The organism is Flavobacterium keumense (genome assembly GCF_029866485.1).
Classification (GTDB): domain Bacteria; phylum Bacteroidota; class Bacteroidia; order Flavobacteriales; family Flavobacteriaceae; genus Flavobacterium; species Flavobacterium keumense.
This window is the reverse complement of sequence record NZ_CP092332.1, coordinates 1,845,483-2,306,855: the sequence shown is the minus strand read 5'-3', so window position 1 is coordinate 2,306,855 and position 461,373 is coordinate 1,845,483. Positions and strand designations below refer to the sequence as shown.

370 protein-coding genes, 2 tRNA genes, 2 other RNA genes, 6 pseudogenes and 1 CRISPR repeat array (2 of these 381 running past the window's edge) are annotated in these 461,373 nt (G+C 34.2%); of the genes and pseudogenes, 199 read left to right on the top strand and 181 right to left on the bottom strand.

Annotated elements, in window-relative coordinates:
- Together purL and MG292_RS10200 are read right to left on the bottom strand one after the other, a co-directional pair.
- Positions 1–2,332, bottom strand: the 5' portion of a protein-coding gene (gene purL, locus MG292_RS10205) for a phosphoribosylformylglycinamidine synthase (RefSeq protein ID WP_264532835.1). 1,358 nt of this gene lie to the left of the window's left edge; only the first 2,332 of its 3,690 coding nucleotides appear in the window; the start codon lies at positions 2,330–2,332; its stop codon lies beyond the left edge, outside the window.
- Positions 2,333–2,416: 84 nt separating this feature from the next.
- Complete coding sequence (locus MG292_RS10200; protein ID WP_264532836.1) at positions 2,417–3,919, bottom strand: right-handed parallel beta-helix repeat-containing protein; 1,503 nt, start codon at positions 3,917–3,919, stop codon at positions 2,417–2,419.
- Positions 3,920–4,069: 150 nt separating this feature from the next.
- On the opposite strand from MG292_RS10200, the gene MG292_RS10195 reads away from it, so the two are divergent.
- From MG292_RS10195 to MG292_RS10175, 5 genes are all read left to right on the top strand, one after another.
- Positions 4,070–4,504 carry a PaaI family thioesterase gene (locus MG292_RS10195; RefSeq protein ID WP_264532837.1) on the top strand — a complete coding sequence of 145 codons (435 nt, stop codon included), beginning with the start codon at positions 4,070–4,072 and terminating at the stop codon, positions 4,502–4,504.
- Between the two features lie 12 nt (positions 4,505–4,516).
- Entirely contained in the window at positions 4,517–5,563 is a 1,047-nt protein-coding gene (locus MG292_RS10190) for a chorismate-binding protein (RefSeq protein WP_264532838.1), read from the top strand.
- A gap of 57 nt (positions 5,564–5,620) precedes the next feature.
- The gene (gene bshB1 / locus MG292_RS10185) at positions 5,621–6,337 is read left to right on the top strand and encodes a bacillithiol biosynthesis deacetylase BshB1 (protein ID WP_264532839.1); all 717 of its coding nucleotides are present in this window, start codon (positions 5,621–5,623) and stop codon (positions 6,335–6,337) included.
- Between the two features lie 76 nt (positions 6,338–6,413).
- Positions 6,414–6,487 (top strand) — tRNA-His (locus MG292_RS10180).
- Positions 6,488–6,580: 93 nt separating this feature from the next.
- On the top strand, positions 6,581–7,420 hold the full coding sequence (locus MG292_RS10175) for a sulfurtransferase (RefSeq protein WP_264532840.1): 840 nt from the start codon (positions 6,581–6,583) through the stop codon (positions 7,418–7,420).
- 153 nt (positions 7,421–7,573) lie between these two features.
- Here the strand turns inward: MG292_RS10175 and MG292_RS10170 are convergent, their stop codons facing one another.
- A complete protein-coding gene (locus tag MG292_RS10170) occupies positions 7,574–8,590 on the bottom strand; it encodes a M28 family metallopeptidase (RefSeq protein ID WP_264532841.1) in 1,017 nt (338 codons plus the stop codon).
- Between the two features lie 26 nt (positions 8,591–8,616).
- Positions 8,617–9,390: a dienelactone hydrolase family protein gene (locus MG292_RS10165; RefSeq protein ID WP_264532842.1), complete on the bottom strand. Its 774-nt coding sequence runs from the start codon at positions 9,388–9,390 to the stop codon at positions 8,617–8,619.
- Between the two features lie 132 nt (positions 9,391–9,522).
- On the opposite strand from MG292_RS10165, the gene rocD reads away from it, so the two are divergent.
- Positions 9,523–10,806 carry an ornithine--oxo-acid transaminase gene (gene rocD / locus MG292_RS10160; RefSeq protein WP_264532843.1) on the top strand — a complete coding sequence of 428 codons (1,284 nt, stop codon included), beginning with the start codon at positions 9,523–9,525 and terminating at the stop codon, positions 10,804–10,806.
- A gap of 60 nt (positions 10,807–10,866) precedes the next feature.
- On the opposite strand, the gene MG292_RS10155 is transcribed toward rocD, so the two are convergent.
- The gene (locus MG292_RS10155) at positions 10,867–11,649 is read right to left on the bottom strand and encodes an NIPSNAP family protein (RefSeq protein ID WP_264532844.1); all 783 of its coding nucleotides are present in this window, start codon (positions 11,647–11,649) and stop codon (positions 10,867–10,869) included.
- A 79-nt stretch (positions 11,650–11,728) separates the two neighbouring features.
- Positions 11,729–12,274, bottom strand: a complete 546-nt coding sequence (locus MG292_RS10150; RefSeq protein ID WP_264532845.1) for a hypothetical protein — start codon at positions 12,272–12,274, stop codon at positions 11,729–11,731.
- A gap of 166 nt (positions 12,275–12,440) precedes the next feature.
- Here MG292_RS10150 and MG292_RS10145 point away from each other — a divergent pair, with 166 nt between their 5' ends.
- Positions 12,441–12,545 (top strand): monothiol bacilliredoxin BrxC family protein, encoded by a 105-nt coding sequence (locus tag MG292_RS10145; protein WP_264532846.1) that lies wholly within the window; start codon positions 12,441–12,443, stop codon positions 12,543–12,545.
- Between the two features lie 209 nt (positions 12,546–12,754).
- Here MG292_RS10145 and MG292_RS10140 read toward each other — a convergent pair whose 3' ends face one another.
- Both MG292_RS10140 and MG292_RS10135 read right to left on the bottom strand, forming a co-directional pair.
- Positions 12,755–12,982 (bottom strand): type II toxin-antitoxin system VapC family toxin, encoded by a 228-nt coding sequence (locus MG292_RS10140; protein ID WP_264532847.1) that lies wholly within the window; start codon positions 12,980–12,982, stop codon positions 12,755–12,757.
- Positions 12,983–12,985: 3 nt separating this feature from the next.
- Entirely contained in the window at positions 12,986–13,234 is a 249-nt protein-coding gene (locus MG292_RS10135) for a DUF6364 family protein (RefSeq protein ID WP_264532848.1), read from the bottom strand.
- A gap of 138 nt (positions 13,235–13,372) precedes the next feature.
- Here MG292_RS10135 and MG292_RS11320 point away from each other — a divergent pair, with 138 nt between their 5' ends.
- Positions 13,373–13,456 (top strand): thioredoxin domain-containing protein, encoded by an 84-nt coding sequence (locus MG292_RS11320; RefSeq protein WP_319799847.1) that lies wholly within the window; start codon positions 13,373–13,375, stop codon positions 13,454–13,456.
- 563 nt (positions 13,457–14,019) lie between these two features.
- On the opposite strand, the gene MG292_RS10130 is transcribed toward MG292_RS11320, so the two are convergent.
- The 8 genes from MG292_RS10130 to MG292_RS10095 all read right to left on the bottom strand — a co-directional run bounded on the left by MG292_RS10130 (position 14,020) and on the right by MG292_RS10095 (position 19,873).
- Positions 14,020–14,214, bottom strand: coding sequence for a DUF6132 family protein (locus MG292_RS10130; protein ID WP_264532849.1), 195 nt, complete (start codon positions 14,212–14,214; stop codon positions 14,020–14,022).
- Positions 14,211–14,513: a thioredoxin gene (gene trxA / locus MG292_RS10125; protein ID WP_413614208.1), complete on the bottom strand. Its 303-nt coding sequence runs from the start codon at positions 14,511–14,513 to the stop codon at positions 14,211–14,213. The genes MG292_RS10130 and trxA overlap by 4 nt, the downstream gene beginning before the upstream one ends.
- Before the next feature lie 5 nt (positions 14,514–14,518).
- The gene (locus MG292_RS10120) at positions 14,519–14,713 is read right to left on the bottom strand and encodes a hypothetical protein (RefSeq protein ID WP_264532850.1); all 195 of its coding nucleotides are present in this window, start codon (positions 14,711–14,713) and stop codon (positions 14,519–14,521) included.
- Positions 14,714–14,716: 3 nt separating this feature from the next.
- A complete protein-coding gene (locus tag MG292_RS10115; RefSeq protein WP_264532851.1) occupies positions 14,717–15,553 on the bottom strand; it encodes a cation transporter in 837 nt (278 codons plus the stop codon).
- A gap of 25 nt (positions 15,554–15,578) precedes the next feature.
- Positions 15,579–16,994, bottom strand: a complete 1,416-nt coding sequence (locus MG292_RS10110; protein ID WP_264532852.1) for an MBL fold metallo-hydrolase — start codon at positions 16,992–16,994, stop codon at positions 15,579–15,581.
- Positions 16,995–17,079: 85 nt separating this feature from the next.
- Positions 17,080–18,351, bottom strand: a complete 1,272-nt coding sequence (locus MG292_RS10105) for an NAD(P)/FAD-dependent oxidoreductase (protein ID WP_264532853.1) — start codon at positions 18,349–18,351, stop codon at positions 17,080–17,082.
- Between the two features lie 40 nt (positions 18,352–18,391).
- Positions 18,392–19,177 (bottom strand): sulfite exporter TauE/SafE family protein, encoded by a 786-nt coding sequence (locus MG292_RS10100; RefSeq protein ID WP_264532854.1) that lies wholly within the window; start codon positions 19,175–19,177, stop codon positions 18,392–18,394.
- 66 nt (positions 19,178–19,243) lie between these two features.
- Complete coding sequence (locus tag MG292_RS10095; RefSeq protein WP_264532855.1) at positions 19,244–19,873, bottom strand: Crp/Fnr family transcriptional regulator; 630 nt, start codon at positions 19,871–19,873, stop codon at positions 19,244–19,246.
- Positions 19,874–20,156: 283 nt separating this feature from the next.
- Between MG292_RS10095 and MG292_RS10090 the strand changes: the two genes are divergently transcribed.
- From MG292_RS10090 to MG292_RS10070, 5 genes are all read left to right on the top strand, one after another.
- A complete protein-coding gene (locus tag MG292_RS10090; protein WP_264532856.1) occupies positions 20,157–20,699 on the top strand; it encodes a hypothetical protein in 543 nt (180 codons plus the stop codon).
- A 498-nt stretch (positions 20,700–21,197) separates the two neighbouring features.
- Positions 21,198–21,509, top strand: a complete 312-nt coding sequence (locus MG292_RS10085; protein ID WP_264532857.1) for a rhodanese-like domain-containing protein — start codon at positions 21,198–21,200, stop codon at positions 21,507–21,509.
- Positions 21,510–21,556: 47 nt separating this feature from the next.
- Entirely contained in the window at positions 21,557–23,137 is a 1,581-nt protein-coding gene (locus tag MG292_RS10080; RefSeq protein ID WP_264532858.1) for an NADP-dependent glyceraldehyde-3-phosphate dehydrogenase, read from the top strand.
- A gap of 260 nt (positions 23,138–23,397) precedes the next feature.
- The gene (locus tag MG292_RS10075; RefSeq protein WP_264532859.1) at positions 23,398–40,038 is read left to right on the top strand and encodes a PKD-like domain-containing protein; all 16,641 of its coding nucleotides are present in this window, start codon (positions 23,398–23,400) and stop codon (positions 40,036–40,038) included.
- Positions 40,039–40,045: 7 nt separating this feature from the next.
- Complete coding sequence (locus MG292_RS10070) at positions 40,046–41,056, top strand: type IX secretion system membrane protein PorP/SprF (protein ID WP_264532860.1); 1,011 nt, start codon at positions 40,046–40,048, stop codon at positions 41,054–41,056.
- A gap of 46 nt (positions 41,057–41,102) precedes the next feature.
- On the opposite strand, the gene MG292_RS10065 is transcribed toward MG292_RS10070, so the two are convergent.
- The 9 genes from MG292_RS10065 to MG292_RS10025 all read right to left on the bottom strand — a co-directional run bounded on the left by MG292_RS10065 (position 41,103) and on the right by MG292_RS10025 (position 56,130).
- A complete protein-coding gene (locus MG292_RS10065) occupies positions 41,103–43,511 on the bottom strand; it encodes an alpha-ketoacid dehydrogenase subunit alpha/beta (RefSeq protein WP_264532861.1) in 2,409 nt (802 codons plus the stop codon).
- A 186-nt stretch (positions 43,512–43,697) separates the two neighbouring features.
- Complete coding sequence (locus tag MG292_RS10060) at positions 43,698–46,526, bottom strand: gluzincin family metallopeptidase (protein ID WP_319799833.1); 2,829 nt, start codon at positions 46,524–46,526, stop codon at positions 43,698–43,700.
- A gap of 71 nt (positions 46,527–46,597) precedes the next feature.
- Entirely contained in the window at positions 46,598–47,326 is a 729-nt protein-coding gene (locus MG292_RS10055; RefSeq protein ID WP_264532862.1) for an LOG family protein, read from the bottom strand.
- A 101-nt stretch (positions 47,327–47,427) separates the two neighbouring features.
- A complete protein-coding gene (gene uvrA, locus MG292_RS10050) occupies positions 47,428–50,259 on the bottom strand; it encodes an excinuclease ABC subunit UvrA (protein ID WP_264532863.1) in 2,832 nt (943 codons plus the stop codon).
- Between the two features lie 102 nt (positions 50,260–50,361).
- Positions 50,362–51,315 (bottom strand): Fic family protein, encoded by a 954-nt coding sequence (locus MG292_RS10045; protein WP_264532864.1) that lies wholly within the window; start codon positions 51,313–51,315, stop codon positions 50,362–50,364.
- Positions 51,316–51,375: 60 nt separating this feature from the next.
- Positions 51,376–53,160, bottom strand: a complete 1,785-nt coding sequence (locus MG292_RS10040) for a chloride channel protein (protein WP_264532865.1) — start codon at positions 53,158–53,160, stop codon at positions 51,376–51,378.
- A 31-nt stretch (positions 53,161–53,191) separates the two neighbouring features.
- The gene (locus MG292_RS10035; protein WP_264532866.1) at positions 53,192–53,857 is read right to left on the bottom strand and encodes a DNA alkylation repair protein; all 666 of its coding nucleotides are present in this window, start codon (positions 53,855–53,857) and stop codon (positions 53,192–53,194) included.
- A 9-nt stretch (positions 53,858–53,866) separates the two neighbouring features.
- Positions 53,867–55,549: a gamma-glutamyltransferase gene (ggt, locus tag MG292_RS10030; RefSeq protein ID WP_264532867.1), complete on the bottom strand. Its 1,683-nt coding sequence runs from the start codon at positions 55,547–55,549 to the stop codon at positions 53,867–53,869.
- Positions 55,546–56,130: an acyl carrier protein phosphodiesterase gene (locus MG292_RS10025; protein ID WP_264532868.1), complete on the bottom strand. Its 585-nt coding sequence runs from the start codon at positions 56,128–56,130 to the stop codon at positions 55,546–55,548. The genes ggt and MG292_RS10025 overlap by 4 nt, the downstream gene beginning before the upstream one ends.
- A 151-nt stretch (positions 56,131–56,281) precedes the next feature.
- Between MG292_RS10025 and glmM the strand changes: the two genes are divergently transcribed.
- The gene (gene glmM, locus MG292_RS10020) at positions 56,282–57,670 is read left to right on the top strand and encodes a phosphoglucosamine mutase (RefSeq protein ID WP_264532869.1); all 1,389 of its coding nucleotides are present in this window, start codon (positions 56,282–56,284) and stop codon (positions 57,668–57,670) included.
- A 53-nt stretch (positions 57,671–57,723) separates the two neighbouring features.
- On the opposite strand, the gene MG292_RS10015 is transcribed toward glmM, so the two are convergent.
- On the bottom strand, positions 57,724–58,593 hold the full coding sequence (locus tag MG292_RS10015; protein WP_264532870.1) for a lysophospholipid acyltransferase family protein: 870 nt from the start codon (positions 58,591–58,593) through the stop codon (positions 57,724–57,726).
- Between the two features lie 110 nt (positions 58,594–58,703).
- On the opposite strand from MG292_RS10015, the gene MG292_RS10010 reads away from it, so the two are divergent.
- Positions 58,704–59,342 (top strand): rhomboid family intramembrane serine protease, encoded by a 639-nt coding sequence (locus tag MG292_RS10010; RefSeq protein ID WP_264532871.1) that lies wholly within the window; start codon positions 58,704–58,706, stop codon positions 59,340–59,342.
- Between the two features lie 345 nt (positions 59,343–59,687).
- Complete coding sequence (locus MG292_RS10005; RefSeq protein WP_264532872.1) at positions 59,688–60,386, top strand: IS1 family transposase; 699 nt, start codon at positions 59,688–59,690, stop codon at positions 60,384–60,386.
- On the opposite strand, the gene MG292_RS10000 is transcribed toward MG292_RS10005, so the two are convergent.
- Entirely contained in the window at positions 60,381–61,628 is a 1,248-nt protein-coding gene (locus MG292_RS10000; protein WP_264532873.1) for a site-specific integrase, read from the bottom strand. The genes MG292_RS10005 and MG292_RS10000 overlap by 6 nt on opposite strands.
- Before the next feature lie 679 nt (positions 61,629–62,307).
- Between MG292_RS10000 and cas9 the strand changes: the two genes are divergently transcribed.
- The 3 genes from cas9 to MG292_RS09985 are packed head-to-tail and all read left to right on the top strand — an operon-like array spanning position 62,308 to position 66,325.
- Entirely contained in the window at positions 62,308–65,772 is a 3,465-nt protein-coding gene (cas9, locus tag MG292_RS09995; RefSeq protein ID WP_264532874.1) for a type II CRISPR RNA-guided endonuclease Cas9, read from the top strand.
- A 45-nt stretch (positions 65,773–65,817) separates the two neighbouring features.
- Positions 65,818–66,063, top strand: a complete 246-nt coding sequence (locus tag MG292_RS09990; protein WP_264532875.1) for a ribbon-helix-helix domain-containing protein — start codon at positions 65,818–65,820, stop codon at positions 66,061–66,063.
- Positions 66,050–66,325 (top strand): type II toxin-antitoxin system RelE/ParE family toxin, encoded by a 276-nt coding sequence (locus MG292_RS09985; protein WP_264532876.1) that lies wholly within the window; start codon positions 66,050–66,052, stop codon positions 66,323–66,325. Before MG292_RS09990 ends, MG292_RS09985 begins: the two co-directional genes overlap by 14 nt.
- Positions 66,326–66,407: 82 nt before the next feature.
- Positions 66,408–67,104: a CRISPR direct-repeat array (repeat unit 36 nt; unit sequence GTTGTGGTTTGATTAAAGATTAGAAAACACGATATT).
- Positions 67,105–67,209: 105 nt separating this feature from the next.
- Here the strand turns inward: MG292_RS09985 and cas2 are convergent.
- The 3 genes from cas2 to MG292_RS09970 form a co-directional block, all read right to left on the bottom strand.
- Entirely contained in the window at positions 67,210–67,539 is a 330-nt protein-coding gene (cas2, locus tag MG292_RS09980; protein WP_264532877.1) for a CRISPR-associated endonuclease Cas2, read from the bottom strand.
- Positions 67,515–68,414 (bottom strand): type II CRISPR-associated endonuclease Cas1, encoded by a 900-nt coding sequence (gene cas1, locus MG292_RS09975; RefSeq protein WP_264532878.1) that lies wholly within the window; start codon positions 68,412–68,414, stop codon positions 67,515–67,517. The genes cas2 and cas1 overlap by 25 nt, the downstream gene beginning before the upstream one ends.
- Before the next feature lie 110 nt (positions 68,415–68,524).
- Complete coding sequence (locus tag MG292_RS09970; RefSeq protein WP_264532879.1) at positions 68,525–69,367, bottom strand: tyrosine-type recombinase/integrase; 843 nt, start codon at positions 69,365–69,367, stop codon at positions 68,525–68,527.
- A gap of 225 nt (positions 69,368–69,592) precedes the next feature.
- Here MG292_RS09970 and MG292_RS09965 point away from each other — a divergent pair, with 225 nt between their 5' ends.
- Positions 69,593–71,776 carry a hypothetical protein gene (locus MG292_RS09965; protein ID WP_264532880.1) on the top strand — a complete coding sequence of 728 codons (2,184 nt, stop codon included), beginning with the start codon at positions 69,593–69,595 and terminating at the stop codon, positions 71,774–71,776.
- 185 nt (positions 71,777–71,961) lie between these two features.
- Here MG292_RS09965 and MG292_RS11315 read toward each other — a convergent pair.
- Positions 71,962–72,658: pseudogene (locus tag MG292_RS11315) on the bottom strand (IS1 family transposase).
- Between the two features lie 527 nt (positions 72,659–73,185).
- On the opposite strand from MG292_RS11315, the gene MG292_RS09950 reads away from it, so the two are divergent.
- The 14 genes from MG292_RS09950 to MG292_RS09890 all read left to right on the top strand — a co-directional run bounded on the left by MG292_RS09950 (position 73,186) and on the right by MG292_RS09890 (position 116,848).
- Positions 73,186–75,123 (top strand): tetratricopeptide repeat-containing sensor histidine kinase, encoded by a 1,938-nt coding sequence (locus tag MG292_RS09950; RefSeq protein WP_280157850.1) that lies wholly within the window; start codon positions 73,186–73,188, stop codon positions 75,121–75,123.
- Positions 75,124–75,140: 17 nt separating this feature from the next.
- Entirely contained in the window at positions 75,141–75,890 is a 750-nt protein-coding gene (locus MG292_RS09945) for a response regulator transcription factor (protein WP_264532883.1), read from the top strand.
- Positions 75,891–76,297: 407 nt separating this feature from the next.
- Entirely contained in the window at positions 76,298–77,212 is a 915-nt protein-coding gene (locus MG292_RS09940) for a hypothetical protein (protein WP_264532884.1), read from the top strand.
- Between the two features lie 26 nt (positions 77,213–77,238).
- The gene (locus MG292_RS09935) at positions 77,239–77,484 is read left to right on the top strand and encodes a hypothetical protein (RefSeq protein WP_264532885.1); all 246 of its coding nucleotides are present in this window, start codon (positions 77,239–77,241) and stop codon (positions 77,482–77,484) included.
- Between the two features lie 48 nt (positions 77,485–77,532).
- The gene (locus tag MG292_RS09930; protein ID WP_264532886.1) at positions 77,533–77,895 is read left to right on the top strand and encodes a hypothetical protein; all 363 of its coding nucleotides are present in this window, start codon (positions 77,533–77,535) and stop codon (positions 77,893–77,895) included.
- A gap of 23 nt (positions 77,896–77,918) precedes the next feature.
- Positions 77,919–82,934: a PKD domain-containing protein gene (locus MG292_RS09925; RefSeq protein ID WP_264532887.1), complete on the top strand. Its 5,016-nt coding sequence runs from the start codon at positions 77,919–77,921 to the stop codon at positions 82,932–82,934.
- Between the two features lie 3 nt (positions 82,935–82,937).
- On the top strand, positions 82,938–83,930 hold the full coding sequence (locus MG292_RS09920; protein WP_264532888.1) for a PorP/SprF family type IX secretion system membrane protein: 993 nt from the start codon (positions 82,938–82,940) through the stop codon (positions 83,928–83,930).
- A gap of 470 nt (positions 83,931–84,400) precedes the next feature.
- Entirely contained in the window at positions 84,401–91,582 is a 7,182-nt protein-coding gene (locus MG292_RS09915) for a putative Ig domain-containing protein (RefSeq protein WP_264532889.1), read from the top strand.
- 13 nt (positions 91,583–91,595) lie between these two features.
- The gene (locus tag MG292_RS09910; protein ID WP_264532890.1) at positions 91,596–92,474 is read left to right on the top strand and encodes a PorP/SprF family type IX secretion system membrane protein; all 879 of its coding nucleotides are present in this window, start codon (positions 91,596–91,598) and stop codon (positions 92,472–92,474) included.
- 260 nt (positions 92,475–92,734) lie between these two features.
- Positions 92,735–114,229 carry a putative Ig domain-containing protein gene (locus MG292_RS09905; protein ID WP_264532891.1) on the top strand — a complete coding sequence of 7,165 codons (21,495 nt, stop codon included), beginning with the start codon at positions 92,735–92,737 and terminating at the stop codon, positions 114,227–114,229.
- 24 nt (positions 114,230–114,253) lie between these two features.
- On the top strand, positions 114,254–115,138 hold the full coding sequence (locus tag MG292_RS09900) for a PorP/SprF family type IX secretion system membrane protein (RefSeq protein ID WP_264532892.1): 885 nt from the start codon (positions 114,254–114,256) through the stop codon (positions 115,136–115,138).
- 134 nt (positions 115,139–115,272) lie between these two features.
- On the top strand, positions 115,273–115,884 hold the full coding sequence (locus tag MG292_RS09895) for a hypothetical protein (protein WP_264532893.1): 612 nt from the start codon (positions 115,273–115,275) through the stop codon (positions 115,882–115,884).
- Positions 115,885–116,161: 277 nt separating this feature from the next.
- Entirely contained in the window at positions 116,162–116,449 is a 288-nt protein-coding gene (locus MG292_RS11385) for a methyltransferase family protein (protein ID WP_413614210.1), read from the top strand.
- A gap of 54 nt (positions 116,450–116,503) precedes the next feature.
- The gene (locus MG292_RS09890) at positions 116,504–116,848 is read left to right on the top strand and encodes a helix-turn-helix domain-containing protein (protein WP_264532894.1); all 345 of its coding nucleotides are present in this window, start codon (positions 116,504–116,506) and stop codon (positions 116,846–116,848) included.
- A gap of 829 nt (positions 116,849–117,677) precedes the next feature.
- Here the strand turns inward: MG292_RS09890 and MG292_RS09885 are convergent.
- Positions 117,678–117,854 (bottom strand): hypothetical protein, encoded by a 177-nt coding sequence (locus MG292_RS09885; RefSeq protein ID WP_264532895.1) that lies wholly within the window; start codon positions 117,852–117,854, stop codon positions 117,678–117,680.
- Positions 117,855–118,221: 367 nt separating this feature from the next.
- Between MG292_RS09885 and MG292_RS09880 the strand changes: the two genes are divergently transcribed.
- Entirely contained in the window at positions 118,222–119,136 is a 915-nt protein-coding gene (locus tag MG292_RS09880) for a hypothetical protein (protein ID WP_264532896.1), read from the top strand.
- Between the two features lie 217 nt (positions 119,137–119,353).
- A pseudogene (locus MG292_RS11380) lies at positions 119,354–120,292 on the top strand (recombinase family protein); the annotation flags it as partial.
- 571 nt (positions 120,293–120,863) lie between these two features.
- On the opposite strand, the gene ssrA reads toward MG292_RS11380, so the two are convergent.
- Both ssrA and MG292_RS09870 read right to left on the bottom strand, forming a co-directional pair.
- Positions 120,864–121,260: a transfer-messenger RNA gene (gene ssrA, locus MG292_RS09875) on the bottom strand.
- 159 nt (positions 121,261–121,419) lie between these two features.
- Positions 121,420–122,619, bottom strand: a complete 1,200-nt coding sequence (locus MG292_RS09870) for a serine hydrolase domain-containing protein (RefSeq protein WP_264532897.1) — start codon at positions 122,617–122,619, stop codon at positions 121,420–121,422.
- 223 nt (positions 122,620–122,842) lie between these two features.
- On the opposite strand from MG292_RS09870, the gene MG292_RS09865 reads away from it, so the two are divergent.
- The gene (locus MG292_RS09865; protein WP_264532898.1) at positions 122,843–123,910 is read left to right on the top strand and encodes a Rossmann-fold NAD(P)-binding domain-containing protein; all 1,068 of its coding nucleotides are present in this window, start codon (positions 122,843–122,845) and stop codon (positions 123,908–123,910) included.
- Positions 123,911–124,055: 145 nt separating this feature from the next.
- A complete protein-coding gene (locus MG292_RS09860; protein WP_264532899.1) occupies positions 124,056–124,226 on the top strand; it encodes a hypothetical protein in 171 nt (56 codons plus the stop codon).
- Positions 124,227–124,296: 70 nt separating this feature from the next.
- Here MG292_RS09860 and MG292_RS09855 read toward each other — a convergent pair whose 3' ends face one another.
- Together MG292_RS09855 and arsC are read right to left on the bottom strand one after the other, a co-directional pair.
- Entirely contained in the window at positions 124,297–126,753 is a 2,457-nt protein-coding gene (locus MG292_RS09855; RefSeq protein ID WP_264532900.1) for a TonB-dependent receptor, read from the bottom strand.
- Between the two features lie 89 nt (positions 126,754–126,842).
- Positions 126,843–127,184, bottom strand: a complete 342-nt coding sequence (gene arsC, locus MG292_RS09850; protein ID WP_264532901.1) for an arsenate reductase (glutaredoxin) — start codon at positions 127,182–127,184, stop codon at positions 126,843–126,845.
- Positions 127,185–127,262: 78 nt separating this feature from the next.
- Here arsC and MG292_RS09845 point away from each other — a divergent pair, with 78 nt between their 5' ends.
- Both MG292_RS09845 and MG292_RS09840 read left to right on the top strand, forming a co-directional pair.
- Positions 127,263–128,192 (top strand): CPBP family intramembrane glutamic endopeptidase, encoded by a 930-nt coding sequence (locus MG292_RS09845; RefSeq protein WP_264532902.1) that lies wholly within the window; start codon positions 127,263–127,265, stop codon positions 128,190–128,192.
- A gap of 11 nt (positions 128,193–128,203) precedes the next feature.
- On the top strand, positions 128,204–129,247 hold the full coding sequence (locus MG292_RS09840; RefSeq protein WP_264532903.1) for an AMP-binding protein: 1,044 nt from the start codon (positions 128,204–128,206) through the stop codon (positions 129,245–129,247).
- 78 nt (positions 129,248–129,325) lie between these two features.
- On the opposite strand, the gene MG292_RS09835 is transcribed toward MG292_RS09840, so the two are convergent.
- The 4 genes from MG292_RS09835 to prfB all read right to left on the bottom strand — a co-directional run bounded on the left by MG292_RS09835 (position 129,326) and on the right by prfB (position 134,408).
- Entirely contained in the window at positions 129,326–129,925 is a 600-nt protein-coding gene (locus MG292_RS09835; protein WP_264532904.1) for a hypothetical protein, read from the bottom strand.
- Between the two features lie 149 nt (positions 129,926–130,074).
- A complete protein-coding gene (locus MG292_RS09830; protein ID WP_264532905.1) occupies positions 130,075–131,433 on the bottom strand; it encodes a Kelch repeat-containing protein in 1,359 nt (452 codons plus the stop codon).
- Between the two features lie 143 nt (positions 131,434–131,576).
- Positions 131,577–133,205 carry an acyl-CoA carboxylase subunit beta gene (locus MG292_RS09825; RefSeq protein WP_264532906.1) on the bottom strand — a complete coding sequence of 543 codons (1,629 nt, stop codon included), beginning with the start codon at positions 133,203–133,205 and terminating at the stop codon, positions 131,577–131,579.
- A gap of 104 nt (positions 133,206–133,309) precedes the next feature.
- Positions 133,310–134,408 (bottom strand): peptide chain release factor 2 gene (gene prfB / locus MG292_RS09820; RefSeq protein WP_264532907.1). Its coding sequence is split into 2 segments (ribosomal slippage): positions 133,310–134,344 and positions 134,346–134,408, totalling 1,098 coding nucleotides; the frame shifts between segments, so codons are not numbered across the junction.
- A gap of 88 nt (positions 134,409–134,496) precedes the next feature.
- On the opposite strand from prfB, the gene MG292_RS09815 reads away from it, so the two are divergent.
- Together MG292_RS09815 and MG292_RS09810 are read left to right on the top strand one after the other, a co-directional pair.
- Positions 134,497–135,522, top strand: coding sequence for a threonine aldolase family protein (locus MG292_RS09815; RefSeq protein WP_264532908.1), 1,026 nt, complete (start codon positions 134,497–134,499; stop codon positions 135,520–135,522).
- A 2-nt stretch (positions 135,523–135,524) separates the two neighbouring features.
- Complete coding sequence (locus tag MG292_RS09810) at positions 135,525–136,205, top strand: VOC family protein (protein ID WP_264532909.1); 681 nt, start codon at positions 135,525–135,527, stop codon at positions 136,203–136,205.
- A gap of 1 nt (position 136,206) precedes the next feature.
- Here MG292_RS09810 and MG292_RS09805 read toward each other — a convergent pair whose 3' ends face one another.
- Positions 136,207–136,527: a YbaB/EbfC family nucleoid-associated protein gene (locus MG292_RS09805; RefSeq protein WP_264532910.1), complete on the bottom strand. Its 321-nt coding sequence runs from the start codon at positions 136,525–136,527 to the stop codon at positions 136,207–136,209.
- Between the two features lie 140 nt (positions 136,528–136,667).
- Here MG292_RS09805 and MG292_RS09800 point away from each other — a divergent pair, with 140 nt between their 5' ends.
- Both MG292_RS09800 and capA read left to right on the top strand, forming a co-directional pair.
- Positions 136,668–138,728 (top strand): S9 family peptidase, encoded by a 2,061-nt coding sequence (locus MG292_RS09800; RefSeq protein WP_264532911.1) that lies wholly within the window; start codon positions 136,668–136,670, stop codon positions 138,726–138,728.
- 69 nt (positions 138,729–138,797) lie between these two features.
- A complete protein-coding gene (gene capA, locus MG292_RS09795; protein ID WP_264532912.1) occupies positions 138,798–139,838 on the top strand; it encodes a cysteate synthase in 1,041 nt (346 codons plus the stop codon).
- Between the two features lie 92 nt (positions 139,839–139,930).
- Here capA and MG292_RS09790 read toward each other — a convergent pair whose 3' ends face one another.
- The 3 genes from MG292_RS09790 to MG292_RS09780 all read right to left on the bottom strand — a co-directional run bounded on the left by MG292_RS09790 (position 139,931) and on the right by MG292_RS09780 (position 142,717).
- Entirely contained in the window at positions 139,931–140,641 is a 711-nt protein-coding gene (locus MG292_RS09790) for a YebC/PmpR family DNA-binding transcriptional regulator (protein WP_264532913.1), read from the bottom strand.
- Positions 140,642–140,696: 55 nt separating this feature from the next.
- On the bottom strand, positions 140,697–141,782 hold the full coding sequence (gene gcvT, locus MG292_RS09785) for a glycine cleavage system aminomethyltransferase GcvT (protein ID WP_264532914.1): 1,086 nt from the start codon (positions 141,780–141,782) through the stop codon (positions 140,697–140,699).
- Positions 141,783–142,039: 257 nt separating this feature from the next.
- Positions 142,040–142,717: a response regulator gene (locus tag MG292_RS09780; RefSeq protein WP_264532915.1), complete on the bottom strand. Its 678-nt coding sequence runs from the start codon at positions 142,715–142,717 to the stop codon at positions 142,040–142,042.
- A 114-nt stretch (positions 142,718–142,831) separates the two neighbouring features.
- Between MG292_RS09780 and MG292_RS09775 the strand changes: the two genes are divergently transcribed.
- The 7 genes from MG292_RS09775 to MG292_RS09745 all read left to right on the top strand — a co-directional run bounded on the left by MG292_RS09775 (position 142,832) and on the right by MG292_RS09745 (position 150,565).
- Positions 142,832–143,548 (top strand): LytR/AlgR family response regulator transcription factor, encoded by a 717-nt coding sequence (locus tag MG292_RS09775; protein WP_264532916.1) that lies wholly within the window; start codon positions 142,832–142,834, stop codon positions 143,546–143,548.
- 276 nt (positions 143,549–143,824) lie between these two features.
- Complete coding sequence (locus tag MG292_RS09770; RefSeq protein WP_264532917.1) at positions 143,825–144,007, top strand: hypothetical protein; 183 nt, start codon at positions 143,825–143,827, stop codon at positions 144,005–144,007.
- A gap of 70 nt (positions 144,008–144,077) precedes the next feature.
- Complete coding sequence (locus tag MG292_RS09765) at positions 144,078–146,063, top strand: tetratricopeptide repeat-containing sensor histidine kinase (protein WP_264532918.1); 1,986 nt, start codon at positions 144,078–144,080, stop codon at positions 146,061–146,063.
- A gap of 666 nt (positions 146,064–146,729) precedes the next feature.
- A complete protein-coding gene (locus MG292_RS09760) occupies positions 146,730–147,215 on the top strand; it encodes a T9SS type A sorting domain-containing protein (RefSeq protein ID WP_264532919.1) in 486 nt (161 codons plus the stop codon).
- A 122-nt stretch (positions 147,216–147,337) separates the two neighbouring features.
- A complete protein-coding gene (locus MG292_RS09755; protein WP_264532920.1) occupies positions 147,338–147,838 on the top strand; it encodes a hypothetical protein in 501 nt (166 codons plus the stop codon).
- An 11-nt stretch (positions 147,839–147,849) separates the two neighbouring features.
- Positions 147,850–149,676 carry a hypothetical protein gene (locus MG292_RS09750; protein ID WP_264532921.1) on the top strand — a complete coding sequence of 609 codons (1,827 nt, stop codon included), beginning with the start codon at positions 147,850–147,852 and terminating at the stop codon, positions 149,674–149,676.
- 10 nt (positions 149,677–149,686) lie between these two features.
- Complete coding sequence (locus tag MG292_RS09745; protein ID WP_264532922.1) at positions 149,687–150,565, top strand: arabinofuranosidase catalytic domain-containing protein; 879 nt, start codon at positions 149,687–149,689, stop codon at positions 150,563–150,565.
- 104 nt (positions 150,566–150,669) lie between these two features.
- Here MG292_RS09745 and MG292_RS09740 read toward each other — a convergent pair whose 3' ends face one another.
- Positions 150,670–152,121, bottom strand: a complete 1,452-nt coding sequence (locus MG292_RS09740) for a redoxin domain-containing protein (protein WP_264532923.1) — start codon at positions 152,119–152,121, stop codon at positions 150,670–150,672.
- A gap of 120 nt (positions 152,122–152,241) precedes the next feature.
- Between MG292_RS09740 and MG292_RS09735 the strand changes: the two genes are divergently transcribed.
- Positions 152,242–152,871, top strand: coding sequence for a M15 family metallopeptidase (locus MG292_RS09735; protein WP_264532924.1), 630 nt, complete (start codon positions 152,242–152,244; stop codon positions 152,869–152,871).
- 204 nt (positions 152,872–153,075) lie between these two features.
- Here MG292_RS09735 and MG292_RS09730 read toward each other — a convergent pair whose 3' ends face one another.
- The 7 genes from MG292_RS09730 to tsaD form a co-directional block, all read right to left on the bottom strand.
- Positions 153,076–153,642 carry a hypothetical protein gene (locus tag MG292_RS09730; protein ID WP_264532925.1) on the bottom strand — a complete coding sequence of 189 codons (567 nt, stop codon included), beginning with the start codon at positions 153,640–153,642 and terminating at the stop codon, positions 153,076–153,078.
- Between the two features lie 2 nt (positions 153,643–153,644).
- On the bottom strand, positions 153,645–154,826 hold the full coding sequence (locus tag MG292_RS09725; RefSeq protein ID WP_264532926.1) for a THUMP-like domain-containing protein: 1,182 nt from the start codon (positions 154,824–154,826) through the stop codon (positions 153,645–153,647).
- Positions 154,827–154,828: 2 nt separating this feature from the next.
- Entirely contained in the window at positions 154,829–155,920 is a 1,092-nt protein-coding gene (locus MG292_RS09720; protein WP_264532927.1) for an AI-2E family transporter, read from the bottom strand.
- 62 nt (positions 155,921–155,982) lie between these two features.
- On the bottom strand, positions 155,983–156,489 hold the full coding sequence (locus tag MG292_RS09715) for a TrmH family RNA methyltransferase (RefSeq protein WP_264532928.1): 507 nt from the start codon (positions 156,487–156,489) through the stop codon (positions 155,983–155,985).
- On the bottom strand, positions 156,489–157,127 hold the full coding sequence (locus tag MG292_RS09710) for a DUF4159 domain-containing protein (protein WP_264532929.1): 639 nt from the start codon (positions 157,125–157,127) through the stop codon (positions 156,489–156,491). The genes MG292_RS09715 and MG292_RS09710 overlap by 1 nt, the downstream gene beginning before the upstream one ends.
- Before the next feature lie 7 nt (positions 157,128–157,134).
- Positions 157,135–157,842, bottom strand: a complete 708-nt coding sequence (locus tag MG292_RS09705; protein ID WP_264532930.1) for a 16S rRNA (uracil(1498)-N(3))-methyltransferase — start codon at positions 157,840–157,842, stop codon at positions 157,135–157,137.
- Between the two features lie 4 nt (positions 157,843–157,846).
- Positions 157,847–158,869: a tRNA (adenosine(37)-N6)-threonylcarbamoyltransferase complex transferase subunit TsaD gene (tsaD, locus tag MG292_RS09700; protein WP_264532931.1), complete on the bottom strand. Its 1,023-nt coding sequence runs from the start codon at positions 158,867–158,869 to the stop codon at positions 157,847–157,849.
- A gap of 156 nt (positions 158,870–159,025) precedes the next feature.
- Here tsaD and MG292_RS09695 point away from each other — a divergent pair, with 156 nt between their 5' ends.
- From MG292_RS09695 to MG292_RS09675, 5 genes are all read left to right on the top strand, one after another.
- Positions 159,026–163,483 (top strand): translocation/assembly module TamB domain-containing protein, encoded by a 4,458-nt coding sequence (locus tag MG292_RS09695; RefSeq protein WP_342032612.1) that lies wholly within the window; start codon positions 159,026–159,028, stop codon positions 163,481–163,483.
- Between the two features lie 199 nt (positions 163,484–163,682).
- The gene (gene pfkA, locus MG292_RS09690; RefSeq protein ID WP_264534589.1) at positions 163,683–164,669 is read left to right on the top strand and encodes a 6-phosphofructokinase; all 987 of its coding nucleotides are present in this window, start codon (positions 163,683–163,685) and stop codon (positions 164,667–164,669) included.
- Between the two features lie 55 nt (positions 164,670–164,724).
- A complete protein-coding gene (gene gap / locus MG292_RS09685) occupies positions 164,725–165,729 on the top strand; it encodes a type I glyceraldehyde-3-phosphate dehydrogenase (RefSeq protein ID WP_264532932.1) in 1,005 nt (334 codons plus the stop codon).
- Positions 165,730–165,869: 140 nt separating this feature from the next.
- On the top strand, positions 165,870–166,721 hold the full coding sequence (locus tag MG292_RS09680) for an N-acetylglucosamine kinase (protein ID WP_264532933.1): 852 nt from the start codon (positions 165,870–165,872) through the stop codon (positions 166,719–166,721).
- Positions 166,722–166,729: 8 nt separating this feature from the next.
- A complete protein-coding gene (locus MG292_RS09675; protein WP_264532934.1) occupies positions 166,730–167,104 on the top strand; it encodes a methylglyoxal synthase in 375 nt (124 codons plus the stop codon).
- On the opposite strand, the gene MG292_RS09670 is transcribed toward MG292_RS09675, so the two are convergent.
- Together MG292_RS09670 and MG292_RS09665 are read right to left on the bottom strand one after the other, a co-directional pair.
- Positions 167,085–167,465: a RidA family protein gene (locus tag MG292_RS09670; RefSeq protein WP_264532935.1), complete on the bottom strand. Its 381-nt coding sequence runs from the start codon at positions 167,463–167,465 to the stop codon at positions 167,085–167,087. The genes MG292_RS09675 and MG292_RS09670 overlap by 20 nt on opposite strands.
- 7 nt (positions 167,466–167,472) lie before the next feature.
- Complete coding sequence (locus MG292_RS09665) at positions 167,473–170,199, bottom strand: putative LPS assembly protein LptD (RefSeq protein WP_264532936.1); 2,727 nt, start codon at positions 170,197–170,199, stop codon at positions 167,473–167,475.
- A gap of 84 nt (positions 170,200–170,283) precedes the next feature.
- On the opposite strand from MG292_RS09665, the gene MG292_RS09660 reads away from it, so the two are divergent.
- From MG292_RS09660 to bshA, 8 genes are all read left to right on the top strand, one after another.
- Positions 170,284–171,465, top strand: coding sequence for an N-acetylmuramoyl-L-alanine amidase family protein (locus MG292_RS09660; protein WP_264532937.1), 1,182 nt, complete (start codon positions 170,284–170,286; stop codon positions 171,463–171,465).
- Between the two features lie 45 nt (positions 171,466–171,510).
- The gene (locus tag MG292_RS09655) at positions 171,511–172,503 is read left to right on the top strand and encodes an MlaD family protein (protein WP_264532938.1); all 993 of its coding nucleotides are present in this window, start codon (positions 171,511–171,513) and stop codon (positions 172,501–172,503) included.
- Positions 172,504–172,508: 5 nt separating this feature from the next.
- Positions 172,509–173,837 carry a 4Fe-4S dicluster domain-containing protein gene (locus MG292_RS09650; protein WP_264532939.1) on the top strand — a complete coding sequence of 443 codons (1,329 nt, stop codon included), beginning with the start codon at positions 172,509–172,511 and terminating at the stop codon, positions 173,835–173,837.
- Between the two features lie 51 nt (positions 173,838–173,888).
- A complete protein-coding gene (locus tag MG292_RS09645; protein WP_264532940.1) occupies positions 173,889–174,680 on the top strand; it encodes a (Fe-S)-binding protein in 792 nt (263 codons plus the stop codon).
- A 32-nt stretch (positions 174,681–174,712) separates the two neighbouring features.
- On the top strand, positions 174,713–175,195 hold the full coding sequence (locus MG292_RS09640) for an ABC transporter ATPase (protein WP_264532941.1): 483 nt from the start codon (positions 174,713–174,715) through the stop codon (positions 175,193–175,195).
- Positions 175,196–175,208: 13 nt separating this feature from the next.
- Positions 175,209–178,229, top strand: a complete 3,021-nt coding sequence (locus MG292_RS09635) for a serine hydrolase domain-containing protein (RefSeq protein ID WP_264532942.1) — start codon at positions 175,209–175,211, stop codon at positions 178,227–178,229.
- A 4-nt stretch (positions 178,230–178,233) separates the two neighbouring features.
- Positions 178,234–178,833 (top strand): phosphatase PAP2 family protein, encoded by a 600-nt coding sequence (locus MG292_RS09630; protein ID WP_264532943.1) that lies wholly within the window; start codon positions 178,234–178,236, stop codon positions 178,831–178,833.
- Between the two features lie 78 nt (positions 178,834–178,911).
- A complete protein-coding gene (gene bshA, locus MG292_RS09625) occupies positions 178,912–180,045 on the top strand; it encodes an N-acetyl-alpha-D-glucosaminyl L-malate synthase BshA (protein WP_264532944.1) in 1,134 nt (377 codons plus the stop codon).
- 45 nt (positions 180,046–180,090) lie between these two features.
- Here the strand turns inward: bshA and MG292_RS09620 are convergent, their stop codons facing one another.
- The gene (locus tag MG292_RS09620; protein WP_264532945.1) at positions 180,091–180,564 is read right to left on the bottom strand and encodes an outer membrane protein; all 474 of its coding nucleotides are present in this window, start codon (positions 180,562–180,564) and stop codon (positions 180,091–180,093) included.
- Between the two features lie 188 nt (positions 180,565–180,752).
- Here MG292_RS09620 and aroC point away from each other — a divergent pair, with 188 nt between their 5' ends.
- On the top strand, positions 180,753–181,817 hold the full coding sequence (gene aroC / locus MG292_RS09615) for a chorismate synthase (RefSeq protein WP_264532946.1): 1,065 nt from the start codon (positions 180,753–180,755) through the stop codon (positions 181,815–181,817).
- A gap of 100 nt (positions 181,818–181,917) precedes the next feature.
- Entirely contained in the window at positions 181,918–183,183 is a 1,266-nt protein-coding gene (locus tag MG292_RS09610) for a dicarboxylate/amino acid:cation symporter (RefSeq protein ID WP_264532947.1), read from the top strand.
- A gap of 68 nt (positions 183,184–183,251) precedes the next feature.
- Here MG292_RS09610 and MG292_RS09605 read toward each other — a convergent pair whose 3' ends face one another.
- The 4 genes from MG292_RS09605 to MG292_RS09590 all read right to left on the bottom strand — a co-directional run bounded on the left by MG292_RS09605 (position 183,252) and on the right by MG292_RS09590 (position 186,540).
- Positions 183,252–183,443, bottom strand: a complete 192-nt coding sequence (locus tag MG292_RS09605) for a hypothetical protein (RefSeq protein WP_264532948.1) — start codon at positions 183,441–183,443, stop codon at positions 183,252–183,254.
- 108 nt (positions 183,444–183,551) lie between these two features.
- The gene (locus MG292_RS09600) at positions 183,552–184,010 is read right to left on the bottom strand and encodes an Hsp20/alpha crystallin family protein (protein WP_264532949.1); all 459 of its coding nucleotides are present in this window, start codon (positions 184,008–184,010) and stop codon (positions 183,552–183,554) included.
- Positions 184,011–184,149: 139 nt separating this feature from the next.
- Positions 184,150–185,403 (bottom strand): DEAD/DEAH box helicase, encoded by a 1,254-nt coding sequence (locus MG292_RS09595; protein WP_264532950.1) that lies wholly within the window; start codon positions 185,401–185,403, stop codon positions 184,150–184,152.
- A gap of 57 nt (positions 185,404–185,460) precedes the next feature.
- A complete protein-coding gene (locus MG292_RS09590; protein ID WP_264532951.1) occupies positions 185,461–186,540 on the bottom strand; it encodes a formimidoylglutamase in 1,080 nt (359 codons plus the stop codon).
- A gap of 112 nt (positions 186,541–186,652) precedes the next feature.
- On the opposite strand from MG292_RS09590, the gene MG292_RS09585 reads away from it, so the two are divergent.
- Positions 186,653–187,528, top strand: coding sequence for a hypothetical protein (locus MG292_RS09585; protein WP_264532952.1), 876 nt, complete (start codon positions 186,653–186,655; stop codon positions 187,526–187,528).
- 66 nt (positions 187,529–187,594) lie between these two features.
- Here MG292_RS09585 and argH read toward each other — a convergent pair whose 3' ends face one another.
- The 11 genes from argH to MG292_RS09530 all read right to left on the bottom strand — a co-directional run bounded on the left by argH (position 187,595) and on the right by MG292_RS09530 (position 199,537).
- Complete coding sequence (argH, locus tag MG292_RS09580) at positions 187,595–188,875, bottom strand: argininosuccinate lyase (protein WP_264532953.1); 1,281 nt, start codon at positions 188,873–188,875, stop codon at positions 187,595–187,597.
- 10 nt (positions 188,876–188,885) lie between these two features.
- Positions 188,886–189,956, bottom strand: a complete 1,071-nt coding sequence (locus MG292_RS09575; RefSeq protein WP_264532954.1) for a M20 family metallo-hydrolase — start codon at positions 189,954–189,956, stop codon at positions 188,886–188,888.
- Entirely contained in the window at positions 189,953–190,738 is a 786-nt protein-coding gene (argB, locus tag MG292_RS09570; protein ID WP_264532955.1) for an acetylglutamate kinase, read from the bottom strand. Before argB ends, MG292_RS09575 begins: the two co-directional genes overlap by 4 nt.
- Entirely contained in the window at positions 190,728–191,675 is a 948-nt protein-coding gene (locus MG292_RS09565; RefSeq protein WP_264532956.1) for an N-acetylornithine carbamoyltransferase, read from the bottom strand. Before MG292_RS09565 ends, argB begins: the two co-directional genes overlap by 11 nt.
- Before the next feature lie 75 nt (positions 191,676–191,750).
- The gene (gene proB, locus MG292_RS09560; protein ID WP_264532957.1) at positions 191,751–192,512 is read right to left on the bottom strand and encodes a glutamate 5-kinase; all 762 of its coding nucleotides are present in this window, start codon (positions 192,510–192,512) and stop codon (positions 191,751–191,753) included.
- A gap of 146 nt (positions 192,513–192,658) precedes the next feature.
- Positions 192,659–193,855, bottom strand: coding sequence for a glutamate-5-semialdehyde dehydrogenase (locus tag MG292_RS09555; protein ID WP_264532958.1), 1,197 nt, complete (start codon positions 193,853–193,855; stop codon positions 192,659–192,661).
- 4 nt (positions 193,856–193,859) lie between these two features.
- The gene (locus MG292_RS09550; protein WP_264532959.1) at positions 193,860–194,999 is read right to left on the bottom strand and encodes an aspartate aminotransferase family protein; all 1,140 of its coding nucleotides are present in this window, start codon (positions 194,997–194,999) and stop codon (positions 193,860–193,862) included.
- A gap of 120 nt (positions 195,000–195,119) precedes the next feature.
- The gene (gene argC, locus MG292_RS09545) at positions 195,120–196,097 is read right to left on the bottom strand and encodes an N-acetyl-gamma-glutamyl-phosphate reductase (RefSeq protein WP_264532960.1); all 978 of its coding nucleotides are present in this window, start codon (positions 196,095–196,097) and stop codon (positions 195,120–195,122) included.
- Positions 196,090–197,283, bottom strand: a complete 1,194-nt coding sequence (locus MG292_RS09540; protein WP_264532961.1) for an argininosuccinate synthase — start codon at positions 197,281–197,283, stop codon at positions 196,090–196,092. Before MG292_RS09540 ends, argC begins: the two co-directional genes overlap by 8 nt.
- 7 nt (positions 197,284–197,290) lie before the next feature.
- Positions 197,291–197,908 carry a GNAT family N-acetyltransferase gene (locus MG292_RS09535; protein WP_264532962.1) on the bottom strand — a complete coding sequence of 206 codons (618 nt, stop codon included), beginning with the start codon at positions 197,906–197,908 and terminating at the stop codon, positions 197,291–197,293.
- A gap of 441 nt (positions 197,909–198,349) precedes the next feature.
- The gene (locus MG292_RS09530) at positions 198,350–199,537 is read right to left on the bottom strand and encodes a hypothetical protein (protein WP_319799836.1); all 1,188 of its coding nucleotides are present in this window, start codon (positions 199,535–199,537) and stop codon (positions 198,350–198,352) included.
- A gap of 178 nt (positions 199,538–199,715) precedes the next feature.
- Here MG292_RS09530 and glyA point away from each other — a divergent pair, with 178 nt between their 5' ends.
- From glyA to MG292_RS09515, 3 genes are all read left to right on the top strand, one after another.
- Positions 199,716–200,990 carry a serine hydroxymethyltransferase gene (gene glyA / locus MG292_RS09525; protein ID WP_264532963.1) on the top strand — a complete coding sequence of 425 codons (1,275 nt, stop codon included), beginning with the start codon at positions 199,716–199,718 and terminating at the stop codon, positions 200,988–200,990.
- Positions 200,991–201,109: 119 nt separating this feature from the next.
- The gene (locus MG292_RS09520) at positions 201,110–201,697 is read left to right on the top strand and encodes a MiaE family protein (protein WP_280158319.1); all 588 of its coding nucleotides are present in this window, start codon (positions 201,110–201,112) and stop codon (positions 201,695–201,697) included.
- A gap of 236 nt (positions 201,698–201,933) precedes the next feature.
- Positions 201,934–202,431: a GNAT family N-acetyltransferase gene (locus tag MG292_RS09515; protein WP_264532965.1), complete on the top strand. Its 498-nt coding sequence runs from the start codon at positions 201,934–201,936 to the stop codon at positions 202,429–202,431.
- Here MG292_RS09515 and MG292_RS09510 read toward each other — a convergent pair whose 3' ends face one another.
- Entirely contained in the window at positions 202,432–203,001 is a 570-nt protein-coding gene (locus tag MG292_RS09510; protein ID WP_264532966.1) for a pentapeptide repeat-containing protein, read from the bottom strand.
- 178 nt (positions 203,002–203,179) lie between these two features.
- On the opposite strand from MG292_RS09510, the gene MG292_RS09505 reads away from it, so the two are divergent.
- The 5 genes from MG292_RS09505 (at position 203,180) to MG292_RS09485 (ending at position 209,360) form a co-directional block, all read left to right on the top strand.
- Positions 203,180–206,290 (top strand): DUF7149 domain-containing protein, encoded by a 3,111-nt coding sequence (locus MG292_RS09505; RefSeq protein WP_264532967.1) that lies wholly within the window; start codon positions 203,180–203,182, stop codon positions 206,288–206,290.
- A 3-nt stretch (positions 206,291–206,293) separates the two neighbouring features.
- A complete protein-coding gene (locus MG292_RS09500) occupies positions 206,294–206,857 on the top strand; it encodes a TaqI-like C-terminal specificity domain-containing protein (RefSeq protein WP_264534591.1) in 564 nt (187 codons plus the stop codon).
- Between the two features lie 11 nt (positions 206,858–206,868).
- A complete protein-coding gene (locus MG292_RS09495; RefSeq protein ID WP_264532968.1) occupies positions 206,869–207,138 on the top strand; it encodes a hypothetical protein in 270 nt (89 codons plus the stop codon).
- 13 nt (positions 207,139–207,151) lie between these two features.
- The gene (locus MG292_RS09490; protein WP_264532969.1) at positions 207,152–208,141 is read left to right on the top strand and encodes a coiled-coil domain-containing protein; all 990 of its coding nucleotides are present in this window, start codon (positions 207,152–207,154) and stop codon (positions 208,139–208,141) included.
- 880 nt (positions 208,142–209,021) lie between these two features.
- Entirely contained in the window at positions 209,022–209,360 is a 339-nt protein-coding gene (locus MG292_RS09485; RefSeq protein WP_264532970.1) for a GIY-YIG nuclease family protein, read from the top strand.
- Between the two features lie 198 nt (positions 209,361–209,558).
- Here MG292_RS09485 and MG292_RS09480 read toward each other — a convergent pair.
- The 4 genes from MG292_RS09480 to MG292_RS09465 all read right to left on the bottom strand — a co-directional run bounded on the left by MG292_RS09480 (position 209,559) and on the right by MG292_RS09465 (position 212,192).
- A tRNA-Arg gene (locus MG292_RS09480) sits at positions 209,559–209,632 on the bottom strand.
- A gap of 95 nt (positions 209,633–209,727) precedes the next feature.
- The gene (locus tag MG292_RS09475; protein ID WP_264532971.1) at positions 209,728–209,871 is read right to left on the bottom strand and encodes an SsrA-binding protein; all 144 of its coding nucleotides are present in this window, start codon (positions 209,869–209,871) and stop codon (positions 209,728–209,730) included.
- A gap of 55 nt (positions 209,872–209,926) precedes the next feature.
- Positions 209,927–210,829 carry a hypothetical protein gene (locus tag MG292_RS09470; RefSeq protein WP_264532972.1) on the bottom strand — a complete coding sequence of 301 codons (903 nt, stop codon included), beginning with the start codon at positions 210,827–210,829 and terminating at the stop codon, positions 209,927–209,929.
- A 148-nt stretch (positions 210,830–210,977) separates the two neighbouring features.
- Positions 210,978–212,192 carry an MDR family MFS transporter gene (locus MG292_RS09465; protein WP_264534592.1) on the bottom strand — a complete coding sequence of 405 codons (1,215 nt, stop codon included), beginning with the start codon at positions 212,190–212,192 and terminating at the stop codon, positions 210,978–210,980.
- 127 nt (positions 212,193–212,319) lie between these two features.
- Here MG292_RS09465 and MG292_RS09460 point away from each other — a divergent pair, with 127 nt between their 5' ends.
- The 5 genes from MG292_RS09460 to MG292_RS09440 are packed head-to-tail and all read left to right on the top strand — an operon-like array spanning position 212,320 to position 215,914.
- On the top strand, positions 212,320–212,922 hold the full coding sequence (locus tag MG292_RS09460) for a DUF1684 domain-containing protein (RefSeq protein ID WP_264532973.1): 603 nt from the start codon (positions 212,320–212,322) through the stop codon (positions 212,920–212,922).
- Positions 212,922–213,584, top strand: a complete 663-nt coding sequence (locus MG292_RS09455) for a TatD family hydrolase (protein ID WP_264532974.1) — start codon at positions 212,922–212,924, stop codon at positions 213,582–213,584. Before MG292_RS09460 ends, MG292_RS09455 begins: the two co-directional genes overlap by 1 nt.
- A 40-nt stretch (positions 213,585–213,624) precedes the next feature.
- Positions 213,625–214,356, top strand: a complete 732-nt coding sequence (locus tag MG292_RS09450; RefSeq protein WP_264532975.1) for a tRNA threonylcarbamoyladenosine dehydratase — start codon at positions 213,625–213,627, stop codon at positions 214,354–214,356.
- The gene (locus MG292_RS09445; protein WP_264532976.1) at positions 214,356–215,012 is read left to right on the top strand and encodes an HAD family hydrolase; all 657 of its coding nucleotides are present in this window, start codon (positions 214,356–214,358) and stop codon (positions 215,010–215,012) included. The genes MG292_RS09450 and MG292_RS09445 overlap by 1 nt, the downstream gene beginning before the upstream one ends.
- A 56-nt stretch (positions 215,013–215,068) precedes the next feature.
- On the top strand, positions 215,069–215,914 hold the full coding sequence (locus tag MG292_RS09440; protein ID WP_264532977.1) for a DUF2911 domain-containing protein: 846 nt from the start codon (positions 215,069–215,071) through the stop codon (positions 215,912–215,914).
- Between the two features lie 57 nt (positions 215,915–215,971).
- Here MG292_RS09440 and MG292_RS09435 read toward each other — a convergent pair whose 3' ends face one another.
- The 5 genes from MG292_RS09435 to MG292_RS09415 form a co-directional block, all read right to left on the bottom strand.
- On the bottom strand, positions 215,972–217,696 hold the full coding sequence (locus MG292_RS09435) for a sodium:solute symporter family protein (protein ID WP_264532978.1): 1,725 nt from the start codon (positions 217,694–217,696) through the stop codon (positions 215,972–215,974).
- 144 nt (positions 217,697–217,840) lie between these two features.
- Positions 217,841–218,371: a mechanosensitive ion channel domain-containing protein gene (locus tag MG292_RS09430; RefSeq protein WP_374505158.1), complete on the bottom strand. Its 531-nt coding sequence runs from the start codon at positions 218,369–218,371 to the stop codon at positions 217,841–217,843.
- Between the two features lie 9 nt (positions 218,372–218,380).
- Complete coding sequence (locus MG292_RS09425; RefSeq protein WP_264532980.1) at positions 218,381–218,968, bottom strand: Maf-like protein; 588 nt, start codon at positions 218,966–218,968, stop codon at positions 218,381–218,383.
- A 12-nt stretch (positions 218,969–218,980) separates the two neighbouring features.
- Positions 218,981–219,508 (bottom strand): KdsC family phosphatase, encoded by a 528-nt coding sequence (locus tag MG292_RS09420; RefSeq protein ID WP_264532981.1) that lies wholly within the window; start codon positions 219,506–219,508, stop codon positions 218,981–218,983.
- Positions 219,492–220,253 carry a Rossmann-like and DUF2520 domain-containing protein gene (locus MG292_RS09415; RefSeq protein ID WP_264532982.1) on the bottom strand — a complete coding sequence of 254 codons (762 nt, stop codon included), beginning with the start codon at positions 220,251–220,253 and terminating at the stop codon, positions 219,492–219,494. Before MG292_RS09415 ends, MG292_RS09420 begins: the two co-directional genes overlap by 17 nt.
- A 155-nt stretch (positions 220,254–220,408) precedes the next feature.
- On the opposite strand from MG292_RS09415, the gene MG292_RS09410 reads away from it, so the two are divergent.
- On the top strand, positions 220,409–223,588 hold the full coding sequence (locus MG292_RS09410; protein ID WP_264532983.1) for a cytochrome c biogenesis protein CcsA: 3,180 nt from the start codon (positions 220,409–220,411) through the stop codon (positions 223,586–223,588).
- A 46-nt stretch (positions 223,589–223,634) separates the two neighbouring features.
- Here the strand turns inward: MG292_RS09410 and MG292_RS09405 are convergent, their stop codons facing one another.
- Entirely contained in the window at positions 223,635–224,675 is a 1,041-nt protein-coding gene (locus tag MG292_RS09405; protein ID WP_264532984.1) for a helix-turn-helix domain-containing protein, read from the bottom strand.
- Positions 224,676–225,116: 441 nt separating this feature from the next.
- On the opposite strand from MG292_RS09405, the gene MG292_RS09400 reads away from it, so the two are divergent.
- The 4 genes from MG292_RS09400 to MG292_RS09385 all read left to right on the top strand — a co-directional run bounded on the left by MG292_RS09400 (position 225,117) and on the right by MG292_RS09385 (position 230,551).
- Complete coding sequence (locus MG292_RS09400; protein ID WP_264532985.1) at positions 225,117–225,599, top strand: T9SS type A sorting domain-containing protein; 483 nt, start codon at positions 225,117–225,119, stop codon at positions 225,597–225,599.
- Positions 225,596–226,213, top strand: coding sequence for a porin family protein (locus MG292_RS09395; protein ID WP_264532986.1), 618 nt, complete (start codon positions 225,596–225,598; stop codon positions 226,211–226,213). Before MG292_RS09400 ends, MG292_RS09395 begins: the two co-directional genes overlap by 4 nt.
- A gap of 4 nt (positions 226,214–226,217) precedes the next feature.
- Entirely contained in the window at positions 226,218–229,898 is a 3,681-nt protein-coding gene (locus MG292_RS09390; RefSeq protein WP_264532987.1) for a hypothetical protein, read from the top strand.
- A gap of 65 nt (positions 229,899–229,963) precedes the next feature.
- Positions 229,964–230,551 carry a glutathione peroxidase gene (locus MG292_RS09385; protein ID WP_264532988.1) on the top strand — a complete coding sequence of 196 codons (588 nt, stop codon included), beginning with the start codon at positions 229,964–229,966 and terminating at the stop codon, positions 230,549–230,551.
- 31 nt (positions 230,552–230,582) lie between these two features.
- On the opposite strand, the gene MG292_RS09380 is transcribed toward MG292_RS09385, so the two are convergent.
- Both MG292_RS09380 and MG292_RS09375 read right to left on the bottom strand, forming a co-directional pair.
- The gene (locus MG292_RS09380) at positions 230,583–231,077 is read right to left on the bottom strand and encodes a GNAT family N-acetyltransferase (protein ID WP_264532989.1); all 495 of its coding nucleotides are present in this window, start codon (positions 231,075–231,077) and stop codon (positions 230,583–230,585) included.
- Positions 231,077–232,303 carry a thioredoxin family protein gene (locus MG292_RS09375; RefSeq protein ID WP_264532990.1) on the bottom strand — a complete coding sequence of 409 codons (1,227 nt, stop codon included), beginning with the start codon at positions 232,301–232,303 and terminating at the stop codon, positions 231,077–231,079. The genes MG292_RS09380 and MG292_RS09375 overlap by 1 nt, the downstream gene beginning before the upstream one ends.
- Before the next feature lie 147 nt (positions 232,304–232,450).
- Between MG292_RS09375 and menD the strand changes: the two genes are divergently transcribed.
- Positions 232,451–234,106, top strand: a complete 1,656-nt coding sequence (gene menD / locus MG292_RS09370; protein WP_264532991.1) for a 2-succinyl-5-enolpyruvyl-6-hydroxy-3-cyclohexene-1-carboxylic-acid synthase — start codon at positions 232,451–232,453, stop codon at positions 234,104–234,106.
- Between the two features lie 32 nt (positions 234,107–234,138).
- Here the strand turns inward: menD and MG292_RS09365 are convergent, their stop codons facing one another.
- Complete coding sequence (locus MG292_RS09365; protein ID WP_264532992.1) at positions 234,139–235,491, bottom strand: M28 family metallopeptidase; 1,353 nt, start codon at positions 235,489–235,491, stop codon at positions 234,139–234,141.
- Between the two features lie 349 nt (positions 235,492–235,840).
- Between MG292_RS09365 and MG292_RS09360 the strand changes: the two genes are divergently transcribed.
- From MG292_RS09360 to rpsA, 10 genes are all read left to right on the top strand, one after another.
- Complete coding sequence (locus MG292_RS09360) at positions 235,841–237,121, top strand: glucose-1-phosphate adenylyltransferase (protein ID WP_264532993.1); 1,281 nt, start codon at positions 235,841–235,843, stop codon at positions 237,119–237,121.
- Between the two features lie 94 nt (positions 237,122–237,215).
- Positions 237,216–239,150, top strand: a complete 1,935-nt coding sequence (locus MG292_RS09355; RefSeq protein WP_264532994.1) for an alpha-1,4-glucan--maltose-1-phosphate maltosyltransferase — start codon at positions 237,216–237,218, stop codon at positions 239,148–239,150.
- Positions 239,150–240,787: a maltokinase N-terminal cap-like domain-containing protein gene (locus MG292_RS09350; protein ID WP_264532995.1), complete on the top strand. Its 1,638-nt coding sequence runs from the start codon at positions 239,150–239,152 to the stop codon at positions 240,785–240,787. The genes MG292_RS09355 and MG292_RS09350 overlap by 1 nt, the downstream gene beginning before the upstream one ends.
- A 46-nt stretch (positions 240,788–240,833) precedes the next feature.
- Complete coding sequence (glgB, locus tag MG292_RS09345; RefSeq protein ID WP_264532996.1) at positions 240,834–242,741, top strand: 1,4-alpha-glucan branching protein GlgB; 1,908 nt, start codon at positions 240,834–240,836, stop codon at positions 242,739–242,741.
- Positions 242,742–242,827: 86 nt separating this feature from the next.
- Positions 242,828–243,643 carry a M48 family metallopeptidase gene (locus tag MG292_RS09340; protein WP_264532997.1) on the top strand — a complete coding sequence of 272 codons (816 nt, stop codon included), beginning with the start codon at positions 242,828–242,830 and terminating at the stop codon, positions 243,641–243,643.
- A 144-nt stretch (positions 243,644–243,787) separates the two neighbouring features.
- Positions 243,788–245,113 (top strand): MFS transporter, encoded by a 1,326-nt coding sequence (locus MG292_RS09335; protein WP_264532998.1) that lies wholly within the window; start codon positions 243,788–243,790, stop codon positions 245,111–245,113.
- Positions 245,114–245,242: 129 nt separating this feature from the next.
- Positions 245,243–247,696, top strand: coding sequence for an endopeptidase La (lon, locus tag MG292_RS09330; protein ID WP_264532999.1), 2,454 nt, complete (start codon positions 245,243–245,245; stop codon positions 247,694–247,696).
- A 145-nt stretch (positions 247,697–247,841) separates the two neighbouring features.
- Positions 247,842–248,537, top strand: a complete 696-nt coding sequence (cmk, locus tag MG292_RS09325; protein ID WP_264533000.1) for a (d)CMP kinase — start codon at positions 247,842–247,844, stop codon at positions 248,535–248,537.
- A gap of 66 nt (positions 248,538–248,603) precedes the next feature.
- On the top strand, positions 248,604–249,860 hold the full coding sequence (locus MG292_RS09320) for a nucleoside permease (RefSeq protein WP_264533001.1): 1,257 nt from the start codon (positions 248,604–248,606) through the stop codon (positions 249,858–249,860).
- A gap of 308 nt (positions 249,861–250,168) precedes the next feature.
- The gene (gene rpsA / locus MG292_RS09315; protein WP_264533002.1) at positions 250,169–251,944 is read left to right on the top strand and encodes a 30S ribosomal protein S1; all 1,776 of its coding nucleotides are present in this window, start codon (positions 250,169–250,171) and stop codon (positions 251,942–251,944) included.
- 248 nt (positions 251,945–252,192) lie between these two features.
- Here the strand turns inward: rpsA and MG292_RS09310 are convergent, their stop codons facing one another.
- The gene (locus tag MG292_RS09310) at positions 252,193–252,567 is read right to left on the bottom strand and encodes a DoxX family membrane protein (RefSeq protein ID WP_264533003.1); all 375 of its coding nucleotides are present in this window, start codon (positions 252,565–252,567) and stop codon (positions 252,193–252,195) included.
- A gap of 156 nt (positions 252,568–252,723) precedes the next feature.
- Between MG292_RS09310 and MG292_RS09305 the strand changes: the two genes are divergently transcribed.
- Genes MG292_RS09305 through MG292_RS09295 form a run of 3 tightly spaced genes read left to right on the top strand, consistent with a single transcriptional unit; the run spans position 252,724 to position 257,350 of the window.
- Positions 252,724–254,010: an anthranilate synthase component I family protein gene (locus MG292_RS09305; RefSeq protein WP_264533004.1), complete on the top strand. Its 1,287-nt coding sequence runs from the start codon at positions 252,724–252,726 to the stop codon at positions 254,008–254,010.
- Between the two features lie 17 nt (positions 254,011–254,027).
- On the top strand, positions 254,028–255,338 hold the full coding sequence (tilS, locus tag MG292_RS09300) for a tRNA lysidine(34) synthetase TilS (protein WP_264533005.1): 1,311 nt from the start codon (positions 254,028–254,030) through the stop codon (positions 255,336–255,338).
- On the top strand, positions 255,338–257,350 hold the full coding sequence (locus MG292_RS09295; RefSeq protein ID WP_264533006.1) for a protein-disulfide reductase DsbD family protein: 2,013 nt from the start codon (positions 255,338–255,340) through the stop codon (positions 257,348–257,350). Before tilS ends, MG292_RS09295 begins: the two co-directional genes overlap by 1 nt.
- Positions 257,351–257,469: 119 nt before the next feature.
- Here MG292_RS09295 and MG292_RS09290 read toward each other — a convergent pair whose 3' ends face one another.
- The 3 genes from MG292_RS09290 to MG292_RS09280 form a co-directional block, all read right to left on the bottom strand.
- Positions 257,470–258,795: an ammonium transporter gene (locus MG292_RS09290; protein ID WP_264533007.1), complete on the bottom strand. Its 1,326-nt coding sequence runs from the start codon at positions 258,793–258,795 to the stop codon at positions 257,470–257,472.
- Between the two features lie 273 nt (positions 258,796–259,068).
- Positions 259,069–260,370 (bottom strand): amidohydrolase family protein, encoded by a 1,302-nt coding sequence (locus MG292_RS09285; RefSeq protein ID WP_264533008.1) that lies wholly within the window; start codon positions 260,368–260,370, stop codon positions 259,069–259,071.
- Between the two features lie 39 nt (positions 260,371–260,409).
- The gene (locus MG292_RS09280; RefSeq protein ID WP_264533009.1) at positions 260,410–263,397 is read right to left on the bottom strand and encodes an amidohydrolase family protein; all 2,988 of its coding nucleotides are present in this window, start codon (positions 263,395–263,397) and stop codon (positions 260,410–260,412) included.
- Positions 263,398–263,577: 180 nt separating this feature from the next.
- Between MG292_RS09280 and MG292_RS09275 the strand changes: the two are divergent.
- Together MG292_RS09275 and MG292_RS09270 are read left to right on the top strand one after the other, a co-directional pair.
- Positions 263,578–264,417: pseudogene (locus tag MG292_RS09275) on the top strand (YifB family Mg chelatase-like AAA ATPase); the annotation flags it as partial.
- Between the two features lie 48 nt (positions 264,418–264,465).
- Complete coding sequence (locus tag MG292_RS09270; RefSeq protein ID WP_264533010.1) at positions 264,466–266,004, top strand: recombinase family protein; 1,539 nt, start codon at positions 264,466–264,468, stop codon at positions 266,002–266,004.
- Positions 266,005–266,143: 139 nt separating this feature from the next.
- Here MG292_RS09270 and MG292_RS09265 read toward each other — a convergent pair whose 3' ends face one another.
- The 11 genes from MG292_RS09265 to MG292_RS09215 all read right to left on the bottom strand — a co-directional run bounded on the left by MG292_RS09265 (position 266,144) and on the right by MG292_RS09215 (position 270,544).
- Positions 266,144–266,773, bottom strand: a complete 630-nt coding sequence (locus tag MG292_RS09265; protein WP_264533011.1) for a tyrosine-type recombinase/integrase — start codon at positions 266,771–266,773, stop codon at positions 266,144–266,146.
- A gap of 147 nt (positions 266,774–266,920) precedes the next feature.
- A complete protein-coding gene (locus MG292_RS09260) occupies positions 266,921–267,472 on the bottom strand; it encodes a hypothetical protein (RefSeq protein WP_264533012.1) in 552 nt (183 codons plus the stop codon).
- A complete protein-coding gene (locus MG292_RS09255) occupies positions 267,462–267,872 on the bottom strand; it encodes a helix-turn-helix domain-containing protein (RefSeq protein WP_264533013.1) in 411 nt (136 codons plus the stop codon). Before MG292_RS09255 ends, MG292_RS09260 begins: the two co-directional genes overlap by 11 nt.
- 49 nt (positions 267,873–267,921) lie before the next feature.
- The gene (locus MG292_RS09250) at positions 267,922–268,191 is read right to left on the bottom strand and encodes a hypothetical protein (RefSeq protein ID WP_264533014.1); all 270 of its coding nucleotides are present in this window, start codon (positions 268,189–268,191) and stop codon (positions 267,922–267,924) included.
- A 15-nt stretch (positions 268,192–268,206) separates the two neighbouring features.
- Positions 268,207–268,476 carry a hypothetical protein gene (locus tag MG292_RS09245; RefSeq protein ID WP_264533015.1) on the bottom strand — a complete coding sequence of 90 codons (270 nt, stop codon included), beginning with the start codon at positions 268,474–268,476 and terminating at the stop codon, positions 268,207–268,209.
- A 2-nt stretch (positions 268,477–268,478) separates the two neighbouring features.
- Entirely contained in the window at positions 268,479–268,952 is a 474-nt protein-coding gene (locus tag MG292_RS09240) for a hypothetical protein (protein ID WP_264533016.1), read from the bottom strand.
- 48 nt (positions 268,953–269,000) lie between these two features.
- Positions 269,001–269,318, bottom strand: a complete 318-nt coding sequence (locus MG292_RS09235) for a hypothetical protein (RefSeq protein WP_264533017.1) — start codon at positions 269,316–269,318, stop codon at positions 269,001–269,003.
- A gap of 11 nt (positions 269,319–269,329) precedes the next feature.
- Positions 269,330–269,536, bottom strand: a complete 207-nt coding sequence (locus MG292_RS09230; protein WP_264533018.1) for a hypothetical protein — start codon at positions 269,534–269,536, stop codon at positions 269,330–269,332.
- On the bottom strand, positions 269,520–269,774 hold the full coding sequence (locus MG292_RS09225) for a hypothetical protein (RefSeq protein ID WP_264533019.1): 255 nt from the start codon (positions 269,772–269,774) through the stop codon (positions 269,520–269,522). The genes MG292_RS09230 and MG292_RS09225 overlap by 17 nt, the downstream gene beginning before the upstream one ends.
- Positions 269,775–269,778: 4 nt before the next feature.
- Positions 269,779–270,279 carry a hypothetical protein gene (locus MG292_RS09220; protein WP_264533020.1) on the bottom strand — a complete coding sequence of 167 codons (501 nt, stop codon included), beginning with the start codon at positions 270,277–270,279 and terminating at the stop codon, positions 269,779–269,781.
- Between the two features lie 91 nt (positions 270,280–270,370).
- A complete protein-coding gene (locus MG292_RS09215; protein ID WP_264533021.1) occupies positions 270,371–270,544 on the bottom strand; it encodes a plasmid mobilization protein in 174 nt (57 codons plus the stop codon).
- A gap of 142 nt (positions 270,545–270,686) precedes the next feature.
- Here MG292_RS09215 and MG292_RS09210 point away from each other — a divergent pair.
- Positions 270,687–271,394 (top strand): annotated as a pseudogene (locus MG292_RS09210) (YifB family Mg chelatase-like AAA ATPase); the annotation flags it as partial.
- Here MG292_RS09210 and MG292_RS09205 read toward each other — a convergent pair.
- From MG292_RS09205 to panB, 4 genes are all read right to left on the bottom strand, one after another.
- Positions 271,391–272,176, bottom strand: a complete 786-nt coding sequence (locus MG292_RS09205) for a hypothetical protein (RefSeq protein WP_264533022.1) — start codon at positions 272,174–272,176, stop codon at positions 271,391–271,393. The pseudogene MG292_RS09210 and the gene MG292_RS09205 overlap by 4 nt on opposite strands.
- Positions 272,177–272,207: 31 nt before the next feature.
- Positions 272,208–273,536, bottom strand: a complete 1,329-nt coding sequence (locus tag MG292_RS09200) for an aldehyde dehydrogenase (protein WP_264533023.1) — start codon at positions 273,534–273,536, stop codon at positions 272,208–272,210.
- 72 nt (positions 273,537–273,608) lie between these two features.
- A complete protein-coding gene (locus MG292_RS09195; protein WP_264534593.1) occupies positions 273,609–274,304 on the bottom strand; it encodes an RluA family pseudouridine synthase in 696 nt (231 codons plus the stop codon).
- Between the two features lie 58 nt (positions 274,305–274,362).
- The gene (panB, locus tag MG292_RS09190) at positions 274,363–275,181 is read right to left on the bottom strand and encodes a 3-methyl-2-oxobutanoate hydroxymethyltransferase (RefSeq protein ID WP_264533024.1); all 819 of its coding nucleotides are present in this window, start codon (positions 275,179–275,181) and stop codon (positions 274,363–274,365) included.
- Positions 275,182–275,284: 103 nt separating this feature from the next.
- Here panB and MG292_RS09185 point away from each other — a divergent pair, with 103 nt between their 5' ends.
- The gene (locus MG292_RS09185) at positions 275,285–275,716 is read left to right on the top strand and encodes a nuclear transport factor 2 family protein (protein ID WP_264533025.1); all 432 of its coding nucleotides are present in this window, start codon (positions 275,285–275,287) and stop codon (positions 275,714–275,716) included.
- A gap of 1 nt (position 275,717) precedes the next feature.
- Here MG292_RS09185 and MG292_RS09180 read toward each other — a convergent pair whose 3' ends face one another.
- Together MG292_RS09180 and MG292_RS09175 are read right to left on the bottom strand one after the other, a co-directional pair.
- Entirely contained in the window at positions 275,718–277,145 is a 1,428-nt protein-coding gene (locus MG292_RS09180; protein WP_264533026.1) for an L-serine ammonia-lyase, read from the bottom strand.
- 45 nt (positions 277,146–277,190) lie between these two features.
- The gene (locus MG292_RS09175) at positions 277,191–277,640 is read right to left on the bottom strand and encodes a 2-dehydro-3-deoxyphosphooctonate aldolase (protein ID WP_264533027.1); all 450 of its coding nucleotides are present in this window, start codon (positions 277,638–277,640) and stop codon (positions 277,191–277,193) included.
- 158 nt (positions 277,641–277,798) lie between these two features.
- Between MG292_RS09175 and MG292_RS09170 the strand changes: the two genes are divergently transcribed.
- Positions 277,799–278,356, top strand: coding sequence for a YeeE/YedE family protein (locus tag MG292_RS09170; RefSeq protein ID WP_264534594.1), 558 nt, complete (start codon positions 277,799–277,801; stop codon positions 278,354–278,356).
- A 3-nt stretch (positions 278,357–278,359) separates the two neighbouring features.
- A complete protein-coding gene (locus tag MG292_RS09165) occupies positions 278,360–278,773 on the top strand; it encodes a DUF6691 family protein (RefSeq protein ID WP_264533028.1) in 414 nt (137 codons plus the stop codon).
- A gap of 48 nt (positions 278,774–278,821) precedes the next feature.
- Here MG292_RS09165 and MG292_RS09160 read toward each other — a convergent pair whose 3' ends face one another.
- From MG292_RS09160 to MG292_RS09125, 8 genes are all read right to left on the bottom strand, one after another.
- Positions 278,822–279,493, bottom strand: coding sequence for a lysoplasmalogenase (locus tag MG292_RS09160; RefSeq protein ID WP_264533029.1), 672 nt, complete (start codon positions 279,491–279,493; stop codon positions 278,822–278,824).
- A 13-nt stretch (positions 279,494–279,506) separates the two neighbouring features.
- Positions 279,507–280,772: a sterol desaturase family protein gene (locus MG292_RS09155; RefSeq protein ID WP_264533030.1), complete on the bottom strand. Its 1,266-nt coding sequence runs from the start codon at positions 280,770–280,772 to the stop codon at positions 279,507–279,509.
- A 74-nt stretch (positions 280,773–280,846) separates the two neighbouring features.
- Positions 280,847–281,122, bottom strand: coding sequence for an ATP-dependent Clp protease adaptor ClpS (locus MG292_RS09150; RefSeq protein WP_264533031.1), 276 nt, complete (start codon positions 281,120–281,122; stop codon positions 280,847–280,849).
- A 33-nt stretch (positions 281,123–281,155) separates the two neighbouring features.
- A complete protein-coding gene (prmA, locus tag MG292_RS09145; RefSeq protein ID WP_264533032.1) occupies positions 281,156–281,989 on the bottom strand; it encodes a 50S ribosomal protein L11 methyltransferase in 834 nt (277 codons plus the stop codon).
- A gap of 111 nt (positions 281,990–282,100) precedes the next feature.
- Positions 282,101–282,853, bottom strand: coding sequence for a triose-phosphate isomerase (gene tpiA / locus MG292_RS09140; protein ID WP_264533033.1), 753 nt, complete (start codon positions 282,851–282,853; stop codon positions 282,101–282,103).
- A 31-nt stretch (positions 282,854–282,884) separates the two neighbouring features.
- Complete coding sequence (locus MG292_RS09135) at positions 282,885–283,382, bottom strand: TlpA family protein disulfide reductase (RefSeq protein ID WP_264533034.1); 498 nt, start codon at positions 283,380–283,382, stop codon at positions 282,885–282,887.
- Positions 283,383–283,503: 121 nt separating this feature from the next.
- Positions 283,504–284,604, bottom strand: a complete 1,101-nt coding sequence (locus MG292_RS09130; RefSeq protein ID WP_264534595.1) for a BT_3928 family protein — start codon at positions 284,602–284,604, stop codon at positions 283,504–283,506.
- 37 nt (positions 284,605–284,641) lie between these two features.
- The gene (locus MG292_RS09125) at positions 284,642–285,175 is read right to left on the bottom strand and encodes a DUF1599 domain-containing protein (RefSeq protein ID WP_264533035.1); all 534 of its coding nucleotides are present in this window, start codon (positions 285,173–285,175) and stop codon (positions 284,642–284,644) included.
- Positions 285,176–285,264: 89 nt separating this feature from the next.
- On the opposite strand from MG292_RS09125, the gene folP reads away from it, so the two are divergent.
- Positions 285,265–286,089, top strand: a complete 825-nt coding sequence (gene folP, locus MG292_RS09120; RefSeq protein WP_264533036.1) for a dihydropteroate synthase — start codon at positions 285,265–285,267, stop codon at positions 286,087–286,089.
- Positions 286,086–286,655 (top strand): hypothetical protein, encoded by a 570-nt coding sequence (locus MG292_RS09115; RefSeq protein ID WP_264533037.1) that lies wholly within the window; start codon positions 286,086–286,088, stop codon positions 286,653–286,655. Before folP ends, MG292_RS09115 begins: the two co-directional genes overlap by 4 nt.
- Positions 286,656–286,698: 43 nt before the next feature.
- Here MG292_RS09115 and rlmH read toward each other — a convergent pair whose 3' ends face one another.
- On the bottom strand, positions 286,699–287,172 hold the full coding sequence (gene rlmH, locus MG292_RS09110) for a 23S rRNA (pseudouridine(1915)-N(3))-methyltransferase RlmH (protein ID WP_264533038.1): 474 nt from the start codon (positions 287,170–287,172) through the stop codon (positions 286,699–286,701).
- A 111-nt stretch (positions 287,173–287,283) separates the two neighbouring features.
- Here rlmH and nadC point away from each other — a divergent pair, with 111 nt between their 5' ends.
- The 4 genes from nadC to priA are packed head-to-tail and all read left to right on the top strand — an operon-like array spanning position 287,284 to position 291,983.
- Complete coding sequence (gene nadC / locus MG292_RS09105) at positions 287,284–288,141, top strand: carboxylating nicotinate-nucleotide diphosphorylase (RefSeq protein ID WP_264533039.1); 858 nt, start codon at positions 287,284–287,286, stop codon at positions 288,139–288,141.
- Position 288,142: 1 nt separating this feature from the next.
- On the top strand, positions 288,143–289,075 hold the full coding sequence (locus MG292_RS09100) for a YihY/virulence factor BrkB family protein (RefSeq protein ID WP_264533040.1): 933 nt from the start codon (positions 288,143–288,145) through the stop codon (positions 289,073–289,075).
- 17 nt (positions 289,076–289,092) lie between these two features.
- Entirely contained in the window at positions 289,093–289,518 is a 426-nt protein-coding gene (locus tag MG292_RS09095) for a DUF2147 domain-containing protein (protein WP_264533041.1), read from the top strand.
- A 14-nt stretch (positions 289,519–289,532) separates the two neighbouring features.
- On the top strand, positions 289,533–291,983 hold the full coding sequence (priA, locus tag MG292_RS09090) for a replication restart helicase PriA (protein ID WP_264533042.1): 2,451 nt from the start codon (positions 289,533–289,535) through the stop codon (positions 291,981–291,983).
- Between the two features lies 1 nt (position 291,984).
- Here priA and MG292_RS09085 read toward each other — a convergent pair whose 3' ends face one another.
- Entirely contained in the window at positions 291,985–292,680 is a 696-nt protein-coding gene (locus MG292_RS09085; protein ID WP_264533043.1) for a LytR/AlgR family response regulator transcription factor, read from the bottom strand.
- A gap of 167 nt (positions 292,681–292,847) precedes the next feature.
- Here MG292_RS09085 and rpsF point away from each other — a divergent pair, with 167 nt between their 5' ends.
- The 5 genes from rpsF to ligA all read left to right on the top strand — a co-directional run bounded on the left by rpsF (position 292,848) and on the right by ligA (position 296,671).
- Positions 292,848–293,189 carry a 30S ribosomal protein S6 gene (gene rpsF, locus MG292_RS09080; protein ID WP_264533044.1) on the top strand — a complete coding sequence of 114 codons (342 nt, stop codon included), beginning with the start codon at positions 292,848–292,850 and terminating at the stop codon, positions 293,187–293,189.
- A 5-nt stretch (positions 293,190–293,194) separates the two neighbouring features.
- Positions 293,195–293,491, top strand: coding sequence for a 30S ribosomal protein S18 (rpsR, locus tag MG292_RS09075; protein WP_264533045.1), 297 nt, complete (start codon positions 293,195–293,197; stop codon positions 293,489–293,491).
- Positions 293,492–293,550: 59 nt separating this feature from the next.
- Positions 293,551–293,994 (top strand): 50S ribosomal protein L9, encoded by a 444-nt coding sequence (gene rplI / locus MG292_RS09070; RefSeq protein WP_264533046.1) that lies wholly within the window; start codon positions 293,551–293,553, stop codon positions 293,992–293,994.
- A 132-nt stretch (positions 293,995–294,126) separates the two neighbouring features.
- The gene (locus MG292_RS09065) at positions 294,127–294,600 is read left to right on the top strand and encodes a DUF6495 family protein (RefSeq protein ID WP_264533047.1); all 474 of its coding nucleotides are present in this window, start codon (positions 294,127–294,129) and stop codon (positions 294,598–294,600) included.
- A 73-nt stretch (positions 294,601–294,673) separates the two neighbouring features.
- Positions 294,674–296,671, top strand: a complete 1,998-nt coding sequence (gene ligA / locus MG292_RS09060) for an NAD-dependent DNA ligase LigA (protein WP_264533048.1) — start codon at positions 294,674–294,676, stop codon at positions 296,669–296,671.
- On the opposite strand, the gene MG292_RS09055 is transcribed toward ligA, so the two are convergent.
- From MG292_RS09055 to MG292_RS09045, 3 genes are read right to left on the bottom strand one after another with little or no spacing between them, the layout of a single operon-like run.
- Positions 296,668–296,874, bottom strand: coding sequence for a hypothetical protein (locus MG292_RS09055; RefSeq protein WP_264533049.1), 207 nt, complete (start codon positions 296,872–296,874; stop codon positions 296,668–296,670). The genes ligA and MG292_RS09055 overlap by 4 nt on opposite strands.
- Positions 296,875–296,889: 15 nt before the next feature.
- The gene (locus tag MG292_RS09050; protein ID WP_264533050.1) at positions 296,890–297,804 is read right to left on the bottom strand and encodes a bifunctional metallophosphatase/5'-nucleotidase; all 915 of its coding nucleotides are present in this window, start codon (positions 297,802–297,804) and stop codon (positions 296,890–296,892) included.
- A gap of 18 nt (positions 297,805–297,822) precedes the next feature.
- Complete coding sequence (locus MG292_RS09045; RefSeq protein ID WP_264533051.1) at positions 297,823–298,602, bottom strand: 5'-nucleotidase C-terminal domain-containing protein; 780 nt, start codon at positions 298,600–298,602, stop codon at positions 297,823–297,825.
- Positions 298,603–298,649: 47 nt separating this feature from the next.
- Between MG292_RS09045 and MG292_RS09040 the strand changes: the two genes are divergently transcribed.
- The 8 genes from MG292_RS09040 (at position 298,650) to fabV (ending at position 306,370) form a co-directional block, all read left to right on the top strand.
- Positions 298,650–299,174, top strand: a complete 525-nt coding sequence (locus MG292_RS09040; RefSeq protein WP_264533052.1) for a DUF6913 domain-containing protein — start codon at positions 298,650–298,652, stop codon at positions 299,172–299,174.
- A gap of 1 nt (position 299,175) precedes the next feature.
- The gene (gene dapA / locus MG292_RS09035; RefSeq protein WP_264533053.1) at positions 299,176–300,057 is read left to right on the top strand and encodes a 4-hydroxy-tetrahydrodipicolinate synthase; all 882 of its coding nucleotides are present in this window, start codon (positions 299,176–299,178) and stop codon (positions 300,055–300,057) included.
- Between the two features lie 133 nt (positions 300,058–300,190).
- Positions 300,191–300,988, top strand: a complete 798-nt coding sequence (locus MG292_RS09030; protein ID WP_264533054.1) for an outer membrane protein assembly factor BamD — start codon at positions 300,191–300,193, stop codon at positions 300,986–300,988.
- Between the two features lie 4 nt (positions 300,989–300,992).
- Positions 300,993–301,310 (top strand): DNA-directed RNA polymerase subunit omega, encoded by a 318-nt coding sequence (locus tag MG292_RS09025; protein WP_264533055.1) that lies wholly within the window; start codon positions 300,993–300,995, stop codon positions 301,308–301,310.
- 10 nt (positions 301,311–301,320) lie between these two features.
- A complete protein-coding gene (gene coaBC / locus MG292_RS09020; RefSeq protein ID WP_264533056.1) occupies positions 301,321–302,562 on the top strand; it encodes a bifunctional phosphopantothenoylcysteine decarboxylase/phosphopantothenate--cysteine ligase CoaBC in 1,242 nt (413 codons plus the stop codon).
- Entirely contained in the window at positions 302,555–303,439 is an 885-nt protein-coding gene (gene porD, locus MG292_RS09015) for a type IX secretion system protein PorD (RefSeq protein ID WP_264533057.1), read from the top strand. Before coaBC ends, porD begins: the two co-directional genes overlap by 8 nt.
- Before the next feature lie 24 nt (positions 303,440–303,463).
- Complete coding sequence (gene recN, locus MG292_RS09010) at positions 303,464–305,116, top strand: DNA repair protein RecN (RefSeq protein WP_264533058.1); 1,653 nt, start codon at positions 303,464–303,466, stop codon at positions 305,114–305,116.
- Positions 305,117–305,179: 63 nt separating this feature from the next.
- Positions 305,180–306,370, top strand: coding sequence for an enoyl-ACP reductase FabV (gene fabV, locus MG292_RS09005; RefSeq protein WP_264533059.1), 1,191 nt, complete (start codon positions 305,180–305,182; stop codon positions 306,368–306,370).
- Between the two features lie 91 nt (positions 306,371–306,461).
- Here fabV and MG292_RS09000 read toward each other — a convergent pair whose 3' ends face one another.
- From MG292_RS09000 to tnpA, 3 genes are all read right to left on the bottom strand, one after another.
- Complete coding sequence (locus tag MG292_RS09000) at positions 306,462–306,842, bottom strand: PH domain-containing protein (RefSeq protein ID WP_264533060.1); 381 nt, start codon at positions 306,840–306,842, stop codon at positions 306,462–306,464.
- A 94-nt stretch (positions 306,843–306,936) separates the two neighbouring features.
- Positions 306,937–307,362: a hypothetical protein gene (locus MG292_RS08995; protein WP_264533061.1), complete on the bottom strand. Its 426-nt coding sequence runs from the start codon at positions 307,360–307,362 to the stop codon at positions 306,937–306,939.
- A gap of 19 nt (positions 307,363–307,381) precedes the next feature.
- On the bottom strand, positions 307,382–307,843 hold the full coding sequence (gene tnpA / locus MG292_RS08990) for an IS200/IS605 family transposase (protein WP_264533062.1): 462 nt from the start codon (positions 307,841–307,843) through the stop codon (positions 307,382–307,384).
- An 866-nt stretch (positions 307,844–308,709) separates the two neighbouring features.
- On the opposite strand from tnpA, the gene MG292_RS08985 reads away from it, so the two are divergent.
- The 4 genes from MG292_RS08985 to MG292_RS08970 are packed head-to-tail and all read left to right on the top strand — an operon-like array spanning position 308,710 to position 312,662.
- Positions 308,710–309,708, top strand: coding sequence for a glycosyltransferase family 2 protein (locus MG292_RS08985; protein ID WP_264533063.1), 999 nt, complete (start codon positions 308,710–308,712; stop codon positions 309,706–309,708).
- 3 nt (positions 309,709–309,711) lie between these two features.
- Positions 309,712–310,308, top strand: coding sequence for a dephospho-CoA kinase (gene coaE / locus MG292_RS08980; RefSeq protein WP_264533064.1), 597 nt, complete (start codon positions 309,712–309,714; stop codon positions 310,306–310,308).
- Between the two features lie 59 nt (positions 310,309–310,367).
- Positions 310,368–311,954 (top strand): sensor histidine kinase, encoded by a 1,587-nt coding sequence (locus MG292_RS08975; RefSeq protein WP_264533065.1) that lies wholly within the window; start codon positions 310,368–310,370, stop codon positions 311,952–311,954.
- A gap of 3 nt (positions 311,955–311,957) precedes the next feature.
- Positions 311,958–312,662 (top strand): response regulator transcription factor, encoded by a 705-nt coding sequence (locus tag MG292_RS08970; protein WP_264533066.1) that lies wholly within the window; start codon positions 311,958–311,960, stop codon positions 312,660–312,662.
- An 87-nt stretch (positions 312,663–312,749) separates the two neighbouring features.
- Here the strand turns inward: MG292_RS08970 and pheT are convergent, their stop codons facing one another.
- From pheT to recG, 7 genes are all read right to left on the bottom strand, one after another.
- On the bottom strand, positions 312,750–315,170 hold the full coding sequence (gene pheT, locus MG292_RS08965) for a phenylalanine--tRNA ligase subunit beta (protein ID WP_264533067.1): 2,421 nt from the start codon (positions 315,168–315,170) through the stop codon (positions 312,750–312,752).
- Positions 315,171–315,279: 109 nt separating this feature from the next.
- Positions 315,280–316,296 carry a proline iminopeptidase-family hydrolase gene (locus MG292_RS08960; protein WP_264533068.1) on the bottom strand — a complete coding sequence of 339 codons (1,017 nt, stop codon included), beginning with the start codon at positions 316,294–316,296 and terminating at the stop codon, positions 315,280–315,282.
- A 15-nt stretch (positions 316,297–316,311) separates the two neighbouring features.
- Positions 316,312–317,175 (bottom strand): bestrophin family protein, encoded by an 864-nt coding sequence (locus MG292_RS08955; protein WP_264533069.1) that lies wholly within the window; start codon positions 317,173–317,175, stop codon positions 316,312–316,314.
- 8 nt (positions 317,176–317,183) lie between these two features.
- Positions 317,184–318,494 carry a TolC family protein gene (locus tag MG292_RS08950; RefSeq protein WP_264533070.1) on the bottom strand — a complete coding sequence of 437 codons (1,311 nt, stop codon included), beginning with the start codon at positions 318,492–318,494 and terminating at the stop codon, positions 317,184–317,186.
- 2 nt (positions 318,495–318,496) lie between these two features.
- Positions 318,497–321,592, bottom strand: coding sequence for an efflux RND transporter permease subunit (locus tag MG292_RS08945; protein ID WP_264533071.1), 3,096 nt, complete (start codon positions 321,590–321,592; stop codon positions 318,497–318,499).
- Positions 321,593–321,627: 35 nt separating this feature from the next.
- Positions 321,628–322,686: an efflux RND transporter periplasmic adaptor subunit gene (locus MG292_RS08940; protein WP_264533072.1), complete on the bottom strand. Its 1,059-nt coding sequence runs from the start codon at positions 322,684–322,686 to the stop codon at positions 321,628–321,630.
- A gap of 98 nt (positions 322,687–322,784) precedes the next feature.
- Positions 322,785–324,893: an ATP-dependent DNA helicase RecG gene (gene recG, locus MG292_RS08935; RefSeq protein ID WP_264533073.1), complete on the bottom strand. Its 2,109-nt coding sequence runs from the start codon at positions 324,891–324,893 to the stop codon at positions 322,785–322,787.
- 70 nt (positions 324,894–324,963) lie between these two features.
- On the opposite strand from recG, the gene MG292_RS08930 reads away from it, so the two are divergent.
- Together MG292_RS08930 and MG292_RS08925 are read left to right on the top strand one after the other, a co-directional pair.
- Complete coding sequence (locus MG292_RS08930; protein ID WP_342032623.1) at positions 324,964–325,422, top strand: NanQ anomerase/TabA/YiaL family protein; 459 nt, start codon at positions 324,964–324,966, stop codon at positions 325,420–325,422.
- Between the two features lie 41 nt (positions 325,423–325,463).
- Positions 325,464–326,012 (top strand): DUF1697 domain-containing protein, encoded by a 549-nt coding sequence (locus tag MG292_RS08925; protein WP_264533074.1) that lies wholly within the window; start codon positions 325,464–325,466, stop codon positions 326,010–326,012.
- A gap of 201 nt (positions 326,013–326,213) precedes the next feature.
- On the opposite strand, the gene MG292_RS08920 is transcribed toward MG292_RS08925, so the two are convergent.
- The 3 genes from MG292_RS08920 to MG292_RS08910 all read right to left on the bottom strand — a co-directional run bounded on the left by MG292_RS08920 (position 326,214) and on the right by MG292_RS08910 (position 327,542).
- A complete protein-coding gene (locus MG292_RS08920) occupies positions 326,214–326,567 on the bottom strand; it encodes a hypothetical protein (RefSeq protein ID WP_264533075.1) in 354 nt (117 codons plus the stop codon).
- Position 326,568: 1 nt separating this feature from the next.
- Positions 326,569–326,904 (bottom strand): hypothetical protein, encoded by a 336-nt coding sequence (locus MG292_RS08915; RefSeq protein WP_264533076.1) that lies wholly within the window; start codon positions 326,902–326,904, stop codon positions 326,569–326,571.
- Positions 326,905–327,020: 116 nt separating this feature from the next.
- Entirely contained in the window at positions 327,021–327,542 is a 522-nt protein-coding gene (locus tag MG292_RS08910; protein ID WP_264533077.1) for a DUF7935 family protein, read from the bottom strand.
- Between the two features lie 259 nt (positions 327,543–327,801).
- On the opposite strand from MG292_RS08910, the pseudogene MG292_RS08905 reads away from it, so the two are divergent.
- The 3 genes and pseudogenes from MG292_RS08905 (at position 327,802) to MG292_RS08895 (ending at position 331,669) form a co-directional block, all read left to right on the top strand.
- A pseudogene (locus MG292_RS08905) lies at positions 327,802–328,570 on the top strand (sulfite exporter TauE/SafE family protein).
- A gap of 106 nt (positions 328,571–328,676) precedes the next feature.
- Positions 328,677–331,013, top strand: a complete 2,337-nt coding sequence (locus MG292_RS08900) for an ATP-dependent helicase (RefSeq protein ID WP_264533079.1) — start codon at positions 328,677–328,679, stop codon at positions 331,011–331,013.
- A gap of 35 nt (positions 331,014–331,048) precedes the next feature.
- Positions 331,049–331,669, top strand: coding sequence for an L-threonylcarbamoyladenylate synthase (locus tag MG292_RS08895; protein ID WP_264533080.1), 621 nt, complete (start codon positions 331,049–331,051; stop codon positions 331,667–331,669).
- A 92-nt stretch (positions 331,670–331,761) separates the two neighbouring features.
- On the opposite strand, the gene MG292_RS08890 is transcribed toward MG292_RS08895, so the two are convergent.
- The 3 genes from MG292_RS08890 to MG292_RS08880 are packed head-to-tail and all read right to left on the bottom strand — an operon-like array spanning position 331,762 to position 334,106.
- A complete protein-coding gene (locus tag MG292_RS08890) occupies positions 331,762–332,595 on the bottom strand; it encodes an OmpA/MotB family protein (protein ID WP_264533081.1) in 834 nt (277 codons plus the stop codon).
- A gap of 53 nt (positions 332,596–332,648) precedes the next feature.
- Positions 332,649–333,650, bottom strand: coding sequence for a glycosyltransferase family 2 protein (locus MG292_RS08885; protein ID WP_264533082.1), 1,002 nt, complete (start codon positions 333,648–333,650; stop codon positions 332,649–332,651).
- Complete coding sequence (locus MG292_RS08880) at positions 333,651–334,106, bottom strand: type I restriction enzyme HsdR N-terminal domain-containing protein (RefSeq protein WP_264533083.1); 456 nt, start codon at positions 334,104–334,106, stop codon at positions 333,651–333,653.
- 63 nt (positions 334,107–334,169) lie between these two features.
- On the opposite strand from MG292_RS08880, the gene holA reads away from it, so the two are divergent.
- Positions 334,170–335,171 carry a DNA polymerase III subunit delta gene (gene holA, locus MG292_RS08875; protein ID WP_264533084.1) on the top strand — a complete coding sequence of 334 codons (1,002 nt, stop codon included), beginning with the start codon at positions 334,170–334,172 and terminating at the stop codon, positions 335,169–335,171.
- 45 nt (positions 335,172–335,216) lie between these two features.
- A complete protein-coding gene (locus tag MG292_RS08870) occupies positions 335,217–335,399 on the top strand; it encodes a CAL67264 family membrane protein (protein ID WP_264533085.1) in 183 nt (60 codons plus the stop codon).
- 22 nt (positions 335,400–335,421) lie between these two features.
- Here the strand turns inward: MG292_RS08870 and MG292_RS08865 are convergent, their stop codons facing one another.
- The gene (locus MG292_RS08865) at positions 335,422–336,441 is read right to left on the bottom strand and encodes an alpha/beta fold hydrolase (protein WP_264533086.1); all 1,020 of its coding nucleotides are present in this window, start codon (positions 336,439–336,441) and stop codon (positions 335,422–335,424) included.
- 197 nt (positions 336,442–336,638) lie between these two features.
- Here MG292_RS08865 and ettA point away from each other — a divergent pair, with 197 nt between their 5' ends.
- Positions 336,639–338,333 (top strand): energy-dependent translational throttle protein EttA, encoded by a 1,695-nt coding sequence (gene ettA, locus MG292_RS08860; protein WP_264533087.1) that lies wholly within the window; start codon positions 336,639–336,641, stop codon positions 338,331–338,333.
- Positions 338,334–338,595: 262 nt separating this feature from the next.
- Here the strand turns inward: ettA and MG292_RS08855 are convergent, their stop codons facing one another.
- Together MG292_RS08855 and MG292_RS08850 are read right to left on the bottom strand one after the other, a co-directional pair.
- Positions 338,596–339,012: a thiol-disulfide oxidoreductase DCC family protein gene (locus MG292_RS08855; protein ID WP_264533088.1), complete on the bottom strand. Its 417-nt coding sequence runs from the start codon at positions 339,010–339,012 to the stop codon at positions 338,596–338,598.
- 1 nt (position 339,013) lies between these two features.
- Positions 339,014–341,179, bottom strand: a complete 2,166-nt coding sequence (locus MG292_RS08850; RefSeq protein WP_264533089.1) for an endonuclease MutS2 — start codon at positions 341,177–341,179, stop codon at positions 339,014–339,016.
- A 93-nt stretch (positions 341,180–341,272) separates the two neighbouring features.
- Here MG292_RS08850 and ung point away from each other — a divergent pair, with 93 nt between their 5' ends.
- A complete protein-coding gene (ung, locus tag MG292_RS08845; RefSeq protein ID WP_264533090.1) occupies positions 341,273–341,950 on the top strand; it encodes a uracil-DNA glycosylase in 678 nt (225 codons plus the stop codon).
- Here ung and MG292_RS08840 read toward each other — a convergent pair whose 3' ends face one another.
- The 4 genes from MG292_RS08840 to porX are packed head-to-tail and all read right to left on the bottom strand — an operon-like array spanning position 341,951 to position 345,580.
- The gene (locus tag MG292_RS08840) at positions 341,951–342,325 is read right to left on the bottom strand and encodes a DUF4258 domain-containing protein (protein ID WP_264533091.1); all 375 of its coding nucleotides are present in this window, start codon (positions 342,323–342,325) and stop codon (positions 341,951–341,953) included. It abuts the gene before it with no gap.
- Positions 342,326–342,361: 36 nt separating this feature from the next.
- Positions 342,362–343,555 carry an alanine dehydrogenase gene (locus MG292_RS08835; RefSeq protein ID WP_264533092.1) on the bottom strand — a complete coding sequence of 398 codons (1,194 nt, stop codon included), beginning with the start codon at positions 343,553–343,555 and terminating at the stop codon, positions 342,362–342,364.
- 54 nt (positions 343,556–343,609) lie between these two features.
- Entirely contained in the window at positions 343,610–344,023 is a 414-nt protein-coding gene (gene tsaE, locus MG292_RS08830; RefSeq protein WP_264533093.1) for a tRNA (adenosine(37)-N6)-threonylcarbamoyltransferase complex ATPase subunit type 1 TsaE, read from the bottom strand.
- Positions 344,024–345,580, bottom strand: coding sequence for a T9SS response regulator signal transducer PorX (porX, locus tag MG292_RS08825; protein ID WP_264533094.1), 1,557 nt, complete (start codon positions 345,578–345,580; stop codon positions 344,024–344,026). It lies immediately after the preceding gene.
- A 197-nt stretch (positions 345,581–345,777) separates the two neighbouring features.
- Between porX and MG292_RS08820 the strand changes: the two genes are divergently transcribed.
- The gene (locus MG292_RS08820) at positions 345,778–346,569 is read left to right on the top strand and encodes a 3-keto-disaccharide hydrolase (RefSeq protein WP_264533095.1); all 792 of its coding nucleotides are present in this window, start codon (positions 345,778–345,780) and stop codon (positions 346,567–346,569) included.
- Positions 346,570–346,612: 43 nt separating this feature from the next.
- On the opposite strand, the gene MG292_RS08815 is transcribed toward MG292_RS08820, so the two are convergent.
- Positions 346,613–346,846: a hypothetical protein gene (locus MG292_RS08815; RefSeq protein ID WP_264533096.1), complete on the bottom strand. Its 234-nt coding sequence runs from the start codon at positions 346,844–346,846 to the stop codon at positions 346,613–346,615.
- A 111-nt stretch (positions 346,847–346,957) separates the two neighbouring features.
- Between MG292_RS08815 and MG292_RS08810 the strand changes: the two genes are divergently transcribed.
- The 10 genes from MG292_RS08810 to MG292_RS08765 all read left to right on the top strand — a co-directional run bounded on the left by MG292_RS08810 (position 346,958) and on the right by MG292_RS08765 (position 355,013).
- Positions 346,958–348,187 (top strand): HD domain-containing protein, encoded by a 1,230-nt coding sequence (locus tag MG292_RS08810; RefSeq protein WP_264533097.1) that lies wholly within the window; start codon positions 346,958–346,960, stop codon positions 348,185–348,187.
- Positions 348,188–348,315: 128 nt separating this feature from the next.
- Positions 348,316–349,359 carry a UDP-3-O-(3-hydroxymyristoyl)glucosamine N-acyltransferase gene (gene lpxD / locus MG292_RS08805; protein WP_264533098.1) on the top strand — a complete coding sequence of 348 codons (1,044 nt, stop codon included), beginning with the start codon at positions 348,316–348,318 and terminating at the stop codon, positions 349,357–349,359.
- Positions 349,352–350,740 (top strand): bifunctional UDP-3-O-[3-hydroxymyristoyl] N-acetylglucosamine deacetylase/3-hydroxyacyl-ACP dehydratase, encoded by a 1,389-nt coding sequence (locus MG292_RS08800; RefSeq protein WP_264533099.1) that lies wholly within the window; start codon positions 349,352–349,354, stop codon positions 350,738–350,740. The genes lpxD and MG292_RS08800 overlap by 8 nt, the downstream gene beginning before the upstream one ends.
- A gap of 67 nt (positions 350,741–350,807) precedes the next feature.
- Positions 350,808–351,593 (top strand): acyl-ACP--UDP-N-acetylglucosamine O-acyltransferase, encoded by a 786-nt coding sequence (lpxA, locus tag MG292_RS08795; protein ID WP_264533100.1) that lies wholly within the window; start codon positions 350,808–350,810, stop codon positions 351,591–351,593.
- A 33-nt stretch (positions 351,594–351,626) separates the two neighbouring features.
- Positions 351,627–352,193, top strand: coding sequence for an elongation factor P (efp, locus tag MG292_RS08790; protein WP_264533101.1), 567 nt, complete (start codon positions 351,627–351,629; stop codon positions 352,191–352,193).
- Between the two features lie 65 nt (positions 352,194–352,258).
- Complete coding sequence (locus MG292_RS08785; protein WP_264533102.1) at positions 352,259–353,188, top strand: UDP-3-O-(3-hydroxymyristoyl)glucosamine N-acyltransferase; 930 nt, start codon at positions 352,259–352,261, stop codon at positions 353,186–353,188.
- Entirely contained in the window at positions 353,188–353,550 is a 363-nt protein-coding gene (locus MG292_RS08780) for a nuclear transport factor 2 family protein (RefSeq protein ID WP_264533103.1), read from the top strand. Before MG292_RS08785 ends, MG292_RS08780 begins: the two co-directional genes overlap by 1 nt.
- Positions 353,551–353,634: 84 nt before the next feature.
- The gene (gene sucD, locus MG292_RS08775) at positions 353,635–354,507 is read left to right on the top strand and encodes a succinate--CoA ligase subunit alpha (RefSeq protein ID WP_264533104.1); all 873 of its coding nucleotides are present in this window, start codon (positions 353,635–353,637) and stop codon (positions 354,505–354,507) included.
- A gap of 76 nt (positions 354,508–354,583) precedes the next feature.
- Positions 354,584–354,829 carry a hypothetical protein gene (locus MG292_RS08770; RefSeq protein ID WP_264533105.1) on the top strand — a complete coding sequence of 82 codons (246 nt, stop codon included), beginning with the start codon at positions 354,584–354,586 and terminating at the stop codon, positions 354,827–354,829.
- Between the two features lie 37 nt (positions 354,830–354,866).
- Positions 354,867–355,013 carry a hypothetical protein gene (locus tag MG292_RS08765; RefSeq protein WP_264533106.1) on the top strand — a complete coding sequence of 49 codons (147 nt, stop codon included), beginning with the start codon at positions 354,867–354,869 and terminating at the stop codon, positions 355,011–355,013.
- A gap of 53 nt (positions 355,014–355,066) precedes the next feature.
- On the opposite strand, the gene MG292_RS08760 is transcribed toward MG292_RS08765, so the two are convergent.
- Positions 355,067–356,248, bottom strand: a complete 1,182-nt coding sequence (locus MG292_RS08760) for a cytochrome-c peroxidase (RefSeq protein ID WP_264533107.1) — start codon at positions 356,246–356,248, stop codon at positions 355,067–355,069.
- Positions 356,249–356,476: 228 nt separating this feature from the next.
- Here MG292_RS08760 and fabG point away from each other — a divergent pair, with 228 nt between their 5' ends.
- Genes fabG through MG292_RS08745 form a run of 3 tightly spaced genes read left to right on the top strand, consistent with a single transcriptional unit; the run spans position 356,477 to position 360,352 of the window.
- A complete protein-coding gene (fabG, locus tag MG292_RS08755; protein WP_264533108.1) occupies positions 356,477–357,223 on the top strand; it encodes a 3-oxoacyl-[acyl-carrier-protein] reductase in 747 nt (248 codons plus the stop codon).
- A gap of 51 nt (positions 357,224–357,274) precedes the next feature.
- Positions 357,275–359,302: a hypothetical protein gene (locus MG292_RS08750; protein ID WP_264533109.1), complete on the top strand. Its 2,028-nt coding sequence runs from the start codon at positions 357,275–357,277 to the stop codon at positions 359,300–359,302.
- Positions 359,303–359,347: 45 nt separating this feature from the next.
- Positions 359,348–360,352, top strand: a complete 1,005-nt coding sequence (locus MG292_RS08745) for a zinc dependent phospholipase C family protein (protein ID WP_264533110.1) — start codon at positions 359,348–359,350, stop codon at positions 360,350–360,352.
- Between the two features lie 38 nt (positions 360,353–360,390).
- Here MG292_RS08745 and MG292_RS08740 read toward each other — a convergent pair whose 3' ends face one another.
- The gene (locus MG292_RS08740; protein WP_264533111.1) at positions 360,391–362,487 is read right to left on the bottom strand and encodes an LTA synthase family protein; all 2,097 of its coding nucleotides are present in this window, start codon (positions 362,485–362,487) and stop codon (positions 360,391–360,393) included.
- Between the two features lie 212 nt (positions 362,488–362,699).
- Here MG292_RS08740 and MG292_RS08735 point away from each other — a divergent pair, with 212 nt between their 5' ends.
- The 21 genes from MG292_RS08735 (at position 362,700) to MG292_RS08635 (ending at position 387,006) form a co-directional block, all read left to right on the top strand.
- Positions 362,700–363,134 (top strand): thioredoxin family protein, encoded by a 435-nt coding sequence (locus MG292_RS08735; RefSeq protein WP_264533112.1) that lies wholly within the window; start codon positions 362,700–362,702, stop codon positions 363,132–363,134.
- Positions 363,131–364,117, top strand: coding sequence for an FAD:protein FMN transferase (locus MG292_RS08730; protein ID WP_264533113.1), 987 nt, complete (start codon positions 363,131–363,133; stop codon positions 364,115–364,117). The genes MG292_RS08735 and MG292_RS08730 overlap by 4 nt, the downstream gene beginning before the upstream one ends.
- A complete protein-coding gene (locus tag MG292_RS08725; protein WP_264533114.1) occupies positions 364,114–364,323 on the top strand; it encodes a DUF4266 domain-containing protein in 210 nt (69 codons plus the stop codon). Before MG292_RS08730 ends, MG292_RS08725 begins: the two co-directional genes overlap by 4 nt.
- 26 nt (positions 364,324–364,349) lie before the next feature.
- A complete protein-coding gene (locus MG292_RS08720) occupies positions 364,350–365,822 on the top strand; it encodes a DUF3570 domain-containing protein (RefSeq protein WP_264533115.1) in 1,473 nt (490 codons plus the stop codon).
- Positions 365,823–365,833: 11 nt separating this feature from the next.
- On the top strand, positions 365,834–366,493 hold the full coding sequence (locus MG292_RS08715; RefSeq protein WP_264533116.1) for a response regulator transcription factor: 660 nt from the start codon (positions 365,834–365,836) through the stop codon (positions 366,491–366,493).
- Between the two features lie 3 nt (positions 366,494–366,496).
- The gene (locus tag MG292_RS08710; protein ID WP_264533117.1) at positions 366,497–367,900 is read left to right on the top strand and encodes a sensor histidine kinase; all 1,404 of its coding nucleotides are present in this window, start codon (positions 366,497–366,499) and stop codon (positions 367,898–367,900) included.
- Between the two features lie 53 nt (positions 367,901–367,953).
- Positions 367,954–372,288 (top strand): CusA/CzcA family heavy metal efflux RND transporter, encoded by a 4,335-nt coding sequence (locus tag MG292_RS08705; protein WP_264533118.1) that lies wholly within the window; start codon positions 367,954–367,956, stop codon positions 372,286–372,288.
- A 9-nt stretch (positions 372,289–372,297) separates the two neighbouring features.
- Entirely contained in the window at positions 372,298–373,416 is a 1,119-nt protein-coding gene (locus MG292_RS08700; RefSeq protein ID WP_264533119.1) for an efflux RND transporter periplasmic adaptor subunit, read from the top strand.
- A gap of 39 nt (positions 373,417–373,455) precedes the next feature.
- Positions 373,456–373,944, top strand: a complete 489-nt coding sequence (locus tag MG292_RS08695) for a DUF2231 domain-containing protein (protein ID WP_264533120.1) — start codon at positions 373,456–373,458, stop codon at positions 373,942–373,944.
- Between the two features lie 215 nt (positions 373,945–374,159).
- On the top strand, positions 374,160–375,767 hold the full coding sequence (pckA, locus tag MG292_RS08690) for a phosphoenolpyruvate carboxykinase (ATP) (protein ID WP_264533121.1): 1,608 nt from the start codon (positions 374,160–374,162) through the stop codon (positions 375,765–375,767).
- Positions 375,768–376,046: 279 nt separating this feature from the next.
- Complete coding sequence (gene hisG / locus MG292_RS08685; protein WP_264533122.1) at positions 376,047–376,904, top strand: ATP phosphoribosyltransferase; 858 nt, start codon at positions 376,047–376,049, stop codon at positions 376,902–376,904.
- A gap of 88 nt (positions 376,905–376,992) precedes the next feature.
- On the top strand, positions 376,993–378,285 hold the full coding sequence (hisD, locus tag MG292_RS08680; protein WP_264533123.1) for a histidinol dehydrogenase: 1,293 nt from the start codon (positions 376,993–376,995) through the stop codon (positions 378,283–378,285).
- Positions 378,275–379,327 carry a histidinol-phosphate transaminase gene (gene hisC, locus MG292_RS08675; protein WP_264533124.1) on the top strand — a complete coding sequence of 351 codons (1,053 nt, stop codon included), beginning with the start codon at positions 378,275–378,277 and terminating at the stop codon, positions 379,325–379,327. Before hisD ends, hisC begins: the two co-directional genes overlap by 11 nt.
- Before the next feature lie 13 nt (positions 379,328–379,340).
- On the top strand, positions 379,341–379,961 hold the full coding sequence (locus MG292_RS08670) for a YdeI/OmpD-associated family protein (protein WP_264533125.1): 621 nt from the start codon (positions 379,341–379,343) through the stop codon (positions 379,959–379,961).
- A 24-nt stretch (positions 379,962–379,985) separates the two neighbouring features.
- Positions 379,986–381,119, top strand: a complete 1,134-nt coding sequence (gene hisB, locus MG292_RS08665) for a bifunctional histidinol-phosphatase/imidazoleglycerol-phosphate dehydratase HisB (RefSeq protein WP_264533126.1) — start codon at positions 379,986–379,988, stop codon at positions 381,117–381,119.
- A gap of 78 nt (positions 381,120–381,197) precedes the next feature.
- Entirely contained in the window at positions 381,198–381,779 is a 582-nt protein-coding gene (gene hisH, locus MG292_RS08660) for an imidazole glycerol phosphate synthase subunit HisH (RefSeq protein WP_264533127.1), read from the top strand.
- A gap of 28 nt (positions 381,780–381,807) precedes the next feature.
- Positions 381,808–382,533 carry a 1-(5-phosphoribosyl)-5-[(5-phosphoribosylamino)methylideneamino]imidazole-4-carboxamide isomerase gene (gene hisA / locus MG292_RS08655; RefSeq protein WP_264533128.1) on the top strand — a complete coding sequence of 242 codons (726 nt, stop codon included), beginning with the start codon at positions 381,808–381,810 and terminating at the stop codon, positions 382,531–382,533.
- A 48-nt stretch (positions 382,534–382,581) separates the two neighbouring features.
- Positions 382,582–383,337, top strand: coding sequence for an imidazole glycerol phosphate synthase subunit HisF (gene hisF, locus MG292_RS08650; RefSeq protein WP_264533129.1), 756 nt, complete (start codon positions 382,582–382,584; stop codon positions 383,335–383,337).
- 33 nt (positions 383,338–383,370) lie between these two features.
- Positions 383,371–383,970 carry a bifunctional phosphoribosyl-AMP cyclohydrolase/phosphoribosyl-ATP diphosphatase HisIE gene (gene hisIE, locus MG292_RS08645; protein ID WP_264533130.1) on the top strand — a complete coding sequence of 200 codons (600 nt, stop codon included), beginning with the start codon at positions 383,371–383,373 and terminating at the stop codon, positions 383,968–383,970.
- Between the two features lie 368 nt (positions 383,971–384,338).
- On the top strand, positions 384,339–385,364 hold the full coding sequence (locus MG292_RS08640) for an alkaline phosphatase D family protein (protein WP_280157848.1): 1,026 nt from the start codon (positions 384,339–384,341) through the stop codon (positions 385,362–385,364).
- A 10-nt stretch (positions 385,365–385,374) separates the two neighbouring features.
- A complete protein-coding gene (locus tag MG292_RS08635; RefSeq protein WP_264533132.1) occupies positions 385,375–387,006 on the top strand; it encodes a M1 family metallopeptidase in 1,632 nt (543 codons plus the stop codon).
- A 4-nt stretch (positions 387,007–387,010) separates the two neighbouring features.
- Here MG292_RS08635 and MG292_RS08630 read toward each other — a convergent pair whose 3' ends face one another.
- The gene (locus MG292_RS08630; RefSeq protein ID WP_280157847.1) at positions 387,011–387,850 is read right to left on the bottom strand and encodes an AraC family transcriptional regulator; all 840 of its coding nucleotides are present in this window, start codon (positions 387,848–387,850) and stop codon (positions 387,011–387,013) included.
- 152 nt (positions 387,851–388,002) lie between these two features.
- On the opposite strand from MG292_RS08630, the gene MG292_RS08625 reads away from it, so the two are divergent.
- Complete coding sequence (locus tag MG292_RS08625; RefSeq protein ID WP_264533134.1) at positions 388,003–388,995, top strand: phytanoyl-CoA dioxygenase family protein; 993 nt, start codon at positions 388,003–388,005, stop codon at positions 388,993–388,995.
- Positions 388,996–389,626: 631 nt separating this feature from the next.
- Here MG292_RS08625 and MG292_RS08620 read toward each other — a convergent pair.
- The 12 genes from MG292_RS08620 to MG292_RS08565 form a co-directional block, all read right to left on the bottom strand.
- A complete protein-coding gene (locus MG292_RS08620) occupies positions 389,627–390,505 on the bottom strand; it encodes a sugar phosphate isomerase/epimerase family protein (RefSeq protein ID WP_264533135.1) in 879 nt (292 codons plus the stop codon).
- Between the two features lie 19 nt (positions 390,506–390,524).
- Positions 390,525–391,415 (bottom strand): hydroxypyruvate isomerase family protein, encoded by an 891-nt coding sequence (locus MG292_RS08615; protein ID WP_264533136.1) that lies wholly within the window; start codon positions 391,413–391,415, stop codon positions 390,525–390,527.
- 7 nt (positions 391,416–391,422) lie between these two features.
- Positions 391,423–392,652 carry a nucleoside permease gene (locus tag MG292_RS08610; RefSeq protein WP_264533137.1) on the bottom strand — a complete coding sequence of 410 codons (1,230 nt, stop codon included), beginning with the start codon at positions 392,650–392,652 and terminating at the stop codon, positions 391,423–391,425.
- 36 nt (positions 392,653–392,688) lie between these two features.
- A complete protein-coding gene (locus MG292_RS08605) occupies positions 392,689–393,414 on the bottom strand; it encodes a 3-keto-disaccharide hydrolase (RefSeq protein ID WP_264533138.1) in 726 nt (241 codons plus the stop codon).
- 10 nt (positions 393,415–393,424) lie between these two features.
- Positions 393,425–394,879 carry a Gfo/Idh/MocA family protein gene (locus tag MG292_RS08600; RefSeq protein ID WP_264533139.1) on the bottom strand — a complete coding sequence of 485 codons (1,455 nt, stop codon included), beginning with the start codon at positions 394,877–394,879 and terminating at the stop codon, positions 393,425–393,427.
- Positions 394,880–394,920: 41 nt separating this feature from the next.
- Positions 394,921–395,286: a c-type cytochrome gene (locus tag MG292_RS08595; RefSeq protein WP_264533140.1), complete on the bottom strand. Its 366-nt coding sequence runs from the start codon at positions 395,284–395,286 to the stop codon at positions 394,921–394,923.
- Between the two features lie 17 nt (positions 395,287–395,303).
- A complete protein-coding gene (locus MG292_RS08590; RefSeq protein WP_264533141.1) occupies positions 395,304–396,356 on the bottom strand; it encodes a sugar phosphate isomerase/epimerase family protein in 1,053 nt (350 codons plus the stop codon).
- 3 nt (positions 396,357–396,359) lie between these two features.
- Positions 396,360–397,523 (bottom strand): Gfo/Idh/MocA family protein, encoded by a 1,164-nt coding sequence (locus MG292_RS08585; protein ID WP_264533142.1) that lies wholly within the window; start codon positions 397,521–397,523, stop codon positions 396,360–396,362.
- Between the two features lie 9 nt (positions 397,524–397,532).
- Positions 397,533–399,239, bottom strand: a complete 1,707-nt coding sequence (locus MG292_RS08580) for a GMC oxidoreductase (protein ID WP_374505151.1) — start codon at positions 399,237–399,239, stop codon at positions 397,533–397,535.
- 37 nt (positions 399,240–399,276) lie between these two features.
- Positions 399,277–399,837: a gluconate 2-dehydrogenase subunit 3 family protein gene (locus MG292_RS08575; protein ID WP_264533144.1), complete on the bottom strand. Its 561-nt coding sequence runs from the start codon at positions 399,835–399,837 to the stop codon at positions 399,277–399,279.
- Between the two features lie 517 nt (positions 399,838–400,354).
- The gene (locus MG292_RS08570) at positions 400,355–400,741 is read right to left on the bottom strand and encodes a glyoxalase (RefSeq protein WP_264533145.1); all 387 of its coding nucleotides are present in this window, start codon (positions 400,739–400,741) and stop codon (positions 400,355–400,357) included.
- A gap of 3 nt (positions 400,742–400,744) precedes the next feature.
- Entirely contained in the window at positions 400,745–401,017 is a 273-nt protein-coding gene (locus MG292_RS08565; RefSeq protein ID WP_264533146.1) for a DUF3817 domain-containing protein, read from the bottom strand.
- A 105-nt stretch (positions 401,018–401,122) separates the two neighbouring features.
- Here MG292_RS08565 and MG292_RS08560 point away from each other — a divergent pair, with 105 nt between their 5' ends.
- From MG292_RS08560 to MG292_RS08545, 4 genes are all read left to right on the top strand, one after another.
- Entirely contained in the window at positions 401,123–401,656 is a 534-nt protein-coding gene (locus tag MG292_RS08560; RefSeq protein ID WP_264533147.1) for a DUF6155 family protein, read from the top strand.
- Between the two features lie 83 nt (positions 401,657–401,739).
- A complete protein-coding gene (locus MG292_RS08555) occupies positions 401,740–403,281 on the top strand; it encodes a DEAD/DEAH box helicase (RefSeq protein WP_264533148.1) in 1,542 nt (513 codons plus the stop codon).
- 175 nt (positions 403,282–403,456) lie between these two features.
- A complete protein-coding gene (locus MG292_RS08550) occupies positions 403,457–405,376 on the top strand; it encodes a DUF294 nucleotidyltransferase-like domain-containing protein (RefSeq protein ID WP_264533149.1) in 1,920 nt (639 codons plus the stop codon).
- 2 nt (positions 405,377–405,378) lie between these two features.
- Positions 405,379–405,975: a 3'-5' exonuclease gene (locus MG292_RS08545; RefSeq protein ID WP_264533150.1), complete on the top strand. Its 597-nt coding sequence runs from the start codon at positions 405,379–405,381 to the stop codon at positions 405,973–405,975.
- 52 nt (positions 405,976–406,027) lie between these two features.
- Here the strand turns inward: MG292_RS08545 and acs are convergent, their stop codons facing one another.
- The 7 genes from acs to MG292_RS08510 all read right to left on the bottom strand — a co-directional run bounded on the left by acs (position 406,028) and on the right by MG292_RS08510 (position 416,109).
- Positions 406,028–407,935, bottom strand: a complete 1,908-nt coding sequence (acs, locus tag MG292_RS08540; RefSeq protein ID WP_264533151.1) for an acetate--CoA ligase — start codon at positions 407,933–407,935, stop codon at positions 406,028–406,030.
- Positions 407,936–408,334: 399 nt separating this feature from the next.
- On the bottom strand, positions 408,335–409,807 hold the full coding sequence (gene ilvC / locus MG292_RS08535) for a ketol-acid reductoisomerase (RefSeq protein WP_264533152.1): 1,473 nt from the start codon (positions 409,805–409,807) through the stop codon (positions 408,335–408,337).
- 15 nt (positions 409,808–409,822) lie between these two features.
- Positions 409,823–410,347, bottom strand: a complete 525-nt coding sequence (ilvN, locus tag MG292_RS08530) for an acetolactate synthase small subunit (protein ID WP_264533153.1) — start codon at positions 410,345–410,347, stop codon at positions 409,823–409,825.
- Positions 410,348–410,351: 4 nt separating this feature from the next.
- Entirely contained in the window at positions 410,352–412,037 is a 1,686-nt protein-coding gene (ilvB, locus tag MG292_RS08525) for a biosynthetic-type acetolactate synthase large subunit (protein ID WP_264533154.1), read from the bottom strand.
- Between the two features lie 40 nt (positions 412,038–412,077).
- Positions 412,078–413,751, bottom strand: a complete 1,674-nt coding sequence (ilvD, locus tag MG292_RS08520) for a dihydroxy-acid dehydratase (RefSeq protein ID WP_264533155.1) — start codon at positions 413,749–413,751, stop codon at positions 412,078–412,080.
- 60 nt (positions 413,752–413,811) lie between these two features.
- The gene (leuB, locus tag MG292_RS08515; protein WP_264533156.1) at positions 413,812–414,927 is read right to left on the bottom strand and encodes a 3-isopropylmalate dehydrogenase; all 1,116 of its coding nucleotides are present in this window, start codon (positions 414,925–414,927) and stop codon (positions 413,812–413,814) included.
- An 18-nt stretch (positions 414,928–414,945) separates the two neighbouring features.
- The gene (locus tag MG292_RS08510) at positions 414,946–416,109 is read right to left on the bottom strand and encodes a 2-isopropylmalate synthase (protein WP_264533157.1); all 1,164 of its coding nucleotides are present in this window, start codon (positions 416,107–416,109) and stop codon (positions 414,946–414,948) included.
- 153 nt (positions 416,110–416,262) lie between these two features.
- Between MG292_RS08510 and MG292_RS08505 the strand changes: the two are divergent.
- The 5 genes and pseudogenes from MG292_RS08505 (at position 416,263) to MG292_RS08485 (ending at position 420,985) form a co-directional block, all read left to right on the top strand.
- Positions 416,263–417,806 (top strand): annotated as a pseudogene (locus tag MG292_RS08505) (hypothetical protein).
- An 82-nt stretch (positions 417,807–417,888) separates the two neighbouring features.
- Entirely contained in the window at positions 417,889–418,842 is a 954-nt protein-coding gene (locus tag MG292_RS08500) for an isopenicillin N synthase family dioxygenase (RefSeq protein WP_264533159.1), read from the top strand.
- Positions 418,843–418,875: 33 nt separating this feature from the next.
- On the top strand, positions 418,876–419,208 hold the full coding sequence (locus tag MG292_RS08495; RefSeq protein ID WP_264533160.1) for a translation initiation factor: 333 nt from the start codon (positions 418,876–418,878) through the stop codon (positions 419,206–419,208).
- Between the two features lie 60 nt (positions 419,209–419,268).
- The gene (locus tag MG292_RS08490) at positions 419,269–420,135 is read left to right on the top strand and encodes a nucleoside phosphorylase (RefSeq protein WP_264533161.1); all 867 of its coding nucleotides are present in this window, start codon (positions 419,269–419,271) and stop codon (positions 420,133–420,135) included.
- Between the two features lie 7 nt (positions 420,136–420,142).
- Positions 420,143–420,985 carry a substrate-binding domain-containing protein gene (locus MG292_RS08485; RefSeq protein ID WP_264533162.1) on the top strand — a complete coding sequence of 281 codons (843 nt, stop codon included), beginning with the start codon at positions 420,143–420,145 and terminating at the stop codon, positions 420,983–420,985.
- 311 nt (positions 420,986–421,296) lie between these two features.
- On the opposite strand, the gene MG292_RS08480 is transcribed toward MG292_RS08485, so the two are convergent.
- The 4 genes from MG292_RS08480 to MG292_RS08465 form a co-directional block, all read right to left on the bottom strand.
- Positions 421,297–422,730 (bottom strand): TolC family protein, encoded by a 1,434-nt coding sequence (locus MG292_RS08480; protein WP_264533163.1) that lies wholly within the window; start codon positions 422,728–422,730, stop codon positions 421,297–421,299.
- Positions 422,723–425,887 (bottom strand): efflux RND transporter permease subunit, encoded by a 3,165-nt coding sequence (locus MG292_RS08475; RefSeq protein ID WP_264533164.1) that lies wholly within the window; start codon positions 425,885–425,887, stop codon positions 422,723–422,725. Before MG292_RS08475 ends, MG292_RS08480 begins: the two co-directional genes overlap by 8 nt.
- Before the next feature lie 24 nt (positions 425,888–425,911).
- Complete coding sequence (locus tag MG292_RS08470; RefSeq protein ID WP_264533165.1) at positions 425,912–426,994, bottom strand: efflux RND transporter periplasmic adaptor subunit; 1,083 nt, start codon at positions 426,992–426,994, stop codon at positions 425,912–425,914.
- A 159-nt stretch (positions 426,995–427,153) separates the two neighbouring features.
- Positions 427,154–427,546, bottom strand: coding sequence for a hypothetical protein (locus MG292_RS08465; RefSeq protein WP_264533166.1), 393 nt, complete (start codon positions 427,544–427,546; stop codon positions 427,154–427,156).
- A 151-nt stretch (positions 427,547–427,697) separates the two neighbouring features.
- On the opposite strand from MG292_RS08465, the gene MG292_RS08460 reads away from it, so the two are divergent.
- Positions 427,698–429,485 carry an ABC transporter ATP-binding protein gene (locus MG292_RS08460; RefSeq protein WP_264533167.1) on the top strand — a complete coding sequence of 596 codons (1,788 nt, stop codon included), beginning with the start codon at positions 427,698–427,700 and terminating at the stop codon, positions 429,483–429,485.
- A gap of 39 nt (positions 429,486–429,524) precedes the next feature.
- Here MG292_RS08460 and MG292_RS08455 read toward each other — a convergent pair whose 3' ends face one another.
- On the bottom strand, positions 429,525–430,697 hold the full coding sequence (locus MG292_RS08455; protein ID WP_264533168.1) for a proline dehydrogenase family protein: 1,173 nt from the start codon (positions 430,695–430,697) through the stop codon (positions 429,525–429,527).
- Between the two features lie 92 nt (positions 430,698–430,789).
- Here MG292_RS08455 and aroB point away from each other — a divergent pair, with 92 nt between their 5' ends.
- From aroB to MG292_RS08430, 5 genes are all read left to right on the top strand, one after another.
- Complete coding sequence (aroB, locus tag MG292_RS08450) at positions 430,790–431,857, top strand: 3-dehydroquinate synthase (protein WP_264533169.1); 1,068 nt, start codon at positions 430,790–430,792, stop codon at positions 431,855–431,857.
- Positions 431,858–431,915: 58 nt separating this feature from the next.
- Positions 431,916–432,095: a hypothetical protein gene (locus MG292_RS08445; protein WP_264533170.1), complete on the top strand. Its 180-nt coding sequence runs from the start codon at positions 431,916–431,918 to the stop codon at positions 432,093–432,095.
- 54 nt (positions 432,096–432,149) lie between these two features.
- Positions 432,150–433,550 (top strand): type III PLP-dependent enzyme domain-containing protein, encoded by a 1,401-nt coding sequence (locus MG292_RS08440; RefSeq protein ID WP_264533171.1) that lies wholly within the window; start codon positions 432,150–432,152, stop codon positions 433,548–433,550.
- A gap of 90 nt (positions 433,551–433,640) precedes the next feature.
- Positions 433,641–434,612 carry a deoxyhypusine synthase family protein gene (locus tag MG292_RS08435; protein WP_264533172.1) on the top strand — a complete coding sequence of 324 codons (972 nt, stop codon included), beginning with the start codon at positions 433,641–433,643 and terminating at the stop codon, positions 434,610–434,612.
- A gap of 15 nt (positions 434,613–434,627) precedes the next feature.
- Positions 434,628–435,023: a DNA primase gene (locus MG292_RS08430; RefSeq protein ID WP_264533173.1), complete on the top strand. Its 396-nt coding sequence runs from the start codon at positions 434,628–434,630 to the stop codon at positions 435,021–435,023.
- 71 nt (positions 435,024–435,094) lie between these two features.
- Here the strand turns inward: MG292_RS08430 and MG292_RS08425 are convergent, their stop codons facing one another.
- The 5 genes from MG292_RS08425 to MG292_RS08405 all read right to left on the bottom strand — a co-directional run bounded on the left by MG292_RS08425 (position 435,095) and on the right by MG292_RS08405 (position 440,629).
- Positions 435,095–435,610: a DinB family protein gene (locus MG292_RS08425; protein WP_264533174.1), complete on the bottom strand. Its 516-nt coding sequence runs from the start codon at positions 435,608–435,610 to the stop codon at positions 435,095–435,097.
- 9 nt (positions 435,611–435,619) lie between these two features.
- Positions 435,620–438,205: a phosphoenolpyruvate carboxylase gene (locus MG292_RS08420; protein WP_264533175.1), complete on the bottom strand. Its 2,586-nt coding sequence runs from the start codon at positions 438,203–438,205 to the stop codon at positions 435,620–435,622.
- A 94-nt stretch (positions 438,206–438,299) separates the two neighbouring features.
- The gene (locus tag MG292_RS08415) at positions 438,300–438,779 is read right to left on the bottom strand and encodes an Lrp/AsnC family transcriptional regulator (RefSeq protein ID WP_072943262.1); all 480 of its coding nucleotides are present in this window, start codon (positions 438,777–438,779) and stop codon (positions 438,300–438,302) included.
- Between the two features lie 79 nt (positions 438,780–438,858).
- Positions 438,859–440,013, bottom strand: coding sequence for a M14 family metallopeptidase (locus MG292_RS08410; RefSeq protein WP_264533176.1), 1,155 nt, complete (start codon positions 440,011–440,013; stop codon positions 438,859–438,861).
- Between the two features lie 52 nt (positions 440,014–440,065).
- Complete coding sequence (locus MG292_RS08405; protein WP_264533177.1) at positions 440,066–440,629, bottom strand: 1-acyl-sn-glycerol-3-phosphate acyltransferase; 564 nt, start codon at positions 440,627–440,629, stop codon at positions 440,066–440,068.
- A gap of 62 nt (positions 440,630–440,691) precedes the next feature.
- On the opposite strand from MG292_RS08405, the gene MG292_RS08400 reads away from it, so the two are divergent.
- Entirely contained in the window at positions 440,692–441,357 is a 666-nt protein-coding gene (locus tag MG292_RS08400) for a spermidine synthase (RefSeq protein ID WP_264533178.1), read from the top strand.
- 40 nt (positions 441,358–441,397) lie between these two features.
- The gene (locus MG292_RS08395) at positions 441,398–442,108 is read left to right on the top strand and encodes a potassium channel family protein (RefSeq protein WP_264533179.1); all 711 of its coding nucleotides are present in this window, start codon (positions 441,398–441,400) and stop codon (positions 442,106–442,108) included.
- Here the strand turns inward: MG292_RS08395 and kdsB are convergent, their stop codons facing one another.
- The 3 genes from kdsB to MG292_RS08380 form a co-directional block, all read right to left on the bottom strand.
- Positions 442,109–442,834, bottom strand: coding sequence for a 3-deoxy-manno-octulosonate cytidylyltransferase (gene kdsB / locus MG292_RS08390; RefSeq protein WP_264533180.1), 726 nt, complete (start codon positions 442,832–442,834; stop codon positions 442,109–442,111).
- Between the two features lie 68 nt (positions 442,835–442,902).
- Complete coding sequence (ygiD, locus tag MG292_RS08385; protein ID WP_264533181.1) at positions 442,903–443,733, bottom strand: 4,5-DOPA-extradiol-dioxygenase; 831 nt, start codon at positions 443,731–443,733, stop codon at positions 442,903–442,905.
- Positions 443,734–443,748: 15 nt separating this feature from the next.
- Positions 443,749–445,170: an ATP-dependent DNA helicase gene (locus tag MG292_RS08380; protein ID WP_264533182.1), complete on the bottom strand. Its 1,422-nt coding sequence runs from the start codon at positions 445,168–445,170 to the stop codon at positions 443,749–443,751.
- 192 nt (positions 445,171–445,362) lie between these two features.
- Between MG292_RS08380 and MG292_RS08375 the strand changes: the two genes are divergently transcribed.
- On the top strand, positions 445,363–446,175 hold the full coding sequence (locus MG292_RS08375; protein WP_264533183.1) for a DUF3822 family protein: 813 nt from the start codon (positions 445,363–445,365) through the stop codon (positions 446,173–446,175).
- Positions 446,172–446,738 (top strand): RsmD family RNA methyltransferase, encoded by a 567-nt coding sequence (locus MG292_RS08370; protein ID WP_264533184.1) that lies wholly within the window; start codon positions 446,172–446,174, stop codon positions 446,736–446,738. Before MG292_RS08375 ends, MG292_RS08370 begins: the two co-directional genes overlap by 4 nt.
- 202 nt (positions 446,739–446,940) lie before the next feature.
- Here MG292_RS08370 and rnpB read toward each other — a convergent pair.
- Positions 446,941–447,264: RNase P RNA component class A (rnpB, locus tag MG292_RS08365), an RNA gene on the bottom strand.
- Positions 447,265–447,434: 170 nt separating this feature from the next.
- Here rnpB and dnaX point away from each other — a divergent pair.
- Positions 447,435–448,520 (top strand): DNA polymerase III subunit gamma/tau, encoded by a 1,086-nt coding sequence (gene dnaX, locus MG292_RS08360; RefSeq protein WP_264533185.1) that lies wholly within the window; start codon positions 447,435–447,437, stop codon positions 448,518–448,520.
- Entirely contained in the window at positions 448,457–449,203 is a 747-nt protein-coding gene (locus MG292_RS08355) for a DNA polymerase III subunit gamma/tau (RefSeq protein ID WP_264533186.1), read from the top strand. Before dnaX ends, MG292_RS08355 begins: the two co-directional genes overlap by 64 nt.
- 8 nt (positions 449,204–449,211) lie before the next feature.
- Here the strand turns inward: MG292_RS08355 and MG292_RS08350 are convergent, their stop codons facing one another.
- The 3 genes from MG292_RS08350 to MG292_RS08340 are packed head-to-tail and all read right to left on the bottom strand — an operon-like array spanning position 449,212 to position 452,729.
- Complete coding sequence (locus tag MG292_RS08350) at positions 449,212–450,102, bottom strand: Ppx/GppA phosphatase family protein (RefSeq protein ID WP_264533187.1); 891 nt, start codon at positions 450,100–450,102, stop codon at positions 449,212–449,214.
- 41 nt (positions 450,103–450,143) lie between these two features.
- Complete coding sequence (ppk1, locus tag MG292_RS08345) at positions 450,144–452,237, bottom strand: polyphosphate kinase 1 (protein ID WP_264533188.1); 2,094 nt, start codon at positions 452,235–452,237, stop codon at positions 450,144–450,146.
- Between the two features lie 6 nt (positions 452,238–452,243).
- Positions 452,244–452,729, bottom strand: a complete 486-nt coding sequence (locus MG292_RS08340) for a SixA phosphatase family protein (protein ID WP_264533189.1) — start codon at positions 452,727–452,729, stop codon at positions 452,244–452,246.
- A 355-nt stretch (positions 452,730–453,084) separates the two neighbouring features.
- On the opposite strand from MG292_RS08340, the gene MG292_RS08335 reads away from it, so the two are divergent.
- The 4 genes from MG292_RS08335 to MG292_RS08320 form a co-directional block, all read left to right on the top strand.
- Entirely contained in the window at positions 453,085–458,469 is a 5,385-nt protein-coding gene (locus MG292_RS08335) for an HYR-like domain-containing protein (RefSeq protein ID WP_264533190.1), read from the top strand.
- A gap of 90 nt (positions 458,470–458,559) precedes the next feature.
- Positions 458,560–459,468: a PorP/SprF family type IX secretion system membrane protein gene (locus MG292_RS08330; protein WP_264533191.1), complete on the top strand. Its 909-nt coding sequence runs from the start codon at positions 458,560–458,562 to the stop codon at positions 459,466–459,468.
- Positions 459,469–459,479: 11 nt separating this feature from the next.
- Positions 459,480–459,881, top strand: coding sequence for a tetratricopeptide repeat protein (locus MG292_RS08325; protein ID WP_264533192.1), 402 nt, complete (start codon positions 459,480–459,482; stop codon positions 459,879–459,881).
- Positions 459,882–459,911: 30 nt separating this feature from the next.
- Positions 459,912–461,373 carry the 5' portion of an OmpA family protein gene (locus tag MG292_RS08320; RefSeq protein ID WP_264533193.1) on the top strand. It continues 458 nt past the right edge of the window, so only the first 1,462 of its 1,920 coding nucleotides appear in the window; its start codon is at positions 459,912–459,914; its stop codon lies beyond the right edge, outside the window.

Here is a 461,373-nt window from a genome sequence, read left to right as displayed (position 1 = left end):
CAGCTGTCATTCCCTCGCCAGGGAATCTCAATACGGGTTCTACTACTTTTTTAATATCAGTACAGTTTCCAGCTGCCGAGATGATAACAGTTCCTGGCGCAATTACTTCGTCATTAGGGTATTTTTGCTTCATAGAAAGTGAATCTTTCCCTGTTGGAATATTGATTCCTAATTCGATAGCAAAATTAGAACATCCTTCAACAGCAGCATACAAACGGGCATCTTCTCCTTCGTTTTTACAGGCCCACATCCAGTTGGCTGACAATGAAATTCCTTTCAATCCGTCTTTGATTGGTGCCCAAACAATATTCGATAACGATTCGGCAATCGCATTTCTACTTCCAGCTACAGGGTCAATTAAAGCCACAATAGGGGCGTGACCAATAGAAGTGGCAATTCCTTCTTTTCCGTTATAGTCCAAAGCCATTACACCGCAGTTGTTTAAAGGCAATTGCAAAGGTCCAACACATTGTTGTTTGGCTACTTTTCCACCCACACAACGATCGACTTTATTCGTCAACCAGTCTTTACAAGCCACCGCTTCTAGTTGCAATACTTCTTTTAAATACGAAGTAAATTGAGTCGCATCGTATTGAACGTCTTTGTAGTTGTAAGCCACCGTTGTGTCAGTCATTATGGTTTTTGGCGAACTGCCAAAGAAATCTTCCAAAGCATAATCCATTGGTTTCAAGCCAGTAGATTTTGATTCAAAAGTAAAACGATGATCGTTAGTAACGTCACCCACTTGGTACATTGGAGAACGTTCTCTGTCGGCAATGCGTTGTAAGGTATCAATATCTTTTTGACCAATAACCAATCCCATCCTTTCTTGCGATTCGTTACCAATGATTTCTTTCGCAGAAAGTGTAGGATCTCCCACAGGCAATTTGTCTAAATCAATCAAACCACCAGTTTCTTCTACTAATTCTGAAAGGCAATTCAAGTGTCCACCCGCACCGTGATCGTGAATGGATACGATAGGATTTTTATCACTTTCGACCAAACCACGGATGGCATTGGCAGCCCGTTTTTGCATTTCTGGATTCGAACGTTGGATGGCATTTAATTCAATTCCTGAACCAAAAGCACCTGTTTCTGCCGAGGAAACCGCAGCGCCACCCATTCCAATTCTATAATTTTCACCACCTAAAATAACGATTTTATCGCCTGCTGAAGGTTTGTGTTTTATCGCTTGATCTAATTTTCCGTATCCAATTCCGCCCGCTTGCATGATTACTTTATCGTAACCCAATTTTCTAGCCTGTGCTGAGCCTGTCGAAGCATTTTCTTGGTGCTCAAAAGTTAAAACAGAACCCGTAATTAGGGGTTGTCCAAATTTATTTCCGAAATCAGAAGCACCATTAGACGCTTTGATTAAAATATCCATCGGAGTTTGGTACAACCATTTTCTTTCGGCAACACCCTTTTCCCAATTTCTATTTTCTTCCAATCGAGAATACGAAGTCATATACACTGCAGTTCCTGCCAAAGGCAACGAACCTTGACCACCTGCTAAACGGTCACGAATTTCTCCCCCAGATCCTGTGGCAGCACCATTAAAAGGCTCCACTGTAGTAGGGAAGTTGTGAGTTTCGGCTTTCAATGAAATAACCGAATCAAATTCTTTTACTTCATAAAAATCAGGTTTGTCAGCCGTTTTAGGTGCAAATTGCTGCACTTTTGGCCCTTTAAGAAAAGCCACATTGTCTTTGTAAGCCGAAACAATATCGTTTGGATTTTCTTGAGATGTTTTCTTGATTAATTTGAATAAAGAAGTTTCTTTTTCTTGACCATCAATAACAAATGTTCCATTGAAAATTTTGTGGCGACAGTGTTCTGAATTGGCTTGCGAAAAAGCAAAGATTTCAGAATCGGTTAATTTACGTCCTAATTTAGTCGCTAAATGATCTAAATATTCTACTTCTTCTGGGCTTAAAGCCAAACCTTCTTTTTTGTTGTAGGCATCAATGTCTTCAATTTCCAAAATAGGTTCTGGCTGAATATTGATGGTGAAAATATCTTGATTTAGTTCGGTGTATTTTTGCGAAAGCATCGGGTCGAAATCGGTGAAATCTTCTGAGGCTGGATAAAATTCTTCAATTCGAATGATTCCTGAAATCCCCATGTTTTGAGTAATTTCAACGGCATTGGTACTCCAAGGCGTAATCATAGTGGCGCGTGGACCAACAAAAAAATCCGCTAGGACGGATTTTTCGATTTTATGCGCGTCGGCAAAAAGCCAGTTTAGTTTTGAAATGTCTTCAGCCGAAATTTCGTTTTGCGTTTGAACGGCAAAAACAGTTTTACTTTGGTTTTCAAAGAAATGAATCATTGTATTGAGTTTGTTGTATTGCTGTGCAAATTTAGTTTAAATAAATAGTTCGAGCAAGTAACAAAAGCAAAGACTTATGAAAAATTAGTTAACAAATGGTTTGCTTTGGTAAGCACCCAAATCCGGAGGTAAAGTTCGGGTGGTTCCCGTAATATCTAGCGGAATTAAATAAGCCGAATTTCCTTTTGCGAAAGCAGCCGAAGTCCCGTCAATATTGAGTTTATTTTTAGAAACACTTTGAAATTTAGGATCTTGATTTAAGATAATGGCATTGTAATGCGCTGCATCAGTGGTGAATTGATATAACGGATTGGTTGCCGCTGATTTTGAATCCATTTTGATAAGGCAATTATTGAATTGGTATTCAAAAGCGGCTCCTGTTTTTTTATTCAATTCCAATTCGTTAGAGTAGGCGCCATAAATAATGCAATTATTGAAAGTCGCTTTACTAAGCGCATTCGTTTCGGGAACAGCACCTGATTTGAAATTGCTTAGCGTAACTGCTTGTTGACTAGAATTATTCCAATTGTTGTTGAAAGTACAATGGGTAAACGTGTAATTTCCGCCATAAACACATCCTAAAGCAGCTTCTCCGGCATTATTAATTACCAAATTCTCAGCAGTTATTTTTCCGTTTTGGGCAAAAATTCCGTAGTGGGTCGAATTGTAAATTTGTGTGTTTTTAATGCTTACGTTGCTTCCATTATTATTTTGAATTAACAAGCCGATGGATGCATTTTTAATCGTTAAATGATTGATGCTATTGTTGGTAGCTCCTTCGTTGAGCCAAACCGTTTTCCATTGTCCAGGCACATCGGCATAATCCGATTGGAGTCGGTCGCCTTGAAAAATGACTTCATTTTCGTGTTGGTTGGTTGAGGAACTGTTACCGTTAATTTGAAGTGATGCATTATTACCTACAATCAATCCTGAATTGGCATGAAAATAAACCCTTGCACCCGCATCAAAAACGGCTGTTTTGCCTGAAGGAACTCCAGCATAACTATAAATTACGTAGGCTTTTTGATTGGTGAAATGGAGTTCGTTGTCGTCTAAATAAAAACCTTCGACTGTTTTGTTACCAACAGGTATTGTTTCTTTGCTTCCGTTGGACAATCGCTGTGGGAAAAGGAAAACAGCATCTTTGACTAAAGTTACCAATTCTACTTTTTGAAGGTTGGTTCCACTACCGAATTGGATTTGGTCAGTATATAAAAAGTCGGTCGGATTGGCATCTGCCGAATTGACGGTAGCTTCGATAAAAATGTAGAGACTGTCCTTGGCTAAAAGTGTTACATCTTGAAATAGTTTTCCTTGATTACCAGACATGCCGTCCACTGTCATTCGGTATTTAGAATTTAATCCTTTGCCTAATCGAATCGAAGGAATTGAGATGTCGTTGTTACTCTTATTATATACCTTCAGTTGATAGGTACTTGAGCTAATGGTACTAAATACGGTATTTAAAAAAATAGTGTCTTGAGAAAAAACTAAGTCTCCTTTGCTGGCAACAGTTTCAAAATCGGAACGGCAGGCACAGACCATAACCAGTATTCCGATAAGAAAGAACAATCGATTCAGTTGCATGGGTTTAGTTTTTTGGTAAAAATAACGAATAATTAGAAAATTATTGTGGAAACAAATCTATTATTGGTATAAATCCCTAACATCTTTATTTCATTTTTATTTTATGACTTACTATTTATATCCTATTTTTACATCTTCAAAACCCTAATTATGTCATTTGATAAACAAAAAATATTAGATTATTGTAACGGATTTGCAACAACCACCTTGATGGGAACTTTAAGCATTGAGTATGTCGATGCTGGCGAAGATTTTTTGGTGGCCACCATGCCCGTGAATCCTTCTGTGCATCAGCCTATGGGATTGTTGCATGGAGGAGCTACAGTCGCATTGGCAGAAAGTGTAGGTAGTGCCGCATCGATGTTGTTTGTGAATTCAGATTTGTTTGAAGTGAGAGGCATTGAAATTGCCGCCAATCATTTGAAGGCAAAACGCAACGGAATAGTGACGGCTACCGCCAAAATTATCCACAAAGGGAAAAGTATTCACCTTTGGGAAATCCGAATTGTGGATGAAAACGACCAATTGATTTCGCTTTGTAAATTGACGAATATGGTGTTGCCCAAACGAAAAATCGAAAAATAAGAAAACATTCCTATGATTTCATTAGTCGATAAGATTTCTTTTCATCAAAAGCAAAACTTACCTTTTGTAGTGTATTCTAAACCGAACTCGGATACCGTTTTGGGTTTGTTCCAGCAAAATGATATGTTGTATGAAATACGCGATTTTACTGAAAAAGGCTTTGTTTTTGCCTCTTTTGACGGAAGTCAGCACTACATCATTCCAGAGAATGAATCGGAACAATGGAGTGAAGATTGGATAGCGAACGATGAAACTATTTCGCAAAATGATTTTGAAGCAAAAGAGGATGTGTCAGCACAAATTAATTTTCAGGATTTAGTTGAAAAAGGGATTCAAGCCATACAGAATAATGCATTTCAAAAAGTGGTTTTGTCCCGAAGGGAAACGGTATCTGTAGCTCATTTTGATTTGGTAGTCACTTTTCAAAAATTGGTGCAACAGTATCGTTCTGCTTTTGTGTATTGTTTTCATCATCCAAAAATTGGCACTTGGTTGGGCGCCAGTCCCGAACAATTGCTAAAAGCAAATGCTGATTCTTTTGAAACGATGGCTTTGGCGGGAACGCAAAAAGATGCAGGTACAGCAAATGTTGTTTGGCAACAAAAAGAACAAGAAGAACAACAATTTGTGACTGATTATATTGTTTCCAAATTAAAGGCAGTGAGTGCCAAAATTAAAGTTTCGGAGGCGTATAGCGTCAAAGCAGGTACTCTTTGGCATATTAAAACGGATATTTCGGGCGAGTTTGGACAAGAGTTGGATTTGAAAAAAGCGATTCAGTTATTGCATCCTACTCCTGCGGTTTGTGGGGTCCCCAAAGCAATTTCGAAAGCTTTTATTATAGCCAATGAAAATTACAATCGTAGTTTTTACACGGGTTTTTTGGGCGAATTGAATCGGGATTTTGCATCGGATTTGTTTGTAAATTTGCGCTGTATGCAAATTGAAAACAACAAGGCGCATTTGTATATGGGGTGCGGTATTACGAAAGACAGCATTCCTGAAAAAGAATGGAAGGAAAGCGTGAATAAGTCCATGACGATGAAACGAATACTATAGAATTACAAAAAACAATTGCAATATCAATATCAATAAAAATATCAAAATAAAACTAAGATGAAATTAGATATACTGGCTTTTGGAGCACATCCAGACGATGTCGAATTGGGTTGCGCAGGGACTATTTTGAAAGAAATTGCTTTGGGCAAAACAGTGGGTATTGTCGATTTGACTCGTGGCGAATTAGGTACACGAGGCTCAGCTGATTTGCGTGACCAAGAAGCAGCTGCTGCGGCTCAAATTTTGGGTGTTGCAGTGCGTGAGAATCTTCGTTTTCGAGATGGTTTTTTTGCCAATGATGAGGCACACCAATTGGAAGTAATCAAAATGATTCGCAAATACCAGCCGGAAATTGTTTTGTGTAATGCCATTGAGGACCGACATATTGACCATGGCAAAGGGAGTCAATTGGTTTCGGATGCCTGTTTTTTATCGGGATTGATGAAAATTGAAACACAACTAGACGGACAGTCTCAACAAGCGTGGCGACCTAAACTAGTGTATCATTATATTCAATGGAACGATAGTAAACCGGATTTTGTGGTGGATATTACGGGATTTACCGATACAAAAGTGGCCGCTATTTTAGCCTACCGTTCTCAATTTTATGACCCTAATTCTACAGAACCCGAATCCCCAATAACGAGTAAAAACTTTTTGGAAAGCCTAAATTACCGTTCCAGAGATTTTGGCCGCTTGGTTGGAGTAGAGCATGCTGAAGGTTTTACAGTAGAAAGGTATTTGGCTGTCAATAGCTTAGGGGATTTGATTTAAAATAGGCATATTTTTTTTATCATTTTCTTTGCGAAAGCAAACATTTGTGCTATATTTGCACCCGTTAATACAAATGGTGGCTGTAGCTCAGCTGGTTAGAGCATCGGTTTGTGGTGCCGAGGGTCGTGGGTTCGAACCCCATCAGCCACCCAAAAGTCAAAAGCTTCGAAGCAATTCGAAGCTTTTTTTGTGGCTATAATTGAAATAAAATAACTAAGTTTATTTCATCAATTCTAAATAAACATGAACCCAATTATCACTCCTAGCGAATTAATCGATGCAGTGCAGTCTAACACTATCGTGTTGGTAGATGCGACCAATAGCCCTACGGCTTACCAGAATTACCAACAATCCCATTTAAAAGGCGCTTTGTTTGTGGATGTGAATACTCAATTGGCCGATATCAAAGAAGATGTTTCCATAGGCGGTCGTCATCCCTTGCCAACGGCGAAACAGTTTTCTAAATCCCTAACCGACTTAGGCATCACGCCCGAAACTTGGGTGGTGGTCTATGATGATAAAAACGGCGCCAATGCTGCAGCACGTTTTTGGTGGATGTTACGCGCTATTGGGCATGAAAAAGTACAAGTTTTGAGTGGTGGCATTCAAGCGGCGATTCAAGCAGGTTTTAAAACTAGTTCAGCCGTTGAAGTTCCAACTCAAGTTGAATCGTATCCTATCTCACATTGGCAATGGCCTACTATTGATTTACAAGGAATGGATGAAATGATACAAAAAGAACATTTTGTAGTGATTGATGTGCGCGAGTCAGCCCGCTTTAAAGGAGCAACAGAACCAATTGATTTGGTTGCTGGACATATTCCAGGTGCGACTAATATTCCGTTTACGGCTAATTTAGATGAAGAAGGTTTCTTTTTGTCTCCTGAAGCATTGAAAACGAAGTATGAAAAAGCATTTGAAAATATTCCACAAGAGCATAGAGTCGTACATTGTGGTTCGGGAGTTACGGCTTGTCATACGCTTTTAGCACTAGCTGTTGCTGGTTTGCCCATACCTAAATTGTATGTGGGTTCTTGGAGTGAATGGTCCAGAAACAATAGAAAGATTGGTATTGAGGAATAAAAAAGAGGGGGTCTAAAAAGCCTTATTCTTGTCAAACTGAACTTGTTTCAGTTTCTATAAATAATTAATTTGATACTATTTATAGATTCCGAAATGAATTCGGAATGACAAATTTTGTGTTTTTAGACCCCCTCAGTTTTCAACAAGATTATTTTATTTTTTATCCACGACAATTCGGTCTTTGCGGTTGGCTAATTCCCAAGCCGTTACAAAGGCTAATTGCGCTCTTTTTGCTAACGCATCGTATTCAATTTTGTTTGGTTCATCTGTTTTTTTGTGGTAATCAGCATGTACACCATTAAAGAAAAATATAGAAGGAATTCCGTGTTTTGCAAAGTTATAATGGTCAGAACGTTCGTAAAAATGATTTGGATCTTTAGGGTCGTTAAAACGATAATCCAAATCTAATCCTACATATTTTTGATTCATAATTGAACAAACAAAATCCAATTCAGAAGACAAGCGATTGGCTCCAATAACATATACATAATTGTTTGTGTTGGAATGGATTTCGTCACGACGGCCTATCATATCAATATTCACATCGGCAACCGTATTGACTAAAGGGAAAAGAGGATTTTCCGAATAGTATCGAGAACCTAGCAAACCGTGCTCTTCACCAGTTACGTGTAATAAAAGAATGGAACGTTTGGGTCCGTGTCCTTCTTTCTTTGCTATTTGAAAAGCTTGTGCTATTTCAAGCAAAGCCGAAGTTCCTGATCCGTCATCATCTGCACCATTATAAATTTCTCCATTTTCTATGCCCACGTGATCATAATGTGCAGAAATCACGATTACTTCCTCTGGTTTTTCGGTACCTTCAATAAAAGCCCAAATGTTTTCTGAATTGGGTAAATTTCTATTTCGTTTATTATTTAAAAAAGTAGCAGGAACAGGTTGGTAAAAATCAGTAGCTCCTTTAGGAAAAGAGATTTGGTTTTTTTTGTATTGACTAATAAGGTAACGTCCTGCTTTTTTCTGACCCGCAGAACCTGTTTCACGGCCTTCCATAGAGTCGGCAGCGATGATGTAAAGGTGTTTTTTCAACTCTTCTGCGGTGATGGTTTTCATGTATTTGCTTGGGTCAGTAGTATTTCTTGATACTAAAGAAGCCCCATTTTTACAGGAAGTTCCTAATACGATTAGGGAAAGAAAAAGTACTTTTTTCATTTTTAATTTAATGTAAGTTAATTTATTTATTGTTTTAAAACTTCGTTTAAGAATAATTTCATGTGTTCAAAAGAGCGTTGTGCTGCTTTTTCGTTGTAAGCGGCTCCTTTAGAATTGTCGTTTCCAGCAGCTGGATCAGTGAAAGAATGCACGGCATTGGCATAATAAATCATTTCCCAATCGGCTTTGCCATCACGCATTTCTTGTTGGAAAGCGGTAATTTCTTCTTTAGAAACAAAAGGATCATCGGCGCCATGGCAGGCTAAAACCTTTGCGGTAATTGGAGTAACAGCTCGGTTAGCATCTTTACCTAAACCGCCGTGAAAAGACACTACACCTTTGACATTCATATTGGCTCGTGCCGCTTCTACAGCACCTGTTCCACCAAAGCAAAAACCAATTACAGCAATGTTATCCGGATTAGCTCCCGATTGGATTAATTGTGCCAAAGCCAATTCGATACGTTTATGGTATAATTCGGTATTTTTTTTATAAAATCCTGCCATTTTAGCTGCGTCAGCGGTAGTTTGAGGATAATTGCCTTCGCCATAAATATCTGCTACGAAAGCATAATAACCTAATTTAGATAAATTTTCGGCTGTAGATTTAGCATGTGCATCAATCCCTTTCCAAGCTGGGAGCACTAAGACTCCTGGTTTTTGCGCGCTTGATTTATTCGGTTTAATGGATAAACCATTCAAAATTTGGCTTCCGTCTTTGTATTGAACGGGTTGTAATTGTGCCATCAAAGTTGTTGAAAACAGAATTGCACCAAAAAATATTCCTTTGAAAATTTTCATTTGATTTTGTTTTTGGTATAAATGTAAACGATTTTAATGAATTACAAACTACTAAAAATAGATTTTACTTCCTTTTGTGACTTGGATTGACTAAATTTGTTTTTTTCAAAATAACATCTAAAAATATCGGTTATGAGTCATGATACTACGCATTTGTCCACAGCATCGGATGCTTTAATTGCTAAAGAAAATCAATACGGAGCACACAATTACCATCCGTTGCCGGTAGTGTTAGAACGAGGAGAAGGGGTATTTGTTTGGGATGTAGATGGGAAATGTTATTTTGATTTTTTATCGGCCTATTCTGCCGTGAACCAAGGGCATTGTCATCCTAAAATTGCCGATGCTATGATGCGTCAAGCACAAAAATTGACCTTAACCTCCAGAGCCTTTTTTAACGATCAATTGGGGCCGTATGAAGAATATGTGACCAATTATTTTGGTTTTGACAAAGTCTTGCCCATGAATACAGGAGCAGAGGCGGTAGAAACGGCATTGAAATTGTGTAGAAAATGGGCCTATGAAGTAAAAGGAATTCCTGAAAATCAAGCTCAAATTATTGTTTGTGAAAATAATTTCCACGGAAGAACAACTACTATTATTTCGTTTTCTAATGATGAATCGGCGCGTAAGAATTTTGGTCCGTTCACCAATGGATTTATCAAAATTCCGTATGATGATGTTAACGCTTTGGCGAAAGCCTTAGCTTCTTCCAAGAATATCGCAGGTTTCTTAGTGGAACCTATCCAGGGCGAAGCAGGAGTGTATGTGCCTAGCGAAGGGTATTTGGCTCAAGCCAAAGCACTGTGTGAGGCAAACAACGTCTTGTTTATTGCCGATGAGGTGCAAACAGGAATTGCTCGTACAGGACGTTTGTTAGCGACTTGTGGGAATTGCGAATGTAAAAAAGGCTGTGAAAATAAACCCGAAGTGAAACCCGATATTTTGATTTTGGGAAAGGCGCTTTCAGGCGGATTTTATCCGGTTTCAGCAGTGTTAGCTAATAATGCAATTATGAATGTCATTCAGCCAGGCCAACACGGTTCGACTTTTGGGGGCAACCCAATTGCCGCTGCGGTAGCGGTCGCTGCTTTAGAAGTGGTAAAAGAAGAAAATTTAGCACAAAACGCAGCTTATTTGGGCGAAGTATTCCGTCAGGGATTGAAAGAAATCGCGTCTCGAAATCCGTTAATCCGATTGGTTAGAGGAAAAGGATTGCTGAACGCTATTGTAATTGATAGTGATGAATATTCGGATTTAGCATGGAATATTTGTTTGAAATTTGCCGAAAATGGTTTGTTAGCGAAGCCAACTCACGGAAACAAAATCCGTTTAGCGCCTCCGTTGGTCATTACCGAAAGTCAAATTCACGAATGTTTGGGAATTATAGAACGATCGCTGAATGCATTTAAATAGAAAAATTAAAACCCCAAAAACAAATGTGTTCTTGGGGTTATTTTTATGATTCGACTTCGTTTAATAATCGGAATATTCTGTTGGGTATAAGAATAAAATATCTATGTGCGAAATGGTGTTTTTGTATTTGTCCATGGCAATTAACGATTTCCATTCGGGTGAATCGACAAAAGCTTTCCAATGTTCATCTCTACTTTGTTGGTTGGCAAATGTGGTTAAATACATCAAATTAGGCATCTTACCTCCCGAAAGAACTTCGCCATAAAATACCGCATTAAATTGCAGGCGATCAAATAACTTGATTTCGCCACCGGCGTTAAACATATCCACTTTTCTACGATAAATAGCCTCGGTTGCTGACTCGTAACTGCGCAATTCATACACACGACTCGCTCGAGGACTGTCTACTTTTGGTAACGTAAGTATTGGATGGTCTGTAAAGGCTTGTAAAAGTGTTGATTCAATACGCACATAAGGCGCTTGGTTGTGAGCCGCTTTCAAATAGGGTGCACCAACGGCTAAATATTGTTGGTCTTTGGCTAATTTTTCATCTAATTGTAAAAACTGCTTGCTGGAGGCAAACGGAATGACCACCACAATTTTTTTAATTGAATCGGCAGCAAATGTTTTTGGTTTGAAAACTCCAACCGCTTTAATTCCTATTTTCTTCAAAGCCGGTAAATACGCATCTTTTAAAAAGTTTTCGGTTACAGTTAATTGTGCTTCCGATTGCAGATTGTACGTTTTGATTTGGTACAACTCTCTTTTCTGTGCAGTACTAATAGTGCTAATGGCAATTAGAGTCAAACAGTACAAAATAGGTTTCATAGTAATTGAATTCATTGTTGAAATTGTAAAATTAAGTGGTTTGATACAGTTCATTTATACCTGAATGCAGTTCATAAGATTGAATAACGATTGATTAACAATGATTGTTTTTACTGAAATCACGTTGAAATAAAATAATATTGTTTTTAGCAATATAATCACCAGAAATAATTAAGTAAGGATGGTTGGGAGAGAATCCTGCATTGCGGCTTTTTAGGATTATCTTGTCATTTACTTTCAAGCTTTTCAACTTTTCAAAGTCTTTTAGCGCGTATTGTATCATGTATTTTTTACCCTTAATTTTGACAATAAGCCATTTTGGTCCAGATACTTTAGCATTGGTTCGTTGAAAAGTAACAGAGGTCACTATAGCTTCCATAGGTAAGAAGCCAGCTAAGTTTTTCTTTATTTTGTTATAATTAGCATGTATCTTTTTGCCTTCGGGAGAAGCTTTCCATTTTTTATATTGAATGCCATCTGGTGATGCTTCCCATTTTTTCAAAGTTGTGTTTTTTTTGTTAACCGATTCAGGTTTCGAATTTACTTTTTCAATAGAGATTATTTTATAATTTCGATTGGCAAATAAAGGCATGCTTATTAAAGCTAGTCCAAATAGAAGTACATGTATTAATTTTATCATAGCGCAAAGTTGTGGTTTGATTCGTGTCAAGAGTGTCAAACTTAGATTATATTTTGATGCTTTTGTCTTAAATGTTTCATAAAGTTTTCAGAGATTGAGTTTGTTAGATTACAACTTCAAGAGTAAGGAATTGAAAAGTGAAAAATAAATATTATAAGCAAAATAGGTGTACTATCAATCACCACAATTGCTTTTGATTAAAGAAGGAAAATCAATCTATGATGCTTCGCATAGCGCTATTGATGCGGTGGAGCTGAAGGAGAGGGTGTAGGTCTAGAAGTTGTTAATGGCTTGCACTTTTAATTTTTATGTAATTGTCTGGCGTCATTACAGCTAGCGAACTATTTTTGAAATCTTTTGTATTTCTTGTTAGAATTAGATCAATTTCATTGTTTAGTTCAGCAGCATAATTTTGTAGCGCATCTTCAAAATCTTTAAAATCAGAGTTCAAAGCCTAAATGATAACACTTTTATCCATTACTAAATCTCGGTAATGGCAACTAATAATTTTAATTTTTCTATTACTTTTTCATGACTAGCAGTTTGTCTCAATAAATAGTAAACATTACTTATAATCACGGGAGTTATATATCCTTTTATTTCTTTTGATTCGCAAAGCGAAAAAATTCTAGCCGCGTTTTCCGAGAAAGGTTGTCTATCAAAAAAGAAATCAAGAATTACATCTGTATCGATTAGGATTCGGGTCATTGTTTATAAATATTTTTTAGACAAACGATTCGCTAATTCTTTTTTATAATCTAAGTTTTTAGGAGCCGTAAACGAGCCTTTCAAAGATTTTACAATGGGAGTCAATTCAATTGCATTGGAATCTTCCTCTGTTGTAAGTACTTTTAAATAGTTTTCGATTAAATTAGACAAACTACGTTCTTTAGTTTTAGCATACTTTTTAGCTTTCTCAATAACAGTTTGTTCTATCGTCAATGTTAACTTGGTATTCATAAGATGTGAATTAAAAAGTAAAAAACAAACGTATAGAGAAAATGTTTCACGTGCAATTTTTTTTGAAATAACACGTGTTATTTTGTCTGTAATATTTATGTAATGATTTTGGCTTGGAAGAGGCACCCATAACCACAATTGCTTTTGATTAAAGAGGGGAAATCAGTTTATGATGCTTCGCATAGCGATATTGATGCGGTGGAGTTGAAGGGGAGGGTGTAGTTTATTTATTGATAAATGTATTTCTATATACAATTACGAGCGAGACGCGCGCTAGCTGGGGGTATTAAAAATTGATTGTATATGTTACACTTGTAGTTGCCGAAGATTTAGATGCCTTTAATGCTAATGGTCCGTTGTTCTTAGAAACATAAATTTCTGCAGTAACATTACCTTGAACAGATACTGAAGCTACAAATCCTTTTTTTACGGGTCCATATGTTTGACTCCAACTATTATACTGGTATCCACTAAATGATTGATTTCTTTGGTCGGTTTGTACTGAAAAATTACTGAAGTAATTATAAATCCCGATTCCCTTAATATGATATTTAACATAGTATTAGTCAGTTGAAGTAATATTGTTTGTATTACTTTCATCATTTGAACAAGATGATAGTAAAAAGAAAACTAAGCAAATTGTAGGAAATTTAAATAATATTTTCATATAATATTTTTTATTCTAACTAATTAAAACTGGGTTAAATTTATATAAAATTTTATCTTAAAAATTCTTTATAAATTTCAAAAATAGTAAAAATATCTTACAAAATATTTAAATTGATTTACTTTTTAGTCTCTTTTACAAACATATTGAAAACTAATCCGCCCAAAAGTGCTCCGTACAGTGTGGAGTTGAGTGGTTTTGAAGTAATGGCACAAGTGCCTGAGGCACAACCTACGTAAAAATAATACGTATAACCGGCAAGGGCGCCAATGGCAATTCCGATACCGGTTAGGAGTAAGCCTTTTGTAGTCATGAGTTACTTTTTTCCACAATGACTTTGATGATGTCTTCTTTAGACATAACCCCTGATTGTCGCCATAATGGTTTGCCATTTTGGAATAAAATCATCGTTGGAACACCACGTACTTGGTATTGTGTAGCTACAGCTTGGTTTTTGTCTACATCAATTTTAATAATGGAGATGCGTTCGCCTAAATTGGCTTTTACCTCTTTCAAAATAGGGGCTAACATTTGGCAAGGGCCACACCAAGTAGCAAAAAAGTCCACTAAAACCGGTTTGTCAGATTGTATGATTTGATTAAAAGAGCTCATAATTTTTATTTTTTTGAGTAGGGAACAGCACAACCATTGGCACCGCAACCCATATTAAAAACCACTTGAAGTAAGAAGAAAGCGCCAAAAAACACAAAAGTCCATTCTCTCAAAACATAGGCCTGACTGAAAAGAAAAATAGCAAAGGCCAAACGCACCCAGCGCATGAGGTGCCAATTGGTTAAAAGTAAGTTTTTCATAGCTTAGTAATTGGCTTTGATAATTTTGTATTTTTCGTCAAAAGAAACGGTGTCCTGTAATTTTTTGAGTGCTACTTTTTCGGTACTAGTAATCACCACTTCGCTAAAATTGGAATTCATAGTAACATTTAAAACGGTGTCTAACGACGCTAATTTTTCAGAAACGGTAGCTTTGCAACCGCTGCAAGTAATGCCTTCAAATTCATACAAATGCACTTTAGCTTCGGCATTTTTTTTGAATTCAATTCCTAATTCTGTATTCGCTCTTGGCGCCACCGAATTGGTACACACTTCCATTTTTTCAATAGTAAAAGCTCCTGAAAATAAATTGATGTATTCTACTTTGTTCCCACCAAAAGGCGGACCTTGTTCAAATTCACGGTTGAACAGCAAGCCTACCAATTTCCCTTTGGGAGCCAACAATTGGTGCATTTTCCAAACGTATTTAGGTCGCATCGTTGGCGGAAGTGCACAGAAAAACGTTTGTTCAATAATCCAATCGTATTGTCCTTGATGCTCAAAAAAGTCGCCTAAAATGATTTTTACATTTGGGTGATTGACAAATTTTTGTTGTAACACTTCAATTAAAGTGGGCGCAATATCAATTACCGTGATATTCGTAAATCCTTGTTGTAAAAGGTATTCTGCTTCATACGAGTTACCACCACCCGGAATTAAAATAGCGCTATTTTTATCTTCAATAGTATCAATTAGTGCTTGAATAGGAGGGGAAACCGTTCCTAAATCCCAACCCGTAGCCTTGGCTTTGTATTGGGCATCCCAATAAGCCTGGTCTAAGGGTTTTTCGCAAGAAGTCACACAGCATTGTAAGTCTTCCATGGTATTTTTATTTTAACTTACTGTTTTATTTCAATACTTTACTTTGGCACACAAAATCGGTTCTAGGAACCGTTGTTTTTGCAATCGCATTGAAACCGCCTTCCACCTCGCTAAAGTTTCGGAAACCGCGCGCCTCTAAAATAGAAGCCGCTATCATCGAACGGTAACCGCCTGCACAGTGCAAAAAGAAATGTTCGTTTGGATTGATGTCTTTCACCCAATCATTGATATAAGCCAATGGCTTACTGTATGCGTCTTCTATATGTTCGGCTTCGTATTCACTTTCTTTGCGAATGTCGATAATTTTGCTTTCGCCAATGGTTACTTGATTGGCAAACTCCTCGGCTGAAATACGGTTGATAGTATCTATTTCGTGACCTGCCTTTTTCCATGCTTCAAATCCGCCTTCTAAATGTCCAATAACATTGTCAAAACCTACACGACTTAATCGAGTAATGGTTTCTTCTTCTCTTCCTTTTGGCGTTACCAAAACAATAGGTTGGTTAACATCTACAATTAGAGCACCTACCCATGGAGCAAAATCGCCATCGATGCCAATGTTGATCGACTGTGGTATAAATCCTTGTGCGAATTCTCCATTGTTGCGAGTGTCTAGAATGAGTGCTTTGGTTTCCTCCACCATCATTTCAAATTGGTTGACAGGAATAGCTCGCATTCCGTGGTTTAAAACGGTTTCAAAACTTTCGTAACCTTTTTTATTCATCGCTACATTCATCCCAAAATAAGCAGGTGGAGGCAACAAGCCTTCGGTCACTTCTTTGATGAATTCTGCTTCGGTCATATTTGCTCTCAACGCATAATTAGTTGCTTTTTGGTTACCAATAGTAGATACCGTTTCTTTGCTCATATTTTTTCCGCAAGCACTTCCGGCGCCGTGAGCAGGATATACAATTACATCATCGGCTAGCGTCATGATTTTGTTGCGAAGCGAATGGTACAAAGTAGCTGCCAATTCTTCTTGTGTCATCGAAGCGGCTTTTTGAGCCAAGTCAGGACGACCCACATCGCCAATAAATAAGGTGTCTCCAGAGAAAATGGCGTGGTCTTTTCCGTTTTCATCAATTAACAAAAAGGTTGCACTTTCCATAGTATGTCCTGGCGTGTGTAGCACTTTTATTTTGATGTTTCCTAATTCAAATATTTCATCATCTTTAGCAACAATAGCTTCAAATTCCGGTTTTGCGGTTGGACCATAAACAATTTTAGCCTTGGTTGCTTTGCTCAAATCCACGTGACCCGAAACGAAATCTGCATGAAAATGGGTTTCAAAAATGTATTTTAATTTGACGTTATCGCGTTCCAAACGATCCAAATACGGTTGTACTTCGCGTAATGGGTCAATAATGGCCGCTTCTCCGTTAGAAGTTATATAATACGCACCTTGTGCTAAACATCCGGTATAAATTTGTTCTATTTGCATGATATGATAATTTAAAAAAATGATATTCAAAATTACATTCTGAAATTCAATTTGTAAGTGACTAATGTTACAGTTTGTATTTTATTTATGCGGTTCCTTTTAGAATTTTGTTCCAATAAAGCCATGGTAGAATTTTAGTTTTCAAAATCCACATGGTCCAGCGAGGTTTTGCTTGGTCGAATGGAAATGTCATTTTAGGTTTGTTCGAATAATCAAATTCGGCCAACATTAGTTTGCCGTATTGAGTAGGAATTGGACAGGCACTATATCCGTCATAGGAAGCTGTTACCGGATGATTAGCGATTAGCTGTAGTAAATTTTCAACTACAACAGGAGCTTGTTTTCTAATGGCTGCTCCCGTTTTACTGCAAGGAGCGTTGGTACAGTCACCAAGTGCAAAAATGTTTTTGAAACGGCTATGTTGCATAGTATGTTTGTCAATTTCTACATATCCTAACGGATTGTTAGCATCGGCAAGAGGACTTTTTTTGATAAAATCCGGGGCTGATTGTGGCGGAACGGTGTGGCAGATATCAAAATTCAAACTTACTTTTGAGATACTTGCTTCTGCTTGATTTTCAGTGATTCCATAACAAGAGGCTTGTAGTGTAGAAAATTTAGTTTCCAAATCTTTAGGTTGTTCTTTAGATTCAAAGAAAATGGTTTTTGATTTTCCGTCAATAGCAGTGACATTGGCACCAAAATGCACTTTAATATTGTATTGCGCTACCTTTTTCTTTAACGTTTCAGCATATTCTGGTACTCCAAAAATAACTCCTGCTCCTGAGACATAGTGCACATCGCATTGGTCTAAAATTCCTTTTTTGCGCCAATAATCACAAGCTAAATACATAATTTTATGCGGTGCACCACCACATTTAATTGGTGTAGCAGGATTAGTAAAAACAGCAGTACCCCCTTTGAAGTTTTTAATTAATTCCCAAGTATATGGAGCAGTATTAAAACTGTAGTTGCTTGACACTTCATTTTTACCTAGTGTTTCTGTTAAACCGTCAATTTTTTTCCAGTCTAATTGAATTCCAGGGCAAACTACTAAATAATCATAAGTAATTTCGGTTCCATTTGTACAAGCTACGGTATTTTTTTCAGGTGAAAAAGTGACAACAGCTTCTTTTATCCAAGTAGTGTTTTGCGGAATATAATCGGCTTCTTTTTTTTCTGTCTTGGCAATGTCAAATGCTCCAGCCCCTACTAATGTCCAAGCGGGTTGGTAATAATGTTTCTCAGAAGGTTCAACGATTCCAATTTGTAGGTTTTTGTTTTTTAACAATAATTGAGAGGCAACAGAAAGGCCAGCGTTTCCTCCTCCAATGATAAGTATTTGATAATGATTCATAATTATTTGGTTTATTGGTTGGTTACTAGTTTGTTATGATTTAGAAAAATAATTCTTTCGTGATAATGTACAATCCCATAATTAAAACAAACCATCCAAAAATGGGTTTTAATTTAGTACCATCTATTCGTTTAGATAATTGAGTTCCAATAAGCATTCCTATAAAAGCAATAGTAGAAATAATTAACAAAAAGCCATAGTCAATAGGGGTTCCAATGTATAAGTCACCTCCAAAACCAATGCTAGAATTGATAAAAATGATTAGTAATGACGTTCCTACGGCTTGTTTCATGGGTAAATTTGCAAAGAACAATAAAGCAGGAATGATTAAGAATCCGCCTCCTGCTCCAAGAAAACCAGTTACAATTCCAACCAAAAAACCGATTATTCCTAGTTGAACATAATTGATAGTTCCGTTACTTATGCTTTGGTTGTTTTTTCTAATCATGGATATTGAGGCGGCCAACATCAGTATTGAAAAAACAATCATTATCAGAAAACTTTTGGATACTTTATACGAAGCGATTGAAAATAATGTCTCAGCGATTTGCGGAAAAATAACCTCACGAATAATAAGTATTGAAAATACCGAAGGAACTGCAAAATAAAGTGCTGATTTAATTTGTAAATTTCCCATTCGGTAATGGCTAATACACCCCATTAATGAGGTAATTCCAACAATAAATAAGGAATAGCTAGTTGCTAGTTCAGGATCAATTTTAAACAGGTAAACTAAAATAGGGATGGTTAAAATAGAACCACCACCGCCCACTAGGCCTAAGGAAAGTCCGATAATTATAGCAGCTAAGTAGCCTATGTATTCCATCTGTAATTTTTATTGCAAATGTTGGACTTTTGAATTAGTATTAGTGTAACATTTGTCACAATGGTACTATTTTTTCAGTAATTCGATGTGGTTGCGGTGTAATTTCAATAAGTTACGCTGTTCCATTTTTTTGAGTAATCGGGAAATCACTTCTCGGGACGTATTGAGTTCTGTAGCAATTTCTTGATGCGACAATTTTAGGTCTTGGCAACCGCAAGCATCGGCGTGGCGTTTTAAATAGAATTCCAAACGCTCGTCCATGGCTCTAAAAGCGATGCTATCAATGACTTCTAGTACTTCTTCAAAACGACTGCGGTAGGTGCCAATAACAAATTCGTACCAAGAACGGTGTTTCATCATCCATTGATCCATAAGGGATAGCGGTACTAAAATCAACTCGGCGTCTTCGACCACTTTGGCCATGATTTGGCTTTTTTCTGATTTGGTGGCACACACCATCGAGATAGCGCAAGCTTGACCAGGTTGGAGGTAATACATAAAAAACTCGCCGCCTTCTTCGCCTTCTCGATAGACTTTGATTTTGCCTTTGGTAACCAGCACCGTATTTTTAATGTATTGGCCTGTTCGCATAATGACGGTCCCGGTTTTGAAACTTTGTACCGAATCATTGGCCTCAATATCAGCGATTAAGTCGTTGGAGAAACTAGGAAATGTCTTTTTGATTACAGCGTCCATTTTTTGGATTGATTGTTTTTGTTGAAGAGGTAAAAATACAGCATTTTTTTGATTAAAAGTAGTGCGTTGTATGCTGAACGTAAATAGGTGTTGCTAATTGAAGTCGAGCAGTATGTATTGATGTATTCATTTGAATGAATTTTCATTATATTTGATTTTGGCTTAGCTCAAGGCAAGAGACTTTGAGCAGCGTGAGTGATTTGAATCAATTAATAGGCACGAGCAAGATGCGCGCGCTAGCAGGGGGATTGGTATAATTCAAAAAATGTAAAATTTAAAGTTTATGAAACTACTACACGGAAATATATCAATTGCAACAGTAAAGGGGGGATTATTAAGAAGTAAAATAGCTCTTTTGTGCTTTATAAGTATGTTTTTTTATAATTGCAAAGCTCAAGAATTTACAAATGAAAATTTAAGGCATTTGAAATCCACTCATCAAATTAAAAGCGGATTAATAAATGAGTTAATAATAAGAGTAGAAAATAAAAAAGAACTTTTTAATAAAAAATCAGATTGTGTTTATTTGAATTTTAAAAAGAAGAGTAAAAAAGATTTTATAATTTATGCAAGTTATCTAACTTTTTATGATTGCAAAATTCTTGATTATAATAGTAATGGTAAACTTAAAGGGTATATTAATCATAATGATAAAACAATTTTTCTCTATGGAGATATAGATAATATGTTTTTTATTAAAAATAACGTTAAAGTTGAAAATGTGATGAAATTATCTTATAAAGTTGATAAACTTCACCCACCATTAGTTCTTGATATTAATTATTTAGAATTTTTCATAAAAGATAATGTTTTAATGGAAAAATGACTCCACAACTGGTAATGTAGGTAATGTATCAAAGTTAGTGATGGTGCTGTAAAAGTTAGTTAATGAACTGAAAATCAATTTAATTGTTACTTTAAAAAGGAAAAAGAGAAGCTATGGCTTCTCTTTTTTTTGAGTACTGAAAAATAAACGGGTATTCTAGCCCCGATAGTAGCGGCATCCCCCGCTAGGGGATATAGCGAATAGCGGGACTATACGATTTACAAAGACAAAAAGAGTGCTTCCAATAAAAGTATATACGCTTGCGTGCTGCTCTCTTTTTGTAATCAATGCGTCAAAATTACGCGTGTTAATTGAAGATTAACTCATTTTTAATTCTACTTTAAATCGAGTGTTTTTCTCGGTTTTTTTCGATAAAATCAGAATTTGAGCTATAGAATGATTATTCGCAAACGTTTTCTTGAAAATACTATTTAATTCACAAACCTTCAATGTATTGTTTCATAAAAACCTCGTATTTTTACCCAAAAATAATTTGCTATGAATTTAACACAAGAAGATTGGATTGCTCAATTTGAGTCAGACGAAAATGGTGTGATACTCGATGTGAGAACAGAAATGGAATTTGAAGAAGGATACATTGCGGGAGCAATTAATTATGATTTTCATCAAGGTGCCGCTTTTGTGGCTGATTTAGAAACATTGGATAAATCCAAAAATTACTATGTATACTGTCGTTCAGGAGCTAGAAGTGCTAATGCATGTGCGATTATGAACGAGCTTGGTTTTGAAAATACCTACAATTTATTAGGAGGTATTATCGAGTGGGACGGCGATATTGTTGAGCCTTAATTTAGACCAAAACTAACCCCAATTTTACAACAACACAACAACATACTATGAGTACAATTCCTCAAGAATTTCAAATTACTTCGACCTTAGCTCAAGATACCTATTTGGTTAATGGCGAATTAAAAAAATGGACTGGAGCTACTACACCAGTTTATTCGACTATATCTTCAACGGCAAATTATGCGCCTACTTTGTTAGGAACGATTCCAGCGATGGGAGAAAAAGAAGCGTTGGAAGCAGTTGAATCGGCTGATTTAGCGTTCAACAACGGTCAAGGTTTGTGGCCTACTATGAAGGTAGTCGATCGCATTAAGTGCATGGAAGATTTTGTGACCAAAATGAAAGACACTCGTGCCGAAGTAGTCAAACTATTGATGTGGGAGATTGGAAAAACCCTTGGCGATTCTGAAAAAGAATTTGACAGAACGGTAGAGTACATTTATGACACGATTGATAGTTTGAAAGAGCTAAACAGTAGAAGTGCTCATTTTAGTAAAGTGCAAGGCATTCACGCGATGGTGCGTAGAGGCCCTCTAGGAGTAGTATTGTGTCTTGGACCGTACAACTATCCTTTGAATGAAACCTTCTCTTTGTTGATTCCTGCTTTGATTATGGGGAATCCTGTGGTTTTTAAACCAGCAAAACATGGAGTTTTATTGTTATCTCCGCTTTTAGAAGCGTTTAGAAGTAGTTTCCCAAAAGGGGCTATTAATATTATTTACGGTAGAGGTAGAGAGGTGGCTTCGCCAATAATGAAATCAGGAAAAGTTGGTGTTTTGGCTTTGATTGGAAACAGTAAATCCGCCATTGCTTTGCAAGACCAACACCCAAATAAAAACAGATTGCGTTTGATTTTAGGATTAGAAGCCAAAAACCCCGCGATTATTTTACCAGACGCCGATTTGGATTTGGCTATCCAAGAATGTATTACAGGTTCGTTATCATTTAATGGGCAACGTTGTACGGCATTGAAGGTATTGTATGTTCACGAATCAATTGCACAAGAGTTCAATACTCGTTTTGCAGCTAAAGTAGATGCTTTGGCTTTTGGTAATCCGTGGGAAAAAGGAGTGATGCTAACACCACTTCCTGAAAAAGAAAAACCAGCGTATATTCAAGAATTAATTGACGATGCGAAAGCCAACGGCGCTCAAATTTTGAATGCCAAAGGAGGAGAACATAGCGATAACTTTATATTTCCAGCGGTTTTATATCCTGTAAACAAATCTATGCGTGTGTACCACGAGGAGCAGTTTGGTCCAGTAGTGCCGATAATCTCGTTCAAAGACATTCAAGAGCCATTGAATGATATGGCTGAATCCAATTACGGACAGCAAGTGAGCTTGTTTGGAAAAGATATTAAAACGATTGCACCGCTAATAGATACGTTGGTGAATTTGGTATGTCGTGTTAACTTGAACAGTTCGTGCCAAAGAGGACCAGACGTATTCCCATTTACAGGTCGTAAAGACTCTGCAGTAGGGACTTTGAGTATTCACGATGCGTTGCGTTCGTTCTCAATTAGAACTTTTGTAGCTTCTAAAGACAATGAGTATAATAACGAAATCTTGCAAGAATTATTGAATAGCAAGGAGTCTAATTTTATCAATACGGATTACATTTTATAGTCTGATTTTTTCAAATTTAAAGCGTCTTATTAGGATATAATAAGGCGCTTTTTTTGTTTGGAGTTATTAACAAAAAATTGTTAAAAACTTTAATTCATAAGTATTATTTTTTTAATCATTGGTAAAAAATAGTTAATCGCCAGGGATAAAAAGTAATTTAGTCCAATTATAGTGTTTAGAAGTTACAATATAGTATACAACTGATGTTTCAGCAATTGTAACTTATAGATTCTAAATTGAAATAAATTACAAAAAATAGTATGAAAAAACCCCACAAATTTCAGTCTGTTCTGTTCTTATTATGTCTATTAGTTGGTATTTCCACTTATTCTAAAGAATTGGATTATAAATCAACTACTCCCATAGTTAATTCTTTAGTTACGCCAACGGTTTCTTCTTTTTCTCCAACCGAAGGATATGCAGGAACAATGGTAACCATAACAGGAACTGATTTTACATCTACTTCTGTTGTTAAGATAGGAACTACAATTATTTCGAGTTCTAACATAACATTTGTATCGAGTACTGAATTGAAAGTAGTTATACCTTGCGATATCACTTCGGGAGTAATCGATGTTGACGGCGGCGTGTCTACTTCAGTATTTACGTATCAATCAGCAGTAATATTAAATTTACTTCCAGATTTGTCGTACTGTGTAGGAGTGACGGTTCCGGCGGTAAACCTTGTTGGCGCTCCATCGGGGGTTGTTTTTTCTTGGACAAATACAAATTCAAATATAGGATTAGCTACAAGTGGGACAGGAGCTATTTCTACTTTTACAGCAACTAATACAACAGCTGAACCTATCTCAGGAACTATTGAAATAACTCCATCAATTAATGGATGTGTTGGAATTTCAAAGTCATATACTGTTACAATTAATCCAAAACCTATTGCCAATTCCATAACAACTACTACTGTTTGTGAAGGGACTACTATAAATGATATTGTTTTATCGGCAGCTTCCCCTTTGAACGGTTCAGGTACATCTTTTACTTGGAGCTCTACTAATTCTAATGCCATCGGATTAAGTCAGTCTAGTGGAAATACTTCACCAATACCTTCATTTACTGCAAACAATTTAACGAATAGTCTGGTTGCTTCTGTGTTTACGGTGACACCAACCTATCAAGGCTGTGTGGGTAATTCAGTACAATTTACAGTAAATGTTGAACCAGATAGTGTTGCAGGAACAATTTCAGGACCTAGTACAACTTGTTTTGGGACAGCTCCAGGAGTACTTACTTTAAATAACAACGTTGGTTCAGTTATTAAATGGCAATCATCGTCTAATGATGTAGCTTGGACTGATATTAACGCCTCAACTAATACTTATTCTCCAGGAATTTTAACTGCCAACACCTATTTTAGAGCGGTTGTAACGAGTGGTAGTTGTACAGAAGTTACTACACCATCGGTATTAATTACGGTCAATGCGTTGCCTGTAGTTAATGCAGGATTAGATCAAACGGTTTGTTATGGAAGTTCTGTTACATTAGTAGGAAGTGGAGCTACTACTTATACTTGGAATAATGGTGTGGTTAATACTGTTGCTTTTGTTCCTTCTTCAACCACTACTTATACAGTAACAGGTATAGGAGCAAATGGTTGTGCTGCAACAGATCAAGTAGTTGTCACTGTCAATCCAATACCATCAGCACCTTCAGCAACTGCTCAAACATTTTTAGTTTCACAAAATAAAACAGTTGGAGATTTGTTAATTACGAGTTCGGGAACTCCAATTTGGTATAATTCAGCTTCTGGAGGGTCGCTTTATACGAGTTCAGCGCTATTGACTACAGGAACGTACTATGCTGCTCAAAAGGTTAATGGTTGTGAGAGTACTGCTAGAACTGCTGTTGCGGTTTCTGTTTTTTCAGATTCGGTGGGTGGTAGTGTTTCGGGGTCAACTACAGTTTGTAGTGGTGCCAATTCTACTGTTTTAACAATTTCGGGCTACACAGGAAGTATAAAAAGATGGCAATCATCTACAGTAAGTGATTTTTCGGCTAATGTTACAGATATTACTGTTGTGAGTGCTAATTATACGGTAACAAATTTAACTAGCCCATTGTATTTTAGAGCCGTTGTACAAAGCGGGACTACAACAGAAGCTTTTTCTTCGCCTGCTTTTATAGACGTAACAGCACCATCAAATGGAGGAGTATTAACAGCAACTAACTCAAGTGTGTGTAAGGGAATTTCAGGAGGTTTGTTAACGCTTGGTAGCGAAGTAGGAAATGTTGTTAATTGGCAGCAATCCATTAATAACGGAGCTACTTGGGTTGATATTCCTAATACTTCAACCAATTATAATGCACCTGCACTTACTGATACTACTCAATATAGAGTAGAAGTTAAAAACGGAATTTGTTCTTCTTCGTTTTCTAATGTTGTTACTATTGTAGTAAAAGATACTCCAACGGTGACCGACATACCTAATCAATCTATTTGTTTAGGGAGTACCAAAACTTTTGGAGACGTATTTGTTGCAGGTAATACTTATTCTTTAACTTCTGATTTGGGTTATTCTAGTGCTACGAATCAATCAACTATTTTATTTAATACACTAGGAACTCAAGTTTTTACCTACATCGTAACAAACACTGCCTCTGGTTGTACTACTCAAGATCAATTTGAGGTAACTACAAATCCGCTTCCTTCTGCAACAGTTATTGCTAATACAACAATTTGTCAAGGTACTTCTATTGCAATTGGTGGTACTTCAGTACTTGGATCAACCTATTCTTGGAGTAGCAATCCGATAGGGTTTAGTTCAACAAATTCAAATCCAACAGTTTCTCCAACTGTAACCACTACTTATACTCTTGAAGAGACTATATCAGCTACATCATGTAGGAAAGTGAATGCTGTAGTGGTTACGGTTCAAACTCCACCAGTAGTAACTATTGTTGGAGCTCCACAATACCATGTGTGTGAAACGACTAATCAAATTCAGTTACAATCCTCAGTATCTAATTATACTACTTCATCAATAGTATGGTCAAAAGTGATAGGAACAGGAAGTTTTGATTTTACTAATATTTTAAATCCAAAATATACCCCAAGTATTTCTGATATAGCAGCTGGTTCAGTAAAATTACGAATAACAGTAACAGGTTTAGGAGCTTGTACTCAAACGTACTCAGAAGATTTAGTGATTATTATTGATAAAAAGCCAATTGCAAATGCAGGTCTGGATGTAGCTACATGTGGAACAAGCCCAATTCAGTTAGATGGTTCAGTATCACAAAATGCATTCAATTATATTTGGACTTTGCCTACCAATGTAACAGGAACTTTAAATACTTCTGATCCAGCAAAACCTATTTATACCCCAAGCACAGCAGATGTTTCATATTCTGGGCCTATTACTATTACTTTAGAAGCCACCTCTAATTCAACTTGCGCAAGCACATTTGATACTGTAGATGTTTTAATCACTCCAGCACCTGTGGTCAATGCGGGACCGCCAACAACGAGTATTTGTGAAGGATCGAACTATATTGTTCCATCAGGTTCTGCTTCTGTTCAAAATGTAGATGCCAATACTATCATTTGGACCAAAGGAACAGGAGATGGTACTTTGGTTAGTGCAACTTCGTTAACGCCAATCTATATTCCGGGGCCTAATGATATTGCAACAGGTTCAGTAACGCTAAAGTTAAGTGCATCAGGAAATAATGCCTGTTCAACACCTGTATCAGATAATCTTATTTTGAATATTGTCAAAGAGCCTGTTGTAAATGCAGGTGCTGATATTACGGTTTGTGAAGGTTCTATAAATGTAGCGGCTTCTATACAAAATGCAGGAACAATTCAATGGACCACTTCTGGAGGAGGATATTTTATTGATCCAACAGCAAGTAGCCCAATTTATATACCGAGTAATTCAGATTTAAATTCTACAGTTACTTTGACTGTAACAGTGACCCCATTAAGTCCTTGTGGGACAACTAAATCAGATAGTGTTTTGTATCGAATTAATGCTAAGCCTACTGTTGTAGCAGGTGGTGATGTAACAATTTGTCAAACAACTCCCACTTATCAATTACAATCTACAGTTACCAACTCTTCTTCTATAACTTGGACATCAACGGGTTCAGGTACTTTTGATAATATTCATAATGAAGACCCAGTTTATACTTTAAGTCCCAATGATATAGTGAATGGTTCGGTTACTTTTACCGTTACTACAACTCAAGCAGGATGTACCAATGCCCAAGATACAATGGTATTGACGATTCAAAAAAATCCAGTGGCTAATGCTGGCTTAGCTCAGGTGATTTGTCAAGGGGACTCAGTAGTATTACCAGGTTCTGCGACTAATGCAAGTTCAGTTAACTGGGTTAGAAGTGGAGGGACGGGTTCTTTTATCAATGATAATACGACTAACCCTACTTATACTTCTACAGGAAGTGAGTCAGGAGTTATTTATTTGACCCTTGAAGCTAATGCAATTGCGCCTTGTACTATTTCATCAAGTTCGGAAACTACTATTACCATAGTTCCTAAACCAACTGCCGATGCAGGAAGTAATGCACAAATTTGTGAAGGAGAAACGTATACAATTAATAATGCAAATGCAACTAATTATGTAGGTTTGCAATGGTCAACCAATGGAGATGGAACTTTTACAGGAGGGAATACATTGACGCCAACTTATACCCCTGGTATAAGCGATAAAAGCAATGGTTCAGTGGTATTAACTTTAGTAGCTACTAAAAACTTCCCTTGCAATGCCAATGCTGTAGATCAAATGACTTTAGTAATCAATAAAGTACCATCGATTACAGTTATTAATCCAGATGTGAATCTATGTGTGAATAGTGGGCCATATACTATTACAGGAGTAGTTCCCGTTGATTATGATACATTATCATGGACTACAACTGGTACGGGGACATTTTCGTCAACTACTACAGCGACACCAATATATTCACCTTCAGCAGCAGATTATACTTTAGGAACAGTAAAATTAAAGTTAACAGCTTCTAGAAATCCGTTGAATTGTAATTCTTCGACATTCAAAGAAATTACACTCCATTTTATATCAAAACCTACTGTAGATGCGGGGCCTCTTACTGCTGAAATTTGTCAAGGATTTTCATATGTAACTAATAGTGCTACGGCTAGTAATTATTCTAATGTTACTTGGTCAACATCAGGAACAGGAACGTTCATTAATGCAACTACTTTATTAGCTAGTTATACTCCTTCAGCTTCTGATTATAATGCTGGATTTGTTATTTTGACTTTATCAGCAAATCCAATAGCACCTTGTTCAGGACCAATCACTGATACTATTCGATTAAATTTACAAAAAACACCGGTAATTACTGTTCCAGCCGACACATCAATTTGTGTGAATCAAAACACGTTTAGCATAGGAGGGGTTTCAATTTCTCCTGCAGATGCTTACGATACGAATTCAATTGTATGGACTACAACAGGTACTGGAACTTTCTCACCTTCGGGAGATGCTTTGAATCCAATTTATAATCCTTCTACGGATGATATAGCTGCTGGTTTTGTAAATTTAAAAATTACAGTAAATCCAATTGCTCCTTGCGTAACTTCGGTATCCAACACATTCAAATTGTCGTTCCAAAAACTACCAGTAGCAACTGCAGGAGCTAATTTAACAAGATGTGCCTTGCCTTTTCAAATTACTTCAGCTACAGCTGATTTGACTACCGTTAATAATTTAGTTTGGACAACAAATGGTACAGGAACTTTTGATTATTCTAATATTATCGATCCTATTTATACACCTAGTGCTGCCGATATTTTAAGTGGTTCGGTGATTTTAACATTAACAGCGAATCCAATTGCTCCTTGTGCAATACCATCGGTGAGCAATTTTACACTAACCTTAATCAAATCTCCAATTGTAAATGTCGTAACGCCTCAGGCTGCCATTTGTGAAGATGCGACTAATATATTAGTAGCTGGAACAACAGTTGCTAATGTAGCTTCCTATAATTGGACTTCAACTACGGGAACCACAATATCAAATGCAAATTCGTTAACTCCATTAGTTACACCAAGTGCAACTGATATTACTAACGGCTATATCGATGTTACAATTACTGCTATTCCGAATGCACCTTGTAGTACATCAGTATTAAAAACTGTACGTATTCCTATTCAGAAAAAACCAATCTTGAGTGCGGGAGCTTCTCAAACTATTTGTGAAGGTAGCGTAATTACAACTTCGGATGCGATTGCCACTCAAGTAACTAATTTAAAATGGACTAAAAATGGCGGAGATGGAAGTTTTTCAACTTCGGATACAAGTCGAGTTGTAGAATATATTCCAGGTCCAAATGAAATTGCATCAGGTAAAGTTGTATTAACTTTAACAGGAGATGCTATTGCTCCCTGTGTAGGTACTATTTCTAGTACTGTTGAACATTTAACTGTTAAAAATCCTGTAATTACGGTTAATCCCACTCAGGTTACTATTTGTGAAACAGATACCTATCAAGTACCTCTAAGTCAAATTAATGTAGTTAATCCAACTTCGGTTGCTTCTGTACAATGGACAACAACAAATGCTAGTTCCTTAACAGGAAGTACAACATTTACTCCTATTTATACTCCATCAGCTGTAGATATAGCTACGGGTTATGCGAATTTAGTATTAACTGTTACTCCTATAGCACCTTGTGCAACTCCTATAGTAAAAACAATTCGTGTTAACATTGCTAAAAAAGCTACAATAGATGCCACGCAACCGAATTATACATTTTGTGAAAATACTGCAAAACAGTTAACCGCTAGTTTTGCTAACCACAATGCTACTACTATTCAATGGAGAGTTGTTTCGGGAGCAGGTACATTGTCTGCTGCAAATACAGCAACACCAATTTATACTCCAGACCCTTCAAGTACAACAGTTGTATTAGAAGTTAGTGTTTCGAGTATTTTGCCATGTGCTGGAGTAACAACTAAACAAATTACACTGAACGTAATTAAAAAACCAGTGGTAACTTTTGCAAAAACTACTGATACTATTTGTAATTCCCAAACATCCTATGCTCTGAATGGCAATTCAGTTGGCAATGCTACTGCTAGTACGACTTATTTATGGACTACTACTGGAACGGGTACTTTTGATAACAATACAGCATTAGTTACAACATATAATTTTTCTGCAGCTGATTTGTTGAACAATTCAGTGACTCTACGTTTATTAGCAAAGTCAGATGCATTATGTGCCCTGACGGATTATAAAGAAATAGTAATCACTATTAAACCAGCCCCAACTGTAAATACAATTCCTTCTGAAACTATTTGCGAAGGCAGTGTATTTACTGCAACCGCTATAGCAACTAATGAAAGTTCGGTGTTATGGACAACTGTAGGTACCTCTAATGGAACCTTCACGAATGCTAATTCTGAAACAGCAACGTATGTACCAGGTACAAATGATACTAATGGATTTACATTACAATTTACGGCTATTGGTGACCCTGTTTGTGCATTGGCAACAACTACTAAAACGGTAACGATACAAAAACTACCTACAGTAGATGCAGGTGTAGAAAATAGAAATAATTGTTCAAATGAACCGTTTCAAATAACAGGGGTGATAGGACAAAATACAGGGACGATTACTTGGAGTTCAAACTCGAGTAGTGGTGTTAATAGAGGGACTTTTAGTAATCCATCAGTATTAAATCCAATATATACTCCAAGTGCAGCTGAAATTGCTGCAGGAACACCTATTACATTAACAGTAACAGTAAATGGTGTTTCCCCTTGTACTAATTCTGTTTCTGACTTTATTGTTTTGCATCTTGATCCCAAGCAAGTAGTCAATGCAGGATTAGACCAAACTATTTGTGAAGGCGCTACAATAAGTTTAGCAGGAGCTGTAACGCATACTTCGAGTGTAAATTGGACAAGTAGCTCGTCAGGCACTTCTGGATTTGTTAATCCAAATTCGGCTACTACAACGTACCAACCCAATGCTACAGATATTTTAAATGGAACAGTTACTTTAACACTTCATGGGTTGAGTGATTCAAATTGTCCAGAAGTAGTTGATACAATGGTTGTAACTATTGTGAAAAAACCAACGGCTAACGCAGGTGTCAATATAACTATTTGCGAAGGTACGTCTTATACTTTAGTGAGCGGAGATGCAACAGCTCAGAACTATTCATCGCTTACTTGGACAGCCACAGGTCCTGGAACTTTGGATGCAAGTACTATACATAGTTTAACACCAAGATACAATCCAGCACCAGGTCAGGTAGGAACGGTTACACTAACAATGACAGCTGAAGGATATAGTCAATGTGGAGTCAATGCCATTTCTTCTAAAACAATAACCATAATTGCAAGCCCCTCTGTATCGGTTCCAAGTACAAGAACTATTTGTCAAGGACAGTCATTGACATTAACAACTGCTGAAGTTTCAGCTACTAATTATGCAGCTTTAGCATGGACTTCATCAAATGGATTAGGTAGTTTTGCTCCTAGTACTAGTTTGGCCACAGTGTTCACACCAACAACTACACAATCAGGTACAGTTAATTTAAGATTGACAGCGACTGCTTTGAATGCTGTTTGTACCAATGCTTTTGCTGAAGTTGCTGTTACGATTGTGCCGAGTCCAATTGTAAATGCAGGTGTAGATGCAAGTATTTGTCAGACAGGAACTCATACCATCTCGGGTGCTAGTGTACCTTCGGGATCAGTATTTAATTGGACTATTTCGGGACCAGCAACAATTAGTGCAGGAACAGAAACTACACTTACCCCTGTTGTAGTTCCTAATCCGGGATCCTCAGGAACAGTAACTTTAACATTAACAGTTCAAGGTGCAGCACAATGTCCTACGCCAGTTTCAGATACGGTAACGGTTACCATTTTTCCATCACCAACGGTAGATGCTGGATCCAATCAAACTGCATGTGAAGGAATTGCATTTATTTCACTTAATGGAACGGCTAGTAACGGTATTAATTACACTTGGACAACCGATGGAGCTGGAACTATTCAAACTGGGACTAATCCATTGCAGGCTAAATATATTCCAGATCCAACTGATTATGCTAATTCTTCGGGGGTAAATACAATTACAATGTATCTAACTGCAGGAGGTGTCAATGGTTGTTCCCAAGTTGTAGATTCTATGACAGTTACTTTGTACTCTAAGCCTAAAGTTTTTGCTGGAATTGATCAAACTGTTTGTCAAGGAACAACCGTTTCTTTAGGAACAGCTACAGCAAGTAATTTTAGTACTGTAACTTGGACTACATCTGGAAATGGAGCTTTTAATTATTCAGGTTCTAATGGAGGGATAAGACCATCTTATGTTTTAGGGTCAAATGATTTATCTACGGTTACACTGACGATATCGGCAATGCCAAATGCCAATTGTTCACAGGTTGCAGTTACAGATCAAGTTGTTATTACAGTTCATAAAAATCCAACCATTGTAGCTTCTTCAAACGAAGTTACAATGTGTGCAGAGACATTTACTTTACCAGATGTAATTACTGTAAATGATGCAAATTCTATTATATGGACGAACACAACAGGTATGAGTACTGTTGGTACCATTGTAAATGGAACTTCGGAAACTCCATTAGTAACTCCTACAATTGCTGAAATAGCAAATGGTTTTGTACTATTAACTGTAACAGCGCAGCCATTAAGTGGTTGTTCTACATCTGATTCGGAAGTGATTAAGGTAAACTTAATACCTAAGGCTATAGTTAATGCAGGTACGGATGCAGTATTTTGTCAAGGAACTCCAATAGTTGTTAATAGTAATGCAAGTGTAACAAATTCAACCAATTATTATTGGACTGAAAATGGAACAGGTACTATAAAAGCATCAACTTTAAATACATTGTCTCCAGAATATATTCCAGGTACTAATGAGACCGGAATTATTACCCTTACTTTACACGCTACCAATTCAAGTCCTTGTACTAGTGAAGTTACAGATACTATGACTGTAACAATTAATCCACAGCCAACAGTTACTGCAGGACCAGACGCTACAATTTGCGAAACATCGACTTACAATTTAGTAAATGCCACGGCGGCAAATTATGATAATTTACCTACTAATTTGGAATGGGTAGCTTATCAGGATATTAATCGAACAACATTGGCAACAGGAACATTCTCAAATGTTCATGCTGTAAATCCTACTTATGTACCAAGTGCAGCAGATATTGCTTTAGGGAAAGTATATTTAACTTTAAAAGTAGCTAGTACAAGTTGCGGAACATTAGTTACCGATACAATGGAATTGACAATTGCTCAAGGAACGGGTGTCAATGCGGGTGTCAATGCTTCAATTTGTGAGGGTAGTACGTTTACATTGTCACAAGCAACAGCAGATAATGTTGCCACCGTATCATGGACAAGTTCGCAAAATAGCAATGGAACCTCAAGTTCAACGTACCAATCAGGAGTATTTAGTGATTCGTCAATTTTAAAACCGGTATATACTCCAAGTGCAGATGATAGTAATTTGGGTTATGTTTATTTGAAATTAACAGGAGTAAGTAATTCAACTTGTCCAGCTAATTCGAGTGTAATTCGTTTGGATATTGTTAAAAAGCCTACAGTAGCAGCTAGTGATGTTCAAATGTGTGTTAATAGTCCGCAAATTACTTTGAATGGAACAGCTACTAATTATCAATCCGTAAATTGGAGTGTTCTAAGTGGACCAGGAAGTATTATTGCTAATTCTGCAAATCCTTTGAATCCAACATATAGTTCTGGATTATCCATCAACGAACCTACAAATAAGACTGCTGTTGTTCGATTGTTTGTAACACCAAAAGCAGGATGCCCTTCCTCTGCTGCAGTTTATGAAGACGTTACGATTAATATTCAAGCTTTGCCTATAGTTGAAGCAGGAGTGAGTGGATCAACGTGTTACATAACAGGTCAACCTATTGCAGCCTTTTCAATTACAGGAACGGAGGTTACCAATGGAGGCACTCAAAACTGGACGACCTCTGCAGCAGGAACATTTACATTAGGCAATCCAGTATTGTATAATTCATTTAGTAATAGTTGTACCCCTGAAGTATTGACCTTAACGGTGAATGGAGTAGGAGCATGTAGTACAAGTTCTAAATCAGATTCAGTAACTTTAGCGATTAATTGTTCCGCACCTAATTTAGGAACTATTTCTTCTAGTAATGGAAATACAATTTGTCAAAGTGAAACAGCTACAGTTACTTATACAGTTCCTGCAAATCCTAATGTGTTAACATACAATTGGTCGATACCTTCTGGAGCTACTTTGGTTTCTGGACAAAATACAAATACGATAACTGTTCGTTATGGAATAGGGTCATTATCAGGAACCATTTCTGTGTATGGAGCAAATGGATGTGGAAACGGATCAATTTCAACTTTCCCAATTACGGTGAATGCATTGCCAACGGCTACTTCAATTAGTGGACAACAGCAAGTTTGTGCGGGAGCTTCGGGGATTGTGTATACAGCTTTGGCTATGCCAAACGCGACAAGCTATACTTGGACTCTTCCAAATGGAAGTACAGTAACAACAGTTTCAAATACAATCAGTATCAATTATCAAACAACGGATGTTTCAGGTAATTTAAGTGTAGTAGTTAATAATTCTTGCGGTGCAGGACCTGTCTCAGCTAATTACCCAATTACAGTTGTTCCTAAACCTACTTTTACAAGTAATTTAACACCCGCAGCTGTTTGTAGTGGGGCTTTGTTTGATTATGTGCCTACCTCATCTACAACAGGTGTTACATTCTCTTGGACAAGAGCGACCCAAAGCGGTATTGCTAACGTAGCAACAAACTCAAATGGTAATATTAGTGAAGCATTGGTTAATACCACCTCGAATTCAATTAGTGTAGTCTATCAATATACAATGCAAGGAGCCGCACCAAGTTCTTGTACGAATGTTGCTACGGTTACAGTAACTATTAATCCTACCCCAAGCTTAACATCTCCTTCAAGTGTTTCATCGATTTGTTCAGGAACAGTATTTAGTTATACTCCAACAAGTAATGTTTCGGGAACCATATCTTGGACACGTGCTTCAGTTTCAGGAATTTCTGAATCAGCTGCATCTGGCACGGGTTCAATTAGTGAGATGTTAACAAATACTTCTTCGTCAAGTAAAACAGTGGTTTATACTATCACTTTACCTGTGAATAGTTTTGGATGTTCTAAAACATATGATTTACCTATTGTAGTCAATTCATTACCAACTGCTACAATTTCTGGTTCAACTGCAATATGTAGAAATAGTACAAATCCAACGATTACATTTACGGGTGCTAATGGAGTAGCTCCGTATATATTTACCTACAAAATTAATGGTGGAAACAATCAAACCATTACAACTACTTCAGGAAATACGGTGTCACTTAATGTTTCTTCAGCAAATTCTGGCTCATTTGTTTACACTTTGGTTAGTGTTCAAGACTCGAGTAGTTCAAGTTGTTCACAATTACAATCTGGTTCAGCTACTATTACAGTTAATGCTTTACCAGTTTTAGTTGTTAATGCACCTACTCCAGTTTGTGCACCAAATACGGTAGATTTAACAGCAGTTACTACAGGATCAGATGCTGGATTGAATTATACGTATTGGAAAGATAGTTTAGAAACTATTCCATACAATACCCCAAGTTTAGCCACAGCAGGGACGTATTATATTAAAGCAACTAATTCTAATGGATGTACAGATAGTAAATCTGTAACTGTTTATGTAAATCCATTACCAACAGCTTCTATTTCAGGAACAACCGAAGTATGTAAAAATAGTGGTAGTCCAGTAGTTACTTTTGCAGGAGCTAATGGAACTCCCCCATATACTTTTACTTATACTATTAATGGAGGAGCTAATCAAACGATTACTACTTCTAACGGAAGTACTGCATCTATATCAGTAGCTACTGTAACACCAGGTGTGTATAATTATAATTTAGTGAGTGTTCGTGATTCAAGCTCTTCTACGTGTACCCAGTCGCAATCTGGTTTAGCAACGATAACAGTTAATCCATTACCTACGGCTACTATATCAGGTACTGTTTCGACTTGTGTTAATGCGACAAATCCAATAGTAACATTTACAGGAGCTAATGGAACCGCTCCATATACATTTATATATTCCATAAATGGAGGCGCAAATCAAACTATTACAACGGCAACAGGAAATAGTGTTACACTTCCGGTAGTTACATCTACCGCTGGAATTTTTACGTATAATTTGATTAGTGTAAGCGATAGCAGTTCAACAGCCTGTTCACAATCTCAAACAGGAAGTGCAACAGTTACTATAAATCCTCTACCTACACTTATTGTTACAAATCCAGCAGAAGTTTGTGTTCCTAACACAATTGACTTGACAGCTACGACTACAGGATCTAGCTCAGGATTAACCTATAGTTATTGGAATGATAATGCAACAACTATCGCAATAGTAAATCCTACTTCTATTTCAGCTTCGGGAACTTATTTCATTAAAGGAACTGATGCTAATGGTTGTTTTATTGTAAAACCGGTAGTTGCAAAAATTAACCCATTACCTACCGCAACTATTTCGGGGACTACTAGTTATACAGTTTGTCAGAATGCGAGTCAACCGTTAGTTGTATTTTCGGGAGCCAATGCTACACCTCCTTATGTATTCCAATACAGAATCAATTCAGGAGCCATTCAAACTGTTTCGACTACAGCTACTAGTAGTACAGTATCGGTAGCCATTCCAACTTCAACTGTAGGTAATTATACGGTTACTTTAGTTAGTGTAAGAGAATCAAGTGCATCGGCTTGTAGCAACTCTTCTATAACATTGCCAAATCAGGCTTTTGTTACGGTAGAACAAGGGGGTACAGTTACTCCACAAAATGCAATGACTGTGAGTCAAACGGTTTGTCAAGGTTCGCCTATAAATCCAGCAGTATTCGCTATTGGAGGTTCAGCTTCGAGTGCTTTTGTAACTAATTTACCAACAGGAGTTACGGGTGTGTACAACGCTACATCAAGAACTATAACAATTTCAGGTAGTCCCACAACTACCGGGGTGTTTAGTTATGTGATTCATACAGCGGGTTCTGTAAATGGATGTGACTCAACGTTTAATGGAACACTTACAATTAATGCAGATGATACTATAAATATTTTGACTCCTACTACAGTTAATCAAAAAGTATGTGCTTGTACAACAATTCAGCCAATTGTATATAACTTAGGTGGAGGAGCTACTGGAGGTGATGTAGTATTTTCTCCTCATGCACCATCAGGATTAATTTGGTCTATTGCTTCCAATACATTGACTATTTCTGGAAGTTCGTGTGAGGTAGGCACTTTTACATATACGGTACAATCTTATGGGATATGTGATCCAACTACATACACAGGAACTATTGAAATTGTACAAAATGCAACAGTTAGTGTCGTTTCTGGAAATCCAAATACTACGGTTTGTATCGGAAACTCATTTGCGGTTCCGGTTAAATTTGCAATAACTCCTGCCACAGAAACAATGGTACTAAAAGGAACATTGCCAACTGGAGTAACATTTAATCCTAGTACAGGAATACTTTCAGGAACACCAACACAGAGTGGTTCTTTCTCGTATGTGATTGATTCATCTACCTCTTGTGGAACTAGTATATCAGGTACAATTACAGTGAACCCTGTTCAGTCGATAAGTTTGCTTTCGGGCGCAACTAGTCAAATAGTTTGTATTAACAGCGCTATTAATCCTACTACATTTACGGTAGCTCCAGGAGTAACCAGCGTTACAATAAATCCGCCTTTGCCTAACGGAATAACATTATCCTTAAATACGACAGCAGGAATTGTAACAATTTCAGGTACGCCTACTGTAGCGACTAGTTTACCTCAAAATTATACTATTACAACTCAAGGCGGATGTGGTACCTCTGCTTCAACTAGTATCTTCTTTGATATTAAGCCAGCGGCAACTATTACCTTCATAAGCAATAGTTCTTCTTTGAATCAAGCTGTTTGTCAAAATGGACCAATTGTTCCAATTCAATTCACAGTAGGAGGAGGAGCAACAGGTATAGAAAATCCTATATTACCAGCAGGTTTGACTATTTCGTTTGATGCAGCAACAGCTGTATACACTATTCAAGGCAATCCAACAGTTAACGGAACGTTTACTATTCCAATTACTACAACAGGTTGTTCAATTACAGAAAATGTTGTTATCTCTAATGTTAATTCGGCAGTTTCAGTGAATTTGATTTCGGCTACAGGAACAGATAATCAAACGGTTTGTCAAACAAATTTTAATACAGCAATTGTTCCAATTAAATATACTATCGTTGGCGCTACAGGTGTTACCCTAACGGGATTACCAGCAGGAGTTTCCTCTTCATATGATTCTGAGACAGGCGAGTTATTAATTAGTGGAATTCCAACTCGTGCTGGTATTTTTAATTATACTATTACAACCCTACCTTGTAGCAGTATTAAAACGGGTGTTTTAAAAGTATCAACACCAATGACAATTACCAATGAATCTGTTACCAATGTGACTTGTAGTACTGCACAAAATGGAGCTATATCAGTAACAATTGTTGGTGGTGTAACTTCAGGTGGTTTGTATGCGGTACATTGGTCAGGACCAAATGGTTTCCAACAAAATCAAACCAATATTACTGGTTTAGAAGCTGGAAATTATACCCTTAGTGGAACCGATGCCATCGGTTGTCCTTTACCAACTAAAACTTATACGGTACAACCCGCTCAACCAATAGTAATTTCTTTAGTGTCAACAACTAATGTAACTTGTAATGGATCATTGGGATGTGCTAATTTTAATTATACAGGGGGAAGTGGTATTTATACGCAATTTGTTTTAAAATATCTAGATCCATCTTCACAAGCATTGAATACAGTGGTTCCTTTGAATAATAATTATTTCAATATTTGTAATTTAAAAGCAGGTCTTTATTATTTAACAGTAACGGACAGTAATAACTGCACAACAGAGCCTTATTTGTTTACAATATATGACTACAGTACGCTTAAAATTGATTCGGTTAGTTTAGATACAACATTATGTGCTAATACAGCGGGTAAAGTTAGAGTTTCGGTATCTAGTTTAGATAGTAATCTTACATTCTATTACAATAATTCATTAGTTTCTAGTGTTGATTTAGGTAATAATGTGTATGAAATATCTATTGCAAATCCAACAACACCTACAGGAATTATAAAGGTTATGAATAGTCAAAATTGTTGGGATACAAAAACAATAAATACCGCTATTGTTAACCCACAGTTGAGTTATACGTCATTAAATTTAACAACGTATGGCAATGTTTCAGTAAATGAAAGTGTTAAGTTTACAAACGGATTAACAGTGTCAAATATACCAGCAGAATATGAGTATATAGTTTGGGATTTTGGAGATAATAGTCCGCCAAAAGTGTTCTATAATCCAAAAGATATTCTCCCAAATAGTTCCGGTGAAAGTATTACAACGGTATATCATACCTATGCTATAGATGGTTTATATCCAGTAACATTGACAGTGTACAATCAATTTGGTTGTTCACGTTCTATCACTGAAATCATTACGGTAGGCCAAGGTGCAGGTATCATGTTGCCAACTGCTTTTTCTCCTAATAATGATGGTATTAATGACTTATTTAGACCGTCTTTATTGGGCTTAAAAGAAGTGAGCATGTATATCTATGATAATTGGGGTAATCTGGTATATGAAATTAGTTCTGATACAGCATCTCTTCCTTCAGATTGGGGTTGGAATGGTGTTGAGAAAGTAAATTCAGAGCCTGTTAATGGGACCTATCGTTATTATATTATGGCCAAAACGATAAACGATAAAATAATTGAAAAAGAAGGGCACTTTATCCTAATTAAATAGTGAAATTATGACTGCTAAATATATTTATACTTTTTTTGTTGCTACTTTTTGTCTTCAAATTTTTGGACAAGATTTTGCTTTAAAAAACCAAAATAAGGTTATGGGGATTGTTAACCCAAGTTTTTATGGTTTTGGAGATTCGTCAAAAGCTGGAGTAATTTATAATTCAGAAGGTTATAATGAGGGTAGTAAGATCGAATCTCGATTAGGATTTGCCACACACTATTTTGACAATAATGAGTTTTCCTTGGCATTAGATGTTAATTCTACAAAAATTAGTCAACTAGGTTATTCTACCACACAGGCTAATATTCATTATATTTATAAAGCGCAACTTTCTTATGAATGGACATTCAATCCTTCTATAACAGTAGGTTATGGAAATAATAGATTGGATTATTCTTCTTTAATTTTTGAAGACCAAATTAACGTATTAACAGGATATATAGCAGGAATTACAAGAGATCCTGTTACTATAGATAATAAAATAAATTATGTAGATATTGGGGCAGGAGCAGTGGTTCATAATAATCGGAACTTATTTTTTGGATTGAATTTGAAGCACATTAATCGCCCCGAAACATCATTTAATAGCGATGCAAGTAATAAAAAAGATTTGTTTATTTCGGCTCAATCAGGTTATGAAAGAGATCTGAATCCGTATGGGCAGAGTGCTTTTTTACCTGAAAATTCATATTTGTATTTGTATAATTCTTTTGCAAAACAAGGTGCTAAAACAAGAATTGATTTGTATCAAGAAGCAATTTTAGGCAATATTTCTTTTGGATTAAATGAGCATTTTAATAAATACGATGGATTCTCTATTTCGCAATTGGGGACATCGTTTAGTGTTTTTATTGAAGAAATTGAAGTGGGAGCAAATTATTCCTTTGACATTGGCACGAAGAAAATAGCTGGTACTACTTTTAATACGTTTGAATTATATGTGACTTTTGACTTCAATCCATTCAAAAAGAATAGACGTGGAAACAATAGTCGTTTTTATGATATGCAATAGTGTGGATTACAAACTAAAAAGGCTACCATTTGGTAGCCTTTTTAGTTTAATATAAATCTGGATATTGATTAGGATGTACTTCACTCATCATGGCATACACTTTTTCAAAAATATCTTCGGTGGATGGTTTTGAAAAATAATCACCATCGGTCCCATAAGCAGGACGATGTGCTTTTGAAGTCAATGTTTGAGGTTTACTGTCCAAATACGAGTAACCATCTTGTTCTTCCAAAATTTGTTGCAATATGTAAGCCGAAGCTCCTCCAGGGACATCCTCGTCTATAATCAGTAGTCGATTAGTTTTGGCAATACTTTTTACAATATCTTTATTGATATCAAAAGGCAATAAAGATTGAATATCAATTACCTCACAATCAATACCTATTTCGGATAATTCTACGGCAGCTTGTTCCACTAATCGTAAAGTAGAACCATAAGAAACCAAAGTTATATCTTTTCCTTCTCGAAGTGTTTCTACAACACCAATAGGAGTTTTGAATTCACCGTAGTTTAAAGGCGCTTTTTCTTTGAGTCGGTAACCATTTAAGCATTCTACTACAAGGGCAGGTTCATCACATTCTAAAAGGCTATTATAAAATCCTGCAGCTTGAGTCATATTTCTAGGAACCAAAACGTGAATTCCTCGAATGGCATTTAAAATCATTCCCATTGGTGAACCCGAATGCCAAATGCCTTCTAATCGATGTCCTCGTGTACGAATAATTAGCGGTGCTTTTTGTCTGCCGGCTGTTCGGTATTGCAAGGTGGCTAAATCATCGCTCAGGATTTGTATAGCGTAAAGTAAATAATCTAAATATTGAATTTCAGCAATAGGACGAAGCCCTCTAAGTGCTAAACCAATACCTTGTCCAATAATGGTTGCTTCTCGAATACCTGCATCGGTTACACGAAGATCACCATACTTTTCCTGCATTCCTTCCAAACCTTGATTGACATCTCCAATATTTCCTGCGTCTTCGCCAAATACTAAAGTTTCTGGGTATTTACTGAATAATGCATCAAAATTGTCGCGTACAATCATACGGCCATCGGTATCAGCGAGGGTATTATCATTGTATTTTGGTGCAACTACTTCTACAGAGTGAATGTTAGAGTTTGATTCAGAATGCAAATGGCTACTGAATTTTCTTTGAGTGATTTTAGTGTAGTTTTGGATCCATTGCGCCAACTCAGTTTTGCCTTTCTCATTGACTATCAAACGAATCACTTTTCTAGCAGTACTTAAAATTTCCTTTTTTAAAGGGTCTTTAATATTTTTTAAAATCGAAATATATTGAAGAATTTTAGTCTTATTTTGACTAGATTCAGCTACTTTTTCAAGTAACAAAATCAATTCTTTTTGTTCACTTATTATTGGTTCAATGAATTCTTTCCATGCTTCTTTTTTACCTTCAATAACTTCTTTTTTAGCATTAGCATCAATTTCATCTAATTCTTCAGGAGAAGCAATATTGATAGCAATCATCCATAATCGCATTTGACGAATACAATCGTATTCTTTTTCCCAATTTAATCTTTCGGTACTTTTATATCGTTCATGGGAACCCGAACTAGAATGTCCTTGGGGTTGAGTGAGTTCAGAAACATGAACTAAAACTGGAATATGTTCTTCACGAGCTAAATTAGCTGCTTTTTCATAAGTTGCTACTAGATCAGCATAATCCCATCCTTTTACTTTTAAAATTTCAAATCCATTAGTACCTTCTTCTCTTTGATAGCCTTTTAAAATTTCAGAAATACTTTCTTTGGTAGTTTGGTATTTTGCATGTACTGAAATACCGTATTCATCATCCCATACACTCATTACCATTGGTACTTGTAGTACACCGGCAGCATTAATTGTTTCAAAGAAAATTCCTTCAGAAGTACTAGCATTACCGATAGTTCCCCAAGCTACTTCGTTCCCTTCATTGGAAAAATTAGTAGCATTAGTTATCCCAGAAACATGACGGTATATTTTTGAAGCATAAGCTAATCCTAATAGACGTGGCATTTGTGCTGCTGTTGGAGAAATATCTGAACTTGAGTTTTTTTGTTCGGTTAAGTTTTTCCAAGAACCATCTTCATTTAGACTATGGGTTACGAAATGACCACCCATTTGTCTTCCTGCCGACATAGGTTCATAAACCAAATCAGTATGTCCATACAAACCAGCAAAGAATTGTTTGATTGTCAATTTGCCAATTGCCATCATAAAGGTTTGATCTCGATAATAGCCTGAACGGAAGTCGCCGTCTTTAAAAAATTTAGCCATAGCTAATTGTGGGACTTCTTTTCCATCACCAAAAATACCAAATTTAGCTTTTCCAGTTAGCACCTCTTTGCGGCCTAATAGGCTACACTCACGACTTATTACGGCTGTTTTGTAATCTTTTAAAACTTCTGTTTTAAAGTCTTCAAACGTTAAAGCTTTAGTTGTTTTTTCTAGTATCATGATTGATAAGGATAACGTAATGTACAAAAATACTTAAAATCCAGTAGTTTTCATAATTTATTTAAAAAAATATAATTTAATTATTTGTAATTATTTTTTAAAATATAGCTATTTTGTTGAATTATTTTTTAAAAATAAATTATTTGTTAAATAAAGTTTAATTAAATGGCATAAAAATGATTTTTCTTAAAACCACTTCCTGTTAAATAAATTGATTAATGTTTTTGGCGAAAAAGTCACTACAAAACGTATTTTTTCATTGTAGTTTTTTTGGTTGATTTCTAATCCATTATTAGAGTAAAATGGAAGGTATAACTCAAAATAATCGGTTACTAAATTTAATCGAATTCCGCTATCGTATGCAAAATAGTGATTGGTTGAGTTGTTTTTCACAATGCCAAGGTCTCCATATATTTCAATCCAATTCCAAATATTAAAACTACCATTAGCAGCAATCATCCATTGATTAGCAAATGGCACACTCAATTTAGACTTAAATCCTCCTTCTGCTTGGATGTATTGTTGACTAAATAAACCAGAGCTTTCTGATCTTCCATAAAAGTTGTAATCAAAAAGATAATCGGTAGGCTTGTCTAATCCAAAACTAAAATAATCAGAATTAGATTTATTGTACATAAATGCTCCTGCAAATAGGCGTAAATTGATTTGTCGATTACTTTCAAATAGTTTTCTAAATTCAATTTCGGCAGCAATTTTTCCAAATCCTTTAGAGAATTGTACATCGCTACTAGCACTAAAATGATTGGTTATCTCGGTTTTAGTATTGAAATAACGGGCATTGAACACAGAGTAATTTTCTCCAAAATTAGACGTAATGAATTCGCTCTTTTCTCTATTCACGATGACTTGACGAAATACTAAGGCTTGTTTTCGATTGTCTCTAAAGTTATTTTCACGAATTTTTAATTCTATTGTGGGAGCTATTTTTGTATAGGTAGCATCAGGTGCATAATGAAAATAGGCTCCGGTAAGACTGTATCTTATAGTGTATAATCTACTGTTTCTAAAATTTTCATTAAGTATTATAGTGCCATTTCCTGAGATATTTTTCGATTTTGAAGAAAATGTAGGATTTAAATCAAAAATAAAAGGTTTGTCTAAAATCGTTTTGTTATGGAGGCGTAATCCCGGTGATAGTCCGTCATAATAATTGTAAGTTAGAGATGGAACATATAAAATCTGGTTGTAGTAAGGGTCTTCTAGGTCCTTCATAAACACAAATTTGATAGGACGATTATTTGGAAAAAAACCTTCAAGTTTTTTCCAATTGTTTCTCAAATTGTATTCGGGAACTTCATTTTTATAATTTAAAATAATTTTATCAGCATTGTTTCTTTTTATTATAAATGTACTATCACATTCTTTTATGTCTAACCATTCTTTAAAAACAACATTTCCTTTTTTTAATCCATAAATAGGAATAGGTATAGGAATTTCTGTTTTATTTTTCACAGAAATAGTGATGCTGTTTTTTGTCGCAGATACTTTTGAAAATTTATAATCAATCAGTTCACGGGAATTAACAATAGTAGTAAAAAACCAATTGATGTTTTTTTGAGAATTTGATTTCAGTATGGTTTCAAAATCAGTACTTGAAACTTGTTGTTTTTTGTTTCGTTCGTAGAATTGGTGAATACTATTGGATACAATATTATTTTCTAAATAGTCATCTAAAAATAAAATACTCAAGCCTGCTCTATATTTACTTGCAATTTGTTCATTAAATTTAATTAAATCAGTTTTTGGGTTAGCCAATGCCTGATCTAAATTTTTACGCGCCATTAGCATATAAAAATAGCTGTATTGTTTGTTGAAATCTAAATTAGTTATATTGTAGTTTTTTAAAAGTTTGAATCGTGAAGCATTACCTAACATCTTACTTTCAGGATGGTATTTTTGAATGTATTTAATCATTGCAACCATTTGTAAGGCATCATAAATCCAATTGTCTTTTCTTGGATCTAAATGCAGACTATTTTTTAAATAGGTGTCTAAATAAGTTTTTAAGAATTTAATTTCAAATAAAAAATCTTCTTCAAACGGATTTAAAAATGAAGGTAATTGGTTTAAACCATAAAATGGATTTCGGTCATAATTAGTTTGAGATACTACAATTTTTGGATGGGGATAGATTCCAATAAAATCATTGGTGAAATTAGCAATTCGATTGATAATAATAATTTGTTGAATTTCATCTAATTTACTATTTGTAATATCCGATATGACCTCATTTAAGTCATTATAATAACTTTTAAAACCGGATTTAGATTCTATAAATAAACTGAAATCAGTTCTGTTTTCTCCTTCTAAAAAATAATCAGAATGATTTTTATCTCCAGTTTGTTCCGTAACATTCAAATCGGTAGTCAGAACAAGGTTTTTCGGAATTTTGAAATGAATTGTAAAGTCGCAAATTCCGTTAGCAATATCGTCTAAATTACTATTGCTATATTTTACAAAAGTTTTGTTTTCGTATCGAGCAGGACTAAGGAACCAATTTTTAAGGTTCAAATCACCATTTTGGGCAAAACCATATTTAGTGAATTTATTAGTCGGTATTTTTGAAAAATAAGTAAGTTGTATTGTCGTTTTTTGATTTGGAGCTAGTTTTTCGCGTAAATCAACTGTTATGTAGTCAGGATTTGTTGTTGTTCTATGCCAAGTAAGAAATAAATTATTTTCATTTAAAATAGTCAAGTTAGAGGTGCTGCCACGTTCTTCGTCTTTAGCCAAATGAAATCCTCTGTAAAACTCATCCGAAAATCGTTTTCCTAAGGGGGTATTCTTATTGGAGTAGGCATTGTTCCAATCATTTAAAACAATAGAATTAATAGTATCGTTAGATTGATTGAAAAAAGTTATTTCTTGTTGAATACTAAGAGTTTTATTTTCTGTATTCAACTCAACATTCATTTTGCATTGATGCTGAGCAATTAACTTGTTTGAAGCTAATGCCATCAGTACACAAAATACTATTTTTAGAAATGATTTCAAATTCTAAGTTTTAAATACAATATATTAGCTATTATTCGAAAACAGTTCAAGTAATTTTGAAAAACCGTATTCTAGAAGTTAGGACTTAAATCGTATTTTTTATAGAATGCATCTAAAACAGCAACCACCTCATCCTCGGTATCTACAATCTTAAATAAATCCAAGTCGCTTGCACTTACGGTCTTTTCACGCTCTATTAAAACAGTTTTAATCCAATCAATCAAACCTGACCAGAATGATGTACCCACAAGAATAATTGGAAAACGTCCAATTTTTTTAGTCTGAATCAATGTCATCGCTTCAAAAAGTTCGTCCATAGTGCCAAAACCTCCTGGCATCACTACAAACCCTTGAGAATATTTTACAAACATCACTTTGCGAACAAAGAAGTAATCAAAATTCAAGTTTTTATCTCGGTCAATGTACGGATTGTAGTGTTGTTCAAAAGGCAATTCAATATTCAATCCCACAGAGGTACCTCCACCTAAATGAGCTCCTTTATTTCCGGCTTCCATAATTCCGGGACCACCACCAGTAATCACGCCATAACCGGCTTTACTGATTTTAAAAGCAATTTTTTCTGCCAGTAAGTAATAGGGGTCTTCGGGTTGTATTCTAGCTGAACCAAAAATAGTCACACAGGGACCAATTCGCCCCATAGTTTCGTAGCCATTAACAAATTCGGACATGATTTTAAAAATCGCCCAACTGTCATTGGTACGAATCTCATTCCATGTTTTTTGCTTCAGTTTATCCTGAATTACTTTATCTTCATCGTTATCAAAATCTTGTAGTCTCATATTTATTTTTTTTGGAGCTGTTCCTGCTGTTCGCTATATCTTTACTGCCAAACACTGGCAGTAAAGGATGCCGCTACCATCAGGGCTAGGGTTTTGAAATACTAAGCTAATTCTTTTTTCAAAAACTGCGCAGTATAACTGTTTTTATTTTTGCTAATTTCTTCAGGAGTTCCTTTTGCAACGAGTTGACCACCGCCTTTACCACCTTCAGGGCCAATATCAATGATATAGTCGGCTAGTTTGATGACGTCCATATTATGTTCAATAATCAAAATTGTATTGCCTTTGTCAACCAGTTTATTAATCACATCCATCAATACCCGGATGTCTTCAAAATGAAGTCCCGTCGTAGGTTCGTCTAAAATATAAAACGTGTTTCCAGTATCTTTTTTAGAGAGTTCACCCGCTAGTTTAATACGCTGTGCTTCGCCACCCGAAAGTGTTGTGCTTTGCTGTCCCAAAGTAATATAACCTAATCCCACTTCTTGAATGGTTTTTATTTTTCGGTAAATTTTTGGTATGTTTTCAAAGAAAGGCACTGCCTCATCCACGGTCATATTCAATACATCTGAAATGGATTTTCCTTTGTAACGAATTTCCAAAGTTTCTCTGTTAAAACGTTTGCCCTGACAGGTTTCGCATTCTACATACACATCGGGTAAAAAATTCATTTCAATAGTTCGAACACCTGAACCTTCGCAAGTTTCGCAACGACCACCTTTCACATTAAAGCTAAATCGGCCGGCTTTATAACCGCGAATCATACTTTCGGAAGTCATGGTAAACAAATTTCGAATCTCCGAAAATACTTCAGTATAAGTAGCTGGATTGGATCTTGGCGTGCGCCCAATAGGACTTTGATCAATATCGATTACTTTATCAATATGCTCTAAACCTTCAATTTTTTTATACGGCTGTGGTTTTTTTACTCCGTTGAAATAATAGGCATTTAAAATAGGGTAGAGGGTCTCATTAATCAAAGTTGATTTTCCACTGCCCGAAACCCCTGTTACGCAAATTAGTTGGCCTAAAGGGAACTCAACCGAAACATTTTTTAAATTATTTCCGGTAGCGCCCGTTAGTTTCAAAAATTTACCATTGCCTTCGCGACGCTTTTTAGGAACTTCAATTTTCATTTTACCATTCAGGAACTGAGCGGTAATCGTGTTGCTTTTTAAAATTTCAGCAGGTGTTCCTTGACTGATGATTTCGCCGCCAAATTTTCCTGCTTTCGGACCAATGTCAATCACATAATCAGCGCGCTCCATCATGTCCTTATCGTGTTCTACCACTAAAACCGAATTGCCAATATCACGCAATTGTTCTAAAGAGTGAATTAGTTTTTCATTGTCTCTTTGGTGCAAACCAATACTCGGCTCGTCCAAAATATATAATACACCCACTAATTGTGACCCAATTTGTGTGGCCAATCGGATGCGTTGTGCCTCACCACCTGAAAGGGATTTTGAACTTCGGCTTAACGCCAAATAATTCAATCCCACATTCATCAAGAATGCCAATCGGTCTTTGATTTCTTTGATGACTTCAGAAGCAATTGCTTTTTGTTTGTTAGACAAATGACTTTCTAATTCCTGAAACCAAGCTGTTAAATCTGAAATGTCTAAATCGCTTAATTCGGCAATGTTTTTATCGTTTACTTTAAAAAATAGCGCTTCTTTTTTCAATCGCGAACCCTCACATTCAGGACATTTTACTTCGTCCATGAATTCTTTAGCCCAACGTCTAATAGAAGAAGATCCACTTTCGTCGTGTTGGTTTTTGATAAAATGAGCAATGCCTTCAAAGTCAATTTTGTATTCTCTGGCTACGCCTAAATCTTTTGAATGAATGGTAAATTTTTCTTTTCCTCCATTTAAAATCATTTCCATCGCTTCTTCCGAAATGGTCTCCACCGCATCGGTCAATTTGAAACCGTATTTTTCGCCAATGATTTCCAATTGCTTGAAAATCCAGGATGATTTGTATTCGCCCAAAGGCGCAAAACCTCCATTTTTAATCGATAATTTCGGATTCGGGATAATCTTTTTACGATTAATCTCGTTTATAGTTCCTAATCCGTTACAATGTGCGCAAGCGCCTTTTGGCGAATTGAAAGAAAATAAATTAGGTTCTGGATTTTGATACGAAATACCCGTCGTTGGACACATTAAATTCCGACTGAAATAACGCACTTCGTTGGAATCTTGGTCTAAAACCATCAATACGTTTTCGCCGTGATGCATGGCGGTATTGATACTTTCGGATAGTCGTTTTTGATTGTCCTCGCTATTGTCTACTACAAGCCTATCTACCACGATTTCAATATCGTGAGTTTTGTAGCGGTCTAGTTTCATGCCGCTAACCAAATCCTGAATTTCACCGTTCACTCGAACTTTTAAAAATCCTTGTTTGGTTATTTGTTGGAAAAGCTCAGCATAATGTCCTTTTCTAGCACGAATAATAGGCGCTAAAATATTGATTCGTTTTCCTGTAAAATCGTGAATAATCAACTCTTTGATTTGCTCATCAGAGTACGAAACCATTTTTTCTCCCGTATTGTAACTGTATGCATCAGCGCCACGGGCATACAACAAACGCAAGAAGTCATAAATTTCAGTAATGGTTCCTACGGTTGAGCGTGGACTCTTGCTGGTTGTTTTTTGTTCAATGGCAATTACTGGCGAAAGGCCGTCAATTTTATCTACATCCGGGCGTTCTAAACCTCCTAAAAACTGTCGTGCATACGCAGAGAAAGTTTCGATATAACGACGTTGTCCTTCGGCATAAATAGTATCAAATGCTAAAGATGATTTTCCAGAACCCGAAAGCCCTGTGATTACGACTAACTGCTCCCGAGGTATAGCAATATCAATGTTTTTTAGATTATGAACGCGTGCGCCTTGAACGTCAATAGTATTGTCTGTATCTACCATAATTTTTGCAAAAAAACAAAGTTACCATTTTGATTGATTCTTTTGGTATAACAGTGTAGAAGTTTATGTTAAAATGATTTATAAAAAAAACGCTAATTTATCTTAGCGTTTACGTTTTCTGTTGATAATGTAAGATTCAATGGCTTCTTTTGTAGTTAGCCAATTGCGTCCTTCTTTGTATGCATCAATCTTACCTGTTCTAGCTAATAAGCTGATATATTCCTGACCATAAGGCATGTTAGTTTCTTGAACCAAATTAGAAATTTCAACATATTCAGTGTTGTTGTCTGGTAATGCATTGATGTAAATGTTCAAAGTGCGCTCTAACGACTGGCACATTAAAAGCGTTAATTTTTGATAATTACCGTTGTTGGCTTGGTTGAGGGCTTCATAATATTTCTTGCGGTCATTTTTTAGAATTATCGCAGGTGGAAAGCCATTTCGCATTAATAGTAAATTCATTGACAAACGAACGGTTCTTCCATTACCATCAAAAAAAGGATGAATCCAAACTAATTTATGATGAAAAATAGTTGCTAATTCAATATCATTCAATTGCAAAGGATTGGTGTTTATAAAATCAATCAATTCATCGAGTAAATCAGCTACTTTGTTAGCATTCGGAGACGTGAAATTTGCTCCAGTAATGCGCACGCCGCCATTACGAATACGACCAGCAAAATCATCTTCAATAGAACGTAGAACCAAACCGTGTAAGGATAAAATATCAATACTTCGTAGCTTGTAATTATCTTCAATTATGGAATACAAATAATCAATGGCTTTATCGTGATTATGGGTTTCAAAATGTTCTCGAAGTGATTTCCCTTTTACGGTGATTCCTTCTTGCAAAACCATTTGTGTTTCACGCAAGCTCATGGTATTACCTTCGATGCTATTGGAATTGTATGTCCATTCTATAGAGAGACTTTCTTTAATTTTATTCAATGCAATAGCCGGCAGCGGTCTGCTAGATTGCAAATGCTGTTTTTTTTGATACAATCTTTCAAAAGTAGATTGTAAATCTTCTCGGTATGACAAATCGATTTTCCACATAACACCACAAAGATACTTTTTATTATCGGATAATAAAAAAACATTCTATCCGATAGTAAATTATTCTATGGTCATCGATTTTAGTTTGGTGCGATAAGCCTCTAAGACAAGTGATTTAGAGATAAATCCGTAGTATTTATTGTTTTTAAGTACCGGTAAGAAGGCCATTTTCGTTTCCTCAAATTTATTCATAACTACTTCCATACTATCTTCTGGAGTAATAATTTGTTTGGGAGCAGTCATAATTTCTTTAATTAGGGTGTACTTCACTCGGTAGGTATTGAAAATAATTTCTTTGATGTCATTGAAATAGACTACACCAACTAATTCATTTTCCAAATTCACCACTGGGAAAACAACTTGCGTAGAATTTGAAATTAAGTCCACTAATTTATCCAAATTTTCATTCGGTGAAACAGTTAAATAATCCGTTTGAATGATGGAATTAGTATCCAAAGTTGATAATACATTAGCATCTTTGTTACTGGTAAAGGCGTGACCTTTCTTGGCTAAATTCTTTACATCCATGGAATGTTTTTCGAAACGTTTCGAGATAGCAAAGCTTATAGAGGAAACAATCATCAAAGGAATCATTAGGTTATAACCACCCGTAATTTCAGCAATCAAGAAAATAGCGGTTAAAGGGGCATGAAACAAACCACTTAATATACCAGCCATTCCTACTAAGGTGAAATTGCTAATGGGTAATTTGGATAGGCCAATAAGGTTAATTAATTTTGAAAAGAAAAAACCAACATACGACCCTAAAAATAGGGAAGGAGCAAAGTTACCTCCATTACCTCCACTACCAATAGTTAAACCCGAAGCAAAAGCTTTAAGCATCATCGTACAACCTACAAAGAGTAAAAGTACCCAACTATTGTTTCTAAACCCACTAAACAAGGTGTCTTCTAATAATTGTCCAGGATCACTTTCAGATAAAATTCGGATACTTTCATATCCTTCGCCAAAAAGAGTAGGAAATACGTAAATTAAAATAGCTAAAAGGGTAGAACCAAAAAGGGCTTTTTTGTAAGAGCCTAATTTTAAACGACTGAAAAAATGTTCTACTCGTTGAAAATTTCGAGAATAATAAATAGAAATTAAGCCCGTGAACACACCTAAAAACGCATAAAACGGAATATTATGATAGTTAAAATCTTCTTGCTGTTTGAACGAAAGTAAAATACTCTCATCCAACACAATTACAGAAACCAAGGCACCCGTAGCAGCAGCAATCATAATGGGTGTGAAGGCCGAAATACTCACATCTACTAATAGCACTTCGATAGCAAATAAAACTCCGGCAATAGGTGCATTAAAAGCGGCTGCGATACCAGCAGCAACGCCACATCCGATAAGCAAGGTTCTATCTTTATAGCTTAATCGGTATTTTTGAGCATAATTAGATCCAAAGGCAGCACCTGTAATTACAATAGGACTTTCTAGCCCGGCAGACCCTCCCATACCAACGGTTAACGAGCTGGTAATAATTTGCGCATACATTTGTTTTCTTGGGATAATACTGGCTTTTTTGGCCACCGCATACAAGATTTGGGAAGTTCCTTTTTGAATGGTGCCACTTAAGAATTTTTTGATTACAAAAACGGTTAATAGAATCCCGATGATAGGTAAGAAACTATTAAAAAAGCCTAATTTAAGAATACGGCTGACATACGTAGCAAAAGTGAATACCCAGTGAGCAAAAGCTTTTAGCATAATTACAGCAAATGCCGCCGATATACCAACAAGTACTGCTGATAGAAAGATGAATTGCTTATCGCCTAATTTTGATCTTGACCAAGCGATAGTTTGTTCTATTTTACGTAAAGCCTTCTTTAGCATCAGATGATTTTTTCAGCTCGCTAAATTACAATTAAATATTTTTTAAAGCTTCTTTTTTACTCAAAGGCTTTAAGTTCGATTGCAATACAAATTGCCGAACGGCTTCTGGTTCAGTCTTGGCATATTCTCGAAGCGCCCAACCAATTGCTTTCCGAATAAAAAAATCATTGGAATGACTGTGTTTTAAGCATAATGATTGCAATAGTTTGAAATCAGTTTGTGATTTGTAGCCAAGTTGGAATAAAATAACACTTCGGTTTAACCACATATTCTCTGAATTAGAAAACCGTTTCACAACAGTGGGGATTTCAGATGGGAATTGTTGCAAATAAGCACCAAGCATGAATTTTGAAATCGTATCTACGCTATCCCACCAAGAATTGGTAATCAAAAATTGTTCAATCCAAATGATGTCTTCAACTACATATTGGTTCTTAAGGGTATTAATAATGATTTCAATGCCGCAATATTGAAGTTCACGTTCTTTTTTTAAAAACAGCTCCCAACCAATCACTCTTGCATTGTTATTAATTTCAGTTGAGTGTTTTTTGCAAACGGATTTAAAAACAGCTCTTCTTTCGTCTGTTTTGATTCCAAAAAACGGAAATAAATCTTTCATATATTTTGCCATAGGCAAAGCATTTTCTGAATGCTGCTTGGTCTTGAATTCATTTTCTAATTCGGTAATAAAATTCATAAGTAGTAATTAAAATCCAACAGCTGTATCGTCTCCTCTAAAATCTGCACCACCTTCTAGTTTTCCATTAGGTAAAACCAAAATAGCATCTACTTTGCCAAGTACTGGAGTTGTTTTTTCGTTGATTAAATAGGATTTCGATTTTAAAATTTCTAAAGTTTTTGTATCAAAAGCTTTTGGTTCAAATGTAATTAAATCGGGCAACCATTGATGGTGAAATCGGGGTGCATTGACCGCTTCCTGCATGCTTAAATTGTATTCGTACACATTTAGAATTGTTTGTAAAACAGATGTAATAATTGTAGAACCTCCTGGCGAACCCACCACCATAAATAATTTTCCATTTTTCTCTACAATTGTAGGAGTCATAGAACTCAACATTCGTTTTTGAGGGGCGATGCTGTTAGCCTCATTACCAATCAATCCAAATAGATTCGGCTCTCCTGGTTTAGCACTAAAATCGTCCATTTCGTTATTCAAGAAAAAGCCTAATTCGTCGCAATAATACTTGGAACCAAATGCGTCATTAATAGTGGTTGTAGCGGCAACTGCATTCCCAAAAGAATCTACAATAGAATAATGAGTGGTTTCTGTACTTTCACTATAAGTTACTTTACCTTCTTTTATATCGGAGGATAAAGAAGCTTTATTTAAATTAAAATTGGACATTCTGTCTTTAAGGTAATTCGCATCCATTAATTCTTTCAGTGGAATTCTTACAAAATCAGGATCGCCTAAAAAGTAACTTCTATCAGCATAGGCTCTTCTTTCGGCTTCCACAATTACTTGAATCGCTTCGGGAGAATTATGTCCCATTGCTGCCAAATCAAAAGAAGAAATCATTGTCATGATTTGTGCCAAGCAAATCCCGCCACTACTTGGGGGAGCCATGGATATTATTTTCAAATCTTTGTATCCAAATTCAAGTGTATTTCTCCATTTGGCTTCGTATTGTGCTAAATCTTTTTTGGTAATAATAGCCCCAATTTTTTTAAAATAACGAATTAATTTACCTGCGGTTTGTCCTCTATAAAACTCATTTTTACCATTCTTTGCAATACGTTTCAGTGTTTCGGCTAAAGCAGGGTATTTGATGGTGTCATTTTCTTTGAAGACAGTGGCAAATTTGGTCGTGTTTCCATTGGCCTTAATGATAGACTCTCGGTACGTATTCAAACTTTTTTCTTGTTTTTTAGTAACAATAACCCCTTTCTCTGCTAATTCGATTACGGGTTTCATAATTTCCGACATCGGTAACGAACCTAATTTTTCATGCACAGCAAAAACTCCTGCAATTGTCCCAGGCACTCCAATAGCTAAAGGTGATTCGGTACTTTTTCCCTTTATTATTTTTCCATTTTTGTCTAAGAACATATTTTTTGTCGCAGCCAATGGTGCTTTTTCGCGGTAGTCCAAGGCACCTGTTTTTCCATTGGCTTTACGATAGACCATAAATCCACCCCCACCGATGTTCCCAGCATAGGGGTAGGCTACTGCCAAAGCCAATTCGGTAGCCACCATAGCATCAAAGGCGTTGCCCCCTTTTTGTAGAATTGCAGTACCTATTTTAGAAGCTTCTTCACGAGCGGATACCACCATGGCTTTGTCGGCTATTAAACCCGTTTGTGCAGATCCAAAAAAGGATAGAAAAAAAAGTACGATTAGGCTACAATATTTTTGCTGTAATTTCATAATTGGGCTAATTTATCTTTTGAAAATAGTTGTACTTCATCATAAAAAAGTGAAAATTCCGTTTCATACTCATCATAGTAAGTAATAAGTTCTTCGGTTGCAAATCGCATCAAAGATTGGTTTTTGGTACGGTGATCCATTTGAGTCAAAATTCGTTCTAAACCCGATATGGATTCATAACTTACTAACCAATTGTATTCCATCATATAAGGCAAAACATTTTGCGTTTTGGTAGTCAAAAGTGAATGATTGTCTAACAAGGATTGGTAAAAAGTGTTGGCATAAAGATCTAAATTTTCAGGGTGATAATCGGGCCAGTTTTTAGCTAAAAAATGGTCGTAATACATATCAACAATAACTCCAGCGTAGTGATGGTAACGTGAATGAAGTCTTTTAGTACTTTGTCTGAAAATCGGATGCGCATCAGTATAGGTGTCAATTGCGCGATGCAACAAAATTCCTTTTTGAATCGCTGGAGGAAAATTTTCATATTGTTTTCCTCGAACTCCATCAGCCATGAAATTGCCAATTTTAATGAATTCGTTTTCTCCAGAAAGATGAATATGAGCAAGAAAATTCATAGCGTTTTTTAAGTTGTTGCTTTCCAAATATACAAAGTTCAGTTTATAAAAGATTTCCAATTTTGATAAAAACTTATCCAATATATCGTTTTGCTAAACGCGAACTTTTATATTTGTATTTCTAAACAAAAAATTTAATTTTCAGATACAGATGACTTTAATAAAATCGATTTCAGGAATTCGAGGAACAATCGGAGGTAAAGTAGGAGATAACCTGACTCCAGTTGACGCAGTAAAATTTGCTTCGGCGTATGGGACTTGGTTGAAAAATTATTCGGGCAAAGATAAATTGTCAGTGGTAATTGGTCGTGATGCTAGAATTTCGGGACCAATGATTCATAATTTAGTAGTGAATACTTTGGTTGGACTTGGAATTGATGTGATTGATTTAGGATTGTCAACTACACCTACAGTAGAGGTAGCAGTACCTTTAGAAAAAGCAGACGGAGGAATTATATTGACCGCCTCTCATAATCCAAAACAATGGAATGCCTTGAAGTTATTGAACGAAAAGGGCGAATTTTTAAGTGGAGTAGAAGGAGAGAAAATCTTAGAAATTGCTGAAGCAGAAGCTTTTGATTTTTCAGATGTAGATTCGCTAGGAACTATCGTGGAAAATGATGCCTATATGGACATTCATATTGATGAGGTATTGAATTTGTCTTTAGTGGATGTAGCTGCTGTAAAAGCGGCTCAGTTCAAAGTAGTAGTCGACGGAGTTAATTCTTCTGGCGGAATTATTATTCCAAAATTATTAGAGTTAATGGGGGTTGAAGTAGTGAAACTATACTGCGAGCCTAACGGACATTTTCCGCACAATCCAGAACCGCTGAAAGAGCATTTGACTGCTATTTCAGAATTGGTTGTCAAAGAAAAAGCGCACCTTGGAATTGTAGTAGATCCTGATGTAGATCGTTTGGCTTTCATTTCTGAAGATGGCGAAATGTTTGGCGAAGAATATACTTTGGTGGCTTGTGCCGATTACGTATTGAGTAAAACTCCTGGTAACACCGTTTCGAATATGTCTTCGTCTCGTGCTTTACGTGATGTGACCAATGCCCATAAGGGGAGCTATGAAGCAAGTGCCGTGGGAGAAGTGAATGTTGTGGAGTTGATGAAAAAGAATAAGGCGGTTATTGGTGGTGAAGGAAATGGCGGAATAATTTATCCAGAATTGCATTATGGACGCGATAGTTTAGTTGGAGTCGCTTTGTTTTTAACACATTTGGCTAACAAAAAAATGACGGTTTCAGCTTTACGTGCTTCATATCCTGAATATTATATGAGCAAAAATAAAATCGAGTTAACCCCTCAAATTGATGTAGATGCCATTTTAGTTGCCATGACTGATAAATATAAAAATGAAGACATTACGACGATTGACGGAGTGAAAATTGATTTTGCTACCGAATGGGTGCATTTGAGAAAGTCTAATACAGAACCTATTATCAGAATCTATACCGAAGCTCCTTCACAACAAGAAGCAGATGTTTTAGCATTACGAATCATTGACGAAATAAAAGTAATTGCTGGAATTTAATCGGATTACTATTTCAAATAAAAATCCCCTTTCTTTTTAGAAAAGGGATTTTTTTATTTACGATGTTTCCATCTTTTATGTGTCCAAAAATAATATTCGGGTGCTTCAAGTATTTGTTTTTCAACTTCCTTGAGGTAGGTGTCTGTGATTTCATAGTCAGGAATTGTTCTTGGATGCTCACATATTGGCACAAATGTGGCTTCATAAAACCCTCGCTTTACCTTTTTTACTTTAGCAAAAACCACTTCTAAGTCGTATCTTTTTGCAAGCATCTCGGCACCAGTATGAACGGGTACTTCTATTCCCATAAATTGTTGCCAATGAAACGTTTTATGAACTTGAGGGGACTGGTCGCTAGCTAATCCATACATTCCCATGATTCCCTTTTCTTGATTTTCAGCTATTAAAGCAATAGTTTTATCAGTAGCAACTAATTCAGAATTGAATTTAGATCGAATATTGCGAATGAGTTTGTCAAAATACGGATTGTTTATTTTTTTATAAACACCGATGCATTTGAATGATGTACTTTCATTGATGGATAATAGCCATTCCCAACTGGCATAGTGGGAAGCCAATAATATGATACTTTTATTCTTTTGTTCGTATTCTTTTACTACTTCAATATTGGTTATTTTGAATCGCTTTTTCATTTCTTCAGTTGAAATGGACATTGTTTTAATCATTTCCAAAAACATGTCACACATATGACGATAGAATTTTTTTTCTATTTTCAAACGTTCCGATTCTGACAGATTAGGTAGTGCTATTAAAATATTGTGTCGTACTATTTTTTTTCTGTATCCAATAATATAGTAGATTAGTACATAAATTCCATCTGAAAACCAATAAAATAATTTAAACGGTAATTTGGAAATAAGCCAAAGAAATGGAAAACTAATAATATAAATCAAAAATTGCATGTAGTTATTTTTGACAAATATAATTCAAAATAATCTTGGATTATATAGTAAAACATTAACAACTTCAATTAAGCTGATTTACTATATTTACTTACACAAAAATGAAGTATATGAATTTGATTCTAGTAGTAATCATTACGGTTACGGTTTTGTTAAGTTATAGAGGGTTTAATGATCTCTCATTTTTTAGAAAATATGAGTTTCATGTTAGTAGTATTCAGCGTGGCGAACAAATACGAATGATTTCATCTGGGTTTTTACATGTTGATTTTACTCATTTACTGTTCAATATGTTGACATTGTATTTTTTTGCTCCTTTAGTTTTAGCTTATTTGGGAAATTGGACTTTTGCGATAATTTATCTTGGAAGTTTGATTTTTGGAAATCTATTGACTTATATTTTTAATAAAGATAACTATAGCTATCGTGCCGTGGGTGCTTCGGGTGCAGTGACAGGAGTGTTGTATTCTGCAATTATGTTGCAACCAGATATGATGCTAGGGCTGTTTTTTGTTATTCCCATTCCAGCGTATCTTTTTGGTATTTTGTACTTGTTGTATTCCATTTACGGAATGAAATCGCAGAGCGATAACATTGGACATTCGGCACATTTTGGAGGAGCTGTTGGGGGGTATGTAATTACGTTAATCAAACAACCACAATTAATAGTAGAACATAGTTTGATGGTTGTTTTATTGACGATTCCTATTATTGTACTTTTTATCATGCAGCGACTAAGGAAGTTATAAAATAAGTCCCAAATTAAATTGGGACTTTTTTGTGGAAAAAAGGGGAGTTATTTCGAACTATTTTAATTCAGATTTGAAACTTTTACAATATTTAAATCATCAGCAAAAAGTGGACTGATTTAATTCAAAACTAGGAGAGTGTTTTCAAAATCTTTAAATTTGGATTATAGACTAAATATTCTCTTAGGAAAAATCCAATTTAGTGGTAATGTATCAAAATTAGTGATGACTCCAAATCAATAAGTTACTATATTGATAATCAATGTTTAAGTTAATTTATTTTACAAAAGGAGAGGCTGTATGTCTCTCCTTTTGTATATTTTATTATCGCTTAAATCTTTTAAAATGGCTTTTTATCAGTCCTCGTGTATCAAAATTAGTGATACTAAAATTTGTCCTCATTGTACTGCTCCTACACTTATTAAAAATGGGTTTACTGCTAACCGAAAACAACAATTTTATTGTAAAACGTGTACAAAACGGTGTATTGATTTTTATACAAGCAAGGGATGTAGTAAAGAAATTAATGCCCATATCATAATGCTTATTAAAGAGGGTATGGGAATTAGAAGTATGGCTCGAGTTTTATGTATTTCTACCACCACTTTACTAAAACGTATAGTATTTATTGCCAAAGGAGTGCAATCGCCACCGATTTATTCTGGTCAAATCTATGAAGTAGATGAAATGAGGACTTTTTTAAGGCATAAAGGCAAGGTAATTTGGATTGTATATGCTTTAGATAGAGTCAATAAAAATGTAATCAGTTTTGCTGTTGGTTCAAGAACCAAGAAAACACTCAATCAAGTTATCAAAACCGTAGTACTTTCCAATCCCAAACGAATTTATACTGATGGGTTGATTCACTACAAATTTTTAATTCACAACACTATTCATAAAGTTACCCGCTTTGGAACCAATAGAATTGAAAGAAAAAATCTGAGCCTCCGTACTCAATTAAAACGCCTCAATAGAAGGTCAATTTGTTTTTCTAAAAGTTTGCTTGTACTCAGTGCAGTGCTAAGGATTTATTTTTGGTTATGATTGTGCGCTTGTTTTAGTCATAGTTAAGTTCATTGTCAACTTGTCTTTGAGTATTTTCATGTCCTCGCTTACTTTTCTGTCTAATACCTTGGCATAGTGCTGGGTGGTGCGTAGGTTTTTGTGTCCTAGCATTTTGCTCACGCTTTCTATGGGTACGCCGTTTGTTAGGGTTACGGTTGTCGCAAAGGTATGTCTGGCAATGTGAAAGGTGAGTTCTTTGTTGATCTCGCATACAGCGGCTATTTCTTTTAAGTAGGCGTTCATCTTCTGGTTGGATAGAATAGGGAGGAGCTTTTCCTCGTTGTTGCTCTGTGGGTGGTTTTCGTATTTGTCGATGATCATTTGCGTTACAGGGAGTATGGGAATTTTTGAGGCGCTTTCTGTTTTTTGGCGGTGCGTGGAAATCCATTTTTCGCCATCGATACCTATTATAATATTGGCAGGTGTTAGATTGAATACATCGATATAAGCTAGCCCAGTAAAACAACTGAATAAAAACAGGTCTTTTACTAGTTCTAATCGTTTGATTTGGAATTTTTTATTTAATAGTGCTTCTATTTCAGTTTCGGTTAAATAGGTTCTTTCTACTTCTTTGACTCTTCCGTCGTAGTTTAAGAAAGGATCTCTGTCTAACCATCCGTTTTTGTAACATTGTTTGACAATTTTTCCAAAGTTTCGAATGTATTTAATAGTCGAATTGTTGTTGCAATTTTTAGTATTTCTTAAATAGAAGTCAAAATTATTAATGAAGGCAAGATCTATCCGGTTAATGGAAATATCATTAATAGCATACTGGGTTTTTAAAAACTCTTTTGTGTGCGTTAGGGTAGTTTCGTATTTTTTGTAGGTGTTTATAGAGAACTCTTTGTTGATTAGCTCTTTCATTCTCTTGTTGTGCTCCTGGAATATTAGAATTATTTTATGCTGTTTTTCTTCTATACCTAATAGCTTGTTTTTAAATGTTTGGGCATTAATTTCAAGATTGTTGTTTACCATCCATTTTTCGGCTTCGTACACTTTTGCTTTAAGGATGTCGAGGTAACTATTTATTAATCTGGCTTCTTCTGAGCTGCCTTTGATTTTTCCTGCACTTGTGTTCCATTTGGCTTTTTCTATAAATTTAGAAGTGCTCATTTCGATTCGTTCACCGTTAACTGTGATTCGTTGATAGATTGGGAGTAATCCGTTTTTGGATGTTTTAGCTGCTTTGGCATAAAACAGGGTTGAGATTTTGTGTTTCATTTGTGGTCACCTTTTTTGTTATTCAAATTAGAATTTTAGCCACTTTTTGTCAAGATGTTCATCTTCTGAACAGCTTGCCAGTGTTGGGCTAGCGAGAAATTCGGTTACCTTTTTTTCTTGGATTTTAGGGTACCCGAATTTATCACCTACACATTGTGATTTAATGCATAATTTGAATAGTAGCCAAAATGAAAAAGCCTGTAAATCATAGGATTTACAGGCTTTTAGCTTTTTTTGAAATAGTTTCAGTGGAGAATAGAGGAGTTGTCTCGAACTTTTTTAATTCAGATTTGAGACTTTTGCAAAAAAAATGACCCTAATTTTTTTAGAGTCATTGGTTCAACTTAGTTGTCTATTCAGACCAAAAAATAAAATCTTTAGTTGATGAAATAGAAGATATTATAGACTATTTGAGTACATAAAAAAACCTCAAGATTTCTCTTGAGGTCATTGATATAAAAAAAGATTAAAATTATTTAGTTGTATTATTCTAAGATTTAAGAACTATAAAAAAATAAAAAGTCCCACCGAAGCAGGACTAAAGATTTTCATCTACGGCATATAGCCTTATTGTGATAAGATTAAAGATTAGAAATTTTAATCACTAACAAATTTATAAAAAAAAATATAAAGCAACATTTTTTTTTAATTAAATTAGCTAAACCAAATCTTACATACAATGACAAAAATATTAGGACTAGACTTAGGAACAAATTCAATAGGATGGGCATTAATCGATGATGCTCAAAATAAAATTTTAGATGTAGGAAGTCGAATTTTCCCAATGGGAGTTGAAAACCTTGGAGAAGGTGTAGGAAGAGAAATTTCTAAAAACGCTGGAAGAACAAGGGCAAGAGGAGTAAGACGTCAATTTTTTAGAAGAAAACTAAGAAAGAAAGTGCTGTTAAAAGCACTTTCTGAAAATAAAATGTGCCCAATGGTTGCAAGTGATTTTGAAGATTGGAAGAAGACCAAAGAGTTACCATCTGATAAATTAGCAAATTGGTTTGCTTTAAATCCATATGAATTAAGACAAAAAGCTTTAAATGAAACATTATCTTTAGAAGAAATTGGTAGAATATTGTATCATTTAATTCAAAGACGAGGTTTTTTAAGTAATAGCAGAAAAGGAGGAAATGATGATGGCGCTATTTTTAAAGGAAATCCAAAAGAAGGAAAAATTGGGATAACAGAAACTCAAGAGAGTATTCAAGATAAAACTTTGGGATCCTATTTGTTTGAAATTTATCCAAAAGAAAATCAACCTTTTCAAGATGGTTTGGAACGAATTAGAAACCGATACACTACTCGTAAAATGTACGTAGATGAATTTGAATTGATATGGGACAAACAAGCTCAATATCATTCGGAATTAACGTATGAGTTAAAAACTAAATTTGGTGGAAGAAAATTAGACGGCTACAAAGAAGATGGTATATTATTTCATCAACGACCTTTACGTTCGCAAAAACATTTAGTAGGTAATTGTTCATTTGAAACAACCAAAACCAAGTGTCCAATAAGTGCAATTCCTTTTGAACAATTTAGAGTATGGCAATGGGTAAATACAGTTGAATACAACGGAAAAAAAATTACGCAAGACGAAAAAAAGAAAATCGCGGAATTTTTGTATGCCAATGAAAAGCCAGACTTCAAAAAAATTAGAAAAGTAATTGGAAAAGAAAGTGCCGAGTTCAAATTCAATTATAAAGATGACGATAAAATAGTAGGAACTCATACCATTTCTAATCTATCAAGTAAAAAGTATTTCGGTAAAAAATGGTTTGAGTTTACAGAAAAGGAGCAAGAAGATATTTGGCATGTTTTGTATTTTTTTGATAGCAAATCAAACCTAAAAAAATATGCTCTAGAAGAATGGAATTTTACTGAAGAACAAGCAGAAGCTATTTCAAAATTCAATGTTAAAGATGGTTATGCTAGTTTAAGTAGAAAAGCCATTTCTAATATTTTACCTTTTCTAAAATTAGGTTTTACGTATGATGTGGCGGTTGTACTAGGTGGAATAAAAAATGTACTTGGTGCTGATTGGGAAAAATTATCTGATGAGAAAAGAAACTTCCTTATTGATAATGTTGAAGGAATTGTACGTTCTAAAAACAAAGGTGGTTTTATTGAAACCATAAAAGATATTCTTAGAAACGATTATAATATTTCTGAGCATCAATTACGAAGATTATATCATCATTCTGCCACAATTGATGTAACTGAATTAGTAGAAAAATTACCTTTAGGAAAAGATGCCGATAAGGAAATTCAACAAATAAAAAACCCTATCGTAATCACAGCCTTGTTTGAATTACGAAAATTAGTCAACGAACTAATTGACGAACATGGAAAAATTGACGAAATAAAAGTAGAAATGGCTCGCGATTTAAAAATTTCGAAATCGCAACGTAGTAAAATAAGAAAAGAACAAAATAGATTAGAACGTGAAAATGATAGAGTAAAAGCAAGACTTTTAGAAGAAGGACAAAGGATTACTCACGACAATATTTTACTTTATAAGCTATGGGAAGAATGTAAAAGGACTTGTCCATATACAGGTAAACCAATTTCGGTAACACAGTTGTTTTCAGGCGAAGTGCAAATTGAACACATTCATCCGTGGAGTAGATCTTTAAACGATAGTTTTTCAAATAAAACATTGTGTTTTGCCGATGAAAACCGTAAAAAAGGAAATAAAACGCCTTTTGAATTTTATGGAAATGATGAAGCGAATTGGGCTGCGATAAAAGAAAGAGCGTTGAAATTGTTTTCATTTACAAAAGAATATCCAGATTCATATAATAAGTTCAAGCGATTTGTTAAACAAAGTTTTGATGATGATTTTTCTTCTCGACAATTGAATGACACACGCTATATCAGTAAAGAAGCTAAAAACTATCTTTCTAAAATTTGCAAAAATGTAATGGTTTCTCCAGGACAAGCGACTTCAAATTTGAGACAAAAATGGGGGCTAAACCATATTTTGAACGATGAAAATGCTAAAACTAGAGAAGATCACCGTCATCATGCTATTGATGCTTTGGTAATGGCTTGTACTAAACTGTCTTATGTACAGGAATTATCGAAGTGGAACCGATACAATAAAACTTATGAAATGAAAAATTTCCCTTTGCCATGGGAAAATTTTAATTATGATGCCGAAAAAGCTGTTGAAAAAATACTAGTATCGCATAAAAGAGTGGCTAACGATATTACCATTAGAACCAAAACCGTTGAAAAAAACGGCAAAAAACATACTAATTTAGGTGTTGCGGCTAGAGGGCAGTTACATTTAGAAACTGTTTATGGGCAAAATAAGAATTGTAAATCAGATGAATATGTTTATAGAGTTGATATAAATAATTTAAGTTTTTCTCAATTAACCAGCATAGTCGATTTGAATTTGAAACAAGTAATTTTAAATAAAATTTTCAAAAAATTAGAGCTGACAGAAATTGAATTTTTTAATATGATGAATTCAAAAGTTAAGAATTTAGATAAAAATCAACAGAAGAGGATTAAAGAGAAAATTGATAAAATATTAAAAGAAACATCATTCTTTATGCCAAATGAAGGAAAAAGATATGCAAGACTTAATAAAGTTGAGCCAAGTGATATAGAAAGAGTTCCAGTCCCAATTAAAAAAGTAAGAATTAAAAAAGTATTAGGAAAAGCTGAAAGAGTTAATGATAAAATTAATCAGTTTGTTGATCCTAATAAAAATCATCATGTCTTAATTTATAAAGATGAAAAAGGAAACCTTAAAGAAGATGTAGTTACTTTCTGGACTGTGGTAGAACGCAAACGAACAGGTCAAGCTGCGTATCAATTACCAGTTGACGGAAAAGAGATTGTAACTACCTTACACATTAACGATATGTTTTTATTAGGTTTAAACGAAGACGAAATTAATTGGGAAAACCCAGATTACGAAATGTTGAAAGAGCATTTGTATAGAGTTCAAAAATTGTCTTCTAAGTTTTATGAATTTAGACAAAGCTCGCAAGCATCAATTCAAAATAATTTCCAACCATTTTATATCAGAATTCAAAGTTTTGGTGATGGAAAAACAGGTTGGGACACATTCAATCCAATCAAAGTAAAAATATCTGTTACAGGAAAAATACAAAAGTTGTAAAATTTGTTTATTTGGTGTATATTTACACCACTTAATAAAAATATCATGGCACGACAAAGTATTACCCTAGCCAACCAAAACGATGAATGGTTAAAAGAACAAGTAGCTAAGGAAGAATTTACCAGTAAAAGTGAAGCGGTAAATTATTTAATCAAGCAAGCCCGCGAGCGGGAGGCATATCATGAATATGTTCAAATGAAAATAGATCGGGGTTTAAATAGTGGATTTAGCACAAAATCTAAAGAGGAACTTTTTGAAGAAATAAAAAAGCGTTTCAATGTATCATTATAAATTATCTATTGAGGCAGAGGGCGACATTATTAGAATATTTGAATATGGTCTTGGGCAATTTGGAGCTTTACAAGCATCAAAATATTATGATGCTCTATATGAATGTTTCAATAAAATAGCCTCTAATCCTTTTATGTTTCCTGCAAACACCAAGTATAATAAAATTGATAGATTTTGTGTTTGTGGTGTGGATACTATATATTTCAATGTTAAAGGTGATGAAATTGAAATTATCACAATTATTGGTAGACAAGATTTTTAAAGTTCATTGACATACAATTTTCATATTCTTAAACAGCCAAACCATAACGGAAAATCTTCCGATTTTCTGCAACGGATTTTCATTTGTGGTTCGATTAAAGATTAGAAAACACGATATTTAGTTATGCTGATACTCAAATGAACCACAACGTTGTGGTTTGATTAAAGATTAGAAAACACGATATTTTAGGACAAATTGAAGTTAAAATACAAAACGTTGTGGTTTGATTAAAGATTAGAAAACACGATATTACTTGTTTGGTCGTTGTATTTAAATTGCTCGTTGTGGTTTGATTAAAGATTAGAAAACACGATATTATCTGTTGTTGGTGCTTGCTGTGCAAATACGTTGTGGTTTGATTAAAGATTAGAAAACACGATATTAACAGGTTAATGTATGGAAATTACGTGGATGTTGTGGTTTGATTAAAGATTAGAAAACACGATATTTGTCTTAAATACAATTACAAATATTTGTTTGTTGTGGTTTGATTAAAGATTAGAAAACACGATATTAGCTGTATTTCCTTTGGCGACATCTTCATTGTTGTGGTTTGATTAAAGATTAGAAAACACGATATTTACACAGAAAGAAAAGACGGAGTACAACCGGTTGTGGTTTGATTAAAGATTAGAAAACACGATATTTAGTGATTTGTTTTAATTGGTTAACGATACGTTGTGGTTTGATTAAAGATTAGAAAACACGATATTCTCTAAATGTATTATTTGTAGAGTTACACAGTTGTGGTTTGATTAAAGATTAGAAAACACGATATTAGTTGGCTTGTGACCTTTTAGTATTCAAAGGATTAAGTGTAAATATCGTTATAAAAAATGCCTCTTTACAGGATTGATAAGTCTGTATTGAGGCATTTTTTGTTTTCAAAACAATTCGAGTTGTGTGGGTTGGGGAGCTTTAGGCACTTCGGCTTGACCCCAAAAGTTAGTAATATTCCCAAACTGTTTGTCGGTTATGCGTAAAACACTCACTTTTCCTAAAGGCGGTAGTAGTCTATTGATGCGTTTTTCATGAACATCAGCACTCTCTCCACTAGCACAATGCCTAACGTAAACAGAATATTGCATCATGCTAAAACCATCTTTTAGTAAATTATTTCGAAAGCCAGAAGCGTTTTTTTTATCTTTTTTGGTTTCTGTAGGCAAATCAAAAAACACAAACAACCACATTATTCTGTATCCGTTGAGTTCCATAGTTTAGGATATTTAATTTTCTTTCGTTCGCCCGTGTAGCATTGTTGTAAGGAGCTAGCTGTTTTTTGCAAAGCGACCATCAAAGGACTTTTTTCTGTTTCGAAGTAGACTGTTCTTGTTAAAATTTGTAAAAGTTCGGCTTTAATTTTTGTGTTCAGTTCTTGTTCCTCATATTTTTGCATGATGTGTAAAACAGCTTCATCTACAATTGGTCTAAACGGTTCCATAATATCGTCTGCCAGTGCAAAAGCATTATATTTACTCTTATGATGAATTCCCAAAGTATTTAATAATCCGCTTCCAGACAATGCTCTAGCGGTAGCTGCTCTTAAAATAGCATAACCATAATTCAAAAAATTATTTGGATAATTACCAAAACGCTCTCGTTTAAATCCCGTTTCGAAAAAACGTTTCCAATATTGACTTGCTGCTACAGCTTCCATATTAGTAGTATCACCACTCAATACTTTCGAAGCTAGAAATTCAAACTGATTTTTGGATTTTTCTATTTTCTCTAATAGAATTCCTTGATTTGTAATTTTCTCTATAATGGTTTGCTGCCATAATTGCTTTTTTAAAGGTATAGATGTATTAATTTGATGTTTAAAAATCTCTTGTTGTGTGTTATGGCTGTTGAGATTTAAAAACATTCCATTAGGCAAATGATTAGAGGAGCAAATAATAATTGCAGTATTATTCTCTACTAATAAATTCATTGCTGGGATACTTAAATACGTTTCAGGATGGTCAAGTATTAAAAACCCAATTTCCTCAATAGGAATTGAACTTTCTCTTATTTCAGATTTGATAATTAATTGAAATTTTTTTACAGAAATAGAAGATTTGTTTTCGATTAGAATAGTCTTTTTTAACATAGCTTTAGTGGTTTATTTTGACGTAATTAGCTTTATTGCCACAGTAATTTAGTCTACTGATTTGAGCGTCAATTAAAATTAAAAATTCAATATTAACCTAACTCCAATCCTTACAATCGATCCAAAGGACTTTTAATCTTGCTTTTTGCCACATCTGAAATATGAGTATAAATTTGGGTTGTTTTTAAATGGTTATGCCCTAAAAGTTCCTGGATATAACGAATATCTGTTCCAGCTTCCAGTAAATGGTTTGCAAAGCTACGCCTAAGAATATGAGGCGAAACGGTTTTGTTTATACCTGATTTTATTGCGCTTTCTTTCACTATTTGTTGAATACTTCTTCCTGAGTATTGTACGTTATTTTGTCCTTCATATAAGTAACAGCTAGGTTGGTATTTTAAGAAATATTGTCTAATAATTAACAAAAATTTCTCTGACAGCATTACTTGACGGTCTTTCTTGCCTTTAGCTTGACGAATAGTAATGGTCATAGAGTTTGAATCAATATCCGTTATTTTTAAATTAATGACTTCACTAAGTCGCAAGCCACCAGAGTACAATAACATGATGATACTTTTGTGTTTTAAATTATGGGTCACTTCAATGATTTTCTTTACTTCATTAAAGGTTAAATAGTTGGGTAGTTTATGTTCTTTCCTTTGTGGATAAAGATGTTTTAGATTTACTCTTTTGTCGAATACCAACTCATAAAATTTGGCAATGCTAGCCAAAATGATGCGTTGATGAGAAGCACTGATGTTATCTTTTTTGATTTTCCAAAAAATGTATTGCTCTATTGCGTCTATTTCAATTTCTTCGGCTGAGGCATACTTATGAGAAGGCATTGTTAAAAATTGGAACAAGTTGCTATTATAGTTCTTGATAGAGGAGGGGCTGTAGCGTTGAATTTGTAAACGCTCAGTAAAGCTTTGCAAGTAATCTTGAATATTCATAGTAATCGATTTGGGTTGGGATTGTAAAAATAATAAACCTGCGTCTAATAAATTAGTTTGCCTACACGTTTTTTTGTTTTTTGTATTGAAATGGGGTATTTCTCGCAATAAATAATTTAATCATTAAATGGATGTACGCAAGTTTGTAAATTCGAATGTACGCAATGCTTATATTTGGGTGTTTTGGGCAAGCCTAAAAGACACCAACAGATAAAATAAAACCTAATGACAGAATTAGAAATCCACTTAGAAAACTGTTACGGCATAAGACGATTTAAACACAAATTCAACTTTGGACAATCCAAAACACAACTTGTTTATGCTCCGAACGGTGTTATGAAATCTTCTCTTGCATTGACATTGGAAGATATTGCAGAAGGACGAGTTTCTAAGGACAGAATATTCTCTCATAGAGTAAATCACAGAGAAGTAAAAGTTGATGGAGTTGATATCGACAAGGATGAAATTTTTGTTATACAAAGAATGAAATCGGCAGAGTTCAATGAAGCCTCGACAATTCTTGCAAATGAAAAACTCAAAAATGAATACGATACGATAAACTTAAAACTAAATGAATCTAAATATGAATTCTTAAAACAAATTCAGCCATTATTTGGAATTAAAGCAAATCAAGTCGAAAGTGAAATCACATCGGTTTTTAAGCAAGACCTATTTAAAATGTTTGAAACCTATGACACGGAAATTAATGACATAAAAGAACCAATCTACTCAAATATCCAGTATTCAGAAGTATTCAATGACAAATCCATCAAGTTTCTTGAGAGTAAAGATTTCAAATCAAAAATTAAGGAGTACATAAAAGTTTATGACAGCCTGGTTAATGAGAACAACTCCCTTTTTATGAAAGGGACTTTCAATCACTACAATGCTGACACAGTAACAAAATCACTTAAAGACAATAATTTCTTTTCCGCAAATCATAAAGTTAAAATCAAAGAGCAGGAAATCACAAATGCCAAAGAACTTGAAGATTTAATCTTTAGTGAGAAGGAAAAAGTTCTTAAAGACCCTGAGTTAGCAAACAAGTTCAATGAAATTGACAAATCATTGAATAGCAATGCTGAATTAAGAAAGTTTAGAAGTTACATTGAAGAGAATCAAGAAATCATCAAGGAATTTGCAGATTTATCAAATTTCAAGAAAAAACTCATTCTAAACTACTTGGCAAAGTTTAAAAGCGAATTCAATGTTCTATTAAAACTCCACAAAGATACTTCTGAACAACGCGACAAAATAATCTTAGAAGCAAAAAAGGAACAAAAAGATTGGAAGAAGGTAATAGATATATTTAAGAGAAGATTTACGGTTCCCTTTGAAGTTCATATAAAAAACCAAGAAGATGTAATTCTTAATAGCGAGCCAGCTTCATTATTATTCAAATACACTGATGGCAATGGACCAGACGACACAAAACTTTTAGGCGGAGCAGAATTACAAGAATCACTTAGCACAGGTGAACAGCGTGTGTTCTATTTGTTAAACATTATTTTTCAAATTGAAACAAGAAGGAAGCTATATAAAAACCAACTTGTAATTGTTGATGATATTGCAGACTCTTTCGATTACAAGAATAAATACGCAATAATTGAGTATCTAAAAGATGTGTTGGACGACCCACATTTTTTTATGATTGTCCTTACTCACAATTTCGATTTTTACAAAACTATCAAAAGCAGATTAGGTGCAAAAATTAACCACCAAGGAAATTGGACTTCAATCAGAAGAGCAGGTGAAATAGAACTTATTATTGGTGAAAAACGAGATGTATTTCCAAATCTAAGAAGTAATTATGATAGTTGTGATTTTACCTTTATTGCCTGTATTCCATTCGTTAGAAACTTAATTGAATTTACTATCAGTGATGAAAATAATCAATATCTACTTTTAACTTCATTGCTCCATATGAAGCCTGAAAGGGCTGATGAAGGAATTGACAAAACGGAAGACTTAACAATTCAATCTGTATTAGATATTTTTAACGCTACATTTCAACAGACTAAAACAAAAGTAAACTCTGCGGACAAAGTTTATGACCTAATCCTTGCCAAAGCAGAAGAAATATCCAATCTGGCAGACGGAAATCCGTTGGACATAAAGTATAAAATCTGTATTTCAATTGGTATAAGACTTTATGCAGAAAAGTTTATTATATCAAAAATAACTGACCCAAATTTTCATAATCACATATTAAAAAAAGTCACAGGACAAATCGTAGAGAAGTATAGAACTGAATTTCCAAACGAAACTGATAACATTGCCATTTTAGACAGAGTAAATCTAATGACAGCGGAAAACATACACGTTAATTCATTTATGTATGAGCCTCTAATGGACTTAACAGACGACCATTTAAAAACATTGTATAAAGACTTAAAAACATTAGCGTGAAAAGAAGGCCAGCCCATAACAGCACATTTGCAATAGGCGAGGTTTAGTTCTTCGTTGAAACTTTTGTGCAAGGTGGAAGTTCAGTTCTCCGAATGTGCATTAGTGGTAAAAATCCCGCCCATCTCAAATCTGCAACCCGTTAGAATCATTTTATAAATAATGTTTAGGTTTAAAAATTAAAAAAACTACAACCAAAAATAAATCCTTAGCACTACGCTGAGTATAATCAAACTTTTGGAGAAACAAATTGACCTTCTATTGAGGCGTTTCAATTGAGTTCGGAGGCTCAAATTCTTTCTTTCAATTCTATTGGTTCCAAAGCGGGTGACTTTATGAATATTTTATGAATTAAAAATTTGTAGTGAATCAATCCATCAGTATAAATCCTCTTGGGATTGGAAAGTACTACGGTTTTAATAACTTGATTGGGTGTTTTCTTGGTTCTTGAACCAACTGCAAAACTGATTACATTTTTGTTGACCCGATCTAAAGCATAAACAATCCAGATTACCTTGCCTTTATGTCTTAAAAAAGTTCTCATCTCGTCTACTTCATAGATTTGACCCGGACTAATGTGTGGCGATTGAACTCCTTTAGAGATAATACTATCCGTTTTAGTAAAGTGGAGGTAGAGATACCTAAAACTCTAGCAATACTTCTAATTCCCATTCCTTCTTTAATAAGCATTATGATACAGGTATTGATTTCTTTACGACAACCCTTACTTGTATAAAAATCAATACACCGTTTCGTACATGTCTTACAATAAAATTATTGTTTTTGGTTAGCAGTAAAACCATTATTAATAAGGGTAGGAGCATTACAATTAGGACAAATTTTAATATCACTAATTTTGATACATGAGGACTGACAAAAAGCCATTTTTAAAAGATTTAAGCTATACCAAATATTCAAAAGTAGAGGCTGTTTGTCCTCCCTTTTGTAAAATAAATTAACTTAAATATTGATTATCAATATAGTAACTTATAAATTTTGAGCCATCACTAATTTTGATACATTACAATACATAACTTTAAGTAAATATTTAATTTTTTTAGTAACTTATAAATATAATATATGTATATATAATTAATATGTTTGTTGTTTATATACATTAATAGTTAAATATATTTAATTTGTGTTAATAAGATGTTTTTTAAGTTAAATATTGCTTTTTTATATTATGATTGAATTTATTTAATGAACATTAAAAAAAAGCCTTTTTTAGTTTAACCAATTTTAATATCTACTAGCTTCTAAAATTATGAATAAAAATCACCCCATGAGAATTATATATATATTCTTTTTTTTTACTTGCTTTCAAATATATTCACAAAAAATAAATATTGATAGTTTGATTACTCAACTAAGGGCTGGGAAAATAAGTCCAGGGGAAACATAAATTGTATTTGCAACTATTTAATGATAATTTATATAAGGATGAAACAAAGGCTATTAGATACAATACCATTATTTACAATAATGCTAAGAAATATAATTTAAAGTCTGCAATGGGGGATTTTTATTATAATACTGCGTTTATAAAATATTCAAAATCAGATTATAAATTAGCTATAGCATATTCAAAAAAGGCCTGTAAAGAGTTTTATGAGGATAAAAAATTTGATGATTATTTAAATTCAATTTCAAGACTATGTATGTTTCTAAAAAATGATGGTCGAGGTTATGAAGCTTTTCAGTTAGCTCAAAACAAAGTGAAATTATTTAAATCATTTTCTAATTTATCTGGATTAGGAGACTTATATTTTTTTATTGCTGAGTATTATTTTGAAACTAAAAATTACAAAAGAGCGATAATGTATGCAAAAATTGCATTAAATGGTTTTCAAAAAACTAAGAATTTTCATGGAATAGCACAGTGCAACCTTTTTATTGGAGATGTATATTTTTATTTAGAAAATTATTCTGAATCAATAAAATATGTTAAAGAAATTGATGAATTGCCAGACGAATTAAAAAGCGCTCCAGAATATCAAATTGTTTTTAATTTTTACATGGCGAAAAACTTAATTAGAATTAATAAGTACGTTGAAGCAATTCGTTTTTCTAATACAGCAATAAATTTAATTGAAAAAACTGATTTTACTTTAATAATATTAATTGAAATTAAATTGATTAAAGCTGACGCATATCAAAAATTAGGAAATAATTTTGAAGCAACAAAATTGATTAGAAGTATAGAAAAAGAAATTCCAAAATATTTAACAGATCCTGAGGTTGAGAATAGTTTAAAATATATAAATAGTATCAAATCTAATATATGGACTGCTTATAAGCAATATGAGTTAGCATTAGAATCATGTCGAAAGAATTTAAAATTTAAAGAAGTAGATTCGAAAACTTATGAAGATATTTCAAACTTAGAATACAAATTGCATAGATATAAGGAAGCGTTTGAGAGCCAACGTATTTTTCAGGAAAAAAAAATTGAACAATTAATTTTAAATCAAAAAGATAATTTAAACGAATTGCAAGTATTATATAGTGTAAAAGATAATGAGTTTAAAATTCAAAATTTAAAAATTAAAGAATTAAAAAATGATTTAGAAATTAAAAAACAAAAAGAATTTTTAAGGAATTCAATTATTGTATCTATAATTTTAATGGTCATTTTGATTTTTGTCTATTATATCTATAGAATTAGAATTAAAGTGTCACAAATATTAAAATACAAAAACGAAAAACTAGAAAATAGTAACGAGTTGTTGAATAAATCATTGAGAGAGAAAGAACTTTTATTAAAAGAAATACACCATAGAGTTAAAAATAATTTACAATTGGTTTCAAGTATTTTAAATATTCAAGCAAATGAATCTCCAAATGTTTCAGTTTCTGAGTTTTTAGATAAATGTCAAAATAGAATTTCGTCAATTGCATTAATCCATCAAAATTTGTATATGACTGAAAATTTAGACAAAGTTGATTTTCAGACATATACAGACGAATTGGTTTCTTGTATATTGGATAGCTTTTCGGAGATTGGTAAAATTAAATATGAAATTGTTGCAAACGAAAACCGATTTAATATTCAAACCTCAATTTCATTAGGTCTTATAATTAGTGAGCTGTCTTGTAATGCAATTAAATATGCATTTAAAGATAAGGAAGATGGAATTATTTATTTGGAAATAAATAAATTGGATAATAATAAATTTGAATTAATTTTTGGAGATAATGGATGTGGAAGTCGAAACAAATCTGACGGTTCAATTTCTATTGGTTTAGAATTAGTTAATCTTTTAGCAATGCAATTAAATGGTAATCTTATTAGATTAGAGAGACCAGGGACATTTTATAAAATAAATTTTGAAGAAGTAAATAACTAAATATAATAATGGAAATTATGACACCTACGATCATTGTTGTTGAAGATGAATTGTTAATTGCCAAAGATATTAGTATGGTTCTGGAAAAAGAAGGATACAAGGTGATTATGAATATTACTAGTGTAGAACAGGCTATTGAAGCAATTGAAATATATAATCCAAATTTAGTGCTGTTAGATATTAACTTGAAGCACGATAAGGATGGAATACATTTAGGTGAATATCTCAGGAAAACACACACAATTCCATTTGTATATATTACTTCTTCTTCTGACAACGTAACGTTGGACAGGATAAAAGATACGAACCCTGATGGTATAATTATTAAACCATTTAAATCTAGTGATATTAGAACTACAGTGTCGGTAGTTTTGCACAATTTTAAAAACAAACAGAAAGAACTGAATAAAGATGAAGAGGCTGAATATGTTCCTTTCGTATTGAAAGAAGTAGTTAATTATATTAATGAAAATATTGAACATAAAATTGATGTAAAAATATTGTCTTCAATGACTAAATACAATCATTTACATTTCATTAGGATTTTTAATAAATATTTAGGGACTACTCCTTATCAGTATATTCTAAAGAAAAAAATTCAGAAAGCTAAAGAATTAATAGTAGATGATGTTTATTCTTTAGTTGATATTTCAGTTGACTTAGGGTTTTTAAGTTATAGTAATTTTTCTAAAATTTTTAAAAGAGAAACAAACTACACACCAGATCAATATAGAAAAATTTTCTCTAAAAAGTTTAGGATTACTTAATTTTTCTAGAATAATTAATTTTAAAAGAAGGCCCTTTTCGGGTCATTTTTTTTTGTTATTAGATTATTATTAGATTGAATTGTTTTCGTTAAAATAAAATAAAGTAAATAATACGCTTTTTAACTAATTAATAAGCAAGCTTCTTGTTTTTTACTAATGTAATTTTGTATTCAAATATTTTTCAACTTTTAAGATTTGAGATTATTTTACTTGCTAGCATGTGGGGTGCGCGTAATTTTTGTTTGAATTACAAGTGAGTAAGTTTGTTACTTTAATTATTTACCTCGAAGACATAACAAGGGATATGTTTTTAAATTTTAAGGTAATAAATTAAAAACGGGCAGGTTTTGCCCGTTTTTTTTAATAATAAAACATCTTATTAAACATGGTATTTAACTTTATTTAAAATGAAATCTATTCTATTGTTTTTATTTGGTATTTTATTTTCTCTATTTTCCTTTGGTAAAGTAAAGCAGGATAGTATAATAATTAAAGGGAGCTTTCAAGGGGATTTTAATGTTTCTAAGGTTAGCTTATTTGCATATAATAAAAAAGTGCCAATTGTTGAAAAAAACATATCAGGTAAAAGTTTTTCTTTTTCGCTTTCAGAAAAAATTGAGCCAGGTATATATTATCTTCAGTATATAAATGAAAAATCAATTAAGACGGATTTTATAATAGATAATAATGAAAAAACTATATGTGTTGAACTTAAAAAAGGCAATTTTTTTTATCAACCCTTGCCAATTTTTAAAGAGTCAGTTATTAATATAAAATGGTATGAATATCTTAATCAGACACAAATTAGAGTTGCGAGATTGAATAATTTATTTGATTTTTTTGCACTATTCCCTTCTCAATTAGACAATAAAATTTTAAGGTATTACCAAAAAGAAAGACGACAGTATTATAAAATTTTTTCAAATTTTGTTAAAAATAATTCTGATAATTGGGCAGGATTGATAGTTGCTAATAATCCTTATTACTTTTCTAATTTAAGAAAAAAACCAGTTGTTCGAGATTTTTTACGACATGATTATTATTGGGAAGGGATTGATACAAATAATCCTAAATTGATTAATACACCTTTGTATACAGAACAAATAAATAATTACTTGAATTATGTTTATGATATTTCTAAACATCATCCTTTTAGTGAGGATGAAATGCAAAAGGAGTTTAAAAGAAGTGCTGATGTAGTATTTGAAAGATTCTCTAAAAATAATGATACAAAACAATTTGCTTTAAATTGTTTGGTTGATTTTTTTGTTCTTAAAAATAACAAAGAGTTACTGAGTTATATATCTGAAAAAAAACATTGATTTTTTAATTCTTAAAATTAATTGATATGATTAAAGTATTGAAATACGTTGTAAGTAAGGAAAATATTCCAATTTTATTTGATACAAACATATTACATAGTGATGTATTAGTTCATGTTTTATCAGCAGGTTTCGTGATTATTAGTTATGATAAGAAAATAAATAAATTTTCAGCAAAGTGTTATGGAGAAAGTTCGACTTTAAAAATCGGTTCAAAGGAAAACGATAATTTAATAATTGAAGAATTTTTCAATACAAAAATAGTGGCTTAAATATAAAGGATTTTTTGGATTAACGTTTTAAAATTAAAGTTTAGTATTATGTCAAATTCACGTTGCAAAATATTATTAGTAGACAAAAAAGAGAAGTATTCATTTCTATTTGATGGTCTGAGAAAAAATAAATTTTCACTTAATCACTTAAAATCAACATTTGTTTCAAAAGATGATGAAAATATAACAGGGATTAATTTGTTTTTTGTAGTTCTTTATGATTACAGAGACATACTTGAACTTTTAAAATTAAAAAATTCTAATTGTCCTTGCCCTATTGTTGTTGGTTCAGAGAATCTAAATATCTTAAAAAAAATTAAAAAAATAGATTCTTTTTTTGTTGTTGATATGTCTGGCAAGTCTAACTTAAATATGGAATTTTATAACTGTATACGATCAATTTTTGGATAAAACTTTAAAGTATTCGTTGTACTATGAATAAAAAGAGTATAAGTTTTATTTTGATTTTTTTATTTATAGCTCAAGTAATATATGCTTTTGAATATAATGTTCCTCGTATTTTATATAATTTAAATCAATTACCTACTTCAGTATCTCCTATAACTATATCTACTAATTCAGTTTGTTTAAATGCTCCTAAACCCGTAATTACTTTTACAGCTTCTACAAGTACCACCGCCTGTGATTTTGTTTATAACGTTAATGGAGGAGACTCTATGGTACTATCTTCTGACAAAAATACTGCCAAAATAGAAGTTCCTACAACTACTGCAGGTACTTTTATTTACAACTTAATTTCTTATAAAGATGCCACTGGAATAGTTACTTTAATAAATGAATCTGTTAATGTAACTGTCAATACTACGCCCTATCCAAACACTCAGATAAACGGTACCGGAAAGTTTGAGTTTGATGGAAATACAGTATTCAAAATTTGTGGCAACTCTGCCTCTGAATTTGAATTTGTTAATGCATCCACAACTACAAGTACTAATACATCTTACACAATTGATTGGGGAGACGGAACAACAGAAACGTTAAATTCTTGGACTTCTAAAAAGCACACCTATAATGTGGGTTATTATACATTGATTTATACTGTAACTAATAGCGCTGGATGTACCGCAACGCAAACATATAAGGTTTTTTTAGGCAGTAATCCTGCTGTAGGATTTACTGCAGCTTTAAATGCTGATATTTGTGTAGGGGAAACATTGTCGTTTCCTTTGTCTGGTACTACAAATAATCCTCCCGGAACAACCTATGAGGTTAGTTTTAGTGATGGTACTGATGCCGAACGTTATACGCAAGCTAACTTGCCTGCTCAAATCACGCATAAATTTGATAAAAATTCTTGTGGTTATACTTATGTAAGTGGATCGTCTTCAATTTCTAATTCTTTTTCGGGTACTGTAAAGGCTATTAACCCTTGTGGTACTGCTGTGGTTAGTGTGGGGCCTATTTTTGTTTCCTCTCCTCCCAAAGCAGCAATTACTGCACCTTTAAATAGTTGTTTAAATAGTACTGTGTGCATTCAAAATTCGTCAACAGGTTCAGTTGAAGTAGCTAGCGGGAATGCTTCTTGTAACTCAACCCCTGCAACTGTTTGGGTCATAACACCCTCAACTGGATTTACATTACCCTCAGGTAGTATACTCGGGAAAGATTATGGTTCTAATTCGATAGGTTTATGGGATAAGGGAAGTGCTATCATTTGCCCAACATTTACCGTTGCAGGGACTTATACTATAAAAATGCGTGTTGGTAATCGATGTGGTGTTTCAGAGACGACTACAACCATTACCGTTGATGCTCCTTTGGTTCCTAGTTTTTCTTTAGACACAACTGTTGGATGTAGTCCATTAGCTATAAACGCAACTAATGCTACTATAAATACGAATATAGCAGCTGTCCCTTCTTATTTATGGACAGTATCCTATACAAGCGGAATTTGTAGTATAGACACCCCTGGGTGGGCTTATACAAATTCTACTGATAATAAATCAATACACCCTTCTTTTCATTTTGAAAATTCTGGTATTTACACTATACAACTTTCGGCAATTAACGTTTGTGGTTCAGTTACTTCTTCATCACAGGAAGTTAAAGTAAATAAAAGGGCGGAAGTAATAATCAATTCTATAGCTTCTATTTGTCAAGAAAAAGAAGGAGCTGTTAGTGTAGTTCATCCTACCGCTACAATAAAGAATTGTGCATCAACAGGAAACGTAACCTATGCTTGGAGTTTTCCAGGAGGAACACCAGCTACTTCAACTGATGAAAGTCCAACGGTAAGTTATCTTCCAGGGACCCATACTATTTCTTTGTCAATAACAAATGAATGTGGAATTACAGTAGCGGAAAATAGAGAGATAACTATAGCTCCTTTGCCAAGATTTGTAGTGAAAAATCCAACACCTGTTTGTGCTCCTAAAGTTGTCGATTTATTAGATGCTTCAGTGACAACAGGCTCTGAATCCAATTTGGACTATACGTATTGGACAGATAATAATGCAACAAGTTCTTTAGTTAAACCATACCAAATTTCAGTTTCAGGGACATATTATATAAAAGCTACTCATAAACTCACAGGATGTTCCTTAATTAAACCTGTTGAAGTTATTGTCAATCCTATCACAACTATTACAGGAGATTTAGAAATGTGTTTAGGAGGCACAGCTGTTCAGTTACAAACTAATCCGGTCAATGCCTTAGTTGCGCCTTGGGCTTCTACAGATACTTCGGTGGCTACTATTTCTGATTCAGGGTTTATAAACAGCGTTGCTGTAGGACATACAGACATAATATACACTGATAACAAGGGTTGTCAATCAAGCAAAACTTTTTATGTAAATGCTTTAGTAACTATAAAAAAGAACCCTCAGGCAAGTCAAACAGTTTGTTTGGGTGGGACAATCGACCCATTGGTAGTAGATTATAATGGAGGAGCAGGTACCCCTAAATATGAATGGTATATCAATACTGTTAGTAGTAATACAGGAGGAACACTTATTTCTTCTGCCACATCATTAAGTTATACACCTCCTGCTTTTACTACAGTAGGCAAGTACTATTACTATGCTGTTATTTCATTAAGTAGCAGTGGTTGTGGCATTGCTAAAAGTAATCCAGCTGAAGTTATTGTTGTAGATAACATATCCGTTACAAATCAGCCCATGCTGGCTCAAACTTTATGTAGAGATACAAGCGCTCATGAACTAAAAGTTAGTGTTAGTGGAGGGGCTGGAACGAGTTACCAATACCAATGGTATAAAAATACGACTAATACTATAACCGGTGCAAGAAAGATCCCTTTCGAAGAGTTTGAGAGTTACACACCCCCAACTTTAGAAGTAGGAGAATCTTACTACTATTGTACAATTACTCAAATTAATAAAGGATGTGAAGTGATTTCACAACCGGCTAAAGTTGAAATTGTATTGCCCCCAACAATTTCAGAACAGCCACTTTCTGATGGAGTTTGTTTAGATGCAATTGCTAAAGATTTGAAAGTTAGCTACAGTAATGGAGCAGGTACACCTCAGTACCAGTGGTATTCTAATACTATAGATTCTAATGTGTCAGGAATACTAATTGCTGGAGCAACCAATTCGAATTTTATACCCCCATCTAATGTTTTAAGTAAGAAGTATTACTATTGTGTTATTTCTTTTCTAGATAGCGGGTGCAATGAAATTACATCTAATACCGCTCAAATAACTGTGAGTACTTATCCAATCATTGGTTCAATAGAAACCTTTAGTTGTAGTGGAGAAAAGATTTTGGTTATTCCATCAGAGAGTTCAGGAAATGTCATTCCATCAGGTACAACGTATACTTGGACCTATCCTCAAATAAATAGCATTAATATTACAGGCGCTCAGACAGAATCAATTGGACAAGAAAATTTTCAACAAAATTTAATTAATTCTGGATTAAGTACAGCTAATGCGGTTTATACTGTAACACCAAATGCAAATGGTTGTATAGGGGCTGACTTTAAAGTTACAGTAGTTGTTAATCCAGAGATTAAAGTTAATGTGGTTACTTCTCCTATAAAATGTTCAGGAGCAAATGATGCGTCTATTGCATTAAATATTACAGGAGGAACAGCTCCTTATCAAACTTCTTGGAGTAATTTGGGAGGAGGGGTCTCTCAAGACAATCTTGCTGCAGGGGAGTATCAGGTAAGTGTTACCGATAGTAAAAACTGTATAAAGAATGTTACCATTACTATTCCTGAACCTCCGTTATTCAGGATAGATACAGCAGTTAAAGAAATAAGTTGTCACGGGGCTAATAATGGTAGTATCACTGTAGCTATTATAGGAGGACAAGCCCCAATACAATTAGTTTGGGAAGATAGCCCTTTAGCAGGCAAAGACAGGAATAATTTAAAACCCGGCATCTATAAAGTATCGGTTACAGATGGAAGTAAATGTACCCTTACTAAAACATTTCTTTTGGTAGACCCACAAGAATTAGTTTTGACAGCAAACACTATTGATGCATTTGATTGTACCAATGCTAATAGCGGTTCTATTAATTTGTTAGTAGCAGGAGGTACTGCACCTTTTTCATACCAATGGTCTAATGGAGCCAAAACCGAAGATGTATCAGCTTTGTCAGCAGGAAATTATAGTATAACTGTAACGGATAGTAGGGGATGTGTGAAGCAAGAATCCTATAGTGTTACGAGGCAAGACCCAATTGTTATAAAAGTACAAACCAATAATGAATTTGATTGTGAGACACGATTTGTTAAACAAACATTTGTTGCACAGACTTCTGGAGGTATAGCTCCTTACAAATACAATTGGTTGAGTGGTGAAGTAAGTGGATTGAATAATGAAATTATGACTACCAATCAAAATGGAATAGTAGTTTTAAAAGTACAAGATGGTTTAGGATGTGAATCTAATTATAGTTTAAATGTAAAAATTCCAATCTTGGGTTATCCTAATTTTACTACTAATTCAATAGGACTGTCAACTTATGGAATATATTCTATCAAAGACCCAATTGAGTTTGTAAATAACTCTTCAGGAGATTTTGAATCTGTTGCTTGGGATTTTGGAGACGGTAGCGTATCTACTGAAATAAGTCCATCACATAGCTATTTAAAAGAAGGTAGTTATACTATAACGCAAATAGTAGACTATCCTTTTGGATGTAATTATTCCTACACTACAACCATTAAAGTTGATAAAGGCTATGAAGTTGTTGTTCCTAATGCATTCTCGCCCAACAATAATAAATTAAATGACACTTTTAGGCCTGTTTTTAAAGGGTTGAGTACTATTAAAATGGAAGTATTTAACACTTGGGGAGGTTTGTTATATTCTGAAGAAGGAACTTCATTACAAGGATGGACAGGGGAAATCAATAATCGTTTTGTAGAAAGTGGTAATTATTATTATAAAGTAGTTGCTACAACTTTTTATGGAGATGTAAAAGAGTTTAGTGGTCCATTTATTTTAGCACGATAGCAAATGATTCGAATTATTATAACACTCTTTTTTTTAATTATGTCTACCTGTACGGCAATGGCTCAAGATCCTTTGTTTACCCAAAGTTTTTTGTTCCCAGAAACATTGAATCCTGCTTTTACAGGGTTGTCAGAATCTAACAGTGTGGGGTTGTTGCATAGAACACAATGGCCAAATTTGAATTTGCAATTAGATTCGGAATTTGCATTTATAAATACTTGGAGTGACAGAATTAATAGTGGAATAGGTATTAGTATAATTAATCAAAGACAAAATTTCACGAATTATAATTTCACCAAAGTGGATATGAATTATGCTTATAAGGTGCAACTGACAGAGGATTGGATTTTTCATCCCTCTATTGCTATTGGATATGGTTCACGAGGATTTAATTCGAACGGGATTGTCTTAGAAGACCAAATTGATATTTCGAATGGTGTAATTAATCAAAATTCATCTGAGTTTTCAAGTTTTAATGAAAAAATCAATTATTTTGATTTTTCTACGGGAATGCTTTTAAACAATGAAAACTTTTTCATCGGGACTTCTTTAAAGCACATTAATAAACCAAACGTTTCAGTGCTATCCAATGGTAATGTTCCATTAGATATGTTTTTTTCTGTCAATGTAGGATATCAATTTACTATAGCTGATTATGTTGATATTATTTCTTTTCCTTATGAAACAAAACTACGATTGACTTCAAACTACATAAAGCAAGGCAATTTTAGACGAATTGATTTCGGAGGAGCATTAGTTTATTCTAATTATTTTTTCGGGATTAGCGCGAATTCAAATCTACAAGATTCTTCAGGGGGAAAAACTACGTTTAATTCGTATAGTTTGTTTGGAGGATTAAATTATGAACATTTACAATTTGGTTACTCCTATGATTTTAATTCGTTAAAAGGAGTAAGCACAGGAGGAGTATATGAACTTTCAGTATTGTATCGATTTGATTTATATACTAAATGCTTCACTTGTCCTAAAAATTAGTTTTAAACTAATTTTTAGGTAGGCTTGGTTGCTTATTTGAAGCCATATTAAATATTTAAAATTATTAAAGATATTGAGTTTAATAATTTCCACTCCATGCTTTAGAAAAGTAAAATTCTAAATTTTAATCTAAACAAAATAATTATAAATTATATTTCAAATTCAATTAGAGTAAGATTATTAAGGCTATTGTTGATTTAAATTAGGTAGCTGTAATATAAATTGTATTGAAAAATAACGATTCCACATTATTGATTATTTTTAAGATTATTCTTTGCATTGTTCAATCAAAACTAAAATATTTTTTTAGAGAATTAGTAAAGAATTAATTCAAACCGAATTAATAATAGATTTGGTATCGATTTTAGCTATATCAAATGTAATTTATAAATTAAAATTTGATTTTATTTGATTTTTATTAGTATTATTGCAAATTATTTTTCCCTTAACCCGCTATCCCACAATAGTGTATGTTTTTTATTAGAAAAAAGATTTTTTTTATTATTTTTATAAGTGTATTTAGTTACTCACAAAATGCACTTGATTTAGCAGGTTTAACCTCTGCTGCACCTTCTGCTGCTGCTTATTCTTTAAGGAAACTTAGTAATTCATATAGTGGACCATTAGTAAGAATAACAATTGGTACTAATTATTTTGATGTTTATCCGGATGCTACTACTTCTAAAACTATATCTTTATCTTCACCAATTTCAGCATCTTATAGTACAATTAATGCTAGCTCTACTGGTGTTAATGGCGTTAATGTATTAAGCTCAATTTTATCAGGTTCTACAAACGCAACTTTGGCGATATGGTATGATCAAAGTGGTAACGGTAGAAACGTTATTCAACCCACTACTTTAAATCAACCTCAAATTATTAATAATGGAAGTTTGATTGTAAGATCAGGAAAGCCAGTTGTATTTTTTCCTCTATCAGTTTTGACCTTCCTTCAAAATTTAAATTTTTCAATCGGTTTACCAGCAAGTATGGTTAATGTTGCTGGAATAGATAATTTATCTACAAGTAACTTAGGTGTTTCTCATTTAGGCTCAGGAAATGGTATTGGCATTAGAATTGGACTTGGTGGAAACCTAATTGCTTCTAAAAGAAATGTTATTAACCTGACTTCTAGCTCTAGTGTTACAGCAAATAGTCTTAATGTAGTATCCTTAACACAAGAGGCTTCTGGGGTTAATTCTAATTTAACAAAATTATTTTTAAACGGTAGTCAGTCCATAATTACTGTAGGAGAAACGGATTATATATTTAACCCATCAAGTAGATTTACTATTGGAGCATTTGATAATAATAGTTCCATGCAAACTTTTGCGAGTGAAGGTTTTATTAGTGAGTCTATTGTTTTTTCTCAAATTTTATCATCAGATTTTAGACACACTTTAGAAATTGACCAGGGTTTATATTATTTAATATGGCCTTTTATCAACTATATTTCGTCAGCTACTTTTACTAAAGGTAGTACTATTCCAGCTCTATTACCTTCAAACAGTGGAGCTACTGCAATTAGTTACTCCGTTAGCCCAAGTTTACCAGCAGGATTAGTATTGAATACAACAACTGGTGCTATTACAGGTACTCCAACTTTAATATCACCATCCTCAAATTATACTATAACTGCTTCTAATAGTTTAGGAAGTTCAACATCGAGTATAAACATCACGGTTAATGATATTGCGCCCTCTGCATTGACTTATTCTGGTTCTGTCTTCCTTTTTGGTAAAGGAACTGCTATTACCGCGATTGCAGCCCCTACCAATGGTGGAGGTACACCTACAAGTTATTCAGTAAGTCCAAGCTTGCCAGCAGGTTTAAGCTTGAATACAGCTACAGGTGCTATTACAGGAACTCCGACTGCAGTAACAGCTTCAACATCTTACACGATTACAGCAATTAATACAGGAGGAAGTGCCACAGCTAATATCAACATTGAAATTGGTGCCATTGTATTAGATAAAATTGGGCTAAACTCATCACCAGTAAAAGCAAGTTTAGCCTATTCTTTGCGTAAACTTAGTTCTTCTTATACTGGTAGTGCAATTAAAGTACGTAATAGTTTGAACAACACACTTGATATTGGTTTTGTTGGAGATAATTTAGATGAGGCTTCATTAGTATCTTTTGTAAATTTAGGAAATGGTAATGGTTATGTTGATACCTGGTATGATCAAAGTGGTTATGGTAATCATCTAAGCAATACTACTTTATCAAGCCAACCACAAATTGCAGCATCAGGAGCAGTAATAAAGATGAATAATAGACCGAGTATACTTTCATCTGTTGCTTCTTTCACAAGATTAGATGTATCGCCTGTATCACCTGTAACGATGAATCAAGTAAGTATAGTAGGTCGTTCGGGGACGGCTTCCTCAACATACTCTGCATTCATGCAACAAGCAGGACCATTGTCCTATTTTAGATTGAATCCTAGTGATAATTTTGAAGCTTTAGCTAATGGAGCTACTGTTATTTCTACTTCAGCATCAGAAGCAACATCAAACTTAAGAATCTATTCAGCAGTTTTTCCGACAGGTTTACTATATTCAAATGGAACACAAATAGCTAGTTCTTCTGCTAGCACAGCGACAGGTTCTAGTAACAATATTACATTATTTAACGCACCAGGTGGAACTTTTCCATTGAATGGAACTATTTCTGAATTTATAGCATTCCCAAGCACGGTTAGTAGAACTTTGTTAGAGTCAAATCAGGGGTCATATTATTCTGTTACACCAAATGTAAGTTATACATCACCTAGTGCCTACACAGTCGGTACCGCTATTTCTGCTTTAAATCCAGTAAGTACAGGAGGACAGGTAGTAAGTTACTCTGTATCACCTGCATTACCAGCAGGCTTGAGCTTGAATACCGCTACGGGAGCCATTACAGGCACACCAACGGCGATAACAGCTTCAGCTTCTTACATTATTACGGCAACTAATGGATTAGGTAGCACTACGGCTAATATTACTATTGAAGTTAGAGGATTTGTGCTTGACAAAATTGGTATAAATACGTCACAAGTATTTGCAAGTTTAGCCTATTCTTTACGTAAACTTAGTTCTTCTTATACTGGTAGTGCAATTAAAGTACGTAATAGTTTGAACAACACACTTGATATTGGTTTTGTTGGAGATAATTTAGATGAGGCTTCATTAGTATCTTTTGTAAATTTAGGAAATGGAAGTGGTTATGTTGATACCTGGTATGATCAAAGTGGTTACGGTAATCATCTTCGCAATACTACCTTATCAAGTCAACCTCAAATTGCAGCATTAGGAGCAGTAATAAAGGTGAATAATAGACCGAGTATACTTTCATCTGTTGCTTCATTCACAAGATTAGATGTAACGCCTAGTTCTCCTGTAACGATGAATCAAGTAAGTATAATAGGTCGTTCGGGGACGGCTTCCTCAACATACTCTGCATTTATGCAACAAGCAGGACCATTGTCTTATTTTAGATTGAATCCTAGTGATAATTTTGAAGCTTTGGCTAATGGAGCAACTGTTATTTCTACTTCAGCATCAGAAGCAACATCAAACTTAAGAATCTATTCAGCAGTTTTTCCGTCAGGTTTGCTATATTCAAATGGAACTCAAATAGCTAGTTCTTCTGCTAGCACAGCCACAGGTTCTAGTAACAATATTACATTATTTAACGCACCAGGAGGAACATTTCCATTGAATGGAACTATTTCTGAATTTATAGCATTCCCAAGCACGGTTAGTAGAACTTTGTTAGAGTCAAATCAAGGGTCATATTATTCTGTTACACCAAATGTAAGTTATACATCACCTAGTGCCTACACAGTCGGTACCGCTATTTCTGCTTTAAATCCAGTAAGTACAGGAGGACAGGTAGTAAGTTACTCTGTATCACCTGCATTACCAGCAGGCTTGAGCTTGAATACCGCTACGGGAGCCATTACAGGCACACCAACGGCGATAACAGCTTCAGCTTCTTACACGATTACGGCAACTAATGGATTAGGTAGCTTTACAACTACATTAAGTGTTGCGGTAAATGATGCAGTGCCAGTTATCCGCTATGTATCACCATCTGCTTATACCAAAGGCACGGCTATCACGGCTATCGCAGCACCAACTAACTCAGGAGGTACTCCAACAAGCTATGCCGTATCACCAGCATTACCAGCAGGCTTGAGCTTGAACACTGCTACAGGAGCCATTACAGGCACACCAACGGCAGTAACTGCTTCAGCTACGTATACTATTACGGCTACTAATACAGGAGGTAGTACTACAGCAACTATTAACATCACTGTGAATGATGCAGCACCTACTACTTTAGCCTACACTGGTTCACCGTTTACCTATACCAAGGGTACCGCTATCACGGCTATCGCAGCACCAACCAATGGTGGTGGAACAGTAGTGAGCTACTCAGTATCACCAGCATTACCAACCGGCTTGAGCTTGAACACTGCTACAGGAGCCATTACAGGCACACCAACTGCAGTAACTGCTTCAGCTACGTATACCATTACGGCTACTAATACAGGAGGTAGTACTACAGCAACTATTAACATCACAGTTAATGACATTGCACCTACTACTTTAACGTACACCGGTTCACCGTTTACCTATACCAAAGGCACGGCTATCACGGCTATCGCAGCACCTACCAACTCAGGAGGTACTCCAACAAGCTATGCCGTAAGCCCAGCATTACCAGCAGGCTTGAGCTTGAACACTGCTACAGGAGCCATTACAGGTACACCAACAGCAGTAACTGCTTCAGCTACGTATACCATTACGGCTACTAATACAGGAGGTAGTACTACAGCGACTATTAACATCACTGTTAATGATGCAGCACCTACTACTTTAGTGTACACCGGTTCACCGTTTACCTATACCAAAGGCACGGCTATTACGGCTATTGCAGCCCCTACGAATGGTGGTGGAGCAGTAGTGAGCTACTCAGTATCGCCAGCATTACCAGCAGGCTTGAGCTTGAACACCGCTACAGGAGCCATTACAGGAACACCAACAGCAGTAACTGCTTCAGCTACGTATACTATTACGGCTACTAATACAGGAGGTAGTACTACAGCGACTATTAACATCACTGTTAAAGATATCGCCCCATCGGCGCTTACGTACACCGGTTCACCGTTTACCTATACCAAAGGCACGGCTATTACGGCTATTGCAGCCCCTACGAATGGTGGTGGAACAGTAGTTAGCTATGCAGTATCGCCAGCATTACCAGCAGGCTTGAGCTTGAACACTGCTACAGGAGCCATTACAGGCACACCAACAGCAGTAACTGCTTCAGCTACGTATACTATTACGGCTACTAATACAGGAGGTAGTACTACAGCGACTATTAACATCACTGTTAATGATGCAGCACCTACTACTTTAGCCTACACCGGTTCACCGTTTACCTATACCAAGGGCACGGCTATTACGGCTATTGCAGCCCCTACGAATGGTGGTGGAACAGTAGTGAGCTACTCAGTATCGCCAGCATTACCAGCAGGCTTGAGCTTGAACACTGCTACAGGAGCCATTACAGGCACACCAACAGCAGTAACTGCTTCAGCTACGTATACTATTACGGCTACTAATACAGGAGGTAGTACTACAGCGACTATTAACATCACTGTTAATGATGCAGCACCTACTACTTTAGCCTACACCGGTTCACCGTTTACCTATACCAAGGGTACCGCTATCACGGCTATTGCAGCACCTACCAACTCAGGAGGTACTCCAACAAGCTATGCCGTATCACCAGCATTACCAGCAGGCTTGAGCTTGAACACTGCTACAGGAGCCATTACAGGCACACCAACAGCAGTAACTGCTTCAGCTACGTATACTATTACGGCTACTAATACAGGAGGTAGTACTACAGCGACTATTAACATCACTGTTAATGATGCAGCACCTACTACTTTAGCCTACACCGGTTCACCGTTTACCTATACCAAGGGTACCGCTATCACGGCTATTGCAGCACCTACCAACTCAGGAGGTACTCCAACAAGCTATGCCGTATCACCAGCATTACCAGCAGGCTTGAGCTTGAACACTGCTACAGGAGCCATTACAGGCACACCAACAGCAGTAACTGCTTCAGCTACGTATACTATTACGGCTACTAATACAGGAGGTAGTACTACAGCGACTATTAACATCACTGTTAATGATGCAGCACCTACTACTTTAGCCTACACCGGTTCACCGTTTACCTATACCAAGGGTACCGCTATCACGGCTATTGCAGCACCTACCAACTCAGGAGGTACTCCAACAAGCTACTCAGTATCACCAGCATTACCAGCAGGCTTGAGCTTGAACACTGCTACAGGAGCCATTACAGGCACACCAACAGCAGTAACTGCTTCAGCTACGTATACTATTACGGCTACTAATACAGGAGGTAGTACTACAGCGACTATTAACATCACTGTTAATGATGCAGCACCTACTACTTTAGCCTACACCGGTTCACCGTTTACCTATACCAAGGGTACCGCTATCACGGCTATCGCAGCACCTACCAACTCAGGAGGTACTCCAACAAGCTATGCCGTAAGCCCAGCATTACCAGCAGGCTTGAGCTTGAACACTGCTACAGGAGCCATTACAGGTACACCAACAGCAGTAACTGCTTCAGCTACGTATACCATTACGGCGACTAATACAGGAGGTAGTACTACAGCAACTATTAACATCACAGTTAATGACATTGCACCTACTACTTTAACGTACATCGGTTCACCGTTTACCTATACCAAAGGCACGGCTATCACGGCTATCGCAGCACCTACCAATGGTGGTGGAACAGTAGTGAGCTACTCAGTATCACCAGCATTACCAGCAGGCTTGAGCTTGAACACCACTACAGGAGCTATTACAGGTACACCAACAGCTGTTGTTTCTACAATTTTTGTAATAACAGCAACTAATTCAGCAGGAAGTACATTTGCTGTAATCAATATTTCTGTAAAAGATATCGCTCCATCAGCCTTGACTTATATTGGTTCACCGTTTACGTATACCAAAGGAACAGCTATCACAGCTATCGCAGCACCAACTAACTCAGGAGGTATACCAACAAGTTATGCAGTATCACCAGCATTGCCAGCAGGCTTAAATTTAAACACAACTACAGGAGAGATAACAGGAATTCCATTAATGAGTGCAACAGCATTTAATTATACAATAAAAGCTAGTAACTCAGGAGGAAGTACAATATCTATTATTAATATTAAAGTTGAATCTCAATTAGAAGACACAGATAGAGATGGTATTAATGATACAGATGATAATTGTCCATTCATTTCAAATTCAAATCAAAAGGATAGCAATGCAAATGGAATTGGCGATGTCTGTGATACAACTGAATTGAACTTATCTCAGGCATTTACACCAAACGGTGACGGTGTTAATGATTATTGGGTTATTGATACTATAGAAAATTATCCTAATTCTAGAGTATATGTTTTTGATAGTAAAGGGAACAAGATTTTTGAGGCAAAAAATTATCAAAATAATTGGCAACCTCAATTAAAATCAGGTTCATATTATTTTCAAATTGATTTAAATGGAGATGCTGTTGTAGATGCACAGGGTTGGATTTACATAGCAAATTAATTAATTAAATTAAATGAAAAAAACGATACTAATTTTAGCGTTGATACTTTCTATGAGCGAGGTAAATTTTGCTCAAGAGCAAAACATATTTACTCGCTATAAGTACCATCTTAATATAATCAATCCTGCTTATGTTGGAGTTGATGAACAGTCAGTTCTGACAAGTTCATTAAGACGACAATGGACTGGTGTACCGGATGCTCCAGAGTTACAAAACATTTCATTCAGCACTCCATTAAATAATAATTTAGCTATTGGAGCAGCAATAGAGCATAATAAAACCTATATTGAAAATTATGGGTTTGCAGCGATAGATGTATCCTATAAATTATACTTGTCAAGATATAAAACATTATATTTTGGTATCAAAGCTGGGGCTGATTATTATAATGTAAATTTAATGGGAATAAAAACTCACGATTTGAATGTAGACCCTGCTTTACAATCAATTAATTCTATAATACCCAATATTGGTGTTGGGTTTTTACTTAAGGAGGATATGTGGTATGCGTCAATAGCAATTCCAAGAATTTTAAACACTACACGACTCAAAGACAAAGAAGGAATTGTTTTTATAATAGATGAAATGCCTAAAATGTATCTTGGGTTTGGGCATGATTTTTTTATTACAGATGATATAATTATTAAACCCTCATTAAATTGGGATTATATCCCCAAAAGCTCTTCAGTTTTGGATTTTACAACTATGGTTAATTACTCTGGTCTCTTTGAGTTTGGAGCTAATTATGGTACAGACAATAGGTATGCTTTACTAACCACGTTTACTGTAAACGATAGATTTGTATTTGGTTATGCTTATGAAATGAGTACATTACCCACATTGGCTAGAGCTAAGAATACTAATGAAATTTTATTACAATATAAGTTTTAATTGATTGATTTAGAAAGAAATTTATATATATTCACAATGTAATTTTTACTTACTTAGCTGATAGTAAATTCTAATTATTGAAATAATTAGGGTCTTACTCTTTATTATTTTATGATTCTAAAGGTGTAACTATTTTTTAATAGCTTTAGTATTTAAGTAAAAAAATAAAGTAAATAATCGGTTTTATATGTAAATATAAGAATATATAGAATTTTAAGCTAAAAGTACTTTTGTAGAAATTTATTTTTAAAATAGTTTCTATGAATTACAACACCTACAATGTCTTATTTAGTAAAAATAAGAGTTTCTTAATAGTTTTATTTTTGTTATTAAGTGTTTTTAGTTATTCACAGAATACACTTGGTAATCTTGGTTTAACTTCAACTACTCCTGCACGAGTGGCTTACTCTCTTCGTAAATTGAGTTCTTCGTATACTGGTGCTGCTATCCAAGTTCGACGTAGTTCGGATAATGTTACACAAGATATAGGTTTTGATGCCTCAGGTAATTTAAATCAACAAGCTTTATTGGACTTTGTGGGACCATCTGGAAATGGTTATGTTTCCACATTATATGACCAGTCTGGAAACGGCATTAATTTAAGTCAAACTACATTAGCAAATCAACCTGTAGTTGTTTTAGCAGGAAATTTAATTATAAAATCAGGAAGGCCTGTATTATTTTATGAGTCAGGTACTTTCTTGAGAGCTTCTACTGCTGCTTCATTGGTTGCGGTGCCTAACTCTGTAATTGCTGTATCTGGGAATGTTTCAGTGGATGGATCAAGTACTCATTCCGTTTTTCAATCTGGGGAACTTTCCAATGGGTTAACATTAAGTTTAAGTCCTTCGGGATCTTTGGGTGGCTCTAAAAGAGGTCAGGCCTCAATGCCTACAAATGCATTTATAAATGCTGATGTATTAAATTCAATTGTAATGACATCGCCAGCAAATGCGACTTCTACTCAAATTTTCCTAAATGGTACACAAGCAACGATTACCGCTGGAGCAACTAGTACTCCATTAACAGCCTCTGGCGCTTTAGCCATAGGTTCATTTGACGGTGTAGGAGCTTCAAGTAATTCATTTACAAGTGAATTTGTGTTGTTCCCTAACATTATTAGTTCTACTGACAGACAAACAGTTGAAGCGAATCAATCTACCTATTTTGGTCTAGCCCCTGCCACTTTGAGTTATACTAGTCTTAACTCTTTTTCAGTTAACAATACGATTTCAAATTTATCCCCTACAATTACTGGAGGTTCAGCTACAAATTATACTATTTCTCCTGCCTTACCTTTGGGCTTATCTATTAATGCTAATAATGGTATTATATCCGGAACCCCAACAACCATAACTGCAAGTGCAACTTACACTGTGACGGCTACAAATGGTTTTGGTAGTAAAACAGCTAATTTAACTATTGAAGTAAAAAATGTTATTCCTCAATTTAGTTATGCAAATAGGAATTTGTTAACCAATACGAGTGCTACTTTAACACCCACTACTAACGGATTTGTGGGTACTTATGTCATAAGTCCAAACTTACCAGCTGGGTTAAATTTGAATACTTCTACTGGAGCTATTAGTGGCACGCCGATCGGTTCTAGTACTTTGACAACCTATACTGTGACTGCAACTAACGCTATTGGGACCAGGACAGCCAGTTTTGATTTAAGTGTTTCTGCCGTTATAGGGATAAGCTATGTTCAGCCTCGCACCTATCTTAAAAATAGTAGTGTAGTTAATTTGGTGCCTACAGTAGTTACTTCTAGTACGGCTACATTTACAATTAATCCTTCGCTTCCCTCAGGATTGTCATTTAATTCATCCACCGGTGCTATTACAGGAACTCCATCTGCTACCCAAACACCTACTAGCTATACAATTACTGGAACAAATGCACAAGGGTCAGCTTCTACTACGGTTGTTTTAACAGTTGGGGAGTTTGCATTGGATAATTTAGGGTATTCTGCATCTGATCCTAAACCTAAGGTAGCTTATTCATTACGTAAATTGTCAAGTGATTATGACGGTCCTGCTATAAAAGTTCGTAGAAGTAGTGATGATTTTATAATGGATATTGGTTTTGATGCATCAGGAAATTTAAACCAAACTTCATTAAGGGATTTTGTGGGTAGTAGTGATGCTTACATCGTTACTTGGTACGATCAATCTGGAAATAATAAAGATGCTACTAATTTAATTCCTGCTAATCAACCACGTATTGCAAGTGGGGGGGTAATTGATGTTTTTAATGGAAAGCCTGTTATCAAGACAACCACTAGTTCACAATATTTAGATTTTTCTATAGCTATTTCTAATTCATTATTAACAACCAATTTTGTTGCAGGAAATACATTGGCTTCTGGTAAATTAGTTTCGCTTTCATCGAGTATAGGTGTCGACGAAGTTTCCAGTTCAGGTTTTGTTGGTTTAAGTATAGGTGGTAGTTTAACTTCCACACGGGTGTATTTGTCAAGAGCTTCAATTGACGTGAATTCGGATAAGCAATATTCGGGTACTAGTATTTATGATGGATCTAATTCAACTATTTATGCTAATGGAATAGTAGGTACGAGTTCTGCCATTACGAACGCTTTTGCTATTAGTGCTGGTCGTCTATTTGGTGGATTGGCAACACAATTTGGCGGTTTTTCTGGTACATCATCAGAGGTTATTATATTTAATTCTGCACTAAATACTTCAAATAGACAAACTCTCGAAAATAACCAAGGTGCTTATTATAACTTAGCCCCGTCAATAAGTTACACTTCGCCAACAGCTTATACAGTTAATACGGCAATTGCTAATTTAATTCCCGTTTCAGCAAATGGTAATGTTAATTATACTATAACACCCACTCTACCAACGGGTTTACAGTTAAATTCTAGAACAGGGGTTATATCAGGGACGCCCTCAACAATTGAGGCTTCGAAGATTTATACTATTCTAGCAACTAATGCTTTTGGAACAAGTAGTTCAACTGTTACCCTTACTGTTAATGATGTTGTCCCTGTAATTAGTTATTCAAATTTTAATTTTCTCCTTAACACATCTGCTACATTATCTCCTACAAAAAACGGATTCGCATCTGCCTCTTATATTATATCGCCTAGTTTGCCATCTGGTTTGAGTTTAAATTCTACAACTGGGATAATTACAGGTTCACCTACAGAATTAAGCAATAGCACTACTTATACCGTCACAGCAACAAACTCTGGAGGGTCAGGAAGTACCACATTTGAATTAGCTGTAAAAGATAAATTATCAATTACCTATAGTCAACCATCTACCTACGCAAGAAATATTAGTGTTGTTAATTTAGTACCTACTGTTGTAGCTTCATCTACTCCAACTTTTTCCATTAATCCTAGTCTACCTTCAGGATTGAGCTTTAGTACCTCCACTGGGGCTATAACTGGAACTCCTACTGCTTTATTAAGTTCAACAACCTATTCAGTAACAGGAGTTAATTTGGAAGGGTCCTACACGGCTACTTTCACACTTACAGTAGGAGAATTCACTCTTGATAAATTAGGTTTTTCTAATTCAGATCCTAAAGCAAAAGTAGCCTATTCCTTACGTAAATTAGTTTCTGATTATTCTGGAGCAGCTATTCTTGTAAGACGTAGTAGTGATAACGCTACTCAGGACATAGGATTTGATCTTTCTGGTAATCTAAATCAAACTGCTTTGACTACATTTATTGGAGGTAGTAGTGGTTTTGTTGTAACGTGGTATGATCAGTCAGGAAATGGCAATAATGCAACGAATAATACAAACGCAAATCAACCTCGTATTGTTAATGCAGGGGTTCTAGAACTATTCAATAATAAGCCTACGATAACTACCACCGCGAATAGTCAATTTTTAGATTTATCTACTACTATTTCAACTAATTCATTAGTTACAAATGTTGTTGCCGCAATGCAATCAGGAACATCTAATTCGGGTCGTTTGATTTCATTGGCTGCAAGTTCAGGTGCATCCGATTTTAATAGTATTACTTCTACTTTTCTTGGTAGAAATGGCGCACTTAATGCTATTTTATCTTATAGAAATTCACTGGCTAATGGATCCTCTACAGTTTTACTTAATACCTTATTTACTGCAACGAGTGTATATGATGGTAGTAATAGTACGATGTATGTTAATGGTGTAACAGGTTCTGTTGTTTCATCAACAGGTAGTTTTGGGGCTTCAAGGGTACGTATTTTTGGTCATACGGCTAATACAACTGAAGGTTGGACAGGTAGCCTTTCTGAAGTTGTTATTTTTGATCAAGCTTTTACCTCTACTAACAGAACAAGTGTAAATTCTAGTCAATCTGTTTACTATTCTTTACCTCCTTCGAATCTATCCTATTCAGGTTCAACGTTTACCTATACAAAAGGTACTGCGATTGCAGCAATTGCAGCCCCTACGAATTCTGGAGGTACCCCAACAAGCTACTCTGTAAGCCCAGCTTTACCAGCCGGTTTAGCCTTGAATACCGTTACAGGTTCTATTACAGGAATACCAACAGCAATAACGGCTTCAGCTTCTTACACGATTACGGCTACTAATATTGGAGGTAGTACTACAGCAAGCATTAACATCACTGTTAATGATGTGGCACCCTCTGCATTGACTTATTCTGGTTCTGTCTTCCTTTTTGGTAAAGGAACTGCTATTACCGCGATTGCAGCCCCTACCAATGGTGGAGGTACACCTACAAGTTATTCAGTAAGTCCAAGCTTGCCAGCAGGTTTAAGCTTGAATACAGCTACAGGTGCTATTACAGGAACTCCGACTGCAGTAACAGCTTCAACATCTTACACGATTACAGCAATTAATACAGGAGGAAGTGCCACAGCTAATATCAACATTGAAATTGGTGCCATTGTATTAGATAAAATTGGGCTAAACTCATCACCAGTAAAAGCAAGTTTAGCCTATTCTTTGCGTAAACTTAGTTCTTCTTATACTGGTAGTGCAATTAAAGTACGTAATAGTTTGAACAACACACTTGATATTGGTTTTGTTGGAGATAATTTAGATGAGGCTTCATTAGTATCTTTTGTAAATTTAGGAAATGGTAATGGTTATGTTGATACCTGGTATGATCAAAGTGGTTATGGTAATCATCTAAGCAATACTACTTTATCAAGCCAACCACAAATTGCAGCATCAGGAGCAGTAATAAAGATGAATAATAGACCGAGTATACTTTCATCTGTTGCTTCTTTCACAAGATTAGATGTATCGCCTGTATCACCTGTAACGATGAATCAAGTAAGTATAGTAGGTCGTTCGGGGACGGCTTCCTCAACATACTCTGCATTCATGCAACAAGCAGGACCATTGTCCTATTTTAGATTGAATCCTAGTGATAATTTTGAAGCTTTAGCTAATGGAGCTACTGTTATTTCTACTTCAGCATCAGAAGCAACATCAAACTTAAGAATCTATTCAGCAGTTTTTCCGACAGGTTTACTATATTCAAATGGAACACAAATAGCTAGTTCTTCTGCTAGCACAGCGACAGGTTCTAGTAACAATATTACATTATTTAATGCACCAGGTGGAACTTTTCCATTGAATGGAACTATTTCTGAATTTATAGCATTCCCAAGCACGGTTAGTAGAACTTTGTTAGAGACAAATCAAGGGGTTTATTATTCTGTTACTGATTTAGCACCATCAGCGCTTACCTATATTGGTTCACCGTTCACGTACACAAGAAACACTGCGATCACACCGATTGCAGCGCCTACAAATGCAGGAGGTCCAATTGTTAGCTACTCAGTATCACCAGCATTACCAGCAGGCTTGAGCTTGAACACTGCTACAGGAGCCATTACAGGTACACCGACAGCAATAACCGCATCGGCTACGTATACCATTACGGCTACTAATACAGGAGGCAGCACCACGACTACTTTAAGTATCACTGTGAATGATGCAGCACCTACTACTTTAGCCTACACCGGTTCACCGTTTACCTATACCAAAGGCACTGCTATCACGGCTATCGCAGCACCAACTAACTCAGGAGGTACTCCAACAAGCTACTCAGTATCGCCAGCATTACCAGCAGGCTTGAGCTTGAATACTGCTACAGGAGCCATTACAGGCACACCGACAGCAGTAACTGCTTCAGCTACGTATACCATTACGGCTACTAATACAGGAGGTAGTACTACAGCGACTATTAACATCACTGTTAAAGATATCGCCCCATCGGCGCTTACGTACACCGGTTCACCGTTTACCTATACCAAAGGAACTGCGATCGCTCCGATTGCAGCACCAACTAATGGTGGTGGAGCAGTAGTGAGCTACTCAGTATCACCAGCCTTACCAGCAGGCTTGAGCTTGAACACCGCTACAGGAGCCATTACAGGAACACCGAGCGCGTTAGCTACATCAGCTTCATACACGATTACGGCTACTAATACAGGAGGTAGTACTACAGCAACTATTAACATCACTGTGAATGATGTTGCGCCATCTACTTTAGTGTACACAGGTTCACCGTTTACCTATACCAAAGGCACGGCTATCACGGCTATCGCAGCACCAACTAATGGTGGTGGAGCAGTAGTGAGCTACTCAGTATCACCAGCCTTACCAGCAGGCTTGAGCTTGAACACCGCTACAGGAGCCATTACAGGAACACCGAGCGCGTTAGCTACATCAGCTTCATACACGATTACGGCTACCAACACAGGTGGAAGCACAACAGCCAGCATTAACATCACTGTTAATGATGTTGCGCCATCTACTTTAGTGTACACAGGTTCACCGTTCACCTATACCAAAGGAACTGCGATCGCTCCGATTGCAGCACCAACTAATGGTGGTGGAACAGTAGTTAGCTATGCCGTATCACCAGCATTACCAGCAGGCTTGAGCTTGAACACTGCTACAGGAGCCATTACAGGCACACCAACTGCAGTAACCGCATCGGCTACGTATACCATTACGGCTACTAATACAGGAGGCAGCACCACGACTACTTTAAGTATCACTGTGAATGATGCAGCACCTACTACTTTAGCCTACACAGGTTCACCGTTTACCTATACCAAAGGCACGGCTATCACGGCTATCGCAGCACCAACTAATGGTGGTGGAGCAGTAGTGAGCTACTCAGTATCGCCAGCATTACCAGCAGGCTTGAGCTTGAACACCGCTACAGGAGCCATTACAGGAACACCAACAGCAGTAACTGCTTCAGCTACGTATACTATTACGGCTACTAATACAGGAGGTAGTACTACAGCGACTATTAACATCACTGTTAAAGATATCGCCCCATCGGCGCTTACGTACACCGGTTCACCGTTTACCTATACCAAAGGCACGGCTATTACGGCTATTGCAGCCCCTACGAATGGTGGTGGAACAGTAGTTAGCTATGCAGTATCGCCAGCATTACCAGCAGGCTTGAGCTTGAACACTGCTACAGGAGCCATTACAGGCACACCAACAGCAGTAACTGCTTCAGCTACGTATACTATTACGGCTACTAATACAGGAGGTAGTACTACAGCGACTATTAACATCACTGTTAATGATGCAGCACCTACTACTTTAGCCTACACCGGTTCACCGTTTACCTATACCAAGGGCACGGCTATTACGGCTATTGCAGCCCCTACGAATGGTGGTGGAACAGTAGTGAGCTACTCAGTATCGCCAGCATTACCAGCAGGCTTGAGCTTGAACACTGCTACAGGAGCCATTACAGGCACACCAACAGCAGTAACTGCTTCAGCTACGTATACTATTACGGCTACTAATACAGGAGGTAGTACTACAGCGACTATTAACATCACTGTTAATGATGCAGCACCTACTACTTTAGCCTACACCGGTTCACCGTTTACCTATACCAAGGGTACCGCTATCACGGCTATTGCAGCACCTACCAACTCAGGAGGTACTCCAACAAGCTATGCCGTATCACCAGCATTACCAGCAGGCTTGAGCTTGAACACTGCTACAGGAGCCATTACAGGCACACCAACAGCAGTAACTGCTTCAGCTACGTATACTATTACGGCTACTAATACAGGAGGTAGTACTACAGCGACTATTAACATCACTGTTAAAGATATCGCCCCATCGGCGCTTACGTACACCGGTTCACCGTTTACCTATACCAAAGGCACTGCTATCACGGCTATCGCAGCACCAACTAATGGTGGTGGAACAGTAGTGAGCTACTCAGTATCACCAGCCTTACCAGCAGGCTTGAGCTTGAACACTGCTACAGGAGCCATTACAGGAACACCGAGCGCGTTAGCTACATCAGCTTCATACACGATTACGGCTACTAATACAGGAGGTAGTACTACAGCAACTATTAACATCACTGTTAATGACATTGCACCTACTACTTTAGCCTACACAGGTTCACCGTTTACCTATACCAAAGGCACGGCTATCACGGCTATCGCAGCACCAACTAATGGTGGTGGAGCAGTAGTGAGCTACTCAGTATCACCAGCATTACCAGCAGGCTTGAGCTTGAACACCGCTACAGGAGCCATTACAGGCACACCGACAGCAGTAAGTGCATCAGCTACTTATTCGATTACGGCTACGAACACAGGAGGAAGTACGACAGCTACAATAAGTATTGCTGTAAATGACATTGCACTTGATTTAGCAGGTTTGAGTTCATCGACACCTTCATCAGCTGCATATTCATTAAGAAAGTTAAGCAGTACCTATAATGGACCATTAGTTCGTATAACAGTAGGGACAAATTATTATGATGTTTATCCAGATAACACAGCAAGTAAATCTTTCTCAACCTCTTCGCCTATATCAGCTGCTTATTCTACATTTAATTCTACGTCTACGGGTATAAATGGTGGTAATACTTTAAGCTCGATTATATCAGGTTCTATTAGTGCAACTGTTGCTATTTGGTATGATCAAAGTGGAAATAGCAGAGATATTTCCCAAGCAACTACATCAAATCAGCCTAGTATTATAACCAATGGTAGTTTGATTACAAGAGCAGGTAAGCCTGTTGTTTATTTGCCTGCTACTGTTGTGACCTACCTTCAAAATACAAGTGCTTCAATAGGTTTACCAGCTAGTATTATTAATGTTGCAGGACTTGATAATTTAACTACTAGTAACCTGGGTATGTCTCATATGGGCTCAGGAAATGGTATCGGCTTTAGAATTGGAGTTGGAGGAAATCTAATTGCGTCAAAGAGAAATGTTGCTAATTTGACATCTAACTCTTTTGTTACGGCAAATAGTCTTAATATAGTATCCTTAACACAAGAGGCCTCTGGGGTTAATTCTAATTTAACAAGATTATTTTTAAATGGTAGTCAGTCTACCATAGATTCAGGAGAAACTTCAGCTATAGAAAATCCCTCAGGAAGGTTTACAATTGGTGCATTTGATAATAATGGTTCTTTACAAACATTTGCTAGTGAAGGTTTCATTAGTGAATCTATTGTTTTCTCTCAGATTTTATCAACAGTTGACAAACAGACTTTAGAAGGTAATCAGGGTGTCTTTTATTCATTGTCACCTTCAAATTTAGTTTACACAGGTTCACCGTTCACGTACACAAGAAACACTGCGATCACTCCGGTTGCAGCGCCTAGCAGTACAGGTGGTACTCCAACAAGCTACGCAGTATCACCAGCATTACCAGCAGGCTTGAGCTTGAACACTGCTACAGGAGCCATTACAGGCACACCGACGGCAGTAAGTGCATCAGCTACTTACTCGATTACGGCTACTAATGGATTTGGTAGCACATCTGCAAGCATTAACATCACTGTGAATGATGTTGCGCCATCTACTTTAGTGTACACAGGTTCACCGTTCACCTATACCAAAGGAACTGCGATCGCTCCGATTGCAGCACCAACTAATGGTGGTGGAGCAGTAGTGAGCTACTCAGTATCACCAGCCTTACCAGCAGGCTTGAGCTTGAACACCGCTACAGGAGCCATTACAGGAACACCGAGCGCGTTAGCTACATCAGCTTCATACACGATTACGGCTACTAATACAGGAGGTAGTACTACAGCAACTATTAACATCACTGTGAATGATGCAGCACCTACTACTTTAGCCTACACCGGTTCACCGTTTACCTATACCAAAGGCACTGCTATCACGGCTATCGCAGCACCAACTAACTCAGGAGGTACTCCAACAAGCTACTCAGTATCGCCAGCATTACCAGCAGGCTTGAGCTTGAATACTGCTACAGGAGCCATTACAGGCACACCGACAGCAGTAACTGCTTCAGCTACGTATACCATTACGGCTACTAATACAGGAGGTAGTACTACAGCGACTATTAACATCACTGTTAAAGATATCGCCCCATCGGCGCTTACGTACACCGGTTCACCGTTTACCTATACCAAAGGAACTGCGATCGCTCCGATTGCAGCACCAACTAATGGTGGTGGAGCAGTAGTGAGCTACTCAGTATCACCAGCCTTACCAGCAGGCTTGAGCTTGAACACCGCTACAGGAGCCATTACAGGCACACCGACAGCAGTAAGTGCATCAGCTACTTATTCGATTACGGCTACTAATACAGGAGGTAGTACTACAGCAACTATTAACATCACTGTGAATGATGTTGCGCCATCTACTTTAGTGTACACAGGTTCACCGTTTACCTATACCAAAGGCACGGCTATCACGGCTATCGCAGCACCAACTAATGGTGGTGGAGCAGTAGTGAGCTACTCAGTATCACCAGCCTTACCAGCAGGCTTGAGCTTGAACACCGCTACAGGAGCCATTACAGGAACACCGAGCGCGTTAGCTACATCAGCTTCATACACGATTACGGCTACCAACACAGGTGGAAGCACAACAGCCAGCATTAACATCACTGTTAATGATGTTGCGCCATCTACTTTAGTGTACACAGGTTCACCGTTTACCTATACCAAAGGTACCGCTATTACGGCTATTGCAGCCCCTACGAATGGTGGTGGAACAGTAGTGAGCTACTCAGTATCGCCAGCATTACCAGCAGGCTTGAGCTTGAACACTGCTACAGGAGCCATTACAGGCACACCAACAGCAGTAACTGCTTCAGCTACGTATACTATTACGGCTACTAATACAGGAGGTAGTACTACAGCGACTATTAACATCACTGTTAATGATGCAGCACCTACTACTTTAGCCTACACCGGTTCACCGTTTACCTATACCAAGGGTACCGCTATCACGGCTATTGCAGCACCTACCAACTCAGGAGGTACTCCAACAAGCTATGCCGTATCACCAGCATTACCAGCAGGCTTGAGCTTGAACACCGCTACAGGAGCCATTACAGGCACACCAACAGCAGTAACTGCTTCAGCTACGTATACTATTACGGCTACTAATACAGGAGGTAGTACTACAGCGACTATTAACATCACTGTTAATGATGCAGCACCTACTACTTTAGTGTACACCGGTTCACCGTTTACCTATACCAAGGGTACCGCTATCACGGCTATCGCAGCACCTACCAACTCAGGAGGTACTCCAACAAGCTACTCAGTATCACCAGCATTACCAGCAGGCTTGAGCTTGAATACTGCTACAGGAGCCATTACAGGCACACCAACAGCAGTAACTGCTTCAGCTACGTATACTATTACGGCTACTAATACAGGAGGTAGTACTACAGCGACTATTAACATCACTGTTAATGATGCAGCACCTACTACTTTAGCCTACACCGGTTCACCGTTTACCTATACCAAGGGTACCGCTATCACGGCTATCGCAGCACCTACCAACTCAGGAGGTACTCCAACAAGCTACTCAGTATCACCAGCCTTACCAGCAGGCTTGAGCTTGAACACCGCTACAGGAGCCATTACAGGAACACCGAGCGCGTTAGCTACATCAGCTTCATACACGATTACGGCTACCAACACAGGTGGAAGCACAACAGCCAGCATTAACATCACTGTTAATGATGTTGCGCCATCTACTTTAGTGTACACAGGTTCACCGTTCACCTATACCAAAGGCACGGCTATTACGGCTATTGCAGCACCAACTAACTCAGGAGGTACTCCAACAAGCTACTCAGTATCGCCAGCATTACCAGCAGGCTTGAGCTTGAACACTGCTACAGGAGCCATTACAGGCACACCAACAGCAGTAACTGCTTCAGCTACGTATACTATTACGGCTACTAATACAGGAGGTAGTACTACAGCGACTATTAACATCACTGTTAATGATGCAGCACCTACTACTTTAGTGTACACAGGTTCACCGTTTACCTATACCAAAGGCACGGCTATTACGGCTATTGCAGCACCTACCAACTCAGGAGGTACTCCAACAAGCTACTCAGTATCGCCAGCATTACTAGCAGGCTTGAGCTTGAACACTGCTACAGGAGCCATTACAGGCACACCAACAGCAGTAACTGCTTCAGCTACGTATACTATTACGGCTACTAATACAGGAGGTAGTACTACAGCGACTATTAACATCACTGTTAATGATGCAGCACCTACTACTTTAGCCTACACCGGTTCACCGTTTACCTATACCAAGGGCACGGCTATTACGGCTATTGCAGCCCCTACGAATGGTGGTGGAACAGTAGTGAGCTACTCAGTATCGCCAGCATTACCAGCAGGCTTGAGCTTGAACACTGCTACAGGAGCCATTACAGGCACACCAACAGCAGTAACTGCTTCAGCTACGTATACCATTACGGCTACTAATACAGGAGGTAGTACTACAGCGACTATTAACATCACTGTTAATGATGCAGCACCTACTACTTTAGCCTACACCGGTTCACCGTTTACCTATACCAAGGGTACCGCTATCACGGCTATTGCAGCCCCTACGAATGGTGGTGGAACAGTAGTGAGCTACTCAGTATCGCCAGCATTACCAGCAGGCTTGAGCTTGAACACTGCTACAGGAGCCATTACAGGCACACCAACAGCAGTAACTGCTTCAGCTACGTATACTATTACGGCTACTAATACAGGAGGTAGTACTACAGCGACTATTAACATCACTGTTAATGATGCAGCACCTACTACTTTAGTGTACACCGGTTCACCGTTTACCTATACCAAAGGAACTGCGATCGCTCCGATTGCAGCACCAACTAATGGTGGTGGAACAGTAGTGAGCTATGCAGTATCACCAGCATTACCAGCAGGCTTGAGCTTGAATACTGCTACAGGAGCCATTACAGGCACACCAACTGCAGTAACCGCATCGGCTACGTATACTATTACGGCTACTAATACAGGAGGTAGTACTACAGCGACTATTAACATCACTGTTAATGATGCAGCACCTACTACTTTAGTGTACACCGGTTCACCGTTTACCTATACCAAAGGAACTGCGATCGCTCCGATTGCAGCACCAACTAATGGTGGTGGAACAGTAGTGAGCTACTCAGTATCACCAGCCTTACCAGCAGGCTTGAGCTTGAACACCGCTACAGGAGCCATTACAGGCACACCAACAGCAGTAACTGCTTCAGCTACGTATACTATTACGGCTACTAATACAGGAGGTAGTACTACAGCGACTATTAACATCACTGTTAATGATGCAGCACCTACTACTTTAGTGTACACCGGTTCACCGTTTACCTATACCAAGGGTACCGCTATCACGGCTATCGCAGCACCTACCAACTCAGGAGGTACTCCAACAAGCTACTCAGTATCACCAGCATTACCAGCAGGCTTGAGCTTGAATACTGCTACAGGAGCCATTACAGGCACACCAACAGCAGTAACTGCTTCAGCTACGTATACTATTACGGCTACTAATACAGGAGGCAGCACCACGACTACTTTAAGTATCACTGTGAATGATGCAGCACCTACTACTTTAGCCTACACCGGTTCACCGTTTACCTATACCAAGGGTACCGCTATCACGGCTATCGCAGCACCTACCAACTCAGGAGGTACTCCAACAAGCTACTCAGTATCACCAGCCTTACCAGCAGGCTTGAGCTTGAACACCGCTACAGGAGCCATTACAGGAACACCGAGCGCGTTAGCTACATCAGCTTCATACACGATTACGGCTACCAACACAGGTGGAAGCACAACAGCCAGCATTAACATCACTGTTAATGATGTTGCGCCATCTACTTTAGTGTACACAGGTTCACCGTTCACCTATACCAAAGGCACGGCTATTACGGCTATTGCAGCACCAACTAACTCAGGAGGTACTCCAACAAGCTACTCAGTATCGCCAGCATTACCAGCAGGCTTGAGCTTGAACACTGCTACAGGAGCCATTACAGGCACACCAACAGCAGTAACTGCTTCAGCTACGTATACTATTACGGCTACTAATACAGGAGGTAGTACTACAGCGACTATTAACATCACTGTTAATGATGCAGCACCTACTACTTTAGTGTACACAGGTTCACCGTTTACCTATACCAAAGGCACGGCTATTACGGCTATTGCAGCACCTACCAACTCAGGAGGTACTCCAACAAGCTACTCAGTATCGCCAGCATTACCAGCAGGCTTGAGCTTGAACACTGCTACAGGAGCCATTACAGGCACACCAACAGCAGTAACTGCTTCAGCTACGTATACTATTACGGCTACTAATACAGGAGGTAGTACTACAGCGACTATTAACATCACTGTTAATGATGCAGCACCTACTACTTTAGCCTACACCGGTTCACCGTTTACCTATACCAAGGGCACGGCTATTACGGCTATTGCAGCCCCTACGAATGGTGGTGGAACAGTAGTGAGCTACTCAGTATCGCCAGCATTACCAGCAGGCTTGAGCTTGAACACTGCTACAGGAGCCATTACAGGCACACCAACAGCAGTAACTGCTTCAGCTACGTATACCATTACGGCTACTAATACAGGAGGTAGTACTACAGCGACTATTAACATCACTGTTAATGATGCAGCACCTACTACTTTAGCCTACACCGGTTCACCGTTTACCTATACCAAGGGTACCGCTATCACGGCTATTGCAGCCCCTACGAATGGTGGTGGAACAGTAGTGAGCTACTCAGTATCGCCAGCATTACCAGCAGGCTTGAGCTTGAACACTGCTACAGGAGCCATTACAGGCACACCAACAGCAGTAACCGCATCAGCTTCATACACGATTACGGCTACCAACACAGGTGGAAGCACAACAGCCAGCATTAACATCACTGTTAATGATGCAGCACCTACTACTTTAGCCTACACCGGTTCACCGTTTACCTATACCAAGGGCACGGCTATTACGGCTATTGCAGCCCCTACGAATGGTGGTGGAACAGTAGTGAGCTACTCAGTATCGCCAGCATTACCAGCAGGCTTGAGCTTGAACACCGCTACAGGAGCCATTACAGGAACACCAACTGCAGTAACCGCATCAGCTTCATACACGATTACGGCTACCAACACAGGTGGAAGCACAACAGCCAGCATTAACATCACTGTTAATGATGCAGCACCTACTACTTTAGCCTACACCGGTTCACCGTTTACCTATACCAAGGGCACGGCTATTACGGCTATTGCAGCCCCTACGAATGGTGGTGGAACAGTAGTGAGCTACTCAGTATCGCCAGCATTACCAGCAGGCTTGAGCTTGAACACTGCTACAGGAGCCATTACAGGCACACCAACAGCAGTAACTGCTTCAGCTACGTATACTATTACGGCTACTAATACAGGAGGTAGTACTACAGCGACTATTAACATCACTGTTAATGATGCAGCACCTACTACTTTAGCCTACACCGGTTCACCGTTTACCTATACCAAGGGTACCGCTATCACGGCTATTGCAGCCCCTACGAATGGTGGTGGAACAGTAGTGAGCTACTCAGTATCGCCAGCATTACCAGCAGGCTTGAGCTTGAACACCGCTACAGGAGCCATTACAGGAACACCAACTGCAGTAACCGCATCGGCTACGTATACTATTACGGCTACTAATACAGGAGGTAGTACTACAGCGACTATTAACATCACTGTTAATGATGCAGCACCTACTACTTTAGTGTACACCGGTTCACCGTTTACCTATACCAAGGGCACGGCTATTACGGCTATTGCAGCCCCTACGAATGGTGGTGGAACAGTAGTGAGCTACTCAGTATCGCCAGCATTACCAGCAGGCTTGAGCTTGAACACCGCTACAGGAGCCATTACAGGAACACCAACTGCAGTAACCGCATCAGCTTCATACACGATTACGGCTACCAACACAGGTGGAAGCACAACAGCCAGCATTAACATCACTGTTAATGATGCAGCACCTACTACTTTAGCCTACACCGGTTCACCGTTTACCTATACCAAAGGAACTGCGATCGCTCCGATTGCAGCACCAACTAATGGTGGTGGAACAGTAGTGAGCTACTCAGTATCACCAGCCTTACCAGCAGGCTTGAGCTTGAACACCGCTACAGGAGCCATTACAGGCACACCAACAGCAGTAACTGCTTCAGCTACGTATACTATTACGGCTACTAATACAGGAGGTAGTACTACAGCGACTATTAACATCACTGTTAATGATGCAGCACCTACTACTTTAGTGTACACCGGTTCACCGTTTACCTATACCAAAGGCACGGCTATCACGGCTATCGCAGCACCTACCAACTCAGGAGGTACTCCAACAAGCTACTCAGTATCACCAGCATTACCAGCAGGCTTGAGCTTGAATACTGCTACAGGAGCCATTACAGGCACACCAACTGCAGTAACCGCATCGGCTACGTATACTATTACGGCTACTAATACAGGAGGTAGTACTACAGCGACTATTAACATCACTGTTAATGATGCAGCACCTACTACTTTAGTGTACACCGGTTCACCGTTTACCTATACCAAAGGCACGGCTATCACGGCTATCGCAGCACCAACTAATGGTGGTGGAGCAGTAGTGAGCTACTCAGTATCACCAGCATTACCAGCAGGCTTGAGCTTGAATACTGCTACAGGAGCCATTACAGGCACACCAACTGCAGTAACCGCATCGGCTACGTATACCATTACGGCTACTAATACAGGAGGCAGCACCACGACTACTTTAAGTATCACTGTGAATGATGCAGCACCTACTACTTTAGCCTACACAGGTTCACCGTTTACCTATACCAAAGGCACGGCTATCACGGCTATCGCAGCACCAACTAATGGTGGTGGAGCAGTAGTGAGCTACTCAGTATCACCAGCATTACCAGCAGGCTTGAGCTTGAACACTGCTACAGGAGCCATTACAGGCACACCAACAGCAGTAACTGCTTCAGCTACGTATACCATTACGGCTACTAATACAGGAGGTAGTACTACAGCGACTATTAACATCACTGTTAATGACATTGCACCTACTACTTTAGCCTACACCGGTTCACCGTTCACCTATACCAAAGGAACTGCGATCGCTCCGATTGCAGCACCAACTAATGGTGGTGGAACAGTAGTTAGCTATGCCGTATCACCAGCATTACCAGCAGGCTTGAGCTTGAACACTGCTACAGGAGCCATTACAGGCACACCAACTGCAGTAACCGCATCGGCTACGTATACCATTACGGCTACTAATACAGGAGGCAGCACCACGACTACTTTAAGTATCACTGTGAATGATGCAGCACCTACTACTTTAGCCTACACAGGTTCACCGTTTACCTATACCAAAGGCACGGCTATCACGGCTATCGCAGCACCAACTAATGGTGGTGGAGCAGTAGTGAGCTACTCAGTATCGCCAGCATTACCAGCAGGCTTGAGCTTGAACACCGCTACAGGAGCCATTACAGGAACACCAACTGCAGTAACCGCATCGGCTACGTATACTATTACGGCTACTAATACAGGAGGTAGTACTACAGCGACTATTAACATCACTGTTAAAGATATCGCCCCATCGGCGCTTACGTACACCGGTTCACCGTTTACCTATACCAAAGGCACGGCTATTACGGCTATTGCAGCCCCTACGAATGGTGGTGGAACAGTAGTTAGCTATGCAGTATCGCCAGCATTACCAGCAGGCTTGAGCTTGAACACTGCTACAGGAGCCATTACAGGCACACCAACAGCAGTAACTGCTTCAGCTACGTATACTATTACGGCTACTAATACAGGAGGTAGTACTACAGCGACTATTAACATCACTGTTAATGATGCAGCACCTACTACTTTAGCCTACACCGGTTCACCGTTTACCTATACCAAGGGTACCGCTATCACGGCTATTGCAGCACCTACCAACTCAGGAGGTACTCCAACAAGCTACTCAGTATCGCCAGCATTACCAGCAGGCTTGAGCTTGAACACCGCTACAGGAGCCATTACAGGAACACCAACTGCAGTAACCGCATCAGCTTCATACACGATTACGGCTACCAACACAGGTGGAAGCACAACAGCCAGCATTAACATCACTGTTAATGATGCAGCACCTACTACTTTAGCCTACACCGGTTCACCGTTTACCTATACCAAGGGCACGGCTATTACGGCTATTGCAGCCCCTACGAATGGTGGTGGAACAGTAGTGAGCTACTCAGTATCGCCAGCATTACCAGCAGGCTTGAGCTTGAACACCGCTACAGGAGCCATTACAGGAACACCAACTGCAGTAACCGCATCAGCTTCATACACGATTACGGCTACCAACACAGGTGGAAGCACAACAGCCAGCATTAACATCACTGTTAATGATGCAGCACCTACTACTTTAGCCTACACCGGTTCACCGTTTACCTATACCAAGGGCACGGCTATTACGGCTATTGCAGCCCCTACGAATGGTGGTGGAACAGTAGTGAGCTACTCAGTATCGCCAGCATTACCAGCAGGCTTGAGCTTGAACACTGCTACAGGAGCCATTACAGGCACACCAACAGCAGTAACTGCTTCAGCTACGTATACTATTACGGCTACTAATACAGGAGGTAGTACTACAGCGACTATTAACATCACTGTTAATGATGCAGCACCTACTACTTTAGCCTACACCGGTTCACCGTTTACCTATACCAAGGGTACCGCTATCACGGCTATTGCAGCCCCTACGAATGGTGGTGGAACAGTAGTGAGCTACTCAGTATCGCCAGCATTACCAGCAGGCTTGAGCTTGAACACTGCTACAGGAGCCATTACAGGCACACCAACAGCAGTAACTGCTTCAGCTACGTATACTATTACGGCTACTAATACAGGAGGTAGTACTACAGCGACTATTAACATCACTGTTAATGATGCAGCACCTACTACTTTAGTGTACACCGGTTCACCGTTTACCTATACCAAAGGAACTGCGATCGCTCCGATTGCAGCACCAACTAATGGTGGTGGAACAGTAGTGAGCTATGCAGTATCACCAGCATTACCAGCAGGCTTGAGCTTGAATACTGCTACAGGAGCCATTACAGGCACACCAACTGCAGTAACCGCATCGGCTACGTATACTATTACGGCTACTAATACAGGAGGTAGTACTACAGCGACTATTAACATCACTGTTAATGATGCAGCACCTACTACTTTAGTGTACACCGGTTCACCGTTTACCTATACCAAAGGAACTGCGATCGCTCCGATTGCAGCACCAACTAATGGTGGTGGAACAGTAGTGAGCTACTCAGTATCACCAGCCTTACCAGCAGGCTTGAGCTTGAACACCGCTACAGGAGCCATTACAGGCACACCAACAGCAGTAACTGCTTCAGCTACGTATACTATTACGGCTACTAATACAGGAGGTAGTACTACAGCGACTATTAACATCACTGTTAATGATGCAGCACCTACTACTTTAGTGTACACCGGTTCACCGTTTACCTATACCAAAGGCACGGCTATCACGGCTATCGCAGCACCTACCAACTCAGGAGGTACTCCAACAAGCTACTCAGTATCACCAGCATTACCAGCAGGCTTGAGCTTGAATACTGCTACAGGAGCCATTACAGGCACACCAACTGCAGTAACCGCATCGGCTACGTATACTATTACGGCTACTAATACAGGAGGTAGTACTACAGCGACTATTAACATCACTGTTAATGATGCAGCACCTACTACTTTAGTGTACACCGGTTCACCGTTTACCTATACCAAAGGCACTGCTATCACGGCTATCGCAGCACCAACTAACTCAGGAGGTACTCCAACAAGCTACTCAGTATCGCCAGCATTACCAGCAGGCTTGAGCTTGAATACTGCTACAGGAGCCATTACAGGCACACCGACAGCAGTAACTGCTTCAGCTACGTATACTATTACGGCTACTAATACAGGAGGTAGTACTACAGCAAGCATTAACATCACCGTTAATAGAGCTAACTCAACTATTACCGCAACAGGCGTAACTGTATTTACTTATACAGGTAACCCTCAAGGACCATCAACGTCTACAGTAACAGGTTCTACAGGGGCAGTGACTTATGTGTATAGTGGAACAGGTACAACCTCTTATGGACCAAGTACTATAGCACCAATAAACGCTGGTACATATGAGGTAGTAGCTACGGTGGCTGCTGATGCTGATTATGAAGGAGCTATTTCACCAACATTGGCCTTTACGATTGGTAAAGCCAATACTACTGTTGCTTTTACAGGAACAAGTTTTACTTATACTGGTTCAATACAAGCTCCTACGGCTACAATAACAGGTTCAACAGGAACAGTAACCTACACTTATACGGGTACAGGAGCAACCTCTTATGGACCAAGTACTACAGCACCAACAAATATTGGTACATATGAGGTAGTAGTTACGGTTGCCTCCGATGTTAATTATAATGGAGTGAGTTCAACAGCTTTTGCTTTTGTAGTTATTAATTCTACACCAGCTCCGTCGGCGCTTACATACACAGGTTCACCGTTTACCTATACCAAAGGTACAGCGATTACCCCTATTGCAGCCCCTACGAATGTAGGAGGTACTCCAACAAGTTATTCAGTATCACCAGCTTTACCAGCAGGCTTGAGCTTGAACACTGCTACAGGAGCCATTACAGGCACACCAACAGCAGTAACTGCTTCAGCTACGTATACTATTACGGCTACTAATACAGGAGGTAGTACCACGGCTACTTTAAGTATCACAGTGAATGATATCGCGCCATCAGCCTTGACTTATATTGGTTCACCGTTTACCTATACCAAAGGTACAGCGATTACCCCTATTGCAGCCCCTACGAATGTAGGAGGTACTCCAACAAGTTATTCAGTAAGTCCAGCATTACCAACAGGCTTGAGCTTGAACACCGCTACGGGAGCCATTACAGGTACACCGACAGAGGAGGTTATTGCTACCGTTTATGTAGTAACGGCTACGAATACAGGGGGTAATGCAATATCTAATATTAAGATAACTGTAATATCGGATATAGACGGAGATGGTGTTAGCGATACCAAAGATAATTGTCCTCTGATAGCTAATCCAAATCAAGAGGATATTGATGGAGATGGAAAAGGAGATGTTTGTGATTTAGTTGAGATAAATCCATCTCAGGTATTTACTCCAAATGGTGATGGAATTAATGACGAATGGGTAATTATAAATATTCAAAACTATCCAAATTCAATAGTATATGTGTTTGACAGTAACGGTAAAAAAGTATTTGAGCAAGTGAATTATAAAAATGATTGGAAAGCTCAACTTAGTGTAGGCTCTTACTATTACCAAATCGATTTAGATGGAGACAATGTAATCGATGAACAAGGATGGTTTTATATAACTAAGTAATAATGAAATTTAACTAAGAAGTAAATGAAAAAAATTAAAGATATTTTGTTGGTAGGAACAAGTTTACTGTTTTGTATTGCCATTTATTCACAGGAGCAAAATATATTCACACGTTATAGGTATCATATGAATATTATTAATCCAGCTTATGTAGGTGTTGATGGGCAAACGTTACTAACCAGTTCATTGCGACGTCAATGGACTGGTGTTCCTAACGGTCCGGAATCTCAATATATTTCTTTTGGGACACCTTTAGCTAATAATTTGGCAATAGGACTTTCTTTAGAAAATAATAAAACATTTATTGAAAAACAAGGTTTTTTTGGACTTGATATATCATATAAATTGCAAATTTCAAGAAATACCGATATGTATTTTGGAATAAAGGCTGTTGCGGATTTTTATGAGGTTAATTTTTCTGGTCTAAATACCTATAATGTATTTGTAGACCCCTCTATTCAATCGATCAGTAGATTTTCACCTAATATTGGAGTAGGTACATTACTTAAAGGAGAAGGTTGGTATGCAACATTTTCAGTTCCAAGAGTTTTTGATTTAGCAAAAGTAAAAGAGAAAGAAGGAGTTGCATTGGTATACACAGATTTACCTCAAATGTACATTGGGGCAGGAATGGATTTTGATATTAGCGATAACTTAATGTTAAAGCCTTCATTGAATTGGAATTATATTCAAAAATCTCCATCTATTTTAAATCTAACAACCATGTTCAGTTTTAATGATAAGTTTGAAATTGGGGCTAATTATAGTACAGATAATAAATATGCTGCATTAACAACTCTTAAGGTAAGTAATAGATTTGTATTTGGTTATGCTTATGAAATGAGTACAATTGCTGCTTTGGCAAGATCGAAAAATACAAACGAAATATTATTACAGTTTAAGTTTTAATAAATTCAGTATACACATGTTGATTAATTTATTCTTGATGTTTTATGAACAAGTACCTTAATTCAACACCTGAATAGTTAGCGTTTGTATTTAAGGCTTAATTAAGAGCAATCAAAGGGTTAAATTATTTTAGTATGAAGTATATATTGTTATTTTTTTTTATTTCTTTTTTTACTCGAGGACAAGTTGTTTTAGATACAATTGCTAAAGAAACTTGTAGTTGTTTGAAAAATAAAAATTTTGATTTAAAAAATAATGTTGATTTATCAAAAATTGAAATGGAGCTGGGTCTTTGTATGATTACAAATATTAACAAGTACAATAGCTCCTTAAACGGTATAAGTCAAATCGATTATTCAAACTCTGACGAATTAACAAAATTAAGTGGTGAAATAGCTGTTAAGATGCTAAATTACTGCCCTGAGTATTTATTTAATTTAGGTAAAAATTCTACTAACATTAAAGAGAACCAAAAGTCTGTTCGTGAGGTACCTACTAATTTATTTGAATGTACAATTATTGAGATAAAGACAAATCAGTTCCTTAGTTTAATTGTCAGAGATAGTAATAATAAACTACATACATTGTTGGTGCTAAGTTACTTTGAAAGTGCTTCTTTATTGTTAGAAAATAAAATAAAGGTAGGTGATAAATTAATGGTTAGCTATTTAGAGCAAGAACTATACGATCCTCTAATTAAAGATTTTAGAATTTTTAAAATAATTGATTTTTTGGAGAAGATATAAGTTTTTGGGATAGTTGCAACACTTCAAATTTTAATTATATGAATGATTTATTACGATTTTTTTTACCGATGTATTTTATCGTTTATTTTGGAATCTCATTTGTAGCTAAAAGTATTATTGTAGCAAGAAAAATAGTATTACCTAAAGACAATAGTGTTTATGGTTTAATTGGACTGTATTTCAAGTTGACAATAATTTTAGTTTTTATTTATGTCTTCCTATTTGATTTTTTCCCAACATGTTATCATAATTTTCCCTGGTTATACAACTTGAAGGTTTGTATTTTAAGTATGTTGCTATTGGACTTTTAGTAGTTGCCCTAATCTGGACAATTATTGCACAAAATCAAATGAAAAATTCTTGGAGAATAGGCATTGATACAGAAACTAAAACAGACCTTATTACATCTGGACTTTTTAAATTTTCTAGAAACCCAATTTTTTTAGGAATTATATTAAGTTTGGTTGGACTTTTTTTAACAACGCCAAATGCATTGACTGTCTTATTTTTGATTTTAGGTTATGTACTCATTCAAATACAAATACAATCATTTAAACGACTTTGAATCCAATATTTAGCCCTCAATAAAACATTTTTATCAACTAAATTGTAATTAAATATGATAGCCACCTGTCTGAAACTGATTAGAAAGACTAGAAACGAAAAGAAGTATTCCCAAAAACTTATGGCAACAGAGTTGCATTTTACACAAAGCTATTACACAAAAGTTGAATGTGGAAAGGCAAAAATCTCTGCGGAGTTATTATTCAGAATATTAGAAGCCTTAGAGTTAGATTATGCCGATTTCGTCAAAAAAGAAAAAAAGCAACGCTTAGAAGATTCTTTAACCCTTAGGAAGTCTATTGCAGCCAATAATCATCATTCAAAAGCAGATAAAGACGTTAGAAGAAGTAAAAGTGCAGCACTTGATAAGAAGATGAATTCTGCCACTTTACGAGCTTAAAATAAGCAAATACCTGATGTGTAAAAGAAAAATAGGCAGTAGTTTCTGTTTAGTATTTCGCTTCGATTTAAACCAAAAATAGCTGCAAATTAGTCGCCCGATAAAAATTATTATTTAGAATAAGTTTTATAAATCAAAGAGCAATGGTGATGAGTCAAATGGGCAAAAAAAACGTTTAGACAACTACTTGAACACCATTTTTTCAATCAAAAAGCCAAAGAAATCTCTAAAGGAACAAAGAGCTCAAAATCGTTGAAAAACACTTTAGTTCCTTTAGTTACCATATAGTGTTTCTAATAGCTTTTATTTTAGCCTTTTTATTAATAAATTCATTAGGTTTTTCTAATGAATTTCTTTTACATCTTCTTTACAGTTTCTTTGCTATTTCTTTAAAAAAATAATACTCGTTTTATTTCGAAATAATACTAAAAAAACTAAACAAAGACTATTAGTTCTATCTAATGGTTTTTTTATGGTTTCTAATTAATGATAATAGTATTTTTTCTTTCGAAATTCTTCTATACTATTGTTTGTGTTTTGTGCTTATTAATTCGCACTAACTTTTTTCTTTTTTTTCTTTTTAATTCATTAAAAATTAACAATTTGGATTTGTTTATATGGAACAACAAGTATTACCTTTGATTTATAAGATTTGGGATCTTTAGGCGGTTTGCAAATTGATGGGGGCATCGATTTAGTATTATCTTACATACAGCAAACCGCTTTTTTTCTTTAAGAGTTGTTGCGCGTTTTAGTATAGATTTTTGTAATGGTTTTGTAATGGAATTCTAATAGATGAAACAAACAATAATTAAAACAAAACAACAGCCTAGTTTACATCATTGTACTGGTAAAAAAGAATTATGTCTTTTTCAATGTCGTGTAAAAAGAAAATGTCTTTAATTCTTTTTAACGAATGATACAATTTTTCACTTCGTGAAAACTGTTTAATACCCATGTAAACATTTCTTTTAAATCCTAATGCTTTGGCTACTTTAGCATCCACTTCAAAGATGTTTTGTTTAAAGAAATGTATCGCTATTTCGTAATTGGTTTTTAATGCTTTTTGAAATTCATATACCTCGTGATTTTTTTTCTGTCGGATAAGTAATGAAATCTATTTTTACAACTGGCATTGCAAAATAGCTTCTTTGGATTCTCAAAGTATTCAATGACCGATTCACATTCGGGATTTTTACATTTTTTTTCTTTTCTGAACATACTTGTTAGTTTAAATATCGTTTGATTTTACTTTTATTCAAATGAATAGTAATACCATTTGCAATCTTCTTAACTGGAAGATAAAATCTAAACAAAATTACATTAAAGTTTGTAACAAAGCAAACTTATTATTATATTTGAAAAAAAATACAATGGAGCCAATAGAAAATTTTGTAAACAATCCTGACTTATCAGAGAATTTATATGATAAACTTAGAGAACGAGTTTTTTTAAAAACAGAGTTAGATGTTATTTATACTGACCTTGTGAATTGGGAACGTTCAGGCTTGTTGTCAATAGGAGGAGATTCTGATAAAGGCGACTGGAAAAAGGTAAATTATACTGAATATATTTGGATTAAGATTATAGTTGAATTAAGAAATTACGGTTTTAATTACGATGAAATTGAATTGATTAAACAAGGATTATTTGAAGAGATAACTATTGGTAAGTTTATGCAATCAGTTACTAAAGACAAAGAAAATTTCATAGAAAAATTGGGAGACGAACCATTTAATAAACTAAATGCTTTTGATTTAAGCCAAATTGATTTAGAGGCAAGTGCTGAAATCACTAATTTGGATACTATTGTTGTAAATGCTATAGCTGCTAATGAAGATTGGTCTCTTTTGTTTATAAAGGATATTCCAGGTGCATGTATTCCTATGTCGGCTGAATCACTTAGAGGATTTCATTTGAAAAATACAACAAATGAGTTGTCGTCATTATTAACACAAACGTATTTAAGTGTTTCATTGAGTAGGATTATTGCTAATTTTCTAAAAAGAGGGAATGATAATTTTGAGTCAAGAACAATTTCAATTTTAACCAAAGAAGAACATGCTGTTTTAAAGCATATTCGTAAAAAGCATAAAAATATAAAATCAATTCAAATTCGCTTTAAAAACGATAGAATAGAAATGTTAGAGGTTACAACAATTAAGAAAGCACAATTAGAAAGTCGGTTATTAGAGCACATTAAAAAAGGGGACTATCAATCGATTAATATTGATACTGTAGATGGAAACATTGTGAATTTTGAGAACACAAAAAAATACAAGTTATAGAATACTGAACAAATCAGATTCATTGACATACTGTAAACTTATCGGATAAGCCGAAAGTGACGCACATTAATTAAAATGTGGTAGTATTTGAGAAATATAAAAAAATAGTAAAAAAAGCAAACCCAGAATTAACTGATGAACAAATTCAAGAAGTAATCAATTTTTTGAGTCTTCTTGCCAAACAAACAGTAAGTAATTCTAAAAGCACTCAGAAAGCATGAAAAAAGCAGTGATTATGTGTCGAGTAAGTAGTGATGAACAAGCTAAAGGATATAGCCTTGATGTTCAGTTTGAACAGCTCACTAGATATTGTGAAAGAAATAATCTTTTAATTGTTAAGCACTATAAAGAAGACCATTCTGCAAAGAATTTTAATAGACCTCAATTTCAAAGTTTTTTAGAATTTGTGAAGAAGAATAAAGGAGCTGTCGATGTATTGTTAATTACATCGTGGGATCGTTTTTCTAGAAACTTGACAGATTCTTTAGTCATGTTACGCACATTAGAAAAGTATGGAGTACAAGTTCAAGCTATTGAACAGCCCATTGATATGAAAATTCCTGAAAATAAAGCAATGCTAGCTATATTTTTAGCCATTCCTGAAATTGATAATGATAGGAGGTCAATTAAGATTAGAGGAGGAATTAGAGGCTCTTTGAAAGCGGGAAGATGGTGTAGGCAAGCTCCTTTTGGTTATAAAAACTCAAGAGACCAACAAAACAAGCCTATTATGATTCCCTCAGATGATGCTCCAGTAGTTCAGTATATTTTTGACCAGATTGCAATTGGTAAATCGCAAGCAGAATTACGAATGGGACTTTATAAAAAAGGAACAAAAATTAGCCGAAGTAATTTTTCTAGGTTGCTACGCAATTCGTTATATATTGGAAAAATTGTAGTTCCCAAAAATGACGAAGAACCCATGTTGATTGTTGATGGAATACACGAAGCTCTTATATCCGAAAAATTATTTTTGGAAGTGCAACAAATGTTAGCGAAATCAAATAAAATTAGAAAGCTACCTGCTTATAAGTCAATGAGAATTGAGCTGCCATTACGAGGAATGATTTCATGTTCTAAATGTGGAGAAAAATTGACAGGTAGCCGTTCAAAGAGTGCTACAGGGAGACATTATTTCTATTATCATTGTAACTATTGTGCTAAAGAACGTTATCCTGTAGATAAAGTAAATGAAACGTTTGAAAGTATTTTAGGAGACTTTACTTTTACTAAAGAATCAAGTGAAATATACAATCTCATGGTGAAAGATTTACTTGATACGGATTCAAAAGATTCAAAGTTAAAACAACTTCATTTGCAAAAAAGTTTAGACGAAGTGTCAGCTAGAATTGAAAAATTACAAGATTTGCTCGTTGATAATAAAATAGACCATCAGCAGTATAGTGACACAATGGCAAGATACTCCAGTCAAAAGTTAAATTTGATGGATGAATTGCAAAATATAAAACAAGTGAACAGTGAGTATTTAAGCTGGCTTAAAAACGGAATAAATGCACTTGACAATCTCAAAGAACACTATGTAAAAGCTTCCATTAGAGATAAACAGCAACTAATAAGTTCGATATTTCCTGAAAAATTTGAATTTGACGGAAATAAATGTCGAACTACTAGAATTAATGATGTTTTAAGATATATCTTGCAGATAGACAATAGTTTAGGAAAAGAAAAAAGTGGACAATTTTCGAAAAAAATCGAGTTGTCCACTCTAGTGGAGTCGCCGGGAATCGAACCCGGGTCCAAACAAGCAACTAAAGAGCTTTCTACAGGCTTATTTCCTGATTGGATTTTCGATGTTTTGCTAGGCCAGAAACAACCACAAAACACTTAGTTTCTTATTTTTCAAGTACCACCCGAAACTTGCCGTACTCTAGGTTTATCTTTACGATTCCCCTGGGTCAAATGCTATAAACCAAAGCCTTTGAGGAGAATCCTGCTTTCCTACCTTGTAGGACGAGGCTAATCTTACTATGATTCGGATTATGCAGCAAGAGCGTAGTTTCCTTCGCCGTTTAAAATGTTTGAAGCCTTTTATTAACGAGAATTACTCCAGTTCTCGACCTGCTTACTTTTCAATTCGACTTGCTGTCAAAACCAGTCGACCCCATACATGATGTATTGAATAGTCAATAATCGTTCAAAAATTGCCTGGCAAAGTTACATCTTTTTTAAAGATAAAAATGAATTGATTTGTGTACTTCAAATCCCAAATCGTAAATCGTATATCGTAAATCGTATATCGTATATCGTATATCGTACCTCGAATTATTCTTCCGTATCGGTTTCAAAAGGATAGTCGCCAAACAAGGGAGCTACTTTTTTTACATTGTATGTACTTTTATTCATCTTGTTAGACAAAGCAATAATTGTTACTTGTTCTTTAGGTAGTGTAATATAGGCTGAAGTATTGCCATGCCACCATCCATTGTGAAAGTAGAAATTTTGACCTGTTTTCCAATTAATCATTCGGATACCCAATCCATAATTTTTTTCACCTTCTTTTTCGTTACTGTAGCCTACATACACTTGTTTAGCCAATTCAGGTTCTAAGAAATCTTTTCGATTTCGTGCGCGGTCAAATTTCAATAAATCCCTGACGGTAGAGTAGATATTTTTATCCCCATAGACTTCGTCTAGGTAATCTTTTCCTATTTCAACGCGATTTGCTTTGTATGAAGGTACAATGCGGTCTTTATCTTTTTCATAATCAAAAACAAAGGTGTTGGTCATACCTAACGGTTTAAAAATCATTTCGGTCATAACTTCTTTATACCTTTTTTTAGTAATTTTTTCGATAATGAGTGCCAGCATTGCATAATTGGTATTACAATAAGCAAAGCGGGTATTAGTTCGAGATTCTAAGCCAATATTTTTAGTTGCTAAAAGTGTTAGAATGTCTTGATTGCTCAATCGGTTGTGTCGGTCCCAAACACCGTCATTTCTATCGGTGAAGTAAGCATAATTACGCAATCCGCTTCGGTGGTTGAGTAACATTCGAACAGTCACATCAGGAAAAGGAAACTCCTTCAATATGGTATTTACTTTTTGGTCTAATTTAAGTCGATTGGCATTGACTAATTTTAAAATTGCGGTGGCAGTCAATACTTTACTCACAGAAGCAATATGTAAAGGAGTGTTAGGGGTAATGGAATCTTTTTTGCTAAAATTAGCCAATCCATCGTATTTTTCAAAAATGATTTGTCCATTTTTGGCAACTAAAAAAGCCCCATTAGCACTTTTTCCAGGCCAGTTTTTATTATAAAAATGAGCAATTTTTTGTCGGGTTGTTTTAATGTATGCCTCGTCAAGAGGAGCCTCATTTACCAAAGGTTTCATCTTAGGTAATACATTTTCAGGTAATTCGGAGTCTTTAACATCGGATTCTTCTTGGTCTTTTCCGCAAGCGTTGAACACGAGAGACAGAACCAGTATTTGTAGTATATTTGCTTTCTTAAAATAGTTCATTTTGGTGTGGTACTTATGTCACAAATATATCGAATCCATTGTTTTTTTAGCGCTTTTTTTCGATTATCAGTAACTTTTTATCCACAATCCAATGTTATTAAAATGGTATTTTATTGGGTGTCAATAACTCTCATTTTTAAACAAAGAGAAAAACAACTATAAAAATGCCTAAAAAAGCAGAATTTTCTTTTCAAAAGAAAGAAGATTAAGAGAAATAGACAGTATGAAATTCGGAATTTTAAAAGAAACAAATACGGTTACTGATAGAAGAGTGGCCTTATCTCCAGATCAATTGGCTTATGTACAGCAAAAATATTCTGAAGCGCAATTTGAAATAGAAAGCGATTCAGAACGCATTTTTTCGGATGAGGAATATCAAAATAAAGGAGTATTGGTAACAAAAACTTGTTCGAGTTGCGATGTATTGATTGGCATAACTCCTATTGCAGCAACCGATTTTAAGGCTAATACTTCTTATTTATTTTTCCTAGAATCGCTAAAAAATCCTTTAAAGTACCAAGCACATCAGCAAGCTGTTGCAAGCAGAAACAGCTATTTGTATGATAGTGCAAATTGGGAAGCAACTAACCCTGGAATTGATTTTGATGAAATCGTTGGAATAGTAGGAGCTTATAATGCGTTTCGTGCTTTTGGAATCAAATTCGAATTATTTAAATTGCCACCTGTGGCTACTTTTTTGGACGTGAGTAGTATAATCACTTATTTGAAACGTCCCGTTTTACCTCCGTTAAAGATTGCTATTATAGCTAATGAACAAATGACCTTAGGCATTAAAACAGTGATGAAGGCATTGAAAATAAAAGAGGTTGGTAAGACCGATTTTCTTACTAAAAATTATGCTCAAGCAGTGTTTAATTGTGTAGTCGAAGAGGACTTAATCCATTTAGATTCGTATACTAAATTAACCGATATTCTCATTACAAATGCTCAATTGAATGATTCTCCGGTGGTATTATCTTCAAGCTGTTTGCAAGTTACAGATTGTAAACTTAAAGTAGTGGTAGATTTGGCTCCTGAGCCTTCAAATCAATTAGCTTGTACAGTGCGTCAATCGAATAATGAAGCACCTTTTTATGGCTATTTACCTATTGAGAATAAAGAAGTTGATTTGTTCCATCCGGCAGCTATTGTGGTTGTAGCAACACCTTATGGAGCTGTTGAGTTGCCTCAAATGGCAAGTGAGCAGTACGGAAAGTTTTTAATTGATGTTGTTTTTCCTGCTTTTTTTAGTTCAGATTCGCAAGAAATACTGACTAAGGCTCGTCTATAGTTGAATGTTAATTGCTTGTTTATCACTATTTTTTATTGTATTATTCCTTTTTTTATCTAGAGATTATGTAGTTTTTATACTTTTTGTTGCTAAGCCAAAATATTAAACTTACATTTGTACTGTATACAAACAAATTCCGGAAAATATGTTTACTTTTTCACAGTATTTAGGCTTTTTACTTTTCTTAACCATTTTGACTATGGGATTCTGGCTAATGTTTTTCTTAGTTGGATTCGTGTCATACTGGGTAGGTGGTGCTTCTTGGGAAGCTTACAAAGAAAAGAAAGCAAAAAAGCAAGAAGAACAATCAGCTTAAATTGATTGTTTTCAACAATAAAAAAGCTCCAAATTGGAGCTTTTTTTATTTCTAGTATTTAATTTAAAGATTATCCTTGGAATTCCATTTCACTACCGTTGTCATTCATTTTCTTAGGCTGTCTTTCTCTTTCGTTTTTCGTTTTGTTGAAACGATAGGTAAATGAAAGGGTAACTTGTCGAATGCGCCATTGCATTTCTGCTCTTGAACTGAGTACCCCAGGTAAGTAAGTTTCCATGATTCGTTTACGACCGTTGAAGACATCATTGACATTAAAAGCAATTGTACCTTTGTCTTTTAATACATCTTTGCTAAAGGCTAAATTAGCACTAAAATTACCTAACACTCTTCCTTGTGCGTTGGACTGACCTCCCATATACATTAAGTTGGTTTGCCAATCAATTTTAGAAGGAAGTGTTATTTTAGAAGTTAAGCGGCTGAACCAAGACGAAGTAATTTTATCAAAATTTTGAGTTACTACTACATTATTAAAATTGGTATAAACAAAATTGCCTCTAGTATCGCTTTGGAAAAAGTTAAAATTAGAATTTAATTTCCACCACTTGTATGGCGAATAATTCAGAGTAAACTCAAATCCGGTTCTAAATTCTGTTGCAACATTGATAGGTGAGGTAATAATGATAGGAGTTCCGTTAACAAAATTCCCCGACTCTCTTCGTGCCATTTGGAATACATCAGTAGTTTTATTGTAATATAATGAGCTACTCAAAGTTAATTTTGTCCATCGTTTGATATACCCAAAATCAATAGCATCAGTCATTGCAGGATTTAAATCTGGGTTCCCAACAAAAATATTGATGTTACTCGATAAATTGCTAAATGGATTTAACATACGTCCTCTTGGTCTTTGAATACGTCTGCTATAGCTAATAGAAGTACTACTTTTATCTGAAAGCTCGTAAGTAAAGAATGCGCTTGGAAAAAAGTTGCCGTATTTTTTAGTATTGTAATCACTCGTAGCTAATTGATTGATTTCTATATTAGAATCTTCGTAACGCATTCCTAATAGTACAGAAAGTTTATTTTGTTTGAATCCGTATTGAGTATATAAGGCGTTTACTTTTTCTTTATACTCTAATACATTAGTAAAGTTAGGGTTGATTATCCCATCATTTTTAACTTGATAGTCAGTGACTAGTTTTGAAAAGTCACCACGATATCCCGCTTCAAATTGACTCCCTTTTCCTAAAGGTAAAACATAATCACTTTGTACTAATACTCTGTTTTGCTTTTGATTATTAATAGTGTTGTCAAGTTTTGTAACACTAGTGTTAGTTCCTGTTTCTGTTACTATAGCAGCTGTGTCATCATTATTAGTTGATATTGAACCATCTATAGTGAATTTATGTCCTTCTTTTTTGAAATTTTTAGTAAAATTCGTAGTATATTCTATATTTTCAGAATCGCTCCCTTCTCTATTGGTACGATTTTTAGTGTAATCATACGTATTTAAAGCGGTATAATATTTTTGGAAAACATAATCAGTGTTGTTTCCATTATTGTTTCTGTAATTAATTGTATTAGTCCAAGTAGTTTTTTTATCGAATGCTAATTCAATACCAAAATTACCATTATATCCTTTCCCAAAACGTTCATTTTCTCTTGGTTCAACAATACTATTTCGGATTGAATTATCCGAATTAAAATAAGTAGTTTCATTAATCATATTTCCAGGATTGCTTCTAAAGCTATACCCTTGCGTACTAAATAAACTTACTTTTTTATTTTTATAATTGATAGTACCACTCAATCCGTTATTGTCAGGCATACCACCGTTAGCAATAAAAGTACCATTAAAACCTTGGTTTTTTCCCTTTTTAAGGACAATGTTTAAAATACCACCACCGCCTTCTGCATCATAACGTGCCGATGGATTGGTGATCACTTCAACCTTATCAATAGCGTCTGCGGGGATAATTCGCAATGCTTCGGTGATGTTTATGGCATTGGATGGTCTTCCATCAATTAAAATTTTCACATTGTCGTTTCCTCTCAGACTAACGTTTCCTTCTACGTCAACTGATACCGATGGAATGTTAGAAAGTACATCACTAACTGTTCCTCCTTTTACCATTAAATCGTTTCCAACATTGAATACTTTTTTATCTAGTTTGATTTCAACGGTTGTTTTTTCAGCACGAACAATAACTTCGTTCAATTGCGCTGCATCTTCGCTTAGGGCAATTGTACCTAGGTTAGTGTTGGAGTCAATTTTTTTTCCTTTGATTTCAGTTGATTTAAAGGAAATAAATTCAACGGTAATATCGTAGGTTCCAGGGGTTACCTCGGCAGAAAATTCTCCTTTGTTATTAGTAATTCCTCCAGAAATTGCTTTGATATTGTTAGGTAATCTCAGTGTTATCGTTGCATATTCAAGAGGTTGCTTGCTTGTTTTTTCAATAACTTTTCCTGTTACTTTTAATTTTGCTATAGGGGCTTGTTGCCCAAAAAATGTTAAGCTGTTCAAAAACAGTGTGATTAATGCAATTGCATTTATTTTTTTCATTAATAGTGATTTTAATTACTTCATTTAGACTTGTAAACATCTAAAAGGTTACATCTCATAAATCATAAAAAAAAGTTAATATTACTTTTTTAGATAAATTGAGCCACCTCTTCAGGTATTCTTCCAATGATGGCTTTATCGCCTTTAATTACTATAGGTCTTTCGATTAGTATGGGATGTTCTGCCATGGCTTGAATGATAGCATCATCAGTTAGGGTTTTATTTTTATAGTTTTCTATCCAAATACTTTCTTTTGTTCTAACCAATTGAATGGGTTTGAAGTTCAGCTTTTGCAGTACCTCTTTGATTTCTTTCTCTGACGGAGGATTTTCAAGATATTTGATGATTGTTACCTCTGTTTCTTTTTCAGTAACAAATGCTAAACAATTTCTTGACTTTCCACAACGTGGGTTATGGTATATTTGTATCATCGGTTTTAAATTTTTCGCGAAGTAAAGAAAATTGCAATTAAAAACGTATTTTAGAGCTGTGAAACTTTCAATTACACGATGTTTATAGAACAAGGAATACGGTCAGAAAACAAATTTTGGAAATACCTCTTTGGTTCGGTCTTGCTTTTTGGCGCTTCGCTAATTGGACAGCTTCCTTTATTGATGGGGATTTTGTACGAAACCTTGGTACACAAGAAAAAATACCCCGATTCGAATGCAGCAATGATGCATTTTTTAGAACCCAATTTTACTTTGTTTTTGTTGCTTTTTTCATTTGTGTTTGTATTTGGCGGAATCTATTTTGTACTTCGCAACCTACACCATCAATCGCTACTATCTATTATCACTTCTAGAGCAAGTATCGACTGGAAAAGAGTGGGTTTTTCTTTTTCAATTTGGGCAGCTTTTACAATAGGAAGTACCACCGTCTTTTACGTTTTACATCCAGAAGATTTTGTCCTTCAATTTCAGGGGGTTCCTTTTTTAATATTATTCGCAATAGGATTGGTGTTGTTTCCTTTTCAAATAGGGAGTGAAGAATTGATTTTTAGAGGGTATTTGATGCAAGGTTTTGGCAATTTAGCACACAATAAATGGTTTCCCTTATTGATGACTTCTTTGATTTTTGGCTTGCTCCACATCGCTAATCCCGAAGTGGATAAAATGGGCTACAGCATTTTAATTTATTATATAGGTACAGGTTTGTTTCTTGGAATTTGTACTTTAATGGATGAAGGAATGGAGCTGGCTTTGGGATTTCATTTTGCCAATAATTTTATTGGAGCGGTACTGGTCACTTCCGATTGGTCGGCTTTTCAAACGTATGCTATTTTGAAAGACGTTTCTAATCCAAGCAGTCTGATAGATGTGCTGTTGCCTGTTGTTGTAATTTTTCCTATCTTGCTTGTGCTTTTTGCTCGGAAGTACCAATGGACAAATTGGAAAGAACAACTTATAGGAAAAATTAATAAAGTCAATCACAACTAAATTTATATAGGATGAATAATGTAACGTATCAAAATGTTCACAATAGGTTTAAATTAAACGGTTTTAGTTTTACTAAAGAGGATTTATTGCGAGTGGCGTATTCTTTTATAAAAGAAGGGTCGTATTATGAAAAACCGTTAGGAATATTTATCTTGGATTGGTTTGATCCAAAACCCTATTTAGAAATTAATACGTCAGGTTCTACAGGAGCTCCAAAAATCATTCGTGTTGACAAACAAGCGATGGTCAATTCGGCCTTAGCAACAGGTGACTTTTTCGATTTACAACCAGGGCAAAAAGTATTACATTGTTTACCAACAGACTATGTAGCGGGGAAAATGATGTTTGTAAGAGCCTTTATCTTGGGTCTAGATATGGAATTTGTGGCACCAAGTTCACATCCATTAGAAGGAGTGAAGGGAACGTTTGATTTTTGTGGTATGGTGCCTTTGCAGGCTAAAAACTCATTGAAAGACTTACACCGAATTAAAAAGTTAATCATTGGTGGTGCCAAAGTCAATAAGTCGTTAGAAAAGGAGTTAATTACAATTCCGTCTCAAATTTATGAAACCTACGGAATGACCGAAACTATTACGCATATTGCTGCCAAGCGAGTAGGAGAGGCGGCATTTACGGTGTTGCCTAATGTAATAATAACAACAGACGACAGACATTGTTTGGTCATTGATGCCCATAAAATTAGTGGTGAGAAAATCGTGACTAATGATTTGGTCGAATTAGTATCAGCTACTCAGTTTGTTTGGAAAGGACGTTTTGATAATGTGATTAATAGCGGTGGTATTAAATTAATTCCGGAGCAAATCGAAGAAAAACTGGCGACTTTAATTCCAAGACATTTCTTTGTGTACGGACAAGCCGATGAACTTTTAGGAGAGAAATTAGTGTTGTATGTGGAGGGCGAACCTATGACAGTAGAAGAATCTGTTTTTGAGGTTTTAGACAAATACGAAAGACCGAAAGAAATTCTTTTTATCCCAGAGTTTAAACAAACGGCTACGGGTAAAATAATGAGAGATCAAAGTGTGGGACGATAGATTTTAATCACTTCTAATTAAGGCGCAATGTCGGGAGACTTTGCATGGGTTTAGCTATGTAGAAATTAACTTCCTTTTTTAGAGTTTATTAAATTGATAATTGAATCGTAAGCCTAACGCATTCTCGGCATGACCGTGAGCTAAGTACTGGGACAAATAGAGCGTTAAATTCATTTTATAGTTTAGTACGTTAAAATGTTTTCCAATAAAAAGATTGGAACAAAGTCCAAAACGTTGCGGCCCTGCAAATTCTGATACAAATCCTAATCCGATTCCTTTGTTAGCATCCGAAATGGCGTAGCCAACACCGGTTTCTATTCCTAAAAACCAATTGGATTGGAGCTTAAATTGTACATTAGGTTTTAAACTAAGAATGATAAAATTGCGATATCGTGCTTGTTCGGCTAAAGTACTATCAGGAACAATAGTTAGGTTATTTATTTTAGTAAATCGATATTCATAGTCTGCCCGAATTCCAATAGTTGTTTTTTCGGTAATAGGTTTCATGATTCTAAAATTAGCTCCCACTGCAAGTCGGTGCGAACGGTACATCATAATATGAACAGGAATGGAAACCTGTACTCCTGATTCAAAATAAAAAGTATCATTTTCTTGTGCTCTACAAATTGAACTTAAGCATAGATGTGTAATTAAGAGTAGTATTCCAAACTGTTTCATAGTATTTTAATTACTACATTAATGAACAGGTTGATGGAAATGGGAGATTAAATATACTATTTTTAAGTCGATAAAAAAAGTTAAACTTGGATCAGCCCTAGATTAAAGGAGTTTTCGATAAGTGTATAGTTTGTTTTCACGAATCTACACTATTGAGATTGTATTATTTTAATTTTATTTGGTTTTGTATTTTTAAATTCATCCATCTCAATACTAAAAAGGTTGGGCGAAGGATATTTAGAATAATAATTTTCTATATAACCTCCCAGAATATACAATTTATCATCAAGTAAAAACATTTTAGAGGCTTTCAAGGGTAAATTGATTAGGTATTCTTTTAGCTCTTTTGAGTAAATATTGTAAGTGTAAATTTTTTCATTTTCAAATAGATAAACCATATCTTCCTTTGAACTGATTGCAGGATTGCTTAAAGGAGTGGATAAATTCCCTTCTGTTTTCCATTTTTCGGTAATTAAATCAAAACTTTCCACGGTTGACAGTGGTCTTCCATTAAACCCTCCAAATAAAAAGATTTTATTTTGGATTACAACTCCTGATGTTTCTTTAGCTATTGGCATTGATTCTAGTTGATACCAAAAACCAGAAGTTAAATCGTATAAATGAACCTTATCGGTATATATTTTTACTCCGTTATCGTTCTTTTTTATTGATCCTCCCATAACAATTAAACTAGCATTGTAAGTAAAAGAAGCAAAATCAGCTGCTTGATGTGGATTGGTATTGTCTATGGTAATAGTTTGTTTGTTTATATCGAATACTTCGATTGTATTATCTAAATATTCATACACACCATTTACAGAGATTTTTTTGCCTCCTAATATGTATATTTTATCGTTGTATTCATTCAGATTATGGTAAGCCCTTTTTCTAAATTTTAATTGAGAAGTTTCCCATTGATTAGTATTTATATCATAGATCATTAAATTTCCATTGTATACGTCACTTGAATTTTGAAAATTAAGCTCTCTAATATAGTCTTCCATGGTAGGATCTATCTTTTCATATTGTAGTTTTTTCCAAGCATCTGTTTTGTATGAAGCATCTCCACCAATTATAAAAATTTTATTATTTTTTACAACTGCTCCAAAATTAGAAAGTGCTTTTTTCTGGGAAGCTAATTTTTGATAAGTAATTTTTGTTTTTTGCTCTTTAGTAGTTGAAGATGAAATTATAACATTGTCGAGGACTTCCGTTTTTTCTTCTAACATTATTGAATAATTGTTTTTTTTTAATTCGTTAAAGCTAATTTTTTTTAAAATATAACTGATATGAGAAAAAGAAAGACTATCATTGTCTTGGAGTTGACTAAATTTTTTGATATCAAATTTCCCTTCTTTGTTAGTTGAGTAATTTTCATTAAAACGAATTACATTTATTTTAACATCTTCAATTGGGAGATTACTTTTGTTGTCAATCACAACGCCACTATAATTTTGTGACGCTGATAAAATTGGAAAAAGAATACTAAATAAGAATATTTTTTTCAAAATGAGTAGTTATTGTAAATAGAATAGGTACAACTATATTTTAGGTGAATAATAAATTTAAAAAGTAATTATCAAATAGTTGTAGACCCTATAACGGTTTTGTAATCCGTACTATAAAAACAGAGGTTAGAACCTTAACTTTTTTACACCTGAATCACCCCTAAATTAAACGGTTTTTCAATAGGAGCGTGGTTAGCGGCTTCAATTCCCATCGAAATCCAAGTACGCGTGTCTAAAGGATCAATAATCGCATCCGTCCACAATCGAGATGCGGCATAGTAAGGCGATACTTGTTCGTCATATCGCGCTTTGATTTGGGCAAACAATTCGGCTTCTTTGGCTTCATCTACTTGTTCTCCTTTTGCTTTAAGTGAATTGGCTTCAATCTGTGCCAATACCTTAGCAGCTTGTGTGCCGCCCATTACGGCTAGTTCGGCACTTGGCCAAGCCACAATCAAACGCGGGTCGTAGGCTTTGCCACACATCGCATAATTTCCTGCTCCATAAGAGTTGCCAACAATAATAGTGAATTTTGGCACCACCGAATTCGAAACGGCATTCACCATTTTGGCACCGTCTTTTATAATCCCTCCATGTTCCGATTTACTACCTACCATAAAACCGGTTACGTCTTGTAAAAACACTAACGGAATTTTCTTTTGGTTGCAATTGGCTATAAAACGGGTGGCTTTATCTGCCGAATCGGAGTAAATAACGCCTCCAAATTGCATTTCACCTTTTTTAGTTTTGACTACTTTTCGTTGATTGGCTACAATGCCCACAGCCCAACCGTCTATTCGAGCATAGCCCGTGATAATGGTTTGACCATAGCCTTCTTTGTAGGCTTCAAACTCCGAATTGTCCACCAATCGCTTGATGATTTCCATCATATCGTATTGATCGGTACGCGCTTTTGGAAGTACGCCATACAATTCGTTTTCGTCTTGAGTGGGTTTTTTGGGTTGGATTCGGTTAAAACCGGCTTTGTCATAATCACCAATTTTATCTACGATATTTTTTATTTTGTCCAAAGCGTCTTTGTCGTCTTTGGCTTTATAATCGGTCACTCCTGAGATTTCACAATGCGTTGTCGCACCACCTAGAGTTTCGTTATCAATGCTTTCGCCAATGGCGGCTTTGACCAAATAACTTCCTGCCAAAAAGATACTGCCTGTTTTATCCACAATCAAGGCTTCGTCACTCATAATAGGCAAATAAGCACCACCTGCCACGCAACTTCCCATCACTGCCGAAATTTGGGTAATTCCCATGCTGCTCATTAAGGCATTGTTTCTAAAAACACGTCCAAAGTGTTCTTTGTCTGGGAAAATTTCATCTTGTAAAGGCAAATACACTCCAGCACTATCCACTAAATAGATAATTGGAATGCGATTTTCCATGGCAATTTCTTGCGCACGAAGGTTTTTCTTAGCGGTTATTGGGAACCAAGCTCCTGCTTTTACAGTCGCATCATTAGCAACTACAATACATTGCTTTCCTTTGATGTAGCCTATTTTAACCACCACACCACCCGAAGGACATCCGCCGTGTTCTGGGTACATTCCTTCGCCTACAAAAGCACCTATTTCAATACTTTTTTCATTCGCGTCGAGCAAATAATCAATGCGTTCACGAGCGGTCATCTTGCCTTCGGCATGTAATTTTTGGATGCGTTTTTGTCCGCCGCCTAATTTTACGTCGCCTAGTTTCTTGCGTAATTCAGAAACTAACAGTTTGTTGTGATCTTCGTTTGTATTGAAATTCAAATCCATTTGCAATTGTTTGTCAAGTATCGTTAGTGCTAAAATACAAAATCACGTTATGTGTTTGTGTTTCTTTGAAAACTATTTTTAGAACTACAACTAAAAGTGGTTACTTATTCGTCTTCTTTTTGTCCCATCATCATCAGATAGGATTTTAGGAAATGGTCTATTTCTCCATTCATCACGGCATCTACGTCCGTTGATTCAAATCCGCTACGAACGTCTTTGACTAATTTGTACGGATGCATGACGTAATTTCTAATTTGTGATCCCCATTCAATTTTCATTTTTCCCGCTTCAATATCAGCACGTTGTGCCAAGCGTTTTTTTAGTTCAATCTCATACAATTGAGAACGAAGCATTTGCATAGCACGGTTTCTATTATCGTGTTGCGAACGCGTTTCTGAACATTGAATCTGAATCCCTGTTGGTTTGTGCACCAATTGGACTTTAGTTTCTACCTTATTTACATTTTGTCCACCAGCACCACTAGAACGAGCGGTAGTGATTTCAATATCGGCAGGATTGATTTCAATTTCGATGGTATCATCTACCAATGGGTACACATATACAGAGACAAAAGAGGTGTGTCTTTTAGCATTGCTATCAAAAGGCGAAATACGCACCAATCGATGCACTCCGTTTTCTCCTTTTAAGTAACCAAAAGCATAATCGCCTTCAATTTCTAATGTTACAGTTTTGATTCCTGCTACATCACCTTCTTGAAAGTTCAACTCTTTGACTTTGTATCCTTGTTTTTCGGCCCACATTAAGTACATTCTCATAAGCATGGAGGCCCAATCACAACTTTCTGTTCCACCAGCACCTGCTGTAATTTGTAAGACTGCACTCAAAGTATCACCTTCTTCCGAAAGCATGTTCTTGAATTCAATACCTTCAATATGCGACTCGGTAATATGATATTGTTCGTCCAACTCTTCTACTGAAAGTTCGCCTTCTTTGTAAAAATCATACGCCAATTGCAATTCATCCGTTAGCGCCACGGCTTTGTCATAATCTTCAATCCACTTTTTCTTAGTTCGAAGATTTTTAACAACAATTTCGGCTTCTTTGGCATTGTTCCAAAAGTCGGGAGCAAACGTTTTTTCTTCTTCGTTTGTAATTTCGATTAGTTTGGCATCAACGTCAAAGATACCTCCTCAACGCACCAAGGCGTTCTACAATACCTTTTATTTGTTCGGTAGTTGTCATAAATTATGTAATTTTGTGTGGCAAAAGTAAGACTTTTTAAAGAAAGACAATTCAGGAATTGTTTGTACCCCACTATAACAACATAAAAATGGAAATAAATTTAGTTAGCGATACGATTACCAAGCCAACACACGAAATGTTACAGTACATGTTCAATGCCGTTGTTGGAGACGATGTGTACAAACAAGATCCAACGGTTATTGAATTAGAATCGAGAGTTGCAGCATTATTTGGAATGGAAGCAGGATTGTTTTTCCCTTCAGGAACAATGGCGAATCAAACTGCAATTAAGTTACACACGCAACCAGGAGAACAGTTGATTGCCGATAAATATGCACATGTTTATAATTATGAAGGAGGAGGCGTTTCTTTTAATAGCGGCGTTTCCTGTTGTTTGTTGAATGGCAATCGCGGAATGATTACTGCGGCTCAAGTCAAATCAGCAATAAACGATCCAGAGTTTTATCACAGTCCGTTAACAAGTTTAGTTTGTGTAGAAAATACCACAAATAAAGGCGGTGGCGCTTGTTATGAATTGGATGATCTGCGCCAAATCAAAGAAGTTTGTACCGAACATAATTTAAAATTTCATTTGGATGGTGCCCGAATTTGGAATGCTTTGGTTGCCAAAAATCAAGACCCAAAAGAATTCGGAAAACTATTTGATACCATTTCCGTTTGTTTGTCTAAAGGATTAGGGGCACCTATTGGTTCGGTTTTATTGGCTGACAAAAAAACGATTCATCGTGCGTTGCGTATTCGTAAAATTTTTGGAGGCGGAATGCGTCAAGTAGGTTATTTGGCAGCAGCCGGAATTTATGCTTTGGACAATAATATTGAACGCTTAACCGAAGACCATCGACGTGCTAAAGAATTGGCAGCTGTTTTGCAACAAAAAGATTGGGTAGCTTCGGTGGAGCCTGTAGAAACTAATATTTTGATTTTTTCATTGGCGCCACAAATAAAGGAAGCCGATTTGATAGAAAAACTAAAACAAAAAAATATTTTAATTAGTTCGATGGGACAAGGCAAATTGCGAATTGTAACGCATTTGGATTATCGAGAAGTGATGCATACCTACGTCCTAGAAACACTAGAAAAGGTAATAGTCTAGAGATGGAAAATCACATCAATCAAATTACTTTAGTAGTTAAAGACTATGACGAAGCAATTGCTTTTTATACGCAGAAATTACATTTTGTTTTAATAGAAGATACGGTACTTAGTGATTCCAAACGTTGGGTTGTTGTTGCTCCAAAAAATTCACAATGCCGATTATTGTTGGCAAAAGCAGCCAATGAAGAACAGTTAAAATCTGTTGGGAATCAAACTGGAGGTCGTGTTTTTTTGTTTATGAATACGGATAATTTTGAAAGAGAACATCAAAATTTGTTAGCTCATCAAATTACAATTGTTCGTCAACCTAGAATTGAAAATTATGGGAAAGTATTGGTTTTTGAAGACTTGTACGGTAACTTGTGGGATTTGATTGAACCAGTTGCAAAACCTAATTTGCACTATTTTTCTACTGCTATTTTAGCAATTAAACCCGAGGTAGATTTTGATACGGCAATCGAAGCATTAAAAAAATTACAAGCAGAAACTAAGTTAGAAGCAGGTAATTTCTTATTTGAACTACATTCGAATACAACTGATGCGAAACAAATTATTGTTTGGGAGGGATTTTATTCAGAATCAGATTTTCAATTGCATTTACAATCCAATCATTTACTAAATTTCCTGAAACAAAATGTAGTTGATTTTGTTTCAGGATATCCTGCAATACGAATAGTTTAAATTATTTGAACAAATTATCCATTCCTGGTATCATTGGCATGTCCATTTTGGCTACAGCATCTAATTCGGCCTCGTTTACTTTAGTTGCTTTCTCGATGGCTTTATTCAAAACTAAGATTAAATAATCTTCTAGTTGTTCTTTGTCTTCCAATAATGCATCTTCAATAGTGATTGATTTGATTGTTCTATTGGCAGTCAAAGTAACTTTAAGTGTTCCGTCAGTACTTTTTTCATCAATAAGAACGGTATCTAAACGTTTTTTAGTGTCTTCTATTTTTTGTTGGGTTTCTCTTAATTTACCCATCATTCCCATTAAATCCATTGTGTTTCTGTTTGTTAAATTGAACTACAAAATTAGTATATTCCTACTGTAATTACATACTAAAATAAAGTTAAAATATCGGATTTCTCAATAGGGTTTACCTTATTTTTGCACTTTAATTTAATAAACAAATTTAAAAGATGTCTCTACCTATTGCTGCTCCCATAGCCAAAATAATTCCTAAAAAATTAAAGAAACACAATGAGATTCGAATCGATAATTATTTTTGGCTAAATGAAAGAGAAAACCCTGAAGTAATTGATTATCTGAATCAAGAGAATGCCTATTATGAAGCGATGACAGCGCATACTAAGGATTTTCAAAAGGAATTGTTTGAGGAAATGAAGGGGCGTATCAAAGAAGACGATCAATCGGTTCCGTATTTGTATAATGGGTATTATTACATCACTCGTTTTGAGAAAGGGCAAGATTATCCTATTTATTCTAGAAAAAAAGGAAGTTTAGAAGCGCAAGAAGAAATCTTGTTTGATTGTAATGAATTAGCCAAGGGACACGCTTTTTTTCAATTAGGAGGTTTGAGCGTGAGTCCAGACAATCGCTTTGCATCCTTTGGAGTAGACACTGTTGGAAGACGTATTTACACGATTAAAATTAAAAATTTAGAGACCAACGAAATCCTTTCAGATGTGATTGAAAATACGACGGGAGGTTCGGTTTGGGCTAATGATAATAAAACTCTTTTTTACACGCGACAAGACAAAGTTACCTTGCGTGCGGATAGTGTTTTTAGACATCAATTAGGAACTTCATCAACGAAAGACGTTTTGGTTTTTGAAGAAAAAGACGATACGTTCAACGTTTCGGTGGGGAAAGAAAAATCAAAGAAATATATTGTAATTGGTTCTGATAGTACCCTAACCACAGAATATCGTATTTTAAATTCGGATACACCCGAAGGTGAATTTAAAGTTTTTCAACCTAGAGTTCGCGGATTAGAATACAGCATTTCCCACTTTGGCGATTCGTTTTATATTTTGACGAATAAAGATAAAGCGACCAATTTTAAACTCATGAAAACCCATGAAAATGCAACTGAAAAGAAGCATTGGAAAGAAGTGATTGCCCATAGAGAAGACGTGTTGATTGAGGATATTGAGATTTTTAGCAATTATTTGGTGGTAGAAGAACGTTCTAATGGATTGAATCATATTCGCATTATGCCTTGGAATGGAGAAGAGGAATATTACTTGCCTTTTGGGAGCGAAACCTATAATGCCTATACGACTACAAACGTTGATTTTAATACTGATATTTTGCGTTACAGTTACCAATCGTTGGCTACTCCTTCTTCGATAATTGATTTCAATATGAAGACCAAAGAAAAAGAAATCAAGAAAGAACAAGCCGTTTTAGGAGGTCAATTTGACAAAAATAATTATGTTGAAGAACGGGTTTGGGCTACGGCTCAAGACGGAACTAAAGTGCCTATTTCTATGGTATATCGTAAAGAATTGAAGAAAGACGGAACTAACCCGCTGTTGCAATACGCGTATGGTTCGTATGGAGTAACGATGGAACCGTATTTTTCGACGACTCGACTAACCTTGTTGGATCGCGGATTCATTTTTGCTATTGCCCATATTCGTGGAGGAGAAGATTTAGGAAGACAATGGTATGAAGACGGAAAATTATTAAAGAAAAAAAATACGTTCACTGATTTTATCGATTGTTCTCGATTTTTGATTCAGGAAAAATATACTTCAGCTGCTCATTTGTATGCCGAAGGAGGTTCAGCAGGAGGTTTGCTGATGGGAGCGGTTATTAATATGGCACCTGATTTATACAATGGTGTGATTGCCCAAGTTCCTTTTGTAGATGTGGTGACAACCATGTTAGACGACAGCATTCCGCTCACTACTGGTGAATATGACGAATGGGGGAATCCAAACAATAAAACGTACTATGATTATATGTTGTCGTATTCTCCTTATGATAATGTGAAAGAACAGGTATATCCTAATATGTACGTTTCGACAGGATTACACGATTCGCAAGTACAGTATTGGGAACCAGCAAAATGGGTAGCTAAATTGCGCACCCATAAAAAAGGAGATGCTGTTTTGTACCTGAATACTAATATGGATGCGGGGCATGGAGGAGCTTCAGGACGATTTGAGTCCTTAAAAGAGATTGCTAAAGAATATGCTTTTTTATTAGATTTAGAGAAAATAAAAAAATAATAAAAAAAATATGTTAAATTTGCTCAAAGTTAAGGCGATCCCATAATGTCCTTGATTAACCATTTTTTTATGAAAGAAGAAATAAATGCGCATAATTCTATTCTAGATTTAATAGGAAATACTCCTCTTATTAAATTGAAAAAAGTGACTGAACGTTTAGAGGGTAATTTCTATGCTAAGGTGGAGGCATTTAATCCAGGACATTCTTCTAAAGATAGAATTGCGCTCTATATTATTGATCAAGCTGAGAAAAAAGGAATTTTATCTCCTGGAGATACTATAATTGAAACCACATCGGGGAATACTGGTTTTAGTTTGGCAATGGTGAGTATTATTAAAGGATACAATTGTATTCTTGCGGTTAGTTCAAAATCTTCCAAAGATAAAATTGATATGCTTCGTGCTATGGGAGCAAAAGTATATGTCTGTCCCGCTCACGTTTCAGCCGATGATGAAAGATCCTATTATAGCGTAGCTAAACGATTACATGAAGAAACAAAAGGGTCTGTATATATCAATCAATATTTTAATCAACTTAATTTTGATGCACATTATTTAAGTACAGGTCCTGAAATTTGGGAGCAAACGAATGGAAAAATTACTCATTTGGTAGCTTGTAGTGGAACAGGAGGTACCATATCTGGTACTGCTAAATATTTGAAAGAACAAAATCCTGCTATTAAAATTTTAGGTGTAGATGCCTTTGGATCGGTTCTTAAAAAATACCACGAAACTAGAGAATTCGATAAAGATGAAATTTATCCTTATCGTATTGAAGGGTTAGGAAAAAATTTAATTCCATCTGTAACAGATTTTGATGTTATTGATAAATTCATGAAGGTTACAGACGAGGAAAGTGCTCATTCTACGCGTGAGTTAGCCAAAACAGAAGGATTGTTTGTAGGTTATACCTCGGGGGCAGTTTTTCAAGCAATTAAACAATATGCAGATGAGGGTGAGTTTGATGTAAATAGTAATATTGTTGCTATTTTTCCAGATCATGGTTCACGTTATATGAGTAAGGTGTTTAGTGATGAATGGATGAATGAACAAGGTTTTTTTGATAGTGTAAATCAAGAAGAATCACAACGAATTGAATTTATTAAATAAAAAAAGTTTGTATAAACATAAAAAAAACTCCAAGAAAATTTCTTGGAGTTTTTTTTATGTGAATTAATAGGAGGTCTTAACCAAATAAAGGATTATTCTTCCATAGTATGATAAACGTTCATTACGTCATCATCTTCTTCAATTTTTTCAATCAATTTTTCTACATCAGCTACTTGGTCTTCAGTAAGTTTTTTGGTAATTTGAGGAATTCTTTCAAAACCAGAAGATAGGATTTCGATACCTCTATTTTCTAACTCTTTTTGGATAGTTCCAAAACTTCCAAAAGGCGCATAGATTAAGATTCCATCTTCATCTTCAAAAACTTCTTCAGCACCAAAATCAATGAATTCTAATTCTAATTCTTCAGGATCCAATCCTTCTTTTGGAATACGAAAATTACAGGTGTGGTCAAACATAAACTCAACCGAACCTTGAGTTCCCATAGTTCCATTGCATTTATTGAAATAGCTTCGAATGTTAGCGACTGTTCTATTGTTGTTGTCGGTAGCTGTTTCAATCAAAAGCGCTATTCCGTGAGGGGCATAACCTTCAAATAATACTTCTTTATAGTTAGCGGTATCCTTTTCAGTTGCTTTTTTAATAGCACGTTCTACATTTTCTTTAGGCATATTGGCTGCCTTAGCATTTTGTATTACTGCTCTTAATCGTGAATTGGCATCCGGATTTGGTCCCCCTTCTTTTACTGCCATTACGATGTCTTTACCAATTCTAGTAAAGGCTTTGGCCATTGCTGACCAACGTTTCATTTTTCTCCCTTTTCTAAATTCAAACGCTCTTCCCATTGTTACTATTTTTTAAACGTTGCAAAAATACTACTATTTTGCAGTTTTACAATTCTTATTGTTTTTTATAAAATGGTAGTTTTACCACTTTGGCAGGTACATCATTTTTACGAATACGAATATAGATAGTACTATCGATACTACTAAATTCAGAACTTACATATCCTAAACCAATCCCTTTGTTCATCGATGGTGACATGGTTCCAGAAGTTACAATTCCTATTGTATTTCCATCAGCATCTACAATTTCATAATCGTGTCTCGGTACAGCACGTTCTACCATTTCAAAACCAACTAGTTTTTTAGTAACTCCTGCTTCTTTTTGTTTTTTTAGATTAGCTGAATTGGTAAATTCTTTATTGAATTTAGTTATCCATCCCAAGCCTGCTTCTAATGGTGAAGTAGTATCGTTAATATCGTTCCCGTACAAACAGAATCCCATTTCTAAACGTAAGGTATCACGAGCTGCTAATCCAATAGGTTGTATGTTAAATGCTTTTCCTGCTGCAAATACTTGGTTCCAAATGTGTTCTACATCGGCGTTTTTACAATAAATTTCAAATCCTCCTGCTCCAGTATATCCTGTTGCTGAGATGATTACATCGTTAATGCCAGCAAAATCACCTACTTGAAAGTGATAGTATTCTATTTGAGATAAATCTAAAGAAGATAACGACTGCATTGCTTCAACCGCTTTAGGGCCTTGAATAGCTAATAAAGAGTAGTCGTCTGAAAGATTTTGCATCTCTACCCCCAAATCATTGTGACTGCTAATCCAATTCCAATCTTTATCAATATTAGAAGCATTCACCACTAATAAATACTCATCTTCTTTCATTTTGTACACCAATAAATCGTCTACTATTCCGCCTTCGTTGTTAGGTAAGCAAGAGTATTGAGCTCTACCAATTGTTAGAGTGGCAGCATCATTTGATGTTACTTTTTGAATCAAAGCTAAAGCATTGGGCCCCGAAAGTAAAAATTCACCCATGTGCGACACGTCAAAAACTCCCACAGCTGTTCGAACAATTTCGTGTTCAGCATTGACCCCTTCGTAAAGGATGGGCATATTGAATCCTGCAAATGGAAGCATTTTAGCTCCCAAACTTTCGTGAATGTGGGTTAAAGCGGTATTTTTCATTGTAATTGAAACTGAATTTTGAAGGTGCTAATGTATCGCTTTTTTATGGAGTGGCAAAAAATATCCAACACTGATTTTTAATCCTATTTTCTCTTAATTTAGCCTTAATTTTTAATAGAAATGAGATGAAGTTAATGTATTGTACTTTGTTAATGTGTTGTTTTACATCAGCTCAAAAAGTATTTTAAGTTGATTATGAAATCAAGTGGGTTGGAGCACTATTTTTACAAGGGATCCATTGTATTAATTACGTAGTTTTATCGTGTTTTTGGGAGGTCAAAAAGTCCCATTTCTTTAGCTGTTTCAATTAATTCTTTGTCGCTACCACCATTAAAGAGCAGTTGTTTCTTTAAATTAGCTTTTCTTTTTTCAATACTACTTAAAGATAGTGGAATATAGTTCGGAAGTATTTTTGTTTTTAACCCTTCTGCAATTAATTGCAGTATTTTACTATCATGTTCATCCCAGTCAAGATTCTTAACCAAGAATTCTTTCTGTGCTTCTAAAATAGACTTACTGTAGTAGCTTTTGTCAATATTAATTATTTTTATTATCTGAGAGAAACTTTTGTAATCAATATCATTTTTTGAAATGAATCCGTTAGGATTTAATTTCTTGATTATTCGATTAACCCAGATTGGTTCGCTATGCATGGAAATGATGATAATTTTACAATTGAGATGTTGTTGTTGTAGTAGTTTCCCGATGTCTTCTCCTGAATAGATGTTTTGGTCTTCATAAGCAGGCAAACTTACGTCAATGAGTGCAATGTCTATGGGAGTACCACTAGTATTTAATTTTTGAATGGTTTCGTAGGCTTCTTTGCAATTGTAAGCGTGATAAAAAATAGGTTTTTCAATAGTATCAATAGCAGATAATAGTGCTGTGTAGCTATCAACATTTAATGGATGATCGTCAACAATTAAAATATTCATTTTCTATCGGAGATTATGTGGGGAATAAAACGGTTTAAATGTAAATAAAACGGTTTAAAATTACGGTTTTACCGTAAAATAACAATTTGATACTACTATAAATTGCGTTTAAAAATGCAATTTTCTTATGTACTTATTGATGGATCCCAATCCAAAGAGTCAACATTAGAATTGATAAAAGTTCACGATGTTTTTTTGTGTGTAGCTGTTTGTACTAACAGATCTGAAGGAATCAATACAATATTAGAACTCAAACCCGATGTAGTCTTTATCAATATTAGCAATACAAATTCTGCCCCTCAAGAGACCATTTCACTTTCTTTATTGAGTGAGCTCCACGAGTTTTTAGATGCTCTGCCCACAACTATTGTATTGAGTACGTCTAAAGATTTAGCTTTTGATGCGTATCAGCGAGGAGTATCTGGCTATTTATTGAGCCCTATTGATCCCAATGAATTACGCAAATGCTTGCTGCGCTACCAAAAGAAGCATACGGCTTTGTATGTAGATAAGATTTCTATTAAATCCAACGGTGATTATCATTTTATTAAAACACTTGATATAGTGTATTTAAAGGCAGACAATAATACTACCGATTTCTATTTGCAATCAGGTAAGATAATAACTGCTTTCAAAACGTTAAAATACTTTGAAAAACTTTTGCCATTTTATTTTTTTAGAATTCATCACAGCTATATTATTAATGTGAATCATGTCAGCCGTATTAATTTAGGTAAGAGTCAATGTTATCTTATGAATAATGAAATTATAGTACCTTTTTCAAGGACTTATAAAGATAATATTGATACAATAATTATTCGGATTTCATAAAATGAGGTGAATTACTCGCAAAAAATAGTGGTATACTTAAATGAAATAGTTAACTACTAATCAGAGTGCTTTTGAGGAAAGATAATTGTTTTTAGGCAGTTACATTTGTTTAGTCCAATCAATAACGTTAAAGCTTTAATGGTTGTATTTAGAGTGGGGTATGACTCTAAAACAGCTCTGCAAAGACATCCCCTCTTTTCAGAAAAATCAATTGAATTGCAATACTTAGAAGGTATAGCTAGGATGAATTGTATAATCCTTTTAAAATGATTTATTATGAAAAATTCATTAGTATTTAAATTAGTCTTTGTATTTGTTTTTGGTATATTATTTCAATCATGTACAGTAGACGATTTGCCAGCAGGTACAACATTAAAACAAACAAAAAGAACGGTTACCCCATCAAATATCAATGCTAATGATATTGGAGAGCCAATTATACCTAAAACTAGAGGATAATTATGTTATATAAATATCTATTAAGGCCATGTTTACATGGTCTTTTTTTGTTATTTTTGAAAAAAACAAATTGAAGAAAATACTATTTATCTTTATTTTACTGATGTTGTTTATGTTACCCTCTTGCTCTAAGCATAAAGAGCAATCTTTTATTAAACTTTCATCTTCAAAATACAAACAATTCACTCCTAATCAAAAATTACATTACCTAGATTCATTAAGCACACTTTCACATTCGCTCCCCAATGATTCTTTAACTCGCTCTGCATTATTGCATTTATCTTCAGAGTATTATTTTCTAAATCGATCTCAACAGTCATATGATTTAAGTAAGAATGCTTTTCAATTGGCAAAAAAAGTTAAAGATAGTTCTGTAATGGCAAAATCACTTTATTATATGGGTGATTCCTATGAAATAACTCATAAGGATAGTGCTTATTTTTATTATCAAGAAGCCGAAAAATTATATCGTTTATTAGACGATACAAAAATGACAGGAAGAATGTTGTTTAATAAAGCGTATGTGTTGTTTTATGAAGGAAATTATTTAGAGAGTGAAATACAAGTAGCTAAAGCATTGCAGCTTTTAAAAAACAGTGATGATCAAGAAATGCTATTTACGTGTTATAATTTATTGGCTTCTAATTTTGAAAGAATGGAAGAATATGATGAAGGATTATACTACTATCTGATGGCTCAGAAGAATCTTTCAAATTTGAAAAAATATGATTCTAAGAAAAATAATTTTGATGTATCATTATCTGTAAATATTGCCAATATATACGAAAAACAACATCAATTTTTAAAAGCTAAAAAAGAGTTGGAATTAGTAATAACTCCTGATTTAAAAAATAAATGGCCTAACGAATATGCAACAGTTATTGGTAATTTAGGATATGTTCTAATGAAATTAGGAGATTTTAAAAAAAGTAAAACATTATTATTGGAATCATTATCAATTTCTGAAAAAAGCGGTATAGCTTCAACTAAAATTTATAAATTAAGTAATCTTGGAGAATATTTTGCTGTTGTTGGAGATACCGCTAAATCAATTTATTATTTAAAACAATCGTTGCAATTAGCAGAGCAATTCAAACAGTCAGATAATAGTAAGTTGGCTTTGGAATTACTTTCTAAAATAGATTTTAAAAATAGTTTGAAATACAATAAACGATATATAGCATTAAGTGATAGTTTGGCTAAAGTGCAACGTAAAAGCAGAAATAAATATGCTCGAATAGCCTATGAAACTTCTACAGTGGAGGAAAATAATAAAGTTTTGACTGAACGCAATTTGTATTTGTTGCTGGGAATATTGTTGCTGTCGTTTGTTCTAGTAATTTGGTTTTGGTATGCTAGACAAAAAGAATTTAATTACCGTCAAAAACTACAAGATGCCGAACTAGAATTATTCGAACTAATGCAATCCTATCAAACGGACTTGACTGTAGCTAAGGAAAAGGAGCAAAATCGAATAGCAAAAGAATTACATGACACTATTATGAACCGTTTGTACGGTATTAGGTTACAATTGGGCTTACATAATTCGAGTGATAAAAAAGAGTCTAAAGAAAAAATAGACTGCTACATTGATGAATTACAAATTTTAGAAAAGGATATCAGAGCAGTAGTTCATGATTTGCATACGGATGAAATCGCTACTCAATTTGATTATCTCTTTTTGTTATCTAAATGTATTAAAGAGATTCAAGAGGTTGGTTTGACTAATTGTAATTTTGAGTCTGATCCTATGATTGATTGGGGGGCAATCTCCAGTTTGGTTAAAATTACTATTTATAGAATCGTTCAAGAAGCGATGTCCAATATGCATAAATATGCAAATGCTTCCCAGTGCTATGTCCAATTGTATAAAGAAACACCTTCAAAATTAATATTGCGTATTACGGATAATGGAAGTGGCTTTGATAGTACCTCCTTGTATCAAGGTATTGGTTTGAAGAATATGAAAGAACGTGCAACTCAGGCTAGGGCTGAATTTGTAATAGCAAGTGTCTTGCAACAAGGAACTACTATAAAATGTTCTTTCACAGTTTAATTAGTTTATAAAAACCGTAAAAAAAAACAAAAAAAAACCGTAATATCTTTTTTTTAAAAATTAATTACTTGCGCTTGTTGAAATGAATTTGATTTTCATTTGATTTTAAAATTGATATTGTTTTTCAATTTACTATTTAAAATATTGAGCAAGAACCCCAATGATACCCCTGTTGGGTGTAGGTTTTTTTATGGAATTTGTAGACACAGCCTTTTCCTAAAATATATAGTGCACCCTCAGGTTTTATTCGTTTTTAAAATCGTATTTTTTGTTTTTTCATTTTTTTATAATTACGCTAAATATAAAATTTAACTTTATTTGTATTTTTTGTTATAAAAAATTTTAAAATATTTATTTTGTAAGTAAAAACATTCAAAAACAAATAGTGCTGGCGTGTTGTTTTTTAATTTATTTGGGTTTAAAAATGCAAAAAATGCAAAAAAACATGTCCTTTTAAAATTAGGATAGTATTTATTTAGTAAGAAAATTAATATTTAGGTAAAAGCGTTTTTTAATAGAAATGTTCTTACAAATAGTTTTAAATTTGTAAAAGAAAAACAAGCTTAATGTTTTGATTTTCTAAATGTTATTTTCCCCCTTTAATATTTCATTTTAGATTTCCAGATCGGTAGTAATTTTTATTTTAAAAATCAATTCTCGGTTGTTATGAGGAATCTACATATTTTTTTATTCTGCTTTTCCATCGCAGGAAAAATATATTCCCAACGTTTACATCACCAAACATTAAGTACACAAGGGAAAAGTACTATGTTGTCCAATGGTTATAGAGTTAATCAAAGTATTGGACAAATTAGTGTTATCGGTAATTTTAAAACGTCTTCATTTTTTGTTGGGCAAGGGTTTGTTCAAAGTAGTCAACCTACTATTCCTTTAAGCACTTCTCTAGTACAAGTACAAGTCTATCCTAATCCCTTTGTTTCAGAAATTCATTTTAAATTATCTTCTGATATGCTATCAACTGTTGCCATATGTTTGTTTGATAATCTGGGAAGATTAGTTTATAAAGCAGATAAGAAACCTATTAATTCAATTATAACAGTAACAGATTTATATCTTTCAGAGGGAACCTATATAGCTAAATTAATTGGATCGAATTTAAATTTCACAACTCAAATACTTTCAATTAGATGAAAAAAATTTATTTATTATTACTACTAAGTTCCTTTGTTGGATACTCTCAAGCTGTCTATGTATTAGTCGGTAAAAACCATGCTAATTTTGGCATAAAATCAAATGGAATAAAAAATACTAATTTGACCAATAAGGGTATCGGAGATTCATACGAAATAGGAATAGCAATACCTATTGCAATTACAAGATTACCATTTGATAATCCGCTTAATTATAACCTAGGTTTGACATTAAATCAATATAATGCAGAAAGTGGAAATAGAGCAAATCATTATGAGTGGAAGACAGAATTCATAGGGGTTCAGAATACAATTGCTTACTCCTTTATAAAAACAAATCATCTGGATGTAGCGGTTAAAGGAAGTTTCAATCTTGGGACAATAGTGTCAGGAAGTCAATTAATTAACAATTCTTTTTATACTATTTCTAATCATAAAGAATTTAAAGGATTGCAATTTACTCCTAGTTTAGGATTGCAAACACAATGCAATCTTTCAGAGTACGCGTATTTGAGTTTAGGATATAATTATGCTTCATCGTATAATCTCTCGAATACGACTAATGAAAAAGTTACCATACACAATCACCAACTCCTCTTTGGAGTTCATTTAGAATTATATTAATCTGTAGTTTTATGAAAAAGATAGTCTTATTTATAGTCTTATTTGCAACATTGCAATTTCAAGCACAAACTAGCTCAGGGATAACCTATCAAGCTGTAATTTATAATCCATCGGGACAAATTTTGCCAGGAAATAATCAAAGTGATTTAGTCTTGTCCAATAAATCAATTTGCTTGCGATTTAGTATTATCGACATAAATACTCAATTAGAATATCAGGAAACAATTTCAACTCAAACAGATGATTTTGGTATGGTTAACCTAATAATTGGGACAGGTAATCAAGTAGGAGGATATACTTCAAATTTTCAAACAGTGGTTTGGGATGGAGCGAATAAAAAAATGAAAGTAGAAGTTGATTTAACTACAAGTTGCTCAACATTTATAACAATAAGTGAGCAATTTTTTACCACAGTACCCTTTTCAAATTATGCAAAAAGAGCAGATAATGTAACAGGAATAGTTTCCATTACAAATGGGGGGACTGGAGCTACAAACATTGCAGGTGCTAAAACTAATTTAGGATTAAATAATGTGGATAACACTTCGGATTTGAATAAACCTATCTCCATAGCTACTCAATCAGCATTAAATGCCGAAATGTTAAGGGCTACTGCCGCCGAAATGAATTTGGCAGCTAATTTAACAAATGAAAAAAATAGAGCGATAGCTCAAGAAGCCTTGAAGGAAAACGGAATTAATAAATCATCAGATAGTAATTTAGGAACAAGCGATATTTTGTTCCCAACTCAAAATGCGGTTAAAACGTATGTTGATAATCAAATAAGTGCAGGAGTTATAGACGCAAGCTCTTCGACTAAAGGTAAAATCAAGTTGGCTGGAGACTTAAGCGGTACTGCAGATGCACCTTTAGTTCCTGGGCTTCTATACAAAGAAAACACTATAAGTACTGGCTTGACATCACAATACTGGCGAGGTGACAAAACATGGCAAACATTAGATAAATCAACTGTAGGTTTATCTAATGTTGATAATACATCGGATATTGACAAGCCATTATCAAACGCATCACAATTAGTTTTAAATACAAAAGAAAACGTCTCAAATAAATCAACAAATATTTTATTGGGCTCGAGCGACAGTTTGTATCCAACTCAGAACGCAGTTAAAACGTATGTTGATTCTCAACTACTTTTGAATTCAACACCAAATGCAACGCTAACTGCTTTAGGAAAAATTCAATTAGCAGGAGATTTAGGAGGAACTGCAAATTTTCCAACGGTTCCAGGATTAGTAGGTAAAGCTCCTTTATTGTCTCCTTCTTTTACAGGTACGCCAACAGCTCCAACTCCATCAAATGGGAATAATTCAACTCAAATAGCTACTACGGAATTTGTGTCAAATGCAATTGCTACTAAACAAAATATTTTAAATAACCCAATAACAGGTGTAGGAAGTCAAAATAAATTAGCAAAGTTTCAAAATACAGGAAGTAATTTAATAGATAGTCAACTTTTTGATAATGGTACTAACATTGGTATCGGAACAGTTAGTCCGGCTTCTAAATTAGATGTAAATGGATCCGTTACTAATACTACAGCCCATGATGCCTCAGCTACCACAACAATTGATTTTTCTCAGAGTAATCTAGCTTTTACTACAGCAAGTGCAGGTGCATTTACATTAACAAATATAAAAACAGGAGGGACATATACTCTAGCTGTTCAAGGGGCCACAGCAGGTACTTCGGTGTTTAGCGCTACTGGATTTACGTTTAAATATGTAAATAATGGAGTTACTACAGCAAATAAGCATTCATTATATACTTTTTTAGTAATGGGAACCACTGTATATGTGTATTTGGCAACAGGATTTTAACTTATTTATAATGAAAAAAATAATTATTGCTTCTTTGTTATACTTTGGTTTAGCCCATGCTCAAGTAGCAGGAACACCTTATATTTTGCAATCTGTTCCAAGTGGGAATTATGTTTTGGACGCAGTATCGCAAACTCCATCTATAGCAGTTAGTGTTAGAAAGCTTTCTAAAAACTACACAGGTTATTGTATTCAGGTAAGAAGGAGTAATGATGGAGCTACGCGAGATATCGGTTTTGATGCCAATGGAAATTTAGATACTGCAACACTTTTATCTTTTATAGGAGCTAATGATGGGTATGTTAGAATTTGGTATGATCAAAGTGGTAATGGAAAAAACTTGACCCAAATAACTAGCATTTATCAACCTAAAATTGTTATGGCAGGTACATTAGTAACATCAAATGGACAGCCTTTTATTGCTTTTTATGCAGTACCTAGTTCTACCGTATATAACCATATGGATGTTTCAGGCGCTTCTATTGCAGTTAATGCACAAGTAATTGTGGTTAATAAATTTGGTTCAATAACAGGTTCAGATGGTTTTTTGTTAGGTGATTATACCTATTTTTATTGGCATTCAAGACCAAGTACAAATTTATTCCATAGTTCGTTTACTTCGAGTTCTGTTTATAATGGTACTTTGTATATAAATGGAGTAGCTACTTCACCTTCTGTAGCTCCTTTTCACACTAGCTTAAAGACTATTTCTTTAGCTCCCCAAATCCCTAATACAGGAACAGAATGGAATGTGATAGGTAGAGATAGAACAAGCCATCATACAAGTAATGGTGGTGGGTATTCAGAAATTATTTCTTTCCCTGTTTCGATAACTACTAATGAAAGAGAACAAATAGAATTTAACCAAAAAAATTATTTTAATTTGTAATTGATTTGATGTTTAGGTATGGTGCTTTTTAGTTTGAAGTATAGTATTTAATTTACGTTAAACATTCTAACTCCTTAAGAAATTAAGGAGATTTTTTTAAACTTCTATTTCTTAGTTTCTAATTGCTCTATAATTTTAGTATAATTTTCAGCTCCTACTTTTTTAGCGATAATTTTCTTGTCTTGGTCTAAAAGATAGATAACCGGAGTTTGTCTTACATTGTATAGGGTTTGGAAATCAACATCTTCTTTGGTGTAATTTCCTGTAACAACTGGAGCAGGATAAACGTTTACCCAATCGGATAGTTTTTCTTTATCGATAAACTCCTTCCATTTTACCATCTCATTGGTGTTGTTGTTTACAGCAAAAACGACTACGCCTTTTTGTTTCCATTCCTTTTCATATAACTCATGCATTTTAGGGATTTCGGTGGCGCAATGCCCGCAGGTAGGATCCCAAAAAGCAATTACAGTGTATTTGGCTTTGATGTCATACAAGTCAATTCGTTTTTGGTCTTGGGTCAGCATGAATAAATTGCGCCCTTTGTCTCCCACTAAATTGTCTTTGATACTCGAAACTTTGAACGTAAAGAATTCTTTTTGTTTGAGCTGCAGCCAAGTATATTCTTTGTTTTTGAAATAGGTATTGTAAATATTGATAAATACGCGGTCCATACCCATAATCTTTGGTTCGGCATACAAATCGACAAAATGCAAACTGAGGTATTTAAACACGTCTCCGTTAGGCTGATCAGTTTGATTTAAAATCTGGACTATTTCAGTGGTAACCGCTTCGGGTGTAACGGGAACAAAAGAGTTGAAATAGGTAGCGATACGGTTCTCTAAAAACGGATTGCGCAACAAGCGATTGTCTTTAAAATCAATTCCGTCAAAAAAGTGTTTTTTCAAATAGGCAATCGAATCGGTTTTGCTGGCTAGTTTTTCATCTGAAGGTTTGTTCAAGAAATTATCTATAGGTTGGCTCATTCGGAATAATAACGCCAAGGTATTGCTAGGATTCGACTGGATGTAATTGTTTTTATAGGTGTTGATTTCGCTTTGAATTTTCTTCAAATCTTTAATAACTAAAGCGCTGTCTTGTTTGGTCTTTTTGTCGGCTAATGTTTTCTCTAAGGCTTTGATTCCTTCCATTTTGATTCTGAAAAAAGAATTGAAATTGTTGAAATCTTGGTTTAGAGGTGAGTTGTCTATAGCGATTGTTTTCTCAGTAGGATTGGTAACCCGAATATTGAATTTTTGATTAGTATCCATCAAGAATTCCAATTCTATTTTCTTGTCAGAAGTCACTAGCATATAGATTCCTTCAACATATTTTTGGTCTTTTTTGAAGACTAACTTTCCGTCATTAGTTCCTTTTACAGAGTCTAACAAAGTTTGGTACTTCCCATAATGACTAGCTAGATAAAACATTTTGTTTTTGTATTCCGATGATTGAAATTCAATCTGGCTGGCAGGAATGTTTTTTTTGGTTTGAGCCAATGTCGAAAAAGTGGTGATAAAAACAAAGAAGGTACAAACTATAGATAGGGTTTTCATAGTAATAATTTTATTCAAAAATAAGATTTTCTATTTAACGAATTCAAATTTAATCGAACTGCTACTAAAGAGTCAAAAAAAAGAAATACTTTTAACAGATAATTATAAGAAAATAAAGCGATGCGATTGCGATTATCTTTTTTACTATTGGTTTTCTTTGCAGCGACTACTTTGCTAAAAGCGCAGCGGGTAGAAGCAGTTTCGGACACTACCTTTGTCAATTTAAAAGACTATAGCGGTGATTTTGTGTATGACATGAAATATGCTACTACGGACAATTTTTTGAAAGCCAAAGTGTATGATTGTGTCGAATGCTTTTTACGTTTAAAAACCGTAAAAGCCTTGGTCAAAGCCAATAAGGAATTTATTCGAAAAGGCTTCCGAATCCAACTATTTGATTGTTACCGTCCTTTGGATATTCAAAAAAGAATGTGGCAAATTGTTTCTAATCCGGAATATGTAGCCGACCCAGCCAAAGGCTCGATTCATAATAGAGGAGGAGCGGTTGATATTACTTTAGTAGATAGCAAAGGTATGGCATTAGATATGGGAACTTCATTTGATTTCTTTGGCCCCGAAGCGGGTCATAATTACCAAAATCTCTCTAATAAGGTGAAGCAAAATAGAGTATTCCTGAAACAAATCATGCAAGAAAATGGCTTTGTTTCTTTTGATTCGGAATGGTGGCATTATAATTTACAAAATGCTTCAAAAGATAAAGTTTCTAATACAAAATGGAAATGTGAGTGATTTTCGGCATTGAATCATTTACTTTATTTTAACCACATAGAAACATAGACTTGATGGTTTTACAAAGATGGGGATAGACGTTTTACTATTCACATAGCTATGAAAAAAAATAGTATTAGTTCTATGTCCCGTCCCGACGTTTCGGGATGTGGTAAAAAATCTGCGAATCTGTGGTAGATTTAATTAGGAATAATTATATTATTTTTATTTTGCGCAGTCAATGTTCTGAATAAAATAGGTTTCAGGCTCGTACACTTCATTATTCAATTCGGATGTGAATTGCTTTTTAAGCACGTAATCTTCTATATCTGTTAAGTATTTAATACGCATCATTGATACAGGCGATTTTTTTAATTCTTCAAAACTATCTTTCATAAACATAAAGGTGCCCGGTGTTAATCGGTTATCAAAACCTTTATCGTCCCGTAGCATGGTTCCGCAGTTTTCTTGATCTATATGAAGTAAAGTAACCACTTTTCCGTTATTCAATTGTAAAAATAATTTCGAGTTTTTATCGAAACAATTGGCTTTCATAAATCCTTTACTCTTTTGAATCAATTGAACGTTCAACAAAGGCATTCCATCGGCTACAGCCAATGAAAAGAAGATGTAACTTGACGTACCAGCAAAGTTTTTCTCGGCTATCATGTATTCTTTGGTAGATTTATAGGTACCAATAGAATCGGTAACATCAGTAGTGTATTCACACGGTTTTTGGGCAAATGATTGTAAACTGAATAAGAATATAGCGATAGCAAGTACGTGTTTCATGGTTATTTTATTTTGGCGCAAATTAAAACTATTTTATCATTATTCATATCGGTTGTGAAAAAACAATACAAATTACCTCCGTCTTTAATTTTCCATTTTTTCCGGATACTCTCAACCGTTTCAGTAAAGTTTCGGGTAGTAATGTTGCATTTGGAATTTTCCAAATGAGTTTTGAGTTCTTTTTTGGTATAAGGAACACTTTCTTGAATTTCAAAAATGCGTCCAGGAAAATCAATTAATTCATCGGAGGTGTACAAATGAGAATGTCTGTGCAGTTTGTTCAATTGGAAAACAGTACTAACTTCATTGAAACCGCCTGATTTCATAATGACACTATTGGGTTCGTATAAATAGCGCTGTGGTAGTGAATAATTGGCTTCGGTGATTGCTTCGTTGAGTTGAAATTCAAAAGTAGCAATAGTTTCTTTAGTAAGGTTAGCCGTTTTGATTGTAATAGCACCCGAATAGTTTTTGTGCAATTCCCAAAGCAATTCTTTTACTTCGTTTTCCAAAGCTACAATATGGATTGTTTTCACATTTTGTAGTTCGGATAGTCCAGCGGCAATATCCAACAATGGCGCTGTTTTAATTAAAATAGCATCTGATTTTTCAAAATAGAAATCTAGATTCTCAGGTACATTGGGCAAACAATCTTTTAGCATAAACACTTTGCCTTTGGCATCATTACGTCGAGAAGGGTCAATGTATATCCAATCCCATTTTATGGAAGTCGAATCTAAAGTAACTAAGCTATCTCCCGCAATGCAGTTAATATTGATAGCCCCTAACTGGTTGAAATTATGTTTGACAATCTCTGATAATTCCGAATTGATTTCGCAATGCGTGACATTTTTAATTTTTTTAGCAAAGTAAAAATCATCTACGCCAAAACCACCTGTCAAATCAATAAGGCTATCTCCTTTGATAAGATTCGATTTGTATTCGGCGGTTCTTTCTGACGAAGTTTGTTCTACAGAAATCTTCGAAGGATAAATAATGTTAGCAGTCTTGAACCAAGTAGGTAACTTTTCTTTTGCTTTGTTTTTGGCTTCAATTTGGTTCAAAATACTAATCCATTCTACTTCAGGAAAGGGATTTTTTTGAAGGGCTAATTTTGAAATGGATACCCCAATTTGCTTTTGTATAAATTCCTGTATGTTGGGATTTAAAATAAGAGAATCCAATACTAAATATTTTTAGTTACTAATTGAATGACTATATTATTTGGAAAAAATTCTTTGCCAACAACTTTTAAAATAGTGTATAAAGGCACCGCTATAATCATTCCTAAAATACCAGAAAGAAATCCAGCAATAAGTATTACTAAGAAAATCTCTAAAGGATGTGAACTTACACTTTTAGAAAAAATAATAGGTTGTGAAAGATTATTGTCAATCAGTTGTACAATCCAAAATCCAATTAAGATGTAAATAGTAGTAGGTAATGTTACTGCTTGAAAATCATTACCTAAATGGCTAATCATAGTTAATATAGCGGCTAATATAGAAGCTATTAAAGGGCCGATATAGGGAATGATATTGAGTACCGCACATAAAAAGGCAATAATGATTGCATTAGGAATGCCAAATATTGTCAAGACGATTATGTATAGAATAAATACAATACCTAGTTGTAGTAATAGTCCAATGAAATAACGAGATAATAAATGATTAATTTTAGTTAAAGAATTAAGTATTGGTTCTTCATGACTATCTGGAATCAATTTTTTTAAAGTTTCCGTAAAATATTTTTTATCTTTCAGAAAGAAAAAAGTAATGAAAAACACTGAAGCTAATCCCATCCCAAAACTACTAATGGTGCTAATGATAGTGTTTAATAATTCAGGGATAAAATCAAAATTTAATCTAGAACTACGATTTGTCTCTTTGAGTACTTTGTTAGAATCAATATTATGTTGTTCTAAAAAAAATGCAATTTGATTGATTAATTGGTTGATGTTTTGCTCTATTTTATTGGTGTTAAGCAAAGATAAACTTTCGCTTTGTGCCAAAATTAAGGGAATGAAAAGAGAGATAAAGCCAATTATTAAGAGAAAAAATAAACTCAAAGTGCTTATTGTAGCTAAAGTATTGTTGAATTTCAATCGCTTTTGTAAAAAGTCTAAAATAGGATTTCCAATTAAAGTAAGCAGCAATGCAACTAGTAGATAAACTAATACAGATTGGATTTGGTATAAAAAATAGAAAGCAATAGCTATTACAACCAAAGTTCCTATAGCTCTCAAAATTCCGTTAGCAATTGTTTTAGATGTAATCATTTCAAATAGATATTGATTTATGCCATAAAGATAGGAAAAGATTCAAAAGGAGAGGACGTTTCTTATTGATTCAATCTATTGGTAATCTCATACAAAGCAATACTAGTAGCTTGAACCACATTCATACTGCTGTTCTTGCCATACATAGTGATATGGGTAATTTGGTTTGCAATAGCTAATAGCGGCTCGCTAATGCCTGCTATTTCACTTCCAATTAGCAAGGCAATTTTTTGGTTTTTGTTTACTATTACTTCGTTAATAGGTGTACTCGTTTCGGCTATTTCTAAAGCAATGATTTCGTATTTGTTTTCTAATAAATAATCAATTGCACTTGCTGTTTCTTCAATAATGGTGTAGGGTACTTGCAAATGAGTACTTCGAGAAGTTTTGTTTATTTTTCTGAGAGTCAGAGGAATGTCTTTTCCAATAAAAATAATTTTTTCAATGCCAAAAGCTTCTCCAATTCGAAATAGCGAACCTATATTTTGTTGAAAATAAATATGGTCACACACTAAGGTGATGGGGAATTTTTTCTTTTCGAAATGCGTATTTTCGTGAGTAAGTTGCATTAATTATTGAAAATGTAATTGATAATATTGGCACCCATTTTCAGTGCTTTTTGGCGTACTTCAATAGGATCATTGTGTACTTCGGCATCTTCCCAGCCATCTCCTAAATCACATTCAAAAGTATACAATAACACCAATCGGTTTTTTATAAAAATCCCAAAGGCTTGTGGTCGCTTATTATCGTGTTCGTGAATTTTAGGCAAACCATTTGGGAAAGAAAAAGGTTTTTGAAAAATAGGATGATTGACCGGAATTTCAACTAATTCATTTGATGGGAATAGTTTTTTGATGACTTTCCGAATGTATTCGTTCATCCCGTAATTGTCATCGATATGTAAAAATCCGCCTGAGTTCAAGTAAATTCTCAGGTTGGTTTCTTCTTCGGGATTGAAAATCACATTTCCGTGACCCGTCATGTGGATATAAGGATAACTAAAGATATCAGGGCTGCTTGGTTCTACCGTTGCCGGTTTTGATTTAATTTTCGTCTGAATAGTGCTATTACAAAAGCGAATTAAATTGGGTAACGAAGTAGGATTAGCATACCAATCGCCACCTCCGTGGTATTTTACTAAGGCAATTTCCTGAGCGAAGCATTGAAAAGATAGGCATAACAATAAGAGATGGATTTTTCTCATAGTCTATTTATTTCTCATTAAAAAACACCACACTATGACAGGCTACTACAGCTGCCGTTTCAGTGCGGAGTCTTGTATTTCCTAAAGAAACGGGAATATAATTTTGTTCCAATGCCAACGCAATTTCTTTATTAGAAAAATCACCTTCAGGACCAATTAATATAGTAACATCTGTGTTCGATTGTAAAACAGACTTTAATGTTTTTTTATCTGTTTCTTCACAATGCGCAATCAGTTGCAGTCCGTTGTTTTTTTGTTTCATGAATTCTTTAAACGAAATAGCAGGATTCAGTTTAGGTAAATACAACTCGTTAGACTGTTTCATTGCGGAGAGAATAATTTTATCAAAACGTTCTGGATTGATAACTTTTCTCTCGGAACGATCACAAATAATAGGGGTAATTTCTTGAATGCCAATTTCAGTTGCTTTTTCCAAAAACCATTCGTATCGGTCGTTCATTTTAGTCGGAGCTACAGCTAAATGCAATCGAAATGGAGCAGGAGCAGTTTTCTCAAAAGATACGATTTGAACCGTACATTTGGAATCCGAAGCCAGTATTATTTCAGTTTTAAATAAAACACCTAAACCATTAGTTACAAATAAGATATCTCCATCCTTTTTGCGTAATACTTTAATAATATGTTTACTTTCTTCTCTGTCGAACGAAAAGGTTTCAGTGGCTTCGTTTATAGTAGCATTATAAAATAATTGCATAATTTTAGAATTGAATTCTTGCTTTCGAAACTACCGATGAAGTTTCAAAATGTTCCGATAAAAACTTTTGATAACCTACAATTCCAATCATTGCAGCATTATCGGTGGTGTATTCAAATTTAGGAATGAAGGTCTTCCATCCGTATTTTTTTTCAGCTTCTTTTAGGGTGTTGCGTATTCCGGAATTAGCCGAAACGCCGCCACCAATGGCAATTTGTTTAATTCCAGTTTCTTTGACCGCTAATTTCAATTTGTCCATTAAAATTTCAATAATGGTGTGTTGAATGGAAGCACAAATGTCATTGATGTTTTCCTCAATGAAGTTCGAATTTTCTAGTTTTTTCTTTTGAATAAAATACAAAATAGCGGTTTTCAATCCCGAAAAACTAAAATCTAAACCAGGGACTTTAGGTTTGGTGAAAGGGAATGCTTTAGGGTTTCCTAATTGTGCATATTTGTCTACCAAAGGGCCGCCAGGATAGGGTAGCCCGAGTATTTTGGCACTTTTATCAAAAGCTTCACCAACAGCATCATCAGTTGTTTCGCCAATAATGCTCATGTTAAAAAAACCATCTACACGAACTATTTGCGTATGCCCCCCACTAATAGTTAATGCTAAAAAAGGAAATTCAGGTTTGTCAAATCCTTCTTCGTCAATAAAATGCGCTAAAATGTGAGCGTGCATGTGATTGACTGCTATTAACGGAATTTGTAATGCCAGTGCCATTGATTTCGCAAAAGAACTGCCTACTAACAAAGAACCCATTAAACCCGGGCCTTGCGTAAAAGCAATTGCTGAAAGCTGTTCTTTTTGTATATTTGCTTTTCGCAGCGCAGCATCAATCACCGGAACTATATTTTGTTGGTGGGCTCTTGAAGCTAGTTCAGGAACTACACCGCCATATTGATTGTGAATCAATTGATTGGCAACAACATTTGACAGTACTTTATCGTTATGTAAAACGGCTGCTGCAGTATCGTCGCAAGAACTTTCGATGGCAAGAATAAAAACCTCGGAATTTTGCATAAAAAAGCGCGAATTTTAAATTATATTTGGCGTTCTGTATCTGTTGAACAGAGGAGCCAAAATTAAAGAATTTTATTTAAAGCATCTTGGTTTAAAGGTCAAATTAGAATTAAAAAATAGGGACGTATTAAAAATATCAAAAAAATAGTATCTCGTTTGTTAATAGGATGTATACTCCTGTTGCTTGTGTTTGGTATTGTGTTGAGCTTGCCAGTGGTGCAAACTCAGATAGCTCGATATGTAATGACTTCTTTGAAGGAGGATTTTGGTACAGAAATTACACTTGAACAAGTGGCAATTTCTCCTTTTGGCGGAGTAAAATTTAAAAATGTATTGATTAGAGATCACCATCAAGATACTTTAATTTACGCAAATCGAATTAAGACCACCATTTTAGACGGAAAGAAGTTATTGGATGGAGATTTGATCTTTAGTGACTTGAGTTTAGATGGATTGGTATTTAATTTGAAAACCTATAAGAAAGAAAAGCTGACTAATATAGACGTTTTTATTAATGCCTTTGGAGAAGGGAAACCGTCTAAAAAACATTTTTTATTGACCGCGCAAGATGCTCAGATTACCAATGGGCATTTTATTTTAACTGACGAAAATAGAGTTATTCCGAAGGATGTTGATTTTACAAAATTAAATATCCAACTTTCTGATTTCAAATTGTACGGTCCTGATGTAAATACCAATATTCTGAAAATGTCTTTTTTAGATCATCGGGGAATGTATGTAAAAAAATTAAGTGGAATCTTTAGTTATACCAAAAAGCAAATCAAATTAACGAAGTTAGAAGCATTAACTAAGGAAAATTCCGAGTTAAAAGCGAATGTTACTTTGAATTATAAGATTGAAGATTTTGCGGATTTCAATAACAAAGTACAATTTGATGTTCAATTGGCCTCATCTACTTTGGCCTCAAATGATATTCGTTGTTTTTACAAAGAACTAGGTAAAAACCAATTCTTTTATACTAAAGCCAATTTATTAGGAACACTGAATAATTTAAAAGTCAGTCAATTGAATTTGGTGGATTCTAAAAAAAGCAAAATGATTGGCGCTATCCGATTTAAAAATTTGTTTCCCAATAAAGGACAAGAATTCTACATGAAAGGAAAATTCAGTACGCTTTCGTCAAGTTATGATGATTTAGTGACTTTATTGCCTAATGTTCTCGGAAAAACATTGCCAGCTAACTTAGAAAAATTAGGTAAGTTTAATTTAGTTGGAACAACGGAATTAACTACAAAAGATATTGATGCGAACTTTACAATGACTACTGCTTTAGGAAATGTAAAATCAAATTTTGTGATGCATTCTATTGATTTTATTGATAAAGCTTCTTATGTTGGAAATGTAGTTTTGGATAAATTTGACTTAGGAACTTTTGTTTCTGAAAAAGATTTGGGTAAAATCAGTTTGAATCTTGCTATTGATGGGATAGGTTTTACTGAGAAATATTTGAATACACAAATCAAAGGTGCTATCTCTCAAATGGATTATAATAATTATTCCTATCACAATTTAGAGGTAAATGGGAATTTTAAAATGCCTATTTATCAAGGGAAAGTTACTGTACATGACCCTAATTTGAACCTGACATTTGATGGTTTAGTCGATTGGACTAAAAAAGATAGCCGATTTGATTTTCATATTGGTATTGACCATGCTAACTTGTACCAACTCAAGTTTACTAAAGACGCGACTTCATTACTGAAAGGAGATATTGTGGTTCAAGTTGCTGGGAATTCGGTAGATAACTTACAAGGAGATGTCTTTGTAAACGAAACTACCTATACAAACTCTAAATCGACTTATTTCTTTACTGATTTTAAGGTTAATTCTAGTTTTGACGGAAATAATATTAGAACGATAACAGTTAATTCTCCAGATATTGTGGAGGGTAAGATTGAGGGTAAATACAAATTCAATCAATTACGAAAATTAGTTGAAAATTCATTAGGTAGTCTTTATACCAATTACAAACCAAATAAGGTAGAGAAAGGGCAATTTTTAAATTTTAATTTTTCAATTAATAATAAAATTGTCGAAGTACTCTTTCCTGAAATTTCTATTGAAACGAATACAATTGTAAAAGGAAAAATCAATTCGGATAAGAATGAATTCAAACTTAACTTTAATTCACCTCAGATAATTGCTGCTAAGAATACGTTTGATAATGTTAGGATTAATGTAGATAATAAAAATCCATTGTATAATGCTTATATCGAATTGGATTCTATTAAATCGAAGTATTATAAGATACGTGATTTTAGTTTGATTAATGTTACAATGAAAGATTCCTTGTTTTTTCGTACGGAATTTAAAGGAGGAGCAAAAGGCGAGGATTATTTCAATTTGAATTTATATCACACCATTAATAAAGACAAAAAAAATGTTGTTGGTATTAGTAAATCAGAAGTAAAATTCAAGGATTATTTATGGTTTTTGAACGAAAATGATACCCAAGACAATCGAATTGTTTTTGATAAAGAACTAAAAGAGTTTGCTATTGAAGATATTGTTTTATCGCATGAAAATCAAAGAATAGAGTTGTTAGGTACGACTAGAGGAAATTCGTATAAAGATTTAAAATTGAATTTTAAGGATGTGAATTTGAATAAAATTACTCCAGAAAATGAATTGTTTGTTTTTGATGGTAAAATTAACGGGGAGGTTAATTTTAAACAAGACAAAATCGTATACCGCCCAACAGCCTCGTTAAAGATTGATCAATTGAGTTTGAATAAAACGAATTTAGGCATGCTCGATTTGGATATCGAGGGAGATGAAAATTTATCTAAATTCACTATAAACTCTACAATAAAAAAAGAGGGTTTCGAATCGTTTAATGCGAGTGGAAATTTTCAAGTAAAAAACAATGAGACAGTAATAGATTTACGATTAAAATTAGATGAATTCAAGTTGGCAACATTAGAGCCAATAGGAGGAGAGGTTTTGTCTAATATCAGAGGTTTGGTATCTGGAAATGCAACGATTCAAGGAAATTTTACAAAACCTGAAATCAACGGTCGTCTTTATCTTGATAAAGCAGGAATGGGTATTCCGTATTTGGGAACAGATTATTTTTTGACTGATAAAACCATTATTGATTTGACAGATGAGAAATTCTTATTTAGAAATAATTTGCTAACAGATTCTAAATATGGCACCAAAGGACTTTTAAATGGAACCATTGAGCATAAGAATTTCTCAGATTGGAAATTGGATTTAACAGTTACGTCTAAAAGATTACTGTCACTAGATACTAAAGATAATGAGGATGCGGCCTATTTTGGCACTGCTTATATTAATGGAGTTGCGAGTATTAAAGGGCTTACAAATGCATTGTTTGTGAAGGTTGATGCTAAGTCAGAGAAAGGAACAACAATAAAAATCCCAATCAATAACGCAGAAAGTGTAAGTGATAATGCTTTCATGCATTTTATCACAGCAAAAGAAAAATTCAATTTGAAACAAGGAATTGTAGAGAAAGTTAGAGATTATAATGGTTTAGAGTTAGAATTTGATTTTGATATTACTCCAGATGCTGAGGTAGAGGTTATTTTAGATCGAAATTCAGGACACGGGATGAAGGGTAAGGGGAATGGATCGTTGTTATTTAAGATTAATACTTTGGGTAAATTTAATATGTGGGGAGATTTCCAAGCGTATGAAGGAACGTATAATTTTAGAACAACCGGTATTACTAAAAAATTTAATGTTAAAAAAGGAGGCTCTATTTCTTGGGATGGAAATCCTCTAAGGGCACAACTTAATTTAGAAGCGGTGTACAAAACTACTGCTAATCCTTCTTTATTGATAGATAATTCCTCATTCAACAAGAAAGTACCGGTTGAAGTAGTAATTGGTATTAAGGGAGATTTAATGAGTCCAGAACCTGATTTTAATATTGAATTTCCAACTGTAAGTAATGTTTTAAAATCAGAGATACAAACTAAATTGTATGACAAAGAAGTGCGTCAAACACAAGCATTATATCTTTTATCGTCAGGAAGTTTTTTAAGTTCTGAAGGAATTAGCAAGACAGACTTGTCAGGGAGTTTGTTCGAAACCGCATCAGGCTTACTGGGTAACGTGATACAATCCGACGATGAAAAGTTTAATGTAGGGATTAATCTTGTAGGTGCTGATAGAAGGCTAGGTAAAGAAACAGATGGTCGATTTGAGGCATCAATTTCATCTAAAATTAATGATAGACTAACTATTAATGGTAAATTTGGAGTTCCTTTTGGGGGAATTAATCAAACAGCTTTTGTAGGCAATTTGGAAATATTATGGCGTTTAAATGATGAGGGAACAATGAACCTGAGGTTTTTTAATAAAGAAAATGATGTAAATTACATAGGTCAAGGAATTGGTTATACTCAAGGGGCAGGTATTTCGTATGAGGTAGATTTCGATACTTTTAAAGAGCTAGTGACTAAAATGTTTAAAAAGCAACGTGTTTTTGAAACAATTCCGGCAGAATATTTAAACCAAGATTCAGAAATGACCCCTGATTATATCCGTTTTTCGAATTCAAAAAAGACAAATAAGGAAGCACCCAAAAGAAATCAGGAAGCTATAATTCCAGAAGAAGACTAATAGGAAACGAATAATTCTTTTGTAAATTATTAAAAAATAAATAAATAGCTGTATTTTTTCTAAAAAAGTTAATTTTTGACGCTTTTTCGAAAACTTATCAACGAAAACGATTGAATTTAAGAAGGTTCCTTTAATTTATTAAAAACATCGCTTTGAAACTAAACCACGTTTACTAATTTTACGCCAAATAACTAAAATGATGCCAAATAAGATAAGAAAAATAGGTGTTTTGACATCTGGAGGAGATTCTCCTGGGATGAATGCCGCCATACGTTCAGTAGTTAGAACTTGTGCATTTCATAATATTGGATGTATAGGGATTTATAGAGGATATCAAGGAATGATTGAGGGAGACTTCAAAGAGATGGGACCTCGAACAGTAAACAACATTATCAATAAAGGCGGTACTATTTTAAAGTCGGCTCGTTCTATGGAATTTAAAACTCCTGAAGGAAGAAAAAAGGCTTATGATAATTTAGTGAAAGCTGAGATTGACGCCTTTGTTGTTATTGGTGGAGATGGAAGTTTTACAGGAGCTTTGATATTTAATTCAGAGTTCAACTTTCCTGTAATTGGAATTCCAGGTACCATTGATAATGATATTTTTGGTACAAGTCATACACTAGGATATGATACTGCTTTAAATACAGTCGTTGAAGTAATTGATAAAATTCGTGATACGGCCAGTTCACATAACCGATTATTTTTAGTTGAGGTAATGGGGCGTGATGCAGGACATATTGCTTTAAATGCCGGTATTGGAGCTGGTGCCGAAGAAATTCTTATTCCTGAAGAAGACATGGGATTAGATCGTTTATTAGATTCGCTTAAGAAAAGTAAAGCTACAGGAAAATCATCAAGTATTGTGGTAATTGCAGAAGGAGATAAAATTGGGAAAAGCGTTTTCGAATTGAAAGATTATGTAGAATCCAATTTACCTGAATATGATGTTAGAGTATCTGTATTAGGACATATGCAAAGAGGAGGTTCTCCATCTTGTTTTGATAGAGTATTAGCTAGTAGATTAGGAGTTAAAGCCGTAGAGTCTTTATTAGAAGGTAAATCGAATTTGATGGCTGGTATTATTGCTGATAAGATTACATTGACTCCTTTAGAACAAGCTATCAAAGGACATTCAGAAATTGACAGAGAATTGTTGCGTGTTTCGGATATTGTATCAATCTAAAAGTAGTCTTTAAAAATTAAATTAAAAACACTAAATAAACTAAAATTAAATTAAAATGTCAAAAGTAAAATTAGGAATAAACGGTTTCGGAAGAATAGGACGAATTGTATTTAGAGAATCTTTCAACAGAGATAATGTTGAAGTAGTAGCAATCAATGATTTGTTAGAAGTAGACCACTTAGCATACCTTTTAAAATATGATTCAGTACACGGTCGTTTTAATGGGACTGTTGAAGTTAAAGAAGGTAAGTTATATGTAAATGGAAGACACATCCGTGTAACTGCTGAAAGAAATCCAGCGGATTTGAAATGGAATGAAGTAGGTGTGGATGTAGTTGCAGAATGTACAGGTTTCTTCACTACTGTTGAAACAGCAAGTGAACATATCAAAGGTGGTGCTAAAAAAGTAATTATTTCTGCTCCTTCAGCTGATGCTCCAATGTTTGTAATGGGAGTAAATCACGAAACTGCTAAAGCTTCTGATTTAGTTGTTTCTAATGCTTCTTGTACAACAAACTGTTTAGCTCCATTAGCTAAAGTAATTCACGATAATTTTGAAATCGTTGAAGGTTTAATGACTACAGTTCATGCGACTACTTCAACTCAAATGACTAATGACGGTCCTTCTAGAAAAGATTATAGAGGTGGTCGTTCTGCTTTAGTGAATATGATTCCGTCTTCTACAGGTGCTGCAAAAGCGGTAGGAGTTGTAATTCCTTCATTAAACGGAAAATTGACAGGTATGTCAATGCGTGTTCCTACTGTTGATGTTTCTGCAGTAGATTTAACAGTAAAATTAGCTAAAGAAACTTCGTATGCTGAAATTATGGCTGTTTTGAAAAAAGCTTCTGAAACTACAATGAAAGGAATTTTAGGATTTACTGAAGATGACGTTGTATCAAATGATTTTGTTTCAGATGCAAGAACTTCTATCATTGATGCAAAAGCTGGAATTGGTTTGAATTCTACTTTCTTCAAAATTATTTCTTGGTATGATAATGAATATGGATATTCAAGTAAATTAATTGATTTATCTGTTCATATCGCAGGCTTAAAATAATTTAAAGCTACTCATAATAAATCCCGTTATTTGTTTGTAACGGGATTTTTATTTCTTATTTTGAACTATATAATAGTTTTAATTTTATAGTTTTAGCAAAGATTTCCAAAACACAAAACAAAACCAAAAAAAAACAAAGAATGAAATTAATAGTTGATAGTGGTTCTACTAAAGCTGATTGGATTGCGATAGACGATAATGGCAAAGTATTGTTTACTACGCAAACTTTAGGTTTGAATCCTGAAATTCTTGATGAAGAACAAGTTGTTGAACGATTGAATGATCGTTTTGATATTTTACAAAATAAAAACAATGCAACTCATTTGTTCTTTTATGGAGCAGGTTGTGGAACAGATAGAATGAAATCTTTTCTTACACAGGTTTTTCAATCGTATTTTTCCAATGCAACTGTGGTAGTTGAAGAAGATACCTATGCAGCAGTATATGCAACTACTCCAAAAGGAGAGAGTGCCATTGTAAGTATTTTAGGGACAGGATCTAACTGTAGTTATTTTGACGGGAAACAATTACATCAAAAAGTACAATCTTTGGGGTACATTGTTATGGATGATTGTAGTGGTAATGTTTTTGGTAAAGAATTGATTAGAAAATATTATTTCAATAAAATGCCACAACATTTGGCATTGGAGTTTGAAAAAGAATACGATATGTCTCCAGATTATATCAAAAGTAAATTGTATAAAGAAGCTAATCCCAATGCCTATTTAGCAACCTTTGCTAAATTTTTAATTCAGCATAAAGAAGATCCTTTCTGTAAAAAAATTATTTATAAAGGGATGAAATCTTTTGTGAAAAATTATATCAGACAATACGATAATTATCAAGAAGTACCTGTTCATTTTGTGGGATCTATTGCGTTTTATTTGAAAGATGAATTAGAAACTACTTTTGAAAAATACCAGATTAAATTAGGAAATGTATTGCGAAGACCAATCGATGGATTGATAGCTTATCACGTTGCTAACAAATAAAAAAGTATATGGAAATTGCTGTAATTGCACACGATGGGAAAAAAAATGATTTAGTTCGTTTCTTAATTAAAAATAAATCCATTTTGCAGCAAGAAAGAATCAAATTGATAGCCACAGGAACTACTGGGGGTAAGGCTGAAGAAGCAGGTTTTGATGTAAAGCGAATGCTTTCCGGACCATTAGGAGGCGATGCGCAAATTGCTGGTAGAGTGGCAGAAGGTAAAACTCAAATGGTTTTCTTTTTCAAAGACCCCTTGTCAAGTCATCCACACGAAGCGGATATTAATATGCTAATACGTGTTTGTGATGTACATAATGTGCCATTGGCTACTAATGAGGCAACGGCACAATTATTACTCAACGCTATCGCACTGCAATCATAGAGATTTCTACATTTACATTTTTTGGCAAACAAGCCACTTGAACCGTTTCACGAGCTGGAGCGGTTTTTTCGTGAAAATAAGCTCCGTAAATAGAATTTATTGTGCCAAAATCATTCATGTTTGAAATGAATATAGTTGACTTTACTACATTTTCAAACGTCATCCCTGCTGCTTCTAAAACAGCTTTCATATTTTCCATTACTTGTTTGGTTTCTATCTCGATAGTGTCGAGAACTAATTCTCCATTTGCTGGATTAATAGCAATTTGTCCTGAGGTGTACAAGGTGTTTCCTGTTAGTACGGCTTGGTTGTAAGGGCCAATTGGAGCGGGTGCTTTTTCAGTAAAAATTATTTTCTTCATATATTAATTATCTAATTATAGTACTTCGTTTGTCCCATTTGATATCACTTAATACTCCAGACTTGATTCCAATAAAGAACCCCCAGTTGGCATACGTTCCAAAAGGTGACCAGTTAAAATCCATTCTCCAGCTTAATAAATCTCGTTCAAAACGGAGTTGGGTATAGGTAACTCCTTTTTGGACAAAATCATATCCAGTTGAGATTCCAGTTTTCCATTTTGGAGTTAAATCGGCATTGATAGAAATCATTATTGAATTACCAATTATTTTCTTTTCTCTATTGTTGTTCCCGTAAGTTAACGAATAGGCAAAAGTCATGTCCCAAGGTAATTTTGAATGAAAAAATTCCGATATAGTATCTTCTCCTTCTTCATCAGTATCATCAAATTGACTTACCTGATGGTTTCCTAGGTTAGGTCTTCCAAACAAATCATCTTCACGACCTCCGTTTCGTTGCGTTTGGGTATTGTCATTTTTCGATTTTGTTTTGTCAGAGCTAGAAAGAGCGTAATTTAAAGTCATATTAGCACTAGTCATTCGAAACAAACTCCCTCCATTATTGATATTGTAAATATTAATTCTTTTCCCAGAGTTATCAATAGCATAAGGGTCTAGAGTAGCCCCGAAATTAACATTCATTTTATTGTCAAAAAATTGTGTACCTCCACTAACGCGCACAGGAGACCAAGCTAAGGTTTTTATTCCGTCAGCATTCACATCGTAACTTGTTGAAAAGTTAAGATTGTTAAGGAGCATTACTTTTTTAGGTTCTGTTTTTGTACTATCACTATCGGTAACTTTAGCTTCAAAGGTATTGCTTAACTCAAATCCAAGGATATTCGAGTTGGTATTTCCTGGGGCACCAAAAATACCTCCTTCAAATCGAGAATATTCTTTTAACATAGTCCCGCTACCATCCATGGCGTAAGTATCGTAGTATTTAGCAAAACTTGGGGTATAACTATAACTTATGGAAGGTCTCATGACATGACGAATGGCTTGAATTTTTTTAGTTGATCCAAGATTAAAAGTTCCATAAATTGTTGTTCCAAGACTCGATGAAAAAGAATACGTTCTATAAGCATCAAAGCCTTTAATTTCAGTATCAACGACTTTTCCTAAAGAATTGTTATATTCCTTTTGTATGGTTTTGGTGTACCAAACTTCTTTGTAATTCAATGATGAAGAGGCACTAAAGTATTTGAATAGTTTGAAATTGGTACTCAAAGGAATGGTGTGTTGCAAGCCAACTTTGGCATTTTCAAACATTTTAGGTTTAAAAAATAAAGAGTCAGTAGTAGTAATACTGTTTCTAGCACTTAAATCATATTGTAAATTGATATTTTTGAAAAAACCTTTTTTGATACCATCTTTTTTGACAAAAGGATACATACGATCTACACTAAACTGTAGTGTAGGCAAGGTCATGTCAATTTGTTCTGTTTGTGTATTTTGCGAATGTGTTGCTGTTAAAGAAAGTCGTGCTTGTGGCCCCAAACTGCTAAATGTTTTACTGTATGATACAGAAGAGCTAAGAGTATTGTTTAAATTAGAACCAATATTAAGCTGATTAATCGAACGTTTAAAATATTTACTACTTCCCATGTTAACAGAAGCAGAAAAACTTGAGTTTGGATTGGCTTTACTATCTCTAGAGTGTGACCACTGTATATTATAGATCTTTTGTTTTGTATAGTCTGGATAGCCCCTTTCGCTCGTGACTAAATTTTCTAATCGAATATTTAGATTTCCTCGATAATTATATCGCTTAGCATAGTTTGATTCCAACCGCATTCCATAACTCCCGTTAGTATAATAATCTCCAAGCAGGGTCAAATCATAATGGTCGCTTAAAGCAAAATAATACCCTCCGTTTTGCAAAGAAAATCCCCTTGTGTTTGAGTCGTTATAACTTGGTAAAAGTATCCCTGAGATACTTTTTTCTTTTGACATCGGGAAAAAAGCAAAAGGCAAAGCAATAGGAGTTGGGACATTTGCAATTACCATATTAGTAACTCCAGTTACCACTTTTTTTCCAGGAACAAATTTTACTTTATTTGTTTGGAAATAATATTCGGGGTTATCAACATCCTTGGAAGTAGTAAATCGTGCTCCTTTTAAGAAATAAACAGAATCATTTTCTTTTTTGGTCAGAGCTGCTTTTATTTTGAATTCACCTTGATCCGATCTTGAATTCCAAATAATGGCTTTTTTAGTTTTAAAATTGAATCGAATAGAATCAGGTTCTACAACATTAGCACCTTGTTTAAAATTGGGGAGTTGAGTGTATTTTCCTGTAGAGTCTTTTATTCTTCCAGCATACACCTCATTCTTTTCATAATCTAAAAGAATGATTCCGGATTTTAATTCTACATCCTGATAGTACAATTCAGCTTTATCATACAATGTAATATGCTTTTTCTTCTGATCTATTTTAGTATAATTTTGCGCTTTGTATTTTACCTTACCTTCTAAAAATGCTTTTTTAGATTTTAGGGAGTCTTTTTTTATGGTGTCAGATTGTTTTTCGGTACTTTTTACAAGTGTTTCAGGACTGCTTTTAGGGGCCTTTTTAGGGGAAATTAAAGTAGCTTTTTTATTGATATCCTGAGAATACAAATTACCAGATCCAATTGTTAGGAAAAAGGATAATAAAACGATATTAAATAAGTTTGTACGCAAAGGTTTAAATGCTATTTTTGTAAAAATATGGTTTGTTTCTTGATGTGTCAAACTTACATATTATTTTTCGGCAAAAATAGTCAAATAAATAATTTAAAACCACAATCGGTTGCTTAAAATTAACATTCTAGATATATGTCTTTTAGTACTAAAATTAAAGTTTTAATTCCTTTCTTTTTCCTAGTGGTTTCATTAGAAACGTATTGTCAAAACACAAAATTCAAAGTTACTTTAGATGCGGGTCATGGTGCACATGATTTTGGAGCGGTTTATAGTGGACGCATCGAAAAAAATATAGCCCTGGCAGTTGTTTTGAAAGTAGGGAAAATACTCGAAAAAACAAAAAAAATTGATGTGGTTTATACTCGAGAAACGGATGTGTTTATTGACTTAATAGAACGGGCTAATATTGCCAATAGAGCAAAATCAGATATTTTTGTTTCTATTCATTGTAATGCTAATAAAAATACAGCAGCTGATGGTACAGAGACTTATGTTATGGGTTTGAGTAAATTAGCTTCAAATCTAGAAGTTGCGAAAAAGGAAAACTCTGTAATTACAAAGGAAAAAGATTATAAACAAAAATACGACGGATTTGATCCTAATTCGCCCGAGTCTCTTTTAGGATTGACATTAATGCAAGAAGAATTTTTAGATAATAGTATTATACTTGCAAGTAAAATTGAAGAACAGTTTGGAAAATTAGGCAAAAAATTACGTCATGGGGGAGTTAAACAAGAAAGATTTATGGTATTGCATAAAGCGTATATGCCCAGAGTACTTATTGAGATGGGGTTTATATCCAATCCGATTGAGGGAGATTTATTAAATTCTGATGAAGGTCAAGAGGAATTAGCGCAAGCAATAGCTAATGCTGTAATTGGATATAGAAATGAATTTTTTGGTGATACTCCATTGGAAATAAAAGAACTAAAACCATCAAGACGAATCGTGGCTAAACCCGTGGTTAAAGATACTTTAAGTCAGAATAATGTTTCAACAACTCCTGTGAATGCAACAGAAGTCAAAAAAGTAGAGCCCAAAAAAGAAACTTCTAACGCGGAAATCATATACAAAGTTCAAATAGGTGTTAGTCCTAAAAAGGTAGATCTAGAGCCTAAAAATTTTAAAGGTCTAGAACCTATAACAATAGATAGTAACAAAAAGTCATACATCTACATGTATGGAAGTACAACAAATTATGAAGAGGCTAAAGAGTTACTCAAAACAGCAAAGACCAAAGGATATGGTTCTGCTTTTTTAGTTGCTTTTAAAAATGGTGAAAAAGTAAGCATTCAGGAAGCATTGAAATTATAGCCATTGTCAATTATTTTATATTAATTTTGCAAAAAAAAATAGATTTTGAAACTATCAAGAGAAATTAAAACCGCGGTACTTGTAATCGCTTCCATTTTATTGTTTATTTGGGGTTACAGTTTTTTAAAAGGAAAAGAACTTTTTGCAAATTATAAAACATTTTATGTCGAGTATGAAAATGTAGAAGGATTGGCAAAGTCAGCACCTGTTACATTAAATGGTTTGACTATAGGAAAAGTTAATGACATTAAAATAGAAGAAACCACTGGAAAGTTAATAGTTGAGTTGCAAATTACAAGCGATTTTCCAATTTCGGCCACAAGTGCTGCAGTATTGTACGAACCTGGTTTGATAGGAGGAAAACAAATTGCTATTGAACCTGATTTTACTTCTAAAACTTTGGCTACTAATGGACAGCATTTAAAAGGTGGAGTGAAATTAAGTTTGAGTGCTTCTGTACAAGAAAAATTAGTTCCTTTACAAACAAAATTAGAATCTATATTGGACAATACAGATAAACTATTATCAGGAGTTAATGCTGTTTTGGATAAGAAATCTCAAGAAAATATAAAGAAATCATTAGTTGAATTAAGTAAAACAATGGAAGAGCTTCATGCAACTTCAACAAATGCAAGTGCTATTTTAAATGAGAACAAATCCGATTTCAAAGTGGTCATTGCTAACTTTAAGAAAGTGTCTGCTGATTTTGTAGCAATTTCTAACTCTTTAGATAAAGCAGGATTAGGTAACACGGTTGAAGGTTTGAATAAAACACTGGCAAAAGTAGATGGTTTGATGACAGATTTACAATCAGGTAAGGGATCGGTAGGCAAGTTGTTAAAAGATGAAGCGTTATACAATAATTTAAAAGCCACTACAAAAGAGATGGAATTGTTATTACAAGATCTTCGATTACATCCTACACGATATATTAATGTGTCTGTTTTTGGAAAAAAAAATAAACCATATATTTCACCTGTTCAAGATTCTGTTTCTGTAAAAGTTGATCAAACTTCGGTTTCTAAAGTTAAAAACTAGGCTTTATGAGTTATTTAGATAATATAGTATTTGCAATTGTTCTAAGTGTGGGTTTTGGTTATTTTTTTACTAATGTAAAAAAGATAATTAGAAACATTAATTTAGGAATTGATGTGAATCGTAAAGACAATCCAAAAGCACGTTGGAAAAACATGATTATGATTGCTTTGGGACAATCCAAAATGGTAAGGCGTCCTATCGCGGGTATTTTGCATATCATTGTCTATATTGGATTTATCATTATTAATATTGAATTACTTGAAATCATCATTGACGGTTTATTGGGTACGCATCGCATTTTCTCGTCTTTAGGTGTCGTTTATGATGTATTAATAGCTTCCTTTGAAATCTTAGCCATTCTTGTTATTGTGGCTGTTTTGGTGTTTTGGACAAGAAGAAACATCATCAAATTAAGACGTTTTGTTAGCCCAGATTTGGATGGTGCTCCTAAAAAAGATGCCAACTATATTTTGTATTTTGAACTGGTGTTGATGACCTTATTTTTATTGATGAATGCTTCTGATTTTCATTTGCAAAATATTCCAGGAGGTTATTCTCATTTCAGTAAAGCAGGTTTTTTTCCTATCAGTCAATTTATAGAACCACTATTTAATGGTATGTCCAATGAATTGGTAATGTTACTTTCAGAGTTATTTTGGTGGTTGCACATAATTGGGATTTTGGCATTTATGAATTACTTATATTTTTCAAAACACTTACATATTCTATTGGCTTTTCCTAATACTTATTTTGCTAATTTGAATCCTGAAGGGCAATTTGATAACCTAGCTTCAGTAACCAATGAAGTAAAGTTGATGTTAGATCCTAATGCAGATCCTTTTGCAGCAGCTCCAGAAGGAATAACTACTCCTGCTAAATTTGGAGCAAGTGATGTACAAGATTTGAATTGGGTTCAGTTACTAAATGCCTATACCTGCACAGAATGTGGACGTTGCACCTCTTCTTGTCCAGCTAATCAAACGGGGAAAAAATTATCTCCTCGCAAAATTATGATGGATACTAGAGATCGATTGGAAGAAGTTGGAAAAAATATAGATGCTAACAAAGGTGTTTTTGTTCCCGATAATAAATCGTTATTAAATGATTACATTAGTCCAGAAGAGCTTTGGGCTTGTACTTCTTGTAATGCTTGTGTTGAAGAATGTCCTGTAAATATTAGCCCGCTGTCTATAATTATGGATATGCGACGTTATTTGGTGATGGAACAAAGTGCGGCACCAATGTCTTTGAATACGATGATGACTAATATTGAAAACAATGGTGCGCCATGGCAATACAGTCAACAAGACCGATTGAACTGGAAAAACGAATAAATAGAGAATCCTACTTTCAAGTAGTGGGACTATTAATATAAAATCTAAATCATGTCAGAAAATTTAGTTGTGCCAACAATGGCCGAAATGTTAGCTCAAGGGAAACAACCCGAAGTCTTATTTTGGGTAGGTTGTGCAGGAAGTTTTGACGATAGAGCAAAAAAAATAACGAAAGCATTTGTTCGAATATTAAATCGTGCCAATGTGTCGTTTGCTGTTTTGGGAACAGAAGAAAGCTGTACAGGAGATCCCGCGAAAAGAGCAGGCAATGAATTCTTGTTTCAAATGCAAGCCATGATGAATATTGAGGTGTTAAATGCCTATAAAGCAAAGAAAATTGTTACAGCATGTCCGCATTGTTTCAATACTTTGAAAAATGAGTACCCAGAATTGGGTGGGCAATATGAAGTGGTTCATCATACTGAATTTTTGAAATCATTATTGAATGAAGGTCGTTTGACTATTGAAGGTGGACAATTTAAAGGGAAGAAAATTACATTTCACGATCCTTGTTATTTAGGTCGTGCTAATAAAGTGTATGAAGCTCCTAGAGAGTTAATTCAAAAATTAGATGTTGAATTGGTTGAAATGAAACGTTCTAAAGCCAATGGGTTGTGTTGTGGCGCAGGGGGGGCACAAATGTTTAAAGATGCCGAAGCGGGTACTAAAGAGATTAACATTGAAAGAACAGAAGACGCTCTAGAAACACATCCGGATATTATTGCAGCAGGATGTCCGTTTTGCAATACCATGTTAACGGATGGAATTAAGAATAAAGAAAAGGAAAGTGATGTAAAAGTGCTAGATATCGCTGAACTTATTGCTAATGCTCAAGATTTGTAAAACACTTACAATTAACCTTATACAATTATAACATGTACGTTCCTTTTGAAAGTTTACCAGAAGAGTCAAGAATTTGGATTTACCAATCCAATAGAAAATTCTCAGATGAAGAAATAACTGAAATAGAATCAGATTTACAAGCATTTCTTCAAAACTGGGCGGCACATGGAACTAGTTTGGAATCATCGTACCAATTAAAGTACAATCGTTTTATAATTATTGCAGTGAACCAAGAAGTTCAAAGTGCAACGGGTTGTTCTATTGATGCGTCTGTTGAATTTATTCAAAGTTTAGAAAAAAGATATAACGTTGATTTGTTAGATAAAATGAACGTAACATTTAAATTAGGTGAACATATTGCTCACAAACCGTTGATTGATTTTAAAAAAATGGTCAAAGACAAAGCGGTAACTGAAAGCACTATTGTTTTCAATAACCTGATTAATACCATTCAAGAATTTAATGAATCATGGGAAGTTCCTGCTGCCGATAGTTGGCATAGCCGTTTTTTTTAATAAACACTAATTAATGAAGCCTTTTTTTTTAAGAGCAGGATTATATTTATCACTTTTATTTTTGGGAGTCAATTGTGGTACTATCAAAGATAAGTTATTTAAACACAAGCAACAATCATCCAATATTGTACTTCAAAAACCTGAAATCTCAGATTTTGAAGAAGTTTATATTCCGCAACTAAAATCGGAAAGAAAAATTTTTTTTAAAGATTCAGAGACAGAAACTCGCTGGGTAGATAGTATCTATAACAAAATGAGTTTAGAAGAAAAAGTGGGACAATTATTTATGGTTGCCGCTTATTCTAATAGAGATACAGTTCATACCAACTCTATTGAAAAATTAATTCGTAATCAAAAAATAGGGGGCGTTATATTTTTTCAAGGAGGTCCTTTGCGTCAAGCCAATTTAACTAACCGTTATCAATCCAAATCTAAAATTCCCATGTTTATTGGAATTGATGCCGAATGGGGATTGAGTATGCGATTGGATTCTACATATCGTTATCCTTGGAACATGACCCTAGGGGCAATCAAAGATTTGAAACTGATTGAGAAGGTAGGCGAATTGATGGGTAAAGAAAGTAAGCGAATGGGAGTTCACTTTAATTTTGCTCCCGTTTTAGACATCAATACCAATCCGAAAAATCCGATTATTGGCAATCGTTCTTTTGGGGAAAACAAGGTGAATGTGACGGAAAAAGCTATTGCTTTGATGAATGGGGTGCAAAAACAAGGTGTGTTTTCAACAGGAAAACATTTTCCAGGGCATGGAGATACAGCTACTGATTCTCATTTGGGATTGCCAATGGTTACTTCTTCTCGAGAGCACTTGGATGTTGTAGAATTATATCCGTATAAACGAATGTTTGACCAAGGTTTGGTCTCTGTAATGGTAGGGCATTTGGATGTTCCAAGTTTAGAATTTCGTCAAAATTTTCCTTCTTCTATTTCGTATAATGTAGTGACTAATTTACTGCAAAAAGAATTGGAATTTGACGGCTTGATTTTTACTGATGCTTTGAATATGAAAGGGATTAGTAAATATAGAAAACCAGGTGAGCTAGAATTGGATGCACTATTAGCAGGAAATGATATTTTATTATTTCCAGAGAATGTTCCTTTAGCTGTTGCAACTATTTCTAAAGCATATCAAGATAATGTTTTGTCTGAAGAACGTTTGTCAGTATCGGTTAAAAAGATTTTAAAATACAAGTATAAGGCGGGTTTGAATAAGTACAAGCCAATCATTGTTTCTAATTTAATGAATGATATTAATCCTCCAGAAAACGATGCTTTGCAATACCAATTATACGAGAATGCGATTACAGTTTTAAAGAATGAAGCTGAAATTTTACCCATTAAGGATTTGGTAAATAATAAAATTGCGTATGTGAAATTAGGAGATGATGATAATAGCGCTTTTGTTTCTACTCTAAAAAAATATACCGAAGTTACGGAGGTTACCGCTCCTACAATTGATAGCCTTAATGTAAAATTGAAAGAGTTTACCACGGTTATTGTTGGGTATCATAAATTAGATAAACCATGGAAAAATAATGATTTTACGGCTACTGAATTAATTTGGCTTCAAGAGATTGCTAGGAGTAATAAGGTTATTTTAGATGTTTTTGCTAAACCGTATACTCTTGCAACTTTAATAAATTTCAACGAAATTGAAGGGTTAATTGTATCGTATCAAAATAATCCAATAGCACAAAAGGTAAGCGCAGAAATTATTTTTGGGGCTCTAGATGCTAAAGGAAAATTACCAGTTTCTATAAACGATAATTTCAAAGTAAATGATGGGCTTTCGACAGAGAAATTGAATAGGTTAGGTTTTACAGCACCAGAAAATGTAGGAATGAGTTCTGAAAAGTTAAACAAAATTGATGGTTTAGCGCAGAAGGCAATTGAAGAAAAAATGACGCCAGGAGTCCAAGTTTTGGTAGCACGAAAAGGTAAAGTAATTTATCAAAAGGCATTTGGTACATATGCGTACGATTCTGAACAGAAGGTAACTAATGAAACTATTTTTGATGTGGCTTCAGTAAGTAAAATTGTTGGAACATTACCTAATGTGATGCAGCAGTACGACCAACAAAAAGTTACATTAGAAACTACTTTAGGTGTCATGTTACCTATTTTTGCTACTTCAGATAAGAGAGACATTCGGTTTAAAGAACTATTGTCACATTATGCAGGATTAGTTTCTTGGGTTCCGTTTTACAAAGCTACTTTAGATGCAAAAGAAAAACCTTTAGCAAAATATTATAAAAGAATTCCAGATGCTCAATTTTCTAGAAAGGTTGCTGATAGTTTATATATTCGTAATGATTATCATGACACCATTATGAAAATTATTATTGACAGTAAATTATCAGTCAAAAAAGAGTATAAGTACAGTGATTTTACCTTCATTATACTTGGTAATTATTTAGAAAAAATAACTGGAAAAACATTAGATGTTTTAGCTTCTGAACAATTTTTCAAACCCATAGGCGCAACAAACACTTTTTATAATCCGTTACAAAAAATCGACAAAAACCGAATAGCGCCAACCGAAATAGATTCGTATTTCCGTCACCAAAAAATTCAAGGGTATGTCCATGATATGGCAGCTGCTATAGAGGGAGGAGTTGCAGGACACGCAGGTGTTTTTTCAAATGCTATGGATATTGCTAAAATAATGCAAATGTATTTGCAAAAAGGCAATTATGGGAATCAGCACTATTTTTCGGCCAAGACTTTTGATGATTTTAATACCTGTTATTTTTGTTCAGAAGGGAATCGAAGAGGTTTAGGTTTTGACAAACCCCAACTCAGTGGGGATAGTCCAACTTGTGGTTGTGTTTCAAAATCTAGTTTTGGACATACAGGTTTTACAGGAATTATGACTTGGGCTGACCCAGTTACTGAAATTGTATATGTGTTTATATCGAATAGAACGTATCCAACAAATCCTTTAAATACGCTTTCAAAAGAGCATATTCGAGAAGACATTCAAAAAGTCATTTCAGAGGCAATAATAAATTAAAAAGATGAAGAAATTTAATTGTATCATTTTTTTGTTTTTAAGCATTGTTTTAGGAAATGCACAAAATCTAGATGTTGATTTATTGAAAAAAATTAATATCAATAGAAATACGGATTTAGATCCTACATTTAAAACAATTACTAATTCTGCAGTTCCAATAAGTATAGCAACGCCTGTAGTAATTTATTCAATTGGTTTAATTCAAAAGGATTCATTAATGAAACAAAAAGCATTATTTATAGGAGAATCATTTTTAGCTTCGGCTCTTATTACAACTGTTTTAAAAGATGTAATACGACGAGAACGTCCGTATGTAAAACACCCAGAAATACAACCACTCTCTTCAGAAGGCAGCTATTCCATGCCTTCAGGACACACTTCAACAGCATTTGCAACGGCTACTTCGTTGAGTATGGCTTATCCTAAATGGTATGTAGTTGTACCTTCTTTTGTTTGGGCTAGTTCAGTAGGGTATTCTCGAATGCATTTGGGCGTCCATTATCCCTCCGATGTTTTCATAGGAGCTATTGTTGGGAGTAGTTCGGTTTATGTTACTCGCAAATTAAATCAATGGTTGGATAGAAAATACAATAAAATTAAATAATTAATTATTGGTAAATTCTTTTTTAAAAAAGAAGTAAGCAGACTTTATTTCTGTACATTCGTATTCTAAATTACAGCAATGAAAATAGCAATTGTTTGTTATCCCACCTTTGGAGGAAGTGGAGTTGTAGCAACCGAATTAGGTCTTGAGTTGGCGCGTCGAGGACATGAAATTCATTTTATTACTTACAGTCAGCCAGTTCGATTAGCGTTATTAAACCCCAATGTACATTATCATGAAGTTAATGTGCCTGAGTATCCGTTGTTTCATTATCAACCGTATGAATTGGCTTTGTCAAGCAAATTAGTTGATATGGTAAAGTTGTATAAGATTGAGGTATTACATGTACATTATGCAATCCCCCATGCATATGCGGGTTATATGGCAAAGCAAATGCTGAAAGACGAGGGAATTGACATTCCAATGGTAACAACTCTTCATGGGACGGATATTACTTTGGTAGGAAATCACCCTTTCTATAAGCCAGCAGTTACTTTTAGTATCAACAAATCGGATTTTGTGACCTCAGTTTCACAAAGTTTAAAAGACGATACACTTAAATTATTCAATATTAAAAAAGAAATTCAGGTTATCCCTAATTTCATTGAATTGGATCAAATTCAAAAAGAAGATAAAACGCCTTGTCAACGTTCAGTTATGGCCAATGAAGATGAGCGAATTATTACTCATATTAGTAATTTTAGAAAAGTAAAACGAATTCCAGATATTATTAAAATATTTCACGCTATTCAAAAAGAAATTCCAGCCAAATTAATGATGGTGGGCGATGGACCAGAGAAAGAGAAAGCTGAATATTTATGTCAAGAATTAGGTATTTTGGACAAAGTTATTTTCTTTGGAAATAGTAATGAAATAGACAAAATTTTATGCCAAACGGATTTGTTTTTACTGCCTTCAAAAACGGAAAGTTTTGGATTAGTTGCTCTTGAAGCGATGGCGTGTGGAGTACCTGTAATATCAAGTAATGCAGGTGGTTTACCAGAAGTGAATCAAGACGGTTTTTCGGGTTTTTTAAGTGAAGTAGGTGATATTAAAGGAATGGCAAAGAATGCTTTGAAAATACTAAAAGATGACGAAGTGTTGGCTGAATTTAAGAAAAATGCTTTGGCAACAGCCCAAAAATTTGATATTAAAAAGATATTGCCATTATATGAAGATTTATACCGAAGATCCATTGCTAAATATTTATAAGTACAAAAAAGCCACTTTTAAAAGTGGCTTTTTAATTTCTTGAAATTAGAATTTATACCTAATTCCTAAAGCAATATCGGCTCCATAATTGTTGTCAAAGTAACCATGACCACCAAATTCAGGTCGGTAATCTAATGAAAGTAAAATAGGAGCTTCTTTGAAATTGTACTCAATTCCAACATCTCCAGCCACATAAACAAAACTCCCATTGTTACCTGTTGTACTCCAACTTCCTAAACCAGCGCCAGCACCAGCATACCAGTTGAAATTGTTATCAATTTCCCAAACCCATTGATAAATACCTGTTAATTTAATAGCACTCACATCGTGATTATTTCTCCAACCTAAATCAGCTTCTAATCGATTGTTTTTAGATAATCCTTTTTGGTAAGAGATTTCTGCACCAAAACCGTTATTATCTCCCAAACGCAATCCTAAAGCATTTTTTGAAATTTCTTGAGCCTGAGCAGTAAACCCTAATCCCATTAGTAGTACTGCGGATACAATTAATTTTTTCATAGTAATTTGTTTTTAACTAATTAATCAAAAAACGCACCAAAAAGAAATAAATTGTGTTGTTTTTGTGTTTAAAATCCGTGTTTTGGGGTTATTAGAAAGGTAATTAATCAGTTATGTATTGAAAAACTTTGAACCTTAAATTTTTAAACTTTAAACTAAAATGGTACTTTTGTTCAAAACTAATTATAATGGCAGGAAATAGCTACGGAACACTTTTTAGAATCACTACTTTTGGGGAATCACATGGAGAAGCTTTAGGTGGAATTATAGATGGATGCCCTCCAGGTATTACAATTGATTTTGAGGCAATCCAATTAGAAATGGCAAGAAGAAAGCCAGGTCAATCGGCTATCGTTACACAACGAAAAGAACCAGATGATGTTCAATTTCTTTCTGGAATTTTTGAAGGAAAAACAACAGGTACGCCAATTGGTTTCATTATCCCAAATACCAATCAAAAGTCAGACGACTATTCTCATATAAAAGATAATTACCGACCGAGTCATGCTGATTATGTGTATGATAAAAAATACGGTTTTCGTGATTACCGTGGAGGAGGCAGAAGTTCGGCCCGTGAAACTGCAAGTAGAGTTGTGGCAGGTGCTATTGCCAAACAGATGTTGCCTGAAATTAAAATAAATGCTTATGTTTCTTCAGTGGGACACATTCATTTAGATAAAAAGTACCAAGAGTTAGATTTTTCAAAAATAGAGAGTAATCCCGTACGATGTCCTGATGAGCAATCAGCGGCAGAAATGGAAGAATACATTCGTGAAATTCGTAAACAAGGAGACACTGTTGGAGGTGTAGTTACTTGTGTTATTCAGAATGTTCCGGTTGGATTGGGCGAGCCTGTTTTTGATAAATTGCATGCTGAGTTAGGTAAAGCAATGCTTTCTATCAATGCAGTAAAGGGATTTGAATTTGGAAGTGGTTTTTGTGGTGCCGAAATGAAAGGCAGCGACCACAATGATTTGTATTTTGCAGATGGAACCACCAAAACCAATCTTTCAGGAGGAATCCAAGGAGGAATCAGTAACGGTATGGATATTTATTTCAGAGTAGCTTTCAAACCAGTTGCTACAATTATGCAAAAACAAGATGCCTTAGATAATCAAGGGAATATCGTTGAAATGACAGGTAAAGGGCGTCATGATCCTTGCGTTGTACCTCGCGCAGTTCCTATTGTTGAGGCTATGGCGGCTATTGTTTTAGCTGATTTTCATTTGTTAAATAAAACGTACTCAAAATAGTAATTAAGAGCTATTTCCTGCTGTACGCTGTATCTCTGCCGGCGAACCCCGCCGTCACAGGATGCCGCTTCCATCAGGGCTAACCCAAAACCAATAAAAAATGAAAGAAAACACCAATAAAACTTCCTTCTTTTCAGGACTGACAGGACAAATCCTGACAGCCATGATTTTAGGTGCTATATTAGGAATTGTTATTCATACTAATTGCACTGACGAAATTGCGCAATCATTTAGTTCAAAGATTAAAATGCTAGCTACGGTTTTTATCCGTTTAGTACAAATGATTATTTCTCCTCTAGTATTTACAACATTGGTTGTGGGTATCGCTAAACTAGGTGATATTAAAGCTGTTGGTAGAATTGGAGGAAAAGCACTAGCTTGGTTCTTTACCGCTTCTTTCATTTCGTTATTACTCGGAATGTTTTTTGTTAATGTTTTAGAGCCAGGTGTGGGTTTAAATCTTTCTAATATTGATGTAGCGGCAGCTTCAGAAGTTACGGCTAAAACACAGACTTTATCTTTTGAAAATTTTATTGAACATATTGTACCTAAAAGTGTCTTTGAGGCTATGGCTACCAATGAAATTTTACAAATAGTAATCTTTTCGATTTTCTTTGGTTTAGCTGCGGCAGCTATTGGAGATAATGCTAAACCAGTAATAAATGCTTTAGATAAGACTTCTCATATTGTTTTGAAAATGGTCAATTATGTGATGAAGTTTGCACCTATAGGTGTTTTTGGAGCTATAGCAGGAGTTTTTGCAGTGCGAGATTTTCAAGAATTAGCAATGACTTATTTTAAATATTTTGGTTCGTTTTTGATCGGTATTTCTTCTCTTTGGATTGTATTAATTTTGATTGGATTTATTTTCTTAAAATCAAGAATGTCTATTTTATTAAAAAGAATAATGAGCCCTTTGATTGTAGCATTTGGAACTACAAGTAGCGAAGCGGTTTTTCCTAAATTAACAGAAGAATTAGAGCGCTTTGGTGTAAAAGATAAAATAGTTTCGTTTATGCTGCCTTTAGGTTATTCCTTTAATTTGGATGGCAGTATGATGTACATGACTTTTGCAAGTATATTTATTGCTCAAGCTTATGGTGTACATCTAGATTTAGGAACACAAATGACGATGCTATTAGTTTTAATGTTGACAAGTAAAGGGATAGCAGGTGTGCCAAGAGCGAGTTTGGTTGTCGTAGCGGCTACTTGCGGAATGTTTAAAATTCCTGTTGAAGGCATTGCTTTGATTTTGCCAATTGACCATTTTTGTGATATGTTCCGTACAGCGACTAATGTTTTAGGAAATGCTTTAGCTACTTCCGTAGTTGGTCAATGGGAAGATGATATAGAAGCAAAACAGTAATACAACCCTATAACTAAAAATAGAATTAAAAACAGAAGTCCAAAAGCTTCTGTTTTTTATATTCTAAATTATATAAAAAGAGGGTCGTTTTCTTGTGAATACATTTGCGCTAATAAAAAATAAGTATCATCTAAATGAGCTGAGGCGCTATTTTTCTTTAATTTAATCACAGATTTTTCATATTGCTTTTTTTCAATCAGTTGCTTTTTTGTAAGATTCATTAATTTGGTTTTTTTAATAATGTATTTTGCAGTGTTCATGGTAGGCAGTTTTTTAAATTATAAATAAATCGAATCGTTACGCCTTTAGGCAAAAGACGCAACGATTCTTTGCAAGTAAGAACTTAGTAAATTCTTGCTTACAATTTTTTACTCAATAGCAATTGTTTTACTACTTTTCTTTTTACTACCTTCTTTTTTGGCAATTTCTACATGAAGAATACCGTCTTTGTAATTGGCTTGAATTTTATTCTCGTCAATATATTCAGGTAAAGTAAATGACCTGAAAAAAGATTGATAATTAAATTCTTTTCGGAGGTAATTGTCTTTTTTTCTAGATTCTTCTTTTTCTTCTTCTTTCTCAGATGAAATAAGTAGCGTGTTATTATCAATTTCTACTTTAAAATCCTCCTTTTTCATACCTGGCGCCGCTAATTCTACTTGTAATTTAGTATCTGTTTCTTTTAAATTTACAGAAGGTAAATTGCTACCAATAGAAGAGAAGTTTCTGTCTGTCCAATCGAAGATATCTCTTGAAAATAAATCATCGATAAAATTACTTGTTGGGAGTAACGGCAATAAGCTGTTTCGTTTTACTAAAGTTTCCATACTATTACAATTTAAATGTTTGTGATTAAGAGTAGCAAACTTAAATAAGATATTAGTTAACAAGATTTAATTTAACATATAAAACGTTGTAAATTAAATTATTACCGACAAAAAGTAAGGTCAAGAAAACACTGATAAATTAATACCAGCGTTTTTTATTTTTTTTAGAAGTGTTAGATTTTCTTGATTTTTGATTTTTTCCACTGCGCTTAGTAGATGGAGTTATTGTTTCTATACTTCCATCAGGTCTGTCAGTGTGCCAAGGATAGGGATGCTCAGTAATAGTTTTTACATCAACTCTAATTAATCTTTGGATATCTTTCCAATAGGGATGCTCATCTTTGCTACAAAAAGAAAGTGCAATTCCTTCATGTCCAGCACGACCCGTTCTTCCAATTCGGTGAACGTATGTTTCTGGAATATTTGGTAAATCGAAATTAATTACTAAGGGGAGTTGATCAATGTCAATTCCACGGGCAGCAATGTCTGTAGCAACAAGAATATTTACTTCTTTATTTTTAAAAGATTCCAATACACGTTGTCTTGCACTTTGAGATTTATCTCCATGGATAGCTTCAGCAGCGATGCCTTTTTTTCGTAAAGATTTTACAACATTGTCTGCTCCGTGTTTAGTTCTTGTAAAAACTAATACATCAGATAGCTTTTCATTTCGGATTAAGTGATACAGTAAGTTTCTTTTTTCACTTTTTTCAACAAAGTAAATACGTTGTTTGACTTTCTCTGCAGTAGAAGAAATAGGTGCGACTTCTACTCTGGCAGGATTTTTTAAAAATAGTTCGGCTAATTCTCTAATAGCCATTGGCATAGTGGCCGAAAACAACAATGTTTGTCTGTTGTTTGGGGTTAATTTTACAATTTTTTTTACATCATTAATGAATCCCATGTCGAGCATTTGATCAGCTTCATCTAGGACTAGTGTATGTAGATAATCGAAATTGATAAATCCTTGTTTATGTAAATCGAGTAAACGTCCAGGAGTACTTATTACTACATCAATTCCTTTTTTTAGTACATCAACTTGTGGAATTTGAGATACACCACCAAAAATAGTGGTTTGAGTTAGATTCGTATATTTGGCATAAGTGTCAAAATTTTGCCCAATTTGTATCGCTAACTCTCGGGTTGGGGTAACAATTAAAGCTCTAATTTGTTTGCTTTTTTTTGAAGAACCTACTATTCGATGCAGTTGGTGAATGATGGGAATCGCAAATGCAGCTGTTTTTCCTGTCCCAGTTTGTGCACAACCAATTACATCTTTGCCTTCTAAAATATATGGAATTGCTTGTTCTTGGATAGGAGTGGGTTGCGTATAGCCTTCTTCATAAACGGCTTTTTGAATACTTTTTGAAAGTGATAATTCTTCGAATAACATATTTTGTGTTTAAACTTGCTGTAGTAAGTACAACAATATTGGACAAAGATAGTGTTATTATTTTTGATGTATTAATTTTGTAATCACTGAGGATGAGGATTCGTTTTTTTCAGTACTAGATTTTATAAAATCAGTAATTAGATGACCAATAATTTTACCAACTAAGTGGTCGTTTTTTTCTTCTCCTAAATCAGGAGCTCCTTCGCAGAGATGTAAATAGGTTGTATTTTGAAATTTACCAAAGAAAGAAACAAACCGTCTTAATTCTTCTACAGAAAAACCTGTAAGGGTCATGGTGCTACTGGCAATATTGGGGACAGCTCCTAAATCGATTTCTAGTCCAAAAGCATCTTGATTGATAAAATCTAAAGCCTGTATCATTTCGTGTTCAAATTCTTTTTCTTTTCTGATATTGATACTGTCATAAGTGACATAACGAACACGATCTTCGATTTTTTTTAACGTATCTAAAACACTTTTAGAAGTATAATTTTCATGCAATCCAAAAATAAAATATTTTTTTAAAAACCCCTCTTCATAAGCATAGGAAAAAGCATTTCCACTGTGGCGGCCTTCTAAAATTCTAAAATCAGAATGGGCATCAAAATTAATTGCGTTTATTGGCTTTCCTTTGGCTAAAGCGGTTCCCTTAATATTTCCGTAAGCATTATTTTGTCCACCCCCAATGATAATAGGTGTTTTTCCGAGTTTTACGATATTGAAAATAATATGAGAAACCTCTTTATCTATTTGTTCAACTAATTGACTTAATTTAGATCGGTCATCAATATCGTTGAAATCTAAATGTTTTACTTCTTCCATTTCACTAGCAACATTGAGTTGGCCTAGAACGACAATTTGATTTCCTTTACAAAATCGATTGTGTTGAATGTTGGCAATACTTTTTATGGCACTATTCCAAGCAGATGCTGCTCCAGGTCTACCATAATTAGCTCTGATTCCAATGTCTTCAGGTATCCCAAAAATCACGAATTGAGCATCACAAGTAGCTAAGAATTGTAATGGATCAATTCCTTTAGGTACAGTAATCATTTTCTCGCCAAATTTGATTTCTCCATTCCTGTGATTTGTAATTTTACCAAGGTCGGTTATTGTAAAAGGAATTAGTTTATCCATTTCGATTTTTTTTTTTAATCAAAAATACTATAAATGTCTTAAAATACCTTGTGTCGTCTCGATATATTGTTACTTTTGTAAAAACTATTAAACTATAAACATAAAAATTAAGATGGAAAATCAAAAAAGCAATTCAAATTTGAAAGCTGTCGTAGTTGTATTACTATTATTGCTTTTGGGAAGTTTAGGTTACATTTTTAAAATGTCAACTGATGCCGAAATTGTTCGTACAGAATTGAAGACAACATTGACTGAGAAAGAATCAGTAATGAAAGATTTGCAAGAGTTGAAAGCGACTTATGACGCTGCTATTGCTGAGAATACAACGATGTCTGAAGAGTTAATCAAAGAAAGAGACAAGGTAGTTGCATTGATGGAAGAATTGAAGCAATCCAAAGGAGATGTTTCTAAATTCAAAACTCAATTAACATCTTTACAAAGTAATATGAAGGTATTACTAGCCGAGAACGACAATTTGAAAAAACAAAATGTTGTTTTAACAACACAGCGTGACAGTACAAGAGTTGTTTTAGTAGAGTCAAAGAAAGCTAATGAGGTTTTAACAGCTCAAAATTCAGATTTATCTAAAACAGTAGAAAAAGGATCTATTCTTACCGTTTTAAATACTAAAGGAGCCGCTTATAAAGTAAGAAGTTCAGGAAGACAAATTGAAACAGAAAAAGCCAATAGAGCTGATATTTTGAAAGTTAGTTTTACAATTGCTGAAAATAAAATTGCTAAGTCAGGATTGAGAACGTATTACGTTCAAGTTATAGATAGCGAAAATAATGTAGTAGGTGACAAAAAAACAGAAAATTTTGGCCCAAAATCATTGACATATAGTTTTACAACTAGTGTAAAATATGATAATAAGACTGTTGATGTATCAGAAGATTTAGCAGGTAAAAATTTTGCAAAAGGAACTTATTTCGTAAATGTTTATGATAAAGATGAGTTAGTTTCTAAAACTAGTTTTAGTTTAAGATAGTAGGACTCATTTAGCCTTACAAAAAAAGGGAGCAGTACTGCTCCCTTTTTTATTACTTAGGTTATACTAAAAAGAACGTTTCATTTTGTCTTTTATCGCATTTAAACATAAGTTATTGATACTTCCTTCGTGACTGTGTTTAGTGGCTTTAGGCGATTGGAATGTGCCATTTTCCAGTTGTTCAGCAACTGCCTTGTAGGCATCTCTAAACGGAATTCCAGCAACTACCATTTCATTTAGTGAATCAACTGTAAAAAGATAGTCGTATTTTTTATCGTCTAAAATATGTTCTTTTACCGTAATATCTTTGATAGCAAAAATAGCAATGTCCAAACAAGCTTTTAAATTTTGAATTGCCGGAAACAATCCTTCTTTCAATAATTGTAAATCTCTATGATAACCACTTGGTAAATTGTTCGTAATCAAAGTGATTTCATAAGGTAGCGCTTGGATTTTGTTGCATTTTCCACGAATCAATTCAAATACATCAGGATTTTTCTTATGAGGCATAATACTAGAACCTGTTGTAAGATGAGACGGCAAGCTGATGAAATCAAAATTCTGGCTCATGTACAAACACACATCCATAGAAAATTTTGCCAAAGTTGCTGCCACGCTACTCATAGCAAAAGCGACTGTTTTTTCTGCTTTTCCGCGACTCATTTGAGCAGCTACGGCATTGAATTTTAAAGTTTCAAATTGTAGCTCTTGGGTGGTAAACGTTCTGTTAATTGGGAAGGAACTTCCGTAACCCGCAGCAGAACCCAATGGGTTTTGATCTACCACTTTTAGTGCGGCATTCAACATTGTAATATCATCAATCAAGCTTTCTGCATAGGCTGAAAACCACATACCAAAAGAAGAAGGCATGGCGATTTGTAAATGTGTATAACCAGGTAATAATACATTTTGGTGCTTATCAGCCGATTCCATCAATAAATCAAAAAGTACTTTTACCTGTTCTTTGAGCTCTTTGACAACATCTTTTAAGTATAAATGTACATCTACTAAAACTTGGTCGTTACGAGAACGCGCTGTGTGTATTTTTTTTCCAGCATCGCCTAACTTGACAGTCAATAGGTATTCGATTTTGGAATGAACGTCTTCAAAACTATCTTCGATTTCAAAATTACCGGCTTCGACCTCTTTAATAATTTCCTCCAAAGCGATAACCAATGAAGAGGTTTCTACTTCAGTCAACAAACCAATTTGACCTAACATTTTGGCATGAGCAATAGAACCCAATGCATCGTATTTAGCCAAAACTAAGTCTAATTCTCTGTCGTTTCCAACAGTGAAATGTTCGATTTGCTTATCAGTGGCAATTCCTTTTTCCCAAAGTTTCATAATTCTAATTTTATTGTTTGAAAAAATCAGTTAGTATTTTGATGTACAACTGAATTCCTTCTTCTATTTCGTTAATAAATATAAATTCGTCAGCCGAGTGGGAGCGAAGCGTTTCTCCAGGCCCTAATTTCAAGGATTGGCAACTCAATACCGACTGATCAGAAAGGGTTGGTGAACCATAAGTAGTTCTACCTAAAGCGATTCCAGCTTGAACCAAACCGTGTTCTAACGGAATAGATGAAGCGTTTAGATGCATTGAACGAGGATTTACTTCTGCGTTGACATGATTTTTTACAGTAGCCAAAATTTCGGCATTACTATAACAATCATTCACGCGGATATCCACAACCAAATGACATTCAGCAGGAACTACATTGTGTTGTTTTCCAGCACTTACTTGAGTTACAGTCATTTTTACAGGACCTAAAACATCAGATATCTTTTCAAATTGATAGGTTTTGAACCAATCAATCACTGGCATTGCATTGTAAATAGGATTGTCTTCATTTTGATGTGCCGCATGACTGGCAGTTCCTTTGACAACAACATCTAACACTAACAAGCCTTTTTCGGCTATAGCTAATTGCATTAATGTAGGCTCGCCCACAATCGCACAATCCAGATCTGGTAAGTGCTTTAATACGCTATTTAGACCATTTTTTCCGCTACTTTCTTCTTCTGCGGAAGCCACGATAACCATATTGTAAGGTAAATTTTCTTGCGCATAAAAATGAACAAAAGTGGCTAAAAGCGAAACCAAACATCCCCCTGCATCATTACTTCCTAATCCGAATAATTTACCGTCTTTAACAATGGCTTCAAAAGGGTCATTGGTATAGCCTTGGTTCGGTTTTACAGTATCGTGATGCGAATTCAATAAAAGTGTTGGTTTACTTTCGTCAAAATGTTGATTGAAAGCCCAAATATTGTTATTCTCTCTCTGAAAAGGAATTCCGTTTTGGGTAAACCAATTCTCAATTAATTGTGCTGTTTTATCCTCTTCACTTGAAAAGGAAGGGGTTTCAATTAGCGCTTTTAATAAGGCAATAGCTTCTTGTGTAAGTATTTCTATAGTCTTCATAAAGTAATTGTCGTATAAGTCGCCGTTTTGTTTTGTAACATTCGGTGGTGTCCAATTCTGATTTGTTTTACACCTTTGGATAGGCTGTTGAAACAATTGTCTAATTTAGGAATCATTCCGGAATGAATCGCTTGCTCTGCTTTTAATTTGGCATACAAATCCGGATTGATTTGTTCAATCACCGAAGTATCATCTTCTGCATCAAACAAAACACCTGGTTTTTCAAAGCAATAGGTAAGGGTTACATCAAATTGACCAGATAGGGCAATCGCTAATTCGCTCGCAATCGTATCGGCATTGGTATTTAATAATTGGCCTTTCCCATCGTGAGTGATGGCGCAAAAAACAGGGGTTATTCCTGTTTCAAGTAGGCTAGCTAACAATGTTGTATTGACTTTTTTTACATCGCCAACAAAACCATAATCGATTGTAGGATGATTTCGCTTATCTGACAGAATTAAATTACCATCCGCACCCGAAAGCCCCATGGCATTGGTACCGTTGGCTTGTAATTGGGCTACCACTTCTTTGTTGATTTTGCCGGCATAAACACCCACCACCACTTCAAGCATAGGGGTATCGGTAATTCTACGTCCTTCAATCATTTGAGGGACTAATCCCATGCTTTGGGCTAATTTAGTAGCTGATTTTCCACCGCCATGAACCAGAATAGTATTGCCTTCCAAAGCAGCAAAATCAGCTAAAAACGAAGCTAATTCCGTAGCATTATCAATGATATTCCCACCGATTTTTATAATGGATACTGATTTTTTATTTTCCATCTTCCAATATTTTTTGCAAAACCAATTGCGCTGCGTACGTTCGGTTATTGGCTTGTTCAATCACAATTGAATTTTCGCTATTAATCACTTCGTCTGCCACGATTACATTACGTCTTACTGGCAAACAGTGCATGAATTTCGCATTATTAGTCAATTTCATTTTCTCAGCAGTAACGGTCCAGTTTGGGTCTGAGTTAGTTACTTTTCCGTATTCTTTGTAATTACTCCAGTTTTTGGTGTAAATGAAATCGGCATTTTCAAAGGCTTTGTTTTGGTCGTATTCAATTTTTGAATCTTTAGTGATTTCTGGATTCAATTCATACCCTTCAGGATGCGTAATCACAAAATCAGCGTCTTGCAATTGCATCATTTGTACAAACGAATTGGCTACGGCTTGTGGTAATGCTTTTGGATGTGGCGCCCAAGATAAAACTACTTTTGGACGGTGAGCCGTTTTGTATTCTTCCATGGTGATGGCATCTGCCAAAGACTGTAAGGGATGTCCCGTAGCACTTTCCATATTTACAATAGGCACTGTAGCATATTTTAAAAATCCTGAAATTACGGTTTCGGCATTGTCTTTTTCCTTGTCAGTCAATCCCGCAAAAGCTCTGATAGCAATAATATCGCAATATTGTGATACGACTTGAGCTGCTTCTTTAATGTGTTCAGAAGCGCCTTGATTCATCACTGCTCCATCTTCAAATTCGAGTGTCCAACCTTCATTTGTAAAGTTCATCACCATCACATTCATTCCTAGGTTCAACGCCGCTTTTTGTGTGCTCAAACGCGTTCTTAAACTAGGATTGAAAAACAACATTCCTAAGGTTTTATTTTTGCCTAAGGCTTTGTTTTTCAACGGATTTTTTTTGATTGCAATCGCTTCTTTTACCCATTCTTGAAGCGAATCTATTTCTTGTATATTGATGTAATTCATTACTTTTAAGTGTATTAGTTTATTTAGTTATCTGTTTATTTGGATCGCCAAATAAGTAGACAACTCGTTTATCTTTTATATAATCTTCGTAAAAGGAATCTCGTTTTGTAGGGCTTTTAAAATAAAATTATCTTCTAGTCCGTTGACAATCCAAGTTTCGATATTGGCGGCTTTCGCTATCGCTGCCGAATCAATTTTGGACTGCATTCCGCCTGTTCCGTGTGAGGATTTAGCCTCTCCAATTTCTTTTTCTAAGGTTTGTAAATCCGTTACTAAACGAATCGTTTCAGGATGTGCATCGTGAATAGATGCTTTAGTGTAAATTCCGTTGGTATTGGTGGCAATAATCAAAATATCGACATCTAATAAAACAGCCGTCAAAGCGGCTAATTTATCGTTATCTCCAAATTTAATCTCATCCGTTGAAACAGTATCATTCTCATTGATAATAGGAATGTAGCTGTTTTTAACTAATACATCAATTGTGTTAATAATATTTACTTTGGTTTCAGTTTTTTCAAAATCAGCATACGAAAGTAAACACTGCGAAGTATGCAAACCTAAATCGCTGAAATTCTCATGAAAAATCCGCATTAAGTGCGGTTGACCAATCGAAGCCAAGGCTTGTTTGACAAAAATCTCGTTGTCTGGCGCTTCTAATTTAACAAACTGTTTTGCCGCAGCAATAGCTCCTGAACTTACAATTACAAACTCGTAATCGTCTTTCAGTGCTGCAATTTGCATTCCAATGTCCTCAATCTTTCCTCTCGAAATATGATTGGTTTCTTTGGTGAGCGTGTTGCTTCCTATTTTTAATAAAATTCTTTTTTTAGCCATTATTTTTAAACCACAAAGGGCACAAAGTTTTTATAATTTAACTTTAATAAACACAAAGTTCACAAAGCTATGTTTAAAATATTAGTTCATAAACCTAAAGAACTTAGTGAGCTTTGCGCTTACTTCGTGTCTTTGTGTTTAAAATACTATCGAATCTGTCCATCTCCGTAAATATACCATTTATTAGTTACCAAATGCTGTAAGCCAATAGGGCCGCGTTGGTGTAATTTATCTGTGCTAATGGCTAATTCGCCTCCTAATCCAAATTGTCCTCCATCTGTGAATCGAGTAGAGGCGTTGTGATATACTGCTGCCGAATCAACATTGTCCATAAATTTTTGGGCTATAGCCTCATTTTCTGTAATGATAGAAGCCGAATGTCCTCCGCAATAGTGATTGATTTTATCAATGGCTTCTTGGTCAGAATCGACTGTTCCAATCACAATTTTGTAATCCAAAAATTCTTCGTACCAAATTAAATCGGATTCAATAGAAGGAATGCCTGTTGCAGCTGCTACTTTTTGGTCACCCAAAACAGCTACTTTATGCTGTTGTAAATCTTCGATTAATTGTTTAGTAAAAGACTTCCAATTGTTTAAATTAGTGTCGATTAAAACTTTGTCTAAAGCATTGCAAACTGAAATATTAGAAGTCTTACCGTTGATGATAATATCCGTTGCTTTTTGTAAATCCGCTCCTTGATTCACGTATACAAAATTGTTGCCACGACCACTCACAATCACAGGGCAAGTAGCGTGTTGCTTCACAAAAGCAATTAATTGTTCGCCACCACGAGGAACAATTAAATCCACTCGTTGTGTTGGTTTTTCCAAAAAAGCTTGGGTTTCTGTTCGGTTGTAATTCAAATATTCTACCCAGTTTTCCGAAACTTCATTCTCTTTCAAGGCTTGGTGCCAAAGCGCTACAATTTTTAAATTGGAAAGCAAGGATTCTTTTCCGCCTTTCAATAGAATTTTATTTCCGGATTTAAAAGCAATACCACCTGCTTCAACAGTAACATCTGGACGTGATTCGTAAATAATCATCACCGTGCCAAATGCAGCAGTTTTGTTGGTGATTTTCATTCCTTTCTCATGAACAAAATGAAATCGTTCTACTCCAATAGGATCGTCTTGGCTTGCCAATTGTTGCATCGACAAAATCATTCCGTCAATTTTAGCGTCGTCCACCAAAAGACGTTTTTTCATAGCTAAATCGGCTCCAGAATAATTATCCAAGTCTTGCTTGTTGATAGCTTTAAGGTTGGCTCTTTCTTCTTCAAGAAGTGTCGCCATTCGGCTTAAAACTGCATTTCTTTTTGCTATTGAAAGTAGTGTACTCATGAAATTAAGATTGAATTTCTTTCAAAGTTTCTCTTAAAGCAATAATGAAAGTATCTATGTCTTTCTTATTGATTGTCAGAGGCGGAAGTATTCTTAATAGATTTTTGTTATTGGCATTTCCAGTAAAAATATGCTTGTCAATAATCATTTTTTTACGGAGGTCATTGATTTCAAAATCAAATTCAACTCCAAGCATCAATCCTTTTCCTTTTACTTTTTTTACTTCGGGAATTTGTTGAATGGCTTCTAAGAAATAAGCATATACTTCATTTACATTGTCCATTAACTTTTCCTCTTTAATGACATCCAAAACTGCAATCCCTGCGGCACAAGCCAAATGACTTCCGCCAAAAGTAGTGCCTAATAAACCGTAACTTGCTTTGAATTTTGGCGAGATTAAAATACCTCCAATTGGAAATCCGTTCCCCATTCCTTTTGCTAAACAAATTATATCGGCTTTGATGTTGTGATGTTGGTGTGCAAAGAATTTTCCTGTTCTTCCGTAACCCGACTGTACTTCGTCTAAAATGAGAACTACGTCATATTGTACGCACACTTTTTCTAGGTCTTGGAAGAATTCGGTAGTTCCTTCATCCAATCCGCCCACACCTTGAATTCCTTCGATAATTACACAGCAAACATCGCCTTTTTTCAATTCGGCCTCAACCAATTCAATTTGGTTCAAAGGCAAAAAGGTAACCACTTGTTGCGCATTCAATGGTGCTACAATTTTTTTATTATCGGTTACAGCTACTGCTGCCGAAGTTCTACCATGAAAGGAGTTGTTAAAAGCAATAACACGTGATTTATTAGTATGAAAAGAAGCTAATTTTAGTGCGTTTTCATTGGCCTCAGCCCCAGAACTACATAAAAATAAGCTATAATCCTCATAACCGGATAACTTCCCTAACTTTTCAGCTAATTCTACTTGCAATGGATTTTGAATCGCATTAGAATAAAACCCAATAGCATCCAATTGATTTTTTAATTTCAATACATAGTGCGGGTGGGTGTGACCAATCGAAATTACACCGTGACCACTGTATAAATCTAAGTATGCTACACCTTTATCGTCTGTAATAGTGCAATCTACTGCTTTTACAGGGGTGATATTGTATAAAGGATAAACGTCAAATAAGTTCATTTCAAATGATTTAAAGATTTTGAGATTTAAAAATTTAAAGATTGGATTTATTCAAGTCTGTATTTATGGCTTTGCTAATTTTTCAATCATTAAATTCTTTAATCTTTTAATTATTTTTTTTTAAAATCCACAAGGCTTTAAATGCAATCCTGTGGTTTCTTCTAAGCCAAATAACAAGTTCATATTTTGAATCGCTTGTCCTGAGGCTCCTTTGGTTAAATTGTCAATTATAGATGTAATTAAAAGCCGGTTTCCTTTTTTTATTAAACTAATAATACACTTGTTGGTTTGTACTACCTGCTTCATATTGATATTGGTAGTCGTCACTGTTACAAAGGGTTGGTCAGCATAATAGGCTTCATATTTCGCAACAATATCTTCCAAACTATCCGTTACAGTAGTGTATAAAGTAGCAAAAATTCCTCTAGCAAAATCCCCTCTGTTAGGAACAAAAATCAATTCGTTAGGATATCCAGCTTGTAACTGTTGTATACTTTGGTTGATTTCGCCTAAATGTTGGTGTTCAAATGCTTTGTAGTGCGACATATTATTGTTTCTCCAACTGAAATGGGTGGTTTCTGAAGGACTTACCCCAGCTCCTGTACTTCCAGTTGTGGCATTGATATGCACATCTTCGTTGAGTAATCCATTTTTTGCCAACGGCAACAAAGCCAATTGAATTGCGGTCGCAAAACAGCCTGGATTAGCGATATAATTAGCAGATTGTATTGCTGTTTTGTTCAATTCCGGTAAGCCGTAAACAAATTGCTTTCCGTCAAATGCAGCATCTTTAGTCAATCTAAAATCGTTGCCTAAGTCAATAATTTTAGTGTCGTTTGAAAATTGGTTTTGTTCTAAAAACGCTTTTGATTTACCATGCCCCAAACACAAGAAAACCACATTCACGTCAGGGTTTACTTGGTCAGTGAAATTCATTTCGATATCGCCCAACAAGTCGTGATGCGCAATAGATAAAGGTTTACCAGCATTAGTGGTGCTGTACACAAAATCTAGAGTAGCATTAGGGTGAAACATCAAAATTCTGATGAGTTCGCCCGCCGTGTATCCAGAACCTCCAATTATTCCAACTTTAATCATGACTCAATTGGTTTACTGATGAAAATATATTTTGTGCATTTCCTAAAATCTTAATGAATCCTTTGGCATCTTCAGATGTCCACGCATTGTTCATTTCGCCATATTGTCCAAATCCAGTATTCATCAAATCGTTTTTAGATTCGATTCCGTCTAATGAGAAATGATACGGCTTCAAAGTTACTGTCACGGTTCCGTTGACTGTTTTTTGAGTATCTTCCAAGAAAGTTTCAATATTACGCATCACGGGGTCTAGGAATTGTCCTTCGTGGAATAACATGCCGTACCAGTTGCCTAATTGTTCTTTCCAATATTGTTGCCATTTACCCAAAGTATGTTTCTCTAGTAAATGGTGTGCTTTGATGATAATCAACGGAGCAGCGGCTTCAAAACCAACTCTTCCTTTGATTCCAATAATGGTGTCACCCACGTGGATATCCCTACCAATAGCGTAGGCATTCGCCAATTTTTCTAAAATCACAATGTTGTTTGGAGGCGTGTCTTTTTTACCGTTTACGGCTACCAATTGTCCTTCGTTGAATTCCAAAGTTACTTTTTCTTCTCCTTGTTTTTGCAATTGAGATGGGTAGGCTTCACTTGGCAATGCTTCGTGAGAAGTCAAGGTTTCTTTTCCACCCACACTGGTTCCCCAAAGTCCTTTGTTAATCGAATATTGTGCTTTTTCCCAAGAATAGTGTACGCCGTTTTTAGCCAAATAATCCACTTCTTCCTGACGTGATAATTTCAAATCACGAATAGGAGTGATGATTTCAATTTCAGGCGCAATAGTTTGGAAAATCAAATCAAAACGAATTTGGTCGTTTCCAGCACCGGTACTTCCGTGAGCAATAGCGCTTGCACCAACTGATTTCGCATATTTAATGGCTTCAATCGCTTGAAAAACACGTTCAGCACTTACAGAAAGTGGGTAGGTGTTGTTTTTTAATACGTTTCCGTAAATTAAATATTTTATGGCTTTATCGTAGTATTTGTCTAGAATAGTAAGGTTGGCGTGTTTTGCACTTCCTAATTCATAGGCTCTGTCTTCGATAGCTTTCAATTCAGCTTCATCAAAACCACCTGTATTGATTAAAACGGTATGAACTTCATATCCTTTTTCGTTTTTTAAATATTTTAGGCAATATGAGGTGTCTAATCCTCCGCTATAGGCTAATACAACTTTTTTCATGGTATAATTATTTTTTTAAGAATAAGGCTTCTTTAATTTTCTTTAATCTATTCAGTACTTTTACGTTAAAGGGGTGTTTGGGTGGAATTTTTTGTTTTTCTTTTGGGTCATACAACATTCCAGTACACAAACACATTTTATTGTCTTTGCTCTTTAAAATTTCATAGTTGGTACACGTTTGGCACCCTTTCCAAAAACTTGGATCGGTAGTTAATTCAGAAAACGGAACTGGTTTGTACCCTAAATCCGAATTGATTTTCATTACGGCTAAACCAGTAGTGATTCCGAAAACCTTGGCATCAGGGTATTTTTGAAGCGAATAATCAAATACTTTTGATTTGATTTTTTTGGCCAAACCGTGATTTCTATAGTCTGGGTGTACAATTAAACCCGAATGCGCTACAAATTTTCCGTGTTCCCAACTTTCGATATAACAAAAACCAGCAAATTTACCATCAGCCAAAGCGATGATGGCATCTTGGTTTTCCATCTTTTTTTGGATGTATTCCGGAGTTCTCTTAGCAATACCAGTTCCTCTTAATTTGGCAGAGGTTTCGATAGTATCGCAGATTTCTTCCGCAAACTTATAATGCTCTTCTTGAGTTACAACAATTTTAATATTCATTACAAAAGTTGAATTTTATAGTAGATGAAACAATAGCAATTTGTTTTGTGCTCATTTTAGGAATTATTATAGCCCATTTTGCCAAAGTCTTATGATGTGGCGCTGTAGAAGTTAAAATGTAATCCTTAGGATATGTACATCCAATGTAAAACGAAAATGAATTCAAAACGGTAAATTGAAAAATGAATAAATGACCAAACACATTGCGGATACTATACCAATAGTGTCCGTACCTCGGGAGAGGTAATACGTGTGTTTATCCGTGATAAAGAAGTTATATGTAAACTGATTTTATTCATCGACTGCAAAAATACAACTTTTTTTATAAAATCAGGACGATTGTGTGTTTTCTAACATTTTTTTACTGCAATGTTAGGATGTATTAATAAAAAACTCGTTGATATTTGATATTCAACGAGTTATTTATGTATTGACGTGCCATTAATTTCGCAGCGGATTTTGGTTTAAAATTCCTTTGAGTTTGTTTTTTAAATCTTCACCTGCATCGTAAATCATTTGTTCGTTGCTAGGAAAAGGGATTGTTTTTTTATTGAAATTTGGAAAATAACTATCGTCAGCAGCTCTTCGGTCTCCTTTATAATTGGCATACACATTTTCAAAAATGAATTCGCTACTCAACGGAAAGCTTTGTAATAACTGATTTGTTGTCCAATTACTGAAGTCAACTTTGGCAGTTATTATACAAGATTTGAATTGTCTAAATTCGTTGACTTTAACAGTAACATCTTTCCAATTGTCAACAAAAACTACTTTTCCTTTTTCGTCCAACACTTCTTTACCGTTAGCATCAATTAATTTTTTTTGTCCGTCTTTGATGCGGCGTTCTTTGATGAACTCTTTTTCTTTGATTTGTTCTGGCGAAATAACAACTTCTCTAAAACGGATACGGACTCCAAAATCATAGCGAATACCATCTTGTTCTGTATTGTGATACACGGTCCATTTGTCGTTCAAACCATAGGTGTTGAAATCCAGTAAATCGTTTTGTAAACGAACGGGAATAATCATATTGGTTTCGTTTTTTGTACTGACTAAAACAAAATCAGAACCTTTGAATTTAGCCTCTTTTAGCAGCTCGTTCACATCTTTGAAATTGGGGTTGATTTGGTTCAAATAAGTGAAATCGTCAAAAGCTTTACGAAAATCTATTTTATTTGTGCTTTTAAGTAGAGCTTTCGCATTGGCGTACAAATAATTGGAAAGCGCATTTTTAGCCGTAACCAATTTGTCGTTGTAATTCTCAAATGCAAAAACTGCGGTGCGATTTTCTTTCAATAATTGCAATGGAAGCAAAGGTTTGATTTTTTCTTGTCGGTTATTCAATCCTACATAAAGTTGATAAATGTGTTCAATCTGTGCTGGATTATTCTCTTTTTCGAGTAAGTTTAAAGTATTCAAGTCTCTTTCTTTGGCTTTGGCAAAAGCCTCTTCCAACAAATACACATAGTCTTGCTTGCTCTTTTTATCTTTATTGGATTCTAAACTTGAAACGGCTATGGTAATGGCATTATCATAGTCGCCAGAATGAACTAATTCTTGGGTGTGTTTGAGTGCGCAACTGGTTATAAAAACTAAAAAGCTAAAAAGGAGTGTAATTTTTTTCATCATAGATTGGTTTTACTTAGTTTGGGATGTGGTACTTTTTTCAAAAACGATGCCATTAAAAAAGAGAACAGGTTCTTTGTTAATTAATTTGTTAAAAAATACTAGGCCAAATATATTGCTAAGCGACTATTTAGCCAACGATTTTTTGTATTTTTGCGGGAAATTAACGAAAACTACACAAATGCAACGCGACGAACAAATTTTTGACCTTATCTTAGAAGAACAAGACAGACAAATTCACGGAATAGAATTAATTGCATCCGAAAACTTTGTAAGTGACGAAGTGATGGAAGCTGCAGGTTCTGTTTTGACTAACAAATATGCAGAAGGATATCCTGGAAAGAGATACTACGGTGGTTGTGAAGTAGTAGATGTTATAGAACAAATCGCTATTGACAGAGCTAAAGAATTATTTGGTGCTGAATATGCTAATGTGCAACCTCACTCAGGTTCTCAAGCCAATACTGCGGTATACCACGCTTGTATTAAACCAGGTGATACTATTTTAGGATTTGATTTGGCTCACGGTGGTCACTTGACTCACGGTTCGCCAGTGAATTTTTCTGGACGTTTGTACAACCCAGTTTTTTACGGTGTTGACAAAGAAACAGGACGATTGGATTATGATAAAATTCAAGAAATTGCAACTAAAGAGCAACCTAAATTAATTATCGCTGGAGCTTCGGCTTATTCTCGTGATATGGATTTTGCTCGTTTCAGACAAATTGCAGATAGCGTTGGTGCTATTTTATTGGCTGATATTTCGCATCCAGCAGGTTTGATTGCTAAAGGATTGATGAACGATCCGTTGCCTCACTGTCATATTGTAACTACTACTACACACAAAACATTACGTGGACCACGTGGTGGATTGATTTTGATGGGGAAAGATTTTGAAAATCCATTTGGTTTAACGACTCCAAAAGGCGAAATCAGAATGATGTCTAGTTTATTGGACTTGGCTGTTTTCCCTGGAAACCAAGGAGGACCATTAATGCACATTATCGCTGCTAAAGCAGTTGCTTTTGGCGAAGCTTTGAAAGATGAATTCTTTACCTATGCGATGCAGTTGCAAAAAAATGCGAAAGCGATGGCTGACGCTTTTGTAAAAAGAGGATACGAAATCATTTCTGGTGGTACAGATAATCACATGATGTTGATTGATTTAAGAAACAAAAATATTTCTGGTAAAGACGCTGAAAATGCGTTAGTAAAAGCAGAAATTACAGTAAATAAAAACATGGTTCCATTTGATGACAAATCACCGTTTGTTACTTCAGGAATTCGTGTAGGAACGGCTGCGATTACTACTCGTGGTTTAGTGGAAGAAGATATGGAAACTATTGTAGCGCTTATTGACAAAGTCTTGATGAATCATACTGACGAAGAGGTTATCGAAGAAGTAGCTGCTGAAGTCAATGAAATGATGAGCGAAAGACCTATTTTCGTTTTCTAAATTTTTTTAAGTTTCAAATGATAAGGTTTTGTTTTTACGGAAAGTAATTGCAAAACCTTATTTTATTACTCCTAAACTGAACTTGAAACCCAAAACCTGAAACAAGATTTTTTATGTCCATACTGAGATTAAAACTACCTACCGACCCAAGATGGGTAAATATTGTTGAGAAAAACATTGAAGAAATTCTGACGGATCACGCTTGGTGCGAACAGAAAGCCGCTACCAATGCGATTACAATAATTACGCACAATTCGGAGCATCAAGATTTAGTTCAGGATTTATTGGCTTTGGCCAAAGAAGAAATCGACCATTTTGAACAAGTGCACAATATCATTATCAAACGCGGACTGAAATTAGGTCGCGAACGCAAAGATGATTATGTAAATGAGTTGTATTTGTACATGAAAAGAAGCAGTAACGGGAGTAGAGTTTCGGGCTTAGTAGAACGCTTGTTGTTTTCGGCTATGATTGAGGCCAGAAGTTGTGAGCGTTTTAAAGTACTTTCTGAAAATATTGAAGACCCAGAATTAGCCACCTTCTACCGTGATTTGATGGAAAGTGAGGCAGGACATTATACTACTTTTATTGGCTATGCCCGAAAATATGGAGAAGGCATTGATGTAGAGCAACGCTGGAGAGAATGGTTGGATTTTGAAGCTTCTATCATTACCAACTATGGTAAAAGTGAAACCGTCCACGGATAGCAATATCAAAAATCAATATCAAAGGTCAATATCAAAGGTCAATATCAAAGGTAAATATCAAAAGTCAATATCAAAAGTCAATATCAAAAGTCAATATCAAAAGTCAATATCAAAGGTCAATATCAAAATTCAAAGTTCATTGTTCAATAGCGAAACCTTATATTTTCTTATATTCCTTATATGGTTTTAAAAAATCAAAATCTAAAAAGTCTAACTGTCTAATCATCTAATTTCAAATGCTTTCCATTCAAAAAGGTTCACCATTAGATACAGCAACAATACGTGATATCGCGTATAGAACGTGGCCAGATACGTACGGCAACATTGTTCCTGCGGCTCAGTTGGAGTACATGTTGGAATTATTTTATTCTGATGAAGCGTTGACAGTGCAAATGAAGGAGAAGGGACATCAATTTATTTTGGTGAAAGAAAACGAAACGGTCTTGGGTTTTGCTTCCTATGAACACCATTATTTAGGACAAAATACGACCCGATTGCATAAAATTTATTTACTACCCGAGTCGCAAGGCAAAGGAGCGGGGAAGTTGTTGATTGATTCGGTAGTGAAAGTGGCTAGAGAAAATCAATCTGAGGTAGTGTCTTTGAATGTGAATCGATTCAATACAGCAGTTACTTTTTATCAAAAAATGGGGTTTGACATTGTAGGAGAAGAAGACGTTGCCTTAGACCACGGCTACTTGATGGAAGACTACAAAATGGAGTTCAAGATGTAATTACTCTACAATAATATTGTGTTTGTACAACAATCCTTTAAGACCTTCTAAAGCAAAAGTGGCTTTTTTAATCTTGGTTTTCTCAGGGTCAATGGTATAATTGTAGCTGGTTCTAAAATCAGCTTTTGAGGCATTGGCTTTGTCAAATTCGGCACGATACAAATCACAATGGTCAAACACTACTTCTGACAAATCAGTTGCCATAAAATCAACGGCAATCAAACTACAGTTTTTAAACAGTGTTTCTTTTAGTTTTAGCGCATAAAATTTGGAGAAATCCAAATTACAACGGCTAAACGCTATTTCAAAAATCAATTTGTCGCACATAGCAAAATTAATGTCTTGCATTTTGCAGTTGTTGAACTGTACGGTTCGTAAAGCGGTATGATTGAGTTTGGTGCTATTAAAGTTGCAATTGGTAAATGTACAGTCAATAAAAGTAACCCCAATAAAATTACAAGCGGTAAAATCACAATTGATAAACTGACAGGATTCAAATTCTTTGAGATGCATGGCTTCCTCACCATACGTGGTGTCTTGGTAAGTGCTGTCAAAGAAATAGGTAGTCATAGCATTGTATTAGTTCCTGTTGGGGCTAAATTACTTATTTCTGTTGGGAAATAATGGGAAGTTATGTTTTAAATTAGTGTAAATATTTAAAAATAATTTATACATTTAACCTTTTAAGAAAAAGATTTAAATAAGATTTTTTTTATAAATAGAATTAGATACCCAAATTGATTATACCATGCTCATACAACCACGCAAGGCCTTAAACAAAGCCTTTCTTAAAATTAAACCCAATCGTTCTGGAATTGAGTTGTTTAAACAGAATTTGATGCTCCTGTTAGACAGTATCAAAGAAAAAGAGTCGGAGGAGTTTCATAAAAACTTGATTTCCGATTTCTTGAAAAACACCTATTATTCTCCCAATCATTTTATCAATACCAAAGGGCGAAACGATTTAGTAATTCATATTGGCAAAGAGGCGAAGAGCAATGTTGGTGTTATAATTGAAGCGAAAAGTCCATCCAATAAGGCTGAAATGCCAACGCAAAAGAACATCAATAGCAAAGCCTTGCAAGAAATGGTGTTGTATTTCTTGCGAGAGCGTATCACTCATAAAAATTTAGAAGTAAAACATGTAGTAGCGACCAATGTTAACGAATGGTTCATTTTTGATGCTCAACTATTTGATAAACTATTTGCTCAAAATAAAAACTTAGTTAAACAATTTCAAGACTTTGAAGAAGGTAAACTTTCTGGAAAGAATACTGATTTTTTCTACAAAGAAATTGCCAAACCTTATATTGAAACTGTACTAGACAAATTAGAATATACCTATTTTGATTTGGCTTCCTACGACAAAATTCTAAGAAACGAAGACCAACTCGATGATGCTAAATTAATTGTCTTATACAAATTACTTTCGCCAGAGCATTTATTAAAATTGTCGTTTGCCAATGATAGCAATTCCTTAGATAAAAACTTTTATAACGAATTACTGCATTTAATTGGGTTAACCGAAACCAAAGAAGGAGGGAAGAAGTTAATTGAACGCCCTAAAGCTGGACAGCGACATGCCGGTTCTTTATTGGAAAACGTGATTAACCAATTGGATGCTTTAGATAAATTATCGCGTTTGCCAAATGTAAAACAATATGGCGACACACACGAAGAACGCTTGTTTACCGTAGGTTTGGAATTGTGCATTACGTGGGTCAATCGTATTTTGTTTTTGAAATTGTTAGAGGCGCAATTGATTAGTTATCATAGAAATGACAAAAGTTATGCGTTTTTGCACAAAGGATTACTGCATGATTACGACAATTTGAATGCCTTGTTCTTTATGGTGTTGGCAAAGAAACCAGAAGAACGCAACGACCGCGTAAAAACGTTATTTGCCAAAGTGCCTTATTTGAATAGTTCGTTGTTTGAGCCTACCGAGTTAGAACATCAAACCTTGTTTATTTCCGGATTAGAGGATGATATTCAATTGCCTATTGTGAGCGGTACGGTATTGAAAGATGCTAATGGTAAAAAACTAACAGGCACACATAAAGCTATTGAGTATTTCTTTGACTTTTTAGATGCTTACGATTTTGCAAGTGAAGGCAGCGAGGAAATTCAAGAAGACAACAAAACCTTAATCAATGCCTCGGTATTGGGCTTGATTTTTGAAAAAATTAACGGCTATAAGGACGGTTCGTTTTATACACCAAGTTTCATTACGATGTACATGTGTAAGGAAACCATACGCCGTGCGGTGGTGCAAAAGTTTAATGAAACCAAAGGGTGGAACTGCGAAGACTTTGAGGGCTTATACAACAAAATTGAAGACACTAAGGAAGCTAATGCCATTATTAACAGCGTAAAAATATGCGACCCTGCGGTGGGTTCTGGACACTTTTTGGTTTCGGCGCTGAATGAAATGATTGCCATTAAGCACGATTTAAAAGTGTTGGTAGACCGCGAAGGCAAACGCTTAAAAGAATACCAAGTAGATATTGTAAACGATGAGTTAATTGTAACCGATGAAGATGGTTTACCGTTTACTTATAACCCAAAAAGTAAAGAAAGCCAACGCTTGCAAGAAACCTTGTTTCATGAAAAGCAAACCATTATTGAAAACTGTTTGTTTGGTGTAGACATTAACCCGAACTCGGTTAAAATTTGCCGTTTGCGTTTGTGGATTGAATTATTGAAAAATGCCTACTACCGCAACGAAACCGAGTTGGAAACCTTACCAAACATTGACATTAACATTAAATGCGGGAACTCGTTGATTGCTCGTTTTGGTTTGGATGCTGATTTGAAAGAAGCGTTAAAGAAAAGCAAGTTAAAAATTGAGGATTACAAAAGAGCCGTTGACCAATACCGCAATGCTGAAAGTAAAGAGCAAAAGCGCGATATGGAAACGCTGATTGCCGAAATAAAAACCAATTTTAGAACCGAAATTAACCAAAACGGCAAAGAGATTAAAGAGTTGCAAAAACTGAAATACGAGTTTAACGTAAAGTTTGATAGCGCCCAACTTTTTGAAACCAAACTCACCAAAGCCGAGCAAAAAGCTAAAAAAGACTTAGCGGATAAAATTGAGAAAATAGAAACCCAACTCGAAGAAATAAAAAACAACAAAATTTATGAAAATGCTTTTGAATGGCGCTTTGAGTTTCCTGAAGTATTAAACGATGAAGGCGATTTTGTAGGCTTTGATGTGGTGATTGGGAATCCGCCTTATATCTCTAATTGGGATTTATCAAATAGTAATAGAGATTTAGTTAATAAATTGGAAATTTTTTATTCCCCTTTTTTAAATGGACATTGGGATTTATTTAACTGTTTTATTGTTTTAGCTTATAAGATGTTAAAGGGAAAAGGTATTAATTCATATATTTTACCAACTTCATTCTATAAAGAAAAGCATTCTACAGAGCTGAGAAAATTCTTTTTGGATAATTTGAAAATTATTGAACTTATTGATTTTAATCAATTATTAGTGTTTGAAGATGTTGCTAGACAAACTGGAGTTTACTTAACATCAAAAGATGACCCAAATAATAATTATATAAAACTTAAGTCTAATATTGGTTATGATTACAAGTTAGTTAGTCAGGATTTTTATAAATCTTTGAAAAACTATGCATTTAAATCAAATGTTTCAGAAATTGATACAAATATTTATCAGAAACTAAATTTAAATATACAACTTTTAGGTTCTTTGGTGTGTATAAATACAGGAGTTGTAGCTCATTCAAAGAAAGAAAGTAACTTGAATTTTACTAAAGATGATGTTATTCATAAGGAGTATAAAGAAGGTTTTAAAAAATATGTAATTGGTTCAAATTTATCTCCTTAAACTATAAGATTTGAAAATGATTTTTTTGATTACACAAGTAAGCAAGAACATTTTCATAGACCAAAATTCCCATTACTTTTCGAGAGTGAAAAAATCATAGTAAGGCGTATAAGTGGAAAAAACAATAAAATTATTGCATGCTTTGATGATCTAAAATATTATTCAAATGATAATCTTATGCATTTAATTTTATGGAATGATAATGTTTTAAAATTTCAAAAGCCAGAAAAAAAGTGGGATATAATAATCGATGATAATCTTTCTTTAAAATTTATTACATCAATTCTAAATTCTAATCTAATTACATATTTCTTCAGCAAATTTTTAAGTACAGACACTTTACAAGGAACATATAGTAGTATTTATCCTGACGATTTAAGACAAATTCCTATCAAAAGAGGTTTTCAACAAGAAAAAAATATCATTGCTAAAGTTGACCAAATCCTTTCGTTCAAAAAAGACAACCCAGAAGCTGATACTGCTGCTTTAGAAAAAGAGATTGATTTTATGGTGTATGCGTTGTATGGGTTGAGTGAGGAGGAAATCAAAATCGTAGAAGAATCGTAAATAGAAAAAATATGGATATTTCACAAAAAGATTTTATATTATTATTTATTGGAGCTGCTATCAGTTTTATTATTTCTTGGTTGTTTTATGGTTTGCCATATAAATCAATTGCAAGTTATTTTGATGTTGAAAACAATACCGCTTATTTCGAAAGTCAAAACGGCTTTAAATTAAAACGCTATGAAAAACGAAAAATAAATGAACCATATAAAACTAGAATAAGTTCAAAAGAATTTAAAAAAATAAAACAAGATTTAGTAAGAAGGAGTATTGATTTTTAATATATAGAAATTTATGGGAGGTTACGGAGGATATGGTAAGCAGAATGATATTATTAAACGAATCATTCAAGAACTTAATAAATTAATCGATGAAATAAATAACATTCAGGAAAATATTTATGGAGAAAAATTATATGTTGAATGGGGTACTACAAGTAAACAAAAAGTAAGCGATTTTATTAATAAGAATCTTGATTCTAACGAAATTTTATTGTTACAATTAGAAAAAATTAATTGTATTGTAATGGCTGAATCGGAATTAATTGAAGCCATTGAAAAATTAGTTCATTTTTGTAATAAGATTAAAGATTTATTAAATAAATCAAAGGATTTGACTGATTTTCATAAATGGGTAGAATTATCAAATTATAAAGACGAGTTAGACGCACAAAAAGAAAAATTAAACACAAAAGTTGAGGAATTTAATACATTATTAGATAATGCAAACTCAGTAAATTCTCAATTTGATCAAAAATCAAAAGAAGCATTTAATAAGTTTTTTTTGAATAAAGAAGGTAATAGTTATCGAGAGGCTGAAAGAAAAGCGAAAATAAATGCTATTATATGGTTATTAGCATCTATCATATTATCTTTAGTATTGATATTTGTTGTTTGTTTTAGGTCAACTAATGTATCTGGACTAATTGAAATTAGACAAGACCTATGTTGTTTAGCAATCCAAGACAAAACAATGTTATACATAGCTTATGGCAAATACATTAGTTCATATGTTTTAATTTATTCTATTTTGATATACGCTTTAAAAGTGAGTGTTAAAAATTATAATGCAAACAAGCATAATGAAATAGTTAACAGAAATAAAAAATTAACATTATCTGTCGCAATAGATTTATCTCGAGAAGGTAATAATCCTGAACTTTTAGATATTGCCGCAAAAGAGTTATTTTCCTCACAACCTACCGGTTATAACAATACCAATGAAGAAAAAAGCACTTCAAACTTTGTGAACAATATTGTAGAAACAGTTTCTAAAAAGGTTTAATGAGATAATTTTCCCCGCTCGTGCGCGAAACGAAGTTCAGCGTAGCTAATCCTTTCGCGTTCGGCATAAAAACAATAAATTTAATCCTCGTTCTTGCGCAAAATTAAGTTCAGTGGAGTGAAACAGTGGCTTCGAGCCCCGAAGAATCGGGGTCAGCCACCGTTTTTTGTTGTTGCCCGAGGCACTCGAAGGCAACAATAAGAGGTTCTCGCTTGTCATTTCGACCAACGGGAGAAACGTCAGTTCAGCGAAGCTAAATCTTATAACGAGAGTAAAGGATGTGATTCCTCCTGCGTCGGAATGACAAAAAGAAGAACAATATAACTAACGTTTCTCCTGCGTCGGAATGACAAAGAAAAACACAGAGCGCTTGTCATTTCGACCAACGGGAGAAATCTTATAACGAGAGTAAAGGATGTGATTCCTCCTTTCGTCGGAATGACAAAGAAGAACAATATAACTGACGTTTCTCCCGCGTCGGTATGACAAATAAAAGCACAGAGCGCTTGTCATTTCGACCAACGGGAGAAATCACATAAAGTCAAGCAACAAATAAGATTCCTCCTTTCGTTGGAATGACAAAGAAGAACAATATAACTAACGTTTCTCCTGCGTCGGAATGACAAAGAAGAACAATATAACTAACGTTTCTCCCGCGTCGGTATGACAAATAAAAGCACAGAGCGCTTGTCATTTCGACCAACGGGAGAAATCTTATAAAGTCAATCAACAAATAAGATTCCTCCTGCGTCGGAATGACAAAGAAGAACAATATAACTGACGTTTCTCCTTTCGTTGGAATGACAAAGAAGAACAATATAACTAACGTTTCTCCTGCGTCGGAATGACAAAAAGAAAGATATAATATAAAAAACAAAAAATGAAAGTTAATAATATAATGTTTGAATATTTAGAAGGTTATCATTCTTATTATGTTTATATTATTACAAATAAATATAGATCTACTTTTTATATAGGTATGACAAATGATTTGTCAAGACGATTGTTTGAGCATAGTAATAATATTAAAAATGGAACTAAGACATTTGCTTCAAAATATAATTTGGAATATCTTGTGTATTATGAAAAGTTTGGCTGGGTGCAACAAGCTATAGCACGAGAGAAAGAAATTAAAGCTTGGAGAAGAGAAAAAAAATTGAATTTGATTCGTTCTTTTAATGAGAATTTTGAATTTTTAAATGATCGTTTTCAAAGGTGATACGATTTAGCTTCGCTGGGATTCCATAACCAGTAAAGCTCCGCTTTGAAAAAACAAAAAATCCAAAAATAATTTCAAGTAAACTTGATTATTTTTTGACAGGATTCCATATCCTGCAAAGCTCCGCTTTGAAAATACTAAAAACAAAAAAACGCTCAAGCGAGCTTGGCGTTTTTTTCTTGTTTTAGTATTTATTCGTGACCTCGACAGGATTCAAACCTGTAACCTTCTGAGCCGTAATCAGATGCGCTATTCAGTTGCGCCACGAGGCCTTAATTCGGGTGCAAATATAGGTAAAATTAGTAGATATCCAAATCGAAAATTAAAAAATAACTGCTTTTTTGGGACAACTACTGCCTTTCGGTATTTATTTGTCTAGGGCTCTAGAAGTTACATAATAGCGGTAGGCTATCAATGCCATCTGCCATTTCTTCGCTTTGGTCACGTCCAAACCTTGTTTGGTTAAACTTGGCAATAGTATTTTGTTGATTTTGGCTAACACTTTGAACATTGCTTTTTTTTGGTAAAAATAAAAAAGACCATCTATATAATGGTCTTTTTGTTGTTTATTTCTTTTTAGATTTCGACTGGTTGGCTTTCTCTAAGGCGATTCGGGCTTTTTCTAATTCTTCTTTTGCTTTGATCATTTCCTCTTTGGCTTTAGCCAATTCTGATTTTTCGTCGGCATCTGTATCTTCAGAACGCATCATTTTTTTGATTTTTTTCTTGAAATCTTGAATGCCTTTTTCATTTCGTAAATCAAATTCGCCTAATGGGTTCGCTTCTGTAGTTCCAAAACTATCGGAATTTATTTCAGCATCTTTTTTGATTTTTTCAATTTCTTCAGCAGTGTAATCGTCTTTTCCTGAAATGACTTCGCCATCTTCAATAATTAAGTCTTTTTTATTCGGTTTTTTGATGATGATTTTAGACTTTTTGGTCGATTTTGGAGCATCGTTTTTGTCAGAGAAATTAAATCGGAAGTTTTCAGTTGATGGATTGCCGTCTTCATCATGGAAACCAAATTGTTTTAATGCGTCTCCATTGGGTACGCCATTAAAGAAAAAGTTACCCATTCCATTGGCACTAGCAGGCGATCCAAAACCAATTTCATTACCCGATTTGTAAAAAGTAATAGTCGAAATAGGCGAATGTTGGTTGAGTTTCAATTCGCCTTTGTTGCCTTTTTCGTCTTCGTAACTCACTTTTAAGCCGGTGATTTCGTTTTTGGCATTGCGTTTTACATCCGAATAATTGATGGTTACACCGTATTTTTTTAGTGCTTTTACATCGTCATTCATTTCTGATTCGGGTGTGGTTTTATTCCAAGTCATCACCACATCATCCAAAGTGTTGTTGATTTCTAAGCGGTCTTGGTTTTTCTTGTTTTGTGCCAATACAGCAATAGAACCACCAATAATTAAAGTAAAAGCAAGTGCTAATGTAAAATACTGTTTTTTGATATTCATAGTAAACAATTTAATTAATACGACTGATTTTTGTTTTTAACGAAGCAAACCTATTAATTGATTTTTGTACCCAAAAACACCTTTACAAAAATTTAACGTAATTAACTTTTTGATAAGAAAACACCAACATTTTTTTTCTAAAAATGGATTACTCTTCCAAAGCCAATAAACGTTGCAGCCAAATACAACACAACACAGCAATTATGCCTAGACTACCCATGACAAACCAATTGGCTTGGTAATTCCATTGGCTAATGATTTCCAATCCCATTTTAGAACTGCTAATGTGTGCCAAACTAAAACTCATGGTAAATAAGGCCATATAGCGACCTTCGTGGCCTTTGGGAGCGCGACTCATAGCAAAAGAATTGGAGAAGGGGAAAATGAACATTTCGCCAAAAGTAATAAAGAGCAAACTCACAATTAAGATGCCCGCCCAAGCGTTGAATAACAAAATGTAAAAACTAATCGACATTAAAACACATCCCCAAAGAATGATGCTTAGTTTGCTAATATTTTTGCGCTGGCAATAGCTCACAATGGGCATTTCTAAAAAGAAAATGAGAATTCCGTTAAAGGAAAGAATCAATCCGCTTTGAAATTCGGTTAAACCAAAATGTTCACTATGGTAGAGCGGGAGCGTGGTGAATAACTGAAAGAACAAGACCGCAGTAATGAAACAAACGAATAAGAAAATCCAAAATATTTTGTCTTTAAACACTGATTCACGCTCAGATTCAGCTTGTTTTTTAGCAATCAAATCTTCAGGGACTTTCTTTTCTTTAACCAATACTGCAAAGAGAACAATCGCAATGATACAGGTACTTCCATCGACCCAAAATAAGGCTTGATAACCTTGATTCAAAATAATCAAACCTCCTAAAGCGGGACCTGCAGCAAAACCAAGGTTAACGGCTAAACGCACTAAAGTTAAGGCACGGGTACGGTTTTCGGGTTTAGCATAGGTACTTAACGAAACGAACATGGCAGGACGAAACATATCGGCAATGACCATAATGGTAAACATACTGACACACAAAGCCCAAAACGAAGTGACATATTGCAAGAAAAAGAACAACACACCACTAGTAAACAAACTGAAAATCATGATTTTATAAAACCCAATTTTGTCGGATAATTTACCGCCCAACCAAGAGCCTAGCATCGATCCAAAACCAAAACACACCATTATCCAACCTACTTGTGAATAGGAAAGATGCAAGTCTTCTTTAAGGTATTTGGATAAAAAGGGTAATACCATGGTTCCTGCACGATTGATAAAGGTTATCAATGCCAAAATCCAAACTTCTCTTCGAAAGCCTCTGAAATTATTGATGTAGCGTTGCAGTCCTGATTGAATCATAGTGTAGTTTGTAGGGCAAAGGTACCAACTTTTAGTCAAGTATTTATTTTTTGAAATTAATTTCATTTGCTTTGAAATCGCTTTGTTTTCTTTTGGATTGTAGTATTTTTGCTGAAAAGAAATTCAAATGAAAAAGTTACTTGTATTGGTACTGTTGGTACAGTTTGGTTTTGGCTATGCCCAAGAACAATTCAGCCTGGCTGCAGTAGAGAAATTTCAAACTGAATTGAATGCCGAATATGCCGATGCCAAGACAAGTCCGTTATTGCCAGAAGATTTTAAAAAATTTCATACTTTAGAGTATTATCCTGCCAATGAAAAGTTTTTTGTGGTGGCAAAATTCATTCGCACAGAAAATGAGCAGCCTTTTGAAATGAAAACCTCCACGGATAGAAGGCCTGTATATGTAAAATACGGAGAAGCACATTTTAACATTGACGGTCAGGATTTTCAGCTTAATTTGTACAAAAATATTGAATTGTCTAAAAAAGAGCAGTACAAAGACTATTTGTTCTTGCCTTTTTCTGATTTGACTTGTGGCAATGAAAGTTACATAGGAGGAAGGTACATTGATATGAAAATCCCAAAAGGAGATACAATAGTGATTGATTTTAATACGGCTTACAATCCGTATTGTGCATACAGTTACAAGTATTCATGTCCCAAAGTACCTTTGGAAAACGATTTGAAAATCGCCATTCGCGCCGGCGTTAAAAAATTTCATGACTAATGCATTATTTTAATCTGCATACTCATATTTATACAAATCAGGACGATGTTCTGGAATTAGTCAATCAATATCCTCAAGAATTTACCGATACCATTCCTAATTATTCTATTGGAATACATCCTTGGTTTATTGTGGAAGATCGTATTGAAGCTGATTTGGCTATCATTGAAAGTAAATTAAAGGAGTCCAGTTGTTTGGCAGTTGGTGAATGCGGATTGGACAAGCGAATTGAAATTCCGTTTGCATTACAGCAAACCGTTTTTGAGCGTCAATTACTTTTGGCAGAACAGTACCAAAAATCAGTGGTAATTCATTGTGTAGCGGCTTTTCAAGAATTGATTGCTATTAAAAAAGCATTGAAAATTTCGGTTCCTTTTTTAATTCACGGATTTTCTAAAAATGAACAAGTAGCCAAGGAATTGTTGGCAAATGGTTGTTACCTTTCTTTTGGGAAATATTTATTACGAATGCCTCAATTAGAATCCGTTTTTTGCGCCATGCCCAACGATCAATTTTTCTTGGAAACCGATACGGATGAGCAAACGATACAAGAAGTGTATGATTTAGCAGCACAATATAAAGGGCTTTCAGTAGCCCAAATACAAGAACTAGTGAATGCCAATTTCCGAAAGGTCTTTGGATCACAACAAATAACCAAATAACCAAATAAACAAATAACCAAATAAACAAATAAACACAATCATGGCAGAGTGGACAGAAAGAGCCGAATTATTATTTAAAAAAGAAGGATTAGAAAAATTGCAAAATGCTAAAGTATTAGTCGTTGGATTAGGTGGTGTAGGGTCTTTTGCTGCCGAATTTTTAGCAAGAGCAGGAGTAGGCAACATGACTATAGTTGATGGCGATGTGGTGGATATTACCAATATTAATAGACAATTACCTGCGTTGCATTCTACTGTTGGTCAACCTAAAATTACGATTGTAGGCGACCGTTTAATGGATATCAATCCCGAACTACAACTCACTCGAATCCAAGAATTTTTGTCGCCAGAACGCGCTTATGAATTGGTTTCAACCGACTTTGATTACGTTTTGGATTGCATTGATAGTGTAACGCCAAAATTGAATTTACTCATGGCAGCCAAAAGAAAAGGAGTAAAAATTATCAGCAGTATGGGAGCTGGAGGAAAAATGGAAGCGGCTAAAGTGAAAGTTACTGATATTAGTAAAACAGAAAACTGTCATTTGGCTAGAACTATTAAACGACGATTAAAAGCCGAAAAAATATACAAAGGAATTAAAGTAGTTTTTTCTTCGGAAATTCAAGACGAAACGAGTTTAAAAGTAACTGATGGTCAAAATTTTAAAAAATCGTTTTATGGGACCAATAGTTATATGCCAGGGTTATTTGGTTTGTATGCTGCCGAAACGGTGATTCGCTATTTGTTGAACAAAGAAATTACTGAAGAATAATGATACAAACGGTAATTTTTGATATGGATGGTGTAATTGTGGATACAGAACCAGTACACCGTTATGCTTATTACAAACAATTTGCAGAATTGAATATTGAGGTAACCGAGGCGATGTACACTTCGTTCACTGGTTTTTCTACTCGGAATACCTTCCAGACTTTAAAAGAACAATTTCAGCTAGAGCAGGAAGTTGAAGACTTAATTCAACGTAAAAGAAGTATTTTTAATAATGCTTTTGACACCAAAGAAGATTTGGAATTACTAGAAGGTGTTCGTGCTTTAATAGAAGATTTACACCAAAACGGAATTCAATTGATTGTGGCGTCTTCGGCCTCTAAAGTGACTATTGATCGTGTTTTTACTCGTTTTGGATTGCATGATTTTTTTACGCATATTGTGAGTGGCGAAGATTTTCCAAAGTCCAAACCACATCCTGCTATTTTTGAACATGCGGCTTCTTTGTCGATTGCTCCAAAAGAAAATTGTATTGTAATTGAAGACAGTACTAACGGAGTGAAAGCAGCAAAAGCGGCAGGGATTTTTTGTGTGGGATACAATAGTGAACATTCCAAAGACCAGAATTTGGACGAGGCAGACAAAGTAATCAATCATTTTAATGAGTTGACTGCTGAAGTTATACGGGCATTAAATTAATATTAACACGTAACATTCAATTGAATTTGTAAATTTGAAAACTAAAAAATAAAACTATGAAAAAAATAATTTTTGCATTAGCAGTATTAATTTCTCAATTTGTTGCTCAAGCACAAATTAAAACACCTCAAGCGAGTCCCAGAGCCGTTCTTACTCAAATGGTAGGTTTGACAGAAGTGGAGGTAAATTATTCGCGTCCAGGAGCAAAAGGCAGACCCGTTTTTGGGAATTTAGTTCCTTTTGGTAAACTTTGGAGAACAGGTGCCAATGAAAATACAACAATTTCATTTAGTGATGATGTCATTATTGATGGCAAAGTATTGAAAAAAGGAAAGTATGCGTTGTACACGGTGCCAAGAATTGAAAGTTGGGACATTATTTTTTATACTACAACTGACAATTGGGGATTACCACAAGAATTTAATGAAGTCAATGTAGCGCTCAGAACTACGGTAAAAGAAGAGGCATTGTCGAAACCTGTTGAAAGTTTAACGATTAATATTGCTGGTTTAGATACTAATTTTGCTTTTTTAGAGATTTTCTGGGAAAACTCTTTTGTAGCTTTAAAATTTGAAGTGCCTACCCAAAAAACAGCGATGGCAAGTATTGACAAAGTATTAGCAGGGCCTACTGCCAATGATTATTATTCAGCAGCGAACTTTTTATATCAATCCAATACTGATTTAGCAAAATCATTGGTCTTTGTAAATAAATCGTTAGAGTTGAGTAAAGACAAACCGTTTTGGTTTTTACGATTAAAATCGTTGATTCAGGCAAAACAAGGTGATAAATCAGGTGCTATTGAAACCGCAAAATTATCTCTAGAGGCTGCAGAGGAAGCTAAAAATCAAGATTACGTAAAAATGAATAAAGACAGTATTGCGGAATGGAGCAAGAAATAATTTGCTATCCATTGCAATAAAAAAATCCCGTTTAAATTTTAAATGGGATTTTTTTATTTAACTAACAAAGACTTTCTGATTTTTGAATAGCAATCGTTCCAACAGCCAAGCAATTACAATTGTCAATACTGCGCCAATGAAGTTGAGCCATAAATAGCCTAATTTTTCTTCGCCACTTGGGTAAATATAAATGGCAAAATAGTAAATGATGAATATGGTAATTTGGCTAAAAATAGCACTGTAAAAAATAGCATCTGATTGAATTCGTTTGGAGTAAATACCTACTAGGAATATCCCCAAAACAGTACCGTAGAATATAGACCCAATGATGTTGACCAATTGAATTAAGTTTTCAAATAAGGTACCAATACACGCAAAAAGAATGGCTATAATTCCCCAGAATAAAGTAAAAAGTTTGCTGGCATTCAGGTAATGTTTCTCTGATTTTTCTACTTGTAAATTGCGTTTGTAAATATCAATGGTTGTGGTTGAAGCCAATGCATTCAATCCCGAAGCGGTTGATGACATGGCTGCTGAAATGATTACGGCTAGTAACAATCCGATGAGCCCTTTGGGTAGGTAATTTAAAATAAAGTGAAAAAACACATAATCTTTATCGTTCGTTTCGCTGTGGATATCTGCTTTCGAAATGATTTCTTTGGCACGATCTCTCAAGTCCTTTTCTTTATCAGACAAAGCAATCATTTCTTTTCTAAGAATAGGATTGTCGTAATCTTGGTTGAGTTGGTCAATGTACAAGAGGTTGATCACTTTTTTGTCTTCAGACACCAATTCCAACTTTTTTTCTAGTGCGTGGTATTCTTTTTTGTAAGGCGAATTTTCGACGATAAGTTTATTATTCGGATTGAAATTTAACGGAACAGGATTGAACTGGAAGAATACAAAAACGAGTACTCCTGTCAATAGAATGAAAAATTGCATAGGTACTTTTAGTAATCCATTCATCAATAATCCCATCTGACTTTCTCTAACTGATTTCCCAGATAAATAACGCCCCACTTGAGATTGGTCTGTGCCAAAGTAGGCTAAAGCCAAGAAAAAGCCGCCTGTGATTCCGCTCCAAAACGTATATTTTTCTTCTGGATCTAGCGAAAAATTAACTATGTCCATTTTAGCATTGGCACCTGCAATGTGCATCGCATTGCTGAAACTCATGTCATTGGGTAAGTAGTATAATATCCAAAAAAAGGTAATTAGCATCCCTACTAAAATGATAAACATTTGCTGTTTTTGGGTTACGTTGACCGCTTTGGTTCCTCCGGTTACGGTGTAAATAATAACGAGTAGTCCAATAATAATATTCAGATAATTGATATTCCAACCTAATAAGGCTGACAGAATAATCGCTGGAGCATAAATAGTCAATCCAGTTCCGAGTCCTCTTTGAAATAAGAAAAGAATTGCGGCCAAAGAACGGGTGCGCAAATCAAATCGTTTGCCTAAATATTCGTAAGCGGTGTACACTTTGTATTTGTGATAAATGGGAATGAATGTAACACAAACAATCACCATAGCTATGGGTAAACCAAAGTAAAACTGAACGAATCCCATTCCGTCATGATAGGCTTGTCCTGGAGTAGATAAAAAGGTAATAGCGCTGGCTTGTGTTGCCATTACTGAAAGCCCAACAACATGCCAAGGCGTTTCATTACTTCCAAGAATGTAGTCTTGAACGTTCTTACTTCCGTTGGTTTTCCAAGCGCCATAAATTACTATGAATAGTAAGGTAACAACGAGTATGATCCAGTCAAATAATTGCATGATTTAGGCGTATAACTGCATTATGAAGTAAAACAACAAGATATAAATGGCATTAATAACGAGCACCCAAGTATAGCTTTTTTTCCAAATTTTAGTTTTTGACTTCATCCTTAATTGATTTCTCGTTGATAGTACTAAATAACTTTAATCTGTAAAATCAGTTGGTTCAAGATCAGTATTAATAATCGAAACGCCTTTTTGTAACAATAAATTGTTTGGATAAATAATGCGTTCTCCATCTTTGTTCACCATACTAATATAAAAGGCACTGATATCCTCAATTTCTGCAATCACGGGAAAATCTTTATCGTGAATATGAATAGTATCTCCAATTTTAAATGGATAAGAAAAAAATAAAATAATTCCGGAGGTAATGTTACTTAAAATCGACCATTGTGCAACCATCGCCACACCTACAACCGTTGCAATTGACGATACAGCTATAATAATGTCTTTGGCATCAACTCCCCAAATAATAATTAAAGCTACTATTAAGAGAATATTAATTAGTAAATGCAGGTATTTAATTACCAAATTTGTTCTTCTTTCTATTGTTTGGCTCAAACGCGCATAGCGGCGTACTAATTTAGTTGTGATTACTCGTAATAGTACCAGCAGTATTAAAACAATCCCAGTACCAATAGCTTCGCGTGCAAAATCGTTGAAAAATGAAATGTACATAGTTTAGTTGTCTAAATTGTTTAAATAATCAAATACTTTATCTGTTGGCATTCCCATTACATTGGTGTAAGAACCTTCTATTTTAGCTACACCAACAAAACCAATCCATTCTTGAATTCCGTAAGCTCCCGCTTTGTCATACGGTTTGTAATGGTCCAAATAATACTGAATAGCTTCATCGCTTAGTGTATTAAAAGTTACTTTAGTCACTTCGAAAAAAGTATCTGTTTTTTCTTTAGTTTTAAAACAAACCGAAGTGATGACTTCGTGAGTGGCATTCGATAATGATTTTAAAATGGCAAAAGCATCTTGTTCATCTTTGGGTTTCCCCAAAGCCGTATTGTTGTGCCAAACAATGGTATCACTTGTAATTAGAATTTCGTTATCGTTTAACTCTCCTTCAAAAGCGTTGGCTTTTAGTTCGGCTAAATAATTAGTGATGGCTTCGGCCTTCAATTCAGGAGGATAAATTTCTTCGACTTCTTTGAGCCGAATTTCAAAATCCAAATCCAAATCTTTAAAAAATTGTTGGCGTCTTGGCGAACCCGAAGCTAAAATCAATGAATAATTGGCTAATTTATGTCTAAGCATTGGATTGACTTGTTAATCGTGTTTTCCGTCAAAATTTTCCATCCATTTTCCTTGCACTTTCATCACTTGTTCAATCACATCACGAACAGCACCTTTTCCTCCGTTTTTATGTGAAATATAAGTAGAAATGGCTTTGATTTCAGGGCTAGCGTCTTGAGGGCAAGTCGGTAAACCTACTAATTTCATCACGTGATAGTCAGGGATGTCGTCTCCCATATACAACACCTGTTCAGGTTTGATATTATAAATATCGGTGTATTCATGAAAAGTAGCTACTTTATCGGGTGTTCCCAAATGAATATCGGTAATACCTAAATTGCGTAAACGAACACGAACTCCTTCGTTACTTCCTCCCGAAATGATACATACATTATAGCCACAATCTACCGCTGATTTTAGGGCATAACCATCACGAATATTCATTGTTCGTAACATTTCTCCTTCGGTAGAAACAAAAACAGAACCATCAGTAAGTACGCCGTCAACATCAAAAATAAAAGTAGTGATGTCGTTCATTATTTCTTTATAGCTTTTTGCCATTATTTTGTATAGATTGAGTTAGTAGTGTATAAATAGTAGATAGGTTTTCATCAGTCAAAAACTGTTGGTGTGCTTCAATAGTAGTAAGGTCATTTCGTTTTGCTGGGCCTGTTTGGGCTTCTTTTGGCGAAAGCGACACAATTTTATTCGCCGTTTCTTGAATTAAAGGTTTTAGAATTTCAAAAGGAACGTTGTTGTTGTCACAAATTTCGCTACCCATTTGGTACAAATGATTGACAAAATTATTCACAAATACAGCCGCTACATGCAAGGCTTTTCGTTGTTCAGAATTGATTTGGTAAACAGCATCCGAAATAGTACTAGCAATTTGGTTCAGGGTTTGTAAATCCTTTTCATTTTCGGCTTCTAAACAAATGGGAATTGTTTTGAAATTCACGGCTTTGTCTTTGGAAAACGTTTGTAACGGATAAAAAACCCCACGACGATTTTTACTTTCTAAAGTAGTCAAAGGTACCGTTCCCGAAGTATGAACCACCAATTGATTTTCAAAAGGCAATTGGGATGAAACCTCAGCAATAGCATCATCGGATACTGCTATAATGTAAACATCTGCCGCTTGTAATTGGGTGTAGTCAGAAGTAACACTATTGGAATCGAGTAGGTGAGTCAGACTCTTTTTATTGCGCGCAAACACCTGAACCAATTCGATTTCGCTATTCGATTGAAAAGCGTGAATCAAATGCCGTGCTACATTTCCAGAACCGATAATACTTACTTTAGTCATAGTTGCAAATTTAGCAAAAAAATAAAGAGTTTTGTCTTCGATATTTGAAATCCTGATCCCTCTTAATTTTGAATTAAATTAACAAGTGTCCCATTATAGAAGTCAACATTTTTAAGTACTTTTGTCGCACTTTTACAAAATATAATTCCTTACTAATGGATAAAAAAATAAGCTCAATTTTATTTTCTACTCGCTTAATGGCGGTTCTTTTTATAGTTTTTGCGGTGGCGATGGGAGCAGGAACTTTTATTGAAAGTAAATACAATACAGATACTGCTCGTATATGGATATATAACGCTTGGTGGTTTGAAGTAATTATGGTGTTCTTTATGATTAATTTCATTGGCAATATTAAGCGTTACCAGTTATTAAAGAAAGAAAAATGGGCTACTTTAGTATTGCATTTGGCTTTTATTTTTATTCTATTGGGAGCGTTCATTACCCGTTATATCAGTTATGAAGGAGTGATGCCTATTCGCGAAGGCGCAACAGAAAATAAAGTATATTCAGATAAAACTTTTTTGACTGTTTTTGTAGATGGGGAGTACAAAGGCGAAATGAAAAGACGTGTGTTTGAGAAGCCGTTATTACTTTCTCCGGTTGCCCAAAACGATTTCACACTTTCGGGAGAATTTGATAATGACCCTTTTGAGGTGCGTTATGTGAATTATATTATGGGTGCCAAACAAAAAATCACGCCAAATGATAAGGGAACTTTGTATTTAAAATTAGTCGAAGCAGGAGCGGGTGGTCGAGAAGAACATTTTTTGAAAGAAGGCGAAGTGCAGAATATTCACAACGTCTTATTTGCATTGAATAAACCTACAGCAGGAGCTATCAATATCAATACTGCAGGAGCAGTGCCTACCATTCAAACTCCTTTTGAAGGAAATTTTATGCGAATGGCGGATAAGTTGCAGGGCAAAGTTGAAAAAGACATTGTTCAACCGTTAATGATGCGTTCGCTGTATTCTATTGGCGAAAAGCGATTTGTTTTTCCAGATGTTCCCACTCGAGGAACTATTGCATATGAATCCAATAATGATTTCAAAGCCAAAAATCACGAAGATGCTTTAGTAATTAAATTGAAAGCCGAAGGACAAGAAAAAGAGGTAACAATTTTAGGTTCGAAAGGAAAAACGGGTGAGCCACAAACAGTAAAAATAGGTAACAAAGACTATTCTTTCTTTTTTGGAAGCAAAACTTACGAATTGCCTTTTACTATCAAATTGAATGATTTTATTGCTAAAAAATATCCTGGAACAGAAAAAAGTTATTCGGCTTTTGAAAGTCAGGTGACAGTTAAAGATACAACAGAGACCTTTGATGCTCAAATTTATATGAATCACGTTTTGGATTACAAAGGCTTTCGTTTCTTTCAATCGTCTTTTGATCCTGATGAAAAAGGAACCGTGTTATCTGTTAACCATGATTTTTGGGGAACCAATATCACGTATTTAGGGTACTTTCTTTTATATATTGCTATGATGGCCATTTTGTTTACCAAGCATTCTCGTTTTGCTGATTTGAAACGAAAATTGGAAGTCGTGAAATCGAAGAAAGCCAATTTACTTTTGGTGTTAGTTCTACTGTTGAGTTGGAACGGTTGGTCTCAAGAACACCATCACACACATGAAACAACAGCCGCACACAATCATTCTGGACATAGTCAAAAAATGCCTTCTTTAAAAGAGATTGATTCTTTGATTGTAAAATATAAAGTTTCTGAAGAACACGCAGCAAAATTTGGACGTTTGATTATACAAGATGCTGGTGGACGAATGAAACCAATTAACACTTTTTCTTCTGAATTGTTGCGAAAAGTGAGTCATTCCGATACGTACAACGGAATGAATTCTGATCAAGCTTTTTTATCTATGACGCAATATGCTAGTGCTTGGATTCAGGTGCCTATTATCTATATCAAAGCAGGGAATGACAGTATTCGTAAAATCATCGGGATAGATTCCAAAGCGAAGTTTGCTCCTTTTATTTCTTTTTTTGATGCCAAGGGAAATTATAAGTTATCACCTTATTTAGAAGAGGCTTTTAAAAGTGCTAATCCCAATCAGTTTGAGAAAGATTTTATCGAAACGGATAAAAAAGTTAATTTGATGGAATCGGCTTTGAGTGGTCGAATTTTGAAAATTTTCCCTATTCCAAACGACCCAAATAGTAAATGGATTTCGTATTTAGAATTGAACGAATCAGGTATGAAGGGCATGGATGCTACCTACACAAAGAGTATTTTACCTTTGTATTTTGGTACACTAAACACAGCAGCTACTTCTAATGATTACAAATCGGCGAATGAGTTATTAGAAAGTTTAAAAGGTTTTCAAAAGAAGTTTGGAAGTACCGTCATGCCTTCGGAAGATAAAATCGATTTAGAGATTGCCTATAATAAATTCGATGTTTTTAAAGGTTTGCCGTATTGGTATTTAACAGCGGCAGTAGTGATGTTATTATTAACAATAATTGAATTATTCAAATCGAAAAAGTCGATTCGTGTAGGGATTAATTTGATTCATATTGGTATCGGGTTACTTTTTCTATTACATACTTTGGGTTTAATTGCCCGTTGGATAATTTCGGGACATGCTCCTTGGAGTAATGCGTATGAATCGATTATTTATGTAGCTTGGGCTACCATGTTTTTTGGTTTGGCCTTTGATAGAAAATCAAAGCTAACAGTAGCGTCTGCTGCGTTTGTAACGGCTATGATTTTGATGGCGGCTTATATGAATTGGATAGATCCTGAAATCGCTAATTTGCAACCGGTATTGAATTCGTATTGGTTGATGATTCACGTAGCAGTAATTGTGGCAAGTTATGGTCCTTTTGCTTTAGGAATGATTTTAGGATTGGTTTCGTTACTCTTGATTTTGTTTACCAATGAGAAAAACAAAGCCAAAATGGATTTGAATATTCAGGAGCTGACGTATATTAATGAAATGGCATTGACTATTGGGTTGATTATGCTAACTATTGGAAACTTCCTTGGCGGACAATGGGCTAACGAAAGTTGGGGACGTTATTGGGGATGGGACCCGAAAGAAACTTGGGCGTTAATTAGTATTATGGTCTATGCGTTTGTAATTCATGCCCGATTTGTACCTGCTTTGAGAGGGAAATGGATTTTTAACCTGATGAGTATGTTGGCTTTTGTTTCTATTTTATTTACTTATTATGGAGTAAACTTTCACTTAGTTGGTTTGCATTCGTATGCCAGTGGGGAGGCAAAATCATTAAGTTGGATTTGGGAAACGCTAGGAGGGATTACTTTGTTAGGAGCAATTACGTATCCAAAATATAAAAAGTATTTTAAGAAATAATAATTTAAGTTTTAATTAAAAAAGGTTCAATTTAATTGAACCTTTTTTAATTAAAACGTTTTTGCTTTAACAATCTGATTAAAAATTCTTGAGGAGAAACACCAGTAACATCTTTGAAGCTAACAAAAAAAGTATTGTAAGAAGTGAATCCAATTTCTTTAGCTAAAGATTCGTAAGTGTTTGTTTTTAAATATCCTGCGTCGATTAATTCCAAACCATCATAAATTCGAACAATTTTTTTATATTCTGGGAATGATATTTTAGAATGGTATTTGAACAAGAAGGAAAGATGGCTTTTAGGTATATTTAATTTGTTTGATAAATCAGTTAGAGAAAATTTAGCATCTCGATAGGCTTGATTATGAAATGAAAATTGATCTACCTCTTTCATGTATTCTACTATTGAGTTTTTAATTTTTTCATTTAACTGATTATCTTGAATGTTATTTATTTCAGTTATTGGATAACTGGTCCAAAACGCAATTGTTGCATTATTAATCTTCTTATGCTCATTTATTTTTGCATTTAAATAATTATATCCATAAAGGATTTCGGGTGAAATAATAATTTTAAAGTATAAAATAAGCCAAAAAAGACTAGGGATCCATTGATAACTAGTAGCATAAGCATAGTTGTTATTGTTAATTTCCCAGAATAATATTAAAATAACTCTTGCTCCAACAATAATTAAAAAAGAAAAAAGATAAATACTCCATTTTCTAATCAATTGATTTTGTTTGATAACCACCTCAATTTCTCCTTTTCTATTCCAAACATTTTTGTAAAGAATTTTGTAAATAAGGGCGTAATAAAATATGGTATATAAGGTAAAGAAAGTATAATAATAAAAATCGACATGTTGTATATCAAAGTAATTTTGATCCAATAAATAATCTATAATATTAAATACAAGGGGAATTATTAAATGTACAAAATTTCTAAAATAGATTGTTTTACAGTCTTTAATTAGATTTTCAAAATACAAATAACTACAAGGGACTATTATAATTAGTAAGTTATTGTAGTCGCGAAGTAATTCTTCAATAAAGCTATTATTTTGAATTTTAAATAATGCAATTGATAGCATTCGTACTGCTACAATCAGAAATATAATGATGAGATACACATTCGTGATTCGATTCGATTTGTATCGAAATAGAATTAAGAATATGGTGATTAACCCAACAATACCCGAAAATAAAATAATTAGATTTTCAATCATCCAATGAGTGTAGATAAATAATAAACTTTTGAATTATTTAAACGGGGCGATGATTACAGTTACAAAAATACCTTTTTTTATCTGTTAGAATGGCATCATAATGTCATTTTTTACTCAAAATTCACTTACTGAAAACTAAAAAATGAATACTATTTATTTGAAAGATTTAATTTTTAAAATAAAATACTTACCGGATATTTTAAAGTGATTATTTAATTCTTCAAATTTCATCTGTCAAATAAATAACAGATTTACTTGAAAACAACTATTTAGTAGTATTGTACCGTTATAAATCCCCATTTTTAGATGAAAAAAACAATACTATTTCTTTTTATTGGTCTTTCTGTTTATGGCCAGCAATTGCACCATCAAATGCTATCTTCACAAGGCGCATCAAATTTACTCTCTAATGGTGTGAAAGTAAATCAAACGGTAGGTCAACAAAGTGTTATTGGAAATTACAACTATTCGACTATTTCTATTAGTCAAGGTTTTCAAAAAAATCTTTACACTAAGTCAAATGTTTTTGTTTTGACAGATGAGTTAAGCACTATTCTTTATCCTAACCCTTTTGTAGATCAAATTCATATTCAATTCTCAAAACAGATAAGTGGGCTTATCTTGGTTACAATCTTTGACGTATTAGGTAGACTAGTCTATAAAGAACAAAAAGAAGTTATAAATAATAATCTAAAAATAGATAATCTCCAATTTCCTGAAAACGAATATTTACTAACGTTATCCGGAGCTAATATTAATTACTCAACTCAAATAATCAAATCCAAATGAAAAGAAAACTACTAATTTTATTTTTTATTCTTAGTTCGGCAATTGCAAATTCTCAGGAAATATCCTTTGCTATTGGAACAAATTTCACACAGTTTAATTTAAAAAATCCAGAGACATTTGCTGATACTCCATTACAATCTGGTTCTGGTTCTAGTTATGAAATTGCCTATTTAGATACTACTCATGAAAAGAAATTATTTTATGAAGTTGGGATAGGAATTAATGAATACAATGCCCTAGCTGGAACTACTGCGAATACGTACCGATGGAATTCAAAATCATTGGGTCTAAGATTGGGTCTAGAATATGAATTGTTCAAATTAAGCAAAGTTCAATTAAGACCACAAATAGGGATGAATTTTTCAACAATAGTGTACGGCAAGCAAGAAATAAACGGAGCTATTTTTGATATTCGAAATAATTCTGATTTTTCTGGAATTAAATTAATTCCATATTTAGGAATAAAAGCCAAGTATCAATTGAGAGAAAATACTTCGGTATCTTTTGGTTATAATCATTCTATTTCTTTCAAGCCTACACTTACAAATAAAGAATATTTAACAATAACCTCAAATCAAATTGTTTTAGGTCTTCACTTTAACGTAATTAATTAATACTATGAAAAAAATACTACTTTTAATTGCTTTACTTTTTTCTGTTTTGACATTTGCTCAAAACCAAGGAATCACATATCAAGCAGTACTATATAATTCAAAAGCAGAATCGTTACCAGGAATTAACAATTCAAGTTCTCCAATGACAAACAAATTGGTTTGTTTACAATTTTCTATTATTGATAGTAATTTACAAACTGAATACCAAGAGAAAGCCACTGTAACTACAGATGCTTTTGGAATGGTTAATTTGGTTATTGGATACGGAACCCAAACAGGAGGGTATGCATCATCATTTTCTACAATTGTTTGGTCAAATGGTCAAAAAAAATTAAAGGTTAGCTTAGACCAAACAGGGAATTGTACTGTTTTTGAAGAAATAAGTAATCAGTTATTAACTTATGTACCTTATGCTTTAAATGCGAGTAATGCCGCTAGTGTTTCAGGAGTTGTTGGCATTGCTAATGGAGGGACTAACGCAACAACTATTTTAGGTGCCAAAACAAATTTACAATTACAAAATGTTGATAATACGAGTGATTTGAACAAACCAATAAGTACAGCAACACAAGTAGCACTAGAGACTAAAGTTGATAAAATTAGCGGAAAAGGATTGTCAACAGAAGACTTTACAACTGCCGAAAAAACTAAGTTAGCTTCTTTGACAGGTACTCCTGATTTAAGTGGTTATGCTACAGTTACATCACTTACTGATGCTGTTACAAATAAATTTGTAGACTTGACAACTAATCAAGCTATAGCAGGAAATAAGAATTTTACTTCTGATATTCAAGTAAATGGATTGACTATAGGGAAAGGAAAAGGACAAAATGATCAAAATACTGCTGTTGGTGCGGGTGCTTTAAATTCGAGTAATAGTAATGGAACAAGAAATACAGCTGTAGGTGCTTTAGCCTTAGCAAATTATGCTGGAACTACTTTTGACAACAACACAGGTGTAGGTTATTTTAATATGATTGGGTTAACTACGGGGTATGGAAATACTTCTCTTGGAGCTGAGACAATGTTTAATGTAGGAGCAGCATCCAATAATACGGCGATAGGAAATCAATCCCTGATTAATACTGCAGGAGATAATAATGTTGGGGTAGGTGCCCGTTCTGGAGATGGTTTGACCACTGGAACTAATAATACATTTTTAGGAACTCAAGCTAGAACATTGGGAAGTTCTTCTACAATTTCTAATTCAACAGCTTTAGGTTATGATGCTGTTGTATCTACTAATAATACGATTCAACTTGGTAATGCCGCAATTACTGATGTTAAAACTAATGGTGCAATTACTGCTACAAAGTTTAAAATTCCTAATGGTACAGCTTCTCAATTCTTAATGGCTGATGGATCAGTATCTAATTCTGCAGGGGTTCCATACAATGGCGCTACGACTTCAGTTAATTTAGGAAATAATAATTTGCAAGCTAATCAGATAACAACAAATAGCCTATCAGTTGGTAATATTAATAACTTGGCTGTTGGAATGAAAGGAACTGGTGAAACTAATTATTTTGGTAATGGTTCAATGGCTTATTCACCTGGAGGTTTTGCCAATACTGCTTTTGGAACTTTAACGCTTTCAGAAACCCAAGGCGATGAAAATACAGCTTTAGGTTCACAAGCTATGCGTAGTAATACTACTGGAGCTAAAAATACTGCTGTTGGTAGAGCTAGTTTGGGCGGAAATTTAACAGGTAGTAGTAACACAGCTATTGGTTATAACACCAGAGTAGGTAGTAATAATCTAACAAATACAACTGTTATTGGAGCTAATGCAATAGTATCTGCAAGCAATACAATTCAATTAGGAGATACTAACATAACTAGTGTAAAAACAAGTGGTAAATTAACCACGGGTTCTATAACATTACCTAATACAGATGGAACATCGGGTCAAGTTTTATCAACAAATGGATCTGGTGTGGTGTCTTGGATTACACCATCTTCAGTAAATACTTCTAATTTAGTAGATTTGACAACGAATCAAACCGTTGCAGGCAATAAAACATTGTCAGGTATAACAACTGTTTCAAATACAACGGCTTCTACAACTACAACATCAGGAGCTTTTGTTGTGGCTGGAGGTGCTGGTATAGCAGGTAATGTTAATGTAGGAGGTAATGAAACTATATCAGGGAGTTTAGGAATTGGAACTACTGCCACAAATTCATCTGCAGCTCTTGAAGTTAATTCTACGACAAAAGGAATCTTATTTCCTCGAGTTACACTAGCGCAGAGAGATTTGATAGCTTCTCCAGCTAAAGGATTAGTGATAATGTGTACTGATTGTGGTCAGACAGGTGGTGAATTAGGAGAGCTACAAGTATTTAATGGATCCAGATGGACTAATGCTGTTGGTACAGATGCTTCTGGGGTTTCTGCAGGAATAAATGCTCCAGCAATTGGTTCAAGTTTTCAAGGAGGTTTAGTAGCTTATATTCTAGCACCAACGGATCCAGGATATGAAGCAGGAAAAATAAAAGGACTCATAGTTACTGCTACGGATATCTCATCGGCTGCAGGAATAAGATATGATGCAGGTACTGCTATTTTAGGCATTAATAATGTTGGAACTGCTATAGGAACAGGTTTAGCCAATACAGTTGCATCTTATACTGCTTATGGAAGTGTAAATAGATCAATTCCTAAAATTGCCATGGATTATTCAGTCGTTGAAAATGGAGTAACATATGATGATTGGTACATACCTTCAAGAGATGAGTTGTTAAAAATTCATGCAAACAAAGCTTTATTAGGTAGTTTCCCTTCTTCGAGAGGATATTGGTCTTCCAGTCTTTGGACAAATAGTCAAGCATTAACAATGGTCGTTTTTTCAGATACAAGAGGGTACTATGGAGGAGATGGAACAGATGATGGTAGAAATAGAGTACGATTTGTAAGATCTTTTTCTATACCAATTCAGACTACTATAACAGCTACTAATTTTAATGGAAATGCTACATCTGCGACCAATGTTTCTGGAGTAGTAGCTATAGCCAATGGAGGAACTGGCGCTACCACAGCAACAGGGGCTATTAATGCTTTGTTGCCTAGTCAAGCAAGTGCTAATGGAAAAGTGTTAACGTCTGACGGTACTAATGTGAGTTGGACTTCTCCAGGAGGAAATACCCACTATGTAGGTGAATCGTATGGAGGTGGAATTGTATTTTACACATATGATAATGGAGCACATGGTTTGATTGTTGCTACTTCTGAAATAGGAGATTTAGGTCCTGAGAGTTCAACGAGTACTACTGGTATCACTTTTGGTGGTAATGGTATATGGACTGGAGCTTATCGATATGGTGTTGGTGGTGGATTGGAAAATACAAGTGTAATTATATCTAAAAACAGTAATTCAAATACACAATATTTTAATTATTCTAGAACTACTAATACATTATACGCAGCACTTTCTGCATCACAATATTTACCTGGAGGTACTCAAAGTATGTATTATGGAGATTGGTATTTACCTTCAAAAGGAGAATTAGAACTATTGTGGAATAATAGACTGCTAATTTCTGGCTCAGGGTATAATCCAGCTCATGAGTATTGGTCTTCTACAGAGACTAACGAGTTTTACGCATACAAGATGCAAACTAATGGAGGTGTGGGTTGGACACCAAAAACAGCGTTGTGTTTTGTCCTTCCAATTAGAAGATTCTAAAAAAAAAGAGACCTCAATTGAGGTCTCTTTTTTTATTTTATTATATTTATAAAAAAATAAAAAATATGAAATTAGTATCTATTCTTTCTTGTATTGTATTACTTCTTAGTTGTCAAAACAAAGCACAAACCGCTACTACATCAACTACAAATTATAAATCAGTAACAATGACTAAACAATCTATTCATCAATTCAAAGTAACTGATTTATCAGGAAATGTATTTGATTTTGCTTCTTTAAAAGGGAAAAAAGTAATGGTAGTCAATACGGCTTCTAAATGTGGATTAACACCGCAGTACAAAGATTTAGAATCGTTGTATAAAACCTACAAAGACAATGGTTTTGTTATTGTTGGATTTCCAGCCAATAATTTTGCTTCCCAAGAACCCGGAACCAATGAAGAGATTGCGCAGTTTTGCCAATTAAATTATGGAGTTTCTTTTCCAATGATGGCTAAGGTTTCGGTAAAAGGAAGTGATATGTGCGAAGTGTATCAGTTTTTGACGCAACAATCTAAAAATGGTGTACAAGATTCTCAAGTGGAATGGAATTTCCAAAAGTATTTGTTAAATGAAAATGGTGAATTAGTAAAAGTAATTTCGCCAAGAACGTTACCAACAGATGTTGAAATTGTCAATTGGATTAAAAATTAAATAAAAAAGGTTGTCTATTGACAACCTTTTTTTATACCATTAATTGAACAAAAACCGAGTCTAACCATTTGTCAAATTTAAAACCCGATTCTTTGATAATTCCTACCGTTTTAAATCCGAATCGATGATGAAAGTCAATGCTTTTTTGATTTTCGGCATCAATAACACCAATCATTGTATGCAATCCTTGTTTTTTTGCTAATTGAATTAATTCGGTCAATAATAACTTTCCAATGCCTAATCCTTGACTATTTTGGTCAACATAGACAGAATGCTCAACGGTGAATTTATAGGCTTCTCTAAATCGAAATTCAGAGTACATTCCGAAACCAACTACAGCACCTTCATTTTCTGCCACAATTACAGGAAATCCAGATGCTAGTTTTGATTCTAAAATTGCTTCTTGTTGTGCTAAACTTCGAATAGAATAGTCATACAAAGCTGTAGAGTGTAAGATGTTATAATTGATAATATCAAGTATAGCTCCTGCGTCTGATTTTTGGTAATCCCGAATTGTAATTGCCATTATTTTTTTGTTTTTGGAACGGGTTTTACTGCTGTTCTTTGTCTCTCTAAAAGATCCGCAAGCAATTTATCAGCTTCTTTACCATCCCATCCCATGCTGGTGCTAAATGCTTTTGCTTTTTTAGTCATGACAATAGCTACGGGAATGTTGTTTAATTTTCTTTGAACACGGGCTTCAAGTAAAATTCCGTCATACGATTCTTCTAATTCATTGGAATGTTTAATCCAACTTAAGGATTGGTTCAAACTAGGTGCATCCGTTGAATTTCGCATTACATTTAAAACAATCTCTTTGATGTTTTTTGGGCTATTCCAAACGTGTTTTTTGATGTTTTCAGTGGCTATTTTTTTGTATTTGGTCCAATCTTTATTGGTTTCATAATGATCTAAATCGAATTGAAATAGCAAAGAATCAATAACCGGAGCCACAATCGTTTTTGCAATAGCACGTTGTTTCGTATAATTAGCCGTATCACTTGTTTTTACAATTGGTTTTAACAGTTCAATTACACTATTTTTAAACTTGTCATTGACTCTTTTTTGAGATGTAATAGCAGCAAAAGCTTGTTGATTGTTAATCACAAATAGGTATTCTCTTGAGCTAATATCACTTACTCCATTAGTAAAAATTTTCCAATTAATCTCACTAACCATTTTTTCATCAGGAAGTTGTTCAAAATATTCGTGAGCAATCGGATTCAATTCTTTCCGATCATTACCTTTTTTAAGCGCCACTAAATAACGCATTAAATTGACACCATTGGTTTTGTCTTTTTCGTATTCGGCTTTTAAATAGGGTAATTGTTGTTTAGGGTTTAAAGCGATTTTTACTTCCGAAAGGAATTTGTCTTTTTTTAATTCACCCGTAAAACGAGCTAATTCTATTCCATTACTATCAAGCACTAAAAAAGTAGGGAAGGTTTTGATGTTGTATTTGCTTTTGAAAGATTCAGAACCTGGTTTTTCAAAATCTAATCCTGCAAAAACATAATTAGTATTAATAAAAGAAATCACTTCAGGATCTTTTAAAGTAGTGGCTTTAATATTTTTACAATGCGGACACCAGTCAGCATAAATCATATAAAAAATAGGTTTATTTTCAGTTTTTGATCGCTGTATAATAGTTTCTAAACCACTTTCATCAAAATGAATAGAATCTTGTGCATAAATTGTAAAAGTAAATAATAAGAGAAAAGAACTAACTAAATGTTTAAAGTGGGGCTTCATAGCAAAGTATTTATATATTGATGGCAAATATATTTTGTTTTTTAGAATTCACCACAAATTTATACTTGATTTTACTAACAGAATAGAATTACAATTGTAAATTTGTATCTCATTTGAGTTTTTATTCTAAAAGAAGTATTCAGCATCATGAGATACCCAAAAATACCTTTGGCGCAAAGCCTCATTGAGATTTTTTTAGCCAAAGGAATTACCACTATAATCATTTCGCCTGGTTCTCGAAATGCACCTTTAACTATAGGGTTTGCTTCCAATCCGGCTTTTCAATGTTACAGTATCGCTGATGAGCGTTCAGCTGGATTTTTTGCTTTAGGCATAGCGCAACAAACTAAAAAACCAGTAGCTTTGGTTTGTACTTCGGGGTCGGCGTTGTTGAATTATTATCCTGCTTTTGCAGAAGCTTTTTATAGCCAAATCCCTTTAATTGTCCTTTCAGCCGATCGTCCTCAAAATAAAATCGATATTGGCGATGGCCAAACTATTCGTCAAGAAAATGTATTTGCAAATCATTCGTTATACAATGCTAATCTAAACGAATTAGCGAGTATAGAAAATGATATAAAAATTAACGAAGCCTTGGATACGGCTTTCGCCAAAAAAGGCCCCGTGCATATTAATGCTCCTTTTGAGGAACCTTTGTATGAAACTGTTGAATCGATTTCAGTTCAGTCTTATATTTCTCAACCAAAAATAAATTCAAGTACTGTTGGCGAACTAAGTTCATTCGCCGAAATTTGGAATCAATCTACAAGAAAAATGATTTTGGTTGGGGTAAATGAGCCGAATGCTATCGATGACGCAACACTTAATTTCTTTGCAAATGATGAATCGGTAACTGTTTGGACAGAAACGACTTCGAATCTTCATCATCCTAGTTTCATTGCCAATATTGACACCGTAATAACTCCCTTTACAAATCAAGATTTCGAGGATTTTCAACCGGAAATACTGGTGACTTTTGGGGGGATGATCGTTTCTAAACGAATTAAGGCTTTTTTACGAAAATACCAACCCAAACACCATTGGCATATAGATACTTTAAGAGCCTATGATACTTTTGGAGCTTTGACTCAGCATTTTCAAGTTAGTCCGCAAGCGTTTTTTAATCAATTTATTCCGCTGACAAACGCAATCGTAAGTGATTATGCACAACGACTGGACTACGTTAAACAAATTAGAAAAGCAAAACACGACAATTATTTGTCAACTATTCCTTTTTCAGATTTTAAGGTTTTTGATAAAGTTATTCCACATTTGCCTAAGAATAGCCAACTCCAAATTAGTAATAGTTCTGCCATTCGTTATGCACAATTGATTCCGATAGATACTTCTATTGAAGTGTATTGCAATAGAGGAACGAGTGGAATAGATGGCGCAACGTCAACCGCTATCGGAGCGGCTGTAGCCAATAAAAAACAAACTACTTTTATAACTGGAGATATTGGTTTTTTATATGATACGAATGCGCTTTGGAACAATTATATCCCGAAGAATTTCAAAATTATTCTAATCAACAATGGCGGAGGAGGCATTTTTAGAATTCTTCCAGGTCATGAAGAAACCCCAGTTTTTACTACTTTTTTTGAAACTTCGCATTGCCTTACCGCTGAACATTTAGCTAAAATGTATGGCTTCAATTACAGCATAGCTAGTGATGAGAATAGTTTAGAAAAGGCGTTGACAAATTTATTTGCTAATAACGACCAACCGGCATTATTAGAGGTATTTACGCCTACTCGTGAAAACGATACCATTCTGTTGAATTACTTTAAGAATTTAGTATAAAAGAGGAGTTTATTAATGAACTCCTCTTTATATTATTTCATAGGAATAGGAAATACTGGCAGACTAGCATGCCCTAATTCGTCAATGGATTGTATAGCAAAGAAATAATTGTCTTTGGAATACGGAATTGTAGCTGTTGTATTTTTTACAAAAACCGTTTTTTCCCAATGCGAAGAAGAAGTTTCTCTAATTAATACATTGTAGCCATATACTTTTTTTCCTTCGGGAGCAGTCCAAACTAAATCAGAAAAGTTAGTCAATTCGTTTATTTTGATGCCAACGTTAGTTGGTGCTTTTGGTGCCCAACCTAAATTAGATAAAGAAGCAAGATTAGCACAAGTCACTTTACGCATGTATTCAAAATCCATAAATTCTGGCAAATCTCCGTATTGCGTTCCATTTTCAAAACGCACATCTTGGTGTTGGTGATTATAATTCTCATTCATTTCGCAAAGTCGAACTGCTGTAAAGCCATTTTGAGAAAAAGGAGTGTGGTCTCCTCCTCGAAGAAAACGGTCATTTCGATAAACCAATTGAATGTTTAATTGATCTACATATTGATTAGTTGTAGATTTAATATAGCGAGCCAATTGACGGGACGGACTATCATTTTCACGATTGGTTGCTTTGCGAATTTTAGCTTCTGCTTCGGTTTCTAAATAAGGAATCGTTTCGCTAAAAACACGTACGTTGATGTTATCACGTAAACCTGTTCCATTTGATAAACTATTTCCAATCATGTCATTATTAAGCATAGCTACAATATTCCAATTTTCGGTTTTAGCTTGGTCTGCTAAGTGTTTGGCACCATATAATCCCTGTTCTTCTCCAACAACAGCCACAAAAATAATTGTAAAAGGGAATTCTCTCCTACACATAATTCGGCTAATTTCCATTAGGGCAGCTACACCAGAACCATCATCATTAGCACCAGGAGCATCAATTGTAGTATTCATTACATCTGTTGCTCGTGAATCCAAATGGCCACTAATTATCAAAACTCGATCGTCTGTTGGGTCGGTACCTTTTAAAGTTGCCATGACATTGCCTAATTGACTGTCGGTTACGATTCTTTTTCCATCAGCTTTAACAGTAAAATAATCGATTTTAACGGTTAATCTTCCGTTTGACGCTAAAGCATACTTATCAAATTCTGCTTTTACCCAACGCTGTGCAGCACCAATTCCACGAGTGTTACTTTTGGTATCACTAAGAGTATGACGTGTGCCAAAAGAAACAAGTTTATTAATAGTAGCTTCCATATTTGTAGCACTTACTTCTGAAACCATTTTTTTTATTTCTGGATCACTTATAGTAGTTTGTGCATTACTTATTTGGAATGACAACCCTATTGTAAAAATAAATACAAAGGATAGAATTTTCATAGTTAGTAATTTTAAGGTTAGTCAAAGTTACTTAAAGTGTTTGTTATAACAATATCATTTTTTCGACATAGAAATTTAGAATTTTATAAGCTAAATAGAAGTGGGTTTGTAAATAGATTATGGGCTTTTAAAATATGATTTTTACTAATTGATAAAATTATTTTAATAATTCGTAAAGTATTAGTTCGATTACGAGTGATTTATGTTGGGTTCGTATTTTTTTATGAAAGTTATAAAGTAATTGTTTTTTTTCTAAATTTAGAAAAACATAAATACACATTTTTTGAGGTGTAATTTTTTGTGTTTTGTATGGGGCGTTATGATAAATTAAATATTAATATTTTAGGGTATGAAGGCAAAAAAGAAGAATGTAATAGCGATTATTTTAGGAGGAGGACAAGGTTCTCGTTTGTACCCCTTGACAGAAACTCGTTCAAAGCCTGCAGTTCCAATAGGTGGGAAATACCGTTTAGTCGATATTCCTATTTCAAATTGCTTGAATTCAGATATTTATAGGATGTTTGTTTTAACGCAGTTTAATTCGGCGTCTTTAAATGCACACATCAAAAACACCTACAATTTTAGTGTTTTCAGCCATTCATTTGTTGATATTTTAGCGGCTGAGCAAACGCCTGATAATCCTACTTGGTTTCAAGGTACTTCCGATGCGGTGCGCCAATGTATGCCTCATTTTTTGAATCATGATTTTGATTATGCTTTGATTCTTTCGGGTGATCAATTGTACCAAATGGATTTTAACGAAATGATTGATGCCCATATCGCTGCTCAAGCCGATATTTCTATTGCTACATTGCCTGTCAATGCAAAAGATGCACCCGAATTTGGAATTTTAAAAACCAATTCTGAAAGCTGTATTGAGGCTTTTATAGAAAAACCAGCAGCAGAGTTATTGCCACAATGGGAATCCGATGTGAGCGACGAAATGAAAGCACAAGGCAAACATTATTTGGCCTCCATGGGGATTTATATTTTCAATAAAAAACTTTTGGTTGAGTTGATGAAAAATCCGGACACCAAAGATTTTGGAAAAGAAATCATCCCTCAAGCTGTTGGTCGTCAAAAAATATTGAGCTACCAATATGAAGGATATTGGACGGATATTGGAAATATAGATTCATTTTTCGAAGCTAATATTGGATTGACAGACGATATTCCGCAATTCAATTTATTTGATAACGAAAATAAAATCTATACGCGCCCACGATTGTTACCACCATCTAAGTTCCAGAAAACGCTAATTGAAAAGTCTTTAATTTCAGAAGGATGTATTTTAAATGCTAAAGAAATTAAAAAATCAGTTATTGGAATTCGATCCCGAATAGGGGTAGATACTGTTATTCAAAATAGTTATGTTATGGGAAATGACTATTATCAAAGTTTAGAGGATATGCACGAGGATATTTATAATGATAAACTATTAGTAGGCATTGGTGAACGTTGTTTTATTAATAATGCTCTTGTCGATAAAAATGTCCGAATTGGTAACGATGTATATATTAATGGAGGTAAACATTTAGAAAATTGTTCCAATGAGTTATACGCGGTAAAAGATGGTATCGTTGTGATCAAGAAAGGCGCTACTATTCCAAATAATTTTACCATAAAATAGACTAGTATTTAAATTTTTAATTTTTGTAAATTTTTAAGTGATGTAGTATGTATTTATTTTTTTATTACATTTCACTTTTATATAATTGTATACAATGCAAAATCAAACCCGTATAATCATAGAAAATGTAGCTCCTCAATTGGATGGAGGAGCTTTTGCTGTTAAACGAATTGTTGGTCAAAAAGTACGCGTTACTGCAGCGGTTTTTTCAGATGGTCATGATGTAATTCAGTGTTGTGTGAAGTACAAATACCAATCGGATAAGAAATGGCAAGAAATTCGAATGACTCTAATGGATAACGACGAATGGTTTGCCGAATTTACAGTAGAGAAACAAGGATTTTACTCCTATTTTGTTGAAGGTTGGGTAGATTACGCTTTGAATTGGCAACACGGTACTGAACGCAAAATATTTGATGGTCAAAATGTAACATCTGAATTATTAGAAGGCGCCGAATATGTAAAGGAAATTCAAAAGATAGCTAGTAAAGAAGAAAAAAAATATCTCGATTCGGTAGTACATTTTTTCACTACAGCTTCAGAATATGATAATGGAGTCAGAGAAGCTATTTCGCACGAGTTAACACAAATTTTCAAGAAATACCCCACTCGTTTTCTTGCCAATCAATCACAGGAATTACAAGTGTATGTGGATAGAAAAAAAGCCTTGTTTAGCACCTGGTACGAGTTTTTTCCACGCTCTGCTTCGCAAGAAGAAGGCAAACACGGTACTTTTAAAGATTGTGAAAAGTTATTACCAAGAGTAGCCGAAATGGGTTTTGATACCTTGTATTTTCCACCCATTCATCCTATTGGGGAAGTCAATAGAAAAGGAAAAAATAATGCGACTAATGCCGAACCTGGTGATGTAGGTTCACCTTGGGGAATCGGTTCCCAGTATGGTGGTCATAAAGCCACGCATCCTGAATTAGGAACAATTGACGATTTTAAATCTTTAGTAAAAACGGCCAAGGATTTAGGAATTGAAGTGGCTATGGATTATGCGCTACAAGCAGCTCCAGATCATCCCTATGTAAAAGAATTTCCACAATGGTTCAAATGGCGTCCAGATGGCACGGTACAATATGCTGAAAATCCGCCTAAAAAATACCAAGATATTTTGCCTATTTATTTTGAAAGTAGCGACTGGAAAAACCTTTGGAAAGAGTTGCTTGATGTGGCGCTGTTTTGGGTAGAAGAATGCGGAATTCGTGTTTTTAGAGTAGATAATCCACATACCAAACCTTTTTACTTTTGGGGTTGGCTCATTGCCGAAATCAAGAAAAAATACCCAGATGTACTGTTTTTAGCGGAAGCTTTTACACGTCCAAAAATCATGAATGAACTGGCTAAACAAGGTTTCAGCCAATCGTATACCTATTTCACTTGGAGAAACACAAAAAGTGAGTTGACAGAGTATGTAACTGAATTAACGCAATCGGATCAAAAAGAATATTACCGTCCTAATTTTTGGCCAAATACTCCTGATATTAACCCGTTTGCCTTGCAAAGTGGTAACGAGTCGGTGCATTTACAAAAGTATTTTTTGGCAGCTACTTTGAGTTCTAGTGTTGGGATTTATGGGCCGGTATTTGAATATCGTGTTTGCGAACCTCAGGCTCCAGGAAAAGAAGAATATCTGAATTCTGAGAAATACGAGTTTGTGAAATGGGATTGGAATCAAAAAAATAAAATTACAACATTAATTACCCGAATTAATTTGATTCGTAAAGAACAGGCTTCTTTGCAACAAACGAATAATATTGTTTTTTGTACTACCAATAATGATCAAGTTTTAGCCTATTATAAATTTGATGATGAGAAACAAAATGAAACCTTGATGGTAGTGAATTTAGACGCGTTTAATACGATTCAAACTACTATTAGAATTCCAGTAGAACATTTAGGAACATCTCAAATTCAGGTTACAGATTTGATTACAGGTAATACCTATTTTTGGAATCAAGAGTGGAATTTTATAGAACTTTCACCAGAGTTACCTTTTCATTTATTTAAAATCCAACGATAATGAAAGAAAAAAGAATCAACGAAGCCGAATTTCAAAATCCATTTGTTTTTAAAACAGATTGGAAAAATGCTTTTGAAGATGAAGAGTTTGTAAAAGTTTTTTCTTCAGATATTTTAGAAAATTACATCATCAATAAGCGTTGGTATGGGGGAAAGGCGAGTACTTTGAAATATATCGAAGTCGTTGATTCGTTTAAAATTACTTCAAAACATAATAATTATTATGGGGTTTTATTAGAAGTGAATTTTAAAGAGGCTTTTTTTCAACATTATTTTATGCCAATTGCCTTCATGCTTGAAGAAGAATTGGATACCAATACAATTATTGCCCCTGTTGAATTAGGTGGAAAAGAAGGTTTTTTAGTAGATGCATTACATCAAGAAGATTTTAGAAAATTATTGTTTGATAAAATAATTCATTCTAATGAAAATACCATTTCAAAAGTAAACTTTCATAAAGGAGTAAAATTGCCCGATATTGAATACGTTTCTTCTAAATTCATGGGGGTAGAGCAAAGTAATACTTCTATTATTTATAATGAAAACTTAGTATTAAAGATTTTTAGAAGAATTTATATCAGTATGAATCCAGACTATGAAATCAGTCGTTTTCTTACTGAAAGAATGAATTTTAAGAGTTCGCCAGAATATAAAGGAAGTATCAGTGTTAATTTTTCTGAGGGCGATATCACATTGGGATTAATGCAAGAATTGGTTCCAAATCAAGGCGATGCATGGAAGTACATGTTAGAAGAAGTGGATCGAATTTTTTCTAATTTGAGTGCTAAAAAAATCAAAATTGACAAACTTCCCAATATTGAATTATTTCAAAAATTACGATTGAATGAAGTTCCGCCTGAAATTATTGATTGGGCAGGATTGAGTGTTATTTTACGTATTCAAACTTTAGCCAGACGCACCGCTGAAATGCACATTGCTCTAGGAAGTGACATTCACGAAACGGCTTTTACACCGACTACATACAACGGAGATTATACGGTTTGGCTTAAAAACAGGTTAACGTATCAATTTCAGAATCGTTTGAATATTCTAGAAAATAATTTGCATAAATTAGATGGTTTAGCGCTGGATTTAGCCAATCAATTTTTGGACAATAAAAAATCAATTCGAAAATTATTTTTGGATTTTGATTGGACCAAAATGAAATCGGAACGTATTCGAATCCACGGAGATTATCATCTAGGACAAGTCTTGGTCAACGGGGATGATTTTTACATTTTGGATTTTGAAGGAGAGCCAGAGAGTACCATTCGGGATCGAAAAGTGAAGCAGCCACCATTGAAAGATGTTGCGGGAATGTTTCGTTCGTTTCATTATGCTATTTATGCAACGATTTTTAATAATAAAGATAAGTACCCTTACGAACAAAAAGAGTTGTTTCAAGCAGGGGAAGTGTTGTTTAAATATTTTGTTGGGGTATTTCTTCAAACGTATGTAGAAGTGGCTCAAGCAGGTAATTTGAACATTGGTTACAACAAAGAAATCGACTTTTTGTTGAAATATTGCTTGTTAGAAAAAGCAGTTTATGAGCTGGGATATGAATTAAATTCACGTCCGCGTTGGTCCGTAATTCCGTTGACCGGAATTGCAAGTATTATGGAGTTTGATAAAAATTAGTAGTATATAAAAGTATATTTGATACTTATAGAAATAAAAACACACAATGAGCAAAGTACAAGGATATTCCCTTTTTACCGATTTTGATATTGATTTATTTAAAGCAGGAAAACATTTTAGACTCTATGAAAAACTAGGAGCACATCCTATTGAAGTAGATGGAGTTTCGGGTGTTTATTTTGCTGTCTGGGCGCCATCAGCACGTTCTGTATCTGTAGTTGGAGATTTTAACTATTGGATTCAAGGCGAGCATCAATTAAATGTTCGTTGGGATTCTTCTGGAATTTGGGAAGGATTCATTCCTGGAGTTCAAAAAGGAATTACCTATAAATATAAAATTCAATCGGATAATGGTGGAATAATTACTGAAAAAGCAGACCCATTTGCATTTTACTGTGAAAAACCACCGCTTACCGCTTCTGTAATCTGGGATTTGGATTACCAATGGAAAGATACTAATTGGATGAAAACCCGTAAAGAACACAATGCTTTGGATAAGCCGTATTCGGTTTACGAAGTGCATTTGGGGTCTTGGAAACGTCATGGTTCAGAAAATCGATTTTTGACCTATTTAGAATTTGCGGATGAATTAGTGGCATACGTAAAAGAAACAGGTTTTACTCACGTAGAGTTTATGCCTGTGATGGAGTATCCGTATGACCCTTCTTGGGGCTACCAACTAGTTGGTTATTTTGCGCCAACTTCTCGTTTTGGAACGCCACAAGAGTTCATGGTTTTGGTAGATAAACTACATCAAGCAGGAATTGGAGTGATTTTGGACTGGGTTCCTTCACACTTTCCTGATGATGCCCACGGCTTAGGCTTCTTTGACGGTTCGAATCTTTTTGAACATCCTGACAGACGCAAAGGGTATCATCCCGATTGGAAAAGTTTGGTTTTTAACTATGGACGAAATGAAGTGCGTTCTTTTTTGATTAGTAATGCGTTATTTTGGTTACAACATTATCACATTGACGGACTTCGTGTAGATGCAGTAGCCTCGATGTTATATCTGGATTATTCAAGAAAAGACGGGGAGTGGGAGCCTAATGAATTTGGTGGAAGAGAAAACTTGGATACGATTAGTTTCTTAAAAGATTTTAACGAAGCCGTTTACGCTAATTATGAAGGTGTACAAACTATTGCTGAAGAAAGTACCTCGTTTCCAATGGTTTCAAGACCAACTTTTGCAGGAGGTTTAGGCTTTGGTATGAAATGGATGATGGGCTGGATGCACGATACGTTACAATACTTTAAAAAAGATCCAATTCACAGAAAATACCATCAAAATGATTTGACTTTTTCAATGACCTATGCTTTTTCGGAGAATTTTATGTTACCGCTATCGCATGACGAAGTAGTCTATGGTAAAAACTCTATCGCAGGTAGAATGCCTGGTGATGAATGGCAAAAGTTTGCCAATTTACGATTGCTTTACGGCTATATGTTTACGCATCCTGGAACTAAATTATTGTTTATGGGAGCTGAGTTTGGTCAAAGTGGTGAATGGAATTTTGAACAAAGTTTGGATTGGCATTTACTGCAATATCCATCTCATGAAGGGGTAAGAAAGTTAATCGCAGGTTTGAATGATTTGTATAAAAGTCAACCTGCTTTATATGAAAAACAATTCAGTCCTGAAGGATTTGAGTGGATTAATTATTCGGATCATCATAATGCAGTGATGGCATACATTCGTAAAGGAAACAATTCAAAAGAAGATGTGATTGTAGTGTGTAATTTCACACCAGTCGTGCGACAAAATTATAGAATTGGCTTGCCAAGAAAAGGGAAGTTAGTCGAAATATTCAATAGTGATGCCGAAGTTTTCGGAGGAAGTGGAGTAGCTAATTCAGGTAAATTAACCATAGAAAGTTCTCCTTATGATGGTAGAGATTATTCTATAGAACTAGATTTAGCTCCTTTAGCGCTAATGGTATTTAGAATTTCGTAATTCAACTGTATATGTTGTTTTTATTCGATTTAGACTTGAGTAAAGATTTTAAAACTGTAATTTTGTAATTCTTAAATCTAAATCGAATGAAAAAATATTTTTTACTTGGTCTATCCACTTTCGGATTATTATTTTCTTGTGCAACCAACCCATTGACAGGAAAATCAACGCTTAATTTTGTTTCTAATGCCGAATTGTTTCCTTCGTCTTTCCAACAATATGGTACGTTTTTAAAGGAAAATAAAGTTATCATAGGTACTGCTGATGCAAAATTGGTAGAAAAAGTTGGCGTCAGAATTAAATTAGCTGCCGAAAAATATCTAAATTATTTGGGACAAACTCAATATTTGAAAGGATATGAATGGGAATACAAATTGGTTGAAAGTAAAGATATCAACGCATGGTGTATGCCAGGAGGTAAGATTGTAGTCTATTCAGGCATATTACCCGTAACTCTTAATGAAGCTGGATTGGCAACGGTTATGGGACATGAAGTTTCTCATGCTTTGGCTAATCACGGAGCACAGCGAATGAGTGCTGCTAAATTGCAGCAAATTGGGGCAGCAGGTGTTGCGCTTGCGACAGGTAAGGAAAGTGCTGAAAAGCAAGAAATGTGGCAAAAATATTACGGTATAGGATCTCAAGTAGGAGTAATGCTTCCATTCAGTAGAAGTCATGAAAGTGAAGCAGATAAAATAGGGCTAGCATTAATGGCTATTGCAGGATATAATGTGGAAGAATCTATTGTTTTTTGGGAAAGAATGGCGGCCAAATCATCTGGGAAATCCCAACCTGAATTTTTAAGTACACACCCTTCAGACGCTACTCGTATAGAAGATTTAAAAGCCCTAATACCAGAAGCAAAAGCGATTGCTGCTAAAGTGGGAATTATTGCTAAATAATAAAATTACAAATGTTATAACAAGCTATTCTTTAACAAAAGAGTAGCTTTTTTTTATGAAATACGGTTTGACCTTTAAATTCTAGTATCTTTTTGTGATACTAATTAAAAAATAAATAAATTAGTCCCCTAAACCAAAATAGTTATGGCAGATTTACCAAAAGGGGATAAGAAGTTATTGAATGCTTGGGCATTTTATGATTGGGCAAATTCAGTGTATTCATTAGTAATATCTTCCGCTGTTTTCCCTATTTTTTATGAAGCCTTATTTTCAGAACGCAGTCATTACATCACTGTTTTTGGCTTTTCGCTTAAAAATTCAGCTTTAATTAGTTTTGTTACCGCTTTTGCTTTTTTGGTTGTTGCTTTTATTTCTCCAATCCTCTCAGGAATATCAGATTATATAGGTAATAAAAAATCCTTCATGAAATTTTTTTGTTATTTAGGCGCGTTATCTTGCATCGGATTGTTTTGGTTTAGTCTTGAAAATATTTACCTCAGTTTAGTATTTTATTTTTTCGGATTAGTAGGTTTTTGGGGGAGTTGGGTTTTTTATAATTCGTACTTACCAGACATTGCTTTTACTGAACAACAAGATGCTATTAGCGCCAAAGGATTCTCATACGGATATATTGGTAGTGTAATTTTACTTGTGGTTAATTTGGCTATGATTATGATGCCAGATGTATTTGGTATCTCTGGAACTAAAGGCGAAGCGGCTATGAAAGCTATGCGGTATTCTTTTGTGATGGTAGGGATTTGGTGGATTCTGTTTAGCCAATATACCTATTACTATTTACCAAAAGGCAATAAAATTGTAGCAAGTAAAATAAAACAACACATTGTATTCAACGGTTACAAAGAGTTAAAAAAAGTTTGGCATTTATTGGCCGAAAATGAGGCTTTAAAAAAATACCTTGCTAGTTTTTTCGTGTATAGTATGGCAGTGCAAACGGTAATGTTGATTGCAACCTATTTTGGAGCGCAAGAAATCCAATGGTCTTCTCAAAGTGAGAGCACAACAGGGTTGATTATCTGTATTTTATTGATCCAATTAGTTGCTATTGTGGGAGCCACTTTTACTTCTAAAGCTTCTGCTAAATTTGGAAACATGCCTACTTTAATTGCTATCAATGCATTTTGGATACTATTATGTGTTTTAGCTTATTTTATTACATTACCTATTCATTTTTATGTGATGGCGGGTTTAGTTGGTCTAGTAATGGGAGGAATTCAAGCATTATCACGTTCTACTTATTCTAAACTGCTTCCAAAATCAGAGGACACGGCTTCTTTTTTTAGTTTTTATGACGTAGCCGAAAAAATAGGAATTGTTATTGGAATGTGTATTTATGGTATCATTGACCAAATAACAGGCAGTCCGCGATTCGCCATCGTTTTTTTAGGGGTCTTTTTTGTGCTTGGACTCGTTTTACTACGACGTGTTCCAAAAACTACTGAATCACATTAATCATTTCTCCTGATTTTCTGTTTTGGCACAGAGATTGACTTATTAAGAGTCGGTCTTTAAAATTGCATTGCTTATTACAAAGACCAATCGAATTATAAAAATTAATGACAAAACGACTTATTATACTTTATGTCAAATCATAAAATACTCACGATTGACAATCTGTCACTTCAAGAATTTGATTCGGATGCCGAATTGATTCCATTATTGACTCCCGAAGATGAAGAGGAGATGAATAACGAAGAATTACCGGATTCATTACCTATTTTGCCATTGCGCAATATGGTTTTATTCCCTGGGGTTGTTATTCCAATCACTGCAGGACGCGACAAATCAATTCGATTAATCAATGATGCCAATGCATCAGGTAAAAATATTGGTGTTGTAGCACAAAAGAACGAAGAAGACGAAGATCCTACTAAAGTAGATATCAATACCATTGGAACAGTAGCCCGAATTTTACGTGTGCTAAAAATGCCTGATGGAAATATTACAGTTATATTACAAGGAAAAAAACGTTTTGAAATTGAGGAAGTAGTTTCAGAAGAACCTTATATTACTGCTATGGTAAAAGAAGTTCCTGAAAAACGTCCTAAAAAGAACGATACAGAGTTTAATGCAATTATTGATTCGCTGAAAGAATTAGCTGTTAAGATTATTCAAGAAAGTCCTAATTTGCCTAGCGAAGCTACTTTTGCTATTAAAAATATTGAAAGTAAATCGTTCTTAGTCAATTTTGTTTCGTCTAACATGAATCTTTCGGTAAAAGAGAAACAAGATTTGTTGAAAATTAACAATCTGAAAGATCGCGCTTTAGAAACTTTACGTTTTATGAATGTAGAGTTACAAAAATTGGAGTTGAAAAATGATATTCAGTCTAAAGTGCGTTTTGATTTAGATCAACAACAACGAGAATATTTTCTTCATCAACAAATGAAAACTATTCAGGAAGAATTGGGTGGTGTTTCGCATGAAGAAGAATTTGATGAAATGAGTCAGCGTGCTAAAACTAAAAAATGGGACGATAAAACACAAAAGCATTTTGAGAAAGAGTTGTCAAAATTGCGCAGAATGAATCCGCAATCCCCTGATTTTAGTATTCAAAGAAATTATTTGGATTTATTTTTGGATTTGCCGTGGAATGAATTTTCAGAAGATAATTTCGATTTAAAACGCGCACAGAAAATCCTTGATAAAGATCATTTTGGTTTAGAAGAAGTTAAGAAAAGAATGATAGAGCATTTGGCAGTTTTAAAGTTGCGAAATGACATGAAGTCACCTATTATATGCTTGACAGGACCTCCGGGTGTAGGTAAAACTTCGATTGGTCGCTCTATCGCAGAGGCATTAGGTAGAAAATATGTTCGAATTTCGTTAGGTGGATTGCGTGATGAAGCGGAGATTAGAGGACATAGAAAAACGTATATTGGCGCTTTGCCAGGGCGAATTATTCAAAGTTTGAAAAAAGCAGGAACCTCAAATCCCGTATTTGTTTTAGACGAAATAGATAAATTATCGAACAGTCACAGCGGAGACCCATCTTCGGCTTTATTAGAGGTGTTGGATCCAGAGCAAAACAATTCGTTTTATGACAACTTCCTTGAAATGGGTTATGATTTGTCTAAGGTAATGTTTATTGCAACTTCAAACAATATGGCAACTATCCAACCTGCTTTGCGTGACAGAATGGAAGTGATTAAAATGTCGGGCTACACCATTGAAGAAAAAGTGGAAATTGCGCGTCAACATTTGTTTCCAAGACAGTTGAAAGAGCATGGATTGACTTCTAAAGATTTAACTATTGGTAAAAAGCAATTGGAAAAAATTGTAGAAGGATATACACGTGAGTCGGGTGTGCGTGGACTAGAAAATAAAATTGCTCAAGTAATCCGAAATGCAGCAAAATCAGTTGCGATGGAGGAGAAGTATAATAAAAAAGTAACTGATGAAGATATTGTAAAAGTATTAGGTGTTCCAAGACTGGAAAGAGATAAATACGAAAGTAATGATGTAGCTGGAGTGGTAACAGGCTTGGCTTGGACCAGTGTAGGAGGAGATATTTTATTTATTGAATCGTTACTTTCTCCCGGAAAAGGAACTATGACTCTTACAGGAAATCTAGGAACAGTCATGAAAGAATCAGCAACGATTGCTTTAGAATATATCAAAGCCAATTCGGAAGCTATGGGACTTAATGCTGAAATTTTAAATAAACACAATATCCATTTACACGTTCCAGAAGGAGCTACTCCAAAAGATGGACCAAGTGCAGGTATTGCCATGTTGACGTCTTTAGTTTCTTTGTTTACACAAAAGAGAGTTAAGAAAAATTTAGCGATGACTGGCGAAATTACGTTGCGAGGAAAAGTTTTGCCTGTGGGTGGAATCAAAGAAAAAATATTGGCAGCGAAAAGAGCCAATATTAAGGAGGTTATTTTGTGCCACGAAAACAAAAGTGATATTGACGAAATCAAACCAGAATATTTAGAGGGACTTACCTTTCATTACGTGAAAGAAATGAGTGAGGTAATTCAGATTGCTATTACCAATCAGAAAGTTAAAAATGCTAAAAAGCTGATTTAATAGCAATTAATTACTAAAAAATAGAATTCCAAATTCCAAACTGCATATTTTTCGGTTTTGGAGTTTGGAATTTTTCGTTTATTGTATTTATAATTTTATCTTCGCAACATAAGAACTAAATCGAATAACATTAGTATAGTATATTTTGACAAAAAAAATCACAATAGCAATAGACGGATTTTCTTCTACTGGTAAAAGTACTTTGGCAAAACAGTTGGCAAAACAGTTGGGTTATGTCTATGTTGATACAGGGGCAATGTATCGTGCGGTGGCGTTATTTGCAATGCAAAACAATTTGATTTCAGTTGATTCTTTCGATAAGGTAAAATTACTTACTAAATTAAAAAACATAGTTTTAGAATTTAAGTTTAATACTGAATTAGGTTTCGCTGAAATGTACTTGAATGGTGAAAATGTAGAAAAAGCCATTCGCACTATTGAGGTGTCTGGTTTTGTGAGCAAGGTAGCTGAAGTATCTGAAGTTCGTGCTAAATTAGTGGAGCAACAGCAAGAAATGGGGAAGAACAAGGCGATTGTTATGGATGGTCGTGATATTGGAACTGTTGTATTTCCAGATGCTGAATTGAAAATTTTTATGACCGCTAGTGCTGCCACTCGTGCTCAACGACGTTACGATGAATTACTGCAAAAAGGAGATTCGGTAACTTATGAAGAAGTGTTGAAAAATGTAGAAGAACGAGATTATATTGACACGCATCGTGATGACTCACCATTAGTAATGGCTGAAGATGCAGTCGAAATTGATAATTCACACCTTAGTAGAGAAGAACAGTTTGAAGCTGTTTTGGACTTAGTGAATGCTATTATTAATGAGAATTAAATTTTTGCGTATTTCTTTTTTAATGTTAGATTTACAAACTATTTATTACTAATACATAAAATAATTATGAGTATAAAATTTAGATTGACAGCGATGAGCTTTTTGCAGTTTTTTGTTTGGGGTGCATGGCTGATTACAATTGCTAACTTTTGGTTTGGAACTAAACAGTGGGAAGGAACACAGTTTGGGTTAGTATTTGGTACAATGGGAATAGCGTCTCTATTTATGCCTACCTTAACCGGAATTATAGCTGATCGTTGGATAAATGCAGAAAAACTATATGGAGTGTTGCATATTTTGTATGCTTTGATTTTGTTTTATTTGCCAGAAGTAACTACTCCGGATTATTTTATTTATGTGATGCTTTCAGCTATGTGTTGTTATATGCCTACAATTGCATTGTCTAATTCAATTTGTTATACCGCTTTAAAAAACAATGCAGATAATGATGTAGTAAAGGATTTTCCTCCAATTAGAGTTTGGGGAACAGTAGGTTTTATTGCTGCTATGTGGATTACTAATTTGACAGGAAGTAAAGCAACTGCGTACCAGTTTTATATTGCTGGAATTGCAGCCATTGTGTTGGGTTTGTATGCTTTTACGTTACCAAAATGTAAACCACAACATACTCAAAATCAAACATCTTCTATAGTAGCAACTTTAGGTTTGGATTCATTCAAACTTTTTGGAACCTATAAAATGGCATTGTTTTTTATTTTCTCTATGTTTTTAGGAGGGGCGTTACAGTTAACAAATGCTTATGGAGATGTTTTCTTAGATGAGTTCAAAAATATTCCAGAGTATTCAGATTCGTTCGTGGTAAAATATTCAACAATAATAATGTCTATTTCTCAAATTTCCGAAACCTTATTTATTCTTGCGATTCCTTATTTTTTAAAGCGATTTGGAATTAAACAGGTGATGTTAATTTCGATGTTGGCTTGGGTTTTGCGTTTCGGATTGTTTGCATTTAGTGACCCTGCAGAAGGACTTTGGATGATTATTTTATCTTGTATTGTGTATGGAATGGCATTTGATTTTTTCAATATTTCGGGCTCGTTATTTGTAGAAACATCAACTGATTCAACGATAAGAGCTTCAGCACAAGGATTGTTTATGATGATGACAAATGGAGTTGGAGCTGTATTAGGAAGTTTTACATCGGGTTGGGCAATAGAAAAATTTTTTACTCATAATGGAACTAGAGATTGGTATACAATATGGTTATCATTTGCATTGTATGCTCTTTTGATAGCGATTGCATTTGCCATTTTGTTTAAGCACAAACACAATCCTTCTGAATTAGAACAAGTTAAGCATTAAAATTTGCTTTGCGAATAGTATATAAACCAAGACGTGTTCTTGGTTTTTTTTTATGCCAAATAATTAAAAAAGAGGAATGTATTTTCAGTTGCGAATCTAAATAGAGTGTCAGTTCTGATTGTCAATGAATTAATCGTTTGTTTTATATTAAAATAAATTTGATAATTGAATAAAGATATAGTACCTTTGCGCACCTTTTGGTGAATAAGGATTTCCTCTAGGTATCAATTATTTATATAAACAACTTCTGTTGTTTTCTTTCGCATAAAGAAATCCAAGAAAATACAGAATACAAATTTTTAATCAGCATGTCTGAACAATTAAAATCACAAGAAGAGTTTTTAGCAAATTTTAACTGGCATAACTTCCAAGAAGGAATTGATGCAGTAGATGAGAAAAACTTACAAGAATTCGAAGAACTAGTTTCAAAAACTTTCATCGCTACAGATCAAGAAGAAGTAGTGGAAGGTGTGGTTGTTAGAATTACAGATAGAGACGTTATCGTTGATATCAATGCAAAATCGGAAGGTGTTATTTCTTTAAACGAATTCCGTTACAATCCAAACTTAAAAGTAGGTGACAAAGTAGAAGTATTAATTGACATCCGTGAGGATAAAACAGGTCAATTAGTATTATCACATAGAAAAGCGCGTACTATCAAATCTTGGGATAGAGTTATCGCTGCAAACGAAACAGGTGAAATCGTTACTGGTTTTGTTAAATGTAGAACTAAAGGAGGTATGATTGTTGACGTTTTCGGAATCGAAGCATTCTTACCAGGTTCTCAAATTGATGTGAAACCAATCCGTGATTACGATGTTTATGTAAATAAAAACATGGAATTCAAAGTAGTTAAAATTAACCACGAATTCAAAAATGTTGTTGTATCTCATAAAGCGCTTATTGAAGCTGATATTGAGGTTCAGAAAAAAGAAATCATCGGTCAATTACAAAAAGGACAAGTTTTAGAAGGTGTTGTTAAAAACATTACTTCTTATGGTGTGTTTATTGACTTAGGTGGTGTTGATGGATTAATCCACATTACTGACCTTTCTTGGTCAAGAATCAATCACCCAAGTGAAGTTCTTGAATTAGATCAAAAATTAAACGTTGTAATCCTTGATTTTGATGATGAGAAAACAAGAATTCAATTAGGATTGAAACAATTAAACGCTCACCCATGGGATGCTTTAGATGCTAACTTAACTGTTGGTGATAAAGTAAAAGGTAAAGTAGTTGTAATCGCTGATTACGGTGCATTTATCGAAGTGGCAGAAGGTGTTGAAGGATTGATTCACGTTTCTGAAATGTCTTGGTCAACTCACTTGCGTTCTGCTCAAGATTTCGTAAAAGTTGGTGATACTGTTGAGGCAGTAATCTTGACTTTAGACAGAGATGATCGTAAAATGTCTTTAGGAATTAAACAATTGACTCAAGATCCATGGACTGATATTACTTCTAAATATCCAGTAGGTTCTAAACATACAGGTATCGTTAGAAACTTTACTAATTTTGGAATTTTCGTAGAATTAGAGGAAGGAATCGACGGATTGATTTATATCTCTGACCTTTCTTGGACTAAGAAAATTAAACACCCATCTGAATTTGTAAATGTAGGTGAAAAATTAGATGTAGTTGTATTAGAATTAGATGTTGAAGGACGTAAATTATCTTTAGGTCACAAACAAACTACTGCTAATCCTTGGGATCAATACGAAGATTCTTTCGCAGTGGGAACTATCCACACAGGAGAGATTTCTGAAATTGTTGACAAAGGAGCTACTGTAGAATTTGGTGATGATATCGTTGCTTTTATTCCTACACGTCACTTAGAAAAAGAAGACGGTAAGAAATTGAAAAAAGGAGAATCTGCTGATTTCAAAGTAATTGAATTCAATAAAGAATTCAAAAGAGTAGTTGCTTCTCACACTGCGATCTTCCGTGAAGAAGAAGAGAAAAATGTGAAAGCTGTTGCTGAAACTACTTCTGCGGCATCGACTAATGCACCAGCTGCAACTTTAGGAGATAACAATGATGTATTAGCTGCTTTGAAAGCTAAAATGGAAAAAACAGAGAAAAAATAATTCTCAGTTCTTTTTTAAATACAAAAGCCTCACATTACTGTGAGGCTTTTTTTATTGTGTGTCTTGTCCTAAAAAAGTTAATTGGACATAAACAAAAAAAACAAAAAATAGAATAGCAACTTAAGATTTTTTAGTGCGACTTTCATAAAACATGTTATTAGCGAGTTTTAGTGAGGTAAATTAATTAAAGCCGAACTTTGTAGATGCTACACTGTTATAGATAATAAATGTATGGAATAACTCAAAAATTAATCTTTAAATAAGATTTTATAAGAATCCCAATGGGAGTATATTAAAAATAAATTAGCGCCAAGAACAAAAATTGCCACAGGTACTTCTGAAACCTGAGTAACTGTATGTATACAAAAGATATTAATTGAAATTGGTAATAAGGCTAACAATGTTACTTTCATCAATTTACCAATTAATAAACTTATTCCGACAATTAATTCGATAGCTTTCGCTAAAGGCAATAGGTATTTTGAAGCGATGATGCCGGTCATAAAAGTTAATAAATTCCCTGTTGGAGCCTCAGGTTCAATTAAATTAAAGAAATAGGTTATAGAAGCAAATACCATAAATGCTCCTAATAAAATTCGGACAATCAATGTTGCAATTTTCATATTAATTTGGATTTAAGGTTAGTATTTCAAAATTACTCATTTTATAAATAGGATAATCACCTATAAATAAATAATTTGATTAGCCACTTTCTCGCTTGTTTTTCCGCTTATAAGAATGAATTTTGTTGTATTTTTGGCAACCTAAAACGAGATGTATTGAGAACTAAAATTCATAAAACGATAGCAAATCCGATGGCTTTTAAAAAGCAATTATTGGATTGGTCACAGCAATTTCGTGAGGTTGTTTTTATGGATAGTAATGATTATCCGCAAGAGTTTTCAAGCTTTGATGCGCTATTAGCGGTAGATGCGTTTACATTGATTCAAACCGATTATCACAATGCGTTTGAGGATTTAAAACAATACCTACAAACTACCAAAGATTGGCTGTTTGGTTACTTATCATATGATTTAAAGAACGATAGTGAAAATTTGCAATCCAATAATTTTGATGGATTAGCTTTTCCCGATTTGTTCTTTTTTCAACCCAAGAAATTGTTTCTATTGAGAGGAAATCAACTCACAATTCAATATTTGAGTTTATGCGATGATGAGGTCGAAACGGATTTTGATGCAATTACGAATAGGGTTAGTGTCGATTTTTCAGAGTGCGAAAGTATAACAGTTCAGTCCCGTATTTCAAAAGAAAAATATATTGAAAAGGTAAATGCACTTTTAGAACATTTACATCGTGGCGATGTGTACGAAGCTAATTTTTGTATGGAATTTTATGCTGAGAATACTACAATTAATCCACTTGAAAAATTTAAAAGACTAAATACCATTTCTCAAACTCCTTTTGCTGTTTTTTTTAAGAATAACAAACAGTTTTTACTTTCCGCCACACCGGAACGTTATTTGAGAAAAGAAGGAGAGAATTTAATTTCGCAACCGATTAAAGGAACGGCAAAACGTTTTTCAGGCCCAAAAGAAGACGAAGAATCAAAAGAAAAATTAGCGTCTGATCCAAAAGAACGTGCCGAAAATATTATGATTACTGATTTAGTTCGGAATGATTTATCTCGAACTGCCCAAAAGGGAACGGTAAAAGTTCATGAGTTGTGCGGAATTTATTCCTTTCAACAAGTACATCAAATGATTTCCACAATCACCTCAAAATTAGATAGTAAGTATTCATTAGTTGATGTTTTAAAGTTGACTTTTCCTATGGGAAGCATGACAGGAGCTCCCAAGATTTCGGTAATGAAAATTATTGACGAATTGGAAGAAACTAAAAGGGGATTGTACAGTGGGGCTATAGGCTATTTTAGCCCAAATGGTGATTTTGATTTTAATGTAGTCATTCGAAGTATTTTGTATAACCAAGAAAAAAAATACGTTTCCTTTTCAGTAGGAAGTGCGATTACTTCGTTGTCTAATCCTGAACAAGAATACGAAGAATGTTTGCTTAAAGCCAAAGCGATGCACGAAGTGTTGCGTTAAATTAATTACTTTTGAGCATGCTGAAACAATTCGAAAATCATTTATCTCATCAATTTCCTTTTTTAGAGGGGAAAAAACTCTTGCTTGCTGTTAGCGGGGGATTGGACAGTATGGTTTTAGTACACCTTTTTCAACAATTGGGCTATGAAATAGTGGTGTTGCATTGTAACTTTCAGTTGCGGGGTTTGGAAAGTTTTGGTGACCAACAATTTATTCAAGAATATACAAGCCAAAATGGGATTTCGTTTTCGTTTACGCAATTTGATACAGAGGCTTTCGCAAAAGATTATAAATTATCTACCCAGCTGGCTGCAAGAGAGTTACGTTACAGTTGGTTTTATGAGCAACTCGAAATTCAAAAAGGAGATTATATTCTAACAGCTCATCATGCAGATGATAATCTAGAAACCTTTTTAATTAATCTTTCTAGAGGGACGGGATTAGATGGTTTGACTGGTATTCCTGCACTAAATGATATTGTAATTCGTCCTTTGCTTCCTTTTACTAGACAAGAGATTGAAGAATATGCCACCCAAAATAAGTTGGTTTGGCGTGAAGATAGTAGCAATGCCTCGGATAAATACTTGCGAAATAAAATTCGCCATCATTTGATTCCTGTTTTGAAAGAGTTGAATCCTAATTTCATGAATTCTTTTGAAAAGACACAAGCATATTTGCAAGAATCTCAAGAATTGGTGGATGATGCTACTATTATGGTATATCAACAAGTAGCAAAAGAAAAAGGAGATGACATTTATTTTGATATTAACCAACTATTAAAACTACCTAATTACACTTCGTATTTGTATCAATGGCTGAAAGAATTTGATTTCACTGCCTGGGAAGATATTTATGATTTGGTAACCAATCAGTCGGGTAAATACGTTTTTGCACCTCAGTTTAGACTAATAAAAGATAGAGATTATTTGATTTTAAGTCCTTTAAAATTAGCAACAGATATGCAAGAGTTCTTAATTGAATCGAGTGAATCGAAAGTTAATTTTCCCTTAAATATGCTGTTTTACAATGTAACTGAGATAAGTGATACATCAAATTCAGCTATATTTGTTGACCAAGATAAATTACAATTTCCACTGGTTTTACGTCGTTGGAACGAGGGTGATGTTTTTCAACCGTTTGGAATGGGAGGGAGGTCAAAAAAAGTGAGTAAATTATTCAAAGATGAAAAGTTGTCCTTGATTGATAAAGAAAATGTTTGGCTTTTGTGTTCTGAAAGTCAAGTAGTTTGGATTGTTGGAATTAGACAAGATGAACGATTTAAAATAGATTCAAAAACAAAAAAAATACTAAAAATAGCAATCGAATAATGAAAAAAATAGTTGTTTTATTAGTGATGGCATTGGCTTTTGCCAAAGGAAATGCACAGCTGTTGAATCCAGTAAAATGGACTACTCAAATTGAAAAAAAATCAGAGGGAAACTATGTGTTGACTTTTAATGGAGTGATTGATACTGGTTGGCATTTGTATTCGCAATTCACAGCTGAAGGAGGTTCGTTGCCTTTAGAGGTGCTTTTTAAAAATCAGAAAGGCAATTTTGAATTGATTGGCAAAACAAAAGAAAGCAAAACGAAAACGGCTTACAATGATATATTTGAAGTCAACGAAACTTTTTTTGAGAAAAAAGCGCAATTGACACAAGAGATTCATTTGATAAATCCGAAACTCGCAAAAGTAGAAGTAAGTCTGAATTATCAAGTCTGTAAAGACGCCTGTATCAATTTAGAAAAGAATTTTACATTCGTGATTCCATCTCAATCAAAAGAGGTTGAAAATATTGTATCGGTTCAGGATTCGGCAAAAACAAAAGCGGTTGTTGCGCCAGCTGAAGTTGTAAACGAGGAAAATTCAACAACTGTTCAATCTACTGCAACAAAACCTGTAGCCGAACCAGAAAAAGGATTGCTTTCAATTTTTATTATTGCATTTTTCTCTGGATTTGCAGCGTTGTTAACTCCTTGTGTTTTTCCTATGATTCCAATGACGGTAAGTTTTTTTACCAAACAAAGTAAGTCAAAGGGCGCTGGCGTTCGAAATGCTATTTTTTATGGGGTTTCGATTATTGTGATTTATGTATTGTTAGGGGTTTTGGTAACTTGGCTTTTTGGAGCTGATGCTTTGAATGCTCTTTCAACGAATGTTTGGTTCAATTTGTTTTTCTTTATTTTGTTAGTAGTTTTTGCTGCCTCATTTTTAGGAGCGTTTGAAATTATGCTACCTAATTCTTGGGCAAATAAAGTCGATAGTCAAGCCGATAGAGGAGGTATGATAGGGATTTTGTTCATGGCTTTGGCGTTAGCAATCGTTTCTTTTTCATGTACAGGTCCTATTGTAGGAACCTTATTAGTGCAAGCAGCTTCTAAAGGCGGAATTGCTCCAATTGTTGGAATGTTAGGATTTTCATTGGCATTAGCCTTACCGTTTATGTTGTTTGCACTATTTCCGGGCTGGTTAAATTCGTTGCCAAAATCAGGAGGATGGTTGAATACGGTTAAAGTAGTTTTAGGCTTTTTAGAATTGGCTTTAGCCTTTAAATTCTTATCCAATGCCGATTTGGTTTTACAATTACATTTGCTAGAAAGAGAAGTGTTTTTAGCTATTTGGATTGCTATTTTTGGAACGTTAGCCTTGTATTTATTTGGAAAAATTACGTTACCACACGATAGTCCGATGACGCATATTTCTGTAGGACGATTGTCTTTCGGTCTGATTGTGTTATCATTTACGATATATATGATTCCGGGATTGTGGGGAGCGCCTTTGCAATTAATCAATGCTTTTCCGCCACCAATGGAATACAGTGAAAGTCCTTTAGGAATAGGAGTAAGCTCGGTTAATTCCAGTTCATCTGTTTCAACTTTGCCAGAAGGTGCTAAACTGGGGCCTCACCAAATTGTAGTTTTTGATGATTATGACAAAGGATTGGCTTATGCAAAAACAGTAAACAAGCCGATTATGTTAGATTTTACGGGGCATGCTTGTGTTAATTGTCGTAAAATGGAAAATAATGTTTGGTCTGATGAACGTATTTTGACTATTTTAAAAAATCAGGTAGTTGTAATTTCTTTGTATGTTGATGATAAAAGAGAGTTGCCTAGAAGCGAACAGTTCATTTCTAAATCAACAGGAGCAAGTATTGAAACTATTGGTGATAAATGGACTGACTTCATGATTTCAAGATATAAAACGAATACACAGCCTTTGTATGTGTTGACTGATTTAGAAGGAGCTAATTTGAATTCAAAGCAACCTACTATTAGTTTTGTTGGAATAGAAGAATATGAATCGTGGTTAAAAGAAGGTATTTCAGAGTTCAAGTAATAATAAAAGAATCTCTAAAATAGATAAACCGCAAATTATACAATTTGCGGTTTTTTTTGTGCATAAAAAAACACCCTAAATTTAGGGTGTTTAAAAAAAAATATCAAGTGGAGTAACTATTATAGAAATTCTCCGTGTTGAGTAATATCTAATCCTAATTCTTCTTTGTCTTCACTAACTCTTAGTGGAGTAATTTTGTTTACAATAAAGAATAAAGCATAAGAAGCAGAGAAAGCAAAAATAGATACTAATACAAGTGCTTTTAATTGGATTAAGAACAAGGTAGCATCTCCAAAGATTAAACCTTGGTTGTCACCAACAATTGGATTTACCGCTTTTGAAGCAAAAACACCAGTTAACAACATTCCCACCATACCACCAACACCGTGACAAGCAAATACATCTAATGCATCATCAATTTTTCCTTTAGGAAATTTCATCACCATAAAATTACTGATGATACTTGCAATTATACCAATAGTTACTGCGTGAGGTATTGTAACAAAACCTGCGGCAGGTGTAATAGCAACTAACCCTACAACTGCTCCGATACAAGCGCCCATAGCTGATAATTTATGTCCCATAATTTTATCTAAGAAAACCCATGCCATTGCTGCTGCTGCTGCTGCAACCGTTGTTGTACCTAATGCTTGTGCTGCTAAACTACTTGAACCCACAGCTGAACCAGCATTAAAACCAAACCATCCAAACCATAATAATCCTGTTCCTAATAGCACATAAGTAATACGTGCTGGGTTTACTTTTTGTACTTTTCTTTTCCCTAAGAAGATAGCGCCAGCTAAAGCAGCCCAACCTGCACTCATGTGTACAACTGTTCCTCCAGCAAAGTCAAGAACTCCTTCTTTGAAGAAAAATCCATCAGGATGCCAAGTCATGTGACATAATGGAGCATATATAATTAGTATAAATAAAACCATAAATAATAAATAGGCCCAGAAACGAACACGTTCTGCAAAAGCTCCTGTAATTAATGCAGGTGTGATGATAGCAAATTTAGCCTGAAAGAAAGCAAATAAAAGTAATGGTATAGTTGGTGCAAGTTCCCAAGCTGTATTAGCACTAACACCTTGAAAAAGAATATTAGCTGATGGGTCTCCAATAAATCCTCCTATTGTAGGACCAAAACATAATCCAAATCCAATTACTACCCATAAAACAGTAACTATGACCATTGCCATGAAACTTTGTAACATCGTACTAATTACATTTTTTTTGCCTACCATACCTCCGTAGAAGAAACCTAAACCTGGAGTCATAATTAATACTAAAGCAGCAGCAACAATCATCCATGCTGTATCTCCAGTGTCTAATTTTAATTCAACAATATGAGCTCCTAGTTTTGCTGAATCAACAACAAAATAATTTGAGAAAAAAGTAAGTCCCAAAACAGTGATTAGAATCACACTTAAAACAATTTTACGCATAACTTTTAATTTTAAATTTTTGATAAAAGTATAAAAATATCGCATTGACCCATAAAAAAATAGGGGGTAAATATGTATTTTTGTTAAATAATTAAATTATGCCTATAATTTTTTAGGGTTTGATTTAATTTTAAATTGTTTTTTTGAATTTGATAATCTAATGCTATCAAATTTAGTAGTAAATAAAGAAGTTTTTAGTGTTTTTATAAATCAAAAAGGCCAAATACTAATTGTAATTGGCCTTTTTTAATTTTTATTAGTAATTAAAGAAGATTATTTTTGGTTGAATTTGGTTTTATAACGATCATTTAATTTTGTTTGATGTGTTTCTAAACTAATTGATCTCCCTTGAATGAAAGCAGTGGTGAGTTTGTTAGTTCTCATATCCAAAGCATCTCCTTCTGAAATAAATAAGGTAGCATCTTTCCCAACTTCTAATGTTCCGCAAAAAGTGTCAATACCTAGTATTTTAGCAGTATTTGAAGTAATCAATTGTAAAGCTTGTTCCTTTCCTAATCCATAAGCCACGCAAGTGCCAGCAAGAAAGGGTAGGTTTCTTGTTCCCATTCTTTCGTGTGAACCGCTATTTTCTAATCCAACTAAGACTCCTTGATCTGTAAGTAATTTTGCTAGTTTAAAAGGCAAGTCAATGTCGTCATCATCATTTTCAGGCATTTCATGAACTCGTTTTAGTAAAACTCCTATGTGATTGTTTTTAAGATAATTTCCAATTTTATGAGCTTCATAGCCGCCAACAATTACAATTTTTTCAATTCCATTGTTTTTAGCTAGTTGAATTGCATCTATCATTTGTTTTTCTTCGCCAGCATGAATAAATAAAGTTTGTTCACCATTAAATAGTCCTTTAGTAGCTTCAAAAATTAAATTTCGCTCTTTAGCGGGAGTAGTATTGTATGCTTTTGCATTAGTAAAAAAAGTATTTATTTCTTGAATTTGGTTTGTATATTCTTTATTAGCTTCAATAGTGCCAGGTTCAAACCAAGAGCCACTTCGTTTAAAACTAGAAGGAAATTCCATATGAATTCCATCATTTTCTTTTATAACAGCATCACTCCAATGCCAAGCATCTAATTGTACAATTGATGAAGTTCCAGAAATTATTCCACCTCTAGGAGTAATTTGTGCCATTAAAATTCCGTTAGGTCTTACCGTTTCAATAACTTTTGAATCAGCTGTATAAGCAATCAAACTTCTAACATGTGGATTATAGGTTCCTATTTCAGATTCGTCGTCAGACGATTTTACAGCATCTATTTCGACTAATCCAAGAGTTGAGTTAGGCGCAATAAATCCAGGATAGACTTCCTTGCCTTTGGCATCAATTACGGTTTCGTAGTTTGAAACGGCAATATTTTTATCATTAGATACCAAATCAATTTTTCCGTTTTTAAAACCAATAGCACTATTGTCTAAAACGGTTCCGTTTCCAATGTGTGCTTTCGCATTTATAATCAATACGGATTTTTGTTGTTTTGGTGCTGGAGTTTGTTGTGCTGTACTCACCAATGATAGGGCTAGGGCTATTGTTAAGTAAACTATTTTTTTATGTATCATAATTGTAATAATTAATTTAAATGAATAAATGAACCTAAATTAGTATTCCATTGTGTCACAATGGTATTCTGTTCGTTCTGCTTTCTTAGGTTCTTGTGTAATCATTCCTTTGTTTTTTTCTTCTAATAATTGACCAATTAATACACTTCTTTCTTTGGCAATCGCTTTTCGTTGTTCTTCATCTCTTTGTGAATCAAAGTAAACTACACCTTCAATAATTGTTTTTTCAGCTTTAGCATAAATAGATAAAGGATTGGTATTCCAAAGTACGACATCGGCATCCTTACCAATTTTGATACTTCCTACTTTGTCATCGATATGCAATAGTTTAGCTGGATTTAATGTGACAAATTTCCAAGCTTCTTCTTCAGAGACATCACCATATTTTACCGCTTTAGCAGCTTCTTGATTCAATCGTCTTGACATTTCGGCATCGTCTGAATTATACGCTACAACAATACCTTTATTATGCATAATAGGTCCATTGAATGGGATAGCGTCATTTACTTCGAATTTATATGCCCACCAATCCGAAAATGTAGACGCACCTACACCGTGTTCTTTCATTTTATCAGCTACTTTGTATCCTTCTAAAATATGGGTAAAAGTGTTGACTCTAAAATTAAATTTTTCGGCTACATTCATTAGCATTAAAATTTCAGATTGTACATAAGAGTGACACGTGATAAAACGTTCTTTATTCAATATTTCAGCCAAAGTTTGTAATTCTAGGTCTACTCTTGGTGTTTTTCCTTTTTTAGAACTGTTGTAGTTTTTCCAAGCCAAATCGTATTCTTTTGCGCGTTGGAAGTAATCGGTAAAAACTTGTTCGACACCCATTCTAGTTTGAGGGAATCGGATAGGGTTGATATTGCCCCAATTCGATTGTTTTACATTTTCTCCCAAAGCAAATTTGATGAATTTTGGTTGGTTTTTGTATAACATCTCTTCTGGCGAAAGCCCCCATTTCCATTTTACGATAGCCGAACGTCCCCCGATAGGGTTTGCTGAACCGTGTAACAATTGAGAAATTGTTACTCCTCCTGCTAAATCTCTATAAATATTAGGATCTTCTGAATTGACTACATCTTGTATAGTTACCTCTGCACTTGAATTGTGTCCTCCTTCGTTAACTCCTCTAGAAATAGCAATATGCGAATGTTCATCAATAATACCACTAGTAAGATGTTTGCCTTTAGCATCAATAACTGTTGCTTTTGGGTCAGAAAGATTTTTTCCAATAGCCGCTATTTTTCCTTCTTTAATTAATACATCGGTATTTTCTAAAATGCCTTCCTTTTCATTAGTCCAGATAGTAGCATTTTTAAACAATAAATTTTGAGTTACTAATTTTTGTTCGTTACCAAAAGCTACATTCGGGAAAGTGACAGGTTGAACTGGATTTAATTTTTCTTCTTTTTTATCTTCTGGATCGGCTTTGAATTCGGATGTTTTAGTTGCTATCCAGCTCACTTCTTTTCCATCTTTAACAATCGCTTTTCCTCCTAAAATAGGTGTTGATCCTAAATAAGTACTAAGTCTAGTAAAATTAGTTTTTAATGAATCGGATGGTTTAATAATAGTAGTCAACCATTGATTTGCAATTGTGATTTTGGAATTTAATTTTTTATTATCAGCAGTTGTAATCTCTGACTTTGGACTCGTCATTTCGCCACTAATCTTCCATTTAAAAGTTTCATTATTAATGACTAAATCATAGTTGCCGCGAATGTCTTTTATAGTCATATCATTGACCACAAAGCGATTTCCTTGTACCCAGTTTTCATAGATAACCGTTTTTTTGTCAAAATAATCACCAGAAGTAATGATAAAATTGGCGTAGCTACCATTGCTTAATGTTCCAATTTCATTGTTTTTACCAATAATTGAAGCAGGAATTGTTGTCAATGCTTCTAAAGCTTTTGTTGCATCAAAACCATATTGAACCGCTTTCAATAAATTGGTTCTGAAATTTTCTAACTTTTTTAAATTATCAGTGGTTAAAGCAAATACGATTCCGTTTTCAGCTAATACTTTTGGGTTAGTAGGTGCTTGATTCCAAAAACGAAGATCTTTCAATTCCATTTGATTGGCCTGAATTGGATCAGATACATCATAAGCTTCAGGGAAGTTGATAGGAATGATAAATTTAGCATTCGTTTTTTTAATTTCGTCTATTCGTTCGAATTCATTTCCGCTTCCTTTTAGAATATAGTTGATGCCAAATTCTTTTGCAATTTTTGAAGCACGTAAACTATTTAATTTGTCTTCAGAGGCAAATAACTGAACTAAATTTTGATTTTCAATTAAAGCTTCAAGAGAAATGTCTTTGGTTTCTGAATTTCCTTTTTTGTACCAATCCATATCAAAATACATTTGACGAATTAGTGCCATCATTCCCATCAATGAACTTGGATATGATTGTGTAGTTAATGCACTTCGTGTAAATCCAAAATGATTGGTAATTTTATTAGCTAATAGACGTTTGCTATTGTCAAAATTGTTTAAAGCTATTAAAGTTCCTGTACCTCTTGCGATACCATCTTGAACGTGTGTACCTACAACACCAAATCCAGATTTTAGAAATTCTTCGGCTTTTGATGTGTCGTATTTGTAATTCTCAAAAGCATTCACTTCAGAACGAATATTTTCATTCCAATAATACCCTGCTCGTTTTGTATCATACAATTGGCCTCTTGACATTGGAGAAGTGCTTTTTGGTTTTTCAATACCAAAACTGGTGTATAAATCTATAAATGAAGGATAAATTGTTTTACCGTCCAAATTAACCACAATTGTGTTTTTAGGAATAGGAATTGTTGTACCAGCACTAATTACTTTACCCTTCTGAATTAAAAGTGTTCCTTTATTGATTATTTGAGTGGGTGTAACATAGATTTTTGCATTGATAAATGCGGTATAATTTTCATTTTTACTTTGAACACTTTCATTATTAGGAAAGTAATTTTGCGATTGTACCCTTGTAGTTAGTAACATTGCAAAAACAAATAGCAGTACTTTTTTCATAATTTAGGTTTAAAATTTTTTTAAATGTATAAAAATTTAATTTTCATTTCTCTATACTCTAAATTTTAACATTTGTCTCATCTTAAAAATTTTAAATTATAAGTAAATTTTAAAATATAAACTACAAATTTTACAAAACATATCAGCTTTTTAGTTATTTTTAAAAAAAGAATAAAAAATATGCTGACTAAAGTTTTTGGAAGTGCTGTTTTTGGAGTTGAAGCGACTACGATTACAGTTGAAGTAAATATAGACAAAGGAATAGGTTATCATTTAGTAGGTTTACCTGATAATGCCATTAAAGAAAGTAGTTATCGAATTGCCGCTGCGTTGAAGAATAATGGCTATGCTTTACCAGGAAAAAAAATTACTATTAATATGGCTCCCGCTGATTTACGAAAAGAAGGTTCGGCTTATGATTTGACTTTAGCTATTGGGATTCTAATCGCCTCCTCTCAAATTAAAGGAGATGAAATTGAGCGGTACATAATTATGGGCGAATTGTCTCTTGATGGAAGTTTACAGCCTATTCGAGGTGCCCTGCCTATAGCAATAAAAGCCAAGGAAGAAGGATTTAAAGGATTCTTTTTGCCCAAGCAAAATGTAAAAGAAGCCGCTATTGTCTCTGACTTAGACGTGTATGGTGTGGAAAATCTCCAAGAAGTAATTGATTTTTTTGAAGGCAAAGGAACTATAGAACCCACTACAATTGATACTAGAGCCGAATTTTATAAAACTTTAGATTTTCCAGAGTTTGATTTTTCGGATGTCAAAGGTCAGGAAAGCATTAAGCGTTGTATGGAAATCGCCGCAGCCGGTGGGCATAATATTATTTTGATTGGTCCACCTGGAGCTGGAAAGACCATGTTAGCCAAACGATTACCAAGTATTTTGCCTCCCATGACTTTGCGTGAAGCTTTAGAAACTACTAAAATTCATAGCGTTGCAGGAAAATTAAAAGAAGTGGGGTTGATGAATCAGCGTCCATTTCGTAGTCCGCACCATACGATCTCAAATGTTTGTTGATATAATGTGTTTATTTATATTTGTAGCTCTAAAAGTATAATTATGATAGCTATATATTGCCGTATATCTAAAGACAGAAAGAAACAGATTTCTATTGATGCTCAAACTAAAAAAGGAATCGAGTACGCTAATTCAATAGGTAAAGAATATAAGATATATACCGATAAAGGTTTCAGCGGTACTACAAGCAATAGGCCGTCATTAATTCAGTTATTAAAAGACATTGAAAGTAAAATAATAACAGACGTTTGGATATATGACCAATCACGTTTAGAAAGAAGTATTGAGGTTAAGTTATTCCTGTTTACTAAATTTAAAAAATTCAATATAAGCGTTCATATTTTCAATACGCTTTTAGATGTAGATGTGCAAACTGAAGGCTTAATGAACATATTAAGTATTGTTAATGGTATGTTTGTAGATTTGACTAAAGAGAAAATAGTTAACGCTATTCAAATTAATGCTGAAAACGGAAAGGTACACGCATTACCACCGTACGGATATAATAAAGACGTTAATAATAAATTTCAAATTAATACTGAAGAGGCTGAAATAATAAAAGAAATTTTTAGTTTGTCTTTAAGTGGTAAAGGCACTAATTCCATTGCTGAAATATTAACGAATAGAGGCGTATTAACAGCTTATAATAAGCTAAATGGAACACTAACTACTACTAATAGAAATAATGTCTTAAAACAATTAAAAACAATTAATAAAAAAGAGATACGTTGGAGCGGTACAACTGTACTTCATATCATTAAAAATCCTATCTATAAAGGTATTAGAGTTTTTCAAGGTATTGATTATAAAGTTCCTGAAATTGTATCTGCTGATTATTGGCAGTTGGTAAACGATAATCTAGTAAGGAATAGAAATAACAGTGGAAAAAAAGTAACGCATAATTATAAACTAAAAGGCTTTTTAACGTGTTCTAAATGCGGAAGAAACTACTACGGAAGAACAAGAGTAAATAAACGTGATAACGCTTATATATGTAGTTCTAAACGTTATAAGCATCTTAATTGTAATAACAGAGGTATTAATATTCCTTTTTTAGAAAGTTTGACTGATTACTTCATAAATGAAAAACAATATCAATACATAATAGATAACGCTTCTTATTTGATTAAAGAAACCGATAACGACGTTTTAGAAATTAATACTTTAAAAGACAAATTAATTGAATTGGAAAATAAAAGAAGTAATTTATTAGATTTTATAGCTGATGGAATTATAAGTAAAAATGATGCTAAAATTAAATTACAATCAATTAATCTATTAGAGGAAGAAATACAATCTAAAATTAAGTTCATTTTAAACTCTGAAAATAAAACTACTTACAAGAATATTATAAGCAATATAAGAATAGAGTTTAATTATACATATAATGTATATTGTATTTCCTACATAACTTCATTCAATGATAAGGTTTTATTTACTTATGTGTTTGATAAGATGTATAAGTTTATTGAAAGTTATGTGTCAAATAATGAATTAATAGAATATGGAAGTGTAAACCTAAACATTATTGACGTTCCTAATGAATATTTAATTAATAATAGATACTTTTATAAGAAGTGATAAAGTATTTTAGTTTAAATATTGAAATAATTTTATATAATAGAAATTAAAAAGTCAATAAAATCAATACTTAAGAAGTAAAAAAGTTTACTTTTAAAAATTAATTTGTAAACCTTTTTAAAAAATAAATAAAAAACACCTATATGCTTAATGCTTCTTTAATATCTTTTAAATGTTGTTCCTTATCTAATTCTAAATAAATTTCAGTGGTTAACATACTTTTATGACCTAATAAATATTGAGTAGTTCTTAATCCTTTTTTAGTATATAGATATTCAGCTAATCCTTTTCTTATTGAGTGTGTTCCTACATTATCATAAACTTTACCTAATACACCTGAATTATTTAATTTGTTAATTCTCTTATTACACCACATATAAGAGAAAATCTTTCCATTATTAGACTTGTAATTATAAAAAATTCTTTCTTGACTTGAATTTCCTGAAGTAGCCACATTAAAAACTAAATTACAATATTCTTTATAGTCTTGTAACATCTTTAACATTATTCTGTCTATTGGTAATGTTAATGTATTTTTAGTTTTCTTTAGTACTAATTCCAAATAAGTTTCTAAACCTTTATCAATTAGATTACTATATTTTAATTCTAAAATATCACTTATTCTTAATCCTGTTTTAGCTTGTAGTGTGAATAATAAGCATTCTGTTAATCTCTCATACTTGTATCCTATATTACTTTCTAATACTGAATAAAATTCGTTTGTATAAAAATCTTTTACTTCTTGAATAGGTAGTGGTTTAGTTTTCATATTAGATAAATTTAAAGTACAAATATAAAAAAATGTTTACATAATAATAATAAAATGTAAACACTTTTATATAAAATATTAGCTAAATTAAGTTAACTTATTGAAAATAAACTATTTAATATTTTTAAACTATTTATAAAATGTATATTAAGTAAACAGTTTGTCTTTTTCTATTAAATAATTCCTTATTCCATAATTGCCTATTACTTTATTTTTATTGCTATCTAAATCATTTAAAGGAAACTCATAAGCTAATAGTTTTTTATTATAATACTTCTCTAAAATACCATCCTTAAAAGCTTTTTCTAAAAATAAATTAAACGCATCAATATTCACTTCAGTAATTCTAATATGATTTATTAATTCTGTTATTTGAATAAAAAAGTCAGGTCTTAATCTATTCCTTAAAAACTTCTTTACTTCACTTGCTGAATCGTTTATATGACGTGAAAGTGTTATAGAATTAAAATCTCTTTTAGTTTTCCTAAATCTTAAACCAATAAAGTAATGTTGACTTTCTATTTTAGCTATCGCATCAATTCCACACTCTTTATCCATCATTCCTCTTGTAACTAATTCTATATTAGAAGCGGTTAGTAAACGCTGTAAGATTGACTTGTATTTAATGAAATTTTCAGCTTCAATATTAAATCCATCACTATAATCTAAATTAAAGCCACCTCTGTTTTTATCTGACATATTTCAGCTTTTTAAAATGTTTAGAAACAGCCATTTTAGTTATATTTAGATATTCGCTTATTTCTGTTTGATTAAGATTAGGTCTAATTTCTAATATCTTAATTACTTTATTTAAAGGCTTAAGATTACTATTAGCTATTTCATATATATTAACGTCTTTTATGACGTTGTCAGTAATTCTTTCAAATATAGCTTCGTTATTAATTACTTCTTGAGCATATTTAACCAACCAATATTTAATATATTCTAAACCTTGTTGATAGCTCTTAAATGGTTTAATACAATGTAATGACCATTTATTATCTATCTTACTATACCACCAATAATCGTAACCATCAAATTTAATAGTATGATTTTTATATTGTGATAGTTGCTCTAAATCTTTCAAACTAAAAGGCATAAATATCAGTTTTATATCGTTCTACGTTATTCTGTGTTATTATTACTTGTTATTTCCAATCAGCCATATTAATCACAACAGGCTTAAATAAATTATTCTCTGTATCACTGTTTAAATCAACCGCTTGTAATCTATTTAAAAGATACGGTAAAGAGTAATTAATAAACTTAAGTTTCTCACTATTAGTCAGCTTATCTATCTCTATTTGTTCTAATGCTTCAAATGTTAAAACTTCTAAAAAGTCTTTTAACTCTTTATTGATTTTAGCTTTACCTCTTTTACTTTTACTACCGAAATTATTACCTTGTTTGAATGCCATTTTATTTTATTTTAATTATTTAAAAACATTTTTAATACTATATTCCTGAATTGCTTCATCTCTAATTTGACTTAAACTAAATAGAGGTACTTCGTTATTTTCTAAACTATTTTTCAATACATCAATTGTATTTAAAATACGTTCTTTCGTCACTGTCTTAATACCGAAATCAACAGCTAAAAGATTTAACGACTTAATTAATATTTTTTCAGCTTGTAATGGTGTTATCTTGTCTTTAATTACTAATTGCTCTAAATCAGTTATATTATTTATTTGTAGTTCCATTTTTATTTATTTTTTAATTTTTTACTCAAGCTGTTTGGATTAAATAAGTACTTTAATCTATTGAAAAAAGAAATAGATTCAATCTCTTCAATCATCTCATAACGGTAGAACCTTCTCACACTTTCAGCAGTTTTTTCCTGCTTCAATTGGAATTTCTTTTTACTTGCAATTCTAACCTCTCTAACATCAATAGAAGCTCCGTGAAGGCATATATTGAAAGTGAAGTACCTTTCACTATCATTCAGAAAAATACTGTCATAGAGTGCAATTAATTGCTCTCTGTCTATAATGATTTGTGATTGTGAGAAGTGAATTGTATCTAATTTATTTTCAAGTTGTGATATTACTTGTTTCAACTCTGTTGCTGTCAACTCTTCTAATAGGCTTCTGAACTGAAGAGCTGTAAAAAATTTGTCATTTGGTTTTAAAGAACTCTTTATGTGAGATACTATCATTTGATTTACTAGTGCTGTCATTGTATTTTTTTTTATTAATTTATTGTTATTATTATTTTATTATATTTTTTACCAAGTCACATTATTAGCCTGCTCGTAAGCAGTTTGAGCGTTTAAGAGCGATTCAATAAAAACTAAACAAGCAGTTGTATTAGTGTTATAGCTAAACCAACCTTTAGCGAATTGTTTGGCTCCAAATGGCACGTATCTAGAAGTCTTAACCTCTTCTCCAAGTTTATTAGTAAAAGTGAAACTAATCAAACAACTCCTTTTAGTAGCATCCTGTGAGCTAATAACAATGTCCTTTATTCCAGGTTCCGTTCCTGGACTATTAACATCTATGTAATAGCTATTTCCGTTCACCGCGTTATATTCTGAAATGTTCATCTATATTTTTTTTATTTAATTTGTAATTTCTTTTTAATCTGAACTATCAACCTTGCTTTTTCATCTGCGGAAACTCCTTTTTCTTTTAGTAGTGCAGTAGTCAATCTATTGAACCTTGCAATTTTTAACTTCTTGGCTATTTCAATCCTCTGTGTTGGAGTAAATCTAACCTGCATTTGTTGAGGTTTCTTTTTTTTATTCTTAAAAAACATTTTCATCTAAATTAAATTTCACAATATCTTTTTTCTTGGCTTGACTTTTATATTTCTCCAACCATTGCTCTTTAGTGAGCTTGGTTTTTATTTTTAAATTGCCATTTGGAGTTTGAATTATAATCAAATTAAATTCAGGCTCTTTAGCTTCTATATCTAATTGTTTCATTTTCTCCAACCTACTTTTTATTTCCTCACTTGAGATATAAGTCTTGTTCACTGCTTTATGTGTGTACTTATCCATTCTATTAAAAATTTGAGTTATTCAATTTTAAAATATTCACGCTCCACTGACCGAGATAATTCCTATTTAAGCAATCTGTGAAACTTGGATTTGACAGTTTGTTAAGAATTGTACAAGCTTCATTTAGAATATTATAGTCTTTTACTAATTCATCTTTTAAATAGGTTGTATGAATTGATTTGAGCTCTTCTAAAGCACTATCTTTTAAAGTTGGTATGTTATCCTTAAATTCAATAACATCTAATCTAATAGCGTCTAAATTGCGTTGTAAGTAAGCATACTCTGTTTCAACTCCAAGAAGTGTAGCAGACATTAAAATATTCTTAAATCCTGTTTTAGATATGATAACTTGTTCAACTTGTTCAAGAGTTAATAGCTCTCGTTTAGACGTTATTAATTCTATATAATCTAAAGATTTAATCAACTTATTCAAATTGTCTTTTAATGCTTGTGCGTCAATCTCATAAGCTGTTTGATTGAAACTTACTTCTACTTGATTTTTCATATTTTCTATTTATTTGTTATTTTTTTTATTATTAATTTCTATTAGCTCTTGAATTAAGAAAACTAATACTAATAGTACTAAAACCATTTATTTACGCTTGTCCAATAGTCATCAGTCTTATGAACTGACTAACGTTCAATTTAGTTTTACTCGCATAATCTTTTAATTGCTTTAATTCGGCTTCAGCTAATCTGAAAGCGATTAATTTTTCTTTTACCTTGCGTTTGTTTTTTACTTCCATTTTTACTACTGTTATGTTAAACATCGTTTAGATAAAGAGAGAATTTCGGTATAACTGTTTAAGTAGTTTATTAACAATATAGTAGCTTAATTATGCTTAAATCGTTGATTTTAAAAGAATTATTCTGTTAATAAGTATTATAAATTTATCCGCCACATTATAACATTTATCAAACGTGGCTCTCGTCGGCGGGGGGAGTTATCCACAGCCTGGAGAGATTTCGATGGCACATAATGGGATTCTTTTCTTGGATGAATTGCCAGAGTTTAAGCGCGATGTACTCGAAGTAATGCGACAACCTTTAGAAGATAGAGAAGTGACTATTTCACGAGCTAAATTCACGGTTACCTATCCATCTTCGTTTATGTTGGTAGCGAGTATGAACCCGAGTCCGAGTGGTTTTTTCAATGATCCGGATGCTCCTCAAACTTCTTCTCCCCACGAAATGCAACGGTATATGAATAAAATATCCGGACCATTATTAGACCGAATTGACATTCATATTGAAGTAACACCCGTTCCATTTGATAAATTATCAGACGATAGAAAAGCAGAAAGTAGTGTCGATATTCGGAAAAGAGTAACTAATGCTCGCGAAATCCAGTCGTCTCGTTTTGAATTGATACCAACCATTCATTACAATGCTCAAATGAGTACCAAACAGATTAGAGAATTTTGTGCATTGGATGAACCTTCTAAAGAATTACTGAAAAACGCAATGGAACGATTGAATCTTTCCGCTCGAGCGTATGACCGAATTTTGAAAGTAGCACGAACAATTGCCGATTTAGAAGCTGCTGAAAAAGTAGCATCCCATCATATTGCCGAAGCGATACAATACCGAAGTTTAGACAGAGACGGTTGGTTGGGTTAGTTTTCTTCTGATTCGGGAACAACAATTTCTTCATTTTCGATACCAATAACTGTATCATAGATAGCGTATTGCATTGACATATTGAAAGGTATAGTAAAAAGAACACCGATACAAAAACCAATCAAACCGACTAAAGAACCTAAAAAAGCAACGAATAAAAGTAGAAATAGCGTTAGAAATTGTGAGCTAGTTAAACTGATACTTGCTTTTATAGCTGCAATCGCTTTTTGTTTGCCAAAAATAATTAGTGGCGTACTCAAAACAGTAACTATTCCGATTGCAAAAGAAATAATTCCTCCTAATACAGGAATTTTGTAGAAAGTTAATGCACTATCGATGCCAGTACTCAAAAGAGTAATGATAAAAGTAGCAACAAATAATTCTTTGAAATACGTCCATTTGTAAAAAGAGAAAAATTGACGCATTTTAAATTCCACATCTTTATCAGCAGATTCAGCCATTTTTAAAAAGCCCGCACTAATTGGACTAAAAAGACTATTGATAGCTAATACAGCTATAAATTGGTAATCAAGGTATTCTTGTTTTAGCATTTTAGCTTCAAGTTGTTTTATCACATTTTCATTTAAATGCTCCGCGCCTACAAAACTAACTACTCCAATAGCCGCAAGAAAAATGAAAAGAAAACCAAAAACCAAAATAGCTAAACCTGCATAAAGTGCTATTTTTTTATAGTTTTCGAATGCTTTATTGAATACCTCTTCAAATTTCAATTCGTACCCATTTGCTTGTAAGTGTGCAATTTTTTGATTGATTGTTTCCATTCTTTAATTAATTCATTGATTGTTTTTTGGCTTATAGCCAATTTAATATTTTTTTTACTGATGCTAATTTGTCTTTATAAGGTGCATATCGTAACGGTAAGTCTATCCAAGTTGCTTTTTTGACCACTCCCTTATGGTGCGAAAAAACATCAAAACTTAATTTTCCATGGTAGGCCCCAATGCCACTATTTCCAACTCCTCCAAAAGGCAATTGCTTATTAGAGAAATGAATCATAGTATCGTTAATACAACCTCCTCCAAAAGAATGTGTAGCAATTATCTTGTTACAAAATGATCTTCTCTCGCTGAAAATATACAAAGCCAACGGTTTTTCGTATTTTGAAATAATACTATCGATTTCGGTTTCCTCTTCATAGGTCAGAATGGGTAATAACGGACCAAATATCTCATCCTGCATAATTAAACTATCAAGATTATTTTCCTCAATTAGAGTAGGAGAGATGTAATGGGTTTCACTAGTGTATTTACCACCAAAAAGAACTTTAGTATCCTCAATCATTTCGACTAAACGGGACCAGTTTTTAGTATTGATTATTCGAGCAAAATCTGGAGAAAGTTCAGGATTTTCACCATAAGCTTTGGTAATCTCCTCTTTTAAGAACTGTATAAAATACGATTTACTATTTTTATGAACCAAAATATAATCGGGAGCTATACAAGTTTGTCCAGCATTGATGAATTTCCCCCAAACGATTCGTTTGGCTGCCAATCTTAAATTAGCGGTTTCATCAACAATACAAGGATTTTTACCTCCTAATTCTAAAGTTACGGGAGTTAAGTTTTTCGCAGCGGCTTTCGCAATGATTTTACCAACTGCTACGCTACCCGTAAAGAAAATATAATCCCAACGTTGTTCTAGTAAACGACTTGTTATTTCAACACCACCTTGTACTACTTCCACATGATTGGTTGGGAACGTTTTACTAAGGATAGTTTCGATAATTTCGGCGGTTTTGGGTGTTAACTCCGAAGGTTTTAAAACTACTTGATTTCCTGCTGCAACAGCTGCTATTACAGGACAAAGTGCCAATTGAAAAGGGTAATTCCAAGGTGCAATTACTAATACTTTTCCGTAGGGTTCTTTGTAAATGGTATCTGAAGAAGGAATGTTTAATACAAAAGGGAAAACTTTTTTTGGTTTTGCCCAACGGGATAAATTTTTAATAGTGTATTTTAAATCAGAGATAACATAACTCGTTTCGGTAACTACAGATTCAAAAGCAGGCTTGCTAAAATCCTCTTGTAATGCCTTTACAATTTCATTTTCATACGAAATGATATTGCTTAACAAACGAGTCAGAATTTCCTTTCGGTAACCAATGTCGGTTTTGTAATTCATATATCCATACTGCTTAAAATGCTATGCAATATAAATTTTAAAATGGAATAAAATACCATTCATTAATTAAAATCAAATAAAATTCCAAATTACATCATCAGGAGTAGGGGCAATTATAGTTAAAGCTTCTTTGGAAACAGGGTGAGTAAAACTCAGTTTTCTGGCATGTAAATGAATTCCGCCGTCAGGATTACTTCGGTCAAAACCGTATTTCAAATCCCCTTTAATGGGAGAACCAATTGCAGCCAATTGCGCTCTAATTTGGTGGTGTCTTCCTGTATGAAGATGAATTTCTAAAGCGGTATAGTTGGTTAATTCTTTAATAATTTGGTAATCCAAACTAGCTAATTTACTATCAGGTACTTCTTTTAAGTGTGCTTTAGAAGTATTGTTTTTTTCATTCCTTTTGAGGTAATGAACTAATTTGTCGTGCGGTTTTTTAGGTTTATTTTTTACAACAGCCCAATAGGTTTTTTGAGTTTCTCGATTACTAAAAAGCTCGTTCATTCTGGACAACGCTTTACTCGTTCTTGCAAAAAGGACAATGCCAGTTGTGGGTCTATCCAAACGATGCACTACTCCTAGAAACACTTCTCCTGGTTTGTTGTATTTTGCTTTGATGTATTCTTTGACAATTTCGCTAAGTGGTTTGTCTTTCGTTTTATCTCCTTGAACGATATCACCAACGCGTTTATTGACTACGATGAGATGATTGTCTTCGTGAAGTACCTGTAGATTATCCTTATTAGAAATAATTTTTCCCAAAATAAAATAGTAATAAAACAAATATTATTAATTGAACACACTAATCACTATTTACGAGTCACTAATATTGTTCATTGGCATTAGGGAAATCAGTTGATTTTACATCTTCTACATATTGGCTTATAGCCGAAGTCATTCCTTCGTACAAATTCATATAGCGTCTTAAGAAACGAGGGCTGAATTCATTGTTCATTCCTAACATATCATGGATAACTAATACTTGTCCGTCAACACCTCCACCAGCTCCAATTCCAATTACAGGAATAGCAATGCTTTTGGCTACTTTTTCGGCTAAATGGGCTGGAATTTTTTCTAAAACAATTGCAAAACAACCTAAACTTTCCAAAAGTTTTGCATCTTCCATTAATTGTTCTGCTTCTGCATCTTCTTTGGCACGAACAGTGTATGTTCCAAATTTATAAATGGATTGAGGAGTTAAACCCAAATGTCCCATAACCGGAATCCCTGCGTTTAATATTTTTTTGATAGAATCTTTTATTTCGCTACCACCTTCTAATTTTACAGCATGTCCACCACTTTCTTTCATAATTCGGATAGCAGAACGCAAGGCTTCTTTTGAATCTGATTGGTAACTTCCAAAAGGTAAATCGACCACAACTAATGCGCGTTCAATAGCACGAACTACTGACGAAGCGTGGTATATCATTTGGTCCAGCGTGATAGGTAAAGTAGTTTCGTGTCCTGCCATAACATTAGATGCAGAATCTCCCACAAGAATTACATCTACCCCAGCAGAATCTACTATTTTTGCCATAGTATAATCATAGGCAGTAAGCATTGAAATTTTTTCGCCATTTGCTTTCATCTCAATCAATGACTTGGTAGTAATTCTTTTGTAATCTTTTTTTGCGACTGACATAGTAATGTATTTAATTGCGGTAAAGGTAATAAAATGTAATTTTTTTAACTCAAAATCGCTGATTAATATTATTTGTAACAATAAGTTTATTTAAATTCGTAACATGAAAAAAATACTATTGGGGTTTTTGTTGTTCATAACAGGATCTCTCTACTCGCAAAATCAAGAAGTCAAAAATGTTATTGAAACTTTTTTTCAAGGGTTTCATGCTAAAGATTCTATTGTTATGAAATCGGTTTGTTCAGATAAGTTGATTTTGCAATCTATTATTTCGAATGTAAAAGGGACTAAATTAATCAATGAGAATTCGAAAGATTTTTATCGTTCCATTGCAACTATTCCAGTTGCTACTCTTTTCGAAGAAAAGCTATTAGATTATACGATTCAAGTTGATGGAGCAATGGCCCATGTTTGGACACCGTATGAGTTTTTTATTAATGGAAAATTTAGCCATCGAGGTGTTAATGCATTTACAATGTATAAAGAAAATGAAAATTGGAAGATTGTTTATATTATTGATACCAGACGAAAATAATTTAACAATCAGCCATATTTACAGCTATTGCTAATCCTCCTTGAGAGGTTTCTTTGTATTTTGAGTTCATATCTTTGGCGGTTTGCCACATGGTATCGACTACTTTATCTAAAGGTACTTTTGCATTTTTGGGATCGGTAGCCAATGCTAGTTCAGCTGCGTTTATTGCTTTGATAGCTCCCATGCTATTTCGTTCAATACACGGAATTTGAACTAATCCTTCTACAGGGTCACAAGTAAGACCTAAATGATGTTCCATAGCAATTTCTGCTGCTATTAAAACTTGACTAGGAGTTCCTCCCATTACTTCACAGAGTGCTGCTGCAGCCATTGCTGACGAAACGCCTATTTCGGCTTGACAGCCTCCCATGGCAGCTGATATAGTAGCTCCTTTTTTGAAAATACTTCCAATCTCACCGGCTACCATCAAAAATTGTTTGATTTCTTTTTCTCCAGCTTGATGATTTTCGATTACTAAATAGTACATTAATACTGCAGGAATTACTCCAGCACTACCATTGGTAGGCGCTGTAACAACTCTGCCTAGTGAAGCATTTACTTCATTAACTGCCAAAGCAAAACAACTTACCCATTTTAAAATTTGGCGAAATTTCACCTCTGTTTTTCGGATTTGTTCTAACCAAGTTTGAGGTGAATTGTAATTGGATAATCCAATCAAATCTTGGTGCATATCGAAAGCTCTTCGTCTAACATGCAATCCCCCAGGTAATATTCCTTCAGAATGACAGCCAATGTACATGCATTCTAACATAGTATTCCAAATACGCAGCAATTCATTATGAATTTGATCTTCAGAACGCATTGATTTTTCGTTTTCATATACAATTTCTGAAATCGACTTGTTTTCTTGGATAGAATAATTTAGCAGTTCGGTGGCTTTAGTAATAGGAAACGGAAAAGCACATTTTAGTACTTGTTTCTTTTTGGCATTAATTCGTTCTTCTTTGACTACAAATCCTCCTCCAATAGAATAATAGGTAGCTTTAAATGTTTTTTTATCTCCAACAAAAGCAGTGAATTGTAGACCGTTAGAATGGAATGCTAGAAAATTTTTGTTGAAAATAATTTCGCTTTTAGGAAAAAACGGAATTGTCTTTTCATTTCCTAAATGAATTACATTATCTGTATGAATTTGAGTAGTTATTTTAGAAATGCTATCTACTGGAATTGTTTCAGGGTCTTGTCCACTTAAGCCTAATAAAATAGCTAAGTCAGTAGCATGACCTTTGCCTGTTAATGATAATGAGCCATACAAATCGACTTGAATTTTTTCAGTTTTAGCCAATAAATTATTTCCTCTAAGCTCTGATAAAAATCGTTCGGCAGCACGCCAAGGGCCTAAAGTATGCGAACTTGATGGACCAACTCCAATTTTTAACATATCAAATACTGATATACATTCTTCCATAGAATCGTTTTTTAATTGGAATTAATAAGGAATAGCAATGATGAATTATTTGTCTTTTAGTCGCAAACCAAAAGGAACCATCAATACTCCTTTTTCGTAAATGTTTAGATACAATACGACAGGTTTTTTTTGTCCCTCCCATTTAAGCTCGTAAACATCTAAAAAACCAGCACCCATATCACTTCTTTTAGTAGGAAAGGGACAGCAGCTTTCTAATTTTGTATAGCTTATTTTTTCTCCTTTTGGCCCAGCCAAAGCATTTAAAAAACGTTCTTGATTAGCATCGGATTTACTGGTTTGATAAAAAATATTAATAGGATAATCTTTGTCGTACCCATATTTTTTGTCGGTACTAAATAGTTTTATTTCAAAGGTATTGTTACTATTTACTACTAAATCAGGTGCTGTATCATCTACATTTTTTAAAGTAGATTTAGTACTAACGCAGGAACTTATAAGTATACTAAGTGCTATATAGAGAATATTTTTCTTCATGACCGTATTAATGTTTTGTTGAACTTAATTTTAAATACAAACTGAATACAAATATAATGAGAACTTCAAATGCTTTATTCTTTCAGACAAGAATTATGCCTAAATTAAATGTTTTGATTGCAAAATTGGATTCCTTATTTTTACAAAAAATAAAATTTATGAATGCGTTTTTTGAGACTTGGCCTTGGTATATCTCCGGATTTATAATAGGTATGATTATGCTTTGTTTGATCTACTTTGGGAAACATTTTGGAATGTCCTCAAATTTAGAGTCGCTGTGTTCAATGTCAGGGTTAGGTAAAAAAGTAGCTTATTTTGACTTTGATTGGAAGGCTAATAAGTGGAATTTGATAGTGGTATTGGGTGCAATGCTTGGCGGATTTGTTGCTGTACATTTTATGAGTGATCCAAGTAATGTATCGATTAATCCAAAGACTATTGAACAATTAGCAGTACTTGGAATCGATGCACCTAACGGAAAGTTGGCTCCAGAGGTTCTTTTTGGAAATCAAATCTTTACATCGCCTAAAAGTATTTTTATTTTACTCATTGGAGGAATTTTAATTGGTTTTGGTACTCGCTATGCTGGAGGTTGTACTTCTGGTCATGCTATTTCGGGCTTGAGTAATTTACAATTACCATCTTTAAAAGCGGTTATAGGATTTTTTATTGGCGGACTCATTATGGTACATTTTGTTTTACCTCTAATTTTTTAAAACATGAAATTCATTAAATTTCTAATCGTAGGGTTTGTTTTCGGAATCGTTTTAACCAAATCAGAAGCGGTGTCTTGGTATCGTATTTACGAAATGTTTCAATTTCAATCGTTTCATATGTACGGCATTATTTCGGTAGCTATTGCAACAGGTGTAATTGGAATTCAAATCATCAAAAAGTATCAATTAAAAGCAATTGATGGTACTCCAATTGTTATTAAAGCTAAAGAAAAAGGTTCGGCTCGTTATTGGATTGGGGGCATCTTTTTTGGTTTAGGTTGGGGATTAGTTGGTTCTTGTCCTGGACCAATATTTATATTGTTAGGTGCTGGAATTTTACCAGTTGTTATAGTGCTTTTGGGGGCTTTGTTAGGTACTATTTTGTATGGTGTTTTAAAAGATAAATTACCTCACTAAAAAGATAAATACAATTTTTAGAATAGCATTTTCTTATAAAAGGAGATGCTATTTTTTTTGATTCAAATCTAAAATACCCCAAACAATGCTATACTGCGCTAGTAAATAAGTAAGCATTATTAAGAAGGAAGCTTGAGAAATGGGCTGGTAGAATTTGTTAAAAGCCAAAATACTGTCTGAACTGATAAAAAATATAGCTCCTATCAAAACGGAGTGATACGGAATGGCATTCCATTGATAACTTCCTTTTAGAGCAAAAAATAACATGGTACTGATTACTATTGCATAAATTACTACTGGCAGAGTAAGCGAACCTAGTTTAGGACCTAGCGTTCCAATCATCACTGAAAAATACATTAGAATCAATCCAACTCCGGCTCCAAAACTTAATTTGTTGCTTATAGACTTACTCCTAGTTTGTTTGTTAAATAGTACAATATAAAAGAGATGGGAAATTAAGAATGCTACTAGTCCTAGTATAAAATAGATTTCGCCTTTATTTGCAAAAAGCAAAATTACATCGCCTATCCAAGAGAAGATTAATGCCGTTATTAAGATTTTTTTGGTTCTAAAGCTTTCTGAAAAATACACTGCAATTAATAAAATAGGAAGTAGAAAAGGTTTTACTACTCGGGCAATTTCTTCTTGGTTAAATGCGGTAATGAATAAGTAAAAAACACTACAACCTAAGTAGATGAATAAGAATAATTTGTTTTTCATGTCGTTTTAGAATTTAGGTTAGAGCCAATTTTTTAGATTTGAACCCCGAGCTTACAAAATAGATGTTGATAATTAACGAAAGAGTTAAATATCCCATTACTAAGTAGGTTCCAAAAGGAATCAGAGTGTCAATTTCAAACCAATTTCCGAAATAAGTAATTATCCCAATTCCAAAAACAAATCGGATACTTTCCCAGAACAACGAATAATTGTTGGTGTCCATTAATTCGGTGTAACTATACACACTAATAAAAATAAAAGTTCCGTAAACGAAAACATGTTGAATGTCTATTCTTGCAATAGAAAGGTATAAATAGCTTACTAATCCTAAAGTAACAAACAATTGTACCACAGACCAATACATTAATTTTTTAGAATAATGTGTACCATATTTATCAAAACTATAGACGTTCGAAATTTTGGTTACAGGATATTTTTCTTCAAAATTTTCTGGACGCCAACCGGTTGGTTTAAACCAAATGGTCAATTTGTCTTTCCAATTCTCCGCTCGCCAAGCATCGCAAATTAACAGCCAAAGATGTTGAAAGTTAATTCGGAACGGATTCCAAGTTTGAGCGGGTCTTGTTATTCCGAAAACGGGAGGTACGGTATCTAGTTCTTCTTGATAGGTTCCGAATAATTTGTCCCAAAAAATAAAAATTTGACTGTGATTTTTATCAATGTATTCGGGATTGATGGCATGATGCACTCGATGATGCGAAGGGGTAACTAGTATTTGTTCCAAAATCCCCATTTTTTTAATGTGTTTGGTATGATACCAAAATTGTAAAAACAAATGAATAGGTAAGGTGATGGCTATAACTTTGGCAGGAACACCAAGTAAAGCTGCTGGGATTAATAGGAAAGTAAATAGGTTGACAAAACTAGATACACTTTGGCGTAAAGCACACGACAAATTGAATTCTTCGCTACTATGATGTATGGCATGTTTGTTCCAAAAAAAATTAATTTGGTGTGACCATCGATGCGACCAGTAACCATAAAAATCAATAACAATAAATCCAATTAAGTACGTAAGAATCGAAGCGTCTTGATGAAACAAGGCAATTTTGGTTGCCATCCATTCATAAGAAAGTAAGGTGACGCTTAGACCGAGTACATCTTTTAAAGAATTAATAATTCCAGAACTGATACTTGATACAGAATCCATAATGGGAGCTGTGTCCTCTCCTTTATAATAGCCGTATACTTTTTCGATAATTATTAATACCAAAAACAAGGGCATAGCCAATAATAATACTGTAGCATATTCTTTCATAAATACCTATAACTTTAATCAAATATAGAATAAAACTATAAAATTTATGAAGAAATGATAAAAAATGTAAAGTACTAGATAATTTCGGCACTCAATCCAGCTTCCAATAATTGAATACATTGTGGTTTGAGTTTGTCATACACGTCAGTTTTGACAGTACATTTCCCGTTGTAATGAATAATTAGCGAACATTGTTCAGCTTGTTCAGGAGTATGGTCGCACACGCGAACCAAGGTGTCAATTACGTGATCAAAAGTATTGACATCATCATTATAAACAACAATTTCGTTATTTGCTATTGTTGTTTCTTGAAAACGGACTCTTTCTTTTACTTTTTCTTTAGTACTCATTTGAAGGTAGGTTTGTACTTTGGTATTACAAAACTAATTTACATATTTTAATGAAACCCAGTTGTTTCTTTGAAACTTTTTAACGTAAGTCAAACCTTTTTCGGTACAAGAACTATCTATAAAGGGAATGTCTTCTTCGTAGAATCCACTAAATAAAATCGTTCCGCCAGGGTTCAAACAATCCACATACGATTGCATGTCATTTAATAGAATATTTCGGTTGATATTCGCAATGATCAAGTCGTATTTCTTGCCTTTAAGCAAAGTTGCATCTCCTTCATACACGCTAATGTGTTGGCAATAGTTACGCTCTGCATTTTCTATAGAATTCAAATAACACCAATTATCAATATCGATAGCATCAATAGGTTGGGCGCCTTTCATCTCCGCTAAAATTGCTAAAATTGCAGTTCCGCATCCCATATCTAAGGTTTTTAAACCTTTTACCTCCATTTCTAAAAGATGCTGAATCATCATGTGTGTAGTTTCGTGGTGTCCAGTACCAAAACTCATTTTAGGTTCAATAACGATATCAAACTCAGCTTCTGTCTTAGGGTGAAAAGGAGCGCGAACATGGCATTTACCGTCTACCTCAATAGGTTCGAAGTTTTTTTCCCATTCTTCATTCCAATTGATTTGTTCTATTTCTTCGTAGGTGTAGTCAATGGTAAATTCTTCCGATTGTAAAATGTAAACATCATCAAGAATGGTATCGTCCCACAATTCTTTTTGAACAAAAGCATCAATTCCTGTTTCCGTTTCCGTGAAACTCTCAAATGCTTTTTCTCCTAATTCGGCAATTAGAATTTCTGACCCTAGTTCTTTTGGCTCGATTGTAAAATGGTATCCGATATAACTATTTGACATGTTTATTTTTTTTGCAAAGGTACAGTTTCTCTTTATTTATTGAGACCAATCAAAACAAAAAAAAGAGGTTTGAATGAACCAACCTCTTTTTATAATTTAGAATTGTAAAATTTAGATAGCGTTGATAATCGCAACGAAATCATCTGCTTTTAAAGCCGCTCCACCGATAAGACCTCCGTCAACATCTGGTTTAGAGAAAATTTCTTTTGCATTTTCAGGTTTCACACTTCCTCCGTAAAGGATAGAAACATTCTCAGCTACATCACTTCCAAAAGATTTACGTACCGTTTCTCTAATGAATTCGTGCATTTCTTGTGCTTGTTCTGGAGAAGCAGTTTCTCCAGTTCCGATAGCCCAAACAGGCTCGTAAGCTAAAACAACATTTTTCCAATCGTTAGCACTAATGTGGAATAAACCATCTTTCAATTGATTCTCTACAACGTTAAAATGAGTGTTAGATTGACGGTCTTTTAATTCTTCACCAAAACAGAAAATAACAGTCATATCGTGTTCTAAAGCTGCATCTACTTTGCTTGCGATTAAAGCATCTGTTTCGTGAAAAATAGATCTACGCTCAGAATGTCCAAGGATTACTGTGTTTACACCAACACTTTTTAACATATCAGCAGATATTTCTCCAGTAAATGCTCCACTTTCAGCTTGGTGAACGTTTTGAGCAGCTACATCAATATTGGTAAATTCTAAATGATCCACCGCCGAAGCTAGGTTTACAAAAGTAGGTGCTACAATAACTTGTGCAGTACTATCTGTAGGTACTTTAGCAATTAAATCATTCAATAAATCTTCTGTTTGCTCTGCGTTCTTATGCATTTTCCAGTTTCCTGCAACAATCTTTTTTCTCATTTTAGTTGTATTTATTTTAATAGTTTTTAGTTTATTTTAATTTGTTTAATGTCTCATTAATTAGATCGAAATCAGTTTCGATAGCTCGATATAGTACAATTTTTCCTGATTTATCTAAAATAATATATCTCGGAATCCAATCCAAATCTATCGCTTTACCAAAAATACCTTTCATCTGGTCATTCGCCATATAATGGTCTCCTTTTAATTCGTGTTTTTCAATTCCGGCTAACCATTTGTCGGAAGTTTTATCCATCGAGATAAATGTAAAAGCTACTTTTGGATGATTGGCTTGTAATTCTTTTACCTTAGGCATTGCTTTGACACAGTCTCCGCACCATGACGCCCAAACTTCAATTACGGTAGTTTTACCTTTTTGTTTCTTGATAATATCTTTAAAAGCTACCTGACTCCCATCAGTCGATAATAGCGTTTCAGACAAAGCAGTTTCTGAAAATGTTTTTTTCTGTGCATTGCTTGTACACGAAAAAGAAGCGAAAGCAATTAATATAGCAATTAGTTTTTTCATCTTGATAAATATTTACAAAGTTAATTTAAACGCAATAGAAAGTTTGTTTTTGTTTGAATACCACTTGATTTCAATATCGTTATAGTTAATAAATAAGCAACTTATTAACGATGAAATGAAGTTATAATTTCAAATCTTCAATATCATTATAATGTACTTTTTGTTTTACAGTACCTTTTTCAAGAATTACAATACTCGGATTGGCTCTTTCAATGGTTTTTAAAGCGGTGGCATCACAGAAGTAAAAATCAAATGTGAATCCAAATTCTTTCTTTGTTTTTTCTATTTGTTCAGGTGCCGAACCTGTCATACCGATAACAGTATATCCTTTCGCGTCAGCTTGTTGTTTGAGACGTTCTAGTTGGGTTAACCCTTCTTTGTTGGCAATAGCCAAATCATAAGCAACAAATAGCATTAGTTTTGGATTTTGCAACAACTCGTCTTTATAGTCAGCACCGTCTTTTTCCATTGTAAAATCGTGAATAGGAGGTACATAACCTTCTACAATGACTTTATCTTTTCTATCTACAAAAGTAGCTCCTGCAGGTATTTTCATTAAATCCTTTTCTGTAAATTCAGTATCCACTCCGTTTACTTTGTAGATAAAAGTCATTTCTACAACAGATTGTGGTGCTCCTTCTGGAATTTCCATTCCTTTTTGGATATTGTTGCCTACTTTAAAAGGTCTGAAGTCAATAATTGGTAGGTGATGCAATACCCAATACGCTATAAAACTACATAGTCCAATACTAATAAGAACTAAAATATTCTGGATTTTGGCTTTAAATAAAGGTTGAATTAATTTGACATTGAAAAATAAAATCAAAATAAAAAATAATAAAACCACATCTTTTGTAAAGGATTCCCAAGGGGTTAAATGCAAAGCATCTCCAAAACATCCACAATCTTTCACCACATTAAAATAAGCCGAATAGAAAGTTAGGAAAGTAAATTTAATGATAAGAATTAGCAAAAGCCAAACGGTTAGTTTTGATTTGAAGCCTAACAAAAGCATAATTCCCAAAACAACTTCAAGAATGACTAAAAAGATAGCTATTGCTAATGAAAATCGCACAAAGAAAGGTAAATTAAATACAGGTTCTCCAAAATATTCCGCTAATTTATAAGAGAAGCCTAAAGGATCATTTAATTTGATTAATCCCGAAATAATAAAAAGAATCCCTACGAAAATTCGAGAAAATTGGGTGAGTATGTTTTTCAGCTTTGTCATAATGTAGAATTTGAGATACCGGTTGTTTTTATTTCATTAAAATCAATGCAAAAACGGCATAATTGATCATGTCTTGATAATTGGCGTCAATACCTTCTGATACTAATGTTTTTCCCTTGTTGTCTTCAATTTGCTTTACGCGAAGTAATTTTTGCAAAATCAAATCCGTCAAGGAACTCACTCGCATATCGCGCCAAGCCTCGCCATAATCATGGTTTTTATTTTCCATTAATTTTTTAGTTTCCTTGATTTTGGCATCGTACAATTCACTGGCTTTAGTGACATCCAAATCAGGTTGGTCAGCAATTCCTAATTCCAGTTGAATTAATGCCATAATAGAATAGTTGATGATTCCGATGAATTCTCCCGACTCATCTTCGTTTACTTTTCGAACTTCATTCTCTTGTAAACTTCGGATGCGTTGGGCTTTGATAAATATTTGGTCAGTAAGTGATGGTAAGCGTAAAATGCGCCAAGCACTTCCGTAATCTTTCATTTTATTGATAAATAAAGAGCGGCATACCGCAACAACGGCATCATATTCTTGTGAAGTATTCTTCATTATTGATGTATATTTGTATTCAAAATTTTTCAAAAATAAGAATAATTTTTCTGAAAGAAGAAAAACAAGGTCTTTAAAACCAGATTGAAATGACGATTAATTGTAAAGGACAGCTCATCGATTTATCAAACCCTAAAGTAATGGGAATTCTGAATCTAACTCCCAATTCTTTTTTTGATGGTGGAAAGTATAAAAACGAAACTGAAATTATAGCGCAAGTTCAAAAAATGCTTTCAGAAGGGGCTACTTTTATTGATATTGGTGCCTATTCTAGTAAACCCAATGCAGAATTTGTGTCTACAGAAGAGGAAATGGCACGAATTGTTCCTATAGTTGACTTGTTGGTGCAACGATTTCCAAATATCTTGATTTCAATTGATACGTTTCGCTCTCAAGTGGCTGAAGCTTGTATTCAAAAAGGAGCCGCATTAATCAATGATATTTCAGCAGGAAAATTAGACGATGCAATGTTGGGTGTTGTTGCCAGGTACAATCTGCCTTACATTATGATGCACATGCGAGGAACTCCCCAAACAATGTCAACACTCACGCAATATGAAGATGTGGTTAAAGAAGTGCTTTTGTATTTCTCAGAACGAATAGCTGTAGCGCGAAGTTTAGGTATCAATGATTTGATTGTTGATCCTGGATTTGGTTTTGCCAAAACACTAGAACAGAATTATGAAGTGCTTCAGAAGATGGAATTATTTCAGCAATTAAAATTGCCAGTTTTAGTTGGTATTTCAAGAAAATCAATGATTTATAAAACATTGAATAATAATGCATCTGAATCTCTTAATGGAACCACAACTTTAAACACAATTTCATTGTTGAAGGGAGCGAATATTCTTCGTGTTCATGATGTAAAAGAAGCGGTGGAGTGTATCACTTTATTTAATAAAATGAATTCATGAAAAACCTAAGTGTGTTGTTGTTTTTTGTTCTATTTTCTTGTGGAAATCAAGAAACGATATTGTTGTCAAAATCAAACGTAACTCTTATTAAGGAGGTTCAGGATTATTCGCCAATTTATTTGTTTTTTAAAACCAAGGGAAAAGACACTTTGGTAGAAGTAAACAGAAAAAATTCAATTAGTTCGACCAATTGGATTTTTCATATTGACAAACGGTTGCCGTTGCGATTGGTGGTTCCAGAAATTATAAAATTGCAAGCTAAAAAGGAGGGAAGTATGCATAAAAGCGAAACTTCAGAAAATTATTTTTCGTATTCAGATAGTATTCAAAAGAATTTAGCCTTCTTATCTTTTACGAGAGTAAAATACCAATTCACAAATCCAAAGTCGGGAGCCATTGCGTATTTTTCAAAAAATGATTTTTCGCTTCAAAAGTTAAAAAGTATTTCAGGTAAAATTACTTTGGGGTTTGATAAGAATTTAAGTTTTGGAGACTATCTTCAATGTAAAATTGCTATTCAAAATTCACATTTGTCTAACGTTTCACAAGAAGAATTCGTCTACTAGTACTCTGCTCAAGATAGTACATCTTAAATCGTATATCGTAAATTTACTGATGATGATACGGTTCGTTTCTTAAAATTGTAAATCCGCGGTAGAGCTGCTCAATAAAGAATAAACGCACCATTTGATGTGAAAAGGTCATTAGTGAAAGTGCTATTTTTCCTTGCGCTTTAGCGTATACCGTATCCGAAAATCCGTAAGGGCCACCAATTACAAAAACCAAAGTTTTGATGCCAGAGTTCATTTTCTTTTGTAATTCTTCTGAAAATCCCACGCTTGAAAAATTCTTTCCATTTTCATCCAATAAAATTAGCTGGTCTGTCGGACTTATTTTAGCTAAAATCAACTCGCCTTCTTTTTCCTTTTGTTGACTTTCAGATAAGTTTTTTACGTTTTTAATATCAGGAATAATATCCAACTCAAATTTGATATAAAAAGACAATCGTTTGGTGTAATCGTCAATTAACGATTGCAATGCCTTGTTGTCTGTTTTGCCAATTGCGATGAGTTTAATATTCATAATTTGGACTAAATTTGAACTGCAAATATAGAGATTTATGAAAAAGAGTAAGACTAAGTTTTTAATCCCCAAAATATATCCTACTTTAGCAATTCCTAAAAAAAGTAGAAAATGATTAGTGATTCCCAATTCAAAAAGGAGTTAGAACTTTTGATTGCCAATGCGATACGTGAAGATGTGGGTGCGGGTGATTATAGCTCTTTAGCTTGTGTTCCTGCTTCGGCCAAAGGAAAAGCTAAATTATTAGTGAAGGAGGACGGGATTATTGCAGGAGTTGCATTTGCCAAAATGATATTCGATTATGTAGATGCTAGTTTACAGTTGGAAATTTTTATTGAAGATGGTTCAGTGGTGAAGAAAGGTGATGTAGTTTTTCATGTTTCGGGAAGTTCACAATCTATTTTGAAAGCCGAACGCGTGGTGCTGAATTCTATGCAACGCATGTCGGCTATTGCTACAAAAACAAATGAGTATGTTCAATTATTAAAAGGAACTCAAACCAAAATTCTAGATACTCGTAAAACTACTCCAGGGTTTCGCGCTCCAGAAAAATGGGCAGTAAAAATAGGCGGAGGCGAAAATCATCGTTTTGCCTTGTATGATATGATTATGTTGAAAGACAATCATATTGATTTTGCAGGCGGAATTACTTTGGCTATAGCCAAAACCAAAGACTATCTTAAAGCGAATAATTTAGATTTAAAAATTATAGTAGAAGCTCGGGATTTAGATGAAATTAAAGAAATTTTAGAAAGCGATGGGGTAGATCGTATCTTGATAGATAATTTTAATTACGAAGATACTCGAAAAGCTGTTGCTTTAATTGGAGATCAATGCCAAACAGAATCGTCAGGAAATATAGATGAAACTACCATTCGACACTATGCGGATTGTGGTGTGGATTATATTTCCTCAGGGGCTTTGACACATTCAGTTGTTAATATGGATTTAAGTTTAAAAGCATTTTAATATGTCGAAGGCGATAGAAAGTAGGCTTTTAAAAGTGCCAATACTAAGAAATTTAGTTCAGGTGTTACAACGAATCAAATTACCTTGGTTAGAAGGTTTGTCGTTGTATGATTTGATGGAATTGTATCTTCTTGGAATAGTTGAGGGTGGTTTGACCTATCACGCTAGTGCGGTCGCTTTTAGTTTCTTTATGGCTTTGTTTCCTTTTGCCTTATTTATCTTGAACTTGATTCCGTATATTCCGATTGAAGGGTTTCAATCTGATTTTTTGGAATTTGTTAAGGAAGGGGTGCCTCCTAATACCTATGATGCGATTTATAAAATTATTAATGATATCTTGAATAACAGTCATTCGGGCTTGTTGTCTTCAGGATTTGTATTGTCTATTTTTTTAATGGCCAATGGAATTTCGGGAATCATAAGCGGTTTTGAATCTTCTAAACACGTTATAGTAAAACATGGATTTTTACGACAATATGTTGTGGCTTTGGGTATTTCAATGGTATTGTCTATTTTGTTGATTGTAACAGTGGCTGCCATCGTAATATTTGAGGTTATTATCCAACAAACGATTATTCAAGATGTGCTAAGTGACCAAGTGCCTTTAATAGAAATGGGACGTTATGCGTTCGTAATTTTGATGATATTAATTACAAGTTCTATTCTTTTACGTTATGGGACGAAGCAATTTCATAAACCGCGATTTGTAAGTATTGGTTCTGTATTTACCACTATTTTAATTATTATTTCGTCTTATTTCTTCGGAATTTGGGTAATTAAATTTTCTAAATACAACGAGCTATACGGTTCCATTGGAACCTTGTTAATTTTGATGTTTTACATTTGGATTAACTGTATGATTCTTTTGTTAGGTTTTGAATTGAATGCCACCATAGCCAAATTAAAAAAACAAAACGCAACCCAATTATCATAACTCAATCCAATTTTAATATGTATAAATTTTGTGTTCTTTTATTGTTTGTGCTCTTCTCAATTAATGTGAATTCTCAATCTATTCTTGGGAAATGGAAAACTATTGATGATGAAACTGGAGAAGCTAAGTCTATCGTTGAAGTATTTTCTAAGTCAGGAAAGATATATGCAAAAGTAGTTGAAGTGTTGGATTTGGCTCATAAAAATAGTTTGTGCCAAAAGTGTGCTGGCGAAGACAAAAATAAACCCATTTTGGGCTTAACCATTATCAAAGGATTGTCAAAAGACGGTTCTGAATACAATTCAGGTGAAATCTTGGATCCTAAAAATGGGAAGTTGTACAAATGCGCACTTTCTTTGGAATCAAAAGATAAACTTAAGGTTCGTGGTTATATTGGTTTTTCGTTATTGGGAAGAACACAATATTGGCATCGAGTGAATTAATTTATAATTAGTACATGTATTTTGTCGAAGTAATTTTACCGTTATCACTTGCTAAAACCTTTACGTATAAGGTTTCAGAAGCTGAATTTCATTTTGTAAAAAACGGGATGCGGGTGGTGGTGCCTTTTGGCAAAAGTAAAATGTACACGGCTTTGATTATCGATAAGCATCAAAATGAGCCATCGCTGTATGAAGCCAAAGAAATTGATCAAATACTAGATGAAAAACCGATTGTAACTGAGTTTCAAATTGCACATTGGCAATGGATTGCGAGCTACTATATGTGCGCAATTGGAGATGTGTATCGAGGCGCTATGCCGAGTGCTTTGTTATTAGAAAGTGAAACGATTATTTCGCAAAAACAATCTGTGGTGATAGACGAAAGTTTGCTTTCGGATGAGGAGTTTTTAATCTATCAAGCCTTACAACAACAAAGTTCGTTACGTATTCAAGATATTACGGCTATTTTGAACAAGAAAAATATTTTTCCAGTTGTTCAGAAATTGATTAACAAAAATATTTTGGTGCTTCATGAAGAAGTTCAAGAATTGTACAAGCCTAAATTAGTTCGCTATGTGCGACTGCATTCCCAATATGATTCTAATTCGGGCTTAAGTGAATTGTTAGAAACACTAAAAAGTGCCTCCAAACAAAGAGAAATTGTGTTGACTTATTTTCATTTGAACGCAGCAGAGAAAAAGCCAATTTCGGTTAAGCAATTAGTGGAAGCTGCAAATTCAACATCGTCAATCGTAAAAGCATTGATTGAAAAAGAAATACTAGAAGAATACTTTATTCAAGAAGACAGGATTAATTTTAGCGGCAATGCTCAAGAAGCAGCTTTGCAATTGAGTGTAGCACAACAGCAAGCTTATGATCAGATTAATGAACGTTTTGAATCAAAAGAGGTTTGCTTATTACACGGAGTCACTTCAAGTGGAAAGACGGAAATTTACATTAAGCTAATCGAAGAACAAATAGCGACGGGAAAGCAAGTAGTGTATCTTTTGCCTGAAATTGCTTTAACTACGCAGTTAGTCAGTCGTTTACGAGCCTATTTTGGAGATAAAGTAGGGGTGTATCATTCCAAATACAGCAATAATGAACGTATTGAATTGTGGAAACAAGTTTTAGAACAATCCCCAAAAGCACAAATAGTAATAGGAGCGAGGTCGGCCTTGTTTTTACCTTTTTCTAATTTGAGTTTGGTTATTGTGGATGAAGAACACGAACAAACTTTTAAACAAGTAGATCCTGCGCCAAGGTACCACGCTCGAGATGCTGCTATAGTTTTAGCAAATATGCATAAAGCTAAAGTGCTTCTGGGGTCGGCAACGCCAAGTATTGAATCGTATTTTAATGCGCAATCAGATAAATATGGTTTGGTCGAAATTACGGAACGTTACGGAAATGTTCAGTTGCCAGAAATTGAGTTAGTTGATTTAAAAGACAGCTACTTCCGTAAAAAAATGACCGGACATTTTAGTGATTCATTAATCGAAGCCATCACTACCGCTTTGTCATTAGGAGAACAAGTGATTTTATTTCAAAATAGAAGAGGCTATTCGCCTATAATGGAATGTCTTAGTTGTGGTAACGTACCGCAATGTCAGCAATGTGATGTGAGTTTGACCTATCATAAGCACAAAAATCAGTTGCGTTGTCATTATTGTGGCTATTCAATGGCAAAGCCAACGCATTGTCACAGTTGTTCGAGTATTGATTTGGCTACAAAAGGCTTTGGTACGGAACAAATCGAACAAGAATTGCTTACTATTTTTCCGAATGCCAAAATAGGAAGAATGGATCAAGATACCACCAGAGCTAAGTTTGGGTTTGAAAAAATCATTGATAGTTTTAAAAATCAAGAAATAGAGATTTTAGTTGGAACTCAAATGCTTGCTAAAGGTTTGGATTTTAATAACGTGAGTTTGGTAGGTATAATGAATGCTGACACTATGTTGTATCATCCTGATTTTAGAGCTTTTGAAAGGAGTTTTCAAATGATGACTCAGGTTTCGGGTCGTTCAGGGCGTTCAGAAAAACGAGGAAAAGTGGTGATTCAAACCTATAACCCGAATCATAATACGATACAGCAAGTAACTAATAATGATTATATTGGAATGTATAAAGAGCAGTTGTATGACCGCCAAATATATAAATACCCACCTTATTTCAGACTAGTTAAACTAACATTGAAGCATCGTGATTTTGATAAATTAAAAGAAGGGGCGATGTGGTTGTATCAGGTAATGAGTCAAAATTTAGCATTACCTGTTTTGGGTCCCGAAGAACCACCTATTAGTAGGATAAGAAATGAATATATTCGAACTATTTTGATTAAAATTCCTCAAAGTAGTTCAATGGGTAGTGCTAAAAAAACAATTCAAAAAATGCTTAATAGTTTTGAAGCAGTTCCGCAATATAGGGCAATAAAAGGGGCAATCAATGTAGATTATTATTGAGCTACGCAAAGGAGAGTGCTTTAATTAAGTCTTCTTTTTTATGTCTACTTAAAGGAATTTTAGAAGAACCAATCTCGGCAAACTTGCTATTGTAGCGCTCTACTTTGTCAATATTAATGATGTAGGATTTGTGTACTCTTACAAATTTCTCTTTGCTTAGGTTGCCTTCAAATGATTTCATTGTAGAAAGTACAAGATTATTCCCTTCCTCGGTAACTACTTTTACATAATCTCCAAAAGCCTCAATCCACTTTATCTTAGAAGTGAATATTTTTAATTTTTTGAGATTACTTTTAATAAAAATATATTCGCCAGAATCTTCTTTGATTTCATGTTCGAGAGAATGTAAATGCAAGGCGCGTTTTACGGCAGTTTCAAATCGATTTTGAGTAACTGGTTTCTGAAGGTAGTCAGTAGCGTCGTAATCAAATGCTTTTAAAGCGTATTCTGCTTTAGCGGTAACAAAAATGATTTGAGGTTTTGTTTTTAAACCTTCTAGGAAAGAAAATCCATTGATTACAGGCATTTCAATATCTAAAAATACTAAATCTACTGGATGAATATTCATGTAGCTTCTTGCTTCTATAGCATTGGAGAAGTCACCTATTAGGTTTAATTGAGTATGATTGTTAACCAGTCGTGTTATAATCATTCTTTGGACAGCACTGTCCTCAATTATTAAGCAGTTTAATTTCATAGTGATTTAAATTGTTGATTATCAGTATTAAAGTTAGTGAAAATTAAAATAGAAATCACAAATGAAAGTAAATATTTACATAAGTAATAATAAATCTAATTATAGCTTGTATATTTAAAAGAATTGACTATTTTTGCACCCAATTTTAACAAATAAAAGTATTATTTATGAATCATTATGAAACTGTTTTCATTTTAAATCCCGTTTTATCTGAAGTTCAGGTAAAGGAAACAGTAAGCAAATTTGAAGAATTTCTTACTAGTCGTGGTGCTGAAATGGTAGCTAAAGAAGACTGGGGTCTTAAAAAAATGGCTTACGAAATTCAAAACAAGAAAAGTGGTTTTTACCATTTATTCGAATTCAAAGTTGCTGGTGAAGTATTGCTTGCTTTTGAAACTGAATTTAGACGTGACGAGAGAGTAATGCGTTTCTTAACTGTAAGTTTAGACAAACACGCAATTTCTTGGGCTGAAAGAAGAAGAACTAAACTTAAATCTCAAAAAGCGTAATTATCATGGCTACATTACAACAATCTGCTTCAGGAAAAAAAGACGGAGATATCAGATATCTTACGCCTTTGAACATAGAAACTAACAAAACTAAAAAGTATTGTCGTTTCAAAAAATCAGGTATCAAATATGTTGATTATAAAGATCCTGATTTCTTACTAAAATTTGTGAATGAGCAAGGAAAAATTCTTCCTCGTCGTTTAACAGGAACTTCATTGAAATTTCAAAGAAAAGTGTCTGTTGCTGTAAAAAGAGCACGTCACTTAGCTTTAATGCCATACGTGGCCGATTTATTAAAATAATTTAAACTCAGTTGTTGGTTTCTCTCGGAGAACCTAACTTCTATAACAAGGACAACAACATGGAATTGATTCTTAAACAAGACGTTCAAAATTTAGGCTTTAAAGATGACGTAGTTACTGTAAAAAACGGTTACGGTCGTAATTATTTAATCCCACAAGGTTTCGCACAATTAGCAACTCCTTCTGCAAAGAAAGTATTAGCTGAAAACTTGAAACAAAGAGCGCACAAAGAAGCTAAAATGGTTAATGATGCTAAAGCTCTAGCTGAATCATTGAAAGCTCTTGAAATTAAAATCACTGCAAAAGCAGGTGGTGAAAAATTATTTGGTTCTATTACTAATATTGATATTGCAGCCGCTTTAGCTTCTGCGGGTCACGAGATTGATAGAAAATTTATCACTAGTGGAATCGTAAAACGTATCGGTAAATACAATGCTACTGTTCGTTTACACAGAGATGTTATCGTAGAATTAGCTTACGAAATTGTTGCTGAAAAAGCTTAATTTCTAAAACTATACCTTTAAATCCCGATGTAAATCGGGATTTTTTTGTTTAATGTCATTGTAAGGAACGAAGCAATCTCATTTTATTATTTTTAACTATTTGGAACTAGTTTAGAATGTTCCCTCAACGATATGAAATACTCAAGATTAACCAAAGAACAATTTGAAGAATTACATCCCGAGTTTATTAATTTTTTGGCAAGCCAATCCATTGATAAAGCCGAATGGGATATAATCAAAGAAAATAAACCCGAAGTCGCGGAACAAGAATTAGACGTTTTTTCTGATTTGATTTGGGAAGGGGTTTTGACCAAAGCGGAATATTTGGAACATTTTTCTAAGAATCATATTTTTCTTTTTCAATGTTTTGATACCTATGTAAATTCAATTGTTTTAAAATCATTGGTTCCAGACGTAGATTTTTTAACCAAAGAAGGTTTACAATGGTTGAGTGATAATATGTTTACAGAAACTATTGAAATGAAAATAGGTAAAAAAGTATTTACCGAAGAGCGAAATGCCTCTATATTTGGACTAATTCAACAAGGTGCTTTCTTGAGCGACGGACAACTGTACCAACAAATAAATTCGATTATTGAATCATAATTGTATTGGTTTTTCTATTAATTTGGCTATTTTAGTACACTATTTCAAAAACTAAAATAGCCAATTTTTTTCTATGGATATTCAAAATACGATTCAAAACTTACGAGAAGAATTAAATCAACACAACTACAATTACTACGTGTTAGATCATCCTACTATTTCGGATTATGAGTTTGATTTGAAATTGGCTCAATTACAAGAATTAGAAAAGCAACACCCTGAATTTTTTGACGAAAGTTCTCCTACACAGCGCGTTGGGGGAGCTATTACTAAGAACTTTGAAACGGTGGTTCACGAACACCGAATGTATTCCTTAGATAATTCGTATTCTAAAGAAGACTTGTTAGAATGGGAAAAACGAATTCAAAAAGTATTGGGTGATGTTCCTTTGGAATACACTTGTGAGTTGAAATACGATGGAGCATCGATTAGTATTACATACATGAATGGAAAGTTACAACGTGCAGTCACTCGTGGTGATGGTTTTCAAGGAGATGATGTAACGAATAATATTAAAACCATCAAATCGATTCCGTTACAGCTAAAAGGGAATTATCCTCCAAAATTTGATGTGCGAGGCGAAATTATCTTGCCTTTTGCAGGTTTTGAGAAAATGAATCAAGAGTTAATTGAAATTGGAGAAACTCCGTATTCTAACCCTAGAAATACTGCTTCTGGAAGTTTGAAGTTACAAGATAGCACCGAAGTGGCTAAGCGTCCTTTAGATTGTTTACTTTATTTTTTAATTGGTAATCAATTGCCTTTTAATACCCAATTTGAAAGTTTAGAATCGGCAAGAGCTTGGGGATTTAAAGCACCCAAAGAAGCGAAATTAGCCAAAAATTTGGATGAAGTGTTTCAATTTATTGACTATTGGGATACGCATCGTCATAATTTGCCGTATGAAACGGATGGAGTAGTAGTCAAGGTAAATTCATTCCAACATCAAGAAGAATTAGGTTTTACTGCCAAATCGCCTCGTTGGGCAATAGCGTATAAATTTAAATCTGAGCAAGTGGCTACTCGGTTAAATTCCATTTCTTACCAAGTTGGACGCACGGGCGCAATTACGCCTGTAGCTAATTTAGAACCTGTACAATTGGCGGGAACCATTGTAAAACGGGCTTCGTTGCACAATGCCGATCAAATTGAAAAATTAGACATTCGTGTTGGAGATACTGTTTTTGTTGAAAAAGGCGGAGAAATAATCCCTAAAATTATTGCTGTTGATTTGGCACAACGCCCTTTATTTACCCAGCCAACGTATTATATAACACATTGTCCAGAATGTCAAACCGAATTAGTGCGTAGCGAAGGAGAAGCCAATCATTATTGTCCTAATTTTTATGGTTGTCCACCACAAATTATTGGCCGAATCCAACATTATATTTCTAGAAAAGCAATGGATATTGAAGGGCTTGGTGGAGAAACGGTGGCTTTATTATTCAACAATGGTTTGGTTCGTGATTATGCTGATTTGTACGAATTAACAGTGGAGCAAATCTTGCCTTTGGAACGAATGGCTCAAAAATCAGCGGAGAATTTAGTCAATGGTGTGGCACTTTCTAAAAACATTCCTTTTGAGCGCGTGTTGTTTGCTTTAGGAATTCGTTATGTGGGAGAAACTGTAGCTAAGAAATTAGCCAAACATTATAAGAATATTGATGCGTTACGTCAAGCTAGTTTGATGGATTTGATTTTAGTTGATGAAATAGGAGAGCGTATAGCACAGAGTGTGATTGATTTTTTTGACAATCAAGAGAATCAAATTATTATTGAAAGACTGAAAAACTATGGTGTTCAATTTGAAATCGTAGAAAAAATCAACCCCAATGCTACGGATAAATTACAAGGTAAAACCTTTGTGGTTTCGGGAGTTTTTTCGTTGTATTCAAGAGACGAGTTGAAACAAGCTATTGAAGATAATGGCGGAAAAGTAGGGAGTTCTATTTCGGCTAAAACCGATTATGTAGTAGCAGGTGACAATATGGGACCAGCAAAACTAGATAAGGCTAATAAATTGAACATTCCGATTATCTCAGAAGAAGATTTCAAAGCGATGATTGCTTAATTATTCTGTTTCATCTTTTTTATCCACATGGATACTGATGCAATTACCGTGATGAAAAAAACAAGGGCTACCCATTGCCAGTAGGTTTTGAAGAAATCGACAAAATAAATGCCTATTAAAATATAAGCAGAAGCGATGCACAATTTCAACGGAATGAATTCGGCATTAGTCCAGGTTGTTTTTAAGTTGAAGAAATTTTTCATAAAGCAGTATATAAATTAGACAACAATCGATTTGCCTTTCGCAATATTTTGTTTATTGCTGTCAAAGTAAAAATCAATGCGTCCTAAGTTAATACCGTAGCACCCTACCTGGTTGACTAGCACTTCTTTTCCAGCTTTGTTTTTAACTACAGTTGGTTTATCCAAGAAAGTATGGGTGTGTCCTCCAATAATTAAATCAATATCTTCGGTTAGAGCAGCCAGTTTTAAATCACTAATCTTGTCGGCATCTTCTTTTGTGTATTTGTAACCAAGGTGAGACAGACAAATTACTAAATCGCATTTTTGTTCCTTTTTCAAAATGCGCACCATATCTTGACTAACTTCTACAGGGTCGTAGTACACCGTTTCTTTGTATAATTTTTTATCTACAAGTCCGTCAAACTCAATTCCCAATCCAAACACCCCAATTTTAATTCCGTCTTTGATGAAAATTTTGTACGGTTTTACCAACCCGTCCATTACAGTATTTTTAAAATCATAATTGGCTGAGACAAATTCAAAAGTAGCATGAGGCATTTGTGCGTGTAAACCCTCTATACCATTGTCAAAGTCGTGATTTCCAATAGCAGAAACATCGTATTGCATCATGCTCATTAATTTGAATTCCAATTCGCCACCATAATAGTTAAAATAAGGTGTTCCTTGGAAAATATCACCTGCGTCCAAAAGCAATACATTGGGATTTTCCTGGCGAATACTCTCTATTAATGCTGCTCTTCGACTCACACCGCCCATATTGGCATTGCGAGGATCATCGGCAGGAAATGGGTCGATATGACTATGCACATCGTTAGTATGTAAAATGGTAATTTTCTTAATATCGTCCGATTTGAAACTGCTCAATGATAATCCTAATCCTACAAAAGCAGAACCTGCTGCGGTTTTTTCTATAAAATCTCTTCTTTTCATTTTTCTGTTTTTTGGAATTTATTCTTCAGTAATTCGGATGTCATTGATTACGGGAATAGTATCTACTTCTTTAAAATAATCAATTAGAATATTGCGTAGTTTGTATTCTAAATCAAATTTTTCAATACCTTTTTTGAAAAAATTCATATTGTCTCCACCGTTTGCCAAATAATCATTGGTAGCCACATAATAAATAGTATTCAAATCGATAGGTTTTCCTTGAACTAGAATATTTTTAGGAATATTATTTTTTTGAATGGTAAAAGTGATTCCGGCAATTGGATGGGCTTTTTTAGTGGCTATGAAATAATCTACTAATTCTTGTACCTGTTCGCCTTTCAAAGCAATTACCACCAAGCTGTTTTCAAACGGCATGATTTCAAATGCGGTACGAGCAGTTACATTTCCTTTAGGAAGTATAGAACGAATTCCGCCACTATTTAACAAACAGATATTGACCGATTTTTTTTCTCTTAATTGAAAAACTTTATCACCTGCTTTGAATGCTACATCAGCTAATAAATTACCTAATGAAGATTGCCATTTGCTGCCACTTTTATCTAAAGTTTCAGGGCTGTAGGCCAAAACAGCACTTAAATCGGCATCGATATGTTCGCGATACGGATTTACAAATTGTTCAATTTCAGGAGTTTTTTGTATTGTTTCTTTAATTGGAATGCGTTTCCCTTCAATTCTAGTTAATTGATAATTAGGTTTTCCACAAGAAACAGTTAGTACAAATGTTATAAATATAACAAAAAGTTTGAAAAATTGATTATACTTTTTTAGTTTTACCATTTCAAATGCCACTTTATTAATTAGTTTTGTAATCAGGTAAATGTACTATGTTTTTAAATTATATAAAGAATTTTTTTTTAAAATATACATTAAAAAATAAATGGCAGGAAGTAAGTAGCTTAGCCACTACAAACACTATAAAAACAGTTGGTTTATTACTAGACGAAACTAATTTTTTTAAAAAAGAGAGCTTAATTCAAGAATTAATTTCAAGTGGTTTTCTTGAGAGCAACATCACGGTTATTGTTTATAAAGAGGTAATAAATAAAAAAGAAACTCAATCTAGGTACACTTTTAATACGGCTGTTTTGAGTTGGAATGGAGAGATTGCAGACACAGTTGTTAGTCAATTTATTCAAACAGAATTTGATTTGTTGGTTAGTTATTATGAAACAGAAAAAGCAATTTTACTACTCATAACAAATAATTCGAAGGCTAAATTTAAAGTGGGGTTTTCGTCAATAGATAAAAGATTACACCATTTGACGATTACTACAGGAATCGAAAATTATACGATTTTCGTTCATGAGTTATGTAAATATTTAAAAATATTAAACAAAATTGAATTGTAATATGCAATCATTAATAGGAACTGGTGTTGCACTTGTAACGCCTTTTAAAGAAGATTTTTCAATAGATATAGAGGCTTTAAGTCGCATTGTTAATTTTTCCGTTGATGGAGGAGTAGAATATCTTGTAGTTTTGGGAACAACGGCTGAAAATGCTACATTGTCAGCAGCTGAAAAAGAAGTAGTTATTGCAACTGTCATCGAAGCTAATAAAGGAAGATTGCCTTTAGTTTTAGGGGTAGGGGGTAATAATACCATGGAAGTGGTTGCAGAACTACAAACTAGAGATTTATCTGCATTTAGCGCAATTCTTTCAGTATCTCCATATTATAACAAACCAACTCAAGAAGGAATTTATCAGCATTTTAAAGCGGTTGCTGAAGCATCTCCATTGCCAGTTATTTTATATAATGTTCCGGGTAGAACTTCAAGTAATATGTTACCAGCAACAGTAGTACGTCTAGCTAACGATTTTAAAAATGTTGTAGCTATTAAAGAAGCTTCAGGAGATTTAGTACAAGGATTTCAGTTATTGAAAACAAAACCAAAAGATTTTTTAGTGATTTCAGGAGACGACATGACAGCTTTATCTTTAATTTTAGCAGGTGGTTCTGGGGTTATTTCAGTTATTGGGCAAGGTTTTCCAGCTGCTTTTTCAGAAATGATTCGTTTGGGGTTAAATCGTAAAGTAGATCAGGCGTTCCAAATTCAATATGAACTGTCTGATTGTATTGATATGATTTTTGAACAAGGAAATCCGGCAGGAATCAAACAAGTGTTTCAGTCCTTAGGAATAGCAAGAAATACAGTGCGATTGCCATTGGTTACAGTAGATGATTCTTTAGCTAACAGAATTGATTTATTTGTTCAAAAAAGCAATAGATAAGCTCAATCTTTTCACATTTTTTTACCAAAAAAATATTTTGTAGTCGGCAAATTAATAGCTAAATTTGCCACCTTAACTTCGGTATGTTTTGCATCGAATCAAAAATTCGAGCAAATAAGAATAAAGTAGAAAAATGAAAAAAATAGTATCTCTGTTACTTATTGTTGTTTTTTTGGTTTCTTGTAATGAGTATCAAAAAGCATTAAAGTCCGAAGATGTGGCTGTAAAATATACTATGGCTACAAAAATGTATGAGGAAAAAAAATACAACAAAGCCATCCGTTTATTTGAACAAATAGCCTCTTCTTACAGAGGTAAACCACAGGCAGAAAAATTGTTTTATATGTTTTCCCAATCGTATTACAACACAAAACAATATTATTTAGCAGGATACCAATTTGAAAATTTTGCTTCAAGTTACCCTAAAAGCGAAAAAATACAAGAAGCTTCTTTTTTAGGAGCAAAGAGCTATTCGATGTTGTCTCCATCATATAGTTTGGATCAAACAGATACCACCAAAGCGATTGAAAAATTACAAGCTTTTATTGATACCTATCCAAATTCAGAATATTTAGCTGAAGCTAATGGTATAATGAAAAAGCTAAATGAAAAATTAGAGCAAAAAGTTTTTGAAAACGCAAAAGGGTATAATACTATCTCAGATTACAAAGCAGCATTAGTAGCACTTGATAATTTTATTGCTGATTATCCTGGAACGCCTTTTAAGGAAGATGCATTGTATTATAAATTAGATTCTGCCTACCAGTTAGGAATTAACAGTATTCCTTCTAAAATGGAAGAGCGATTGAATGTAGCAAAGGTAGCCTATGCTAATTTAATTAAATTTAAAAGCGATACTAAATACAGACAAAAAGCGGATGAAATGTTAGTACGCATTGAAAAAGATTTACAAAATTTATTAAATAAATAAAGTCATGGATTTAAAAAAGACGAATGCTCCAGTAAACACAATTACTTACAATAAGTCACTTATTGAAGAGCCAACAGGAAATGTGTATGAGGCAATAACCATTATGGCCAAAAGAGCAAATCAAATTAATTCTGAAATCAAAAAAGAATTGACTGAAAAATTAGAAGAGTTTGCTACTTACAACGACAGTTTAGAAGAAGTTTTTGAAAATAAAGAACAAATTGAAGTTTCAAAATTTTATGAGAAATTGCCTAAGCCACACGCTTTAGCAGTTCAAGAATGGTTAGACGGAAAAATCTACCACAGAGACTCCAACAAATAATATAATTACCATGTCAGTTTTAAACGGTAAGAAAATTTTACTAGGAGTTTCTGGTGGAATTGCTGCCTATAAAACAGCCTCATTGGTACGATTATTTATAAAAGCAGGTGCGCATGTTCAAGTGGTCATGACACCTGCTTCTAAGGATTTTGTTACCCCACTTACTCTTGCAACATTATCCAAGAATCCTGTTTATTCTACTTTTTACGATACAAAGGATTCCATTGTTTCTGAAATTCCTCAACTCATTGAAGAAGGTGTTTGGAATAATCATGTTGAGTTGGCACTTTGGGCTGATTTGATGGTTATTGCTCCGGCTACGGCAAATACGTTATCCAAAATGGCTTCGGGAACCTGTGATAATTTACTTTTAGCTACTTATTTGTCGTCAAAATGTCCTGTGTATTTTGCTCCAGCCATGGATTTGGATATGTACAAACATCCAAGTACAATAGCTAATTTTAAAACCTTATATGAATTTGGCAATATCATAATTCCTGCAGAAAGCGGTGAATTAGCAAGTGGTTTATCTGGAGAAGGGCGAATGGCAGAACCCGAAAACATCGTTGCTTTTATCGAAGCGGATATAGTTAATAAATTACCACTTAGAGGGAAAAGGATATTAATTACTGCGGGACCAACGTATGAAGCAATTGATCCTGTCCGTTTTATAGGCAATCATTCTTCTGGAAAAATGGGTTACGATATTGCTTTGCGCGCAGCACAATTAGGTGCTTCGGTAGTTTTAGTTTCGGGACCTTCCCATTGCAAAGTAAATCACTCTGGTATACAATTGGTTTCTGTTGTTGCTGCTCAAGAAATGTATGAGGCCTGTCATACCTATTATTCGCAAGTAGATGTAGCTATTGCAGCTGCAGCTGTTGCCGATTATAAACCTAAAACAATTGCTTCGCAAAAGATTAAAAAATCAGATACTGAATTCTCGATTGAATTAGAAAAGACTAAAGATATATTGGCTTCATTAGGTGCTGTTAAAACAACACAATTTTTAATTGGTTTTGCATTGGAAACCGAAAATGAAATTGAGAATGCAAAGTTGAAAATTCAGAAAAAAAACTTAGATTTGATTGTTTTAAATTCACTTCAAGATGAAGGTGCTGGTTTCCAAAAAGATACTAATAAAGTCACTTTTATTGATAAAAATTTTACTATTGAGTCAATGGAATTGAAATCTAAAGAAGCTGTTGCAAATGACATTATTAATAAAGTAATAACTTATTTCAATGCATAAATTAATTGTTTTATTCTTGTTTTTTGTGGGTTCAATTGTTCATTCACAACAATTGAATTGCACTGTAACAGTGAATGCTCAAAGGATGGCAAATCCCAATCAACAAGTTTTTAAAACATTACAGAGTTCGTTGACTGATTTTATTAATAAAACCGATTGGACAGGACAAAATTTGAATCAAAATGAAAGAATCAATTGTTCGATGTACATTACTTTGCTTACAGGTAATGCGGATCAATTTTCCGGAACAATTCAAATACAATCCTCCCGACCTATATTCGATTCTTCTTATACTAGTCCAATATTTAACTTTAATGATAAAGATTTTAATTTCAAATATGTAGAATTTGAAAATTTGCAATATAACCCCACCACTTTTGATTCTAATTTGGTAGCGATTATTGCTTTTTATTGTAACGTGATTATTGGATTGGATGCCGATTCATTTGTAGAGCAATCAGGTACTGTTTATTTAGAAGCGGCTCAAAATATTGCAAATTTAGCCCAACAAAGTGGTTACAAAGGATGGTCTCAGGCAGATGGTAATCAAAACCGATATTTCTTGATTAACGATTTGTTATCGCCAACATATAATGAAGTACGTTTAGCTTCTTTTTATTATAATTCAGCTTTGGATGGTATGAACAAAGATTTGAAAGCATCCAAAGAAAAAATAAAATCAGCATTATTGGGGTTGAATAAAATGCATTCATTACGTCCAAATGCTTTTTTAACTCGAGTGTTTTTTGATGCTAAATCAGACGAAATAGTTTCAATTTTTTCTGGAGGGCCTAGTATTTCTGTGACAGATTTAATAGATAGTTTAAATAGAGTGTCGCCGATGAATTCCAGTAAATGGAGCACAATCAAATACTAAACTAACCCAAGGTAAATTACCAAAATGATTACATCGCTATCGATAAAAAACTATGCATTAATTGAAAAATTGGCTATCGATTTTTCAAAAGGATTCTCAATTATTACAGGAGAAACGGGTGCTGGTAAGTCGATAATTTTGGGAGCTATGGGATTGGTTTTAGGAAGACGAGCCGATTTAACATCGCTTAAAAATAAAGAAGAAAAGTGTGTCATTGAGGCGTATTTTGATATTTCGAAATACAATTTAAAGTCCTTTTTTGAAGCAAATGATTTGGATTACGAAGATGAAACTATTATTCGAAGAGAAATTCTTCCTTCGGGGAAATCAAGAGCTTTTATTAATGATAGCCCAGTAAATTTACAAGAATTACAAGATTTGAGTTTGTTTTTGATTGATATTCATTCGCAACAGCAAACCCAAGAATTGTCAAACGAAGGGGTTCAATTTAAAATTATTGATGCGATTGCCAATGATCAACAAGAAATTGCGAACTATCAAACGCTTTTAAAAAGTTACAAAGAAGATAAATCCAATTTGAATTTACTTTTAAAAAAGCAGGCCGAATCCATTAAGGAACAAGAATATAATACTTTTTTACTGAACGAATTAGTTGCTGCTCAACTGAAATCAGGTGAACAAGAACAGCTCGAAGCTGATTTTGAAAAACTGAATAATGTAGAAACCATTAAAGAAGCGGTGGATAAGTCTTTGGCTTTGGCCAACGAAGAGCAAATAGGAGCATTGTCTACTTTGAAAGAAATTAAAATTGCCTTACAAAAAATAGCTTCTTTTGCTCCAGAATATGCTTCGTTGTCAGAACGTATTACAAGTTTGGTTATTGAATTAGATGATATTTCGGATGAATTGACGAATTGTTCAGAAAAACTAATCAATGATCCAGAGCAATTGGATTTGATTAGTCAAAAACTACAATTGATTTTCAATTTGCAAAAGAAACACCAAGTCACTACAGTTGATGAATTATTGGCTATCCAAACGAACTTAGAAAATACCTTATTTGAACTTGGTAATTTAGAAAGCGATATTGCTACTTTAACTCAATCAATTCAAGATAAAACGAGTCAATTGGATGCGTTAGCCTTGGTCATTCATGAAAAAAGAACGAAAGCAGTTCCGGTTTTATCAGACAAATTAATTAGCATTTTAGCTACTTTGGGAATGCCTAACGTACGCTTTACTATTGAAATTAAAGCGGCTGACAACTATTATCAAAACGGAAAAGATGAAATTCAGTTTTTGTTTTCGGCGAATAAAGGAACCGATTTTGGCTTATTGAAAAAAGTAGCGTCGGGAGGAGAGATGTCTCGAATTATGTTGGCTGTCAAAGCGATTTTGGCACAGTATTCCAAATTACCAACTTTGATTTTTGACGAAATTGATACGGGAGTTTCTGGGGAAATTGCTATCCGAATGGGGGAGATTATGAAAGAGATGAGCCAGACCATGCAAATTTTTGCCATTACGCATTTGCCACAAATTGCGGCTAAAGGAAACGCACATTTCAAAGTGTTCAAATCTACCGTTGGCGAGGACACACAATCCGAATTGCAATTATTAAATGAAGAAGAAAGAGTCCTAGAAATTGCTCAAATGTTATCAGGAGCAGTCGTTTCTGATTCGGCTCTAAATCACGCCAAATCCTTGCTGAACTAAAGATTTGGTTTATATTTGCACACTATTAAACAACACAAACAGTAAATAATTAGAATTTAAGATATGATTATAGAACCTAGAATGAGAGGATTTATTTGCTTGACAGCTCACCCAGCTGGATGCGAGCAAAATGTAAAAAATCAAATTGCTTATGTACAATCAAAAGGAGCTATTGATGGACCTAAACGTGTATTAGTTATTGGAGCTTCAACAGGATTTGGATTAGCATCAAGAATTACAAGTGCCTTTGGTTCTAATGCTGCTACCATTGGTGTGTTTTTTGAAAAAGCACCAGCGGAAGGAAAAACAGCTTCACCAGGTTGGTACAATTCTGCTGCTTTTGAAAAAGAAGCGACTAAAGCAGGTTTGTATGCCAAAAGTATCAATGGAGATGCTTTTTCTAATGAAGTAAAACAACAAGCTATTGACTTAATCAAAGCGGATATGGGTCAGATTGATTTAGTAATATACAGTTTGGCATCGCCAGTACGTATGCACCCTACAACAGGAGTATTGCATCGTTCTACTTTGAAACCAATTGGCGGTACATTTACCAATAAAACGGTAGATTTCCATACCGGAAATGTAACTCAGGTTTCTATTGAACCAGCGAATCAAGAAGATATCGATAATACCGTAGTGGTTATGGGTGGCGAAGATTGGGCAATGTGGATGAATGCTTTGAAAGAGGCTAATGTATTAGCTGACGGAGCTACAACAGTTGCCTATTCATATATTGGGCCAGAAGTGACAGAAGCGGTATATAGAAAAGGAACTATTGGTCGTGCCAAAGATCATTTGGAAGCGACTGCTTTTGAAATTTCGAAAGATTTAGCTTCTTTGAATGGTAAAGCGTATGTGTCTGTAAATAAAGCATTGGTAACTCAAGCGAGTTCTGCTATTCCAGTAATTCCATTATACATTTCATTGTTATACAAAATCATGAAAGCGGAAGGAATTCACGAAGGTTGTATCGAACAAATCCAACGTTTGTACCAACAACGTTTGTACACAGGTAAAGCTGTTCCAACCGATGATCAAGGAAGAATTCGTATTGACGACTGGGAAATGCGCGAAGATGTACAAGATAAAGTAGCAGCTTTGTGGAAAGAATCTACAACAGAGTCATTACCAGAAATTGGTGATTTAGCAGGATACAAACAAGATTTCTTGAACTTATTTGGTTTTGGTTTTGAAGGAGTAGATTATTTGGCTGAAGTGGATGAAATGGTACAAATACCAAGTATCTCCTAATATCTCATTCAATTGAAATATAAATGCACCCAATTGGGTGCATTTTTTTATTGTTGTCTTAGAAAGGTTCGAAACCTTCGAGTGCTAGATTTTATTTTAGAACATGGTGTGCTAAAACCTTTTGAACATCATACACATTTACCGATTTATTAAATTGCTTTCTAATACTTGGTTGTACTTCACTTGAAATCCATATTTTTAACTCAGCATCTAAGTCAAACGTACCCGCAGTTTCAATACTGAATCTAGAAATACTTTTATAAGTAATGGATTTGTATTCAGTTTTACTACCTGTTAAACCTTGAATATCGATTAAAATAAGTCTTTTGTTTGTAAAGATGAAAGTATCTCTTAGGAGTTTAAAGCCTAATTCGATTTCTTCTCCCTCGGTTAGGAGTTGTCCGTATTTTTTAATTAATTCTTCTTGGCTTACTGCACCGGCATTTCCAAGAATAGCAGAAAATAATCCCATAATGTTTTTTTAAATTTTCCTAATCGTAAGGCTTTTCGGTTACGCCCCGTTTTTATAGTGGTTTCTGGACTCCACATTTATGGTTATTGGTTATTTATTCAATTGTTGTGTTCTGAAACGGCGTTTTATCAGGAGGTAAATCCAATTTAGATAAAATGCGTTTTAATTCTGAAAGAGATTTTGGGTCAATTATTTCAGTATGAATCTTTATTTTATTGGTTTTGGTTATTAAAGTATATTCATCAGTAAAGACTTTGATTTGAATGATATCATTGAGATTAATTTTTTTAGTAAATCCTAAGATCATATTCTTTCTAAGAATTCCGTTTTCAATTGAGAGGTATTGGTATTTCAATTCGTAAAGAGAATTTGTTAAATAGAGTATACCTAGCGATAACATTCCGTATTTTGTCCAACGAATATTTTCTTGATAGATTATTCCTTCTAATCCAATAGTAAGATAAAGTATACTCAACACTAAATTATAAATCAACCTTTTTTTCGTGAATTTTATTTTCATAATTTTTGAGATTGTATACTTATTTTAATTCTTCAAAAAGATATTTTTCTTCAAAAGGAACTGCAAAATCCTCCAATGTAGCTTGATACTCTTCATGAAAAGTTGCTTTTGCATGGTGTTTTTCTTGATTTTTGATATAATTAAATATAGTACCTACTTGCGTATGGCTATATGAAAATGCACCATAACCCTCTTGCCATTCAAAGCGATTCAATAACAATCGGTTATCATTGATATATTTTGAAGATTTTGCTTTTACTACCTTCATCAATTCTGATATTGAAACGGTTGGTTTTAGGCCAAAAAAGCAATGTACGTGATCCTCAACGCCGTTTACGATTATCGTTTTGCATCCTGTTTCATTAATGAGGTTTCCAATAACACTAAAAACATTAGCTCTCCATTCTTTATCTAGAACTGCAGCTCTATATTTCACTGCAAAAACCGCCTGTATATATACTTGATGATAGGTGTTTGCCATTATTTATATTTTTATCATCGGATTGAAATCTGTTGTTCAATTTTACATTACGTGTGAGAGCCATCGGCTCGGTTATTTTGAACGGCTGGACTTCAGTCCAGTCGATGTTGCTATATTTCATCATAATCCAACGGATTGAAATCCGTTATTTCCCAATCTACCGTCCCTACGGGACTACAAGATGTTTCGTCCCTACGGGACTTGTTTATAACATTTTATATTTGCAACGGATTAATATCCTTTGCTACAAAATGTGTCGTCCCTACGGGACTATCATATTACGTGCAAGAGCCATTGGCTCGATTGATTGCCTAAGGCTGGACTTCAGTCCAGTCGATAGCTATCGTTATGTATATCACATCATATCATCTATCCAACGGATTGAAATCCGTTATTTTCCAATCTACCGTCCCTACGGGACTTGTTTATAACATTTTATATTTGCAACGGATTAATATCCTTTGCTACAATATGTGTCGTCCCTACGGGACTATCATATTACGTGCAAGAGCCATTGGCTCGATTGATTGCCTAAGGCTGGACTTCGGTCTAGTCGTTTCTAAATGAATGAAAAAGCCAAAGCCTTCTATTGCTAGATTAATTTATTATACCTCTTTTTGAAAAATACAATGACAGAAAAGTCACTGTAGTGCAGCTGCTTGTGGTGGGGGAGTTCAGCAGTGCAATACATTGTGTTATTGAATCTCAAAAATAGCAGAATTATTTTAATAAATAGGATTTGATTTACTTTTTTTTAATTCATTATGGGAGTACTATTATACCCAAACTATTTTTTGCTACCAATTGGCTATAAAGACTATATTTGTGGCACAATCCAAAAACAAATCATTATTTTAATTTAAAATATGCATTTTTCTCTTATTATACCAGTGTACAACCGTCCTGACGAAGTAGATGAGTTGTTAGAAAGTTTAGCTAAAACGACCTACCAAAATGATTTTGAAATTGTTATTGTAGAAGATGGTTCTACAGTTCCGTGCGGAGAAGTGATTCAGAAGTACATGGCACAATTGAACATTGCTTATTTTTATAAAGAAAATTCGGGTCCTGGCGATTCTCGTAATTATGGTATGGCTAAGGCTAGTGGAGACTATTTTATCATTTTTGATTCGGATTGTATTATTCCTGCTCAGTATTTGGATGAAGTGGACAAAGCTTTGAAACAGGATTATGTAGATTGTTTTGGTGGTCCAGACAAAGCGTTGGATAGTTTTTCAGATATCCAAAAAGCCATCAACTTTGCGATGACCTCGTTCTTAACTACAGGGGGTATTCGTGGAGGATCGGAGAAAATAGGGAAGTTCCAACCAAGAAGTTTTAATATGGGATTGTCTCGCAAAGCTTTCGAAGCTTCCAAAGGTTTTGGTAATATTCATCCAGGCGAAGATCCAGATTTATCTATTCGTTTGTGGAATTTAGGTTTTGAAACCCGACTTTTTTCTAAAGCCTTTGTATATCATAAACGTAGAATTGATTGGGATAAATTTTCTGTTCAAGTAAGCAAATTTGGTAAAGCCCGACCTATTTTGAACAGTTGGTATCCGGAACATAACAAGTTGACTTTTTTCTTCCCTACGGCATTTATTTTAGGATTCTTTCTTTCGGTAGCCTTGTTGCTACTCACATTTGATTATTTTTTACAACTCTATATGTTGTATTTCTTTATTTTGTTTGTAACTTCAAGTATTCAAAATAGAAGTGTGCGCATTGGGTATTTGTCGTTAATTGCGGTTTGGAAACAATTTTACGGATACGGTTTAGGATTTTTAGAATCGTATATAAAAGTGATTGTTTTAAAACGTCAACCTCAAGTCGCCTTTCCGTATTTGTTTTTTAAAAAATAGCAAATGTCTAAAATAATTGGCCTAACTGGAGGAATTGGTAGTGGTAAAACTACCCTTGCGACATATATGCAATCGCTTGGAATACCTGTATTTATTGCCGATGAAGAAGCCAAAAAATTAATGCAATCTGCTGAAGTTTTGAGAAAAATTCAAGCTGTTTTTGGTGAAGTTGTTTTTAAAAACGGGCAACTGAACCGACAAGAATTGGCTTCAATTGTTTTTGCTAAACCCGAAAAGTTGAACCAACTCAATGGTATCATTCATCCTGTAGTCAAAAAGCAATTTAAAATTTGGCTGGACCAACATCAGTCGGCGCCATTTGTAGTTTATGAAGCTGCTATTTTATTTGAAAGCGGTAGCTATCAAAACTGCGATGCTATTATAACCATTACAGCTCCTTTAGAAGACAGAATTGTGCGGGTAATGCAACGCGATAACAGTTCGAGAGAACAGGTTTTAAATCGAATTAATGCACAATGGACCGATGCACAACGGGCTGCTAAAAGTAACTTCGTAATTGAAAATATAGAGCCTAAAATTGCAAAATTACAATTTGACGAAATTCTTAAAATTTTAAAGATTCAGCAAAATGAAGGGTAGATGTTAATATTTGGTTAATGTATCATTTACTATATTGTTAAAATACTAAATTTGTTTTGATGAGTAAGCTATTTTTTAGATTGTTGATTTTGTTGATGAGTTTGTCCCTAATTGGGATAATTCTTGTTCAGGTGTATTGGTTCAATACCTCTTTTCAAAATAATGACGAACAATTTAAATTTCATGTAAAACAAGTACTTGGTAATGTCGCTGAAAAATTACAAAAACAAGAGGCGTATAGTTTTTATGATAAGTACAATCATTTAAAAGACAGTACGGGTAAAATACCTAAAAAAGATGATTTATTAGAGTTTACCTATGTTCAAAAAAACTTAAAAACAAATAAGACTATAGTCTATTCCAATAGTATTATAGCAGAAGATTTTAATATTAATGCTTCGCTCTTTGACAAAAAAACAGATAGTTCAAAGTTGTTTAAAAACTTTAGTTCAAAACGAGTTACAGAGATTTATAATAATAAGCCTTTGGATAATTCTTTGTTAGGTCAAAGTTTAATTCCCGATGAGCGGATTGAAAAATCTGGAAGCTTAGATGTATTAGACAATGCTCAGTTCGAAATTTTTTACAAAGATATTGCTACTGCTATGCCTCTTCAAGAAAGAGTTTCTACTGATAATATTCGTAAACTAATTAAAAAAGAATTAGAAGAATACGGAGTTAATACGAAGTTTGAGTTTGGAGTTTACAACAACGGCTTAGCGACTAAAGTAAAATCGAACGAGTTTAGATACGATAAAAATGCTAGTTATTCTATTCCTATTTTGACGGATAATGAAGGCAACGAAAAGTATAAACTAATGGTTACTTTTCCACATAAAAAACGATTTTTATTATCGGAATTAGTAAGTATTACAATACTTTCAATTGTTTTTACGTTGATTATCATTATTGCATATACTAGTGCTTTGAGCCAATTGATTCGTCAACGTCAGATATCTGAAATTAAAACAGATTTTATTAATAATATGACGCATGAGTTTAAAACTCCAATAGCGACAATTAATTTGGCTTTGGATGCTATTCGTAATCCAAAGATTATTGAAGATAAAAATAAAGTTTTGCGTTATCTTCAAATGATTAGAGATGAAAATAAACGGATGCATGCTCAAGTGGAGAATGTGTTACGTATATCTAAATTAGAGAAAAAGGAATTGGAGATAGACAAGGAGCCCAATCCAATTGAAGATGTAATTAACGATGCTATTGAACACGTTAATTTAATTTTGGAAGATAGAGGAGGGAGTATTACAACTCATTTTGATGCAACCAGAACTACCGTATTAATTAATGATAATCATTTTACCAATGTGATTGTGAATATATTAGAGAATGCAATAAAATATTCGCCAGAAGCACCTGAAATAGATATTTATACCGAGAATATTAAGGATATGGTATTGATTAAAGTTCAAGACAAAGGTTTGGGAATGAGCAAGGTGGCTCAAAAAAGAATTTTTGAAAAATTCTATCGCGAGCATACAGGTGACATACATAATGTCAAAGGCCATGGCTTAGGATTAGCCTATGTAAAACGAATAGTTGAAGACCATAATGGTCAAATATATGTAGAAAGTGAAAAAGGGAAAGGAAGTACCTTCATAATAAAATTACCATTAATCAATTAGACTATGGAAAATAGCAATAAAAAAATACTGTTAGTAGAGGATGATCTCAATTTTGGTGCGATCCTTAAAGATTATTTATTATTAAATGATTTTGATGTAACCTTGGCCAAAAATGGAATGGAAGGTTTTGAGAAGTTTAAAAAAGATAATTATGATTTGTGTATTTTGGATGTCATGATGCCTTATAAAGATGGGTATACTTTGGCCAAAGAAATAAGAGAGAAAAATGCAGAAGTGCCTATTATCTTTTTAACAGCCAAATCGATGAAAGAAGATGTGTTAAAAGGTTATAAAGCCGGTGCTGATGATTATTTGAATAAACCTTTTGATTCAGAAGTTTTGTTAATGAAAATTAAAGCTATAATTCAGAGAAAATCTTCTGATGTAAAAACAGAACAAGTTCAGTTTGAATTTAATGTGGGTAAATTTCATTTGAATTCTAAATTGCGATTCTTGACTTATCAAAATGAAGAACCAATTAAATTGTCTCCAAAAGAGAATGAATTATTAAAAATGTTGATTCTTCATGAAAATGATTTGATGCCGAGAGAATTAGCCTTGACTAAAATTTGGAGGGATGACAACTATTTTACATCGCGAAGTATGGATGTGTATATTGCCAAATTGAGAAAGTATTTAAAAGCAGATGAAAATGTTGAGATTTTAAATATCCACGGAGAAGGATTTCGATTAGTAATTAAAAAATAAATTACGAATTCAATTTTAAGCAGCTTTGATAAAAAACCCCAAATCTAATTAGATTTGGGGTTTTAAATTTTATGATGTTAAATTAAATTATCTCAAAACAGCACCTAGTTCTGATTCAAAATTCTTCTGTAACTTAGTCATAATTTTGTCAATTTGCTCATCAGTTAAGGTTTTCGAACTGTCTTGAATACTAAAACTTAATGCATATGACTTTTTACCTTCGGGTAAGTTTTGTCCTTCGTATACATCAAACAAATCAATGTTTTTCAATAATGATTTTTCAGTTTGTTTTGCAATAGTATAAATACTTTCGTAAGTAACAGTTTGGTCGATTAACAATGCTAAATCTCTACGAACTTCAGGGTATTTTGGAATTTCGACGAATTTAATCTTATTCGAAATTAATTTCAAAATAGCTGCCCAATTGAAATCAGCAAAGAACACTTCTTGTTTGATTCCGAAGTGTTTTAAAATAGATTTCTTTACGACTCCTATTTCTACTATAGTATCTTTTCCTAGGCTAACTGCAATTCCTTCAGAAAATACATCAGATGTTAATGGTTGGTTTTGTGTTTTCTGAATTCCTAATCGTTCTAAAACAGCATTTACATATCCTTTAAATAAAAAGAAATCTGTCGGTTTTTGACTTGCTGTCCACGTTTCTTGATTTCTATTTCCTGTAAGGAAAAGTGTTAAATGTTTTTGCTCTTCATATCCTGAAGGGAAATTGTGATAGGTTTTTCCGAATTCAAATAATTTTAAATCGGTATTTTTTCTATTGATATTATACGAAATTGCTTCTAATCCAGAAAATAGTAAAGATTGACGCATGGTTGCCAAATCACTACTTAAAGGATTTAGTATACTAACATTATGTTCTTCTTTCAACATTTCTGAAAGTTGAATGTAGTTAGCTGTTGTCAATGAGTTAGCCATCATTTCGTGAAATCCTTGTGAATTCAATTGTGTGGCTACCACATTTTGGATTTTGTAATCTTCCGTTCTTGGAGAATTAGAAACTGTAGCGTTAACCTTGTTGGAAAATTTGATATTGTTGTAACCGTACACTCTTAAAATCTCTTCAATAACATCAATTTCGCGTTGTACATCAACTCGGTATGCTGGAATTGTTAAACCCAATCCTGAGTCAGAAACACTATTTACTTTAATATCAAGAGAGACCAATATTTTTTTGATAGTGTCTTTTGGAATTTCTTGGCCAATGATCTTGGTTACTTTGTTAAAGTTTAAGAAAACACTAAAGTCTTCTACATTTTTTGGGTATACGTCAATTATATCGGATGTGATTTCGCCACCAGCTACTTCTTGAATTAATAATGCTGCGCGTTTTAAAGCATATTCGGTAATCGAAGGATCTATTCCTCTTTCAAAACGGAACGACGCATCTGTACTTAATTGGTGTCTTTTGGCAGTTTTACGAATACTTACTGGATTAAAATAGGCACTTTCCAATAAAATGGCATTGGTGCTTTCTGAAACCCCTGAATCTTTTCCTCCAAAAACTCCTGCAATACACAAAGGTCCTTTTTCGTCGCAAATCATAATGTCTTCTTCGTGCAAACTTCGTTCTATATCATCAAGAGTTGTGAATTTAGTTCCAGAAGGTACTGTTTTTACAATCACTTTACCGCTAATTTTAGCAGCGTCAAAGGCGTGAAGTGGTTGTCCCAATTCGTGTAATACATAATTAGTAACATCCACAATATTATTTTTTGGATTTAATCCAATGGCTTTCAAACGATTTTGTAACCAAGTTGGAGATGGTTTTACTGTAATTCCAGAAATAGTTACTCCGCAATACCTAGGAACCAATTTACTATCTTTTACGTCAATATCAATTTTTAGTGTACGTTTATCTACTCTAAATTTACTTACAGAAGGAGTAATCAATTCTACATGAGTCCCTTTTTGAAGCATTCCGGCTCGTAAATCACGAGCGGTACCAAGATGACTCATGGCATCGGCGCGATTGGGAGTTAATCCAATTTCGAATACTTCGTCATTTTCAATTTTAAAAACGGTAGCAGCGGGAGTTCCGGGTTGCAATGATTCGTCTAGTACCATAATTCCGTCGTGGCTAGTACCAAGACCAATTTCATCTTCAGCACAAATCATTCCGTGACTTTCTTGTCCACGAATTTTACCTTTTTTGATTGTAAATGCTTCTCCTACTTTATCGTATAAAATAGTTCCAATTGTGGCTACAGGTACTTTTTGTCCAGCGGCAACATTGTTAGCACCACATACAATTTGAACTGGAATGCCATCACCTAAATCTACTGTTGTGATTTTTAGTCGGTCAGCATCTGGGTGAGGTGCACAAGTTAAAACGTGTCCCACTACAATTCCTTCTAAACCTCCTTTTACTGATTGGTATTTTTCAACCACTTCTACTTCCAAACCTAAGTCGGTCAATAAAGCTGAAGTTTCTTCAGATTGCCAATCGATTTTGATGAATTGTTTAAGCCAGTTGTATGATATTTTCATTGTGATTTTTTTTCAGGTTTGCAAATATAAGGATTGCGTGTTGGAGTTGGAAACATTTTTTTGATTTTTGAAAGTCTTTATTATTATTTGAAATAATTATTTTTTTATTTTAATTATTCTTTTTTAAAAATGGAATTAAACCTCCAAAATATACTTTTTGATCGTCATAAAAATCCATGTGACTTCCTTTTGGACAAAATAAATAAGTTCCATTTTGAACTAATTTTGACATTTCTTCCATATGTTTGGGATCCATAGTGTCGTATTTAGCTCCAATCACTAGAGTAGGAATAGTGATATTTTTCAAATCGGCTTTTCTATCCCATTTTTCTAATTTTCCAGAAATTCCAAATTCACTTGGACCTTGCATAGTGACATACAATGATTGATTCATTTTACCAAAAGAGCGATTCACTGGTTCTGGCCAATCTTTTGCAGGAAAACGAAGAATGTGTTTTTCATAAAAGTTTGGAATCAATAATTCCATATATCTTGGATTTGAGAAATCTTTTGTTGCTTCAATTTGGTTGAGTTCGGCCAATACTTTTGTATCCATTTGCTTGGCTAACACTTCATCGGCATATTTCCCATATTCAGGACAGCTAGACATCATGTTAGAAATAATCAATCCTTTCATATTATGTTGGTATTTCAATGCATACTCCATCGCTAAAATACCTCCCCAAGAGTGTCCTAACAAATAAAAATTAGATGCGTCTAAATGCAATGCCTTTCTAACTTGTTCTACTTCCTCTACATAGCGTCCTAAATCCCAAAGCGCAACATCATTTGGATTATCAGAGTTCCCACAACCCAATTGGTCATAATAAATAAATTCAATTCCTTCAGCCGGTAGGAAATTTTCAAAACACTCAAAATACTCGTGTGTAGCCCCAGGTCCACCATTAAGAAGCAATAATTTGATTTTTGGATTATTTCCAATGCGTTTGGTCCAAACGTTAAAAGTTCCCTTTGAAGTAGTAATTGGGATTACTTTTACGCCACCGTTTTGAATACTATCGGTTGTTTTCTCAAAATACACAGATGAATTTTCAGTGGTACTTTTTTGACAAGAGACAATAAAAGAAAGAATTACAACTGTAATAATTTTAGTACTAATTTTCATATATTTAATTAGGATTTATAATATTTCTTCAATATGCTTTTTAATATTTTCAGCTATTTTTTTTGTAGGTAAATCATTAGCATCCTCTCCAAAGGGATCTTCAATTTCTTCGGCAATTAGTTCTAAACTAGCAAGAACGTAAAAGATAAATACAACCACAGGAATGACATAGTATCCTAAACTAAACACATAACCAAAAGGCAATGTTAAAACATAAATAAAAATAAATTTCTTTATGAATGCACTGTAAGAATAGGGTATAGGTGTGTTCTTAATTCGCTCACATGCGCCACAAATATCAGTAAAAGATTGTAATTCATTATTGATAACGATTAGTTGATCTCCAGTCAATTTTTTTGAAAGGTACAAATTATTTACTTTCACGAATAATTTATTGGCAACTTGATTCGGACGGTGTTTGTGGTAATCAACTTCTAAATCAACATCATCAAATAATTGTTTTCCTGTTTCGCTATCGTTTAAATGTTTTCTTAAAATAGTAGCATAATGCGGAATCATTTTTTTAAAAAAATCACGATCATTGTCATCTATTAACATAGCATTGAGCTTGATAGCTAGATTTCGAGAACTATTTACTAAACTTCCCCACATTTTTCTTCCTTCCCACCAACGATCATAAGCCGTATTTGTTCTGTAAGCTAACAATAATGAAATGACGAAACCCAACATACCATGCATCATTGAGATATTTTTCACATGACTAACTTCCGGTAAGTGCCAATATTCAATTTCAAGATAAGCGATAATTCCTGAATAAATTCCGATAATAATCATTATCGGAATTAACTTTCGAAAGGTGTCGGCCTTACTAAAATAAAATATAAAACTAATCCAGTCTTTTGGGTTATAAGATGTCATTTGTATTATTAATTTAAGTTAATAATTCCTGCCAATTCTTTCAAAGCAATTTCAGATAATTTAGCTTGGAATTGCGCATTACTATTTCTCACTTTCGCATTCACATAATTCAATTGTGCGGCTCTGAATTCTAGGGTAGTAATCGTTCCAATTTTGAATTTGTCTAAGGTAATAGCTAAATTTTGTTTGGCTATCGCTTCATTTTTTTCTTCCAAACTAATCAATTCTAAATTAGTGGTATAGGTTTGAAATGAAGTAGCTAATTGCGATTGTAAGGCTAATTTTTGCTCTTCAAGAATTAACTTTGAATTATCAATTTGAAGATGTGCTATTTTTTCATTTCTATTCTGTGACAAACCGTCAAAGATATTTAAAGCAGCACTAAATCCATAATTAAAACCTTTGGCAGATGTGGCTGTAGCAAATCCCAAACTGGCTTGTGTATTGGCTAAATTGTAACCAGTACTCAGTTTTAAACTTGGATATCTATTGGCTCTAACTTGTTTTAGTTGCAGTTCAGCTACTTTTAAAGCAATAATTTGGGCTTCTAATTGAGGGTTTTGTTTTTCAGCTAAAGAAGTTAATTCGTTTAAAACTAAATTAGCATCGACTTTAATAGTATCAATTACTTTAAAATCGGTTTTGGTATCTCGAGCTAAAATTTGATTGAAAAGAATTTTAGTATTGGCATACAAATCCTTTTGTCTTAATAGAGAGACCTTATCAGTATTTAAATCAACTTGAGCATTTAAGACTTCTAATTTAGAGGCTTTTCCAATTGTAAAACGATTTTGTGCCAATGCTAAGCGTTGGTTCGAAATTACAATGGTAGAATCTAAAGCTTTCAATTGCTGTTGTTGTTGTACTAAATCAAAATACGTACTAGTCACAGCACTAATTTTAGTCAGAATTGTTTGTTTCAACTGTGCTTCTCCCAATTTTTGTAACTCTTTTAATTGGTCCAATTTGGCAAACATTTTGAATCCGTCAAATACCGTCCAATCTAGATTAACGCCATAATTCAAACTATTATTTTTAGCATTGTCTAATGAGTTAGTAGTCCCATTTTGTAAGGTTTGCGAACTATTTTGTACTCTATTGTTATCTGTTATTGTAGCGGCTACTGTAGGTAACATTCCTGCATTACCAACAGTTACATTAGTTGCATTGATTAGCGAATTATTCGAAGCAATTTTTATTTCGTAATTGTTTTCTAAAGCTACTTTTACGGCAGTTTCAAGTGATATGATTTCTTGAGCATTTGTATTGCTAAATGCAAAAAATAAAATACTAGCTATGATGAATTGATACTTTGTCATACTTATTTACTTTCTTGTTCGTATTCGTTAATATGATCAAATTCAGGATAATGTTTTCTGGCTTTCGACCACATTAAATATAAGGCTGGAATAACGAATAAAGTCAAAATTAATGAGAAAACGGTTCCCCCAACAATGACAACTCCCATACCGATTCTACTATTAGAAGCGGCACCTAATGATAAGGCAATTGGTAAAGCACCTAAAGCAATGGCTAAACTCGTCATTAAGATAGGGCGGAGGCGTGCTTCTGAAGCTTCCAAAATAGCTTCTAGCTTAGGTTTTCCTTGCTCGCGTAATTGATTCGCAAATTCCACAATTAGGATTCCATTTTTGGTTACCAAACCAATTAACATGATGGTTCCAATTTGGCTAAAAATATTCCACGTTTGATTGAATAACCACAACGAAAATAACGCTCCAGCAACGGCCATTGGTACGGTTAAAATAATAATAAATGGATCGATAAAACTTTCAAATTGAGCCGCAAGAATTAAAAATATTAATAGTAAGGCTAATCCAAAGGCAAACGAAGTGTTGGAGCTACTTTCGACAAAATCTCGAGATTCTCCACCCAAATCAGTAGTAAAAGTGTCGTCTAAAACTTTGGCTTTGATTGCGTCCATAGCCTCAATTCCATCGCTAATACTTTTGCCAGGAGCTAATCCGGCAGAAACAGTAGCCGACATGTATCGATTATTATGGTACAATTGAGGAGGATTACTTTGCTCTTCAATAGTAATTACGTTGTCCATTTGAATTAATTCGCCTTTGTTGTTTTTGACATACATTGAAGTCAAATCCAAAGGTTTGGAACGGTCATTTTTCTCAAATTGACCAATCACTTGGTATTGTTTTCCATTGCGAATGAAATAACCAAAACGTTGCCCACTTAATGATAGTTGTAATGTTTGTGCTACATCTAGTACTGAAACCCCTAGACTTTCGGCTTTCTCTCTATTAATACTAACATTGATTTCAGGCTTGTTGAATTTCAAATTAACATCGGTAGTAGAGAAGGTTTCGTTTTTAGCCGCTTCTTCCATAAACAATGGAATTTTTTCTCGTAATTTTTCAAAATTAGGCGCTTGAATAATGTACTGAATTGGCAAACCCCCACGTCTATTTACCGCAATAGTTGGTTGTTCAATCACGGCTGTTTTTGCTTCAGAATAATTATTGGTCCACTTGGTTACTTTTTCAGCAATCTCTTTTTGAGAAACCTTTCGTTCATTAGGTTCAACTAATGAAATTCTAACAAATCCACTATTAACAGAAGAAGCGTTGAAACCAGGTGATGTAATTACTAAAGCAACTTTTTTCTCAGGAATAGAATCATCGACCAATCGGGATAATTCTTGCATAAATTTATCGGTGTATTCATAAGAAGCTCCTTCAGGGGTTGTGGTTCTTACTACCATTCCGCTTCGATCATCATAAGGAGCTGTTTCTTTTTTTAATAGATTAAAGAACAGATAAATTAATCCAAAACACACAATCAAAATTGGGAAACTCAACCATTTCTTTTTCATGAAACGCTCCAAAGCATTAGCATAACCAGCATTTAATTGTTGGAAATAGGGCTCGGTTAACTGGTAAAATTTAGATTTTTCCTGTTTTCCGCCTTTCATTAAATAGGCATTCAGCATTGGCGTAAGCGTAAGGGATACAAAAGCCGAAACCAATACGGCGGCTCCAATAACCACTCCAAATTCTCGGAATAATCGTCCAACAAACCCTTCCAAGAAAATTACGGGTAAGAACACCGCTGCCAGAGTGATAGAAATTGAAATCACCGCAAAAAAGATTTCGTTAGATCCTTTGATAGCTGCTTCGATTGGCGTCATGCCTTCTTCTACTTTTTTGAAAATATTTTCAGTAACTACAATTCCGTCATCTACTACTAATCCCGTGGCTAAAACAATAGCCAATAAAGTCAATACATTAATAGAAAATCCAAAGAGCCACATGATAAAAAACGTAGCAATTAGTGATACTGGAATATCAATTAAAGGTCTGAAAGCAATAGCCCAGTCTCTAAAAAACAAATAAATAATTAAAATAACCAAAATAATTGAAATCCCCAGAGTTTCCGCTACTTCAATTACGGATTGTTTAACAAAAACGGTATTGTCAATTACAATATTTAAATGAATATCTTTTGGTAAATCCTTTTTAAATCGTTGGTACTCTTTGTAAAACGCTGTAGCTATATCCAAATAGTTGGCACCTGGGCGCGGTACAATAGCTACACCCACCAAAGGAACGCCGGATTGTGTCATGTTAGTTTCAACATTTTCAGGGCCAATTTCGGCTTTGCCAATATCACTAAAACGAACAATTTTTTCTCCTTCTGAACGAATGATAATATTGTTAAATTCTTCCGCTTTGGACAAATTTCCAATGGTTCTCACCGTTAATTCGGTATTGGCACCGGTGATTTTTCCTGAAGGTAATTCTACGTTTTGTTTGCTTAACGCATTTCGAACTTCAGAAACGGTGCAACCGTACGAAGCCAATTTTACGGGGTCAATCCACAAACGCATTGCGTATCGTTTTTGTCCCCAAATTTGGATACCACTCACACCTGGAATAGTTTCCAAACGTTGCCCAATTACGTTTTCGGCAAAATCACTTAATTCTAATGCGTTTCTCGAATCACTCTGAATAGTCATCGAAATGATGGCGTCACTATTAGCATCAGCCTTAGAAACTACTGGCGGTGCATCAATATCTTGTGGCAAATTTCGAGTAGCTTGAGATACTTTGTCTCGAACGTCATTAGCTGCTTCTTCTAAATTTTTGTCCAAATTAAACTCGACTGTAATATTACTACTTCCTTGAATACTTGAAGAAGTAACATTGCGGATTCCGTCAATTGAATTAATCGCTTTTTCTAGAGGTTCTGTAATTTGCGACTCAATAATATCAGAATTTGCTCCAGTGTAATTAGTGCGTATAGATACCTGCGCAGGATCAATGGATGGAAATTCTCGGATTCCCAAAAAGCTGTAACCAATCAATCCAAATAATATAATAGTCAAATTGATTACAATAGTAAAAACGGGTCTTTTTATGCTTAAAGTAGATAAACTCATTACTGTTTTTTAAAATAAAAGTGAATCGATTAGTTTTATTTAACTTTAACGATAATTGGTGCTTCGTCTTTCAAAGACATCACTCCCGAAGTCAAAACCGTATCTCCTGCTTTTAAACCTGAAAGTACTAAAATAGACGCATCAGTTCTTGTGGCTGTCTCCACCATTATTTCTTTCGCCATTCCTTTGTTAGCAACGAATACTTTTTTTCCGTCTTGAACTGGAATTATCGCTTCTGTTGGAATAACCACGGCATCTTTGATAATATCCAAAGGCAATTGAACGTTTGCAAATGTACCTGGTAATAATTTTCCGTCTTTATTGTCTGCCAAAGCACGCACTTTTAAAGTTCGTGTCGCAATTTCTACTTCGGGTTCAATAGCATAAATTGTAGCCGAATAAGTTTGTTGTTCAGCTCCTGTTACTTTAAACGTAATGATGGCATTCTTTTTTACTTGCGAAGCATATTTTTCAGGAATAGAAAAAGTGATTTTCAGTTGGTTAACATTGACCAATTTTGCTACTAAAAGGGTAGGAGTAACATATGTCCCAGGCGAAATAGAACGCAAACCAATCTTTCCTGAAAAAGGCGCGCGTACCGAAGTTTTCTCAATTTGTGCTTGAATCAATTGACTTTGCGCTTTCGCAGATTGATAGTCAGCGCGTGCAACATCGTATTCTTCTTGACTAATTGCTTCTTTTTGTAACAGTAATTTAGCTCTCCTTTCATTTTCAGAAGCTAAACTTTCTTTGGTTTTGGCTTGAGCCAATTGCGCTTTCAGTTCAATATCATTCACTTTGAACAGTACTTGGCCTTTCGTAACATTACTACCTTCTTGGAAATAGATATTTTTTACAATTCCTGAAACCTCAGAACGAATCTCCACTTGCTCATTGGCTTCAATAGAACCCGAAAGGGCTAAATTATTATCAAATGTTTGTAAGTGAACTACCGATCCGCTTACCGTAATAGGCTGTTTGTCTTTTTCTTTGTCTTTAGGCCCTTTGGAATCACTATTTTTTGTAATTCGGTAACCAATTAAACCAACTAATCCTATAATTAATAAGGAGTAAACAAGAGTTTTTATTTTCATAAGAGTTTATTATAGTGTCATATTAACGCAATTCACAAATTTAGGGTATTGAATTTAATAATAGACTAACTTGGAGTTATTATTTTGAGTTGATTAGTTCAACTTATATAATTCCAAATATTTTTCTTTTTAGTCATTTCTATAAATACAGCACGCAAGGTAGCATGCTCTGGCTTATGCATGCTGGCATCTTCTCGAAGTAATTGTATTGCATAATTTCTAGCTAATAGTAAAATATCTTTATCCTTTACAATATCCGCAATTTGAAGATTCAAAACACCGCTTTGTTGCGTTCCCATTAAATCACCAGGACCGCGTAATTTTAAATCGACTTCGGCAATTTCAAAGCCATCATTGGTACTTACCATCGTTTCCATTCGGATTTTACTATCAGAACTCAATTTGTGGCTCGTCATCAAAATACAATAACTTTGTTCGGCGCCACGCCCCACACGACCACGCAATTGATGTAATTGTGACAGTCCAAAACGTTCCGCACTTTCAATAATCATTACGCTGGCATTAGGAACATTAACCCCAACCTCAATTACTGTGGTGGCTACCATAATATTGGTTTTCCCTTCGGCAAAGCGTTTCATTTCAGATTCTTTATCCGCGGGTTTCATTTTTCCGTGTAAAATGGAAATAGAATACTGCGGCAGCGGAAAATCTCTTGAAATACTTTCGTAGCCATCCATCAAATCTTTGAAATCCATTTTTTCGGATTCCTGAATCAACGGATAGACAATATAAATTTGCCTGCCCAATGCAATTTCGTCTTTCAAAAACTTCCAAACTTTCAATCGGTTGCTGTCAAAACGATGTACAGTTTGAATGGGTTTTCGTCCCGGAGGCAATTCGTCTATCACTGAAATATCCAAATCACCATACAAACTCATTGCTAAGGTACGCGGAATAGGAGTGGCAGTCATTACTAAAACATGTGGTGGAATTTCGTTCTTCTTCCATAACTTAGAACGCTGCTCTACGCCAAAACGATGTTGCTCATCAATTACCGCGAGTCCCAAATTCTTAAACTGTACTTTATCTTCTAATAAAGCATGGGTTCCGATAAGGATATGTAAACTGCCGTCTTCCAATGCTTCATGAATTATTTTTCTGTCAGCAGTTTTAGTAGAACCGGTTAATAATTGAATGTTGATATTGGCGGTCTTCGCCAATTCGGACAAGCCTAAAAAATGTTGGTTGGCTAAAATTTCTGTTGGCGCCATCAAGCAAGCTTGAAAGCCGTTATCAATAGCCAAAAGCATACTCATAAACGCAACAATGGTTTTTCCAGAACCTACATCACCTTGCAGCAACCGATTCATTTGGGCATTACTTCCCATATCGGTGCGGATTTCTTTAATCACTCTTTTTTGCGCATTGGTCAACTCAAAAGGCAAATGATTTTGATAAAAATCATTGAAATGTTGCCCAACAGAAGTAAACGGATGTCCTTTTATTTTGTGTTTCTGAATTAGGTTTTTGGTAATCAATTGCAGCTGAATAAAGAACAATTCTTCAAACTTCAATCGGAATTGGGCTTTCGCCAAAGCTTCCGAACTTTTAGGAAAATGAATGTTGAATAAGGCGGCTTTCTTAGAAATCAGTTTTAATTCGTTAATCAAATAATCGGGCAAAGTTTCTGAAAACAAATTTTGTGTTTCCAAAAACAATTGTTGCATCATTTTGATAATAACTCGGTTCGAAACACCTCGATTCGCCAAGGTTTCGGTAGAAGGATAAATGGCTTGCATGGCCGAGCGAAGACTTTTTTGATGTTCGCTAAGCAATTCCATTTCAGGATGCGCCATGTTAAACGTACCATTGAATGAGGAGCATTTTCCAAAAATCACGATGACTTCATTCAACTTTAAACTTTCTCGAATCCATTTATGACCTTGAAACCAAACCAGTTCCATTTGACCCGTATCATCAACAAAAGTGGCGACCAAACGTTTTTTATTTTTACCAAATTCGACCGTTTTAATGTGGATTATTTTGCCAATGATTTGGACTTCAGAGGTGGTGTTTTGTAACTCATTAATTTTATAATACCGCGTTCTGTCGATGTAGCGATTGGGAAAGAAATTCACTAAATCTCCGTACTTATGAATTCCCAATTCCTTACGCAAGAGTTCGCCCCGATGAGGGCCAACGCCTTTAAGGTATTCGATAGGAGTTTGTAGAAGATTTTGCTGCATACTGCGAAGATAGTTTTTTGTTTGGAAAATAGAAAATAGCGTTTGAAAATGATATATTTGAAAAAAATAAATTAACAAAATAATTCTCGATACCCTAGATAATTACCAGTTGTACAGTACTATAAACGAAAGAATAGCCAAAGGTTTTGCCTTTTTGCACAACACTGATTTAGATACCATTTCCTCAGGGAGGCACGATATAGAAGGCGATACTATTTTTGCGTTGGTACAAGAATACCCAACCAAGCCTTTGAACGAATGTAAATTAGAAAGTCATAAAAAATACATTGATATTCAATATGTGATTCGTGGTGAGGAATTCATGGGAGTAACTACAAAAAACAATCAAAAGATACTGGAACAAGACGAAGATAAAGACTATACGTTTTACGAAGGTACAACTTCTTTAGTGCGCGTTTCAAAAGGAATGTTTACTATTTTTTTTCCAGATGATTTGCACCAACCTTGTGTTCAAACAGAATCCGCTGCTGAAGTAAAGAAAGTAGTGATTAAAGTCTTAATTCAATAAATCGTACTTCGTATATCGTATATCCTAAATCGTAAATTACAATGACAACCCATCTCGCTTTACTTCGTGGCATCAATGTTTCCGGACACAATATGATTAAAATGGAGGCATTAAAAACGACTTTGGAAAACATTGGATTTCAAAATGTGACCACCTACATTCAATCAGGAAATGTGTTTGTGACTACTGAAGAAGACAATCCAGCTAAAGTAGGTTTCCTCATCAAACAAGAAATCTTCAAAGCATTTGGTCACGAAGTGCCTGTGGTGGTGATTGCCAAATCTGATTTAGAAGCCTGTTTAACTAACAATCCCTATTTGAAAGAAAAAGACTTGGATACCAAAAAACTCTATGTCGCTTTTGTATCGATGGCTTTGCGAAATGAGGCCATTAATGATTTAAAAATGAGTCAAGTGAAACCAGATCAAGCGCATATTGATGCCAATAAAATTTACATCAAATACGCAGTAAGCGCAGGAAAAACCAGACTAGACCAAAAATATATTGAGAAAAAACTAAATGTGACGGCCACGATACGAAATTGGAATACGGTGTCGCAGTTGTTGGAAATGTATAATGCGTTTGATTAATCCCCTGTGGGGCTACCGATATGGCATCGCTACGAGATTATTCTCATTTTTTTGTAAAAATTGCTCCGTTAGGAGCAGAATATTGGTAATAAATAATGTTAACTAATAGTAAAGTCCCGTAGGGACGATATGTTTGAACTACTACAAGAATTTAACTTCGTTGAGTTTCATTTTGTGAGGCAACAAGAAGGATATTTTTTATTACTCTAATTCTATAGTCCATTTAATTTGTCCGTTAGTTTCATTACAAATTTCAATTCCACCCATTCCATAATCATAACCTAAAGAATATTTAATTTGTCTGTCTTTAATGAAGTTAGTAAGTTTTGGCGAAACTGAAATCATTTTATTAAACAAAGTTTTCGTTTCGTTTATTTCATCCAATGCACTCTGTTTAGTCAAGTTTTTTATGTCATTGCAAAGTGTCCAACCTGTTACAGAAAAATGATGTTCATCTTTAGCATCAAAAGTCAGGTCACCAATTTTGAACGTATGTCCTTCCGTCAGTAAGATGATTGCATTATTAACTCGATGGCTCAATTCGTTATTTGTCATTTTAATCTAATATTACGCTGCCGATAATTATATAATCAAATTCACCTGGGTTTTCTGTTACAAGAGCACCTGCAACTGTAACAGAGTAATGTTGTAAAAGCGTTTTGAAGGTTGTTTTTTCGTATCTTGGACTAAGTTCAATTAAGTCACTTGTCAATTTGTCACCTGTAAGTGGTTTGGTCAGCTTAACTAAAAGTTTGTTGCCTCCTCTATCAGAAAGAATTTTACCGAAAAGAATTTCTTTCCAATCCCAAGGCTCACTTACAATAATTCTTACTGTCTGTCCGTTTAAACTCATTAGTTGTTTTGTCTTGTTCTGAAATAACTGCTCATTCATTTATTTATGCATATTATTCATACAACTAGTTACAAACGGTTATATTTTTGTAATAAAAACCAATTTTGATCTAAGTCCAGTTGCAGATTAAATCAAATATAAAAAATAAATTTATTCTACCACAACTGTCCCACTTCTTGTTTGATCAAGTCCAAGGCAGCATAAGTAGGAGCGGCTTTATCTACTAAACTACTCACTACAAATTCTCTCAAGTCAGTGGCAGTTTGTACTTTTTCGTTTTGAGCGGCAATGCGTATCAATTGGATAGTCGCATTCTTAGCCGTTTGAATAATAGACCAACATTCGCCAGACACATAAATTTGTTGGCTTAGATTGTGTTCAAATTCTTGTTGGATTTGGTCAATGATAAAATTCTCATATTCTTTTTTATCGTTGGTTACAGGGCTATTTCGCAACAATATTTGTGAGGGATTGATGCGTTCCATTAATAAACTCAATCGTTCGTAGGCTTGCAAGCGCAAAGGTAAAATGTCTTTTTTGTTTTCTTTTTGCAATAACCAACGACGAATTTTCTCTTGGTCTTTAAAATAGTTGTCAAATAAAAAATAAGCAACGCCACCCGTTACTAAAGAAGGTAATGTATATCCAAGGATTTCAAGTATTTTGACTGTTTCCATTTGTTTTTTTCTATTTTTGAAACACAAAAATACGCTTTTTGAAAATGTAACGGAATATTTTATTGCATACGAATCAATTTATATTACGTCAGTTCGAGTGTTTTTTGTGCAGTGAAGCGGAACAAAAAATGTATCGAGAACTTACAAAAATAGTCACGGCTTCTCGATACAATTTAAAAAGAAAAGTTAGCTCATTTCTTTTTAAACCACTCGAAGTGACGTGTAGAGAATAAAATAAATTACTTAACCTCAATCTTTTATGGAAAACTACATCATTGTTTTACTTTGTTTGGCTGCTTTTTTTGCTGGATTTATCGATGCCGTTGTGGGTGGTGGTGGCTTAATTCAAACTCCCATGGGATTAATTTTATTGCCCAATTTACCCGTTTCGACTGTAGTGGGAAGTTTGAAGATTCCGGCATTTAGCGGGACTTCGTTTGCGGCCTACCAATACCTTAAAAAAGTAGATATGAACTGGAAATTGCTTTCGATCATGATGTTGTTAGCCTTTCCGTCAGCGTTTTTAGGGTCGACTTTGTTGACCTATGTGAGCAATGATTTTATGAAACCTATTCTGTTAGTGGTGCTGTCTTTTTTAGTGATTTGTACCTACGCCAAGAAAAATTTTGGACAACACATTGAAAAGAATAGTTCTCCTAAAAGACAACTAATCAATGCTGTGACCATCAGTTTTGTGGTGGGATTGTATGATGGTTTATATAGGACCTGGAACAGGAAGTTTTTTGGTGGTGGCGTTTATTGCTTTGATGGGGTTTGATTTTTTACACGCTTCTGCGAATGCAAAAATGGTCAATTTGGCTACTAATTTTGGTTCGATTTGTTTGTTTTTTATCAAAGGAAAAATCATTTGGGCAATTGCTATTCCAATGGCGTTTAGTAATGCTTTGGGTGGTTTTTTGGGTGCTAAAATGGCTATTAATAAAGGAAATCAATTTATCCGAATCTTCTTTTTGATTGTGGTAATTGGAACTTTAATTCGTTTTGGATACGATGTGTTTTTTAAGTAAATAATATGGTTATCATTTATTAGTTTTCAAATGAATTTTAATTTTCCAATTGTTACATTTATACATTGCTAATCCTTATTTTTGCTATCCATAATTAAATTTCCAAATGCAGCACTATATTGATCAATTGAACGAAGCGCAACGCGAACCAGTCCTTCAAAAAGACGGCCCAATGATTATCATTGCGGGTGCAGGTTCTGGTAAAACGCGAGTGTTGACCATTCGAATTGCCTATTTGATGCACCAAGGTATCGATGCGTTTAATATTTTGGCATTAACCTTTACCAACAAAGCCGCGCGCGAAATGAAAAACCGTATAGCGTCTATTGTGGGAGCCAGTGAGGCTAAGAATCTTTGGATGGGAACCTTTCACTCAGTTTTTGCGCGGATTTTGCGTTCAGAGGCAGAACATTTGGGCTACCCGTCAAATTTTACGATTTACGATTCGCAAGACTCCGTGCGTTTGATTTCTTCGATTATCAAGGAAATGCAATTGGACAAAGATATCTACAAACCGAAACAAGTTTTAGGTCGAATCTCGTCTTATAAAAACAGTTTGATTACGGTAAAAGCCTATTTCAATAATCCCGAATTACAAGAAGCCGATGCGATGTCTAAGAAACCGCGTTTGGGCGAAATTTACCAAAATTATGTCGAGCGTTGTTTCAAAGCAGGTGCAATGGACTTTGATGATTTGTTATTGAAAACGAATGAATTACTCACTCGTTTTCCTGAAATATTAGCCAAATACCAGAATCGTTTCCGCTATATTTTGGTGGATGAGTACCAAGATACCAATCATTCCCAGTATTTGATTGTTCGTGCCTTGTCGGATAAATTTCAAAATATCTGTGTAGTGGGAGATGATGCGCAGAGTATTTACGCCTTTCGCGGTGCCAACATTAACAATATTTTGAATTTCCAAAAGGATTACGACAATGTGAAAACCTTTCGTTTGGAACAAAATTATCGTTCGACCCGAAATATTGTTGAGGCGGCCAATACCATTATCGATAAGAATAAAACCAAACTGGATAAGATTGTTTGGACGGCCAATGATTTTGGTCCAAAAATAAAGGTACACCGCAGTTTGACCGATGCCGAAGAAGGCCGTTTTGTCGCCAGTACGATTTTTGAACAAAAGATGCAAAACCAAATGCTAAACGGTCAATTTGCTATTTTATATCGTACCAATGCGCAATCGCGAGCTATGGAAGATGCTTTGCGCAAACGGGATATTCCGTATCGAATTTATGGCGGACTCTCTTTTTATCAAAGAAAAGAAATCAAAGACGTTTTGTGTTATCTGCGTTTGATAATAAATCCAAAAGATGAAGAAGCACTGATTCGTGTGATTAATTATCCTGCCCGAGGAATAGGGGATACCACTGTTGAAAAGTTGACTATTGCAGCCAATCATTACAAGCGTTCGATTTTTGAAGTGATGCAAAACATTGACAAAATCGACTTGAAACTGAATTCGGGAACCAAGCAAAAGCTAACTGATTTTGTGAACATGATTAAGAGTTTTCAAATTATTAATGAAAATCAAGATGCGTTTTACATTACAGATCATGTGGCCAAAAAAACAGGTTTGGTACAAGAACTAAAAAAAGATGCTACACCCGAAGGTATGGCTAAAATTCAAAACATTGAGGAACTACTCAACGGTATCAAGGATTTTACCGAAGGTCAAAAAGAAATTGATGGCGCTCGTGGTGCTTTATCTGAATTTTTAGAAGATGTGGCTTTGGCTACCGATTTGGATAAAGACACTAGCGATGAAGACCGTGTGGCGTTGATGACGATTCACTTGGCAAAAGGATTGGAGTTTCCACACGTTTTTGTGGTAGGAATGGAAGAAGATTTATTTCCAAGTGCGATGAGTATGAGTACCCGTTCTGAACTCGAAGAAGAACGCCGTTTGTTTTATGTTGCCTTAACTCGTGCCGAGCATCAAGCGTATTTAACCTATGCGCAATCGCGTTACCGTTGGGGAAAATTAACCGATAGTGAACCTTCTCGTTTTATTGAAGAAATTGACGGACAATATTTAGAATATTTAACGCCTGCCGAATCAAATTACCGCTACAAACCGATGATTGATAGTGATATTTTTGGCGATGTGGACAAATCCAAATTGCGGTTAGCCAAACCTATTTCAGGAACTCCGCCCAAATACATTACGGATAATCAACCTAAACCGGACAGTCCTATTAGACGATTGAAACCTGTAGCAGGAAACGCGCCATCTTCGGGCAATGCTAATTTGTTTGACAATAAATTAGTAGCTGGAAATATCGTAATGCACGAGCGTTTTGGTAAAGGTGAAGTCATCAATATGGAAGGTGTGGGTGCTGATCGAAAAGCGGAAATTCGTTTTGAAGTAGGTGGTATTAAAAAATTGTTATTGCGTTTTGCAAAATTGGAGATTATTGGGTAAAATCACTCAAGGTGATAAAATAAAAAACACAAACTATGGCTGAATTTATAAAAATATACCCTGATAAACCGAGTGAATCGGCTATTGCCAAAGTGGTAAAGGTATTGAAAGAAGGAGGTTTAGTAATCTATCCAACCGATACAGTCTATGGATTGGGTTGTGATATTACAAATACAAAGGCGTTAGAGCGGATTGCCCGAATCAAAGGCGTGAAATTAGAGAAAGCCAATTTCTCATTCATTTGTCACGATTTGAGTAATTTATCTGATTATGTGAAACAAATTGATACGGCTACTTTTAAAATTTTAAAACGAGCTTTGCCAGGACCTTATACTTTTATTTTACCTGGAAGTTCTAATTTACCTAAAGAATTTAAAAAGAAAACTACAGTGGGAATTCGTGTACCAGACAATTCCATTGCATTAGAAATCGTTAGGCAATTAGGAAATCCAATTGTATCCACTTCTATTCACGATGAAGATGATGTGATTGAATATACGACTGACCCAGAATTGATTTTTGAAAAATGGCAAAATTTGGTAGATATGGTAATTGATGGTGGTTATGGAGATAATACAGCCTCTACCATAATTGACTTATCAGGGCATGAACCGATAATTGTCAGAGAAGGAAAAGGAAATGTAGATATACTTTAGTTAGTTGTGTATAACTATTTGTATTTTAAAAATTTACATAAAAAAAAACGTCTTGATTAGTCAAGACGTTTTTTTTATTAATGTAAACAATTTTATTTTTGTTGTTTCTTCATTTCTTTTTCTACCATTTCATAGAATTGGTCAATTTTAGGTAACACAACAATGCGTGTTCTTCTGTTACGAGCTCTGTTTTCAGCAGAGTTGTTTTCTACTAATGGTACATAAGAACTTCTACCTGCAGCAATCAATTGAGAAGGTTTAACCCCCAATTGATTTGTTAAAACACGAACAATTGAAGTAGAACGTTTAACACTTAAGTCCCAGTTATCTAATAAAATTTTATTGCCAACGTAAGGTACATTATCTGTATGTCCTTCTACCATACATTCAAAATCGGGTTTGTCGTTAATTACTTTTGCTACTTTTGCTAACACTCCTTTGGCTCTGTCAGTCACCTCATAACTACCACTTTTAAACAATAGTTTGTCAGCAATAGAAATAAAAACCACTCCTTTCTCAACATTGATTTCAATATCTGGGTCAGATAATCCAACTGCGCTTTTTAAACTAGTAACAACAGCTAAAGTTACACTATCTTTTTTGGTCAAAGCATCTTGCATTCTGCTGATTTTTAAATCTTTTTCTTTGATAGATTCTAATGCTTTTTCAATGTTTTGAGCTCCTTTTGTTGATAAAATAGCCATTTCTTTCGAAGTTTCCATTAGATTTTTATTTTGATCTTTCAAAGCAGCAGCTGTAGCTGCTAAAGATGCTTTTTCTTCTAAACAGGAGTTCAATTTTACAGTACAAGTATTTAATAAGTCTTGAGTCTCTTTGTTTTTAGCTTCTAGTTCAGCATATTTCTTTTTAGAAACACAAGAACTTAAAAGAGCTAACACCGATAAAGCAATTACAACTTTTTTCATAAATGATGATTTTATTGGATTAATTGATTGTAAGCAAATTTAGTTTTTAAAATTTATTTGAGCGTAATTATATCGTTAAAAAAACGAATTTTCTTTACAAAGTAGCTATAAACGATACTTTTTACGATATAGTATTCTTTTTGTTGAAAATTACTTCGTTTAGCATAATTTTCAGAATATCGAGCATAAAATGCAAAGTGTGCTTTTAGAATTGCCCAAAAGTGTTTTATTTTTCCCTGTAACAAAAATTGAATTCCTGCTATTCCGTCCAACACCATTCGGATAAAAAGTATTCGATACAAGTCTTTTTGTGGTAAATTCTTGGTGAGCATCGACAATGAATTCCTAAAATTCAATTCGGTTTTTTTTGGATTCCCTTGCTGTAAAGTAGCACCACCCACATGATATACCTTTGATTCAAATAAATACTTAATTGTATATCCTTTATTTTTAACCCTCCAACACAGATCAATTTCTTCTTGGTGTGCAAAAAAGGAAGTGTCAAATCCATTTAATTCATTGTACACTTGACTCCTAATAAAGAAACAAGCTCCTGAAGCCCAAAAGATTTCTTGATTGGTATCGTATTGACCATTGTCTTTCTCTAAAGTGTCAAATAGGCGACCGCGACAAAAAGGATAACCGTATTGGTCAATATAGCCTCCTGCTGCTCCTGCATATTCAAAATAGTCTTTGTTCTTGAAGTCTAAAATCTTCGGTTGAATAATGGCAGTTGTAGGTTCGTTTTGAAATGCTTTGATGATAGGCTGTAGCCAATTTTCGGTCACCTCAATATCTGAATTGACTAAAGCATAAACATCGGCATCAATATGTTGTAATGCTTCATTATATCCTCCCGCATAACCCGTATTAGTTGGATTTACCACAATAGAAACCTCAGGAAAATTAGCCTTTACAAAAGCCACTGAATCATCTGTAGATGCATTGTCGGCAACATAAACAGTTGCTTCTTTGGAAAATTGAACTACAGAAGGTAAAAATTGTTCTAGTAATTGTTTTCCATTCCAATTGAGTATAACAACTGCTATTTTCATCTAGATTCTATTTAATTGATAGTGGGGTAGTTCTGTTAAGAATTGGTATTTTTTATTTTCAAAATCCATTTGGCAAAAGTAATGATTCAAGCCATTAGTCACCATTAGATAATTTGATTTCAAAGTCATATTATATTGAGCAATTTGATCGAAAGTACTTTGTGAAATAGTCACTTCAGGGGCTTTACATTCGATTAATATAAATATAGAACCATCTGAATTATACACCACAACATCGTATCTTTTTCGTAATCCGTTGACTTTTAAAACTTTTTCAACGTTAATCAATGACTTGGGATAGTTTTTTTCGGCCATTAAAAATTGAACAACGTGCTGACGAACCCATTCTTCGGGAGTAAGAATTATAAATTTTTTCCTGATGGGATCAAAAATAGACACTTTATTTTCGCTATTTTTGAAACGGAAAGAATAGGATGAAAAATTCAATTGTTGCATACGCCAAAATTACTATTTTAAATTTCAAATTTCCGAATAAAGACCTAACCAAAACAACTTTTTGTGGACGAAGTAGTAAAAATTGTAAATGATATTAAGGCAAGAAACATCAAACCAATCTATTTTTTGATGGGAGAAGAGCCGTATTATATCGATAAATTATCTGATTTTATTGAACAAAATGTCCTTTCAGAAGAAGAAAAAGGTTTCAATCAAACGGTTTTGTATGGTCGGGATGTCATCATTGATGATATTGTTTCGACTGCTAAGCGCTACCCAATGATGGCCGAACGACAAGTAGTGATTGTTAAAGAAGCTCAAGAATTGTCTCGAACAATTGATAAAATAGAGAGTTATTTAGAAAATCCAATGGAATCTACGGTCCTGGTTTTTTGTTACAAATACAAAACCTTGGATAAACGTAAAAAAGCAACGAAATTACTAGCACAAAAAGGGATTGTTTACGAAAGTAAAAAGTTGTACGAGAATCAAGTTGGCGACTGGATAAAACGTGTCTTGGCTGGTAAAAAATACTCTATCGAACCTAAAGCTGCTGCTATGTTGGTAGAATTTTTAGGAACTGATTTGAGTAAAATTAATAATGAATTGGAGAAACTACAAATTATACTTCCGGCAGGAAGTACAATTAATCCACAGCACATTGAAGAGAATATAGGTTTTAGTAAAGACTTTAATAACTTTGAGTTACTGAAAGCTCTAGGATCTCGAAATCAAGCTAAGGCATTCCATATTGCGCACTACTTTTCAGAAAATCCCAAAGCCAATCCTCTAGTGGTTACTACAGGGATTGTATTTGGTTTTTTTGTCAAGGTCTTGAAATACCACGGATTGAAAGATAAAAATCCTAAAAATGTAGCTGTTGCTTTGGGAATTTCAACTTATTTTTTAAATGATTATGATGTTGCTTTAAAAAATTATCCAATGAAAAAAGTGAGCCAAATTATTACTTCTCTAAGGAAAATCGATGTAAAGAGCAAAGGAGTTGGTGCTAATTTGTCTCAAGCAGATTTGTTAAAAGAAATGCTATATACAATTTTTAATTAGTTCAAAATTTAGATATTTGTACCTCAAAATTTAAAATTTCAAGTTATGGGAATGAATAAGAATACCATTTTAGGATGGGCAACTTTACTAATGATTGTTATGGGACTTTTGCTGATAGGTCTTGGAGCCTTCAGATATGACGACGTTGCAGGTTGGGGCTTTGCTGCTGTCGGAGTGGGGTTTTTAGCTAATGCTTGGGTATTTAGCTCATTGAAAGGTAGAGTATAAATCCAAATATTCGCTATTTGTATTAGGTATTCATAAAATAATTTCCCATAGTATAGTTGAATTTATTTCTAATGATTGTTTTTTTGGATTTGAAAATAGGTTTTAATAAAAAAGCTATTCGTTCTGTTTCTTTTAAATAAGCATCGTTACCGAAGCTAGATTCAATTTCATGATAAAAAACATTGGGTTTAATTTTTCTCAATTTTAGAAACGTAATTCTATTTTCATCGGCAGAGAATAATCCATAAGCTTCAATTCCAATGAGATGAATATTGGCTTTTATGGTATTGGCAATGGATAAAAAATCCCTTCTATTGCGAGTTAAATCATTACTTAAGAGTAAAAAATTCATCAATCTAAATCCAGCAATTTGGCACTTATTATTGGTAAATACACATTTTTCAATAGGGCTTATGGAACTAATTTCTAAATTAGTTCTCTTAAAAATTTGATTTACATATTCTTGATTTCTATACCGTAAATTAGCAATATAACGCGCATCTACAATTGGATCTTCTGAATTATTTAGAATTTGATCTTGAATCAAAACATTAGCAATCACTTTATCAGTGGCTTTCCAATCGGACGCAATTGGAATTAGATTTTCAATTCGGTTCGGCTGTAATGCGGCCATTTCCCATGCTATTGCTCCACCTAAACTACCGCCAATAACAGCAAATACATTTTTTACTTTTAGATGAAAAAGACCTTCCCAAAAAATTGCTGCAATATCTCTGATAGTAAAATCTCGATAATTAGGGATTAATGCCTCGTAATTGTCTTCAAATCCATTTCCTGGAATATTGAACGATATGATTGTATAAATGTTGATGTCAATCGTTTTGTTTTCGCCAATTAAACCATTCCACCATCCGTATCGTCCGCTCACAGTTGCATTGCCTGTTAACGAATGATTTACAATAATGATAGGAGCAGTGCCAAGGGGTTGTCCAACAACTTCATACGATAACGCAATATGTTCTAGTTGTTTCCCTTTTTCTAAATTGAAATCAAATAAATCAATGGTTCGGATGTTTTTCATAGCTCAAGAATTTTGATATGAATAAAACTACTAACAATCAAAAAGCGCTATATACTTTTTCTTTGAGTGACGTAATTAATCGATAATCGGCATCATTTCATCCTAAAACCTAATAATTTCAACTAGAGTTATTGCATTATTTTTATTTAAAACTATCTTTGTAGCTACATCAAATTTTAAAATAAAAAACAAACAATATGTCAGACGATAAGAAAGTAATATTCTCAATGTCAAAATTGAGTAAGACGTATTCAAGCAGCAACAAACAGGTATTAAAAGATATTTATCTAAGTTTCTTTTACGGGGCTAAAATTGGTATTCTAGGATTAAATGGTTCTGGTAAATCTTCGCTGTTAAAAATTATTGCAGGAGTTGATAAAAATTACCAAGGAGATGTTGTTTTTGCTCCTGGATATACAGTTGGTTATTTGGAACAAGAACCACAATTAGACGATTCTAAAACAGTAATCGAGATTGTTCGAGAAGGTGTTGCTGAAACGATGGCCGTTTTAGAAGAATACAATCAAATCAATGATTTATTTGGTCTTCCAGAAAATTATGAAGATCAAGACAAAATGGATAAATTGATGGATCGTCAAGCCGCTTTACAAGACAAAATAGATGCTTTAGGTGCTTGGGAAATCGATACCAAATTAGAAATAGCCATGGATGCGTTGCGTACTCCAGAAGGCGATACTCCAATCAAGAATTTGTCAGGAGGGGAACGCCGTCGTGTAGCTTTATGCCGTTTGTTATTGCAACAGCCTGACGTATTGCTTTTGGATGAGCCAACGAATCACTTGGATGCTGAAAGCGTACTTTGGTTAGAACAACACTTAGCACAATATGCCGGAACTGTAATTGCAGTAACGCATGACCGTTATTTCTTAGATAATGTAGCGGGTTGGATTTTGGAATTGGATAGAGGAGAAGGTATTCCATGGAAAGGAAATTATTCTTCTTGGTTGGACCAAAAATCAAATCGTTTGGCTCAGGAAGAAAAAGTAGCGTCTAAACGCAGAAAAACTTTAGAACGTGAGTTGGATTGGGTTCGTCAAGGTGCCAAAGGGCGTCAAACCAAACAAAAAGCGCGTTTACAGAATTATGATAAATTGTTAAATGAAGACCAAAAACAATTGGATGAAAAATTAGAGATTTATATTCCAAATGGCCCTCGTTTAGGAACCAATGTAATTGAAGCTAAAAATGTAGCTAAAGCTTTTGGAGATAAGTTGTTGTATGATAATTTGAACTTTACATTGCCTCAAGCCGGAATTGTGGGGATTATTGGGCCTAATGGTGCTGGTAAATCGACTATTTTCCGAATGATAATGGGAGAAGAAAAACCAGATGCTGGAGAATTTACTATTGGTGAAACCGTTAAAATTGCTTACGTAGATCAATCGCATTCGAATATCAATCCGGACAAAACCATTTGGGAGAATTTTTGCGATGGGCAAGAATTAATTATGATGGGCGGAAGACAAGTGAATTCTAGAGCGTATCTCTCTCGTTTTAACTTTGGCGGAAGCGATCAAAATAAAAAAGTATCGATGCTTTCTGGTGGAGAAAGAAACCGTTTGCACTTGGCTATGACCTTGAAAGAAGAAGGAAACGTTTTGTTATTAGATGAGCCAACGAATGACTTGGATGTCAACACGCTTCGTGCCTTAGAAGAAGGGCTAGAGAATTTTGCAGGATGTGCAGTAGTAATTTCGCACGACAGATGGTTCTTGGATAGAATTTGTACCCATATTTTGGCTTTTGAAGGAAACTCTGAGGTGTATTTCTTTGAAGGAAGTTTCTCTGACTATGAAGAAAACAAAAAGAAACGTTTAGGAGGGGATTTAACTCCAAAACGATTGAAATACAGAAAATTGATACGAAGTTAATACTTTTAATTTCAATAAATAAAAAGAGGATATCACACAATATCCTCTTTTTTTACCTCTTTATTTCTTTTTACCAGAATTCATCATTATTAGCACGGCTCCAACTAACCCTAGTATTACCAAACCAAAAACAACTATCATAATAAAGGAACCGTTTGCCCAAGAGTATAATGGTAAATTTCTCATAATTAAGACTTTTAAGATAAGCCAAATTTAATTCGATATAACAGGTTATTTTATGACATTTGTCATATAAGACAATTTATTCTAAAAATTTAGATTGCAGGCCTTTTGTAGGAACTAAACAATGCTCTTTTTTACCCCACCATCTGTAGCGATTTCTGGCTACGTAATCATAAATAGTATTCGTTACAGCTGTTGGAAGCCATTTAAAAATGAGTAAACAATAAAAAAATCCTCCAATACTTTTTACAATTTCAAAAACAGCTTCTGATTTGTAATAATAGGCTTTATTTGATTCATATAGAATAATACTATCTATTTTTTGTTCGGAAATTGGAAGCTGTTGAAGTAATTCTTGTCCCAAATCCGATTGTAAAGAGACAAACCGAAAAATGTCTTTTTTATCTCTTTTGATAATGAATTGCACCGAGGTAGCACACAAGTTGCAAAGTCCGTCAAACAAAATGATTTTTTTATGTTGAGGGAGGTTTTGCATTTTATTTTTTTACAGCTTCAACTAATTCTAATTCATCTAAACTTACCTTGGAGGTAAATAATCCGTAATTGACAGTAGCTTTGTTTTTCTCAATACTATCAATACTTCCCACGGCTTTTCCGTCAATCATTCGGACACGATCGCCCACTTTAAGAATTGGTCGTGGTTTTTCGATTACGACTTTTACTTTTTTAGCTTTTTTCTCGGCACGAATTTCTTCTACCTGAACAGTCACTTCTTTAATTATTTCTTTTTTCTTTTCAGCAATTACCTTAGTTTCTTTTGCAGTTGCTTTTTTACGTTTGGAATTTTCTATTTCAACAATCTTTAAAAATTCACCAATTAGCTCTTTCTTATTTTTATTATTGAAATATTTCTCGGCTATATCTTCAATTTTTTGGCCAATGTAGATTGTCTTTTGATTGCTATCGTACAATTCCTGATAACTCTCTAATTTTTGTTTGATTTTGAGATTGATAGTCTCCATTTTTTTACTTTCCTCACGCGCTTTGGTTTCTTCTTCTTTCAGTGTTAAGGACGTTTTTTCTAATTTAGAGCGTTCTTTTTGAAGTGTGGCAATAGTTTTATCAAAACGTACTTTACCTACTTCAATTTTCTTTTTAGCACGATTAATTAAGCCATACGGAATCCCATTTTTTTGAGCTACTTCAAAAGTAAATGAACTTCCCGCTTGACCTAAAACCAATTTATACATAGGCTCTAATGATTTTTCATCAAAAAGCATGTTGGCATTGGTAGCAAATGGCAATTCGTTAGCCAAAATTTTTAAATTAGAATAGTGGGTTGTAATGATTCCAAAAGCTTCACGATGATAGAATTCTTCCAAGAAAATTTCTGCCAATGCTCCTCCTAATTCTGGATCCGAACCGGTACCAAATTCGTCTATCAAAAACATCGTATTTTTGTTGCATTTTTTCAAGAAATAATTCATGTTTTTTAAGCGATAGCTGTACGTGCTTAAATGATTTTCTATCGATTGGTTGTCACCAATGTCAGTTAAAATTCTATCAAACAAGAAGGTTTCGCTGCGTTCGTGAACCGGAATCAACATTCCCGATTGGAGCATTAATTGCAATAAACCAACCGTTTTTAAAGAAATAGTTTTTCCTCCCGCATTCGGTCCCGAAATGACGATGATTCGGTTTTCTTGTTGCAATTCGATAGTTTGCGGATACGTTATTTCGTTTTTTTCTGCATTAGTCAAATACAAAATAGGATGGAAGGCATCTCTGAAATACAAGCGACGTTCATCGGTTATTGTTGGTAAAATCGCATTGATTTTGTTGGCATATTTTGCTTTGGCAGCAATAACATCAACATCACTTAAGAAATTTTGGTATTCGATAAGTAAATCCAAATACGGCCGAATTTTATTCGATAATTGTTTTAAAATCCGAGTAATTTCTTCCTTTTCTTCGTATTCTAAATTGCTTAATTCACGCGAATATTTTAAGGTAGTTTCGGGTTCGATATAGGCAATACTTCCTGTCTTGGAACTTCCTAAAATCGATCCTTTTACTTTACGACGATACATTGCTAAAACGGCTAAAACACGACGATTTTGAACAAAACTTTCTTTAATTTCATCCAAATAACCTAGTGAATTGTATTGCGTTAAAGCCACTCCAAAACTTTGATTGACTTTTCCACGAACCACATTCATATCTCTACGAATGTTCAATAAATCAGGCGAAGCATTATCTTTAATTTCTCCGTATTTATCGACTACTTCATCGACCATTGTAATGATATCTTTGGTGAATGCTACTCTTGAGGCCCTATTATTTAAATTGGGATAATAATCGTGGAATTTTCTCAAGAAATTCAGCAAGAAATTAACAGTACTGGATAAGTTGGCAATTTTTCTAAAACTACCCACTTCCAAAAAACTATCCTCAATAGCTAAAAATTTAATTTCGTGAGTGATAGCGTCAAATCCGTGATTGGGTATCGCATTATTATTTTGAAAAGACGACACATACTCCGAGGTTTGTAACAAAGCCTCCATTAAGCTTTCTTTGTCTTTGAAAGGCGTGATTTCAAGTGCTTTCTCTTTTCCAATATCAGTATTACAAATAGCCGATATCGTTTCTAAAACGGTAGGAAATTGTAAATCTTGTAAGGTCTTTTCGGTAATGGATATCATTGATTAATTTGTTGCTAAGGAGCAAAGTTACAAAGTTTAAGAAGAGTTTCTTGAAGAAAAAGTATAATTTTATGCCCACTTATAATTAGTACTATGCAACTCCAATTGAATTCAAAATGGCGAGCTATTTTAGCAGAAGAAATTCAGCAACCCTATTTCAGTGAATTACTAGGAATAGTGGATTTGGAGTATCAAAATCACACCTGTTACCCTCCTAAAGATTTGATTTTTTCTGCTTTTGAACAGTGTAGTTTTTCACATACCAAAGTAGTGATCATTGGTCAAGATCCTTATCACGGAAAAGGAGAGGCGAATGGCTTGTGTTTTTCAGTCAATGATGGTATAAAAATTCCACCTTCTTTGCGTAATATTTACAGGGAATTAGTAGATGATTTGGGTAATATATTTATACCTAATTCTGGGAATTTGGAGTCGTGGGCTAATCAAGGCGTTTTGTTATTGAATGCTGGATTGACCGTTAGAGAGGACTTGCCGAATAGTCATAAACATTTGCAATGGGGTCAATTTACAGATGCCGTGATTCAAAAAATATCGGATGAAAAAGAACATGTCGTTTTTTTACTTTGGGGCAGTTTTGCTCACAAAAAAGGAGCTAAGATAAACCGAGAAAAACATTTGGTTTTAGAATCCGGACATCCATCGCCTATGAGTGCCAATCAAGGAAAATGGTTTGGGAATAAGCATTTTAGTAAAACCAATGCGTATTTAGAATCTAAAGGCCTGAAACCAATAAATTGGCTGAATCAATAATTACTTTTTAGCTATATCCTCTAAAACTACTTTATCAGAATAGTTGGTTATAGTAAGTATGATTTCTTGATTTTTTACTGTTTTGCCTTCAATAACATATTTTTTTCCTTTTCCCACAGCAATATTACTTTGGTCAAAATCGATATCGCCATATTGTAATGTGTTTCTAATATCGGTAGTATCAATCCAAGGTTGTGCTAGAATTTGAGTTGCCTTTGGAGAATAATTAAATGGTTTGTTTCTTAAATCATTTAAAACGCGTGCATTTGGGAAATAATTACAACGGGTATCTTTTCCGCTAAACACCATTGAAACGAAGAACAGCCCCATAATAAGGCCCACAAAATAATACGCAAAACGTTGAAAGAATTTCATACACTAAATTTTTAGCAAAGGTAAAGGAAACTTAATTTAAAAAACAATTAAATTAATATCGCTATCTGGTAGGCCAAACCAATCGCTAATAGCTTTGTTGGTCAATATTCCGTGGTACATATATACACCGTTTTTTAATCCTTTGTTACAACGAATGGCACTTTCGATACCCCCATCTTCGGCAATTTGCATCAAATAAGGCGTAATAATATTACTGATGGATAGTGAAGCGGTTTTTGAATAGCGAGAAGGGATGTTGGGAACACAATAATGCACCACATTGTTTTTGATAAAGGTTGGTTTTTCGTGAGTGGTTACCTCTGAAGTTTCAAAACAGCCTCCTGTATCAATACTGACATCTACTATGACAGCGCCTTTTTTCATGTGTTCCACCATGGTTTCGGTTACTACTACAGGACAACGTTCTATGCCGCGCATAGCGCCAATAGCCACATCGCAACGTCTTAATGCTTTTAGCAATGATTTAGGCTGAATTGTAGAAGTGAAAATACGTTGGTTTAAATTGTTTTGCAAACGACGTAATTTGGTAATTGAATTATCAAAAACTTTGACATTAGCACCCAGCCCAATAGCAGTTTTTGCAGCAAATTCGCCCACTGTTCCAGCACCTAAAATAACCACATCTGTAGGAGGAACCCCCGTTATATTGCCAAATAGTAAGCCTTTTCCAAATTGATTGGTAATCATCAATTCAGCTGCAATTAATACCGATGCTGTTCCAGCAATTTCGCTTAAGGATTTGACTGCAGGATACGTACCATCTTCATCTTTAATGTATTCGAAAGCCAAAGCGGTTATTTTTTTCTTTGCCAAAGCTTCAAAATATTCTTTTTTTCTGGTCTTAATCTGAATGGCCGAAATGACAATAGTATTTTGATTCATCATTTCGATCTCTGGCAAACTTGCTGGTTCTACTTTTAGAATCATCGGGCAACCAAATACTCTTTTTGGATCTTGAGTTATCTCGGCTCCAGCATCGGAATATTCCTTGTCAGAATAACTCGAACTTTCACCAGCACCTGACTCAATCATCACACGATGTCCATGGCAAGTCAATGAATTCACAGCGTCAGGTGTCAAGCAAATTCGGCGTTCTTGATGACTGGTTTCTTTTGGAATACCAATAAAAAGTTCGCTTTTTTGCTTTGCAATTTCGAGTTTCTCTTCCTGAGGCAATAATTGTTCTTTAGTAAAAGGTGATAGCGACATTGTTGATTCAAATTAAGAGGTACAATTTACGTATTTTTTTCTACATCTGAATGATTACAAATGGATTAACTTTAAATGACGTTTTCCGTCAGGAAGTAATTCAATAGTTATCACCGAATGATGTTCTGGAATAAGGTTTGGAATTTTTTCTGCCCATTCGATAAAACACCAATTTTCCGAATAAAAATAATCATCGGCTCCCATATCCAAAGCTTCCATTTCATTTTTCAACCGATAAAAATCAAAATGGTAAACAATTTGATTAGCAGTAGTTTCGTATTCATTAACTAAAGAAAAAGTTGGACTACTTGTTGCGTCTAATACTCCAAGCTCTTTGCATAATTGTTTAATTAAAGTCGTTTTTCCAACACCCATTTCTCCATTAAAAAGGATCACTTTATTTGGTTGTTGGGCAATGATTTGTTGGGCAACCAATTCAAGTTTGTCTATGGTAAATACTATTTCCATTTATCGGGGATTAAAAACCAAAAAAGGGACAATCATTTCTTCTAACGAAATGCCTCCATGCTGGTACGTATTTTTATAATAACTAACATAATGATTGAAGTTATTGACATACGCCAAAAACAAATCATTTTTTGCAAAAATATAAGAACTACTCATATTGATGCTAGGCAATCCTATTTTTTTAGGATCTTTTACAGCGTAAACATCTTTGTTTTCGTAGGTAAGGCTTCGACCTGTTTTGTAGCGTAAATTCAAGCTCGTATTTTTGTCTCCCACTACTTTTGAAGGATTTTTAACATTAATAGTGCCGTGGTCTGTGGTAATTATTAACTTAAATCCCATTTTTTGTGCTTGTTGAATCATACCTAAAAGAGGTGAATTTTTGAACCAACTTAAGGTTAGAGATCGATACGCTTTATCGTCAGGAGCTAATTCTTTAATTACCTCCATTTCAGTTTTAGCATGAGAAAGCATATCGACGAAATTATAGACAATTGTAACTAAATCATTATTTTTTAACGATTTGAAACTTTCTACTAATTTACGTCCGCTGGCCAGATTAGTAATTTTAAAATAATCCTGTTTGATGTTCAATCCGAGACGTTTTAACTGTGCAGTTAAAAACTCGGCTTCAAACATATTTTTTCCTCCTTCGTCAGTATCATTTTTCCAATATTCTGGAAATTGTTTTTCCATTTCTAAAGGCAATAAACCTGAAAAAATAGCATTTCGAGCATATTGAGTTGCTGTGGGCAAAATAGCATAATAAGGTATTTCTTTTTCTAATTTATAATGATTACTTACAGCATTCTCTATAACTTCCCATTGATCGTAACGCAGGTTATCAATAACAATAAAAAGTACGGGTTTGTCTTTTTTTGTAATTTCTGGAACAACTAATTCTTTAAACAAAGTATGGGATAAAACAGGACGATTGGCTTTTGGTTCAAACCAAGATTCATAATTTCGTTCGATAAATTTTCCAAATTGAGAATTAGCCTCTATTTTTTGAGATTCCAAGATGGAACTCATTCCAATATCATTGATGTTTTCGAGCTGTAATTCCCAAAAAATCAATTTTTTATACAATTCAATCCAATCTTCAAAAGAATTTACGGTAGCCATTTCCATGGTGATCTTTCTAAATTCTTTTTGATAATCTAAAGTGGTTTTTTGAGAAATTAAACGAGAGTGGTCTAGATTCTTTTTTAAACTTAACAGGATTTGATTCGGATTTACGGGCTTTATTAAATAGTCGGCAATTTTAGAACCAATGGCTTCTTCCATAATGTATTCTTCCTCGCTTTTGGTAATCATAATCATAGGCACGGATGATTTTTTTTCTTTCATTTCTGAAAGCGTTTCTAATCCACTCATTCCTGGCATATTTTCGTCCAAAAACACAATATCAAAATTATTTTTTTCAAAAATAGCAATAGCGTCCAAACCGTTATTACAAGTTGTAACACTGTAATTTTTCTTTTCAAGAAATAAAATGTGTGGTTTTAATAGGTCGATTTCATCATCTACCCAAAGTATTTTTATAATGTCTTCCATAAAGCGTTATCTATTACCGAAGGGCAATTTACAGTTTTTAAAACGTTGCTTTGCTAAAATAAATATAATTTTTTGAAATTACTTAAGCTAAAATAGTGACAAACAGAATTTTCCACTACTTAAAAAAATAATTCGCTTTAACTTGCTTGTCAAAACGAATTTACTACTTTTATACTTTATCAAATTAACAAAAAACTATGAAAACTAAAACAATTAAAAACGCTGTATTGCTAACTGTATTTTCAGTTACAGCGTCTTTTGCACAACACGCTTTTGTAAACACTCCTCCAGAGGTTTCGCCAATGCCAATGAAACCTGAAATGACTGAAATTTGGAATCCAGAAGTAAAAGTAATTACTCCCGCTAAGAAAATTGGGGATGCACCTTCGGATGCAATTATCTTATTTGATGGTAAAAACTTAAATCAGTGGGTGAATAAAAAAGACAATAGTAAGCCTGCGGGATGGAAAATTGTAAATAATGATTATTTTGAAGTAGTTCCGGAATCAGGAGACATTCAAACTATAATGAAATTTGGAGATTGTCAGTTACACATCGAGTGGAGTGCTCCAGATGAAGTGGTTGACGGCGGACAAATGAGAGGTAATAGTGGTATTTTTTTTCAAAATCGATACGAGTTACAAGTACTAGACTCGTACAATAATAGAACTTATGCTAATGGTCAAGCAGGAAGTATTTATAAGGATCACCCGCCTTTGGTTAATGCGATGAAAACGCCTTTAGAATGGAATGTATATGATGTAATTTATACTGCACCTCGCTTTAAAGCGAATGGATTGATTGATGCGCCTGCTAGAATCACTGTTTTTCATAATGGAGTTGTGGTTCAAAATAACGCTACAATAAATGGATTGACTTTATATATGGGATTACACAATTACCCAGAAGCTCATGGTGAAGATGTTATTTCGCTTCAAGATCACGGTTGTAAAACACAATTCAGAAACATTTGGTTAAGAAGATTATAAAAAATAATCACAAACTAAAAGGAGAGCAGTAGCTCTCCTTTTTTTATAATTCATAGTCAGTTTTGGAATCGATACTCAATTCATCGACATTTTTTTGAGAGCTGATTTCTTTGCCTTTTTCTATTGCTAGTAGTAATTCTTGTTCTTTAGTGAGGTGTAAATTCTCATTAGAAGCACTCATTAAACATTTAATTTTTTCAATCAACGTATGATCTTGAATTTGGGTAATCCAATGAATTAAATGAAGTTTGTCTTTCTGAAATTGTTCGTTGTTCATCGTTTGAAAATTAAATAGAAATTAATACGTGTTACTAACAAATTTACGAAAAAAAGCATTTCAAAAATCAATTCAAAATTCCCTATATTTGTTGCCTTAAAGCAATACATTGTGAACCCAATCAATAAACTTAAAATATTTAATGATCCTATTTATGGATTTATAACTATTCCAAACGCTTTAATCTACGACTTAATTCAGCATCCTTATTTTCAACGTTTGAGACGTATTTCTCAAATGGGATTATCTTATTTGGTCTATCCTGGAGCCAATCATACTCGTTTTCATCACGCTTTAGGATGCATGCATTTGATGCAAAAAGCAGTTGATGTACTTCGATTTAAAGGAGTTTCTATTTCTGAGGAAGAAGAAAATGCTCTATACATAGCCATATTATTGCATGATATCGGTCACGGTCCATTTTCTCACGCCATGGAAAAAAGCATTGTCGAGGATGTTCATCATGAGGCTATATCATTGTTGTTCATGAATCAATTGAATCAAGAATTCAATGGACAATTGAGCTTGGCTATTCAGGTTTTTAAAGGAGAATACCATCGTAAATTCATGTTGCAATTGATATCAAGTCAGTTGGATATGGATCGAATGGATTATTTAAAACGGGATAGTTTTTATTCTGGTGTGGCTGAAGGAAATGTCAATTCTGAGCGTTTGATTCAAATGATGAATGTGGTGGATGATGTTTTGGTCATTGAGGAAAAAGGAATTTATTCGGTAGAGAAATTCTTGATGTCACGACGCTTAATGTATTGGCAAGCCTATTTGCATAAAACTAGTTTGGTCGCTGAATTAATTTTGACTAAAACATTGAAACGTGCCAAAGAATTGGTTTTAAAAGGAGTTCAATTGCCTTGCAGTGAGCCGTTGTTGTTTTTTATGCAAAACCGAATTACTCTTGAAGATTTTGATGCTCAAACATTGGATTTGTTTTCTCAATTGGATGATTTTGATATTATCAGTGCCTTAAAATCGTGGCAGCGACAAGATGACTTTATTTTGTCTTCATTGAGTAAAATGATTATCAATAGAGATTTGCCTAAGATAAAAGTGGCTTCTGAGAAAGTTGTTTTTGATGAAATAGCACTATTACAAGAACGTTTTTCGGTAGAAAATAATATATCAATTTCAGATAGTAATTACTTTATTTTTAAAGGGAAAATAAAAAATCAAGCTTACAGCAAAGAAGCTGAACCTATTCGTATTTTGAAAAAAGATAAAACTATTGAAGATGTAGTAGAAGCGTCAGACCAATTGAATTTGAAATCATTATCAAAATTGGTAACTAAATATTACATTTGCTTTCCAAAACAACTGGTTTAAAAACGCTGTAATAAAATCTATTTTTTATATTTTTGTCCGAATGAACAAAAACAAGCTATTCATATTGTATATTCAAAATCCTTTAAACGGGTGTTTTTCTATGCCTATGAAAAAAATAATCCTTTAGAATGAAGTTTACAGCAGAACAAATAGCGGGAATTTTAGAAGGAGAAGTAGTAGGTAATCCTAATGCCGAAGTTTTTAAATTGTCAAAAATAGAGGAGGGGCAAGAAGGTTCTTTAACTTTTTTGTCTAATCCCAAATATCAAAATTTTATATACACTACACAAGCATCTGTAACGATAGTTAATAAAACATTCGTTCCTGAAACTAATTTAACTACTACTTTGATTAAAGTAAAAGATGCATACAGCGCCTTTACTAAACTGTTAGAATTCTATAATCAAGTAAAATTGAACAAGACAGGTATTGAAAATCCTTCTTTTATGGATGAAACGGTTCAATATGGTACTGATTTGTATCTTGGAAGTTTTAGTTATGTTGGTAAAAACGTGGTTTTAGGAAATAATGTCAAAATTTACCCCAATTCATTTATCGGTGATAATGCAGTGATTGGAGACAATGTAACTATTTTTGCAGGAGGAAAAATTTATTCTGAAACGGTAATTGGAAATAATTGTACAATTCATTCCGGAGCGGTTATAGGTGCCGACGGTTTTGGGTTTGCACCCAATCCAGACGGTACTTACAAAAAAATTCCTCAAATTGGGAATGTAGTTATTGAAGATGATGTTGAGATAGGTGCCTGCACTACGATAGATAGAGCTACAATGGGTTCTACAATCATTCGTAAAGGAGTTAAATTAGACAATCAAATTCAAATTGCTCATAATGTAGAAATTGGAGAAAATACTGTAATAGCTGCTCAAACAGGAATCGCAGGTTCTACTAAAATTGGGAAAAACGGTATGATTGGGGGGCAAGTAGGTTTTGCGGGCCATATTACAGTGGGAGATAATGTCGGGATTAAGGCCAAATCGGGTATCACTAAAAATGTAAAGGATGGACAAATTATGCAAGGGAGTCTTGCTTTTGGCTATACTGATTTTTCAAAATCATACATTCATTTTAAAAACCTACCTAAAATTGTAGCGGAGTTAGAAGAGTTAAAAAAAGAAATACTAAACCAAAAAAATAAACAAAATGGTTAAACAAAAAACCATCAAAACAGCAATCTCATTAACGGGTGTTGGATTGCATACAGGTAAAGAAGTTACAATGACTTTCAAACCTGCTCCAGCAAATAATGGTTTTACCTTTATTCGAGTAGATTTAGAAGGTCAACCTGTTATTGAAGCAGATGCTAATTATGTTGTTAATACACAACGCGGTACTAATTTAGAGAAATTAGGGGTTCAAATTCAAACTCCAGAACATGTTTTAGCAGCATTAACAGGTTGTGATTTGGATAATGTTATCATTGAGTTGAATTCATCAGAGTTACCTATTATGGATGGCTCTTCTAAATATTTTGTAGAAGCGATTGAAAAAGCAGGAGTTGAGGAACAAGAGGCTAAACGTAATGTGTATGTAGTTAAAGAAGTAATTTCTTTTACAGATGAAGCAACAGGAAGTGAAATTTTAGTAATGCCAAGTGATAATTATTGCATTACTACGATGGTAGATTTTGGAACTAAAATTTTAGGCACTCAAAATGCCACAATGAAATGTCTTTCTGAGTTCAAACAAGAATTTTCAGACTCAAGAACGTTTAGTTTTTTACATGAATTAGAATCTCTTTTGGATAATGGATTGATTAAAGGTGGTGATTTAAATAACGCTATTGTATATGTAGATAAAGAAATTTCTGCTGCTACAATGGAAAATCTTAAAAAAGCATTTGGAAAAGACGAACTAACTGTGAAACCAAATGGTATTTTAGATAATTTAACGTTGCATTATCCTAACGAGGCAGCTAGACATAAATTGTTAGATGTTGTGGGTGATTTATCTTTGATTGGTACAAGAATCCAAGGGAAAGTTATTGCCAATAAACCAGGCCATTATGTTAATACACAATTTGCAAAAAAGCTGTCTAAAATTATCAAAATAGAACAACGTAATTTTGTTCCAACCTATGATTTACATCAAGAACCATTGATGGATATTCATCAAATCATGGCTACATTGCCACATCGCCCTCCTTTTTTATTGATTGATAGAATTATCGAAATGTCAGAAAATCATGTGGTGGGAATGAAAAATGTAACCATGAACGAGAATTTCTTCGTAGGTCATTTTCCTGAAGCTCCAGTAATGCCTGGTGTTTTAATTGTGGAAGCAATGGCGCAAACAGGAGGAGTTTTGGTTTTAAGTACAGTTCCTGATCCAGAAAATTATTTGACTTATTTCATGAAAATGGATAATGTTAAGTTCAAACACAAAGTACTCCCTGGAGATACTTTGATTTTCAAATGTGACTTGATTACTCCAATACGAAGAGGTATTTGTCATATGCAAGCTAATGCTTATGCTAATGGTAAATTAGTGGCAGAAGCAGAATTAATGGCACAAATCGCTAAAAAACAATAAAATTTAGAAAATTCGCTGTAGTTTTACTGCGAATTTTCTAATTAATAGAAATTATAAAACGAAACAGATGAATCAACCGTTAGCATATGTTCATCCTGGCGCTAAAATTGCCAAAAATGTAGTTATAGAGCCTTTCACAACAATCCATAACAATGTAGTTATTGGTGATGGTACTTGGATTGGTTCCAATGTTACGATAATGGAAGGTGCCAGAATTGGAAAAAATTGTAATATTTTTCCAGGAGCAGTTATTTCAGCAGTACCTCAAGATTTAAAATTTGGAGGTGAAGATTCCTTAGCAATTATAGGAGATAATTGTACTATTAGAGAATGTGTTACCATCAATAGAGGAACTGTTGCCTCCGGACAGACGGTTATTGGAGATAATTGTTTAGTAATGGCTTATGCACATATTGCTCACGATTGTGTTGTAGGAAATAATGCCATCATTGTAAATGGAGTTGCTTTGGCAGGACATGTTATTGTGGGTAATTATGCTGTCATTGGAGGTTTAGCAGCAGTACATCAATTCATACATATTGGTGACCATGCTATGATTTCTGGAGGTTCATTGGTAAGAAAAGATGTTCCGCCTTTTACAAAAGCAGCCAAAGAGCCGTTGTCTTATGTGGGAATTAATTCTATTGGCTTAAGACGAAGAGGTTTTACAACAGAAAAAATTAGAGAAATTCAAGATATCTACCGTATTCTGTATCAAAAAAATTACAATACTACCCAAGCAATTGGTATTATTGAGGCAGAGATGGAAGCTACTCCAGAACGTGATGAAATACTAGATTTTATTCGAAATTCGTCAAGAGGAGTAATGAAAGGATATAGCGGAAATTATTAATAAAATTAGATTAAATAACAAATACAATTTAAAATGGCAAGTACATCAGATATTAGAAACGGATTATGTATTAAATACAATAACGATATTTACAAAATCATTGAATTTCTTCATGTAAAACCAGGTAAAGGTCCTGCTTTTGTAAGAACAAAATTGAAATCTTTGACTAACGGAAAAGTATTAGATAACACTTTTTCTGCGGGTCATAAAATTGATGAAGTTCGTGTAGAAACTCATACATTCCAATATCTTTATGCAGAAGGAGATCAATTTCATTTTATGAATAATGAGTCTTTTGAACAAATTACCTTGAATAAAAATGTATTAGATAATCCAGATTTATTGAAAGAAGGAACTAATGTAATGATCCAGATTAATGCTGAAACTGAAGCACCACTTTCTGTAGATATGCCGGCTTCTATTATTTTAGAAGTGACTTATGCTGAACCAGGTGTAAAAGGAAATACAGCAACTAACGCTACCAAATCTGCAACAGTAGAAACAGGTGCAACAGTAAACGTTCCTTTGTTTATTAACGAAGGGGATAAAATTAAAATTGACACTGCTACAGGTTCTTATATGGAACGTGTAAAAGAATAAAGTAATCCAAAAATTATAAAAGGTTGATCGCACTTGTGTTATCAACCTTAATTATTTTATAGCACATGAAATTTCCAAAACCACAAACTTTAAAAGAAATTGCCAACATAATTCAATGTGATTTTGTTGGGGATGCTAGTTTTCCTGTTTTGGGAATGAACGAAATTCATGTGGTAGAACCAGGAGATATTGTCTTTGTAGATCATCCTAAATATTACGACAAGGCATTACAGTCCAAAGCTACCATCATTTTAATTAATAAAGAAGTAGAGTGTCCAGAAGGTAAAGCTTTATTAATTTCAGAAGATCCATTTAGAGATTTTAATCTATTGACAAGACATTTTATGCCTTTTCAATCTTCAAATGTATCTATTTCGCCTTCGGCAAAAATTGGTCAAGGTACTATAATACAACCCAATACATTTATTGGTAATCATGTTGTGATTGGAAATAATTGTTTAATTCATTCTAACGTTGCCATTTATGACCATACGATAATTGGCGATAATGTAATTGTTCATGCAGGAACCGTGATTGGTGGAGATGCTTTTTATTACAAGAAACGTCCAGAAGGTTTTGATCAATTACTTTCGGGAGGAAGAGTAGTTATTGAAAATAATGTTGGTATTGGTGCACTTTGTACCATTGACAAAGGAGTTACAGGAGATACAACCATCGGAGAAGGAAGTAAATTAGACAACCAAGTACATGTTGGTCATGATACCGTAATTGGGAAAAAATGTTTAATAGCTTCTCAAACTGGTATTGCTGGTTGTGTGGTTATTGAAGATGAAGTGACACTTTGGGGGCAAGTAGGAACTACAAGTGGAATCACAATTGGTACAAAAGCAGTAGTAATGGGGCAAACTGGAGTGACCAAATCTATTGAAGGAGGAAAATCGTATTTTGGAACTCCAATAGAAGAATCAAGAGAGAAATTGAAACAATTGGCCAATATTAAAAAAATACCTGAACTATTAAATAAATTGAAATAATGTCTGCTAAAAAATTAGTGCAAAGTTTTTACAAATCAGATGCCTTGATCGATGCCGAAGTCATGAAAGATTTTTTGCATCCCGAAATTATTTTGGATTGGAACAGCAGTAAAGGATTTGTTCAAATGAATTACGATTCTATTGTTAACTTAGCTGGTGAATTGAATAAAGCGTACGTGCGTTCTAAAGTTAGAATTAGTCATATTCTTTCTGAAAACGACTTGGTTTCTGTTCGCTATTCGCATTATGTAAAGACTATTGAAAATCCAAGAGAAGAGATGTTTTTAGCAAATTTTATAGTAATTTGGCAAATAAAAGATAATAAATTGTACAGAGGATATCAAATGAGTCAAATTTCTTAATTTATTTTCAATTAAAAAGTTCAAAAATAATTTCAAAACCGTACTTTTGTATAACAATTTTTAAAATCATATAAAAAATATATCATGAGTGTTTTAGTTAATAAAAATTCCAAAATAATTGTTCAAGGATTTACTGGGAGCGAAGGAACGTTTCACGCTTCTCAGATGATTGAATATGGTACTAACGTTGTAGGTGGTGTAACTCCAGGAAAAGGAGGAACTACGCATTTAGATCGTCCTGTTTTTAATACTGTAAAGGATGCTGTAGAACAAGCAGGTGCTGATACTTCAATCATTTTCGTTCCGCCAGCTTTTGCTGCCGATGCAATTATGGAGGCTGCTGATGCTGGAATCAAAGTAATTATTGCTATTACAGAAGGAATTCCTGTAGCAGATATGATTAAAGCCAATAGCTATGTTAAAGAAAGAAATGCAAGACTTATAGGGCCTAACTGTCCGGGTGTTATCACTGCAGGTGAAGCTAAGGTGGGAATTATGCCAGGTTTTGTTTTCAAAAAAGGAACAGTAGGTATCGTATCTAAATCAGGTACTTTAACTTATGAAGCAGCTGATCAAGTAGCTAAACAAGGATTAGGAATTACTACTGCTATTGGAATTGGTGGAGATCCAATTATTGGAACTACTACCAAAGAAGCAGTTGAATTGTTAATGAACGATCCAGAAACCAATTGTATCGTTATGATTGGAGAAATTGGAGGTCAATTAGAAGCAGATGCTGCTAAATGGATCAAAGCCGATGGAAACCGTAAACCAGTAGTTGGATTTATAGCAGGAGTTACAGCTCCAGCAGGACGTACAATGGGACATGCAGGTGCTATTGTTGGTGGTTCTGATGATACAGCTGAAGCTAAAAAACAAATTATGAGAGAGAACGGAATTCACGTAGTGGATTCTCCAGCTGAAATTGGTAAAAAAGTAAAAGAAGTTTTAGGTTAGTCCTAAACTTAATATAGAATGTAAAATACCTCACGGTTTCGTGGGGTATTTTGTTTAATAAATGCAGTAATATAAAATGTATAAAGAATTAAAAAAGTTTAAAGAAAGTAATAGTTTTACTTTTGTTCAAGAAGATAGTTTGGAAGAAGTATGTAATGCTCCAGAAACAGCTAGTGGAATTTTCTTGGTGTATTCTATTGATGGTGAAGAAAAAGAATTGATTATGGTAGGTTCTACAGGAACTGTTCAAAATAATGGAACTTTAAAAAGTAAGAATGGCGGTTTGTATGACAAAATTGTAAACGGTCATCAATTTTGCTAAAACGGGAAGAAAATATTCTTGGCCAGCTCAAATGAAATTGGAAAATATTGAACGTTTAGAAGTGCTTTGGTACACTACTTTTAATGATAAAGTAAAAGTAATTCCTACTTATATAGAAGGGCAAATTTTGCAAAATTTTCTAGATGAAAATAACCGATTACCAAGGTGGAATGTAGCCTTTTAATTTTCTACATTTTTTATATAACGAAAGCGCCCATACAAAAATGGGCGCTTTTATTATTTGAATGGGCTAGACCATTTAGGATCCGTGTATACATTAGTACCTGTTAATGTTTTTATAAAGGCAATCAGTGCATTTACTTCAGTTGCTGTTAAATTTAATTGCTGCCCAAATCCATTTGGGGTTAATCTCGGGTCTAGATTAGTATTTCTTGGAGCTATATTTATATTTCCGTAATGACCAATAACGTTTTGCAATGTTGTAAAATTACCAGTATGCATCATAGGACCATTTGGAGTACCATCGGATTTTACTAAGTCTCTTAATGAAGGGGCTTTTGTATTGCTAATATCTATGCCAGTACCATTTAAAATTCCAATTACCCCATTGTTTTTTGTGTTAGGGTCGATGTCAAATTCAGGAGGAGCGTGGCATCCAGCACATCCAAGTCCGCCAGATGTCCTAATTCCATTAGCGTCAAATACAGGAGGTGCTAAGAATAAATTTTTCCCTTGATTTTCTTGAGCGGTAAAGTTCGGAAAAGCTTGGTTGTCATTCTGTACTGCCGCTCTGCCAGTATCGTATTTTGAGTCAAATGATTGAATGCTTCTAACAAATTGTGCTAATGCCAATTGTAATTTATTCTCGGTTATTTCTTCTGAGCCATACACGTATTTAAAAAGTTCTTTGTAATATCCGATGCCTTGTAATTTTGCAATTAATGTACTTATTGAACCATCTCCACTAGTACCACTAAATCCCATTTCTATATGATTTTTGATAGGTTCAGAGGCTTGTGTTTCCAAGGTAGCAGCTCTTTCATCCCAAAAAAACTTAGTTTCGTTGGCGAATCTACTATTAATTAATCGCATGGCATGTCTAGTTGTGGTTCCATTAACACCGGTACTAGCAATTTCGGTATCACCAAAAGCATTAGCTTGAATATGGCAAGAAGCACAAGAAATAGTATTATTAGAAGATAAATTTTTATCATAAAATAAAACTCTTCCTAAGGTAGCGCCTTTGTCAGTTATTGGATTTCCTGCGGTATTATCTTTTGTTATGTAAGCAGGTTTAGATTGATTGGCATAATTACTCAAATTATATAAATCAATTTTTCCGGAAAAAGTAGCGGTTACATTCGGATAAAGATCTGTTGTTGAATTGTTGTCGTGATTGCTGCAAGATAGTAAGCTGATAGCAATCAAAAAGGCACCTACTAAGTTTGTTTTTGTCATAATTATTTGGGTATAGTTGATTTAGGATTATTTATAACGCAATCGTAATAAATTAATTGTATAAATATATATAATATTTTAAATAACCATCATCTTATTTCGATAAATGTAACTCTGAATCCGTTTCGTAAATTCTTCATTTATTACTATATTTGAACTTTGATTACCTCTAATTAAGAGTATAATCAGCATTAATCTAATTAAAATAATCTATTTCGTTTTTATACTATGAAATTACTAGAAGGAAAGGTAGCCATTATTACTGGTGCCAGCCGTGGAATCGGTAAAGGAGTAGCTGAAGTGTTTGCAAAACACGGTGCTAATATTGCATTTACGTATAGCTCATCTGTTGAATCGGCTTTGGCTTTAGAAAATGAATTGAATGCTATGGGAATTAAAGCCAAAGGATATCAATCTAATGCTGCTGATTTTAATGAAGCACAGGCTTTCGTAGATGCGGTTATTGAAGAGTTTGGAACCGTTGATATTTTAATTAATAATGCCGGAATTACTAAGGATAATTTATTAATGCGTATGTCTGAAGCTGATTATGATCAAGTAATTGATGTGAATTTGAAATCGGTTTTCAATATGACAAAAGCTACTCAAAAAACTTTTTTGAAACAGCGTTCTGGTTCTATCATCAACATGAGTAGTGTGGTAGGAGTGAAGGGGAATGCAGGTCAAGCCAATTATGCTGCATCTAAAGCAGGAGTGATTGGGTTTACCAAATCAATTGCTTTAGAATTAGGATCAAGAAACATTCGTTGTAATGCTATTGCGCCAGGTTTTATTGAAACTGAAATGACAGCTAAATTAAGTCCGGAAGTAGTGCAAGGATGGAGAGATGGAATTCCATTAAAACGTGGTGGAACCACTGATGATGTAGCTAATGCGTGCCTTTTCTTTGCTTCAGACATGAGTGCTTTTGTGACGGGTCAAGTACTTAATGTTTGTGGCGGAATGCTAACATAATAGGTTACTAATAGTTTGATTTTTAGACTCAAACTGAAATTTTAATACACAATGGACACCATCACAAAGGTATTACTGATTCTTTCTGTTTTCATAGCTGGTGGTTTAGCCTTTTTCCAATATTTATATAAAGCCAAAAACAAATCTAAACTGAATTTGTTTTTGGCTTTTTTACGTTTTTTATCATTTCTAGCCATCTTTGTTTTATTGATAAATCCAACGATAACAACGAATTCTTTTGAAATAGAAAAAACGCCTTTAGTTGTAGTTATGGATAATTCGACTTCCATTCCGTTTTTAAAGTCCAATGTCGAGGCTCGAAAAGTATATCAAAAAATAGTTTCCAATACTGCGTTGAAGGAAAAGTTTACCATTCAATCGTATCAATTTTCAAAAGATTTACAGTTATCGAAAAGATTCAATTTTAAAGGAAAGCAAACTAATTTGGATGCTGTTGCAATAGGATTAAAACAAACCTACAGAAACAAAAACTTCCCCACTATTATTCTAACAGATGGGAATCAAACTACAGGTGCTGATTATGTATATAGTTTTGATACTGCAAATAAAGTGTATCCCATTGTATTAGGAGATACGTCAAAAGTATTTGATTTAAAAATCAACCAGATTAATGCTAATAAATATGCTTTTTATAAAAATAAATTTCCAGTAGAAGCATTTGTTTCTTATTCTGGAGACCAAAAAATCGAAGCTAATTTTAAAATTTATCAAAATAAAGCTGTCATTGCTAACCAAAATGTTTCTTTTTCTCCTTCCAATAAAACAGCTGTGATTCAATTATTGCTTCCTGCAAATGCAATAGGATTACAATTATTTCAAGCCACTATATCTTCCTCAAAAAAAGAGAAAAATTATTTTAATAATACTAAAAACTTTGTTGTTGAAGTGATGAATCAAAAGACAGATATCGCTTTAATTTCAGCAATAAATCACCCAGATGTTGGTACTTTAAAACGAGCTATTGAATCTAATTCTCAACGTAAAGTAGTTATATTCAAACCTAACATTATCAATGGGTTAAATAAATACAATATTGTTATTTTGTATCAACCCAGCTCTAGTTGTAAATCCGTTTTCGACGAAATGAAATTAGCGGGTATTAATTCATTTATAATTACAGGAACGAGTACTGATTTTGGTTTTTTAAATCAACAACAAAATGAGCTACAATTCAAAATGGGAAGTCAATCGGAGGACTATTTCGCAGGCTTCAATTCCCAATTTAATTTGTTTGCTTTAGATAATATTGGATTTGAATCTTTCCCTCCTTTACAAAATAGTTTTGGAACAATTACAACTAAAGGAAATACTTCTGTTTTACTTTCTTCAAAAATTAAAGGAATTACTACGCAATCTCCTTTGCTTGCTTTTGTAGAAAATCAGGAGAAACGTACTGCGTATCTTTTAGGAGAAAATAGTTGGAAATGGCGTGCAAAAAGCTTTGTAGATAATCATTCTTTTGAAAAATATGATGTTTTTATTGATAAGATTATTCAGTTTTTGGCTTCCAATAGCAGTAAAAAATCATTGGAAGTCGAACACGAACAATTCTATAATTCAGGAGATAATATAGTAATAAGCGCACAATATTTCAATAAAAATCAAGAGTTTGACGAAAAGGCGAGATTGAATATTAGTGTTTTAAATATCCAAACAAAAGCAGTTATGAATTATGATTTACTTAAGGGTTCTAATTCTTACAAAGTGAATTTGGATGGAATTCCAGCAGGAAAATATAAGTTTACCGTGACCGAATTAAATTCCAAAGAAAAGTATTCGGGTTATTTTGAAATACTCAATTTTGATGTCGAAAAACAATTTACGAATCCTGATTTTGAAAAATTAAATCAATTGGCTAATCAGACACAAGGCAAGCTGTATATGCCCGCGCAAATTGACACCTTATTACATCAATTAATAGAAGAAGAAAGCTATAAACCAGTTCAAAAAAACGTAATGGTGAGAACCTCTTTGATAGATTGGTTTTGGTTACTCGTTATTATTTCTTTTTTGCTAGCGTCAGAATGGTTCGTCAGAAAAAATAATGGACTATTATAATTTTTAATGCTCTATAAATACATTTACAACCTAAATTTATTAAATATGAAATCAAATTCACTTAGGACAGTTGCCATCTCGATTATAGCAACTTTTGTACTATTTGCAACAATTTCTTGGGGACCTTTTGGCCATGAACACATTAATAAAGCGGCTGTTTTAGCGCTTCCAGAACCTGTACGTACATTTTTTTATAATCATATTGATTTTGTAACACAGGAATCGACAGTTCCAGATTTAAGAAAATATACATTGCGAGATAATACAGAAAAACCACGTCATTATATTGATTTAGAAAATTATGGTGCTGCCGATACAATTCCCAAAACTTCGGAATTAGCAAAGAGAAAATACGATGAAAAATTCTTAACCAGTAATGGTATTTTGCCTTGGTACATTCAAGATGTAATGGTAAAATTAACTAAAGCCTTTAAAGACAAACGTAAAACCGAAATTTTGTTTTTGGCAGCTGATTTAGGTCATTACATTGGAGATGCCCATATGCCTTTGCACACTGCGGTAAATCATGATGGTTTATTGACTAATCAAAAAGGGATTCACGCTTTATGGGAAGCGCGTATTCCAGAGATGTTTGGAAAAGACTATAATTTTCATACAGAAGAGGCAAAATATATTACTAATGTAGAAGCAACTACTTGGGCTATTATCAATGATTCTCATAGTTTGATTGCTCCATTATTGTTGGCTGATAAAAATTTAAGAGAGTCAATGGCTAATGATAAAATGTACAATTTGGATTCAAAAGGAGGTATAGCTAAAAACAAGTTTAATGATTTAATTCATACAGATGAATATGTAAAGAAATACAATCAGGCGTTGAATGGAATGGTTGAAAAACAATTAAAAAAAGCGATTGTAATGACGTCTAGTTATTGGTATACTGCATGGGTTAATGCAGGAAAACCTGATTTATCAAGTATAGATACACCAGAGTTGACAGAGCGAAATAAACCAAATTTAAAAGCAGATTTATTGCTTTGGAACCAAGGAAAATTATTTGGTTTAGAAAGTGAAAAAGATTTCGATTAAATAGTAAAAAGGAGCGATGTAAATCGCTCCTTTTTAACTTAGTTTTTTTGGTATTTCTTTTTCTTTAGCATATCCGAAGCCGTTTGGTAATATGAAACGGTTTCTTTAACTAAGTCGGTTCTTTCCTTTTTCAACAATACTTGGTTATAATAGAGTTGGAACTCGGGAGCTGTTTTTTGGTCGGGTTTCAAACTTAATTGGAATTGTTTGACTTGTTGTTTTGGCGAAATAATTGTTAATACATTGTCTTTTATCAAACCTAAATCTTGGTAGGTTGCAATCAAAGCTCTTGGTTTGTAATCAGATTGGAACACATCTTGTCCGTAAAATTTACTTTGGTAGTTGAAGTTCAATAATCCCATTACCGTTGGCATTACATCTATTTGAGACATTAATTGAGTGTATTTTTGAGGAGCTATAAAGCCTGGACTATATACTAAAGCTGGAATTCTGTATTTGTCTAATGGCAATTCAGTTTTTCCGGCACTAGATGCGCAATGATCTGCCACAATCACAAAAACCGTATTTTGAAACCAAGGCTGTTTTTTTGCCATTTCAAAAAATTTTCTCAAAGCATAATCCGTGTATTTAACTCCGCCGTCTCTGGACTTGGCATCGCCTGGAATATCGATTTTATTGTTTGGATACGTAAAAGGTCTATGATTACTTACCGTCATCCAATGATTAAAGAAAGGCTTACCCAATTGTGCTTCGGCATTCATCACTTTAATTGCTTTGTTAGCCATATCTTCATCACAAACTCCCCAAACATTAGCAAAGGTAATTTCGTTTGGGCGTAATGATTTTTTATCGACAATGGCATACCCATTTCCAGAGAAAAAATCTTCCATATTATCAAAGAAAGCATCACCACCATACAAGTATTTTACTTGATATCCTTTTTGGTTGAAGATATTTCCTGTCGAAAATTTATTCTTATTGTCTTTTCTTTTTACTACACTTTCACCTGCCGTAGGAGGAAAGCAAAGCGTTACCGCTTCTAGTCCGCGAACGGTTCTATTTCCTACAGCATACAAATTTGTAAATTGTAAACTTTGGGTCGCTAACTCATCTAAAAACGGCGTGATATTGTTTTCGTTTCCGTAGACTTTCATAAAATCAGCACTGTAGCTTTCAATTGTAATCAGTACCACATTTTTATGATTTTCTTGACCTTTTGCGGTAATTGGTCTAGAAGTAGATTCGGTTGTAATACCTGGAATTTGTTCTTTCAAAGTAGTATAGGCTTCTTGAGTTGGTATCGTTTTGTAAAATTTAAAATAATCCAATTCGCTATGAATAAAAGCCAAATAGAATTTATAGATTCCGTTCGACTGCAATTCATTGGTAAAGATGTTTTGAGAATTTTCTTTGGCAGCCAAATATGGAATTGTAGCCAATGAAAGGGCTAACATAACCAAATATACTCCTGAAATTTTGATTTTTTCGGTAAAAGAAGGAATCGATTCAATATAGTTTTTAGAATGTTGTACAATGAAATAAGTTATTGTTCCAGATACTAAAAAAAGTGTCGTAAAGATTGGGATAACAGGATACGACTGCATGATGTTTCCAATTACTTCATTGGTGTAAACCAAATAATTCACAGCAATAAAATTGTATTTTACTCCAAATTCATTCCAAAAGAAAAATTCACTAATCGCATTTTGAAGAATCAAAGTGACAAAAAGAAAAATAACAAATGAAAACAACCAAAAACGAATGGTATGTCTATATTTTGGAAGAAATAACAACAATCCAAAAAGCAGTGTTTTTAGACCAATAAAAACCATTCCTATTTCAGGCAAAGCACCTCCATATTCATTGAGAATGGTATTACCAAATGCAACATATAAAAATAAACTAACCAGTAATCCAAAAATGATGTATCCTGTTGGTTTCAAGTATTTTGAGTTGGAAATAAAAATCAAATACAACCATAAAAAACCACTGATTACTGTAAAAACTAAGCAATCAGAAACAACACCTAGACTAAAAATTTTTAGTGTATCTATCCATGAAAAAGTTGCTTGTGTAATGGGATGAAACAACAATACAATTCTTAAAATAAAACTTACGATGATATAAAATAAAGTCAGATTATAAAAAGGAGATAAGTTTTTAATTGAAGACATAATAGATTAGTTTTTTTGCAAAAATAAGCAATTTGAGAGTAATATGAATGGATGTAAATTAACACCTCTATAATTTATTATTAAATGATATTTTTTACTTTGATGTGATGCAAAATCAAAACTTAAGTTTAGCTTAATTTAAATTGCGTTTAAAATAAATCCATTGATTTTGAGTTACTTTTGTATAATTGATACATATTTATAGTTTTCAAATGAAAAAGACAGTATTATTTCTATTATTTTTTACAGCCTTTGGATATTCTCAAAATTGGAAGCCTTCTTTTGAAGAAGCACAAAATCAAGCTTTAGCTGAAAATAAGAATATCGTTTTAGTTTTTTCGGGTTCAGATTGGTGTGCACCTTGTATAAAATTAGATAAAACCGTTTGGCAATCTGCTGAGTTTAAAAAAGAATCAGAGACTAATTGGGTAATTTATAAAGCTGACTTTCCGAAGAAAAAGGTTAATCAGTTAAATCCAATTCTAACTGAGGCTAATAAAAAATTGGCTGGGCTATATAATCCCTCGGGTAATTTTCCTTTAGTCCTTTTGTTAGATAAATCAGGAGCTGTTTTAGGGATTGAAGGATACAAAAATATTTCAGCAACTGAATATATTCAACTCATTCATTCATTCGAGAAAAAATGAAAATAGTACTTTCGTTTTTAGCCCTAGTTGTTAGTTTTTCACTGTTTGCTCAAGCAGAGTATAAGAGAAAAATATCCATGTTGGGTAGTCCATTTGAAATTACAGTAGTAGCTAAAGATTCTGTTGAAGCTAAAAAGTATATAGATTTAGCCATTGCTGAAGTAAAACGTATTGAAAATCAAATATCCGATTGGATTCCAACTACCCAAATTTCATTAGTAAACAAAAATGCAGGTATTCAAGCTGTGAAAGTAGACTCAGAAGTTTTTGATTTAGTAGAAAGAGCCATTAAAATTTCTGAAATAACAGAAGGTGCTTTTGATATTACCTATGCTTCAATGGATAAAATTTGGAAATTTGATGGTAGCATGACTTCTATGCCTTCTGAAGAAATGATAAAAAAATCGGTGGCTAAAATTGGGTATAAAAACATTGTTTTGGATAAATCCAATCAAACAATTTTCTTGAAACTAGCAGGAATGAAATTAGGTCTTGGTGGTATTGGACAAGGTTATATTGCTGATAAAGTCAAGGATGTACTATTAGCTAACGGGTGTAAGTCAGGTATTGTAAACGTATCCGGAGATATTAATGCGTGGGGAAGACAAAGTAATAATAAACAATGGACAGTAGGTATCATAAATCCAATGAACAAAAATAAGGTTTTTGCTACTTTCCCTCTAGAAAATAGTGCAGTTGAGACTTCAGGGAGTTATGAAAAATTCGTAGTATTCAACGGAATCCGTTATTCACATATCATTGACCCAAGAACAGGTTATCCGGCACAAGGAGTGGTGAGTGTTTCAGTATTTGCCAAACAAACCGAAATTGCTGATGCTTTAGCCACAGGGATCTTTGTCTTGGGAGTTGAAGTGGGATTAGATTTAGTGAACCAATTAAAAGGAATTGAATGTATCATTGTCGATGATAAAGGAAAAATTCATGCTTCAAAAGGAATTGACATTAAAAAATATAACAAATGAAAAATATAAGCTTAGCCTTGTTTATTCTTTTATTAATGCAGTCTTGCACTATTGTTAAAGAATATGAAAAAGAAAAAATCAATGATGTCGATATGAAATTAGCCGCACGAACAGCTGAAAAATATGAAACAACTTTTCAAGTTTATAGAGAAGCTGCCGCTGGAGCCAATGGAGGAAAATCGGGTGGCGGATGTGGTTGCAACTAATTGTTAATTTAGATATGACTCTATCAATGAAAAAACATACGACGATTTTGTTTCTGTTTTGTATAACTTGTATTTATTCGCAAGGAAGTAAGCAACCCACATTCAAAAAAAGGGTTTTAGAAAGTACCGAAATTGATTTTTTAGCCAGTTATTACCAACAGGATGGATCTAAATCAGCTGTTGGTGGTGGAATTGGTTCAGAAAAACTAACAGATATTGCTTCTAATATTACCATAGCAATGCCTTTGAATGATGATGATGTTTTGACAATAGATGCTGGAATTTCTGCTTACTCATCAGCTTCATCAAGTAATATTAATCCATTTAATGCATCTGGAGCTTCGGGGTCTAATAATTCAGGAGCTTCAGGTGGCGACGATGACGATGACGACAAAAGAGCTAATACTAAATCAACTTCAGCTACAGGGCCATATGGATCCCCTTGGCAGGCATCTTCGGGAGCCTCCAAAAGCGATGAATTAGTTTCTGTAATGGCTAATTACAGTCATAGTAGTGATTCTAGAAATTTTATTTGGAATGCAGATGTATCATTCTCTAATGAATATGATTACACCTCTGCTGGATTTGGTGGAGGAATTGCCGCGCTTTTTAATGAAAAAAACACAGAGATAAATATAAAAGTCAACGTGTATTTAGATCAATGGCGTCCTATTTATCCAACGGAATTACATGAATATTCAAAATATGGTACTAACTTTTTAAATCAAGGTTATTTTAGCGGAGTAACTGTTTACAATGAAAACGGGATTTCAGCTACAGAAACGTATCTTCCTACTAAATTTAAGGATTTAGCTTTGACGAATAGAAATTCCTATTCGGCTTCATTTGGATTTTCTCAAATACTAACTAAACGATTTCAGTTTTCTGTTTTCTTTGATGTTCTCCAACAACAAGGATTATTATCAACACCATATCATCGTATCTATTTTGCTGATAAAACTAATTTTTTTATTGGTCAACCGCAATATATTGCTAATTATGAAAACACTACTAATACAGGTGTATTCAAATTAGCTGATGATATAGAGCGATTACCTAATACCCGTTTTAAATTACCTATTGGAGCTCGTATTAATTATTATATCAATGAATATTTGGTTTTACGTACGTATTACAGGTATTATTCAGATGATTGGGATATTCAAGCGCATACAGCTAGTGTAGAATTGCCGTTTAAATTATCGGATAAATTCACTGTATTTCCAACATTTCGGTATTATAAACAAACAGCATCCAAGTTTTATGCACCTTACGAAATGCATCTTTCTTCGGAACAATTTTACACATCTGATCCAGATTTAGCTAACTTTGGTACCAAGCAGTTGGGTTTTGGAATTAATTACACTGATATTTTTGCTTCAGCCAAAATTTGGCAATTTGGACTTAAAAATGTTGATTTTAGATTCCATCAATATAAACGAAGTGATAAACTTAAGGCAAGCATAGCAACAATTGCTTTCAAATTTATTATGCAATAAATATTTTTATAATGCGCATATTACTTGTAGAAGATGAAGTTGGAATCATTCAATTCTTACAGCAAGGATTGGAAGAGGAGGGTTATAGTATTACTACTGCATCAAATGGAGAGGCAGCTTTACAACTACTTTTAGAAAATAATTTCGATTTAGTTTTATTGGACTGGATGTTGCCCAAAATAACTGGTATTGAGGTTTGTAGAGAATTTCGTAAAAAAAATAAAACTACACCTATTATTTTTTTGACCGCAAAGGATACCGTTCAAGAAACTATTGAAGGTCTTCAGGCAGGTGCTAATGACTATGTTAAAAAACCATTTAGTTTTGATGAATTAGTAGCACGAATTAAAATTCATTTTCGAAATCAAGAAACACAGGTTTTAAATTTAGGTAGCATCGAAATAAATCTCAGTAATCGTTTGGTTTATGTTAACAATCAAGAAGTAACTTTGACGCATCGTGAATTTGAATTGCTATGTTATTTAGTTAAAAATAAAGGAAAAGTTTGTACACGGACCCAAATAATAGAAGAGGTTTGGGACATTCATTTTGACTACGACACAGGAGTAATCGATGTTTTTATGAATTCCATTCGCAAGAAATTAAATATAAAAAAAGAAGAAGATTGTATCAAAACTATTCGTGGAGTAGGATACATCGCAAATGACTAATTTATGCAACAACTTTCTTTTAAAAATCGAATCGCATCACATTATATTATTACCACTGCTTTGCTGATTGCAGTTGTTTTTTTTGTTATCTATTTTAGTGTACGGTTCAGTGTTTATAGTCATATCAGTGATGATATACAATCAGAATCGGCCAAACATTTAACGGAGATTTCCGTTAATAATAATGATTTTCATTTACTTCATAAGAATGAATGGCTAGAAAGAGAACACAATACCATAGATGTGAATCCTGTTTTTGTTCAGTTTATCGATGAAAACAAAAAATTAGTTGAAAAGTCACCCAATTTGAAACGTAGTAATCTTAGATTTAATTCTCAAATTTCTTCAGGTCAATTGTATGATTATAAATTAGACGGAAAATTGATTCGCCAAACACAATTACCTATTTATCAAGAAAAAAGTATTGTAGGATATGTAATGGTAGCCATGTCATTAGAAAATGCCCAAATGGTTCTTCGTGATTTATTAGAAGTATTATTAATTGCATATCCTTCTATTTTAGGGGTTTTGTTTTTAATTGCACGAATCATTGCAGGAAGAAGTATTAAACCCATCAATACTATAATGACAACTTCTGATGCTATCACTAAAGACAATTTAAAGTCGCGAATAGTATTACCAAAAACAAAAGATGAATTGTATGTTTTATCAAAAACAATTAATAATTTATTGGATCGTTTAGAGAATGCAATTGAACGCGAGAAACAATTTACCTCTGATGCATCTCATGAGTTAAGAACTCCCTTAACGGTTATAAAAGGAACTTTGGAGGTTTTAACCAGAAAGCCAAGAACGCCCCAAGAGTATGAAGATAAAATTAATTTTTGCATTACTGAGGTCAATCATCTCAACCATCTAGTTGATCAATTATTGTTGTTAGCACGGTACGAAAATGAAAAACAATCCCTAAAAATTGAGTCGGTCTATTTGAATGCTTTATTTTTGGAAGTCATAGCAAGACAGTCCGTTTTAATCGAATCAAAAGGAATTACTATAACAACTTTGTTTAAAGATGATTTTTATTGTGAATCAGATCAGCATTTACTTGCTATAATTATCAATAACTTAATTTCAAATGCGCTAAAATATTCTAAAGAAAATGGAGTAATTGAAATTGAACTGAGGCAAAATTTACATCTAATAGAATGTACCATTTCTGACTCAGGTATTGGAATACCTAAGGCCGATTTAGAAAAAGTATTTCAACCCTTTTTCCGTTCTAACGCAATTACAATTTCACCAGATATAAAGGGGGTTGGAATTGGGTTGTCTATAGTACAACGATTGTGTTCTTTGCTTTCAATTGAAGTAAAAATAACTAGTGAAGAAAATATTGGTACCCAAGTTAACTTATCGTTTCTAAGTAAAGACTTAAGTAATTCTTAAGAAAAGAGCTATATTTATATGTTATTTTTGTGACTTATAAATAAAAGTATACAATGCTCGAGAAAATCATAGCTTTTAGTTTAAAAAACAAATTAATAGTATTACTATTCACTCTTGGAATATTTGGTTTTGGAATTTTCTCTTTATTCCAAATCTCAATTGGAGCTGTCCCCGATGTAACCAATAATCAAGTTCAAGTTATTACGACATCTCGCAATCTTTCCACGCAAGATATTGAGCAATTTATTACCTATCCTGTAGAGATAGAAATGGCCAATTTACCAGGTGTGAAAGAAATTCGTTCAATTTCAAAATTTGGGTTGTCAGTGGTAACGATTGTTTTTGAAGACAATTTAGGAACTTATTTACCAAGACAATTAATTGCCGAGAAAATAAAATCGGCTTCTGAAAAAATTCCAGAAGGTTTTGGTACGCCTGAGATGGGACCTATTACAACAGGTTTAGGAGAAATATACCAATATACCTTAGAAGTTAAACCTGAATTTAAAGCCAATTATTCGGTTACTGATTTAAGAACTATTCAAGATTGGGTTGTGAAACGTCAATTGTCTGGAATTAAAGGAGTAGTTGAAATTAATACTTGGGGAGGTTATTTAAAACAATATGAAATTGCGATTAGTCCAGCCAGCTTAAAAGCGATAAACATTAGCATGAGCGATGTATTTACTGCTTTAGAAAAAAACAATAGTATAGCAGGAGGAGCTTATATTGAGAAAGTAAATCAAAGTTATTTCATTCGTGGTGAAGGAAAAGTAAAATCATTAGAAGATATTGAAAATATCGTAGTAAAAAACACCAATGGAACACCGGTATATATTAAAAATATTGCAACAGTAAACTTTGGCCACGCTAACCGATTTGGAGCTATTACTGGTAATGGAGAAGGGGAGAAAGTATTAGGACAAGTAATGATGTTAAAAGGAGGAAATTCTAAACAAGTGATTGCTGATGTTAAAAATAGAGTAGCCGAAATCCAAAAACATTTACCAGAAGGCGTGTATATCAACGGATTTTTGGAACGAAGTGAATTGGTAGGAAAAACGACTTTTACAGTGGCGGAGAATTTAATTCTAGGGTGCTTAATTGTAATTTTTGTAGTGGTTTTGTTATTAGGGAATTGGCGTTCAGGCTTAGTGGTGGCATCCGTTATACCACTTTGTTTATTATTTGCTATTTCCTTAATGAATATTTTTGATATTGATGCCAATTTGATGAGTTTAGGAGCTATTGATTTTGGAATTATTATCGATGGCACGGTAATTATTGTTGAATTTATTGCTTTTCAAATCGTTCACAAATCAGCACATTTGACAACTCTTTCAAAAGAAGAACGTCAACTACAAATTGACCAAATTACTTTTAAAAGTGCCTCTAAAATGATGAACTCGGCTGTTTTTGGACAGTTGATAATTTTGATCGTTTTCATACCTATTTTGTCTTTATCTGGAATAGAAGGAAAGATGTTCAAACCTATGGCCATGACCTTTAGTTTTGCCTTAGTTGGAGCCATGCTTTTTTGTTTTACGTATGTTCCAGTAGTTTCTTCATTATTTTTAAAACCGAAAGAAGAAAGTGCTGATTCTTTTGCAAGCAAATTGATTTTGAAACTAAATTCATGGTACTTGCCCATTATTACTTGGGCTTTAACCAATACTAAAAAAGTATTGTACGGGGCATTTGGTCTTTTAGTTTTCGCAATCGTATTGTTCTCTACTATGGGAGGAGAATTTATACCCACCTTAGACGAAGGTGACTTTGTTATCCAGCCTGTTTTAAAAACTGGTACTTCTTTAACAAAAACAATCGCAACGACCACCAAAATTGAAAAAATCATCTTGAAAAATTTCCCAGAAGTAGATCAAGTAGTTAGTAGAATTGGTGCTGCCGAAGTCCCAACTGACCCAATGTCTATGGAAGAAAGCGATGTTATTGTAAAACTAAAACCTAAATCAGAATGGGTGTCAGCGAAATCCAAAGATGAATTGGCTGATAAAATCAAAAAGGCGGTCGAAACTCAAATTCCGAATATGGAAATTGAATTTACACAACCCATCGAAATGCGTTTTAACGAATTAGTTTCCGGGACACGGTCGGATTTGGCAGTAAAGATTTTTGGAGAAAATCTAGAAATTTTGGCACAAAAAGCACACGAAATAGAAAGTGCTATTAAGAATGTGGAAGGAGCATCTGACATCATTATAGAAAAAACAGAGGGTTTACCTCAAATGTTTGTGCAATACGATCGTTCTAAAATTGCACGTTATGGATTGAATATTGCTGATTTGAACGAAATGATTGCTTTAAGTTTTGCTGGAAAAACAGTAGGCAATGTATTTGAGGGAGAAAAACGTTTTGACATGGTAGTACGTCTTAATGAAACGAATAGACACGATATTGAGGATTTGAAAAACCTATATGTGTCGACTCCAAACGGTCAACAAATTCCGTTAAGTGAATTGGCTACTATTGATTATACTACGGGTCCTGCAAAGATTTCGAGAGATAATACCAATCGTAGAATTGTAGTGGGAATTAACGTAAGGAATCGCGATTTACAAAGTGTTGTAACAGATATTCAGAAAATTGTTGATACTAAAATTCAACTTCCATCTGGCTATTATGTGAAGTATGGTGGGCAATTTGAAAACCTTCAAAGTGCCAAAGCGCGATTACTTATAGCAGTGCCAATTGCCTTATTTTTAATATTTATTCTATTGTATTTTGCATTTGGATCCATAAAAGATGCTTTAATGGTGTATTCGGCAATACCGCTTTCGGCAGTAGGAGGAATTTTATTTTTATGGATTCGTGATTTGCCGTTTAGTATTTCAGCAGGTGTTGGTTTTATTGCACTTTTTGGAATTGCAGTTTTAAACGGAATCGTTTTAATTGAACATTTTAAAGAACTCAAACACCACGGAATGAATACTATGGATGAATTAATTGTAAAAGGTACTACCAATAGATTGCGTCCTGTATTATTAACAGCGGCAGCGGCAGCATTAGGATTTTTGCCCATGGCTATTTCTTCTTCAGCAGGAGCCGAAGTGCAACGTCCATTAGCAACAGTAGTAATTGGAGGTTTATTCACAGCCACAATTTTGACAATGATTGTTTTACCAGTTCTTTTTAAAGTGTTTGACCCAAAAGAGTTTAAGAAACCTAAATTTAAAATGCATCATAAATCAACCTATCTACTGCTATTCTTGTTGAGTTCTACAGTTATAATGGCACAAAATACGGCTTCAGAACGAGAACGTATTGTCAATTTAGCATTAGAAAATAATAAAGAAATCAAGGCTTCGCAATTACAATTAGAAAAATTAAAAGAATCGATTCAAACGGCCTATTCTTTTGATAAAACCAATGTATATTACAGTTACGACCAAAATAATTTAGCGCTAAACAACGCTCCATTACGAGTATTTGGAGTACAACAACGATTTGAGTTTCCTACGGTTTATGGTGCAAAGAAAAACCTTCTTGCTTCAGAGTATGAAAGAGAAAAAGCCCGATTTGAGTTGCAAAAAAACAAATTAACTTTGGCTGTTTCTAAAGTATATGAACATATTGTTTACCTCCAAAATCAGGAAAAACGCTATATGTATTTGGATAGTTTGTATCAAAATTTTTCTAAAGCAAGTAAGCGCCGTTTTGAATTGGGTGAAACTAATTATTTAGAAAAAATTACGGCTCAAGCAAAATCAGGACAAATTCAAACCAAAAAAGCTCAAATTGAAAAAGATAAATTAGCACAATATGAAGTGCTTAATTCGTTAGTTCAATCAGAAGAAAAAGTGGTAGTTTCAAATAGCCAAATGAGTCTGCTAAATACTTTAGCAAATAGTTCAGTGAAAGAACTTCATTTGTCTTATTTAGAGTATATTACAACAAATTATAAAAAACAATTAAGCCTACAAAAACAACATTGGTTACCAGATATTACTATTGATTATTTCCAAGGTAGAAATACAGGGTTAACACAATCATTATATGGATTTCAAGTTGGGATTGCTTTGCCAATTTTATTTACAGGAACTACTTCTAAAATTAAAGTAGCACAATTGGATTTGAAAAGTTGGGAACAACAAAAACAATCTGAAACACAAAAAATTGAGCGTTATATTGACCAGAAGAAAAATGATTTAATTAAGTACCAAGAGGCTATTAATTACTACAATCAATACGGAAAAATATTATCTGAAGAAATTATCAAAGTAGCTAATTTGAGCTATAAGAACGGAGAAATTGATTTTTTTCAATACATTCAAAGTTTAGAAAATGGAACGAATATTCAAGTTGATTATTTAGATACATTGTTACAATACAACACTACCAAATTAGAATTGTATTACCCTAATTTTTAATCTATTATTATGAAAAAAACACTACATACTTTTGCTTTACTTACTCTTTTAATGGGGTGTAAAGAAACTAAAAATGAAGCACCAACAACTAAAGAAGACGGTTTAATTCACGTAACTGAAACGCAATTCAAATCGGGAGGAATGCAAATTGCAAATCCAACAGAACAAGATTTTGAGGTAAGTATTGTTACTTCTGGGAAAATTGATGTGCCTCCACAAAACAGAGCTCAAGTTACTACTTTTATTGGTGGTTATGTAAAATCTACTACACTCTTAGTGGGAGACAAAGTACATAAAGGTCAAGCGTTGGTTACTTTGGAAAGCACCGAATTTTTAGATATTCAAAAAGACTATTTGGAAGTAGCCGAACAAATTAACTATCTAAAATCAGAATACGAACGTCAAAAAACATTGTTCAACGAAAAAATCAGTTCGCAAAAAAATTACTTAAAAGCCGAAAGCGATTACCGTAAAGCCAAAGGAATCTATCAAAGTTTAAGAGAAAAATTACTCTTACTAAAAATTAATCCGGCCAATGTAGAAAAAGGAAAATTAACTTCTATCGTTACTATTTCGTCACCAATTACAGGAGATATAGTAGTAATGAATGCTAATGTAGGAATGTATATTGCTCCATCAGACGTGATATTAGAAATTGTAGATACCAACCATTTGCATTTAGAATTGGCGGTTTTTGAGAAAGATATTTTAAAAGTAAAAGTGGGACAGAAAATTAATTTTACAGTTCCAGAAGCATCAAAAGAAGTTTTTCCAGCAGAAGTGCATTTAGTTGGAAAATCAATAGAAGGAAATGACAGGACAATTAATGTTCACGGACATTTAGACGAATCTGTAAAACAGAAATTACTAACAGGAATGTTTGTTGAAGCAAAGATTGTAACACATTCTAAAAAAGGAGTAGCGATTCCTACGGAAGCATTGATTACAGAAAGCAACAAAAATTTTGTACTTTTATTAGAAAATGTCAAAGACAAGGTCTATTCATTTAAAAAAGTAGCGGTTTCCATTGGAGAAAAGAATAAAGATTTTGTTGAAATCCTTCCTAATGGGATTATTAACACTTCTTCAAAGATTTTAACTAAAGGCACTTTCGATGTAGCCAATTAAAAAATAATAGATTAATAATAAACTTAAAATTTAGAAAATATGAATGAAGCACATTTACACATGGTAGTAAACCATTTTCCAATTATTGGGACCATTTTAGCTCTTGGAATTTTAATTGTAGGATTAATTTTGAAAAATCATTCAGTAAGAAATACTTCGTATGTTCTATTTATTGTTGCAGCTATATTTGGAGCCTTAAGTATGGGGACTGGAGAAGGTGCAGAAGAATTAGTTAAAGATATGCCTAATGTAGGCTGGGATATTATTCACGAGCATGAAGAAATAGCAGAGAAGCTAGTGCTACTCTTGTATGTTCTAGGTTTACTTTCAATAATTGCTTTGTATTTGAATTTTAAAAAGAATACAAAAGAGAAATTAGTTTCATTATGCATAGTAGGTATTGGAGTTGTGAGTCTTTTTTTAGTGCAAAAAGTTGGGACTTCAGGAGGAGAAATACGTCATACCGAAATCAGAGAAGGTTTTCAGAATACAACTACTGAAAAAGAGGTAATAGATCATGATAAATAGGGGGCATTATTTTTTTACGAATTAGCTTATTTATTATTATATCAAAAAAAATAATATCGATTAATTAGGACAAATAGAAATATTTATAGCTTTTGTTATAAAAATAACAATAATACATATTTCTTGTTATATTATTGTAAACTATATCGATTTCGTAATTTTATTTTCCGTAATTTTGATGTATGTAAAATGCTCTTTTATAAATACAATACAAAATGAAAAACATCAGAATTATTCAAGAATTACACGATTTAGGAATTACGGGATATCATGAAGTTTCGTACAATCCTTCCTATGAAGAATTGTTTCAAGATGAAATGTCGCATCGTAGAAAAGGATTTGAAAAAGGAGCTTTGACCGATACGGGTGCGGTAGCAGTGAAAACAGGAATTTTTACGGGGCGTTCACCAAAAGACCGATATATTGTAAAAGATGATGTAACTAAAGATACTATTTATTGGGATGATAAAGTGAATTTCCCAACTACACAATCCGTTTGGCGTGATTTAAAAAAATTAGTGCTGAAACAATTGTCAACTTCGTCTAAATTATATGTAGTAGATGCTTTTTGTGGTACCAATCCAGATACCCGATTGAAGGTTCGTTTTGTAATGGAAGTAGCTTGGCAGGCACATTTTGTAACTAATATGTTTATTAGACCATCTGGATATGAATTAGAAAATTTTGGAGAACCCGATTTTGTTGTTATGAATGGTTCTAAAACTACAAATCCCGATTGGCAAAAACACGGTTTGAATTCTGAAAATTTTGTTGTCTTTAATCTTACTGAAAAAATCCAACTCATAGGAGGTACTTGGTATGGGGGCGAAATGAAAAAAGGAATGTTCTCTATGATGAACTACTATTTACCACTTAAAGGAATGGCCTCTATGCACTGTTCTGCTAATGTGGGTGAAGAAGGAGATGTAGCCATATTTTTTGGTCTTTCAGGCACTGGAAAAACAACTCTTTCAGCTGATCCAAAACGCTATTTGATTGGAGATGACGAACACGGTTGGGACGATAATGGAGTGTTCAATTTTGAAGGTGGATGCTATGCTAAAGTAATTGATTTATCAGAGAAAAACGAACCAGACATTTGGAGAGCCATCAAAAGGGATGCGCTTTTAGAAAATGTAATTGTAGATGAATACGGTGAAATTAATTACTATGACCATTCTATCACTGAAAACTCAAGAGTTTCATATCCTATTTATCACATCAATAAAATTGTATTGCCTTCAAAAGCGGGACATGCAAAAAAAATAATTTACCTTTCAGCAGACGCTTTTGGAGTATTGCCTCCAGTTTCTATCTTGGATGATGATCAAGCACAATACCACTTTTTATGCGGATATACCTCAAAATTAGCCGGTACTGAAAGAGGAATCACAGAACCTGTACCTTCGTTTTCACCCGCTTTTGGAGAGGCTTTCTTGACATTACATCCAACACGTTATTCTCAAACCTTAATTGGGAAAATGAAAGAACACGGTGCTAAAGCCTATTTGGTTAACACTGGATGGAATGGAACAGGTAAACGAATTTCATTAAAAAATACCAGAGCCATAATTGATGCCATTATTAGTGGCGAAATTGAAGAAGCCGAAACCCGAGCAATTCCGTTCTTAAATTTAACTATTCCAACGGTTTTACCTAATGTAAGCGATGGTATTTTAGATCCAAGAGATACGTATCAAGACAAAGCAGAATGGGAGCGTAGAGCAAAAGATCTAGCAGCCCGTTACATTAAAAACTTTGAACAATATACCAATACAGAAGAAGGAAAACGATTAGTTAGCGCAGGACCAACATTAAGTTAGTGTTTTGTATTTTAACAATAATATAGTTTTAAGTTATAATTATAATTGGGTGGTTACTATATTTTATTTTATATTTGCACACGAAATCAAGAAAATTTCTAATTAAAATTTATGTTATCAAATCAATTACATCATCATCATTTACAAAATTGCTCTCAAGCGATGTGTTAATGGTATGCGTGTAAGTCACATATTTAAAAACCCGTTTGAGTACATCAAGCGGGTTTTTTATTAAAAATCTGTTGTACTCAAATCACAACAAACAAAAACAACAAAACAATGAGTACTTTAAAAATTGCAATTCAAAAATCAGGGCGCTTAAACGAAGATAGCATCCAAATCCTAAAAGACTGCGGTATTTCTATTAACAATGGGAATGACCAATTAAAAGCCACCGCTTCAAATTTTCCTTTAGAAGTTCTATACTTACGAAATTCAGACATTCCTCAATATTTGATCGACGGAGTAGTAGATGTCGCTATTGTTGGTGATAATCTATTAGTTGAAAAAGGTAAAAGCATTGAAGTAGCTGAAAAATTAGGATTTTCAAAATGCAAAGTTTCCGTAGCTGTTCCTAAAAGTTTCAACTATAATTCGGTGAAAGATTTGGATGGCTTGCGAATTGCTACTTCGTATCCCAATACTGTTTTAGATTTCTTTAATTCTAAAAATGTAAATGTTGATTTGCACCAAATCTCAGGTTCTGTAGAAATAGCACCTAACATTGGTTTGGCCGATGCTATTGTAGATATTGTTTCTAGCGGAAGTACTTTGTTTAAAAATAATTTAAAAGAAGTAGAAGTTATTTTTAAGAGTGAAGCCGTTTTAGCTGTTTCACCTAAAATGACTCCTGAAAACAAAGTAATTTTAGACAAATTGCAGTTCCGAATCCAATCGGTTTTAAGAGCGCGTAAATCAAAATACATTTTGATGAATGTACCGAATGATAAAATAAAAGAAATTAGTTCCATTTTACCCGTTTTAAAAAGTCCAACAGTAATGCCATTGGCACAAGAAGGTTGGTCAAGTGTGCACACCGTTATTGAAGAAGATCGGTTTTGGGAAGTAATTGACGAATTAAAAGCAGCTGGTGCCGAAGGCATTTTGGTTTGCCCAATTGAAAAAATGGTGTTGTAAGCCCCCTAACCCCCAAAGGGGGAAAGACTAAATAGCTAAATTGAAGTACAATTGAATCTTTCAATTTTTCAATCTTTAAATCTAAAAAATGAACAAAATATACAATCCAAAACAGGAAAATTGGGCTTCTTTATTAGAAAGACCCACTAAAACTGTGGACGATATTGAAGCAACTGTAAAAGAAATCTTTGCAGCAGTACAATCCAAAGGAGACGAAGCGGTACAACAATATACATCTCAGTTTGACGGAATTGCTTTGGAAAACAATTTGGTTTCCAATGCTGAAATAGAACTAGCTATTGCCGCTGTTTCTGAAGAATTGAAAGAAGCGATTCAATTAGCCAAATCAAACATCGAAAAATTCCACGCAGCTCAAAACACAACTCGTGTTAGTGTTGAAACTGCAGAAGGAGTGGAATGTTGGCAAGAAAAAAGACCCATTCAAAAGATAGGGTTGTATATTCCTGGAGGAACTGCTCCTTTATTTTCAACCGTGTTGATGTTGGCTATTCCTGCTGCAATTGCGGGATGCAAAGAAGTAGTTTTATGTTCGCCACCCGATAAAAATGGCAACTTAAACCCTGCTATTTTGTATGCGGCAAACCTTTGTGGTGTAACCAAAATTATAAAAGTAGGCGGAATCCAAGCGATTGCTGCAATGACTTTTGGTACCGCCACTATTCCTAAAGTCTATAAAATATTTGGACCAGGAAATCAATACGTAACGGTGGCGAAACAATTAGCGACTCAATTTGGTGTTGCTATTGATATGCCAGCAGGCCCATCAGAATTATTAGTAGTAGCCGATGATAGCGCCGTACCTGCTTTTGTAGCTTCTGATTTATTAAGTCAAGCCGAACACGGAACAGATAGTCAGGTAATTTTAGTTTCTACTTCTAAGAAAATGATAGACACAGTAGAACAAGAAGTACAATCGCAATTAGCAGTTTTACCAAGAAAAGAAATTGCCGAAAAAGCCATTGCTAATTCCAAATTGATTTTTGTTGAAAATGCAGCAATTGCCTTAGATTTAATCAATGAATACGGCCCTGAACACTTTATAGTTTGTACTGAAAATGATAATTTTTATGTCGATAATATTGAAAATGCCGGGTCGGTTTTTATAGGCAATTATACCCCAGAAAGTGCTGGAGATTACGCGTCTGGAACCAATCATACTTTACCAACGAATGGATACGCTAAAAATTATAGCGGTGTGAATTTGGATAGTTTTATGAAGTCGATGACGTTCCAAAAGATTTCCGAAACTGGAATTCAAAACATTGGTAAAGCTATAGAAATTATGGCAGAGAAAGAAGGTCTACAAGCACACAAAAATGCGGTTACATTACGTTTAAAAGCGATTGAAAATGGAAAATAAATTCAACATCAACAATTTAGTTCGAGAGAACGTCAAAACCATGAAGCCTTATTCGTCAGCACGCGATGAATTTGAAAATTTTGATACAGCTGATATGATTTTTTTGGATGCCAATGAAAATCCATTTGAAAATGGAGTGAATCGCTATCCAGACCCGCAACAAGTGACGGTTAAATCGGTTTTAGCCCAACAAAATGGTGTGGATAAAAATCAAATCCTATTAGGAAATGGAAGTGATGAAGTGTTGGATTTATTGTTCCGTGCTTTTTGTGAACCAAAAAAAGACAATGTCATTACTTTGCCACCAACTTACGGAATGTATGGTGTTTTGGCGAATCTGAATGCGATTGAAAATAGAGAGATTTTACTTTCCGAAGATTTTCAACCACAATTGGAAGTAATAATGAAAGCGGTAGATAAAAATACCAAAATGATTTTTCTTTGTTCGCCCAACAATCCAACAGGAAATTCTTTTTCAGAGGAAAGTGTACAGTATTTACTTGACAATTTTAATGGATTAGTGGTGATTGACGAAGCCTATATTGATTTTTCAGATAAAGCGTCGTGGATTCAAAAAATCAATACATATCCTAATTTAATTATTACCCAAACCTTGTCAAAAGCGTATGGTTTGGCAGGAATTCGATTAGGAATTTGTTATGCATCTGCTGCAATTATTGGGGTTTTAAACAAAATTAAGCCTCCATATAATGTAAATGAATTGACACAACAAAGAGCATTAGATCGTTTGGCTAATCCAATTAAAATTAAAGAAGAAATAAATTCTATAATAGAACAAAGAGAGCAATTACTTAAAGTATTAAATGAAGTGAATTTTGTTTCAAAAATATATCCTACTGAAGCCAACTTTATCTTGATTAAAGTCGATAATGCAAATCAACGTTATGATGAATTAATCGCCAAAGGAATTGTGATTCGCAATAGAACAAGACAACCTTTGTGCGAAAATACTTTGCGCTTGACTATTGGAACGGAAGAGGAAAATAAGAAATTAATGGCTGCTTTAAAAACCTTGAATTAAATTTTAGACAATTATGATTCCTAACATAGAAACGTACTTTAATGAAGGTTGCGGACGCTGTTCAAAAATGGCGACTCCTTTGTGCCGTGTGCGAACTTGGGAAAAAGAATTACAATTGTTAAGAAGTATTATTCTAGAATGTGGGCTAGTAGAAGAATTGAAGTGGAGCCACCCGTGTTATACCTTTCAAAATAAGAATATTATTATGTTAGGCACTACTAAAGCTTTTTGTGCGATTAGTTTTTTCAAAGGCGCTTTGCTTGCAGACACCCAACAAATTTTAGTAACACAAACCGAAAATATGCAAGCAACACGACAATTACAATTTACAAGTATTGATCAAATTGCAAGTATAGAAAAGAGTATTAAATCCTATATTTTTGAAGCCATTGAAATAGAAAAATCGGGAATTAAAATTCAATACAAAACACCTGATGAAATGGTGATTCCTGAAGAGTTTCAACAAAAATTAAATGAAGACGAAGCATTAAGAATTGCCTTTGAGGGATTAACACCGGGTAGAAAAAAAGCCTATTTACTTTTCTTTTCACAAGCAAAACAGTCAAAAACTAGGCTAGCTCGCGTAGAAAAATGGATTCCTACTATCAAACAAGGCAAAGGAATGGAATATTAAAATTAACTTTTTGACAAAAAATAAATGAAAAAAGTATTATTTATAGATCGTGATGGGACCATCGTTATTGAACCCGCCGATTTTCAATTAGACAGTTTAGACAAATTAGAATTTTACCCCAAAGTGTTTCAATACTTGGCTAAAATTGCTAACGAATTGGATTATGAATTGGCAATGGTGACCAACCAAGACGGATTGGGGACGGATAGTTTTCCAGAAGATACGTTTTGGCCTACACAAAACTTTATTTTAAGAGCGTTTGAAAACGAAGGAGTTCTATTTGACGATATATTTATAGACCGTTCGTTTCCTGCTGATAATGCACCTACACGCAAACCTCGTACCGGAATGTTAACCAAATACATTGACAATCCGAAGTATGATTTAGCAAATTCATTTGTATTGGGCGACCGAATTACCGATGTTGCCTTAGCAAAAAACTTAGGTGCCAAAGCCATTTTTCTAAAACAACAAGAAGGTTTAGGAAGTGATGAAATCAAGGAAAACGAAGATTTTAGCGATGTCATTGCATTACAAACAACCGATTGGAAAACCATCTATGAGTTTTTAAAACTAGAAGCCCGTTCTGCTACTATCGAAAGAAAAACGCACGAAACGGATATTTTTATCAATCTGAATTTAGATGGAACTGGAAAAAGCAAAATCGATACAGGTATTGCCTTTTTTGATCACATGCTAGACCAAATTGCACGTCACGGTCAAATGGATTTAGAAATTACCGTAAAAGGCGATTTAGAGGTAGATGAACACCATACTATTGAAGATACAGCGATTGCTTTAGGAGAAGTTTTTGCGAAAGCATTAGGAAATAAATTAGGCATTGAACGCTACGGTTTTTGTTTGCCAATGGACGATTGCTTATCGCAAGTAGCTATTGATTTTGGAGGAAGAAACTGGTTGGTTTGGGAAACCGAATTCAAACGTGAAATGGTAGGCAAAATGCCAACAGAGATGTTCTACCACTTTTTCAAATCGTTCTCTGATGGTGCTAAAGCTAATATCAATATCAAAGCAGAAGGAACTAACGAACATCATAAGATTGAAGCTATTTTTAAGGCTTTCGCCAAAGCGATTAAAGTAGCTGTAAAACGGGATACTGAGAAAATGATTTTACCAAGTACAAAAGGAATGCTTTAATAATTATGAATTGTAAATTATGAATGGTTAAGTATAAAAAATCTTAACCAATCTTAATTTCTTAATGGTTAAAAATAAATGAAAATTGCTATCATCAATTACGGCGCGGGAAATATTCAAAGCATTCTATTTGCTATTGAACGTTTGGGATATACAGCCGTGTTAACTAATAATCCAGACGAGATTCTGCAAGCGGATAAAGTTATTTTTCCGGGAGTTGGAGAAGCGAGTTATGCCATGCAAAAACTCAAAGAAAGTGGTTTGGATAATTTGATTCCAACCTTGAAGCAACCCGTTTTAGGGATCTGTTTAGGGATGCAGTTAATGTGCCAACATTCTGAAGAAGGAAATACAGACGGATTAGGGATTTTTGATGCGAATGTTATTCGGTTTTCTACTCAGGTGAAAGTACCTCAAATGGGGTGGAATCAGATTTACAATTTGAAATCGGCTTTATTTGAAGGAATTAATGATAACGAATACATGTATTTAGTACACAGTTATTATGTTCCCAATTGCAGTGAAGCCATTGCCAATACCAATTATGATGTAGAATATGCGTCGGCTTTGCAAAAAAATAATTTTTACGGAACCCAATTTCACCCAGAAAAAAGTGGCGATGTGGGTGAACAAATTTTAGCTAATTTCTTGAAATTATAAATTTCAACTATCGTAAATCGAATATAGAATGAGAATAATACCAGCCATAGATATCATAGACGGAAAATGTGTTCGTTTGTCCAAAGGAGATTATGACACTAAAATTGTCTACAATGAGAATCCGCTTGAAGTGGCCAAATCGTTTGAAGCACACGGAATTGAGTATTTACACTTGGTTGATTTAGATGGTGCTAAGTCAAGCAAAATTGTGAATTACAAAATTCTAGAACAGATTGCTACACAAACAAAATTGAAAATAGATTTTGGAGGTGGCTTAAAATCCGATGCCGATTTAAAAATTGCTTTTGAATCAGGGGCTAACCAAATCACGGGTGGAAGTATTGCTGTAAAAAATAGAGCTATTTTCGAGCAATGGATTGCCGAGTACGGTTCGGATAAAATCATTTTAGGAGCTGATGCTACCAATGAAAAAATAGCTGTGTCGGGTTGGTTAGAAGACTCTAACGAAGATTTAGTACCTTTTATTCAAGACTATCAAAGCAAAGGGATTCAGTACGTTATTTGTACCGATATAGCCAAAGACGGCATGTTGGCTGGGCCTAGTTTTGATTTGTATGCTAAAATTTTGGCAACAGCCAAAGGAATCAAATTAATTGCCTCAGGTGGTATTTCTACATTTGATGAATTACCGCAATTAGCCGAATTAGGTTGTGAAGGAACCATCATTGGAAAAGCGATTTACGAAGGAAGAATCTCGTTGAAACAATTAGAAAACTATATTTTAAAAACATAATTAAACAATTGATCAATTTACAAATTAATCAATTGCTACATTAACACTATGCTTACAAAAAGAATCATTCCTTGTTTAGATATCAAAAACGGAAGAACTGTCAAAGGTGTCAATTTTGTTGACTTACGAGATGCAGGAGATCCTGTAGAGTTGGCAAAAATCTATTCGGATGAAGGTGCTGACGAACTTGTTTTTCTAGATATTTCTGCCACAGAAGAACGCCGCAAAACTTTGGTGGATTTAGTTCGCAAAGTTGCTGCAACGATTAATATTCCGTTTACTGTGGGTGGGGGAATTGCATCAGTAGAAGATGTAGAAATCTTATTGCAAAACGGTGCAGACAAAGTATCGATCAACTCTTCTGCGGTAAAAAATCCGCAATTGATTACTGATTTGGCTCAGAAATTTGGAAGCCAATGCGTAGTGGTAGCTATTGATGCCAAACAAATTGATGGCGAATGGATAGTACATTTAGTAGGAGGTAAGGTGCCAACAGAAATTAAACTTTTTGATTGGGCAAAAGAAGTAGCTACACGTGGAGCTGGAGAAATCTTGTTTACTTCTATGAATCATGACGGAACCAAAAATGGATTTGCTAACGAGGCTTTGGCTACATTGTCACAATTGGTAAATATTCCTATTATTGCTTCAGGAGGAGCAGGGAATATGCAACATTTTATTGATACCTTTGTCGAAGGAAAAGCAGATGCCGCTTTGGCAGCCAGTGTTTTTCATTTCAAAGAAATTGAAATTAAGACCTTAAAAAAAGAATTACAAAATAATCATATTGAAGTAAGAATTTAAATAATTCAAAACTCATAATTCATCATTACAAACATGAACATCGATTTTTCAAAAAGCGCTCACGGATTAATTCCTGCCATTATTCAAGATAGTGAAACCAAAACCGTATTAATGTTGGGCTACATGAACGAAGAGGCTTTCGCCAAAACACAAGCTACTCAAAAAGTAACTTTTTATAGCCGTTCCAAACAACGTCTTTGGACCAAAGGAGAAGAAAGCGGCAACTTTTTAAACCTAGTAAGTATCAAGAACGATTGTGATAATGATACCTTATTGATTCAAGTACGTCCGCAGGGACCAACTTGTCATAATGGCACCGATACCTGTTGGGCAGAAGAAAACCAACCGAATTATGGTTTTATTTCAACTTTAGAAAAAACCATCAAAACCCGTCGTGAAAATGCTGATGCCGAAAAAAGTTATGTTGCCTCTTTATTCGAAAAAGGGATCAATAAAATTGCTCAAAAAGTAGGAGAGGAAGCGGTAGAAGTAGTGATTGAAGCCAAAGATGCTAACGATGATTTGTTCTTGAGCGAAAGCGCTGATTTACTTTTTCACTTTCTTATTTTGCTTCAAGCCAAAGGTTTTCAAATGAATGATGTTATTGAAGTTTTGAAAAAAAGACAGAAATAAATTCATTTCAATTTAGAAATCTTTTCTTCATTTGAATCAAAAGAGACACCTAATTTTTCATTAAATATTATCCCTACGGGACATTTGAGAGTTAGAGCAATATTATCAATTACTAAAATTTAGTCCCTAATGAGACAATTAAATATAATTATTGTTTGATTACCATTTTATTAAAATAACAATTTATAATAGTCCCATCGGGACAACATCTTGGTAAATAAAAATTAGTTTGACAATCGATAGTCCCGTAGGGACGGAATATATGATAACATCAATTTAAATTATTTAAAGACCCAATAGATTCAATTCTGTTGGGTTTTGTTTTTATTATAAATAAAATCAGTTACATTTACCTTTCTATTTAATTAATGAAAATGATATTTGCACGTACTAAATTATTATTCCCACTAGGGTTGATTTTATTCCTAATTACTAGTTCGATTCATTCTCAAACCAAAACTTATTCCATTGCTTTTGGTTCTTGTGACAATCAAAGACTCAAAAATGAGTTATGGAAATCTATTGATGAAAACCTTCCTGTAGCTTGGATTTGGGGAGGAGATAATGTTTATTCAGATACCGAAGACATGAATGCGCTTAAAGAAAATTATGCCATTCAGAAAAATGATGCGGATTATTTAGAATTTATGGCTAACAAACAGATTTTAGGCACTTGGGACGATCATGATTACGGTCTAAATGATGGAGGAGAGGAATACCCTTATAAGAGAGCAAGTCAGCAATTATTATTAGATTTTTTAGGAACATCCAAAGATGCTCCAGAACGTTTTAGAGATGGTGTTTATAATTCTAGACTAATTAATGTTGATGGAAATAAAGTCAAAATAATTGTTTTAGATACTCGATTCTTTAGAACTGCTGTAACCAAATCATTGAATTCAAAAAAACGTTTTCAACCAAATCACTACGGACAAGGAACCATTTTAGGAGAAGCGCAGTGGAAATGGTTAGAACAAGAGTTGAACTCTTCTGAGGCTCCGTTCAATGTAATTGTAAGCAGTATCCAATTGTTATCGGACAAGCACGGCTTTGAATGTTGGGGTAATTTTCCGCATGAGATTGATAAACTAGAAAAGATAATTGTAGCATCAAAAGCAAAAGGAACGTTTATTATTTCAGGCGATCGTCATATAGCCACTTTTTCTTCTAAAAAGGTTCCCAATTTAAACTATCCTTTAGTGGATTTCACTTCTAGTGGACTTACTCATGTGTATTCTAGTTTTTCTGGAGAAGAAAATCCCTATCAAATAGGTAAAGTTGTAGCAGAGAAAAATTTTGGATTATTACAATTTGACTTCACGAACCATCTTGTCATCATGCAAATTCGAGGAGCAGAAAATAACCTTTTAAGCGAACATATTCAACAATATTAATATTTGAATTATGAATAAAAAAACTATTTACTTATTCCTTCTATTTTTGGTTACCAATACCATTTTAGCTCAAAAATTCACTAGACAAGACAGTTTACGAGGAAGTATTACCAAAGAAAGAAGTTGGTGGGACTTAAAAAAATACCATTTAGACATCAAAGTGAATCCTGCAGATAGTACCATTATTGGATCCAATACAATTGACTATCAAGTAGTCGAAAAATACAATGTGATGCAAATTGACTTGCAAGAACCGATGCAAATTACCAAAATTGTACAAGATGGTATCAACCTAAAGTACCAAAGAGATGGTAATGTCTATTATGTGTATTTAGTAGCCAATCAAAGTAAAGGAGAAAAGAAGCAGCTTGTTATTTTTTATGGAGGAAAGCCAAAAATAGCCGTTAATCCGCCTTGGGATGGAGGAATCACTTGGAAGAAAGATGAAAATGGAAAATCCTTTATAGCCTCTTCTTGTCAAGGTTTGGGAGCAAGTGTTTGGTGGCCTAACAAAGACCACATGTACGATGAAGTTGAATCTATGTTGATTAGTGTGAATGTTCCAAAAGGCCTAATGGATATTTCCAATGGTCGCTTGATAAACACAAAACAATTAAAAGACAATACAACAACATACACTTGGCAAGTCACCAATCCGATTAATAACTACGGGGTAAATATCAATATTGGTGATTATGTAGCTTTTTCAGAAAAATACAAGGGCGAAAAAGGAGATTTAGATTGTCAATATTATGTGTTGCGAAACAATTTGGCTAAAGCCAAAAAACAATTCCAAGATGTTCCTAAAATGCTCAAAGCTTTCGAACATTGGTTTGGTCCTTATCCTTTTTACGAAGACAGCTACAAACTCGTTGAAGTGCCGTATTTAGGTATGGAACATCAAAGTAGTGTTACCTATGGGAATGGTTATAAAAACGGTTATCGCGGACGTGATTTAAGCGGTACCGGTTGGGGATTGAAATTTGATTTTATCATTATTCATGAGTCGGGACACGAATGGTTTGCTAATAATATCACGTACAAAGACATTGCCGATATGTGGATTCATGAAAGTTTTACCAACTATTCTGAAAGTTTGTTTGTAGAATACTATTATGGCAAAGAGGCTGGAGCGGAGTATGTACGTGGTACTCGAAAAAATATTCGAAATGACAAACCGATTATTGGCCAATACGATGTAAATAACGAAGGTTCCGGCGATATGTATTACAAAGGCGGTAATATGTTGCATACCATTCGTCAAATCATCAATAATGACGAAAAATGGAGAGAAATCCTTAGAGGTTTGAATAGTACGTTTTACCATCAAACGGTTACTACCCAACAAATTGAAAACTACATTAGTGAACAAGCAGGCATTGACTTAATGCCCGTTTTTAATCAATATTTGAGAGATACACGAGTGCCTACTTTGGAATATTATTTCACAGAAAAGCAATTAAGCTATCGTTGGATTAATTGTGTTGATGGATTTACGATGCCAGTTCAAGTTTACTTGAATGGAGAATCATTGCAAATTCAGCCTACAAAAGAATGGAAGGTAATTACGGTATCGAATGTGAATTCAAAATTGACAATTGATGCTAATTATTATGTAGCGGAATTGAACAGTACCAACTAAAAATTTACTTCTTTTTAAATTCCAAAGGATTTTCGCCAACGACTTTTTTGAAGATGCGATTGAAATACGATACACTTTCAAATCCGCATTCGTAACAAGTTTCCGTTACGTTTTTATCTCCTTTTAAAAGGCGTTTGGCTTGTTCAATTCGGTATTGATTTAAGAATTCGATAAAAGTCAGTCGCGTCATTTTCTTAAAATACCGACAAAAAGCCGCTTTAGATAAATGGGTGAGTTGCGCCATTTCTTCAATAGTAATAGTGCGCTGAAAATTTTTTTCGATAAAAGTATAGACTACTTTGAGTCGGGATTGCTCTTTGTTATTGTAGAAATTTTCAAAAGGATGTTCGTGTAAAAAAGTCATTTCTTCAGAAGTTGCAAGCGTTTGAAACAATGACAATACTGCTATAAATTGTTCAAAATGCGGTAATAAATGAATCGTTTTTAATTGTTTTCCAATAGTGGATTTGGTGTTCCCGTGAAAGCAAATTACTTTTTTAGCATTTTCAAACAGTTGCTGAATCGCTGCCAGTTCTGGAGTTGAAGCAAAATCATTCTTGAAAAAATCAGCATTAATTTGCAGTACTACTACTTTTTCGTATTCAGCTCTAATTCCGTAATCAAAGTTCAAATGTGGAATATTAGAACCAATAAAAACCAAGTCACTCCCTTCAAATTGTCCTACATGATTTCCAACCCGTCTAGTTCCTTGGGGAGCTTCTATAAAAGTCAATTCAAATTCAGGATGAAAATGCCAATAATAAAAATTGTTCAATTTTGGGTTGACCAAAATTCGGAACGAACTTCCCGCTAAGCGTTTAATATCTTCGAGTACGATTTTCATATATTTTTCTTTGTTTGCAATATAAATGTACTATTATACAGTTTAATACCCAACAAAAAGCCAATATAGTACAAATTATGGTAAATTTTGTGATAATTCAACTACTCAATTTCTACTAATTTTGGATTATCAAATTAACTAAACCTTTAACTATGGAAAATATAAACCAAACGATGACTCCTACAATGACGCCAACGATGGCGACTAACGCACACAAAGATATTCCTGGAAATCCATCGGTAGCCAAATCAAGTGTGCAAAAACTAAATGATCGTTCTAACGGCAAACCACTTCGTTTATTAACTGAAGAGCAATGGAATTTCTGGATAACCAATGGGTATATTGTAATCAAAAATGCCGTACCAAAAGAAAACGCAGAACGATTGGCTAATTTTATTTGGGAATTTGAAGAGAAAGATCCCAATGACCCATCTACTTGGTATGCACCTCCAAGGGCAGAAATGCAAATGAAAGAATTAACTAATAGCGGAATGGTGGAATTGTACAATCACCAATACCAATGGGATAATCGCCAGATGCAAAAAGTTTATGATGCTTTTGTTGATGTTTGGGGAACAGAGAAATTATGGGTTACCATTGATAGAGCCAATTTGAATTTTCCTGTTCGTCCAGACCATGAATTCAAAGGATTCATCCATTGGGATTACGATCCTGAAACAAAACCACAAAATGTGCAAGGCGTGCTGGCTTTGGTAGATACAACGGATGAGAATATGGGAGGCTTTCAATGTATTCCTGAATTGTTCCGCACCTATGATACTTGGAAATTAACTCAACCCGAAGACAGACATCGTTTTCAACCTGATATTACAGGATTTGAAGATCAATTAGTGAAAGTGAAAATGGAAGCGGGAGATTTATTAATTTTTAATAGTTTGCAACCTCACGGAATTCGCCCTAATTTAACTCAAGACAAAGTGCGTGTAGCGCAATATATTTCAATGATGCCTGCAGAAGAAGATAATGAAGAGCTTAAAGCATGGCGCATCAATTCTTGGAAAAACCGGATTGCACCTGAAGGATATGCATTTCCTGGTGATCCAAGAAAATGGGAAATCACAAAACACAAAACAGCCGAATTAAGCGATTTGGGTAAGAAGTTATTAGGCTTAGAAAAGTGGTAAATTTACCTGTTCACGTGATTGTTTCGATCGGACTGAAGTCCAGCCTTTTAAAATAAGTCGAGCCCATGGCTCTCTAAGACGACTTATAAGTCCCATAGGGACGATATATATAATTGCAACGGATTTCAATCCGTTGGAAAATAGGAGTGTTTGGTTTCGACGACCGGACTGAAGTCTAGCCTTTTAAAATAAGTCGAGCCCATGGCTCTCTAAGACGACTTATAAGTCCCATAGGGACGATATATATAATTGCAACGGATTTTAATCCGTTGGAAAATAGGAGTGTTTGGTTTCGACCGGACTGAAGTCCAGCCTTTTAAAATAAGTCGAGCCCATGGCTCTCTAAGACGACTTATAAGTCCCATAGGGACGATATATATAATTGCAACGGATTTCAATCCGTTGGAAAATAGGAGTGTTTGGTTTCGACGACCGGACTGAAGTCCAGCCTTTTAAAATAAGTCGAGCCCATGGCTCTCTAAGACGACTTATAAGTCCCATAGGGACGATATATATAATTGCAACGGATTTTAATCCGTTGGAACAATTAATAATCAACTGTCTACTTTAAATAAAAAAGGGTATTCAATTAAAAACTAATTAAATACCCTTTTTTTATGTTTTAAAAAATCTAGATTAGATTTTTAGAAATATAATCAAAACTAGTTTTGATTGATTCCAAAGGATTTGGAGTATAATTCGTTTCATGTTCTAAAAAGAAACGTTTCATTCCTGACAATTTTGATTGTGCAAAAATGGCTTTGAAATCAATAGCTCCTTTGCCAATTTCAGCATTTAATTCTTTATTGGCTTTATCCATGTCTTTTACGTGCCACATAGTGAAACGTCCAGGATGTTGCTTGAATAAATCCAATGGGTTATGTCCTGCACGAACCGCCCAGTATAAATCCAATTCAAAATCAACTAATTTTGGATCCGTTTCATTTAACAAGATTTCATACCCATTTGTATTTCCGAATTTTGTGAATTCAAAGTCGTGATTATGATAGGCTAATTTTAAACCTGCAGCGTGACATTGTTGTGCTACTTTATTGATTCCTGCCGCTAATTTTTTGTAATCATCAGCTGAAGTCCCTCTTAATTCAGGTAAAATCCATGGAATAGTAACATATTCACTTCCTAATACTTTAGCAGCTGCTATGTATGATTTTAGGTCACTAAGATCGCCAGTTTTAATAAAGTTGTTAAAATCAAAATGGTTACTTGTAGCTTTCAAACCATTCGCGTCCAAGATCGCTTTGAAATCGGTAACCGTTGTTCCGAAGAAAGCATTATCTTTTGGTGAGAAACCAAATGTTTCCACTTCTGTAAATCCAGCTTTAGCAATCTGTGCCAAAACTCCTTTAATATCTTTAGGCAAAGTTTCACGCAAAGTCCATAATTGAATTCCAATAGCTCTTTTTTTAGTTGTAAAGGCTAGGGAAGGGGTAATGGCCAAAGTACCTAGTACTAAACCACTATTAATTAAAAATTCTCTTCTTTTGTTCATGGGTTATATTTTTTGTTAATTAAATGTCGCAAATAGTTATCGCTTGTTGCAAGGAGGCTAATTTATTTGGATTTTTAGGAACAAATTCTTGTCCAACAAATCCTTTAAAACCAGTTCCTGCAATAGCTCTCATAATCGCAGGATAGTTCAATTCCTGTGTGTCGTCAATTTCATTTCGACCAGGAACACCAGCCGTATGAAAATGGGCAATGTATTGGATATTATCTTTTATAGTTCTAATTACGTCACCTTCATCAATTTGCATGTGATAGATATCGTAAAGCAATTTGAAATTGGGTGAATTAATTCGTTTAACTAATTCAACCCCCCAAGCCGTGTGATTGCATTGGTAGTCTTTATGGTCAATTTTACTGTTCAATAATTCCATTACTAGAGTAACTTTATACTTTTCAGCTAATGGGATTAATTTTTGTAATCCAATCACACAATTAGTCCAACCTTCATCATCTGATTTTCCTCTTCGATTACCACTAAAACAAATTAAATTTTTGTACCCTGCTTCAGCCACACGCGGAATCATCTCTGAATAGCGTTGAATTAGTTTTTCGTGAAATTGAGTATCGTTAAAACCATCAACTAAATTTAATTCAGCACCATTACACATAGTAGAAACCAAATTGTATTTTTTTAGTGTTGGCCAAGCTTCTGGTCCCACTAAATCGATTCCTGTGATTCCCATTTTCTTTGCTTCAACACACAAGGTTTCTAAATCTAATGAATCAAAACACCATCGAGAAACCGAATGATTGATATTGCCTTTTAGCATAGGAATAGTAGTTGTTTTCTCTTTTATAAAACCAAAAGCAGACAATTCTAAAGGAATACTTAGCGCAGCAGAACTGGCAAGTATTCCTTTGATTACAGAACGTCTATTGAAGTTGGTTTTCATCTGTGATTTAGTGTGAAACTTCTGCTTTATTTTTGTCGTTGAATGTCAATGCAAATAAAACAAAAACAGCTAGAGCAATTCCTGCAGGAATAATCCAGACCATCTCCCAGTTGATTGTTCCTGTTGCAGTTTTGTAATTATCTGTAATCCATCCCGCTACTGCAAAACCGATTAACATACCCACACCATAAGTGGCCAAAGTAATTAACCCTTGAGCAGCACTTTTGTATTTTTCTCCTGCTTTTGAATTAGTATAAATTTGTCCAGAAACAAAGAAGAAATCATAACAAATTCCGTGTAATGCTATTCCAATAATTAACATAAAACTCAAATCAGCACCATTTCCGTACGCAAATAGTGCATAACGAATAGCCCAAGCCAACATTCCTACTAAAATCGTTTTCTTAAATCCGAAACGAGTAAAGAAAACAGGAATTAATAATAAGAATAGTGCCTCAGAAATTTGACCAATAGCCATTTTTCCTGTTGGATTTTCTATTCCAGCTTCGGTTAAAAATGGATGCGCATTTTGGTAATAAAACGCCAATGGAATACAAATCAAAATAGAAGAAAGGAAGAATACTGCAAAGTTTTTATCTTTCAATAATTTCAATGCGTCTAATCCAATGATGTCAGCAATTTTAATTTTATCATCCGATACCTTAGGTGGAGTAGCAGGTAAGGTAAAGCTTAGTAATCCTAATACCAATGCAGCAATTCCTGCCAATAAGAACGTGTTTTTCAACATTCCTTGAGCAATATTTTCAGTGGTATCCCAATGAAAAACAAAACTAATCGCTAATCCAGCTAAAATCCATCCGATAGTTCCCCAAACGCGAATGTTGGCAAATTCTTTTTCAGGATCTTTCATTTGATTGAAGGCTACTGAATTTACCAATGCCAAAGTTGGCATGTATAAAACCATATAACTTAGAACATAGATATAAAAAGAGCCTACTTCATTAGATTGGTACATTTGGTACATTAAAAAAGCACCTATCAAGTGTAATACTCCTAAAATTCTTTCGGCATTAAAATAACGGTCTGCAATTAATCCAATAATGAAAGGGGCAATAATAGCTCCCCAAGATTGAGTAGAAAATACAGCAGCACTTTCGGCTCCAGATGCTTTTAAATTAGTTCCTAAAAATGTTCCTAATGTTACAAACCACGCGCCCCATATGAAAAATTCAAGGAACATCATAGTTGATAATTTAATACGGTTGGTTGTATTCATAAATTTATTTTTTTGGTTTGGTTAGTTACTTTTTAATTATTTACAACCTGTTGTAGGTTGCAATGAATTCCATTCTTTGATCATGATATTTCTGTACCAAACATTATCTCCATGGTCTTGTAAAGCAATTTTTCCAGACTGGAATGCAGCAAATCCTGGCCAAGTAGCAAATTTACTTTTAGCAACAAGCGCTTTAAAATTATCATCCCAAAGCATGGTTTCGACTACTTTCACTCCGTTTAGTAACATTTGTAATTTCCCGAATTTACATACAATATCTACAGAATTCCATTCACCTACAGGTTTTACAGGTTCAGTTGTACTTTTGATTAAATCGTATAAATCACCAGCTCTATGTTTTTCTATTTTACCATCTGGATGACCATCGTTATCTAAAACTTGCATTTCTAACCCAGTTTCGTAGGTGTTTTTAAATTTTGCCAAATCTTCATTAACATAAAAAATTATTCCACTATTAGATTTAGCAGCCACTTTCCATTCTAATTTTAAATGGAAATTAGTGTATTCTTTATCGGTGACTAAATCACCACCTTGACCGTTTTTAGCGATTATTGGATCAAAATGCAATACTCCATCTTCTACTTTCCAAGCAGAACCAGCAGTTTTTTTTCCGTATGAATGCCAACCTGTGGTAGTTTGTCCGTCAAATAGTGAAACAAATCCTTTCGGTAAAGCAGTCTGAGCATTAGTTGTTTGTATCAAAATAGTAAGTAGTGCTATTTTAAAAATATTCTTAATCATTTTGTTTGTATTAAAGTGTTAAATTTTTCCATCCTTCGCGATACTCACGTTTCACAAATTGATTTACTTCATCAAAATTTGTAATTCTCATGGCATCATTGTCCCATAACAACTTAGCAGAACGACCTGGATATACATCTTCTCCTAATTCATCTCGGACAATATCATAACCTCTGATTGCCAAATTAGCCATTAATAATGCCTCTGTTAATGGCCCTGCAATTTCGAAACCGGAACTTACTTGGTGTTTTCCATATCCAGCAATAGCGGCTTCAACCCATTGTCTATAGTGACCATCCATACCATCTTTTACACGTGGGTATTTTTCTGCTACATGAAGATTTTCATTTCTACTTAATGGCAATAAACGAGGATTTAGTCCGTAGGTGTCGCACATCATTTTTCCTTTGGTTCCTACGAATAATGTTCCATTGCCTCCGTCTCCAAAAATTTCATTTGGACCTAATTCTTTAGGACGAACAGGCTGAATACCCCCATCCATCCAGTGTACTGTAACATCACCTTCTGTTTTGTCTGTTTTAGGAAAAGTTAAGGTAACATGACTAGAAGGAGGACAACTTTCTGGAAAATAACCACGTTTAAATTCATCTACATAAACAGATCCCACACTACACTGAACATCTTTTGCATATTTTAAATTTAAAACGCTAAAAGGAGTTTCTAATAAGTGACATCCCATGTCTCCTAAAGCTCCGGTTCCATAATCCCACCATCCTCTCCAGTTAAATGGAACTAATTTATCTACATAGTTTTTATAAGGAGCTGTTCCTAACCATAAATCCCAATCTAGCTCTTTTGGCACTTCAGGCTTTGCTGTTGACCAAGGAATACCTTGTGGCCAAACAGGTCGATCTGTCCAAGCATATATGGTGTGAACATCTCCTATTAAGCCTGCTTCATACCATTCTTTCATAGTTCTAGAAGCATCATTAGAAGAACCCTGATTTCCCATTTGTGTCACTACTTTGTATTTTTTAGCGGCTTGAGTTAAAATTCTAGCTTCATAAATATCATGAGCCATTGGCTTTTGGACATATACATGTTTACCCAACTGCATTGCTGCCAGACATTGAATAGCATGATTATGATCGGGAGTAGAAACTGAAACAGCATCAAAATTTTTATGCTCTTTGTCTAACATTTCGCGCCAATCTTTATAAAACTTAGCTTTCGGAAAAGCATTTACACTATTAGCTGCTCTTCGAGTGTCAACATCACATAAAAAACCAATATTAGCTTTTCCACTTTTGTGGAACATTGCGATATCAGATTGCCCTTTTCCACCAACACCAATTCCTGCAATTACTAATCGATCACTTGGGGCTATATAGCCTTTTCCCAATACATGACGAGGAACAATCATAAAAGCTGCTGCTGCCATAGCACCAGTTTTTATGAAGTCTCGACGATTGTTATTTGGCATTTTTTGTTCTTCCTTTTTCATAATTTCTATAAGTTAGTTGGTAATAGTAAATGACTAAATTTCTATTTTTTTAATGATAAAATATATTTGGCCATTGATTTAGCATCTTCTTTTTTCAAAGAGGAATGAGCAGACATAGGCATTGATCCCCAAACACCTGAACCTCCTTTAATAATTTTGTCTGCTAAATAACTAACATTTTTATCAGTATTAGCATATTTTTTTGCAACATCTATATAAGCTGGCCCTATCAATTTTTTATCTAATTTATGACAACCCACACAATCTGATTTTGCGATTAATCTTTCACCATCATTTGATTGAACTTTGATAGTTGTTTTCTTGATGTATTTTTTATCTGAATCTATTTTAGAAAAAGAAGCTAAAGTAAATGCGGCTATGCCTAATAGTAAATAAGTACGTTTCATTTTGTTTATTATGTTTTTTATAATCCTAAATTTTTTCTGTTCAGTTGTGTATTGGTTTCAACTGCTGCAAAATCATCAAATGCTTTGTCAGTCACCCTGATAATATGTTTTTTGATAAATTCTGCACCCTCACGAGCACCATCTTCTTGATTTTTGATACAGCATTCCCATTCCATCACCGCCCAACCTTTGTAATCGTATTGTGCTAGTTTACTAAAGATAGTTTTGAAATCAACTTGACCATCACCTGGTGAGCGATATCGTCCTGCACGGTCAGCCCAACCTTGGTATCCACCAAAAGTTCCTTGTTTACCTGTAGGATTGAATTCGGCATCTTTAACATGAAATGCTTTTATGCGTTCGTGATAAAAATCAATATACTGAATGTAGTCCAATTGCTGTAATACAAAATGAGATGGATCATACAATAAACAGGCTCTCGAATGGTTGTTTACTGCTTTCAAAAACATTTCGTAGGTTTCACCATCAAACAAATCTTCTCCTGGATGAATCTCATAACAAACATCCACACCATTCTGATCAAATTCATTTAAAATTGGTAACCAACGTTTGGCTAATTCTGCAAATCCTTCCTCGATTAATCCCGGTGGTCTTTGAGGCCAAGGATGAAAAAATTGCCAAAGCAATGAGCCACTAAAAGTAGCGTGTGCATTTAATCCTAAATTTTGAGAAGCTTGAGCGGCATATTTTAGTTGTTGTACTGCCCATTCTTGACGTGCTTTTGGATTCCCGCGCAAAGCAGCAGGAGCAAAGCCATCGAAGAAATCATCATAAGCAGGATGAACAGCTACTAGTTGGCCTTGTAAATGTGTTGACAATTCTGAAATTTGTAAGCCGTAAGAGGCTATTTTTCCTGTCAATTCATCTGCATAGGTTTTACTTTCAGCTGCTTTTTGCAAATCGATAAAACGCGCATCTAATGTTGGCATTTGTATCGCTTTAAAACCTAAATCAGCTGCCCATTTACATATCCCGTCTAACGAATTAAATGGAGCTTTATCTCCAACAAATTGCGCCAAAAAAACTGCTGGTCCTTGTATTGTTGTCATAAATTATAAAACGTTAGGGGTCCATTTTTTATCAGACTTTGCTGATAAAACTACATTATCAATAAATGCCATACCTCGCAAACCATCCTCGATAGAAGGGAAGTCCAACATTTCTGGAGTAGGTTGTGTACCTTCAATTTTACATCCTAAAGTTAAAGCAAAGTTTCTGTAGATATTAGCAAAAGCTTCTAAATAACCTTCTGGATGTCCGCCTGGGGTTCTGCAATTGTGTCTAGCAAATGAAGATAAATGACCATAATTTGAACCGGCTCTTAAAATTTGCACCGGTTTTTCTAACCATTTCACAATCAAAGAATTAGGCTCGTGTTGTAACCATTCGATGCCACCTTTTTCGCCATACACTCTAATCTTAACAGCATTTTCTTCACCAGCTGCTACTTGAGATGCCATTAAAACCCCTTTAGCTCCATTATCAAATTTTAGCATTACAGCCCCGTCATCGTCCATTACGCGACCTTCTACTAAAGTGTTTAATTCAGCACAAATTTCCATAATTTTTGATCCTGTAATATATTCAGCTAAATGCGCTGCATGAGTTCCAATATCACCCATTACAGAACTTTTCCCTGATTTCTTAGGATCTGTTCGCCAGGCAGCTTGAGCATTTCCTTCTCTTTCGGATAGTTTACTCAACCATCCTTGAGGATATTCTACCCAAACCTTACGAATTTTACCTAATTGCCCTTCTCTTACCATAGCTTTGGCTTGTTTTACCATTGGGTAACCAGAGTAGGTGTGGGTTAGACAAAGTGTTAATCCTGTTTCTTTTAATTTTTTCTCTAATAGTTTTGCTTCCTCTAACGAAAATGTAATTGGCTTTTCGATGACTACATTAAATCCGTGTTCCAAAGCCATCATAGCAGGAGCAAAGTGAGCGAAATTGGGTGTTACAATGGTAACAAAATCAATTCTCTCATCAGCTGGTAAAGCCGCTTCCGCTTTAATCATTTCTTCGTAAGTCAAATACGTTCTTGATTCAGGAAGAAATAATGCTTTTCCAGATGCTTTCGCTACTTCAGGATTGATGCTCAAAGCACCACAACTTAATTCAATTAAGCCATCCATATTGGCTGCTAAACGATGTATTGCTCCAATAAAAGCATCTTGGCCGCCACCGACCATTCCCATTCTTAATTTTCTTGTCATAATAGTAACCTAGATATTTTTTTTCTTTAATTCTTTAACTGCATAATCAGCAGCACGTGCTGTTAAAGCCATAAATGTCAATGAAGGGTTTTGGCATGCAATAGAAGGCATACAAGATCCATCAGTTACAAATACATTACTTACCTCATGCATTTGATTCCATTTATTTAACACAGAATCTTTAGGATCGTTACCCATACGAGCGGTACCCATTTCGTGAATTGCCATACCTGGATAACAGCCAATGTCATACGTTTGAATGTTTTTCATACCAGCTGCTTCAAGCATTTCAGCTGCATCATTCATCATATCTTCACGCATTTTTTCTTCATTCTCTTTGTATTCACAATCAATTTTTAAGACTGGTTGGCCCCATTTGTCTTTTTTAGAATGGTCAAGTGTTACTTTATTTTCATAATACGGTAGCATTTCTCCAAAACCTCCTAATCCCATTTTCCAGTGATCTGCAGGTTTAGACATATTGTTTTTAAAATCAGCCCCAAAAGCTAATTCAGCAACATCAGCTTGCCAATTGCCACGACTTGCTCCACCTTGGTAGCCAAATCCTCTTAAGTAATCACGTTTATCATTACCATAGTTTTGATAACGTGGGATGTAAATTCCGTTCGCTCTACGTCCATAAGTATACTTGTCTTCAAAACCTTCTGCAGTACCTTCGGCACCACAACGGAAATGATGATCCATTAAATTATGTCCTAATTGACCACTTCCATTTCCTAAACCATTTGGATGTGCTTCAGAAGTAGAGTTTAACAAAATAAAGGTCGAACCTAGAGTAGAACCGTTTACAAAAACAATTTTAGCATAAAACTCCATTGTTTCATTAGTCTCTGCATCAATTACCATAACACCTTTTGCTTTTTTAGTGTTTTTATCGTAAATGATGTGATTCACAATAGAATACGGTCTAACAGTTAAACGTTTAGTTGCCATAGCAGCAGGTAAAGTAGCAGATTGTGTGCTAAAATATGCCCCAAAAGGACATCCACGGCTACATAAATTTCTGTATTGACAATTTCCACGACCATTGTGAGGTACCGTTAAGTTGGCAGTACGTCCAATAGTTAAGATTCTTTCTTTATTGTAATGCTTTTCAATTCTTTCTTTTACTGATTTTTCAACACAGTTCAAATCCATTGGTGGAAGAAATTGACCATCAGGTAGAAGAGGCCAATTTTCATTTTGACCACTGATTCCAGCAAATCTTTCTACATAATCATACCATGGAGCCAAATCTTTATAGCGAATAGGCCAATCATTTCCATGTCCGTCTTTTTTATTGTCTTCAAAGTTGATATCGCTAAAACGGTAACTTTGGCGTCCCCACATTAACGATTTTCCTCCTACATGAAAACCTCTATACCAATCAAAACGTTTTTCTTCAGTATAAGGGCATTCCAAATCATTTACCCACCATTTTTCATTAGCTTCTTGATAAGGATAATCTCTAATTTGAACCGGATGAGTTCTTTTCTGTTCTTGGGTTAATCTACCTCTATGTTCAAATTCCCAAGGATCTTTCATAGCGGTTTCATAATCCTTAACATGCTCTATATTCATTCCACGTTCTAACATTAAAACGCGTAATCCTTTTTCTGTTAATTCTTTGGCAGCCCAACCACCACTAATACCAGAACCTATAACGATTGCGTCATAAGTGTTTTGCTCTTTTAAGTTCGTATTGATATTCACGATATATATATTTTTAATTAAATGTAATTGTTGAAAAAAATTATGAAGTAGCCCAAGCTTTTTGACCTGGTTCTAATGGAGCATTTCCATCATATCTGCCGGGAATTGCGATATATTCTCTAGCTTGAGTACATCCAATTTCAGATGAGTAATAACCGAGAATTGTTAAATCTCTTGCAATTGCAAAAAATGAAGGTTGTTTGCTATTTGCTTTAGCTTCATCACGAAGATGAGTGACTACCTGTAAACGCTCTGTATCAGATAATGAAACAAAATTCTTTCCATATGTTTTGATACATTTTTCATCCATATCTTTGAGTCCTTGAGCGAATAATTCCTGTAAATTAGCTGGGTAACAATCTCGAACCATCATTGGTATAAATGGACCTAATCCTGCAGCTTTTGCTCCTGGAGAAGTAGCAGTTGTTGGAATAATAATTTCTGCAAATTCAGCCAAAATTGCTTCATCTGATACTGAAAAATTTACCATCTTAGACTTATCTAAAACTGTAAAACTTTCAAATAAAACGCCCATTGTTGTTGCTGAAATGGCTCCTCCCATTAAATAGGCAACTCTTTTTAGTGCTTCACGTCTTTCCATTTGGTTTGTTTTTATGTTTGATAGTATGTTAATAGATATTTTTAGTTAACTACAATAATAATAAATAAAATCGCAGATTCGTATTTTTAATGTTAATTTATAACTGGAATTTAATTATTTTCATTTATTTAAGATATTCAATTTAAAATAATTTGAATTATAATTGATTTTATGATTTTTATCATAAAAAAATAAATATTATACTCTCGAATATTGTACCTAAATTATCCATTAGATTTATTTTTATGTCAAATTTGTAATCTAAAGCTTATAAAAATATTTATTCAAGGCCTTATTTTTATTTTCAATGTGTTAAAATGACGTAATTAAAATAAATAAATAAAGACCTTTTGAAAACAATAGCATTAGAAAACGATTTCGTTTGTAATGGTAAAAGTAAATTCTTTATGGATTGAAAAATCAAATAATTTAAAAAAAGTAGATTATTTTTAATTTTAAAACACTGAAAATCAATAAAATAAAAAAAATAAACCGTAATAAAAAGTAGATTATAAATTTAGAACAATTGTAATTGACTTTGTAATCTTTCAATTAGCATTAAACGAATTCGTTTATTAAAACCAGATGTATTAGTGGAATATTGGCTAAATTCATCAAGAGTGAAGAGTCCTAAAACCATTCCTTTAATTAAATTCTGGAACTGAATATCTTTTAGAATAGCCAACTCAATTGTTTTTATTTTTCTTTCTATGGAGTAATTACTGAAGTTTATCTTATTTTGATTTAGGTACAATTGAAAAGTTTTAATAAGCAAATCATTTTGAAGTTTTAAAATAGGTCGTAGTGTCTCATTTTGAAATTTTTCTTCAAAAGAAGATTGATTGGTAATTTGCCCCAAAGGTAATCCGCGAAATTCTTTTATAAATAATTCTCTTGTAGCCATGATTTAGTTTAAATATTTTTTATCTATGTAGAAGGTGCCGAAAGGAATTATTGATGCGAGACAAACAATACCAAAGGTTTTAAAATTCCAATTCAATTTAATTTTGTATCTAATTGCATTACTAACATAAGCTATAAAAAGTATTCCATGTACCATACCAATAATTTCAACATAAATTGGAGAATGAAGAACATATTTCATCGGCATTGCAAAAAATAATAATGCCAGAAGTGAGATTCCCTCTAAAAAAGCAACTGATTTAAATAACTTCAACATAATTCTAAAACTTTAGATTTTAAATTATCAAAATTAAGAAATACTTATGATTCGTGATATAGCAATTCTTAAAGTATTTAACTTTGCAAAAGTAAATTTTGAATTATGAGTAAAAGAGATTTAAAAAATTACCTTTCAGAATTAGATAAAGGGCAGTTGGAAGAACAAATTATTGAATTATATGAAAAATTTAATGCTGTAAAAGTATTTTATGATTTTATTTTCAATCCAAAAGAAGAAAAACTATTACAAGAATATAAACTTAAAATTTCAAACGAATACTTTCCTATATCACGAGTGAGGAGTAGAGGTAAAACAAAACCTAAGCTAAGACGTTCGGTAGCGCAAAAAGCTATAAAACACTTTATTACATTAGGTGTAGACTGTTTCTTAATAGCAGATATAATGCTCTATGCTATTGAGATTGCACAAACCTATTCATCTGAAAATGGTATCAAACAAGAATTATTCTATAAGAGTATGTTGAATTCGTATGAACAAGCAACAAATTATATAGTATCAAATGGGATTTTTAATGAATATAAATCTAGAATAATTGCAATACATGAAGCAACTATAAATCAAAATTGGAAAAACAAACATGAATTTGAAAGCATTGTTTCTAAAATAAAAATTTAATTGTTTATACGACCTATTTTTTAAATCAAAAATAGTCTAATAACTCTTTTTTAGCTGTACTTTTGCAAAAAAGTGAAAAACTAATGCCTCAATACGATATTCACATTAATGAATTTGAAGATAAAAAAGAGCTTTATGATTATCAAAAAGGAGCTATTGATGCTATTTTTGAACGTATTGATAATGCTTCGCCTCAACACCATTTATTATACCAATTACCAACAGGAGGAGGGAAGACAGTAATATTTTCAGAGATCGTGCGAAGGTATCTAAAAAAGCATGATAAAAAAGTGGTGGTCTTAACCCACCGCATAGAACTTTGTAAGCAAACCTCTAAAATGCTGAAAGGTTTTGGTGTAACAAATAAAATCATTAATAGTAGCATAAAAGAACTCCCAGATCAAAATGACTATTCTTGTTTTGTCGCAATGGTTGAAACTTTAAAAAATAGAATTAATGATGAAAAATTACGATTAGATAACATTGGGTTAGTCATCATTGACGAAGCACATTATAATTCATTTAGAAAATTATTAAACTCCTTTAAAAAGTCATTTATACTTGGTGTCACAGCTACTCCTTTGAGTTCTAATATAAAATTACCAATGCACCAAAATTATGATGAATTAATTGTAGGCGACACAATAGAATCATTAATTAATAAAGGATTTCTAGCCAAAGCAAACACGTACAGCTATGATGTAGGCTTAACTTCTTTGAAAGTTGGAATAAACGGAGATTATACTGTAAAATCATCCGATGAACTATATAGTAATATGTTAATGCAAGAAAAGTTATTACATGCTTATACAGAAAAATCATTAGGTAAAAAAACATTGATTTTTAATAATGGAATTACTACATCATTGTATGTATGTGAAACATTTAGAGAGGCAGGGTATAACATTAGACATCTTGATAATACGAGTAGTAATGAAGAACGAAAAGAGATATTATATTGGTTTAAACATACCCCAAATGCTATATTAACTTCTGTAGGAATTTTAACCACCGGTTTTGATGAGCCTACAGTTGAAACTATCATTTTAAATAGGGCAACAAAATCCTTAACACTTTATTTTCAAATGATTGGGAGAGGTTCTAGAAAATTAGAAAACAAAAGTGAATTTACAGTTATTGATTTAGGTAATAATGCAGCGCGATTTGGACTTTGGAGCGATCCGGTTAATTGGCAACATATTTTCAAATCACCAGAATACTATTTAGAGAATCTCAGAGATGATGCAGAAATTGAAATGCACTTTAAATATGTAATGCCTGCCGAATTGAGAGCTAAATTTAAAAATTCAAAAGAAGTTAGTTTTGATATTGACGAAGAACATAAACTAGCCATCCGTCAAAATTTGCGCTCTAAAGTAGTTTTAGACAAATCTCTTGAACAACACGCTGGAATGTGTGTGGAGAATTCTGGGAATCTACAAGAAGCAAAATTATTAGCTAAAGAATTACAGGATGATATTGAATGTCGGGTGAAACGTTTTTCAAAATGTTTAAGTCAAAGTAGTAAAAACTATCGAGAATGGTTAATTGAAGATTATAAAACCAAATTAAATATACTAATCGGTAAAAAATATAGAGAAAAGATTATGAATGATTTGGATTAATATTAGCATGTCATTTTGAACTATAATTTATATTATGTAAAATAGAATATTTCAAAAAAACCTCATCTATCAACAATTAACCTAATAAATTAGTTAATAGTATTCTATACTGCCTATTGCTAACACTGTATTATTTTTTTTAAATTAGCAATCGAAAAATTTATTTCTACAGACTATGAATACTGTTGCAGAACATATTGCAGATTTTTTAAAAAAATATCCACCTTTTGATAATTTGACCTTTGAAGAATTATCTGAAATCGCGACCAATATTCGTGTTGTTAATCTGGAAAAATATAAAATCTTATTTCAAATTGATGATAAATTACACGATTGTTTTTATGTAGTAGCTTCTGGTGTGATTCACTTGTCTGTTATTGCCGATGCTGAAGAAACTTTATTAAATAAATGTCATGAAGGTGATATTTTTGGCTTACGTCCGTTTTTTGCCAAAAACAATTATATGATGACGGCAAAAGCGCGTGAAGAAAGTATTATATACGCCATTCCTATTGCTACTTTCAGACCTTTTGTTGCCAACAATCCTAATGTTTTAGATTTCTTGTTAGAAAGTTTTGCAACTAACACTAATAACCCAAATGATAAGAATATTAGAGGTAAACTACTTTCAGATAATGTAGTCTATTCCGACCAACAGTCTTCTGATATGCAGTATTTTCAGTCGCTAACTTACAATAGAATTCCGTTAACTACCACAGCTGATGCTATCGTTATGGACGTAGCAAAAACAATGGCTGAAAACCTTTCAAATAGTATTATTATTTGTAACAATAATAATATTCCTATCGGAATTGTTACCCATACCGATATGAGTACAAAAATTGCAACGGGTCGCTACCCTATTACTACAACGATTGATAAAATTATGTCAAATCCCGTAGTAACAGTTGTAGAAAACATTTCTTTGGCAGAAGCCCAATTGGTAATGCTAAAAAACAATGTAACTCATTTGATTGCAACAATTGACGGAACTAATCAATCTGAAGTAAAAGGGATTATCTCAGAACATGATTTAATTGTTTCGCAAGCCAATAATCCTGGTGTTTTAATTAAACAAATAAAACGTACGCAATCTGCGGAAGATTTAAAGCAACTTCGCAATCGATTGACTGATATTATTCAAAATTCAATCCATAAAAACATTCCGCTTTTCCATGTTTACAATATCGCAAGCGAAATTAATTTGGCGCTAATTAAACGTTCAATTGAATTAGCAATTTTAGATTTAGGCTCCCCTCCTGCTCGTTTTTCATGGTTATGTATTGGTAGTCAGGGACGTAAAGAACAATTATTGCTAACAGATCAAGACAGTATTTTAGTTTTTGAAGATGTTGTTCCGGATAAATACAGAGAGGTTAAAGATTATTTCCTAAAATTAGCCAAACGCTCTACAGCCAATTTAGAAAAAATAGGATATTCGTTATGTCCAAACGGTCACATGGGAAGCAATACACTTTGGTGTAAATCACTGATTGACTGGACAAATCAGTACAACAGTTGGATGAATACTCCAGGTAAAAACAGTAATGATTTGAGTAGTATTTTCTTTGATTACGAAATGGCTTTTGGAGAATCAAAAATTGAAGAAGCAATAGAAACCGTAATTTATAAAAATGCTAAAAACAACACCTTATTCTTTGATTTTCTAGGAAATGATGCATTACGTAATAATGCTCCCCTTAGTTTCTTTAAAAAATTTATTGTTGAAGAAGAAGGACCAAACAAAGACAAATTTGATATTAAGTCACGTGCCTTACTCCCATTAATTGATAGTGCACGACTTTTTGCTTTAAGTTACGGCATTAAAGGAGTTAATAACACCTATTCTCGTTTCAAACAATTAGCTATAGCTGACCCTCGAAATGCTGAAATTTATATCAATTGTGCCGAAGCTTTTTTAACGTTGTCAAAATTCAGAACTATTGAAGGATTAAAAAATGAAGATAACGGTCAATATATCAATTTAAACGAATTGAATAAAATAGACAAAGAGCGATTAAAAAATGCTTTAACTCCTATGAGAGAACTGGAGGAGTTAATTAAAGATAAATTCCAACTTACTCAATTTTCATAATTATGTTAGATTGGCTTAAAAATATTACTAAAGAACATCCTGAATTTTGGAAGGAATACGTATCCAAATTTGAAAAAAAATCAAATCGATACGTAATTCTATCTACTGAAAAAACAGGGCTAAACCCAAATAAAGACGTTATTCTATCCTTTGGATGTTTTGGGGTAGTAAATGATAGTGTTCTTATTGGAGATAATTTTGAAGTAGTTTTGTTACAGTACAAATTCCTTCATGACAACGGACTTTCTAACGAATTTATAGTAGAAAGCAAACTGAAAAAATTAGGAGAACCTGAAGCAATAGAATCTTTTCTGAAATATATTGGTAATGCCACGTTAGTGGGGTATCGAATAGATACTGATGTTGAAATAATCAATACAGCATTAGAAAAATTAGATTGTGGCCGATTAAAAAATGAACCTCTTGATCTTGAAATTATGCATCGAAGACTACATGATATCAATGATAAACAGTTTACTTTAGATGAATTATGTACACTGTACAAAGTTCCCATAAGTGACCGAAATTCAGCTTCCGAAGAAGCCTATAAAATGGGATTACTATTCTTAAAGTTAAAATCAAGATTAGGATTAAAATAAAAAAAGGGATTATCATATGATAATCCCTTTTTTTATTTTATTAATTAATCATTTATAATTTTCCTGCTTTGATCTCCTCAATCACTTCAGGATTCAATAAAGTGGTAGTATCTCCAAAATTAGAGAAATCACCTTCGGCTATTTTACGCAAAATTCTACGCATGATTTTTCCAGAACGTGTCTTTGGTAAACCTGAAACGAATTGGATTTTATCCAATTTGGCAATTGGTCCAATATGGTCTGAAATATGTTGGTTAATCTCTTTGCTCAAGTTATCTCTATCACGGTACTCCCCTGTTTCTTTCAAAATAACAAATCCGTACAACGCATTTCCTTTGATGTCGTGAGGGAAACCTACAATAGCTGACTCGGCTACTGCTGGGTGTTCGTTGATAGCATCTTCAATTGGTGCTGTTCCTAAATTGTGTCCAGAAACAATCACCACATCATCCACACGACCTGTAATTCGGTAATAACCTACTTCGTCACGTAACGCACCGTCTCCTGTAAAATATTTCCCAGGGAAAGCACTGAAATAGGTTTCTTTATAACGTTGGTGGTCACCCCAAATAGTTCTAGCAATACTAGGCCAAGGAAATTTAATGCACAAACTTCCAGTCACTTGATTGCCTTCTATTTCGTTGCGTTTTTCATCCATCAATACCGGTTGAATACCCGGTAATGGAAGTGAAGCATAGGTTGGTTTTGTGGGTGTTACAAAAGCTAAAGGCGAAATCATAATTCCACCTGTTTCGGTTTGCCACCACGTATCGACTACTGGACATCTTTTTCCACCCACGTGGTCGTTGTACCAGTGCCAAGCTTCTTCATTAATAGGCTCTCCTACTGATCCAATTACTTTTAATGATTGTAGAGGGTATTTTTGAACATATTCTATACTTTCTTTTGCCAAAGCACGAATAGCTGTTGGGGCAGTATAGAATTGAGTTACTTGGTGTTTTTCAATCACTTCCCAGAAACGACTGAAGTCTGGATACGAAGGAACTCCTTCAAAAATTACGGTAGTTGCACCGTTTAATAAAGGTCCGTATAGAATGTATGAGTGTCCTGTAATCCAACCAATATCGGCAGTACACCAGAAAATGTCATTTTCTTCGTAACTGAATACATTTTTGAAAGTATAGGCAGTATATACCATATATCCTGCTGTGGTGTGTACCATTCCTTTTGGTTTCCCTGTAGAACCTGAAGTATAAAGGATAAATAATGGATCTTCAGCATCCATGATTTCAGCGACGTTGGTGTTCATTGCGTCATCTAAAAGGGGTTGCAACCATTGGTCACGACCTTCTTTCATGTTGACATTGGTGTTGGTTCTTTTGGCAACCAATACTTTCTCAACAGAAGGGCATTTTTCTAATGCTTCATCAACAATGCCTTTTAAGTCAATGGCTTTGTTACCACGGTAACTTCCATCAGAGGTAATGACCATTTTACACTCACAATCATTGATTCTTGAAGCCACCGCAGAGGCAGAGAATCCTGCAAAAACTACAGAGTGAATGGCTCCAATTCTAGCGCAAGCTAATAATGAGATGGCTAATTCTGGAATCATTGGTAAATAAATACAAACACGATCTCCTTTTTTAATGCCTTGCTCTCGCAACACATTGGCCATTTTTGAGACTCGTTCGTACAATTCATTATACGAAATGTGTTGTGCAGCTTCCGATGGATCGTTTGGTTCAAAAATAATCGCCGTTTTATCTCCTCTTTTAGCCAAATGGCGGTCAATACAGTTCTTTACAATATTGACTTTAGCTTCAGTAAACCATTTAATTTCGGCTTCAGCCATATCAAAATCAACCACCTTATCCCATTGCTGGTACCAAGTAAAATTTTCTTCTGCTATTTTACCCCAAAATTTTCTAGGCTCGCGAATCGATTTATTATAGTGTTTGAAATACTGTTCAAAGTTGTCAATTTTATAGTAACTCATTTTCGTTTATTTTTTATAAAAGTATTAAATCTATTGTTATAGTTAAAATATTTTAATTTATAAATTGGCATAAATATTTTAACAATATTAAAAATAATTTTAATTGATTAACAATATGATTGATTTTTGCATGTTTTGTTTTTTTTACACAAAACTAAAAAAGCGAGACAGTAAATACTATCTCGCTTTTTACGAACAAAATTCAACAACAATTAATTGTTTCTTTTATGTTAGGAATTACATCACTTCACTTTTTTAAAGTGAAGTGAAAATAATCTGTACAAGTTATATCAATTAGCCAAATTGCTAACTAATTCAAAATTTGGGATTTATTATGATATAATTCGTATCACAGTTTACTAAGTTGTGTTGTAATTCCTGTTTTGTAGTTATGAGTTATTATACAATTTTTTTCATTGCAGTCATAGATTCTCTCAACCAAGCTCCCACTTCTTCTACTGGGTGATTACGAATACTATTATTTACTTCAATTAATTCTTTATTGTCCACACCATTACTTCCATTGTTAAATGGACGACCAATTAAATTAGATGGAGCATTCTTAACATACTCAGCGATTAATGGTTTACAAGCATGGTCAAATAAATAACATCCGTACTCCGCTGTATCTGAAATTACACGGTTCATTTCAAACAATTTCTTTCTTGCAATAGTGTTAGCAATAAGCGGTGTTTCGTGTAATGATTCGTAATAAGCCGATTCTTCAATAATTCCAGAGTCAGTCATTGCTTCAAAAGCTAATTCAACTCCGGCTTTTACCATTGCAACCATCAATACTCCATTGTCGTAATATTCTTGCTCCGAGATTTCAAAATTACCTGCAGGAGTTTTTTCAAAGTTAGTTTCTGCAGTTGCAGCTCTCCATGTTAATAAGTTTTTATCATCATTTGCCCAATCTTCCATCATAGTTTTTGAGAAATGTCCAGAAATGATATCATCCATATGTTTTTGAAACAACGGACGCATAATGTCTTTTAATTCTTCAGCAGTATTAAAAGCAGCAATTTTTGCTGGATTTGACAAACGATCCATCATGTTGGTGATACCTCCGTGTTTTAATCCTTCTGTGATAGTTTCCCATCCGTATTGAATTAATTTAGAAGCATATCCCGCATCTACACCTTCAGTCACCATTTTGTCAAAACACAAGATAGAACCTGTTTGCAACAAACCACAAAGTATAGTTTGTTCTCCCATTAAATCGGATTTTACTTCTGCTACAAAAGAAGAACGTAAAACTCCTGCTCTGTGTCCACCAGTTGCTACTGCATAGGCTTTAGCTTGTGCCAAACCTACTCCATTTGGATCATTTTCTGGGTGAACCGCAATAAGAGTTGGAACTCCAAATCCTCTTTTGTACTCTTCGCGAACTTCAGATCCTGGACATTTTGGAGCACACATAATTACGGTTAAGTCTTTACGAATTTGCATTCCTTCCTCTACAATATTAAAACCGTGAGAATACGCTAAAGTTGCTCCTTGTTTCATCAGAGGCATAATTGCAGTTACAACTGCAGTATGTTGTTTGTCTGGTGTAAGGTTACAAACTAAATCCGCTGTTGGGATTAGTTCTTCATATGTTCCCACTTTAAAACCATTATCCGTTGCATTTTGGAAAGATGCTCTTTTTTCTGAGATTGCTTCAGCTCGTAACGCGTAAGAAATATCTAAACCTGAATCTCTCATATTTAAACCTTGGTTCAAACCTTGAGCACCACATCCTACGATTACTATTTTTTTACCAGCTAAGGCTTGAATACCTTCTGCGAATTCTGATTGATCCATGAATTCACACACTCCTAATTGCTCTAATTGTAATCTTAGCGGTAATGAATTGAAATAATTTGCCATTTTTAAGTATTTAATTTATGATTTTAATTCTTCTAATAAACTGGTAACTTCCATTTTTTCTTTGGAAACCGAAATTCTTCCTGAACGCACAAATTGCATGATTCCGAAAGGTTTTAATTTTGCATGTAATTCATCAATTTCTGAACGACGTCCTGATTTTGATATCACAAAAAAATCTCTCGAAACGGTAACCATTTCAGAATGACTTTCTTTAATAATATTTTGAATTTGTCTTTCATCAAACAATAAATTCGAATTGATTTTGAAAATCGCACTTTCTAAGAAAATAGTTTCTTCATCAATGTGATAAAACGCTTTGATTACTTCAATTTGTTTTTCGATTTGACCTACAATATTTTGTACCCATTTTTCAGTTGTATTTACTACAATTACAAATCGAGATACATTTTCGATTTCCGATTCGGATACGTTTAAACTTAAAATATTGATATGTCGTTTCAAGAATATCACAGATATTCTGTTTAATAGACCTACGTTATTTTCTGAATATACAGAAATGGTGAATGTTTTATTTTCCATAGTATTAGCTTAATCGAATATCAGAAACTGAAGCTCCTGTTGGAATCATTGGAAATACGTTATTTTCTTTTTCTACCAATACTTCTAAGAAATAGGATTCTTTAGAAGCCATCATTTCGGCAACTGCTGCGTCCAAATCTTCACGTTTTGTTACTTTCTTTGCCTTAATATAATAGCCTTCGGCTATAGCAATAAAATTAGGATTAATCATTTCGGTCGAAGCATAACGTTTGTCAAAAAACAATTGTTGCCATTGACGCACCATTCCTAAAAATTCGTTGTTTAATACTACAATCTTCACTGGAACTTGTGTTTGAAAAATAGTTCCTAATTCCTGAATTGTCATTTGGAAACCTCCATCACCAATAATAGCAACTACCTCACGATCTGGTCTTCCCATTTTGGCACCAATAGCAGCAGGTAAAGCAAATCCCATTGTTCCTAAACCTCCAGAGGTAATATTACTTTTAGTCAAATTGAATTTTGAATAACGACAGGTAAACATTTGATGTTGTCCCACGTCTGAAACCATAATGGCATCTCCTTTCGAGTGTTTGTTAATCATTTCAATAGCTTCTCCCATTGAGATTCCTTCTTTGTTTGGTTTCAACTCCTCACTAATGACAGCATCCAATTCAATTTCGTATTTTTCTTTGAATTCATTATGCCAAGATTCGTGTGTCTTACTATCTACAAGAGGTAATAATGCAGCTAAAGTTTCTTTAACATCCCCTAATACAGCTACATCTGTTTTTACATTTTTATCTACTTCAGCAGGATCAATTTCAAAGTGAATTATCTTAGCTTGTTTTGCATAAGTATCTAAATTTCCAGTAACACGGTCGTCAAAACGCATTCCTAATGCAATTAAAACATCACACTCATTCGTTAATACATTTGGAGCATAATTTCCGTGCATCCCAACCATACCTACATTTAAGGGATGATCTGTTGGCAATGCTGATAGGCCTAAAATCGTCCAAGCTGCTGGAATTCCTGTTTTTTCGATAATTGCCTTTAATTCTGCTTCTGCTTCGCCAAGAATAATTCCTTGACCAAATACAATCATTGGTTTTTTTGCGCCATTAATTATTGCTGCTGCGGCTTTAACTTGCTCAATCTTTAAGGTTGGCTTTGGAATGTAACTTCTAATACCAGTACATTTTTTATAACTGAAATCCAATTCATCAAATTGCGCATTTTTAGTAATATCAATTAATACTGGACCTGGACGACCTGATTTTGCGATATAAAATGCTTTTGCGATAACTTCTGGGATTTCATGAGCTTCCGTAATTTGGTAATTCCATTTGGTTACTGGAGTCGAAATACTAATAATATCTGTTTCTTGGAATGCATCTGAACCCAACAAATGTTTTCCTACTTGTCCAGTTATACATACTAAAGGTGTAGAATCAATTTGCGCATCCGCAATTCCAGTAACTAAATTGGTAGCCCCTGGTCCTGAAGTTGCAATAGCTACTCCCACTTTACCAGTAGCTCTAGCAAATCCTTGAGCAGCATGGGTTGCGCCTTGCTCATGGCGTACCAAAACATGATGTAATTCTTCTCTGAATTTATATAATTCGTCATAAACTGGCATAATAGCACCGCCTGGGTAACCATAAACCAAGTTTACTCCTTCTTCTAATAAGCATCTAATAACGGCTTCTGCACCTGATATTCTCATTTTGTTTTCTATTATATTATTTAAATAGCTCAGGATTAATTTATTTATCAGTTACGCAACCTGTTGAGGCGCTTGAAACTGCTCTTGCATATTTTAGCAATACCCCTTGTGATACTTTCAATGGCGGTTGTACCCAATTGGCTTTTCTTTTAGCCATTTCTTCGTCAGAAATTTTCAAATCAATTGTGTTTTTGACCGCATCAATTGTTATTACATCTCCGTTTTGAATTAAAGCAATAGCTCCACCTTCATGAGCTTCAGGAGTTACGTGACCCACAACAAAACCGTGAGAACCTCCCGAGAAACGGCCGTCAGTGATTAAAGCTACACTGCTTCCTAATCCCGCCCCCATAATCGCTGAAGTTGGTTTTAACATCTCTGGCATTCCAGGACCTCCTTTTGGACCACAATAGCGAATAACAACTACATTTCCAGGCTGTACTTCACCACCTTTTATGCCTTTAATTGCATCGTATTCATTTTCATATACAATAGCAGTACCTTCAAAAAATTCTCCTTCTTTACCACTAATTTTTGCTACACAACCTTCAGTTGCAATATTTCCGTATAGAATTTGAATATTTCCTGTAGGTTTTAATGCTTTTTGAATTTCGTACACTACCTCTTGTCCATCATTCAAATCAGGAACGGATGCCAAGTTTTCGGCTAACGTTTTTCCTGTTACAGTTAAACAATCGCCGTGTAGGAAACCTTCTTTTAATAAATATTTCATTACGGCAGGAACACCACCGACATCATGTAAATCTTCCATCAAGTATTTTCCGCTAGGTTTTAAGTCAGCCAACAAAGGTGTTCTGTCACTAATATCTTGGAAATCTTTCAATGTCAATTCAATTCCAACTGAATGTGCAATAGCAATTAAGTGCATTACTGCATTGGTAGAACCGCCTAAAACTGCGACCATCGTAATGGCATTTTCAAATGCTTTACGAGTCATAATGTCTCTAGGTTTAATGTCTTTTTCTAATAAAATTCTAATGGCTTTCCCAGCATCAATACATTCTTGTTTTTTTTCTGGACTTAACGCCGGATTAGAAGAACTATAAGGCAAACTCATTCCTAATGCTTCAATAGCTGATGACATTGTATTAGCAGTGTACATTCCACCACAAGCACCTGCCCCTGGACATGCATTTTGAATCACTCCTTTAAAATCTTCTGGGGTAATCGTATTGTTGAATTTCTTCCCTAATGCTTCAAAAGCAGAAACGATATTCAACGATTCTCCTTTCCACTTTCCAGGATGAATGGATCCTCCATACACCATTATTGATGGACGATTTACTCTACCCATAGCCATTACAGAACCGGGCATATTTTTATCACAACCAGGTACTGCAATCATGGCATCATACCATTGCGCTCCCATAACCGCTTCAATAGAATCGGCAATAATATCTCTAGATACTAATGAAAAACGCATTCCGTCATTTCCATTAGAAATACCGTCACTTACTCCAATGGTATTAAAAATCAATCCGACTAAATCAGCATCCCAAACTCCATTTTTGATTTCCTTAGCTAAATCATTCAAGTGCATGTTACAGGTATTTCCATCATACCCCATGCTCACAATTCCAACCTGTGCTTTTTTAAGATCTTCTTCAGTTAATCCAATTCCATACAACATGGCTTGAGAAGCGGGTTGTGTTTCGTCTTGCGTGATTATCTTGCTATATTTATTTAATTCCATCGTTTTTATTCTTATTTTTTTGGAAGTTCAAATTTTGTGAACCTCTCTTTATATTTATAATTATACTATTGTTGATTGCCCTAATTGAACAAAATCTTTTTTGAAATACAAATCTCCTTCATTTAGGATATAGTTAGAAATAAAATCCCCTACTTCATTAGTTCCAAATTGAGAATCTACTTTCAAATCGACGGTCACGACATTGCTTACTATTGCTTTCTCCACCGCAGCAATTACTTTTTTTGATTCGGTGACCAAACCAAAATGTTCTAATAATAAGGCCACAGAAAGTATTGACGCAATTGGATTAGCTATATTTTTTCCACGTGCTTCCGTATAACAACCATGAATTGGCTCAAATAAAGAGTACTTTTCTCCTATTGAAGCTGACGACATCAATCCGATAGAACCCGAAATTACACTAGCTTCATCTGACAAAATATCTCCAAATAAATTATCGGTCAATAAGATATCAAATTGTCTAGGATTGACAATAATTTGCATCGAAGCATTGTCTATATACAAAAACTCTAAAGTAACATCAGGGTATTCTTTGGCAACTTCAGTAACCACTCTTCTCCATAATCTTGAGGTTTCTAAAACATTGGCTTTGTCTACCAAAGTTACTTTTTTACGTCGGTTTTGTGCTGCTTTGAAAGCCAAATGCGAAATCTTTACAATTTCTTCTTCGTTATATTCACACAAATCAGAAGCATACGTTCCTTCTTCATTCGTATGTTTTTCTCCAAAGTACATTCCGCCATTTAGTTCTCTATATACCACAAAATCAGTACCTTGAAGTACTTCTTTTTTAATAGGTGATGAATTCATCAACTTTGGATATGCTTTAATAGGTCGAATATTAGCAAACAAACCTAACTCTTTACGTAATTTAAGTAATCCTTGCTCCGGTCTTATCTTTGCTGAAGGATCATTATCGTATTTAGAATCACCAATAGCGCCAAACAGAATGGAATCCGTATTTCTACATAAATTCAACGTTTGTTCTGGAAGTGGTTTTCCTGTTTTTTCGATAGCAATCGCACCAATGTAAGCATCCTCAAAAACAAACTCGTGATTGTACACCACACCAATAGCATGCAATGCTTTTTTAGCTTGCAAAGTAACCTCTGGACCTATTCCGTCACCTGAAAGTACTGCTATTTTTAAATTCATTTTTTTACTCTTTAAGGATTAAGCTTGTAAACAGTTGCTTGCTTCTACAATTTGATGAATATCTTCATCTACAACTTCTTTCTTAATATCGGCAAACTTCAAGAATTCAGCATAGGCGATATCCAATTGTAACTTAGTCAACTCATACCCGACTTTTTTAGCACGATACGCCAAAGCAGCTCTACCACTTCTAGCTGTAAGTATAATTGATGATTCATTAACTCCTACCTCTAAAGGATCTATAATCTCGTAAGTCGCTCTATTTTTGATTACACCGTCTTGATGAATACCGGAGCTGTGTGCAAAAGCATTTGAACCAACAATTGCTTTATTAGGCTGTACTATCATTCCCATGCTGTCAGAAACCAAACGACTCATTTCGTTCAATTGTTTAGCATTGACATCAGTATACAAATTTAAATACGGATGTTGTTTGAAGATCATTACAACTTCTTCCAAAGCAGTATTTCCTGCTCTTTCTCCAATACCATTAATAGTACATTCAATTTGACGAGCTCCGTTAATGGCTCCCGCAATTGAATTGGCAGTGGCCATTCCCAAATCATTATGACAGTGACACGAAATAGTCACATTATCAATTCCTTTTACGTTTTCTTTAAGATATTTAATTTTTGCTCCGTACTCATCTGGTAAACAATATCCAGTAGTATCAGGGATATTAAGTACCGTAGCTCCTGATCTGATTACTTCTTCACAAACTTGCGCTAAGAATGCATTATCCGTTCTACCCGCATCTTCAGCATAGAATTCTACATCTTCTACATACGATTTTGCGTGAGCAACAGCCGCTTTAGCTCTTGCAATGATGTCTTCTTTTGTTGTATTTAATTTATGAATAATATGCGATTCTGAAGTACCAATACCTGTGTGAATGCGGGGTTTTTTAGCATGTTGAAGTGCTTGAGCAGCAACATCAATATCATTCTTAACAGCTCTGGTTAACCCACAAACCGAAGCGTTTTTTACAATCTTACTAATTTCTGAAACAGATAAAAAATCTCCAGGACTTGAGACGGGAAATCCCGCTTCGATAATATCAACACCCATTTCGTCTAATCGACTGGCAATAATTAACTTTTGAGCAGTATCTAACTTGCATCCTGGGACCTGTTCGCCGTCTCTTAAGGTGGTGTCAAAAATTTGAACTTTATCTTTATTCATTTTCATTTATTTAATGTAATTTCACATCTTGAAACAAAATTAGATTTTAATCGTTCACAACAAAAATCATTTTACTAAAATATACTGCTTATAAAGCCTTTAATTGCTATATAATCAACTGAATTTCAATATTTTAAATCTTTGCATTTTACAATGGCTAACCATCAAAAAGATTTCTTATTTGTATTAATTAAATCGCTTTCAAAGTCTGAAAAACGCCAATTCAAGATTTTTGCAAGCCGATTAGAGACCAGTTCCAATACAAAATTCATTGAATTGTTCAATATTTTGGACAAATCCGAAGTCTATGACGAGAAACTTATTTTGAAAAGTGGTAGTATTAAAAAAGTACAATTATCCAATCTAAAATCCTATTTGTATAAACAAATTTTGGTAAGTATTCGATTGAATATACCGAGTCAGAATATTCGATACCAACTGCGTGAACAAATAGATTTTGCTACTATTTTATACAATAAAGGATTGTACAAACAGAGTTTGAAAATTTTGGATAAAACCAAACAACAAGCCTTAGAAAACGACGAAAAACACATGGCGTATGAAATTGTAGAATTCGAAAAACTAATCGAGTCACAATACATTACCCGAAGTATTCAAGGTCGTGCCGATGAATTGGCGGTACAAGCCAAAGAGTTGAACTATCGCAACACTATTTCGAGTAAATTATCCAATCTGTCACTTCAGTTGTATGGCATTATGCTTAAAACTGGTTATGTAAAAAGCGACGAAGAATACCAACAAATCGATGATTATTTCAATAAACACATTGCTAAATTTGATGAGGATAAATTCGGATTTCGAGAGAAATATTGGTATTACAATGCTAATCTTTGGCGAAGTTTCTTAGTTCAGGATTTTTTGTCTTGTTACAAATTTGCTCATAAATGGGTGACTCTTTTCTATGATAATCCCAATATGATTTATCTCAATCCGGTGTTTTTCTTAAAGGGAAACCATTATTTATTGGAATCCTTGTTTATGTTGAAATACAAAACCAATTTCAAAAAATACTTAGTTCAACTAGAAGAAACCATTAACGACCCTAAATTTCCAGTCAACGATAATATCGCTTCTTTATCTTTTCTGTATTTATACAACAACAAATTAAATTTTCACATTCTTGAAGGTAGTTTTGCCGAAAGCGAATACTTGATTCCTGAAGTTTTATATAAAATGAATCAGCATAGTGAACATTTAGACGAACATCACGAAATGCTGTTTTATTATAAAATTGCTTGTATTTATTTTGGAAACGAAAAATACAATGAATCGCTCTTCTATTTGGAGAAAATCATCAATAATAAAAATCTTACTATGCGTGAAGATTTAATGTGTTTTTCGCGTTTGTTGTACTTGATATTACACTATGAATTAGGTAATGATTATTACTTGGAGAATCAGTTGAGGAGCACATATAAATTCATGCTGAAAATGAATACTTACATGAAGTTCAAAAAGAAATTATTCGCTTCTTAAAAAACCTAAATTCAATCTACCCAGGAGATATTAAAAAAGAATTTATCAAGATGAAAGAGCGCTTTGTTGAGTTAGAGAAAAACACCTACGAAAAACGTGCTTTCTTGTATCTTGACATTATTTCATGGTTAGAAAGTAAAATCGAAAATCGAAAAATTGGTGATATTATTCGTGAAAAAGCCCAATTAAGTAATCGATAAACCAACTTTTTTCTTCAATTAAAAATATTACTTACATTTGTGAGAAGCGTTTGCGCTTTTTAAGATATTAAATACATACAATATGCAAAACATTCCTAGTGTTGACTTGCGTGATTTCCTGTCGGATGACCCGACACGTAAACAAAAATTTGTAAATGAAATCGGAAAAGCCTACGAAGATATTGGCTTCGTAGCATTAAAAGGACATTTTTTAGATGACCAATTAGTAGAAAATTTGTATAGTGAAGTTCGAAATTTCTTTTCGTTGCCACTAGAAACCAAATTACAGTATGAAATTCCAGGAATTGGCGGACAACGCGGTTATGTTTCTTTTGGAAAAGAACATGCTAAAGGACGCTCTGCTGGAGATTTAAAAGAGTTTTGGCACTTTGGTCAATACGTGAGTGACAATTCAAAATACGCTAACGAATATCCTAAAAACGTTACAGTTAACGAATTGGCTAATTTCAATTCAACAGGAAAAGAAGCGTACCAAATGCTTGAAAAAACAGGAGTGTATGTTTTAAGAGCTTTGGCTTTACACATTGGTTTGGACGAATTCTATTTTGACAATTTCATCAAAGACGGAAACAGTATTTTACGACCAATTCACTACCCGCCTATTACTGACGAACCTAAAGATGGAGCAGTTCGTGCTGCTGCTCATGGTGATATCAACTTGATTACGCTATTAATGGGCGCTCAAGGAAAAGGCTTACAAGTCCAAAATCATAATGGTGATTGGATTGATGCCATGGCGCAACCTGATGAATTAATGATTAATGTCGGTGATATGTTATCCAGACACACTAACAATAAATTAAAATCAACTATTCATCAAGTGGTAAACCCACCTAGAGAATTATGGGGAACGTCTCGTTATTCGATTCCTTTCTTCATGCATCCTGTTAGCGATATGCCACTGAATTGTTTGGAACAATGCATTGATGCTACACACCCAAAACAGTTTGAGGACATTACTGCTGGAGAATACCTGAATGAACGATTAGTGGAATTAGGATTGATTAAAAAATAATTAACAATTTATAATTGATTAATTGACAATTAAATGGACTTACAAGAACAATTAAAAAACCTATTCCCTGATCACCAAATTTCAAATGAGCCTGAAGCGGTTGCCGAAAACGAACATGAATTATACGTTCAATCGGAGCCTATGATTTGTAAGTTCGAAAAACGGAAAGGAAAACCCACCACTATAATTGCAGGATATGAAGGTGCTGACGAAGATTTCAAAATTTTAGCTAAAGAGATAAAAAGCAAACTCGCTGTGGGTGGAACGTTCAAAGACGGAGAAATTATCATTCAAGGTGACTATCGCGATAGAATTATGAAAATGCTACAAGAAAAAGGTTTTAAAACCAAACGCGTAGGTGGATAAATTCGATATACGAAGTACGATATTGGATTTACGAAGTTAAATTTTATACCTAAAATAAACATGATAAAATCATCAGAATTGATATTAAATCCAGACGGAAATGTGTATCACTTGAATCTGAAACCCGAAAATATTGCCCACGATATTATTTTTGTTGGTGATCCTGATCGTGTGGGAAAAATCACGCAATTCTTTGATAGTATCGAGTTTTCAATTCAAAAAAGAGAATTCAAAACTCAAACAGGGATTTATAAAGGTAAACGATTAACGGTACTTTCTACCGGAATTGGCCCGGATAATATTGACATTGTCTTGAACGAATTAGACGCCTTGGTGAATATTGATTTGAACACGCGTCAGCCTAAAGAACAATTAACTTCTTTGAATATTATTCGCATTGGAACCTCAGGCTCCATTCAAGCGGATATTCCTGTGGATAGCTTTGTGTTGTCTCAATTCGGAATTGGTTTAGACAATATGTTGCGATCCTATATAGTCGATGCCGTAACGCATACTGATATGGAAGACGCTTTTATGACTCACACCCAATGGGATGTGCGCAAAGGGCGACCTTATGCGATTGCTTGTTCTGAAACCTTGGAAAAAAGAATAGAAAGCAACCAAATGCACAAAGGAATCACATGCACTATTGGTGGGTTTTACGGTCCTCAAGGACGTGTATTGCGTTTACCTATTCAAGATAGTGATTTGAATTCCAAAATGGACAACTTTGAGTTTAAAGGCAACCGAATTACCAATCTCGAAATGGAAACGACTGCTATATACGGACTTTCGGCCTTGTTAGGACATAATGCATTGTCCTTGAATGCTATTATTGCCAATAGAGCTAGTGGTACTTTCAGCGAAGACCCTACCAAAGCGGTTGATGAATTGATTGCTTATACCTTAGATAAACTAGCTCAATAAACCGTTTATGACTTCTTTAAAGATTGTTGGCGTTCCGGAACATTTCAATTTGCCTTGGCATATTTGCCTTGAGAAAGGCGAATTTAAAAAAGAAAACATCGATTTGCAATGGACTGATGTCCCTGAAGGAACGGGTAAAATGTGCCAAATGCTTCGCGATGGAAGTGCTGATATTGCAGTGATTTTAACCGAAGGCATCCTCAAGGATATTGTTAATGGAAATCCGTCTAAAATAGTTCAAGTATATGTAAAATCGTCATTAATATGGGGGATTCACGTGGCGGCTCAATCCAATTACCAAACGCTGGCTGATTTAGAAAATACCAAAGTAGCCATTTCACGCCTAGGTTCAGGCTCGCAATTGATGGCCTATGTCAATGCCAAAAACCAAGGTTGGAACACTAACGAATTACAATTTGAAATTGTCAACACCATTGATGGCGCAGTAACTGCTTTGACCGAGGGTACGGCTGATTATTTTATGTGGGAACATTTTATGACGAAACCACTAGTGGATAACGGGATTTTTAGACGCCTAGCCGACAGCCCTACTCCTTGGCCATGCTTTGTGATTGCCGTTCGCGAAGAAATCCTAGCTACACAGCCCGAAGCCATTGCAACACTTCTTGATATTATTAATGCCAAAACACGAGATTTTAAAGCCATACCCAACATTTCAGACCGTTTAGCCACTACCTACCATCAAAAAATAGAAGACATTAACGAATGGTTAACCTTAACCGAATGGTCTCAAGAAAAAATAGATTTAGCTTTGCTGGATCAAATTCAAAAGCAATTGTTAGAGTTACACATTATTGATACGATCCTTCCTGCAGCACGGTTGGTATAAATTAAATGTACCTTTTTTTAGGAGCACTCACTTCATCTTCTTAACCCGTGCTGTCCCGCTATCCGCGCTACACGGTAGCTTGCTACTATCGGGGCTAGACTACTCGTTTATTTTTCAGCACAAAAAATGCAACCATAGTTGCTCTTTTAAATTGTTTTAATTAATTTTTATTTGTCTAGACAAAATCCTCACGCTGCGCAAAGTCTCCTGACTTTGAACTAACTAAAATCAAACTTACTAATAAATTAAATACAGAGCATAAAAAAAACTCCATCATTGCTGATGGAGTTTTTGGTTTTGAAACAATTTTCTTATTTCCAACCACCGCCTAAGTCTCTGTAAACATATACTGAGGCGTTAATTAGCTCTTTTTGGGTATCTACCAATTCTAATTTTGCTTCTAAAGCATCTCGTTGGGTCATCAACACTTCAAAATAATCTGCTCGTGCTGATTTGAACAAATCATTAGAAACCGAAATAGAACGGTCCAAAGCTCCTACTCGTTGGGTTTTCAAACTGAAGCTTTTTTGTAAATTATCCACTTTAGATAATTGATTAACTACTTCTAGATAGGCATTTAAAATCGTTTTCTCATAATTGTACAAGGCTTGGAGTTGGCGTGAGTTGGCACTTTTAAACTCAGCTTTAATCGCATTTCTATTGATTAAAGGAGCTGCTACATCTCCTACTAGAGAATACAATAAGGATTCGGGTGTTTTAAACAAATACGACGATTTGAACGCATTCCATCCTACTGAAGCCGAAATATCTAAGGAAGGATAAAACTCCGCTCTAGCCACTTTTACATCTAATTTGGCGGCTTCTAATTCCAACTCGGCTTGTTTAATATCCGGACGATTCGCTAACAATTGCGACGGAATTCCTGCTTTCAATTGTGAAGGCAAAGCGCTTACTAAACTTGTTTTATCTCTTTTAATTTCCTGTGGATAACGGGCCAATAAAAAGTTGATTTTATTCTCTGTTTCTTTAATTTTTTGAAGAATATCAAACTCCATACTGCTTGAAGTCAACACTTCGGCTTCAAATTTCTGAACGGCTAATTCGGTTGCACGTGCTGCTTCTTTTTGAATTTTTACAATTTCCAAAGCATTCTTTTGAATTGCAATACTTTGTTTCACAATCTCCAATTGGTTATCGTAAGCCAACAGCTCATAATACGAGCTCGCTATTTCAGCAATCAAATTAGTAATCACAAAGTTTTTTCCTTCAACTGTAGCCAAATAACGGCTAATGGCTGCTTTTTTGCTATTGCGTAATTTTTTCCAAATATCCACTTCCCAATGGGCATAAGCCGCCAGTTTATAATCTTGTAAAGCTTCAGGAAATTCTTGTCCCGGAGTAATTTCGGTAGAAGCGTCACCCGCACCTTGACTAGTGTATCGTCCTACTTTCTCTACTCCTGCTCCAGCACCTATGCCTACTGTGGGTAGCAAAGCGCCTTTACGCACTCGAATATCGTTCTTAGCAATTTCAATTTCTTGTAACGTAATGGCTAATTCTTGGTTGTTTTGTAAAGCAACCTCAATTAAATCCACTAGGTTTTTATCCTTAAAAAAATTGTGCCATTGTACAGTAGCTAACGTTGCTGTATCTTTTGAAGAAGCAAACGCTTCTGGAAGTGCAGCAGTTGAATTTACCGACTTAATATCGGGTGCTTTACAGCTAATTACCGCCAGACATAAGCCTAGCAGAATAGCATATTGAGTTATTTTTAATTTAATCATTGCTATTAATTTCTTCAGTTAAAGGATTTTCGTCTTCGTTTTTAATGAATTTCACTTTTTCGGACATCTTTCCGAAAATGTAATACAATCCGGGAATAATCAATACTCCACAAACTGTTCCTATCAACATTCCACCAGCTGCTGCAGAGCCTAATGTCCTATTTCCAATTTTCCCTGGATCAGAAGCCAAAGCGAGAGGTATCAAACCTGCAATAAAAGCAAAAGAAGTCATCAAAATAGGTCGGAAACGAACTTTGGCACCTTCCATAGCTGCATCAATAATTGAGGCTCCTTGACTATGCTTTTGAGCAGCAAACTCTACAATCAAAACAGCGTTTTTACCTAATAAACCAATAAGCATTACAAAAGCAACTTGTGCATAAATATTATTGGCTAAACCAAATAATTTTAAAAACAAGAAAGCACCAAATATACCTGCAGGTAAAGACAAAATGATTACCAATGGCAAAATAAAGCTTTCGTATTGCGCAGCAAGAACTAAATAGACAAATCCAAGACAGATTAAGAATATATACAGCGCTTCGTTTCCTCTAGCTACTTCATCTGCAGAAATACCCGCCCAATCAATTCCAAAACCTCTTGGTAGCGTTTCTTCGGCTACTTTTTTAACCACTTCAATAGCAGTACCACTACTGAACCCTATTGCAGGAGCACCACTAATTTCAGCAGCATTATACATATTATGTCGTGTAATTTCCGATAATCCATATACTTTTCTCATAGTCATAAAAGCCGAAAAAGGTACCATTTCATCTCGGTCATTTTTAACATATAATTTCAATATATCCTCAGGTAGAGCTCTGTATTCAGGAGCCGCTTGGACTATAACTTTATATTGTCTATCGTATTTAATAAAATTAGTCTCATAATTACTCCCTACTAATGTGGATAACGTATTCATAGCATTTTCAATACTTACCCCTTTTTGCTGTGCTAAATCGTTATCAATATCAAGAATGTATTGAGGAAAACTGGCACTGTAAAAAGTAAATACCGAAGTAAGTTCTGGGCGTTTTTTTAAGGCAGCCACAAATTCTTTACTTACCGTTTCCATTTTTTTATAATCTCCAGAGCCTGATTTATCTAACAATCGCAATTCAAAACCACCTGCGGCACCATAACCCGGAACGGCTGGAGGCTGGAAAAATTCAATGGTAGCGCCAGGAATGTCTTTAGCTTGTTCTTCTAACTCTTTTATGATTTCTTCCACATTTTTATCTCTTTCATGCCAATCCTTTAAATTAATCAAACAAGTTCCCGTATTAGCACCCGTTCCTTCAGTTAATATTTCGTATCCTGCCAAAGCAGAAACAGATTGTACCCCTTCTATTCTTTCTGCTACTTTTTGCAATTTTTCGGCTACTTCATTTGTTCGTTCCAATGATGAACCTGGTGGAGTTTGAATAATTGCATAGAACATTCCTTGATCTTCTCCTGGAATGAATCCAGAAGGTAAACTATTATTGATGAAAAATATTCCTACACAAAAGGCGACTAATATTCCTATCGAAATTGTCCTTCTATTTATAAATAAGGCTAGTATTTTTTGATAGTTAGTCGTTAAATTATTGAATCGATAATTAAATTCATCTAAAAATCGATTTACTAAATTCGTTGGGCGAACAACTCCGTGATTATTTTTAAGCATTATAGCACACAAAGCAGGTGTTAATGTTAAAGCGACAATTCCCGAAAGTATAATAGCCGTTGCCATTGTGATTGAAAATTGACGGTAAAATATCCCAACAGGCCCCGACATAAATGCTACAGGAATAAAAACTGCTGCCATTAAGAAAGTGATTGCTATAATAGCCCCTCCAATTTCCGACATCGCTTTTTTAGTCGCTTTCCTAGCAGAGAGATGTTCTTCTTCCATTTTAGCATGGACTGCTTCAATAACCACAATAGCATCATCTACAACAACCCCGATCGCTAGTACTAAGGCAAAGAGTGTAATCAAGTTAATGGTTATTCCAAATAATTGCATAAAGGCAAAGGTTCCAATTAATGACACTGGAACAGCTATTGCTGGAATTAATGTAGAACGCCAATCGCCAAGAAATAGAAATACAACTAATCCAACCAAAATAAAAGCTTCAACCAAGGTATGAATAACTTTATCTATAGAAGCATCTAAAAATTTAGAAACATCATAACTGATTTCATAATCCATTCCTTTAGGAAACGATTTTTTTAATTCCTCTAATTTTACTTTAACATCTTTGATAACTTGGCTAGCATTACTACCATACGATTGTTTTATAGAGATGGCCGCTGAAGGTTTACCGTCTATACTAGAATAAATATCATACATAGAACTTCCAAACTCAATATCGGCAACATCTTTTAATCGAAGTAATTCTCCATCAGGGTTAGCTCTAACTACAATATTGCCATATCCTTCTTTTGTAGTATACCTTCCTTTGTATTTTAATACGTATTCAAAGGCTTGTGATCGTTTACCAGAACTTTCTCCTGTTTTACCAGGCGAAGCTTCTAAACTCTGATTACTCAAAGACTCCATGATTTCATCGGCCGATATCTTATAGGCTAACATTCGATCTGGTTTTAACCAAATTCGCATTGCATAATCTCGGTTTCCTAAAATATCTGCAAATCCAACACCATTAACACGTTTTAAATCAGACAAGATGTTAATGTCTGCGTAATTATATAAGAATTTCTGATCAGTGCTTTTATCGTTACTAAATAAATTGACATATAAAAGCATATTAGGTTCTTCACGGGTAATTTTCAGACCTTCCCTAACAACTAATGGAGGTAGTTTGTTAATCACAGAAGCAACCCTATTTTGAATATTAATCGCTGCTTGATTAGGATCTGTTCCTAAATTAAATACCACTTGAACAGAAGCTTCCCCATCATTTCCTGCATCAGATGTGATGTATTTCATACCAGGAACTCCATTAATAGCTCTTTCTAATGGAATAACTACCGCTTTTACCATTAATTCTCCATTAGCTCCAGGATATGCCGCAGTAATATTTACTTTTGGAGGCGATATAGATGGGAATTGAGTTACGGGTAATCCAGTTATTGCTAGTACTCCCAAAAAAATAATAACAAGGGATATTACTATTGACAATACAGGTCTTTGTATAAATTTATTAAACATGAATTTCGTATTTTAATAGTTAATCTATTCTGCTTTCAACTTCAAATGAGCAAGAACGTCCAACGGTTTTTGATACACATAATTTATTTTATCACCATCATTTACTTTTTGAACACCTTCTAGCAAAATTTTATCAGATTCTTCAATACCACTTTGTATCACATAAAGGTCTGGTAATTCGCCTTTAATTTTGATTTCTATCGATTTTGCAACCTTGTTTTTATCGACAACAAAAACATATTTTTTATCCTGAATTTCGTAGGTTGCTTTTTGAGGAATAATTAATGTGTTTTTAACCGGAACTGTCATTACTACTTTGCCTGTTTGACCATTTCGCAATAATTTTTCAGAATTAGGGAAGCTAGCCCTAAAAGCAATATTTCCTGTTTCATTATCAAATTCACTTTCTATCACTTCTATTTTACCTTTATGCTTAAAAATTTCATTATTTGCTAAACGCAAATTAATTGTAGAACTACCTCGAGTATTTTTATTGGTTTCATATTCCAAATATTCAGGTTCAGACACATTGAAGTAGGCGTACATTTTACTATTATCAGAAAGGCTTGTCAATAATTCACCTTCATCAATTAGACTCCCTAATTTTTTAGGAATACGATCAATTGTTCCAGAGAAAGGAGCCCTAATCTCAGTAAAAGACAAATGTAACTTTGCTAAGGCTACCTCTGCTCTAGCTTGCTCTAATTTAGCTTGTGCCATGGCTTGTTCATTTTTAGACACTACATTTTTATCTGCCAAAGTTTTGGCATTTTGCAATTCTATTTCGGCAGCTTTAGCTTCAGATTGCGCTTTTAATAATTCCGCTTCATAAATTTTTGGCATGATTCTGAATAACAACTGACCTGTTTGTACAAATTGTCCTTCATCAACATAAATATTTTGTAAAAATCCTTTTTCTTGAGCTCTCAGTTCGATATTTCTAATCGAACGTATTTGAGTAACATACTCCTTAGTAAACGAAGTATCAATTCGTACAGGATTAGTTACAGTGTACTTTTCATCTTCTTCTCGTGTTTCTTTTTTTTGGTTGCAACTTAAATTGCATAATAAGGCTGTAAAGCCAATGAATAGGACTATTCTCTTCATGGGTAAAATAAAAATTAAATGTTTTTAAATGTAAAAAGACAGACTCTTAAAACGAGGAAACCCAATATTTACTGGGCGATTTAGGGTATCTAATGTAAAAAAAACTATACCCAAATCAATTGGAATAATTACTATTTAAGAATCAAAGGAGTTTTTTTTTCAGATTCTTAAAACCTGATTTTTAAGGTAAATAGGTATCGCAAACAGAGCTACAAAAAAGGTAGAAAAATTACCTTTCTGGCGATAATTTGATTGAAATAAGATGGCTGCAATAGAGATCCAATTATCAAAACAAGAATTTTGTTCTAAAAAATTAGATTTAAAATCTGAGGAATCTTCATTACTATGATAATCCTCTTCTAATTCAATATCAGTAAATTCAAAAACAGAAAGATTTGTATGCTCTTTTGAATGGTATTGCTGCAACTGATTTTTTTGAAAATTAGTTACAATAGAATGAGTCAAAGGCAACTTACTTGCCTCAACAGCAAAATTGTTCCCGTAACCTAGTACAAAAAAATATAGCGATATGAAAAATGGTAATATTCTCATTGGGGTCAAAATTAACCAAAAAAAGTAAGCGAAATACGATTTTATATTTTTTATAACATCTTGAAATAATATATAAAAAAAACTTAATTTATATGAAGTTTTTGTTTTACAATAAGGAGAATAGTACTTTTGGAATCTATATAAAAGACACATGGCACGATTCAAAGAAAACGATTTACCAAAATCAAAAATAACCTTAAGCGCCCTTCAAAAAGCAACACTCATATTCCAATATTCAGGAAAACACCGTTGGAAGTTTTATGTAGGTTTACTTTTTTTATTACTCACAGGAGGTACTGCTTTGGCTTTTCCAAAGTTAATGGGATTATTAGTAGATTGTGTCAAAAACAAAGACAATGCACAAGCTAATTTCATTGCGCTGATCTTAGTAGGTATTTTATTCATGCAATCTATATTTTCGTTTTTCAGATTGTCTTTGTTTGTCAATTTTACAGAAAATACTCTGGCCAATCTTCGTTTGGCTTTATATAGCAATCTAGTAAAATTGCCAATGTCATTCTTTTCCCAAAAACGTGTGGGGGAATTGAATAGCCGCATTAGCTCTGACATTTCACAAATTCAAGACACCTTAACTTCTACCATTGCTGAGTTTCTAAGACAATTCATTCTTATTGTTGGTGGAATTGCTTTATTGGCTACAGAGAGTTTCAAACTTACTCTATTGATGCTTTCTGTTGTTCCGTTGGTTGCCGTAGCAGCCGTAATTTTTGGACGATTCATCAGAGGGTATTCCAAAAAAGTTCAAGATAAAGTAGCCGAAAGCCAAGTGATTGTAGAAGAAACCATGCAAGGAATCAGTATTGTAAAAGCATTTGCTAACGAATGGTATGAAATTGCTCGTTATAAAACTCAGATAAAAGAAGTGATTCAAATTGCTATCAAAGGAGGAAAATACCGTGGGTACTTTGCTTCTTTCATTATATTTTGTCTTTTTGGTGCTATCGTAGCGGTGGTTTGGTATGGCGTGCAGTTGAGTATTTCTGGTGAAATGAGTGTAGGTCAATTAATCTCGTTTGTATTGTATTCTACTTTTGTTGGTGCTTCTTTTGGTGGTATTGCCGAATTGTATGCACAAATTCAAAAAGCAATTGGAGCTACTGAACGTGTTTTTGAATTATTGGACGAAACTCCAGAAAAAATTGAAGGGACTTCTACTCATCAATCTATTGAAAAAATCAAAGGCAATGTAAGTTTCAAAAATGTAGCCTTTCAATACCCGTCAAGAAAAGAGATGAAGGTCTTAAAAGATGTAAGTTTTACGGCTCAATTTGGGCAAAAAATAGCTATTGTAGGACCAAGTGGTGCTGGAAAATCAACTATTGCCTCACTTTTATTACGATTCTATTCCATTGCTGAAGGAAGTATTGAAATTGATCATAAGAACATATCCGATTACGATTTAGAACAACTTCGCGGTAATATGAGCATTGTCCCTCAAGATGTTATTCTTTTTGGAGGAACCATTCGCGAGAATATTGCCTATGGAAAACCCAATGCTACCGAAGAAGAAATTTTGGCTGCAGCCCAACAAGCCAATGCTTATAATTTCATTGAAAGTTTTCCAGAAAAGTTAGATACTTTAGTAGGAGAACGTGGTGTAAAATTATCAGGAGGTCAAAGACAACGCATTGCGATTGCAAGAGCATTGCTTAAAAATCCAAGTATTTTAATTTTAGACGAAGCCACTTCTTCTCTGGATAGCGAAAGTGAAAAACTCGTACAAGAAGCACTTGAAATATTAATGGAAGGAAGAACAAGTATCATCATTGCGCATCGTTTATCTACGATTCGTTCTGCAGACCAAATTTTAGTCTTAGATAAAGGAGTGATCGCGGAACAAGGTACTCATCAAGAATTGATTGCTTTGGACAATGGAATTTACAAGAATCTAAGTAATTTACAATTTAGTAATTCATAAAAAACAAAACGCCATTCAAATGAATGGCGTTTTTGCTTTTTATTGCAAGCTTTTGCGACGGCTTCGTTCTGCTTTTATCATCGATAATTCACGACTCGTTTGTCCCGCTACCGAAGTATTTTCTTCGGCACGACGAATCAAATAAGGCATCACATCTTTAACTGGACCAAAAGGCAAATATTTAGCTACATTGTATCTATTAGCTGCCAAATTATAACTAATATTATCGCTCATTCCGTACAATTGTCCAAACCAGATGCGTTCGTCATTCGTTTTGATAGCTCGTTCTTGCATCAACTTCATTAAAGTATACGAACTGGATTCGTTATGCGTTCCTGCAAAAATCGCCATGGTGTCCAAATGTTCCACCATATACAAAACAGCTGCATCGTAGTTTTTATCTGTTGCTTCTTTTGAAGCGCAAATTGGCGAAGGATATCCTTTTTCTTCGGCTCTTGCATTCTCTTTTTCCATATACGCACCACGTACTATTTTCATTCCAATGTAAAATCCTTCTTGTTGGGCTTTTTCGTGTAATTGTTTCAAATAATCCAAACGGTCCCAACGGTACATTTGCAAAGTATTGAAAACAATTGCTTTTTCTTTATTGTACTTTTGCATCATTTGAGCAACCAAATCATCCGCTGCGTCTTGCATCCAACTTTCCTCGGCATCAATCAACAAAGCAACATCTTTGTAATGAGCTGTTTTACAAACCAAATCAAAACGATCTACTACTCTATCCCATTCTTCTTTTTCGGAAGACGTTAAAGTTACTTTCGATCCCACTTTTTCATATAAATCCAATCGACCTAAACCTGTTGGTTTAAAAACAGCAAAAGGAATGGCTTGGCGTTCTTTAGCAAATTCAATTGTTTTTAAGGTCATGGCTAATGCAGCATCAAACTGCGCTTCTTCTTCTTTTCCTTCTACAGAATAATCCAATACTGATGAAACGCCTTTGGTAAACATTTTATCTACTACCGAAAGACAATCGTTCTCATTAACACCGCCGCAAAAATGATCAAAAACAGTTGCTCTAATCAAACCTTCTACTGGTAAATGCGCTTTGATTGCAAAATTAGTTACCGCGGTTCCAATACGAACAAGAGGCTCATTATCAATCATTTTGAATAAAAAATAGGCTCTATCTAACTCCGTGTCACTTTTTAAAGCAAACGCAATTTGTGTATTATTGAATATATTTTCCATTAATTGTTATATTTTTTTACAAATATAGAGAGAGTTTTCAATACTATTAATCAAAAAATCCCTTATTTTGCGTTCTCAATTAAAACAACACAATGCAAACAATTCAAGCCAATAATTATCCTGTTCATTTCAATGAAAAAGGCTATGAAGCCTTAAACTCACATTTGAAAGCAACTAAGTATTCTAATCTGTTTATTATAACAGATAGCAATACGAACGACTATTGTTTGCATAAATTCTTACCTTACTTAGAAACGGATTTGACCATCGAAATCATCGAATTTGAAGCGGGTGAAATCAATAAAAACATTGATACCTGTATCGAAGTTTGGAAAGTTCTAACTGAGTTGGGAGCTGACAGAAAAAGTTTAGTAATCAATTTAGGAGGAGGTGTTGTAACTGATTTAGGCGGTTTTGTAGCCTCAACCTTTAAAAGAGGGGTTGACTTTGTTAACATTCCTACAACTCTACTTTCTATGGTAGATGCTTCCGTAGGTGGAAAAACAGGGGTTGATTTAGGCAATTTAAAAAACCAAATTGGTGTAATTAACGTTCCGATAATGGTTTTAATTGATACGCAATATCTTGAAACAGTTCCTCAAAACGAGATGCGTTCTGGTTTAGCCGAAATGTTAAAACACGGTTTAATTTTTGACAAAAACTATTGGGAACAATTTCTAGACTTAAACAGCATTGACTTTACTGATTTAGATGAATTAATTCATCGTTCTGTTGCAATTAAGAATGAAATTGTGATGCAAGACCCTACAGAGAAAAACATTCGTAAAGCTTTGAATTTCGGACATACATTAGGACATGCTATTGAGGGTTACTTTCTAGAAAACACAACTAAAACCACATTACTTCACGGTGAAGCAATTGCCATTGGTATGATTTTAGAAAGTTATATTTCATGGCATAAAAATTTAATCTCTGAAGCCGAATACCACCAAATAAAATCGACAATCAAATCAATTTATGACGACATTACTTTTGAAGAAAATGACATCCAACCGATACTCGATTTATTAATTCATGATAAGAAAAATGAATTTGGTACCATTCAATTTGCATTAATCGAAGGAATTGGCGCAATAAAAATCAATCAATTAGTTGATAATGAATTGATTATTAAAGCTTTTCAAGACTATAAGTCGTAATCTTTTTTTTAGTTAAAAGGATTGCATTTCGTATATATATTTTTATACATTTGCCTCGATGAAAACGAATCAAAATACAATGTACTTCAAGCTGAACAGCTCCTTAAGCAACCGCTCTTCTTTAAGAATGTGGAAACGCTTTAATGCTTTCAAAGGAAGTTTTAGTTTTGATATTTTCCAGTACTTAAAAGCCGAAAATAAAAAACTTCAAATTGTGTATGCCAATATTAGAGTTTGAATTTTAGTTTAATTGTTATCTTAACTTTATTCAATCTAAAATTCTGATCGCTAAATGAATACAAAATATTTCGACTTAATCAATCAAACCTATTACTTCCCTCAAGAAGAATTTACTTTAAATAAAGACAACCTTCAGTTTCATAATATTGATTTGATGAAATTAGTGGAGCAATACGGAACTCCATTAAAGTTTACCTACCTGCCTCAAATTTCCAATAACATAAACAAAGCCAAAGCTTGGTTTCGTAAGTCAATGGAAAAAAATAAATATGAGGCAAAGTATTATTATTGTTATTGCACTAAAAGTTCTCATTTTGAATATATTATGAATGAGGCTTTCAAAAACAATATTCACATTGAAACATCTTCTGCATTTGACATTAACATTGTAGAGAATCTTTTAGAAAACGGAAAAATTAACAAAAGTACTTATGTAATTTGTAATGGTTTCAAGAGAGATCAATATGTTGAAAATATTGCTCGATTAATTAATACAGGACATAAGAATACAATTCCAATTATTGATAATTACGAAGAACTAGATTTGCTTCAAGCTCAAATAAAAGGAAAATTTAAAATTGGTATTCGTATTGCTGCTGAGGAAGAACCTAAGTTCGAGTTTTATACTTCTCGTTTAGGAATTGGATACAAAAACATTGTGCCTTTCTACAAAAAAGAAATTAAGGAAAATAAAAAATTGGAACTGAAAATGTTGCACTTTTTTATTAATACAGGGATCAATGATAATGCTTACTATTGGAACGAACTAGTAAAATGTATTAAAGTATATGTCGCCTTGAAAAAAGAATGTCCTTCATTGGATGGATTGAATATCGGCGGTGGTTTCCCTATCAAAAATTCTTTGACATTTGAATACGATTATCAATACATGATTGATGAAATTATCAATCAAATTAAAATTGCTTGTGACGAAGCCGAGGTTGATGTCCCAAATATTTTTACTGAATTTGGATCATTCACCGTAGGAGAAAGTGGTGGTGCGATTTACCAAATTTTGTATCAAAAACAACAAAACGATAGAGAGAAATGGAATATGATTGACTCATCTTTCATTACTACATTACCAGATACTTGGGCAATTAATAAGCGTTTCATTATGCTAGCTGTAAATCGTTGGAATGACACCTATGAAAGAGTTTTATTAGGTGGTTTAACCTGTGATAGTGATGATTATTACAATTCAGAGCAAAATATGAATGCTATCTATTTGCCAAAATACAATAAAGAAAAACCACTTTACATAGGATTTTTCAATACAGGTGCGTACCAAGAAACTATCGGAGGTTATGGAGGTTTACATCACTGTTTGATTCCACAGCCAAAACACATCTTAATTGATCGAGATGAAAATGGCATCTTAGCTACCGAAGTGTATTCAGAGCAACAAACTTCAGATGATGTTTTAAAAATATTAGGTTACAACAAAAAATAATTATACACACAATAAGAAATTTAAAAATTTGTTATATTTGGTAATGCCATCAACTGTAACTTTTAATTTTTAAATAGTAAATTTAAAAAAATGAGTAAAGGACCAATCAGTCAGTTTATTGAAAAGCATTACTTGCACTTTAATTCTGCATCTTTAGTTGATGCTGCAAAAGCTTACGAACAGCAATTAGCTAATGGAGCCAAAATGATGGTGAGTATGGCGGGTGCTATGAGTACCGCTGAAATCGGAAAAATTTTCGCAGAAATTATTCGTCAAGACAAAGTACAAATCATTTCTTGTACAGGAGCTAATCTTGAAGAAGATATCATGAACTTAGTAGCACACTCTCATTATGAAAGAGTACCTCACTATCGTGATTTAACTCCACAAGACGAATGGGATTTATTAGAAAGAGGATTGAATCGTGTAACTGATACTTGTATTCCAGAACATGAGGCCTTCCGTCGTTTGCAAAAACACATTTATAAAATTTGGAAAGACGCTGACGACAAAGGAGAACGTTACTTTCCACACGAATTCATGTATAAAATGTTGCTTTCTGGTGTTCTTGAAGAATACTATGAAATTGACTTGAAAGATAGTTGGATGTATGCAGCAGCAGAAAAAAACTTACCTATTATTGTTCCGGGTTGGGAAGACAGTACTATGGGGAACATTTTTGCTTCGTATGTTATCAAAGGAGATTTAAAAGCTTCTACTATGAAGTCTGGAATTGAGTACATGACTTTTTTAGCTGATTGGTATCCAAAAAATAGCGCTAACGGAATTGGATTCTTCCAAATTGGTGGAGGTATTGCAGGAGATTTTCCTATTTGTGTAGTACCAATGTTGTACCAAGATATGGAAATGCATAACATTCCTTTCTGGAGCTATTTCTGTCAAATTTCAGATTCTACAACCAGTTATGGATCTTACTCTGGAGCAGTTCCAAATGAAAAAATAACTTGGGGTAAATTGGACATCAACACTCCAAAGTTCATTATTGAATCTGATGCTACCATTGTAGCACCTTTAATTTTTGCTTATTTATTAGACCTATAGAATATATCCCAATTTATGAAAAGAGTAATTGTTGACTACGCTAAACTTACCAATGAAATTTTAAACTTGTTAGTCGAAAAATTTCCTGATGGTTATGATGATTCAGATGTTATTCGTTTTAAAAATGCAAAAAACGAGTTAGTCGAAGCAGTAGAAGTAAGAACAGAAGATACTATTTATTTAGTAAAAGTAAGTACTAAACTTTCTGATAGAATCGAAAACTATGATGAAGATGATGTAATCATCGACGAAGTCGTTGCACCGATTAAAGGACTTGAACTAGACGAAGACGATAGTGATGACGAAACAGAAGACGACAAACTAGACAATGATTCGGAAGATGGAGATGATGACGAAGATGATAAAGACTTTGACGATATTGAAGACGAAGACGACGAAGATGATGAATAATTATTAATTCGCTACTATCTAAAAAAGGCTATCTATAAAAAATAGATAGCCTTTTTGTATTACATTTTTAATTACAAATAACGTTCTTCAAATACTTTTTGATGTTGTTTTTGATGCCCAATTAAAATAAATCCAATAGCTCTAACAGAAATTGCATGATCCGAAGCAACTCCTACTCTCTTCAATTGTTCTTCAGAAAAACTTTTAAAAAGCAATAAATTAGAATGCCTTACTGCTGATAATTCCGTTAGCAAACTTTGAAGACTTCTTGAATTTCCTTCTGTATTATTGGTGAAAAAATTTTCATCAAATCCTGGGAGTGGAGTTAAATCGTTTCTAGAAATTCGTAGAGCACGATATGCAAAAATTCGTTCGGTATCAATGATGTGTTGAATTATTTCTTTGATAGTCCATTTACCTTCAGCATACCGATAATCAAACTTATCCATAGGAATATTTTGCACAAATCGTATAAAATCATGCAAACAAATCTCTAGTTCTTCAATTAAATCAACATCTCCTGCTGCTTTGATATAGGCAGCATTAAATGTCGAATATTCCATTTCTGATAATTGACTCGATTTCATATCAAAAATTTAAGCTGAGTTTCTACTTGCATTAGTATTTCCAAAAAGTGAACGAGTCACAATTTTTTCGTATACACTAATCAATTTTTCATCAGGATTTTTTTGTTTCATCAACTCATTGATTCGAGTTAATCCATATTGTTGTATTGTTAACAATGGCAATACGATACGTTCTCTTATATCAATAGAAGCCTTACCGTCTGGATAGTTTTCCATTAACTCTTTGTGTCCTGCGATTTTCAATAACAAACGTTTAGTTTCCAAAAATTCATTATAAATAATTAGCCAAAATTCACCAAACTCTGGATCTTTACTCATATAAGCTGTTAAAGGAAAAAATGATTTTGCCAATGACATCATACTGTTTTCTAACAAGGTTTTAAAGAACAAGGAACCATCATATAAGTTTTGAACTTTATCCCATTGGTTGGTATCTTCAAAATATTTTAAGGCAGTTCCAACACCAAAAAATCCAGGTACATTTTGTTTCAACTGACTCCAAGAACCCACAAATGGAATAGCTCTTAAATCAGCAAAATCCAAATTCTCAGACTTACTTCTTTTTGATGGACGACTACCAATATTAGTTTTAGCATAATATTTTAAGGTACTCATTTGTTCTAAATACGGGATGAATTTAGGATGGTTTTTAAAACTTAAATATTTTTCATACCCTAATTCAGCTAATTGATTTAAAATCTTTTTTTCATCCTGGGTTAACTCATTTCTTCCTTTAGCGAATACCTGGTTAGTTACACCTGCACTCAACAAATTTTCTAGGTTATGTCGACAAGAGTCTAAAGTACCAAAATTAGAACTAATCGTTTGTCCTTGAACAGTAACTTGGATTTCATTATTTTCGATATTTGGACCTAAAGAAGCATAGAATTTATGTGTTTTACCTCCACCTCTTGCAGGAGGTCCACCTCTACCATCAAAGAAGATTACTTTAATTCCGTACTTTCTTGAGATTTCAGTCAGCGATTCTTTTGCTTTATAAATACTCCAATTTGCCATTAAATATCCACCATCTTTAGTTCCATCCGAAAAACCTAACATGATAGTTTGTTTTTTATTTCGAGTTTCAAGATGTTTTGCGTAAGCAGGATTAGTATATAACTTTTCCATAATTTCATGTGCATTTTGCAAATCATCAACTGATTCAAAAAGAGGAATAATATCAACTGTAGGTAAATCCCAATCACTTAATTTAAACAATGCAAAAGTCTCCATTACATTTAGAGCGCTCTCATTATTACTAATAATATAACGATTTGACCCGAATTCGCCGTTATTTTTTTGTATCGTTTTAATGGCTTGGATGGAACCTAATGTTGAATTTGTCATTTCATTTTCAAAATCTTCAGGATTTAAATTTCCAGAAACATTTGATAAAACGTCTATTTTTTCGCTTTCAGTAAGCTCAAAATAATTCGTTGGAAATACTTTTGACCCTGATTGTAAATAGAAATTCACAACATCTCTAAAAACGGCGTCATGAACTTTGCTATTTTGACGAATATCTAAAGTAGCAAAATGAAACCCAAACAAATTTACTTTGATTAACAATGCGTCTAATTGATCTACATATAGCGACTGATGCTGTTCAACAATTATAGTTCTAATCCTTTTTAATTGAGAAATAAATTCGTCAAGAGTGATAAAAATTTCACCTTTAGAATAAAAAACGGAGCGATACAATTTTTGCTCTAACTCTGACACCAAAATATCTACACCCGAAAATGTTAATTTTCGTTTCAAACGTCTCATTTCAACATAATAACATTTTAAGATAGAAGTTCTTAAACGGTCAGCTACTTTTAAGGTAATTTCAGTGGTTACAAATGGATTCCCATCTCGGTCTCCACCTGGCCAAAAACCCAATTTAATTAACGGATTTTTTATTGAATTTCCACTAAATAAATTTTTCTCTAAATAATGAACCATCTCTCCTGCTGTCTCATAAAAAACATTTTCTAGATACCAAACTAAGCTAACAGCTTCGTCGTACGGATTTGGTTTTTCGTTTTGAATGAAAGGAGTTTTACCTAATTGTGCTAATAATTGTTTGATCCCTAATAAATTATTTTCACGAATTGCTGCAGTCAAATCATTTATAATTCCCAAAACAGCCCCAGGATAAAATTGTGTTGGATGCGCTGTCAAGACAGTTCTAACATTAAAATTTTCTAAAAACTCTATTAATTCTTCTTTACTATTTTTATCATCTGCTTTCTCTTTGATATCACGCAAAGAACCTCTTCCTTCCATGTTGTTTACCGCAGGAAAAGCAGCGTCTTCAATAGCATCAAAAAGCACAATCTGTCTTTCTATATATTGAATAAAACGAAACATCAAATCAATTTTATCGGATTCAGAATCAGTATGCAAATATTTTTTTGCAAAAAATTCCACGATCTCTCCGGGAGTTTCTTGTTTTTTAAACCCTGTTTCACAAACTTCAGTAAATAAAGGCAATAAAACACCTGTATTATCAATAGAATCAAAAGGTAGTGTAATAAAGACACTATTGTAAATATGATATTTTGACAGAACATCTTGATTAAAACGTTCAATTTTAGGAAGGGTATACATGGTTTAAGTAGTAGTTAGTTGTTGTTGTAGATTCATTTGACATAAAAAAACCCCAAGCAGTAACTTGAGGTTATATATTATATAGCATCAAGCATTACATGTTTTTAAAAATTGTATGCATTAAACGTTTCTTATCATTAATACTTTCTTCCAATGAAATCATGGTTTCAGTTCTGTAAACTCCATCAATATCATCAATCATAAAAATAACATCCTTTGCATGTTTAGTATCTTTGGCTCTAATCTTACAAAAGATATTGAATTTACCTGTAGTAACAGATGCAACCGTTACAAAAGGAATCTCATTAATTCTCTCCAAAACAAATTTGGTTTGAGAAGTATTGTTTAGAAAAACACCTACATATGCTATAAATGAGTATCCTAATTTATCATAATCAAGTACTAGAGAAGATCCCATAATAATTCCTGCATCTTCCATTTTTTTCACTCTTACGTGAACCGTACCTGCTGAAATCAATAATTTTTTAGCAATATCCGTAAATGGAACTCTAGTATTATCAATCAACATATCTAAAATTTGGTGATCTACTTCATCTAAACGAAACTTACTCATATTTATTCAATTAATATTATTAATTACCTAAAAACAAAGAATAAAAATATGTATAAAAATTAAATAAAAAGTAAAAATTTTAGTTTTTTACCAATCCATTAACAAATTTTATATCATTATTTAAGTAAAAATTGGCTTTTTGATCTAATTTAGGAATGTTATTATAATCATCCGTATAAAGAGCTCCCTGCGCATCATACTCACAATGACCAAAACAATTTTCTAAATTGTCAATTTGATTAATATATGCATTAAAACAAATTCGATCCCCAATTAATTCTTCTTTGTATTGTGACGCAAAATTGATGATTTTTTCGTTACCATCATAATTTATTTTGACATTTTTATACAAAAAATCACAAAAAACGGGATTATTTTGTGAAATATTCAAATAATCTTCCATTCTATTAGTAACTATATCGTTTTCGCTAATAACCTTAAAAGCTGTAACCAATGAAATAAAAACAAATTTTCTTGTCTGTTCTCTTTCATAATCATTCGGAAAATGACCTGCTTCAAATAAAATAGTTGGAACTCCAAGATATTGAAATGTATCTCCAATACAATTGATATTGAATGAATCATCAAAACGACCTACTTGCCCTGGGATAAATTGTTGAAGAACTTCATTTATTCCTGCTATAACATTGATTGCTTTTAATCTTGATTCATTAACCTCTCTTTCTTCATTATAAGAAGGTGCTAAAAATGACATCGTAGCTGGTTTTCCTGTATTAGCAACTCCAAAAATGGTGCGCTGATCATGAAGATTAAAACAAAAATCAGGCTTAAATCGTTCAAAAGTAGCCCGTAATACTTGGCTTTCCGGCTGTGATATATCTTGAGAATCGCGATTTAAATCTACCCCATTTGCATTTGCTCGAGTGTACAAAGTAGCGCCATCAGGATTTAAGATTGGAATCCAACAAAAAGTAAAATGATTTAGAAATTGTTTCGCTAAATCCGACTCACTATGCAGTAGATTTACAAAATCAAACATTCCTTTGGTTGTGGTACTTTCATTGCCATGCATCTGTGACCAAAGAAAAACACGTTTTGCCCCATGCCCTATTTGATATTCATAGATTGGCTTTCCTAAAACAGATTGTCCAATAACTTGCAATTGGTTGTTGGTGTTTAATCGATTTAAGACAGGCTGAATATGATCTAACGTCAAATAACGACCTTGTATAGATTGTTCTTTATTTTGATTGAATGCAACTTCTAAATTCATATTTTTAAATTTGATTTTACAAAAGTAACTAACTTATAGTAATGACATTTTCTTAATTATTTTCTTTTACTTGAAAACCATATTCAGGAATTTTACCTTTTACACCTATAAAATGCTGATTTAAAATCAATAAATCTTGATCTATATTTCCTGATGGTTGCAACGGAGTTCCGAATCGCACTTCTTTTTTACCAAAATCAAAAGCAACGGGAACAATTGGAACATCTGCTTTTAAGGCTATATAATAGAATCCTGTTTTTAATTCAGTAACATGTTTTCTGGTTCCTTCTGGAGCTATTGCTAACCTGAACACTTCTTTTTTAGCAAATAGCGAAGCGATTGCATCTACTCTATTTAACCCCCCTGTGCGATCTAATGGAGCACCTCCCATATATCTGAAATAATACCCAAACGGAAAACGAAACAATTCTTTCTTTGCTACAAAATTCATCTCAAGTCCAATAATCCCTCGAGTAAATATTCCTAAATAGAAATCATGCGCACTAGTATGCGGTAATACCATCATAACACATTTTTTTATTGAAGGATGAATTGTACCAATTATTTTCCATCCCATAACTTTAAAAAATAACCACTTATAGAATTGCTTCTTCATTCTTTTAAATTTATTGCAAATAAAAACAATTAAAATCTTATTTTTGAAGAAATCCCCACAATATGATACAACGATTATTAAGTTATTTTCTGCCCATAACTATTTATAAAACACAATCTAATTGGAATAAATCTATCGAAATTACTTGGACAAATGGAGAATTAGTAATTGATTCCGAAAATACTAACTATTCATACGGTAGTTTACAACGTATTTTAAAACATGGATTAAAAAAAATTGGATTTAGCCAGATTAGAGAAATGAACAAAATATTAGTCTTAGGAGTTGCGGGAGGAAGTGTCATTAAGACTTTAATTGATGAAATTCAATATAAGGGAATCGTTACTGGAATTGAAATTGATGCTAAAATTATTGAAGTAGCTAATTCTTACTTCAAACTTAATCAAATTCCCAATCTGACTTTACTGAATACTGATGCTTTTGAATTTGTTTTACAAGCCAAAGAAAAATACGATTTAATTATTGTTGATATTTTTCAGGATACTAAAATGCCTGCTTTTTTGTTTGAGAATTTTTTCACAGAAAGACTTTGTGCTTTACTTCAAAAGAAAGGATTTATACTATTTAATACGATGGTTTTAACAAAAAATGATACAGCCAGAAATGAAAAATACTGTTCTGAATTTTACCAACCTAATTTTAAAATAAAACGAATCCCTAAAGTTGAAATTCACAATGAATTAATCCTAATTGAAAACATAATTTAGTATTTTTTTACTAACTTGAAAGAAACTATTTTTAGCACAAATGAGAAAAGCAGTCAAAAAATTATTTTTAGGAAAATCATCTAACGGAAAACAAGCTGAATTTGATCCCATTGAGAAAAGAATTCGGAACATACAGTCTATTTGGAATAATGATCATCAAGATGATAATGGTATCGAAAAAATTTTTCGTTTACTTCTATCTACCTCACAATTACTATTTCCTGGTATTTATATCAAATATTTTTCTAGAAAAAAAGGTATTGAATACCAAGATTTAGCTACCGATTTTTATATCCTACTCAAAGTGAGCTTTCCTATTGTAATTTTAGTAAATCAATGGCAGCACTATCAATGGGTTATTATTATAATGACCTATACTTTTTTTGAAACTCTTTTTTATATTCCAACTTTAATTTTTGCTTCTGATTTATTTTCTAGACCACGCTCTTACAGAAGGTCAATGCTATTGTTGTTTTTCAATTATTTGGAAATTGTATTTGCATATGCAGTTTTCTACTCGTGTGGAAACTACTTAAACAAACCATTTCAAAATTGGTTTGACTCAGTATATTTCAGTATTATTACCTCATCATCAATTGGTTATGGCGATTTTCATCCCGTAACTACTTTTGGAAAATTTTTAGTGAGTACACAAGCTTTATTATTCTTGTTTTTTATTGTGTTATTTTTGAATTTTTTCTCTACTAAAGTTAAAAGTAAAGGATATTTTGATCATGAAAACAACGAATAATTATATCATTTTTCGTGCTTTCTCTAAATCCTCCGGAGTATCGATTCCAATGCCAACATGGGTGGTTTCGACCATTTTGATACGTTTCCCAAATTCTAAATAACGTAATTGTTCTAGTTTTTCAGAAGCTTCCAAGGATTGCATTGGCAAACTATAAAAATCTAATAGTGCTTGTTTTCTGAAAGCATAAATTCCAATGTGTTGAAAATAGCGCACACCTACATTTTTCTCCCTTGGATAAGGTATCACCGAACGGGAAAAATACAAGGCAAAGTCATTTTGATCTATAACTACCTTGACATTATTAGGATTATTGATATCCTCTTCATTAGTAATTTCACGCATTACAGAGGCTAAATCAACCTGTCTAACCGCATCGTTTTTAAAGACATCTATTACTTTCTGTAAAGGATCTACATCGATAAAAGGCTCGTCTCCTTGAACATTGACTACGATATCAACATCTAAGTTTTGAACCGCTTCGGCAATTCGATCACTCCCTGACTCATGTTCTTTGATGCTCTTGATGGCCTTGCCCCCATTAGAAACAATTTCTTGAAAAATGATATCGGAGTCTGTAACCACAAAAACATCATCAAACAGCTTGGTAGTAATAGCCGCTTCGTAAGTTCTTAAAATCACTGTTTTGCCACCCAAATCTTGCATTAATTTGGCTGGAAATCGGGTTGAAGCGTATCGTGCAGGTATAACGGCTATTATTTTCATAGCTTTGGTTAAAACATTAATAGTATTAAATCAGATGCAAATTTAATTAATTTATTGAGTTTATCCTTTTACATTATTTTTACTGAAGTCATACTCAAAGAACCAGCTACTAATTTATCATTAAATAAATACAATTCATCCTTTTTATCTTTTAATCCCAAGGTATAAATTAAGGGTAAAAAATGCTCTGGTGTTGGAATAGCTATTCGCAGGGCTTTATTCTGTTTTTCATACTCTAGTAATGGTTTAAAATTAGCATCTAATAAATAATTATTAACTACTTCTCGAGCCTCAATTGCCCAGTCATAGCCATAATTGTCTTTGTCGAAATTAGGGTAATCTACTAATCGTAAATTATGAACAATATTACCACTCCCTACAATTAGAATGCCTTTATATCTTAACTGGTTTAGTTGTTTAGCCAATTCAAAATGGTATTCTGGTGGCTTCGAATAATCAATACTTAATTGAATAACAGGAACATTTGCATCGGGATACAAATGTTTAATTACACTCCAAGTTCCGTGATCTAACCCCCAGGTTTCATCTAATTCAACTTCAACGGGTAGTAGTAATTCTTTGGTTTCCAAAGCCAATTCAGGACTCCCTTTAACGGGATATTGCACCTCAAATAATTCTTGTGGAAAACCACCAAAATCATGAATGGTTTTTGGCATTTCCATAGCGGTTACTTTAGTTCCTTTAGTATACCAATGTGCCGAAATACACAAAATTGCATTGGGCTGCGGCAGTGATTTTGCCAAATCTCGAAAACCAGCCACAAACTGATTTTCTTCAATGGCATTCATCGGACTTCCGTGTCCTAAAAACAAAACCGGCATTTTATCGGTAGTTGAGAAACTTCTAGATACAGTGTGTAAATCGTTTAAATTTTGCATAATTATCGTTTTAAATTAGTCCACAAAACTTTCGTCTTTAAAACCAATCAAATACAATTTATTTTTTGCTCGTGTCATTGCTGTATATAACCAACGAATATAATCATTATTGATTCCGTCCGGCAAATACGGCTGCTCGATAAAAACCGTATTCCACTGTCCGCCTTGCGATTTATGACAGGTTATTGCATAGGAGAATTTAACTTGTAATGCATTGAAATATTCGTTGTTTTTTATCTTCTGAAATTGCTTGTACTTAGTTTCACCTTCGTAATCTTTTAGCACTTCTTGATATAAACGATTGGACTCTTCATAAGTCAACGAAGGCGATTCACTTTTTATTGTATCCAAAAGCAAAACCGTTTCAAAAGGCCTTTGATTGGGATAATCCACCATTCGGATTTTAACTTTGGCAAACTTAAAACTATACAATTCTTGAATGCTAAATAGTTCTAACACTTCAATAATATCACCATTAGCAATAAAACCAGCTTCATCCGAATCTTTTAACCAAAAGTAATTGTTCTTTACCACCATCAAAAAGTCTCCTGTTGATAGCTCACTTTCTCGGTCTAAAATTCGAGTTCTAATTTGTTCGTTGTATTGATTAGCTCTTTTATTCGAACGAACAATAAATGCGGTATCTTCAATACTATAATTATTGTACGCCGAATGTATCGCATCTTGAATATCATAACCATCTACTAAACGAACAATATCCTTGAATTTACGTACGTCAAATTGAAATTCGTTAATAAAACTATCTTTTAATAGTTCTCGAAGTTCGGTAGCATTAAATAAAATACCAGAGTTTTCTTCCTGACGCATCACTTCATCTAATTCAATAGACTCGATTTCTTTGTCATAATGCACTGCCAAAGTATGGGTATCCAAGGCTGGACTGATGTCCAAATTCACTGGAGGCAACTGGGCAGTGTCTCCCAACAGAATCATTTTACAGTTGGTTCCTGAATATACATACGAAATTAAATCATCCAATAAAGAACCGTTTTCATATAATTTTGAATCTGAATTAGCGTCTGAAATCATGGAAGCCTCATCAACAATGAAAATGGTATTTTTATGTTTATTAGGTTGCAAAGTGAACGAAATGCCTCCGCCTGAAGATTTCTTAGGGAAATAGATTTTTTTATGAATGGTAAAAGCAGGTTTATTCGAATAATTGGCAATCACCTTAGCTGCACGGCCTGTTGGCGCAAGCAAAACATATTTTTTATTAATCTCAATTAAGTTATTGACAATCGTAGAAATGACCGTAGTTTTTCCTGTTCCTGCATATCCTTTCAATACAAAAATGGTATTGTTTTCCATTTCAGTTAAGAAAATAGCAATCTTTTGAAAAAAAATATCCTGTTTGTAAGTGGGTTCAAACGGAAATTTTTTCTTTAAAAGACTGTAAAACAGGGAGGAGTTCATTACGATTAATTTGATTGCAAAGTAAGCAATTGGAATGACAAAAATCAATCACAATTTCAAAAATCAAGTTCAATTTCAAAAATCAACTTTAGTTTAACATTGCGATTCATTTTGATATTGAATATTGAAATTGCTATTGAAGTTGATTTTTGCTATTGTTATTCGTATGTTTGCATTGTTGAAAAAAAACGTATGAACACAAACATCACCGAAAAAAAGTATAAAAAATTATCTATTCAAGTTGCCTTGAACGGACTTTCTTTTTGTTGTTTTGACACGTTGAACAACACCATCACTTCTTTTAACGAAGTGCATTTTGACACCTTTCATAAGGCTACTAAAACCGAAGATTTATTTGCTGATGCTTTTAGTGATTATCCAGAATTAAAGGAGTCGTATGATGAAATTCTAATAATTCACAATAACAATTTATCCACCTTTGTTCCTGAGCCGTTGTTTGATGAAAACTTTTTAGGAAGCTATTTACAATACAATACCAAAGTTTTTGAAACTGATTTTTTTGCTTTTGACGAAATTGCCAATTGCCAAATGAACACTGTTTACATTCCGTATGTAAATATCAATAACTTTTTTATTGACCAATTTGGCACTTTTGATTACAAGCATGCCAATACTATTTTGGTTTCCAAATTATTGATCGCGTCCAAAAACAATCCAGAGAAAAAGATGTTTGTACACATCAATTCAGGGCATTTTGAAATCATCGTGGTGCAAAACCAAAAACTTGTATTGTTCAATTCGTTTGACTATACTACTCCTGAAGATTTCTTGTATTACATTTTGTTTACAGCAGAACAATTAGGTTTAAATCCAGAAGAATTCTCTTTAGAATTGATTGGAAAAATCGATGCCGAAAGTGAGTATTACCAATTAGCCTACAAATACATTCGCAATGTGTCATTACTAGATGTAAGCGATTTACAAGCTAAAAACAATTTTTCAGAAGCGGATAACAGAACCCATTTTATACTTTTCAATTCATGAGAATTATTTCAGGCAAATACAAAGGCCGACGGATATTTCCTCCTAAAAACCTTCCTGTACGTCCTACAACCGATATGAGTAAAGAATCATTATTCAATGTGTTGAATAATCATTTTAACTTTGAAGGACTTAAAGTATTGGATTTATTCTCGGGAACAGGAAACATTAGCTTTGAATTTGCTTCCAGAGGTAGTTCGCCAATTACTTCAGTAGATGGTGATTTTGGTTGTGTAAAATTCATCAAACAAATCGCTGCTGAATTTGATTTTACTATTGCTGCTATTAAAAGTGATGTTTTTGCTTTTCTTGAAAAAAACAAAACTAGTTACGATGTCATTTTCGCAGATCCTCCTTATGGTTTAGACCAAAAAACATTTGAAAAAGTAGTTACTTTAGTTTTCGAAAAAGGACTTTTAGAAGAAGACGGAATGTTAATTATTGAGCATTCCAAATACACTAAAATGGAACATTTACCTCATTTTTCTTTTCAGAAAAGTTATGGTGGATCTTTCTTTAGTTTTTTTGAAATAGCATCTTCTGAAGAGGAAACTGAAGAAGAATAATTTTTATAAGTATAATCCCAATAGGAATTCTATCTAGGTAAAAACCCTAATGCAGGAAATAAAATTCCTTTAGGGATGATATACCGTCCCTACGGGACTTTTATTCTTGTGAACTTGATTTCTAATTACCAATATTTAACTCCTAACGTAGTTGTAATAGTGGAAATGTCTTTTTGAAAATTCGAAGAATTACATTTTTTAATAAAAAAGCAGACCTATAAGCCGGATTCTGTCTCCAAGAAACGGAGCCTTATCATTTATCTAGGACTTACATTACTGCAAGCCTCAAGCTATCTACCCTTCAACAACGGACGAGAAGCCCTTAAATGCTGATATACTTGATATTTCACCGCATAGAGTTTACCTGGTTTCACTACAGCATTACCTGTACCTGCTTTCTGTTGCACTTGTCCTAATTCATCTCGAAATTTCGAGACCAACTGACGGGTGTTACCCGCTATGCTTCTCTGTGGTGTCCGGACTTTCCTCCCTTCGCAATGCGAACGGCGATAAGGCGGTCTGCGATGCAAATTTACAATTTTATTTACTGTAATTCATAATTGATTTTAGTATGGTTCCATATTACTAGAATTCAGATTATTGTTAGTAAATTGGGGATAAGTCGTCTTGTAATTAAAGAAAAGTTGTTGTTTTTTGAAAATTCATATCCTATATTTGCTATCTAATACGTTTTCAATGGAACAATTTATAGTATCGGCTCGTAAATACCGTCCTCAAACATTTAAAGATGTTGTGGGGCAAAAAGCCATTACTAGTACTTTGTTGAATGCCATCGAAAACAATCATTTGGCCTCTGCCCTTTTATTTACAGGGCCTCGTGGTGTAGGTAAAACTACTTGTGCACGTATTTTGGCACGAAAAATTAACCAACCTGGTTATGACGATCCAAATGAAGATTTTGCTTTCAATGTATTTGAATTGGATGCAGCATCCAACAACTCTGTAGATGATATACGAAACTTGATTGACCAAGTACGTATCCCACCACAAACTGGTCAATACAAAGTATACATCATCGATGAGGTACACATGTTGTCTTCGGCAGCTTTTAATGCGTTTTTGAAAACACTAGAAGAACCGCCAAAACACGCTATTTTCATTTTAGCTACAACGGAAAAACATAAAATCATTCCGACGATTTTATCACGTTGTCAAATATTTGATTTCAAAAGAATTACTGTTAAAGATGCAAAAGAGCATTTAGCAGATGTTGCCACTAGTCAAGGTGTGCAATTTGAAGACGATGCCTTGCACATTATAGCTCAAAAGGCTGATGGTGCTATGCGTGATGCTTTGTCCATTTTTGACCGAGTAGTTTCTTTTTGTGGAACTAATTTGACTCGTCAAGCGGTAACAGAGAATTTGAATGTTTTAGATTATGAAACCTACATTAATGTAACCGATTTGATTTTGGAAAACAAAATTCCAGAATTATTAGTTGCTTTCAATGAAATTCTAGCTAAAGGATTTGATGCGCATCATTTTGTGGCTGGATTGGCTTCGCACTTTAGGGATTTATTGGTTTCTAAAAACCCTGCGACTTTATCTTTGCTAGAAGTCGGAGAACAAGCTCAACAGATGTACGGTATTCAAGCGCAAAAATGTGATGCTAATTTCTTGTTGAAAGGAATTGAAATTGCCAATGATTGTGATTTAAAATACAAAGTCAGTCAAAATCAACGACTACTTGTAGAACTTTGCCTGATGCAATTGGCCTCCATCACTTTCGATGGAGAAAAAAAAAAGTTGAGCAATTTATAATTCCGCCTACTTATTTTAAAAATTCAGGTTATTCTATTGTTGAAGTAGTTAAAAATACTGAAACGCAAGAAAAAGCTGAAAATACTATTCCAGAAAAGACAAGTATCCCTTCGCTAGAAATTAAGGACATAACTCCTACTGAAGCAGTAATTGAAGCTCCTAAACCTATTACCGAACCAATACTTGAAGTAGTAAAACCTACTATTTCGAATGAATCGGAACCTAAAGTTTCGGCACTTTCTTTATCGAGTATTCGTGCTAAAAAAGCATTAGAAGAAAACTCCAAAACTGTTGTAAAAGAGACACTTCATTTGCCTACAGAACCATTTACAGAAACTGAAATGTTGTTGCAATGGAATAAATACGCGCAACGCTTAGGTGACAAAGGATACAAAATCATGGAATCTTTATTGCTAATCAACGATCCCGTTTTGAACGGAACGCATATTACCATTGAATTGCCTAACGAAGGTTCAAAATTAGATTTTGAAAGTGAAAAATTAGGATTGTTAGGGTATTTAAAGGGGCATTTACACAACCACGATATTACTATTGAAGTAATTGTAAATGAAAGTTTTGAAAGTAAACGTAGCTTCAATGACCAAGATCGTTACAATCGTTTACATCAAATTAATCCGAACATTGAATTATTAAAATCAACATTCGGATTAGATATTACATAAGTGATTTTCTAAATTTTACCGTAATACATTGCTTTAACAATTCCGTCTGCTAAACCAATTTTAGGAACATAAATATTTCTAGCTCCACTCCATTTCATAGCATTCAAATAAATTCGTGTGGCAGGAAGAATTACATCGGCACGGTCTGAGTTCAAACCTAATTCAGCAATACGTTGTTCATACGTCAATGAATTTAAAAAAGCATATTGCGAATTAATATAAATATAAGACAATGGTTTTTCTTGAAGTTTTCCTGACATTTTGAATAACTTATTGATATTCCCTCCAGAACCTATTAAAGTAACTTCATCATATTCTTCGGTATGGGTTCGAATCCATTTTTCAATTTCATCCCAAACTATTTCGTGAACCATATTATTCAATAAACGAACCGTTCCAGCTTTAAATGATCTAGAAACAATCATTTTCCCGTTAGAAAACAACGTAAATTCAGTACTTCCTCCTCCTACATCAACAAAAAGATAGGTTTGATCCGTTTTTAATAAATGATGTAAATCAGTTGAAGCAATAATGGCAGCCTCTTTTTTGCCATCAATAATTTCAATTTTTACACCTGCTTTTTTCTTAATGATTTCAGTTACTTCTTTTCCGTTATACGCTTCGCGCATTGCCGAAGTCGCAAAAGCTTTATACTGTTCTACCTTGTGTACTTTCATCAATAAACTGAATGCTTTCATCGCATCGCACATTCTATCAATGTTTTCTTCTGAAATGGCTCCAACAGTAAACGCATCTTGTCCCAAACGAATTGGCACACGAACTAAGGAACTTTTACTAAATTGGGTTTCTTTACCTTCTTGTTCAATAATATTGGCAATGAGCAATCGCATGGCGTTAGATCCAATATCGATTGCGGCGTATTTTTTTATTTTTAACATCAAAAATGATTGTGTGGGTCAATAAATTATAGTGTAAGAAATTAAATAACTTCTTCTTGAATTACTTTATTTTGATAATATTTATACGTCTCCAACTGGGCTCTAAAAACAGGATTATTTCCTCTTTGTCTGTATTTATTATCTAATTTTTGAGAATGGAATCGAGCTTTTACATTTCCTTTCCAACCCAAATCAAAATTATCAATTAATTCTTGTTTAATTTCTTCATCATAAATTGGACAGGTAACTTCAACCCTACCGTCTAGGTTCCTAGTCATGATATCAGCCGATGAAATATAGACTTCCGTTTGGCTCGCATTTCCAAAAATGTAAATTCTAGAATGTTCCAAATAATTATCTACAATACTAATAGCTTCAATATTTTCACTCATACCTGGAACTCCAGGTATTAACGAACAAATTCCTCTTACTTCTAATTGAATTTTAACTCCTGCTCTACTTGCCTCATATAATTTATCAATCATTTCAGTATCTGAAAGACTATTCATTTTTAATTTCATATACGTCTTTCTACCTGCAAGTGCATGAGAAATTTCTCTATCAATTAATTTATGGAAACGACTTCTTGTATAATGAGGAGAAACAATTAAATGTTTGTATCGATGTACTCTATAATTAGTATCAAAGAAATCAAATATTTTAGAAACGTCTTTCAAGATTTTTTGATGTGCAGTGAAAAGTGTTACATCGGTATATACTTTGGCTGTAGCTTCGTTAAAATTACCCGTAGATATAATTCCGTAACGCTTGATTTTTTTACCCTCCAATCGTTCAATAACACAAATTTTGCTGTGTACTTTTAAACCTTTAATTCCAAAAATAAGTTCGATACCCTCGGTTTGCATTTGCTCTGCATAGGAAATATTACTTGCTTCGTCAAAACGAGCTTGCAATTCGATTTGAACAGTTACTTTTTTACCGTTTTTTGCGGCATTGATTAGCGAGCTAATAATTTGCGAATTTTTAGCCAAACGATATAATGTAATTTTAATCGTGGTTACTTTTGGATCCAAAGCTGCTTCTCGCAAGAATTTGATAACATAAGAATACGATTGGTACGGTGCATTAACTAAATAATCTTTTACCGCAATTTTTTTCATTATGTTTTCGTCCAAACTCAATCCTGGAATTGGCAACGGTGGATTCGTTTTATATAACAAATCAAACCTTCCTAAATTTGGAAAATCCATATAATCTCTTCTATTATGATATTTACCGCCTGGGATAATACTATCGGTAGCATCAATTTTCATATTAGTCAAGAAAAAATGAAGCGTGTCTTTGTCAATCGTTTGATCATAAATAAACCGAACAGGTTCTCCAATTCTTCGATCTTTTACACCTGCCGATATTTTTTCTAACATACTCTTACTCATGTCGCTATCAATATCCAATTGTGCGTCTCGAGTAATTTTTATCATGTGTGCAGAAACACTTTCGTAATCGAAAATATCGAAAATTTTATTCAAATTAAGACGAATAACATCGTCTAACATAATCACAAATTGTTTTTCTCCTTCTGGAGGTAAGACAACAAACCGATTGATTGTTTTTGGGAGTTCAATAACGGCATAACGAATTTCTGAGTTCGTATCAACATCTTCTTCTTGAGTCTGAATCTTAGTAACCAATTTCACTGCCAAATAACCCGCAGTATCTTTTAAAACAGGAAAGTGATCCAAATCATTCAAAATGATAGTAACCAATTCAGGACTCACTTTTTGAACAAAAAAATCCTTTAAAAAATTTTCTTGAGCTTCGGTAACATCGTGTTCATCAATCGTAAAAATATTTTCTTTTTCCAATCGAGCTTCAATATCATTTAAAATATCTAAACTTTCTGCTTGTTGCTCAATAACAATCTCCGTAATATCATTTAATAATTGCTGAGCCGAAATACCGTTAAAAAACTTTTCTCCTGAAATTCCGGTTAATGTTAATCTGCGAATAGCAGCAAAACGAACTCTAAAAAACTCATCTAAATTATTAGAAAAAATTCCTAAAAATCGCATACGGTCTAAAAGTGGTACTGTTTCATCTCCTGCTTCTTGTAGTACTCTAGCGTTAAAAGCTAACCAACTTTTTTCCCTATCAATATATTTTTGTTGCAACACTTATTTTTATTTTAAATCTTTTGGAAATATTATTTTTTGGGTTTTTCCCTTATCAATTTTACTCCAATCATCTGTTTCAAATTGTAAAGAAACTAATCCTGATGTAGGAACATTAGGAATAAAACTATCTCCAAATTTATTAACAAAATTTGTAATAGCCTCATTATGTCCAAAAAGAATAATACTTTCATAAAGATTATTACACGATTTGATTACTTTCTCAAGTTGATTTTCGTCAAAAGTGTATAAATCTTCTTTATAAATAATATTCTCAATTGGAAAAGCAATATTTTGAGCAAAGATTATAGCCGTATCTGAAGCCCGTTTGGCTGTACTTGTCCAAAGTAAAAAAGTTTTTGGAATGGAATTTAAAATATAAGAAGAAACTAAATGAGCATCTGAAATTCCTCTCTGAATCAAAGGTCTGTCAACATCTTTAGTAGGTGTTGCCCAACTTGATTTTGCGTGTCTAACTACTATTAAATTTTTCATACTATATGGGGGATTAGTTGTTATCGTATTCCAAAAAAAGATTTGTTTGTGAGACAATTTACGAAAGATATATATACGAATCACTTTTTTTAACTCTTAATTATTATTCTGAGTTTCAAACATAAAAAGAAAGAAAACTATCCCTCTAAATACTACCAAGTAACCCTTTAACGAGTTTTTAAGTCTTTTAAAGGAAATTAATGCCGTCTTGTATTTCATAGAACTAACTTAGATATAAATATCACTATATCAAATAGTTAAATATTTAACTATATATAATTAGGTAACTGATTCTAAAGAAATCAATACTACAATAGTCCAATTATTTCTTTTCTAACGATTTAAAAAAATCAATATGAAACCAACATGTACTCATCTGGTTAGACTTTTCGTCTTCTTTTTATTTCTAAGTTCATTAGATCTTTATGCCCAAATCGGATCGGGTATTGCACCTGTAAACTCACCCAGCAGTGGATTTAATATTGACGGGACACTTATAGCAAACTCATCAAATGGAGATTGGTTAGATGGTACAGGTACAGGAGGTTTTGTACTCGCTAATTCTGGAACCCCTATAAACACAAAGACAACGTATCATTTGTATGATGAGTACAATAGTTTGACCGATAATATTTTTGGAGGTGGTGACAAAGTGAGTGATAACCCTAACAATATGACTTGGGTAGCAGGTACTGCCAATAATAAAACCGATATGAACAATGCCTTAATTCATTTTACAACAGATATAAATGGTAATGTTTGGTTTGTCTTTGCCGCTGACCGTTTAAGTAATTCAGGAAATGCCTACATTGATTTTGAATTTTTACAAGATGAAATAACAAAAACAACAACTGGTTTTGCAACAACCGCTTCTAATTCAACCGGTGGAAGAACAGAAGGCGATTTTTTATTGACTGTTTATTTTGAAAGTGGAATTGCAAAATTTGATATTCAAAGATGGAGTCTAGTTAGTGGTGTTTGGCAATACAAAACGTATTATTCATCACTTCCCGTTAATTCAGTATATGCTGCAGGTAACACGACTAGCATCCCCGTACTTTTTTCTGCTTTTGGTACAAACACTTATCCCCAAAATACATTTATTGAATCGGCTGTTAATTTGACAAAAGTATTAGGTACAATTGATCCTTGTGCTAATCTTAAAATCAAGACTATTTTTGTAAAATCAAAAACATCTACTTCTCCGTCTTCCTCTATAAAAGATTTTTTTGATCCACTAGCAGTAAGCAATCTTACATTAGGAAGTGCTGATGCTGGAGATGATGACACAGTCTGTTTTGGGGGAAGTTACCAACTCAAAGGTAAAGCTGTTCCAAGTCCAAATTATTCTGTTGTTTCTACAACTTGGTCTGTAATTAATGGTAGTGCGACAATAGCTAATCCTTCTCAGTTAAATTCTTACGTTACTATTACTGAAGGCTCTGCAACATTACGTCTCACAGTAGAAACTCATCCAACCAATGGTATTGGCACTCATTGTATCGTTTATGACGATGTTATTATCTCTTCGGTTCCCTCACCAAATTGTTCAATTACTGGCGCTGAAGGCCCAATCTGTCCATCAACAACCAATTCCTATTCTGCTCCTTCTGGAACAACTTATCTATGGAGTATCTCAGGCAATGCAACTATTAGTGGTAGTACAACCTCACAGACGGTTAATGTTGTTAGTGGACAAAACTGTAATCAATCTTATACTTTATCATTAGAAACAACAAACGCAAGTAGCTGTACCATCACTTGTTCCAAAACAATCTCCGTAATAGATACTACCGCTCCTGTTGTGACAACTTCTGGAGAATTAGATCATACGATTGAATGTAGTAATACCTCGGCTATTGATGCTGCTTTAACCGAAGTACCAACTGCCACTGACAATTGTTCAACCACTCCAACTTTGCATTTGGTAAGCGATGTAACTACTGCTGATTCTAATTGTGCCAATGCCTATTCAAGAGTGAGAACCTGGAACTTTACCGATGCTTGTGGCAATACCAGTAGCAATTTTGTACAAACGATTTCCGTAATTGACACTACTGCGCCTGTGCTTGTGACAACTTCAAACGCTTTAAATCATACCATTGAATGTAGTAATACCTCGGCTATTGATGCTGCTTTAACCGAAGTACCCACAGCAACTGATAACTGTTCAACCACTCCAACTTTGCATTTGGTGAGTGATGTTACAATTGCTGATTCTAATTGTGCCAATGCCTATTCAAGAGTGAGAACCTGGAACTTTACCGATGCTTGTGGCAATACCAGTAGTAATTTTATACAAACTATCTCCGTAATTGACACTACTGCACCTGTGCTTGTGACAACTTCTGGAGAATTAGATCATACGATTGAATGTAGTAATACCTCGGCTATTGATGCTGCTTTAACCGAAGTACCCACAGCAACTGATAACTGTTCAACCACTCCAACTTTGCATTTGGTGAGTGATGTTACAATTGCTGATTCTAATTGTGCCAATGCCTATTCAAGAGTGAGAACCTGGAACTTTACCGATGCTTGTGGCAATACCAGTAGTAATTTTATACAAACTATCTCCGTAATTGACACTACTGCACCTGTGCTTGTGACAACTTCTGGAGAATTAGATCATACGATTGAATGTAGTAATACCTCGGCTATTGATGCTGCTTTAACCGAAGTACCAACTGCCACTGACAATTGTTCAACCACTCCAACTTTGCATTTGGTAAGCGATGTAACTACTGCTGATTCTAATTGTGCCAATGCCTATTCAAGAGTGAGAACCTGGAACTTTACCGATGCTTGTGGTAATACCAGTAGCAATTTTATACAAACTATCTCCGTAATAGATACTATCGCTCCTATTGTGACAACAACTTCTGGGGAATTAGATCATACTATTGAATGTAGTAATACCTCGGCTATTGATGCTGCTTTAACCGAAGTCCCCACAGCAACTGATAACTGTTCAACCACTCCAACTTTGCATTTGGTGAGTGATGTTACAATTGCTGATTCTAATTGTGCCAATGCCTATTCAAGAGTGAGAACTTGGAATTTTACCGATGCTTGTGGCAATACCAGTAGCAATTTTGTACAAACGATTTCTGTAACAGACACTACAGCTCCTATTGTGACAACAACTTCTGGGGAATTAGATCATACGATTGAATGTAGTAATACCTCGGCTATTGATGCTGCTTTAACCGAAGTACCAACTGCCACTGACAATTGTTCAACCACTCCAACTTTGCATTTGGTAAGCGATGTAACTACTGCTGATTCTAATTGTGCCAATGCCTATTCAAGAGTCAGAACCTGGAACTTTACCGATGCTTGTGGCAATACCAGTAGCAATTTTATACAAACTATCTCCGTAATAGATACTACCGCTCCAACTTGGACTACTCTAGCTGGAAGTTTAGATTCTACAATTGAATGTAGCGACGCACAAGCTTTGGCGAATGCCCAAAAATTATTCCCAGTAGCCACTGATAATTGTGATGCAGACCTAAGTAACATTGTAAAAGTGACTGGAACATTTGTGGCTTCTGCAACTTGTGCCAATGCAGGAACCTATACCAATACTTGGACAGTAACCGATGATTGTGGTAATGTTTCTGAAACGTTTACACAAGTAATCAATGTAATTGATAACACAGCGCCTACTTGGGCAACTGCTGTCAGTAGTTTAAATACTACTGTTGAATGTAGTGATACGCAAGCTTTGGCGGATGCACAAAATTTATTCCCAATAGCCACTGATAATTGTGACGCAGACCTAAGTAATATTGTAAAAGTGTCGGGTACATTTGTAGCTTTTGCAACTTGTGCCAATGCGGGAACCTATACCAATACTTGGACAGTAACCGATGATTGTGGTAATGTTTCTGAAGTGTTTACGCAAACAATTACAATTCAAGACACTACTGTACCCGATATAGCAACCAAAGCTACCGATATAATAGTAGAATGTGATGGACAAGGAAATCAAAATGCGATTGCTAATTGGTTAGCTAATAACGGAGGTGCGATTGCTTTTGACAACTGTTCTGAAGTAATTTGGACCAACAACTTTAACTCGATAGCAAATGATTGTTCAACTGCTGTGACTGTAGTGTTTACTGCAACTGATGCTTGTGGAAACTCAGCTTTTACTTCTGCAACATTTAGTGTTCAGGATAACACCCCTCCTGTGGTACCCGTAGCTCCTGCGACTATTACCGTTGGATGTGCATCCTATATTCCTGCGATGATTCCGCTTACAGCAAGAGATAACTGTTCCGGAAATATTACTGTTGAAGGAACGAATAGCATCGAATTAGGCGATTGTGAAAATACGTATACAATCAACCGAACTTGGACTTTTACAGATGCATGTAATAATATTTCTAGTACTTCTCAAATTATACATGTGATAGATACTACCCCTCCAACGATAGTGCCTTTACCAGAGCTATCGACAATAGCTTGCCCAAACACACCAGTATTTACTCAAGCAATTGCAAGAGACGAATGTGGCTCTAATGTGAATTTAACTTTTAAAGATGTCAAAACTGAAGGAAGCTGTGCTGGTTCGTATTCAATCACTCGAAATTGGACAGCGACTGATATGTGTGGTAATAGCACAACTGCTTCACAAACTATTAATGTAGAAGACAAAGTTGCTCCTGTAATTGCAAGTTTACCAGAACCAACGACAATAACTTGTCCAAATTCACCTGTATTTGCATTTGCAACAGCGACTGATGAATGCGGCTCTGACTTTAACTTGACTTTTAAAGATGTCAAAACTGAAGGAAGTTGTGCCAGTTCCTATTCGATAACAAGAACTTGGACAGCAACTGATACTTGTGGTAATAGTTCAACTGCTTCACAAACTATTAATGTAGAAGACAAAACAGGACCTATAACTACTACCGAGTTTAACTCTAATGTCAGTTCTAACTGTAATGCAATTCCTGTGAAACCAGAATTAGTTTTTGTAGATGGCTGTTCTGCTATTAACTCAACTATTTTCACAGAAACTATTAGTAACCAAACCACTGATTCTTATATAATCAATAGAAAATGGAGTGTTTCAGACACCTGTGGAAATAATTCAGAATTTGTTCAAACAGTGAATGTGACTATAACTAATAGTTTAATTACACTAACAGGTTCTGTTTGTAACGATGGAGAAACTACAAGTATTGATTTAGCATCCTTACTTCCTATTGGAACTCCAACTAACGGAACTTGGACAGACGTTTCTAATTCAGGAAAACTAGCTGGAACAATATTTAATGCAGCGACTCTTGCAGTAGGAGATTATATTTTTGAATATACAATTAACGATACCAATTGTCCTAGAAGCATTAGAATTACGGTAACTGTAACTACAGACTGTGGTGGAATTGTATTGCCTTGTGGAACTATAATGGTTCACAACGCTTTTTCTCCAAACGGAGATGGGATCAATGAGAAGTTTGTAATTGACAATATCAATGACACCAATTGTTATCCTGATAATACTGTAGAAATATACAACCGCTGGGGAGTATTAGTGTATTCAACTAAAGGGTACAACAATACTACCAATGCCTTTGATGGAATTTCAGACGGACGCTCTACTGTAAGTCAATCGTCAGGTTTACCAGCTGGAACGTATTTCTATATTTTGACATATACTTCTTTTGACAACAATAATGTGATTCAAAATAATAAAAAAGTAGGTTATCTATTCTTAACAAAGTAATCAAATAGTAGTATTCCTTGAGGGTTAAATTTTTAGGGGAATATAAAATAAATAACGCATTCTATTGAATGATACCATAAAACCGCAATTATGAAAACTCTATTATTTTCTTTCGTTTTAGTATTGACATCAATGCTCAATTATGCACAACAAGATGCTCAATTCACACAGTATATGTACAATACAACTATTATCAATCCAGCTTATGCCGGATCGAGAGGAGCATTAAGCATTTTTGCTTTGCATCGTACCCAGTGGGTTGGACTTGACGGAGCTCCAGTAACCAATACGGTATCGATGAACACTCCCTTCAATGAAAGTAATTTAGGCTTGGGTATATCAATTGTTAATGACAAAATTGGGCCTACACAAGAAAATACAATCTCTGCAGACATCTCCTATTCTATTCACACTTCGGAGACATTTAAACTTTCTTTTGGGATGAAAGCCACAGCTAATTTATTTAGTTTAGATGTAAACAAACTTAATCCTGTAGATAACGACCCTAGTTTACATGACTTTAATAATAAATTCACACCCAATATTGGAGCTGGTATTTATTTGCATTCAGACAAGGCTTATGTAGGATTTTCAGTTCCCAATTTCATCGAAACCAATCGGTATAATGATAACGAGGTAGCTATTTTTAAAGAAAAAATAAACTATTACCTCATTGGAGGATATGTATTTACTATTTCAAACGATATTCAATTTAAACCTGCAGGGTTACTAAAATTAGTTCAAGGTGCGCCAATACAAGCCGATATTTCTGGAAACTTTATGTTTATGGAAAAACTTACCGTTGGTATTGCTTATCGATGGAGTGCTGCAATAAGTGGTATGGTAGGATTTCAAATCTCCGAAGGGCTACATATTGGTTATGGCTATGATTTAGAAACCACTCATTTAGACAAATACAATTCAGGATCACATGAAGTTTTTCTTCGCTATGAATTATTTAAAAACAACACTCGAATGACTACACCAAGATTCTTTTAAAAACTACCATTATGAAAAATCGTACACTACTTTACTTAGCAATAGTAAACATAGCTTATCTAAAAGGATTTAGTCAAAAAACAACCCTTTTTATTACTGATAAAGTCAATGAAAAATATGCCTATGTTGATGTAACCAATACTTATGAACGTGTCGCAGCAAAAGGATATAAGTCAGTGGATTTATTTAAAAAATTAGGTGATTCCTATTATTTCAATTCCAACTATGAAAAGGCGGCTAAATGGTATGGAGAGTTATTTGCTATGAGAACTCCATTAGAACCCGAATATTATTATCAGTATGCTGATTGCTTACACTGCATTGGCAATACTAAATTAGCAAATGAGGTACTACTTCGATTGAATCAGAAATCAGAAATTGTTCCAATTAAAAAATCTAAAAAAAGAAAATAATTCTTTTAAATACTTCTAAACTATACGATTATGAAAAAGTATTTCGCACTCTATATCGCCCTATTGAATCTATTCACATTCAATAGCTATTCGCAACAATCCCAACTAAAATCAGCGGATAAAAAATATACCAATTTAGCCTATATCGATGCTATAAAAACTTATGAAAGAGTTGCCCAAAAAGGGTACCAATCAGCCGATATGTATAAAAAAATAGGCAACTCGTATTATTTCAACGGAGAGTTAGAATCGGCTGCCAAATGGTACACGGAACTATTTGCTATGAATACTGATGTAGAACCCGAATATTATTTTCGCTATTCGCAATCGTTACAATCAATTGGTGAAAACCAAAAAGCAAACGAGATGCAGCAATTGTTCCGTCAAAAAATTGGAATTACTGACAAGTCAATGAATTATCTTGAACAAATTAAAGCTAATTCGGGTCGATATCAAATCGAAAATGCGGGGATTAATTCCCAATATTCAGATTATGGTACAGCAAAGTATGGAAATAAAATCGTGTTTGCGACAGCTCGAGACACTGGAAGTTTATCACACCGAACCCATTCTTGGAACAATCAGTATTTCACTAATCTGTATACTTCAGAACTGAGTGAAGATGCAACCTTAAGCAAACCAGAACCCTTTGATGATGTCGTAAAATCAAGATTTCATGAAGCGACCCCTGTTTTTACCAAAGACGGAAAAACAATGTACTTTAGTCGTAATAATTTTCTAAAAGGTAAAAAAGGTAAAAGCCAAGATAAAACTACACTTTTGAAAATATACCGTGCGTATGCTGTAGATGGACTATGGACCAATGTAACCGAATTACCTTTCAACAGCGACCAATTCAGCACAGCACATCCTGCATTAAGTCCCGATGAAAAAACACTATATTTTGCTTCGAACCGACCGGATTCTTTTGGTGAATCCGATATTTACAAAGTACAGATCAATCAAGATGGAAGTTTTGGAACACCGGTGAACTTGGGCAATAGCATCAATACCATTGGCAGAGAGAGTTTTCCTTTTATAACGGATGAAAATGAAATGTATTTTGCTTCAGATGGACAGCCAGGATTGGGTGGATTTGATGTTTTTGTAACCAAAATTAACCCTGACGGTACTTTTACCGACGTTCAAAATGTGGGTGAAAGTGTCAATTCAGCCAAAGACGATTTTGCCTATTTCATCGATACTAAAACTAGAAGAGGTTTTTTTAGTTCCAATAGAAGTGGCGGACAAGGATCAGACGATATTTATCAATTCTTGGAAACCAAACGACTACGTTGCGAACAAGAATTATACGGCGAAGTGACTGATGAAAGTACTAAAGAATTGTTACCAAATACAACGATTAGTTTGTATAACAAACAATTCGATTTATTAAATACAATTGTATCTGACTCCAAAGGAAATTATTCTCTAAAAGTAGATTGCGGTCAAGACTATTACGTCAGAGCCGAAAAACCAGAATACAATACCA

Excerpts from the sequence above, each read along its gene's own strand:
- MG292_RS10200 (WP_264532836.1), bottom strand. The coding sequence starts at position 3,919 with ATGCAACTGAATCGATTGTTCTTTCTTATCGGAATACTGGTTATGGTC.
- MG292_RS10195 (WP_264532837.1), top strand. The coding sequence starts at position 4,070 with ATGTCATTTGATAAACAAAAAATATTAGATTATTGTAACGGATTTGCA.
- MG292_RS10190 (WP_264532838.1), top strand. The coding sequence starts at position 4,517 with ATGATTTCATTAGTCGATAAGATTTCTTTTCATCAAAAGCAAAACTTA.
- bshB1 (WP_264532839.1), top strand. The coding sequence starts at position 5,621 with ATGAAATTAGATATACTGGCTTTTGGAGCACATCCAGACGATGTCGAA.
- MG292_RS10175 (WP_264532840.1), top strand. The coding sequence starts at position 6,581 with ATGAACCCAATTATCACTCCTAGCGAATTAATCGATGCAGTGCAGTCT.
- MG292_RS10170 (WP_264532841.1), bottom strand. The coding sequence starts at position 8,590 with ATGAAAAAAGTACTTTTTCTTTCCCTAATCGTATTAGGAACTTCCTGT.
- MG292_RS10165 (WP_264532842.1), bottom strand. The coding sequence starts at position 9,390 with ATGAAAATTTTCAAAGGAATATTTTTTGGTGCAATTCTGTTTTCAACA.
- rocD (WP_264532843.1), top strand. The coding sequence starts at position 9,523 with ATGAGTCATGATACTACGCATTTGTCCACAGCATCGGATGCTTTAATT.
- MG292_RS10155 (WP_264532844.1), bottom strand. The coding sequence starts at position 11,649 with ATGAATTCAATTACTATGAAACCTATTTTGTACTGTTTGACTCTAATT.
- MG292_RS10150 (WP_264532845.1), bottom strand. The coding sequence starts at position 12,274 with ATGATAAAATTAATACATGTACTTCTATTTGGACTAGCTTTAATAAGC.
- MG292_RS10140 (WP_264532847.1), bottom strand. The coding sequence starts at position 12,982 with ATGACCCGAATCCTAATCGATACAGATGTAATTCTTGATTTCTTTTTT.
- MG292_RS10135 (WP_264532848.1), bottom strand. The coding sequence starts at position 13,234 with ATGAATACCAAGTTAACATTGACGATAGAACAAACTGTTATTGAGAAA.
- MG292_RS10130 (WP_264532849.1), bottom strand. The coding sequence starts at position 14,214 with ATGACTACAAAAGGCTTACTCCTAACCGGTATCGGAATTGCCATTGGC.
- trxA (WP_413614208.1), bottom strand. The coding sequence starts at position 14,513 with ATGAGCTCTTTTAATCAAATCATACAATCTGACAAACCGGTTTTAGTG.
- MG292_RS10120 (WP_264532850.1), bottom strand. The coding sequence starts at position 14,713 with ATGAAAAACTTACTTTTAACCAATTGGCACCTCATGCGCTGGGTGCGT.
- MG292_RS10115 (WP_264532851.1), bottom strand. The coding sequence starts at position 15,553 with ATGGAAGACTTACAATGCTGTGTGACTTCTTGCGAAAAACCCTTAGAC.
- MG292_RS10110 (WP_264532852.1), bottom strand. The coding sequence starts at position 16,994 with ATGCAAATAGAACAAATTTATACCGGATGTTTAGCACAAGGTGCGTAT.
- MG292_RS10105 (WP_264532853.1), bottom strand. The coding sequence starts at position 18,351 with ATGAATCATTATCAAATACTTATCATTGGAGGAGGAAACGCTGGCCTT.
- MG292_RS10100 (WP_264532854.1), bottom strand. The coding sequence starts at position 19,177 with ATGGAATACATAGGCTACTTAGCTGCTATAATTATCGGACTTTCCTTA.
- MG292_RS10095 (WP_264532855.1), bottom strand. The coding sequence starts at position 19,873 with ATGGACGCTGTAATCAAAAAGACATTTCCTAGTTTCTCCAACGACTTA.
- MG292_RS10090 (WP_264532856.1), top strand. The coding sequence starts at position 20,157 with ATGAAACTACTACACGGAAATATATCAATTGCAACAGTAAAGGGGGGA.
- MG292_RS10085 (WP_264532857.1), top strand. The coding sequence starts at position 21,198 with ATGAATTTAACACAAGAAGATTGGATTGCTCAATTTGAGTCAGACGAA.
- MG292_RS10080 (WP_264532858.1), top strand. The coding sequence starts at position 21,557 with ATGAGTACAATTCCTCAAGAATTTCAAATTACTTCGACCTTAGCTCAA.
- MG292_RS10075 (WP_264532859.1), top strand. The coding sequence starts at position 23,398 with ATGAAAAAACCCCACAAATTTCAGTCTGTTCTGTTCTTATTATGTCTA.
- MG292_RS10070 (WP_264532860.1), top strand. The coding sequence starts at position 40,046 with ATGACTGCTAAATATATTTATACTTTTTTTGTTGCTACTTTTTGTCTT.
- MG292_RS10065 (WP_264532861.1), bottom strand. The coding sequence starts at position 43,511 with ATGATACTAGAAAAAACAACTAAAGCTTTAACGTTTGAAGACTTTAAA.
- MG292_RS10055 (WP_264532862.1), bottom strand. The coding sequence starts at position 47,326 with ATGAGACTACAAGATTTTGATAACGATGAAGATAAAGTAATTCAGGAT.
- uvrA (WP_264532863.1), bottom strand. The coding sequence starts at position 50,259 with ATGGTAGATACAGACAATACTATTGACGTTCAAGGCGCACGCGTTCAT.
- MG292_RS10045 (WP_264532864.1), bottom strand. The coding sequence starts at position 51,315 with ATGTGGAAAATCGATTTGTCATACCGAGAAGATTTACAATCTACTTTT.
- MG292_RS10040 (WP_264532865.1), bottom strand. The coding sequence starts at position 53,160 with ATGCTAAAGAAGGCTTTACGTAAAATAGAACAAACTATCGCTTGGTCA.
- MG292_RS10035 (WP_264532866.1), bottom strand. The coding sequence starts at position 53,857 with ATGAATTTTATTACCGAATTAGAAAATGAATTCAAGACCAAGCAGCAT.
- ggt (WP_264532867.1), bottom strand. The coding sequence starts at position 55,549 with ATGAAATTACAGCAAAAATATTGTAGCCTAATCGTACTTTTTTTTCTA.
- MG292_RS10025 (WP_264532868.1), bottom strand. The coding sequence starts at position 56,130 with ATGAATTTTCTTGCTCATATTCATCTTTCTGGAGAAAACGAATTCATT.
- glmM (WP_264532869.1), top strand. The coding sequence starts at position 56,282 with ATGACTTTAATAAAATCGATTTCAGGAATTCGAGGAACAATCGGAGGT.
- MG292_RS10015 (WP_264532870.1), bottom strand. The coding sequence starts at position 58,593 with ATGCAATTTTTGATTTATATTATTAGTTTTCCATTTCTTTGGCTTATT.
- MG292_RS10010 (WP_264532871.1), top strand. The coding sequence starts at position 58,704 with ATGAATTTGATTCTAGTAGTAATCATTACGGTTACGGTTTTGTTAAGT.
- MG292_RS10005 (WP_264532872.1), top strand. The coding sequence starts at position 59,688 with ATGGCTTTTTATCAGTCCTCGTGTATCAAAATTAGTGATACTAAAATT.
- MG292_RS10000 (WP_264532873.1), bottom strand. The coding sequence starts at position 61,628 with ATGAAACACAAAATCTCAACCCTGTTTTATGCCAAAGCAGCTAAAACA.
- cas9 (WP_264532874.1), top strand. The coding sequence starts at position 62,308 with ATGACAAAAATATTAGGACTAGACTTAGGAACAAATTCAATAGGATGG.
- MG292_RS09990 (WP_264532875.1), top strand. The coding sequence starts at position 65,818 with ATGGCACGACAAAGTATTACCCTAGCCAACCAAAACGATGAATGGTTA.
- MG292_RS09985 (WP_264532876.1), top strand. The coding sequence starts at position 66,050 with ATGTATCATTATAAATTATCTATTGAGGCAGAGGGCGACATTATTAGA.
- cas2 (WP_264532877.1), bottom strand. The coding sequence starts at position 67,539 with ATGGAACTCAACGGATACAGAATAATGTGGTTGTTTGTGTTTTTTGAT.
- cas1 (WP_264532878.1), bottom strand. The coding sequence starts at position 68,414 with ATGTTAAAAAAGACTATTCTAATCGAAAACAAATCTTCTATTTCTGTA.
- MG292_RS09970 (WP_264532879.1), bottom strand. The coding sequence starts at position 69,367 with ATGAATATTCAAGATTACTTGCAAAGCTTTACTGAGCGTTTACAAATT.
- MG292_RS09965 (WP_264532880.1), top strand. The coding sequence starts at position 69,593 with ATGACAGAATTAGAAATCCACTTAGAAAACTGTTACGGCATAAGACGA.
- MG292_RS09945 (WP_264532883.1), top strand. The coding sequence starts at position 75,141 with ATGACACCTACGATCATTGTTGTTGAAGATGAATTGTTAATTGCCAAA.
- MG292_RS09940 (WP_264532884.1), top strand. The coding sequence starts at position 76,298 with ATGAAATCTATTCTATTGTTTTTATTTGGTATTTTATTTTCTCTATTT.
- MG292_RS09935 (WP_264532885.1), top strand. The coding sequence starts at position 77,239 with ATGATTAAAGTATTGAAATACGTTGTAAGTAAGGAAAATATTCCAATT.
- MG292_RS09930 (WP_264532886.1), top strand. The coding sequence starts at position 77,533 with ATGTCAAATTCACGTTGCAAAATATTATTAGTAGACAAAAAAGAGAAG.
- MG292_RS09925 (WP_264532887.1), top strand. The coding sequence starts at position 77,919 with ATGAATAAAAAGAGTATAAGTTTTATTTTGATTTTTTTATTTATAGCT.
- MG292_RS09920 (WP_264532888.1), top strand. The coding sequence starts at position 82,938 with ATGATTCGAATTATTATAACACTCTTTTTTTTAATTATGTCTACCTGT.
- MG292_RS09915 (WP_264532889.1), top strand. The coding sequence starts at position 84,401 with ATGTTTTTTATTAGAAAAAAGATTTTTTTTATTATTTTTATAAGTGTA.
- MG292_RS09910 (WP_264532890.1), top strand. The coding sequence starts at position 91,596 with ATGAAAAAAACGATACTAATTTTAGCGTTGATACTTTCTATGAGCGAG.
- MG292_RS09905 (WP_264532891.1), top strand. The coding sequence starts at position 92,735 with ATGAATTACAACACCTACAATGTCTTATTTAGTAAAAATAAGAGTTTC.
- MG292_RS09900 (WP_264532892.1), top strand. The coding sequence starts at position 114,254 with ATGAAAAAAATTAAAGATATTTTGTTGGTAGGAACAAGTTTACTGTTT.
- MG292_RS09895 (WP_264532893.1), top strand. The coding sequence starts at position 115,273 with ATGAAGTATATATTGTTATTTTTTTTTATTTCTTTTTTTACTCGAGGA.
- MG292_RS09890 (WP_264532894.1), top strand. The coding sequence starts at position 116,504 with ATGATAGCCACCTGTCTGAAACTGATTAGAAAGACTAGAAACGAAAAG.
- MG292_RS09880 (WP_264532896.1), top strand. The coding sequence starts at position 118,222 with ATGGAGCCAATAGAAAATTTTGTAAACAATCCTGACTTATCAGAGAAT.
- MG292_RS09870 (WP_264532897.1), bottom strand. The coding sequence starts at position 122,619 with ATGAACTATTTTAAGAAAGCAAATATACTACAAATACTGGTTCTGTCT.
- MG292_RS09865 (WP_264532898.1), top strand. The coding sequence starts at position 122,843 with ATGAAATTCGGAATTTTAAAAGAAACAAATACGGTTACTGATAGAAGA.
- MG292_RS09860 (WP_264532899.1), top strand. The coding sequence starts at position 124,056 with ATGTTTACTTTTTCACAGTATTTAGGCTTTTTACTTTTCTTAACCATT.
- MG292_RS09855 (WP_264532900.1), bottom strand. The coding sequence starts at position 126,753 with ATGAAAAAAATAAATGCAATTGCATTAATCACACTGTTTTTGAACAGC.
- arsC (WP_264532901.1), bottom strand. The coding sequence starts at position 127,184 with ATGATACAAATATACCATAACCCACGTTGTGGAAAGTCAAGAAATTGT.
- MG292_RS09845 (WP_264532902.1), top strand. The coding sequence starts at position 127,263 with ATGTTTATAGAACAAGGAATACGGTCAGAAAACAAATTTTGGAAATAC.
- MG292_RS09840 (WP_264532903.1), top strand. The coding sequence starts at position 128,204 with ATGAATAATGTAACGTATCAAAATGTTCACAATAGGTTTAAATTAAAC.
- MG292_RS09835 (WP_264532904.1), bottom strand. The coding sequence starts at position 129,925 with ATGAAACAGTTTGGAATACTACTCTTAATTACACATCTATGCTTAAGT.
- MG292_RS09825 (WP_264532906.1), bottom strand. The coding sequence starts at position 133,205 with ATGGATTTGAATTTCAATACAAACGAAGATCACAACAAACTGTTAGTT.
- MG292_RS09815 (WP_264532908.1), top strand. The coding sequence starts at position 134,497 with ATGGAAATAAATTTAGTTAGCGATACGATTACCAAGCCAACACACGAA.
- MG292_RS09810 (WP_264532909.1), top strand. The coding sequence starts at position 135,525 with ATGGAAAATCACATCAATCAAATTACTTTAGTAGTTAAAGACTATGAC.
- MG292_RS09805 (WP_264532910.1), bottom strand. The coding sequence starts at position 136,527 with ATGGATTTAATGGGAATGATGGGTAAATTAAGAGAAACCCAACAAAAA.
- MG292_RS09800 (WP_264532911.1), top strand. The coding sequence starts at position 136,668 with ATGTCTCTACCTATTGCTGCTCCCATAGCCAAAATAATTCCTAAAAAA.
- capA (WP_264532912.1), top strand. The coding sequence starts at position 138,798 with ATGAAAGAAGAAATAAATGCGCATAATTCTATTCTAGATTTAATAGGA.
- MG292_RS09790 (WP_264532913.1), bottom strand. The coding sequence starts at position 140,641 with ATGGGAAGAGCGTTTGAATTTAGAAAAGGGAGAAAAATGAAACGTTGG.
- gcvT (WP_264532914.1), bottom strand. The coding sequence starts at position 141,782 with ATGAAAAATACCGCTTTAACCCACATTCACGAAAGTTTGGGAGCTAAA.
- MG292_RS09780 (WP_264532915.1), bottom strand. The coding sequence starts at position 142,717 with ATGAATATTTTAATTGTTGACGATCATCCATTAAATGTTGATAGCTAC.
- MG292_RS09775 (WP_264532916.1), top strand. The coding sequence starts at position 142,832 with ATGCAATTTTCTTATGTACTTATTGATGGATCCCAATCCAAAGAGTCA.
- MG292_RS09770 (WP_264532917.1), top strand. The coding sequence starts at position 143,825 with ATGAAAAATTCATTAGTATTTAAATTAGTCTTTGTATTTGTTTTTGGT.
- MG292_RS09760 (WP_264532919.1), top strand. The coding sequence starts at position 146,730 with ATGAGGAATCTACATATTTTTTTATTCTGCTTTTCCATCGCAGGAAAA.
- MG292_RS09750 (WP_264532921.1), top strand. The coding sequence starts at position 147,850 with ATGAAAAAGATAGTCTTATTTATAGTCTTATTTGCAACATTGCAATTT.
- MG292_RS09745 (WP_264532922.1), top strand. The coding sequence starts at position 149,687 with ATGAAAAAAATAATTATTGCTTCTTTGTTATACTTTGGTTTAGCCCAT.
- MG292_RS09740 (WP_264532923.1), bottom strand. The coding sequence starts at position 152,121 with ATGAAAACCCTATCTATAGTTTGTACCTTCTTTGTTTTTATCACCACT.
- MG292_RS09735 (WP_264532924.1), top strand. The coding sequence starts at position 152,242 with ATGCGATTGCGATTATCTTTTTTACTATTGGTTTTCTTTGCAGCGACT.
- MG292_RS09730 (WP_264532925.1), bottom strand. The coding sequence starts at position 153,642 with ATGAAACACGTACTTGCTATCGCTATATTCTTATTCAGTTTACAATCA.
- MG292_RS09720 (WP_264532927.1), bottom strand. The coding sequence starts at position 155,920 with ATGATTACATCTAAAACAATTGCTAACGGAATTTTGAGAGCTATAGGA.
- MG292_RS09715 (WP_264532928.1), bottom strand. The coding sequence starts at position 156,489 with ATGCAACTTACTCACGAAAATACGCATTTCGAAAAGAAAAAATTCCCC.
- MG292_RS09710 (WP_264532929.1), bottom strand. The coding sequence starts at position 157,127 with ATGAGAAAAATCCATCTCTTATTGTTATGCCTATCTTTTCAATGCTTC.
- MG292_RS09705 (WP_264532930.1), bottom strand. The coding sequence starts at position 157,842 with ATGCAATTATTTTATAATGCTACTATAAACGAAGCCACTGAAACCTTT.
- tsaD (WP_264532931.1), bottom strand. The coding sequence starts at position 158,869 with ATGCAAAATTCCGAGGTTTTTATTCTTGCCATCGAAAGTTCTTGCGAC.
- pfkA (WP_264534589.1), top strand. The coding sequence starts at position 163,683 with ATGCCAAATAAGATAAGAAAAATAGGTGTTTTGACATCTGGAGGAGAT.
- gap (WP_264532932.1), top strand. The coding sequence starts at position 164,725 with ATGTCAAAAGTAAAATTAGGAATAAACGGTTTCGGAAGAATAGGACGA.
- MG292_RS09680 (WP_264532933.1), top strand. The coding sequence starts at position 165,870 with ATGAAATTAATAGTTGATAGTGGTTCTACTAAAGCTGATTGGATTGCG.
- MG292_RS09675 (WP_264532934.1), top strand. The coding sequence starts at position 166,730 with ATGGAAATTGCTGTAATTGCACACGATGGGAAAAAAAATGATTTAGTT.
- MG292_RS09670 (WP_264532935.1), bottom strand. The coding sequence starts at position 167,465 with ATGAAGAAAATAATTTTTACTGAAAAAGCACCCGCTCCAATTGGCCCT.
- MG292_RS09660 (WP_264532937.1), top strand. The coding sequence starts at position 170,284 with ATGTCTTTTAGTACTAAAATTAAAGTTTTAATTCCTTTCTTTTTCCTA.
- MG292_RS09650 (WP_264532939.1), top strand. The coding sequence starts at position 172,509 with ATGAGTTATTTAGATAATATAGTATTTGCAATTGTTCTAAGTGTGGGT.
- MG292_RS09645 (WP_264532940.1), top strand. The coding sequence starts at position 173,889 with ATGTCAGAAAATTTAGTTGTGCCAACAATGGCCGAAATGTTAGCTCAA.
- MG292_RS09640 (WP_264532941.1), top strand. The coding sequence starts at position 174,713 with ATGTACGTTCCTTTTGAAAGTTTACCAGAAGAGTCAAGAATTTGGATT.
- MG292_RS09635 (WP_264532942.1), top strand. The coding sequence starts at position 175,209 with ATGAAGCCTTTTTTTTTAAGAGCAGGATTATATTTATCACTTTTATTT.
- MG292_RS09630 (WP_264532943.1), top strand. The coding sequence starts at position 178,234 with ATGAAGAAATTTAATTGTATCATTTTTTTGTTTTTAAGCATTGTTTTA.
- bshA (WP_264532944.1), top strand. The coding sequence starts at position 178,912 with ATGAAAATAGCAATTGTTTGTTATCCCACCTTTGGAGGAAGTGGAGTT.
- MG292_RS09620 (WP_264532945.1), bottom strand. The coding sequence starts at position 180,564 with ATGAAAAAATTAATTGTATCCGCAGTACTACTAATGGGATTAGGGTTT.
- aroC (WP_264532946.1), top strand. The coding sequence starts at position 180,753 with ATGGCAGGAAATAGCTACGGAACACTTTTTAGAATCACTACTTTTGGG.
- MG292_RS09610 (WP_264532947.1), top strand. The coding sequence starts at position 181,918 with ATGAAAGAAAACACCAATAAAACTTCCTTCTTTTCAGGACTGACAGGA.
- MG292_RS09605 (WP_264532948.1), bottom strand. The coding sequence starts at position 183,443 with ATGAACACTGCAAAATACATTATTAAAAAAACCAAATTAATGAATCTT.
- MG292_RS09600 (WP_264532949.1), bottom strand. The coding sequence starts at position 184,010 with ATGGAAACTTTAGTAAAACGAAACAGCTTATTGCCGTTACTCCCAACA.
- MG292_RS09595 (WP_264532950.1), bottom strand. The coding sequence starts at position 185,403 with ATGTTATTCGAAGAATTATCACTTTCAAAAAGTATTCAAAAAGCCGTT.
- MG292_RS09590 (WP_264532951.1), bottom strand. The coding sequence starts at position 186,540 with ATGGATAAACTAATTCCTTTTACAATAACCGACCTTGGTAAAATTACA.
- MG292_RS09585 (WP_264532952.1), top strand. The coding sequence starts at position 186,653 with ATGGAAAATCAAAAAAGCAATTCAAATTTGAAAGCTGTCGTAGTTGTA.
- argH (WP_264532953.1), bottom strand. The coding sequence starts at position 188,875 with ATGAAACTTTGGGAAAAAGGAATTGCCACTGATAAGCAAATCGAACAT.
- MG292_RS09575 (WP_264532954.1), bottom strand. The coding sequence starts at position 189,956 with ATGAAGACTATAGAAATACTTACACAAGAAGCTATTGCCTTATTAAAA.
- argB (WP_264532955.1), bottom strand. The coding sequence starts at position 190,738 with ATGGAAAATAAAAAATCAGTATCCATTATAAAAATCGGTGGGAATATC.
- MG292_RS09565 (WP_264532956.1), bottom strand. The coding sequence starts at position 191,675 with ATGAATTACATCAATATACAAGAAATAGATTCGCTTCAAGAATGGGTA.
- proB (WP_264532957.1), bottom strand. The coding sequence starts at position 192,512 with ATGGCTAAAAAAAGAATTTTATTAAAAATAGGAAGCAACACGCTCACC.
- MG292_RS09555 (WP_264532958.1), bottom strand. The coding sequence starts at position 193,855 with ATGAGTACACTACTTTCAATAGCAAAAAGAAATGCAGTTTTAAGCCGA.
- MG292_RS09550 (WP_264532959.1), bottom strand. The coding sequence starts at position 194,999 with ATGAACTTATTTGACGTTTATCCTTTATACAATATCACCCCTGTAAAA.
- argC (WP_264532960.1), bottom strand. The coding sequence starts at position 196,097 with ATGATTAAAGTTGGAATAATTGGAGGTTCTGGATACACGGCGGGCGAA.
- MG292_RS09540 (WP_264532961.1), bottom strand. The coding sequence starts at position 197,283 with ATGAAAAAAGTTGTATTAGCCTATAGCGGAGGATTAGACACCTCATAT.
- MG292_RS09535 (WP_264532962.1), bottom strand. The coding sequence starts at position 197,908 with ATGAATATTAAAATTGTTGTAACTCAAGAAGAGCATTATAAGTTTGCG.
- MG292_RS09530 (WP_319799836.1), bottom strand. The coding sequence starts at position 199,537 with ATGATGAAAAAAATTACACTCCTTTTTAGCTTTTTAGTTTTTATAACC.
- glyA (WP_264532963.1), top strand. The coding sequence starts at position 199,716 with ATGCAACGCGACGAACAAATTTTTGACCTTATCTTAGAAGAACAAGAC.
- MG292_RS09515 (WP_264532965.1), top strand. The coding sequence starts at position 201,934 with ATGCTTTCCATTCAAAAAGGTTCACCATTAGATACAGCAACAATACGT.
- MG292_RS09510 (WP_264532966.1), bottom strand. The coding sequence starts at position 203,001 with ATGACTACCTATTTCTTTGACAGCACTTACCAAGACACCACGTATGGT.
- MG292_RS09505 (WP_264532967.1), top strand. The coding sequence starts at position 203,180 with ATGCTCATACAACCACGCAAGGCCTTAAACAAAGCCTTTCTTAAAATT.
- MG292_RS09495 (WP_264532968.1), top strand. The coding sequence starts at position 206,869 with ATGGATATTTCACAAAAAGATTTTATATTATTATTTATTGGAGCTGCT.
- MG292_RS09490 (WP_264532969.1), top strand. The coding sequence starts at position 207,152 with ATGGGAGGTTACGGAGGATATGGTAAGCAGAATGATATTATTAAACGA.
- MG292_RS09485 (WP_264532970.1), top strand. The coding sequence starts at position 209,022 with ATGAAAGTTAATAATATAATGTTTGAATATTTAGAAGGTTATCATTCT.
- MG292_RS09475 (WP_264532971.1), bottom strand. The coding sequence starts at position 209,871 with ATGTTCAAAGTGTTAGCCAAAATCAACAAAATACTATTGCCAAGTTTA.
- MG292_RS09470 (WP_264532972.1), bottom strand. The coding sequence starts at position 210,829 with ATGAATATCAAAAAACAGTATTTTACATTAGCACTTGCTTTTACTTTA.
- MG292_RS09465 (WP_264534592.1), bottom strand. The coding sequence starts at position 212,192 with ATGATTCAATCAGGACTGCAACGCTACATCAATAATTTCAGAGGCTTT.
- MG292_RS09460 (WP_264532973.1), top strand. The coding sequence starts at position 212,320 with ATGAAAAAGTTACTTGTATTGGTACTGTTGGTACAGTTTGGTTTTGGC.
- MG292_RS09455 (WP_264532974.1), top strand. The coding sequence starts at position 212,922 with ATGCATTATTTTAATCTGCATACTCATATTTATACAAATCAGGACGAT.
- MG292_RS09450 (WP_264532975.1), top strand. The coding sequence starts at position 213,625 with ATGGCAGAGTGGACAGAAAGAGCCGAATTATTATTTAAAAAAGAAGGA.
- MG292_RS09445 (WP_264532976.1), top strand. The coding sequence starts at position 214,356 with ATGATACAAACGGTAATTTTTGATATGGATGGTGTAATTGTGGATACA.
- MG292_RS09440 (WP_264532977.1), top strand. The coding sequence starts at position 215,069 with ATGAAAAAAATAATTTTTGCATTAGCAGTATTAATTTCTCAATTTGTT.
- MG292_RS09435 (WP_264532978.1), bottom strand. The coding sequence starts at position 217,696 with ATGCAATTATTTGACTGGATCATACTCGTTGTTACCTTACTATTCATA.
- MG292_RS09425 (WP_264532980.1), bottom strand. The coding sequence starts at position 218,968 with ATGCTTAGACATAAATTAGCCAATTATTCATTGATTTTAGCTTCGGGT.
- MG292_RS09420 (WP_264532981.1), bottom strand. The coding sequence starts at position 219,508 with ATGGCAAAAAGCTATAAAGAAATAATGAACGACATCACTACTTTTATT.
- MG292_RS09415 (WP_264532982.1), bottom strand. The coding sequence starts at position 220,253 with ATGACTAAAGTAAGTATTATCGGTTCTGGAAATGTAGCACGGCATTTG.
- MG292_RS09410 (WP_264532983.1), top strand. The coding sequence starts at position 220,409 with ATGGATAAAAAAATAAGCTCAATTTTATTTTCTACTCGCTTAATGGCG.
- MG292_RS09405 (WP_264532984.1), bottom strand. The coding sequence starts at position 224,675 with ATGCTATCAATTGCATTATTTAAAATTCAAAATAATAGCTTTATTGAA.
- MG292_RS09400 (WP_264532985.1), top strand. The coding sequence starts at position 225,117 with ATGAAAAAAACAATACTATTTCTTTTTATTGGTCTTTCTGTTTATGGC.
- MG292_RS09395 (WP_264532986.1), top strand. The coding sequence starts at position 225,596 with ATGAAAAGAAAACTACTAATTTTATTTTTTATTCTTAGTTCGGCAATT.
- MG292_RS09390 (WP_264532987.1), top strand. The coding sequence starts at position 226,218 with ATGAAAAAAATACTACTTTTAATTGCTTTACTTTTTTCTGTTTTGACA.
- MG292_RS09385 (WP_264532988.1), top strand. The coding sequence starts at position 229,964 with ATGAAATTAGTATCTATTCTTTCTTGTATTGTATTACTTCTTAGTTGT.
- MG292_RS09380 (WP_264532989.1), bottom strand. The coding sequence starts at position 231,077 with ATGGCAATTACAATTCGGGATTACCAAAAATCAGACGCAGGAGCTATA.
- MG292_RS09375 (WP_264532990.1), bottom strand. The coding sequence starts at position 232,303 with ATGAAGCCCCACTTTAAACATTTAGTTAGTTCTTTTCTCTTATTATTT.
- menD (WP_264532991.1), top strand. The coding sequence starts at position 232,451 with ATGAGATACCCAAAAATACCTTTGGCGCAAAGCCTCATTGAGATTTTT.
- MG292_RS09365 (WP_264532992.1), bottom strand. The coding sequence starts at position 235,491 with ATGAAAATTCTATCCTTTGTATTTATTTTTACAATAGGGTTGTCATTC.
- MG292_RS09360 (WP_264532993.1), top strand. The coding sequence starts at position 235,841 with ATGAAGGCAAAAAAGAAGAATGTAATAGCGATTATTTTAGGAGGAGGA.
- MG292_RS09355 (WP_264532994.1), top strand. The coding sequence starts at position 237,216 with ATGCAAAATCAAACCCGTATAATCATAGAAAATGTAGCTCCTCAATTG.
- MG292_RS09350 (WP_264532995.1), top strand. The coding sequence starts at position 239,150 with ATGAAAGAAAAAAGAATCAACGAAGCCGAATTTCAAAATCCATTTGTT.
- glgB (WP_264532996.1), top strand. The coding sequence starts at position 240,834 with ATGAGCAAAGTACAAGGATATTCCCTTTTTACCGATTTTGATATTGAT.
- MG292_RS09340 (WP_264532997.1), top strand. The coding sequence starts at position 242,828 with ATGAAAAAATATTTTTTACTTGGTCTATCCACTTTCGGATTATTATTT.
- MG292_RS09335 (WP_264532998.1), top strand. The coding sequence starts at position 243,788 with ATGGCAGATTTACCAAAAGGGGATAAGAAGTTATTGAATGCTTGGGCA.
- lon (WP_264532999.1), top strand. The coding sequence starts at position 245,243 with ATGTCAAATCATAAAATACTCACGATTGACAATCTGTCACTTCAAGAA.
- MG292_RS09320 (WP_264533001.1), top strand. The coding sequence starts at position 248,604 with ATGAGTATAAAATTTAGATTGACAGCGATGAGCTTTTTGCAGTTTTTT.
- rpsA (WP_264533002.1), top strand. The coding sequence starts at position 250,169 with ATGTCTGAACAATTAAAATCACAAGAAGAGTTTTTAGCAAATTTTAAC.
- MG292_RS09310 (WP_264533003.1), bottom strand. The coding sequence starts at position 252,567 with ATGAAAATTGCAACATTGATTGTCCGAATTTTATTAGGAGCATTTATG.
- tilS (WP_264533005.1), top strand. The coding sequence starts at position 254,028 with ATGCTGAAACAATTCGAAAATCATTTATCTCATCAATTTCCTTTTTTA.
- MG292_RS09295 (WP_264533006.1), top strand. The coding sequence starts at position 255,338 with ATGAAAAAAATAGTTGTTTTATTAGTGATGGCATTGGCTTTTGCCAAA.
- MG292_RS09290 (WP_264533007.1), bottom strand. The coding sequence starts at position 258,795 with ATGCGTAAAATTGTTTTAAGTGTGATTCTAATCACTGTTTTGGGACTT.
- MG292_RS09285 (WP_264533008.1), bottom strand. The coding sequence starts at position 260,370 with ATGATACATAAAAAAATAGTTTACTTAACAATAGCCCTAGCCCTATCA.
- MG292_RS09280 (WP_264533009.1), bottom strand. The coding sequence starts at position 263,397 with ATGAAAAAAGTACTGCTATTTGTTTTTGCAATGTTACTAACTACAAGG.
- MG292_RS09270 (WP_264533010.1), top strand. The coding sequence starts at position 264,466 with ATGATAGCTATATATTGCCGTATATCTAAAGACAGAAAGAAACAGATT.
- MG292_RS09265 (WP_264533011.1), bottom strand. The coding sequence starts at position 266,773 with ATGAAAACTAAACCACTACCTATTCAAGAAGTAAAAGATTTTTATACA.
- MG292_RS09260 (WP_264533012.1), bottom strand. The coding sequence starts at position 267,472 with ATGTCAGATAAAAACAGAGGTGGCTTTAATTTAGATTATAGTGATGGA.
- MG292_RS09255 (WP_264533013.1), bottom strand. The coding sequence starts at position 267,872 with ATGCCTTTTAGTTTGAAAGATTTAGAGCAACTATCACAATATAAAAAT.
- MG292_RS09250 (WP_264533014.1), bottom strand. The coding sequence starts at position 268,191 with ATGGCATTCAAACAAGGTAATAATTTCGGTAGTAAAAGTAAAAGAGGT.
- MG292_RS09245 (WP_264533015.1), bottom strand. The coding sequence starts at position 268,476 with ATGGAACTACAAATAAATAATATAACTGATTTAGAGCAATTAGTAATT.
- MG292_RS09240 (WP_264533016.1), bottom strand. The coding sequence starts at position 268,952 with ATGACAGCACTAGTAAATCAAATGATAGTATCTCACATAAAGAGTTCT.
- MG292_RS09235 (WP_264533017.1), bottom strand. The coding sequence starts at position 269,318 with ATGAACATTTCAGAATATAACGCGGTGAACGGAAATAGCTATTACATA.
- MG292_RS09230 (WP_264533018.1), bottom strand. The coding sequence starts at position 269,536 with ATGAAAATGTTTTTTAAGAATAAAAAAAAGAAACCTCAACAAATGCAG.
- MG292_RS09225 (WP_264533019.1), bottom strand. The coding sequence starts at position 269,774 with ATGGATAAGTACACACATAAAGCAGTGAACAAGACTTATATCTCAAGT.
- MG292_RS09220 (WP_264533020.1), bottom strand. The coding sequence starts at position 270,279 with ATGAAAAATCAAGTAGAAGTAAGTTTCAATCAAACAGCTTATGAGATT.
- MG292_RS09215 (WP_264533021.1), bottom strand. The coding sequence starts at position 270,544 with ATGTTTAACATAACAGTAGTAAAAATGGAAGTAAAAAACAAACGCAAG.
- MG292_RS09205 (WP_264533022.1), bottom strand. The coding sequence starts at position 272,176 with ATGGAAACAATCAATCAAAAAATTGCACACTTACAAGCAAATGGGTAC.
- MG292_RS09200 (WP_264533023.1), bottom strand. The coding sequence starts at position 273,536 with ATGAATTACAAAACCGACATTGGTTACCGAAAGGAAATTCTGACTCGT.
- panB (WP_264533024.1), bottom strand. The coding sequence starts at position 275,181 with ATGTCAGTCGCAAAAAAAGATTACAAAAGAATTACTACCAAGTCATTG.
- MG292_RS09185 (WP_264533025.1), top strand. The coding sequence starts at position 275,285 with ATGAAAAAAATACTATTGGGGTTTTTGTTGTTCATAACAGGATCTCTC.
- MG292_RS09180 (WP_264533026.1), bottom strand. The coding sequence starts at position 277,145 with ATGGAAGAATGTATATCAGTATTTGATATGTTAAAAATTGGAGTTGGT.
- MG292_RS09175 (WP_264533027.1), bottom strand. The coding sequence starts at position 277,640 with ATGAAGAAAAATATTCTCTATATAGCACTTAGTATACTTATAAGTTCC.
- MG292_RS09170 (WP_264534594.1), top strand. The coding sequence starts at position 277,799 with ATGAATGCGTTTTTTGAGACTTGGCCTTGGTATATCTCCGGATTTATA.
- MG292_RS09165 (WP_264533028.1), top strand. The coding sequence starts at position 278,360 with ATGAAATTCATTAAATTTCTAATCGTAGGGTTTGTTTTCGGAATCGTT.
- MG292_RS09160 (WP_264533029.1), bottom strand. The coding sequence starts at position 279,493 with ATGAAAAACAAATTATTCTTATTCATCTACTTAGGTTGTAGTGTTTTT.
- MG292_RS09155 (WP_264533030.1), bottom strand. The coding sequence starts at position 280,772 with ATGAAAGAATATGCTACAGTATTATTATTGGCTATGCCCTTGTTTTTG.
- MG292_RS09150 (WP_264533031.1), bottom strand. The coding sequence starts at position 281,122 with ATGAGTACTAAAGAAAAAGTAAAAGAAAGAGTCCGTTTTCAAGAAACA.
- prmA (WP_264533032.1), bottom strand. The coding sequence starts at position 281,989 with ATGTCAAATAGTTATATCGGATACCATTTTACAATCGAGCCAAAAGAA.
- tpiA (WP_264533033.1), bottom strand. The coding sequence starts at position 282,853 with ATGAGAAAAAAGATTGTTGCAGGAAACTGGAAAATGCATAAGAACGCA.
- MG292_RS09135 (WP_264533034.1), bottom strand. The coding sequence starts at position 283,382 with ATGAAAAAACTAATTGCTATATTAATTGCTTTCGCTTCTTTTTCGTGT.
- MG292_RS09125 (WP_264533035.1), bottom strand. The coding sequence starts at position 285,175 with ATGAAGAATACTTCACAAGAATATGATGCCGTTGTTGCGGTATGCCGC.
- folP (WP_264533036.1), top strand. The coding sequence starts at position 285,265 with ATGACGATTAATTGTAAAGGACAGCTCATCGATTTATCAAACCCTAAA.
- MG292_RS09115 (WP_264533037.1), top strand. The coding sequence starts at position 286,086 with ATGAAAAACCTAAGTGTGTTGTTGTTTTTTGTTCTATTTTCTTGTGGA.
- rlmH (WP_264533038.1), bottom strand. The coding sequence starts at position 287,172 with ATGAATATTAAACTCATCGCAATTGGCAAAACAGACAACAAGGCATTG.
- nadC (WP_264533039.1), top strand. The coding sequence starts at position 287,284 with ATGATTAGTGATTCCCAATTCAAAAAGGAGTTAGAACTTTTGATTGCC.
- MG292_RS09100 (WP_264533040.1), top strand. The coding sequence starts at position 288,143 with ATGTCGAAGGCGATAGAAAGTAGGCTTTTAAAAGTGCCAATACTAAGA.
- MG292_RS09095 (WP_264533041.1), top strand. The coding sequence starts at position 289,093 with ATGTATAAATTTTGTGTTCTTTTATTGTTTGTGCTCTTCTCAATTAAT.
- priA (WP_264533042.1), top strand. The coding sequence starts at position 289,533 with ATGTATTTTGTCGAAGTAATTTTACCGTTATCACTTGCTAAAACCTTT.
- MG292_RS09085 (WP_264533043.1), bottom strand. The coding sequence starts at position 292,680 with ATGAAATTAAACTGCTTAATAATTGAGGACAGTGCTGTCCAAAGAATG.
- rpsF (WP_264533044.1), top strand. The coding sequence starts at position 292,848 with ATGAATCATTATGAAACTGTTTTCATTTTAAATCCCGTTTTATCTGAA.
- rpsR (WP_264533045.1), top strand. The coding sequence starts at position 293,195 with ATGGCTACATTACAACAATCTGCTTCAGGAAAAAAAGACGGAGATATC.
- rplI (WP_264533046.1), top strand. The coding sequence starts at position 293,551 with ATGGAATTGATTCTTAAACAAGACGTTCAAAATTTAGGCTTTAAAGAT.
- MG292_RS09065 (WP_264533047.1), top strand. The coding sequence starts at position 294,127 with ATGAAATACTCAAGATTAACCAAAGAACAATTTGAAGAATTACATCCC.
- ligA (WP_264533048.1), top strand. The coding sequence starts at position 294,674 with ATGGATATTCAAAATACGATTCAAAACTTACGAGAAGAATTAAATCAA.
- MG292_RS09055 (WP_264533049.1), bottom strand. The coding sequence starts at position 296,874 with ATGAAAAATTTCTTCAACTTAAAAACAACCTGGACTAATGCCGAATTC.
- MG292_RS09050 (WP_264533050.1), bottom strand. The coding sequence starts at position 297,804 with ATGAAAAGAAGAGATTTTATAGAAAAAACCGCAGCAGGTTCTGCTTTT.
- MG292_RS09045 (WP_264533051.1), bottom strand. The coding sequence starts at position 298,602 with ATGGTAAAACTAAAAAAGTATAATCAATTTTTCAAACTTTTTGTTATA.
- MG292_RS09040 (WP_264533052.1), top strand. The coding sequence starts at position 298,650 with ATGTTTTTAAATTATATAAAGAATTTTTTTTTAAAATATACATTAAAA.
- dapA (WP_264533053.1), top strand. The coding sequence starts at position 299,176 with ATGCAATCATTAATAGGAACTGGTGTTGCACTTGTAACGCCTTTTAAA.
- MG292_RS09030 (WP_264533054.1), top strand. The coding sequence starts at position 300,191 with ATGAAAAAAATAGTATCTCTGTTACTTATTGTTGTTTTTTTGGTTTCT.
- MG292_RS09025 (WP_264533055.1), top strand. The coding sequence starts at position 300,993 with ATGGATTTAAAAAAGACGAATGCTCCAGTAAACACAATTACTTACAAT.
- coaBC (WP_264533056.1), top strand. The coding sequence starts at position 301,321 with ATGTCAGTTTTAAACGGTAAGAAAATTTTACTAGGAGTTTCTGGTGGA.
- porD (WP_264533057.1), top strand. The coding sequence starts at position 302,555 with ATGCATAAATTAATTGTTTTATTCTTGTTTTTTGTGGGTTCAATTGTT.
- recN (WP_264533058.1), top strand. The coding sequence starts at position 303,464 with ATGATTACATCGCTATCGATAAAAAACTATGCATTAATTGAAAAATTG.
- fabV (WP_264533059.1), top strand. The coding sequence starts at position 305,180 with ATGATTATAGAACCTAGAATGAGAGGATTTATTTGCTTGACAGCTCAC.
- MG292_RS09000 (WP_264533060.1), bottom strand. The coding sequence starts at position 306,842 with ATGGGATTATTTTCTGCTATTCTTGGAAATGCCGGTGCAGTAAGCCAA.
- MG292_RS08995 (WP_264533061.1), bottom strand. The coding sequence starts at position 307,362 with ATGAAAATAAAATTCACGAAAAAAAGGTTGATTTATAATTTAGTGTTG.
- tnpA (WP_264533062.1), bottom strand. The coding sequence starts at position 307,843 with ATGGCAAACACCTATCATCAAGTATATATACAGGCGGTTTTTGCAGTG.
- MG292_RS08985 (WP_264533063.1), top strand. The coding sequence starts at position 308,710 with ATGCATTTTTCTCTTATTATACCAGTGTACAACCGTCCTGACGAAGTA.
- coaE (WP_264533064.1), top strand. The coding sequence starts at position 309,712 with ATGTCTAAAATAATTGGCCTAACTGGAGGAATTGGTAGTGGTAAAACT.
- MG292_RS08975 (WP_264533065.1), top strand. The coding sequence starts at position 310,368 with ATGAGTAAGCTATTTTTTAGATTGTTGATTTTGTTGATGAGTTTGTCC.
- MG292_RS08970 (WP_264533066.1), top strand. The coding sequence starts at position 311,958 with ATGGAAAATAGCAATAAAAAAATACTGTTAGTAGAGGATGATCTCAAT.
- pheT (WP_264533067.1), bottom strand. The coding sequence starts at position 315,170 with ATGAAAATATCATACAACTGGCTTAAACAATTCATCAAAATCGATTGG.
- MG292_RS08960 (WP_264533068.1), bottom strand. The coding sequence starts at position 316,296 with ATGAAAATTAGTACTAAAATTATTACAGTTGTAATTCTTTCTTTTATT.
- MG292_RS08955 (WP_264533069.1), bottom strand. The coding sequence starts at position 317,175 with ATGACATCTTATAACCCAAAAGACTGGATTAGTTTTATATTTTATTTT.
- MG292_RS08950 (WP_264533070.1), bottom strand. The coding sequence starts at position 318,494 with ATGACAAAGTATCAATTCATCATAGCTAGTATTTTATTTTTTGCATTT.
- MG292_RS08945 (WP_264533071.1), bottom strand. The coding sequence starts at position 321,592 with ATGAGTTTATCTACTTTAAGCATAAAAAGACCCGTTTTTACTATTGTA.
- MG292_RS08940 (WP_264533072.1), bottom strand. The coding sequence starts at position 322,686 with ATGAAAATAAAAACTCTTGTTTACTCCTTATTAATTATAGGATTAGTT.
- recG (WP_264533073.1), bottom strand. The coding sequence starts at position 324,893 with ATGCAGCAAAATCTTCTACAAACTCCTATCGAATACCTTAAAGGCGTT.
- MG292_RS08925 (WP_264533074.1), top strand. The coding sequence starts at position 325,464 with ATGACAACCCATCTCGCTTTACTTCGTGGCATCAATGTTTCCGGACAC.
- MG292_RS08920 (WP_264533075.1), bottom strand. The coding sequence starts at position 326,567 with ATGACAAATAACGAATTGAGCCATCGAGTTAATAATGCAATCATCTTA.
- MG292_RS08915 (WP_264533076.1), bottom strand. The coding sequence starts at position 326,904 with ATGAATGAGCAGTTATTTCAGAACAAGACAAAACAACTAATGAGTTTA.
- MG292_RS08910 (WP_264533077.1), bottom strand. The coding sequence starts at position 327,542 with ATGGAAACAGTCAAAATACTTGAAATCCTTGGATATACATTACCTTCT.
- MG292_RS08900 (WP_264533079.1), top strand. The coding sequence starts at position 328,677 with ATGCAGCACTATATTGATCAATTGAACGAAGCGCAACGCGAACCAGTC.
- MG292_RS08895 (WP_264533080.1), top strand. The coding sequence starts at position 331,049 with ATGGCTGAATTTATAAAAATATACCCTGATAAACCGAGTGAATCGGCT.
- MG292_RS08890 (WP_264533081.1), bottom strand. The coding sequence starts at position 332,595 with ATGAAAAAAGTTGTAATTGCTTTATCGGTGTTAGCTCTTTTAAGTTCT.
- MG292_RS08885 (WP_264533082.1), bottom strand. The coding sequence starts at position 333,650 with ATGAAAATAGCAGTTGTTATACTCAATTGGAATGGAAAACAATTACTA.
- MG292_RS08880 (WP_264533083.1), bottom strand. The coding sequence starts at position 334,106 with ATGCAACAATTGAATTTTTCATCCTATTCTTTCCGTTTCAAAAATAGC.
- MG292_RS08870 (WP_264533085.1), top strand. The coding sequence starts at position 335,217 with ATGGGAATGAATAAGAATACCATTTTAGGATGGGCAACTTTACTAATG.
- MG292_RS08865 (WP_264533086.1), bottom strand. The coding sequence starts at position 336,441 with ATGAAAAACATCCGAACCATTGATTTATTTGATTTCAATTTAGAAAAA.
- ettA (WP_264533087.1), top strand. The coding sequence starts at position 336,639 with ATGTCAGACGATAAGAAAGTAATATTCTCAATGTCAAAATTGAGTAAG.
- MG292_RS08855 (WP_264533088.1), bottom strand. The coding sequence starts at position 339,012 with ATGCAAAACCTCCCTCAACATAAAAAAATCATTTTGTTTGACGGACTT.
- MG292_RS08850 (WP_264533089.1), bottom strand. The coding sequence starts at position 341,179 with ATGATATCCATTACCGAAAAGACCTTACAAGATTTACAATTTCCTACC.
- ung (WP_264533090.1), top strand. The coding sequence starts at position 341,273 with ATGCAACTCCAATTGAATTCAAAATGGCGAGCTATTTTAGCAGAAGAA.
- MG292_RS08840 (WP_264533091.1), bottom strand. The coding sequence starts at position 342,325 with ATGAAATTCTTTCAACGTTTTGCGTATTATTTTGTGGGCCTTATTATG.
- MG292_RS08835 (WP_264533092.1), bottom strand. The coding sequence starts at position 343,555 with ATGTCGCTATCACCTTTTACTAAAGAACAATTATTGCCTCAGGAAGAG.
- tsaE (WP_264533093.1), bottom strand. The coding sequence starts at position 344,023 with ATGGAAATAGTATTTACCATAGACAAACTTGAATTGGTTGCCCAACAA.
- porX (WP_264533094.1), bottom strand. The coding sequence starts at position 345,580 with ATGGAAGACATTATAAAAATACTTTGGGTAGATGATGAAATCGACCTA.
- MG292_RS08820 (WP_264533095.1), top strand. The coding sequence starts at position 345,778 with ATGAAAACTAAAACAATTAAAAACGCTGTATTGCTAACTGTATTTTCA.
- MG292_RS08815 (WP_264533096.1), bottom strand. The coding sequence starts at position 346,846 with ATGAACAACGAACAATTTCAGAAAGACAAACTTCATTTAATTCATTGG.
- lpxD (WP_264533098.1), top strand. The coding sequence starts at position 348,316 with ATGAAGTTTACAGCAGAACAAATAGCGGGAATTTTAGAAGGAGAAGTA.
- MG292_RS08800 (WP_264533099.1), top strand. The coding sequence starts at position 349,352 with ATGGTTAAACAAAAAACCATCAAAACAGCAATCTCATTAACGGGTGTT.
- lpxA (WP_264533100.1), top strand. The coding sequence starts at position 350,808 with ATGAATCAACCGTTAGCATATGTTCATCCTGGCGCTAAAATTGCCAAA.
- efp (WP_264533101.1), top strand. The coding sequence starts at position 351,627 with ATGGCAAGTACATCAGATATTAGAAACGGATTATGTATTAAATACAAT.
- MG292_RS08785 (WP_264533102.1), top strand. The coding sequence starts at position 352,259 with ATGAAATTTCCAAAACCACAAACTTTAAAAGAAATTGCCAACATAATT.
- MG292_RS08780 (WP_264533103.1), top strand. The coding sequence starts at position 353,188 with ATGTCTGCTAAAAAATTAGTGCAAAGTTTTTACAAATCAGATGCCTTG.
- sucD (WP_264533104.1), top strand. The coding sequence starts at position 353,635 with ATGAGTGTTTTAGTTAATAAAAATTCCAAAATAATTGTTCAAGGATTT.
- MG292_RS08770 (WP_264533105.1), top strand. The coding sequence starts at position 354,584 with ATGTATAAAGAATTAAAAAAGTTTAAAGAAAGTAATAGTTTTACTTTT.
- MG292_RS08760 (WP_264533107.1), bottom strand. The coding sequence starts at position 356,248 with ATGACAAAAACAAACTTAGTAGGTGCCTTTTTGATTGCTATCAGCTTA.
- fabG (WP_264533108.1), top strand. The coding sequence starts at position 356,477 with ATGAAATTACTAGAAGGAAAGGTAGCCATTATTACTGGTGCCAGCCGT.
- MG292_RS08750 (WP_264533109.1), top strand. The coding sequence starts at position 357,275 with ATGGACACCATCACAAAGGTATTACTGATTCTTTCTGTTTTCATAGCT.
- MG292_RS08745 (WP_264533110.1), top strand. The coding sequence starts at position 359,348 with ATGAAATCAAATTCACTTAGGACAGTTGCCATCTCGATTATAGCAACT.
- MG292_RS08740 (WP_264533111.1), bottom strand. The coding sequence starts at position 362,487 with ATGTCTTCAATTAAAAACTTATCTCCTTTTTATAATCTGACTTTATTT.
- MG292_RS08735 (WP_264533112.1), top strand. The coding sequence starts at position 362,700 with ATGAAAAAGACAGTATTATTTCTATTATTTTTTACAGCCTTTGGATAT.
- MG292_RS08730 (WP_264533113.1), top strand. The coding sequence starts at position 363,131 with ATGAAAATAGTACTTTCGTTTTTAGCCCTAGTTGTTAGTTTTTCACTG.
- MG292_RS08725 (WP_264533114.1), top strand. The coding sequence starts at position 364,114 with ATGAAAAATATAAGCTTAGCCTTGTTTATTCTTTTATTAATGCAGTCT.
- MG292_RS08720 (WP_264533115.1), top strand. The coding sequence starts at position 364,350 with ATGAAAAAACATACGACGATTTTGTTTCTGTTTTGTATAACTTGTATT.
- MG292_RS08715 (WP_264533116.1), top strand. The coding sequence starts at position 365,834 with ATGCGCATATTACTTGTAGAAGATGAAGTTGGAATCATTCAATTCTTA.
- MG292_RS08710 (WP_264533117.1), top strand. The coding sequence starts at position 366,497 with ATGCAACAACTTTCTTTTAAAAATCGAATCGCATCACATTATATTATT.
- MG292_RS08705 (WP_264533118.1), top strand. The coding sequence starts at position 367,954 with ATGCTCGAGAAAATCATAGCTTTTAGTTTAAAAAACAAATTAATAGTA.
- MG292_RS08700 (WP_264533119.1), top strand. The coding sequence starts at position 372,298 with ATGAAAAAAACACTACATACTTTTGCTTTACTTACTCTTTTAATGGGG.
- MG292_RS08695 (WP_264533120.1), top strand. The coding sequence starts at position 373,456 with ATGAATGAAGCACATTTACACATGGTAGTAAACCATTTTCCAATTATT.
- pckA (WP_264533121.1), top strand. The coding sequence starts at position 374,160 with ATGAAAAACATCAGAATTATTCAAGAATTACACGATTTAGGAATTACG.
- hisG (WP_264533122.1), top strand. The coding sequence starts at position 376,047 with ATGAGTACTTTAAAAATTGCAATTCAAAAATCAGGGCGCTTAAACGAA.
- hisD (WP_264533123.1), top strand. The coding sequence starts at position 376,993 with ATGAACAAAATATACAATCCAAAACAGGAAAATTGGGCTTCTTTATTA.
- hisC (WP_264533124.1), top strand. The coding sequence starts at position 378,275 with ATGGAAAATAAATTCAACATCAACAATTTAGTTCGAGAGAACGTCAAA.
- MG292_RS08670 (WP_264533125.1), top strand. The coding sequence starts at position 379,341 with ATGATTCCTAACATAGAAACGTACTTTAATGAAGGTTGCGGACGCTGT.
- hisB (WP_264533126.1), top strand. The coding sequence starts at position 379,986 with ATGAAAAAAGTATTATTTATAGATCGTGATGGGACCATCGTTATTGAA.
- hisH (WP_264533127.1), top strand. The coding sequence starts at position 381,198 with ATGAAAATTGCTATCATCAATTACGGCGCGGGAAATATTCAAAGCATT.
- hisA (WP_264533128.1), top strand. The coding sequence starts at position 381,808 with ATGAGAATAATACCAGCCATAGATATCATAGACGGAAAATGTGTTCGT.
- hisF (WP_264533129.1), top strand. The coding sequence starts at position 382,582 with ATGCTTACAAAAAGAATCATTCCTTGTTTAGATATCAAAAACGGAAGA.
- hisIE (WP_264533130.1), top strand. The coding sequence starts at position 383,371 with ATGAACATCGATTTTTCAAAAAGCGCTCACGGATTAATTCCTGCCATT.
- MG292_RS08640 (WP_280157848.1), top strand. The coding sequence starts at position 384,339 with ATGAAAATGATATTTGCACGTACTAAATTATTATTCCCACTAGGGTTG.
- MG292_RS08635 (WP_264533132.1), top strand. The coding sequence starts at position 385,375 with ATGAATAAAAAAACTATTTACTTATTCCTTCTATTTTTGGTTACCAAT.
- MG292_RS08630 (WP_280157847.1), bottom strand. The coding sequence starts at position 387,850 with ATGAAAATCGTACTCGAAGATATTAAACGCTTAGCGGGAAGTTCGTTC.
- MG292_RS08625 (WP_264533134.1), top strand. The coding sequence starts at position 388,003 with ATGGAAAATATAAACCAAACGATGACTCCTACAATGACGCCAACGATG.
- MG292_RS08620 (WP_264533135.1), bottom strand. The coding sequence starts at position 390,505 with ATGAACAAAAGAAGAGAATTTTTAATTAATAGTGGTTTAGTACTAGGT.
- MG292_RS08615 (WP_264533136.1), bottom strand. The coding sequence starts at position 391,415 with ATGAAAACCAACTTCAATAGACGTTCTGTAATCAAAGGAATACTTGCC.
- MG292_RS08610 (WP_264533137.1), bottom strand. The coding sequence starts at position 392,652 with ATGAATACAACCAACCGTATTAAATTATCAACTATGATGTTCCTTGAA.
- MG292_RS08605 (WP_264533138.1), bottom strand. The coding sequence starts at position 393,414 with ATGATTAAGAATATTTTTAAAATAGCACTACTTACTATTTTGATACAA.
- MG292_RS08600 (WP_264533139.1), bottom strand. The coding sequence starts at position 394,879 with ATGAAAAAGGAAGAACAAAAAATGCCAAATAACAATCGTCGAGACTTC.
- MG292_RS08595 (WP_264533140.1), bottom strand. The coding sequence starts at position 395,286 with ATGAAACGTACTTATTTACTATTAGGCATAGCCGCATTTACTTTAGCT.
- MG292_RS08590 (WP_264533141.1), bottom strand. The coding sequence starts at position 396,356 with ATGACAACAATACAAGGACCAGCAGTTTTTTTGGCGCAATTTGTTGGA.
- MG292_RS08585 (WP_264533142.1), bottom strand. The coding sequence starts at position 397,523 with ATGACAAGAAAATTAAGAATGGGAATGGTCGGTGGCGGCCAAGATGCT.
- MG292_RS08575 (WP_264533144.1), bottom strand. The coding sequence starts at position 399,837 with ATGGAAAGACGTGAAGCACTAAAAAGAGTTGCCTATTTAATGGGAGGA.
- MG292_RS08570 (WP_264533145.1), bottom strand. The coding sequence starts at position 400,741 with ATGGCTACAAGAGAATTATTTATAAAAGAATTTCGCGGATTACCTTTG.
- MG292_RS08565 (WP_264533146.1), bottom strand. The coding sequence starts at position 401,017 with ATGTTGAAGTTATTTAAATCAGTTGCTTTTTTAGAGGGAATCTCACTT.
- MG292_RS08560 (WP_264533147.1), top strand. The coding sequence starts at position 401,123 with ATGAGTAAAAGAGATTTAAAAAATTACCTTTCAGAATTAGATAAAGGG.
- MG292_RS08555 (WP_264533148.1), top strand. The coding sequence starts at position 401,740 with ATGCCTCAATACGATATTCACATTAATGAATTTGAAGATAAAAAAGAG.
- MG292_RS08550 (WP_264533149.1), top strand. The coding sequence starts at position 403,457 with ATGAATACTGTTGCAGAACATATTGCAGATTTTTTAAAAAAATATCCA.
- MG292_RS08545 (WP_264533150.1), top strand. The coding sequence starts at position 405,379 with ATGTTAGATTGGCTTAAAAATATTACTAAAGAACATCCTGAATTTTGG.
- acs (WP_264533151.1), bottom strand. The coding sequence starts at position 407,935 with ATGAGTTACTATAAAATTGACAACTTTGAACAGTATTTCAAACACTAT.
- ilvC (WP_264533152.1), bottom strand. The coding sequence starts at position 409,807 with ATGGCAAATTATTTCAATTCATTACCGCTAAGATTACAATTAGAGCAA.
- ilvN (WP_264533153.1), bottom strand. The coding sequence starts at position 410,347 with ATGGAAAATAAAACATTCACCATTTCTGTATATTCAGAAAATAACGTA.
- ilvB (WP_264533154.1), bottom strand. The coding sequence starts at position 412,037 with ATGAGAATATCAGGTGCAGAAGCCGTTATTAGATGCTTATTAGAAGAA.
- ilvD (WP_264533155.1), bottom strand. The coding sequence starts at position 413,751 with ATGGAATTAAATAAATATAGCAAGATAATCACGCAAGACGAAACACAA.
- leuB (WP_264533156.1), bottom strand. The coding sequence starts at position 414,927 with ATGAATTTAAAAATAGCAGTACTTTCAGGTGACGGAATAGGTCCAGAG.
- MG292_RS08510 (WP_264533157.1), bottom strand. The coding sequence starts at position 416,109 with ATGAATAAAGATAAAGTTCAAATTTTTGACACCACCTTAAGAGACGGC.
- MG292_RS08500 (WP_264533159.1), top strand. The coding sequence starts at position 417,889 with ATGCAAAACATTCCTAGTGTTGACTTGCGTGATTTCCTGTCGGATGAC.
- MG292_RS08495 (WP_264533160.1), top strand. The coding sequence starts at position 418,876 with ATGGACTTACAAGAACAATTAAAAAACCTATTCCCTGATCACCAAATT.
- MG292_RS08490 (WP_264533161.1), top strand. The coding sequence starts at position 419,269 with ATGATAAAATCATCAGAATTGATATTAAATCCAGACGGAAATGTGTAT.
- MG292_RS08485 (WP_264533162.1), top strand. The coding sequence starts at position 420,143 with ATGACTTCTTTAAAGATTGTTGGCGTTCCGGAACATTTCAATTTGCCT.
- MG292_RS08480 (WP_264533163.1), bottom strand. The coding sequence starts at position 422,730 with ATGATTAAATTAAAAATAACTCAATATGCTATTCTGCTAGGCTTATGT.
- MG292_RS08475 (WP_264533164.1), bottom strand. The coding sequence starts at position 425,887 with ATGTTTAATAAATTTATACAAAGACCTGTATTGTCAATAGTAATATCC.
- MG292_RS08470 (WP_264533165.1), bottom strand. The coding sequence starts at position 426,994 with ATGAAGAGAATAGTCCTATTCATTGGCTTTACAGCCTTATTATGCAAT.
- MG292_RS08465 (WP_264533166.1), bottom strand. The coding sequence starts at position 427,546 with ATGAGAATATTACCATTTTTCATATCGCTATATTTTTTTGTACTAGGT.
- MG292_RS08460 (WP_264533167.1), top strand. The coding sequence starts at position 427,698 with ATGGCACGATTCAAAGAAAACGATTTACCAAAATCAAAAATAACCTTA.
- MG292_RS08455 (WP_264533168.1), bottom strand. The coding sequence starts at position 430,697 with ATGGAAAATATATTCAATAATACACAAATTGCGTTTGCTTTAAAAAGT.
- aroB (WP_264533169.1), top strand. The coding sequence starts at position 430,790 with ATGCAAACAATTCAAGCCAATAATTATCCTGTTCATTTCAATGAAAAA.
- MG292_RS08445 (WP_264533170.1), top strand. The coding sequence starts at position 431,916 with ATGAAAACGAATCAAAATACAATGTACTTCAAGCTGAACAGCTCCTTA.
- MG292_RS08440 (WP_264533171.1), top strand. The coding sequence starts at position 432,150 with ATGAATACAAAATATTTCGACTTAATCAATCAAACCTATTACTTCCCT.
- MG292_RS08435 (WP_264533172.1), top strand. The coding sequence starts at position 433,641 with ATGAGTAAAGGACCAATCAGTCAGTTTATTGAAAAGCATTACTTGCAC.
- MG292_RS08430 (WP_264533173.1), top strand. The coding sequence starts at position 434,628 with ATGAAAAGAGTAATTGTTGACTACGCTAAACTTACCAATGAAATTTTA.
- MG292_RS08425 (WP_264533174.1), bottom strand. The coding sequence starts at position 435,610 with ATGAAATCGAGTCAATTATCAGAAATGGAATATTCGACATTTAATGCT.
- MG292_RS08420 (WP_264533175.1), bottom strand. The coding sequence starts at position 438,205 with ATGTATACCCTTCCTAAAATTGAACGTTTTAATCAAGATGTTCTGTCA.
- MG292_RS08415 (WP_072943262.1), bottom strand. The coding sequence starts at position 438,779 with ATGAGTAAGTTTCGTTTAGATGAAGTAGATCACCAAATTTTAGATATG.
- MG292_RS08410 (WP_264533176.1), bottom strand. The coding sequence starts at position 440,013 with ATGAATTTAGAAGTTGCATTCAATCAAAATAAAGAACAATCTATACAA.
- MG292_RS08405 (WP_264533177.1), bottom strand. The coding sequence starts at position 440,629 with ATGAAGAAGCAATTCTATAAGTGGTTATTTTTTAAAGTTATGGGATGG.
- MG292_RS08400 (WP_264533178.1), top strand. The coding sequence starts at position 440,692 with ATGATACAACGATTATTAAGTTATTTTCTGCCCATAACTATTTATAAA.
- MG292_RS08395 (WP_264533179.1), top strand. The coding sequence starts at position 441,398 with ATGAGAAAAGCAGTCAAAAAATTATTTTTAGGAAAATCATCTAACGGA.
- kdsB (WP_264533180.1), bottom strand. The coding sequence starts at position 442,834 with ATGAAAATAATAGCCGTTATACCTGCACGATACGCTTCAACCCGATTT.
- ygiD (WP_264533181.1), bottom strand. The coding sequence starts at position 443,733 with ATGCAAAATTTAAACGATTTACACACTGTATCTAGAAGTTTCTCAACT.
- MG292_RS08380 (WP_264533182.1), bottom strand. The coding sequence starts at position 445,170 with ATGAACTCCTCCCTGTTTTACAGTCTTTTAAAGAAAAAATTTCCGTTT.
- MG292_RS08375 (WP_264533183.1), top strand. The coding sequence starts at position 445,363 with ATGAACACAAACATCACCGAAAAAAAGTATAAAAAATTATCTATTCAA.
- MG292_RS08370 (WP_264533184.1), top strand. The coding sequence starts at position 446,172 with ATGAGAATTATTTCAGGCAAATACAAAGGCCGACGGATATTTCCTCCT.
- dnaX (WP_264533185.1), top strand. The coding sequence starts at position 447,435 with ATGGAACAATTTATAGTATCGGCTCGTAAATACCGTCCTCAAACATTT.
- MG292_RS08350 (WP_264533187.1), bottom strand. The coding sequence starts at position 450,102 with ATGTTAAAAATAAAAAAATACGCCGCAATCGATATTGGATCTAACGCC.
- MG292_RS08340 (WP_264533189.1), bottom strand. The coding sequence starts at position 452,729 with ATGAAAAATTTAATAGTAGTTAGACACGCAAAATCAAGTTGGGCAACA.
- MG292_RS08335 (WP_264533190.1), top strand. The coding sequence starts at position 453,085 with ATGAAACCAACATGTACTCATCTGGTTAGACTTTTCGTCTTCTTTTTA.
- MG292_RS08330 (WP_264533191.1), top strand. The coding sequence starts at position 458,560 with ATGAAAACTCTATTATTTTCTTTCGTTTTAGTATTGACATCAATGCTC.
- MG292_RS08325 (WP_264533192.1), top strand. The coding sequence starts at position 459,480 with ATGAAAAATCGTACACTACTTTACTTAGCAATAGTAAACATAGCTTAT.